Source organism: Brevibacillus choshinensis (assembly GCF_001420695.1).
Lineage (GTDB): Bacteria > Bacillota > Bacilli > Brevibacillales > Brevibacillaceae > Brevibacillus > Brevibacillus choshinensis.
This window is the reverse complement of the sequence record NZ_LJJB01000010.1, coordinates 1,478,660-1,830,130: the sequence shown is the minus strand read 5'-3', so window position 1 is coordinate 1,830,130 and position 351,471 is coordinate 1,478,660. Positions and strand designations below refer to the sequence as shown.

Below are 351,471 nucleotides of genomic sequence, written 5' to 3'. Positions count from 1 at the left end.
AATGTGTTTTAACGACACACTTCACTTTTTTGGGGGGATAAATACTGGTGAGCCATGAAGGACTCGAACCTTCGACCCTCTGATTAAAAGTCAGATGCTCTACCAACTGAGCTAATGGCTCGTGCAAATGGCTGGGGTACTAGGATTTGAACCTAGGAATGACGGAGTCAAAGTCCGTTGCCTTACCGCTTGGCTATACCCCAACAGCCAAGAATAAATGGTGGGGAGAGACGGATTCGAACCGCCGAACCCAGAGGGAGCAGATTTACAGTCTGCCGCGTTTAGCCACTTCGCTATCTCCCCAGCTTGTCCTTGTTTTCCCTTACTCATACACCGTAAATACCATGGTTTTGTAAGGTGGTGCCGGCAATAGGACTTGAACCCACAACCCCCTGATTACAAGTCAGGTGCTCTACCAATTGAGCTATACCGGCGTGATTAATATGAATGGTGGCTCGGGACGGAATCGAACCGCCGACACGAGGATTTTCAGTCCTCTGCTCTACCGACTGAGCTACCGAGCCTCAAGCATTTCGTTACTTACCATTGCTTGAGTAAGAATGGCCTTCGCCATTTTAGAAATGGCGGAGCTGACGGGACTCGAACCCGCGACCTCCGGTGTGACAGACCGGCGTGAACTCCAACTTCACCACAGCTCCATGATTGATTATTTCGTTTTAATAGTGGTGGAGGCTGACGGGATCGAACCGCCGACCCTCTGCTTGTAAGGCAGATGCTCTCCCAGCTGAGCTAAGCCTCCAGATCCCCAACTCGTTGTCGGGGTCCCCTCAAAGTACTCGGTGTTGCTTTGAATCATCCGCTTCACTTTGTGGGGAAATTAGGTGACCCGTAGGGGATTCGAACCCCTGTATGACAGCGTGAAAGGCTGCTGTGTTAAACCGCTTCACCAACGGGCCATATGTAAAAATTTCGAGGTGCTCCCGACAGGAATCGAACCTGCGACCTCTTCCTTACCATGGAAACGCTCTACCGACTGAGCTACAGGAGCGTAGATGGCTCCTCGGGACGGACTCGAACCGCCGACCGATCGGTTAACAGCCGATTGCTCTACCAACTGAGCTACCGAGGAATAATTCGATTTCCGGACTGAAGCCGATTGAGATACATGGTGGAGCTGAACGGGATCGAACCGATGACCTCCTGCTTGCAAGGCAGGCGCTCTCCCAACTGAGCTACAGCCCCATGTAAAAACTCTATTGTAAATTGTGTGTATAAATGGTGGGCCTAGGCTGACTCGAACAGCCGACCTCACGCTTATCAGGCGTGCGCTCTAACCAACTGAGCTATAGGCCCGTGTTCCTTCTGGACTTTTAATCTAGCATATATTTTTAATCATTGCAATAGAAAATCTGATTTTTTTCTCTCTGTCTAAAATTTTTTAAAAAAATGCACCGAAAACCTTCTTCGGAAGCACAAGAAAAAGGGCTCAGCGATCCGCAAATGTATAAGAATACACCGCTAGAATAGCTGAGCCCCTTACCATATGACCGGTCAAATCTTTAATTTAGATATCGAGATCACGTACAGTCGCAGCGAATTGTTCGATAAACTCCCTGCGCGGTTCTACTTCATCGCCCATCAACGTCTCAAACACGCTGTCAGACTCCATGATGTCTTCCAGATTTACTTGCAGGAGCGTACGCATTTCAGGATCCATCGTTGTTTCCCACAATTGATCGGCGTTCATCTCTCCCAAGCCTTTATAACGTTGAATATTTGGTTTAGGAGTCGTTTTTAACGTGGCGAGAATTTCATCCCGTTGTTGGTCGGTATAAGCATAATGCAGCTGCTTTCCTTGCTTGATGCTGAAAAGAGGTGGCTGCGCAATATAAATATAGCCAGCTTCAATCAACTGTCTCATGTAGCGATAGAAGAACGTCAGCAAAAGGGTACGGATGTGAGATCCGTCCACGTCGGCATCCGTCATGATAACTACTTTGTGGTAACGCGCTTTGGCAATGTCAAAGTCTTCACCTACACCAGTACCAAGCGCCGTGATGATCGCACGAATCTCGTTATTGGCCAAGATTTTGTCCAGACGAGCCTTCTCTACGTTCAATACTTTTCCGCGCAAAGGCAGGATCGCCTGGAAATGACGATCGCGACCCATTTTCGCAGAACCACCCGCAGAGTCACCCTCTACGATGAACAATTCAGACTCAGACGCGTCCTTGGACGAGCAGTCAGCCAATTTACCCGGCAATGCACTGACTTCCAGAGCACTTTTGCGTCGTGTCATCTCACGTGCTTTACGAGCTGCTTCACGGGCACGAGACGCCATCAGGGCTTTCTCAACGACTTTCTTGGCTACGCCCGGATTCTCCTCCATGAAGGAGTTGAAACGATCACCAAAAACAGATTCGGTAATACTCCGTGCTTCAGAGTTGCCGAGCTTGGTTTTGGTTTGACCCTCGAACTGAGGCTCCTGAATCTTTACGGAAATGATCGCAGTAATCCCTTCGCGCACATCATCGCCGGACAGATTTGGATCCTTTTCCTTCAGGAAGTTAAATTTGCGGCTGTAGTCGTTAATCACACGAGTCAGTGCTGTCTTAAACCCTGTCTCGTGAGTTCCGCCTTCGTGTGTATTAATGTTATTGGCGAAGGAATAAATATTGCTAAGGTAGCTGTCGTTGTACTGCAGGGCAACCTCCACCAGCAATCCTTCTTTTTCGCCTTCGCAATAGATGACATCTTCATGCAGAGCTTCCCTGTTTTTGTTCAGGTATTCCACGAATTGTACGATACCGCCCTCGTAGTGGAAAGATTCTTCCCTCTCCTGACCTGGACGAGCATCTCGGAGCGTGATCCGCAATCCTTTGTTGAGGAAAGCAAGCTCACGAATGCGTTTTTGCAAAATATCGTATTCAAACACGGTCGTTTCGGTAAAGATAGTCGGGTCAGGCTTGAAGGTGACCTTCGTTCCGGTCTCTTCTGTTTCGCCTACCACTGCCAGATCCGCATCGGGTGCTCCCGTCGAAAAACGCATGTGGTACACGTTACCGTTTTGCTTGACTTCTACGTCCATCCATTCGGACAGCGCGTTAACTACCGAACTACCTACACCATGCAAACCGCCAGAGACTTTATATCCGCCACCGCCAAATTTACCGCCAGCATGCAAGACGGTCAATACAGTCTCAACTGTTGATTTTCCGGTCTTTTCATGAATACCGGTAGGAATCCCCCGGCCATTATCGGTTACAGCGATGGAGTTGTCCGGCTGAATGACTACCAAAATATTGTCACAATAACCGGCAAGCGCTTCGTCAATAGCGTTGTCGACAATCTCCCATACCAGGTGATGCAAACCGCGGCTACTGGTAGACCCGATATACATGCCGGGACGTTTCCGAACTGCCTCTAACCCTTCCAGTACCTGAATCTGACTAGCATCGTAGTTTGTATCTTTTGTCGCTTGATCCACTACTCTGTCAACTCCTCCACTTCAGCTTGTGCAAAGGGAACCTGATCCAAGCTGTCCACGAACTGAGCGCGTCGCTTCAGCGTCAGAGAAGAAATAGGTGAACAGTATATGGCGTCCTGGGTGATCACGTAGGACTTCGTTTCTTCCTCGCTATGATCCACAATCGTTTTCCGTTTCTCATGCAAGAAAGCTTTATTGATTTTTGAGGACTTCATCGTCTGATGATCAAGAATGGAAATAACTTCCTTCGTGCTCACCACAGTATCCCCACCAATGTGTATAAACATTCCTGTTTTCCCTACCTTTCCCCCGATATGCTCCCTTCCCTCACGTAGAAACGAGAGGCTTGCTGGAGAACCTGATGCTTTAAGCCTTCCACACCCGTGGTGCTTACAAACGTCTGTACACGATCCTGAATCGTCTCGAGCAATAAGGTTTGCCGATGTTCATCCAGCTCTGACAAGACATCATCCAACAAAAGAACGGGGTACTCGCCCACTTCTTCTTTAATCAGCTCGATTTCAGCCAATTTGATGGACAGCGCGCTGGTGCGTTGCTGCCCCTGCGAACCATACGTTTGCACATCCATGCCGTTCACTTTGAGTGAAAAGTCATCACGATGTGGCCCGATCAGTGTGCTCCCGCGCATGATTTCCCGGTCGCGCACTTCTTCATAGGCAGCCAGGAGTACATCCACTGCCTGCTCTGCCGCCAGCTCTTCTGTAACTGTTGAAGAATTTTCATAATGCAAAGAGAGCGTTTCCCTGCCGTCGGTAATGCCGGTGTGGATTTCCTTCGCCCACGTCTCCAGCTTCCGAATGAACTCAAAACGCTTCCGTAACAATTTTACCGCTAAATCGGCTAATTGGGTATTCCAAATTGACAGCATTTCCAAAGAGTGGCTTTTTTTCATAGCCAAATCTTTTAAAAGCTGATTCCTCTGCTGCAATACCTTGTTGTAATTGCTCAAATAATACAGATAGGTCGGTGACACCTGGCCAATTTCCATGTCGATAAAGCGTCTGCGTTGAGCGGGCGCTCCCTTCACGATGGACAGGTCTTCCGGAGCAAACATCACCACATTCAGAGCCCCTACATAAGCACTGAGTTTCTGTTGCTCCATTCCGTTGATTTTGGCCCGCTTTCCCTTGGCTGTCAACTGCAGCTCCAAACGAACAGATCCGTAGCGACGAAGAACATCACTACGGATGGCTGCATAGTCGGCCTCCCATGCAATCAGCTCCTTATCCCGGGGCGTGCGATGGGATTTGGCCAGGGCAAGTACGTATATAGACTCCAACACGTTGGTTTTCCCTTGCGCATTGTTGCCAATAAACAGTTGGATCGGACCATCAAACGATAAGGAAAGCGACTCGTAATTGCGATAGTTGGTTAGCGAAAGGTTCTTGAGAAACAAGAATCGCGCGCTCCTCTCAGCGGCTGACCACCTGATAGCGGCCAAAGCCTTCAATCGCCACTTCATCGCCTGGATACAGCTTGCGGCCACGCCGATTATCCACTTCACCATTAATGTGAATGGGCACTTCGGCGAGAAATGCTTTGGCCATGCCTCCTGTATCGATGACTTCAGCCAGCTTTAAAAATTGCCCAAGGGCGATATATTCGGTCTTGATGGAAACCTCACGCATGGTAGGGCCCCTTTCTTTTACGTAAAAACATCCTTTTACGAAAAAACGCCTAGTAAGTACGGACTGGCAGAATCAAATGGAGCATCCAGTCGTGGTCAGTCGGACGAATGACGAACGGGCTCATTGGACCAGTGAAGCTTGCTTTGATCTCACTGCTGTCAATGGCACGAAGCGCGTCAATCATGTATTTGGCGTTGAAGGAGATCTTCAGCTCTTCTCCGTTCATCACTTTCGGCATCAAAATGTCTGTTACTTTCCCGATTTCAGGAGCATTAGACGTAATTTCTACACTTCCATCAGGGAGCGTAACCAGCTTTACCACGTTGGATTTGCCTTCGCGAGAGAGCAAGGAAGCGCGCTCGATCGACTGCAAAAACTCTTTGGTACTGACAGTAATCTCCGTTTTGCTGCCTTGAGGAATGATCCGGGTCGTGTCCGGGTACGTACCTTCCAGCAGGCGGGAGTAGAACAGAATATGCTTGGACTTCACCAGGATTTGGTTGTCCGCTACGACGATATCCGCCGGATTTTGTTCGTCATCCAATATCTTTACCAATTCGTTACAGCTTTTACCCGGTACGACTACATTGTGAAACGAAAGATCTTCTCGGCATTCGACCATTGCTGTACGGCTTGCCAAGCGATGGCTATCTGTCGCGACAAAACGCAATTGACCTTTTTCCAAAGACCACATCAATCCAGTCAAAATTGGACGCATTTCCGAAGTGGATACGCCGAAAACGGTTTGACGAATCATGGATTTCAGCAAATCACAAGGAACGCTGAAGACTTTATCCTCTTCCAAATGCGGCAATTGAGGATATTCGCTAGCGTCCATCCCATTGATGGTGAATTCAGCTTGGCCCGAACGAATTTGGGTCACCAAACGATCATCCACTTGAATGTGAATTTCGTTGCTAGGCAGTTTTCGTACGATTTCACTGAAAATACGAGCCGTCAAAACGATGCTGCCTGGCTGATGGACCGTTACTCCCCATTCGCCTGCTTCTTCCAAAGGAATCTGAACCTCGATAGAAATATCGGAATCACTAGCAGTTAGGGTCAGACCTTCGTCATCTGTTTTTATCTTAATTCCCGTCAAAATTGGAATCGTGGTTCGGCTGGAAACTGCTTTACTTACATGTGAAACAGCGTTAGATAGCTTGTCTCGTTGAACGGTGATATGCATCAACGTAGCCTCCCTCTCTCTAGCCATTATTTTTTGGAGCCACGCATAATGGCTTCGCTTTTATCATATCTTATTAGGATATATCTTTTTAACAGAAGTAGTAATAGGGCCTGTGGATTTGTGGATATGTGGACTGAATACGTAAAAGAGAGCCTATACACATGTGGGTAAGTTGTGTATAGGCTTTTTGCGTTATGCACAGATTTAATGATTTGCTTTGAGCTTTTCAATGAGCGATTGAATCGTCGTCTGCATTTGCGGATCATTCGCCAGAGCACGAGAGATTTTCTCATGCGCATGGATGACGGTGGTATGGTCACGTCCACCGAACTCATCACCAATTTTGGGCAACGAGGCATCGGTCAGCTCTCGAGACAGATACATGGCAATTTGGCGTGGAAAAGCTACCGATTTCGTCCGCTTTTTAGCCTTGAAATCTTCTAGTTTGAGACTGTATGCCTCTCCGACTGCTCGCTGAATATCGATGATGGTAATCACGCGAGGGCGAGATGACGGAATGATATCCTTGAGTGCTTCTGCAGCCAGCTGCGTATCAATATCGCGATTAATGAGGGACGAATAAGCTACGACACGGATCAGAGCGCCTTCCAGCTCGCGAATATTGCTGTCGATCTGATTGGCGATATACGCCATGACTTCATTAGGAATATCCAGGTTCTCCGCTTTCGCCTTTTTTCGCAGAATCGCAATCCGCGTCTCGAGATCCGGCGGTTGGATATCCGTAATCAGGCCCCATTCAAAGCGAGAGCGAAGCCGATCCTCCAATGTCGGGATCTCCTTGGGAGGTCGATCAGAGGAAATAATGATCTGCTTGCTTTCTTCGTGCAATGCATTAAATGTATGGAAAAATTCTTCCTGGGTCGATTCTTTGCCAGCCAGAAACTGAATGTCGTCAATCAAAAGAACATCTACGCTCCGGTATTTGTTGCGGAATTCAACCGCCTTGTTGTCCCGGATCGAGTTGATGAATTCATTTGTAAATTTTTCAGACGACAAATAGACCACTTTAGCCGATGGATTGTGCTGGATGACATAATGGCCAATGGCGTGCATCAAGTGAGTCTTTCCAAGTCCAACGCCCCCATAGATAAAGAGGGGATTGTACGCTTTGGCGGGAGCTTCTGCAACTGCTAGAGATGCGGCATGAGCAAAACGGTTTCCCGAGCCAATGACGAACGTGTCGAATGTGTACTTGGGATTCAAAATACTGGGTGGTTGATCATCCGCAGCCATGGGCGGAGCTGGAGCTTTCGCACGTGGAACAGGCTGTTCATCGGCAAAAGCGGCATCCGGATTTTGCAGGACGACGAATTTTACCTTCATATTGATTCCAGTCACTTCATATAGTGTATCGGTAATCAATTGAGAGTACCTGGTTTCGAGCCAATCCCTGGCAAAGTCGTTTGGCGCCACGACAATCAGCGCATCTTCTTCCAAAGTGGTTGCCTTGGTCGCCTTTAGCCAGGTATCAAAACTGGGTTTGCTTAGCGATTTTTCTATCTTGGCTAGGACCTTGCGCCATAGCTCGCTAATCGCTGCATCCAACCAGAATCCCTCCTTTTGGGCAATCCGAAAAATGAAAATACAAGTTAGGAAATGACGTAGAAAATTGCAATTATCCGCGTATGTTTGACCCGGTTGTCAACACGGTCATAGGTAGTCGACTGTGGATAAAAAAAGTCGAAAAAAAGGGATTCCACTCGGAGAAGAGAAAAAAAGCAGACGGTTATCCGCACCCTTGTGAGTAACAACATACACACAGGTGGGAATCTGTCCACAAACTTATCCACATGCTGTGGAAAAACCGATTGACCTATCGGAGTTATTCACGCTTCAAAACAAAAACATAATAACAGATATAAGGCTTGGCATCAATGGTTTTTTCATACTTATCCACAAACACAACCACTGGTGCTGGTCACATATTCACACGTCTATATTTTGTGTACAAGCTGTAGATAATCTTGTCGAATTTTGTTTTTGTGGATAAAACGATATCCACAGGCTAGTATAACCTTTGGGAAATAGTTTTGTGGGGATATTTGCCTTGGTAATGAAATTCCACTGTCACTTGACTTTTTAGGCATATCTTTTTATAATGCGAAAGAATGTCTGTAAAGGCGGAGGTGTATACGTAATGAAACCATCTTTCAATCCTAACAATCGCAAGCGCAAAAAGGATCACGGATTCCGTAAGCGCATGAGCACAAAGAATGGCCGTAAGATCTTGGCTGCTCGTCGTCAAAGAGGAAGAAAAGTTCTTTCCGCTTAGGCCACACTTTTAGTGGCCTTTTTTGTTTACTTTCAAAGTCGGAAAATTCTTTGTTCGTCTAAAAGAGGAAGTCCTGCAATGATGTTGAACCTTTTGGAAGGAAAATGATTACCTAGCTACCGAAAGGATGAGGCATTACGAGAGGGTAGGAGGGCCTTTTTGAAAACAGGACAAGGAATTTACCGGCTTTTTTCATTTAAAGGACGGGTCGAGCATTCTTTTTTTTAGATTTCTTGTATCCTATTTCCCCTTGAGGGAAAAAAGTGAACGAAACAAGGATATACTGGTAGATGCTGTTTGCGTTTTCTACTATAATTGTGATGTTAGGGGTTGTTCACCTTGCATCGTTCACACCGGCTCAAAAAGAATGAGCAGTTTCAAGAAGTGTTTCAACGAGGAAGTTCGGCTGCCAATAAGCAGTTTGTCCTGTATACAGCCAAGCAGGAGGGACGAGCTGCGTTTCGCGCTGGAATTTCCGTAAGTAAAAAGATTGGCAATGCCGTTATTCGTAATAGGGTCAAGCGTCTGATCCGCGAAGCAGTCGCGCGTTTGGAAAATGTGATTCCACTTGGTTTAGATCTGGTCATCATTGCACGGCCAGGTGTGGAGTCCATGTCGCTTGAAGCCATTGAGCAGTCACTTTTGCACGTCATGAAGAGGGCGAAAGTGATCAAACAGGCACCCGTACATAATGGAAAAAGAGGGTGAAGCGATGATTGCGAAAATCATGATGGGGCTTATTCGTGGGTATCAGCTGTTCATTTCCCCACTAAAACCGCCTTCATGCAGGTTCGCGCCTACATGCTCTCACTACGCGATCGAATCTATTCGAAGATTTGGGGCGTGGAAGGGAGGGTGGCTGGCTCTTCGTCGCATCCTTAAATGCCATCCGTTCCACCCGGGCGGATTTGATCCGGTCCCGGATCAACGCAAATAATCAATAACCTCATTGAAGCGGGGAAAAGGAGGATCATCCCTTGAGCAGACGTACCCTCAGCATGCTTATGCTGACTTTGCTGGTTCTCATTTTGTCGGGCTGTAACCCTCAGACAGCTGCACCAATCGGCCCTGACGCAACCGGCATTTGGGACAAGTATTTGGTTTATCCCTTGTCCTGGTTGATTAAAGAGAGTGCTTTGATACTCGGTAACAACTATGGTCTGGGTATTCTGGTAGCCACGATCATTATTCGTCTGATTGTGCTTCCTTTGATGGTCAAGCAGATCAAGAGCTCCAAGAAAATGCAGGAACTTCAACCGGAAATGCAAAAAATCCGCGAGAAGCACAAGAATGATCCGCAAAAAGCTCAGCAAGAGACCATGGCCATCTTCCAAAAGAATGGGGTCAATCCTCTGGCTGGATGCTTGCCAATGCTGGTACAAATGCCGATTCTGATCGCATTCTACCACGCTATCATCCGGACGTCGGAAATCAAGTCTCAGACTTTCTTGTGGCTGACTCTGGGCGATAAAGACCCATACTATATCTTGCCGGTTGTGGCAGCTGCTACGACCTATCTGCAGTCCAAAATGATGGGCCAGGCGACTCAAGGAAATCCGCAGATGAAAATGATGCTGGTCATGATGCCTCTGATGATCTTGGCTATCGCTGTGTCGTTGCCATCGGCGCTCTCGCTGTACTGGGTGTACGGTAACCTGTTCACTATCGTCCAAACCTATTTCCTGTACCGCGATAAAGGCAATAAGCTTACTCCTAAGGAGGGAGCCTCCAAGTGAAAAAGGTGGTAGCTACGGCAAAAACGATAGACGATGCTGTGCAGAAGGCTTTACTGGAGTTGGGTGTGCCTCGTGAAAAGGCTAGTGTCCGCGTTTTGGAGGAGCCGAGCAGAGGACTGTTTGGGCTAATTGGAACCAAGGACGCCAAAGTGGAAGTAGAGTTTCATTTTGACCCAGTTGCACAGGGACGTGATTTTCTTCAAGACGTTTTATCCAACATGAAGGTAGATGCCAAGGTGGAGCAACGTTCAAATGAAGAAGGCGTGCTGTTTGACATCCAGGGGACAAATCTGGGAATCATTATTGGCCGTAGGGGACAAACTCTTGATTCACTGCAGTATCTCGTAAACGTCGTAGCAAACCGTCATGCGGACAAGCACGTACGCATCACGTTGGACGCTGAAAACTACCGGCTGCGCCGCAAGGAAACATTGGAGCAGCTGGCGGATCGGGTCGCAAAAAAAGCTCTTTCGACCAAGCGAGATGTACGCTTGGAGCCTATGTCGGCGGCAGAGCGAAAAGTCATTCATGCCTTTTTGCAAAAACGTTCCGATGTGGTTACGTTTAGCGAGGGCGACGAACCGAATCGTTATATCGTTATCGCACCAAAGGAAGCCTCTAAGTAGGCTTCCTTTTTTTGGCGTTTCGGCGTAGTTAGGGACGCACTATTTTTTATGGATAGACCTTTGTATGTTATCCACTGTGGATAACCCTTGGCAGGGTTGGGGTTCGAGGAAAAAGATCATACTGTGGATAAGAAATGCGGCGAGCAACCTTGAAGCGCAGGGTTGCTTTTTCCTATTGGATAGGGAGGTCGCCCATGGACTGCACTTTCTTTTGGTATTTTTCGAGGCGATCTGTTAAGCTAGTATGTTAGTAGCTGACTTGTTTTGATTGGAAAGCTTGAGGTGAGCATCATGAAATTCGATACGATAGCGGCGGTCGCGACACCGATGGGTGAGGGCGGTATTGCCGTGATCCGGGTGAGTGGCCCGGAAGCGATCGAAGTTGTGGATAAGATATACAAAGGAAAGAACGAGTTGTCCACTGTGGACACTCATACGATTCATTACGGACATTTGCATGATCCACAGACAGGTGGCCTCGTTGAAGAGGTGCTGGTTTCGGTCATGAGGGAACCACGTACGTTTACGCGGGAGGATGTCGTGGAGGTCAATTGCCACGGAGGAATCGTTTCTGTCGAGCGTGTGCTGGAGCTAATATTGGAGAACGGCGCCAGATTGGCAGAGCCAGGTGAGTTTACCAAACGGGCGTTTCTCAATGGACGAGTGGATTTGTCTCAGGCAGAGGCCGTCATCGATTTGATCCGGGCGAAAACCGACCGAGCGATGAAGGTGGCATTGAATCAGGTAGAGGGGAAGCTTTCCCGGCTGATTCGGCAGCTGCGTCAAAATCTGATCGAAGCGATGGCACATATAGAGGTGACGCTGGACTATCCTGAGCACGACGTCGAGGAATTTACTCAAAATTTCTTGCGTGGGAAGTGTGAAGAGGTCAAGGTGGAAATCAAGCGGCTGTTGCAAACGGCTAAGCAAGGGAAGATCCTACGTGAAGGATTGTCGACTGCGATTATTGGGCGGCCGAATGTAGGGAAATCCTCTTTGCTGAATAGCTTGGTACAAGAGGAAAAGGCGATTGTGACGGATGTTGCAGGGACAACGCGTGATGTGATTGAAGAGTATGTCAATGTGCGCGGTGTTCCTTTGCGTCTGATTGATACAGCGGGGATTCGCGATACCGAAGATATTGTAGAAAAAATTGGCGTGGAGAAATCTAGGCAGTTGTTGCAAAAAGCTGACCTCGTGCTGCTCGTGCTCAATTATAATGAACCTCTGAGCCCGGATGATTACGCAATCTTTGAGGCAGCAATAGGTTTTTCCGTCATCGTGATCGTCAATAAGTTTGACTTGCCGCAAAAGATTGATTTGGAAGAGATCAAACGTCATTTCCCGCAGCAGCCGCTCATTATGACTTCGGCTAGGGAAGAGACCGGCATAGAGCTGTTGGAGCAAGCGATCAGCGAGATTTTCTTCAGCGGACGCGTTCAGCAGGATGATCTGACTTATGTGAGCAATGCGCGCCATATCCATCTGCTGAGACAGGCTGAGCTGGCCATGGACGAAGCTCTGGGTGGCATTGATGGGCAGATGCCAGTCGATATGATCCAGATCGATATCAAGAAAGCGTGGGAACTGTTAGGAGAAGTCATCGGGGAAAGTGTCGGTGAGGATTTGATCGACCAGATCTTCTCCCAGTTTTGTCTAGGCAAGTAAAAGTACGAATGAGGAGGAGGAAAACAAAGTGAACGCTGTACCTATGTATGAAGCTGGCTCGTTTGACGTCATCGTGATTGGGGCTGGGCATGCGGGGTGTGAAGCGGCATTGGCAGCTGCCCGGATGGGATGCAGTACTTTGCTGTTAACCATTAATTTGGATGCTGTAGCTTTTATGCCATGTAACCCATCTGTCGGTGGCCCTGCCAAAGGGCACGTCGTGCGTGAAATTGACGCACTGGGCGGAGAAATGGGTCGAAATACAGATAAAACGCATATTCAAATGCGCATGCTGAATACAGGAAAAGGACCTGCTGTACATGCGCTGCGCGCGCAAGCGGATAAATTTGCTTACCAGCATGAAATGAAACGCACGATCGAAAATACGCCGAATCTGTTGCTGCGTCAGGCGATGGTAGAAGAGCTGATCGTCAACGATGGAGTCTGTGAAGGAGTTCTGACCCAGACAGGCGCTCGTTACAAAGCAAAGTCTGTCGTACTGACGACTGGTACGTACCTGCGCGGAAAGATCATTTTGGGTGACTTGCAGTATGAAAGCGGCCCGAACAACATGCGTCCTTCTATCCGTCTCGCGCACCACTTAAAAGAGCTCGGATTTGAAATGACTCGTTTTAAAACAGGTACACCACCACGCGTTCATAAAAATAGTATCGATTTTTCCAAAATGGAGATCCAGCCGGGAGACGAGGAACCACGTGCGTTTTCCTATGAAACAACGGAGTTTATCACCGACCAGCTGCCTTGCTGGCTGACCTATACAAACGAAGAAACGCATGAGCTGATCAATGGCAATTTGCACCGTGCACCGATGTACTCGGGGATGATCGAAGGGACAGGACCACGTTACTGCCCGTCTATTGAGGATAAAGTCGTCCGTTTCAACGATAAGCCGCGTCATCAGATCTTCCTGGAGCCAGAAGGACGCCATACCGAAGAAATGTACGTGCAAGGTTTGTCCACTAGCTTGCCAGAAGACGTGCAGCTCTCTATGCTTCGCTCGATGTCGGGCATGGAAGAGGTCAAAATGATGCGACCTGGCTATGCGATTGAGTATGACGCAGTCGTGCCTACGCAGCTGTGGCCTTCTTTGGAAACCAAAGTTCTGCCAGGTCTCTTTACTGCAGGGCAAATTAACGGAACATCCGGATATGAGGAAGCGGCTGGCCAAGGATTGATGGCTGGAATTAACGCAGCTCGTCGTGTCCAAGACAAACCGCCTGTTGTTTTGGGCCGTGAAGAAGCCTACATCGGCGTGCTGATTGATGATTTGGTCACGAAAGGAACACATGAGCCTTACCGTTTGCTTACTTCTCGGGCCGAATATCGACTACTTTTGCGTCATGATAATGCGGATCTGCGTTTGACGGATATCGGGTATGACATTGGTTTGATCAGCGAAGATCGTCATGATCGTTTTCATGCGAAACGTCAATTGATTGAACAAGAGAAAGAGCGGGTCAACAATACGCGTGTACGTCCGGATATGGAGCACGTCCAAGAGGTATTGCGTGCTGCTGGTTCTCCTGAATTGACTGAGGTGATCGAGCTGGCGCAGCTGCTGCGTCGTCCGGAATTGAACTACAGTCATATCATTCAAATGATGCCTCCTGCAGAGCCATTGCCAGCAGACGTAGCCGAACAGGTAGAGATTCAGATCAAGTACGATGGCTACATCCGAAAATCGCTCCAGCAAGTAGAGCGGATGAAAAAGATGGAGGAACGCCGAATTCCGGAAAACCTGGACTACCATCAAATTTCGGGGATGTCCAAAGAAGCGCGTGAAAACATGTCCCGAATTCGTCCATTGAATATCGGTCAGGGTGCGCGTATCGCTGGGGTTACTCCTGCTGATATTTCCGTATTGATGGTATATTTGGAGCAGTATAATCGCGTAGGAGCGGCAGAGTAAGGAGAATAGCAGATGACGAAAGAGCAATTTGCTGAGGCGTTGGGTGCCAAAGGCATTGTGTTGACAGAGCGTCAGATGGAACAATTCGATCAGTTTTTTCATTTGCTGGTCGAATGGAACGAAAAAATGAATCTGACGGGAATTACCGAAGAGGGCCAGGTGTATAACAAGCATTTTTACGATTCTATTACACCTGCTTTCTTTTTCCCTTTTGACAAGGTAGAATCCGTAGTCGATATCGGAGGAGGAGCGGGCTTTCCCAGCATCCCTCTGAAAATCTGCTTTCCGCATCTGAAGATGACCATTATTGATTCGCTGAACAAACGAATGAATTTTTTACAGCACGTAGCGAGTGAATTGGGACTGGAAAATCTCAATCCTGTACATGGTCGTGCGGAAGAACGCGGTCAGGAACCGGTTCATCGGGAAAAATATCAGCTGGTCGTCGCTCGTGCGGTGGCGAGAATGAATTTGCTGTCCGAGTTTTGTCTGCCATTTGCCAAAGTCGGTGGGCACTTCATCGCTCTAAAAGGCGCTGAAATGACTCTTGAGCTGGGCGAGGCGAAAAAGGCGATCAAAACATTGGGTGGCAAGACGCGAAAAGTGGAAACCTTCCACCTGATGGAGGAAGCAGGAGAGCGCAACATCGTGATCGTGGAAAAAGTGGAAGCGACACCGAAAAGCTATCCGCGAAAAGCTGGGATACCGGCCAAGAAACCACTGATCTAGTGGGGAATAGCTGTTAGGTGTATGGGAAGGTCGTGGCACAAAAGCTGCGACCTTTTTTGTATGGTTGGTAAAGGGCATGTCTATCCTCCTCACGGCATATACATACAAGTAACTTTTTCTTAAGATTGACGCCTTGTGAGAGGATGAAACATACATGCAGACTGCGCTAGCCATCTTTTTTCCACCAGAGCTCCCTACGATCTTATTGCGATTGTTTCTGGCGTTTCTGGCAGGTGCCATCATGGGTTGGGAGAGGGAGCGTTTTATTAAAGATGTCTACCGCGGTAGAGGGGCTGGGTTTCGTACGTACAGCCTCGTTTGTTTTGGATCCTGTTTGTTTGGACTTGCCTCCATATACGGGTTCTCTTCCAGTGGTGTAAACAATGATCCAGGACGTGTCGCGGCTCAAGTTGTAACAGGGATGGGTTTTTTGGGAGCAGGGGCGATTATCAAGTTTAACGGCTCGGTAAAAGGATTAACGACTGCGGCCGGGATGTGGGTCGCTTCGGCAATTGGTCTGATGTTTAGTGCAGGGATGTATGTAACAGCTATTATTGCGGCTTTTTTTGCCTATTTGACGCTAGACTTCCATCGCTTATTTCCGAGATTGTTTCGTGCCACCAAAATTTCACATTTATCTGATGAGCGTTTAGAGGAAGAAGATTCGCAGAAAGGACGCGGTAGGCCCGTCTGCTACGATGACGACCACGACTGATGTTTCACGTGAAACGTTTTTTATTAGCAGGAATTGGGCGAATCTTGCAGAATTACAATTAGAAAAGAATCGTAAATAAAAGTACGAGCAGAACGTGTGTAGGCCAAAAGGATTTTTACTATCGCTGAGAAAGGGCTTGGAGCGTCTTTTTCTATAGGACACAAGCACCTTTTCGTTCAGCTAAGGGTGAGTAAGCTTCTCTCAACAAGTTACAAGGTCATACGAACGCTTTTTCCACGCTTGGAAAAGGAAGGAAGCAGTATAGGCCCCATTATTTTTTCAAAGCACGAATCTAGCGCTATTCATCTTTCTTTCGGAGAAGCTAGCGATATTTCGTGTCTTTTGAGTGGAAAACGAGAGGGCACGTCCCAGGTAAGCTGAAACGACCGCACCTAATGAAAAGGATAAGCAGCTCATGTTGTCACAGTTGTGTTTATGGGTGCCTGTTCTGTTATCCGCAGCAATTGGCAAGAGGTTTGGTATGTGTATGAAAACGATCAAGAATACGCCCAAGTTTTCCGAAAAATTTAATAGTGTTTGAAATAGCAAGGATGGAACGGGTAGAAGTGGGGGATTTTCTATGGCAGTGAAGGATTCATTTTCTCGCATATTCGGGTTGACCGACAAAACAGACAACGAAGAAATCAGACAAATACCGGTAGAGGAGATCGTGCCAAATCCATACCAACCTCGCACGGTGTTTGATGACGAGAAAATTGAAGAGTTGTGTCAAACCATTCGGACTCATGGATTGATTCAGCCGATCGTAGTTCGCGTTAGAGACGGTCATTATGAATTGATTGCAGGAGAACGTCGTTTGCGTGCAACGAAAAAATTGGGCATGGAGCGGATACCTGCGATTGTTAAAGAGTTTAACGATGCGCAGACCGCCTCGATCGCGTTGATTGAGAACTTGCAACGAGAAGGATTGACGGCAATTGAAGAGGCTGTGGCTTATCAAAAGCTGATTGATCTGCACAATTTGACGCAGGAGAGTCTGGCACAGCGCCTTGGCAAAGGACAGTCCACGATTGCTAACAAGCTGCGATTGCTTCATCTGCCTCAGGAAATCCAGGATGCGCTGCTGGCCCGACTGGTGACCGAGCGTCATGCTCGTGCGTTGATTCCATTGAAACAAAAGGAACTGCAGGTAAAAGTCCTGCAAGAGATTCTCGAGCGGGAATGGAACGTGAAGCAGACAGAAGTAAGAGTAAAGCAGCTTCTGGAGGCAGAAGAGAATCCAAAACAGGAAAAGGAACCGAAGCCGAGATGGAAGGCTTTTTCTCGGGATGCAAGGATTGCGATTAATACGGTTCGCCAATCCATCGATATGGTCATGCAGACAGGACTGCCTGTTGAAACAAATGAAGAAGACCATGACGAGTTTTACCAATTTACGATCCGAATTCCAAAAAATAAGGATACAAACAAGTAAATTCTAATCGAATATGTATCGGTTCAAGTTCCCGAAGAGGGAAGAGAACGGTGGCGATCGGGCCGCCGTTCTTTTTGGTCAAATTCTGTTTTCTTTCAAAGACTGCTAGGGTAAGTAGTGGAGAAAAACAGATCAAAAAGGTTCCCTTTTGAGTAAAAGGAAAGAACAGCCCTGATCGAGGTGCTTTTGCACGTTCGCCGGCTCTTTTTCGAGGTATTTCAGTGGAAGTTTGGAAGCGAAAAACCGCGTATTGCAAGTGAATCATACCAAAAAACAGGAACTCCCACATTTGTTTGAACAAAAATACAGACAAATTGACCCAATATGAAAAAAACAGCGTACGGCAAGGTGCCAAATCTGGTAACATGGTTATACCAAAAGGAATTGTCGTGTATCTAATTTTATTGAAGTTCTCTCAAGCAGAGGACAAGCCCGAGTGATGTTAGATGGCTCGGCTATGCGTTTCCGGAAAGTTTTGTAAGCGAATCACCAGATTTTTGTGGCGATCTCACACTTTCCTACACGAAAAAAATGAGGTGGAGAAGTTGGGTAAAATCATTGCGGTTGCGAACCAGAAAGGCGGCGTCGGGAAAACAACTACGTCCGTCAATCTAAGCGCTTGTCTGGCCGCATTGGGGAAAAAGGTGCTACTGGTGGACATTGACCCACAGGGGAACGCGACCAGCGGGATCGGAGTCAACAAGGCCGATGTGCGATACTGTATCTATGATGTATTGATCAACGACATAAGCCCGGTCGATGCCACTTTGCCAACGGACATTGAAGGATTGATGATTATTCCGGCCACCATTCAATTGGCAGGAGCGGAAATTGAGCTAGTCCCAACGATCTCTCGTGAAGTTCGTTTGAAAAAAGCTCTGGAAGTAGTAAAAGACAAATATGACTACGTGATCATTGATTGCCCGCCATCTTTGGGCATTTTGACAGTGAATTCTTTGACTGCGGCTGATTCGGTACTCATTCCCATTCAGTGTGAGTATTACGCTTTGGAAGGGTTAAGCCAGCTTCTGAATACGATTCGTCTCGTACAAAAGCACCTCAATTCACAGCTTGCCATTGAAGGTGTCGTCTTAACGATGCTGGATGCTCGAACCAATCTGGGTATTCAAGTCATAGAAGAAGTGAAAAAGTACTTTCAAGAAAAAGTGTACAAAACGATTATTCCCCGAAATGTCCGCTTAAGTGAAGCTCCTTCACACGGACAAGCCATCATTACGTACGATCCACGCTCCAGGGGGGCGGAAGTCTATACCGATTTGGCGAAGGAAGTGGTAGGGGTATGAGTAGAGGTTTGGGAAAAGGGCTGAATGCACTTATAACGTCCAATCTCATTGAGGAAGGGGAACAGGTCAAAGAGGTTTCCGTCAGTGAGATTCGTCCCAATCCATATCAGCCCCGTAAAGAATTCGAACAATCGGCTATTGACGAATTGGCACAATCGATCAAAGAGCATGGCATTATACAGCCGTTGATCGTTCGGAAAAGTATAAAGGGTTATGAATTGGTTGCGGGTGAGAGAAGACTTCGTGCTGCCAAGCTGTGTGGATTGAAACAGGTGCCTGTCGTAGTGAAAGCCTATACAGACCAGCAGCTGATGGAGATTGCATTGATAGAAAACCTCCAACGGGAAAACCTAAATCCGTTGGAAGAGGCGGAAGCATACGAAAAGCTGATTGCTCATCACGAGTACACGCAAGAACAGCTGGCACAGCGGGTTGGAAAAAGCAGACCACACGTCGCTAACATGATGCGACTGCTGCAATTACCGGAAAAAATTCGCAAAATGGTATCAACAGCAGTGCTTTCAATGGGACATGCCCGTGCACTATTGACGGTAAATAAGGAGCAGGTTCAGCTCCAGATGGCGAAAGACGTTGTCGAAAAAGGATTGAGTGTTCGTCAATTAGAAGAGCTAGTGAAACAATTGAATGTTTCACGTGAAACAAAAAAGAAAAAACCAGCGAAACATGAGCCTGTTTTGGTGGAAATAGAAGAACGCTTGCGGAGCAGATTTGGTACCTCAGTCAAGATCAAGAAGGGGACCAAGCGAGGGAAGATCGAAATTGATTTCTACTCGCAGGAAGATCTGCAACGAATTATTGATCTATTACAAGCGGAAAAGTGAGCGTAGGAGGTAGTCATGGCGATCATCTATTTGGATAACGCAGCTTCTACCTGGCCAAAGCCTCCGGCAGTAAAGGAAATGATGGCAGAGGTTATCGAGGATTTTGCTGCAAACCCTGGCAGAGGCGGACACACTTTGGCGATGAAAGCTAGCAAGACCGTGTTTCGTACACGAGTGCAATTATCGCGGTTGTTTGGGATTCAAAACCCGAATAACCTCTTTTTTTATCTAAATGCGACTCAGGCTCTGAATCAAGCTATTAAAGGCTTTTTAAAGCCAGGTGATCACGTTATTTCCTCATCGGTGGAACATAACTCTGTGAGACGCCCTTTGGAGTATATGCGTAAAACCAGTGATGTCGAAGTGACGTATGTAGAACCAAGAGGCGATCATCTGTTTCATCTGGAGGATTTCAAACAGGCGATCCAGCCCCATACGCGCCTTATGGTCGTCAGTCATGCGTCCAATTTGACAGGAGTGATCCTGCCGATTGCTGAATTGGGGGCATTGGCCAAGCAGCACGGGATTACTTTTTTGGTCGACGCGTCACAGTCCGCTGGGGTATTGCCGATTCATGTGGAAGAGATGCACATCGATATGCTTGCCTTTCCAGGACACAAAGGGTTGTACGGCCCTCAAGGAACCGGAGCTCTGTACGTACATAACGACATTGATCTAGAACCGTTGATTCACGGTGGAACAGGCAGTCAGTCTGAAGCGATCGATCAGCCTACTACCAGACCGGATCGTTACGAGAGTGGGACTGTGAATACAGTTGGACTTGCTGGATTGTTAGCGGGTGTGACGTATGTGATGGACAAAGGTGTAGAGCATATACGCCAGCATGAGTGGGAACTGGTCGAAAAAACGATACTTGCACTAGGAGAAATCCCTGGGGTAGAAGTATATGGACCGGGTGTAGAAACGGAGAGGGTCGGAGTTGTCTCGTTTAATATTAATGGAGTCGACGCATCCGAAGTTTCCTTTATCCTCGACCAACAATACGGAATTGCTACGAGATCGGGATACCATTGTACTCCGCTAGGTCATCAAACGGCAGGAACAGAACAACGAGGCGCTGTTCGGGCAAGCTATGGCATTTTTAATACAGAAAAAGACGCAGAAGCGCTTATTCAAGCAGTGCGGGAGATCGCATCTGCCTTCGTGTAACGTATCTGTAGGGGGAGACAAAACGTGATCTTGTTGGGAACCCTGGTAAATGCGGCTGCTATTATCGTTGGAGCCTTGTTAGGTCGACTGCTGAGCCGAATCCCCGATTCGATTCGCCAGACAGTCATGCAAGGGATCGGATTAGCAGTCATTCTGCTGGGAATCAAGATGAGTCTTGGAACGGAAAACTTTTTGCTGATGATTGTCAGCGTCGTGCTGGGAGCTATCATCGGTGAATTGATTGGCATTGAAAAAGGATTGAATCGTCTTGGTCAGTGGTTGGAAAGGAAGCTCGGGGGGAATAAACAAGGCAGCGTTGCTACGGGGTTTGTTACTGCGACATTGGTCTATTGCATCGGAGCGATGGGTGTTTTAGGAGCAATGGATAGTGGGCTTCGCGATAACCATGATATTTTGTACACGAAGGCTTTAATAGACGGGTTTTCAGCTATTATTTTTAGCTCGACGTTAGGAATTGGCGTGCTATTTTCAGCTGTTCCCGTGTTTGTGTATCAAGGGTTAATTGCTTTATTATCGACCCAGATCTACAATGTTGTAAGTCAGACTACGCTCGATGCGATGCTTGTCGAACTAACAGCAGTAGGCGGGTTGATGATCATCGCGATCGGGATTAACATTCTGGAGATCAGAAAGATCAACGTCGCAAATATGCTGCCAGCCTTGGTCATTGCTGCACTTGGCGTGCCGATTGTAGGATGGCTTTCTAAGCTGTTTTTATAAGGAAAAAGGCAATAATGAGACTTTTCTCAAATGAGAAGGGTCTTTTTTTTTGTCGAATCATAAAAAGTGGTATCAAATAACAAGGGACTACTGTATTCAGAGCCAAAATCATGATCAAGGATGGTAGAATAAGCGCATAAGATCAACAGAAAAGCAATAAAACGTCATGCAGTACGGAGCTTGGAACAGAAGCGAGAGAATGGTCGAGAATCATCAAAAAATTAAAAAGGGCCGCAGATCAACTAATAGACGTTTTGGGAGAGAAAAAAGCGATGATAGGATTTATCGTGAATCCGGTGGCGGGCAATGGAAAAGGAAAAGAAATATGGGACCATCTAGAACAAAATCTAAGGCAGCAGGGAGCCGTTTATCACGTGAGGAAGACATCGAGAGAGGGGGAGGCAGAGAACCTAGCTGTTGAACTGATCGAAAAAGAGGGAGTAAATAAAATCATTGCTGTCGGAGGGGACGGAACGGTCCATGAAGTAGTAAATGGCATGTATCAAACGGGAAAAGGTTGCTTACTTGGACACGTGGCTGCTGGGTCCGGAAACGATTTTTCGCGAGGGCATAGTTTGTCAAATGATCCTATTCAGGCAATAGAGCGAATCATGTCGGATAAAAGAGAAAAAGTGATTGATCTGTTGAAAATCAATGGTCGTCTCGCTGTGAATTCAGTCGGAGCGGGATTTGACGGGGAGGTCGCGAAAACGACCAACGAAGCGAGCTACAAAAAGTGGTTGAACCGCTTCAAGCTGGGGAAGGTAGCGTATATATGGTCGGTCATTCGGGTTTTGTGTACGTATCGGCCATGTCCGGTGACGTTGACGGTGGACGGGAAAGTCATCCCATTCGAACGCGCTTGGCTCATAACGATTGCCAATATCCCCAATTACGGTGGCGGTATGTTGATTTGCCCAGGGGCCGTGTCAGATGATGGATTCGCGGAGATTTGCGTGGTGAGTAACGTGGGACGGTTGGGGCTATTACGTGCATTCCCGCAAATATTTACAGGTGCGCACGTCAATCATCCCAAGATCCGTTTCTTTCGAGGAAGACAGATCTTGGTGGAGACACAGAGGCCATTGTTTGTGCATGCAGATGGTGAGATCGTGGCACAAACACCGATTTGCGTAGAAATTTTGCCGAAAAGCTTGCGTATTTGTGGGTAAAAAAAAGAGACTTGTTTACCCAGAGGGGGAGGAAAACAAGTCTTGTCACCTATTTGAACGAGGGTAAGCACGTGCTAGGGTAAATGATGTTAAATACTGCCCAAGCGGCTTTCCTCAGAGGCTAACGAAACAGCCTTCGATAATCCGGATGCAATGATTTCAGCCATATTCATGACAACAGCCAATCGGGTATTCTGGAGCACAAAATACTCCATGAAGCCTCCGACATTGACGATTCCTGTAATGTGAAAAGTACCGACGGCTGGAAGCTCTTTTTTGACGCCTGCTCCTGGTTTTAGCGGTCCATTGATCACATTGATATTTCCGACGTGGCTGAATTGGCCTAGACACGCATCAACAGCAATAACTGTCGCCTTTGGATGCTTGGTTTGGATGAATTCCAGCTTATCCGTGAGATTCATCGCGTGGACAGGATCATCTAAAGTCCCGTACACTTGTAGCAATCGGGATGAGTGCGTTTGCAGTTTGCTCCCTACGAGAGGTCCGAGCGCATCACCAGTAGAACGGTCTGTCCCAATGCAAACCAAGATAATTTCTTCTTCAAAAGGCTTCAAGCGAAAGCGTTGAGCAAGGTGTAGAGCCAGGTGTTCATCTGCGTTTTCACTGCGATATTCCACTTTAAAAGGTGGTAAAAAATTATCCTTGCGATTCTCAAATGTATTCATGGCTACCCCCACTCTTGCGATCGTCAATGATTAGATTTGAAGAGTATTCACAGTATAGTACCGAAAAGGCATTTTTATACCAGCTAATGGGAAGGTTACGTAGGTTTTGAAAAATCAGCGAAACTGGCAAGAGCAAGGGCGAACAGGTACAATAGGAGAAGCTTGCCTGATACTGACTGCAAAAAAAAGATTGGTCGTCAGGACGTAGGGAGGGAGAAAAGTGGGAGGAGAGACGGTACTGATCGCATTTGATTCCACACAGCAAGCTTTGCGAGCAGAGATGCTGCTGGAGTATGCGGATATAGAGATTGACACAAGACCGACCCCAAAAGAGATAACGGCAGGCTGTGCCCTCTCCATAGAGTTTCCACTGCCAGATTACTCACAGGCGAAGACGATAATGGATGAACAACAAGTGATCATTCGAGGCTATTTTCGGCAGTTTTCTGATCGCTATCAGGAAATCGACGAGAAAGGAAACAGAAGGGAGCAGGAAGAATGAGAGATGGAAAATTGTTTACGTCACTTTATAATCAAATTTACGATTATATAACGAATGCCGACATGTGGATGAACCTCGGGACGATTGTGTTGAAAATTGTAGCGATTATCGTGATTTCACGAATTGTCGTATCTGTCGTTCAGGCAGCGGTTAATCGGGTATTTCAGCATCGAAAAGGCAGCAAAATCCAGATGGATCAGCGACGCGTCGATACTATGAGGGTACTCGTTAACAACGTCGTAAGGTACACCTTGTACTTTTTAGCGATTCTCATGATTCTGCAGTTGCTGGGGATTGATTTAAAGCCTGTTCTGGTGAGTGCAGGGGTATTGGGATTGGCAGTTGGTTTTGGCGCTCAGAGTCTGGTGCGTGATATTATTACCGGATTTTTCATTATCTTTGAGGATCAGTTTGCGGTCGGGGATGTCGTGACCATTAATAATATGACAGGAACTGTACAGGAAATCGGTCTTCGAATCACGCGCGTTCGCAGCTGGACAGGGGAAGTGCATATTTTCCCTAATGGAACGATCACCCAGGTAACAAATTTCTCGTTGCAAAATACATTGTCTGTCGTGGATGTATCTGTAGCGTATGAAGAAGACTTGAACCAAGTGGAGCAAGTCTTGAAGGAAGTGCTGCAGCTCGCTCAAACCGAGCTAACAGACATTGTGGCAGAGCCTCAAATTCTCGGCGTGCACGCTCTTGGCCCATCGGAAGTGATTATGAGGGTGACAGCAGAATGTAAACCAAATACACACCACGGAGTAAACCGTAACCTGCGGGCTATGATCCGGACAGAATTCACAAAACGCGGCATTCAGATTCCGTATCCGAAAATTGTCGCGATGCAAGGCAAAGGTCAAGGCTTGGGGCAAGCGTAGAGAGAAAGGAGCAAGACAAAAATGGAACGGAAGCAATTTGAACTGGGGGATGTCGTTCAAATGAAAAAACCGCATCCGTGCGGGACGAATGCGTGGAAAGTCATCCGAATGGGGATGGATGTACGCATAAAATGCACGGGTTGTGAACACAGTGTGATGATTCCACGACTAGAGTTTGAACGAAAGCTAAAAAAGATCTTGAGTCATGCAGAAGACGAGACTCAGTCTTGAGATAGAAATTTGTTTGTATGACCGCGTTGTCTTTTTTTACAATGCCCGTAAACGGTGAGAGGGAGCAGTCGTGTGTGGATAGCTCCCTGCCGTTCTAAACGGGGGGATACGATGAAAAAAGGGACAGGCAAATGGCTACAGGTACTGGGTATGGTGATGTTTTTGTTACTGGCAGCTCAACCGGCGATGGGAGCGGATGGATCATCCTGGGGGATGAAGATGGCGCCAACTGACAAATCCGCGGACGTCTCTGTTGAATCACTGATTACGATTACGTTTGCACAGCCCATTCGTCTGATGAACAACAAAGAGCTGACGAATCAATCGTGGTTGTCTATCGTTCAGCTGACAGATAGCAAAAAGAAGAGAATACCTTTTGCAGTAAATTGGAGCAAGTCACAGCGAACGGTCACGATCGACCCTGTGGGTAACCTGGAGGCAGGGCAATCTTTTCACGTAATGATCCCTGCGAAAAAAATCAAAAACGAACGTGGACAAGTAAATCCGGAAGCGAGCATCACGTTTTCCACAAAAAAAGCAGTGGATACAATCGCACCACGAGCTACTATTTTACCTGGACATGGGGCAAAGCAGGTCAAGCTGCAGGAAAAGGTGACCATGCAGTTCGCAGAGGATGTCTTTTTGGTCGATGGCAGTATTCTTGCGAGTAAGACGTCAGGGGCGCTCGTGCGTCTGACTGATGATACGGGTGCCAATGTCGCACATACGATTACCTGGAACAAGAGCAAGAGGATGCTGACTGTCAAACCAAGAGGGAAGTGGCAGCCGTACAAGAATTATCAGATTGAACTAGTACCTGGCTTGTTGCGTGACGCCGCGGGCAATGTCAATCCTGCTCAGCGATCCAGTTTTACCACGGGAGCCAAATAAATGCATAATAAAAAGGGATGCTCTTTACTAGCAGCATCCCTTTTTCATTTGTACTATCGTGATTTGGCCCCCGGAGGATAGTACATACGTTATGACAGTTCATGGCGAGTCGACAACGATCGCCAAATATGACGGACCTTTGTGTGAAGGTAATGATGCGCATATGAGCAAGGATTACCTTCAGATAGGTTGGATCGCAGCGGGAATATTAGTTGCACTCACAAGCAATGATCACGAGAAGGATGAAGAGAACCAAGATCAGCGCGAAGTCGTCAAAGCCATTGAAGATACCCACTTGCTAACACCTCCTACCCTAGTTTCAATACTCATGCTATGTCAAAAGCGGAAAAGAGGTATGGGCGAATGTCTCGGGTGTTAGGAAAATAAGTTATACACAATCTATCCACAGAAAATGTGGACAACTTTACGTGTTGGGACAGATGTGGAGTGAGGGTAAAGGGGGAAACCACCTGTGCGTTAGGGGTTATCCACAGATTTATCCACAAAAATGAATTTTCTCTGGATAAATTGACAGTTGTTAATAAATATTTAAAAATTTTTGACTAATTAAGAAGGAATTACAGGTAAAAAAAGATAATTACAGTAACTAGTATTTGGGAAAGCTATATAGACGTAGAAAAGGGGCGATTGAGATTTGAAGAAGCGTGCGTTTGCATCCATCACGGCTTTGGCCATTACTTTGACCACCGTAGCAGTGCCCTTCATTCCGTACAGTTCTCCAGCCATTGCGGTTGCTGCGGAAAAGGCGCCTGTTTATCAGACACGTGCGGAAATTCCTGATCAGTACAAATGGAAGCTCGATCATATTTATCCGACCGTCAAGGATTGGGAAAAAGATGTCGCCAAAGTAGAAGAGATGGCCAAGGCTTTTACCAAGTATCAAGGCAAGCTTGGCAGTTCCTCTGCTTCTATATTGAAGGCGTTTGAAGACTACATGAGTATGATGCGCCTCAATGACAAGGCTTACGTGTATGCGAATATGTCACTCGATGTGAACTCCGCCAATTCCGATCTGCAAAAGCTGGCTGACCGTGCTGAGAAAATGTACACACTAGTCTCCGAAAAAACAGCATGGGTACAACCTGAAATCGTAGCGATTCCCGATAATAAAATGAAGCAATTGCTGGCTGACAAGGATCTGGCACCGTACAAGCTGTTCATCGAGGACATGCTGCGTACCAAACCGCATTCGCTCTCAAAAGAAATGGAGGAGCTGCTGGCAAAATCAGCGCCACTCAGCAACTCGCCAACGAGTATATACAGCATGCTGTCCAAAGACGTAAAATTCCCGAAAATCAAGGATGAGAGCGGGAAAGAAGTACAACTCAACCGCGCTAACTTCGTTTCTTATTTAGAAAGCAAAGATCAACGTGTGCGAAAGGATGCGTTTAAAGCGTATTACAGCTCGTTGATCGATTTTCAGGACAGCTTTGCCCAGACATTGGCGGCAAAAGTAAAAGGAGATAACTTTTACGCAGATGCTCGTCATTATAAGACTGCTTTGGAGTCGAGCCTGAATCCAAACAACATTCCTACAAAGGTGTACGATGAGCTGATTGATACGGTAAATGACAATCTGCCACTGTTGCACCGTTACATTTCCTTGAAGAAGAAAATGCTCGGAGTGAATGAGTTACACATGTACGATATTTACGTACCGATCGTGCCATCCGACGATAAGTACATTTCGTTTGAAGAAGGCAAAAAGATGGTAGTAAACGGATTGCAGGCGATGGGCGACGACTATGTGAAAGTCTTGGCCGACGGTTTGGAAGGCGGCTGGGTAGATGTGTATTCTACCGATGACAAACGTACAGGTGCTTACCAATGGGGAGCGTACGACACTCATCCATACGTGTTGTTGAACCATCAAGGAACGTTGGACGATGTTTTCACGATCGCACATGAGATGGGCCATGCCATGCAGTCGTATTACACCAATAAGACGCAGCCATACGTTTCGTCCAATTACCCAACCTTCACGGCAGAAGTGGCGTCTACGATGAACGAGACATTGCTGTTCAAGAGCATGTATGCGCAGGCGAAGACGAAAGCCGAGAAAATGTATCTGCTCAATCATTACCTGGAGAATTTCCGTTCGACACTGTTCCGTCAGACTCAGTTCGCCGAGTTTGAGAAAGCGATCCACGACAAGGAGCAGGCAGGAGAGTCGTTGAACGCCGAAGCTATCAAAAAGATTTACCTCGATATCAACAAGAAATATTACGGCAAAGATATGGTTTCAGATGATGAAATCGCGATGGAGTGGGCACGTGTTTCCCATTTCTACAACTATAAATACTATGTGTACCAATACTCGACGAGCTTTGCTGCGTCCCAGGCATTGGCGAAGCAAATCATGGATGAAGGGAAGCCGGCGGTCGACCGCATCCGCACCAACTTCCTCGAGGCAGGCAATTCCGCACCAGCTATCGAGGTGTTGAAAGCAGCAGGAGTGGATATGTCTACTTCCAAGCCAATCGAGCAAGCGATGCAAATTTTTGAAGAAACGCTGACAGAGCTGGAGAAGCTGGTCAACGAGAAGTAAAGCTTGGCGAAACGAGAAAAAGGCTCCCTTTCACTTGAGAGGGAGCCTTTGTATTGCGAGAGATGCCTACTATTCAATAGGCGATGCCAACTCGCGAACGTACATAGTCGCCACTGTCAATCAGGCTGTACGTGAATGCCGCCGTGTCCGGGACAGAGATTTCAGAGCCATTTTCCGGCAAAAAATCAGCTTCCACACGGTAGGAACCGATCAGCTCGCCATCTGGCAAATAGGTCGGGCAGACGATTGTCCAATCGAGAGAGGATTGTTCCAGCAGGGCAAATGCCTTGTGATGCTCTTCCGCGGCGCGGGTCAGCTTGCGTTTGGACTCGCTGGATTGGTAACGGAGCAATTCAGGGGACGTTCTGCTTTGCAGGATACCGGCTGTTCCAATAGTAATGATACGTTTGATGCCTGCTTGCTTCATGGCAAAGATGATGTGAGGGAAGCCCTCTGACAAAGTAGTGGAGCCGTCGGTACCGAGCGTGCAGATGACGGTATCTGCGCCACTCACCGTGCGTACGACGTCGGAAACTTCCAAAACATTGCCTGAGATGATACGAAGGTTGTCCGCTTGGTGATGGGCTAGTTTCTCCGGGGAACGGGCCAACGCGGTGACATGATGCCCATCCTGGAGTGCGCGTGTAAGAATGTGACTGCCCACGCGTCCGGAGGCACCGAGTAGGAGCAAATTCAAGAAAACACCTCATTTCTATAGACCGAAAGCTCATCTATTCCTGCCATCCAGTCTAGCATTTCTTTTTTTGTCCCACCAGTTTGGTGTAGGATACAGCAAGGAAGTTCCCACAAGGATGCAATTGTATTCTTATATCCAAATCTATATACTTAAAAGGATGTCAGGACGATGATAAGGAGTGTATATAGATGGGTGCATCTTGCGGGATTGTAGGTCTTCCCAACGTAGGGAAGTCGACCTTGTTTAACGCCATTACCCAAGCAGGTGCAGAATCGGCTAACTACCCGTTCTGTACGATTGATCCCAATGTAGGTATCGTGGAGGTTCCAGATCCACGTTTGGCTAAATTGACAGAGATCGTTGTTCCAAACAAAGTGGTCCCAACCGCTTTTGAATTTGTGGACATTGCTGGTCTGGTTAAAGGTGCGAGTAAGGGTGAGGGCCTGGGGAACCAGTTTTTGGGCCATATTCGTGAAGTTGATGCGATCGCTCACGTTGTTCGTTGTTTTGAAGATGAGAACATTACGCACGTATCTGGACGTGTCGATCCGCTGAGCGATATTGAGACGATTAACCTGGAGCTGATCTTTGCTGACCTCGACTCCGTAGACCGTCGGATTGACCGTATCGTTCGTAAAGTGAAAGCCGGAGACAAAGAAGCCAAGCAAGAGCTGGATGTGCTGGAGAAATTGAAGGCTGCTTTTGAAGAAGGAAATTCAGCACGCAGTGTAGAGCTGGATGACGAGGAGCGCAAATGGGTTCGCGATTTGCACCTGTTGACTATTAAGCCGATGCTGTACGTGTGCAACGTGGCGGAAGACGGCATTTTGGATGCTGACACCAACCCGCATGTGCAAACGGTACGGGAACACGCGGCTAGCGAGGGTGCACAAGTCGTCGTAATCAGTGCCAAGGTAGAAGCGGAAATTGCGGAGCTGGAAGGCGAAGATAAAGACATGTTCCTTGAGGAGCTGGGTCTTTCTGAATCCGGACTGGATCGCTTGATTCGCGCTGCGTACGAGCTTTTGGGACTGGTTACTTACTTTACAGCAGGCGTGCAAGAAGTTCGCGCTTGGACGATTCGTCGTGGTACCAAAGCTCCCGGAGCAGCGGGCGTCATCCATACCGATTTCGAACGCGGCTTTATCCGTGCGGAAGTCATCGCCTACAATGATCTGGTAGATGCTGGTTCCGTTGCTGCAGCACGTGAGCGCGGCAAGTACCGTCTTGAAGGGAAAGAGTACGTGGTAGCGGATGGAGATGTTATGCATTTCCGTTTCAACGTCTAGAACCGGGCCTTGCAGCGCGAGATTTGCTTTGCTATAATACGATAATGCGAGTATTTGTGGAGTGCATGTTTTATGCGTTTCGTTTTAGCACTCGCTCCTTGCCCTATAAGGGCCGCTAAAGTCCATAAGGAGGTGAAAAGGTATGCGTCAATACGAAGTTATGTATGTATTGCGTCCAGACCTTGAAGAAGAGAAAGTGAAATCCAATGTAGCCCGTTACAGCGAGATCGTAACCAACTACGGCGGCGAAATTTCCAAACTTCAAGAAATGGGCAAGCGTCGTCTTGCTTATGAAATTAACAAGTTCCGTGAAGGTTACTACGTTTTGATGAACTTCAAAGCGAATTCCGATGCTGTTGCGGAAGCAGAGCGTCTGATGAAAATTAACGACGACGTAATTCGCTTCATGTTCGTTCGTGATGAGAAGTAATCACTGTCGCGGTCAGAGGGGGAACCAAGATGAATAAAGTCATTCTCATCGGCAACCTGACAAAAGATCCTGAACTTCGTTATACGCCAAATGGCGTTGCCGTTGCTACGTTTACTGTGGCGATCAATCGTCCTCGCACCAATCAAGCAGGCGAGAGAGAAGCCGATTTCATTAATATTGTCGCTTGGCAAAAGCTGGCCGACCTGTGTGCAAGTTATTTGCGCAAGGGTAGACAAGCCGCCATCGAGGGACGCCTTCAAACGCGCTCCTACGACAATAAAGAAGGAAAACGAGTATACGTAACAGAGGTTGTTGCGGAGAACGTTCAATTTTTGGGCGGTCGAGGCAATGAGGGCGGAGAAAATGCAGGATATGATCCGGGTCCAGGCTTCGGCGGTGGCAACAAGCCATCCGGCGGCGGTCAGAGAAACGACTTTGATCCGTTTGGGGATCCCTTCGCGAGTGCTGGCAAGCCTATCAACATTTCAGATGATGACTTGCCGTTCTAAAGAATCGTATAACTTTCACATTTCCTTAAGAAGGAGGAACTATAATGGCACGCAAAGGACGTCCTAATAAGCGTCGTAAAGTATGCTTTTTTAAAGTGAACAAAATCAAACACATCGATTATAAAGATGTTGATTTGCTCAAAAAGTTCATCAGCGAGCGCGGTAAAATCTTGCCTCGTCGTGTAACTGGTACTTCCGCTAAGTACCAACGTGCACTGACGATCGCAATCAAGCGCTCTCGTCAAGTGGCACTTCTGCCTTATACGGCTGAATAATTTACCACAAGCTATAAAAAGGGGGACACAATTGCGTGGCCCTCTTTTTTCCATATCTTCTTGTATTCTCAAATGAGGTGCTGACATGCCTTCGAAAACCAAGCAATTGGCCGAAAATGCCTTAATGCTGGGTATCGCGCTGGTGCTATTGTTTCTCAGTACATACACGGTGCTAGGTGCGTTAGTCAGTATTTTGGTCCCACTGCCTTTTTTAATCTTGGGAATGAGTAGAACCGTGCCAAACATGGTTTGGATCTCACTTGCGTTTACCTTTTTAGGGTGGATTATGACGGGACCGGTCACCGCTTTTGTAGCTCTGGAGTTTGCTGTCTGGGGAGCGTTGATGGGGATCTTCTACACCAAAAGGGGGACAGCACTCTCTGGGATTACAGCAGGAGCAGTCGCAGTCTTCTTTGGTTTTGTGTTCATGCTAGCCTTTATGATTTTCGGAATGAAAACGAGCTTTGATTCAATTTTGCAGCAGGCTGCTGTTTTGAGGCCGTCGTTTATGCCAAAGGAGCAGTACGATCAGTACATCCAATTAGGCAAGATGCTTCTTCCGGTGAGTCTGGTCATGTTCAGCTTTGGTTCCAGTGCGATTGTTCACTGGCTGGCTCGATTGATCGGTAAACGATTGCGCAGACCTGTCCCGGCACTGAAGCCGATTCGGGAGTGGACCTTCCCGAGATCGTTGCTCTACTATTACTTTATTGCAATGATCGGCATGCTGGTTTTTGGGTCAAGCATTCAAGGGACGTTCTGGGAAAGCGCAATTTTCAACGTAAAAGTGATGCTCGATGCCGTATTTACTTTGCAAGGTCTAAGTTTTTGTCTGTTCGCTGCCTATTTGTATGGCTGGAAGAGATTGACTCCAGTGCTTATTGTCTGTCTATTTATTTTTCCCTTTCTAACCACTATACTGAGTCTAGTAGGTATCTTTGATTTGGGAATTCGGTTACGTGAAAAACTGGAAACAAGAGTGAAGAGGGGCTGAGGAAATGCCCAAATTCCTGTTAAAGCGTTGGTACGGGATGCATATGGTCCTGGCACTCAGCTTTAGCTTGCTGTTGTTGGGGATTTTGACCCTGCACCATTGGATGTACGGGGCGATCGGCATGATCTGCTTGATTGGCCTGGTTCTTTATGCCCTCCAGGCTGAGAAGGGGTTCCAACGCGATTTACGCCTTTATCTGGCTACTGTCACACACCGTGTGAAGAAGGCTGGCGAAGGTGTTATTCAGGAGCTGCCGATCGGAATCCTTTTATACAACGAGGAAAAGGCAATTGAGTGGGTAAACCCGTTCATGACACATATGTCCGGGGATGAGTTGCTGATCGGTAAAAACCTGCAGGAAGTTTTTCCTGGGCTGAATGGAAAGCTGGAGCAAAAACGGCTGGAATTTACCTACAATGAACGGGTGTATGAGGTGCTGGTTCGATCCGAAGAGCGTCTGTTGTACTTTACAGATATCACGGATTTCAAAGAACTGACGGCTCGTTACCATCGTGAAAAGGCTGCGCTCGCCATCATCCATCTCGACAATTTGGACGAGATCGGGCAAGTGATGGATGACCAGAGTCGGACACTGCTTTCAACGAGTGTCGCGGGTGTGATCACTGAGTGGGCTACCAAACATGGCATATATCTTCGCCGAATCACGGCTGACAAATTTTTGGCGCTGATGGAACGGGAAGCACTTGATAAATTAGAAGAAACGCGTTTTGACATTTTGGATGTGGTACGGGAGATGACAGCCGACAACAAGATTCCGATTACACTCAGTATCGGGGTTGGAGCCGCTGCCAGTACCTACATCGAATTAGGTCAAATGGCGCAGTCCAGCTTGGACATTGCACTCGGACGCGGTGGCGACCAGAGTGCGGTAAAGGTTGGGAACAAGCTCACATTCTACGGTGGCAAATCAAATGCCGTAGAGAAGCGTACTCGTGTACGTGCCCGTGTCATTGCACATGCCTTGCGTGACCTCATTCATGAGGCAGAACACGTCATCGTCATGGGACACAAGCAGCCGGATATGGACTCCATCGGAGCTTCACTCGGGGTACTTAAGGCAGTCCAGGTGCACAAAAAAGCGGCTTACATCGTCATGGACGAAGGGAACAATTCGGTAGAACGACTGATGCGGGAAATTTACGCCAACGAAGAATTGGCTGAGACATTTGTTACGCCTGAACAAGCGATCCGTTTGGTTACAGGTCGGACACTGCTCGTTGTCGTAGATACACATCGTCCTTCGCTGGTCATTGAGCCCAAGCTTCTGGGTGAAACGAGTCGGGTGGTAGTGATTGACCACCATCGTCGCTCAGAAGAATTTATTGAACCAGTCCTGTTGTATTTGGAGCCTTATGCTTCTTCTACATCCGAGCTGGTCACAGAGCTGTTGCAGTACCAAAGCGAGCGATTGAATATCGACAGCCTGATTGCGACAGCACTTCTTGCCGGGATTGTCGTCGATACCAAGAGCTTTGCGTTCCGCACAGGTTCGCGTACCTTTGAGGCGGCATCATTCTTGCGTCGCAATGGTGCTGATACAGCAGCGGTCCAACGTTTGCTGAAGGAAGATGTGAACCAGTACGTCAAACGGGCTCGAATCATCATGAACACCGAAACGTACCGAGACAATATGGCGATCGCCACGGGTGATCCGACAGAGGATTATACGCAAGTCCAGGTAGCGCAGGCAGCAGAGCAGCTCCTGACCCTGTCTGGTATCCAGGCATCGTTTGTAGCAGCACAGCGGGCAGACGGTGCGATCTTGATTAGTGGACGCTCTCTGGGCGATATTAACGTCCAATCCGTTATGGAGCTTTTGGGTGGCGGCGGACACTTGACTGGGGCAGCGACACAAATCGAGGGTATTACCATGAAAGAAGCAGTGAAACGCTTGAAAGAAGCGATTGATTCGGTCATATAGGCCAATAGAAGAAGGGGGAAACGATGATGAAAGTCATTTTTCTTCAAGATGTAAAAGGCCAAGGAAAAAAAGGCGAAGTAAAAGATCTCTCTGAAGGTTATGTACGCAACTTCCTGCTGCCGCGTGGATTGGCAAAGGAAGCTACAGATAGCAACGTCAAAACGCTGGATGCTCAAAAGAAAAGCGAAGAGAAACGCAAAGAGCAGGAAAAACAGGAAGCACAAGAGCTGGGAGAAAAACTGAGCGAGCTGACTGTGAAAGTGAAAGGAAAAGCAGGCGAAGGTGGTCGTCTGTTTGGAGCCATTTCCAGCAAGCAAGTCGCACAGGCTTTGGAAGAACAGTTCAAAGTCAAAGTGGACAAGCGCAAGCTCGAGATGGATGCGATCCGCGCACTCGGTGTCACACAAATCAAAGTAAAATTGCACAACGAAGTAACCACAACGCTCAAAGTTCACGTGGTGGAAGAATAATGACTGACATGTGGAGGGTGTGACGTGAGCGACCTGTTTTTGGATCGTGTGCCGCCGCAGAACAAGGAAGCAGAACAGTCGGTGCTGGGTGCCGTGTTCTTGTCCAAGGATGCTCTTATCACGGCCATAGAACTTCTTCGACCGGAGGATTTCTATAAGACAGCGCATCAGCGCATCTTTCAAACGATGGTGGACCTGTACGAAAAAGGAGAGCCTGTCGACTTGGTTACAGTGACGGCTGAATTGCAGGACCACAAGCTGTTGGACGAGATCGGCGGCGTTACCTACCTGACGGAGATCGCGAGCTCTGTTCCGACCGCAGCGAACATCGAATACTATGCGAAGATTGTGGAAGAAAAATCGCTGCTACGGCGATTAATTCATACAGCAACCAAGATTGCCAATGACGGTTATTCACGCGAGGATGAGGTCACTGCCATCATCGCCGATGCGGAAAAGTACATCATGGAGATCGGACAGAATCGCAACAGCGGGGGATTCACTCCTATCCGTGATGCGCTGATGGAGACCTATGAACGCATCGAGTTTTTGAGTCAGCGTAAAGGAGATATCACGGGGATTTCTACGGGATATACCGATCTGGACAAGATGACGGCTGGCTTGCAGCGAAGCGACTTGATTATCCTCGCTGCCCGTCCTTCGGTAGGGAAAACGGCGTTTGCTCTGAATCTGGCACAGAATGTAGCGGCACGAGCCGGAGAAACCGTCGCTATTTTTTCTCTCGAGATGGGTGCCACTCAGCTCGTTCAGCGTATGATCTGTGCCGAAGGGAATCTGGATGCCTCTCGGATGCGTTCAGGGGCTCTGGAGGAAGACGACTGGCAAAAGCTCACGATGGCGATCGGGACATTGGCGAAAGCGCCGATCTACATTGATGACTCGCCTGGGGTAACAGTCATGGATATCCGGGCCAAATGTCGCAGGCTTCAAGCGGAAAAAGGCTTAGGATTGATTTTGATCGATTACTTGCAACTGATTCACGGTCGAGGAAAAGGGGATAACCGTCAGCAGGAAGTTTCGGAAATCTCCCGTACCTTAAAAGGGATCGCCCGGGAATTGAATGTACCGGTAATCGCCCTGTCGCAGTTGAGCCGTGGCGTAGAGCAACGGCAGGACAAGCGCCCGATGATGTCAGATATTCGTGAATCCGGTTCGATCGAGCAGGACGCGGACATCGTAGCCTTCCTCTATCGGGATGACTACTACGATAAAGAGACCGAGAACAAAAACGTCATTGAGGTTATTATCGCCAAACAGCGTAATGGCCCTACAGGAACGGTAGAACTCGCGTTTTTGAAGGAATACAACAAGTTCGTCAGCTTGGATAATCGCTTTCGAAATCAGGCAGGATAATAGAGTCAGAAGAAGAAAAGTCGGAAATGCTTCCGGCTTTTTTCTATGGGGAAAAAAGGGCCCCAAATGTAAAAAGGAAAGGGACAACAGGGGACATTCAAGCGTATGTTAATTACCGAACATATAATCTTTCCACTATTCTAATGTTCGTATTTTCGTTGACATACAGGAAATGGTTTAGTACACTTAGATTGTTTCAGGCCCAAAAGGACATGATGATATCAGGAGGTGTTTTTCGATGTCAACAGTCGTTGTCGTCGGAACCCAGTGGGGCGATGAAGGTAAAGGTAAAATTACAGACTATCTGGCAGAAAGCGCAGAGGTAGTGGCTCGTTACCAAGGTGGTAACAACGCAGGCCATACCATTATTTTTGATGGTAACAAATATAAGCTTCATTTGATTCCATCTGGAATTTTTTATACAGATAAGACCTGCGTTATCGGAAACGGCATGGTAGTCGATCCGAGAGCGTTGATTAAAGAGCTGGAGTACATTCACAGCTTTGGTTTCACCACAAACAACTTGAAAATCAGTGATCGCGCGCACGTGATTCTGCCATACCACATCAAGCTGGATGGCGTAGAAGAAGATAGCCGCGGAGCAAACAAGATCGGTACGACCCGTAAAGGTATCGGTCCTGCTTACATGGACAAAGCAGCTCGTATCGGTATCCGTATCGCCGATCTGTTGGATGCAGAAGAATTCAAACGCAAGCTCGAACGCAACCTGGCTGAGAAAAACATGTTGCTGGAAAAAGTGTACAACACGACTGGATTTGAGCTACAAGAAGTATTGGACGAATACCTGGCTGTTGCAGAAATCATTCGCCCATATGTAACGGACACATCCGTAGTACTGAATGACGCAATCGATCGCGGTAACCGTGTCCTGTTTGAAGGCGCTCAAGGCGTACTGCTGGACATTGACCAAGGTACTTATCCTTACGTTACTTCTTCCAACCCGATTGCTGGTGGGGTTACCATCGGTTCTGGTGTAGGTCCGACCAAAATCAATCAAGTCATTGGTGTTGCGAAAGCGTACACCACTCGCGTAGGGGACGGTCCGTTCCTGACTGAGCTTTCTGATGCGATTGGCGATCAGATCCGTGAAGTTGGTGCCGAGTATGGTACGACAACTGGCCGTGCACGCCGTGTAGGCTGGTTTGACAGCGTAGTCGTGCGTCACGCTCGTCGTGTGAGCGGTATCACTGGCTTGGCGATCACCAAGCTGGACACATTGTCTGGAATTGACACCCTGCGTATTTGCACCGCGTACAAATACAATGGTGAAATTATTGAATCGTTCCCTGCGAACCTCAACCTGCTCGCAAAATGCGAACCGGTATACGAGGAGATGCCAGGCTGGACAGAAGATATTACAGGTGTTCGCAACCTGAACGACTTGCCTGAAAACGCACGTCACTATATTGAGCGCATCACGCAATTGACAGGCATCCCAATGTCGATCTTCTCTGTAGGACCAGATCGTGAGCAGACTGTAGTCGTTCGCGGCATTTACGGATAAGCAGTAGTACCATTGTCATAGTGAAAGCTGTCGATTCTTCGACAGCTTTTTTCATTGAACAAACAAATTTATTTCATGAGGACAGACACGAAACGACACCATCTGGGCATAAAGTAGAGCATAGAAAGGAAATGGAGAGGTGATCGTGATGATGGGTTTTGATCAAAAAGCTATGAAGCTGCTCGGGAAAAATGTACAGGTGAAGATGTTCAATGGCGTCGTCATCAAGGGAACCATGACTCATTTCGATAACGGCTACCTGTGCTTCATCACCACATATAAGCAACAGGATGCGGAGAAAACGACGATCCGCCGATTGGCACTAAAAGATGTAACTTCCATGCTCGAGGTGTGATAATCGAATGAGCAAAAAGCAATGAGCCACCTTTCCCTTCTGGAATAGGTGGCTATTATTTGCTAGGACTTATGTTGTGATCAAACCATCCCACCGAGCGATGTGATGATTTGGGTAGCCTCGTCACCCCGTTCTTCCGGTACGACTGCAGTCAACAGGACACTTCGGTTCAGGTTGTCATCTCCGCGGTCGGCCATCCCACTCGCGTCAGGACTCGCAGCAGCCAAAATGCTCGCATCACGCCCATTTGGAAAGTCTCCAGCGAGTGTCATGATGCCCAGGCTAGGGATTTCTCCAGAGATAGGATTCATAATCGATTCGTTCCCATCCCCAGGAAATTGTCCGACTCTGTCGATCTGTACGATGGAGAAACCAGCTTGCCGTAGAGCATCTGCGGCCTTGGATGCATCTTCTTCCGTGTGAAATCCTGACAGAATGTTTCGCTCTTTCACATAAATCACGCTCCTGATCGTCTAAAATATTCCAGTTCTATGTACATATAATGACTCTTCATCAACTTTTTTATTCGACAGCAATTTACACTTGATGTTGTCGCTAAATATGTGGTAAAGTCGACATAGTTGGTTTCTTTAGGCAATTTGGCAGATTACTGGAAACAAAATTTTGGGCTATATGTCCTAGTCGGTATATTTAAACAATTCAGGAAATACCGAAAGTAAGGCGAGCTTCTTATGTTTTCAGGAGGGACAAGTTATGCAATGGTCAGAATGGAAGGCCAAGCTGCAGGAACGGTCAGAGAGAATCGTTCAGAATTGCAGAGAATTGGCGAAACGCACGATCGAACAAACAAGCGCATACGTTCAAACTCATAAAAAACAAACGATTTCCGTCGCAGCTGGATTGGTGTTCACTGTGGCAGCGGGAGCATCCGCGCAATATTACTACTCAAGCAACATTTTGTCGGTATATCACGTGCTTGTGAATGGTCAAGAAATTGGCGTAGTGGACAACCCTTCTGTGGTTAAAAACTGGACAAGCGCCAAGTTGGAAGAGGAAAAGGCCAAGAATGGCTTATCTTTGACTCTCGCCGACTACATAACCTACAAGGAAGAGCGTACGTACAAGGCGCCTTTTGACAATGAGGCAGCGCTCAGTGCACTTTCAGACATCGCTGACATCAAAGTCGAGGCGGTCAAACTGGTCGTAGATGGAAAAGTAATCGGATATGCGGCAGATCAGAATACTGCCGAGCAAGTGCTTGCACATGTCAAAGAAAAGTATTCGGGCGTTCCACAGGCTGACAAGAAAGTGGCGGTTGCTGCTGCGTCGTTGTCTGCACCTGCCAAGAGCAGTCCGATCAAGGAAGTTACCTTCAAGGAAGAAGTACAGACAGAGAGTGACTCCGTAACTGCCGCGCAAGTATTGCCTGCGGAAAAGCTAGAGGAACTGCTGGAGAAAGGCACCTTCAAGCAGATGACACATACCGTCGTCGAAGGTGATTGTATTGGTTGTATCGCCAAAAAGTACGATATTACCTCGAATGACATTTATGCCAACAACCCTGGAGTAACAGAAAATACTGTGCTTCAGCTGGGACAACAAATCAATGTTACCGCGGTCCGTCCTTTGGTGACCGTGCAGGTCAAAGAGGAACTCTCGCAAAAAGAAACCATTGCGTTTTCCACGCAAATCAACAATAATGATAAGCTGCCAAAGGGAGAAACCAAAACTGTCCAGGAAGGCCGGGACGGTAGCAAGATGGTTCAATACGAAGTGACCAAGGAAAATGGACAAGTCGTTGATCGCACGATCGTCAAGCAGGACGTAATTGCCCAACCAGTTGCCAAAATCGTGGAGCGGGGAACCAAGGTGATCCCATCTCGTGGGACAGGCCGTCTGAGCTGGCCAGCGGGTGGTTATATCAGCAGTGGATTTGGAACACGCTGGGGCCGGATGCATAAAGGAATCGATATCGCCGGATCCGGTTCTGTTTTGGCTGCCGATAATGGGCGTGTCAAATTTGCCGGATGGGATGGCGACTACGGAAAAGCCGTCATTATCGATCATGGAAATGGCATGGAGACCCTGTATGGTCACATGAGCACCATTAGCGTCAATGTCGGCGACGTGGTTGCTCAAGGCAAGAAAATTGGAAACAAAGGATCCACTGGGGACTCTACTGGCGTTCACCTTCACTTTGAGGTTCATCAAAATGGACGAATCCAGAACCCAATGCGTTTCTTAAAATAGACAAGTAATTTTTGGCAATAGAGAAAAGGGTGTCTCCACGCGAGATTACCCTTTTTTTGTTCCCGTGAATCAACTAGAAGAAGGTAGTGATTTCCAGAGGACTTCTTTACACGCAGGACATGGTGTATTGTAGAGGAATAGAAGCTCCACGAGTGGAATCCTTAATGAGAAAAGGAGGGAGCGAGATGGCAAAACTCCTGGTTGTAGATGATGAAAAACCAATCGCAGATATTTTGAAGTTTACCTTTGAAAAGGAAGGCTATCAGGTCGTGTGTGCCTATGATGGCGAGGAAGCACTGGTCGTCGTTCAAAATGAGAGGCCTGACCTGATTTTACTGGATGTGATGCTGCCAGGGCGCGACGGGATGGAAGTGTGCCGGGCCGTTCGTCAATCACATGATGTACCGATTATCATGCTGACAGCCAAAGACTCCGAACTGGACAAAGTGCTGGGGCTGGAATTGGGCGCGGACGATTACGTCACCAAACCATTTAGCACCCGGGAGCTGGTCGCACGGGTCAAAGCACATTTGCGCAGACACCAGCCAAAGACCGAAGAAAAAGATCAACAGCATCTGGTGCGAGTCCACGAGCTGGAGATTGACCTCCATTCGTACACGGTGGAGAAAATGGGAGAACCGTTGGACCTGACTCATCGGGAGTTTGAACTCTTGGTCTATTTAGCTCGTCACCAGGGTCAAGTATTGACTCGCGAGCATTTGCTCCAATCGGTGTGGGGATTTGACTACTTTGGCGACGTGCGTACAGTAGATGTGACGATTCGCCGATTGCGGGAAAAGATCGAGGACGACCCGAGCCAACCGAAATACATCATCACGCGCCGTGGCTTGGGCTATACGCTGCGTAACCCTGGCATGGGAGGAACGCCTGGATGAGGCGGCTGTTCAAAACGATTCAATGGAAAATGGTCGTTATTTACATGCTACTCATCTTGCTGGCGATGCAATTCATTGGAGCTTACTTTGCCCGGGAAGTAGAGAGTTATTACATCAACAACTTCTCGGAGGCATTGAATGGTCAGGCGAGCTTGCTTGCGAGCCTCTTGGAGAGTGATCTTCGTCCCAAAGATGGCAAGGAACAGAACCCTGAGCAGTACCGCCAGGACATCGATAATCTGATCAACAATCTGGTCAAGATCAATGGGGCAAACGTGCAGGTCATCGATCAGACGGGTACGGTCGTCAGCACTACCGAGGACAAAAGCCGAATTGGCCAACGGACGTCGCAGCCGGAAGTCACGATAGCTCTACTGGGGACGCGAAGTGAATCGATGCGGATTGACCCGCGTACGGGCGCTCGCGTGAAAGTATTAGTGCTGCCGGTCAAGGGAGATCAGATCGTGTACGGAGCCGTCTACATGGTGGCTTCGATGGAAGCGACGTATACGACCATCCGAAAAATGAACGGGATATTGGCGACTGGAACGATGTTCGCGCTGGTGATTACAGCTGGGCTGGGAGTCGTACTCGCCCGGACGATCACCAAGCCAGTCAAGGAAATGACTCGTCAAGCGCGAGCGGTAGCCGATGGAGACTTCAACAGCAATGTGAAAGTGTATAGCGGCGATGAAATCGGACAGCTGGGGATGGCTTTTAACCATATGACCTTACGCTTGCAGGAAGCGATTCTGCAGCAGGAGGAAGAACGGGAAAAGCTCGCAGGTATTTTGAGCAACATGACAGACGGAGTGATTGCTGCCGATCGAAAGGGCAAGATCATTTTGTTTAACCGTGCTGCCGAAGAAATGCTGCAGGTAACCATGACCGATGTCTTGATTAAAGCACGAACGCTATACGATCTTTTGAGTCTGCCTCCCGAGGAAGAAATGCCGCTATATGAGCAGGTCGAGCCGCTATTCATTGAAATGATGCTTCCGAATCGGGATGAAGTCATTTTGCGCGTGACCTTTACGCCCTTGCAGCATGACAGTGGAAAGAAGGGCGGTATCATTGCCGTGTTGGCAGATGTTACGGAGCAGCAGCGTCTGGAGCATCAACGACGGGAATTTGTGGCGAACGTTTCCCATGAGCTGAGAACACCGCTGACAACCATCAAAAGCTATGTGGAAGCTTTGTTAGACGGAGCGGTAGAAGAACCGGAGCTGTCTAACCGCTTTTTGCGCGTAACGATGTCAGAAACCGAGCGTATGATCCGGTTGGTCAATGACTTACTGCAGCTGTCCCGATTTGATTCACAAGGGGTGCGCCTGCATTGCAAGGAAGCCGATCTTCATCGATTGCTGCATTACGCTGCTGATCGCTTTTCCATGTTTGGAGAGCAGCAGGATGTTCAACTCAGTCTGGAAGTACCAGACAAGCTGCCGCCTGTCTACATTGATCTGGACGCGATCAATCAGGTGTTGGACAATTTGCTGTCCAATGCGATCAAATACACGCCCCAAGGGGGGAAGGTTGTATTGCGTGCAAAAATCAATAACCATCAAAAGCGGGTTCTGATCTCGATTGAAGATACAGGGATCGGAATTCCTAGCCGAGATTTGAAGCGGATCTTTGAACGATTTTATCGGGTAGACAAAGCGCGCTCTCGCGGACAAGGTGGGACTGGCTTGGGATTGGCTATTGCCCGGGAATTAGTGCAAGCGCACGGGGCAGATATCGAGATCACCAGCGAGTGGAACGTAGGAACAACCGTGACGTTCTGGGTTCCATTTGCCCAAGGGGGTAAGACGGGATGAAGCGGTGGCTGGAACCTACCAAGACCGTATTACTCAATCTGCTGGTGCTGGCGAGCTTTTGTTTGACCGCGATGTTATGGAGCAACCAGCCGAAATTTCAGTTTATCGAGCCAGCTCAATATACGGAATCAAAGCCTGTGCAGGAAAAGCAGCTGGTGCAGCTCGTGAAACCGGAATCTGTCGTGTTTCACTATGGAGAGGATCGACATACCCAAGCGGTGGCGACAGACGGGCCCTATAGCATGATCGTGAAGGAAATGTCCAAATGGATTTTCCTCGATTTTACCCCGTATATGCTCTCGAATGATAAGTGGGGGGAAATTGCCCGGGAAAAGATGGGACTGGAGGTCCGCTTCAGAAGCACGGTACCCCTGTCCATCGTAGGACGTCTGGTCACCTTTCGGGATGAATACGATAGCCGGATCAAAGGAATCGATCGCCTGTGGCTGTACTACGAAAAAGATGAGGATCTCGTCTATGCTCTCTTCCTTTCTTCAGAAGAAGGCCAGATGATGCGCTCACGTACTTCTATTAGCTTGAAGGATTTGCGAGATTCGTATTTGGCAACCGGTAATCAAATGCCGGAGCAAATCATGAAGATCGTGAAGCCGGAGCGGACCTACTCTGCGATCGAAGGCGCCATTCCGGTATGGAGCATGTTCTATCTCCCGAAAAACCAGATGCGCATGCAGCAGTTCCGGTATGGTTATGAAACCATCAGTAATGAAAGATTGATCGAAGCGTACTTCCTTGATCCGTCATTGGTGAGACAGATCATGGAGCGGGACAAGACGGTCATTTTTACGGATGGGAGTCGTTCGATCCAGCTGAAGTCAGAGCAGCAGGCGTTTACCTTTACCGATCCGGCTTATCAACAGCGCGCTCAGGAGCAATCGGATGAAGAGAAGGTCCAGGGAGCCGTGAGCTTTATCAACAAGCATTTGGGATGGCTGGATGACTACCATTTTGAGCGAATGAAGAAAAGCTATAATGAAAAAGATTTAATTACGTTCCGACAGTATGTAGGTTCCTATCCTCTGATGAGTCAGGGGGATAAGCCAATCGATACGATCCAGATCACCTCAGAGGCTGGTCAAGTGGTGACACTGAGTCGTTCGTTGTTGAGCCTGGACAAGTATATCTCCAACAAAGAGTGGTATGTCATGTCAGGTCCAGAGCTTTATCAGCTCATTCGTGATAAAAAGCTCGGGAATACGGAGCAAATTACGAATGCATTTCTGGCCTACCATACCAACGTAGGGGAAGGGTACGTAGACCTGATGCCGATTTGGGTAGTGGAAATGGCGAACCAGGCCAACCTGTACATTTCCGCACAAGCCAATCAGGGAGGAGGAAAGGTGCATGGATTGGAGTAGAACCAAGACGATTCTGATCTGGGCCTTTCTTCTCCTCGATTTGTTCCTCGGCTACCAGGTGTATGTGACGCGAATTAGTTTTTGGAACAATCAAGATGTGGCACAGGGCGACAAATGGGACATGGAGCTGTATTTGAAGCAGCAAAATATCGCTTTGGTGACCGAGGTGCCTCAAGATACGCCGGAAATGTCTTACTTGAATGCGGAGTATGTGGGGATCAATCCGCTTTCTTTGCAAGAGATGTCTGGTCTGACAGCGACGATGGAGAAAATGTCGCTGGCGGCCAAGCTGAACCCACCTTTACCAATTCGAGGACAAATTACGCCTAACGAGCTGTTGCGCCAAATCGGTCCGCGCTTGATGTACGCAGATCAATACACGGCAGATATGTATCAGTCCAATCAAGGGCGTCTGTTGTACTGGCAGGTGTATCAAAAAATGCCTGTGTTCGTAGCTCCTCTGGAGGTATATCTGGAGAACGGCTCGATCTTGGGATACCGACAGACATTTTTCCATATGCGCAAGCAAGAGAATGGGCGACAGGTGATCTCTGGCTATACAGCCCTGCGTTCGTTGGTGGACAAGCAGATTATACAGCCGGGGGAACGGATCGAAAGTGTGAGTCTGGGCTACTACGGATCGTATGATGCAGATATTCAGGCATTGGCTCCAGTGTGGCGGGTCATTCACGAGGGCAAGCAGCATTTTATTAATGCTTTTACAGGTGCCTTGGAACGACCGATGGTGACACAGCGTTAGAGTGGGTGGAATCGGAATCGAGAGACAGACAGCGAGGGAACGTTACGGGAAGAGGGATGTTTGGTGAGATTTAGTGTATTGGCAAGCGGAAGCACGGGCAATGCCATCTATGTGGCGACTGACCGTGTCTCTGTGTTGATTGACGTAGGGATAACGGGGAAGCAGGCAGAAGCGGCGTTGCAGACCATCGGAGTCAACCCGGCTGATCTCAGCGCGATTCTCGTCACGCACGAGCATGTCGATCATATCAAAGGGGTCGGTGTCATGGCACGTCGCTATGGACTGCCGATCTACGCGAATGAAAAGACTTGGGGAGAGCTGGACGGACAGATTGGAACCATCAAAGAAGAGCAACGTCGTTTTTTTGCAGTAGGAGAAAAGCAAGAATTGGAAGATTTAGGAATCGAGTCCTTTGGAATCTCCCACGATGCGGCAGAGCCGATGGGTTTTTGCTTTTACCAAGGCTCGAAAAAGCTCAGTGTCGCAACTGATCTAGGCTATGTCAGCGACAAGATCAAAGAAACGATCCGCGGGGCAGATGCGTACGTGTTTGAATCCAATCACGACGTGGAGCTTTTGCGCATGTCTCAATACCCGTGGAGCATCAAGAAACGGATTTTGAGTGACGTGGGACACTTGTCCAACGAGACTGCAGGAGAGGCTCTGCTCGATTGTCTGGGCGGGGGAGCAGAACGCGTGTATTTGGCCCACTTGAGTAAGGAAAACAATATGATCGATTTGGCGAGACTGACCGTGAAAGGTATTTTAGAAGAGAAGGGTCTAGTCGTGGGCGACGATGTCCATTTGCGCGACACGTACCCGGATCGGCCGACGAAGCTGGAAGAGCTATAGGACTGGTTTGATCTGAATCTGACGACTGTTGGCAGCATCGGTCAGTTTGGCGTACGTGTCGATGTGGAAGGATAGCTGCGTGTCCAATTCGCTCATTTTGCTGGTGAGCTCGTCCCGGGTAAAGAGACCTTTTGCAACCATCAGTTCGATCATGGCATGTAGGACAAGCGTATTCTGGTAGTCTACTTCTTGCAGGTCGGCTAGTTTGGCGATCAGATTCACTTCTTTCACGTTCTATCAATCCTTTCGAAAGCTTTTAATCTATCATATCCGCGCCCTCGGTGAAATATTCCGAGGGCTTTACACATTCCACAACCTTTCCTTATTTCTCACGCTATTTTGCCAAAAACGATTCGTATACTAAGGATGTCAAAAGGAAGCCCAAACTTGAACTCATGAAAGTAAGTTGTCCAAATTGTTTAATCAAAGTATAGGAGTGCAAAAAAACTGCTACCCTAGTAATAAGTAAGGAAGGAGAGTGTGAATCATGGGATTTTATGATGATTTGACTCACGTGGAACGGAAGAATCGACGTGGGGCGGGTGTAGGACGTACAATCATGACGTCTGTGACTTCTGCGGTGATTGGGGGAATGGTCGTACTACTTACGCTGCCGACTCTCTCCAACGCCGGATACATTAATATGGTGAAGCCGGGCGCATCGAACGTCATGAGCAATCCAACAGCTAATCTGTTTGCGAAACCGGTCTCCGTCAGGGTAGATACAGGAACCGTAGACGCCGTGAAAAAGGTAGAAAATGCAGTAGTCGGCGTCATTAACATCGGTCGCTCCAGAACGAACTGGATGAATAGCAATACACAAGATGTCGAGCAAGGCGAAGGTTCTGGCGTCATCTTTGAGAAAAAGAATGGAAAAGCCCATATCATTACCAACTATCACGTTATCGATCAGGCACAAAAGCTGGAGATCGCCCTACCTACCGGTGAAAAAGTAGAAGCGAAAATCCTGGGTGCCGATATGTACGCCGATCTGGCTGTACTGGAGATCGATGGAGCTAAAGTGAGTACTGTGGCTGAACTGGGTGATTCTTCGACCTTGCAGGTGGGCGAACCGGCGATTGCCATCGGGAACCCGTTGGGTATGAAGTTCTCCCGCACGGTAACACAAGGTATCATCAGTTCGTTGGAACGCTCAATGCCAATGGACTTTAATGAAGATGGTCAAGATGACTGGGAATTGGATGTTCTGCAAACAGATGCCGCGATCAACCCTGGTAACAGTGGTGGAGCGTTGGTGAACATCCAAGGACAGGTCATCGGGATCAATACACTGAAAATCTCCAAAGAAGGCGTCGAAGGACTGGGCTTTGCCCTCCCGATCAACGATGTGAAAGCCATCGTCAGCGAGCTGATGGATAAAGGTAAACTGGAGCGCTCATATCTGGGTGTCCAACCGTTCGACTTGACGAATGTGCCGCGCTACAACTGGAAGGAAACGCTGAATCTGCCTGATGAAGTCCAAGCGGGTGTCGTGATACAGAACGAAATAGGCAAATTCTCGCCAGCGGGCGAAGCGGGTCTGAAACAGTACGACGTCATCGTCAAATTGGATGGCAAGGAAATCAATACAGGTGCACAGCTGCGCAAATTCCTGACCTTGAACAAAAAGCCGGGCGATTCGGTAGAAGTCACTTACTACCGCGATGGCTTCAAGAAGACAGCGAATGTGAAACTGACGAAGACGCCTGAGCAGTAAAGAAATCTGCTCGCTATTGTAGCAATCCCTACCCTTTTCGGGCAATTCCGGGATGAAGTTTGTCCCGTTTGCATATATGTAGTTCCTAGTTCCCCTCTATCTATTTTTACAATAGATCCCTTCTTGAAAGCGCCGAGAAAATCGGCGCTCTTTTTTTTGCCTGCATAAGGCATGCCGATTCTTGAGTAGCAATTTGTTTTCTCACCGATCTGGGGTAGAATATAGAGCGATATCATTAACAGGACGGAAAAGAGGAAACGAGATGGACAGAAAGCTGGAAAGTGTGAAAATCGAGGGTAAAGACGTAGCGCTCCTCTCCGAATTTCATGTGCGTTTTGCGTGCATGGAGCATTTCGACGAGGAGCTGGACGACTACGTGAATGATTTCGAGGCGGCGCCGGATACACACCAGGCTGAATTGCTAGAGGACGAGAGCTTGGACAAGCGGTGTCGAGCATGTGGTGCTCCAGCCAAGATTGCGCTTTTGAAAGAGAAAGGATTGTAGACACGTGCAGATTTCGATTATTACCGTAGGGAAGCTAAAGGAAAAGTATTTGCGCGAGGGGATCGATGAGTACAGCAAACGACTTTCTGCTTACTGCAAGCTGCAAGTCGTGGAGGTCAGCGACGAAAAAGCGCCGGAAGAGATGAGCGCAGCTGAAATGGAGCAAGTGAAGCGCAAGGAAGGTGAGCGTATTCTTGCACAGATCAAGCAGGATCAGTATGTCATCGCGCTGGCGATCGACGGGCAGATGTGGTCATCGGAAAAGCTGTCTGCGGAAATGGACAAGCTGGCGTTACACGGACGGAGCCAGGTGGCATTTGTGATCGGTGGGTCGCTGGGGCTGGCAGATGCGGTGCTGAAGCGGGCGGATGCTTTGTTGTCGTTTTCCAAGATGACGTTTCCTCATCAGTTGGTTAGGTTGGTGCTGCTGGAGCAGGTGTATCGGGCGTTTCGGATTAGTCGGGGGGAACCGTACCACAAGTAACAATTGGGGGAAATTGAGGGGAATGTTAAAGCCACTGTTGGAATAATTGATTACAATTCGTGAAAGTTTTTCTTGATAAGATGAAGGGTTTTATGCAAAGCTTCTGTTGTCGCATCGATTAAAAAGCGGGAAGAGAGGAAGAGGTGAACCACTCTGAAAGCAAATCGGATGGAAGCGTTCAGCGATGGCGTGCTGGCGATTATCATTACGATCATGGTGTTAGAATTTAAAGTGCCGGAATGTCATGACTGGTATGCTCTGAGCAAACTTGGCCCGAAAATTCTAAGCTACATCTTCAGTTTCGTTTATGTCGGCATCTATTGGAACAATCATCATCATCTGCTGCACATGGTACGAACGATGAACGGGCGGTTGATGTGGCTCAACTTGCTGCTTCTCTTCTGGTTATCCCTTGTGCCGTTCACGACAGCTTGGATGGGGGAAAGCCGTTTTGCAGCCACTCCAACAGCGCTGTACGGTATTATTCTACTACTAGCGGCATTCTCGTACCGGCTGCTTCAGCGGGCGATTATTAAGCAGCATTCCGGCGATTCCTCGTTCGTCGTGGCGATGGGAAAAGACCTGAAGGGGAAATTATCTCCCTTGCTCTACTTGATCGCGGTCTTAACCGCATATGTGAGTCCTTGGATATCCGGCTTCTTTTTCGTACTTGTTGCCATAATCTGGTTCGTTCCGGATAAGCGAATCGAGCACGTCCTGAAAGGCCACTAAGAAATGCTCTTTGATTCTCGCATGCAAGCGGAATTCAAAGAGTTTTTTTACTGACAAAGGCGCCTTGAAATGAATGGAACACCCGTTTAGTTTCCATGCGCCAGGTCTAACTCAGCGGCTTTAGCTGGAAAGCTTCCAGCGCGTGGACAGTGTAGCAGGCCACACCTAACATGAAGTTAGAGGTGAGAGCCGTGGTCGATTACCTAACAGGTGGACATTCGGTGCATGACATCAAGTACCATTTCGTATGGGTGACGAAAGTACAGACATCATGTACTCGTTGGAAATGTAGTGTCAAGAGCATGCGAGCTTATCCGGCAATACTGCTACAGCAGAGGGATCACGATCGTGTAGGGTAGCGTTGAAAAGGACCACATCCATCTTCTCGTATCGTGTCCGTCGACGATGGCCCTAGCCCGTAAGAAGGTCGAATTTCAGTCGCAACTTTGTGTTGAATGAGCTACAAAAAGCAAAAGCCCCTCCACCGTTTTGGGGAAGAGGGCTAACTCAAAAATATGTCTTGTAACGCCGAGTCAAACATAAGCCCGATACTCCCGACTTTTCGCCTGTCCCGTACGCCGATTCATTGCCATTCATCTATTCATTCCATTTAGCTTGTATAATTATCAAAATACCCCTGAATAAAGATAATAGGCGTCCCTTTATCTCCACTTCCAGAAGTTAAATCAGACAGAGAGCCGATCAGATCCGTTAATCTTCTAGGTGTCGTACCTTGTGCTTCCATGGCTCCTACCAGATTCGTATCTTTCTGGCCAATATATTGAGAGATAGCCTGCTTCAGCTCTTCCCCTCTCAAGTCCGCGAAGTTATTATCAGCAAGATATTTCAGCTTTACTTCATTCGGTGTGCCATCAAGTCCTGCTGTGTAAGCTGGCGATACTACGGGATCAGCAAGCTCCCATATTTTTCCGACCGGGTCTTTGAATGCACCATCTCCATAAATCATCACTTCAACATGCTTGCCCGTTTTTTCTTTGAGCATTTGCTGGATGTTGTCCACGATAGGCTGGCAATTACGTGGGAATAGTTTCACGCTAGTCTCCGTCGATTTATTGGACCCGAGCAGACCGTATGCTTCATTACATCCGCTGCCATCGATTGACGTCATCAAGATGTTATCCAGGCTATAAATTTTGTCTCCGCCATTCGCCTTTAAAATCTTCTTCGTTCTGAATCTCGTATGAATATCACAAGTCAGTACATTTTTGGTGTACTCTAGGATGGTCTTTGGATTATTGGAGAAAATGACTTCGCACTCCACGCCATATTCTTCGATCAACGATTTATAGTAATCGATATAATCAATGCCGGTAAAGGTATGTTTCTCATAGCCAAAATGCTCACGGAATTGTTGCTCCGTCAGAACATCTGTCCAGGGATTAATTCCTTTTTCATCGAGCATGTCGAGATCCACTAAGTGATTTCCGACTTCATCAGATGGATAGCTAAGCATGAGAATGATCTTTTTAGCCCCTTTTGCAATACCGCGAAGACAGATGGCAAAACGATTGCGACTCAAGATCGGAAAAATGACCCCAACCGTTTCATCGCCAAATTTGGATCTAACATCTTTCGCAATGTGATCAATCGTAGCATAGTTACCTTGAGCACGAGCAATGATGGATTCTGTGACCGTAACGATATCTTTATCTTGAATGCGGAAGCCTTCTACTTCGGCAGCTTTTAACACACTATCTACGACGATTTCCTCTATGCGGTCCCCTTGATTGATGATGGGGCAACGGAGGCCTCTAACTACTGTTCCAACCACTCTTTCCAATATAATCGCTCCCTCGGACTATTATGGTGAATTCATGATTTGGCGTATCTATTTGTAATATACACGCACAAATGCTATAAGTTAAATTAATATATTGAATACTTGATATAAGTGGTGGTTATGACATGAGCAAATTAGATCTCTATAAAGTATTTTGTACGGTGGCCAAAAGGAAAAACTTCTCCAAAGCGGCTCATGATCTTTATATGACGCAACCAGCCGTTAGCCAAGCGATCATGCAATTAGAAAGGGAGTTAGATACTCGTCTGTTCACAAGAACATCGAAAGGAGTATTTTTAACGAACGAAGGCAGTCTTTTATTTGCATATGCGAATTCGGCGATTAATTTCATTCGCGTCGGAGAAGAAAAGATACTGGAATTGAAGAATTTAACCACAGGGGAATTAAAAATAGGTGTTGGCGATACGATATCCCGGTATTTTTTACTTCCCTATCTAGAGGAATTTCATAATAGATACCCCAATATTACGTTCAAGATTGTAAATGGTACGACATTGGAGATTTGCGCCCTGATCAAATCCGGTGAAGTGGATATCGGCATTTGTAATTTTCCGATTGACGATCTTGGGCTAGAATTACGACCATGTATGGATGTTCAAGATGTTTTTGTATGCGGGGATAAATTTAAGAGCATCTTATCCGGACCTGTCAGCCTTGATCAGGTAACACAACTGCCATTAATCTTCCTAGAATCAAAAGCGAACTCCAGAAAGTATGTAGAGGACTACATCTTGTCTAAAGGGATACAGATTTCGCCCGATTTTGAATTAGGGTCACATCATTTATTATTGGAGTTTGCAAAAATCAATTTAGGCGTGGCTTGTGTGACGAAAGAGTTTTCCCGAGAGTATTTGGATAAAGGATTATTGCATGAGGTTCAATTACTGGAGGAAATACCTAAGAGAAGTATCGGCGTATGTTTTTTAAAAAGTGTATCGCTATCGGCAGCATCGACGAAATTTGTTGAGCTAATAGAAAATAAGCTATTTTAAAATCCGAGATCAAAGGAGAGACAAATGAAAAGCATATTGTTCAAGTATATGACTTCATTTACATCTCTTACTGATGAGGGACAACAGGCTATCGTTAAAGCCACCCTGATTGAGGAATACAAAAAGGGAACAGTGCTCCTTCGACAAGGAGATGTCCCCGCAAAATGTTATTTCGTGTTGAAGGGATGTGTAAGGCAGTACTCGATCGATGAGACGGGTAAAGAAGTCACATCCAATTTCTACACAGAAGAGCAAGCGGTCTCGATTTTCAATCGGCATCAACAAAAACACCTTAGCTTGTCTCGAAGACAGTGTATTGATTGTGGGTGACTTTGATGCCGAAAAGAGCATGTTTCACAAACACCCACAATTGGAAACCATGATACGTAAGATGGTAGAAGAAAACTTGGGCGAGGTGCAAGATGAATGGACTGGATTTATCGCATACACCGGAAGATCGCTACAAAGCGCTATTACGAAAAAGACCTCATCTAGTCAATCGTGTGCCTCAACATCAATTGGCGAGTTATCTGGGCATTACTCAAGAGTCATTAAGCAGAATCAAGAAGCGGATCAATATCAGTGGTTTTTAGGAAAGTGGTTATGCGCGTTTGGGGAGTTTACCTCCTCTCAGCAGCAGCCATATCCCAAAGCCAAGCTCTCCCACAATCATCATTGGCATACTAAATATAAGATTAAGTATTGCGATTACCCTATCATATTGTGAAAGAAACGTTTTGCTTAGGTGAATGACCATATAGCCTATTGAAGCAAGTAACAATAAAATGCCGATAACATTAGGAATGCTGTCCGATTTTAAAGCCACATACCCCACGATCAACAGATGCCCACCAAAAATGATCAAACCAAAAGACCAAATAGATTCGAATGCTTCAAGAAATAGCATCATAAGGGATTGAGTCTGTTCGATTTTAAATGAGGATAACTCGTTTGTATGTCCCGAGAGTAGCAGCACAACGATCAAGCTTAGTATGGCCATACCCAATATAGCCGAATAGAAAATCCGAGAAGCTGCTGACCCAAGCCCTGTCCACATTACTCTTTCGTGAAGCACGAACGTCGTAACCACAAAAATAGTCCCTGACTTTAAAGTTAGGGACTATTATGTATAATCGGTTATTCCTTTACAACATCCACATCGGCCACTTTCACAAAAGCTAGACGATGATTGAAATTGATTTGATAAAATTGCTCTTTCCCGATAACCACAATGTTTTCTTTCGGATCTAGTACATAAACAGGGGCGAGAAAAACACTGCTTTTCACTTTCTCAGCGGCGACGTAGACCTGTCCTTTTTCAATCGTGTATTGCAGAGGGGTAACGGTCTGCGGTTCTTCGCCTTTCGGGTAATCCTCTGGATTCGGGTAGGCTTGTCCGTAGACAGGGATCGAATCTTTGCCTTTTTTCGGTGTTACGAGAATTCCTTTGCCAGCCACGGTGTTTTTCCCGCTTGGATTGTAGAACCAAGCCTTTTGTCCACCGAACCAGATCGCATCCCAATCGTCTTCGTGGTCTGCGAGATAGAACGTACGTCCAGTTACTGCTTTGTTTGCCCAGTTTAAGGGGTCTGTCTCATCTCGATCTGGTTTTACTGCAGCGTCGATAATGAGTGGAGCATCGTTATCGGGAGCTGTCCGCAGATACAGGAAATTGGATGGCTGCGCTTTTAGATCAGTCATTTCAGGACGGTTATGCTTAAAGTCAGGCTTGATCGTGATGATTTTTTTGGATTTCTTCTTGTCTTTGATAGGGGCGTTCATGAGCTCCATGTAGTGATCCCAGTCCCAGAACGGTCCTGGATCTTCGTGCATCTTGGATTGGTTCGCAGGCTTCATACCAGGGACTTCGTCGTGTCCAATAATGTGATTGCGATCGAGTGGAATATCGTACTCACGGGCTAAATAGCGAACGAGCTTGGCGGAGCTGCGGTACATATTTTCGGTGTACCAATTGGCGCCTTCAATCGCATAGCCTTCATGCTCAATGCCGATGGAGGTACTGTTAAAATACCAGTTGCCCGCATGCCAGCCCACGTCTTTGTTCTTGAGCATTTGGGTGACATGTCCGTCTTTTGAACGAATCACGTAATGAGCGGAAACATAGCGGAGGGGATCTGTAAAAATCTTAATGGTATCGTCGTACGTTTCCTCTGTATTGTGAATGACAATGTAATTGATAGCAGGGCCTTTTCTTGGACGATTGGAAATGTCGTGATTCGAATAGTCGCTACCCTCTAATTGGACATAAGGGGCTTCAATAAAGTCACAATCCAATCCCTTTGGGCATTCGGGCTTTGGTGTCGATTGCTTTTCAGAGGTGGTTTTTGCAAAGGTTACCTTCTCTGCCGTATCCGTGTTGGGCTCCACGTCCTTTGCCACCAGCTGCAGGATTTGTCCTTCAGACGTTTCGCGTTCGACACCTTCGTTGATGGTTTGGTATACCTGATCGGCAAACTCAAGCGCGGAAGCCTTGCGATCGGTCGCACTATACTTGGCGACAGCACCATACCAATCTTCTTCGTTCTTTGGAACATGGCCCGTTGTGTCCTGAGCGTACTGGGCAAGTACAGCTGCAGCACCTCGAATATTTTGAACAGGGTCCTTTTTCAGTTCATCTGCCTTTCGATCGAGTAAAGCAGCAGCAGACTTTAAAGTGTTCGTGGAGAGATGCATGATCCCGTATCCGCCAGAAAAGCTCGGGCTTCCACTATGATTCTCCCAATTGGTGATGTTATAAGAAACGGATAGAAGAATGCCCAACGGAACATCAAATTCTTCAGAAGCTTGTTCAAAAGCTTGTTGAAGGGAAGTGGACGATTCTTCCTCTGCATGGGCAACCGAAATCGAGAATACTGGCGCTTGGCTTGGCAGTGGAGATAGATACCCTCCCACCAACAAGCTGGATATCGTAAGTGGAAGCAAAACTTTACCCCAAGATTTCAATAGAAACACTCCTTTTCTCGAGCATTTGGAAATGGAACAGGTGTATCAAAGGCACGGGATGTCAAAAGCGCATGGGATACCCAATCCCCCCTTTCAAAGAAGCGCACTTCCTGACATTAACGCGGTAGTAAGAGAGGGTGCTTGAAGAAAAAAATCCAGCACCAAAGAACAGGAAAGCAAATGCGCTCCTACTCTGGTTACTGGATTTTACTTACGGTGTATGCTCACCTAAGAGAAAAAGCATACAAGAAAATAAAGCAGCAAACATGTGTATTCAGTTGGAATAGATGTGGTCTTGTAGCTATTTCAGAATTATATACTGAATTTTTAAACATTTCAATAATATGGGTATCGAACCAAAAAATTAGAACTTTTAGCACAATACCAACGCACCAGCGGTGAACTTAAAAACAGGGATGCGTAAACCTCTTGGATCCATATTGATCGTCTAAAAGCCGCGTTAGTCGAGTAGAGATGACACGTGCCGTTACGGGATCCGGCCGAGTCGGCGCAAAAACCGATAAATACTTGTAATTTGAGATAAAATGTCTCAAAATAGAGATATTATCTTTTGATAAATGTTTTCCAAAGCAGAAATAATGAGATCGAGGTAGACAAAGGGGGACTTCCCAGTGGAAATAGGGTTGAGCACATTTGTAGAAACCACACCGGACGTTAAGACAGGCGAGGTGATCAGTCACGCACAGCGTATACGTGAAGTGGTCGAGGAAATTGTACTGGCTGATCAAGTAGGCTTGGATGTCTTTGGGGTGGGCGAGCACCATCGGAAAGATTATGCGGCCTCTTCTCCTGCCATTGTACTGGCTGCAGCAGCCTCGCAAACAAAACGGATTCGACTGACGAGTGCCGTCACGGTGCTTTCGTCCGCTGATCCCGTTCGCGTATTCCAGGACTTTGCGACACTAGACGCGATATCAAACGGACGTGCGGAGATTATGGCGGGTAGAGGTTCCTTTATTGAATCATTTCCGTTGTTTGGCTATGACTTGCAAGATTACGATGAGCTGTTCGATGAGAAGCTGGAGCTGCTCCTGAAAATACGTGCTTCTGAAAAAGTAACCTGGAGAGGCGGACATCGGCCAGCTATCAACAATCTGGGTGTATATCCTCGTCCGGTCCAGGATCCTTTGCCCGTGTGGATTGGTAGTGGTGGTAATGCGCAATCTGCTATTCGTGCGGGTCTTTTGGGACTACCACTCGTTCTGGCGATAATTGGAGGTCGTCCGGTCCAGTTTGCGCCGATTGTCGATCTGTATAAGAGAGCGGCGATTCAGGCAGGCCATGATCCATCCAAGCTAACGGTTGCTTCGCATTCTCACGGTTTTGTCGCGGAGGACACCGAGACAGCCGCTGATAAATTCTTCCCTTCCACGCAGCAAGCCATGAATGTGCTGGGACGTGTGCGTGGGTGGGGGCATTACGATCGTTCGAGCTTTGATGCGGCGCGAAGCTTTGAAGGAGCACTGTATGTAGGCGATCCGGAAACGGTAGCTCAGAAAATCATTCACTTGCGCAAAAATGTAGGAGTCACACGCTTTATGCTGCACGTACCCGTCGGCACCATGCCGCATGAAGATGTCATGAATGCGATTCGTCTGCTGGGGACAGAGGTGGCACCGCGAGTTCGGGAGGAAGTCGCAAACTGGGAAGCATCGCGGTAAGCTTGCAAAAAAAATGAAATAAAGATGCTGTGACCCGTAAGAATGATCTTATTCAAAAGAGACGTTCTTGCGGGTCATCTGTATTTTCGAAGCCAGTATGGATTACGATCCATGCCTTTTTTACTGGAAAAATTCATCATGTTTCGGCGATAGGTCGATAGGGCCTATTCCATTAAAGATGGCAGGATAACGAAAGTTTTCAATAGAATAGGATCAAACAACAGTGGTATCTAAGAGTAAGTAATATTATGTTTTGCTATATACCACGTGGCATTACTAGGTAATGGTAATTCAGCATAACGTCCAATGAAAAATACCCAAGAGGAGGAATTACGTATGCAATTTCACTTTTTTGTGGGAAATGACAATGGTAATAGCGAGCATGATATTTTCGTTGACGGAAGGCTTATCCAGCAACCTAATGTGAATTGTGCGGTAGATGGACTACCTTGGAGTGAAGAGCAATCTCCGGAAAGCATTATTAAAAACCTCCAGGATCAACTAATTGTCACGATCGATTCTCCTTCTGCACGACCAGGAATGTATTTCATTGGAAAGTTCGCATTAGACAGCGGTGAATTATTGGATACCATGCAAGTTGGGATTGACTACAAATATGATGTGGATTTGCCAATCGTGAATACATTGGGACAAATCGCGTCAGTAGCTGTTCAAAAAGTATTTGAAGAGGAAAAAGGCATTCCTGAAAATATCGAAGTACAAGTGGATATGGCAACAGTACTCCCTATTACCCAGCATACTGACGAGGCATCAGCAAAATTTGAAAGAAGGTTTATGGCTGGTCCCCATAATGTTACCGTTCACCTTGGAAAAATGCGGGTAACCGTTAAAGTGATATTTGATTTTACCAAAGTAGTGCCTGAAGCTACTCCCGTCACCTTTGCCCTTCAGAAAGACGAGGAAGGGAATTGGAGGGAAGGCGATATTTTTAACGAGTTTGCACAAAACTATTCTTTGCAAGAGAATTTCAACGGCAGTTATTTTAAAGACAAACGTATTTTGCATACGGATATTGGAGATGGATCGACGGAATATCCGATTACGGAAGGCAACAAGCTCTTGCGTCAATTTGTGCATGGAAGCAATCACGGAGCTGGTTATGCCATTGAAGAAGCCCTGGATGAATTTAATCGATTGATTCATTTGCCGGACAGTCCTAGACAATTTTTTAGTGATGTAATGAAAAATCCGAACCATAAATATCATTCCAAGGCAATAAAAACGCTGCGAAGACCGCTCGAAGGGCAAGCCAAACAGATCATTACCAACATTAGAAAGCAACTTACAAAAGCGAGAAACGAAATCGACGTGATATGTGTGTATGGTGGGGGAAGTATACTAATGCGTTCCATCCTGCATCCAATGCTGAAGGATTTATGTGAAGAGAGGGAAATCAAGCTTTTATATATCCCACCTCAATACGCTGTTACGATGAATGCCAAAGGATTGGATGCCTTTGTGCGGGGGAAGATTTACGAGGCCCTAAAGGAAAGAGCCAAACAAGCCGTTTAGTATAATTCCCCTCATTCACCATCGTGTTTATCAGTCAAGACGAGGCATGGAGGGGTGGGAGCGTAATGAAAAAGCCTAAAAAACCAGGGGATAATATCAGCATTAAAACCAAAAAGAATGAATCTCCTCTCATTGTAGATTGGATAAATTGTCAAACCAATTTAATGGATTCGATTCGCTACCTGATTGAAAATGAAGTGGCGGCTAATGGCATTAGAAATTTGCAAAACCACATTCCGGCAGAAAGAGCATTTTCTACCAATGGGGATTCTCTTATTGCAAATAATAATGGGCTAATTGCTAATTTCCGAAATGCGGAACTACCAGCAACTAAAGTGGAATCACTTACACCCAATGAAGATGATGACATTGATGATGAAGATATTGACTCTTGGATTTGAATCACTCTAAAGTAGTACAAAATAATACGATAGAACATTAAGTAATACTTTGTGATACTAAGCAATTCTTTAGAAGAAAAGTAATACCACGAAGGGGATTAACGACTTGTAGCGAGGTTACAAGCAGTTAGTCCCCTGACTATTTTGGTTCGCGGTTAAGTATGATTTGATCAGAGGCAAGTCAATGTAGTCTGGTTTCATGTTCTGTTAAACTGTTAACAGGCACACTTTGTTCGTTTTCCCGTTGGTCGAGCGGATAGATTCTAGCCATTTCAGCTTCTTCATCTACATGTTGGATATAGATTGGAATTCCGTTACAGGTAACATTGGCCATAACAGGTGAAGCGGCAATCTCTTTAGCACGTTGTTTGTTCATACGAATGCCCCCCTCGTAATTTGTAACAGAAATAATATTTCCTTTACGTTACTTTCAAATTCTACAATTACAAATGAATAAATCTGAAAAATAACCGGCTGAAGCGTTATTGGAAATGACCACTAAAATGATTGCATTCAGTTTTAACCGTATTCGTAAATACTCTTACTTTTTCATCTTTTAAGGATTGAAAGTTTAACCTATTATCAAATCCATGTTCAGTCCAGGAATAAGGGTGAAATAAAAAATGTATTTTTGAATTAGCTTTTATCGTCTTTTCATCGGGATATCCATAATTCCATGCATGCCTTGAGTCTGAAATATACTTAATTTGAAGGTTCTCAAATCCGTCCTCTTCCTCGCGAAATTCAAAAAAGCGATCTTCGTAAGTGTTAATCAAGCCTTCAAGCTTTACATTCATTTTTAATGCTTCTTTTGGTGGACGGTGAAAGGAAAATCGATTAATCGGTATTTGCAAAAAACTCTCCATTATTTTACTGTCATGCAATATATACTTGCTAATTTCCGCGAAACTACTCAACCCACCTAAATGAACATGAAGACCTATTTTATGCCCCATAGCATTGATTTCCCTAACCATTTTAATATTTTCATTCGAAAATAGATTATATGCGTTATTTCGAATTTGAAACATGTAACTTGTATTGATTTCGAGGGTTTTCTCTAATTTTGCGAAATCATACGCCCTCTCAACAGAAAATTCCACGTCATGACGAATTACTGCGAATTGTTTCGTATCCTTATTTACTTGTGAATAATCAATGATTTCGTGGTGCTTTTTTATACAATGAAGGATTTGTGAGTATTCGTTATACGAAAAAGGATTAACCACGTATTTCACTACCAGTATCTCGAGCGGAAATGGCAGCATTGTGACCGAAGCTCATCATGGCGATTCGGCTTGGTTTCATAAGGAACACCCCTTAATACGGAGATTTATAAATGGAACGACAACGCTACTTATCTTATGTCGGCTGGATTAAGAGGTGCAGACCTGTATGGGTATATTCCGCTTGCATCTATTTTTAAAAGGGTAGGGAACTCACCTATTCCGTAAACAGGCAATCTTCATAAACTATACGACTGGACGTAACAAAGACAACGGATATGCCCTTAGTCATCCATATCATGTAAAGGAGATTTCCGTGGAAAATAATGAAAATAAACATGCTGATTCATTTCATTATAAAGAAAAAATCATCGTACTTATCTATCATGATATCTCCCCTAATCCTTTCATAAAGCCTCATTACACAGTTTCTCCTGAACAGTTCAAGAACCATTTAGATGCTCTGATAGAGTATGGTTACCAAATCATAAGTGTGGAAGATTTGTTAAAGTTCAGCCTTTATAACCATAATGCTCCATTAAACAGTGTTGTCATTACGTTTGACGATGGAAATGAGAGTTTTTATACGTATGCCTATCCTCTTTTAAAGCAATATGGATTCCCTGCTACGAATTTTATTAAAGTTGGTTTTGTTGGTAGACGGAATAAATTTACTTGGGATCAGATGAGAGAAATGAAGGCAAGCAAAATGAGCTTTTTTAGTCATACCTACAATCAACATCGTCTAAGTGAAGATGGAACACCTATATTAAAATGTCCTCTTTTTCTTGAAAAACAAAAACGTTTTGAAACCCAAAACGAATACCATAGTCGTATTAAAGCAGACCTTCAATTAGCCGAAAAGCGAATTCATGAAGAGTTAGGAGAGCAACCCAAACTTCTCGCATTTCCTTTTAACGGATATAACGAAACTGTATTAGAAATCGGAAAAGAAATTGGTATCGAATTATTTTTTACTTCTAAAAAGGGTACCAACAAAAGAAATCAACCAATTATTAATCGTCTCATTGTTGGAAGTGCTAATCATTCTGCTGAAAATTTGATTGAGCAAATCAAACAATATCACACAAAATAATCGTGCATAGGGATCTCCGCTAACAACTATTTTTCGTTTATGTAGGGAATTCAACCATTCCGCATGATAGCAAATTCCATAAATTATAAAATTCCACCTAAATAATAAGGGGGAGAAAGGAATGGGATTAGAAGAGAAATCAAATGCAGCAAGTAAAAAAGAAATAGTAGCCGTAATCGGATTAGGATATGTTGGCCTCCCTCTGGCTCTTAGTTTTGTCAAGAAAGGTTTCGAAGTGATTGGAATTGATCTGGACCAACAAAAAATAAAACAACTCCAGCAGGGGTTAAGCTATTTTCCTGATATACACGATTCTGTTGTTCGATCGGCTGTTACTTCCCAACGATTAATCGTAACCGATAATTACAACGGGTTAAAGTCTGCAGAAACCATCATCCTTTGTATTCCTACTCCTTTAACTCCATATGATACTCCCGATTTAAGTTGTTTAACGCAAGCTGCCCAAGAGATGAGCCGCAGAATCATGACAGGGCAGTTGATCATATTGGAAAGCTCAACTTATCCCGGTACCACCAAGGAAGTATTGCTACCGATACTGGAGAAATCCGGTCTAAAAGTAGGAAAAGATATTTACCTCGGATATTCTCCCGAACGAATTGATCCAGGAAATAGTCAATATTCGATTGAAGAAATAAACAAGGTAGTTAGCGGCGTAACAGAGACATGTTCCCGTAAGGTTTATGATTTATATTCCCAGGTTTTTAGCCAAGTGATCACAGTATCCTCCACGGAAGCAGCAGAGCTGACAAAGCTTGTTGAAAATTCATACCGGTTTATCAATATTTCTTTTGTGAATGAATTAGCGATTATATGTGACTCGCTGAATATTAATGTGTGGGAAATTATCGATGCGGCCAGTACGAAACCTTTTGGATTTTCGGCATTTTATCCTGGGCCGGGAATTGGTGGACACTGCATACCGGTCGACCCGTTGTATTTGAATTGGAAAATAAAGAAATACGGTCTGGATAGTTATTTTATTGATATATCCAACAAGATAAATCATAAAATCCCGAAGTATATCGTAGAGCAAATTAAATATCGTCTGGCTCCGCACCGGCCAATTAAGCACTCAGATATTTTGCTATATGGGGTAGCTTACAAACAGAATGTCGGAGATGTGAGAGGATCAAGTGCGCTGGAAATTATGAAACTGCTGCAATATGAAGGGGCTAATGTTTCTTATCACGATCCTTTCGTTCCTTACGTCCAGATAGACGAATTGAAACTGAGCAGTGTGGAACTGACCGATGAACTACTGCAAAAATCCGATTGTATTGTCATCATTACAGATCATGCGAATATTCCATTGCAACGTATTTTGGAGCATGCATCGCTTGTTTTTGATACCCGCAATGCTACGAAAGGAATGGAGGGAAAAGCAAGCGTTTATCGCCTTGGGGGTGGACAATAAAGTGAGAAAAAATATAAAAGTGATGGTAACCGGGGCAGGATCCCCAGGAGCACCCGGGGTTATTAAATCATTGAGAAAGGTATCCCAAATGCACATTGAAATTATCGGGGTGGATACTTCTGCTCATGCGACGGGCTTCCCGTTGTCTGATGAATTCTACACGATTCCAAAAGCTAGTGATAATCATTTTATCAGCGATGTGTTGAATATTTGTAGAAGCGAAAAAATAGATACGATTCTTCCTATGGTAACAAAGGAGCTGCTTGAATTTTCAAAGAATAAGCAGCTTTTTTTAGATAGTGGAACAGTCGTATCCGTGTCGGACTATGACAATTTGGTGATAGCAAACGATAAAGGGAAATTACTGCATAAGTTAGCCCTGATTGGGATCCCTACTCCTGCATTCGAAATTGTACAAACGGCCGAAACATTAAAAGAAGCGATTTCTCGCCTCGGCTATCCCCAGCATCCCGTATGTTTTAAACCAACCATCTCTAATGGAAGCAGAGGATTTCGAATTTTAGATCCCAACATAAATAGGGCGACTATGATGTTCAAAGAAAAGCCCAACTCAACTTACACTAGCATGAATGATTTATTTGATATTTTGGAGCACGTCGATGAAATACCGGAAATCATCGTGATGGAGTACCTGCCGGGCAAGGAGTACAGTGTGGATGTATTAGCTAATAACGGGAAAGTAGTAACAGCTATTCCCCGACTTCGCGAAGCAACGGTTGGAGGAATAACAACAAGCGGCATTGTAGTTAAAGAAACTGACATCATTGAGTATGCGTCTAAAGTTGTTGTTGAACTTGGATTGCATGGAAATATTGGTGTTCAAATCCGTCGCGACAGTAATCATGATCCAAAAATATTAGAGATCAATCCCAGGATGCAAGGGACCATCGTCCATTGTCTGGGGGCGGGAGTAAACTTGCCTTATTTGGCCATTAAGCTCGCGTTAGGCTTGCGAATCGAACCTCATGAACTTTTGGTTAAATGGGGAACCCGAATGAACAGGTATTGGGAGGAGATATATTTTGATACTTATGGATCTCCATTCTCACTCTAATTATTCGGACGGGAAAAACAGTATCGAACAGATGGTTGGCGTTGCAGTCGAATTGGGGTATGCAGCAATAGCAATCACCGATCATGTCTGGAAGACCAGTGATTGGATTGAGGATTTTTCGAAACATATGAGAAAAGTAAAAAAAATATTTGCTAAAGATATTTATGTATTTAGCGGTTTGGAGGCAAAAGTAATCAATTTGGAAGGCGATATAGACGCTGCTCCCGATGTTGAATCGAAGGTTGATTTTCTGTTGGGTTCCATTCATCGAATCCCCTTTTCAGGAGGGTATTACAGTACTTCAAAAGGCATTTTAGATTCAGAACAGGAAATTTACAATAATTGGATCACTTCCTTTGAAAATTTGTTAAAAAACCCAAGGGTTGATATTATAGCCCATCCATTAGCTGAACTTAAGCGTTTTCATATTGAACTTAGTCAAAAACAAAAGATAGAAATTGCCGAGTTATTGGATGGGAGTGGAAAATTCGTGGAAATTAACGTCAGGCACAATGCACCAGATCAAGATATGATAGAACTTCTTCGAATACACAAGACCAAAGTAGTTGTTTCCTCAGACAGCCATTCAATGGAGGACTTAAAAAGGTATTATCCTGCATTGAAAAACATATATAGCCTACCTTTGAATTTTGTTACGCTGACTGATCTAACGAAATAAACGGGCTTTAGACTCTAGATATATACCGTTTCATTGAACCGGCTAACGAATATGCTGTAAAGAATAACCGAAAATGAGGTGATCATCATGACATTTCAAATGCCGGACTTTAGCCATGCATTTGCGCAACGCAGTCGTGACCTCTACCATATTCGTTTCTTGGATGACGGATATCCAGGAAAAGTGATAGAGAACGAAATCGTACCTCATCCGCTTTTCGGAACGTTTGTTATACGAGATTACGTAACACAGTTTGAAGAAACAGGCGCCCCCCAATTGAAGGAAGCGATCATGCGAGTTGCCGATGCAGCGATTTCAAGAATGGAGAAATTCCATGATGCAATCGTATTTTGGTATCCGCTTGAAAGTTCGTACAATTATTCAAATCAACTCTACTACTCCGGTCTCACTCAGTCTCACTACATGCAGTTGTTTTCAAAGGTATATGAATTGACAGGGGAAACGAGATATAAAATCGCCGCAGAAAAAATGTTCGCAAGCCTTAAAATTCCTGTGGATAGCGGCGGTGTGTACCATTTGAGCTCGTATGGCCCTACGGTTCAGGAGACTCCCATGAGCCCTATCAGCCATATACTTAATGGGTGGCTCTCAGCGATTACCAATATCAAAAGGTTCGCGGACACATTTAAGCATAAAGAGGCGCATCAATTTTGGGAAGAGAACATGTCGACTCTAATGAAAATGCTTCCTCTCTTCGATATACCTAAGTTGGCTAACACCCGATATCTCTTGAATGGTCCCGTAGCATTTAAGCTTGTTACGACAATCCAGAACGTAGAGATTCATAAGGTTAAGCTAAAAGTACCAGATGAAGGTATTTATGACATCACCCTACCGGAAATAAAGAAATCTTGGTCTAATTTTATTGAGCCTCGTTCTGTGAGAGTCGAAGGACCAAAGATCTTGTTCAACAATAAGAAAGCGAAAATAACTGCATTGGTAAGCAGGTATCCATATCCCAGCGAAAATAAATTGATTCTAACACTCGCGAGTCCTGAAAATACTACATTATCTGTTGAAATGCAGCATGGTGAATTTCTGCCCACGAAAAATAGACAGCAAAATTGCCAGTTTACACAAATTGCTCATGTACCTTTAGCCAAAGGTTTTAATCAGCTAGAGATTTCCATTCCTCGGGATTTATCTGAATTGGTAGGCTATCCTACTATATTTAAACAAATTGGAACTCGTTATTATAATAACTACCATTTTATTCATATCGTAAAAATGGAGGATTTTTATCAGGATACCGGAGAAAACATTTTTAAACATTATGCTGAAAAATGGAATGAATACGTGAAAATGTGGCCAACCATGGAGCTGTATAATGGAATGGAGGCAAGAACCTATGAATTCATCAGGTTACGTTAACGGAGGTTTACTATGACGGATAAAGTAAAGATTCTCATTCTAATCAGACCATTTGGGATCGTGTATCCGAAACATAGAATTAAGTTCGATATGATTGAGGCCATAGGAGAATATGCTGAGGTACAATATTGGTTTGAAGACGGCGATATTCGCGATATCTTAAAAAAAACGAAGTTCCAACCAGATTTTATTTTCCATTATGATTCTGCATGGCGTTATAAATTGGCACCGCGAATAACTGGTCTTGATCAGATAGATATACCAAAAGGATGTTTTGTTTCTGATTTGCATTATCACCCCTCAGAAGAAAATAAGGAAAAACATCATGAACAATCGAGAATCGATTATATAACTAAGAATCATATAGATCTCGTATTTTCAGTATCGAATCATCCATTTTTACAAGTGTATCCTCAATTTAAGGATAAACACAGGTGGTTGCCATGGTCGATGAATCCTAACGTAATAAAGGATTGGGGATGTAGGAAAGAAATAAAGTTTCTGCTGATGGGTCAATTATATGTAAATGATCTCCAAACCCCCCCTAAAAGGATTCCACCCAAGGGAGATTACAAATTCAGAGAGGCTGTATTGGCAAAAATGAACGGGGTTGAAGGCTTTGTGTTTCACCCCCATCCCGGACATCTAGTATCTGCTTCGGAAAATGCTTATGTAAACGAAAAATACGCGAAGGAAATCAATCGCTCCAACATATTTTTTACGTGCGGAGGACAATTTGATTTTGCAGTATTGAAGTTTTTTGAAGCCCCCGGATGCCATACATTATTGTTGGCAGAGCCCAATAAAGATATGGTGGACTTAGGCTTTGAAGATGGGGTTAATTTTGTGGCTTGCACGGAGGATAATTTATATGAAAAAGCTATGTACTACGACAAGAACATGGAGGAGAGAAAGCGTATCACGGATAATGGATATGCTTTTATTCATAAATATCATATAAACAGTGTTCGAGCACAACAATTTTTAACGTACGTAAAGAACTTTATTCATAATAGACCTAGTTCGGAAAATCCAATCTTTGGAGGGTAACCTTTTACTTAAGCAAGGATTTACATGTATCGTCGGATTGTCTCCGGTAGAATATGTCTGGAAAAACGCGAAGGTCGACCCTGCTTGATACGAGTCGACCTTTTGCTATTTTATGGCCGGTATAAAGCGAAGCAGGACCCCTTACCTGTAATATCACTCCTCACAGCCGGTGCCACCTCCGTTCCGTTCAGTCAACGGATTTGCCCCAAACGGATGATCCACAATGTATAACCATCGTCCGTCAGGCTGCCTTCTTACGATTTCTGAGGTGTGCCCTTTTACTTGCATGTCATTTCCAGAAGCATCGAAGCCGTTCAGGGTGAAATTGGCACGCAAGAGAGCGATATTTTCAAAAGGAATGCAGTAGACGTTGTTGGAATTCATGGTGCCTCGTAGATTGAGCAAATCGTTCAGCGTTTTACGGATGTTTTGTATCCCTTCATCCGGGGAACCTTGTGGAGACATCAAAATGCCGTTTGGCTCATACAAAGCGAGCAGATTGTCGATGTCGCCGGAATTATAGGCGCGGGCAAAGGCGGTATTCATATCTTCGGGATTCATTACCAGATGTTGATGGATAAGATCTGTCATAAGCTCGCCTCTTTCGTTATGATGAATACAATCCCAGCTTAAACGAATTACCGGGCGGACATAAGTACGCAGAAAAAGATGACCTAGTCATCAATACTTAACCAGATGGAGGTCAACATGCCATACCAGGATTCTGAGTTCGGTTGCCCTGTTGACGTAGGGCTGAATATGATCAGCAGCAAGTGGAAGCCGCGGATTATCTATGAATTGCTTCAGCAAACAAGACGGTTTGGTGAACTCCATCGAGCGATTCCCGGTATTTCCAGGCATGTGCTGACTGTACAATTGCGTGAATTGGAGGAAACCGGCATTGTGCAACGAACGGTGTTTCCCTCTGTTCCACTCAAGGTGGAGTATGCGTTAACCGAGTTTGGAAAAAGTCTGGAGCCTGTACTTGCGCAGATGATCGTTTTGGGAGAACATTATATTGCGTTACGCAAGGAAGAGATGAAGAATGGAGCGGACAGTATTGCTTGCAGTCAGCCAGATGCATGATGGGGGAAGAGACTAAACGAAGGGAGAACATGAAATCATGTCTAATTTGCCAAACTGCCCAAAATGTAAATCCGAATATACGTACGAAGATGGAAATCATTTGGTCTGCCCGGAATGCAGTCACGAATGGTCACCAGAAGCAGGTGCCGACAGTGGAGATGATACAAAGATCGTCAAAGATGCCAATGGAAATGTTTTGAACGATGGGGACACGGTGACGGTCATCAAAGACCTGAAGGTGAAGGGAAGTTCCTCTGTATTAAAAATAGGAACACGCGTGAAAAATATCCGTCTGGTGGATGGCGATCATGATATTGATTGCAAAATCGATGGATTTGGCGCGATGAAGCTGAAATCCGAGTTTGTGAAAAAGGTATAGTTGAAGCACAAAAAAGAAGGCCACTCCTATCGTTGGAGTGGTTTTTTTGCAGGTTGGTATTGTTATCTGAGAGCTGTTCCCGATATACTAATTGTAATATTTGGAAAGTGGGGGATAGCGATGCCAGTTTCCAACACTAGTCTACCACAAGCATAACAACCACAGACTAGGAGGATTACTTATATGAATACAGCCTTATCCATGATGCGCTTGGAAACAGAACGCCTCATCATCCGCCCTTACATTGAAAGTGATTTGATGGAGTCTTTTAAACTGATGCAAGATCCGGAGCTGTTCACCTACTTGCATTTTGGTGTCATGACGCTGGAAGACTATCAAAAGCTGTTCAAGTGGTTGATAGACAGCTACCAAACACCTTTTGATCAAGCTTTCAAATATTCATTCGCGATTCATAGCAAGGCGACTGTGCGGAGTCGGCGTACTTGATTTTATCGCACCGGACAAAGAGTTGTATTATTTAATAGGTCGAGATTATTGGGGAAATGGCTACGCGAATGAAGCAGCAGCAGCGTTGACAGCCTATACATTTGACATGATCGGACTGGACCGGCTGTACGCTAAGGCTGACCCACGTAACGTAGCATCGTTGAAAATCTTTAAAAAGCTAGGTTTTACCTTTGACCGCGAGCTCCAAGGATTGACCGGCGATGATGAAGAATGCAATGGCGAGCTGATGTATGTGCTGACGAAAGAACAATATAACAATCGATAGAAAAACGGAAAAGAGGTAGCCTGCATCAAGCCGGGCTACCTCTTTTGCATTCTTATAGCCGCATCTCTTTGGCCATCTCCACAAGCTTGTTCATCGTGTTCCAGTTTCGAACGGTCACCTGTACACCGAGCTTTTGCAGATTCGTGGATAGCTTGGCATCACGAACACTGTGGCGGAACAACAGGTACACATCGCGTCCTGAAATGTGATACTCATCATTTCCGTTATTGGCAGCTGCCAGCTTCTCTATACCAGAGGAGGGCGGCGATTCGGGCAGGAGAGCAACATAGAGGCTCTCTCCCACGCATGAAGCGGCCGCATCAGCAATGAGCTCTGCTGAGAACGGGCAATGGCTGACAATATGCTCCATTTCTTCAGCTGTTCTCATGACGACCGTGAGCGTGATCCCAAAGACGGACGCAATCTCTCGTTCGATCTGCTGACGTACTGAGGCCTCGTCTTCTTGTGACTCAAAGAGGACATTTCCGCTCTGGATGTATGTCTTCACACGACTAAGCCCGATATTCTCTAGCGCCGTACGTAACTCGGCCATCTTGATTTTATTCTTGCCGCCTACGTTTATTCCCCGCAAGAGTGCGACGTAGATGGTCTTTCCACTTTCCACAAATAATCACCAACCAAAATCTAAAGTTTTTCCTGTTTCTACGTACGTTTTTATACTGCTGATCACGTAATGCCAGTTATCCTTCGTCCGTTCATAGGAAGGGTGATTAGCTGGCCACTGATCGTTCACCAGTGTGAGCCTTGTGCAGCTACCTACCGTTTCCAGCGTGACCGTCACCCGTGTTTCCAGATCGGCATGATTTTCATTGTAAGAGGGGCCTGGATGCTCCGTATAGCTCATGCGTTGGAAAGGTTCAAACGCGAGAATATTGCCATAGACGTGAACCGTCTCTTCTCCATCATTCCCAGGACCAACATATTCATAAGGCGCACCGACTTCAAATGTCGATTTCAGGACAGACCCGAAAAAGATAGCTTTCGTCCCTTCTGGTGAAATGAGAGCATTCCACACTTCCTCCGGCTTTGCCCCAATATAAGTCACATACGTGAGTTCCATAGGTAATCCTCCTTATCCTCGATAACATCATTTTTGTAACCTTTTTCCATCATAGAGGAAAAGAAAGAGTGAGTCTTGTAAAAACGCGACAATAGACGGTGACCGTTAGGAAAAAGGGCGTTCTTCATAGGCATGTACGGTTACAAACATTCTCAATAAATAATAGGATAAATCAAATCAGGAAGTTGTAACAGAAAGAGGTAGGTGCAGCATGACTAATCCCCGGAAGAAGGCTCAAATTCGACTATCTCCTCCAGAAGCCACATATTTTAACGAAATCAAATTCTCAATAGGTAATGACCCGTTGGTTCGTGTAGAGCCTTTGAGTGAAATGCCGGGTGGTAACTTCCGAATCACCCTTCATGTTCAAGGCACGCAAAAAGCGCGGGCTCTTGCTACTCTGCTAGTACGGACAAAACAAATCGGGAATCTACGCATACATGTGAGGGTCAAAACCACCGAAGGGAACGTGGTTCAACCCATTTCGCGGGCCCTTTCTCCTCGTGAAATCGCAAACTTCTATCGAGTAGCATTCCGTACCAATCGATTGTTCAATTTTGCCGTGGTCAGGGCGTCTATCAGTTTTACCGCGGTGTACCCCGTGTTTAAGGCCCAGGTGATTCAATTCTTTAATGATGATCTGTCCGACCTGTTCAACAATTTCAATAGGGTAGCCGCATTTGTGTTCCGTGATGTACTCCGAAACACCATCAACCGTACACCGATCCTATTCTCAACAGCACGCAAGAAAATAGGTAGCACGAGCTATCGAAAGTAGAAGGTAAAACGTAGTCTCGTAGGGGACTGCGTTTTTTTCTTGCCTATTTATAACCCCCATCGATCATTTTTTGTTTAGAATGGAAATATTGATTGTTAGTTGGTTTGAAAGGGTGTCGCACATGAGGAAAACACTTGTACTGGCTGAAAAGCCTTCCGTTGGACGAGATATCGCGCGAGTATTGCAGTGTCAGAAAAAAGGAAACGGTTATTTTGAAGGAGATACATATATCGTTACGTGGGCCTTGGGACATCTCGTCACATTGGCTGATCCAGAGGTGTACGGGCAGCAATTCAGTTCGTGGAAAATCGAGGATCTCCCCATTATGCCGTCTCCGCTGAAGCTGGTAGTCATCAAGGAAAGCAACAAGCAGTTCCATACCGTGAAACAACAAATGAAGCGAAACGATGTAAAGGATATCGTGATTGCGACAGATGCTGGACGTGAAGGCGAGCTTGTCGCCCGTTGGATCATTGAAATGGCGCATGTGAGCAAGCCGATCAAGCGACTCTGGATATCTTCAGTGACGGATAAGGCTATTCGGGATGGGTTTCGCAATCTGAAGGATGGCAAAGCGTATGATAATCTGTTTGCCTCCGCTGCTGCTCGTGCAGAGGCAGACTGGCTGGTAGGGATCAATGCCACTCGTGCGTTGACCTGCAAACACAATGCGCAGCTATCCTGCGGTCGTGTACAGACTCCGACACTGGCGATTGTGGCGAAGCGAGAAGAAGAGATTCGTCAATTTACACCGAAGCCATTTTACGGATTGACCGCTGTGGCAGAGGGGCCGATCCAGCTTCAATGGCAGGATCAGCAGACCAAGGATATCCGAACGTTTTCCAAGGAAAAGGCTGATCAGCTATTGGCGGCTCTGAAAAAAGAGAGTATCGCTGAGGTAGTCGAGGTGACCAAGGCCCACAAAAAAACGTTTGCTCCCCAGCTGTATGATCTTACGGAACTGCAACGGGACGCCAACAAGATATTTGGCTATTCGGCAAAGGAAACGCTCTCGATCATGCAAGGCCTCTATGAACATCACAAGGTGGTTACGTATCCGCGGACGGACTCACGCTATCTCTCAGCCGATATCGTAGAGACGCTTCCAGATCGGGTCAAAGCCGTACAAATGAAGCCGTATGCTCCTTTTGCCGCCAAGCTGCTGCGTGCACCGATTAAAGGGAACAAAGCCTTCGTGGATGACAGTAAAGTATCCGATCACCATGCGATTATCCCGACGGAGCAATCGGTCCTTTTGGCGAATTTGAGTGACAAGGAACGCAAGATTTTTGACCTTGTGGTGAAGCGATTCCTGGCAGTCTTGTTCCCTGCTTTTGAATACGAGCAAACCACGATCCAGGCGAAACTGGCCAAGGAGCTATTCATCGCCAGAGGAAAAACGGTACTCGCCAAAGGCTGGAAAGAAGTATACGACCACGATGTGGAGGACGAGGATACCAAGGATGGCGTCGCAGAACAGCTCTTGCCATCGATCACAAAGGGCGATCGACTGCGCATCAGTAACGTTGCCCAGACCAAGGGTGAGACGAAGCCACCGGAGGCTTTTACCGAAGCAGCTCTACTGAGCGCGATGGAAAATCCCGCGAAATATATGGCGAACGAAAGCAAAGAACTGATCAAAACGATCGGGGAAACGGGCGGGCTTGGTACCGTTGCGACTCGCGCTGATGTGATCGAGAAGTTATTTAACAGCTTCCTGTTCGAGAAGCGGGGGAAACACATTTTCGTTACAGCAAAAGGAAAACAGCTGCTGGAGCTCGTCCCGGATGAAATGCAGTCGCCTACACTGACCGCTCAGTGGGAGCAAAAGCTGGGGGCAATCGCCAAAGGTAGCTTGAGCAAGCAGGCTTTTATCGGGGAAATGAAGACCTACGCGAAAGCAGTCGTTCATGAGATCAAAAACAGTGAGCAGACCTTCCGACACGATAACCTGACGAGAACCAGATGTCCGGAATGCAACAAGTTTCTGTTGGAGGTAAACGGGAAGCGGGGCAAAATGCTGGTGTGTCAGGATCGGGAATGTGGGTACCGCAAAGGCATTTCCAAGCAGACAAACGCCAGATGTCCACAATGTCATAAGCGACTGGAATTGCGCGGGGAAGGCGAAAAGCAGACATTTGTGTGCGTCTGCGGGCATCGGGAAAAGCTGACGACCTTCCAAGAACGCCGGGACAAGGAAAAGGGCAGCAAGGTTTCCAAGAAAGAAGTAGCCAATTATCTCAAGGGGCAGGATAAGGATACGGACGAGGGAATGAACTCGGCTCTGAAGGATGCGTTGGCTAAATTCAAGTTTGAGGAGTAGGGGCTAATCTATCGATGCTCATCACTACCCATTTACCACAATACAAGCAAGCCATCTTGTCATTGCCAAAGGATAGGATGCTGACGAAGGCAGACTTGCTGGTCGATGATTTTCTGATGGATAGCGACGGGAAGCTGAGGACGTACTATGCGCCACACAATGAGTATGTCAATCGATCCGCCAAGGTCATCATTTTGGGGATCACGCCCGGCTGGAATCAAATGAAGATTGCGATGCAAGAAGCAAGGCGATGTCTGGAAGCAGGCCTGCCCGACGAGGAAGTATGCCAAAACGCGAAACAAGCAGCGAGCTTTGTGGGTAGTATGAGAACCAACCTGGTCGCCTTTCTGGATGCACTTGATCTACATCAGCATCTGGGTGTAACGTCCTGCGAAGACTTGTTTTACGAGCGTCGATCGCTACTTCATACGACCTCTTTGCTTCGATATCCGGTGTTTGTTGAGCAGCAAAATTATAATGGTAGTGATCCCCATCTAGTAGCTACACCCTTTCTTACAAACGCTGTAATGGGATTCGTGCAGGAAGAACTCCCAGCATGGAAGCAGACTCTCTTGATCCCTCTCGGAAAAGGAGTGGAGAGTGTGCTCCAGCTTTTGGAGGGGGAAGGAAAGCTGGATGCGCTACAATGTCTGTGGGGATTCCCTCATCCATCAGGGGCTAATGGACATCGACACAAGCAGTTTGCGGCCCACCAAGCAAGGATGAAAGTGGCGATCCAGAATTACTTTGGGTAGGATGAATCAAAACGAAAAAGACCCGGTGCCGATGATGTTTTGCAATCAGGCATTCGGGTCTGTTTGTTGTCACGCAATCGTCAGGTAAAAGTGCTGAATCTCTTCTAATGTTTTTTGCGAAGGCTGGATGAATTCGCGATCCCAATCCTCTGGAGGAGAATCGACCGAGATCCCCTTCTCTTTGAGCAATTGATATAATTGTTGGTCCGCTTGAGTAGGGATCCACCAGGTGTAGATGGAGTTGGTTCTGCGGTTAAACAGAGTATCAAAGAAAAACTTCAAGTAGGATGCGATCGATAAGGTGCCAAAGTTGACATCGTGCTCGGGCGCAGGAATCGGATACTGCTTGGGATAACTCAGAGGGCCGTGGTTGATGGAGATTCCGACGAAGCCAACAGGTGGGATGTTATTTCCATAACCGGGGATCGTGAAGGGCAAATCTGCTGCGAAATGAACGCGGATAATCACGGAGTTGATAAATTGTTGTTCCAGCACATTTTCTTTTTCCCAAAGCCCTAGTTCACGCGCTTTTTTATCCCAATAGATGATCGAAGTATTGTGGGCCAACCAGAAGGTCGGGGCCATTTGTTCGAACGTTCTTTCGAATTCCTCGCCTTCCTTGTTGAACGGGTTGAGCAGATCATACCATTTGAAGTATCCATGGGTTTGGCGCCAGTTTTGTCCGATGTTGAGAAAATCAATCATGCGTTGAATGCGAGGCTCCGAACTGCTCTGTTTGTTGGTGAATAGCTGTGCCGCCTCGACGAGATCACTCGTGAAATTGCCATTGACGAAATCCCAGTAGTTGATGTGCCCGGCATCAAATCGTTCGGAACTGACACGGAGGCTGTCCATTTCCCAGTCAGCGAAAGAGGTGACGTCGTTGCCAAAGTAGAGCTCAAAGGGTATGAGTTCCTCGAGGAAGCTGAAGTGATAAGGACTGGCCTGCTTAAACCACGTTTTGATGTATTCGAGTCGAGCTGCGGGAGGAATGATGGCTGCCCGTCTGTAATGGGAAGCTTCTTCGATGGTGGCGGTAAACTCTTCGAATGTCGATGCTGTAGCAACAAACGGGGTAGGAAACGAAAGAAAGTCAATTCCGTTCTCGTCGTTATCGTATTGGATGACAAGATGCTGGGTGAGAGTCTCTGCCTGCGGGGATTTGAAGAGCTGGTTCCATTGGTGTTTGGTAGGATCACCGATTGCCCCGATAATAGTGATGTGGTTGGTACTTTCGCCGCAAAGATAGAGGGCTCCAGAATCTTGGACCACGATCTTGTTTGGGCCACGAACATTGAGCGTTGCTCCTGCTTCTACCGTTACACTACTTCCAGCGGGGATGATCAGGTCTCTGGGTCCGATTAGATAAGGCCCTTCTTCCGCGGTAAGCCTGATCGAGCCGATGATCGTACCGGAAAGGGGAGTGTACCTGTCAACGAAGAGCTGGTAGAGATGATCGGGATTAGGGTCAGGTCCAATAGTTAGCCGAATGAAATAGAGGCCCTCTTTCTCAGGAAAGAAGTGATGAATAATAGGTGAATCGGGTGTAAAGGAAGAATGCTCTAGCCTGGTACCGAATTTGTCATAGATTTCGATGCAGGAGTCGGGGTGTGTCAGATTGTTGATGTGAATTTCGAGTGCATCAGTGGAAGTCAGGGTGATTTCGTACCATTCTTCGTGAGGGTCTATGTTGGGTGAGGTTTTGGCGATTCGCCTTTCTGTCAGAAGAGGGGTAGCAGGTGGGAGTTTCGATGAGATAGTCATATGAATCTCCTATCAAAATCATATTTTTCTAGAAGTATGTATATTCAAAATATAGCTGAGCCGAAGAGGATTAGACAAGAGCTGATTTTGTTCGACATAGAATCAAAGTGTGCATCTGACAGCTTTTATCATTTGACGCGGCAGAACAGGTGCTCAGGCGTTTTTGACCATTTAAGATCCATGTCGATACAAGAAAAAGGGAATTGCATTCGTGCAGTTCCCTTTGCTGTTTTTACACTATGGTCGGACTGCGAGTATATGTTTCTTGGCTTCCAGCATGACTGCGTGAAACTTCTCCCGTTCTTCAAAATGGGGAAAGTGCCGTTTTCGTCTCTGATTTCAGGGGTCCACGATGGAAAAATGAACAGGAGCAGGACGAGGGCGAGGATACTGAGCAATAACACAGGGCGTTTATTTGGAGAGCGCCCATCATGACTCTGTATAAAACACTTTCGCCTGCAGCACGTCCAAGGCTTGTTCAATCATTTTCAGATCTTCTTCGGCAGCACCTTGTAGACGCTGGAGGAAACGCTCCTCGATCCGGGAAAATGCTTCGTCCATCATGTCTTGCCCTTTTTGGGTCAGGCGGATCGATTGCTTGCGCTGATCTTCGGCAACGGTCGATTTTTCACACAGGTTTTTCTCCGTCAGTTTCCTGATCTCCCGACTCGTGTTGGGCATGGACATATGCTGACAGTCACTGATTTCACTGAGGGTGACAGGCTGCTGTACGGCTACATATTCCAGAATGCTGTATTGAACGGGAGTGATATCATCGGGTTTTAGATCTTTGGTCATCTCGTGCTTCACTTGATGTACGGCACTCGTGAAGGTCACGAACTTTTGGAAAAAGGCTGTTTTGTCCATAGTGATCACCTCTTACAGTTACGATAACAAACTAGTTGTCAATAAACAATTATCATTTGACAACTATAATAAGTGCGTGCTACCATTTTGTTATCAAATGATAAGTAATGGGAGTGGTACGATGAATCTGCTCGTGATTTATACACATCCGAATCATCGGAGTCTTAGCTTTTCGTTTTTGCAAAAGGTCATCCAAGGGAGTGGGGAAAATCCTCTGATACAAGAAGTACAGGTACTGGATCTCTATGAGGAAGGATTTGATCCGGTCCTGGTTTTTAATGAGCAAAAGCGCAGAAGGGATATGCACATCGATCCACGACTGGAGAAATATCGGAATCAGATTACTTGGGCAGATAAAATCGTTTTCGTATATCCGATCTGGTGGGGACGACCGCCTGCCATGCTCTTGGGATATATTGACCAGATGTTTGCTTCTGATTTTGCTTACAGAGACAAGAAGGGGCTACTGCCGGAAGGGTTGCTTGCGGGGAAGTCGGTCGTGTGCATTTCCTCGATGAAAGGGCCCACGCATTATCCGTTGTTTTGGCTGAATAACGCTCACAAAATACTGATGAAGAGAGCCTTGTTTCAATTTGTGGGGATGAAAAAGGTGAAGTTCTTTGAATTTGGGAACATGGAGAGTCCGAAGGGGAGGCATGAAGAGAAATTGGAGAAGGTCTATCGTTATTTCAGAGGAATGGCTCAGTAAAAAGGAAAAGACCCCCTTCACCAATAGGGGATCTTTCCGACCCGTGAATCAGGAGCGATCCGATTCGTACAGGGAAGCGGTGTCAGTAGCCTCAAACAACAACGCTGCATGGCTGTCTAAATAAGCGACCATTTTGTCGTACATGGCATTGCCAAAGCTGAGGCGCTTTACTCCCCACTTGCGGAGCAGCTTGCCATCTGTAAGACCAGGCAGTGGCAGAACATTCAGAGGTGCGTTTACTTGGGCAACGATTGCTCGGATGTCCGCTTCGTCCTTTACCCCAGGGACAAAGATTCCGCTGGCTCCGCTCTCCACATAGCATTTGGCTCGATCGATCGTTTCTGCTAGCGGATCTTCTTTTTGAAAATACGTATCGATTCGGGCGTTGATATAAAAATCGTGAAAGCCGCTGTTATCGAGAGCGGTTCTGATTTTGTGGAGAAGGTCTCCATGCTGGGTGATGTCTCGCAAGCCTGCTTGGTGCTTGAGCGAATCCTCCAAATTGATGCCCGCGACTCCCACATTTGCCGTCCGCAACACATTCTCGATGATGGCAGGAGCATTTTCCCCATAGCCTGCCTCGATATCGGCAGACACCGGAATCTGCACGTGCTCGACAATCCCTTTGATAACGGCGAGATGCAGGTCAAAATCTATCTTTTCTCCGTCTGTAAAGCCGAGTGAATGTGCGATTCCCCAGCTGGTCGTACCGATTGCTTTAAAACCGCCTTTTTCGAGAGCGCGTGCAGAGGGGATGTCCCAGGCATTGCCCATAAACAGTAAGTCATCCGTATGATGAAGAGCGTGGAATTGCTGAAAGGTTGTCATGAAAAACACTCCTTGGTTATGGGGATGATTTAGCTTTTGGTTAATTCCATGCCTTGGCACCCCTCGTTTGTGCCGGTGTGCCCGAGACGCAATTCCCACAGCTGTTGCCCGCGGTGGAAAAACGGATAGGCGATAAAGGTCAGCAGCATGAGGATGGCAAAGATGAGAGGACCTTGTCCGAAGCCCAGCAGGTTGAGTAAAATCCCCCCGAACCACGCGCAAGCGCTCTGGCCAATAAAGGCGAAGCCACTCGCACCATAGTAAGCTCCTCGCAAATGGCTGGGGGCAATTTCCCCGATCAGTACATCCCCAATGACAAAGCTCAAAATCTCACCCGCCGTAAAGATAACCATCGATAGGGCCAGCAATGCCAGATTGTCAAAGAGTCCGAATCCGAACAGACCGAGTCCAAATAAAAGGCAGCCAGCCTTCAAGGCCGTCAGGGAAGAAAACCGCTTCATCAGCTTTGCCAGCGGGTATTGCAGGATCAAGACAGAGAGCGTGTTGATAATAAACAGAAACGAGTAGGCTTCGATCCGATCGTGACCAATAAACTGCGACAAAGTCGTATCGAGGTGCGAATAGGCTCCTGCCAGAAAGACGTTGCCCAAGAGAAAATAGAGAAACACCTTATCCGTAAAAACAATGCGGATCATTTGCTTCATCGGGGTCCCAGACGACTTTTCCTGGAGCTCGTGCCGAAAGGAGAGCATGAAAACGACCAGGACGATCGCGTAGATGGCAAAGATGACGGCACTGACGTAAAACGGCAAGAGCGAGGAAGTACTGCCTGCTCCCAGCTTCAGCCCCACTAATGGACCAATCGCTCCGCCGATATTGATGGCGAAATATCTGGCATGAAAGGCATCGGTGCGGCGTTCAGGAGGAGTCACATCTGCCAGCAAGGCACGGGCAGTCGGCTCAAAGATGCTCCGGCAGAGGCCATTCAAGCAGCTCATGAGGAAGAATTGCCAGATCTCATCAGCGAATGCGAACCCCAGCAGCGTGAGGCTCCATGCAGCCATCGCCGCAATCATGACCGGGTATCGCCCCAGTCGATCGGATAACGCTCCTCCGACAAAGCTGCAGAGGGTCCCGACCAAAAAGCTGGCGGCTAAAATCGCGCCAACCGTGGCAGGATCGATGCCTTTTCCTTTCCCCAGATAAATCCCTAAAAACGGAATGGTCATGAAAAAACCTGTACGTGACAGGAAGGTTCCGATAATGACACCCCAGGCGACGGGATGGAAGTCTGCCATCGCGCGGAGCTTTTGTATAAAGCCATTCATTTGGTTCTCCCCCTCTGGAATTGTCTCTTTACCATTGAGTATATCTATCTAGAAAGGGATAAAAAGGGTATGATTTGAGTGAGTTCGTTCACCTTTTCTATTAAAGGAATGAGGTTTTGTATGCTGACCGTTCTTCATTTTTTAGAGCTCCGGTCGTATTTTAGCGATCGGGAAACCCGTGTTGCTTTCCCTGTGACAGTAGAAAAGCTCACGGGCATTTGGCATTGCACCCCTCGTTATACAAAAATCATCATTCGCAAGCTTTGCGAGCTCGGCTGGATTGATTGGCAGGCTGGTCGCGGGCGTGGTCATACTTCAGTGCTGACCCTACTGGCGGATTCCGAGGAAATTCTCCTCCATGAAGTAAAGGACAAGATGGAACGGGGAGAAGTCAATGAGGCGATGGAGCTGATGAACCGATTTGGCGGCAACTCAGCGAAGAATCGCTTGATGGATTGGCTGTCAGACGGAATGGGCTTCACGACTCAGATGGTTTCAGACAAGTTAGAGGATACGTTGCGTTTTCCTGTTTACCGCAATATTGTGACGTTGGACCCAGCGTTGTCCTATTACACGTTTGATGCCCATATTGGTGGACAGCTGTTCAATACATTGGTCGAATATGATCCAGAAAGACGTACGATAAAGCCTAGCATCGCACATTCTTGGGAAACCAGTGAGGACGGGCGAGCATGGACGTTTCATTTGAAAAAGAGCATTCTGTTTCATCATGGTCGGGAGCTTACGGCCCACGATGTTGTGTTTTCCCTTGATCGCGTTCGATTGCGTCCGGAGCGCTTTGAATCGAGCTGGATGTTTCAAGACATCGCACAGGTAGAGGCACTCGATCATAAAACGGTACACATTCAATTGAAGCAAGCAAATTCATTGTTTCTGCGTTTTTTATCAACGGTTCCAGCAAGTATCCTTCCAGAGGATGTCGTTGTGCGGAGGGGGGAATCGGAGTTTTCTCGGAATCCCGTCGGCACCGGTCCGTTTCAAGTCACGCGCATGCAGGACGGGATCTGTGTACTAGAGGCATTTCCCGCTCATTTTCGCGGCAGGCCACAGCTGGATCGGGTCGAGGTACTGATCTTGCCCGATATGGAACCGGGTCGGCTAAAAGAACCGGACTGGACATCTGTTTTCACGTCCTACGGGGATCCGTCTCATGGAGAACTGGAGGCGCAGCTGAGTGAGAGCTGTGGGTGGATCGATGCAGAAATACTATTTGCCTGCTGCACGCTGCTGGTCTTTCATCAATGGAAAGTTGGACCACAGAATCACCCTGCATTTCGGCGAGCTCTTCACCACATCATCGATCGACAACAGATGATTGCGGATTTGGGAGGAGATCTCGTTTTTCCAGCCAGAGGGTTCCGTCCGCACCATGCGAATACGGGCAGGGCTGAGGAAGAGGCGTTGAGTCGTGCAGAGATTCAAGCGTTATTACAGGAAAGTGGCTATCGGGGGGAAGTGTTCAGAATCGCTTCCAATCCGTATCACGAGGAAGACGCTATCTGGATTCGGGACCGTTTGGAGTCATTCGGTATCCATATTGAGATGCACGTGAAGCCCGTTGAAGAATTGATGGATTATGAGGATTGGGAGCAATACGACGGTCGGTTGTTTGGAAACGTATTTACCGGAGACGAGATCTGCGAGCTAGAGATGTATTTGCAAAAGAATTATTTCCTGGCTGCCTTTGATCCGCAGACAGTGGAACAGGTCAAACAACGGACAGAAGCCATTTTCCGTGAAAGGGACGCCTCCAGACGACAGGAGCTGCTGGATGAGCTCGAATCTTTGATGAAGCAAACGCATTCGATCCTCTACCTCGTCTATAAAAAGAGCAATACGTCCTTTCACCAGTCGGTGCGCGGGGTCTCGATTAACACATCAGGCTGGCTGGACTTCGATAAAATCTGGTTCCATCCCCAAGCAATCAGACCTTAGTACGGAAAGGGAAAAGTAGTCTCGACAAAGGAGGCTGCTTTTTTTTGCATATACTAGGATAAGGTTCTCGTTCCTTTCCTTTTATGGTAATCTTTCTTGGAAGAATCAGGATTACTCATTCTACTACTAGGTGGTACCTCTATGCGTTCGATTTGGCAGATTTATAAAACGGATTGGCTCAACATTTTCAAGGTGCCGACAGGCGTTTTTCTCATCGTGGCGATTGCTCTGCTCCCATGCTTGTATGATTGGGTCAATATCAAATCGGTCTGGGACCCTTATGCCAATACCCAAGGCGTCAAGGTAGCGGTCACGAGTCAGGATACGGGAGCAACGGTTGCCGGACAGCACATCAATATCGGAGACGAGCTGCTGAATAGCCTACAGCAGAATCAAAAGCTAGGCTGGACCTTCGTCGATGAGGCAGAGGCCCAGAGAGGTGTGGACAAAGGCGAGTATTACGCCAGCATTCTCATTCCACCCGACTTTTCCTCGAAAATTACCGGCATTGTGGATGGAAAGCTGGATCGACCCACCGTTATTTACAGTGTGAACGAGAAGGTGAATGCGATCGCGCCTAAGATTACATCGTCGGGCGTGTCCGCGATCGCCAAGGAAATCAATGAAAATTTCACCGGAGCCGTGAGCGAAGCATTGCTCAAAAAGCTGAAGGAAATCGGCATCGAGATCGAAGCACAGCTACCGACAATCCGTAAGATTGAAAATGGCATTTTCGACCTTGAAAGGAATCTTCCCCAAATCCAGGCTGCGGGACAGAAGGTATTGGAGCTGGAAAAGAAGCTGCCAGAAATTCATGAAAAAGCGCAGATCATTCCCGCATTGGAAGAGAAAATTCCTGAGATCAACCAGGCGGCTGAGTATTTGCTGAAAATCCAACAAAACTGGCCGAAAATCAGCGATACGATCTCACAGATTCTCATCATTCAAGATAAGCTGCCACAGATTCACCAGGCGGTAGATCGCGTCCAGGAGCTGGATCAGCACTTCAATCAGGTAGAGGACACGGTCAATCTCGCTCTGAGCAAAACGAACAAAGCGATCGAGGTCGTGACGGCGGCGCAGGACGCATTGCCACGGATTGCAGACATCGCGGAAAAGGGAGCTGCCTTTGCTGATCAGCTCCATGATTTTTTGGTAGCGAATGAAGGGGCACTGGATACGATCGCTCCCTTGATAAAGCAGAATCTCGCGTTGGCTCAACAAGCCGCAGATACCGTAGCCTTGCTGGCGGAGCGGCTGCTGGATACCAATCCAGATCGTTGGCCAACAGCGGATGAGGTCAAAGCCGTTCAGGGACGATTGGCGACCGTCGAGCGCGTGCTGGAGCATACGTCCTCTTTGCTCGATCGCATCAATTCATACATCCCAGGCAAACCGCTGCAAGGACAGGTGGATCGCCTGCATTCGATCGAGGACAAGATGAAGAGACAGATTGAGCTGCTGGGGATTGCGGCTCTCGCGCTGGAAAACGGGAAGGCTCCCCTCAAGGAGACAATCGAGAGCTTGCGGCAGGGTGCGAAAGAAACGAGTGCTGCATTGGGATCGATTCTCTCGCGGTACGACAGTGAAATCGTTCCGCGTATCGCTGCTGGCATCGATGCACTGAAAACATTGGCCCGCACGTCTTCTGACCATTTGCAGACAGCTAAAGACAAGATACCGGATATCGCAGCCATTCTAGAAGATGCCAAGGCAGGTCTGGAATTTGGCCAAGCTGAGCTAAAACGCATCCAGGATCAAATGCCACAGATTCGGGCAAAGGTGCATGAGCTGGCGCAAGGTCTGCAAGCAAAGGTCGATGCTTTTGACAAAGCGATCACCGTAGCTGCGCCACTATTGAAGAATAGCCTCCCGGAGATCGGGAAAAAGCTGGACGCAGCGGCAGCCTTCATCACGAACGATTTGCCTGCGGCGGAAAAAGAGCTCGTGAAGCTGTCGGATTTCGTCCGCAATCAGCTCCCTCAGCTAGAGGAGGGGGTTCATAAAGTCGCTGGATTGGTTCGCAACGATCTACCCCAGCTGCAGCACGCTGTCCGAGAAGCCGCAGACAAGCTGAGGGAATTTGAAGCGAATAATCAATTCGCAGCTCTCGCCAAGCTATTGCGCGGAGATATCCAAAAGGAAAGTGAGTTTTTGGCCAGTCCTGTCCAGATTCAAGAGAATCGGAAATACCCGATTCCGAATTACGGCTCAGCGATGTCTCCGTTTTATGGCGTCCTGTCGTTGTGGGTGGGAGCGACGTTGCTGATTTCCTTGTTGAAAGCCGAAGCCGAAAATCCGGATGGGCGGTACAAGCCGTACCAGCTGTACTTGGGACGACTGGGCACATTCTTGACGATCGGCATGTTTCAAGCGCTGTTCATTACACTCGGTGATATTTACCTACTCGATGCCTATGTGGCTGACAAATTACCGTTTGTCCTTTTTGCGATGCTGGTCAGCGCCGTGTTTGTCACCATCACGTACACGCTGCTGTCTGTATTCGGCAATGTGGGCAAGGGACTCGCGATCATCTTTATGGTGTTCCAGTTCTCGAGCTCTGGCGGCACGTTTCCGATCAGCATGACACCGTACTTTTTCCAGGTATTGAATCCATTTATGCCCTTCACCTATGCCATTAGCCTTTTGCGAGAAGGCGTGGGTGGGATTCTGTGGGAGACGGTGATTCGGGATATTCTCTGCCTGCTTGGGTTCATCGGACTGAGCCTGTTCGTGGCACTCGTCCTGAAACGTCCACTCAGTGGCCTGATCAAGAAGTCGACCGAGAATGCCAAGAAGACGAAGATTATTGCATAATGAAGGTTCGAAGAATATGGTAAAATATAGAAAAAAACAAAGAAGACAGCCTTGGAAACAGGGCTGTTTTATATCGCGTACCTCTTGAAAAAGGAACAACCACGAATTATCGAGGATCGACTGAGAAAGCATTTTCTGCATATCCAAAAGAGCATACAAGCCAACGAAATCGATGAAACGGGGCAGGAAAAAGAAACAAGGACAGCTGATTTGTAGCTGTCCTTTCATTTATTTACGCCCGGTGGCATGGGGACGGAGGGGGTGTTGCCTTAAATCACGCCCTGCACCATCATAGCATCGGCCACTTTAATGAATCCGGCGATATTCGCACCGACGACGAGATTGCCTGGATGTCCGTACTCTTCGGCGGCCTTCATGCTGGTTTGATAAATCCTAGCCATGATTTCGTGCAGCTTGGCATCCACTTCTTCAAAGGTCCATGCGAGGCGCATGCTGTTTTGGGCCATTTCCAGTGCGGAAACGGAGACTCCACCTGCATTCGCGGCTTTTGCTGGTCCAAAGAGAATGCCATGGCTCAAGAATACTTCGATCGCATCTAGAGTGGACGGCATGTTTGCTCCTTCAGCGATTGCTTTCACGCCATTTTCGACGAGGATTTTCGCAGATGCGGCGTCGATCTCATTTTGAGTGGCGCACGGCAGAGCGATGTCACAGGGAATGGTCCAAATGCCTGTGCAGCCTTCCCGGTACTCGGCGTGCGGATGTTCTTTTACATACTCGTGGAGTCTTTTTCGTTCCACTTCTTTTAGGCGTTTCACGGTTTCTAAGTTAATGCCGCGCTTGTCGTAAATGTAGCCGTTCGAATCGCTGCATGCCACTACACTGGCTCCCATGTGGAGCGCTTTTTCCATGGCGTAGATCGAAACATTGCCTGATCCGGAAACAACGACGGTGCGGCCTTTCATGCTCTGGCCTTTATCTTTCAGCATTTCCTCGACAAAGTAAACGACTCCGTAGCCAGTCGCCTCTGTACGAGCCAAGCTTCCGCCGTAGCCCACACCTTTTCCGGTGAGGACGCCTGCTTCATATCCGCCGCGAATGCGTTTGTACTGACCGAACATGTAGCCGATTTCCCGTGCACCGACCCCGATATCTCCAGCAGGTACATCCGTATCTGGACCGATGTATTTGCAGAGCTCTGTCATAAAGCTCTGAGTGAATCGCATGACTTCGCCGTCGGATTTGCCTTTTGGATCGAAGTCCGATCCGCCTTTACCGCCGCCGATGGGTTGGCTGGTCAGTGCGTTTTTAAAGATTTGTTCAAAGCCTAGAAACTTGATGATGCTGGCATTGACGGATGGATGGAACCGGATACCGCCCTTGTATGGACCGATCGCGCTGCTGTACTGTACGCGAAATCCGCGATTTACCCGTACTTTTCCGTGATCATCGACCCAAGGTACGCGGAACGTAATGATTCTCTCTGGTTCACTGATCCGTTCGAGGATACCGTTGTTCATGTATTTCGGGTGCTTTGCGAATACGGGTACCAGAGAATCGAAAATCTCTTTTACGGCTTGATGAAATTCATGCTCCCCAGGGTTGCGTGCTTGAATCGTTTCGTACACTTCATTGACGTACGATTGTGCAATCTGCATGTCATCCAGTTCACTTTCTTGTAGAGCAGCCATCTCTCTCATCTTCTTCCTAATGATTTTTCCTTCGTTCTCTCTCTATATTCTCGGGTGCCTCACGTGTTTGGTTTGCTTTGGTGTATTGTATAATTGAAAATCAATCGAAACAATATGAATATTGGTTAAAATTGATGCCATTTTGAGATGGGTTGCTTTGCGTGAGGTGTCTTTTTGCTTGGAGGGAGAAAAAGGGGATGGAATATCTGTGTTTGTCGAAAATAAGGTGGGGCCTTTCCAGAAACATGTGAGATGGAGGAGATCTACCATGAAAAGAAAGCTTCACAGGATCATCGCGTTCTTACTCAGTGCGGCTCTGTTCCTTCCCGCAACCGCTACGAAAGGACAAGAAGTAGCGGAGGAGGTAGAGCAAACAGAAGGGATAAGCTCGGCCGCCGTAAAGCTACGAGAAGAGATGAGAAAGCTCTGGACTGATCAAACACTCTGGACTCGAAATTACGTCGTCAGTGCTACAGCAGGGCTGGAGGACCAGAGTCAGGTGCTGGCCAAGCTGTTGAAAAATCAGGAAGACATCGGAAATGCCTTTAAGCCATATTACGGAGAGGCGGTCGGCGATCAGCTGACAGAGCTGTTAAAGCAACATATTTTTATCGCGGAAAAGATCGTGGAGGCAGCGAAAAACCAGCAGCAGTTAGATTTAAAAACGCTCTATACAAACTGGTACCTAAATGCGGATGACATCGCCAATCTCCTCAGTGGCCTCAACATGAATTGGACCTTGAACGAATTGAGAGATTTGCTCCATACGCAGCTGCAGCAGGTCACCGATGTGGTGGAAGCCAGGCTGAACAAGGATGGAAATGCAGACATACTTGCATTTGATCAGGGGGAAGAGAATAGTTTAGTCGTGGCAGACACCCTATCGGAAGGGATCATCAAGCAATTTCCCAATCTATTTTCCTGACAAACAAAACGGTCTTGACCGTTTTGTTTGACCGCAAGCGGTCACATCCGCGTTTATGAAAAAGGCATGAGACATGGAACGATTCCATGTCTTTTTTTCATGAGCAGGCTTAGATAAAAGTTTTCTTAACGTATAAGAAATGGATAAGCGTATCGCTTATCATTTCTGGAGCGCATGGAAACTTTCCGCTACAACGCGGTCGTTCATCCTTGAGCAGGCTTCGATAAAAGTTTTCTTACAAAAAAGTAAGCTAACTGTTAGGTAGATCAATGGCACCCCCGCTGGAAAATCGGTACAGTTAGAAACGTTGAAAAAAGCAAGATCGGTATTTGCTCAATTGGGAGAAGGGGGAACACGACATGAAAACATCTGTCCTAGAAGTCAAAAAGGTACAAAAAATATACGGGACAAAGGGAGAAAGCCAATCCCATGCATTAAAAGGCGTTTCGTTGAACATACAGGAGGGAGAGTTCGTCGGGATCATGGGACCTTCCGGATCGGGTAAAACAACGCTTTTAAACGTCATTTCGACACTCGATCGGCCGAGCGAAGGGTTGATTGAGATCGCCGGGACGGATATTACCAAAATGAATCAGAATCAGCTGGCCGATTTCCGTTCCCAGCGGCTCGGATTTATCTTTCAGGACTTCAACCTGTTGGAGAACTTGTCGTTGTACGAAAACATCGCGTTGCCTCTATCTCTGCAAGGGGTGTCTTCCCAAGAGATCGGGAAAAAAGTGAAAAAGGTAGCTGAAACGGTAGGGATCGCGGAACTGCTGCAAAAATACCCGGTACAAGTCTCCGGCGGACAAAAGCAAAGGGCGGCAGCGGCACGAGCTCTGGTCCATGAGCCTGCTATTTTGTTAGCAGACGAGCCGACTGGTGCACTCGATTCAAAAAATGCAAAGAGCCTGCTGGAAACCATGAGCGATTTGAATGAAAACCAGAAGGTCTCGATCTTGATGGTCACGCATGACGCATTCAGCGCAAGCTATTGCAAGCGCATCTTGTTCATTCAGGACGGAAGCCTGTACAAAGAAATTCATCGCACGGAAGACCGACAATCTTTTTTCAAACAAATTCTGGATGTACTTGCCGAGCTTGGTGCATCACATGATCTGCACTAGGAGGGGATAAGAATGTTACTGAAGCTATCGTTATCGAGCATGCGAAAAATGATGAAGGACTATCTGATCCTGCTCGTGGGGCTGGTCATCTCCATCTCAATTTTCTATATGTTTCAGACGCTCGCACTCAACAGCGAGTATACCCGGGAGAATTCGCTGATCAGTTCCATACAGCTGGTTTTTAATGTGGGCGCATTTCTTCTGGCGTTTATTACGATCTTCTATATTTTTTACGCCAACTCATTCCTGCTTTCCCTCCGGCGCAAAGAGCTGGGGATGTACAGGGTATTGGGAGCAAAGAAAGGTAAGATCAGCCAGATTCTGTTCCTGGAAACACTGACAATGGGCATCCTGTCCATTATCGTTGGAAGCATCGTAGGGATCGGACTCGCCAGTGGAATCGGCAGGATGCTGATGAGCCAATTGGACATTTCGGCAGAGGGATATCAGCCCTTTTATGTGCCTGCTCTGCTCATGACGAGTGGATTCTTTTTAGTGCTGTTCTTCCTGACATCTACGGTAAACGCTATTCGTCTGGCGCGTGCGACCGAGCTGGATCTCATCCGTGCCGAACAGCAGCATGACCGGGTAAAAGCGACAGGGGTTCGAACCGTGCTGGTTGCTTTGCTGGGGCTAGTCCTTGTGACAGTAGGATACGTTTCCCTCTATCACCTGAGGGAGCTGGTAGCGTTTGGCTTTATCATTGGAGCAGTAGCAACGACTATCGGGACGTATATGGTTTTTATTTCTTTGTTGCCCATGTTTATGCAGCTACTGAAAAAGAATCAAAAGTGGAATGACCAAAAGTTGAATGCCTTTACGTTTGCTCAGCTTCGTTTTCGCGTGAACAATCTGACCAAGGTGCTGGCGACTGTTGCGATGCTGATCGCGCTAGGGGTGGGAGCGATGGCAGGCGGACTTGCCTTCCAGCAAAACGTCTCTCTGATTGCGGGTGTCGCGCATGTCTATGACATCACACTTCAGGACCCGACACCGGCTGATTTCGAGTCGATCAAGAGCATGACGGTAGAAGAGCAGCTCACGTATCGATACAAAGTGGATGGCGATGTGATCTATTACGCCAAAGACGATTTGCTCGCACATCCGCCTCTGATCTCCTCGAACAGTATGGGAGCCTACGATCCTGACATTCAACCAAAACGGGTATCGACGCAGCTGCCGGCCTCCGCATACAGCATGAACGAAAAATCGGAGCAAGCAGGCACAGCTGCGATGGAGCAGATTCCCGAAGAATGGGAGAAAACGATCCGCAACGAGTTTGTTTCGAGCTACTCGATGCTGGATGACAAAAGCATTCGCATCGTAGATGGTCCTACTTACGATGGCATTACAGGCGAGGAACACACACTGCTTTTGGTGAGAGTCGATGACTTTGGGAAGTACAAGGCCGAGCTGAAAGCCATGGATCAACGACAAATGGAACGAATCGCGCCTTTCGCGACCGACAACGACAGCGAGATGCTGTCGACCAAATACAGCATGTACGAAAGCCTGTATGCATTTACGAGCGGAACGATGTTTATGGGCTTCTTCCTGGGAATTGCCTTTCTGGCGATGATGGCAAGCTGCCTGATGTTCAAAATTCTCTCGGGAGCCAGCAGGGACCGCGAACGCTACAAGATGCTGCGAAAGATTGGTGTGCGCAAAGCATGGCTGGTAGGGTCGATCTACAAAGAGCTGTTCCTCGTGTTCATTTTCCCTGCATTGATGGGCTTGCTGCATGTCCTGGTAGGAATGGAAATGTTCTCGGTCATCTTGCTTGACCCATACGCAAACATTTGGGCGCCAACCTTGATTTTTGTTGGGATTTACGCCATTTACTATTGGATTACGGTACAGCTCTACCGGGGAATTGTCCTGCCGAAAGAAGCCTAAAGGAGAAAAGCATGGGTGAGATCAACAGATCTTGCTCGTGCTTTTTTTATTGCGAGTATATTTGCAAGAAAAATACATTTTCTGCACAAAAGAAAACGTTCGTTTTATAACTGTATATATTGAACGTTAATAGAGCTGCGATGAGATGAAACGACAAAAACACGAAAGTTAGATTATTAAACAATTGATATAGATCGGATTTTATGATAATTTAACCTTTGTGAAATTTAACGGACATTATTATTTATTAGAGAAGGAGAGAGAAAGATGGAATGGAAGGACATTATCGCGGCACTTAGCGTGGTCTTGAACGGTTTGCCGCAAGGTTTGTTGGCCTTATCTCTCGGTTTTGCATCCGTTCCGACTGCGCTTGCTTTTCTCGTAGGGGCAGCCGGAAACGCGGTCACGGGTTCAGTAGCAGTCGTTTCGTATCAAGCAGAGACGATTACGCTGGCGGGAACAATCGGAAAAAGCATGAAAGAGCGGCTATCGATGATTTTTGTCGGGGGAATCATCATGACCATCATCGGTCTGTTTGGTTTTCTGGAGAAGATCGTGGACTTTATTGGCCCGGTTATTACGAATGGCATGATGGCCGGTGTGGGGATCATGCTGGCTCGCGTATCGTGGGACATGGCACGCAACAACATGGCAGTCGGGATCAGCTCCATGGCATCCGGTCTTCTTACTTACTTCTTGACGAAAGACCTGGTTTATACGGTAACCGTCTCTGTCATCCTGTCCAGTGCGGTATCTTATTTTCTGAAGCAGGGAAGCCCTATTCAGCCAGTAGCGAATGATCGTCTCGTCTTGCAGAAATTGACGTTCTCACCTGCGATCCTGCGCGGGGCGATGGCGATGGTATGTCTCAACATCGGAGCCAATATCGCGTTTGGTCAAATTAACGGTGAAATTGCGAAAGCGGATGTAAACATCGATACGCTCTCCGTCATTAGTAGCGTTGCTGATATGGTTTCTGCTTTGTTCGGTGGTGCGCCAGTTGAGGCGATTATCTCCGCTACTTCTGGGGCACCTCACCCGGTTGCGTCTGGTGTGCTGATGATGGTGCTGATGGCTGCGATCCTGTTTGCAGGCTTGCTGCCGAAAATCGGTCGCTTCATTCCGAGCGAATCGATCTCTGGCTTCTTGTTTGTACTGGGTGCCATCGTTACGGTTCCTGGTAATGCAACAGCTGCTTTGACTGGTGGCGACGCGTCTTCTGGTCTGGTAGGCGGTATGACAATGGTTGTTACAGCGATTTCCGATCCATTCTTTGGAATGCTGGCAGGTTTGTTGATGAGAGCGTTGATTAGTCTATTTGGAATGTAGGAGGGAGCAACATGGAAAAGACGTATACACTCGAAGTAGCAGGAGTCACCCGTGAGCTGCCAATCATGCCGATCGCGGAAGATCTGAGCATTGCTAGCTTTGTCATTCTCGGTGATGCAGAGCTGGTTGCGGCAGCGGCACCTCTTCTCGTAGAGAAGCTTCCTGAAGTGGACGTGCTGATTACTGCGGAGGCAAAAGGAATTCCCCTCGTCTATGAGGTAGCCCGTCTGCTGAAATTGAAAAAGTACTATGTAGCACGAAAAAGCATCAAGCCTTACATGGAATCCCCGTTGGTGAACGAAGTGGTTTCTATCACGACACAAAAAGCACAGGTCTTGTGCCTCGATGGGGCCGATGCCAAGGAAATCGCGGGAAAACGTGTCGCGATTATCGATGATGTAATCAGTACCGGTAAATCGTTGCAGGCCATCGAAGATTTGGTCGTTCAAGCGGGTGGCAACGTCGTGGCGAGAGCAGCGATCCTCGCAGAAGGAAATGCCGCTGAGCGCACAGATATCCTGTTTCTGCAGGAGCTACCACTGTTTCCACACAAGTAAAATCGAAAACGAGGTCCGTCCCCTTGCAAGAGAGAGGACATCTGATCAGGCAGCCCAGTGAGATTGTTCACTCGGCTGTTTTTTTTCAAGCAAGGTTTGGGTCTAGGCTATTTCCTTGTCTGTATGATCTTTGTACCCGAATTCTTCCAAAAGTGATACGATCTTTTCGAAGACGGAGAAAAATAGCTTGTGAGTAATTTGTGAGGATAAGGTGGTAGCATGATGAATGCCAGATGTCGGTGGAGGGGGAAGCGACAGTGAACAGGGCGAATTACCTCAAAACCATCGGGATCCTCTTCATTTTTTTTCTGTCCGTTGTGACGTTCTTCGTCATTTACGTGAAAACAGTGCCCGTTCAGAACTCCCCGCATGCAAAGAATGGTGTGCTGGATTTATCAGAGTGGAACTTCCATGATCAAGGCCTGGCTAATCTGGATGGGGAATGGGAGTTTTATGAAGGGAAGCTGCTAGAGCCAGAAGATTTCCGTAAAGGAGTGCGCTCGGATCTTGGATATTTGTCTGTTCCGGGCACCTGGAAAGGAAAAAATGACGATGGAAGCGGAATGAGCAGGAAAGGCTACGGAACGTATCGATTACGAGTGATTGTTCCGGAATCCAACCAAATACTCGGACTAAAAACCCGTAATATCCGTATGTCTAACCAGATGTTTATCAATGGAAATGTAGAGGGAAACAGTGGTCATCCTGCAGCCACCCTGGAAACGCACTCGCCAGGAAATACACCCTACACAACGTATTTTTACACCGAATCACGGGAAATCGAGATCGTGATTCAAGTAGCCAACTACATGTATATCACAGGTGGAATCATTAATTCCATCCAATTTGGACTGCCGGAGGATATCACGACTCTGAATGGCATTCAGATTGGCAGCGATTTAGCTGCTGTCATCATTCTCGTTATTTTAGGGGTGTATCATCTCAGCTTTTTCTTCCTTCGTACGAAAGACAAAACTTATTTGTATAGTGGTCTGTATATCCTGACGCTATTGATGGGTCAATTAGTTTACGGTGAAAAGGTCCTGTTGAGGTTCATGCCGCAAATTCCATTTGATCTAGCCTATAAGATGCAGGATTTAAGCGTTTATATTAGTGCTATTATTTTGATGCTTTTTTTCTATTCGATCGAAAATCGTCTCATGTCGTTAAAGAAAATGCTATTGATGATGATTCCCTTATTCGTATACATCCTGGCGATCCTTGTCCTTCCGTATCCAGTACACAGTGAGTACGAATACATCTACCTGGTCTGTATGGAAATCATTCTTTTTTACATACTTGGTCGCATGCTTTATTTGTACAACCTGAGCAGACGAGATCCCGCGAAGAAAAAGGAAATGGTGCTGTTCATTGGTGCAAGTCTGTGCATGCTCGTTGTCCTGACGGATGGCATCTTGTATACAGAGAACATCGTTCCGACCGATTTGATGGGAAAAACGGCAGTGATCGGCTTTATTACTTGTTTAAATCTATTATTGGCGGTTCGATTTACGAGTGCGTATGAAAAAACGGAGATCTTGTCTCATCAGCTTTCCGTGTCCAACCAGCTAAAGGATGAATTTCTGACCTATACATCACATGAAATGAAAACACCCTTGCATGGCATTCAAAATATTACCGCCTATCTGCTAGAGGATGAAGAGAATCCTCTGTCGAGTGAACAACAACAAAACGTATGGCTGATCAGGGATACATCGATCAAGTTGTCGATGCTGATACACGATTTGATTGATGTCACACGTCTGAAGCATGGCGAACTGCGTCTCTCAACGACGACTGTGGATGTTAAAGTGGTGACGCAAATGGTATTTGATGTGCTGCAATTCGAGTTGGTAGGCAAATCAGTGCGTCTGGTTAATCAGATCGGGTCCAATGTCAGGGTGATGGCAGACGAAAACCGACTTCGGCAAATCATGTACAATCTGGTGCACAATGCAATCAAGCATACGGAAGCGGGCACGATTACCGTAAAGGCGCGAGTAGCAGAAAAGGAAGTATCGATTTACGTTGAGGATACGGGTACTGGCATCGCAAGTGAGCGGCATTCGTCGATTTTTTCGTATTTTGACCAGAGCGATACTCCCTTACCACAGGATGGATACACCAGCATGGGGGTAGGGTTGTACATAAGCCGAAAACTCATCGAACAAATGGATGGCCAGATACAGGTGGACAGGTCGGAGGTCGGAAAAGGGACTAGCATGAAGTTTACGCTGCCGCGACTTGAGGAGGCACACATGCAACAGGAAAAAGCGGTAGCTGGAACAATCCAGCAACGAATTGTGGAGGACAGCCTTCCGCTCGATATTTTGAATCAGCCCTCACATACCATTATGATCGTGGATGATGAAGCCACGAATATTCAGGTCCTTCTCCATATCCTAAAACGCCACCAGTATAACGTCATAACGGCGTTCTCCGCAAATGAGGCGTTGCTCAAAATGAAAGAGCATCCAAATGTAGACCTCGTTATTTTGGATGTGATGATGCCAGAAATCTCCGGTATCGAATTATGCAAGATGCTGCGAGTCCAAAATTCGATAATTGATTTGCCCATTCTGTTTGCCACGGTAAAGGATACGCCACACGACATCGCCCTTGGTTATCGGGCAGGAGCCAATGATTATGTGACGAAACCATTTGACGCTGAGACGCTCATTGCCAGAATCCAGACGTTGATCGCGATGAAGACGTCCATACAGGAAGCGATTCAGAATGAGTATGCCTTCCATCAAGCGCAGATCAAGCCACATTTCCTGTACAACGCACTGAGTAGTGTCGTCTCATTCTGTTATACGGATGGGAAGAAGGCAGCCTACCTGTTATCTATGCTCAGCCAATACTTGCGGTATATTTTGGAGATGGACCGGACGACTTTGTACGTCCCCTTGTACCGGGAGATGGAATTGATCGAAGCCTATGTGGAGATCGAGAAAGCGCGGTTCGAGGATGGCTTCGACTTTTTCTGTCACGTAGATGAAGAGTGCTTGAACCTGCATATCCCTACCCTCTGTATCCAGCCATTCATCGAAAATGCCATCCGTCACGGATTGTTTGAAAAAGTTGGACAAGGCAATGTCTCTCTGATGATACATAAAAGAGATGGGTGTATAGAAGTGATTATTGAGGATGATGGAGTCGGGATAGCAACTGACTTGCTCGAAAGAATGAACAAAGGCGAACAGAAAAATGGGAGCATCGGAATCTTGAATATACACAAACGATTGCTATCCACTCCCGGTTCCGCCATGAAGATCGAATCGGAGGTCGGACAGGGAACTAGAGTGTACCTGTCAATTCCCATTCGTACAGAGGGAATGACCGAGGGAGAGCGGGAGAGGAGGAAAATGATTGTTTAACGCATTGATTGTGGAGGACGAAAAACCGATTCTAGACTTGATGAAGTATGTGATCGGTCAAGATCCACATTACACGATTGTAGGAGCCTACACGAATCCGCTGGAGGCATTAGATCAATTCTCAGAACTTCAGGTAGATGTGGCGTTCCTGGATGTGGAAATGCCGCGAATGAATGGGCTGGATCTAGCTCAGAAGATCAATGAGCGATCCTCGCAGACAAAGATTGTTTTTACGACTGCCTACAAACAGTACGCATTGGATGCTTTTGATGTGCATGCCTTTCATTACATCCTGAAGCCCGTGACACCGATGGCAATCGAGCGAGTGACCAAACGATTGGTGGATCAGTTTGGACATACAAAGACAGGCAACCAACAACAGAAAATGGCATCCATACAATGCTTTGGAGGATTTGAGGTACGCAACACGGAAGGGAGCATTGTTCGCTGGAGAACCAAAAAAGCCGAGGAGCTATTTGCGTACCTTCTCTGTCATCCTGGACGCAACATGAGTAAGTGGCATTTGGTCGATCTGTTGTGGGGAGAGATGGATGAGGAGAGAGCTACGCATAATCTTCATACGACTGTGTACCGATTAAAGAAGATTCTCAAAGAACAGGAAGTAGGAATGGACATCAGCAAAACGAGTGAAGGGTATATGCTGGAGCCGAAGGACCAGTCCTACGATGTATGGGCATTTAACCAGTATCATTTTTCAGTGGCAATGGATTCGTTCGATGTTGAGCAGGCGGAAAAGCTGTACCACCTGTACAAAGGATCGCTCTTTGATCAAAAGGACTATCTTTGGAAAACGCCGTTGGAAGAAAAATACACCAAGCAGTATACGATGCTGGTGCAAAAACTGATTGAGCATGATCTGTTGCGAAAGGACTGGCAAAAGGCGGAACAGCGTGTGGATACGTACTTGGCATTGTATCCCTTGCAAGAGGAAATGAATCAGGTTTTGCTGGAGATTTACGCACGTAACCATCAACGCAGAAAAATCGCAAAGCATTACGAGAAGTTCGCCACTGCTTATCGTCTGGAAGTAGGGGTGGAGCCGCCAGAGGCAATGCGAAAATGGGTGGAAGACTATTTGCGAGAGAATCAATGACTAGATCGTAGCAGAGAGAAGCCCATTCTCTCTGTTTTTTTGTTACTTCTATACGTGATAGTCCTTGTGAGAAGTTTGTGAGGTGCATTTGCTAGAATCCGAATGACACTGACACCTAGAATTCGACAACCATAGTTTCGGACGAGGAGCATGATCATGAAGATTACGATTGTGGCAGTCGGAGGTGTACGGGACAACGATCTAAAAAAGAGGATTCAGCAGTACAGCAGGAGATTGTCCGTTTACTGCCGGATTCAACTCATCGAGGTAAGAGAAGAAAAAACGCGGGAAGTCCAGGGGCTGTCAGAGCAGGGACGAAATCTGGAGGGTGCGAGAATCCTTTCCCATATAGGAGACGGCGATTATGTGATTGCGCTAGCGAACGAAGGGCATATCTGGTCTCCTAGAATGCTGTCTAATGAACTCGATAGGCTCGTAATGGAGGGAAGGAGCCAAATCACGCTAGTCATGGGAGGGGAGCACGGATTATCTGCCGAAGTTTTGGAACGGGCCAATGCACAGTTGGCCATTTGCCAGACCGCATTTCCTCATCAGCTGCTGCGCTTGGTATTGATGGAGCGTGTATACCGGGCATTCCAATGTAGTCTGGGCGAGCCGATTCATAGAATGGGAAAGAACAAGAATGGGTAAAATGACGAACGAAAAAAACCGCAGTCTTGGCACAAACGGTGCGCCTGACTGCGGTTTTATCTCCGTTAGTTGATTTGCGGGAGTGGTTTGATCGACCGTTTCCGCGTATTGCGTACGAAGTTGATGAGGATTACGGCAAGAACGATCAACTGCGGAACCGTAGTCTCCCAGCTTGCATAGATGCCAAGCTGTGGCGCGTAGAGCAGGTAGTCCGAGCTGTGCGATGCCAGACTGCCGGTGACTTGCAGGGAGTGAATGCTCGCGCCAATAAATTTGAAGGCCATGTAGTAGAGCAATAAGCTCGCTACCAGGAAGAATGGGCGAATCGGAATGCGATTACTCAGCTTGATGATCGCGTAAGCAATGATCGCGAGCAAGAGGAGTGCTCCACCGATACCCATGATCAGATCGGTCATACGGATGGTAGCTGCCATTCCCATGTAGAAGATGATGGTTTCTGCTCCTTCGCGAATGACGGCGAGAAAGGCTGTAAAGCTGAGCGACCACAAGGTGCCTTTTGCCAGAGAAGTACCGATCGTCTTTTCCACAAAGCGGTTCCAGGCTTGGAGATTGGATTTCTTGTGCAGCCAGGCACCGATTGTCAGCATAAACAATACGGCGATGATCCCGGTGAAGCCTTCGATCGTTTCGCGAGAACTGCCGGTAGAAAGGTTGGAAAACACGATGCTCAGCAAAATGGCGAGCAAAGCAGAACCGATCATCCCGATCACGGCGCCAGACCAGATCCACTTGCGCTTGTCTTCATTGCCGGATCTTTTCAGGAACGTCAACAGCGATACGATGATCAAAATGGCTTCGAGACCTTCCCGAAACATAATCAGCCCGGCATCCCACGCGGTGTAGGAAGAAACGACGGCAAATGGCTGCAGCTCGCTTTTCATTTCAGCGATGTAGGAGGATGCCTTTTCCCAGTTGGGCGGGCTGGACAGGATCAAGGTAGGTACCGATACCATCTTCGTTTCAATGCTGCTGTATGTAGCTGGCGACTTCGTCATGACCACACCTTCTACAGAAGGCCAGCTAGAGATAAAGGTATCCATTTTGCTAGCTACGCTATCCGCTTGCTTGCTTTGAATGTCAGCTTCGACGGAGTCCAGCAGCTCCAAAAGGGAAGAGATGGACGGCCGATCACCAGAAGCAGATGGATCCGCCACATTCGCGACTGCTTTTCCGGAGAGGTAATCCTCGACAACAGTGATTAAGTCTTGCAGCTTTGCTTTTCCTTTTACAGGATCAATCGGATCGGTGTTCAGTGCAATCCTCGCTCCACTGATCTTGACTTCCATATCGCTGTACACCTGGACATTTTCAGCTCGGACCAGGTTTTCGGCTTTATACCAGCCTGTGACAAAGCTGTTGTATGCCTTCTTGGCAGCTGCCCCATCTCCTGCTGAGACGGCTTTCATACTGTCTTGGAGAAGAGGTAACAGGGCGGCGATCTGTTTGTGCGCTTTTTCTTTCGGTTGGCCAGAATCCTCTTTGGCCGAAACATATCGATCGGCTGCCTTTGCGAGCTTGGAGATGGCGGATTTGGCCGATGCTGGATCGGTATTTACCTGAGCGAGTGCCTGTTCTGCCTCGGTCAGAGCTACTGTTAATGATTGGGCATCTGCAGAGGTCTCAGCGTTTGTTTCCCAGAGAGCCTTCATGCTAGCGATGGCCTTTTTTGCTTCCTCCCAGTTTTGATCCCCACTGCTGATCAAAGCATCACTGGAAAACGCGATGATTTGTTTCAACTGGTCTGCCTGCAGCGGAGCCGCATGAACAGAAGGGAGGCCAGAGGAGAGCAGCAGCAAGGACATACAGATGATGAGCATGTAGCGTTTCAAGATGTTCACTCCATCCCTGATTGGAATCTAAAATAACGTTTCACCGATATATCCGCCCTCGCTTGCCCCAGGGAGACAGGCAAACAAACCACTGCCGACGTGGGTGATATATTCATTGAGCTGATCTGCGGCAGCCAGCTTTTGTTGCATCGGGATAAATTGCTTGCGCGGGTCACGATTGAAGCACACAAATAGCAGCCCGGCATCCAATTGACCCGTCTTGATATCCATTCCGCTCGAATAGGAATAGCCACGGCGCAAAATCTTCACTTTCCCTTCCATATTTGCCAGTGCGACGTGAGACGTGGTTGGGATGACCGGATTTCCTTTGCTGTCCTTGCGATTTAATTCCAGATCGTCGAACTCCCCAGACTTTCCTAGTGGCGCACCAGATTGGCGATGTCGGCCAAACGTGCTCTCCTGATCGTCGAGGGAAGAGCGATCCCATATCTCGATACGCATCCGAATTCTTCTCATGACCATGTAGGAGCCGCCAGCCATCCACGCAGGGTCATCGGTGCTCTGTGCCCAGACGATCTCGTCCGCTGCTGCGGGCTCACTTACCTTGGGATTGTTGGAGCCGTCCTTGAAGCCCATCAGATTGCGCGGCGTAGAGCCTGTAGGGTCGGCAGCACTCGTCCGTTGAAAGCCGTCCTGTACCCAGCGGAGCACGGCTTTTCCACGTGCGATCCGAGCTAGATTGCGGAGGGCGTGAAAGGCTACCTGCGGATCATTCGCACAGACCTGGACGACGATATCCCCACCCGTCCATTCCTTGCGAAGATCATCACTATTAAAATGAGGCAAATCGACCAATGGAGCAGGGCGCTTGCTTGCCAATCCAAATCGCTCATCGAAGAAAGAAGCCCCAAGGCCAAACGTAATCGTCATGCGCATAGGAGCGAGTCCAATGCTTTCGCCTGTGTCGACAGGAGGCAGATGAGGATTGTCGCTCTCGTCGTCGACATTTTTCCCTTCCGTCAGACGAGCTGCTGCTGCGGTCCAGCTCTGGAACAACTTACGAACTTCAGCCAACGCGGTCGCTGTTACATCAAAAGCACCCATGCAGATAAAATCCTGCATAGGTGTAATGATTCCTGATTGATGTTTTCCGTAAAAAGGAATGATCCCGTTTACAGAGTCCGAATCGGAGGAGGTAGCAACCTTGGTTGCAGAAGGCTTTGGCTGCACAAGCGCACCCATGCTCCCTGCACCTACCAAGAGTCCGATTCCTCCTACACCAGCTAGCTTCAGCGCGTCCCGCCGTGTCATTTTCTTGTTGGCAATGTTTTCGAGACGTTTTGTATCCATCCGGTTAGCCTCCTAAGATCGTTCCCATTTTGGAAAGAGGTTCCGCCAATGCATCCAATGCCTGACTGAGCTTTTTCACCTGGTCTTCTTTGATTTCGTTGTAGAGTACGAAGCCGTCGCCTTTTCGATAAGGAGCGAGCTCTTGATCAAGTGCTTTGAAGCGATCCTCGATTTCGGTTGCCAATGCAGCATCCTTCGCTTCTACAGTAGACTTCAGTACTTTGAAGATTTCGTTTGCGCCCTCCACGTTTGCAGCGAAATCGTACATATCGGTTCGAGAGTAACGTTCTTCTTCACCAGTCACTTTGCTGGTGGAAACCTCGTTCAACAGTTCAACTGCTCCCGTGACGAGCATTTTCACATCAATATCCACGCTTTCTACTTTCACGCGCAGCTGTTTTACGTCCTGCAGTAGTTGATCAGCCACTTTTCCTTGATCAGCTACAGACTTCGTTTCCCACAGAGCTTTTTCGAGCTTGTGATAGCCACGCCATTCATTATCAGGAACATCGCCTTCGCGGGCATCGATCCAAGGGTCAAAGTCACCCAATGACTCAGCGATTGGTTCAATTCTTTCATAGTAAGCACGAGCAGGCGCGTAAAGTTTTTTCGCCGTTTCCATATCGCCTGATTTCACAGCATTGGTGAAGCCTTCAGTCGATTTTACCAGCTGATCGGTTTGCTCGATGACCCATTTTTGGTATTGATCGATCGAAGCCTGGAGTTCTGGAGCAACAGCAGGAGTAGTAGCTGCAGGCGTAGCTTGGTTGTTTGTAGCTGGTTGTTCAGGCGTAGCGGTCTCCGGTTTTTTCTCTGTTTTTCCTGTGTCTGCGCTTCCACATGCCGACAGCATCAAGGAAGAGCCCAACACGACCGCGCTTAAAGGATAAACCCATTTCTTACTCATTCTGAAATACATCCCCTTACCATATAAATGATTGCTTATATACCCGAGAATAAAAATCATTATCAATTAAAAACAACTTACTCTTTTCCTTTGCAGTTTGCAATAGTTTTTGAAAAATATTTGATTTGGATCTTGTTGGGTGATAGAAAGGAGCAAAAAAAGCCATCGAATGACCGATGGCCTAGTAACGAATTAGGAAGTCGTGAAGGCTGAAAAACTATTTTCGCTGATGATATCCTGTAGCAAAATGCAAGAATAGATGGAGCGCCACTCGTGAAGTCATATCTCGTACGTCTTTTGTTGGGTCGACACAGACCATATCCATCGCGATGACCTTTGGAGATTTGCCGACGGCATGGGCGGCAGAGAGCAGGTCGACAGAGGAGAGACCTGCAGGTCCAATCGCCGGAACTCCGGGCACTGTCGATTGATCCATGACGTCCACATCGAAGGTGATGTAGATGGCATCACATTTGGCTTCCAAATACTGAATCGCTTCGGCGACGACGGCATCGATGCCGCGCTGTCTGACCTGATTGGCAGTAATCAGTGTCATTCCTTTGGCTTCTGCATACTGGCGGTACTCGCGGGAGTTGGCAAAGCTTCGCAATCCGATTGTGACGATATCTTCGCCACGCACCGTTTCTGACTCCATCAGGCTGCGCATAGGCGTTCCGTTGGAGGTACCACCATAAGCCGTGTCTCTGACATCCAGATGGGCGTCAAATTGAATCAATCCGATCCGTTGGGGCTTTGCCCGTTTGATTCCGGTAATGGCCCGGTATGTGATGGAATGGTCTCCCCCTACGATGACCGGTGTTGCAGATACATTGGTGGTCACTTCCTGTAAGGCTGACTCGATGTTTTCCTGACAGCAGGAAATGTCCGTCACATGCATGGCGACATCGCCTAAATCAACCGCCCGCAAAGAGGCGAGATCCAAATCTTCATCAAAATTGTAGGTAGTAAACGAGCTGAGCAGCTGCCGGAATTGCAGCGGGTGAGCATGGGCTCCGGAAAAGCTGATCGAGCTTTTCGAGAGAGGCACACCGATGATCGCGAAATCATAGCTTTCGCCCGGCTGATAGGTCTGCTCGACCCATTCGGACAAGCGAGTCACGTACGGGTCTCCTTTTCCTTGGGTAAACCGGAATGGAGGTTGGGTCAAGTATGAAAACATGTGGAGTCCTCCTCTGATTAGTGCGATAACACCTTGCTCAGGAATGCTTGGGTACGTGGTTGATCAGGTGCAGAGAAAATCTTCTCTGGCGCTCCATCCTCAATCAGCGTGCCGCCATCCATCACGACAACGCGGTCTGCTACTTCTCGTGCAAAGCCCATCTCGTGAGTGACGACCACCATGGTCATTCCTTCTGCGGCTAGCTGCTTCATAACGGCGAGTACTTCTCCTACCAATTCCGGGTCGAGCGCAGAGGTAGGCTCGTCAAACAGCATGACTTTCGGTTTCATCGCCAATGCGCGGGCGATCGCGACACGCTGCTTTTGTCCGCCTGACAATTGGTCGGGGTACATGTCCGCTTTTTCCGCAAGACCGACCTTGCGCAGAAGCTCGCGAGCCAATTGCTCGGTTTCTTCACGCTTTGTCCTTTTTACGCTCATCGGTGCCATCATGACGTTTTCCAGCACGCTCACATGGGGGAACAAATTGAAGTTTTGAAACACCATGCCCACTTCAGCGCGAATCATGTCCAATTCTTTTTGTGGCATTTCCACGAGCTTTCCGTTCTTTTGAATCAATCCAATCGGTTTGCCTTCGATTTCGATTGAGCCTTCCTGAATTTGTTCCAGGTAATTCATGCAGCGGAGCAAGGTGCTTTTGCCGGAACCACTGGGCCCGATGATGACAACCACTTCGCCTTGATCCACGTTGAGGCTCACATCTTTTAATACGTGCAGTTTTCCATACGATTTATGAATGTGTTTGACGGAAATCATCAGGCGCGCGCCCCCTCTACACTCAATTTACGCTCCAAGCGACCGATGCCGACCGAGATGGAGTAGTTGACGAGGAAGTACAGAACAGCGATACCGATGTAGATCTCAAAATAACGGAAATTATTCGATACGATCAGATTACCTGCGCGCATCAATTCAGAAACCGTGATGACGGACAGCAGGGAAGAGTTCTTGGTCAGTGCGATGAACTCGTTGCACAGTGGCGGCAGCATGCGACGCACGGCTTGTGGCAAAATGACTTTGATCATCGTCTTTGCGTGGCTCATCCCGAGAGAACGCCCAGCTTCCATTTGTCCTTTATCAATCGATTGAATCGCTCCGCGCACGATTTCCGATACGTACGCTGCACTATACATGCCCAGTCCCAGCACCCCAGCTACAGATGCACTCAAATCCACTTGCAAGCCGATCGCTAAGCCGTAGTAGAGAATCATGAGCTGCACCAACAGCGGTGTTCCGCGAAACCATGCCAGATACCAGGAGCAGAGTATAGATATCCATTTTTGTTTGGACATCCTTCCGAGACCAATGATCAGGCCCAGAACCGCACTCAGAATCAGTGCCATGAAAGTCATCGAAACCGTAACCCATAGCCCTTCCAGAAGCGCAATTAAATTGTTGTCTTCAAAAATCACCATGAAATCAAGCGCCATTGGTGCACCTCCTGATGTTGTTGTTATTCACCAAACCATTTTTTCGCGATTTCGTCTTGCTTGCCGTTTTCTTTCAATGTTTTCAGTGCTTTATCGATCGCAGCTACAAATTCTTTGTTCTCTTTGCGTACGCCGTAGCCGTAGTATTCTTGTGTCAGCTCAACATCGAGAACTTTTACTTTTTGGCTCTGTTTTGCGTATACCTTAGCGGCAGGCATTCCCGTAACGACTGCGTCTACACGATTGCTTTCCAGTTCGAGGAACATCTCTACGTTTTTCTCGACTTCCACGAGTTTTACTTCCGGATATTTCTCTTTCAGGAACTTGGCAGACTTGGTGCCGATTTGGACAGCTACTTTCTTGCCTTTCAAATCATCCGCTTTTGTAATCGTGCTATTATCGTTTTTCACCATGATGGTCAATCCACCTGGGTAATAGGGCTGAGAGAAGTCGATGGTTTGCTTCCGCTCGTCCGTGATGTACATGGCTGATACGATCATGTCGAACTTCTTGCCTTGCAGTCCTGGGATCAGACCTTTGAAGTCGGTGTCTACGAATTCTACTTTCTCAGCGCCTAGCTCTGCTGCGACCGCTTTCACGAGTTCGATGTCAAAGCCCTCGTACTCGTTTTGAGCATTCTTGTATTCAAAAGGTTGGAATGTAGCATCTGTTCCTACCAACAGTGTTTTGGTGTCTTTGATTTTTTGCAGCACTTCATCCGCTGGCGCTGCAGCTTGACTACCATTTCCCGACGCAGCTGGTTGCTCCGCAGGTTTGGCTCCACAGCCGGCGATCAAAGCTCCTGTGACTAGCAGCGCACACAGAGAGAACAGTCCTTTACGAAATCCTTTCATGTTGTAAACCCCCTATAAAACTATTTTAGTAATTTCGAAAACTAGTTATATTCAAAAATCGTGCCAAACGAGGAAATGCGCGATACGCAGGGATGAAAATGACAAAAGGAGGCGGTCCCAAGCCATTTTTGTTCGAGGTGTGTTGTGTCACAAGATTGTTTGGAACACACAAAAAAGGCGGCCAAATCTGCCGCCCTGCGAAAATTGCCGCCGGCCATTTCTGCCGCCTCGGCTATTCTTCTTCTTGTTCTTCCTGGTATTTTTTCAGTTTATCCCGCAAGGTCCGTTCCCCCATCTCCAGCATTTGTGCTGTCTTGCGGCGATTTCCCTCCTGATGGGCGAGCGTGTGTAGGATGACTCTTTTTTCAATCTGCTCCAAGGTATCACCCACGTAGACAGGGATCAGCTTTTGCTTGCTCGTGACTTGCTTGGGCTGCGTGCTTTGCAATTCCTTTGGCAGGTCTCTCTTTTCGATCAATGAGGAGCTGGTCAGAGCAATCGCACGTTCCACGATGTTTTGCAGCTCTCGGATGTTGCCGGGGAAATCATAGCTTTCCAGTACCTGCAGCGCTTCCTGCGAGATGCCGCCAATCGGCTTGCCCATTCGTTCGCTGATCTTCTGAATGAAAGAATGCACGAGCAGAGGGACATCCCCTTCTCGTTCGCGCAGAGGGGCGAGCTGGATCGGAATGACGTTGAGCCGATAGTACAAGTCTTCGCGAAAGCGGTTTGCCTTAACTTCTTTCCACAAGTCCCGATTGGTTGCAGCGATAATACGTACGTCGATGGATTTCTCTTCAAGACCGCCCAGCGGGGTTACGGTTCGCTCCTGGATGACACGCAGCAGCTTGCTTTGCAGCGACATATCCATTTCCCCGATCTCATCGAGAAAGATTGTACCGCCATCTGCCAGTACGAACTGCCCTGGCTTGTTCTGCATAGCTCCGGTAAAAGCCCCTTTTTCATAGCCGAACAGCTCTGATTCCAATAAATTATCGGGAATTGCTGCGCAGTTGACCGCCTGGAATCGCTTGTTTCTGCGTTGGCCCTGATAGTGGATCGCGCGTGCGACTATTTCTTTACCGGTCCCACTCTCGCCGTTGATCAAGACGTTGGAGTCGATGTCTTTGACCTTGTTGATCAGATCAAACGTTTGCTGCATAGCTTTGCTGTTTCCGATGAGGCCGTAGTTGTCGGAGAGCTTGTCCAACTCCTCGCTCAACCATTTGACTCGTGTCTGCAAATGGTAGAACTCTTCGGCTTTGGAGAGTAAAATGTCGAGCTCGTCCATCATCAGCGGCTTCGTCAAATAATAAAACGCTCCGTGTCGCATGGCTTCTACGGACGAAGAGATGCTTCCGTAAGCCGTCATCATAATCACCACCGTGTCCGGTGAGAGCCGTTTGATTTCCTTGAGCACTTCGGTACCATCATAAGCCCCGATTTTTAAATCAAGCAGGACGAGAGACACCTCGATTTGTTGGAAGAAAGCGAGCGCGGCTTCTGGATCCGTAAAGGTATGGACACGATACTTTTCCTCCAGGGCAAATTCGAGCGACTGACAGATGGCAGGTTCATCATCAATGACTAACAGATGGTGCATTAGAGTCCTTCCCTTCTGTTTCTTCCTGAGGCAATGGCAGGCGAATGATCATGGTCGTTCCATTACCGGGCTGACTGTGCAGATTGATCGCACCGCCGTTTTCTTTGATTAATTGATAAGTGATGGAGAGTCCGAGTCCTACCCCGTGAGCTTTGGTACTGAAAAAAGGCTCGAAAATACGGTATTTGTCTTCTGGCGTCATGCCGTGCCCGTTGTCTTCCACTTCAATGACGGCCATCTGTCCCTCCGAATATCCGCGGATGCTCAGCTTGCCCTTCTCGTCCATCGATTCAATGGCGTTGAGCACGACATTGATCCACATCTGCTTCGTCTGATTGACGTCAGCCTGGATGTACAAATCAGTTGGGAGGTCGAGGGTTACGTGAATCTTTTTCTCTTTAGCCTTTTGGCTGCACAATTGCAGAACTGCTTCCATCAGTTCTGCCGCTCGGAAACGGGTAGGATGCGGCGGTTTTGGCCGTGCATATTCCAGCAGGTCGTTCACGAGATCATTCAACCGCAAGATCTCACTCGGTACTTGCTGCGCAAAGAAATTACGGAATTTTGGATTGTCAAATTTGGTCGGCAACAGCTGCGTATACGTGAGTATGGAGGTCAGGGGGTTGCGGATTTCGTGCGCGATTCCCAGGATTAACTGCCCTAACGAACGCAGTCTGTTTTCGCTCTCCAGCTTCTTTTCCATATCCTTTTGCTTGGTCACATCATGGAAGTTGATGATGGCACCTGTAATCTCTTTGGTATTTGAAGTAATGGGAAAAATATTATAGCGGATCACTAGCTGCTGGGCTTGCCCGTCTCGTTCTCGTTCCCAAACGATCTCTTGCTCGAGAAAGGTACTGCCCTTCTGGAGGACATCCTCGACTTGGCCGCTGGGAATAAACTCTGCAAGAATCGTTCCGCTCATGGGGAGACCTACCAGATGTTGATCCGCATCGAGAAAATCGACCGCTTTACGATTCATGAGGAAAATACGGCCATGCTGGGTCAAAGTGACGTAAAAGCTGTAGGTGCTATTGAGCAGCTGCTGTTGAAATTGCAGATTTTCCTCGAGTAAGGCCATTTTTTCTTCCAGCTCCCGATTGATGGCGTGGATCTGGAACGTTCTTCTCTGCACTTCTTTTTTCAACATGCGGTTCCACCATAGAAATCCCAGCACGATCAGCAGCCCAATGCCAGATCCCCATTCCAGAAAGAGGCGGAGACGGTCCAGATTGAGTGTGCTCGGCATGATGTACTCCCCGAACCATTTGCGCTCGATTTTGTCATACGTGCCGTTTTGTTTGATTTTTGAAATGGCTTTGTTGATTTCGGTCAGCAGTTGGGCGTTTTTGGGAAGGACTGCGACACCATAATTAGTTGGGTTGATAGGGTCCCCTACGATTTTGATCTGTGATTGCTGGTTGTTCTTCTGCAAAAAATATTGCCCAGTGATACGATTGCCGACAAACGCGTCTACTTTACCATCGAGAAGCAGTTGAACAGCTTCTTCCTGGCTGTCCGTCTCGATGAAGTTGGTCTTTTGGAGCTCTCGAAAAAGATCACCCGCGATATCAGCTTTCTGGATGGAGACCTTTCGACCATTCAGGTCACCGATTTCAAAGATGTGCATATTGTCTGTGCGGACGAATATCCCTTGCGAGCTTAAAAAGTAAGGCGATGAGAAATCATACAGCTTGTCCCGCGCCGGGCTGTATTTCATTCCTTGTACCGCATCGACCTGTCCGTTACGCAACGCTTCGAGCGCTTCGTTCCAGGGCAAGGGGATAAATTCGATCCGCATCCCGGTCTCAATGGAAATGGCATTCATAATATCTACGTTAAAACCGCTGAAAACACCTGACTGGGCGAAGTATTCAAAAGGAGGAAAGTTGTTGTCACCCGCGATGCGAATGACTTTTTCCTGATGGACTTCGCTGGGGATCGTCATGCCCATGATCATGAGCAGTACCATTCCTATCAGCAGCCCGATCCCTATTTTTTTCACGCGAATCATCCTATGCACCGCCGTTCACCGTCTTGTTGTTGAAAAGAATAAAGTGTTGTTGATCGAAAAACAAGCGCAGATGAAAAAGCAATCGATTGTAAAAAGCGGAAAAAAGCCATCCGCAACCGCGGACAGCCTGGTGTTTGCCTAGTCTTTCGAGAGCTTTCAATTGTTCAGGTAACGGAGCAAAATTCCCTCCACGTGCAGCAAATGATCCTTCATGCGTGCTTGGGCTAATTCAGGCTCCTGATTCTTGATCGCTTCGAATATGGCTTGGTGTTCGGTGTAGAAATGTTGGGACACGGCTTGGTTCGAATAAATCTCCACTCTGCGTGTCTCGCGAATGACGACTTCCAATTGGGCAGAAATCGTTTCAAACAGCTTTACCATGATCGAATTGTGAGTGGCGCGGGCAAGCGTGGAGTGAAAGTGCATGTCTGTCCGTTCGCCGATCTCTTCATTCCCCATATGCTGCGACATTTCAGTCAGAATCTGCTCCAACACCAGCAAGTCCTGGTCATCACGTTTGAGCGCTGCGATGGCGACGTTCGAGACTTCCAGTGACTTTCGCACTTCCAGCAGCTCCAGAATGGTCTGTTTATTGGTGAGCAATACCTGCAGATCAGGCAGCAAGTTTTGTGTTTGAAGCGGAGGACTTTTTACTGTGCAGTTTCCGCCCTGACGAATATCGATCAATCCCATTGCTTTCAAGGCGCTCAATGCTTCGCGTGTAGTCGATCGCCCGACGCCGAACTGATCGGACAGATCTTTTGTCGAGGGCAATTTTTCTCCGGGAGCAAGCTCTCCACTAAGAATGAGTTGCTTGATTTGCTCGGTGATGTGCTCGTAGTGATTTTTCTTGGTCAGCTTGGAAAGGTCCATCTCGACACTCCTGTACATTCCTTTTTCGTTCCTAATGATTGTAGCATACGCATCTGAGATGGGGTGGGAGGCAGAGGAAAGCTTACCCGACCAGCAGAGCAAAGACGACGCCAGGCCCGTGTACGCCGATAGTCAGATCGTTCTCGATGTCAGCGGAGCGGCTGGGACCTGAGATGAAGTGAATGCCAGCGGGAAAGTGCTTCCGAGGGAGTCCGTCATAGGTAGCCAAAGCTTCGCCTAAACGCGTCTTGAGCCGATCAACGGGGATGATCGCGAGAAATACCGTAGGGAGGAGGCTCACAGAGCGTCCGGTGTTATCTGAAGACGTGACGACAATGCTCCCTGTATGCGCCACTGCTTGATCGACCATCGAGATTCCGATATCCGCACTGGCGGCGGTCGCTACCAGTTCGTCTCTGTTGCCAGGGCTCCACGTCGCCACCTTGCAGGATGGCAGATGCTCCTTCAGGCGAAGAGCGAGCAACTCCGGCTGATTTTGCTGAACCACTTGGCGGGCCTGCAACGAATGTGCCTGCTCTACGATGAATCGTTTTACGTCATCCATCGTGGAAAAGCGAAAAGAGTGTCCCCCGGCTTTCGCCCAGTTGTCACGGAACAAGTCAATGCGCTGTTCGAGGTCAAGCTCGTACGTTTTCCAAAAATCGGGCGCGCCTTTGAATGGATGGCGAGGCGTCTCGGATGACATCGGACGGCCCAAACGCTTGGAGATCATTTGAATGAATGCCTGCTGTTGATCACTCATGTGTGTGAGCCCCCTTTCCCACGCTGTGCGCGTGAGTGTTCCAACCGTGCCTTTATATTTTCGTTCATTTCCTGCATGTCACCGCGAACCTCCTGGTCGAGCGTCTGCCATTTTTCACGGAACGATTGGGCGGGTAGCCCAGGAGTATGTCGATATCGATTCCAGCCCTTCAGCGGTCCGACTTTCGCTTTGATCATATTGTCTGTGAGCAATAGCTTTTGACCGACCCGGCCGAGCTTCAGCACACGTCTCAAGCGCTTGGGGTCCGCCATGATGTACTGATAGCCTTTCATTCCCACGTTTTCATCCGCCGCTTTGTGTCCTTCCTTTACTTTGCGTTTGCGCAAATACACAAGCATGTCGTGGAGCGGAATTTTGACCGGACAAGCTTCGTAACAGGCTCCGCACAGGCTGGAGGCATTGGCGATGTCATCCCATTCGGCCACGTTTTTTTGCAAGGCGGGCTTGAGCACTGCCCCGATCGGTCCACTGTACGGTCCACCATAGGAATGGCCGCCAATCTGTCGGTATACGGGACAAGCGTTGAGGCAAGCGCCACAACGGATGCAATTGAGCAGCTCCTGAAACTCCGGATCGCCTAGTTGTAAGGATCGTCCGTTGTCGACGATGATGATGTGCATTTCTTCGGGGCCGTCACTGTCCATATTACGGCGAGGACCACTAATTCCGGACATGTAAACGGTCAATTTTTGACCCGTCGCAGAGCGTGGCAGCAAAGTAGCCATGACCTCCAGATCGTCCCACGTTGGGATAATGCGTTCCATCCCCATCAATGTGATTTGCGTTTTCGGCACGGTGCTGACCATGCGCGCATTTCCCTCATTTTCAAACAGAACAATGGAGCCGCTCTCAGCAATCGCGAAGTTGCATCCAGTCATGCCGATATCGGCTTCCAGAAATTTTTCGCGCAGCTTTTTGCGGACAAAGCCGGCGAGAATGGTGGTTTCGGGAGGAAGTGTCTCCCCTGCTTCTTTGGACAGCAGCTCCGCTATTTGCTCCCGGTTTTTATGAATGGCGGGAATGATGATATGCGAAGGCATTTCGTGTGCGAGCTGGATGATGTATTCGCCCAAGTCTGTTTCGATGGACTCGATTCCCTCTTTTTCCAACGTCTCGTTGATATGTACTTCTTCGGATACCATCGATTTGGATTTGACGACGGTCCGTGCCTGACGTTTTTGTGCGATCTGCAAGGTGATGCTGGCTGCTTCGACAGAGGATGCGGCGAAATGTACGTGAACGCCGTTCGCTTTGGCATTGTCGATGAACTGATTCAAGTAGTAATCTAAGTGGGCGATCGTATGTAGCCTGATTTGCCGTCCCCGCTCACGCCACTCCTCCCAATTTCCTTGCTCGCTTGACGCCAGCTTCTTCCCGTCCCGCAGTCGCTCGGTGGTGTATTTCACTGCGTTGCGGAGAAACTCATCGTTTAGGGCTACTTTTGCTCGTTCCGTGACAGATGTGGCTTTAGCGCTGCTCACTGACGATCACCCCTTCGTACAGTAATTCAGCCAGATGCATCACACGCACTGGCTTTCCGCGAAAGTGCAAATGACCGGAAATATTCATCAGGCAACCGAGGTCCAGCCCTACGAGTACTTCTGCTTCGGTCTCGAGGACGTGGTCTGCCTTTTCCGCCACCATCGCCCCACTGATATCGCTCATTTTCACGGCAAAGGTACCACCGAAGCCACAGCAATCCTCAGCAAACGGGAGCGGGATCAGATCCAGTCCGCGCACCTGCTCCATGAGCTGCAGAGGTTCCTGCTTGATACCGAGCAAGCGGCTGCCATGGCAGGACGGATGGTATGTCACCTTGTGTGGAAATTCCGCGCCGACGTCTGTGACACCCAGGACATTGACGAGAAACTGGGTAAATTCATATGTCTTTTCACGCAGCTGGTTGGCACTCGCGAGTAACGCTGGGTCATTTTCGAACAGCTTGGGAAAATAATGATGAATCATGCCCGTACAGGAGCCGGAGGGAGAAATGACGTAGTCACTATCAGCAAATGCGCGAATCAATGTCTGCGCGGATGTTCTCGCCTCATCCCAATACCCGCTGTTGAATGCGGGCTGACCGCAACAGGTCTGCTCTTCGGGAAAATGGACTTGTACGCCGTACCTCGCCAGTAGTCGTACCATGGCTTCCCCTACTCGCGGATACAAGGCATCGCTCAAACAGGTAATAAAAAGAGAGACTTTCACAGCTCCACCTTCTTGCTTGGCATATTGATACTTATCAGCTTATCATACATGTTAAAGAATGAATAGTCAGATAACAATGGTGAAAGACGTGAAAAAGCAGCAGACCCGAAAAACGCGCAGGTCTGCCGGCTGGGATGGTTCCTTGGGGGTAGGGTGGAGTTATTGAGCGGAATATCCACCGTCAACAGGTAGTTCGATTCCGGTAATAAACGATGAAGCATCAGATGCCAGGAAGAGGACGCCCTCTGCGACATCACGCGCTTTGCCCAGACGTGGCAATGGAGTAAGCGAATGGAACCACTTGGTCATCTCATCGTTGGCAAACATGTCGGTGGTCATCGGTGTCTCGATAAAGCCTGGGTGCACGGAATTGCAACGAATGTTTTGTTTGGCGTACTGGATGGCTGTCCCTTTTGTGAGCATGCGAACCGCGCCTTTGGACGCCGTGTACGCGCTGGCACCGCTACCACCTGTCAGGCCGGCGATGGAGGAAATATTGACGATGGAGCCGCCTTTGTTTTCCAGCATGACAGGCAAGACATGCTTCATGCCGAGGAACGTACCATTCAGATTGATATCCATCGTGCGGTTCCAGGCCTCCAACGTAAACTCGTGCAACGGCATCGATTGGCTCGGAATTCCGGCGTTGTTTACGAGTACATCGACTTTGCCAAATGTCTCCACGGCTTCCTCGACGACCTTTACCCAATTCTCTTCGGAAGTGACATTGTGGTACAGACCGATAGCTTCTCCGCCATTTTCCTTGATTTCGGCTACGACTTGGTGCACTTTTTCTTCCTGAATGTCAGTGACGACGACTTTTGCCCCTTCGCTAGCGAAGAGCAGAGCCTCTTCTCTGCCCATTCCGCTGCCGGCTCCGGTAATAATCGCGACTTTATTTTGCAGACGATTCATGTGTGATCGCTCCTTTATATAGGTTACGCCTTACTGTTGAGCAGACATCGCTCGGAAATCCGGTACAGAAGGATTTCCTACATAGTGGCCGCCTTCGACCTGAATGGTTTGACCCGTAATAAACTTGAATTCATCCGATGCCAAACGAATGCCTGATGCGCCTCCGGTTACGACAGGTCCGGTACACGTTTCAAAGGAATTCTCCTTTCAGGTGGAATAGTGCCAGTATAGAAGGTGACGTAACGTTACCTGCAAGTCTATTTTCGATGGAATCGTACTAATATGTCTGATGTTTGTTGTTTGTTTAAATAAGCCAATCCGAGATTAGTCAGCTTGATCCCGGATCTGCCTCGTGTGGTCATAATCCACTCCCGCTGTTCCAGCGTCTTCAGGCGTGTACGCATTTGCTGCTCCGTCAGGTCTTTTTGCCAATCACGTGTCTTATCCGCAATCTTTTTTCGGCCAATCGATTCTCCTTGCTGATTGTGGGCATAGATGGTCTGCAAAATGAACAGGTATTCGTCTGTATCGCTGGGCAAATCTTCTATGTCTTTCTCAGCCAAAGCGATGGAACGCGATGAAGAAGAGGAGTACGAGCTCTCCTCGCGAGAAATGCGCTGGAAGAAGCTCTCGTCGGGCATGTCGTCTACTGTGATGATCGTTCCATCGCAAACGGCTAACATATAGTCGATGGTGTTTTTTAGCTCTCTCACATTGCCATACCAGTTGTATTGAATCAGGTGATGCATGACCTCTGGCAAAATCTGAATGTAGCTCCTCCCGCCTTGCTCCAGAAAATGCTTCACCAGATGGGGAATGTCCATTTTGCGATTGCGTAGCTCGGGTAGATGAATAAACAGGATTTTCAGACGGTGATAGAGATCAGCCCGATAGGTCCCTTGCTCGATCATTCGCAGCAGATTTTTATTCGTGGCTGCTATGACACGCACATCGATCGGAATGATCTTGTTGCCTCCGACTCGCATGATTTCCTTTTCCTGAAGAACACGGAGGAGTCTGGCTTGGAGCTTTAGACTGATGTCTCCAATTTCGTCGAGGAAAAGCGTACCCCCGTTGGCTTGCTCGAACAGCCCGACCTTGCCCCCTTTTTTAGCCCCGGTAAAAGCCCCTTCTTCATAGCCAAACAGCTCGCTTTCGACCAGTTCGTCAGGCAGTGCGCTAAAATTGACCGCTAAAAACGGACCGTCGCGACGCAGGGATTCATTGTGGATAGCACTCGCGTAAAGCTCCTTGCCTGTTCCGCTCTCGCCTTCGATGAGGACGGTCAGATTGGTTTTGGCTATCTTGGAGGCGATTTGTTTGCATTTTTGGATGCTGGGGCTGACTCCTCGAATATCTTCAAAGCCGTATTTGGCAATGTATCCTTTTTTGACGAGCTCCCGCCTTATCGTTTTCTCCATCTCTATCGTTTCATGAGCATTCTTAAAGGTTGCCACGATCGCCCCTTCCGTCTCCAGGTAAAATCGATGGACGATCACATCGGTGTGAAGCACGGAGAACCACCCTAACTCCTCTGAGGAATCGTGAAGGATAAACGCCACCAGCTCAGGATTGCGAAAGACGTCTTGGAGTTTTCGACCGATGGTTTTCGTGGAGAACATGCCGAGCAAATGCTGCAGGTTTTCGTTAAATACCGTAATGACACCTTTACTGTTTACCGCCAGGATGCCGTCATTGACGCCATCGAGGACTTGTTTCAAATGTTTGTTCAGCCGGTCGGATTCTTTGCTTGTTTTGGAGAGCTTTTGGCTGAGGTCGATAATCTTGCGGATGTATTTGTCAGAAACGATGTCGCCCTTTTTTTCGAGCAGGTTCAGATGCTGCAAAATGGTCATGACCGTCGTGATGTCGATCAGACGCGGACCGATGTTTACGACATCCTGAATGAAGGGAGGAACGAGATTGATTTCCCCAGGCGTAATCGCGATAGATACCTCCGCGTAATTCTTTTTCCCAGGGTAGAACGGATGGTAATGGATGTGGTTGATCCCTAGCTGCAGCAAGGTTTCGATGGATTCATAGACGGTTTCGGGGGCGTCGTTCACATACAGGACGTTCGTGTTTTCCGCCAGAAACAGCAGCTTGTCGATGTGTTCGAAATTGACGGTCCGCTTGGCGACGACCACTTTACTGCCGTCGCCGATGTAGGGGACGGTTTCTTCTACGATGGCGGAGGAAGAGAGAATGATCAGCTGGTTGGAAAAGACTTGAGGAATCCCTTCTTCCAAAGAGTAATCATGAATGCGGACAAAATCCCCGATGACTTCCTGCAGCTGTCTGACGAGTGTCTTTCTCGTCTCGGTTGTTCCCGTTAGCAATATCAGCTCTTTGGCGTACATATCCAGGACCTCCAGTGTATAATTGGCTGTTTATGGTTGTAATTTGGAATTTTATTTCGTGTCATTTTTAACCATTATAGAGAGTGGGAAATGGGATTGTACATAAAAGATTGAAAATTTCGAATGTAAGAGCCTTATTTCCTTTTTTGGTAACCGTTGGCACGCTTATTGCTGATCTAGATGAATGACAGGTAGGGCAACTATCCATGTCAGCTCAAATCAGGAGGGGGATGTTTTTCATGAAGAAAGGAAGGGGCTTACATATTGGGTTGAGCTGTGTACTGCTGGTTGGACTTCTGGCAGCTTGTTCGGCACCAGCTGAAAAGCCAAAGGAAACGGCTACAGCTGGATCGGGAACACCCGCATCAACACCACCGAGCAGCACACCGCCAGCAGCCACGCAGACAGAGAAAAAAGCGGAGGCACAAACGATTACGTTGGCGATGGAAGCAGAGCCCATCTCACTTGATCCGCAAAATGTCACCGATGGCAACTCCATTTCTGTACAAAGCACGATGTACGAGGGACTCTTGACCTTCACCGACAAAATGGAGCCAGTGCCGTTGTTGGCCACCGAGTACAAATTCAACGACAACGCGACAGAGCTGACGTTTACTTTGCGCGAGGGAGTCACTTTCCATGACGGCTCGCCGTTTAATGCGGACGTGGTAAAAGCCAATCTCGATTTCGTGCTGGATGAGAAAAATGGCTTGGCGCGCAGAAACTTCTTCTCGTTCATCAAAGAAGTTGTCGTAAAAGACCCTACACATGTCACCATCGTGGCTACATCACCGAACTCTACCATGCTCTCCTATCTAGCTCATCCGGCAGCGTCCATGAAGTCACTGGAAGTCATCAAAAAGAAACAGGCTGACCCGAATTTTAATCTGGATCGCACTCCAGTGGGAACAGGCCCGTACAAGTTTTCGGAGTGGAAAGACAATCAGTACGTAAAGGTCGTTCCTTTCGATAACTACTGGAACAAGGATTTGAAAGCAAAGGCTGAGAGCATCGTCTACAAGCCGGTCACCGAAGCCAGTACGCGCATCAATATGCTGAAGGCGGGCGAGACCGATATCGTCACTAAGCTCCCGACACTGAATGCCAAGGAGATCGCTTCCGACAGTAAGTTTAATGTCTTCACAGGACCATCTTTGAACGTGTATTACGTGGGCATCAACATGAGGGAGAAAAAATATCAGGACAAAAAAGTCAGACAAGCGATGAACTATGCGATCAACAAGGATGATCTGATCGCAGGTGTGCTGGATGGGTACGGCAAGGTGGCAGACTCGCCGATCGCGCCGAACACCTATGGCTACGCGCAACAAAAAGTATATGAGTACAATCCGGACCTAGCCAAAAAGCTACTGTCTGAAGCAGGTGTCAAAGATGGGTTCGAGGCAACACTGTGGACACGCAACTCCAGTGAATTTATCGCGATAGCGGAAAATGTGGCGATGCAGCTCGGCAAAGTAGGCATCAAGGCAAAAGTGCAGGCGTTTGAAAGCGGAACCTTGTTTGACATGCTAGACAACAACAAGGGAACGGATCTGTGGATTGGCCGCTGGTCACCAGGTACTGGGGAAGTGGACTACGGTATTCGTCCGAACTTCCATACGAAGAGCTTTGGCCCTGCCAACAACAACTCAGGCTTCTACAGTAACTCACAGGTCGACAAGCTGCTGGATGATGCGATCTCCACAGCAAACAAAGACGAATCGTTGAAAAAGTACGCAGAGGTGCAAAAAATCATCGTGGAGGATGCACCATGGGTGTTCCTGCATGTGCCTGAAAACGTCGTTGCCAAGACGAGCAACGTGTCAAATGTGATGGTTCTTCCGAGTGACACCGTCATTGTCGACAACGCGGAGAAAAAGTAAGTCCGTAAGCGAGTATTGCACGCATGGTCCTCACGACAAGGCTGAGGACCGTGTGTGTCATGTTTTCATGGAGAGGTGAACAGCTTGTTTTCATTCATTGCCAGACGAACAGCCGGAATGGTACCGATGCTGGTAATCGTCTCCATCATTTCGTTTCTATTTGTGCATTTGACTCCCGGAGACCCTATCCGGATTTTGTACGGAAATGAACTCGATGCCGCTACGTACGAATTGCTCAAGGAAAAGGAGGGCTTTAATGATCCTCTGTATGTTCAATATTTCCGCTATGTAGGGAGTGTTGTTCTCGATGGGGATTTTGGGACCTCGTATCGTACCAAAGCAAATGTGTCTGACGAAATCTTTCGTCGCTTTTCCTATACGCTCTTGCTGACTTTTGCCAGCATGATATGGGCCGTGATCATCGGTCTATTTGTAGGGATCGTATCAGCGGTCAAACGCAATTCCTGGATGGATCGGATCGGCATGGTGTCAGCAATTACCGCCCTGTCGGTTCCTGAATTTTGGTTTGGGCTGATGCTCATGCAGATTTTTGCTGTGCAGCTCGGTTGGTTTCCTACTAGTGGTAGTGGAACGTTCCGTCATTTAATCTTGCCTTCCTTGACCTTGGGTCTCGGGGTGGCTGCGATCATTGCGCGCTTTACACGCTCAAGCATCTTAGAGGTACTTCGAGAAGATTTTGTACGCACGGCAAAGGCAAAAGGACAAAAGGAATGGACCATTGTGCTGACGCATGTTCTGCGCAGTGCCTTGATTCCAGTCGTGACCATGACAGGTCTGCAATTTGGCTTTTTACTCGGTGGGGCAGTCGTTGTCGAGCAAGTCTTTTCGTGGCCAGGCTTGGGCTCCTACCTGATCGATTCCATTTTGACGCGAGATTATCCGGTCATTCAGGCGCTGATCATGCTCTTTTCTGTTCAATTCCTGGTAGTGAATCTGATCGTCGATATTAGCTACGGGTTGTTAAATCCGCAAATACGTTACGAGTAGCGAGGAAAATCATGATGCAGACCAAAGAGATCAAATCCCCCTCTCCTTTTCGGACGTTTCTAAAGAAGTTTGGCAAGCAACGAGTCGCGGTGCTCTCCCTCGGTGTGGTGGCCGTGATCGTATTTGTTGGAATGCTCGCCCCGTGGCTCGCTCCTTTTGATCCCCATCGTCCGGTAACCGATCAGTATCAGGCGAAAGGAATCGAAGTCAGTCAGATGACGAGCACGAGCATCCCGCTGGATCTGGTGATGAGTGATGGAAGTAAAAAGTCAGGTAACGAACTCGACCAGGTGAGCTTGGAGAGCAAGGACAGGCAAATCGCGTCCGCGCGAAAAACGGAGGGCAGTGTCTTAGTCAATGCGAGTGGGGATGGCTCCACGACGATTCTCGTATCCAGAGGAGATCTGACCTCACGCTTTAAGGTAGTCGTCTCGGATCAGGATGATAAAGAGGTGTATTTGTCCCAACTGATTGCCACCATTCCGAAGCAGTCGCTACAACCGGGCGAGACAGTCAAAGCAGAGGTGGCTGGGGTTTTGACGGACGGCAGTGAAGTTAAGGGGTTCGATCAGCTTATTGCATTTGCTGAGAAAGACATGGCTGTAGAAGCTTCCAAGCCTGTGTCTACCGATGGATTTTCCAACAGCGGGTTTTCTAACTCGCCGCCATCCGCGGAATCTCGGGGGCTGTCCTTTGAAGCCGTTGAGCCAGGAGTTGTGAATGTCAGCGAGGATGGTACGATCCAAGCTGTCGGAAGTGGTATCGGCAAAATCAAAGTATCTGTGGATGGCATTTCCACGATCTTGCCCATTGCCGTGAACGTACCCATGTCAGAGCCCGTTCCTATCCGACTTCAGCCAGGAGAGCTGCAAGTTGATTTGATCAATGGATACAAGCACCAGCCGCCTTCTAGCTTGCATTGGTTTGGCACCGATCATCAGAATCGAGATATTTTGTCACGCGTACTCGTAGGAACGAGGGAGACCCTTCTGATCGGCTTTGTTTCCGTGGCGATCGGAGCGGCTATTGGTACCGTGCTGGGGCTGATTGCGGGTTATTACGGCAAGTGGATGGACGGACTTATCACGAGGTTCACGGACGTATTGTTGGCCTTTCCGGGAATTCTGCTGGCCATCGCTGTGATTGCCTTATTAGGCCCGGGTATAACCAATATCATTTTTGCGGTGGCCGTTTTCACGATCCCGATTTTTATCCGGATCGTACGGGGGAGTGCTCTGGCCTTAAAGGAAATGACCTACGTAGAAGCGGCCCGCTCGATCGGCGTCCGAGATTCAGTGATTATCATACGGCACATTTTCCCCGGTACGATGTCCGTGGTCATGGTTTATTTGACGATGCGGATCGGGACGGCCATCCTGATCGGGGCTTCGCTCAGCTTTCTAGGTCTGGGCGGGGACATCACGGCTCCCGAGTGGGGCGCCATGCTCAGTGCAGCGAAGGACAACAGCCGAAATTTGTTTCATCCCACCTTTTTTCCTGGCCTCGCGATCGTCATCACCGTTCTCAGCTTCAACCTGCTTGGCGATGGGCTACGGGATGCGCTAGACCCGAAAATGAAGGATTAGGAGGTGGAGTGCTTTGGAAGAAGCAATGCTTGCGGTAAAAGGACTCACGGTTCATTTTCGCAACGAGGAAAAAGAGTTCTCGGTCGTCCATGGAATCTCCTTTCATGTAAAGAAGGGCGAGACCTTGGGTCTGGTAGGGGAATCGGGCTGCGGAAAAAGCGTCACGTCTCTGTCTATTATGGGACTGGTGCCGACACCACCGGGGAAGATCGTCGCTGGCGAGATTCTTTACAAAGGAGTCGACCTGCTCTGCCTCAAGGAAAAGCAGATGAACGAGATACGTGGGAATGAAATCTCGATGATTTTTCAGGAACCGATGACATCCCTCACGCCCGTTTTTACGATTGGCAGGCAGTTGGATGAAGGAATCCTGCTCCATACCAAGCTGACCAAGAAAGAAGCGAAAGCGCGCTCAATCGAGATGCTCAAGCTGGTAGGAATTCCACGCGCGGAGCAGATTTACTCGAGCTATCCCCATGAATTATCGGGAGGGATGCGGCAGCGCGTCATGATTGCGATGGGTCTGGCTTGTCAGCCGCAGCTGCTGATCGCCGATGAACCGACGACGGCTCTCGATGTCACGATACAGGCGCAGATTCTCGATTTGATGCGAGAGCTAAAGGAGAAAACAGAAACGGCCATTCTGTTCATCACGCATGATTTGGGAGTCGTGGCGGAGATGTGTGACCGTGTGATCGTCATGTATGCGGGTGAGATCGTGGAGGAGGCGGACGTGGATACGCTTTTTCACGACCCAAAGCACCCGTATACGCGTGGGCTGATGGAATCGATCCCCACCCTGGGGGAGAAAAAGCGACGCCTGTTTTCCATCGCTGGACAGGTTCCTCCTGCTGGGTCCGTTAGTAAAGGCTGTCGTTTTCTCGATCGATGTGATCGTGCTGTGGAGCGATGTGACCAAGAACATCCCGAATTGCAGGAGCTCAAGCAAGGTCATTCTTGCCGCTGCTGGTTGTATGCGGAGTAACGGAGGACGATCATGACGGAATCGTTATTGGAAGTAAAGCAACTGCACGTTCATTTTCCGGTGAAAAAGGGATTCCTGCAGCGCACGCAAGGATATGTCCGTGCGGTCGATGACGTTTCTTTTACCATTGCCAAAGGAGAAACATTTGGACTGGTGGGGGAATCCGGCTGCGGCAAATCAACAACGGGGCGTGCGATCCTGAATCTGATCAAGCCGACATCGGGTCAAGTGTTATTTGACCAGGAAGATTTGGCAGGGATGTCGACTGCGCAGATGAGGATGAAACGCAAGAACATGCAGATGGTGTTTCAAGATCCGTACGCTTCTCTCAATCCGCGACTCACGGTTGAGGAAATTCTCGAAGAACCATTGAAAGCCCATCAGATAGGTGATCCGGAAGAGAGGAAGCGAAAAATTGCGGAGATGATGGAAGTCTGCGGACTGAATCGGGCTTATTTGAAGCGGTACGCGCATGAATTTTCCGGGGGACAGCGGCAGCGAATATGCATTGCGCGAGCATTAATCCTAAAGCCTGAGCTGATTGTCGCCGACGAGCCCGTATCCGCGCTGGATGTATCGATTCAATCGCAGATTCTCAATTTGCTGCAGGATTTGCAGGAAGAATTCAAGCTTACGTATTTGTTCATTTCACATGATCTGGCTGTCGTCCATCATTTGTGCAATCGATTGGGCGTCATGTATTTAGGCAGAATGGTAGAGATCGGTGCTGCTGAAAAAATATACGAAAATCCCTTGCATCCCTACACGCAGTCCCTGCTTTCTGCCATTCCAGCGGCGGATCCGCGCAAGAAAAAGGAGCGCATTCTTCTGCGTGGAGAAGTGCCTTCCCCTGTGAATCCGCCACAAGGCTGCGCGTTTGTCACTCGATGTCCGAAGGCGATGGAGATCTGCAAAAAGGAGAGGCCGCTCCTCATCGAGGCAGCAGAGGATCATCTAGTAGCGTGCCATCTGTTCACCTAAGGAGAGGAACTCAAATGGAAGAAACGTTAGTCGTAGTCAAACGCGGAAATCATATCGAGAGTGTACATACAGGAAGCATTGCAGTCGTCGATTGGCGTGGAAATCTGCTGTATGGAGTAGGCGATGTCGAGCGAATGACCTTTACCCGCTCTTCGCTCAAGCCGATACAAGCTATTCCTCTCGTTCAATCAGGAGCGGCAGATCGTTTTTTATTAAATGACAAAGAGATTGCGATCTGTTGTGGCTCCCATAACGGCGAAGAGCAGCACACACAGGTGGTCCGTTCCATGCTGTTTCGGATCGGGTTGCAGGAAGAAAATCTCCAATGTGGCGTACATCCGCCTTACAGCCAGGAGCGCTATCTGGAGCTGGTCCGAAAGCAGATAGAGCCAGGGCAAATCCATAACAATTGCTCCGGAAAGCATACAGGCATGCTGGCGCTGGCCATGCATTTGGAAAGCGACATCGACAGCTATCATCAACCCGAGCACCCTGTGCAGAGAAAAGTGTTGGATGCCCTCCTCGAGCTGGCTGAAATGAAGGAAGATCAAGTTCTGACAGGTATCGATGGATGTGGGGTTCCGAATTTTGCGATTCCATTGACGAAGCTGGCGCAGGTGTTTGCCAAACTCGCGCATCCTGGTGATATTCAACCACCCTCGCTCAAGCAATCCATCCAGCGAATTACACAGGCCATGATGCAATATCCGGAGATGGTGAGCGGGTCGCAAGAATTTTGCACAGAGGTGATGAAGATCACCAAGGGCAGAGTGATTGCCAAAGGTGGGGCTGAAGGAGTGTACAGTCTGGGACTACTCGAGAAAGGAATCGGTATTGCCATCAAGGTAGCCGATGGCAATTGGAGATCTGCGTATCCTGCTGCGGTGGAGGTATTGCGGCAGCTAGAGGAGTTGAGCCCTGCAGAAGCAGCAGCGTTGCTGGATTTTCATGTACCGGTTGTCAGGAACAGAAGAGGGGAGCGTGTCGGAAGCGTCGAGCCAGTTTTTTGTTTGAAGGAAGGGAAAGCGTTTGCGAGTTCTGTTTGTAGCTAAGAGATGGAAAGGGAGGAAGATCAATGATGAGTTTCGTGTGGAACAAAGGCTTCTCGAAAGTGGTAGCGACGTTGCTCACAGCTCTGCTAGCTGTGACTTTGGGATTGTCGGAGGCAAACGCTCAAGCAGACACCGAGTCCGAAAAGGGCAGCTTGGTGATCATCGGCGGTGCCAACAAATCCGATAACGCCGAGCTGTACAACCGCATGATTGAACTGGCTGGTGGAAAGAAGAACGCCATAATCGGTATTTTTCCAACGGCGAGCGCTTCTATGAGTTCTTCGAAAGCAATGAAAAAGGATTTTGAAGACTATGGCGTACCTGGCGATCAAGTGCGAATCATCGAGATCACTGAGAGCAACTACGAAGAAAAGGTAAACGATGAGGGAGTCGTGAGCCAGATCTCCGAATGCACCGCGTTCTTCTTTGTAGGTGGAGACCAGGCGCGAATTACCAAAGCGTTTTATAATACCGACGGATCCAACACCAAGGCTTTGAATGCCGTATGGGAGGTTTATCAAAACGGCGGTATGGTCGCAGGTACTTCTGCAGGGGCAGCGATCATGTCCAAAACCATGATCCAGAATGCTACATCACTCGAAGCGCTCCAGCTAGGGGTGACGTACGATGAGCAAAAACCAGGTCTGTGGGTAACAAAAGGGCTCGGCTTCTTCGATGGCGGTATCGTCGACCAGCATTTTAGCAAGCGTGGCCGTATCGGGCGTCTAGTCGTGGCACTGGTGCAGGAAAAGGTCGATTACGGCTTTGGTATTGATGAGAATTCAGCGATGGTAGTTACCGGACCAGAAATTCAGGTCATCGGTGAGAGCGGAATGTTCCTGATCGATGCATCGAAAGCCAGCCTCAGCAAAAAGGGCGTGTATCAAGATCTGGATGTATCGTATTTAGAAAAAGGCGACATTTACAACTACGTGACCAAGAAGTTTACCCTCGAGCCGTCCAAGACGTTGATTCCAAAAGGAAAAGAGTATTACGAAGGAAACCAATTGAACACCAATATTTTTGGGCTGGATGCCGCCAAGCTTGCCCTGCTGGATGATCTGGCAGACAATACGGCTGATAAGGCGCGTGGACTTGCCTTTACGATGGAGGAGAAAAAGGACAAAGGAACGGGAGTAAGCGTCGTGTTTAGCAAGTCAAAGGCTACCCAAGGATACTACGATGCTGACGAGTACGCCACGTCCATCCTACATGTGAACATGGAATTCACGCCAATTGAAGTGCAAGTGAAGGAAGGTAATGGAGGTAAAAAGTAAACAGGCACGCGAAGAGACTGGTGGTGTTCCCACCCGTCTCTTTTGCATTTTGCGAAGGGGAGCGATGCTTCCAATGATTAGGATAGATGCATAGGGTTGAGGTTCTGGGTTAGCTTGTGTAAACTGTTCATAATCGATATTTGTCAGATCCTTGTATCTGATAAGCAGGTAAAGAGGGCGTTGATGATGGCAAAACAAAAAATGAACATCAATGAGCTGTACGCTGCGACAGGAAAAATCCTGGTCGAAAAAGGGTATGCAGGCTTTCATTTCAAGCTTGTTTCCGATCAACTGGGCGTGAGTCGCAGCACCATCTACGAGTATTTTTCCAATAAGGACGAGCTGATCGCTTCTCTCATGGTGCATCTCATGGACACGATTATGGCGGAATATGAGGGACTGGATGCCATCTCTGTACCCATGGAAAAGCTGAGAAAGATCTTCGACTCGTTTATGAAATACGCGCATCTGCATCAAATCCTGTTGTTTGCTCCATTCGTGAATGGGGAGTCTTCCCCGAGCGTCCAAAAAGACTTGGTGACCTTGCGCCAGCAACACCATACATTGACCAGCGTGCTGACTGAAGTGATTGATTCCTGCAAAGAAGCGGGGTCCATTCGCCAGGATCTCCCGAGCAGTCTGATTGCCAGCTTGCTGTTTCAGGCGATCCAGATCCCAAAAAGCAGGACGACCCCGGAGGCAGAGTGGAACGACATGATCTTTCAGGTCCTACTGGATGGATATGGGGTAAAAGATAGACACAATGTTGCTATATCTTAAAATTGACACTGGTGTCGGGAGTGTGGAATTATAACACTGACATTTGTGTCATTATTTTTTGTTCATTACCGACACAAGTGTCAGCGTCGTGGTCCCAAAAAGGGTCGAGCTTACATAGTACACAATATTTTTGATAACAATTATCGGTGTCAATAGAATGTGGCCACTTCTCACAGCGCCGTTCGTCATTCTTTGTGATCAATGATACGATTAGGGGAAAATTCCTTATCACTTCATGGAGAAAAGAGGGAGAACATGCATCTTTTTTACAAGCAGACCTTGAATTTGCTAGATACGGAGCTGGATCGCATTAAAAAAGCGTTGGATCGGCTGCCAGAGGAGCTGGTCTGGAAAAAAGGGCGAGAAAGTACCAACAGCATCGGGAATTTGTGCCTTCATTTGGCGGGGAATGAATATCAAAATGTGGTGAGCGCCATCGGGGGCAAGCCTTTTGTTCGCGAACGCTCGGCGGAATTTTTGGCAGAGGGAACCTATTCGTCCGAGGAGCTCTATGATCATTTGTTCCGTGTCCGGGAGCAGTCGCGTAAGGAAATAGAGCGTCTGTCAGAGGAAGACTTTCACCGGGAAGTCACGATTGTGTATCCGCCAGGTGCAGGGATTGCCTCCTACCAAAAAACAATCCTGGAAATTCTTTATCATACAACTTCCCATTACTCCTACCACACCGGTCAAATTGTTTATATGACCAGACTTTTACAGGACGGAGACGAGCGTTTATTACGATGGAAACATTGATCTATACAGGTTTTTGTGTTATTTTGTCGAAATATAATTAAAATTAGATAGGAAAACTACTACTAACTGGAGGGTAACGAATCGTGAAGAAATCAGCTAGTATACTTCTAAGTGCAGCATTGGCACTGTCCCTGGCACTCGTGGGCTGTGGCAAGTCAGAAGGAGATCAGGCGGCAAGCCCGCAGGCAGGACAAGCTTCAGAAGCCGTTAAAGTGGACATTGGCATGCTAAAATTGACCAGCTCTGCACCGCTGTTTATCGGGATCGAAAAAGGCTTTTTTAAAGAAGAAAACATCGACGCGCAAGCCAAATGGTTTGAGGCTGCTCAACCAATCGCCGTGGCGACTGCTGCTGGAAGCGTAGATGTAGGGGCAACAGGGATTACTGCTAGCTTGTACAATATGGTTGCCGGCGGACAAAAGCTGGTCATCGTTGCAGATAAAGGTAGAGAGCAGAAGGGCTACTCCTCCTCCGCTTTGTTGTTCCCAAGCGATTCACCCCTTAAAAGCATTGAAGAGCTAAAGGGCAAGAAGATTGGGATCACCCAAACGGGCTCCACGTACCACTACATGGCGGGCAGACTGTTGGAAAAACACGGACTGGGTCTGAGCGATGTACAGCTGGTACCGCTGAACAGCATCAAAGGTCTGATGGAAGCACTGAAAAGTAAACAGGTCGACGCGATCTTGCTGAATGAGCCAAACATCTCTACAGTCGTACAAGAGGGCTATGGCAAAGTCATCGCGCAAGTAGGCGACGAGATGGACTACCAAACTTCGGGTATCTTCTTCTCTCCAAAGCTGGCTGATAACAAGGATGCGTCTGAACGCTTCCTGAAAGCATACGCAAAAGCGACTCGTTACTACTACGATGCTGTACTGACCAAAAAAGACGGTAAAATCGTTCCAGGCGCGAACTACGATGAAGTCGTAGGCATTATCGCGAAGTACACGGATCAAGAGCCTGATATGATCAAAAAAGGTCTGCCATATATCGATCGTGACGGAAAATTGCTGGAGGCAGACATCAAGACACAGGTAGAATGGTATGCCAAAGAAAAACTGATCGACAAAGCGATCGACACGACTGAAATCGTGAACACTCAATTGCTTGATGAAGCTGTGCAGAAATTAGGGAAGTGAACACCATGAGAATCGTTGTTGAAAACGTCGACAAAACGTTTGTAGACTCGAAAAAAAGAGAAGTAACCGCTTTGCAGAACATCAACTTTTCGATTGAAAAGGAAGAGTTTGTTGTATTGGTAGGGCCCAGTGGCTGTGGTAAGTCCACCTTGCTAAACATCGTGGGTGGACTGATGTCGCCAACAAACGGAACGGTCTACTTCGAAGGTACGAACGGCAAGAAACCGAGCCTGGGAATCGTTTTTCAGGAAATCGCCCTATTCCCGTGGCGAAGTGTGTATGAGAATGTGATCTTCGGGCTGGAGGAGAGCGGTGCCAGCAAGCAGGAACAGCAGGAAAAAGGGAAGCATTACATCGAGATGGTAGGATTAAGTGGCTTTGAGAGCGCCTATCCAAAGCAGCTGTCCGGTGGGATGAGACAGCGTGCAGGTATCGCCCGTGCGCTGGCGATTGAGCCTGATCTGCTGCTGATGGACGAGCCTTTTTCAGCGCTGGATGCGCAGACCCGCACCATCATGCAGGAAGAGCTGCTGACGATCTGGAATCGCACCAAGCTGAGCACGCTCTATGTGACGCACAACATTCAGGAAGCCGTTTATTTGGCGGATCGGGTGATTGTCTTGTCGAGACATCCGGGTCAGATCAAGAGCATCATTCAGATTGACATGCCGAAAATTGGGCGGGATCAAGAGCAGTACCGTGCCCAATTTGAACAGTATGTCGACCAGATCTGGCAGCTCATTCGCCACGATGCCCAAGAAGCATCGAGGGAGGGGTAACAAGATGTCTGAACAACGACAAATCATTACGAACCGTGTAGCCTTTTTGGAAACGAAAATCCCTAGCTACGCAGCGGTCTTGGGGATAGCTTGTCTGCTCGTACTCTGGGAGATTATCTGTCGCCTGGAAATCGTTCCACCGTTGTTTTTGCCTGCACCTACCGCGATCCTGACAGCGGCTTGGGATATGATCGCGAGCGGCGAGTTGTACAAAGATCTGGTGGCGAGTCTGTATCGGATCGGAGTCGGGTATGCGATCGGGGCAGCTCTGGGTGTTCTCGTGGGATTGATCCTCGGGTTTTCCCGTTGGACCGACGCGATTATGACGCCGATCGTCTATTCCATTTATCCGATTCCGAAGATCGCCCTGCTACCCCTGATCATCCTGTGGATGGGGATTGGCGAAATGCCAAAGGTAGCGATTATTGCCCTGGGTGTTTTCTTCCCGGTCGTGATCAACACTTTCTCCGGCGTGAAGAACGTCGATCCGATGCTGATCAAGGCAGCCGTGACGTTTGGCTCCAATCATCTGAACGTCATTCGCAAGGTGATTCTGCCAGGCTCGTTGCCGATGATTTTTGCCGGCTTGAAGCTGTCGGCGGGGACCTCTCTGCTTTTGCTGGTGTCTGCCGAGATGGTGGCGGCGCAGGAAGGGATCGGTGCGATGGTTCTGCACTACGGGAACCTGATGATTACGACCAAGCTCATGGTAGGCGTATTGATTCTCTCCCTGCTCGGGCTGACGTTCAACCGAGTCTTGCAGTGGCTCGAGCGCAAACTGATTCCGTGGAAATAACAGACTGACGATAGAGTGGTCCCGAGATGGGGCCACTTTTTCTATATGTCGATCCGAACATTTGAGCATGGACACTCCAGCACTTATCAAGTAAAAATGTTAATATCTTGCGGGTCTTAAGTGAGGTGGTATTTGGATGAATACATTGGAAAAAAGCCCGAGGTCTATGCCCTCGGACTTTGCTCTGTCTACGACCTTCTTCGTTTATAGAAAAAGGCATAGACGATACCTACCAAGAGGATAACGATGAAGCTCGATATTTCCATGATAGTATTCATAGAATACCCTTGGCTGGCTGTAGATCTGCCATTTGGTCCGCCACCACCCATAGGAGGGCGCTCGCCACGGTTTTGTCCATTGCCCATCTGAGGAGGCTGCATATTTCCTTGGTTTTGCTCATCGCCCATTTGCGGGGGCTCCCCAGGGTTGCCGCCACCGCCTGGCCCACCCATATTGCTGGAGGTATTGGCTTCGACAACCAGTTCTCCAGACAACTGAGCCTGAATGGAAGCGGCACGTTTTACTGCGAATTGTACGAGACTCTTTTCGCCTGACACACTTTCTTTAAACTGCTCCGTCGTATAGAACTTGGTTGGATCTTTTTCCACGTAGGGAGCAATCAAGGTTGAAATGTCAGCCATCATCGTTCCCATGTAATCTTCTGTGAAGTAGTTGGTGGCAATTTCTTTCAGGTAGCCGTTAAATTTCTCCCGGTATTCATCCACAGAGAGTAGAGCATTCAACAGTGGGCGATCTTCCAGGCTGGTGCCAGAGACGGGTCTGGTGATACTAAAGTTGATATTTGCCTCGCTCAGGAAATTGGCTGCCATGTCTCCCATGCCACCGCCGGGGCCACCTCCACCACCACCCATGCCTCCTACGCCGAACCCACCAAAGGACATGTTGTAATCCCAAGGCAAAATAGAGAAGATGCCGTTTTCCTCGTACAAATAGTAGTTGTGCTTCAGATTTCCTTGATAATGGTCTAGGTTGACCACAGCGGTATTCACTGCAAAGTACCGGAGCATTTCATCGACATCGACGTATTTTTCGATGTCACCGCCGTGATTGATGGCGTCGAGCATTTCGATCAGCTCGGACTGGTCTTTGGTATCCTGGTTCGTTTTCAAATTCATCCCGGTATAATCGTCGATGTCATCACTGATCCACTTTAAATCACTCCCGGTTCCTTCCGGCTTGTACAAATCTCCCCGGGCATTTTCATAATTCCTTTCCAAAAATGTCTCTTCGATTGCTTCTACACCGAGATACAGCCCCCATTCTTTGCCATTTATGGTGACGTACATGTAGGAGAACGCAGGAGTCGGAATCCCCATCTTCTGCATCAACGAATAGGACAAATACTCCCTCATTTGTGATGGATCGGAATAATTGTTGTTGAGACTGAGTTTCTTTAGGCCATGCAAATTTTGTTCGTCCACATACTTATCGAAGTCGATCTTCCAGCTGTAGCGATCGGAATCCTCCATTTGCGCTACGGAACGCAAGGTCAGGTTTCCTTTTGTCCGAAGACCTACATTTTCTACCTTCTCCCCATTCACGACCACATCGGCGGAGTACATCTTTTCTTCGAGTGGATTTTCCAGCATCTTGGTCAAATCCGCTTCATCGATCGTGATATCAACCGTTGTCACTTTACTTTGGTCGAACACATCCGTCACATACGATTGTCCCTGCTCCCGGATGGTGACCCCCAGCTTGGGGAATACACCCATGACGACGATGAAAATGACCAGCAAAAACGCGACGGATGCCACGATGTATTTATTTTTCATGACCGTTGGGCTCCTTTCGTTGCGATTCATTCCCGAGAAAAAAGCGAGCATAGGGGAAATCCATGCTCGCGTCTCGGAACCCGTTATCTACGCTGTAAAATTACCGTCGTAGCTGAGCATCATGGCTGACTGCACGCCTTCCATGCTCGTGATTTTATTGACGAACCCCGTATCGTTTTTCTTTACGCGAATCTCGTAGATCATTTCCATGTCATTGCCGGGAGTCACAGATTTGGATTTTACGGAGTGCTTGATCGACTGAGCAGAAACAATGTGTTCCAGCGAATTTTCAATGGCTGGATCGTTGTAGCGCACAATCAGCAAAAACGGATTTTCGACCGTCAGACGATTGATGAAGAACAGCAGAACCAAACCGATCAGGATCGCACCGATGATGACCAGTGGAACGAAGCCTGCACCGCACAAAATACCAGAAGCAATGGCCCAGAAGATGTAGACGATATCCATCGGGTCCTTAATCGGCGTACGGAAACGAACGATCGACAGGGCACCAACCATCCCGAGTGATAACAGAACGTTGGACGAGACACCCATAATAATGAGGGCGGTAGCCATCGTCATGACGATCAGAGAGATGCTAAAGGTATGGGAGTACATCACACCGGCAAATGTTTTCTTGTACACGACGTAAATGAATAGTCCGACGGCAAAGGCAGCCGCGAGAGAGATCAGGGAGTCGACCACGGAAAAGCTGGTCGTGTTTTCGAGAAAGCTCGACTTGAAAATATCGCTAAAGTTGATCGTATTGGTGTTCATCTTTTTTCCTCCTGTGTTGTCTTATCCAAACATTCTGCTGATTTGATACTTGGAGAAAGCACTTTTTCTGCGGTCCGTCACCTGCAGCATTTTGCGGATGATATCCGGCAGGTACTCATCGTATTTGACTTCGAGTACGACCATATTTGGCTCCAACGTATCGATCATGATCACGTCAGGATTGAGCAGGTCATTATTGCGGAAGCTGGTCTTGATCGCACTGTCAAAAGTCACGCGCACATTTCCATATTCGTAGATAAAGACCTCGCGTTCGTAATCGACGATGGTGATAGGCTTTAGCTGAAACAGCGTCATTTGGATGTACAATTCCCGGATGAGGTCGCGGGGATCGTCCTGCATCCATTCGATATCCCCATGCCGCATGCGCTCATATTCCTCTGCCGTCATTCTGCATTTCGTTTTCTGACACAGGTTGTCGACCTTTGATTTCTTCTCTAAATGAAGGAAGTCTGTCTTGTAATCGTAGAGGCGTACCCGGTATTTATCTCGTCGGTAATAGCCCTCTTTTTTTTGTGTGAGAATCTTGTCATCGAGATTGTCAAAGTAAACGCTACGAATTAAATATTTGCCGTTCTCATTCGCATGGGGATCCGGCTTCATGATGTGCTGTAGATTATGTCGAAGAAGGAAGCAATCCATCTTGGTAATCTCGTGCTTGAGCTCTACGCGGCCCTTAAAGGCTGGTGGGGCTGTTTTTTGCATGGATGTTCACTCTCCTTTTTGGCAGGCTGTCTTGCTTGATTCACAGTATAAATACACAAACTTAAAGAAAACTTAAAAATCGGAAGCAAAAAAAACGACCTGCTTTTCGTCAGACGAGAGACGATAACAGGCCGTGTAACTAGATCGGCAGTTTGATTCGGATGATGGTGCCTTTGGGCTGGTTATGAAGAGCCTTGATCGTCCCGTGATGACTGGTCACGATCCACTGAGCGATGGAGAGTCCTAGTCCAGCCCCTCCTTTTTCCCGCGAGCGTGCTTTGTCCTCCCGATAAAAGCGGTCGAAAATCTGCTGTAAACCTTCCTCACTGATCCCGATTCCTGTGTCGCTGATTTCCAATGTCACCGAGTGGTCGTCAGAAACGGTTTTGACGAGGATGCTATCGTTTTTCCCCGTATACTTGATCGCGTTGTCTAAGAGAATTACCATTAGCTGATGAATTCTGCTTTTATCTGCTTGCATGGTTGCATCTGACTGTGTCTCGACCCACAAATGCTTGGACTGCGAGTCTGCCAATTCGATGTACGGTTCGCACACTTGCTGTACAAAGGGATCCACTTCTATAGGCTGCTTGATCAGCTGCGTCTCGCTGGAGTCTGCTCGCGCCAAAGTCAGCAGGTCGGTCGTCAGCTTGGACAAGCGGCGGGTCTCAGATAGGATCAGGGCGATATGCTCGAACTTGTCCATGATTTTCTCATAAGGTGTCGTGAGCAATAGCTCTACCTTGTTCTGGATGATGGTCAGAGGCGTCCGCAGCTCGTGCGAAGCATTTTCCACAAACTCGACCTGCTTGTTCCATGAGCGAATGATCGGTTTCATCGTTTTGCGTGACAGAATAAAGCTCGCTGCCAGTGACAACAGAATGAACAGGATGGAGCAGAGGATGAGCAGGGTCTGAAAATTGTGAATGACGTTCTGCTCGCCATCTACGTTGACCAATAGCTGGATCGTCGCGATCTCGTCTTGCGGATTTGGATCGGGCAGCGTCAGCGTTCGGAAATGGTACTGACCGTCAATCATGATGGTGGAGGGTAGATCGGACTTGGTCAGCGCGAGATCAGTAAAGAGATCGTCGTAATACCCGGTGTTACCTTCCGAGTTGATGATTTCGCCGCTTTGGTTCCAGGTCAGGATCGTGATCCGTGGGTTTGGCATGAATGGCATAGGGCCAGGGCCCGGCTGTCTGTTTTCTGGTGGACCAAAGGCACGCTTTTGTTGCAGAGGTGGCAGCCCTTGTTGCTCGATGTTTCTTTTAAAAGTGAACAGATCGACGTCTGTTTTGGAGTAGAGAGTCAGCTTCATTTGACTGAAAATGATCAATCCAAAGATGGAGAAGATCAGGGTAAAGGCAATAAAGTTGTATATCACAAAGGTCATTTGCTGTCTGCTGATGATATTGTTTTCACTCATCACCGTCACCTGCTTCGGTCAGCATGTATCCGAGACCACGGAATGTCTTGATGTATTTATCGTAGCCGTACTTTTTTAAATTTTTTCGGAGATTGCTCGCATACACCTCGACCACCGATGTGGACGTATCGGAATCAAAGCCCCAGATCCGGTCAAAAATCTGTTCTTTGGTCAGAATGGTATTGCGATTGTTGAGTAGATACTCCAGCAGGTCATACTGTTTGCCGCTCAATTTGAGAACGTCATCGCCAATGCTGACCTGATAATTCTTTGTATTCATTTGCAGGTCCTTAAAGCGAATCGTCTGCTCGGTAAAATCTCCGACGCTGCGGCGGATGAGGGCCTCCAGACGCAAGAGGAGCTCTTCCCGATGAAAAGGCTTGACCAAATAATCGTCGGCTCCTTTTTTGAAGCCATGAATCTTGTCATCGATTCCGTCCTTTGCGGTAAGCATGATGACAGGAGTAGTCACGTGTTGCTTGCGGAGCTGCTCGAGTACCTCGTACCCGTTTAGGTGAGGCAGCATGATATCCAAGATAATGACATCGAAGATATTTTGTGCAGCTAAAAACAAGCCTTCCTCACCATCAAAGGCCTGGGTCGTTTCAAACATAGACTGCGTCGTTTCCCGGATCGTATCGGAAAGATGGCGGTCATCTTCTATAATTAACAGCTTCATCGAATACACCTCAACGCTAAAGATAACAAGGCTTTATGTCACTACTATGTCCAAAATCGTAATCAAAGGCAATGCGAACCAGAGCTAGGAAACAATCCACTAAAACAGTGTCGCTCCTCCTTGTATAGGTTATCGTAAAGGTTTTCTTACAGATATGTGACGTATGAGCCAGGAGGTTGGTAATAAAGTCAGCAAAAAATTATAATAGGGACAACAAGAGCGTGAAAAGAGGGCACTATGGAACGTCATGATAGGTTGGAAGCCGCTGAGCGGTTCATCCACACGTGCTACGGCGAGCTGGAGAAAACACCGCAAGAGATCGAGTCACGATTGATGGAAGTACGCAAGTCGATTGCTGAGCACGGCACCTACGAGCATACATCGGAGGAGCTGCGGCATGGGGCGAAGATGGCATGGCGCAACAGCAATCGTTGTATTGGTCGATTTTTTTGGGAAACGTTGCATGTTTTTGACGCGCGAGAGGTAGAGACAGAGGAACAGATGGCCAAGGCATTGTTTCGCCACATCGAGTACGCCTCCAACGGGGGAAAGATACGTCCTACGATTACGGTTTTTGCACCAAATGAAGAAGGAAATCCGAAGCTTCGCATCTGGAATCACCAGTTAATCCGCTACGCAGGCTATGAAACGGAATACGGTGTCTTGGGTGATCCAGCTTCGTTTGAACTGACCAAGCTGTGCGAGAGCCTGGGCTGGAAGGGGGAAGGGACTCACTTTGATATTCTTCCGCTGGTCGTGCAGGTCGGGGAACGTATACCTCAATTTTTTGAGATTCCCCGCGAGCTGGTGATCGAAGTCCCGATCGTTCATCCGGATAATGCTGATTTTGCCGATCTGCATCTGAAGTGGTACGGGGTCCCGATCGTCTCTGACATGCGTATGGAAATCGGGGGCATCGATTATTTGTCGGCTCCTTTCAATGGATGGTACATGGGAACGGAAATTGGCGCGAGGAATTTCGCTGATCAACAACGCTATAACATGCTTCCGAGAGTGGCACAGCTCATGGGACTAGACACGAGTCGGGAAGCGACGCTCTGGAAAGACAAAGCGCTGGTAGAATTGAATGTGGCCGTGCTGCATTCATTCAAGGAAAAGGGTGTTTCCATCGTTGATCACCATACCGCTAGCCAGCAATTCCAGCGCTTTGAGGAAAGGGAAAAGAAAAAGGATCGGGCAGTCACAGGTGATTGGACGTGGCTGATCCCACCGATTTCTCCAGCTGCGACGCATATTTTCCACAGCTCTTATGATAACCGGATGGAATCGCCGAACTTTCATTATCAGGAGAGGCCAAATTACCTCCACAAATAAGGAGAGCCCCCGCAACCCGGGAAAGCATGACTGCTTCCGGTATTACGGGGGCTTATTTCATTTACTCCGTTTAACGATTGTAGTAGCTGCTGAGGGCCTGAATGAGACCGAGCGGGTTTTTCCGCAAGTCTTTGGCGCTGAAGAACACGCTGCCCTGTACTTCGGGATGCAGGGTATTGTAATCGAGCTGGTTGATGATTTCCTGGGCATTTTGCCAACCAGCTTCGGCCGTCCCGAGCTTGTAAGGGGAGTGGCCAATGTAGAGCTTGACGTTGGTGCCACGGACTTCATCTGACCACCATGTGACGAGCTTGTCGTACTGGGCAGGTGCAAAGGAAAGGCTCCAGTAGATTTGCGGAGTCACATAGTCCATCCAGCCTTGTTTGACCCAGGTACGTACGTCTGCATACATGTTGTCGTACGCCGTTACGCCAGCTTTGGTATCGGAGCCAGTTGGATCGACCGCTTTGTTGCGCCATACGCCGAACGGACTGATCCCGAATTGTACGTCTGGCTTCACGCTTTTGATCGACGTATTCAGCTGCTGCACGAACTGGTTGATGTTGTCTCGGCGCCAGTCCGCTTTGTTCGCGATTTTTTTGCTGTTGTACGCTTTGTAAGCAGCGTCGTCACTAAAGGTGCCATTGGAAGGATAGAAGTAGTCATCCAGATGGACACCGTCGATATCATATCGTTGTACGACTTCCATGATCTCTTTGATAATCTGTTGGCGTGCTTGCGGAACTCCCGGATTGATGTAGAGCTTGTTGCTGGAATTGACGATCCAATCCGGATGGAGCTTCACCACATGGTTTGCCGCCAGTTGATCGGTCTTGGCATCCGTGTTCGCACGAAACGGATTAAACCATGCGTGGAACTGCATGCCACGTCTATGTGTCTCCATAATCATGAAAGCGAGTGGATCGTACCCCGGATTTTTCCCTTGTGTTCCGGTCATGACCTTGGACCACGGAACCATCGAGGATGGATACAGGGCATCTGCCGAAGGGCGTACCTGCACAAATACGGTGTTCATCCCCATGGCTTGCATTTCATTCAAAAGCTGTACATACTCCTGCTGTTGTTTGGCTTGATTACCATAAGAGCCGGTAGATGGCCAGTCGAGATTATAAACAGTCGAAATCCAGACACCGCGCAAGGAGTCGTTTGTAACGACAGGTGTGGTCGGGAATGGAATCGGGATCGGAGTCGGAATGGGATCTGGTATTGGATTCGGTGCTTCGATCACATCCTCAGGAGGTGTATCGATGGCGATTCCCCCGGTTCGCAACGTAATGGTACGTGTAGCTTGGTCCCAATTCACCTGCAGACCGAGCTGCTCGGAAACGAAACGAAGCGGAACCATGACCCTTCCTTGCTTGTTTTGCGCGGAAGCATCCAATGTCACACTGCTATCATTGACCAAGGCATACGTTTGATTGACCGTCATGGACAACACGGTATCCTCTTTCAAAATCGTCGCAGTCTGTTTGGTTTGATCCCAGTAAACTTCAGCGCCCAGACTTTCGCTGATCACCCGCAGGGGAACCATGGTGACGTTTACTTTTGGCATGATGTAAGGCGCGACGTCACTTTTGACTTGCTGCCCGTCCAAAAAGATGCGGATCTCAGGAGTAGACTGTGCCTGCACGGACCACGCCATGGCAGGCATGCACAGTACGAACATGAGCAAAAGCGTAAACCACTTGCGCAACTTCATTTTGCGAATCCTCCGACAAGTATAGATTTCCGTAAAAAGGGTAACTCTTCTTAAGCGTTAGACGTTTATTATAGCGCTTTGTTTCGATAGAGAGGCAGGACAAATGTATCAATTTCATAGATTTCAGGAGAGTGAACGATAGAAGCGGAACCATCCAAGCCAATCTCGAATAGGCAAAGACATAGAGCTTTTCATGCATGCAAAGAGAGGAATGGAAAATGGCGTACCTTCACTTGCAAAAGACACCCATTGTTTTTGTTCCAGGCTTGTTTGGCTCGATGAGCGACCAAATCGTGCCCGGAACAGGGGATTGGAATTTTGGTCTGGCGAAAACAGCGTATGAGCCAATGATTCTCTTGCTGGAGGGTATGGGCTATCGGATGGGGAAAGAACTGTTTGTCGCCTTTTTTGATTGGAGACAACCCATTGCGTATTCGGCTGAATATCTCGTGCAGACGATCGCTTGGGCAAAGCAAGTCACTGGTTCTAACGTGGTGAATCTGATTTGCCATAGCATGGGAGGGCTCGTAGCGAGGGCGTATGTGCAAAGCGATACGTACCAAAGTGATGTAGCGCAGATGATTATTCTGGCTACTCCAAATGCGGGGTCGCCGGTAAGCTACTGCTATTGGTCGGGTGGCAAGCTGCCGTCCACAGTTGTCCATACAAAGAACGTAGTGGAGCTGTACATGACGGTGTATTTGGCGTATTTGGAACGGGGTCTTCCCCGCAACAAAATCGAGGCCATTCACAGGAATTTTCCCAGCCTGCTCGATCTTGTACCGGCAAGGGTGTATGGTGATTTTTTGCTGGAAAGCAGGGATGGGGTGGAGATGTTTGTTCCATACGATTATCTGCTCATTAAAAACCGGGTTGTAGATGAATTAAACAGCCAGATGGATGTGATTTTTGCTCGGGGGATTCCAGTCACTCTGATCGCGGGTATTGGTCAAAGCACTGTTCATTACTTGAAAACTGTACCGTCCATTTCCCCTGTGAAATGGGTCGACGGGCGAGTGGTAGGGGCAATTCACAGTAAGATGGGGGATGGAAACGTGATGATGGAGAGCGTATTTGCTCTGAACGGAGAGAAGTACGTGGTGGAAGCCAATCATCTCGATATTTTAACGAAAAGCGAATCCATCTTAAAATACAAGCTTCAGTAGGAACGAAGAGGTCATTACCCTTCCTTGCTACTGAAGCTTTTTGGTTTATGGTGAGGTCTGCGGAGCCTGAATCCAGCCTTCTTTTCCGTCAAACTGGATTTGGTACCAGCCGTTCAGATCCGTTACGACCTGGATGGAGCTGTCTGGTGATACCTGTCCGATGATTTCATAGTTTTCGCCGGGACCTGCATGTACATCTATCGATGGAGGTACTTCAGTGGCAGCATCACCTGGTTCTCCATTTTCCGGATCAATCAGCTTCTCTTCATATTCCAATCCCTTGTCGTCCATCAGGAACGAAGCGATCTCATTCTCTCCCTTGCCCACAGCATTTTTTACGATGACTCGAGCTGTATCCTCCACGGACAAATCGTCTGCTTCGACGATGAATCGCGATTCGAGTGAAGACTGGGATAGATGGGGGATCAGCCCCAGATACTTGTATGCCCGCTCTTTCCCGGTGGTCTGCACGAGAATGACGGGATTATCTTTTCCGTCCTGCAGTTTTGATAATATGACGCTGAAGTCCGTGTCGATATCCAAGACTTGCTCGATATACACGGTGTTGGCGCCATCGGGCATTTTCGCTGCTAAGTAGAGGCGATGCTCCTTTTCGTCCACGCCGAGTGCATATTGCTTGGCTCCCCAGTGGCCATTTCCAGTTAGAACAGAAAGGAACGTTTTGTCCGGGTATTTCACCAGTAACAGACGCGTAGGATCATACTCGGTCCAGCGCTCCTCCACTCCAGCGATCAACGAGGAAGTATCCAGCAATCCGCCGAGCTCTTGGTACAGTTCCGTGGCTCTTGTGAATTGATGCGCCTTGGCATACTGCTCCGCCTGTTTGATTCGGCTCTCCAGATGGCGTTCGATCACAGCGAGAACGTCAGAGTCCTCAGCGAGTACATCCTTAATCTGCCGATAAGCTTTTGCCATGGCGACAAAGCCAGGTAGATCCTTTTGCTTAATGGTTTGATTGATTTCGCTTTTGGCGTACTGTTCGAGCTGTTTTTGCAGCCAACCGGCCGAGATTCCTTCTTGTCTGTACAGCTTGATGCTATTCGCCGTACGCGTGATGACATCGTCAAAGGAAAGGGAGACCGCCAGCTTACGGAGCTTTGCCGTTTCATAGCGTTGAAAGAGATTGTTCAGCTCTTCTTGCTTTTCTACCTTTCCTCCAAAAAACTCATCCGGTATCAGGACGAGCGTATGGATAAAGGACTCATTTCCCATATCTTTTGGGGACTGCATCTGCGACTTCGCTTGCTGCAGAGCTTGTAGATAGTAGTCACTCCAAGCCTTTTCTATGGCAAGATGTGCAGATATCGCTTGAAAAAAGGAGGTGGTTTGTTTATCTTGCTGTTTCAACGTTTCCTGCTTGAAGGACTGATAGTGTTGATAGGCTTCCAGCACTTGCTCTTCTTGCCTGTCTCCAATGGCAGCATGAGCTTGCCTGGAAAGTGATTCTAGCTGTAGACGGATCGAGGTTAACCCTGACATGAAGGCTGTCCACTCCACGTCCCCATAACTGATTGCGGAATATTCGCTTGCCTGTGAAAAGGTTTGCTCAGCAGAGATCAGATTATCGTCTTCGTAATACGCAAAAGCCTGGTCATACAGCTCGATTTTCTTGATACTCCAGCTGATCTTCCATGCGACTGCTACCAGTGCGACCGCCATGACTACTAGGAAAAGATTACGGACCCAGAGCGATTTTTGATAGGAAGTGATCACCATGTGGCTCTTCGCTCCTTTACAAAATGCCTGCAAAATCAGGATCGAAGGCGTAGTGAGTATCTACTCGTCTTTTCGTCGCTGCGTATAGAAGCTCCCAGCCCTCGTGGCGATGAGTGTGGGCCATTTTTGCGAGGCGCAGCAATCTTTCCCGTGGGATGTAGTCGATAAACTCGATGATCAGGTCCTGGTACTGCTCGACGTACGGCTTCATGCGAAGAGCAGCACCTGCGATTTGTCCCATCAGCTGTTCGCCGTTTTCCTGCAGGAGGATATACGATTTGTAGCGTCTTACGTAATCCAGCGCCGATTTTTTGACGAGGGATGGCTGAACCTTGATCACTTCGCGCAAATACTCGACGAAATCTTTGTCATAAGTAGAAGGTATGAGCGTTTCTAGCTCCAGCTCCATATCCTTGCGCAGGATAAAGTGATTGAGGAACATGATTTTGCGTATTTTGATAGTATCCGAATGAATGAAATGCCCGATTTCCCGCGTCTTCTCATAGGCATCCTTGAAGCGCTCGGCTTTTACATCGGCACCGACGTCCTCGAGATGATGCACGAGGGCTGTTTTGATTGCCTCTTGTTCTTGGGTAAGAAAAGGTAGAAACTGAGCATCTCTTTCATAGGAGCCGTATTTTTTTTGCATCCAAAAAAACAGGACGAACAGCAGGAGGCCGACGCCAGCGGCAATCAGCAGCTGCGAGAGTGTTTTCGCACAGAGGACAGCTAGACAGACAAAAAGGGCGAGCAGCAAAAAACGAGTCTGAACGTAGCGTCGCGTCACCAAGGCAGATAGCTTACGGACCGGTTGATATTCCCGACTACATTCCTCACAGTGCGTGTCCCACAAAACGTGATACGTATGGCAGTGTTTGCATGCCTGCAGACGTTCAAAGGTGTATGCTGTTTTGCGCGTTTTCCTGAATAATACCCCGATTTTTTTTCTCATGGCCGCTCCCTCTTTTCGTTCAGCAAGGCATGGAGATGTTGATCCATGTCCACCTCAGAGAGACTTCGCTGCTTCAACCGGAGCAGCTTGACGAAACGAACAGTGAGTAGGACAAAAGCTGCAGCGAGAAGGAAGTAGGTTACCATATTTTTCTCCCGTAATTGATAGTGTCGAAATCTGTAACAAAGATAGAAGTTGTATCGTATTACGTGATAGAGGCAATCATACATGTCTTTTTGGCTACTGCTACCCCTGAATATAGTGGTAATAGTGTCATAGTCTTACTTTCTTTGCAATAGTTCACAAATACTGTGCACAGCGGAGGTTCTAAAGAATGATACGTTTCAGCGTGTTGTGTCGATACGTCCTTTGTACAGCACTGCTGCTGGTCTCTGTAATGACGGGTACACAACCTGGTTTTGCGCAAACCAGCGGAAGCAACATGGATGCCGTGCTGGTCGTGGACGTCAGTAATTCCATGACCCAAAGTGATAAAAACAAGGTAAGCAACGAAGCGATGAAAATGTTCGTGGACATGACATCGATCCAGAAGAACAAGATCGGGGTAATATCCTACACCGATAAGATTGAGCGCGAGAAAGCGTTGATCGAAGTGAATTCGGAGCAAGACAAGAACGATATCAAGTCCTTCATCGACAGTCTGCAAAAAGGGGCCTACACGGATATTTCCGTAGGGGTCACCGAAGCGGTAAAAATTCTCGATGCGGGCCATGATCCAGCCAATGCGCCGATCATCGTGCTGTTGGCAGACGGAAACAACTACTTGAATGAAGCGGCGGGAGGCTCGCAGGCCCAGTCGGATAAGCGACTGCAGGAGGCGGTGAAAGCAGCCAAGAGCAAAGGCTATCCGATCTATACCATTGGCCTGAATGCGGACGGGCAGTTGAACCGGGCGCCGCTCCAGCAAATTGCAGCGGATACAAAAGGGAAGTTTTTCGAAACGAGCACGGCGGACAAGCTGCCTGCGATTTTGAGTGAAATCTTTGCCAATCATCTCAAGCTGAAGGTCGTACCGATCAAAAGCTTCACTTCCAACGGACAGATTCAGGAAGTACCGATTACGATCCCGAATGCGAACGTCCTGGAAGCGAACATCTCGATCATGTCGCAAAAAACCGTAGAAGTGAAACTATTCGATCCAGCCGGGAAGGAAGTGCCGATCCCGTCCGATCCCGTTCGTCTCTCCCGTTCCAACGCGTACACGATGCTCAAGATGGTCCAGCCACAGCAGGGCAACTGGTCGCTGCAGGTAAAAGGAGTGCCGAAGGAAAAGATCGACATCAACATGATTTACAACTATGACCTGCAGCTGGAGATGGAGCCGGTCAAAGCTCAGACCTTAAACGCGGGGGATGTTGTTCCGATAAAGGCAGCATTGGTGAGCAACGGTCAGAAAGTAAGCAGTCCGGATCTGTACAAGCAGATGAAAGGGACATTGATCATCAGCGACAAGACGGATAAGAAAACGAGCGAAACGCCTTTGACCAATACGGGCAGCGGTTTTGAGGGAAGCTTCAAGATTCCTGCCGACCACCAGTATGAATTGAAAATCAAAGCAGAGGATACCAGCTTTTATCGGGAGACACAGCCACTGGTCGTCGATGCCTCTTCGGCGGCTGGGGCTGGCACAACTACAGGACAACAGCCGAATACAGGAGCAAACTCCGACGAGAAACCATTTCCGTGGCTGATGGTTGCGGGTGGAGCAGTGATTCTCCTGATCGTGGCTGCGGGAGCCCTTTATGCGCTGTCCATCTGGCGCAAAGCGAACAAAGGCTTTGCGGGACAGCTGGCCATCGAGATCGTGGATGAAGATACGGGTGACAAATCCAATCCACAGTACAAAAAGCTCAATGCCTTTAAAGGAAAGGTAAAGCTGCATCAGCTGCTGCAACTGGCACCGGAGTTTCAGGAGACCGACAAAGTCATCTTCCTGCCAGGGAAAAACGATACGCTGATTATCGAGAACCGTTCGACCTGTCGGATCGAAAAGGCTGGCCGTGTACTCGATATGAGCCAGGGCAAGGAATTAAAGAAAAACGATCGCATCAAGATTTCGTTAACGAGTGTCAATAAGTCCGTTTTTGTAGACTACATCGTCTAGGAGTGGATCAAATATGAAAGCAGTAGTGAGAGAACATATTCAGCAGTTGGACGTATCGCTTGGCGGAGGAATCGTCAGCGACAAGATTCGGGTAGACACGATTGACAACCCGATGCTCGTCATCGGTTTGGGCGGTACGGGTATCGATGCACTTTTGCGTTTGAAATATCAAGTAAACCGACGTTTCAAGCTGCCGGTGGATCACCTGTCCAAGAAGCGCAAGGAAAAGCCGGACAATATCGAGTTCATCGCATTCGAGACCAATGAGCATGACCGCAACAAGAAGTACAAAGGTATTGGATTAGATCCGGTAACGGAGTTTGTTCTGCTCTCCAATCCTGAGATTGGGGGCGTGCTGCAAAACCGCAGCATTCTCGAGCCGTACATCACAGAGTGGCTTTCGCCTGAATTGACCATCACGGATGGAATCAGCGGAGCGTCGGGTGTGAGACAGGCAGGTCGCTTGCTCCTGTTTACGAAAATCACGCAGGTCGTGCAAACCATCGAGAAAAAGATCAAAATGCTGTGCGAAGGCACCAACAAAAAATTGACAGTTTTCTTGCTGAGCGGCCTTTCTGGTGGTACGGGCAGCGGCTGTTTCCTCGATATCGCCTACATCGTGCGCGGGATTTTGGAGCGCGACTTTGGCAGCGCTGGGGTGGACAAGGTCAACACGCTGGGCTATTTGTTCACACCAGACGTGAATCTGTCCAACAAGAGCCTCAGCTCCCATACACGTGACTACATCATGAAAAACGGCTATGCAGCACTGAAGGAACTGGACTATTGGATGAATGCGGACGAGCGCAATGAGCGTTTCCGTCAGCAATACGGCAGTGTGTTGAACGTGCAATCGCCAATGCCGCCGTTCAACCTGTGCCATTTGATTTCCGCCACCAATCTGGAAGGCAAAGCGCTGGAAAACGCCTACGACTACTGCATGAACGTGACGGCGGAGAATATCACGAACTTCATGGCGAGCGAAGAAAAGCGTTCGGGTGAAGAGTTTGCGATCCATGACTATATCAGCAACATTCGCACGAACATCAACCAGATGCCGAAAGCGTACGCGGCCAACTACCAGTACAACGTCATCGGTGCTTCGTCTGCGGTGCTGCCGATCGAAGAAATGACGACCTATCTGGCATACCGCCTGTTTAAAAAGATGGAGAAAATGTTCACGGTATCCCCTACGCAGGAGGATGCAGAGAAATTTGCTCGCAAGCTCGGCATCGATATCGACTCGATTTCCCGCAAGTTTGAGGAGCGAGTTCCTGAGCCGTTGCCGGGATATGAAAATAGCGAACGACTGAACTACAGCAACGTCATCAGCCAGCAGGTGGTGAGCGTCGACCACGAGCTGGAGCAAGGCTATCTGGCCAAGGCGAGAGAGCAGTACATCAAGTCCAAGAAGCAGCTGCCGGGTGAATTGATCGCGGTATTCGGCGATATGATCAAGCGGGTATTCTTGCATCCGCAGCAAGGCCCTTTCTACGCATCCCGTCTAATTCAATCAGACAAAGGCTTCTGCCTGATGAAGATGATCCTGTCTTATGTAGAAAGTCTCAAAGCGAATCTGGAGAGCTTCCCGCGTGAAATCGAGGGTGCGCGTGAGACTGCCCACGAAAAGCTGGGAGATGCTCGCAGCGCCTTCATTTCCAAGGAGAAAAAGAAAAATATCTACATCGATGCAAAGATCAACGAGTACCAGCTCTTGGCTGATCAGGAGAAGCTGGAGCAGATGATCGAGTTCTACGAAGAGCTGCACCGTCTGCTGAATGCGGAAAACAACCGAATCTATAGCGTGTTTACAGAAGTGCTGAATACGCTCAATCAGATCTTTGAAAAGAACGGCGACATCCTCATCAACGGCAGCGAGGAAAGTGATCGCACCGGCAATAAGACGTACTACTGGAACATCGTCAACGTACCGGATATCGCCAAGGTCATCGGCAACATTCTGGAGCAAAAGGATGCCGACGATCTGATTCGGGACTTCACCAGCGAACTGCTGGAACGTTCGGATCAATGGGTCAAGGAACAGGAACTGGATATCGTCAGGTCCATCTCAGACTTCTTGTCGGAGAAATTCGGCGAGCTGATCACCAAGTCCATGGAGGATTTCCTGGTGATCAAATACGGTCAGGACGAGACGCTGGACCGCATCGTGGAGCGCAAAATTGCGAGCAAGCTGGATGAAGAGGCGATCCCGGTATTCCATTTGAGCAACAATCTCGGCAACATGCACTTCCCGTCCTGGGGCTTCGTCTCGGTGCCATTGAAAGCACCAGCGATTTTAAAAGGGATCAAAAACTATCAGGATACGGCAATCAGTGGTTCCCGCTTTACGGTCAAAGAAAGCGAAGTCAAAAACCGCATTTTCTGGCTGAACACCAAAAACGGGATTCCACTGTTCGTCTACACGCCGTTGAAGGTGTACGAGGAAAGCTACGAGCGCACCATCTTGGAACGTGAGGGTATCGGTCGCCATCTCGTGCAGACAGAAAAGAACAACTGGGCGTACTTGCCTTCGCCGATCCCGGAAAAATCGTGGGGAGATACGTACCAAAACGACCGGATCAAGGCGTACAATGCGGGCGTCCGTCGTCTGTTCGATCGCGCGCTGAGCTTTGGCAGCATTCGGGAAAAAGGCAGCGACAGCAAAACCAGCAGCCGTTACGAGTGCATCGTCACCAAACCATTTAACCTGGCATCTTATATGGACGCTCAGCAGCTGCCAAAAGACAGCTCCAAGCTCAGCCCGGGAGAAATCAAGCGCGTCTTATCTGAGCTGAAAGGCTTTATGAAGGATGGTTTGGAGCGTGAGTTCGCTCGCGATATTTTTGGCAGCATCAATGAAGACATGGCCAAGGAAAACTTGATTCGTTTCCCAGAGCTGATCCACCTGATGCAGGAGGAAGTGCGCAAATACGAAGAGATCGAGCAAAAGATCGCCGAGCTGGAGCAAATGGTGGGAGCGATCCAAGGGGAAGAAGAGCTGGTGACTCGCTTTATCGAGGCTCTGTATACCGGAACGATCTGCAAAAAAGGCGCGCTCTACGTCTACGACAAGGATGAAGAAGAAGAGGCATGGGACCCGTTCGTCAATCTGATGAAGGTAAACAAGCATGTGGAGTACGCTCTCTACGAGCAATTCCGCGCCCTCGAAGCCAAAAAGATGGCCTTGCTGAATCGCAAGGCGGCGAGACGCAGTGATGCGATGACATCGGCAGAAGATACGGCGACATTGGTCAGCAGCCTCGACGAGATCGCTGCCGCTTTCCAGGGAACCAAAAATGATCTGGAATACGATCGCGACGAATTCGTAAATGGTGAAGAGTTGTACCGTTTTTACAAAAAAGTGTGGGCAAAAGTAAACGATATGCGCAAGACGCTGCAATAGAAAAATGAGAGAATCACCGATTGGCGGGAGGAAGCATGAAGGATTTGATTGGACAATTCGCAACCCAATACGTTACGGATTTGGAAGGACAACTGGATCACGGATACGGACAGCGAAGCATTCAAAATCCCGTGCTGTTCCTCTTTATCGGGGACAAAAGTATGGAAGCTCTGCAGTCCGTCTGCGAGATCAATGAGCGAAAGTGGCAAAACAGCCAGGGGGTTCTTTACGTCCACGCGTACAACGAGGAAACGTGGGAGCATCCGCAGGTGTGCAACTGCCGCTTGCCAAAGCGAGAGTCAGACAGACAGACGATGCGTGCTGTCATGTACGAGCAGTTCACAGAGGATGAATCGCTCATCATGGACATCAATCAACTCATGAAGCAGGTCAGCATTCGGGTAGCAGAGATGGGTAAGCTATTTGCCTCGTTTCAGCAAGTCAATATAGCAGTGGTGACTCGCTCTAATGATCCAGCCAATGTGTTGTTACCCGAGTTGACATTGCTATTGAAAAGCTATCTGCAGGAAATGTTCAAAAACGTGTCAGCTGATTTGTATGTGTTGCTTCAGGAAAAAAGCGGCGGCGATGGATTTGGTTTTTCCTCGGCACTCGGGGTTCAGTTTTTGGAAGAGGTCGATCAATACCAATGCAACGACTATCGCTTCCGAGCTGATTTGATGGTGACGGAGGATGGGATCAAGCTACCCGTCGCGCATACGCATGGCCCCCTGTTTTCTCTGGCCTACCTGCTCAGCGACAAAACCGAGCAGGGTCTGTTTTTGGATGGTGGTCTGGCGGAAAATGACGAGCTGATCAGCAATCTGGTCTTGCTGAACAACAAAGAGGCAGAGACGACGATCATCGAGAGCAGCGAGGGCTACAACAAGCTGCAGTTTATTCGCAGCATCACCGTGGATAGTGGGAAAGCGACCTTTTCGTCAGCAGGGCTTTCCAAGGTAAAGCGTCCGACTCATGCCATCGCACTGACGGTTCTCGCAGCCGTATTCGACCGTTATTGGGAACGGCTGCAGGAAGGCGACAGTCTCCCCAAAACAAAAGCGCGAGAAAAGCTCGGATTGACCGCCAACGATCTACAGCGAATGGTCAGCTCGGTACTGCCTGACGACGACATCCTCACGGAAATGAACGGATTAATGACGTCAGGGGTCAGCTACAGTGAACTGAGCAGCATGAATCTGCGGGAAGCAGAGCTGGCCTTATTTGACGGCAACAGCCAGCGCTTTTTCGAGAGCCATTTTGTACACCAGGCACGTAAGCAGCTGGACAGCTTGACTGGCAAGCAGACCCTTGCCCCACTTATTGTGCGGGAAATCATTGAAGATGAGCGCTACGGCCTATACGCGGCCTATCAGCTCACATCGGAGCTGGCTAGTGGAGCCAATCTGCTCGATGAGCTGCGCACGGGAATCAAGGAGACGCAGCGACAGCTGGAACAGGCAAAAGCGGAATTGGACGACATCTACCAACAGCGAGCGGACCAGCAGGAGCTGCGGGTAGGCGGATTCTTTACCCGGGACAAGGAGCGCGTCAGGACCTTTGTCCGTCATCTGTTCGCCAAAGTGTATGACAAACAGGCCGAGATTTTGGAGTGGGAGCTGACGCTGCAACTGCTGGTGGACTATGAGCAGCAGGCGAAGCAGCTCCACAAGCGGATCGGGGAGAATGTAGAGCAGCTGGAAGGGCTGCAAAAACAACTTCGTGCCATTGCCCAAAAAAGCGTCAGGGAAGCAGCGGACTATTTGGGCAAAAACATGGACGAGTATTACGAATCGGTCGTCATGGAGACGATCCGTTCTCAGGAAGCGCAACGCGGCAATGGTTTTTATCTGGATCCCCGGTACATTGGCAACGGCTCACTCCTGTTTCAGCACGGTATATCTGGGCTGCTCGAGCGACTCTGCATTTTTTGCCGAACCGAGATTTTGACTCGCTCGCCATTTGCCTTGTCGTTTGAGGCGGAGCTGTTGGCGAGGGCCAATGTCGCGGCAGCCTACGACAATCGGACCGTTTTGACGAAAGAAGATTTGTTCCAAGACCTTTCCCTTGTCCTCGAGGAGCGGGCAGCGGTGCACACCGAGGTCTTTCATTTTCTGCAAAAACATCGATACGAAGAAAAATATTGGTTTGCCGATATCAACAACGACTTCGTCCAGTACGTACTTCGCGAGACAGAAGGTACGAGGACTTACAAGCAGGGCTGTATTCACGAAGCTGGGAAAAGCGGCATTGAAAAAATGAATGTAATGGGTGGATTTGGCCTGGAAGACTTGATGTATTACCGGAACAACAAGAAGTACCATTCTTCCTACATGGAAAGCGGATATGTCTTTCACCGCCAAGGAAAGGAGGAATTGTCATGAGTCAAAGAAAGCTCAGTCTGCTCATGATTCTGTGTAGCCTGGTTGGTGGTGTGATCGGATTTGTAGTGGGGGAAGTGATCCTGTCCCAGCTGTCCACGGAGTTGCCGCAATGGCTGCTGATGGGTCTGTATTTTGGGCAGTACGCGCTGTTTGTCGGGGTGATGTGTCTCGTTGCCGAAATGATATCGCCTCGTCTAAATGGACATGGCTGGAAGCAAAGGTACGTAGGTGCTTCGTGGAAAATGCTGGTGCCAAGCACGCTGGTAATGGTCGGAGTGGCTGCCATGCTTTTGCAGCTTCTTTACGGCTTCTCCTATCAACGAGCGAGCAGTACGGACAATATCGTGATGCTGCTGGATACGTCCGACAGCATGAAGGTGTCCGATCCAAATAACCAATTGTTTCAGGCGGCGTCTGATGTAGTTAGAAAAATGGATAACGACATGCAAATTGCAGTTATTACTTTTAATGATCGTACTGAAGTATTGCAGCCGCTCGTCCAGCTGAGCGACCAAAATGTAAAAGATACCGTCATCGCGAAGCTGCAGAACCACCCAGGTCCAAGCGGAGGGACTCAAATTGAAAAGGCGCTGCAAACAGCGCTAGAGCAATTGCAGGCTGCACAGCAGCTCAATCCAAGCAGCACCGTAGTGCTCATGTCGGACGGGTACAGTAACGTTGATTTGCAAAAGGCCATGGAGCCGTACAAGCAAGCGAACATGCATATTCACACAGTAGGGATGAGTCAGGTAGATGCGGATGGCACCTATCTGCTAAAACGTATTGCTGAGGAGACGGGTGGTACGTATTTTAACGTCGATCATGCGGAAGAGCTGTCCGGTATTTTTGGGCAGATCTACGATATGAGCCGCCAGGACCGCAACCTGGTTTCCGAACGGACAGGAGCGACATCTGACAGTACGTTTTTCGCGATTATACGCGTGGTGGGCATGTTGATCATCGGTGGATTGCTCGGACTGGCATTGGGACTGATTTTTGACAATCGGCATTTGGCGAAAAGCTTTACCATTGGCGGTGCGGTCGCAGGACTTCTCGCAGGTCTGTTACTGGAGTCTGCACTCACTTCGACGGACTGGCTCGACACGACGATCCGATTGCTCGCTTGCGCTTTGATGGCTGTAGTGATGACGCTGTTCACCGTCTTTATCCCAGCTTCGACGAGCGGTGGCCAGATTTCATTCAAGAGCCGAATCGGGCTGGGAAAACGTTCATCGGAGCGGATGCTGGAGTCAGGAAATCGTACTAGCAAACGTTTTGATTCGTAGAGTAGGAGCATGATGAATGATGATCAAGTGGGAAGAGACAACAGAGCTCTCCATCAAGGATGTCGTCTGTCAGCAGCAAGGCAATGAGTGCGTGATCAACTGGTATTGGGCAGAGGAAGTCCCTTGCGTTTATGTCTATCGATCTGGCTATGATGAACCGTTTGACGTGACTCAGATCAACGAGACTCAGCTAAAGCTGTACACCCGAGAGGAATACAAGGCACATAAAGGCCTGCGGGAGAAAAACGAAGGCATCGGGAGGTACACGTACCGCATTTTTCCGTGTCGTTTGGAAACTGGCAAGCCCATCATGCTCATACCTGATGGTGAATCGCACATCGTCCATGTCCGTACGGGAAAGGCCAAGATTCTTTACTCGTTCAAGCGCGGGCGAAACTGGTTCAGTCCTTACCAGTCCTTGCAGATTCGCATTTTTTCAGAGATCCCGATCCCCAAGGACGTTCTCTGCTACGTCAAAAAGGAAGGCTCGATTCCCACCAACAAGGATGACGGTACGCAGTACGCCTTTATTCGGGATTTGCAGCCAGGCGTCAATCTGCTACCAGAAATTGAAGTCAGGAAAAAGGACGAGATCCGCCTCTTTTTTACGGACGGAAAAAAATACGGGGAATTGTACGAACTGATTCCCGAATAGGAGGGGAGCGACATGCTGACCTTTTTGAAAAGCATGTTTGAGAAGAAACAGCCAGTAAAGGAAAGACTTCCTTTTTACGATATCGTGTGCCCGTACTGCTTTGCCAAATACGCGCCCGACCAGGTTGTGTTTCGCGCTACCCATCACCGCCAGGACGATGAGGACTATGCGCTGCAGGAAGATGAGCTTTTGAACCAGTACCGAGACAAGTTTGGACTGGATGCGATCGACGAGCTGGAAGCGATCATCGATCCGGAATCCATTCCAGAAGAGAGCCACCTGTATGTAGACAATGTCCTCGCAGGGGTGACGGATCGGTACGGCGTCATTTCCAAGCGCAGGCTTTGTCCCAAATGCCACAACGAACTGCCTATCACGGCAGGAAAAGCACCGAGCAACATCATCTCCATCGTCGGGGCGTCGCAAGTCGGCAAGTCGGTCTACATGACTTCGCTGATCCACACTCTGCAAAATACGACTGCCAATCATTTCGATGCAGCGTGCATGCCGCTCAACGCACAAATCAGCCGGAAATTCCGTGAAAATTACGAGGCACCACTGTTTGAAAGAGGTCAACTCCTCGATTCCACGCAAAAGGAAAAGCGTCAGGAGCCGTTTATCTTTCAATTCATTTTCAAAGATAGCGAAAAAGCGCCGCTCATCCTCGTCTTTTTTGATGTGGCCGGTGAGGGCATGGTCGATCGCGAATACTTGGAGCTATATGCCTCGCATGTGAAGAACTCCTCCGGTATCTTGTTCCTCGTCGATCCGCTGCAAATCAGGACGATCCGGGACAGGGTCATGCTGCGAGCAGGTGATGAACCAGGGGAGTTCACTGCCAGATATGATGAGCCGCGTGAGGTCGTCATTACCTTGTTTGAGAACTTCATTGGGTATCAGCAACAGAGCAAGACGGATATCCCGACGGCTGTCGTCCTGACCAAGAGCGACATGCTGCATTTGATCAAGGAAGACGATGGTGAGTACATCAAGTCCAACAGCAATGTTTTCCGCAATTTCGTCCATGAAGAGTATTTGAATATGACGGAATTTGAGAACATCAACGGGGAGATCAGCCGCTTCATCGAGAAGGTGGATCGACCGTTCAAGGACGCGCTGGAAGTTTACTTTACCAATACTGCCTATTTCGCTGTATCTGCGCTAGGTAGCAACCCGGTCAATCAAAAAGTGAGTGGAGTCGTGACTCCGATCCGGGTGGATGAGCCGTTCATCTGGCTCATGCAACAGCTGGATTACATCGAGGGGAGGGAGCGGTAGTGAGCCGTCAGCCCATCTTGCAGCAGTATTACACCCGCGGGCGACAAGGGATATTCCGTTCAAACGAAGGCTACGATACCGTCGCCAAATCGACAGGGCTGGACAACTCGTTTATTAAAAAAACGCTCCACCCTTTTTGTGTCTACGATGCGCCCCGGCTTTTGCAGGAGCGAGGGGAGAATGATCTGTCGCTCTATCCCGAAGCGCGCGTTTCCTTTCGGGCTGAGTCAGGCGAGCTGGTTGTCGGGCGCAGTGTCTTCGTCGGAGCCGATTTTACAGGCCAACGTAATACGTTTTTTAGCCATAACTACGTCATCCCGGCAGAACGGCGGGATGATTTCATCAAAGAACCAGCAAAAATATTCGGTCTGAGAGCTTTTGCACAAGAGCACGCCAACACTGCAGGAAAAGAACTGCCGATGCTGGCCGAGCTTCCTTTTCAGACGAGTTCGGTAAAAGATCAAAGACAGTGGCTACGTCACATCGGAATCGACGAACGGATATTCAAGCAACTTCTGTATGCCGTAATGATGTCGCTCTCGTCCAAAAGGAAGGTCTATATCAGTCTGGACGGGGAGGTTGGAGCCGCTGCAGCGGATGCCCGTCAATTGCTGGAACTGTTGTATAGCTGCCTGCCTTATGAAATGCGCAGGCATTTTGGCTTTCTCACCTACTGCAATGAACCCCAGAGCAAGAAGCATATCCACGTCATGTTCGTGGAAAAGGGAAGCATTCGACCAGGGGCAGGATTCACGGAAAAAGACTATGTGTTCGATCTGGCGCACGAGCGCATTTTGCAAGTCGATTGGCAGGAGGGAGCGCATTCTTATCTGGATTTTGCTTGGGAGTATGTGAATGAACCACGTGTGCTTGCATCGTTTCACGACTTTTGCGAGGAAGTGTTGGCTGGTGCGGATACGACCTTCATGCTGAGATTGGCTACTTATTATGAGCTTTGCGCTCTGTATTTGATCGAAAAAGGGCGTCTCGCCGTCTATGAACAAAACCGCGCAGGTATTTGGCAAGTGCTTCAGCATTTTTTGAGCCAGGATGGTTTGGTGAACAAATCGCGCTTGCTCCAGCTGCGTGATGCTCTATTTCGCGAGGAAACAGAGTCACTGACAAACAAAAAGTTTCCAGCGAGTGAGATCATCAGCCAAATGCTCAAGGCGTACAGTGCGATCCCCAAAGAACGCATTTCTACAGAGCTCGTCACTTTCATGATGAATGTCTTGCTAAAAGGAAAGACAGCTCGCCAAAGCGGTTATGTAGCGGAGGTCTACCAGCATCTGTCCAACGATCAAGAGCTGTTTGGCTTTCTGATGCGTTCCGTTTTCGGCTACAAGCAGGTCGTCAAACCATTATTTGAGGACTATCTCGCGGATCGTCTGGCATCCTTCTCGAAGATCAGCCAAGTCCTACAGGAAATCGAGTTCTGGACGGAAACGGCTCCACCAGCCCTGCGAAATCTGTTCTTTATGACCGCGACACGAGAAAAAGTGATCAGTCTGTTTGCACGGGAAAGGCAAAAGCTGCAAGCTGCGCTAACCATTCACGATTTCTTTGAGAGCCAGGATGGTGTGAGCGGGTTTGCGGATGAGCTTTTGGACGAGCTGGACAAGTCCTTACTCAAGCAGATCGCGTTGGACAGCTTGTCCTGGGATGATTTTGGGAAGATCATGACACTTCTGGAGGAAAAGCCACAGACCTTCACTGGCGAGCTTGATTTGGAGAGCCGTCAAAAGCTTGCGCACATCAGTCAGATGGCGATTCTGACGGAAAATCGAGAAGTACCATTGCCCGAACAGTTCTTTCGCCAATGGGATGAAAAGGAGATGGCTATCCAGCAGAAGCTGATCGTCAATCTATTGGGACGTCCATTAGAGCCAGACAGCTTTCCACTGGTAGCGCTGGTATTTTATCGAGCAGAGCTTCAAGGGCAGGATTCTTTCGCATACAGCGACCTGTTGAGATTCGTCGGAGATAATGGTGGGGAAGAAGTCTTGTATTCCTTTATCCAGTGGAGTATGACGCAACGCATGTTTTTCACAGGCAAATACATCTCGCCCGGTTATCGACAGGCTCTCAAAGGATTATTGCTTGAAAATAGAGGCAGGAGATTGCGTGATAAGGAATGGAAAAAGCGCTGGTTTTCTGTGCGGCATGCCGACTTCCGCAAGCTGCTGGAGGAAGTGCGTAGCGAGACGTCTAGTCCGTTGATGAAGCTGTTTCGAGGCAAATCGACGGCGCTGCTGAGTGTCATCATTTTGCTTGCTGCAGGGGCAGTAGGAAGCTTTTTTCTGTTCATGCCTGATGCCGTGCCAGTTGCACCGGCTACGCCTGGCGGAGGAGAGACAGCCGAACAGCCCTATCCGACAGAACCAGTAGAGTTTGTTCCTGTCTATCAGCTCATGCTGGAACCGCAAATTCGACCGCTACATCGTACAAACGAATTCTAGTAATCCACCCGACCTTACTCAGGTATGAAAAGGTAAGTATGAAGTCATCGATATGGCCAAAGTCAGGTCGGAGTGTTCATGGATCAACGATGAGAAGAAGAGAAGCATCCTATTGCAACAGCAGTCAGGGTGCTTTTTCCTTTAACGTGTAGGAATTTATAAGCGCTATTACTTATGAATTCCGGAGCGCATGACGATACTTTAGCGTCCGCTTCTGGCATCACTTCGGTAAAACTTTCCGCTTAATCGCGGTCGCTCATCAATGAACAGGCCTCGGTAGAGGTTTTCTTAACTTGAAATGCGTTGGTCTTCCTGTGAAGGGATGTAGTACTTTTCCAAAGTCTTCGCTGCACCTGTCCATGTCGAGAGTTTCGCTAGCAGGCCAAATATTGCTTTTTGTAGGAAAAGTGGTAGGTAAGGGACATAAAAAGCGCCCATTTCAAAGAGTGTGCCCAAGAGCAAAATATTTTTCGGGAGATATTGCTTCAGGAGCGGCATGTAAAAGCTTCTTCCATCGGTATCCAATCCATATCCGCAGCGGACGAATGCTTCGAATTGACCGGCTGGCCTGATTTCTACGTTAAAGCTGACCATTTCCTTGGTGTTATTATGAAAGTAGTGTCTCTTGTCGAGCGGAGCAACGGCTTTATCTCCTTTTTGCAAGGTGATCGTTTTTCCATCAACTGTAAGATCTAAATTGCCACTAACACCTTCAAAGCTTTCCACAAGTTCTGTATGATAGTGTAAGAAGATTCCAATATTGGATGGTAGGTCTGTTCGGAATAACAGGTATTCCCCATTCGTTTCCTCGGTGGTTTTTAAGAAAGTGACACTTTCCCCGTTATGGGGATTTCCAACGGTACGACTTAAATTTGACATGGCTGTCCTCCCATTAGTTATTTCGATATATGGTGTTTTATGTCAGAATATAGTTTAAATATAGATGATTCGAAAGCCATGAACAATAGATAAGACCAAAGGCCTATCAAAATGGAGTGAAAAGAATGAGCGGCAAGTTATTGGTGCCTGGGTACAGGATTACGGAATTCGTCTCAAACCATGTAAATATGGGTGTCTACCGCGCATTCAGAATCGTAGACAATCTGCCTGTTATCATCAAGACTCAGCAAAAGGGAATCCCTCGCAACGACTCGATATGGAAGCTGAAGCACGAATATCGAATCCTGGAGTCTATTCAATCCGAGGCAGTCGAAGCGATCGTAGAACTCGTCCACAATGATCGAGAGACGTTGCTGATTACGGAAGATCACGGTGGCTTGCCACTCTCCCTTCTGATGAAAATGCGAGAGTTGTCGATTCGGGAGATTCTCACGATCGCGCTGGGTGTCGCTCACGCCATGAAGAAAGTCCATCAGAGTCGCGTCGTCCATAAAGACATCAATCCTGCAAATATATTGGTTCACCCAGATACCTTTGACGTTAAGCTCATTAACTTTGGGTTGTCTACCCGACTCTATCAAGAGTACCAAAGCGCCATGAACCCGAAAGAATGGCAAGGGAATTTGCGCTACGTGTCCCCCGAACAGACAGGAAGAATGAACCGGACAGTCGATTATCGTTCTGATTTCTATTCGTTTGGGATCAGCCTGTACGAGATGCTGACGGGGAGACCTCCGTTTCTCTCGACGGATGCCTTGGAGCTTGTCCATGCGCATATGGCACGAAAGCCCGTTCCACCGAATCAGAGTCACCCGTCCATTCCTGCTGTTTTATCCGATCTAGTGTTGAAGTGCTTGTCGAAAAACGTAGAGGATCGTTATCTGAGCAGCTCAGGACTGATTGCCGATCTGGAAAAATGTCTGGATCTGCTACAAGTGGATGGGTCTATCAACCCGTTTCCTTTGGGTATACAGGATCGAACCAACCAGCTGCATATTTCGGAAAAGCTGTATGGACGAGAGCAGGAATTGGTCCTCTTGACCGAGTCGTTCGAGCAAATCAGTAATGGCGCTACCCGGCTTGTCATGCTCAGCGGAAACGCGGGAGTGGGTAAATCAGCTCTAGTCCGAGAGGCTCAGAAAGCGTTCCTGCAAGGGAAAGGGCGCTTTATTTCGGGGAAGTTTGATCAGTACAAACAGAGCGTGCCTTACTCGGCTATTCTGTTGGCCTTTCAAGATTTGATCCGACAAATTCTCACGGGCAATGAACGAGAGCTACACATGTGGAGCGAAACGATCCTGGAGGCTTTGCAGGGGTTGGGTCAGGTCATTGTGGATGTGATTCCGCAATTGGAGATGATCATCGGCAAACAGCCTGTTGTTCCCGAGCTGCCCGCCACAGAAGCCAAAAATCGTTTTCAAATGGTCATGCAGCGGTTTGTGCGCATCTGGGCAAAGCCAGAGCATCCGCTCGTATTGTTTCTGGACGACCTGCAATGGGCCGACCCTTCTTCGCTGTTCCTAATTCAGGAAATGATCAGTGATCTCCAAGTGAGTCATTTCTTGCTTCTGTGTGCATATCGCGAGCAGGAAGGCAGTCTGATGAATCCTCTCATGAGCGCGTTGATTGAGCTGGGCAGCCAAAATCGAATCCTTCGGCAAATTTCCTTACACCCGTTGGAAGTCGATGAAATTGCTCAATTGCTGGCAGATACCATTCAGGCTGTACCGGAGTCCACCCAGCCTCTGGCGCTCATTGTGCACAGGAAAACGGCGGGGAATCCCTTCTTTACCCGACAGTTTTTAAAATCACTGTATGACAAGGGTTTGATGAAGTACGTAACGGATCCAGGCGATTGGATCTGGAGTCTGGAAGAAATCGAGAAGCTGGACACTGCGGACAATGTCGCGGATTTTCTGGTCGAACGGATGCGATTGCTACCCATGCTGACACAAAAACTGTTGGCTTATGCAGCATGCTTGGGCAATCACTTCTATTTGCATATGGTAGCCAAAGCTCGAAATCAAAAGGAATCCGAAACGATCCGCCACATATGGCCAGCAGTTGAGGAAGGCTTGCTGTATCCATTGGAGGGCGACAGCTATTTGGCTTATGCGGCGTTGGAGGAAGAAGATGCTGCTATTCATATGAAGGTTCACTTCACGTTCTTGCACGACCGGATTCAGCAAGCAGCTTATTCCCTGTTGTCTGAGGTGGAGCGAGAGATGGTTCACCTGAAGCTGGGGAGAATGATGCGTGAGCTGACTCATTCCTACGAATCGGAACTCCTCTTTGAGATTTGCAATCATATGTATCAAGGTGCGGAACTAATCGATGATCATACAGAGAGAATGCACGTGGGACACTGCCATTTGCTCGCTGGTCAGCGGGCCAAGCTGTCGACGGCTTTTGACGCCGCTCTGCGGTTTTTCCGGCAGGGGACAGAAGTGCTTCGGGAAGAAGGCTGGGAGCTGAATCGCCAACTGGCCGTGGAGCTCTACACCATGAGGGCAGAAGCCGAGTATTTGTGCAACAACTTTGACACGGCCGAATCATTGTTTGCACTTGTCAAGCAATACGCGCAAACCAATGCAGAGCAGGTGCGGATCCTCGAAATTCAGGTGCACATGTACACGAGTCTGGCAAAATTCCCGCTCGTCGTTGATATTGCCAACCAAGCCTTGCAACTGCTGGGTGTCTCGATTCCAAACAAACCAGGGAAGCTGGACATCATCAAGGAAATGTGGCAAATCAAGCGGAAACTAAAGGGACGAAAAGCAGATGAGCTGCTCTACATGCCTAATGTTCCGGATGAAAACTACAGAATGGCCATGAATATTATCAGCTACGCAGGCCCCTCTTCGTACTTTGTCGATATGAACTGGTTTGCCCTGACGATCCTGCGAGTCCTTCATCTCTCTCTCGTGCATGGCAATGATGTGGCCTCTGCGAATGGATATACCGGGTATGGAATTGTACAGGCTGCCCAGTTTGGCAAGTATCAGGAAGGATATGACTATGGCTTGCTGGCGTGCAGTGTTGCGGATAGTTTTCACGACCCGATCGCAATGACCAAAGCGTACGGTGCATTCGCGATTATGATCAACCACTGGCGCGATCATGCCAAAACCAACATTCCGTTGCTGAAAAAAGCGATCCAGCATGGCTTGGAGAGCGGTGGAAACATCTATGTCGCCTACAACGCTCACGGACTGCTGGAAGCCATGCTGTACTGCGGCTCCCCCATCGATGAGTTACGTCAACAGATCGGGCTCTATGCCGATCTCATCCGCCAGCTCAAGGTGGTCGATCATGATGACCGACTCTTGCTTTTAAAGCAAGCCCTGCACTGTTTTACGAGAACGGAAGCAGGCGATCCAACGGCATTTTGTGAAGAGAACTTTGATGAGGAAGCATACGTCAAGGGATTGCAAACAGATGGCACCAACTACAAACGATACATGTATCACTACTACAAATCGATGGTGCACTTTCTATTTGGGAACTACCGAGAAGCTGCAGAAATGACCACTGAAGCAGAGCAATGGATGGAAACAGTCAGTGGACAGATATTGGTTAGCGAGCACGTCTTTATTCAGACATTGGCTTTGACGGGACTTTATCCGCAAGCAAGCTGGGCAGACAAGCGGAAATACGCTAAGAAAATCAAATCAAATCTATCAAAGATGAAAAAGTGGGCCACGCACTGTGTGGAAAACTTCCATCATAAATATTTGCTGATGCGAGCAGAGTGGATACGAGTGTCGGGAGATCCCCAAGCGGCTACTCCCTTCTACGAACAAGCCATTCAGTCTGCTAAAAAATACGGATTTTTGCAAAAGGAAGCCATCGCATACGAGTTGGCTGCCAAGCATTATTTGAGCATGGGCATGGAAACCGTTTCTACGTTCTACCTATCAGAAGCTCATTTTGGATATATGCAGTGGGGAGCAGTAGCCAAAGCTCAGGCCATCGAAGCGCAAAACCATTTTTCCACGGAACGGATCGGCAGTCATCAGGCAATTACGGACATCACCGTCACGGGACACACCCCAGACATGGTCGATCTTATGACGGTCATCAAGGCATCCCAGATGATTGCAAGCGAAATCAAGCTGGATAAACTACTGGCAACGATGCTGCGTACCGTCATGAGCAATGCTGGAGCACAGCGCGGGTTCATCATCCTGAAAAATGAAAGTGAATGGTTCATCGAAGCGGCAGGCAGCATCGATGAGGATATCGAAATCCTGCAGTCCATTCCGTATGAACAGGGAAGTCTTCTCTCCGTAGCTACGGTAAATTACGTGATGCGTACAGAAGAGATATTGGTCCTTCACGAAGCCTACGTAGAAGCGATCTTTTTCAAGGATCCTTACATTACGAAAAACATGCCGAAGTCGATTTTGTGTGCGCCGCTGTGGCAGCAAGGGAAGATGGTAGGTGTGGTGTATTTGGAGAATAACGAGTCCACGCATGTATTCAATGAAGGACGGACAGAGCTATTACGTTTGCTGTTCTCCCAAATCGCGACCTTCATCGAAAATGCCCGGTTGTACCATCAGCTGGAGCAGTGGAATCAGTCGTTGGAAAAAATCGTAGCAGAGCGGACGGACAAGATCGAAACGCTGCTACGTGCTAATAAAAACTTGTTGAATAATGCGGGGCAGGGCTTCTTATCGTTTTGCAGGAACTTGCTTATCCATTCGGAGTACAGTCAGGAGTGCGTCCGAATGTTTGGCAGAGAGCTGGCTGGTTTGAGCATCCCAGAACTGCTGTATCCGGATAGCAAGGAAGATCAGGTCTTTATCGAGTCACTGTTGAACAAGTATTTCGAGCTGGAAAACGGAGCACAACGAGAGCTATATCTCAGTTTGTTTCCAACGGAGATCATGGTGAATCACCTGCCATTGAAGGTAGAATGCAAACCGATCGACGAGGGAAGCGGGGAATATTCAGGCGGATTGATGCTGATCCTGACAGACTTGAGTGAGCAGCGAGCATTGGAAAACAAGGTGGAGCAAGAATGGCAAAGTCTGAAGATGGTAGTTACAGTAGCCATCAGCCTTGATCTGTTTGAAACTGTCTTGCAAAGCTTTAGGTCCTTTGTCACGTCAGAATGGAAACATATCTGGGCAGAAAAAGGAGAAGGGGCAGAAAAGCTCTACCAATTAATTAGCCGTCTTCACCAATTTAAAGGCGACTTTAGTCAATTCTATTTGATTCATACACCAGCACAGCTGCATGAAATGGAGTCCATTCTGGTCCATTTGGCGAAAAACAAGGTCATTGCTCCTGACGTGGAGAGGGAGATCCAGAGCGGTATCGACTCCATTTGTTCGGCCATTCAGCAGGATTTGGAAATCGTGAAACAACAGCTGGGAACCGATTTCCTAGAGAAGAAGGAGAAGGCGGTATCCTTCTCCAAGGATCGGTGGAATGCTTTTTCTGGTCAACTGACCACGTATTTGCAGGGGGAAGGGCAGGAGCATTTGCTGCATGAATTTTCTCGTCTGCGCAATCGTCCGTTCACAGAGCTCTTGTCCCGATATGACGAATATATGGCGAAAGTGTCTGCTCGTTTGGACAAACGGATCTATCCGCTGCAGATCGATGCAGAGGATGTCTGGGTGGATCCACAACGATTTGGAAACTTCGTAAGCTGTCTGGTTCACGTGTTTAGCAATGCGCTGGATCATGGAATTGAGGATGAAGTAGAGCGTGTGGCGCAACAAAAAGAGCGGTGGGGGACCATACGTTGCCAGATTAAACAGGAAGGCTCGATGTTACACTTGACCATTTCCGATGATGGCAAGGGAGTCGATCTGGAACGCCTCAAAATGGTAGGACAGGAAAAAGGCTGGGATGATACCAAGAGTGAACAGGAATGGCTCAATGAGCTGTTTAAAGAGGATGTAAGTACGAAGATAGAAGTGGCCAGCGAGCTATCAGGCAGAGGAGTCGGCTTGTCGATTGTAAAACGGGAGGTCGAGCGTTTAGGGGGTACGGTGGATATCAGTACGCAGAAAGGGAAAGGCACTCGCTTTCACTTTCGCATTCCACTGAAAGAAGAAGAGAGCTACTTGCGGCATGTATAAGAGAGGGCCCTTCCCGAGTTTCAGATAAGGGCATTTTCGATGGCAACTAGTAGCTTCTCCTCGTTTATTGGTTTAATGATGTAGTGCGTGGCACCCGCTTTCACTGCTTCAAAAACGAGGGGCTTCAGACCGTGTGTACTCACCATAATGATTTTCGCTTCAGGAAATCGGCTAATAATCACTTTTACGGCCTCGATCCCGTTCATATCTGGCATGTTAATATCCATGGTTACCAGATCCGGCTGATAGGCGATATACTTTTGAAATGCTTCGGTTCCTCTGGTTGCTTCTGCGATAACCTGATGTCCAGCTCGTTCCAATATTACCTTCAAGTATTCTCGAACGACTACGGAGTCATCAGCAATAAGTATACGAGCCATAATACCTCCTGGAGTGTCTAGCCAAAGAGTGGAATAAACCTCTCTAACAATAACATTGGCAGGAAAAACGCCGCAAGAGGATTGTCAGAAAAAACAAGCAGACATAAATTTCGTGTAAAGATACGTCACAAACTCTACAAACGGTTTGGCGAAGGGTGTAAAATGGCGCTACATATGCCATATGAAAGGTGACATCATGGACGCCCAAACTGTAAAGGTACAGAGCGGTGAGGAGACAAAAAGGATCAGTCTGTTCTCCCTCACCTGGCCCATTTTTCTGGAGTTATTTTTGTTTACTCTCATTGGAATTACAGACACCTTCATGCTCAGCGGTGTGTCCGATGAGGCTGTATCGGCAGTCGGTGCAGCGAATCAGTTTGTTTTTATTGCGATTCTTGTTCTGGAAGTAATCGGCCACGGTGCGTCGATCGTGGTAGCGCAGTATATTGGCTCGCGAAAGCTGGATGAGGCGGCGAAGATCGGGGCCATTGCCATAACCCTAAACCTCATGATCGGGATTTTGATCAGTATTGGATTTTTACTACTTGGAAGTGCCCTGCTCTCCACGATGAATCTGCAGGGAGAAATCCTCAAACTGGCGCAGTCGTACACGGCGATTGTCGGGGGAGGATTGTTTTTACAAGCGATCATCAATACGCTCGCAAGTATGATCCGCACGTATGGCTATACCCGAGAAAGTATGCTGATCTCGCTAGGAATCAATATCGTGCATGTGGTGGGTAACTATTTGCTGATCTTTGGAAATGGGGGCTTCCCTGAGCTCGGTGTAGAAGGAGCGGCCATTTCGACTGTCTTTAGCAGAGGTCTGGGCCTGATCGTCTTTTTCTGGGCCTATTACCGACTCATCGAGTACAAAGTCGAACTCAAGGATTACGTGACGATCACCAAATCATATGTCAGTAAAATTTGCAGCGTAGGAATTCCTTCTGCCTTTGAACAAATTACGTACAACGGATGTCAGGCCATCTTCTTGTACTACGTCACCTTTTTGGGGGCCGCCGCACTTGCTTCCAGGCAATACGTGCTCAACATCTCCATGTTTATTTACCTGTTTAGCCTGGCGATCGGGATGGGGACGGCTATCATCACCGGGCGCTTGGTGGGGGCAGGCAGACAGGAGGAAGCGTACCAGCGAGTCTGGGTAAGCTTGCGCTGGGGATTTCTCTGCACCGTAATCATCAATATTGTCGTGATTGTATTCAGAGAGCCGATTATGGGACTGTTCACCAACGACCCGGACATTCTCCGGATCAGTACGCAGGTGATCCTGTTGAGCATTTTCTTGGAAACAGGACGCGTGTTCAACATTATTTTGATCAACTCGTTACGGGCAGCCGGTGATGCCAAATTCCCCGTATATATGGGGTTGATTTCGATGGTGGGAGTGAGTCTGCCACTGGGCTATGTCTTGGCGTTCCATGCCAATCTTGGTTTGGCTGGAGTCTGGCTGGCAGTCGCTGCGGACGAATGGATTCGAGCAGTCGTGATGTTTTTCCGCTGGCGTAGTCGAGCTTGGGAGCGTAAAAGTCTGGTTGATCCATCTTAAATAGCGTATGAAGGAACAAAGGCCGTTACCTTGGCGAAGGTAGCGGCTCTTTTTGCTGCAGCTCTTGTGTATGGCGATTCGGAAATTGCAGTTCGTACAGCTGCTGGTAGCGCCCTTGATGACGAATCAGCTCCTCGTGCGTCCCGGTTTCGATGATCGATCCTTTTTCCAGCACGACGATCTGATCGGCTTGTTGGATCGTGGACAATCGATGAGCAATCACGAGGCAGGTGCGCCCAGCCAAGAGCTGGGATAGGGCGTGTTGAATCAATTGCTCGGACTCGGTATCGAGCGCGGCAGTGGCTTCGTCGAGGATAATCAAACGGGGATTCTTCAGAATGGCCCGCGCTATGGACAGGCGCTGTTTTTGACCCCCGGACAGTTTGACTCCGCGCTCCCCAACAGGAGACTGGTAGCCTTCGGGGAATGCTTGGATAAATTCATGGGCGTTTGCCGCTCTAGCAGCCTCTTCTACTTCCTGATCAGTGGCATCCGGTTTTCCATAAGCGATGTTGTCGCGAATCGTTCCGTTCAACAAAACGATATCCTGTGAGACAATGCCGAGCTGTCCACGCAAAGAGGTGATTTGAACATCTTTTATATCGATGCCATCCACTAATAAAGTGCCTCGCGAAGGATCGTAGAAACGGGAGAGCAAATGAGCCACGGTCGATTTGCCAGCGCCAGATGAACCTACCAAAGCGGTCATAGTACCTGGAGCGATGGTCAAATGAAAATCTCGCAGAACAGGAACATCAGACTGGTAGGCGAAATCAACGTGTCGATACTCAACCGAACCTTGAATGATAGGTAGAGGGCGGGCATTTTCTTTCTCCGTAATGCTCGGCTTGGTGTCGAGAATCTCCTCGATCCGTTCATATGCCGCTGCGGACTGTTGGATCATGTTCATCATCCGGCTCAGCTGGCGCACAGGATTTTGGAGCAGTCGCAGATAGGCCAAAAAGGCGACGATAGCTCCGATAGACAGTTCTCCCGACATGACCTGCCAAGCGCCAAACAAGAGAACGGCAGCCATCCCTACGTAATTTAACAGATCAATAGTGGGAGCAAATATGGCCGTGAATCGATTGGCTGTGATGCTGGCCTGCATGTTACGCGAGGTGCGATTCGTGAATCGCTCGGCCTCGTAAGATTCGCTGGCGTACGCTTTCATGAGGCGAATACCGGACAGATTTTCTTGCAGGTGGTTGTTGACCTCTGCGGATGATTCCTGTACGGCTCTAAAAGAGGAACGCATCCGCCTGCCGACCTTTCGCGTGAACAGAAAGAGAAGAGGAAAGGTAGCCAGCATGAGCAGAGTTAACTGTGGATCGATATACAGCATGTAAATGGCGATGGCGAAGAAGGTGACCAATTCCGTGACCATTTGCAGCATGCCTGAGGAGACGAGCTGTTGCAGGATACTGACATCGCCAGTGATACGAGACATGAGATCCCCTGTACGCGTCTTGTCAAAGAAAGCCATGTCCTGCATCTGAATATGCCGATACAATTCATTTCGCAAGCGATTAATGGTATGTAGACCTACGTACGACAACAGGTAGCTGCTTACATAGGTAAACAAGCTGAGGAGAAGGGCAGCAGCCACAATTCCCACTGCGATCCAGGGCAGTTGATCATAACGCTTTCCGGGAATGGCATGGTCGATCGTAAAAGCGGTCAGCTGTGGAATCGCAAACTCGAGCAGAGAGATCGCGATGATGGCTACCATCGCTCCGATCATGGTTTTCCATTTTTCCCGAGAGTGGATCAGCAAGCGTTTGTACATATTCCAGATGGAACGACGAGAGGGGTTCACCTCTGCGGCATACCGTAAAGGGTTCGGGTTCGATCTCATTTTTCTTCGACCTCTTCAAAGTGCCCCGCCAGCTTTCCACGTACCTTTTTGAGGAAATAGCTCAGTCGAGCCATCTTGGTTGGATCCTGGAGCGATTCACGGTGCAAGCGGTTCAGCACTTCGACGAGCTCATTCAGATCTTGTTCCAATTCGTCTTCTCGAACGAGCATCTCACGGGTATGGTCATGAAAGGACTCCAGAGGTTTCTCCACCGGTCGTTCCTGTAAGAAGGAGCTCCCCGCCTCGGTAATGGCATACGTCTTCTTTCCGTCAATTTCTGTTGCCTGGACCAGATCACGATCTTCGAGCATTTGCAGGGTAGGGTAAATGGATCCTGGGCTTGGCGTGTACAAGCCACCCGATTTTTCCTCGAGCCCTTTCATCATTTGATAACCATGCATCGGTTCTTTTGATAAAAGCTCCAGCAATGCATATTTGACATCGCCACGCCCAAAAAACCGTTTTCCTCGTCCGCCCCCACGGCCTCCACCACCGTGTCGATAGTAGTTGTGTTCGCTGTTTTCCCAGAATGGATTCGAATCGAAATCAACAGAAAGCCCTTTTCTTCTAAGGTTTTTCGCATCAAGATGTTTACGCAATAGAGTCCCTCCCGACGAATACGATATATCGCTTAAAAAGTAAACGATATATCGTATTGTGTCAAGAATGAATCGTCGAAAGAGTAGAAGAAAAAGAAATTAGGCGACTAACAAAAAAATGCTTTAATACGCAATAAAGAAATGCTAATATAACAAATGAAGATGTAATTGAGAATGAATCTCTTTATTACTGAGAATCAATATCTGTAGGTTCAATATCAGAAAAAGCTCTGGATGGGGAAAAGTAGGGAAAACGATGAAGAAGAGATATTTAGTTGTAGCACTCATCCTGCTGTCGATAGCTTCCTTGTTTATCGGTGTGAAAGACATTTCTCCTCTGGAGCTGTTCGATCTCACGGAAGAAAAGACACAGGTGATGTGGATCAGTAGAATCCCACGATTGATCAGTATCATTATCGCGGGTGTCAGCATGAGTATCGTCGGTCTGATCATGCAGCAATTGACACGTAATAAGTTCGTATCACCCACAACAGCCGGTACAGAAGATTCTGTCCGTTTTGGGATATTAGTTTCCTTGATGCTGTTCACCGATGCGAGTCCGTGGCTGAAGCTGCTCGTGGCCTTCGTGTTTGCACTACTGGGAACGTTCATCTTTATGAAGATTCTCGACAAGATCAAGTACAAAGACTCCATTTTTATTCCGTTGGTGGGTCTGATGTTTGGTAATATCGTCGGTTCGATTACGATGTTTTTTGCCTACAAATATGAGCTCATTCGGAATATGACAGCCTGGCTGCATGGGGACTTTTCCTCCGTCATGAAAGGGAGCTACGAGCTACTCTACATCAGCATTCCTCTCGTTATCATTGCGTACTTGTTCGCGAACAAGTTCACCATCGCTGGGATGGGCGAGGAATTCGCGATTAACTTGGGGTTGAATTATAAACAAGTGGTCAATATCGGTCTCATTATCGTGGCAATGGTATCTTCTCTCGTCATTCTCACGGTAGGCACGATTCCGTTCCTAGGATTGATCATCCCAAATATCGTCACGCTGTACTTGGGGGATAACCTGAAAAAGAGCTTGTCACACACGGCTTTACTTGGGGCTGTTTTCGTTCTGTGCTGCGACATCTTAGGTCGCCTCATTATCTTCCCTTACGAAATTTCCATCGGTCTGATGGTCGGCGTCGTCGGCAGCGCGATATTCATTTTCTTACTTATGAGAAGAAAGGCGTATGACCGATGAAAGCGAAATTTGTTGGCCTGACGATTGTTGCCATTGTGTTGATAGCCATATTCATGATGATCGATGCCGGTGGAAACTGGGATTACGTTCTCCCACGGAGATTGAAAAAGATTCTGGCAATCGTATTGACTGGTAGTGTGATTGCTTTTTCCACACTGGTGTTCCAGACCATTACAAACAACCGGATCTTAACTCCAAGCATTATCGGATTGGATTCCTTGTACATGTTCATTCAGACGCTCGTTATCTTTGCTCTTGGCTCGACCACCAGTCTGACGTTCATGAACAAAAATGTGAACTTCCTCATTTCAGTAGGGTTGATGGTCCTGTTTGCAGGTCTGCTATATAAATGGTTGTTTAAAAGGGAAGGGCAAAATATATACTTCCTGTTGTTAATTGGATTGATCTTCGGGACCTTGTTCAACAGTCTCTCAACCTTCTTGCAGTTGCTAATTGATCCCAATGAGTTTTTGAGAGTGCAAGATAAAATGTTTGCGAGCTTTAATAATGTAAATACCGATTTGCTAATCATTAGCTTTGTGTTAGTGATTGTTGTGGGGATTTACTTCTGGAGGTATGTGAAGTACCTCGATGTATTGTCGCTGGGGAGAGATCAGGCGATCAATCTAGGAGTTAATTACGATTTTGTCGTAAAGCGTTTCTTGATTATCATCGCCATTCTCGTTTCGATCGCGACGGCTTTGGTCGGTCCGATCACGTTCCTCGGGCTGCTGGTCGCCAACGTGGCGCATCAATTCATGAAGACGTATCAGCACAAGCATCTGATTGTTGGCTCGGCTCTGATCAGCATTATCGCGCTGGTGGGCGGGCTGCTGATTGTAGAACGGGTATTCACGTTCTCCACAACCTTGAGTGTCATCGTCAACTTCATTGGTGGAGTTTACTTCATCTATCTTCTGTTAAAGGAGAATAAATCATGGTAGAAATCCGGAATGTCTCAAAACAGTATGGCAGCAAAAATGTCGTGGAAAATGTGTCGTTGAACATCGCCAAAGGGAAAATCACGTCATTTATCGGGCCAAACGGGGCTGGAAAAAGCACCCTACTGTCCATGATCAGCCGTCTCTTGACGAAGGATCAGGGAGAGATACTTTTGGAAGGAACCGAAATTGGTCAGTGCAAAAGCAGTGATCTGGCCAAAAAGATATCGATTCTCAAACAGTCGAACCATATTACCATTCGTCTGACGATCCGTGAGCTGGTCAGCTTTGGCCGTTTTCCGTATTCGCAGGGGAATCTCACCAAAGAAGATTGGAAGCATGTTGATGATGCCATCCGTTACATGGAGCTGGAGGACATTCAGCACAAGTATCTGGATCAGCTTAGTGGTGGACAAAGACAGCGCGCTTATATCGCGATGGTTGTCGCGCAGAATACGGAGTACATACTGCTCGATGAGCCTCTCAATAATCTGGACATGAAGCATTCCGTTCAGATCATGAAGGTATTGAGACGTCTTGTAGACGAAATGGGGAAAACCGTGGTCATTGTGATTCACGACATTAACTTTGCGTCTTGCTACTCGGACTATATCGTCGCATTGAAAGACGGCAAGGTCGTCAAGGAAGGTACGACGAACGAAATCATCAGTGCACAGACCCTGAAAGACGTGTACGACATGGATATCCAAATTGAGGATATCGATGAAAACAAAATCTGTGTGTACTATGCCTGATTTTGTTTTTTCTTTTACTTGAGAATGAGAATCTTTTTCTTTTGTTAAAATTATTATGATGGTTTCGTCCATCAGTAATTTTAGATAAAACCCAAATTTACGTAGAGGTGATAGAAGTGAACAAGAAATGGATGATGGTTTTCATGGCGGTGCTACTAGCATTAGTTATAGCTGCGTGCGGTTCAAATAGCGCGACTCCTGCTCCTGCACAGACTCCAGCAGCTTCCACAGATGCTACAAAAGCTCCTGAGGCTGCGAAGGAATCAGAAGAAGTAACCATCAAGCATAAACTGGGCGAAGCAAAACTGAAGAAAAATCCGCAAACCGTCGTAGCCTTCGACTATGGTGTTCTGGACTCATTGGATAAGCTGGGGATTGAAGTCACTGGTGTAGCACAATCCAATCTGCCTCCATACTTGGAGAAATTCAAAGATGCAAAATATAAAAACATCGGTAGCCTGAAAGAGCCGGACTTCGAGAAAATTAACGCGATGAAGCCAGACGTGATTTTCATTTCCGGCCGTCAACAAGATGCTTATGAAGAACTGAACAAAATCGCTCCAACAATCTTTATGGGCGTAGATACTTCGAAATACATGGATTCCTTTACTACTAACATGAAATCCTTGGGTACAATCTTTGGAAAAGAAGCGCAAGTCGAAGAAGAAATGGGTAAAATCAATGACTCCATCAAAGCTCTGACTGATAAAACAACCACGAATGGTAAAAATGCTCTGATCGTTATGACGAGCGAAGGGAAACTGAGCGCATTCGGGCCAGGCTCCCGTTTCGGTATCCTGCATGATGTATTCGGATTCACTCCAGTAGATTCGAACCTGGAAGTTTCTACTCACGGCCAAAGCATTTCCTCTGAATTCGTAGTAGAGAAAGACCCTGACTACCTGTTTGTAGTCGATGGTGGCATTGTTTCCAAAAACAAAGATGCAGCAGTCTCTGCAAAACAAACGATTGAAAACGACCTGATCAAAAATACAAAAGCATTTAAAAATGGCAACATCATTTATTTGGATGCTAACTACTGGTACCTCTCCGGTGGCGGACTCGTGTCCACCTCCAGCATGGCAAATGAAGTATTGGCTGACCTGAAATAAACAAGGTAGCTAGGATACGAGACCATTCTCAAGAGATCATCTTGGGGATGGTCTTTTCTTATGTGGAGGGGCGAGGGGACAAATGTTTTTTCGGGACCCAGTAAGCTACTGTGACAATCTTTTCGATGAAGATTTATGAGGGGAAATTGGCTCGATAAAATGGAAAGCTGTTCAGGAAAAAGGAGAAAAAAGCGGAGGTCTTTGGGGCACAGCCGAGGTAGAGTGGAAAAAGAGGAACACGCCCCCGCGTCCAACTTGAGCTACTCCTAGAGAAGGCTGCTTTTGGACGCCGTTCCGCTTTTGGAAAGGAGCCGTGCAGGGATGTCCCCAATACAAGTGACCCTATGAACCGCAGCTTTTTTCTTCTTTTTCCGTCCCTCCACAAGAGTTCGACAAAAAAGCCAACCCGCTCACAAATTTCTGTGATCGAATTGGCTTTGCTTTGTAAATAACAGTCTTAGCTCTGATACGTGACGTAAGCGAGAATGCCTTCCTCGTCGTCCAGTACCAGCTCGATACCCGCAGAATACGGATTGCGCTGCATCTGTGTCTCCAGGTAGAATCGGATGGCTTCAATGAGATTAACCTCGATGAAGACCTGTTTTCTACCCATGGTGTAGACCTCAGCCGAAAAGCCGTACTCCTCGTCCCACATCAGTTCAACCTCAACCTCGTTCGGTTGAATTTGTTTCTTGCTCGCCACATGCAGGCAGATGGCGTTGATCAGAATTTGTTCGTCAAACTTTATCTTTTCCATGTGTTCAATTCCTGTTTCTTCTGGCGTTGCGTCTTAAAGTAAACGAAGACTTTGCGGATCAAGACAATCACGGCGACAATCGCCAGCATGTTGATCAGGAAGCCAAAGATTGCGCCCAGTGCGCCCATGTTACCGAACAGTCCGCCGAACAACATACCTGCCAGACCACCAACCAAGAGACCTTTCATGAAGCCGCCGCTTTTACTTGGAGCAGCAGTTGCAGGTGTGTTGGTAGGCGTGGTTGTGCTTTTATTCGTCGAAGCATTTACATTCGAATCACCTTTAGTCGGTGTTTGCGTATTCGTTGGAGCCGTATTGGTATTGGAATTAAAGGATTTTTTTCCGGATTTGTAGCCTTTTGCGTCCGCGTGATCGATATATCCGCCAGAAGCGAAAACGAGTGTTACGGCAACCAAAAGCATGAGCAGTTTTTTCATGTTATTGTAGTAGCCCCTCTCTTAGATATGACCCTATGGACATAAGTGTACACTAATATTGCGTTGATTTCCACCAAACATTCCGTGAACAATATGGAAGAATAATCGTTACAGGAAATGTTAATCCAAGATTTTGCCCGGATTTAAGATGTTGTTGGGATCGAACTGTTGCTTAATCAGCTTCATCCAAGGCAGAGTGTCAGGATGCTCTTTCTGGAGATATTTCTTTTTCCCGATCCCAATGCCGTGTTCTCCTGTGCAGGTGCCTCCTTTTTTCAGGGCGTATTCGACGATCTTGGCATTGACCTCTTCCGCGAGCTGTACTTCGGCCGGATCCTGTTTGTTGAACATGAGGGTGGAGTGGAAGTTGCCATCTCCTACGTGGCCCAAGACACCGCCAGCCAAGCCGCTTTGATCAATGACCTCACGTGTGTACACGACAGCTTCCGTTAATTCCGAGAGAGGCAGGCATACATCTGTGAGCATCATTTCTTTCCCAGGGTAACCGTGTTTGAAGGCGTAGGCGAGATTGTGGCGTGCCTCCCATAGTTTTGCCCTTTTCTTGGAATCTGTTTCAACCAAAAAATCGACGCAGTCATTTTCCTGGAGCAGCTCTCGTGCAAAAGACACGTCGTGAGCCAGTCCGGACTCGTTGCCGTGGAATTCGAGGAAAAGGGTAGGCTGTTCCAAGTAGTCTGTTTCGCTGTGCAAATTGACTTGTCGGATCGAGGCGCTATCGACCAGCTCCACTCGCGCAATAGCGATCCCGGCTGCGAGCAAGGACATGGCTCCATCGACTGCAGCCTTTACGGTAGGGAAGGTCGCGCGGCCAGCGATCACCGTCTCAGGAATTCCGTACACCTTGAGTGTGATTTCCGTAAATGCGCCGAGTGTCCCTTCTGAACCAACAAACAAGCCGGTGAGATGATAGCCCGAGGACGATTTGGCAGAAAGGCCACCCGTATGAATAATGGATCCGTCAGCCATCACGACTTCGAGGTCCCGCACTTGGCTACGCATGATGCCGTAGCTCACGCTGGTAGTTCCACTCGCATTGGTAGCCGTCATCCCTCCGATGGTAGCGTCTGCACCTGGATCGACTGGGAAAAAGAGGCCGTGTTTTTTCAACGCAACATTCAGCTGGGTACGGGTGACTCCAGGCTGGACGCGCACCAGGAAATCCTCCGGTCGCACCTCGATAATCTGATTCATTTGCTGAAAATCGATGGAGATGCCTCCTTGCAAAGGAATACAGTGACCTTCCAGACTGGAGCCAACCCCAAAAGGAACGACAGGGATAGAGCGCTCGTTGGCATATTTCAAAATGGCCGAAACCTCTTCTTTGGTGATGGGGAAAACGACGACGTCGGGCAGAACGGGAGTATGATGGGACTCGTCCTTGCTGTGCTGATGGAGCATGGTTTCGTTTGTAGTAGCACGGTCGTCTGCTGTGATCTTTTTCAAATCCTCAAGTAACGTCTCGGGGATACTGCTCATGATAGAATGCCTCCATTTCATCGATTCATTTCTCTATTACGATAGTACAAGAACCCCTAACTGTATGACAGTTAGAGGTTCGAAGTGTTTACGCACTCTTTTTCAGTTTTCTCGCAGCCCAGTTGCCAAGCGATTGAATCAGTTGGACCAGAACGACGAGGATAATGACCGTGATGACCATCACTTCGATATCCCACTGCTGATAACCGTAACGCAGGGCGAGGTCACCCAAGCCTCCCGCACCTACCGCACCTGCCATCGCAGTCGCACCGATCAAGCCGATGGTAGCGATCGTCAAGCAAAGTACGATACCAGGACGCGCTTCACGAAGCATGATGCGGAAAATGATCTGCGAGCGGGAAGCACCCATCGCTTGATACGCCTCGATCACACCTCGGTCCACGTCGAGCAGGGCTGTTTCCATCAAACGAGAAATGTAAGGAGCCGTATACACGATCAATGGGACGATCGCGCCCTCGATCCCGATGGATGTGCCGACGATCAGCTCTGTAAAAGGAATGATTGCCACCATCAAGATGATAAAGGGCAAGGAGCGGACCACGTTGATGAAGGTATTCAAGATGTGGTAGATCCACTTATTCGGAAACAGGTGGTTGCCTTGTGTAATCACGAGAAGGATCCCGAGCGGAATACCAATCAAGGTAGCGATGAACAAGGAGAAACCAACCATGATGACTGTTTCTTGCAACGACTGTCCAAAGACAGGAATCATTTCTGTTAATCGATCCATTATCGGGTTCCCCCCTCTCGTGACACAATCTCTACGTTGTATACCGATTCCCGCAAGAATTCTATGCCTGTTTGTACGTCTTTTTCCTCACCGGAAATGTGCAAGAGCAAGATGCCGAGTGCCGTTCCTTTGATGGAGGTAATAGAGCCGTACAACAGGTTGGTACTGACCGGAAAACGAGCCGACAAGGTACCAAGGACGGGATCGAGAGCGGCGTCTCCACGGAAAGCGACTCGGAGAATTTTAGAAGCAGGCCCCGTTTGCTTGATTTTGGACAAAATCTCCTGCGGCACATCGTCGTCAAAAATCGTCTTGATGAAATTACGAGTCGTTTGCTGCTGGGGATTGCTGAAAATATCGAGAACAGTTCCCTGTTCGATGACCACACCGTTTTCCATGATGGCTACGTTGTCGCAGATTTTTTTGATGACCTGCATTTCGTGCGTAATCAGCACGATGGTCAAATTGAACTTCCGGTTGATGTCCAGCAGCAGCTCCAGGATGGAGTCTGTCGTCTGTGGATCGAGAGCAGAGGTGGCTTCATCGCACAAAAGAATCTCCGGATCAGTGGCGAGGGCGCGGGCAATACCGACGCGCTGTTTTTGTCCACCAGATAGTTGAGAAGGATAGGAGTTTGCTTTGTCTTCGAGGCCAACCAATCGCAATAGATCTTCTACCTTCTGCTTGATTACATCTTTGGGTACCCGGTTCATTCGCAAAATCTCGGCTACGTTGTCAAAGACGTTGTAGGAGGACAAGAGGTTAAAGTGCTGAAAGATAATCCCGATTTTTTTGCGCGCATTGCGCAAATCCTTTTCTTTCAACGAAAGCATATCCTGACCGTTGACTACGACGGAGCCGCTGGACGGCTTTTCGAGCAGGTTGATCGTGCGAAGCAGGGTACTTTTCCCTGCTCCACTAAAGCCGATCACGCCGAAAATCTGACCTTTCTCCACGTTCAGTGTTACGCCCTTCAAGGCTTGAACCTGTTTGTTTCCCACCGTATACGACTTATGGATATCGGTTAGCTGTATCATCTCTCCAGTCTCCTTGTTGTTCGATAGTTAGTGTAGCTTACCAGGATGGGAGCACAGCTCCTTCAAAGTGTTCGTCGATGAATTTTTTCACTTCTTCGGAACGGTAAATCTCAACCAGTTTTTTCAGAGCTGGATTGTCTTTGTTTGCTTCGTTTGCAGCCAAGATATTTACATAGGGAGAATCAGACGTCTCAGAGAAGATGGAATCTTTTTTCGGATTGTAGCCAGCTTCCATCGCAAAGTTGGTGTTGATCGAAGCGAGTTCTACGTTGTTCAAGGAGCGCGCCAGGAAAGCAGCTTCCAGTTCTTTGAATTCCAGTTTTTTCGGGTTTTCTACGATATCGAGTGGAGTCGCTGCATTACCAACGCCGTCCTTGAGCTTGATCAAACCAGCAGCTTGATACAGCAGCAGTGCTCGAGCGCGGTTGGTAGGATCGTTTTGGATTCCCACTACACCGCCTTCAGCGACTTCTTCCACTTTCTTGTGTTTGGTGGAATAGAGACCCATTGGGAAGGTAACTGTTTTGCCAATCTCGACAATTTTGGTTTTGTGGTCTACGTTGAATTTGTCCAGGAAGGGAATGGTTTGGAAGCTGTTCGCATCCAGATTTCCTTTATCGAGAGCTTGGTTTGGTTGTACGTAGTCATTGAATACGACAACTTCTACTTCCAGGCCTTGCGTTTTTGCTACTTCTTTTACTTTGTTCAGAATTTCTTCGTGAGGTCCGGCAGTTACGCCCACTTTCACTTTGGTTTGTTCAGCTGCAGCGCCACCAGCTGCTGGAGCAGCCTCTTGTTTCCCGCCGCAAGCAGTCAGCAAGGATGCAGCGAGCAGTAGTGTGCTAAGCAAAATTCCCGTCTTTTTCATGATGAATCTCTCCCCTTTTGTATAATGAGTGTTTATGTTTTGAAAAATGAAAACCGTAAGAACAAATAAAAAACCTCTTCCCGGAAGAAGAGGTCGTTAACTGGCGTGGTGGGTCAGTCGCTGAGTCCTCTCTTATCTTCCGGGATTTCTCCCGCTGGATTTGGCACCATACCGTGTTTTGGTAGGTTGCCGAGGCTTCATAGGGCCAGTCCCTCCGCCTCTCTTTATAAGAGATTGTGATATGAAGTTGAATAACAAGTAATTCTTATTTGGATAGTTGGATTATAGCTTGCATTTTTAAGAGTGTCAAATGTTATTCGTGGACTTTTTATTTTATGACACGTCATGCCGTGGTGGTAGGGAGAAGCAGGTTTCCGATCTTCGCTCCGCCTGGAAACCTGCTTCTCCTGCGAGCCGTTGCGGTTTCTAGTTACCTGGTATAAGAAGTTCAAAGGATCAAAAGCTCAATTTCCCAATCGTTGTACTTCGAAGGACATGGGTGAATCAAGAGAAGAACGAACGAAGTAGTCAAATATGTCCGCTTGACGTATCACGGGAACAATTGAAAAGGGGAACCAAGCTGTCGTTCTTCGTAGGCATTGTCCCACGTAGGGAATTACAAAGAAACTTCCTGTGAGACTTACAAGAAAAGGCACGTGGATGACCCATAGTTGGGCTGAGGAAAAAGGGGAAATAAGCGGAAGAGCTTTGGAACACTAACTGAGGCGCAATGGAAAAAACGAAACACGCTTGTAAGCGTCCACCTCTGATTAAGCTCCTAGAGACGGCTACTTTGGACGCGGTTTCGTTTTTTTTCCATGTAGCCGGACAGGGATGCCCCCCTGCAGGTGTTCCTATGAAGCAGGAGCGTTTTCCCCTTTTTGCTCCCCTCCACTACAGTCTGATCGAGTGGAAATGTACATCCAGTGTTTTTTCTGTGTTCTGAATATTGGTAAATTGATCAAAATACGAATGATTACTTGATTGAGACGTTTATCATATGTATAATGAGAAAAAATCAATAAGCCTGATACTTACTCTCGTAGGTGATGTCATGACAATACAGGACACAAACGAAAGCAGAAAAAAGCTGTCTGCGATCTACAACGAGATAGCTAAGGAGTTGTTCGGCTTTGGGACAACTTTACTGAGAGTAACTATCGAAAATAATACCATCACCTTCTATGCCAAGCATCGGCGCTCACCGCGTTCGGCTGCATTGGAAGGAGAGGCTCCTGCTCTAAAGCTCGAGGTTGACTTCCGAATGTCGCTTCTTTATAAGAAGAAGTTACGTGAACGTTTAGAAGAAGAGATGAATCTCGATATGGAAGCAGTATTGAGGGATTATGACGCTGCCACACAGCTGGCGATCACGAACGTCATTTTGGCTGAACCACAATCGAATACCTGACGAAGTCGTTCGGATTTTCCCTTTGGATCTATCTAAAGGGGAGACCGATGGCCACGTGAAACGGGTGTCGCTATTCTTTGTTTACGAAGAAAAGTGCTCTTGTTTAGAATGAACGTTCTATTCAAGGGTACTTTTCTTTTCTTTTTTCTACCAATTTCTTCTATATAAAGGTGTGATGACGAATAGACCAATGAGGCAGATGGAAACAATCACTTCGACAGAAAAACAATAATGGAGGAATACAAGATGAAAAAGTGGTTAACGGGGGTTCTTTCCTTTTCGATGATTTCGATGGCTTTGGCTGGTTGTGGAAGCAGCGAACAACCAAAAGAGAATGCGGCTGGTGGAGCAGCAAAGGGTGATCCGCAAAAGCTGGTCATTTCCACATGGGGCTTTTCCGAGGATTTCTTCCGTAAAGAAGTGTACGAGCCATTTGAAAAAGAACACAACGTCAAAATCGTTCTGGAGATCGGGAACAATGCAGAGCGTTTGAATAAAATTCGCCAAGGTAGCTCCGACGTCGACCTGATTTATCTCTCTGATTACTATGCACAGCAAGGAATTGAGAGTGGCGCATTTGAAAAAATCGACCGCACTCGCATCCCGAACCTGAATGAAATTTATGACATCGCCAAAGCACCGCTGGGCGAAGAGTACGGTCCTGCCTATACCATTGGACAATTCGGGATTGCCTACAATCCGAATGTGATCAAAACCGAGATCAAAAGCTGGAAAGATCTATGGAGCCCTGAAGTCGCAGGCAAGCTGACGCTGCCAAACATCACTTCTACGACAGGCCCGATGATTTTGGACGCAGCTTCCCAAATGGCAGGCAGCAAAGAATTTAATGAAGACCAAGCTTTCGCCAAAATGAAAGAAGTTAACAAAGGCGTCGTGAAATACTACGACAAGACCTCTGAATATGTAAACATGTTTAGCCAGGAAGAGATCGCAGCTGGTCCGATCATGGAAATGTACTTCAAAGACATCCAAGCTGCTGTTCCAGAAGCAAAATTCGTGACACCTGAAGAGGGCGGCTACGCAGTCATGAATACCGTGAACATCGTGAAAGGCAGCAAGAACAAAGAGCTCGCAGAAGACTTCATCAACTGGCAATTGAGCAAGGATGTTCAAGAAAAAAGCGCAAAAGCAAAAGTAGATTCGCCTGTAAATACCGGCGTGAAGCTCACGGATGAAGAAGCAAAAGGTGTAACGTACGGTGAAGAAATCATCAACAAGCTGCACAAGCTGGACATGAAATTCGTAAATGAACATTCCAAAGCATGGATCGACCGTTGGAATCGCGAAATTACTCAGTAAACAACGGATGAAAGAGAGGACGAGGGTATTGGCGAAGCGATCGATACCCTTGTTGCTCTCGAAGCCCGTAAGGAGGCCCACTTTATGAAGCAAAAGATCATTCTGGATGTAGACACAGGCATCGATGATGCACTGGGGATTATCCTCGCAGTCAAAAGCGGGGAGTTTGATCTGATCGGGATCACGACCGTTAACGGGAACGTTTCTCTCGGGAAAGCAACGGAAAATACGTGCAAGATTCTCGATTTGCTACAGGTGGGGGAGCAAATTCCTGTCGTGCCGGGAGCATCTCAGCCGCTTTTGCGGACAGAGTTTTTCGAGCATCGGGTACATGGTGAGGATGGTCTGGGAGGGGCTCTGCGCGATACGCCAGTGTTGACGCAGCCGTCGAAAGGCTTTGGACCTGATTTCATCATCGAAAACGTGCTGGCTCACTCGGGTCAAATCACTTTGGTCATGACAGGGCCATTGACGAACCTGGCACTTGCCGTTCGAAAATGTCCACAGCTGGTGCACCATGTAAAAGAAGTGATCTTCATGGGTGGTGTGGTCCGGGAGCACGGGAATGTCACTCCAACAGCGGAATACAACATGTACGTTGATCCAGAAGCAGCGAAGGTCGTTTTTCATGCTGGCTTTCCTGAGTTGACGCTCGTCGGGCTGGATGTGACGAGAAAAGCGCTGTTGACCGCAGACCATATACGCGAGCTGGGAGATACCGTGATTGCACAGTACGTGAAGCAGAGCACATCTGACTATCTCGAGCGTTATTTTGAACGCAATGGTGTACGAGCGTGCGCGATGCACGATCCTCTCGCAGTGGGAGTGGCCTTGGACCGCAATCTGGTGACGACCCAAAAGCTGTACGTGGATGTGGAAACCAAAAGCGAACTGTGTGATGGACAAACCGTGTGCGATTTCCAGAATCGATTGAGCAAAGAACCCAACATGAATGTCTGTCTGGCCGTGGATGCCCAAGCCTTTTTTGAGCGTTTTATCCGCGCCCTGAAAGCCTGACGATACTGGGAACAGGAGTTAAATGAATGAAGAAAAAAGGTCTTTATCTGTTATTGCTGCCAGGCGTATTGTTTTTGACGCTGTTCATGATCATTCCGATCGTACTGACCATTGCGTCCACCTTCTTTCATGAAGGGAGTTTTACCTTTCAAGGCTATCTCCAATTTCTGACCGACCCGTATTTCATGAAAATCTTGCTGACTACCTTGCAAGTCAGTCTAGTAACTACGATCGCGTGCATTCTGTTGGGCTTCCCGACAGCCTATTACATTTCCAAGCTAGGGGCCCGCAAAAAGGGCATTCTATTGGCTTTGGCTATCTTTCCTTTGCTGACGAGTTCAGTAGTTCGCTCGTTTAGCTGGATGATTATTCTCGGAAAAAAAGGGCTTTTGAACAGTTCCCTGATCTCAATCGGGCTCATTGAAAAGCCGTTGGAAATATTGTACACCCCTACAGCGATGATGATCGGCTTGATTCACTTGTTTTTGCCCCTCATTATCATCACGCTGGTAGGCGTCATGGAAAACATCGATCCCGATTTGATCAAGGCGGCAGAAAGTCTGGGTGCATCCAAGTTCACCGCGTTTCGCAAGGTCATTGTGCCTCTCAGCGTACCAGGACTCATCATCGGGAGTATCCTCGTATTCGTAGGCAGCTTGACAGCCTACACGACGCCAGCCTTGCTGGGAGGGAAACAAAGGGTCATTTCCACGTTTCTCTATCAAAACGCCATTACGTTAAATGACTGGTACATGGCTTCCGTTATTGCCACGATCATGATCGTCATTACGTTTGTTGTGATTTTCCTGATGAACAAACTGGCAACGAAATTAAATCCGAAGGGGTAGAAGCTATGCAGGAGAAAAATCGAGGGTTGGCCCTGTTTACGCTTCTCGTGTTTCTGTTTTTGCTGGGTCCGCTCATCATCATTTCCTTTACGTCGTTTGAACCGGGAACGGTATTGAAGTTTCCGCCAGGAGGTTTTTCCTGGCGTTGGTACGAGAACATTTTTGAAGTAGAGATGTTTCTGACGACGTTTAAAACGTCCATGTTCGTCTCTTTGCTTGGTAATCTACTGGCGCTCATTTTGGGGATTCCTGCGGCGTATGCGCTCAGCCGCTTTGAGTTTAAAGGGAAGGCTGCGTTGAACGCGGTATTCATTTCTCCGGTATTGATTCCGGGAATTGTCATGGGCTTTGCGATGCTCAAGTATGTCATCGTCGTCTATGATCTGCCGATATACGCTGGGTTGCTCGTGGGTCATACAGTCGTGATGCTGCCCTTCATTATCCGGGTAATCGCATCTAGCCTGTCAAACTTTGATTTCGCGGTGGAGGAAGCCGCGCTGAGTCTGGGCGCAGGGCGCTTGGAAACGTTTTTTAAAGTCGTGCTGCCCAACATTCGATCTGGCATTATTGCCGCGATCCTCATCGCCTTTCTGGAGTCGTTCAATAACGTAGACATTTCCGTCTTTATGACTGGACCAGGGGTAAGCACACTGCCGATCCAGATGCTGACGTACGTGGAAAACAACTTTGACCCGACGATTGCCGCTATTTCCGTGCTGCTCATGATCGTGACGGCCATTCTCATGTTCATCATCGAACGTCTCATGGGACTTTCCTACTTTACTAAACGATAACGGAGGCACAAATCATGGCATTGCTCACGCTGGAAAACGTATCGGTTGCCTACGACAATCAGTACATTTTGCAAAACTTCAATCTGAACATCGAAAAAGGACAGCTCATTTCCTTGTTGGGGCCGAGCGGGTGCGGAAAGACCACGACTCTGCGCTTAATCGCAGGCTTTTTGGAAGCAAAGGATGGGAAGTTCCTGTTTGATGGAAAAGACTACACGCGCGTCCCAGTTAACAAACGCAATTTCGGATTTGTGTTTCAGAGCTATGCGCTGTTCCCGCATCTGTCTGTATTCGACAACGTCGCTTTCGGACTGAGACTGCGAAAAGTGAATGAAACTGAAGTGAAGAAACGGGTCATGGACATTCTCGATGTCGTCAGCCTGAACGGCTTTGAAAAGCGTCACCCGAAAGAACTCTCCGGTGGTCAAAGACAGCGGGTAGCGATTGCACGTGCGCTTGTCATCCAGCCTGATTTGCTGCTGTTTGATGAGCCGCTCTCCAATCTGGACGCCAACCTGCGGATCAACATGCGGGTAGAAATCCGGCGCATTCAGCAGGAGCTGGGCATTACGACAGTTTATGTGTCTCACGATCAGGAAGAATGCTTCTCCATTTCCGATCAGGTGGCGATCATGAACAAGGGGATCATCGAGCAGTTGGACGACCCGGCGACCATTTTTAAGTATCCAAAGACAGAATTCATTGCGCGTTTTATCGGATTCACCAACTTCATCACGTTTGGGGAGCGCACCGAGCAAAACGGAGAGATCAGCTTGCGCGTAGGTGATAACGCGTTTACCGCATCCAAGCATCCAGGTACAGCCAATGCATCCGGCAAAAAATGCGCCCTGAGACCAGATGACCTGATCGTGACTACAGAGGAAGCATTGGATCAAGATATGAATCGTTTAAAAGGGAGCGTCAAAGTCAGCACATTCCTGGGCCGCAGCTACCAATATGTCGTAGAAACCGAACTGGGCGATTTCACGGTCAATCAAGAAATGGAGACCCCCTACAGGAGCGGCCAGAAGGTCAATCTGCTGTTCCCCAAAGACAAAATGGTGCTGGTGGACTAACAACAGGAGGGGTTTTTCATGAAAGTCGATTTGCTGATTCAGGATGTTCACGTCTTCAACAGCTATTTCAAAAAGTTTATGGAAGGAAACGTAGCCGTCCTGGACGGAAGGTTTCTTTATATAGGAAAACGCGGCACCGAAACGTTTGAGGCAAGTGATGTATTGGAAGGGAAAGGGCGCTACCTGATCCCAGGGCTTGTTGACATTCATCTGCACATTGAGAGCACGATGGTCACGCCTGAGACCTTTTCTTTTGGCTTAATTCAAAATGGGGTGACGACGATCGTGCCGGAGCCACATGAGATTGCCAATGTGTTTGGCATTGAAGGGATCAAGGAATTGATTCGGGCGAGCCGTGACTGCGTCGTCGATATGAAGTACGCCATCCCGAGCTCTGTGCCTGCAACCGCAATGGAAACGACAGGTGGGGCCGTCGAGATCGCGGATATCGATGAGCTGCTGCGCTCCGAGGAGATCATTTGCCTGGGTGAGATCATGAACTACGTCGATGTCATTGCTGATCCGGACTGCAAGACAAACCAGATTCTCCAGCACATTCGCAAAGAGTATCCTAAGCTCATAATTGAAGGTCATGTTCCAAAACTGCTCGACCTCGAGCTGCACCAAATCCTTTATGCCGGTGTCGATTCGGACCACACGCATCAGACGCCAGAAGGAATGGAGGCCCGTATAGCGGCAGGTATGTTCCTCGAAATTCAGGAGAAATCGATGACAGAGGAAGTTATGGATTATTTGATGAAACAGGACGTTTCCGAGCATTTCTGTTTTGTCACGGATGACGTCATGACAGATTCCCTCTACAAACGAGGACATCTCAACCATCTGGTAAAAAAAGCGATCCAAATGGGAATGGAACCGGAGCGGGCAATCTACGCCAGTACGTTTACCCCGGCGAGACGCATGAACATGCATGATCGTGGAGCGATCGCCCCAGGGAAGATTGCAGATTTCCTGTTGGTATCCGACTTGCGTGAGCTTACTATTGATCAGGTCTATAAAAATGGGAAAAAGGCGTATGATGCGCAGGAGGAATTCCGCCAAGAGATCAAGCCTCGGCAATTTCCCGCTCATTTTTATGAGAGCATCCAGCTGTCTCCTTTGACCGAAGCAGATTTTGCTGTTCAGGTGGAAGCACCAGACAACCGGTACCCTTGCCGTGTGATGCTTGTACAGAACGGTTCCACGTTTACGGAGGACCATCGCGGGATCGTCGAGGTACAGCAAGGGCAGCTGTGCTGGCAGGAGAGTCCTTATGGGCTGATCGCCGTATTCGAGCGTTATGGAAAAAATGGCAATCGCGGCTATGGCCTGATCAGTGGTGATACGATCAAGCGAGGAGCGGTAGCGACGAGCTATTCGCACGACAACCACAATCTGCTGGTCGTCGGACACAATCCTCATGACATGATGGTGGCGGCTAACGAAGTCATTCGCAATCAGGGGGGCTTTTATGTGGTGGAGGACGGAGAGGTCATCGCAAGTCTCCACTTGCCAGTAGGGGGCATCCTGACCGAAGAACCGCTGGAAAAAACGGCGAAGGAAGTCGAGCAGCTACGACGTGCGATGGAGTCCTTGGGATATGATCATTACAACCCGATCATGTCGATCAGCACGCATTCCTTGCCTGTGAGTCCGGCGTTAAAGATCACAGACATTGGACTGATTGATGTGAATGCGGGAAAAGTAGTGCCATTGCTCTTGATGTAGAAGATACGGATGTCCGAGATGACCCGGGAGGATTTCCCGGGTTTTCTTTTTCCTATCTTTTGTTACATTTTTGCTATAATATTATTTTGCGTGTTTACAAAATCATACAGGGCGAGGAAAAAAAGAAAATGAACGAAACCTTTTCGATCAAAGAAAAATGGCGGCAATTTCTTGTCGTGTTACTGCCGATTCTGATTTCACAGTTGGCACTTTTTTCGATGACGTTTTTCGATACGATCATGTCTGGTCACGCGAGCCCTATTGATTTAGCGGGTGTGGCCATCGGCGCAAGTCTCTGGGCTCCTGTTCAGGCAGGTTTGACAGGTATCCTCATGGCGGTGACTCCGTTAGTGGCTCAAATGGTGGGAGCAAATCGCAGGGAGCGTGTGCCCTTTACCGTTGTTCAGGCGTTTTATGTGGCGATTGCCATTGCGATTGGGGTCATGGTTGTGGGTGCATTAGTACTCAATCCGATCCTTCAAATGATGGATCTGGAGCCCACTGTAAGCGAGATTGCACGAGACTTTTTACATGCCATTGCAATTGGAATTATTCCTTTGTTCCTCTATACGGTCATTCGCTGCTTCATCGATGCATTAGGAGAAACACGTGTCACGATGATCATCACGCTATTTTCGCTGCCGATTAACGTCTTTTTGAATTACGCGCTCATCTTTGGGAATCTGGGATTCCCTCGTCTGGGTGGAGTGGGGGCAGGGTACGCTTCCGCCATCACGTATTGGTGCATTCTATTGATCAGCTTGTTTGTCGTAAATCGTGTACATCCGTTCGTGGAATACGGACTATTTACAAAGTTTTACCGCATCTCTCTATCTGCTTGGAAGGAACTGCTCAAGCTGGGGCTACCGATCGGCTTTTCTATCTTCTTTGAGGTGAGTATTTTCGCCGCGGTAACATTGTTTATGAGCGAATACAACACGAATACGATTGCGGCTCACCAGGCTGCACTGAACTTTGCGTCGTTCATTTACATGGTACCGCTTAGCATATCGATGGCATTGACGATTTTGGTCGGCTTCGAGGTTGGGGCTAATCGATTTAGGGATGCCCGACAATATAGCTATTTGGGTATCGGAGTTGCTCTCATTTTGGCTTTGTTGTTTGGGGTCGGGCTGCTTATCTTTACCGAGCAGGTGGCTGGCTTTTATACGACAGATGCGGAAGTGCTCCGTCTCACCCAGCAGTTCCTGATGTACTCCATCTTGTTCTTGATCTCGGATGCAGTAGCCGCCCCTATTCAAGGGGTTCTGCGCGGATACAAGGACGTGACCGTCACCTTTATCGTTGCCCTCGTCTCGTATTGGGTGATCGGTTTGCCACTCGGTTACGCACTGGCGCAGTTTACTTCACTGGCGGCTTTCGGCTACTGGATCGGACTGATCACAGGTTTGGCTGCAGGGGCAGTGTTCTTGTTCAGCCGTTTGCTGGGATTGCAAAAGCGGATGATTAGAGGGCAAGATACTCAGTAAGTGTCTGGTAGTTGCATGGCGGAAGATCCTTGTTACGAGGATTTTCCGCTTTTTGCATGGAGAAGAGATACCACGTTTACAATAGGTGTGAACATCTCGGAAAATTTTACTCCTATTTTCTAGGAGAAACGTATATACTTTCTATATTAGTTCGTGGAAGAAAAGCTAACATGACGTGAGCGGTCGGGAGGAGAACGATGATGACCTACGATTTTTTAGTCAAACTGGGTGTTGCCTTATTTTTAGGGTTACTCATTGGAATGGACAGGCAACTGAAGCATAAGCCGCTCGGCGTGAAAACGAGTATGGTCATTTCTGTGGCGAGCTGCTTGATCACGATCGTCTCGATTGAATCCGTGAATCGGTTTTCCTTGCCGGGACACACCAATATGGATCCCCTGCGTTTGGCTGCACAAATTGTCAGTGGGGTCGGTTTTCTCGGAGCCGGCGTCATTTTACGCAGGAGTAATGACGTGATTTCTGGATTGACTACGGCTTCTATGGTCTGGGCAGCATCTGGACTGGGAATTGCCGTCGGTGCCGGCTTTTATTTTGAAGCAGTCACCGCTACGATCCTCATTATTTTGGCGATTAATCTATTCCCGCTGATCCTCCGGTGGATCGGGCCGCGCTCATTGCGCCAACGGGATTTATCTATCAAGATCGTAGTCGATGGAATCGGAAATCTGGACGATGTGTTCAAACAGATCAAGCATTTGAATTTGCAGGTGAAACGGGTCAAGGTAAAGGATGTAGAGAACGGTCAGCAGAAACTGGAGATGATGATCATCGCATCTGAGGATACGTATACGACCGATATATACAGCTCTCTCAAAACAGTGGAACACGTGAACTCTGTTGAAGTCGAGAGCCGTTAACGGGGAAAAGGAAAAAAGACGCATGCATCCGAAATGAAGGGCATGGGTCTTTTTCGTTTTTGCTTGTGCATAGGGAAAAACTGGACATCATAAAGGTGGGTAATAGATCGTAAAAGGAGGATGAGAGATGGACTACCGAATCGAGAAGGACACCATTGGCGAAATCCAGGTTCCTGCAGATAAATTGTGGGGCGCTCAGACACAGCGCAGCTTTCAGAACTTTAAAATCGGCGGTCAGAAGATGCCGCTTGAGGTCATTCGCATGTTTGCCATTCTAAAGAAGAGCTCTGCTACAGTGAATCAGAAGCTCGGCAAGCTCGAACCGGAAAAGGCGGAAGCGATCATCACAGCAGCTGATGAAGTCATTGCAGGAAAGTGGGACGAGCATTTTCCTCTCGTCGTCTGGCAGACCGGTAGCGGAACCCAATCCAACATGAACGTCAACGAAGTCATTGCCCATCGTGCCAACCAACTGCTGGAGGAAAAAGGGAGCGCTGCCCGCATTCACGCCAATGATGATGTGAACAAATCACAGAGCTCCAACGACACTTTCCCGACGGCGATGCATATGGCAGGCGTGGTCGCGATCGAGGACCTCGTATTGCCAGCTGTGACCGTGCTCAAGGAAACACTCCAGAAAAAAAGTGAAGCGTTCATGGACATCATCAAGATTGGCCGAACGCATCTTCAGGATGCGACACCTCTGACGCTAGGACAAGAAATCAGCGGATGGGTACAGATGCTGGCCAAAAGCGAGAAAATGATAACGGAAAGCGTCGAGCACTTGCGTGAGCTGGCCATTGGCGGTACGGCGGTGGGAACGGGGATCAATGCGCATCCTCGCTTTGGGGAAATGGTCGCTGACGAGATCAGCAGGGTCACGAACAAGAAATTTATCACAGCAGCCAACAAGTTTCACGCGCTGACCAGCCATGATGAGCTGGTACACGTACATGGTGCCTTGAAGGCTTTGGCGGCCGACCTGATGAAGATTGCGAATGACGTCAGATGGCTGGCGAGCGGACCGCGCTGCGGGATCGGTGAAATCAACATCCCTGCTAATGAGCCTGGGAGTTCGATCATGCCGGGAAAAGTGAATCCCACGCAAAGCGAAGCGATGACGATGGTCGTCTGCCAAGTCATGGGTAACGATGCGACGATTGGCTTTGCTGCAAGCCAGGGGAATTTCGAGCTAAACGTATTCAAGCCTGTGATCATCTACAACTTCCTGCAATCCGCCGAGCTGTTGTCAGACGCCCTGCACTCTTTTAACGACAATTGCGCCGTCGGAATGGAGCCTAATCTGCCAGTCATCCAGAAAAACCTGAACAACTCCCTGATGCTCGTAACAGCCCTCAATCCGCACATCGGCTACGAAAATGCCGCTGCCGTCGCCAAGCTCGCCCACAAGGAAGGACTCACCCTCAAGGAAGCAGCCATCAAAAGCAACCTGCTGACTGAGGAACAATTCGATCAGGTCGTCCGTCCGGAGCAGATGATTCATCCGAAAGAGTGAGTGGCGGAACGAAAGAGCAGAACGCTTACAAAGAAGACCGGTAGCTCTATGCTATCGGTCTATTATTTACTTTGCTGGAGAGAATTGCCTTAAGATATGGTCACATATACTATACTTGGTAATACCGGATTATGGAGGTGGAAATGATGGATATTCGAATCGCTGAAACGAGGCATCACCAGTCTATTTCGGAGTGTGTGGATGCGGCGTATCGTATGTACATTCAGAGAATAGGAAAAAAACCTGCTCCAATGCTTGCAGACTACAACGAGCTCATTTCGAAAAACCTTGTCTTTGTAGCCACAGATAAGGAAGAAGTAAAAGGTCTTATTGTGCTAATGAAGCAAGGCAATTACTTGTTGATTGAAAATGTGGCCGTACACCCCATTTTCCAAGGACAGGGAGTGGGACGCAGGTTAATTGAATTTGCTATAGCGTTTGCCAAAGAAGCGCGTTTGCAAGAGGTTTGCCTATATACGAACGAGTTGATGACGGAAAATCTCATGTACTATCCTAGATTTGGATTCATAGAAGTGGATCGTCGATTAGAAGATGGTTACAGACGTGTATACATGTCAAAACCTTTGTAATTCTACATACCCGTTATCATCCACCCGCACCGTCACTACTGCTGAAAATCAGTATGCTGTATGCTTTATTTCTTCCCGACGTTCCCCATAAAAGAAATCATCTGATTCTGCAAGAGCCGCCCAGGAAAAAGGAGAAAAAAGCGAAAGGTCTTTGGGGCACGACCCAAGCGGAGTGGAAAAAGCGGAACATGTCTGAGCGTCCAACTTGATTTTACTCACGGAACATGCTACTTTTGGACGCCGTTTCGCTTTTGGAATGGAGCTGGACAGTGCTGCCCCCGAGCGGTGCCCCTATGAACCTGAAGCGTTTTCTCCTTTTTTCGTCCCGCCACCACAGCTCTAATCAGATGATTTATTTCCTCTCCCCACTCTTTAGCTTTTCTTTACCTTTCTCTGCTATAGTGGACTTACATTTATCGGAAAATAGGAGAAAGAGGCTATGAGAATATTAATCGTGGACGACGATAAAGAAATTGTGGATCTGCTGGCTATTTACCTCGGCAACGAAGGCTATGAAATTGAAAAAGCTTTTGACGGGATGGAAGCACTCGACAAGCTCGCGCAAAAAGAGTTTCACCTCGTTATCCTCGATGTCATGATGCCTGCACTCGACGGCTTGGAAGTTACCAAGCGTGTGCGCAAGACTTCTCAAATCCCAATTCTGATGGCGAGTGCCAAAACGAACGATATGGACAAAATCATGGGCTTGATGACGGGTGCTGACGATTACGTAGCCAAGCCGTTCAACCCGCTCGAAGTTATCGCGCGGGTAAAATCCCTTTTGCGTCGAGCCAATTACAGTAACGCCATGCAACAAAAGGACAATGTGATTGAGATAGGACCTCTCATCATCGATAAACAAAGCCATGTAGCGCAAACCAAGGAAGGTATCCCGATCAAGCTGACGGCGTTGGAGTTCTCTATTCTCTTTTTGCTAGCCAGCCATCCCAATCGTGTCTTTAGTTCAGAAGAGATCTTTGACCGATGCTGGAAAATGGATAACTACGTTTCATACAAGACGGTGATGGTTCATATCAGCAACTTGCGCGAAAAACTGGAGAAGGCAACGAACGGAGAAAAAGTGATCCAGACCGTTTGGGGGGTAGGCTATAAAATTGAAGCTTAACTTCCGGGACTTTCTGAGGATATTGCTCGACCTGTTTCTCGGTCTGCTCATCTTTTTTGCCGTGTTTCAGACGGCGTCTTTCTTCGCCAACAATTACTTGTATCGAATTCCCGAAGTTAAAGAATACGTCTGGAAGATTCGCAACACCTTTGGCATGGATTCTTTCAAGATCCCGATCGTGCTCTTGGCGACTGGTATTTTTGCAGCATGGACGTTGGTCCGTATTCGAAAATACTTGGAGCAAAAGCAGATGGAGCAGATCATCGCAGAGCTTCATCACATCGCAAAAGGGAATTTTGATCATCACATATCGATCAGACCCCGGGGCAGTCTGGGGGATGTCGTGGATAGCATCCACGCCCTCGTCAAAAGCACACTGGATGCAATGGAGGAAGAGCGCCGACTGGAGCAATCCAAGGACGAGCTCGTCACAAACGTTTCCCATGATTTACGTACGCCACTGACCTCGATCATTGGCTATCTGGGCTTGATCGAACAAGAGAAGTACCAGGATGAAAATCAAATCAGGCAGTATACTCATATCGCTTATGAAAAGGCAAAGCAGATGAACGTGCTGGTCAATGATTTGTTTGAGTATACCAAGGTCCGCAACCGCGGTGCCTATCTGAGTCGTACGCAGTTTGACCTCGTGGAGCTGGTCGAACAGGTTTCCGTTGGCTTTCGGATCGCTGCACACGAAGCCGGCTTGCAGCTGCAAGTGGAAACCCCCGATGAAAAGGTGGAGATGTGGGGCGATACGGACAAGCTCGTGAGGGTGCTGGAGAATCTGATTTCCAACGCAATCAAATACGGGCGTGACGGCACAATGATCGCCGTTCGGCTGTTTGAAGTCCCTGATGGGGTCGCTTTCTCTGTGGCGAACAACGGCAATCCCATACCGGCTGAGGCCATCCCTAATTTATTCGAACGGTTTTACCGGGTGGAAGCCTCTCGCTCCAAAGAGACGGGAGGATCGGGACTGGGGCTGGCGATCGCCAAGAGCATCATCGACCTGCATCATGGAACCATTTCTGTGACGAGTACGGCGGAATGGACGACCTTTACCGTATCATTGCCACTCCGTACGACCAGAGCTTCATAATCTCTTTACCCTTTCTTTAGAAACGGTTTTGAGTTTTTTTAATCAAAAAGCCTATCCTTGCAGTGTAGAAGAACGTTGATCGTACACTTGTAAGGGAGGCTTCTTTTTCATGAGAAGGATCAGATGGGGCAGGGTAGCTCTGCTGCTTAGCATAGTAGTAGGTACTTCAGGGATGTGGGCATGGATTCAGGCAGGCGAGAAAAAAGAAAGCTTTCTCGCACGTTGGGATCAGGCATTCTTCAACCTCGATGCGCGCGCTGCCGTTTTAGTGGATGCGCAGACCGGAGAGGTATTATACGACCAGGATGGGGATACTCCTTACCCGGTAGCCAGCATGTCGAAAATGATGACGGAGTATTTGCTATTAGAAGCCATTCGGGATCAGCGCGTTACATGGGAAGATAAAGTGCGAGTATCGGAAAATGCGGCAACAGCAGAGGGGGCCAGGATTAGCCTGGAAGCGGGGGAATCCTATCCATTACGAGATTTGTATGAGGCGATGGCAGTAGGCTCCGCGAACAATGCGGCTGTTGCCATCGGTGAACACTTGGCAGGGAGTACGGCCGACTTTGCCGCATTAATGAATCAAAAAGCGGAAGAGCTTGGTCTGAAATCTTCCCAATTTGTGAATGCAACCGGTCTCGTCTACAGCTACGGACAAAATCAGATGACGGCGAGAGATGTGGGACGATTGGCTTTTCGACTAGTGACAGACTTTCCGGAGATCATTCAGCTGACCTCTGAGCCACGGGTGCAATTGGCCTCGACCGGAGAAAGGGTGTTGAACACCAATCTGATGCTGTTGACCGACAACGAATCACTGCGTGTACCAGGCTTGGATGGTTTGAAAACGGGTTTTACAGACGAAGCGGGTTACTGCTTCACCGGAACGGCAAAGCGCGGTGAGCGTCGACTAATCTCTGTTGTCATGGGCACGGACACCGAAGTGGCGCGTTTTACCCAAACAAAGAAACTGTTGGAAAAGGGGTTTTTATAAATTGATGAAAAAAAGTACCGCTATGTTGATCGGGACTGTCACATACATTGTGTTTTTCCTGTACCTACTGCTTGTCATCAAGGTGCTGTTATTTAAATTTGGCCCGATAGAATTCAAAGCTTTGTTTTCGTATATGTCGTCTAGCTTGTCCAGCCCTGAGCTGATTCGCGAACGATTGTTGACCCGCGGGAACCTCATTCCTTTTCATGAAATCAGAAACTACCTTGCCAACCTGATAATAGGCGGAAACGCGATTAGCAACGTGAACTTCATCGGCAACATCATCGCTTTTCTGCCATTTGGTTTTCTGCTACCTTTCCTTCAACAGCAGAAGAACCGATCGTTCGTAAAAGTCACGTTCCTTTCCTTCCTCTTTAGTCTCTGCCTGGAGACGACGCAATTGTTGGCGAGTATTGGGACTTTTGATGTAGATGATCTTCTGTTGAATACGGCTGGAGGGATGCTGGGATACGTCGGATACAAGCTGTGTCGGCTGTTTTTCACCCACCGGCCTCAAAAAAGCATCGCCGTACAGGAGCGGACCGTGTGATTGGGCACGGTCCCATTTTTGTGCAATCCTACATTTCCCCTTGTTTTTTCTCAAAGTATACAAGTTGTTCACTGAAAATAATGTCGTAGACTAAGAAAATAAAGATTTAGTCTAACTTCGAGTCATTACGCTAATACGAACGGGCAGGATAACGTAGTTGCCCAGCCAATGGCAGCAATCAGGTAAAACGGCATACTGGTGGGAAGTATTAGACGAACTCCAGAAGGGCGGGAAATCAGATCTCGTCGCAACAGCAGCTACCATGAAAGATCTGGAGCATATTCTCAGAAGCAGTAATCACTCCCTGGTTACCGATCCCTCTTCGACGAATGAGAGCTCCAGCTAGGTGAATACTAAGAAGCAAAGACAATTTGCCTGGCGAGGAGGAGTAGCCCGTGCCACAGCAAAATGATGTGTGTGCTGAAAAACAGCAAGTATCTGCCTATCTGGGAAAAACCAAGAAAGCCGGGCCCTCGCTTGAGGACCCAGCATTCACATACCATTTCATTATCCGATGAATTCTTGAACCCAGTATCCATTCACAAAGCCTACACCGATTTTGGTGAAGGAAGGATTCATGATGTTCTGACGGTGACCTTCACTGTTCATCCATTGAGTCATAACTTCATCAGCGGTGCGTTGACCCATCGCGATGTTTTCCCCAGCGGTCATATAAGATACGCCGAACTGTTTCATCATGTCAAATGGAGATCCATACGTAGGGCTTGTATGGTCGAAGTAATTGTTGTTGGACATGTCAGCCGCTTTCGCTTGTGCGACCTTGTTCAGGGAAGCGTCCAGCTCCAATGGCTTCAGACCCGCTTTTGCACGCTCTTGGTTCACCAGATCAGCTACTTGCTTCATAACAGAGGAAGCATCCACTTGTTGCTTGGCTTGCTTTGCAGGTTGCTGTTGAACCGGTTGCTGAACAGGCTTCTGTTGTACAGGCTGTTGCTTAACTGGAGCTGCGTATTGCGGTTGAACCGGCTGTTGCATCACTGGTTGGTATCCATATTGCGGTGTGAATTGCTTCATTTGAGCCATATATGGGAACCATTGGGTTTGTTGTTGCATTTGGCTAGGCGCTGCTTTCAGTGGGCAATTATAGTTTGCCGCGGCAGAAGCTGTGTTAGAAAAGCCGGAAAGAGCAAATCCCAATCCCAATGTCGCGATTGCAATAGTACCTAGGCGTTTCATATTCACATCGTCTCCTTTTTTTGGCCTACGAGGTTAGTTGACGGATTCGGATTGAGGAAACAACCCTACGCACTTTGGCGATTCACCCCATGCAGATCTCTCATCTGCAAGTAAAGAAGATCCCCCGCACTTCCATTCGAGAGGAAGTTTCGGCTGTTTTGTTTGGCATGACCCAGAATAACAGAGATTCACCGCTGAAAGATAGTCGTAAAATTTGGTAGGATTAATAGGAGATGAGCCATAGAGGACTAGCTATTGTTTGAAAGAATAAGAAATACCCCTCATTTTATTGAGAGGGGGTGGGGATTGACCACGTAGCGTGAGATAAATCAAAACACCTTCAGAGTGAGCTACCCCGTAGAGGTGAAGATGCAAGCGATCGGCAGCCTCGTAAGCTATTGGGCGGGATAGTTTAAGAACAAGTACGGTGAGGTCTTACAGGGTTTGACCGCTATCCACTGTTATGATCTGACCGGTCATTGCTTCCTGTTCCAGAGCTGTGCAGATCATTGCAGCAATATCTTCTGGTGTTGACATACGCTGCAAAGGAAGATGGGGAGCGAGACGGTTCATTTGTTCTTCCCGTCCCGCCCACCATCTTGTGGCAACAGCTCCAGGTACGATACTGTTTACTCTTATTTCGGGAGCGAGAGCGCGTGCTAACGATTTTGTAAGCCCATGAACAGCAGCTTTGGAAACAGCGTAGGGAAGCGAGGATCCTAATCCTGTTTGTCCAGCTATGCTGCCAAGATTGACGATCGCACCGTTTCCGTTCTTCTTCATGAAGGGTGCGACGGCCCTGGCGCAGTTAAACATGCCTTTCACATTTACATCGAACAACTCGTCCCATACTTCCTCCGTTGCCGCCTCTAAATCATCCATCGGAATATGTTTGGTGATGCTGGCATTGTTTACGAGCAGATGGATCGTACCGAAGTGCTGGATAATCGTTTGGATCATAGTTCGCACTTCATTATCCTTGGATACATCCGCTTGTATGGCGACAGCCTGCCCCCTTTCACTGTTAATCAGTCGCACGGTTTCATCCGCATCTGATTGAGAGCGTGAGTAGTTCACGATAACAATAGCCCCCCGTTTAGCCAGCTCTAAACTAGTTGCTCTGCCAATCCCCGTCCCGCCTCCTGTAACAAGGACCACTTTGTTTTTTACTTCCATAATGAATCCACTCCTCTGTTATGTTCAGATGGTCTCATTTTAATTAGTTGGGTGAATTGTGTAAAATTGAACTAATTGAAGAGTGAATTCATTTTTTATGAATTGTTGGGAGGATTGACCGTGGACCTCAAAACGTTAAAAACATTCCAAATGATTGTGAAATACGGAAGCTTTATCCGTGCAGCACAAGAAATGAACTATGCGCAATCTACCGTCACGATGCAAATTCAAAAGCTTGAATCTGAATTGGGCGTTCAGTTAATAGAACGTGGGAAAGAAATCGGCCTCACGGAAGCCGGTAGGCTGTTTTACGACCAGAGCTTACAAATAGTAAAGAATATGGAGCAGCTTCAGACAAGTTTATCGGATTTGAAATTAGGTGGAGCAGGACATATACGCATAGGGGTAACGGAGCCAACTGCTAGTTACCGTTTGCCTGGCATCCTGAGGAAATTTGTGTCCACTTACCCGAATATCCGCATTTCTGTGGAAATCGCGAACACCCCGGTCCTTAGCGAGCGGATCCTCAAAGGAGAAATCGACTTTTCGCTTTCTACGGCACCTGATATGGGAACTGATTTATTTTTTGAGCCATTATTTCAGGAAGAGTTCGTGGTATTAATGCCCGAGAATCATCCGCTTGCGCAGAAAGAGATGATAGTACCGGAAGATTTTCGGGGGTATCGTCTGCTCATCACAGCAGCTAATTGTCCATATCGCAGGAAGTTGGAGATGATTATGCAGGAAAAAGGGAATGTCACGCTCGATACAATGGAGATCGGGAGTATGACGGCGTTGAAATTTTATGTAGAGAACGGGTTGGGGATCGCCCTTGTTCCTAAAATTATGGTGGAACCTGAAGCGAAGGGAACAACAGTCAGGAAGATCAGCGGAAGCCTCGTACAAATGACATTCGGGATTTTGTGCAAGGAGTCGGCATACCCGTTCCAACTGGCCAGTCAAAAGCTCTATGACTATCTAAAGCAGGAGTTGGTTTCGCACTCCGAGCTATTTAACATAAGCTCAATTAAGTTAAATGAGATGAGCCAATAAGTAAATAAAGAACAAAAACTTACTTGTCCACTAAGGAATCCCATTGAGAAACCTAGAATGACCACTAAACGATATTCGAATTTATACGGAGAGTCAGAGATTAACGATTATATCGTTCGTTTAATAAAATAGTTATTTTGTAGATCTGTATCTACTGATTGAGGTAAAGAAGAAACAAAGCATACACACAACAAGGATTACTGCTTGGTCATCGACAGTTGTAGATAGTGCATAAGTGCTGATAACCTTCCGGAGTCCAAATAGTATCCAAAAAGCAGAAAACAGAGTAATGAAAAACCAAAATTTTTTCATGTATCAACACCACCTGCTTTGGAATTATTTAGTATTTTATCATTGGATTTATTTCAATGAAACGGAATTTTTAATTGACACAACGGTAATTTAGATAACATAAATCGAGCTCAAATATAAAGAAATCAGCGCGGTAATCAATGAGATTAAATCATGATAGCGTGGTTTCATTTGGTTTAAGAAGTGCTTGCAAGCATATCTGATAACTACTAAGGGGACTAGAAAGAAGGCTATGTATAAGACTAACGTGTTAGACAATCAATCTAACATAAATTCAATAAACATACGGTTCCCCCCTTTGTATTCAATATCGGATAACACGGGATTTAACACAACATTACAAAAGAAAAGCATTAGAGTTTTAAACCAATTTGTAAAACGGTAATGAGGAAAAGACAAAAAGCACCCCAAAGGGTGCGCGCAGTTTTACGGTTATCCTATATCCACCACCAAAGGTCAACGGCAACGGTCTGGGAATAACCCCTATTCATACTTGAAACCGCAAAGCGAATGTATGTCTTTTCAGAGAACCACAAATTTTAACAAATACACACAGTGCAATAACAGTCTTATTTTAGAAGTGCGAAAGACTTATTTATGTTCAAATCACCATATAGTTGATCAAACAGCTTGCCGTCTTCTGATAGGGAATCAAACGGATTGGACTGTGGCGATGTACACACATACACCATGTCGTTGGATTCCGCAATAACTGTCCCTACAGGCGGCCCCTCTTCGCTGGAGAGGCGAGTCCAATCGTTTTTGGTAAAAACAGAGATCATCAGAAGTGTTTCAGCATCTTTTCCATCCTTCGCCGTATAATCGAATTGCACTACATGCTTGGCCGATGGCAGAATTTTGACTGCATCTACACCTGCATATTGGTTCACCTTGTAATGTCCGTTCCAGGAAGTGGGCGGATTAAAGCTGAAGTTTGCTTGAGGATTGATGTAAAGGTTGCTTTTTCCGCTTTCATGAGCAACAGGTTGCTCCGGTCGTTCTACTTTGACGTTGAACACTTCCCACTTGCCATTGTTCCATTTCCAGTTAGAGGTGACAAAAGCGACCGTATCCGCATTGGAATTACCAACTACCCGCTCAACTCCCTGTAGGATGTAAGAACCGTTTTTGTTCAGGTCGATCGGCTGCAGCTTAATGAAGGCTCCGTCCAGCAGGCCAACCTTTCCTTGCTGTAGTCCTGGAAGCGGAAGTTCAACCGTATTGCCATTTTTCAGCGTATAAATATTGCTGTTTGTATAGCCGCCGCTTCCGCAGTAACCATTATATCTGCCACATTGTCAAAGGTAAGATCATGAAGAAGTAGCTTGGGCGAATATCCGTCGTCATGCAACGGAAGTGAGGTCACTTGTTTTGTCACCGGATTTTCGATGACAAGTAGCAATTTCTGATTGTATATATCGCTTGACTTTTCCTTTTGGCCATAAAGCGTGATGATCTCTGCTTTTTTATCGCCAGTCACATCGGCTGTTTTTTGTTCCAGCTTGTACATGTTGGCAGGTAGTTTGAAGCTGTTTTTGGTGGCAGCTGGGTGGTTAACAGCGAGTGCGGTTCCGCTTAATACGACGGATGTCAGTAGGGTGCCTGCGATGATATTTTTGAAGCTCAAGTTAGTTCCCTCTCTCTTTGTTCAACTGGTGGTGTTGTTTGTAAAATCATTATAATCAAGCTAAGAAAAGAGGGGGTTACAGAGATGTTACATTTTCCTATTACAGTGGAGCTCCCGTTTTTATTACGTTAACGGGTTCGATCGTTGAATCGTTGCAGATAAAATAGCGGCAGTCGTCAGTCTACATTTTTATTTTCGCAGAACACAAGTATACTTATAGAATCCATTGGATAAACACTTCGGAAGAGAAGGTGAATTCTCTTTGTTTGATAAAGCGATAGAAGTCTTGCAAAAATACTTTGGCTATCCTGCATTTCGGGACGGCCAAAAGAAAATCATCGAGAGTCTCTTGACGGGTCACGACACGTTAGGCATCATGCCTACTGGTGGCGGAAAATCGATCTGTTATCAAGTTCCGGCGATGCTGTTTGATGGCGTGACGATCGTCGTTTCTCCGTTGATTTCTTTGATGAAGGACCAGGTAGATGTACTGGTAAGCATGGGTATTCCGGCCACGCAAATCAACAGCTCCCTCGATTCCAGCGAAGTGCGCGAACGGCTGAGAATGGCAGCGCGTGGAGAGTACAAGCTCCTGTATATCGCCCCCGAACGTCTGGAATCCGAATCGTTCCAGGCACTCATTCGTGATGTGCCGATCTCCTTTGTGGCGGTCGACGAAGCGCATTGCGTCTCCCAGTGGGGGCATGATTTTCGTCCAAGCTATCTGGAAATAGCACGCTTCCTTCGTACGCTCCCGGAGCGCCCTGTCGTCGCTGCACTGACGGCTACGGCCACACCGGAAGTAACGGAGGATATTCGTCGCCAGCTGTCTTTGGTCGATGAGCGTACCTTTATCACGGGCTTTGGCAGAGACAATCTGATCATGTCCGTACGTAAAGGGGAGAACCGGAGAGAGTTTATCACAGACTATTTGCGTGCCAACAGTCAGCAGGCAGGGATCATCTATGCCGCGACAAGAAAAGACGTCGATGCGCTCCATGCCGATCTGCACAAGCGCGGTTTTGCTGTCACGAAATACCACGCAGGGCTGTCAGAGGAAGAGCGGGCGCAAAACCAGGAGGCCTTTCTGTTTGACGACGTTCGGACGATGATCGCGACCAACGCCTTTGGGATGGGGATCGACAAATCCAACGTGCGCTATGTCATTCACTACAACATGCCGAAAAATCTAGAGGCGTATTATCAGGAGGCAGGGCGTGCTGGTCGTGATGGTGAGCCGAGTGAGTGTATCCTGTTGTTCCAGCCGCAGGACATCCAGACCCAGACTTTTTTCATTGAGCAAAATCAGCTGACCGATGAGCGCAAAGAGCATGAATACAAAAAGCTGTACGCCATGATCGACTACTGTCGGACGCCGCGATGCCTGCAGCAATATATCGTCCAATACTTCGGAGAGGTCGATGCAGCATCCTGCGGTCAATGCGCGAACTGCACGGATGACACTAAGCTTGCGGATATCACGCTAGAGGCACAGAAGATCTTTTCCTGTGTAAAGCGGATGAGGGAACGCTTTGGTGCGGCTCTCGTGGCGCAGGTGTTGAAAGCCTCCAAAAACAAGAAGGTCACCCAGCTCGGTTTTGACCAGCTGCCGACATACGGCTTGATGAAAGAATACAAGGAAAAAGAGATTGTGGACCTGATCCAGATCTTGATCGCTGAAGGCTATCTACAGGTAACAGAAAGCCAATACCCGATCGTCAAGCTGGGTGAGAAAGCACTCCCCGTATTAAAAGGGGAGGAGCGAGTCTTGCAGAAGATCGTGATTCGTCCCGTTAAGCAAGAGGAAGACGACGACTTGTTTGAGCGTTTGCGTCAGGTGCGCAAAGAAATCTCACAGCGCGAAGGCGTGCCGCCATACGTCATTTTCCATGACAGCACACTCAAGGAAATGAGCAGTCTTTGCCCTACCGAAAAGTCAGCGATGCTGAAAGTAAAAGGGGTAGGAGAATCCAAATTTGATAAGTACGGACATCTCTTTTTGGATTGTTTGCAGACGTACGCTGCCGCAAAACCGTGACCTCAAAAAGTCCCGGTTTTTTTTCTGGTTTTCAGAAAATAGGGAATAAATGGTTCGTCTCTAGGTCATTTGACTGATATAGTTAAAATGGTACATATAAAAAAAGAAACAGAGGGGACGACATGACCAAAAGGGGAACCAAAGTAGGAAAGACATTGCTAGGGCTGGCAATGTCCACATTGTTAATGGGCAGTGCGATGGTGGGTGCTTCTGTACCTGTACAGGCAGCAACAACTGCAGCTCCAGCGGCCGAAACCAAAATTACGCTGTTGGGTACGTCTGACATCCACGGCAGATTTATGCCTTGGGATTATGCGCTGGATGGCCCGAATCCAAACGGCAGTCTAACACAGCTTTTCACCATGATCAAAGAGATTCGCAAAGAAAATCCGCATACCGTATTGCTGGACGCGGGTGATTCCATCCAAGACAACTCCGCAGAGCTGTTCAATGATCAGCCAGAGTCTCCGATGATGGTGGCCATGAATGAAATGGGCTATGACGCTTGGGCGTTCGGAAACCACGAATTCAATTTTGGCCTCGATGTTTTGGACAAGATCAGCGGTCAGTACAAAGGGCCGGTGCTTGCGGGCAACATCTACAAGGAAAACGGCGAGCGCTTCCTGCCTGCTTACACGATTGTCGAGCGTGACGGAATCAAAATCGGTGTCATTGGTATGGATACCCCGATGATCTCTGACTTTGAAAAGGGAACCGATCACCTGGACGGACTCATCGTCAAAAATCCGGTAGAAGAAACCAAGAAAGCAGTAAAAGAGCTAGAAGGCAAAGTAGACGTCATGATCGGCCTCATGCACATGGGGATCGAAAATGAAAACGGCATTCCAGGAACAGGTGTAGCAGACATCGCCAATGCGGTACCTGAATTGACCGCTATTTTTGCCGGTCACATGCACAAGCTGGTGAAAAAAGAAGAGATCAACGGCGTGCTCATCACCGAGCCGGACAAATACGGTACACATCTTTCCCGTATCGACCTGACCTTTGAAAAGAAAGATGGCAAAGTCGTGCTGAAAAGCAAAGAAGCGACTGCCGTTCCTGTAAAAGGTGCGGACGGAATACCGGCTGTATCGGATCCTGCACTCGAAGCCAAGCTGCAGCCATTCCACGAATTCGCGCGTGCGGATGCGAATATTGTTGTAGCTGAGCTCAAAGGCATGAACATGGTGGAGAAAAATGAAATCGAGGGAATCCCAACGGTCCAAATCCAGGAGACTCCCTTGTCTGACTTCTTCCACGAAGTGATGCTCTACTACAGCAAGGCCGACGTTGTTGCGCACCAGATCGACAATGACAAAGCCAAGCTGGATGTAGGCCCAATCAAGAAAAAAGATATCGCCTACAACTACCAATACGCGGGTGGCGAAATCACGGTATACAAAGTAACAGGGAAAGACCTGAAGGACTATATGGAATGGGCAGTAGGTTACTTCAATTCGACCCGTCCGGGCGATGTGACTGTCAGCTTTGACAGCAAACGTCGCGCTTCCAAGTACAGCACCAACGATTTCTTTGGAAATGTGAAGTACGAGGTTGACCTGACCAAGCCGTATGGCAGCCGGATCACCAACCTGCGCAAAATGGATGAAACTCCGATCAAGGCTGAAGATGTTCTGAAGCTGGGTATGAACGCATATCGCATGGAAGCTCTTCAAGCAAAAGGTGGAGCTCTGGAAGGACGGAAATTTGAGCAACTCTGGTCTTCCAAGGCTGAGAGTGCTTTTGGAGAAACACAAGGTACCATCCGCAACCGCGCTATCGCGTATTTGAAAGAAGTGAAAAAGGGCGTGTACGAACCGACCATCCAACACAACTGGAAGATCACAGGTGTCGAAACGACAGCATCTGTGCGTGCGGATGTAGTGGCTCTGATCAACGCTGGCATCCTGAGCGTGCCAAAAACAGAAGACGGCAAGTACACCAACATCGCGTCTATCAACATCAAAGATGCGGTCACCAAAGAAGAAATCGCTGAGCTTTCTTCGAAGGCAAAGATAGATGCTAGTAAATTTGCTAACGTGAAGACCAAAGGCGAGTTCTATCACCTGTTGAATCAAGCCGTAAAGGTAGCTGCACCGGCAACATCAGCACCTGCTGTAGCACCGAAAAAATAATGGAAATCAAAAAACCGCGCCCAATATGGACGCGGTTTTCTTGTGCTGGTAATAAGAGTCTTAGAATCAGCCGAGAATCTTTTTACGTTGATTTGCGAGGTACAGCAGGAACAAAAGCAGCAGCTGTCCCTGACCTACGATGGCGCCTGAGATGGAGATGCCCATATAGACGATAAGGTAGTAAATCCCCGATCCAACGACCATCAGGATGTTTTCCACGAGGTTTTGAATCGCGATGGTCTTGCCGGATCCGACCAGTTTTTTCCCTTCCTCCTGGAGGATGGTGTTCATCGGGATAATAAAGGCTCCGCCCATGAAGCCGACGAGCAGCAGGAAGCAGATAGCGATCACGGTGATATGGATCCAAGGGAACAAGACGATAATGGCGAACATTCCAAAGCCATAGGTCAGGGAGCGAGTGAACTGTTGCAGTGGAATCAGCTTGGGGGCCAGGAATGCTCCGACTATAATCCCGATAGACGTCGTAGCGAGAATCAGCGAGACGGAAAAGCTCTGCGGATTAATCCCGAGCGCGACCGGTATCCAGGCAATTAGGGCGACCCGCAACACGGCTGAGCTCATCCAGAAAGACCCTGTTCCGACGAGGGAAAAACGCGTATCGGGACGCTTCATCAGCAGCTGGAAGTCTATAAGAAAGCGACGAGCTTCTGTCCCATAGCGAATATTTGCGTTTCCCTCCATGCGTGGGATAAAAAAGGTCATGGCCAGCGACAAAAGATAGAGCAGCAGGCAAATTCCTGATGAAAGGAGAGGCGCGGTCATGGACGCGACTGCGCCGCCTCCCCCTATCCCTAGCAAAATGGCGATGATCGTGTACCCTTCGATTCGGGCATTCGCACGAAAGAGTTCATCCTCGTTCTTTGTCAGCTCGGGCAGAATCCCGTATTTGGCAGGTGAGTAGACGACGGCACCTACCCCCACCGTGAAGTAACTCAGCATTAGCAACAAAATACTGGAGTGATCAATCACGAACAATAGCAGGACACCGATGGCTTTGATCAAGTTGCCGATGACGAGAACGAATGACTTGGGATGCTTGTCGGCGAAAGGCCCAACGAGTGGTGCAAGAAAAATGTACGGAAGAAAAAAGGAAATGGATACGAGTGCGAGCATGGCGGGAGAAAAACCGTTCTCCCGCAGCAGATTGGCAATCACAAACAAGATCATGTTATCGGCAAAGGCAGACAGGAACTGAGTAAAATACAGGGCTTGCAAAGGTTGTAAACGCGTTTTCACATTCAATCCCTCTCGCTTTCTGCCAGCTGTTTCAGACTGACGTAATCTGTTTTCCCACTGCCCAGCAACGGAAGAGCCTTGATCTGTTTTACAGCACCGGGGATGAGCAATGGCGAGTAATGTTTTTCCGTTAGATAAGCGCGCAGTTGGTTCAGTTGCACGGATTCATCTGTGGTGTAGAGCAGGACGCGTTCGCCTTTGCGCTGGTCGTTGATGGTGATAGCCGCAAAGCCGGAGTGTCCAAAGCAATCCATGGCGAGCTCTTCAATAAGATTGAGTGATACCATTTCGCCCCCGATTTTGGCAAAGCGTTTCAGGCGGGACTTGATAGTCAAAAAGCCTTCTCGGTCAGCTTCGACCAGGTCGCCCGTCTGGTACCATTCTTCAGCAGGCACGAAGCCTTTTCCGTGGATCATGTAACCCTTCATCACGTTGGTACCCTTGACCAGCAGCTGACCACCCTTTTCGATACCTTCTACCGGCTCCAGGCAATACGACATGCCTGGCATCAGTCGCCCGACGGTTCCCGGTTTGTTTGCCAACGGTGTGTTCAGCGACAGGATGGGAGCAGTCTCCGTAGCACCATAGCCTTCAAAGATACGTACACCAAACTTCTCCATCCACAGCTTGCGGACATCGTCCTTCAGCTTTTCGGCTCCTGCAAAAACATAACGCAAGGAGTAGAAATTGTATGGGTGAGCCATTCTTCCATACCCAGCCATGAAGGTCGAGGTACCAAACAGGATCGTAGCATTCTGGTCGTACACCAGCTCGGAAATCGCTTTGTAGTGCAAAGGGCTGGGATACAGAAAGACCGGGATCCCTTTCACGACGGGCAAGAGAGTGCCAGCCGTCAGTCCAAAGCTGTGAAACATCGGCAGGGCATTGAAGAATTTGTCGCGGGAGGTGATATCGATGACACTCGTCACCTGCTGGATATTGGCGAACAGGTTGGTATGTGTCAGCACGACGCCCTTTGGCTTGCTTTCACTGCCAGAAGTAAAGAGAATGAGCTCGTTTTCGATTGCCTGTGCCTTTTGCTTCGTCACGAAGCGGAACAGGGCAGAGAGTTTGTCAAAAATCGTAGCAGATGCTTTCAAGTCCTCCAGATAAACGATGGACATCTTGTCTTCCAGTCCGGCGATCACGTGCTCGAGCTTGCCTTTCTCAATAAATACCCGCGAAGTCAGGATCGTATCGATGTGAGCCGTCTCACAGCATTCGAGGAGTGAGCGGGCACCCAGTGAAAAGTTCAAGATCGCAGGTGTCTTTCCGATGCGAAACAAAGACAGGAGTGTGATCAAATGTCCGACTGAATTCGGGAGGAACACGCCGACGACTGGTTTGCCAAATAACTGAGCTTTTAGCTTGTCACCTAATAAGTAGCTGCCGATCAGCAGTGTGCGATAGTTGATTGCTGTCCCCATGTCTTTGGCGATTTCCGTCTTGGCGCCATTGAGGCGTGCTGCCACTAGGACTTCATCGAACAGGTTCACGTTTTGCTTCATGCGACTTTGGAACAGCTCATTTTGCAGGGTCCGCTGAATTTGATCGCTCGCAGACGCCTTTTGCTCTCGCATGGACAGCGTTTCGTCGCGCTCCATGGTAAAAGGTGTACCAACTGTGATGGTGACATCAGGAAACCACAAGAGACGCAGCTTTCCTTTCAAGTACGAGAATACGGAGCGTTCCAGACCATTGATAGCAACGGGATACACGGTGGCACCGGTCCGCAGAGCGAGATAGCCGACACCGCTGTAGACTTTCATGATGCCGCCGGTGGTAGTGATCCGACCCTCAGGGAAAATCACAAGTGTCTCGCCGTTGCGGATGACCCGTAGCATGTGGCGAATCGAGTAAGGATTGAGCGGATCGACGGTAATGTGCTTGCGGAAACGCATGATGAACGCGAATTTCTTGGCGATGTCCGTGTTGACGACAAAGGTAGCACCTTTTGGCAGGCAAAACGAAAGGAGCACAGCGTCCATGAGAGATACGTGATTCGGTATGATAATCGATGGCTGGGAAAGATCGATTTTGTGCATGCCTTGGACGCGAGGGCGAAACCAAAGCATCAGAATAGCTTTCAGGAAGGCATGAATGAGAATCATGTAGACCACACCTTTACAAAGAATAATTGCGTATCAGATAGCTTTCATTGTAAAGAGTGGGGGGTGTAAAAAAAGTACCAACTTTCATTGGTACCTGGTCATATGGCCTAGTCGAACAAACCCCCGGAAGGAGTGAAGACAGCGCCAACGCAGGTTAGAAAAGCTTTTTCTGACTTGCTTTGGCGGCTGCTTCTTTGCTCGATTTGACGCCCATTTTTTTGAGAATGCGGTTGATGTGGTTTTTGATCGTGCGTTTGGTGATGTGCAAGGACTGCTCGATCTGTGTCTGGGTCTGCCCCTGATGGATGAGGTGCAAGATTTCCTTTTCTGCGGGGGAGAGCAGCTTTTGGTTCTCGTCGTTTTTCAAACGCAAGAACTCGTTACGCAAGGCGGCAGCTGCGGTAGGGTGTATAGCAGATTGCCGCAAATGAGCTGCTCGGATCGCGTCCGGAATCTCCTTGAAGCTCGATTTGCTGATGTAATTGACTGCCCCTGCCGAAAAGGACTCCACGATCACGTCCTCAGCCGTCAGGGAAGTGAGCATGATGATTTTACAGTCTGGTTGAAGCTGGATAAGCGCAAGGGCGGTCTCGATGCCGTCCAGATTATTTTCCGTCAGGTTGATATCCATCAGCACGACGTCAATTTGGGCAGGGGAATACTTCTCAATCGCTTCTTCTTTTGTCCCAGCTTCGCCTGTGACTGTAATTTCCGGCTCCTTGTTCAAGTAATCGACCAACCCTTTACGCCAAACAGGATCATCTTCCACGAGAAAGACTTTAATCAGTTCCATGTTTACGTCCTCCCTTCTACACGTTTTTTGGGGAACAGGAGAAACACAGTCGTACCCTTTGCAGGTTCACTGGTGATTTCCAGCATGCCCTGATGCTTTTGCATGACGTTGTAGCAATATGATAATCCCAGACCAAAGTTTTGGCTGGTCTTTTTGGTAGAGAAAAAGGGATCGAAGACATGCGGCAGATTTTCCTTGGAAATGCCAGTCCCTGTATCCTCAACGGCGATGACCAGGTGCTTCTTGGACAGGAACAGCTGCAAGCGCAGCGTTCCGCCCGTTTTCATCGCCTCGAAAGCATTCATGCATAGATTGGTGAGGATCTCGCGCAGCTGCACAGGGTCGCAGTTCAACTGAAGTGACTCGTCTAGCTCGGTCAGCACGTCGACCTGTTGCTTGGTTGCGTACGGCGCGAGTGTTTGGACGACTTGTGTGATCACCTGGCTCGGCTTGATTGTTTCCTCCTGCAAGACGATATCGCGCAGCTGTCCCTGAATCCGGTTCATCATATCCAGGATATGCTGGGAGGATTGAATGAGGACGGCCGCATCCTCTCTCAAGCCTGGCTGATCGGTACCTTCTGCGTACGAGTCGATCCGGTCGGCGTAGAGCGAAATTTTCCCTACTTCGTTTTTGATCGTATGATTGATGATCTGTGCGCCAGAGGTCAGGGCGCGCAACGTACTGTCCAGCCGCCGTTTTTCCACGCGGAGCCGGACGCCGAGAAAGCCGTATTTCAGACTGATAGCAACAATCAGAACGAATTGGATGATGACCACCAGTGTGTTGTTTCGCCACGCCTCATAATCGTTTTGAATTCGCATGACATAGATAAAGATAAAGACGAAAAAGAGCGGCACGATGATCAACACATTCGTGAAAAAGCTGTTTTTCTTGACCAACGGGTCTTTCTCACGGAGATACTGCAGGATCAGTAATGTACAAGCTATCAAAAAATAAGGAATGACCCAGAACACCATTATCCAGTAGTTGAAAGTCAGCATCGGATAGATCGGTGTGATGACCAGCATGATGATCGGCGGAATTAAGGTAGCGTACTTCGTAATCCTTTTTACTTTCATAGAAATGGACTCATAGGAATACAGGGCAAACATCAAAAACGTATAGGGTAATCCAGCTTGGGTCAGAAAGGAAGCACTTCTACTCAACATCACCAATGCTCCGCTCCAGCCCGAATGAAGCGCCCATACATCTGCCCAATGGGGGAGAATCGTTTCATCAATGACTGCCGAGAAAAAACCACCTGATCCGACAAAAGCAGTGGCACTCGCCCAGCGAATGGAAGTGCGCCATGGATCTGTAAATAGCACGAGCAGACCTAGTGCCCATAAGGTAAACAAGATGAAAACCATCATCGTAGGTTGTTCTCCTGTCGTTTAGATAGGTCTATTATACCGTACGGGTAGGGTTGGAGCCTCAAAGGTTTTTCGCTGGAATCGCATATGTCGAATCATCATATTGTCTGGTAAGGGAGGTTTTCTCCCTTTCGTGTTGAAATGAAATCGAAATGAGGCGATCTTGCCATCTAAACAACGGCAGGTGATAACATGAAGCGATTGGACTTTATTTATCAGAAGATTTCGGAATTTGATCCTGATAAAAAAATCAGTGCCAGTGAGCTGGCGGATGAGCTAGGACTCAGTCGTGCCAATGTAAGCAGTGATCTGAACCGTTTGTGGAAGGAAGGCAGGATTGAAAAGGCAGAAGGCAGACCTACGCTGTTTTATGCGAAGCGAACAAATGACACGTTGTACCGTGCCGAGACGTCGCTGGACAGGCTGGCAAAGGCAAATAAAAGCTTGATTACGCCGATTGAGCAGGCAAAAGCAGCGGTCCTGTATCCGCCAAGGGGAATGCACTGCCTCATTTTAGGGGAAACAGGAGTAGGAAAATCAGGATTTGCAGGCTTGATCCACGAGTTTGCCATCGACATCGGACGATTGGAAAAAGAAGCGCCATTTGTCGTATTCAACTGTGCCGATTACGCCAACAATCCACAGCTGTTGTACAGTCAACTTTTCGGAGTGAAAAAGGGAGCGTACACGGGGGCTGATAATGACCGTAGGGGGCTCGTGGAAAAAGCGGACGGAGGCATTCTCTTTCTCGACGAGGTCCATCGTCTACCCGCAGAGGGACAGGAAATCTTTTTCACGTTCATGGACAAGGGAATTTTTCGCAGGGTAGGAGAGACAGAGGTAGAGCGAACGGCGCAGGTGCAAATCATTTCAGCGACGACGGAAAATCCGGAATCCAGCTTGCTCAAAACGTTTATCCGCCGCATCCCCATGGTTATCAAGCTGCCTTCTCTCGTTGAGCGCGGGATGGAAGAGCGTTATGGGCTCTTGATGAACCTTTTTCGCGAAGAAGCGTTTCGCCTGGGCCGAGAAATTCAAATCTCTGCGACTGCTATCCACGCCTTTTTGTCGTATCACTGCCCAAACAATATTGGTCAACTGAAAACGGATATTCAGCTGACTTGTGCCAGTGCCTATGCGGACTTTATCTCATTGAAGAAAAAGCAACTGAAGGTGGCGGTACAGGATTTGCCGCATCATGTAAAGCAAGGTCTGCTCTTGGCAAAGGAACGGAAGGCTGCGCTGGACGAATTGGTCGGGACCGATCACAAGTGCTTTGTCGTACAGCCTACACAGGACAGCATTTCGGTGGAGCGGGAGCCAGAGGATGCAGCAGACAGTGTCTATGAAAAAATCGAGCAAAAAATTCATGAGCTTCGCAATCAGGGAGTAAGTGAGGAAGAGCTGGAGTTTGATATCGAGAATTATTTTACGCGTTTTATTAAAGGTGTCCATCAGCGTATCAACAAGGAAGACATGTCTCGCATCATCGACCCGATCATCATCCATCTGGTAGAGGATATCGTACGTTACGCTGAGGCAAGATTGGGGAAGATTTTGAGCCAGAAGGTCATTTTCGGGCTCGCCCTGCACATCCAGACCTCCAAGGAACGCCTCGCCCAAGGCAAGCAAATCACCAATCCCCATATCAACAGTGTCCGGATCAAGTACAAAAAAGAGTTTGCTGTGGCGTTGGAGTGTGTCCGCATGATCGAGGAAGCCATCCTGATGGACTTGCCAATCGATGAGGCAGGCTACCTCACCATGTTCTTTGTGCTCGACGACGAGGGCTTGCAGCAAGAGAGGGAAACGATTGGCGTCTTGGTCATCACGCACGGGAGTGGAGGCGCAACAGCCATGGTCGATGTCACGAATCGGCTCCTGGTCACGGAGTACGCCAAGGCGATCGATCTACCCTTGGAAGAAGAATATATGAAAGTCTTGGATCAAGCGATCAAGCTCGCCCGTGACATGGGTCCGGCTGGTTTACTGTTGTTGGTAGATATGGGCTCGCTTTTAGGGTTTGGGGAAATCATCGAAAAGGAAGTCGGCATTCCGGTCAAAGTCATTTCCATGGTGAGCACCCCTCATGTCATCGAGGCTACTCGCAAGGCAATGCTGGGACACTCCCTGGAAGACGTATATCGGGATGTGAGCACCCTCGCGTTGTTACAGAGGGAAGAGCAGCCGAAAGAGCCAGCACGCGAGTATGCACCCGCTCTGGCCATTGTAGCGGCATGCTTGTCTGGAGAAGGCAGCGCCTTGTTTTTGAAAAAGATGCTGGAGACTCGACTGCGCTATGACAATCAGCTGCTAGAGATTGTTCCGCTGCAATTGATCGACAAGACACAGGCACGCATTCAATTGAAGCAGATCAAGGATGAGCAGAAGGTACTCTGCATCGTGAGCAACTACATCCTAGATAAAGACCTGCGCTGCTACGGGATGGACGATGTCTTGAACGGAGAGGCACTGCAAGATATTCAGCAAATGATCGACCACGAAGAAGCATTTGTCAAAATGGTAGAGACACTGAAAGAGCATTTGACGATGGTAGAAGGGCAGCGAGTGCTGGAGGATGTGCGAACAAGCCTAGCACGGATAGAAGAGCGCCTGCACAACGTTCTTGTCTTTGATACGAGGATTGGAGCCTATTTGCACATATGCTGCCTGATTGATCGACTGAAAGCGGGCCTTCCGACTGTTGCCTACTCCGGCAAGGAAAGCTTTCTTGCAGACAACAAAAAGCTGCACAGCGTCATTCGCCATGAACTGCAACCGATCGTAGATCAATACGAGATCAGCATAAGCGAAGACGATGTGTGTTTTATCATGAACTTCTTTCTGCACAATAAAACACTAGTGTGATTAGTGTTTTATTTTTTGTTTTTAGGGAGAAAAAAGCAAAACACTAAATCGCTTACATCGAAACACACGATATAGTCACCGATCAGGTGAAAGAAGAAAATCGTCCATTTACGCAGATCTGTATGTAAGCGCATACAAATAATGGTGTTTTGGCACGCGGCTTGCTATGTAGTAACAGCATATCGAAGGCGAAGGGAGGGAGTAGAATTGAATATTTTGCTGTGTTGCAATGCAGGGATGTCTACCAGTCTGTTGGTGCAAAAGATGGAGCAAGCAGCCAAGGAAAAAGGATTGGATTCCAAAATCTGGGCTGTATCTGCGGACGAAGTCAAAAGACACATCGATCAAGCCGACGTACTCCTTTTGGGACCTCAAGTGCGCTACAAGCTAAAGGAAATGAAAAAGGAGGGGGAGGCAAGAGGAATTCCTGTAGATGTCATCAGCACGACGGACTACGGTACGCTGAACGGAAAAAATGTGCTGGAGTTTGCGCTTCGTCTAAAAAAATAGAGGAGGGTGCGTATGGCGGGATTTATTTCTTTTCTTGAGAACCGCGTCATGCCAGTGGCTGGTCGTATTGCGGAACAAAAGCACTTGCAGGCGATTCGTGACGGAATTATTTTAACGATGCCTTTGTTGATTATCGGTTCTCTTTTTCTCATCATCGGCTTCATTCCGATTCCAGGCTACAGCGATTTTATGAGCGGAATATTCGGTGACAAATGGCTCACCAAGCTGCTGTATCCGGTGAATGCCACCTTTGACATCATGGCATTGATCGTCAGCTTTGGCGTCGCCTATCGGTTGGCGGAAAAGTATAAGGTCGACCCGTTGTCTGCCGGGGCGATCTCGGTAGCTTCCTTCTTGCTGGCCACCCCCTACACGACGATGTTCACGCCTGAGGGAGCGAGTACCGCAGTAGAAGTGGGCGGCGTCATTCCGGTGACGCTGATGGGTAGCAAAGGCTTGTTCGTCGCTATGATCCTCGCCCTGCTGTCCACTGAAATTTACCGCAAGATCATCCAAAAGAAAATCGTCATTACGATGCCGGACGGTGTGCCACCCGCTGTAGCCCGTTCGTTTGTGGCGTTGATTCCCGCCTCTGTCGTGCTGCTGGTCGTATGGCTGCTGCGCATCCTCATTGAAAATACATCGTTTCATAGCATCCACAACATTGTCTCCGATCTCTTGGTCGGGCCACTGAACGCACTGGGAAGTAGCATGTTCGGCGCAATCATCGCAGTGCTGATGGTGCAGCTGCTTTGGTCGCTGGGCTTGCACGGAGCGGCCATCGTCGGTGGAGTCATGGACCCCATTTGGCTCTCGCTCATGGACCAAAACCGTGCCGTCTTTCAGGCCGATCCCACTGGTGAATTGCCAAATGTCATCACCAAACAATTTTTTGATCTCTGGATTTACGCAGGTGGCTCAGGCGCAACCCTCGCATTGGTCGTTCTCATGATACTTCGTGCCCGCAGTGAGCAGATGAAAAACATCGGCAGGCTGTCGATCGGGCCAGGGCTGTTTAACATCAATGAACCTGTGACGTTCGGGATGCCGATCGTCATGAACCCGCTGCTGATCATTCCGTTCATTTTGGCACCGATTGTGCTCGTCATCGTCAGTTATCTGGCCATGGAACTGGGATGGGTAGCAAGGCCAAGCGGTGTCGCAGTCCCATGGACGACGCCGCCGATCATCAGTGGCTATTTAGCGACAGGCGGAAAAATATCTGGCAGTGTGCTCCAGTTGGTCAACTTTGTCATATCACTTTTGATCTACTACCCATTCTTTAGACTGTGGGACAAACAAAAGCTGGCTGAGGAACAAGCCGAATCGAACTCGAGCAATGCCTCCGTTCCTCTGTAAATCAGTCAGGAGAAAGGATCTGCCATGAAACTGATTGTGAATGCGGACGATTTTGGCTATTCAAAAGGTGTCAATTTGGGGATTGTAGAAGCGCATGTCGAGGGAATCGTTACTTCCGCTACGATGATGATGAACATGCCAGGGGTGGAGCATGCTTTTCGTTTGGCAGCGAGCACCCCAACATTGGGAGTGGGCGTACATCTGGTTCTCACATGCGGCTCACCGCTGGAGTCGAACGTTCCGTCGCTTACGGATGAGAACGGGTCGTTTCGACGAGGCCAAGCGCATCTTGCAGAGGCCTCTGCGGAGGAAGTGGAGCGAGAGTTTACAGCGCAGCTCGAGCGGTTTTTTCGCACGGGACGCAAGCCTACGCACATTGACAGTCATCATCACGTACATGCGCGAGAAACGATTTTGCCAATCGTATTGCGTCTGGCTGATCGCTTCGGGCTCCCTGTCCGTTATCCGTGGGCTTTTGAACAAACGGAACGCTCGCTTACCCCTCAGGTCAATACCACCGAAGGCTTTTCGCACCATTTTTACGGAGAGGATCTGACAGTCGATGGCTTGATTGGAATCATAGATGGCCTCTCCGGACATGCGACTGCCGAAATGATGACCCATCCGGCTTACATTGATGAGGAACTGCTCAGAGGCAGCTCCTATGCCATCCCCCGCACCAAAGAACTTCAGATCCTGACCGCACCAGAGGTAAAGAAGTACATCAAGCTCAAGAAGGTACAACTCGTAACCTTTAACGAAATCGGATAGGTGGAGATGGAAGTGGACCATACAGAAGTAATCTTTCAGCTGATACTGCACGGAGGTAACGCAAGGAGTCTGGCGATGGAGGCAATCGCCCTGGCGAAGAACAAAGACATGACTGGGGCACAAAACGCGTTGGAACAAGCAGGGGAAGAGCTGAGTAAAGCCCACCAAAACCAGACCGCCTTTATTCAGAAAGAAGTGTCCGGTGAAAAGACGGAAATCAGCATGTTGTTGATTCATGCTCAGGACCATTTGATGAATGCCATGACGATCAAGGATTTGGCCAGCGAGTTTGTCGAGCTGTATGGCCATATTCACGAGAGCAAGGGGGCGGAAGTATGAGTGGAATCAAAATCGTGACGATCGGTGGAGGCTCCAGCTATACACCTGAATTGGTGGAAGGCTTTATCAAGAGGTACTATGAACTGCCTGTGCGGGAATTATGGCTGGTGGACATTCCGGCAGGACAAAAGAAGCTGGAAATCGTGGGGGCCCTGGCCAAACGAATGGTGGAAAAAGCCGGAGTACCTATCGAGATTCATCTGACGCTGGATCGCAGAAAAGCGTTGGAGGGGGCTGATTTCGTCACGACGCAAATTCGCGTAGGCTTGTTGGATGCGCGGATCAAGGACGAAAAAATCCCGTTGAAGTACGGAGTCATCGGGCAAGAAACGAATGGACCGGGTGGTTTATTCAAAGGTCTGCGCACGATCCCTGTCATCATGGACATCTGCCGTGATATGGAGGAGCTATGCCCAGATGCGTGGCTAATTAACTTTACAAATCCTGCGGGAATGGTGACGGAAGCGGTTCTGCGGCATACCAACCGGAAAAAGGTCATCGGTCTGTGCAACGTACCGATCGGCATGAAGATGGGCGTGGCTTCTGTTATGGGAGTCGACGAGTCACGGGTACACATCGATTTTGCTGGGCTGAATCACATGGTCTTTGGTCTGGGTGTCTACGTGGACGGTGAAAATGTGACATCGCAGCTGATCGACAAGCTATCGGGAGAACAGTCCGGCATCACGATGAATAACATCTTGGATTTAGGCTGGGATAAAGATTTTATCAAAGCATTGGGAATCTTACCTTGCCCGTATCACCGCTATTACTACCAGACCCGTACGATGCTCGAACACGAGCTGGAAGAGGCACAAAAGACCGGAACACGAGCCGAGGTCGTGAAAAAAGTAGAGGAAGAATTGTTTGAGCTGTACAAAGATCCTGATCTGTCTATCAAGCCACCACAGCTGGAAAAAAGGGGTGGAGCTTATTACAGCGAGGCAGCCTGCAACCTGATCTACTCGATTTACAACGACAAGCGCGATATTCAGCCGGTCAATGTGCGCAACAACGGAGCGATTGCGAGCATTCCGGATGATTCCGCTGTCGAAGTAAACTGCGTGATTACTCGAGAGGGACCGATTCCTCTCGCGGTCGGAGATTTGCCTGTACCAGTGCGAGGATTGGTGCAGCAAATCAAGTCGTTTGAGAGAGTGGCAGCAGAGGCAGCAGTGACAGGAGACTATCTTCAGGCACTGTTGGCTATGACCATCAACCCGTTGGTCTCCACCGATGCGATCGCCAAAAAAATCCTGGACGAAATGCTGGAGGCTCATAAAGATTATCTGCCCCAGTTTTTCAAGCCCGTCTCATGAGTAGAGGCGTCTTCATCGAAAGGGCAGTAGCATGAGCTACAAGCTGCTCGCGCTAGACGTCGATGGAACGCTGCTGAAGTCGAACCACACCCTCTCCAAGCTGACCCAACAAGTGATCGCAGGGCTGGTCGAGCGCGGAATCCATGTGACTCTCGCTACAGGTAGAGCCTATCCTTCTGCCAAATCGCTGGCACAGCTTTTTCACATGCAGGTCCCGTTGATTACGCATGATGGAGCATTTGTAGCCGATCCACGTACGGACCGGGTGCTGTACGCTAAACGCATCCCGCATGAAGTCGCTGCTCAGATAACCGAGGTACTGGTCGCGCATCAGTTGGATATCATGCTATTGCATGAGTCGTACGCGGTAACCAATCGCAGCTGGAAGTGGAAGGACATTTTTCCTCTACTCAATGCCTGGACGATCCGCCAGCTATGGAGAGAGCAGTATCCGATGAAAATACAGGCGTCGCGTTCCCTCGCAGAATACGTGCGGGTGAACAAGGTGGCTCCGCCAAAATTTTATGTGACTGGCGAGCCTGAACGGCTCACAGCAGCCCAAAGCGCTCTGTTGAAATCACCGCTAAAGGGATTTCGAGTCACCGCGTCAGGGACGAACAACCTGGAGATCTTGCCGGAGGGTGTGTCCAAGGCTAGTGGATTGGAGATCGTCAGCGCGGAATTGAAGATCGCGACAGAACAGATTGTAGCTGTCGGCGATAATTTCAACGATGCGGAGATGATCCGCTTTGCCGGGATGGGCGTCGCGATGGGGAATGCTCCAGACGATATCAAACAGTTGGCTCAGTTTGTTACCGATACGAATGATCAGGATGGTGTCGTGAGCGTCGCTCGCAAGTTTTTTGATGCATAAGTGAGAAGGGAGGGAGTCAATGATTCGGATCAACGTGGAAGTAACGGTCAATGGCGGCCTCCATGCACGCCCCGCATCGGTTTTAGTCCATTTGCTCAACCAACATCAATCGTCCGTGAAAATGATTTATAACGGAAAAGAGGCGAACGGCAAGAGCATCCTCAGCGTCATGGCACTCGGGGTGAAAACTGGGGATGAAATTACGTTTGAGGTGGACGGATCAGATGAGCAGGAGGCTGCTTCCTGTATTCAAAAGTTATTTGAACGTGACTTTTCTGTATAACTGAAATGGAACAGCTAGGAGCCATAAAGAAAGAAAGCCAATCACCGTAGAGAGGTGATTGGCTTTTCGTTGTTACGTGAAGGACTAGCGGCGAAAGGTGACAATGACTTTGAAATAATCACCGTCAATATCGATCTGCAGCTTGCCACCTTGTAGCTCGACGATGCTTTTTGCGATCGCGAGACCGAGACCAGAGCCTTCGGTATTGCGCGATTGATCCCCACGCTTGAAGCGTTCGAAAAGTTCATCGGCAGCAAAATCAATTTCGTAAGCAGAGACGTTTTTGATTGTCAGGATGACTTCATCGAGCTGTTCGTACAAGTCAATATGGACTCTCGTATGTGGCATAGAGTACTTCAAGGCATTCCCAATCAGATTCTCGAAAACACGCCATGTTTTTTTGCCGTCGAGGGGCGCATATATTTTTTGTTGCTCGATATTCACGCGGAAGGTCAGCGGAGATTCCTCGATCTTGTCGCTAAACTCGGCGATCGCTTGATTGAGCAACGCAGAGACGTTGACTTGTTCGATGTTCAATTCTACTGATCCACTCGCCGTTTTAGCTGCTTCGAACAGGTCGTCGATCAAGACCTTCAGACGATTGGTTTTCCGTTCGAGCACATCCACGTAGCTTTTGATGTCTTCCTGGGTCAGGTCTTCTCGTTTGAGTAGATCGACGTAGTTGATAATAGACGTGAGCGGCGTCTTTAAATCATGGGACACATTCGTAATTAGCTCTGATTTGAGCCGTTCGCTTTTCATTTGGCTTTCCACCGAACGCTGCAGTCCCTGCTTGATGTTGTTGAGGGAGTGAGCGAGATCTCCAAGTTTGCCACGCGGCTTTTCCACGATCGTCGTATGGAGATCTCCCGCAGCCATCTGAGAAGCTCCGAGCAGGACTCTGTTTATCAGGCCAATGCGTCGGAAAATGTAAGGGAGCACACATAGCGCGTAGAACATGCAGTACAAAAACGTGAGGATTATGAATTCCCCAGAGCCTCTTACCAGTGCGATAAAGCCCAGAGCCACGCTCATCCCCAGTCCGACTGTCAGGATGAAGATAAGAGCTACCTTGAAAAAGACACTGCGATTGGAGTAGCTCTCTTTTAACAGGGAGCGTTGTCGGGATAACAAGCTCTTTTGCCACTGCTGGCGGAACACTTCCGAATCGTTGTACATGTTCCAGCCTTCGACTGCATACAGCAGGAAAAAGGCAGTCAAGGGGAGCATGACAATCAAGGTGAAGATCTGTTCAAAGCCGATCGGGAAAGCGAAAAAACTCATGTTAAAGGCTGTGATCAGGTAAACCATGATAGCCGGGAACAACAGTAAGATTCGGATGTCCAACGGTATACGTCGCAGAATAGCCAAGTTCTTTTGGACAACAGGGAGCTGCACTGCCTGGTGTTTGACCGTGTACCACACAAGGAAGGCGCTAATCAGAAGAGTGGCAGCCAAGAGCGCACTTTCCAGCATGAGACGTTCCCGAACGGAGTTATAGTATGTGGCATCTGCGTGTATTTGACTGTAGCCATCAGGGTTTATTGGGACGTAAATGACGCCCTTCCATTGATTGAGCTGAAACGAGCGATTCATACCTGAAAATAGGTTTGATTTCGCATGAGAATTTTGCGGGAACTGAAAGGAAAAGATAGCGACATTCTTCAGTTCTGCTGTAGTCGGCTCTTGCTCGAGATTGGTGTAGATCTTGTTTCTTTTTCCATCCTGTACGTAGTATTTAAAAGAGCTGTTACGGAAGTTCAGGCTGTTTTTTCGTTCCTCGTATTCCTGGTCCTTCATGGCGACCATCTCATCGAGGCTTTTTTGCCAGTCTGTCTGAATTCGTTTGTTTTCCTCTGCGAGCTGACTTTCCTGTTCTGTCGTGAGCCTAGCCACTTCTTCAGCCTTGCCAGCTCGCTGTGCTTCCTGAATGAGAGGGGCATATTGCTCAGCGATCTCTCGCTTTTTTTCGGTCAACGATTGGTCGCGGTTCTCATTGATCTGATCTAATGATTGCTTGTCGATCTTTTCTAGCGATCTTTTGTCTTCATAGTCGGCAAAGCCTACATGAACGGACTCGATCAGATCGACTTCCGTATTCAGCTCATTGTAAAACGAGTAACTGTCAAAGTAGTAGTCCTCTTGCAGGTTCGCGCGATTCTCGTAAATGTCTACGACCGTTAGAAAAGAAAGGCACGTGGTCAATACCAGGGCGAGGACGGCGAGCAGTGAGTAACGGCTATTTTTCGATTTTGTATCCAATTCCCCATACCACCTTTAAATATTTCGGATCCTTCGGGTTGATTTCTATTTTTTCTCGAATGCGTCGGACGTGCACGGCGACAGTGTTCTCGGCATTGAGATAGGGCTCCCTCCAGACGCGTTCGTAGATTTCCTCGATGGAAAAGACCCGGCCCTTGTTTTCCATCAACAGCTCGAGGATCTTGTACTCTGTTGCTGTCAGACGGACGTCATTGCCATCCACGGTGACCGTCTTCGTGCTTTTGTTCAAGGTCAGTCCGCGTACTTGGACCTCATCATCTGTGGCTCTGTAGTTGCCCAGGTTGGTGTAGCGGCGGAGCTGTGATTTTACGCGTGCTACCAGTTCCAACGGGTGAAAAGGCTTGGTGACGTAATCGTCGGCCCCGACATTCAGACCCAGAATCTTGTCGGTATCCTCTGATTTGGCGGACAGCATGATGATGGGGATGTTGCGTTCCTGACGGATTTTAAAGGTTGCCGTTATTCCGTCCATCCGTGGCATCATGATGTCGAGGATGATGAGATGAATATCCTTTTCCGATAGGATATCCAGAGCCTCCAGACCATCCCCCGCCTTGTAAACGGTGATCATCTCATTCTTGAGATAGATTTCAATTGCGTCCCTGATTTCCCGCTCATCATCGACGACAAGGACATTGTAATTCGTCATCATAAGTCCCACCTTGTGATTTCGTTCATAGTTCTATCTTACCGGTCAGATTTAACAAAATAGCATAGAAAACTCTTACATTTTTCTTAACGAGTAAGATTTTATAAGCTCGGTTTGCTTATAGATTCTGGAGCGCAGGTGTTGGCCATTGTACAGAGGGGCAGCCATAATCAAAACGTCCGTAAGGTTTCTTCTTCCTGGCGAATGAGGTAAGATGTGTGAAAGAATAACAGGAAACGGTGATTCATTTGCTAGAATGGACAGGGGAACGTATTATTCCCAAACTGATGAAGCCAACGAACGGCATGCTGCTAGAACATATTGCCCGCTATTACTTCGCTACCCCGTATATTCAGGGCAGGGTGCTGGACATCGCCTGCGGTACAGGCTATGGTTGCCATATGGTAGCCAAGGACAGAAAACGCGAACTGATCGAGCTGGTCGGGGTGGACATAGATGACGAGACGCTGGCTTATGCGAATCGGGAGTACCACCATCAAAAGATCACGTATCAGAGAGGCAATGCCATTGATCCCCAGCTTCCTGAACAATTGGGGCAGTTTGATACCATTTTGAGCTTTGAAACGATCGAGCACGTGGAAGATGATCTGTTGTTTATGGACAATCTGTATCGGATGCTCAAGCCTGGCGGAGTCCTGGTCCTGTCCAGTCCATTTGGCCGAGGAAGAGGACAGCAGACGAGTGAGCCGTTTCATGTCCATCAGCTGACACCAGAAGAATTCGAAGAACTGTTTGTCCGCTTTTCAAATGTAGAGATTTACTACCAGCGAGGCGTGACTTTTGAAAAGCCTCGAGACGGTGTACGTTATTTTATCGGAATGGCTGTTTGCACCAAATAATGCAAACGACCGTAGAACAAGAATGGAGATGGCTAATCTGGCTGACTTTTTGGCTTTAGGAATTCGCAAGGAACTACATGCTGCATTAAAAGAAAATGGGATTACGGAACCGACCCCGATCCAAGAAAAAACGATCCCTGTCGCACTGCTTGGAAAAGACGTAATCTCACAAGCGCAAACCGGTACGGGGAAGACGCTGGCTTTTGTCCTGCCCGTTCTGGAGCAGGCCGATCCAGAAGCTACGCATGTACAAGCCTTGATACTCACGCCGACGCGAGAGCTTGCGTTGCAGATTACAGCGGAAGTGAAGAAGCTGACAGACAAGCTCGATGAAATCCACGTTCTCGCCGTCTATGGGGGACAGGACGTAGCGCGTCAAATGAGAAAGCTGCAAGGCAAAAAACAAATCGTGATCGCAACACCTGGCCGTCTGTTGGATCATATGAGACGAGGAACGATCGATCTATCGACTGTATCGACTCTCGTCCTCGATGAAGCGGACCAGATGCTGCATATGGGTTTTCTCCCAGAAGTCGAAGAAATTATCGGACAGACGCCATGGGATCGGCAGACGATGCTTTTCTCTGCCACGATGCCTGCAAATGTGCGCTCGCTGGCCAATCGCTTTATGCGACAGCCGGAGGATATTCGCGTACAAGGCAAACGTATCACGCTCGACGACATCAAGCAAATCGTTGTGGAAACGACGGATCGAGCCAAGCAATCCACGCTGCGCAGCCTACTCAAAGAGCATCGGCCTTTCCTGGCTGTCATCTTTTGCCGCACGAAACGCAGAGCAAGTACTTTAAGTGCTGCACTCCAAGGCTTTGACTATCTGTCAGACGAATTGCATGGTGATTTGTCACAGGCCAAACGGGAAGATGTCATGAAGCGTTTCCGCGAGGCGAGAATCCAACTTCTCGTTGCGACCGATGTGGCCGCTCGTGGTCTAGATGTGGAAGGCATCACGCATGTGTTTAACTACGATATCCCGGAAGATGTGGATAGCTATATTCATCGAATTGGTCGAACAGGTCGAGCGGGAGAACAGGGGGTTGCCTTTACTTTGGTAACACCCAAGGATCGCTCCAATCTGGAGATGATTGAAAAAGGGATCGGACTGTCGCTCGAGAGGAAGAGCATGGAGACGGCAGAAACGTCACAGACACGCGAGTCGAAGCCAGAGAAGCCGAAGCGCAACGAGAATAACCGTCAACCGAGGGGCAAGGCCACCGAGCAAAAGGGTAGTGGTTTTGGGCGGAAGGCGAAGAGCGGCGAACGCCAACAGGGTGGTTTCGACCGGAAGGCGAAAAGTGGCGAACGCCAGCAGGGTGGTTTCGACAGGAAGGCGAAGAGCGGCGAACGCCAACAGGGTGGTTTCGATCGTAGGCCGAAGAGCGACGAACGTCAGAGCGACCGCTTTGATCGCAAATCGAATGGAAATGATCGTCAAAACAACCGTTCCAGTAAACCGACAGAGGCGAAAACGAAAAGCCCTGACCGCAAGTCCGGTCGTCCTGATCGCGATCGTTCATTTAGCAGCTCCAGCCGTGAAACCAGCCGCTTTGACAATAAGCGTGGGAAATCAACAGGTCCAAAAGTGAAATCTCAAAAACCAAAAGCCACGAAAACGCTCAAGAAGCCTTCTCGACAACGATAACGATAACGAAAAAAGACCGTACCAACCTTTAATCAGGCGGGTGCGGTCTTGTGTTTTATTCCGAGTCGGGAAATACGCGTGAACGTGTCAGAAATCGTAAGCCCTCTGGTCCTTCAAGGGAGAACATGCCGCCACGTCCGCTCACCACGTCGATGATGAGCTGCGTATGCTTCCAATACTCGTACTGAGCTTTTCCCATGTAAAACGGGCAGCCACCGATTTCTCCCAGCAGCACATCCTGATCGCCGATGAGGAATTCGCCCAGTGGGTAACACATGGGAGAACTGCCATCGCAGCAGCCCCCTGACTGATGAAACATCAAGTCGCCGTGTTTGTCGCGAAGCCGTTCAATTAATTGCAGGGCAGCTTCGGTAGCGAGTACTTTCTCCTGCTGACTCATTGATCAAAAGAATCCGAGAGCCTGATCGCTGTAGCTAACGAGCAGGTTTTTGGTTTGTTGATAATGACCGAGCATCATTTTGTGCGTCTCGCGGCCGATACCAGACATTTTGTAGCCACCGAATGCAGCGTGAGCGGGGTATGCGTGGTAGCAGTTGGTCCACACGCGTCCTGCCTGGATTTCGCGGCCCATACGATAAGCGGTGTTCACGTCACGGGTCCATACGCCGGAGCCCAAACCGTAGAGAGTATCGTTCGCAATCGAAAGTGCTTCTTCTGTATCCTTGAACGTCGTCACCGAGACAACCGGACCGAAGATTTCTTCCTGGAAGATGCGCATTTTGTTGTGGCCTTTAAAGACAGTTGGCTGAATGTAGTAGCCGTCTGCCAGATCGCCTTCCAACTGCGCGCGGTTACCACCAATGAGGCAATCTGCTCCTTCTTGTTTACCGATGTCCAGATAGGAGAGGATTTTTTCCACCTGCTCGAGGGAAGCTTGTGCCCCGATCATCGTGTCAGTGTCGAGAGGATTGCCTTGCTTGATGTTGGCTACGCGTTGCAGGGCGCGCTCCATGAATGGCTCGTAAATGCTCTCATGGATCAAAGCGCGGGAAGGGCATGTGCACACTTCACCCTGGTTGAGCGCAAACAGTACGAATCCTTCGATCGCTTTGTTGAAGAAGGCATCGTCCTTCGCGAATACATCCGGGAAGAAGATGTTCGGGGATTTACCGCCTAGCTCCAGCGTAACCGGAATAATATTTTGAGAGGCGTATTGCATGATCAGACGACCAGTCGTCGTTTCACCTGTAAAGGCGATTTTTGCGATGCGGTTGCTCGACGCCAACGGTTTACCGGCTTCCAGACCAAAGCCGTTTACGACGTTGACGACACCTGGTGGCAGCAAGTCACCGATCAGTTCCATCAGTACCAAGATCGAGGCAGGCGTTTGCTCTGCAGGCTTGAGCACGACGCAGTTCCCAGCCGCCAGAGCTGGAGCGAGCTTCCAAGTAGCCATCAAGAGTGGGAAGTTCCAAGGGATGATTTGTCCCACGACACCGAGTGGCTCATGGAAATGATAAGCTACTGTATCGTTGTCGATTTCGCCGAGTGTGCTTTCCTGCGCGCGAATAGCGCCAGCGAAGTAACGGAAGTGGTCGATTGCCAGAGGAATGTCAGCAGCCAGTGTTTCGCGTACAGGCTTTCCGTTTTCCCATGTCTCAGCCGTCGCCAAAAGCTCCAGATTCGCTTCCATGCGATCTGCGATTTTCAGCAAGATGTTCGAGCGTTGCGCTACAGATGTGCGTCCCCATGCTGCCTTCGCCTCGTGTGCCGCATCCAGAGCAAGCTCGATATCTTCAGCAGTGGAACGAGCTACTTCGCAAAATACTTTGCCGGTAACCGGCGTCACGTTCTCGAAGTATTCTCCATTCACTGGCGGTACCCAATTGCCACCAATGTAGTTCTCGTAGCGATGTTTGAACGTCACCTTTGAACCGGCTTGGCCGGGCTGAGCATAGATCATGCGAACGCCTCCTCATATCTCTTTTTAGTCCTTTACGTTGTTTTCTAAAAAGCAATACCCGTACCAACTGAAAAAACCGCGATGTGACAGCGTTTTCAATAAAACGACAAGCGAGATGTGCATCGGATTGGAACAAAGAGTGTTCCATATCGGAACAACTAATAGATGGCCAACTCATGCTATAATGAAAGGGAATGATTTTTGAGGGAGGGAAGAGTGTTGTCAACGATTGTCCAGCAATCTTGGAAGCGCTGCCAGGAATCGAACCTCATTGCCACACAGAAGGCAAATGACCAGATCATTTCCACCAATCGAATCAAAGAAATCATTCAGGAAAATCACCCTCTGATTCGCGAAAGCTTACCTCTTTTCAACAAGTTGTCTCCTTTCTTACTATCGACGGAGCATATCGCCCTGCTGTCCGATCGGAATGGCAACATCATTCATACCGTAGGTGACCCAGTGTTTGCCGATCACGCGCAAAAGGTGCAGCTGCAGATCGGTGCAAACTGGCAGGAGAGCAACAAAGGGACCAATGCGATTGGCACTGCCCTGGTCTCCCAGCAGCCCATACAAATTCAAGGGGAACAACATTATTTTCGGGAAAATCAATTTCTTACTTGCTCCTCGGCTCCGATTTTCTCACCTGCGGGAGATCTGCTAGGCGTAATCGATATGAGCACGAGAAAAGAATATACCCATCCGTTTGCCCTGACGATCGTCTGCATGATTGCGGAGGCCTTGCAAAACCGTTTTTTGTTTGCAGAGGCGGAGCGCGTGATAACATTGCCTACTGCTTCCAGGAGTTCCCACGGACAGCCATTGCTGCCGCTCATCGGTCTGGATCGTGACGAGCGCATCGTAGGTTTGAACAGACGGGCAAAGCAACTGCTAGGACCGGATATGGTGGGGAAATCACTCGATAGAGAGCTAGAGAGCAGTGGACGTACCTTGCAGGATAACCACCAAAAGCTCTGGCCTTCCGCTTCGGTTCCACGTAAAACGCCAGCTTTTTCGCTCAAGCCTTTTCCCCGTCTGGCGGGCTCATGCCCCCGTTTTCTCCAAGCCAAAGTGTTGGCGCAAAAAGCGGCGCAGGTGGACTTTCCGGTGATGGTTCTAGGGGAGAGCGGTACAGGAAAAGAACTGTTTGCCCAGATGATCCATCAGACAGGACCGCGAGCCAATGAACCGTTCGTCGCAGTAAACTGCAGTTCAATATCGGAAAATTTAATTGAGAGTGAATTATTTGGCTACGAGGGCGGTGCGTTTACGGGAGCCCAGCGAGAAGGCAGAATCGGGAAATTTGAAGCTGCCAAAAAAGGAACGATCTTTCTGGATGAAATTGGAGACATGTCATTGCGGGCGCAAGCGGCATTGCTCCGCGTCTTGCAGGAAAAAGTGGTTACGCCTGTCGGAAGCAATCAGTCCAAGCCGATTTATGCTCGAGTCATTGCAGCTACGCACAGACATTTGCCGGATGAAGTCAAGGCAGGGCGTTTCCGCGCTGATCTGTATTACCGCCTAAAGGGAGTCCTGATTGAGCTGCCTCCTTTGCGAAAACGAAGTGATATTTTGGAGCTAGCTATGAATCAGATCAAGCAAATTGCGCCAGATCGGCAGATTACCTTATCCAGAGAGGCGCAGGCCATGCTCACGGCATATTCTTGGCCTGGGAATGTTCGAGAGCTGCAGGGGGTACTCATTCAGGCTACCTTCTTGGCAGATGACGATGAGATTGGCTGTGAACATATTCTTCTGGAAGGGTTGGGGGAAGATGGCTTCGAATCTCCCAGCACGAGTTTCATGTCTTTGCGCGAGACAGAATGCGAGGCTATCAAAAAAGCTTTGTACATGAGTGGGGGCAATGTCAGTCAAGCGGCTAAACTGCTCCAGATCGGCCGAAATACGTTGTACCGCAAAATGGCGGATTATCGCATTTTGTCACAGATAAATCAGGAGGAACTATGATTGCCCTATACAGGCTGGACAAAGAGTTGGAGAGAAAAATAGCTGCACTGTTGGACAACAGCGGCCATCCAATTGGGTATTTTTATTCGATTAAGTCCATCATTGATCAAATGATGAATCCATTTGTGGTCGTCACTACAGAACCGTACGGGGAAGAGCTCGAATCCTTTTCATTGCCGGTAGTCTGCCTCTCCATCGACATGAATGACGTGAAAAAGACGTGGGACCGATTGCACAAAAAGGAAGCGGTACAAGAGGCAGTCGTCGTTTGTGGCTCCCAAAAGGAAAAGGTGTGGTTGGAACGGGAGTATGTGCTGGAACCGGACGTGCTAGGAGCGACATGCCATTTCCAGCTACGAGAGGATTTACAGGAGAGTTCGGAGCACGCCACGTACTTGATGCCGATCTGGGGCAAGCACCTACTGCCTGAAAAGTCGCCAATTGGCGAGTGGCATTTGATTGAGCCATCCCTGTCTACATTGCGTCGGACTGTACAGCAAGCGGATTCGCTGATGGCCTACACGAAAGATCGGCTACGGGAGAAGCATCTCATGGAAGCAGTCGTTAACTCGGCACATGATGCAGTCATCGCTGTCGACCGGCACAGCCAGATCACACTGGTGAACGAGCACGCCAAAATGCTCTTGGGCCTCACCGGCGAGGTGCTGGGCAAACCGATTACAGACTATATACCCCATTCCGATATGCTGCGGGTATTGAAGACAGGGCGTCAGGAGCTGGGCGATGTAGCTACCGTCCTCGACCGTTCTATCGTCATCAACCGAATTCCCGTCATCGTAAAGGACCAGATCGTAGGAGCCGTATCGAACTTCAAAGAAATCAGCGACATTCAGAAAATGGAGATGTCGCTGCGTAAAAAGCTGCATGAAAATGGATTGGAAGCGAGATATCGACTCGACAGTATCATCGGTTCTTCGCCTGAGCTGGTTGCAACGAAGGAGCAGGCAGCTATGTTTGCCAAAACCAATGCCACCGTATTGATCACTGGTGAGTCGGGGACGGGTAAGGAACTGTTTGCCCAAGGGATTCATTTGGAGAGCACGCGGGCAGTTGGGCCATTTTTAGCAGTCAACTGTGCGGCTTTACCTGAGAGCCTTCTGGAAAGTGAGCTGTTTGGCTACGAGGATGGAGCTTTTACTGGTGCCAAAAAGGGTGGGAAGCCCGGACTGTTTGAGCTGGCACATGGCGGGACGCTTTTTCTCGATGAAATTGGAGAAATGCCGCTGCGTATTCAGGTGCTGTTGCTCAGAGTGTTGCAAGAGCGTCGGGTAAGACGTGTAGGCGGGGAGAGGATCATTCCTGTCGATGTGCGGATCGTAGCGGCGACCAACCGTGATCTGGCAGAGGAAATTGAGCGGGATCATTTTCGCGCGGATCTGTACTATCGGATCAACATGCTCAAGCTCGATGTCCCGCCATTGCGTGAACGTCTGACAGATATTCCTCTGCTGGTGGAGGGCATGATTCTGGAGCTCAATGAGCAGCATGAACAAAAAGTCGACCAGATCGACGAGGAAATCTATCGTCTCTTTCAGGAATATCGATGGCCAGGAAATGTACGAGAGCTACGCAACGTGGTAGAACGGATGGTACTGTTGTCAACGGGAGGAAGAGTCTCCCGGGAAAACGTCGACTTTTTATTTGCCAAAAAGAAAGGGAGTGTTCCTCACACGCTGGAGGTCGCAAAAAATGGAAGATTCGAGCCGGAAGCGGTAAAGATCGTAGCTGCACTGCAGCAGTCGAAACACAACAAAACGCTCGCAGCGAAGGCGCTGGGGATGGATAGGACTACGCTGTGGCGCAAGATGAAGCAATATGATATCGAATGAGCAAAGTGTTGCAACATAACGTTGCAACACTTTGTTGCTTTTGCGAACAATCGGCAGGATGCGACATTTTTCTACGCCTGCTATGTAAGCGTTTTACTAGGAAGCGTACCTGAAAATCCGGTTGGCACCAAACGTGCAAGAGTCTAGTGTCAGTATCGTCAAAAAATTTTGATCATTCTAAGGGGGGAGACGATTGCTTCATTATTCAATCGCGGTGATTCCCGGAGACGGAATCGGTCCCGAAGTAATGGACGAAGGGTTAAAGGTATTGAAGGCAATTGAAGAAAGCCATGGTGGTGTTCGTTTTGCCAATGATGTGATGGATTGGAACTGTAACTATTACCTCAAACATGGCAGGATGATGCCTGAAAATGGATTGGATACATTAAGAGACTATGATCTAATCCTGCTCGGTGCCGTCGGAGCGCCGGGAGTGCCTGATCATGTGTCTGTCTGGGAATTGATCCTGCCGATCCGACGCGCTTTCCAGCAGTATGTAAACCTGCGCCCGGTAAAACTGCTCCGAGGATTGGAAAGCCCCTTGCGCTACAAGGAGCACGCCGATCTCGATTTCGTAGTGGTCCGGGAAAATACCGAAGGCGAGTATTCCAACATGGGTGGCCGGATGCATCAGGGCACGCCGTACGAAATGGCTGTACAGAACAACGTGTTTACGCGATATGGTACTGAACGTATTTTAAAATACGCCTATTCACTTGCGGAAAAGAAGCCGAAAAAGAGATTGACGGCAGCGACCAAGTCGAATGGAATTAACCACTCGATGCCTTTCTGGGATGAGATCGTCAAGGAAATCAGCCAGGAGCATCCAAACGTCAATACGACACTTTATCACATTGACGCTTTGGCGGCTTACTTTATTACACGCCCTGAGTCGTTTGATGTGGTTGTAGCCAGCAATTTGTTCGGGGACATTTTGACTGATCTGGGAGCTGCAATCGTCGGCGGTTTGGGACTTGCTCCATCGGCGAACATCAATCCCGAGCGTAAATATCCATCGATGTTTGAACCGATCCACGGCTCTGCCCCAGATATTGCGGGGAAAGGAATCGCCAATCCGATTGCCCAAATCTGGAGCTTGAGCATGATGATGGACCATCTCGATCTTCCTGAAATCAGTGCAGTGATCATGAATGCGATCGAGCAAGTACTCGTAGATGGCAAAGTACTGACTCCGGATCTCGGTGGAGGGGCAACGACGAAAGAACTGGGAGACGAAATCGTTCGCCAGATCTATCAAGCAACCAAATAGAAATAGAGGGAGGCAACGGGAGAATGGAAACGAAATCATATGATCTGTACATCGGTGGCGAGTGGGTAAAAACAGACAGCTACATCCCGGTCTATCACAAATACACAGGCGAATGTATCGCTCAGATCGCAAAAGCTGAACAACACCATGTATCGGATGCTGTAGAAAAAGCCTCGAAAACCTTTAAACAAGACAGCCTCACTCCCTTTCAACGCTACAAGATTCTGTTGAAAGCGTCCGAACTGATGGAGGCACGTCGCGATGAGATGGAGCTGTCCCTGATCCGTGAAGTGGGCAAAACGCGCAAGGACGCGATGAACGAGCTGGACAGAACCATCAATACCCTACGTCTGTCTGCCGAGGAAGCGAAAAAGATTCATGGAGAAATGATCCCTCTGCAAGCGACAGAAGGCTCGGAAAATCGCCTCGGCTTTACGATTCGCGTACCAAAGGGTGTCATCGGCGCAATCACGCCGTTTAACTACCCGCTATTGCTCAGCACGCACAAGATCGCTCCGGCTATTGCAGCAGGAAACACACTGGTTGTTAAGCCTGCTACCGTAACTCCGATCGCGACGTTCATGCTGTTGGAGGTGCTGGAAGAGGCGGGATTGCCAAAAGGCTACATCAACATCGTGACAGGAGCAGGCAGTCAGGTGGGTGAGTGGCTACTGGACGAAGAGCGTATCGCCATGTACACCTTTACCGGGTCGGGCGAAGTCGGCCGTCATATCAAAGAGCGCAGTGGTATGCGTCCAGTGGCGTTGGAGCTTGGCAATAACTCGCCGAACATCATCCACCTCGATGCAGATCTGGAACTGGCGGCGCGTCAGACGGCAGCACGCAGCTTCCACAACGCGGGTCAGGCTTGCATCGCGGTACAGCGCATATACGTTCATGAAGACGTCTTCCAGGAGTTTACGAACTTGTACATCGATGAAGTGAAACAGCTCAAAGTGGGAGACCCGGAAGACCCAACTACAGATGTAGGGCCTATGATCAGTGAAAAAGAAGCGAGTCGTACAGAGGAATGGGTACAAGAAGCGATCAGCCAGGGGGCAACATCATTACTGCCCGTGAAGCGAGAGGGTGCATTGTTCTACCCAGCTGTTCTGGTGGATACCAAGCCGGAGATGAAAGTCGTGTGCCGCGAAGTATTTGCACCTGTAGTAACGATCATCCCTTACAACGATCTGGACGATGCTTTTGCACAGGCGAACAACTCCGAGTACGGTCTTCAGGCCGGCATTTTCACCCGTGATCTGAACATTGCCATGAAAGCGGCGCGCGTGCTGGAATACGGCGGCGTTGTCATCAATGACGTTTCGACCTACCGCAATGATGTTATGCCTTATGGTGGAGTCAAAAACAGTGGACTTGGCAAAGAAGGCCCTCGCTATGCAGTCGAGGAAATGACAGAAGAACGGATGGTGGTGATCAATCTATGAACGGGCAACTTTTGACAGGAAAAACGGCGATTGTAACGGGAGCAGCATCCGGTATGGGAAAAGCCATCGCGACGCTGTTTGCCGAACAAGGAGCCAATGTCGTTCTGGCGGATTTGAACAAGGGAGCAGCTGAACAGGTCGCAAAGGAGTTGCCTGAAGGAAAGGCACATCCTGTGCAAACGGACGTATCCGATGATCAGAGTGTGGCTGCTCTCGTCAAAGAGACGGTCTCCACATTTGGCTCGATTGATGTACTCGTCAACTGCGCTGGGGTTCCGCAAGCATTTACACCGATTGAGGAACTGAGTCTCGAACAGTGGGACAGAACGATGGCGGTCAATACCAAATCGATCTTCTTGACGACCAGACACTCCGTTCCTCACATGAAGGCCGGCAACAAAGGAAGTATTATCAACATCGCTTCGATCGCAGGAATACGTGCTCGTCCGGGATTGAATGCATACTGCGCCTCCAAAGGTGCGGCGATCATGCTGAGTAAGGCTCTCGCGATTGAGCTGGCACCCTACAAAATTCGTGTGAACGTCATCAATCCGGGTCCGGCAGAGACACCGATGCTCGGCAAGTTCATCAACGGAGACGACGCAGAAGTGGAAGCGGGCAAGAAGGATATTTTTATCAACAGCGTTCCGCTTGGTACGTTGATCCAGCCGGAAGATATCGCTCAAGCAGCGCTTTATCTGGCATCGGATCTGTCCAAGATCGTGACAGGTGAAGTCATGAACGTAGATGGCGGAAGAGGCATCTAGTCAAACGACAAAAATTTTCATATTATTAAATGAATTCAATATAGGATAAAAAAGAGAAAATCAGGGGGAATTAGAGAGATGTTGCGCAAAAAATGGAGTTTCCTATTATCAGGGATCATGTCAGCCTCTTTATTGCTGACAGCATGTGGAGGCGGAGGTGGCGGGCAAGCAGCTCAGCCTGGACAGAATGGCGGCGGACAAGCTGCTCAGACGGAAGCGCCGAAAAGCGACGGACAATCTTTTGTTTTTAAAGCAGGTCACTCGCTGACGGAAGACCACCCGTATAACCTGGCGCTGAAAAAGATGGCAGAAGATGTAGAGAAGCGCTCAAACGGGAAAGTGAAAATCGAAGTGTATCCACTGAGCCAGCTCGGTGCTGAACGCGAACTGACGGAAGCGCTTACGTTTGGAACGGCAGATATGTCGATTACATCAACTGCACCAGTGACCAACTTCTATCCAAAATTGGGCGTGCTCGATTTGCCGTTCCTGTTCGAGAGCCGTGAGCAAGCATACAAGGTCTTGGACGGAAAAGTCGGCCAAGACATCCTCAAAGACTTGAGCAGCGCAAACCTCGTAGGATTGGCTTGGGCAGAAAACGGTTTCCGCCACATCACAAACGGAGCCAAAGATATCAAGACTCCTGCTGACGTTCAAGGAATGAAGATCCGTACGCAAGAAAACCCGATTCACCTGGCAGCTTTTGAAGCTTTGGGAGCAAAACCAACTCCGATGGCTTGGACAGAAGCACTGACTGCTCTGCAACAAGGTGTAGTAGACGCGCAGGAAAACCCGGCAATCGTTGCTCAAACCTACAAGCTGTACGATTCCAAGCAAACGCATATGTCTTTGACTGGTCACGTATATTCCGCTGCCCTGATCCTGTTCAGTAAACCAGTGTGGGACAAGCTGCCTGCTGACGTGCAACAGATGCTTTCCGAAGAAGCAGTAAAAGCAGGTCAGTACGAGCGTGAACTGATGATCAAAATGGAAAAAGAAGCGATTGCGGATATTCAATCGAAGGGAATTAAGATCACCGAGGACGTGGACAAGCAAGCATTCCGCGACGCAATGAAGCCTGTCTATGACAAATTCTCCGGTCAATTCGGCAAAGAGCTGGTTGACGAGATCATGAATACGAAATAAACGGCAGAAGGGAGAAGAGCAGGAGCTTTTCTCCCCCCTTTTCCCTGAGAAAGGAGAAATCGTGTGGGCACCCTTATTTCCAAAATAAACAGTCTAACTCGTTTCATCGTCATTGCGCTGCTCGCTGTCATGGTCGTAGCGGTTTTCCTGCAGGTGCTGTTCCGATTTTTCCTGGACCAGCCGCTTGCCTGGACGGAAGAATTAGCTCGTTACTTGCTGATCTGGATCACTTTTCTCGGTTCGGCATACGCGATGGCCATCAAAGCGCATATTGGTACCGAATATATTCAGAAGTTTTTGTCACCTCTGATGAATAAGGTCGTCCTGAGTATTGCTGCGCTTTTCAGCATTTTCTTTTTTGTCGTCATGGTTCAACAGGGGTACGCCTTGTCTGCTCGAAGCATGACACAGACCTCCCCCACTCTGCTCGTTCCCATGGGTTACGTCTACATGGTGATTCCGATCAGCGGTGTTCTGCTCATCATGAACGTTCTCCATGTAACTTGGAAAGATATCACCGGGAAGGAGTGAATCGATTGTGGGTACTGTGCTCTTTTTAACACTATTGGTTCTCCTGATCATTAATGTCCCGATTGCCGTCGCATTAGGGCTTTCAGTGGTTGTTGCTTTTATGGTAGAGGGAAACATCCCTTTGCTGGTCGTCATTCAAAAAATGTTCAACGGGACGGACTCCTTCCCATTGATGGCTGTTCCTTTCTTTTTGCTCGCTGGTAAGTTGATGGAAACGGGCGGTATTTCTGCTCGCTTGATTCGGTTTGCCAATACGCTGGTGGGGACTCTGCCAGGAGGATTGGCAATCGTGGCGGTTATGGGATGTACGTTCTTTGCCGCGATTTCTGGCTCTTCAGCAGCGACGACAGCTGCGGTAGGGGGCATACTCATCCCACACATGGTCAAAAAGGGGTATGACGTCCGTTTTTCGGCTGCGCTGCATGCAGCGGGAGGGACGATTGGCGTTATGATTCCGCCAAGCGTTCCGATGGTTTTGTATGGTGTGGCAGCAAGCACGTCCATCAACGACTTGTTCATTGCAGGGATTGGACCTGGTATCCTCGTGGCGATCTCGCTCATCGCATATTCGTTCTGGGTCAGTAAGAAAAATGGCTGGGGCGGCGGAGAAAGGCATTCCCTGTCAGACATTTGGAAGGCTTTTAAAGACGCCATTTTGGCGATTCTCATGCCTGTTATTATTTTGGGTGGTATTTACGGTGGCATTTTCACCTCTACAGAAGCAGCTGTCGTAGCGGTTGTATACGGTCTGGTGGTAGGTCTGTTCGTCTACCGGGAAATCAAATGGAAAGACTTGGGTGAAATATTTGCGGGCTCGGCCAGCATGACAGCAGTCATCATGCTCATCATCGCGACAGCCAACGCATTCGGGTTTATTATGACCAGGGAAAATATTCCTCAGGAAATTGCCCAATTCATGCTGGGGATTACCGATAGCGCGTTTATTACACTGTTGATCATCAACGTTTTGCTGCTCATTTTGGGGACGTTTATGGAAACAGCGGTTACGATCATTCTTATGACACCGATTCTTTTGCCTATTACCAACGCTCTGGGAATTGATCCTGTCTTGTTCGGGGTCATTATGGTTGTCAACTCTGCAATCGGCATGCTGACGCCACCTGTTGGACTTAACTTGCTGGTAGCTGGAAATATCGCCAAGCTGTCCAATTCGGCTATTGAAAGGGCAGCTATTCCGTTTCTGATTCTCATGATTGTAGATTTGATGCTCATCACGTATGTACCAGAAATCAGCTTGTTCCTAGTGAACTTGAGTAAGTAACGAGGAGGCGCGGTATACGTGGAATACATTCAACAGTTAAAAGAGTGGCTGGGAGACGAACGTGTAACGACGAACCCAACTATCCTCGAACACCACAGTCACGACGAATCGTATCATAAGCCGCATTTGCCGGATGTCGTGGTTTTTCCGCAAACGGCTCATGAAGTCAGCCAAATCATGAAGCTGGCAAACGAGAAGCATATTGCGGTTACACCGTTTGGCTTGGGGAGTAGTCTGGAAGGACACGCGATTCCCTACCATGGCGGGATCAGCTTGGATTTCTCACTCATGAATCAAGTGCTGGAAGTGCGTCCGCAGGATTTTCTGGTACGGGTGCAACCAGGTGTGACGCGCACGCAGCTGAACAAGGAATTGAAAAAGCACGGGCTGTTCTTCTCCGTGGATCCAGGGGCAGACGCTACGTTGGGCGGAATGGCAGCGACGAATGCGAGTGGCACTACCTCGGTTCGTTACGGTGTGATGCGTGATAATGTCCGCGATCTGGAAGTGGTGTTGGCAGATGGCCGCATCATCCACACGGGGAGCATGACAGCGAAATCTTCGTCTGGCTATCACTTGACGGGTCTCTTCGTCGGCTCGGAAGGAACGCTTGGGGCATTTACCGAATTGACCCTGCGCGTTTACGGAATCCCTGAGGCAACAATGGCGGCGCGCGCGTGCTTCCCTACCGTACAGGATGCAGTAGATACCGTGGTGGATATTCTTTCTGCGGGTATTCAGGTGGCGCGAATTGAGCTGATCGACGAGCGCTCTATCCGTCAAGTCAATGCCTACAAGGAAACGAGCTATCCGGAAAACCCTACGCTCTTTATCGAGTTTCACGGAAGTGAGCAAGGCTTGCAGCACGATATTGATTTTGCGCAGAATATTGCTAGCGAGCACGGATGCTCCGAGTTCCTGTTTGAGACGGACTCTAAAGCCCGGGCGCAGCTATGGGATGTCCGTCACAACATGGCGTATGCCTTTATCCACAAATCCCCGGGGAAAAAGATGATGGTGACGGATGTGTGTGTTCCTTTCTCAGAGCTGGCTGGTGCAGTCGTCGATGCCAGAGCGGCAATTGATCGCTCAGGTCTGGACGGAGCAATCCTGGGGCATGTCGGAGATGGCAACTATCACGTGATTCTCATGATCGACTTGAATGATCCGGCTGAAGTGGCTCGTGCTGATGAGTTGAACGCTCATTTGGTCGAATACGCACTGAGCCGCGGTGGGACCTGCACGGGGGAACACGGTGTCGGAATCGGAAAAGCAAAATACCAGCGAATTGAGCATGGAGATGCTCTCGATGTCATGCAATCCATGAAGCGCGTATTAGACCCGAATGGTATTCTGAATCCCGGGAAAATTTTCGGGGAGTAACTTTCATGACCTACTAGGCCTGTATTCTGTGTAACCTAACAGAGTGCGGGTTTTTTTACTTTCTGGATGTTTAAGTTCGCTAGCGCTATAAAGGATGAAAGTATAAGCGCAACATAGAGAGACTTCGAACGAAGTGAGAAAGCGAGACTTGTGCCCTTTGGGTACTAAGGCTCCGCCAAAAGGCTTGGCGCAGCCAAGTTTCCTAATTTTTCACCTCAAAGGAGGTTCTGGGGAAAGGAGAAGTGACTAAAATGTGGAATGTAGAAGTTGGTCATGAAACAACGAATTCACCGATTGCAGGGAGGCACGCATGAAGCCGATTGTCGAGATTGCCAAGACAGCAGGTATCGAAGAGCAGGATCTGGAACTGTACGGAAAGTTTAAGGCCAAATTATCGGATGAGCTCTGGGAAAAGGTAAAGGACCGTCCTGACGGGAAGCTGATCCTCGTGACAGCGATGAATCCCAACCCTGCCGGAGCAGGAAAAACACTTACGACGATAGGGTTGTCTCAGTCACTGAACGCTTTGGGGAAAAAGACGATCGCTGCACTTCGGGAGCCATCTCTCGGTCCGTGCATGGGGATAAAGGGAGGAGCCACTGGGAGTGGTCAGGCACAAATTCTTCCGGCTGACGAGATCAACCTTCATTTTACGGGCGATATCCACGCGATTACCTCGGCCCACAATTTGTTGGCTGCGATGATTGATAACCATATATTTCAAGGGAATCCTCGCCGTTTGAATCCAAAGAAAATCGTATGGAAACGAGCCATGGACATGAATGACCGTGCCCTACGGAATATCGTGGTCGGCTTGGGTGATGGAAATGGAATGTCGCGTGAAGATGGATTTATGATTACGACCGCTTCTGAAATCATGGCAATTTTGTGCTTGAGCGAAAATCTGTCGGATTTGCGGGAGCGCTTGAATAACATCATCATCGGTTATGATTTCGACGACGTGCCCGTACGGGCCAATGAAATCCATGCGGTCGAAGCGATGTGTGTCTTATTAAAAGAAGCGATCAAACCAAATCTGGTGCAGACCATTGAAGGGACACCTGTCCTCATTCACGGTGGGCCGTTTGCCAACATTGCGCACGGCTGCAGCAGCGTTATCGGAACGAAGACGGCGCTAAAGCTGGCAGACTATGTCGTGACAGAGGCCGGGTTCGGAGCGGATTTGGGCGCAGAGAAGTTTTTTGACATCAAATGCAGAAAAGCAGGTCTGACTCCTGCGGCTGCTGTAGTCGTCATCACAGTGAGGGCATTGAAATACAACGGCGGCGTCAAGGTAGCCGATCTGGCTGTAGAAAATCTGGAAGCACTGGAGCGTGGCTTTGCCAACGTCCGCCGCCATATCGAGAACCTGCAAAAATTTGGGGTACCTGCAGTGGTCGCGATCAATCATTTCACTACCGACACACAGGAAGAAGTAGATGCGGTCATTGCACTCTGCCAACAGTTGGGTGCAGAAGCCGCGCTTTCTTACGTCTGGGCTGAAGGCAGCAAGGGAGGGATTGAGCTGGCAGAAAAAGTAGCACGTGCCGCCGAAAAGCCATCCACCTTTCGATTCTTGTATGAAGAGGATTTGTCGATTCAGCAAAAAATGGAGACAGTTGTAAAGGAAATTTACCGTGGTTCAGGTGTAGTCTTTTCTCCATCTGCTCTCAAAACGATACAAAAGATCGAGGAAATGGGGCTCTCTCACCTTCCCGTCTGCATGGCGAAAACGCCTTACTCGTTTACTGATCGCGCTGATATACTGGGCGCGCCGACAGACTTCACGATTTCGGTGAGTGAAGTGCGTGTTTCGGCGGGAGCAGGATTCATCGTCGCTCTGACAGGTAGCCTGGTCACCATGCCGGGACTGCCGAGAAAACCTGCCGCAGAGTCGCTGTATGTAGACGGCGATGGCCACATTGTGGGATTGAGCTAAACGACGAATTGAAAATAGTTGAAGCTGACACCGGTACATGGGGTGTCAGCTATTTTGCATTTCCCATGCATCTCGGGGAGCAATCTGGGCAAATAGGCGAACGTACCTGTTGCCCAAGACATATGCATATCGGGTAGGTAAATTTGTGAAAAGCGGGGCTGAAAGTAGAATGACTCTGTATCTCGATTACAAATCCCCTTCCGTACAATACTTCGATGATGTAAATAGAAACAGGTTGTTTACAAAGGATCAGCAAAACTATATCAATGTGCTGTCGACTCAAACGCTGAACTCGTTGGATAACTCGTCCCTGCTAGACATTTTTATGAGCCAGGGAAATGTGGTGGAGCCGCACTACCATCAAAATGCTGCTGAGCTCGTATACTGCGTTTTCGGATCGGCAAATGTTTCCTTTATCAATCCTTTTACGAATGAAGTATCGACGTATCATATTACCCCTGGCCAGGTCACCAATATTCCACAAGGGTGGTGGCATTGGGAAGTCGCTACCGAAAACAACACGCACCTGATCGCTATTTTTAACGCGCCGATACCTGAGGTGATCCTTGCATCCGACATACTGCGCCTAACGCCAAGTGATATCATGGCTCACACATACTGTCTAAACGAAAGGCAGTGGAGAGATACCATTTCACCGATCCAGATGGCGACCTTTATCGGACCACCAGTCAACTGCTATCAAGGACAAATCCAAGGTCAAGCTCCTCAGCAGCCAACCCCATACGGCTATCAGCTTCCTTATCAGCAAGCACCGATCCCACAACAATACGGATATGGACAGCCACAGGGATCACCGTTTGCGCCACAGGGGATGTACCCGCAACAACCACAAGGGAATTACCAGCAGTATTAGTAAACCGAAAAAAGCTCTGCGAAAAACTGGCCAAATTGGCTGGTTTTTTTTGCGTCATTCTGAGGGTAGATAGGAAGCTGGTCTCTTTTCTTTTTTTCTCAAACAATGGTACCTTTATCCATATAGATAAGTTAGTGAAGGGAAAGAAACGGGGGATGAGAAAATGGGCCTGTTTGATGGCTTGATGGGAAATGCATCCGAAGTCAGCATAGCGGAAGCACATAAGGAGTTCGGTCACGTTTTGGCTAGGAATGAACGGATTGAAAAGGCGTACAAACTCATTCGAGATCTGTTTATCTTTACCGATAAACGGTTAATATTAATCGACAAACAGGGACTGACTGGGAAAAAAGTGGAATTTCATTCCATTCCGTACAAGAGCATTACCCATTTCAGTATTGAAACGGCGGGCAGTTTTGACCTGGATGCCGAATTGAAGATATACATCTCGGGTAGTCAGATGCCTCTGCAACGGCAATTCAACAAAAACCTGAACATCTATGAGGTACAGAGTGTTTTGGCTGACTATGTTTTGAAATGAGGAAAGATTAGGAAAGGCAGTATCCCATTTGCAATTTCATACGATCCATGGTACGATTACAGCTATGTTCTTTGTAGGGTGCTACGTACAATCGGGGATAATAGGGCATGTTCCGGATCGTAAGGAATAGTGCCCTTTTTTAGTGAGAATTTTATAGAAGAAGGCTTTAGAAAAAGGAGACTGAAAAGCATTGAGTACTTTTTTAGATTTTGGATTACACCAATCAGTTGTCAAAGCACTTAGCAATATGGGATTTGAAGAGGCGACGGCCATCCAGGTTCAAACCGTTCCAGTGGCTTTGCAAGGACGTGACTTGATCGGTCAAGCACAAACGGGTACAGGGAAGACGGCAGCGTTTGGTATTCCGCTGATCGAAAGATTGAATGAAAATAGTGGGAACATTCAAGGTGTCGTGTTGACACCTACCCGCGAGCTGGCAGTGCAGGTAGCTGAAGAGATCAATAAGATCGCCCAGTTTAAAAACATCTCTGCTCTGCCTATTTACGGCGGACAGGATATCACTCGCCAAATCAAGGCGTTGAAAAAGCGTCCACAAATCATCGTGGCGACTCCGGGTCGTTTCATGGATCACATGAGAAGAAAAACGATTCGTCTGGATTCGATCGAGATCGTTGTATTGGACGAAGCGGATGAAATGCTGAACATGGGCTTCATCGATGACATCAAAGAAATTTTGCAGGAAGTACCTGACAATCGTCAAACCCTGCTGTTCTCGGCAACCATGCCGCGTGCGATCCAGGAAATCGCGCAGCAGTTCATGACCGAACCAACCCTGATTTCCGTGAAATCAAAAGAAGTAACCGTTCCGAATATCGAACAGCAATATATGGAAGTTGCTGAAAAGCAAAAGTTTGATGTGCTCTGCCGTTTGCTCGATATCCACTCGCCTGAGTTGGCTATCATCTTCGGTAGAACCAAGCGCCGAGTAGACGAATTGTCCGAAGCATTGACCAAGCGTGGTTACGGAGCAGAAGGTATTCACGGTGACTTAAATCAAGCGAAGCGCGACAGCGTTCTGCGTAAATTTAAAGAAGGTACGATTGAAGTGTTGGTAGCAACGGATGTTGCTGCACGCGGTTTGGATATCAGTGGGGTTACTCACGTATTCAACTTTGATATTCCACAAGACTCCGAGAGCTACGTTCACCGTATCGGTAGAACGGGTCGTGCTGGGAAAACAGGTCTGGCGATCACTTTCGTCACCTCCCGTGAAATTGACCACCTGCGTCTGATCGAGCGTGCTACGAATCGTCGTATGGAGCGCCGTTCTGTACCATCCATGGCTGAGGCGATGGAAGGACAGCAACGTATGGCAATCGAGAAAATCCTGGAAGTATCAGGAAGAGATAACTTGCAAGCTTACAAAACGCTGGCTGAACAGCTCCTGGAAGATGTGGATTCTGTCACACTCGTATCTGCAGCACTGAAGCTGTTGACGAAAGAGCCGGATATGACGCCTATTCGCCTCACAGAAGAAGCGCCATTGCGTGTCAGCAAAAAGAAATTCCCGCCAAAAGGAAAAGGCACTTCTGGGACTTCCGGTGGTTATGGAGCCAAGAGACCACAACGTCCACGTACAGGTGAATCTCGCCCACGCAGTGGAGAGTTCCGCCCTCGCACTGGAGAATCCCGTCCACGCAGTAACGATTCCCGTCCTCGTGGCGAAAGACAGCGCTAAGCAAAAAAAGAAAGAGATTGTCCACGACAAGACTTCCGTTTCATTACGGGAGTCTTGTTTTTTTATCTGGACGAAAAATCGGGCGCTGAGTCTTAGACAATATATCCTTTTGATTTTATTGTGACGGGTATGTAAACGCTTTATATTTGAAGTGGGCAAATATTCTTTTTAATTATGTCATGAACAGATAGATATAAGTAAATGATGGTCCTGTGTCATGCAGTCATTGCTTATTTAGGCTATCTGCACGGGTATGCAACGATTGCCGAGACACTCCGAGACGCCGAGATCAAGATTGCGGCCAGAGGTGACTTGCAGGAGACAGGTGTCCTCTTGCTGGAAAAATATCGATTTGAGAAGGAAACACACGAAGCATATGTAGAAAAGATCTTAGGTAGATATGCCAACCCGATGATCTCTGACCACGTCACACGCGTAGCACGAGCCCTTTCTGCGGAATACTTGGGATTGGCGATAGCAGCAGCTTTGTTGTTTGATTATCCCGAGGATCCCGAGGCTGTACTGATTTTGCGTACGTACACTGGCATCCCTGAGGGAAATCCTCTGGCAGAAATCGTGCTGAGGCATGTTCGTTGCATGAACAAATCGGTACCCATTAAGAAAGGAGGAGCATCGATGTCCCAAAAAATCATGGGTGTGAAAGCTTCTACAGGCATTGCCATCGGGAAGGTATTTTTGCTCGCCAATCCCGAGCTTGAGATCAAAATGACCCCCATCGAAGAACCTCTCGCGGAAATCAAACGTTTCCAGGTTGCTCTGGAAAAGGCAAAAGCTGATTTGCAAGGAATCGCCCAGCATGTGGAAGCGGAAATGGGTCCGGACAAGGTAGACATTTTCAAAGCGCATCTCCTCGTGCTGGAAGACCCCGAGCTGGTTGATTCTGTCCAGTCCAAGATCGAGCAGGAGCGGGTCAATGCAGAAAGTGCGTTGAATGAAGTGGCGTCTGGTTTTATCCTCGTTTTTGAACAAATGGACAATGAATATATGAAAGAGCGCGCGGCAGACATCCGCGACGTTACCAAACGCGTCATGTCCTACCTGTTGGGCGTGGAGTTTGCGACACCAGCCAATCTGACGGAAGAAGTCATTATCGTGGCAGAGGACTTGACGCCTTCGGATACGGCGCAGCTAGATCGTCGTTATGTCAAAGGATTTGTAACGGACATTGGCGGACGCACGTCTCACTCGGCGATTATGGCCCGCTCGTTGGAGATTCCCGCAGTAGTCGGTACGAGAGACATTACTCGTGTAGCACGTTCATCGTCTACGATCATTCTGGACGGACATGAAGGGATTGTCATTCTCGACCCGAGTGAAGAGGAAATTGCCGCTTATCAGCGTAAAAAAGCGGACGATGACGCTCAAAAGGCGGAATTGGTGAAGCTGGTCCAGCAAAAAACGGTCACCTCGGATGATCATCATGTCGAGCTTGCTGCCAATATCGGTAGTCCGCAGGATTTGGTGGGAGTCCTCACAAACGGCGCAGAAGGTGTCGGACTATTTCGTACGGAGTTCCTCTACATGGGAAGAGATCAATTTCCGACTGAAGAGGAACAATTTCAAGCATACAAACAGGTGCTCGAACAAATGGAAGGAAAGCCAGTGGTCATCCGTACGCTCGACATCGGTGGGGACAAACATCTTTCCTACCTCGACATGCCAGAAGAGTTGAATCCATTCCTCGGCTTCCGGGCCATTCGACTGTGTCTGGACAATCAGGACCTGTTTCGGACGCAACTACGCGCTTTGCTGCTGGCAAGCGTATTCGGCAATCTGAAAATCATGTTTCCGATGATCGCTACGCTAGAAGAATTCCAGCAAGCAAAGGCGATCCTTGTGGAAGAGAAAAAAGGATTGCAGGAAAGTGGCGTGGCTGTTTCTGAGCAAATCGAAGTGGGGATTATGATTGAGATTCCCGCTGCAGCGATGATGGCCGATCAGTTGGCTGATGAAGTCGATTTCTTCAGTATTGGAACCAATGACCTGATTCAGTATACGATGGCAGCAGATCGCATGAATGAACGGGTAGCGTATCTGTATCAGCCTTATCATCCTGCCGTCCTGCGTATGATCCATCTAGTGATCAAGGCTGCTCACGCCAAAGGCAAATGGGTAGGGATGTGCGGAGAAATGGCAGGCGATCCAATCGCCATCCCGATCTTGCTGGGGATGGGTCTAGATGAGTTCAGCATGAGTGCCGCCAGCATTTTACCCGCTCGGAAGCTGCTTGGCCGCATGAGCAGAGAAGAAGCGGCAAAACATACAAATACCGTTTTAACGATGAGCTCATCCAAACAAGTGGAGGAGTTCGTCCGGCGAACATTTGAACCCATTAACAACTAGGAGGCGCACCCGGATGGAGCAGAAAAATATTGTTGTGCAACTATCACAAGGCTTGCATGCTAGACCTGCAGCTACTTTTGTGAAAATCGCGACTTCTTTCTCGAGCGAGATCAAGCTCTTGAAGAAGGAAAAGATCGTGAATGGAAAAAGCATTATGGGTATCATGGCTGCGGCGATCGCAAAGGGTGAAGAAATCACGCTGATCGTGGATGGTGCGGATGAAAAGGAAGCCATCGCCGCATTGGAAAAAATACTGCTGGAACAAGAATAGTCACTCGCCCAGAAAAGTCCCTCTACGAAGGGGCTTTTTTTCGTGAAAGTCTTTGTTAGGATTCGTCGGCGGGGGTCGGGGTCAGACGCTTCTGTCTCCGCTGTTCGTCCAGCAAGGTAGCCATATATTGTCGAATCGGCTCTGTCTGGGGAGTAGCGTAAACGGGTGAAGCCAGATTAAATACTTCCAACGGATCCTCGGTTACGTTGTATAGTTCATACTCATCTGGAGCAGGGCAATTATCGCCAAAGACATTTTCGTAGTCAAAGTAACGGGAGTATTTCCAGATCGTTTTTTGCTGGTTATAACGTACAGTGGCAATGACCGTCTCGATGCGGTTTGGAGCAACGACGGATTGATACGGCTGACCTAGTAAGCTCACTTGGTGTTGACCTTTTGTGACATCATCTTCGGTCATAAAGTAGAGCGGCTCATCTAATCGCTTTGGCGTGCCCGTTCCCAAGATCAAAGAAGAAAGGTCGCGCCCTACCGGGTCCCTTACTTCGCTGTGAGTCTGTTTGAGTTCAGCCTGTATCGCTACCGTATCAGCACCGATCAGTCCCAACAGTGTAGGGAGGAGATCGACATGACAAGTGAGCTGTTGCGTAGTTTGCGGAACAGGAAACAGCAAGGGGTTATGGATCACCAAAGGGACATGAAGTGCTTCCTCGTAGGCACAGTAAAATTTTTGATGGAGGTAGCCGTGTGCGCCGAGCATATCTCCGTGGTCAGATGTAAATAAGACGATGGTTTCTCGATAAAGAGAAGAATCGGCTAGAGTCTGGAGAATTCGCATCATTTGCTGATCCGCATTTTTCTGCAGCTGGTAGTAAAGGCGACGGTAAAGGGAGTTGTCTGCGATGGGCTGAAAAGCCTGTGGATACACGTCCCGATAACTGGCCTGACAGCGTGGCTTCGTTCTCAGGGTCTCTCTCTGAGTCGGAGGTGGCTCCACATCAGGGACGGAATCTTCAACGTGAAATCGGAAGAATGGCAGTTCCTGTGTGATGTCACCGAATAAGGTAATATCATGCGGATTCACAAAGGAAGCGACGATCAGCCAAGGCTGGTAGTCTTGGGATTGGGACAAGTGATGGTGCTCGTGGTCGAGCTGGCGAATTAACTGAACGACATCGGAGCCATAGACGACATCACGGCCGTTTATGCCGATCGCAGCGGAAGAACCAGAGTTATGTGGAGCTGCCCCAGCCGGTTCCGGGCCAATCCACTCAGAAAAACCATAGCCGTTCAGACGATCTGCCTGAAGGTACAATTGTTCGAGCTCGGGATCAGGAATACCCGTCCCCCGCTGATAACTGGGAATGGATCTATGGGTTCCGGGCACGTAGATGTCCGCATTGGAGAAATGCCATTTTCCTTTGTAGTAGGTACGATAGCCGGCAGCCTGGAAGTAATCACCCAAAGTGGGCACCGTGTTGGGATCCAGCCAAAGCATGTCACTATCTGGAGGCATCTTTGCAGCGCCACTTGTTTGCGAAACGCCGTGCAGGGACGGGTACTGTCCGGTAAACAAGGTGGCACGACTGGGGCAGCAAGCTGTGGCCGAGACGTAATGATTGGTAAATTCCATGCCGTGTTTGCGTAAAAATTGGTGCGCCTGTAGCTGCCTTTTGCTCCATGTCTTGATAGCGGCACCTTCATAGACGGGTGGGAAGCGTTCTTCATCGACCATGATCATGAGTATATTGGGGCGTTTCCTCAACAGGCGAGTGGACAAAGTGATAGCCCCTCCTTTCCGGCAGATCAGACCGCTACCATCATACGAGAGGAATGGCAAAAAAATTCGCCGAGCGTGGATTGCCCGGCGAGTGGATCTCATTAGATGAACGCGAATGTCTGATTATATGAGCAAAAACGACAGCACAGAAAGCAGCACGGACGTGATCGACATGGCAATCAATGGACGAGCAGCTTTGGTGCGTAGGGCGCGCAGGTTCACATTCAGGCCCAGACCGACCATCGCCATTGTCAGAACAAACGTGGTGACATTCGAGACTCCTGCCTGGAAGCCTTCAGACACGGGAATGAGCGATCCAAGTACGTAGCTTCCAAAGACACTCATGACAAGAAAGCCAATCAGGAACCACGGAAACTCGATTTTGGCACCGCCTTGTACTTTCCCGGTACGCTTCATCCAGTACATGAGGATAAAACAGAGTGGGACGAGCAGCAGGACACGGCCCAATTTGGCCAGTAATCCCATGGCTAGGCCATCCTGTCCGGCAGGAGCGGCAGCCAGAGCGACGTGCGCGATTTCGTGCAGACTAATTCCTGACCAGATACCGTATTCCACAGGTGTCAGAGGTAAATACGGTCGCAAAACGGTGTAGAGGATTGAGAAGACTGTCCCTACCAGCGCGATAATTCCTACGCCGATCGCTGTATCTTCTTCCTTTGCCTGAATGATGGGGGATACGGCTGCGATGGCTGCGGCTCCGCATACTCCCGTACCAACTCCTAGCATGAGGGAGAGGGATGGCTCCGCTTTCAACCATTTCGCCAACAGGACGGTCAGAAGGATGGCGAAGACAATGACTCCAGCATCGTACACGAGTAGACCTAGACCTTGGTGCAAAACGACGTCGATATTGAGCTTTAATCCGTACAAAATAATGGCTAGACGCAATAGTCGCTTTGCAGAAAATTGGATGCCGGAGCGCATCGCTTCGGGGTAACCCCAAAACTGCCGATAGACCACAGCAATCACGATGGCACAGGCTAATGGACCGACATGATCAAAGCCGGGGATTCGGGACAAGCCGTACCCGAGAAGCGCAATCAAAAAGGTAAACGCGACACCGCCGATCCACAGCGAACGTGATGAAAACCGTGAGCTGGCTTTTGCTGCTCCGGCGCTTCTGTCCACAGGCACATTTCCTTTTATATGGGTAGTCATAAGTGACTCACTCCTTTATCGGTGATTCCTTTATCAGCATAATGCAAGATGTATGATAAGAAAAATAAATCATCTGCATCATAACGATAAGTAAAGTTATATAATAAAAAGCAAAGGTGAGTGGGGTGAGGGAGATGGATCAACAATTACGTGTATTTGTAACGGTGGCTGATCGGCAGAACTTTTCACGTGCTGCCGAAGAACTGCACATGACACAACCGGCTGTCAGTCAATATATCCTGTCATTGGAGCGCATGATTGGTACCAAGCTTTTGGAGCGTAGTAACAAATACGTGCGGCTAAATAAAGCGGGCGAGATTGTGTATCACCACGCCAGAGAAATTTTGGGCCTCCACACGCGCATGCAGAGTCTCGTGGATGATTTGATGAATACACCTAGTGGACGCTTGACCATCGGAGCCAGCTATACGTACGGAGAATACGTGCTTCCTCATGTGGTCGCCCGGATGCGAGAGTACTATCCCGCCATTACCCCTACGATTACGATCCACAATTCAACGGTCATCGCGGAGCAAGTAGCCAATCGCCAACTGGATGTGGGCATCGTCGAAGGGGAGTATGTCGATGAGAAGATGTGCATTGAGCCTTTTGCTGATGATCGGATGTACTTGATTGTTTCCCCTCATCACCATTTGGCCGGGAAAGAGAAAGTAAACCTGTCCGATTTGGAAGCACAGACCTGGATTGTGCGCGAGGAAGGCTCCGGAACACGCGAAGCTGCAGAGAAAATGTTCCGTCAGCTACAGATTGCTCCTGACAGAATGATGGAGTTTGGCAGCACACAGGTGATCAAGGAATCGGTAGAGGCTGGCCTGGGCATCAGTTTGTTATCGTATTGGGCTATTCGAAAGGAGAGAAAGCTGGGTACACTCGTTACGCTCAAGCTCGCAGGTACCCCGGTTACCCGGAATTTCTCTCTGCTGACAAAAACAAACGAGTTTCATACCAAAGCATTGGATATTTTCATGGATCTCATACGTAATCATTTGCCAGAGGGAGCCTATACGTAAAAAGGGGAAGCTGCACGCTTGGAATTCGTGCAGCTTCCCCCTTCTATAGTCGGGCATGTGTGCTTTTATTTCACGGTGATGGTTCCTGTCATGAAGGTGTGGGGCTTGCAGTAGATGGAGTAAACCCCTGGTTTGTTGAAGGTGGCGGTATAGGTGGTGCCCTTGTTGATTGGGCCGCTGTCAAAGGTGCCGTCTTTGGCTGTTACGGTGTGGACGACGTCGTCGAGGTTTTTGAACGTAACCGTTGAGCCTGCTTCAATCGTCAGAGACCCCGGTTTAAAAGAAAAGGATTGAATGTCTACGGTATGGGATAGAGCAGCTTCATGACCTGGCATCGCCATTGTTTGAAAGTGAATGACCTGTTTGACGGCTGGTGAAATTGGTTTGTGATCGTTGCCCACCAGTTGAACGGTTAAAGTATGAGTTCCAGGAGTCACCTTGTCAAAGACGGCCGGCTCACCATTGATCATTTTGTACGCAAGTTTGGGATCTGCCGGATCGGTATCCAGCCATACGTGAATATGCCCCTCTCCCGTTTTGAGCTGAGATTGCTCGCGGAAATCTGCCAAATGGTGCTGGAATGCCGCAACGGACACCTTTACTTGGTCGGAGTGCAAGATGTCCCCATTGGCAGGCGAAACGATGCGGAGCGATGGCGCTTTCGCTGATTGTAAAGTGATGGTGTTCGCTGCTTTGTCATATCCGACGCTCATACCAAGATTCTCTGCGAGAAAACGGATCGGCACATAGGGAACGCTATGAACCAGAGCAGCCGGAGTGTCCATGTTGACGGAACTCCCGTTGATCGTGGCGATCTTGCTGCCTGGGGTGAACCGATACGTATTGGTATCCTTTTGAACCGTGACAGAGTTGGCAGCTTGGTCGTATAGGGTTGTAGCTCCGATCGCCTGGGCGAGTTCGTTTGCGGGTACCATCACACGATTGTTGGTGACAACCTGCTTTCCTTCCAAGCGTAACGACTTTCCATCCAATGTGACAGAGCTTTGGTGCGAGGCAGACGGGGCGGCCGATACCCAGCCGATACCCAGTGCTCCTGTGAGCAATACACTCACAAATAAAACGGAAACCGATTTCTTCATGCTTGTTCCCCCTCCATGTTTTTCATGAGATAGGCATTCGTCGTCTTTCACGAAAGGTAACGCAGGAGAGGGGAAAACGGTTCGATCCAAACACTATGTCCCCAGAACTTTTTTTCCTCGAGGCTGGGTCCCATCTGCGTCAGGCTCCAGGGTGATGCCGATTGCTTCAAATGACAGGGAAGGATCTTGTATGTCGTAGGTAAGGACGCCTGTACCTTGGTGATTTACACGGAACACGCCAGCGTTTTGACGCTTCCCATCGTGAATGAGCCAGACCTGATATGCTTCTGACCCCTGCGTAGAAGAGAGGCCCTGCAGATGCAGCACGAGCGTTTTTTTGCTGCCCTGTTCATACATCCATGCCGTTCCTTTTGCAGAGGTCGGTGCATTCAGGGGCGCTAGCAAGGTATAGGATTGCACGACCTGGGCGGGCTGGAATGAATCGTGCGCCGCCAGCTGCTGCTGGAGCTGAATGTTATTCCAGATGACTCCCGCAAGAGCAATCGCCAATCCAGCCATCACGAAACGGTACGGAGCAGGCTGCCATGTTACCAGACGCTTGCCAATCTGCTGATACCAAGGTAGGACTTGTGCGGTATCTGGTTTTTCCTTTGGTTCAAAAATCGCGTTCATCACTTCTGTCTTCAAATCGACAGGCACATCCACATTCTCCGGCTGATACGATAATTGGAAAGGTATCAATGCCCATGCCTCCCGTAATTCATTCACTTCCTGGCGACAAAATGGACATGCTGCGAGATGGTCGTCGATGAGGAGGTTCACTTTCTCAGTGCATTCCCCAATCACATAAGCGACCAGTTCATCTGATAAAGAACAGCGGTCACGGGTTTCCACGGTTACCCCTCCATCTCTGGTATCAAGTGGTTCCGCAAGATTTTCAAGGTTTGGTGCAACCGACTCTTGATGGTGCCGAGGGGCTCGTTGCGCATCTGGGCAATTTCACTGAGTGAGTACCCCTCCCAGTACAGCGATTGAATCAGCTCGATCTGGCTCTTGGAGAGATGCCGATATGCCTTTTCCATCTGTTCGCGCATCAACTTGCGGGAAATGACGTCAGCTGGATTGTTGGCGGGATGGTCCGGGATGTGCTCCCAGTGCTCGGATGAGACGGGAATGTAGCGTTGATTCCGCTTTTCTTTGCGCAGATGATCGATCGTGATATTGCGGGTAATCGTAATCAACCAGTTCACAAACTGTCCCTTTTCGGCGTTGAAGCCGGATTCTGAGGTCCATAGACGGGTAAATACCGCTTGTACGATTGCTCTGGCATGCTGCTCGTCCTGAGTGGCTTTGAACGAGAATGAGTAGACAAGCTTGATGTAGCGATCATAGAGCTCTTCTAACGCAGGGCGGTGCTTTTGCATGACGAGTTGCATCAAGTCCGCGTCACTCCAGTTTTGCATGAGACAGGCACACCTCTTTTTCTCCTGATCTCTACCTACTTTGAAAAGGTAACGATGCCAAGTCCCGATCGGTTCGATGAAAAATATAAAAAAACTCTCCTCCATTGTAAAGGAAGAGAGAGAATATCAGGGAAAAAATGGACAGAACACCTTATTCGGCGGGTGTGTGGAGTGTAATGAGGAATGAAGTGCCATGTTCGGATGTGTCCAACAATTTCACATCGCCGCCATTCGTGTTGGCGAGCATGCGGCATATTGTCAATCCCAAGCCAAGCCCATGCTTTTTCTTTCGTTTTGTGTCCCCTCTGTAATACCGTTCGAAAATAAAAGGTACCTCTTCAGGGGGGATTCCTCTGCCGTTGTCTTTAAGCTCGATGGCGAGAAGCTTTTCTGGCTGCTCAATCTTGAGTTCAATCGACGAGGCGTCTGCAGCTGCGCTGTTGTTCAAAAGGTTGAGCAGAATCTGCGTGAGATGTGCTTTGTCTCCGTTCCAAACGAGCTCTTCAGGCATGCCAGTAATGGTCACGTTTATCGCAGAAAAGGCGGGAACAGCATGCCACTGCGAGATAATCTGATTCAAATAGGAGGCTAGATGAACAGCGGACAATTCTTTGGCAATTGCCCCTGCTTCCATCGAGGTGAAATCGAGCAAGTCGTTCACCATGGTCTGGAGTCGTTTGGCTTCATCCATACTGATCTGCATGAATTCGTCGGCTTCTTTCCCGGTAACGACACCGTCTTTCACGGCCTGGATCATTCCGCGGATCGAAGTGACAGGAGTCCGAAGCTCATGGGAAACACCTGCTAGCAAGTCGGTACGCATACGCTCCAGCTGTCCGAGTCGATTCGCCATGTCGTCAAAGGAATGGACCAGCTGACTGATTTCCGATTCCTTGATCCTGGTTGCATCCGGCAGCTCGGGGCGGTAATTGCCATCCGATACTTGCTGCGCGGCTACAGCCAGTTGCCGTAGAGGGTGGGTCAGGGAGCGGGAGAGGACATAGACGATTGCCCATCCACAAAGTGTGATCACGCCAATGGAAACCATGATCATGATATAGGTCTGGACTTGGTCAGTATTGAGGCGTGTACTCACATAATAGACCCCTCCGACCGATTGCTGCTGGTAATACGGAACACCGACGCGCAGCCATGTACCGTCCTTGGTGTCGATGACTTCTCGTGTTTCCTTTTTATCATTGGCAGGGGCAGAAGGGGCTGGCAATTTATCAAGAGTGACACTGGTTACGCTGTTTATTGCCGGACTCAATAGTTGTTTATTGGATTCATCGTAGATCTGCACCACATGATCGAGTGGGACGCTAGGCATGACTTTCATGGTGAGAGTCGCAGTAGATGCATTCCCTACAGCCGGGACATCGGCGGTGATGTCAGATTTGGCTCCCGTCGTCGGACCTGTGATGGTGGACTTGATGGCACTCGCCGCGCTGGTGGACATCGTGACCGTCGTGGCTGGTGTGACGGGTGAGACTTTCATGATGGCGTTTAGCTTCGCCATAGGAACGACTTCCACAGCCTTGGAGTAGGAATCGGCGAGCAGGAACGTTCTTGCTTCTAGGATCTCGAACTGCTGCTCCATCGTGTTTGCCCGGATCCAATAGATTCCGAACAAGCCAATCCCAATCAGCATGATCAGAAGAATCATCGCATAACGCCACGTCCAGTAACGCAACAAGGGGACAGAGGTGACCGGTGTCTTGGTTGAGAATGGCCATCTAGTAAACACGCAAGCTGTACCCCATTCCTCTAATCGTACTGATTTCTCCCTCTACACCCGACCAATGCTGCAACGCTTTGCGAACACGCTTTACTGCTGTATCCACGGATCTGTCCCCTCCTTCAAAATCCATCCCCCATACCTGGTCGAGCAATTGATCGCGGCTAAAGCATTGATTGGGATGTCGGGCGAAAAAGGCGAGCAGCTGCCAATCACGCGGCATCAGAGAGAGCGGTTCCTTTCCCAGTGAGGCGAGCTGAGCGCTAAAATCGATCGTCAAGCTACCGAGCCGGATCGTGTCCGCCTCTGCTATATAGGTGGATCGGCGCATGACAGCTTGTACACGCGCGACGACTTCCTCAGGGTCAAACGGCTTGGCGATGTAGTCATCTGCACCAAGAGTCAGACCTTGTAATTTATCAGGGACCGAGCCCCGAGCCGTCAATATGATGACTGGACAGCTCCCGTATTGTCTGATGCGTTCGAGTATTTCCATACCGTCTTGATCGGGCAGCATCAAATCGAGCAAAACCAGATCCGGCTTCCACGTAAGAAACGTTTCCACAGACCATTGATCTCCCTCGTTCCAATGAACGTCGTATCCAGCCCGCTCCAGATAGACTTGAACCAACCGGGCAATCGGCATTTCGTCTTCAATGACAAGGACTCGTTTCACTGCTGTGATACCTCATTTCTATCAAGTCGCTACTCTTTGTGTTTCCACCTATGATAGCAAGAAGCGAGGGAACAATTCTTGGCATCATCTGTAAAAGGGACAAGCAGCGCATAGTTTTGGACCAAGAGCGTCTATGATAAACCAGATGTGTGTCTGAAAGATGGCGATGGGAGACGGTGTTGACAACGAAGGGCAATAGGAGTACATTTAAAATGTTAAAAGTATTAACTATTAAAACTATAAATTAAAAGAGGTGACACTGTCATCGCGATGAAAGAAAAGGATGAGCTATCGAGGCAGCTGTCGATCATGATGCGCAAATTCGTCATTTCCTACGGGAAGATCATAGACGCCGATTTATCCGGATCGCAGGTATATATTCTGGAGATTTTGGCGGAGGAGGGGGCGGTGAAGAGCTCGTTTCTAGCGGAGCGGCTGTCGATCACCTTGCCAGCCGTAACCAATCTCGCCAATAAGCTGGTGAGCAAAGGGTACATTGAGCGCCAAATCCCTGAAAATGACAGACGAGTAACGCTGCTGGCCATAACACCAATGGGAAAAGAGATCCATGACATAATCAACGAACGGTACGCAACATTGATGGACGCTCTCTGGGATGGGTTCTCAGAAAAGGAGATCAGCAACTTGCTCGTCACGTATAAAAGAATGGTAAAAAATCTCGAGGAACATCAACAACAAAAGGAGTGATTGGATCATGACTCAAAAAGGACAAGTAGCATTGGTAACAGGTGCAGGCAGTGGTATGGGTCGTGCGACCAGTCTGAAGCTGGCTGAGCAAGGGATGAAATTGGTGCTGGTTGACTTCAATCAGAAAACCGGCGAGGAAACACTCGGTCTGATCAAGGAAAAAGGCGGCGAAGGCATTTTCGTGCAAGCCAATGTGAGCGACTCTGCTGATGTACAAAATTACGTGAATCAAGCAGTCGAGGCATTTGGACGTATCGATGTATTTTTCAACAACGCGGGTATTATTCAAAAACCTAGTCTGTTGGAAGATGTAGAGGAGGCCGAATTTGATCGGGTCATGTCCGTGAATCTGAAAGGGGTATTTCTCGGTTTGAAATACGTCATTCCGGTCATGGTGAAACAAGGGGCGGGTTCCATCATTAACACGGCTTCTACGGCAGGACTGAAAAGTGAGCACAGCATGTCCGCCTACTCTGCCAGCAAGCACGCAGTTGTCGGCCTGACCAAATCGGCTGCGATCGAATATGCAAAAACGGGCGTGCGAGTGAATGCCGTGTGTCCTGGTGGCGTAACGACCAGCCTGGTGGCAGGCTTGCAAAAAGACATCGAGGAAACCGGACATGTTCCTGAAATCAACTTCCCGCGGATTGGACGCATGGCAGATGCGGATGAAGTGGCGAATGTAGTAGCGTTCCTGGCATCACCAGGATCTAGCTATATGACTGGTTCCATTGTGACGATCGATGGAGGTCTGACGCTGTAAAGAAAACGACGTACGAAAGCAGAAAAAGCCTCTGGCCGAAAGGTGGTCAGAGGCTTTTGTGTGTGCTTATTTTTGAACAGGAGTAGCAGGTACCAGCGTTGCAGCTGGAGCGAGCTTGCCTTCTTTTTGAAGCTGTGCGATGAGTTCTTCCACTGTGATGCCTTTTTCTTTTGCCATTTTTTCTAGATCCATAACTGCTGGAATAGCTGCAACAGAGTTAGTGATTTTGCCTTCTTTTTCGAGCTGAGCAACGAGTTCTTCTACCGTGATGCCTTTCTCTTTCGCCATATCCTCCAGATTGATGACATTCATCATCGGGCTTGTTTTCCCATCTTCATCAGCGGCGAAGGATGCAGTGCTGGTAGTTGTTGCTGTAGCGATCTGGCCGTCTTTCGAGTCGCTGTCATTTACTGCAAAGGCTTGGAAAGTATATGCCCCTTCTTTTGGATTGCTTCCGTCGAGTGATTGGCTGTTGAAGGTTTCCATGGCTTCAGAAACTTTGAGCTTGCCTTCCTTTTTCAGCTGTGCGATGAGCTCTTCTACGGTAATTCCTTTTTCTTTCGCCATTTGTTCCAGGGAAATCGCTGGCTTGGTAACAAGCTGTGCTTTGATCGTATTTTGTGGGGCTGTTTTAGTTGGTTCATCTGCTGCAAAAGCGGAACCTGCCATTGCTGATACTGCCAGAGCCATTACTGTCATTGCCATTCTCTTTTTCATTACTTATTCCTCCTAAGGATGTATGTTTGGTAGTTGTGCCGTCCGGGCTTTTTGGGCTTGCCCGTCTCGGCTACACAACAAAGGTAACCCGTCGTTGTGTCTGTTAAATGACCGAAAAAAGGAAAAGATGTGGAAGGGCGAAAACGCTTGCATTTTTTTTGGCCTTGTCATAAAGTAAAGACACGGATAAGATCAAGGAAGAACCATCTTTTCCAACAAGTGAACAAACAAAAGGCAAAGGTGCCATGAACATGAGGTGTATTTCCTCTGTTTTGGCACCTTTTTAGCGTTTTGAAAAATGGATATTGGTCTGAGGGGAGTGATACGCATGGAAAAACCACTTCGAGCGACACCGTTAGCAGTCCGCATGATTCCAAATGTCGATTCGCAATTTGCGGAAAAGCTGAATCTGCCTCCCCATATCCGCAGTCTGGGGCTGTTGACCTCGACGATTGATGATGTGGGCTACACGGCAATCGACGAAGCGACGAAAAAGGCGGCAGTGGAAGTAGTGTATGCCAAGTCGTTTTACGCAGGATCCGGCCACGCGTCCGGTCCGTTGTCGGGTGAATTCATCGGGATCATCGGGGGAGCGACGCCGTCGGAGGTTCAAAGCGGCCTGGATGCTGCCGTGGCATTTATGGAAAGCGGAGCCTGCTTTTATTCCTTGAATCAAGAAGGGACTCATGCTTACTACGCCCATGTCGTGTCGCGAACCGGCAGCTATCTATCCCAGGTAGCCGGTATTCCAGAGGGAGAGCCGCTCGCTTATCTGATCGCTCCTCCACTGGAGGCGGTATTCGGGATCGATGCTGCGCTAAAGGCAGCGGATGTTCAAATGATGCAGTTTTTTGGACCGCCGACAGAGACCAACTTCGGGGGTGCGCTGTTAACGGGCAGCCAATCCGCTTGCAGGGCAGCAGCTGATGCCTTCGCCGATGCGGTGAGAAGCATTGCTGTACAGCCTGTCAAATTAACCTAGGGAATGTCCCTCTTGAAGGGGAGGAAATGGAAATGCGCGCTCATGCATACTCACTCGGCATGATTGAAACGTTGGGGCTACCTGCTCTGATCGCCGCCGCTGATGCCGCCGCCAAGGCAGCGGATGTGAAGGTCGTTACCTATGAAGGGGCAGATGCGGGGATCGTGACGGTCTACGTCATCGGGGATGTGTCGTCAGTGCAAGCTGCTGTAGACGCTGGTGCCGATGCTGCAAGACGTGTCGGAAGATTGCTTCATTCACACGTCATCCCACGTCCTGACGAGAATGTGCCGAAAATGATTAAAAATCTGATCAGTCCGGCAGAGAAGAAAGAAGAAACGCCGACTTTGCCACACACCGTGTCCGGTTTGGCTGATCAATCGATCAACGACTTGCGAAAGCTGGCTCGTTCCTACGCGGACTTCCCGCTTTCTCCACAGGAAATCGGCACGGCGAAGAAAGAAGAGCTCGTACGCCTCCTGGAAGAGAAGCAAAAAGGCGGAGGTGAGCAAGAACGATGACGCTAGATGCTGATCTGTACTCCATACAGGAAGTACGTACTTCTTTGACACAAGCCAAAGAAGCTCAAAAAAAACTGGCCACCTACAGTCAGGAGCAGATCGATGCTATCATCGCGGCGATGTCCAAAGCAGGGGTGGAAGCTGCTGAACGGCTTGCTGCTATGGCTGTTGAGGAAACAGGCTTTGGTAACATTCCGGATAAACGGATGAAAAATCTGTTTGCTGCGGAAAGCGTGTACGCTTCGATCAAAGACGTGAAGACAGTCGGAATCATCCGAAAAGATGAGGAAAACAAAGTGTGGGAAGTGGCACAGCCGGTCGGTGTCGTAGCGGGAATCGTACCTTCTACCAACCCGACTTCGACGGTCATTTTCAAGTCGATGATCGCCATCAAAGCACGCAACGCCATCGTCTTTTCCCCGCATCCCTCCGCTGCTGCATGTACGCTTGCGGCTGCTACGCTCATGGCTCAGGCGGCTGTGCAGGCGGGAGCGCCAGAAGGATTGATCCATTGCGTCAGCAAACCGACCTTGCCAGCTACCAATGAGCTCATGAAGCACAAGCTGACCAACGTCATTCTGGCTACAGGTGGATCGCCGATGGTCAAGGCGGCATACAGCTCAGGTAAACCGGCGTATGGTGTAGGTCCTGGTAATGTGCCGGTCTATATTCATCACAGTGCGGATACGGCTGCTGCTGCCAAGCGCATCGTACAGAGCAAGACGTTTGACTATGGAACGATATGCGCTTCCGAGCAAGCACTGGTCATCGAGGAATCGATCAAGCATCAGATGATTGCGGCACTGAAGCGCGAAGGCGCCTATTTCCTGGACGACCATGAAAAGGAAAAAGTCGCTGCCATCATCATGGTCAATGGCTCGCTCAATGCCAAGATCGTTGGCCGTTCGCCTCAGACGATCGCGCAGATGGCGGGAATCTCCATTCCAGCCGAGACACGCGTGCTGATCGCCGAAGAGACGGGCGTAGGAAAAGCGTATCCGCTGTCAGTGGAAAAGCTAGCTCCTGTCCTCGCGATGTACACCGTGCACGATCAGCAGGAAGGATTTGCACGTTGCCGGGAACTGCTGGAGCTAGGCGGTCTGGGGCACACAGCTGGCATCCACGCGCAGGACGACAACGTCATCGCGGCGTATGGACAGGCGATGCCTGCATCCCGCATTCCGGTTAATACGGGAACGACGTTTGGCGGGATCGGCGCGACTACAGGGGTTCAGCCTTCCTTTACTCTGGGCTGCGGTTCTTTTGGCAACAACATCACGTCCGACAATATCGGACCCAAGCATTTGTTCAACATCAAGCGGGTCGCATTTGGCATTCGGGAAATGCCGGAATCACAGCCGGTACAGTCCCAGCCACAAACGACCGCAGCAGAAGAAGCGGTCATGCAAGCCGTCTCTTCGATGAATATCGGTCTGAGCCGCGATGAGATCAAAAACATCATCAAGTCTGTTTTAACGGAAATGACGTCTTAAACCACTAAAAATTTGTCTATACATGTAAGGAGGAAAAGGAAATGGCAGGAGAAATGTCCGCATTGGGAATGGTTGAAACAAAAGGGTTGGTAGGTGCAGTGGAAGCGGCTGACGCGATGGTGAAAGCGGCAAACGTGAAGCTGATCGGAAAAGTACACGTGGGTGGCGGTCTGGTGACCGTTATGGTTCGCGGTGACGTAGGTGCAGTCAAAGCTTCCACGGACGCAGGTGCCGCTGCTGCCGAAAAAGTGGGCGAACTCGTTTCCGTACACGTAATCCCACGTCCACACGGTGACATTGAATTGATCTTGCCAAAGCTCGAAGGGTAATCCCGTATGGCAGTCATCACGGAAACATCCTTGAGAGCCATGCATAAACAAGGCATACCCAACCCCTTTCTCTTGGAGAAAGGGGACAAAATGACCCCCGCAGCGGCAGATTACTTGAAGGGAAGAGGGATTCAAGTGAAAGCGTTTGACGAACATCAGCAGCCTTCCACCGATCAAGTTGCCGAGGCCATATCAGAGATTCCTATCGGCGTATCCAATCGTCATGTGCATTTATCACCAGAGGATGTGGAGCGGCTCTTTGGAGAAGGGCATCAATTGACCCCGATGCGCGAGCTGTCTCAGCCAGGCCAGTTTGCTTGCCAGGAAACGGTGACGCTGGTCGGTCCAAAAGGAAGCATCCATGGCGTGCGTATTCTCGGCCCAGCCCGTGGTGCGACACAGGTGGAAATTTCCCGGACGGATGGCTTTTCACTCGGTGTGCACGCGCCTGTACGTATGTCAGGTGATATCGAGGGTACGCCAGGTATGGTGCTGGTAACGGCAAAAGGTACGGTTGTGTTGACCAAAGGCGTCATCGTTGCCAAAAGGCACGTCCATATGTCGGTGGAAGAAGCGGAGCTCTATCAAGTGAAGGATGGAGACACACTCATTTTGGAGACACAGACGGATCGTCCCATTTTGTATCCGGATGTGGTTGTCCGCGTGAACCCGCGCTTTGCTCTGGACTTCCATGTGGATTTGGACGAAGGCAATGCCGCCAATTTGAAAACGGGCGACCGGGTAAAGGTAATCGGCAAAAACGGCCAGCTTTACTCAGGCTACCGGAGGTGAGAGCTTGATGGACATCCGAGAGATGGTCGCATCCATTACAAAAGAAATCCTGCAATCGATGAATCAGGAGAAGAAGAAGCAAGCTCCCCGTGTTCTGTACGTCTTTTGTGACAGTCAAGCACATGAAGCCTTTACCGATCATTTTATCCACTTGAAAAACAACGGGGTTTGCCACGATATTCTGTTTCTGGATGGAGAGACGTCCTCGTGGTTGGGCATGCACAAGATCGAATGTGGGGGAGCGGGAAAAATCATAACAGCGGATGAATACGCTCCCGCTCCGCTGGAAGTGTCAAAAGATTACGTCGGTATCGTCATTCCCGAGCTGGATCTCGATAACGCCGCTCGTATTGCTACCGGACTCAAAGGAACGATCAAGGCCGAAATCGTCTTTTCTGCATTGGTCACCGGAAAATTCGTCATCGCAGGCTCCGATGTGCCGGGAATCAAGCGTGCAGATCGTCGCACCTTGCAGACGCTGACATTGACGCCTGCTTATGAAAAGCTATTCCAGCGCCATGTGCAAGAGCTGGGTGAGCTGGGCATCGAATTCGCACCGCAAAAACGATTGGCAGAACGCGTAGTCTCCAAGCTGAAAGCCCAGCTACAAAAGGATGAAGTCAAAACCGACCAGTCAGCACTGACAGCCTTGGATGAAGCGGAAGCGGTCTTTTCCGGCAAGCTGCTGACAGCGGACTGGATTCGTTCTCAGCCGCAGCTGCGCAATACGACTTTACTCGTCAAAAAGGGAGCGATCGTCTCTCCATTGGCTCATGACAGCATGAGAGAGCGCGGTATTACGGTCAGCTATTTGGGAAAAGGGTGATCAGCGCATGTTCTTGGGAAAAGTGATCGGAAGCGTGTGGGCGACCCAGAAGGAAGCAGGCATGGAAAATTTGAAGCTGATGGTCGTCCAGCCTATTGACTGGCGCGGCGAGGAAGGCGGACAGACCGTCATCGCTGCAGACCGGATCGGTGCGGGCATCGGCGAGCAGGTCATCGTTTCGCGTGGTACGCCTGCGCGAATCCTGTTTTCTGGCAACAGTGTTCCCATCGATGCCGTGATCGTAGGGATCGTCGATTCGTTCGAGGTGCCGGGAGCAGCAGGAGGAGAGGGATAGACATGGAACAGGAACGTTCACGAGTCATACAGGAATTCGTACCGGGCAAACAGGTCACCCTGGCTCACGTGATCGCCAACCCGGACGAGATGCTCTATACCAAACTGGGGATAAAGGAAGCGGGAGCCATCGGCATTCTGACCTTGACACCTACAGAGACAGCAATCATTGCGGCTGATATTGCCACCAAGGCTGCGAGTGTCGAGCTGGGCTTCCTCGACCGATTTACGGGTTCGTTGATCGTGGTCGGGGACGTCTCGGCTGTCGAAATGGCAGTGGAGGCAGTCAATAATGTGTTGAGTCAAAAACTACGATTTACGCCGGCTTTGGTGACCAAGTCATGAGCAAACGAGTCATGATTATAGGCGCTATCGAAGCAGGCAAGTCTTCTCTGGTGCGAGCGCTGTTCAATGACGAACAGCCTGCCAGAAAGACACAGGCGTTGGAGTATCGCGATTGGGTGATTGATACACCGGGTGAGTACAGCGAAAACCCGATGTTTTACCGTACGCTGATGGCCACTTCCCTCGAAGCGGGCATCGTCGTCATGGTGCAGGACGCCACTCGCGAGCGGAATTACTTTCCTCCCGGCTTCTCGCAAGGATTTCCGCAAGAATGCATAGGGGTAATCACCAAGATCGATCATCCAGATGCAGATCTGCAGAGAGCCGAGGCTTATTTGCGGCAATCACTGGGTGACGCTGACATTTTCCGTACTTCTTCTCATACGGGGGATGGAGTGCCCGAGTTACGTGCTTTTTTACAAAAAATCATCCAGAAATAAGCCTCTTTTCCGCAAGAGCCTGTCTGTGAGAAAATTAGGGAAAGACCAACGTCATGCAGGTGAAAAGAGGTTCGTATGCTAACCATACGGGAATTGTGCTCACAGGCTACTACTTTGAGTGAGGAAGACATTCGGATCGTAGAAGATCTGGCTTCCAAGCTGCAGATCTTTGCTGATTTGTCCCAAGCGGACATGTTTATCGATTGCCCGACAGCAGACAAAAGCTGTGCGCTGGTCATCGCTCAAGCATCACCGAGTACGGCTCGATCAATGTACAGAGGATCGGTCGTAGGACAATTGGCAACAGCGGTGAATGAGCCAGCTGTCATGTACTGTCTGACGACGGGGAAGCCTGTTATCGGATCCCGTGGTGTCTCCCAAGAGCAGGTCGTCATGCGGCAAAGTGTCGTGCCCATCACGAATGCTGCGGGGGAAACGATCGGTACATTGATAACGGAACAGGATATTTCCAAGCAGGTCGAACAGGAGAAAAATGTGGAGATGCTCAAAGAAACGACAGAGCATCTGAGTGAGACCTTGATTCAGTTTGCAGTGCCAGACATGCCCATCTCTTCGCTCATGCACGAGGGGATGATTTTATTTGATCAGGGTGGCATCATTACCTATGCCAACGGTCGAGCTCACAACCTGCTTTCTTTAATCGGTCTAGAAGAGCCCGAAAAAGGGATCAGCATCGAACGTATTTTTTCCTGGCGTGTTTCCCCGGAAAACTTTGTACGACACGGGGGGTACATTCAGGAGGAGTTGTCGAGAGGAAAGCATTTTATTATGATGAAAGCGGTTTCTGCCGCTCGCAAGCCCGATATCATCGGGGGAATTATTCTATTGCGGGATATTTCCGATATACGGGAAAAAGAAAAGCAGCTAATGATTAAGTCAGCTGTTATTAAAGAGATCCATCATCGCGTTAAAAACAATTTGCAGACTATCGCGAGTCTCTTGCGCCTGCAGATGAGGCGTTCGCAATCAAACGAAATCGAGAAGGTATACCGGGAGAGCATCAACCGGATCAACAGCATTGCCATCATTCACGAGTATTTGGCACAGGATGGCCTGGAGCAGATTGACTTCAAAGAAATTTTGACCAAAATATCGAAAATTATCGTCTCTTCCATGAGGCGTTCCGAGCAAGCTATACAGGTCGTAGTGGCAGGAGAGTCCGTCTATCTGCCGTCGAACAAAGCAACATCGTTTGCCCTGATCGTGACCGAGCTGATTCAAAACTGCATGATTCATGCTTTTCGCGATCAGCATGAAGGAACCATTGCCGTGGCGCTCGTGACCAAGGATGACTTTATCAGTCTATCGGTTACGGACGACGGAGTAGGCATTGAAGATATGGAGCAGGTGCTGCAAAAGGGGCACCTGGGACTGAAAATTGTGGATACCCTGGTCAAAGAAGACCTGGAGGGCACGATGCACTTCCGCAATACCGGAAACGGTACGGAGGTGACCATTCTCTATCCGATTCAAAAGGAGGATGACGATGACACAGCCGAAGATTATGGTAGTGGATGACGAGCCGATCATTCGCATGGATTTGCGCGAGATGCTCGAAAATGAAGGGTATTTGGTAGTCGCCGAAGCGAAAAACGGGGAGGAAGCCGTCGAGCAGGCGCACCGTCACAAGCCAGATCTGATTATCATGGATGTGAAGATGCCTGTCTTGAATGGGATCAAGGCAAGCGGCATCATCCGCTCCTTTTCCGATAGCTCGATTCTGCTCTTGACCGCTTACAGTCAAAAGGAGCTGGTCCAGGATGCACGCAAGGCAGGCGTGACAGCCTATCTCGTGAAGCCGGTGTCGGAGGACGATCTCATTCCTGCAGTGGAGATCGCCCTGAGTCAAAAAGAGAAAGTGGTCGCGCTCAAGAAGGATATCCACACGTTGAAACAGAAAATAGAAGATCGAAAAGCAGTAGAAAAGGCAAAAGGGAAGCTGATGAGCAGTCTTTCTCTGGAGGAGGAAGCTGCCTACAAATGGCTGCAGCAAGTAAGCATGCAACGGCGCATGCCACTCGCGAAACTGGCGGAAGAAATCTTGTCCGGAGAGCAAGCCATCGAATCCAATGCCTAATGATCACATCGCTTGATCGAAGGCGATGACAAGTAGATAGAGTAAGAGAGCAAAGGCGCTTGAATGAGTCCGGAAGCAAGGTTCCGGCAGTTCAGGCGTTTTTTATTTACAGAGTGGAAGGACCGTCTGGCACGTCAATGGCTCGAGGAGGTTCGTATGGATGAACAATGGATCCAAAGCGTCGGAATCGACGTAGGAACCAGCACCACCAAAATGATTGTCAGTCGCTTGCGATTGGGGCGAATGTCCAGTACCTTTTCGCTGCCTCGCTATCAGATCGTGGAGCGACAGCTGCTCTATGCCAGTGCTGTTCATTCCACACCGTTGCTAGGCCTTGATGAAATTGATGCAGAGGGCATCGGTGCGATCCTGAGAGCCGAGTACGAGAAAGCTCAAATCAGTCTCTCGGATATCAAGTCGGGTGCGGTCATCATCACGGGCGAGACGGCCAGCAAAAAGAACGCTCAGCATATCGTGCACCTGTTGGCAGAACGATCGGGAGATTTTGTCGTTGCGACAGCGGGAGCGGATTTGGAAGGCGTACTGGCGGGCAAAGGAGCAGGAGCGGAAAAGCGCTCCCAAGCAATCCAAGGGACGATTGTAAATGTAGACATCGGGGGAGGAACGGCCAACGCTGCCTATTTTTACAGAGGAAAGGCAATCGCGACCGTAACCTTTCACGTTGGAGGTAGACTGATTCGTCTCGACTCACGGGGGCTTGTCCAGTATGTGTCCCCAAACATTCATGCATGGCTGGCTGCCAAGAATCTGCGTGTTCAGCCCGGTCAGGAAATGACGGTGGAGCAGGTTCGGGAAATTGCTGGGGAAATGGGCCGCAGTATGCTGGATTATCTAACCGGTCGTGAAAGGAACCTATCCGGATTGCTGGTACTCGGACACCACTTGCGAGAAATGCTTCCGGTCGATGAGTTATCGGTTTCCGGCGGAGTGGGACAGCTGATGGCAGAACAGCCTGTCAAAACGATGGCTGACGTGAGTCGATACGGTGATTTCGGACCGATGCTGGGGCACGTCTTGCGGCAGGAAAGAGAAAAGGGGACGTACCCGGTCAAATGGGTAGATCCTGAACAGACAGTACGTGCTACCGTGATCGGAGCAGGAATGCAGAGCACGGAAATCAGTGGCTCTACGGTACACATCAAGGCAGAGCTGCTGCCGATCCGAAACATCCCCATTCTCAAGCTGGAGCTCTCTACTGAGCATTTGACCGATCCGGAAAAGCTGAAGCGTGAAGTGACCAATGTGTATGACCTGGGTGTCCGCCTGTTTGAGCAAACCTCAGGTATCCCGTTTGCACTGTCGCTTTCTGGTATTGGCTACTGCTCGTACCAGCTGCTGCAGATGATCGCGCAGGAGCTGTCGGATCAATACCGGCGTACGTTTTCCGATAGTCGGATCATGGTCGTGATCTGTGAATCAGATATGGCCAAAGCTTTGGGTCAAGCATTAGCGATGAGGTGCAGCGGGAAACCAGAAATTATATGCATCGACCAGGTGCGAGTAGAATACGGCGATTACATCGACTTGGGCGAGCCGATTTCCGGAACGATCATCCCTGTCGTCGTAAAAACGCTTGCCTTTGATGAAAGGCTTTAAAAAGGGGTGAATGGGATGAACATGAAAACGACTGTACTCGGACAGACCTACCAATTTCGAGATCTGAAAGAAATCTTCGCGAAGGCAAACGAGGACAAATCAGGTGACCAGCTGGCTGGAATCGCCGCTGAGGATTCTCGCGAACGTGTGGCAGCCAAGCAGGTGCTAGCGGATCTTACACTCGCCGATATTCGCAACAACCCGTTGCTTCCTGCTGAGGAGGACGAGGTATCCCGCGTGATCGAAGCGGGGATCAACGAGAAGGTCTACAACGAAATCAAGAACTGGAGCGTCGCTGAGCTGCGCGAATATTTATTGAGCCACCAAGCGGGTGACAGCGAAATCAAGAGAATCAGTAGAGGATTATCCAGCGAAATGATCGCGGCGACTGCCAAGCTGATGAGCAATCTCGATCTGATCACAGCAGCGGCCAAAATTCGCAACATCACGCACTGCAACACGGCCATCGGCCAACAAGGCGTCCTGGCAGCACGGGTGCAACCCAATCATCCTTCTGACAATGTGCAGGGCATCAAGGCAGCCCTCTATGAAGGCCTGGGCTATGGAATCGGTGATGCGGTCATCGGGATCAACCCGGTTATCGATACGTCTGATAGCGTCAAGGACATCCTGATGATGACTAAAGATGTGATGAACAAGTGGGACATTCCGACCCAGAACTGTGTGCTGGCTCACGTCTCTACGCAAATGCGAGCCATCCGTCAGGGAGCGCCTGCTGATCTGATTTTCCAGAGCCTCGCGGGAAGTGAGAAAGGCAACAATGCGTTTGGGATCGACGTTGCCCTTTTGGATGAGGCCGATGAGCTGATGCGAAAAGAAGGCACTTCTACTGGGCCAAACTTCTGGTATTTTGAGACAGGTCAAGGCTCGGAGCTTTCCTCGGAAGCGCATTTTGGCATTGACCAGCTGACGATGGAAGCGCGTTGCTACGGACTTGCACGCAAGTACCAGCCCTTTATCGTAAATACCGTCGTTGGTTTTATCGGACCGGAGTATTTGTACGACAGCCGACAAGTCATACGAGCAGGACTGGAAGACCACTACATGGGCAAGCTGCACGGTCTGCCGATGGGTTGTGACGTATGCTACACGAACCATATGAAGGTCGACCAGAACGACATGGACAATTTGGGCATTCTCCTTTCTGCAGCGGGAGTGAACTTCGTCATCGGAGTGGCCATGGCAGATGACGTCATGCTCAATTACCAATCGACGAGCTTTCACGACATCGCGGCTTTCCGGGAAGTGCTCGGTCTGCGTCCAGCACCAGCGTTTGAGAAATGGCTGGAGAAGATGGGGATTATGGAGAACGGCAAGCTGACTGCAATCGCTGGCGATCCGACGATTTTCATGTAATCCGGGAGGTGATAAATGGATGGAACAGCAATTGGATTATTTGGTAGACAAGGTAGTGGCAGAGCTGCAAAAAAAGCTGAGTGAAATGGCACCGTCAGCTCCAGTCCAGACATCAGGGAAGGCCGTGGAAACGAAAAGCGTTACCGAGAAGGAATCCGCACAGGAGCTGACCGCAGGAGCAGTCGGACAGCAAGGGCAGTCGTCTGTACCGCCAGAGCCGGAACGAACGGCGCACGTGCCGAATCCGAAGTGGAAGGAAGGTCTTCAGGAGCTTTTGGACAGTACTCCTGCCCGGATCGGTGTATGGCGTACCGGGGTCCGTCCTCTGACCAAGACCATGCTTCAGCTCAGACGCGACCATGCGGCTGCTGTCGATGCCGTGTATGGAGAAGTGCAGCAGTCCTTGTTGGATGAGTTTTCTCTATTTACAGTGGAGACGCAGTACGATAATACCGAGAATTACCTGAAGCGTCCGGACATGGGGCGAATCCTGAATGACGAAGGCGTGCGTCTGATTCAAGAGCGCTGCCAAAAGAAACCGCAAGTGCAGATCATCGTTTCCGATGGTCTGAGTGCCAGTGCAGTCGACGCCAATCTGCGGGATGTGCTTCCATCCGTGACCGACTCCTTGAAAAGCTACGGATTGACTTGTGGCACCCCATTTTTTGTCAAAGGCGGTCGAGTGGCAAGTATGGATCACATCGGTGAACTCTTGCAGCCCGAGGTGTTAGTGATGCTGATCGGAGAACGCCCAGGCCTGGTGACAGCTCACTCGATGAGCGCCTACATGTGCTACCGCCCGCGTAAAGGCATGGTTGAGTCCGAACGTACCGTTATTTCCAATATCCATCGCCAAGGAACGTCGCCGATTGAGGCAGGCGCGCATATCGGAACCATTCTGAGCAAAATGCTGGAGCAAAAAGCGAGCGGTGTGAAGCTGATTCTTTAAATACAATCAAGAGGAGGATTCATCATGACATTTCGCAGAAAAAAAGTAGCCGTAATCGGCAGCGGTTTTACGGGAGCGACTACGGCATTCATCATGGCGCAAAAGGAACTGGCAGACATCGTGCTGGTCGATATCCCGCAGCTGGAGAACCCGACCAAGGGAAAAGCGCTCGACATGATGGAAGCTTCGCCTGTATTGGGCTTTGATTCTACGATTGTTGGCACCTCCGACTACAAAGACATCGAAGGCTCTGATATCGTCATCATCACAGCAGGCATCGCACGCAAGCCGGGCATGTCCCGCGACGATCTGGTTGCTACGAATGCGTCGATCATGCGCTCCGTTGCAGAGCAGGTCAAAACGTATGCACCAAACTCTATCGTACTGGTGCTGTCCAACCCGGTCGATGCGATGACCTACACGTTCTTCAAAACGTCTGGCTTCCCGAAAAACCGCGTCATCGGTCAGTCAGGTGTACTCGATACCGCTCGCTTCCGTACTTTTGTCGCGATGGAGCTGAACGTATCGGTAGAAGATGTGACGGGCTTTGTTTTGGGGGGACACGGGGATGACATGGTGCCTCTTCTGCGTTACTCCTATGCAGGTGGCATTCCGCTGGACAAATTGATTCCGCAAGATCGTCTGGATGCGATCGTCGAGAGAACGCGCAAAGGTGGCGGAGAGATCGTCAGCCTGCTCGGAAACGGATCTGCGTATTATGCACCGGCAGCCTCATTGGTACAAATGGCTGAGGCAATCCTCAAAGACAAAAAGCGTATCCTGCCGTCTATCGCTTATCTGCAAGGAGAATACGGCTACAACGATCTCTACCTTGGCGTACCGACATTGCTCGGAGCAGGCGGGATCGAAAAAGTAATCGAGCTGGACCTGACAGCAGCAGAAAAGGCTGCCCTGGATAAATCCGCTGATTCGGTGAGAGCGGTCATGAAAGTGGCTGTACAATAATAGAAAAGAGATCTCAGAGGGCTGCCAACGTGGTAGTCCTTTTGTTTTGAAGTGGTATAGTGGAAGGGTACTCTGGACATGATTTGGCAGGAGTCCAGAGAGGCACGGCGAAGAAAGATAAGTGTGACATAAACGTTTCGGAATCAAGTCGAAAGGATGAGACATATGAAACTAATCGAAATCAGCAAGGGGATCCTGACGAATTGCATGGCTTTGAAAGCGGGCGAGTCTTTTCTAGTAGTCGCCGATGACGTCAAACGTGAGCTGGGAGAAGCCCTCTGGGAGGCTGGCAGACAGCTTGGAGCGGAGTCTGTTTACCTCGTCATGCAGGAGCGGGAAAAGAGCGGACAGGAGCCGCCTGCGTTCGTGGCAGAAGCAATGAAACACGCGGATGTAGTCGTCTGTGTCACGGCGCATTCGCTGACCCATACAAAAGCACGTAAAGAAGCTGCCGCCAACGGAACCCGCTTGGCGACCATGCCAGGAATTACGGAAGACATGTTCCTGAAAGGCGCGATTGCAGCCGACTATTCCCAAGTGAAAATTTTGACAGAGAAAGTAACGGACCTACTCACGGCAGCAAGCACGGTGCGGATCGAAAAAGATGGCAAGAGCCTGCAGTTCTCCATTGCTAACCGCCCTGGCGTGCCTAGCACAGGGATGTACGTCAATCCGGGAGAGTCGGGTAACCTCCCGTCCGGAGAAGCCTACATCGCGCCAGTGGAAGGTTCTGCAGAAGGACAGATTCTGGTCGATGGCTCCATTTCCGGGATCGGGAAAGTGGACAGCCCGCTTTTGCTGACCGTAGAAAAGGGACGAATCACCAAAACAGAGGGCACGACAGGCGAGCGGTTGCTTCAAATTTTGGGTGAACAGGACGGCCGCATGCTGGGCGAATTCGGGATCGGTACCAACGACAAGGCGCGCATTACCGGAGTCGTTTTGGAGGACGAAAAGGTATACGGAACGATTCACGTCGCGTTTGGCAGCAACAATACCTTTGGGGGAACGATTGTGGCTGGTGTGCACATCGATTTGGTCGTGAAGGAGCCAGACGTCTATCTGGACGATCGTCTGATTATGAAAAAGGGGCAGCTGCTGGACCTTGCCTAAAAGGTGAAAAAGAGGAAAGCAAGCACGCATCTTATTGCCAGACCCGGTTCGAAGTGAGCCGGGTTTTTTGCGGGGAAGCATCATTCTTTGCAGCAAAGATGAAACTTGGAGAACTATGGTGTAAAATGGGAGAAATCCTATATATGGATGTGGGCTAATGTTGTTGTTTGAGCAAATCGTCGTGGTCATCTCAATCGGAAATGTCATGTTGGCCGCTGTCCTCATCTTTATGGAACGGCGAAACATTGCAGCTACCTGGGCATGGTTGATGGTCTTGTTATTTTTGCCTGGTGTGGGCTTTATCGTTTATTTGGTCTTTGGTCAAAAATTGAGTAAAAAGAAGCTTTATCGGCTGAAAGAGGGGGAGTTTTCCCACTTCCGTACAGCTGTTGATAAACAGAAGCAGCTATTGGAGAGCGGAAATCTGGAAATGAATGACCCCGCCATGGAACGGCATCGCGACATGATATTCATGAACGTGGTCAGCGATGGCGCCTATTACACACAAGATAACAGCGTGCGAATTTTTATCGAGGGGAACAGCCTGTTTGATGACATGTTCCAGAAGATTGATGAGGCTCGCGAGCATATCCATCTCCTGTATTACATCATTCGCAACGATGAGCTGGGGAGCGAATTGATGAATTTGCTCGTCAAAAAAGCTTCGCAAGGCGTGAAAGTCAGGCTGCTGTACGATGCAGTAGGATCGGCAGGAATCCCTTCGAGGTTTTTCAAACCCCTTCTGGCGGCAGGAGGAGAAGTTGCTTCCTTTTTCCCTGCATCTTTTTCATTTGTGAACTTTCGCGTCAATTTCCGAAATCACAGGAAGTTGACTATCATTGATGGGAAGATTGGCTATATCGGTGGCTTCAACATTGGAGACGAATACCTAGGGAAAAAGAAGCTGGGGTATTGGCGAGACACCCATTTGCGGATGGAGGGAAGAGCGGTCTACATGCTGCAGGCACGCTTTTTCCTCGATTGGAACTTGTCGTCACCAAAGCGTTTAGCGGAATCGCTCACGTTGTTCCCGGAGCTGCAGGGGCTGGACAAAGGAATTGGCGTACAGATCGTATCCAGCGGCCCAAATTCGGAGAAACAGCAGATTAAGAACGCTTACTTGAAGATGATTTACAAGGCGAGAAAGAAAATCTACTTGCAGACTCCATACTTTATTCCCGATGACAGCATGTTGACTGCCCTCAAAATGGCTGTGATGTCGGGAGTAGATGTGCGCGTGATGGTTCCGGGAAAGCCGGATCACCTGATGGTCTTTTGGGCGACGCATTCCTATCTGGGGGAACTGCTGAAAAGTGGCGTCCGCTGTTATTTGTACGAAAAAGGATTCATGCATGCCAAAACAATCGTGGTCGACACCCAAATTTCCTCTGTCGGAACCGCGAATATCGATATTCGCAGCTTCAAACTAAACTTCGAAACCAACGCCTATCTATATGATACGAGGATGGCGGAGAAGCTAGAGGAGCTATTTATCATGGATCTCGCTGATTGCCGGGAAATGACGATGGAAGAATATTTGAATCGACCGATGCGCTCACGGATTCAAGAATCACTCACGAGACTGCTGTCACCCATCTTATAATCAAAAATGGACCCGCTACCCTGTCGAGATGACGAGGTTAGCGGGTCTTTTGCATTCGGAAGACGCAACTTAAGCGGTACCCAGCTTAACACCCAGCTCGGCCAAGTACTGGCGATAGGCGATGCTGGCGCGGTCGCATTTCAATGACAGCTCGACTTGCAGGTCGAGAGGGAGATCTTCTGGCTTTTGATTTTCCACGATCGGCTTGTCCTGCGCGAAAATCATGTCCTGGAACTTGTTGATCTCCTCATCGGTCAGATTCGTTTCATAGTTGAATGTCAAGATCCCATAGGCGACCGATTGGTTCTCGTCAAGCGGCATGACTGTCAGAAGAATAGACATTTCGTTGCTTGTTTCCCGGTCGCGTTTCGTGAATTTCACTGTCAGCGGACGCAGTACTTCATAAGTGTAATAGACATGCTTCGCTTGCCCTGTACCATCTGGATCTGGTTGGAACACGGCGATTTCATCTGTTCGAATTCCGCCGTTCTCATTGCGGTGTACGTGGTAGTCACCGATCTCCATATGTGTCGCTACACCCAGATAGCCTTCGTGTACGACAGCGAGATGGCCGACATCGAGGAAGTTTTCCACGACACGAGGCGGCTTCGCTGCTACCGTTTGCGGACCCCAGATGACATTGCGGTGGCCAGAAGCAGCAAATTCAGGCAAGGAGAAAAAGTCAGGAGCATTGTTGTTCAGATTGACCCATACAAAGCCATAGCGCTCCGCACAACCAAAAGGAATGGCGCGGGCTTTACCCGGAATGGCCTGATTTTCGGGAAGCTGTGGAATTTTCACACAAGCCCCGGACGATTCGTACTCCCATCCGTGGTACGGACAGACGAGCTTTCCGTCGCGTACACAGCCGAGGGATAAAGCCGCTCCTCTATGAATACAGAGGTCTTTGAAAGCATGAACACCTTGCTCATTACGAAAAATAACTACCCGTTCTCCCATAATGGTGACCTGAAGAGGACGGTCTTGCACATCCAACGAACGGCAGGCAACAATCCACTCATTACGCAGTACGGTATCTTGCACGATCATCTATGAGACACTCCTTCGTGGATAACTTGATAGAGATAGGACTTGGGACACATACTCCATCATTGTAGCGGGTTCAACCTGTTTTTTCAATAAAAACCGAACGATATTATAACGAATATGAATATATGTTTATTTTAGTTGCTAAAAGTAAGAATGATCATTTATAATCTGCGTTATAATGTTCGTGATTTGTTAATGAAATCATTTGGGGAGGCCATTCTAAAGTGGAACAACATCGCGAGAGCGCGGGGCTCGTCGTGGGCGTCGATGAAAAGATTAGTATCAGCAAAGCCTTTTTGCTTGGCATGCAACACGTGCTGGCCATGGACTTGTATATCGCTCCTATCATTATTGCTGGCTTGCTGACTATGGACGCATCGAGTACGTCCTTCTTCATTCAAATGTGCTTTTTGGCGACTGGGATCGGTACTTTGATCCAGACTGGCTTTGGACTGCGTTTGCCAGTTGTGCAGGGTCCATCCTACGTACCCATTGGTGCCTTGGCTGCCATTGGTAGCAAGCTTGGATTGAATGCCATGATCGGGAGCTTGATACCAGGTGCTTTGTTGATGGCCTTGATGGGATATCCTTTGAAATGGTTTGCCAAAGCGGTGCGTAAGTTTATCCCGCCTCTGGTCGGAGGAACGGTGATTATTATCGTAGGAATCGCCCTGATGCCGATCGGGATGGGCAACATTTACCACGCTCCAGGAGATATTTGGACCAATGTCTTTATCGCGGCTGTATCGGCGGGTGTTCTGGTCACCTGTATGCTGCTCGGAAAGAGAGCGAAAGTCGCCGGTACATTTTTCCGACTGGTGTCCGTATTGATTGCAATTGCTGTCGGTACGTTTACCGCAGCCTTTTTCGGAACCGTAGACTTTAGTCCGGTGGGACAAGCAAGCTGGCTGTCGCTGCCGAAGTTTTTCCCGTATGGCGCACCTGTGTTTGATCTCAGTGCGGTATTGACCATGCTGTTCGTCTATTTGATCATCATGATTGAAACGACAGGAACCTGGTTTGTTGTCTCTACGGTTACCGATAGCGAACTGACCGAAAAACGGTTGAATCGTGCAGCTGTCGGAGAAGGTCTGGGATGCTTTATCGGCGCGTTGTTTGGTGGTACGCCTACGACCGGATATTCCTCCAATGCCGGTTTGATCGCTGTCACGGGTGTAGGTAGCCGCATGGCGATCATGGCGGGTGGGGTCATTCTGGTGGCTCTCGGCTTGGTGCCAAAGCTGTCGACCGCGATCACCTGCATTCCGGAACCAGTCATCAACGGAATTTTCGGGATTGTTTGTGTAGCGATTGTCGCGAATGGTATCAAAGTCATTCAGCATATTTCTATCGACGATCGCAACATGATGGTCATCGGATTGCCGATTCTGTGCACGATTGCGGTGACGGTACTGCCAAAAGAAGCGTTGAATGGTGTACCTGATTTCGTGAATTACATTTTATCCTCGGGTATTACGGTAGGGGCGCTGGCGACTGTCATCCTCAACCTGATCATTCCTGAAGGGAAAGAGAAAAAGCAGGCAGCTGCCAATCAGCAAGTCGCCTGAGGAAAACGAAAGCCCGCTCCGGATCATGCATCTGGAGCGGGCTTTTTTTGATTAGGATACGAGTTCAAACGATTCGGTGATCTCGATACTATCCTGAACCGATTGAACCATCGGACAATTTTTACGAGAGGCTTCAATCGCTTTTTTCACTTTTTCTTCCTGTAGATTTTCTCCACTGATGATGAAGTGCAGGTGAATCTTTTCGATCCGATTCGCCTTTTCCTCATTTCGCACGACCTCAGCCGTTACCTTCATGTCACTGCACGGCATTCTCATTTTATCCAGAACTTTGCGCAGAACTCCGCTGCTGCAAACCGCGATAGACGATACCATGAGCTGGAAGGGGCGAAAGCCGTATTGCTCGTCGCCAGATACATGCAGGTCTCCGTAAGACAAATGGGTCACAAATCCGTTTTCCTTGGCTTCAAATTGCATAGGGATAGGCCTCCTCGTAGACGGTTTTCTCCATTATAACCCAAGCGCTATTTCAACAGAGAGTGAATGCAACGCGGCAACATGTCCATCAAGGTATCAAATGCATAATCCACATCGAGTCGTTCGGTCCACTGATGGGCGTCGCGTCCGACTGGTCCGAGGTTCATGACAGGCACATCAAAAGCTTCCAGTTCTTGCAGCGGGATCGAGTAGCCTCGGTCCCACATCGGCATGTTCGCGACCAGCGGCTGCATGGAAGCGGCCGGGTATTGCAAGCCGACATAGCTCAAATCGGAAATGCCACCGAAGTAGTTCTGATTTACGAGAGTCACTTTGTGCTGCTCCCGCGCGTAGGCTTCCATTTCTGCCGCCACGCGCTGAATGACAGGGTGATTGCGCGAGCTGACAGCCGGATAGAACGGAGGAGCAAAGAACAGGATGATCATCGGAGACAATTCCTTACACAGAATCGCCAGCTGATCGACCAGCTCGATCGTCATGTCACGGTCATCTTTTTCGCCGCGACTCGCTACGACATCGGCCTGAAGCTGGATCAATCGATCTTCTCCGTAGGTTTTGGTGGCATAAGCGTGTAGATGCTCATAGCTCAAGACGTTAATAGACAGCTCCCGAGGCGCAAATGGCGCATTCGCGGCAAATTGAGTGGCATGTCTTACGTACGTCTGCTTGATCTGTTCGGCTACCTTCTTGGCGGATTGCAAAAGCGGCTCTACGACATCTTCCATCCGTTTTTCCAGCAGGAACAGATTGAACAGGGTAACTGCACGGTGCGGAATTTGCACCGAGTACTCTTTTTTCAGGTCCTTTTGGATCAGGTTAGTGGGAGGAGGCGATGCTTCTCCCTCGACGACCTCGCAGAAGGAGGTGTTCAGCTCCAACTCGCAAGTAAGCTGGGAGGCCATGTAGTTTCCATTCAGTCCAGCAAAAGGCTCTCCGACGTGCGTTTCCTTCCCATAGCAGAGGAAGCCAGGAAGTACTTTTCCGATGGATCCGGTGTACAGGTACTTGTTTTGGTCGCCGGGAAAACGGGTGAACATCGGCTCTGAGTTCAGGACAGTTTTGTAGCTCAGATCAAATTCTTCTGCGAGTGCGAGCAGGGCAGGAACAGCGGCGCGCATGCCGACAGAGTTGACTTCCTCGTCTGGAACGGTCAAAAGCAGGATATTCCCCTCAAACTCTCCTTCACAAGCACGCTCGATCATCGACATGTGGAGGGTAAGTCCACATTTCATGTCCATCGTCCCGCGGCCAAACAACCAGTTGCCAGTGTTGAGGTCGTGCTGCACCTCTGCGGGCATCTCGGCTGCATTCGCCTGAAACAGGGGAGTGAGCGTCTGTGGATCAAAAGCATGCGTGCGCCAAGCGCCGTAGTCCTCGACATCGACGACATCGAAGTGGCTGACGAGAATGATGGTGTCGCGGGCGCCTTCTTTTTTGACCAGTGCTGTTACGAAATGACGTCCATCCTCTGTCGGATTGGCACGCACGTGGTCAGGGTGAGCTTGATAGTAGGGCAGGGAGCGCAGCTGCTCCACGACATAACCCGGTAATTGTTTTTCAGCTAGGGAGCCCGTCACGCTCGGAATGCTGACAATATTGCACAGAAGATCGACCAACTGTTCCTTTGTTTGCCATTTGCCCATGAAAAATGCCTCCGTTTTCCGTAATGTGAAATAGTTTTCCGTATCGTGGATAAAAAAATTAAGGAAGTCCGCCGATTTTTTGGGAGATTTCCTTAGCACCCTGCTTGGCTTTTTCAATCAGGATAGCCAAACGATCCTCGGTAATCCGGTAACTCGGAACACCAATGCTCAAAGCGCCGACTACTTTGTGGTTGTAGCCGATGATAGGTGAAGCGATCGAGGCGGTTCCTTCTGTCTTTTCGCCGTAGCTGACCGCATATCCATTTTGTTTGATAGCAGGCAAGCGTTCTAGGAGCTCGCGCTGAGCTTCCTGCTCCGGGAGAAGCTGCGCCACGATGTTTTTGGCTTCTGTCGGATCCATATTGGCGAGCATGGTCTTGTTTGCAGCACCGATATGCAACGGAATACGCTCACCCAGATTGTCTATAATCCGCACGGTCATGGGACCCTCTACTCGTTCGAGGATGATGGCACTCGTGCCGTGTGGAATGCTCAAGTAAACGGTTTCTTTTACCTCGGCGGCTAACAGCTCCATCACCGAACGGGCAACAGCACGCGTATCGATTTTATCAAGGAGTCGCAGTCCGATCTCCATCCAAGTGTAGCCGAGCTTATATTGTTTGGTTTCCGGGATTTGCATGATCAGTCCGTATTGCATCAAGGTGCTGATCAAGCGATGAACCGTACTGAGAGGGAGAGCCGTCTGATCCGCAATCTCTGAGATGGACCAATGCGGTTTGTTTTCGTCAGAGACGAGGACATGAATAATGCTCATCGCCCGGTCAATCGATTGTACCAACGTGTTTCCCCCTATGTTTTGCCGCAAGACCACCAGGTAGGAAGGTGCCTTGCCGGGCTATTTCTTGTTCCAATCTATCAGAATTTTTTGGACGAATCAATATGATCAACGCGAATAAAAATACGTTGACAAAAAATTTCAAACTATTTTACATTAAGAGTGTTATTTCGCATTATGGAAATAGTTCCACAATGCGGAAAGATAATAGACGGTAAATGAGGTGACCGCATTGGTGAAGTACGGCTGCCAATCTATGTACGGTACGATTGAAAGCATCATGATGAAACACCCCAAAGACGCGTTTATCAGTCAAGACCATTTGAACCGTCATTGGCGTGAGTACAATTACGTTACATGCCCTGACTATGACGAAGCGGTCCGGGAATACGAGCAGTTTGAAGCGATTTTGAAACAGCACGTGCCGGACGTCCGTTATTTGCCCGCTGATGAGCGAACGGGAATAGACTCCATCTATGCACATGACTCCGTGAAGATTACCGAAAAGGGAGCGATTTTGCTCCATCCAGGGAAAAAGCTGCGCCAAGGGGAACCGGAGGCTGTCCGAGACTATTTCACGAGCATCGGGATTCCTATTCTCGGTGAAATTCAGGGAGAAGGTCTCGTGGAAGGCGGCGACGTCGTCTGGATGGACGAGCGTACGGTTGCTGTAGCGAGAGGGTATCGGACCAATGACGAGGGGATTCGTCAGTTAAGAGAGCTGACTGCGGATGTCGTCGATGAATTCATCGTCGTACCTCTCCCGCACGGCAATGGTCCGGATGAATGCTTGCATTTGATGTCCGTCATCAGCTATGTCGACAAGGATTTGGCTGTGGTGTATTCCAAGCTCATGCCGATCTTTTTCCGGGAATTGCTGATCCAGCGTGGCGTCAAGCTGATCGAGGTACCAGATGACGAATACGACAATCTAGGTTGCAACGTCCTGGCTATTGGACCGCGAAAAGTCGTCGTCCCTGCTGGCAATCCAGTAACCATACGTCTGCTGGAGCAAGAAGGTGTAGAAGTGCTCGAATACAAGGGAACGGAGATTTCCTACAAAGGCACAGGGGGACCTACCTGCCTGACATCGCCATTGGCAAGAAGATAAGTATTTGGGAGAGAAACCATACACGATTCGGAAAAGAGAAGGGAGCAACAACGACATGAAATTTACTCGTGCGATTGTAAAAAAACCAGGAAAGAGCTATGTGACTGGATTGACGACTTCTGATCTTGGCACACCTGATTTTGAGCTTGCATTGAAACAGCATGATGCTTATATCGAGGCACTGCAAAAAGCTGGATTGACGGTAACGGTCCTTGAAGCCGACGAACAGTTTCCAGACTCCACCTTTGTTGAAGACTCCGCTGTATTGACAGAAAAGTGCGCCATCATTACCAACCCGGGAGCAGCCAGCCGAAATGGGGAAATCGAGGATATGAAACGGGTCATACCTCAGTTCTATGACACGGTCGAATACATTCAGTCACCAGGTTACCTAGACGGCGGTGATGTCATGCAAGTGGACGATCATTTTTACATCGGTCTCTCCACGCGTACGAACCTGGAGGGAGCGGAGCAGCTCAAGGACATCCTGGGCAAATACGGCTATGGAGCAACGATTGTTCCGCTGAAAGAATTTTTCCATTTGAAAACTGGAATCGCTTACTTGGGCAACAACACCTTGGTGCTGGCAGGCGAGTTCATTGGTTCGGATGATTATAAAGACTACGAGCAGATTATCGTGAGCAAGGTAGATGAATACTCCGCAAACTGCATTCGCATCAACGACTACGTCATCATTCCCAAAGGCTTCGATACGACCAAACAAAAACTCACGGATGCGGGCTACAGCGTGATTGAATGTGACATGTCCGAGTTCCGCAAACAAGATGGAGGATTGAGCTGCCTGTCCCTGCGCTTCTAAGGCAGGCAGTTCCTTTACCGTGTAGCTGGAATGTCAAAAGTGCGGAAGTGTGAGTGTTGTGAAAAGGGAGGGACCGTATGAACCTTGGGAATGAGAAGGACAAACATTTGCAGCGTTCGATGAAAAGCCGCCACTTGTTTATGCTGTCGCTTGGCGGCGTCATCGGGACAGGTCTGTTTTTGAATGCAGGCTATACCATCAATCAAGCCGGACCAGGTGGAGCGATCTTGGCCTATATCATTGGCGGCGTGCTCTTGTATCTGGTCATGACATGCCTTGGTGAGCTTTCCGTCAAGATGCCGGTGACGGGGGCGTTTCAAACGTATGCGACAAAGTACATCGGCCCAGCAAGCGGTTTTACTCTCGGGTGGATGTATTGGCTGGGATCTGCAACGACGGCGGGAGTGGAATTTACCGCTGCGGGTATGGTGATGCAAAGGTGGTTCCCTGATACGCCAGTCTGGATCTGGTGTGCCGTTTTTATCGTGTTGTTGTTCAGCTTTAACGCTCTGACGACAAAAGGATTTGCTGAGACCGAGTACTGGTTTGCAGGCATCAAGGTGTTAGCTGTTATCTTTTTCATTATCGTCGGTGTGGGAGCCATTTTCGGTATTGTCAGCTTGGATGGCAAGCCAGCTCCGTTCTTCTCCAATTTCTCCGCAGACGGAGGGCTGTTCCCGTTTGGCATCAGTATCGTCTTTGTCACCATGATGAATGTCGTATTCTCCTATCAAGGCTCGGAATTAATCGGGATTGCTGCAGGCGAGACTGAAAACCCTCAGAAAAACATTCCGCGAGCCATTCGCAATGTCATTTTCCGCATTCTCATTTTTTACGTGGCATCTGTCACGATTTTGTCCGCGCTTTTCCCGTCCAGTGAATTAGGCTTGCTGGAAAGCCCGTTTGTCACGGTATTCGATGCTGTAGGGATTCCGTACGCAGCCGATATCATGAATTTCGTTATCCTGACAGCGCTCTTGTCTGTGGGGAACTCGTGTCTGTACGCCGCGACTCGTTTGCTGTGGGCGTTGTCGCATAGTGGGATGGCACATCCCGTTTTCGGAAAACTCACGAAACGGAGCGTGCCGCTAAACAGCTTGCTCATGACCTTGGCTTTTTCCCTCTTGTCCCTTTTGACGAGTGTACTGGCAGCCGATACGGTTTACGTATTGTTGATGTCGGTCTCCGGTATCGCGATTACGTTTTGTTGGATGGGAATCGCCTTATCCCAGTTCAATTTCCGTCGCCAGTATTTGCGTGAGGGTGGTAGAGTTGAAGACCTGCAATTCGCGGCTCCCTTTTATCCGGTCATGCCGATCCTTTGCCTGGCGCTCTGCACGTTCCTCATGGTCTATCCGATCTTTGATGCGACGCAGCGATTTGGCTTGTTTTACGGAATCGGAGCTCTCGTCGTCTTTTATCTGTATTACTACCTGCGCTATGGACGTCACAAGGACAAGCGTCCCCATGTGCCTACCCAAGGTTAATCACATGTATGGCGTGAAAAATGCCCCTACCCAACGTATCGGGCGGGGGCATTTTTCTATTCGGGAGTAGCTTATCTGCGAGGTGAAATGCCGAATAATTCAGATAAAAAAGGATTAACGAATAGTCCATCCGGATCGAGCTGAGAGCGGAGTGCGAGAAAATCTGCGAGGTGAGGGAGGACAAGGTGCAGCTGGTCGGATTTCATCGTATGCATTTTCCCCCAGTGCGGTCTGCCACCATGACGCTGAAAAATGGACTCCATTCGTTCAAAATACGGTTGATGTTGCATGCCTTTGTACATGTGGACGGCAATAAAGGCGCTATCTCTCCCATGAGCGGGACTGAGCCAGATATCGTCTTGTTTCACATAACGGCATTCGATGGGGAAATGAACAGCGAATTGATCTTGTTCGATCGCCTGGAGTAATTCCTCGACGACGTCTTTCATCTTTTCAGCAGGTACACTGTACTCCATTTCATAGAAACGCACCAGGCGAGGGGTAGCAAACAGGCGGTGACTATACCCGCTCTCATCGACAGTCGGGACCGCTTGGGCGGAGAGTCTGCTAACGGGCTTGCATAAGGAAGGGATCAGTCGGCAGCTTTCAGACAAGAGCCAGAAGACGGCGTTTTCCATTACCATCTTTTTCACGTAGCTCCACGTCTGGTTCACATTAGTCAGCTCTGTTGTCTCGTCCATAAATTTGACCTGAGCTGTATTCGAGTAGGGGAAGGCATAAAACTCAAAATGTCGATGATCTTCCCGGAACGCATCGAGAGACGCGAGACATTCATTCAGCGGCATGCGGACACTGCGATAGCGAAGGCGATAAGTGGGAACGACCCGGAGACGAATCCGGACGAGGATGCCGAGTAAGCCGAGCGATACTTGCAACGCACGAAACAGGTCAGGCTGTTGGCCCTCGGAGCATTCCAGCACTTCACCTGCGGCAGTCACTACCGTCATACCGACCACTTGCGTAGAGATGCTGCCAAAGCGAATACCTGTACCATGTGTACCTGTACTTACGGCACCTGCAATGGATTGGGCATTGATATCGCCCAGATTTTCCTGGGAGTAGCCATGCTCGTACAATAGCTGGCCGAGATCTTTCAGGTTCGTACCTGCCCATACCTCGACCGTATGCTGGTCAGAATCGACGGCATACACTCCTTGAAGTCGTTCAAGTGATAGCAGGCAATCGTCCGTCTGCACCAGGCGAGAAAAGGAATGCCCGGAACCGACGACGCGGATGTGTTTTCCGGTCCGCCTGCAGTCATTCACTATCGAAACGACATCTTCTACGGATTCTGGTAGCGCGACTTGCTGTGGCCGACTCTGTACATTTCCTGCCCAGTTTTTCCAGAGCTTTGTCTGCTGACTCAAAGTGAGCATAACCCGTCCCCCCTGTAGGTGTTCACTTCTCGAACCACTTTTCCACCCGAGACACAGTACAGTCGTGAAAATCGCTCACACAGCTCTCCGGCTTTGGCGTGGCGGAAAAAGATCGGATCGCCTAACGACAGTTTTTCAGTTCCGCGATAGCGGATCGGCGTCTGTACTTCTCCAGCGCCTTCATTGGGCAACAGCTTGATCTTTTCCGGTAAATAAGGAATGGGTAGCCTGTCTTTTCCCGGAGATCCCGAAGCGATGTAGCCGCCACCTGCGCACGTGTAGATGTTTGCGGTGGGCTGTCTGACAATTTCCAGAGCAAAGCCAGCTGCTGGGTGAAACCGGAAGTCCTGATAATAATCGAAAAGGGCAGGGGAGTAAAAGCCTGAGCCAGCCGTAACTTCGGTGACAGCCTCTTCTCTCCCAGTCAGGTGAAGACTGCCTGTACCGCCTCCATTCACGAAACGAGGGGCAATGCCCAAATCTTTGATCGCCCCGACAAGCATGGCACGGCGCTCGGCAACTTCTTTCACAGAATGCTGCTTGAGCAGGCGAACTACCGTGTTCTTGAGGAATTGATGGGGATAACGGTCACCCACCCCTGCAATCTGTGCCTCGTATCCCATGATGCCATCGAGATAGAGATGGTCGGATGCGCCTACACGGCGAACGACGTCCAAAGCTCCTTCCAGTGAACGAATCGAGGAACGCCACACCCCGAAATGAAATCCCCACACATCAGAGGACATATCAGCATCGATACAGACAGGGAGACAAACCCCAGCCTGTTTGGCGATCTGTTCCACATGATCAACATGCGAGGGGGAATCGATCATCAGCGTAATCATACGACCGTTCTTCACTTCGGAAGCGATCGCCATTAGCCAGCTCTTTTCCCAGATCGGGTAGCCCACGAGCAGTTGGTCCAAGTCTTGGGCGCACAAATGGAGAACCTCCGGACCGGAGTAGCACATAATCCCGGTAAAGCACTCGTCTAGCTGCAAAAGATGCTTGAGGATGTCGACGCTTCGAATCGATTTGCTGGCAATTCGGATCTGTTTCCCATTGCTTTGGAGTCGAATTTGCTGCGCGTTTTCCTCGAGCAGATCGAGATCGACAAAGGCAAAAGGCATCGGAACTCCGGCAAAGGCAGACTGATAATAGCGATAATCCCGCATGTACAGGCCTCACCCTTTTTGTATGCTTGTAATGACTATATGAATGGAAATTTTCTACCTATTCCCTCTTTTTCTGTAGTTTCCTGCCGAACGCTGCAAGCAGGATTTTTAGAAACAACGAACGTTCGGATTTAATGTTCGGGTTTTGGTTATATGACTACATGTTTTCATGGGTTATCCGTTCCAAATAGTTGCAAACACGAATAAATAGGCTAAATCATATTGACATGATTCACATTAGTCGCTATTATACATATTGTTGATTGTCACAAAACTTGTTTGATGAATCTTACAATTCGTATATCCTCAGAAATATGGTTTGAGGGTCTCTACAGGGAACCGTAAATTCCCGGCTACGAATGGGGTTGTCTCTGACATACTCTATTCGTCGGCCGGGAATTTTTGTGCTTTCATAAAGTGATACGGTAAAGGAAGAAAGTATAAGTGCAACATAGCGAGACTTCGAACAAAAGTGAGAAAGCGAGACTTGTGCCCTTTGGGTACTATGACTCCGCTAAAAAGCCTGGCGAAGTCAAGTTTTCAAACATGCTCACGAGGGGGAAACGAACATGAAGAAGTACGATGTGATCGTGGTAGGAGCAGGTCCAGCAGGGATTTTTACATGTTATGAGCTGACGCGAACAAGACCAGACGCCAAGGTGCTTTTGATTGACAAAGGGCACGACATCTACGGCAGACGCTGTCCGATTTTGGAAGAGAAAATCAAGCTCTGTCCACCGCCAGCAGGGAAAAAAGATTTTGCAGGTTGTCTGCCAGCCTGTTCGATCACGAGCGGTTTCGGCGGTGCTGGTGCTTACAGTGACGGGAAATTTAACATTACGACGGAATTTGGCGGTTGGATGACGGATTATCTCAGTCCTTCCACTGTACTCAATCTGATCAAATACGTGGATTCGATCAATCTCGAGCACGGGGCGACAGAAGTGATCACAGATCCTACAACAGAGACAATTAAAGGTATCGAACAGCGTGGCTATGCAGCGGGTCTCAAGCTGCTGCGTGCTCAGGTGCGCCACCTGGGAACAGAGCAAAACCTGCAAATTCTGCAATCGATCTTTGAGCATCTCAAGGGCCGAATCGATATGATGTTCAAGACAGAAGTGGAAGACATCATCACGGTCAAGGGTGAAGCCGGGCACGAAGTCAAAGGGGTCACGCTGAAAAACGGGGAAGAGTACGAGAGCGATTTTGTTGTGATCGGACCGGGGCGGGATGGCTCGGCTTGGCTGACGAGTATCTTGAAAAAACGCCGTTTGAAGATGTACAACAATCAGGTGGATGTAGGGGTGCGCGTCGAGACCTCCGACGTGGTCATGCGTGAGATTAACGAGCATCTGTATGAAGGGAAGTTCATTTTCAACACATCCGTAGGTACTCGAGTCCGCACATTCTGTAGCAATCCATCCGGGCATGTCGTTGTGGAAAACCACAGCGGGGTCATGGCGGCAAATGGTCACTCGTACAAAGACCCGGCTCTAGGTTCGACCAATACCAACTTTGCGCTTTTGGTCTCCCATACCTTTACAGAACCGTTTGACAAACCAAACGAATATGCTCGGGAAATTTGCAAGCGGGCGAATGATCTGTCCAACGGTGGGGTGATCGTGCAAAAGTTCGGCGATATTATGCGCGGCCGCCGTTCTACCGACTCGCGTATTCGGGAAGGATTCCTGGAGCCGACGCTGAAGGAAGCTGTACCGGGTGACCTCGGACTGGTGTTGCCGTATAACACCATGAAAAGCCTGGTCGAAATGGTTGAGGCACTGGACAAAGTGACACCAGGTATCGCGTCTGAGCACACCCTGTTTTACGGTGTCGAAGCCAAGTTCTACTCCGCTCGTCCGAAATTGACGGAGGAATTCGAGACGGAAATCAAAGGTCTGTTCTGTGGCGGCGATGGAGCGGGCATCACTCGCGGACTCGCACAAGCAGGAGCAGCGGGTGTCTGGATGGCCCGCAATATGGTCAAACGATTTCAATAGATAGCAGCAAATAGAAAAAGGCTTCCACTCCTGACAATGAATCATTCAGGAAGGGGAGCCTTGTTTTTTCGTGAGAGGGTATTCGTGCTTTTAAGCCTGTACGTTGTTTAGATTGTCATTCATTTTCTTCAGTACGCGGTTAAAGGTAGCCAAATCTTCTTCAGAAATGTCTCGCAAAGCGGCATTTTCCAAATGGACAGCGGCTTCCAGCCATTCCGGGAATTTCTCAACGGCTTGGGGGGAAAGCGAGACGTAACGCTCCCGTTTATCTTCCCCTTCTGCACGGATGACCCAGCCCATTTCTTCTAAACGGGTCAACGTCCGGGTGATCGTTGGCGCTTCCACGTTCAGATAGTTGCTGATTTGAACTTGCGTCAACGTACTGCGGTAGTGAAGGCACATGAGGATTCCCCATTGAGAGCTGTATAGGCCCTTTGGAGAGAGAACCCCGTTCAGTTTTTTACTGAAGACTCTGGCAGTTTGACTGACTTTATGTCCGTAATATTGCATGATATCCTTCCTCCATGAAAACGAGTCCGATATTCCATACACTTGCTTGCTTAAGTAAATATGTACAAATTACATACTAACAGGTTCATTCATATAAGTAAACACTTATTTGTATATACAGAATAAGCATATACCCTGCCACGACAAATAAGCTGATGCCTGGTTATGAGCGCATCAGCAATCGTTGCCGTGATTCGCTTTTGTTTTTAATCAGCTGCCAGGATGCTGAGTGGCCCTGCTTCATTAATGATGGGCTCCAGATCGTACACGGAAATCGGAAACATGGGGAACCCGACGTAGTACGGAGTGATTTCATAGAGCTGAAAGTAGATGACCAATGTTTTGTCCGCGAGATAAAAGTCTTGGTCAGGCTTGATCGTCGTGAAATTGCCCAGCGTCGGGATTTGTCTTTGCTTGATCTGTGCTTTGACCCTGTCAGACAAGACCTTGATGTAATCACTTCCTGGTTTGAAAAGGTCTCTCAAGGAAAAGATTTTCCCCGTGTCGACATCTGCCGAGACAGACCCGAGGAAGGTCATCCCATGAGCCATCTGCGGCGTGTAGGCGTAGTTATTGAGAGTGGCGCTAAAAATGCCGCGTTGATTGTTTTTGATCTCATAGCTGCCTTGCATTTGGGTATTTCCTTGGACCTGGACTCTTTGTTGCTCGTGAATCAGTCCTTGGACGGTTTGCAGCAGGGAGCGATTGATTTGCAGCTCAGCCTGCTGATTGGAAAGCCCGGACAGCTGTGGATAGTAGATGGTGGTGGAAGGATTCTTGATCGTACGCGTCATGACGGTGACGGGCAAACGGTTTAATTCCACTTTTTTTAGTCCTTTCCTTTATGAATAGGGATCTGTCGTATCAGCCTATTCGGAAATGGGCGAAGATGTTTCTAGCGTTCGCATTTTTTTCACATGTACAGGAACATTTCTCCATCTATAATGGTAAAAGAATCCGATATATCAATAGAAAGGTAAGGAGGGGGACATTCATGCTTCAGTTGGTGCGCAACACCTTGACCAACAAGGAAGGCTTCATGATCTTTGTTTTATGGAATCATTTATGGATGGCCGGACTGATTGCTTTCCAGGAAAATGTGAATTTCTGGTTAGTCAGTTCGTTAGGATTGCTGGTGACCCTGATCGTATCACCGTATTATTTCATTCGCAGGAACAGCACCGTAATCCGATATCTTGTCGCGATTGGACTCATGTTTTATGCCATTTCATTCGATCATTTTAGCTCCGACCAGGAAGTAGCTTTTCTCGCATTTATCGTAATGGGTTTTTTGGCAGCGTATTTGGACTGGAAGCTGGTCGTGTTTGCAGGTATTTCGCAGATCATTGCCACACTGGTAGGCTTCTACACGGGAACCTATCAGATCTTTACCGGCGAGTACACCGAAATCAATCTCGCTGTTCGGATCGTAGCCATTTTGATGATGATGGCGGCGGTGACGTACCTTTGCCTGGCAGGACAAGCATCTCTCGGCAAAGCCAACTGGGCGAGACGAGAGGCAGAGGAAAAAGAACAGCGCTTGAAGGAAATGCTAGAGCACATCCAGATGATGACTGAACAGCTGGATCGCACGACCGAGCATGTGCATGAACATGCAGAAGGGACGAAGCGCAATACCGACGATATGATGATCGCCTTCAAGGAAGTCGCGACAGGCATGGAGTCTCAGGCGAATTCTACGGTGAAGATCGAGGAGGAAGTGCAGTCCATCGATCAGGAAATTGTCGCCGTTACCACGCAAACCAGTGCGATGAAGAGTGAATCCGACCAGAGCAATTTGCGTTTGGTAGAGAGCATCGGGATGATGAGTGAACTCTCCAACCAGATGGAGCAAATCGTACAAGCCGTTACTATTGCGGCCTCGACGATTCACCAGCTCAATCGTCAAGCCAATCGAGTCGAGGAAATAGTGGGAGCCATCAATCAGATTGCTACACAGACCAATCTGTTGGCGTTGAATGCCGCTATCGAGTCGGCTCGGGCAGGAGAGCATGGACGAGGGTTTGCCGTAGTAGCTGATGAAGTACGCAAGCTGGCCGAGCAAAGTGCCACTGCAACTCAGGAGATCACGGAAATATTGAAATCTCTTCATCAGGAAAGCGAAAATGCCGTCCAGCATATCAGCAATGGAGAATCGTCGGTAGCCAAAGGCCAAGAGCTGGCTATGAAAACAGTGGCATCGATTGAAGCTGTACGCGCGGGAATGGTCACCTTCCTAGCAGCAGCGGAGCATGTACGCTCGAGTATGGATCGAGTCAAAATGCGCTCAGGTGAAGTGGCAGTCGAGATGTCGACGATTACAGCAGTAACGGAGGAATCCGTAGCGAATCTGGAAGAACTGTTTGCTACTGCGGAGAATCAACACCAAAAAGTGCGGGAAATCACAGAAGAGCTGGGCGAGCTCAACACGTTGTCGCATCGCCTGCAGCAGACATTTCAAGATAAATAAGATAATATGAATAGAAATAACATTTGCTTTTTTGATCGGTTCTGCTAGAATGTATTTGACTATAATCCTATAGAATTACTACCTTATCTAGAGCGGCGGAGGGACTGGCCCGATGAAGCCCGGCAACCACTGTACCTTGTACAGACTGGTGCCAATTCCTACAAGACAGGTGAAATGTCTTGGAAGATGAGGAAGAGGACCGTTCCGGACGCAAACTCTTCCTCAGGGAAGAGTTTTTTTGATGAAAAGGAGATGTTGTGACAATAATGACGAACGTTAATCGTATATTTTAATCTAATGTACGTAAATTATATTGATTTTTTGGATGAAAAGCCGTACATTACATAAGTGAATAATAAAAAGCGAATATAAATGCACAGGATAGAGAGGGGAACACCATGAAGAAACTATTGTTGGCATTGACCACATTTGCCGTATTGGCAGCAGGATGCTCCGCTGGAGGAAGCGCACCAGCTGATAAACCAGAAGGACAAGCAGCAGGACAAGAGGGAGCGGCGAAAAAACGCATTGCCTTGATCCTGCCAGAGAAAATCGGGGTCAACCCATTCTTCCAGCAAATGGATGAGGGTGCCAAGAAAGCCGGTCAAGAGTTTGGTGCAGAAGTAAAAAGCATCGAGTCTACCGATCATGGAGCGATTGAAGAGAATCTTCGCGTAGCGGTGGCAGAAAATTACGATCTGATCATCACTTCTTCTTTTGAAGCAGAGGATGCGTTGAAAAAAGTAGCAGCAGAAAATCCGGATCGCAACTTCGCGATCATTGATACCGTAGTAGATTTGCCAAACGTCCGCAGTGTTACCTTCCGTGAGCAGGAAGCAGCGTACTTGATGGGTGCAGCTGCTGGATTGGCTACCAAAACAAACAAAGTCGGCATGGTTGTAGCGATGGATATTCCCCTCCTGAAAAAATGGACAGGCGGATTCCAAGAGGGCATGAAAGCAACCAATCCAAACGCCGAGTTCCTCGTGAACTACGTGGGCAGCTTCACTGACCCGGCAAAAGCGAAAGAACTGGCATTGCTCCAAGCTTCCAAAGGCGCTGACTTCATTAACGGTGCGGCAGCTGTAGGCGATCTGGGCGTTTTTGAGGCAGCGAAGGAAAAAGGCTTCTACACTTCCGGCCAAGACGTTGACCGTACAACTATCGATCCAGAGCATATTGTTCTTTCCCAGCTGAAAGGCACTGATGCAGCAGCGTACGAAACTGTGAAGTCTTTTGTCGAAGGCTCTCTGAAGCCAGGCGTAGTGACCTATGGATTGAAAGAAAAAGGTGTGGGCGTAACCTATGTGACCCACGAAAGCAAAACGCCGCTGAACGCTTTCATCGGCCAAGAAGTAGTAGACAAGGTGAAGGCTATCAATGACGAGATCGTAGCAGGTACACGTAAAGTTCCTGACTCGTTCTAATAGCTGGCAGCACTCGTGCATTTAGGTGACCGACTACAGCTGTGTAGTCGGTCGCTTGTGTATTCGGCGAAAAAATGAGGAGAAGGAGGAGTGGGAATGACGCATCGCTTGGAAATGAAGCAGATGACCAAGAAATACGGCGAATTTACCGCCAATGATAACGTGTCGTTCACCCTGGAGGCAGGCGAGGTTCACGCGATTGTCGGGGAAAATGGAGCAGGGAAAACGACGCTGATGCGGATGCTGTACGGGATGGAACAACCGACATCGGGCGAGATCGTGCTGAATGGCAAGCGGGTTGCTTTCCGTGGTCCAAATGACGCGATTCAGAGTGGGATCGGCATGGTGCATCAGCACTTCATGCTTTTTGGAGAGTTTAGCGTGGCAGAAAACATCGTCATAGGATACGAGCCCAAGCAGGCTGGTTTTTTCCAACGCGCAGAAGCAGTGGAAAAAGTGCGTGCTTTGAGCGAGCAGTACCGGATTCCCATCGATCCACAGGCAAAAGTGTCTGTCTGCTCGGTCGGAGAACAGCAACGGGTAGAGATTCTCAAAGTATTGTACCAGGGAGCGGAAATCATCGTGCTGGATGAACCGACCGCTGTATTGACTCCACTGGAGGTCAAGGATTTGCTGCAAACGATCCGCCATTTGGCTGCAAGCGGAAAAAGCGTCATCCTGATTACCCACAAGCTGCAGGAAGTAATGGAAGTGTCGGATCGAATCACTGTCTTGCGTGGTGGACGTGTGACTGGGAACGTTTCCCGGAATGAGACGAATGTGGACGATCTGGCGAGGTTGATGGTGGGCAGAGAGCTGGAGCAGTTGAGTCAGCGTGTCCCACTGGATGGGAAGCGACTGCTGCACGTGGATCAGGTAACCATGCGAGAGAAGCAGACATTGCTGGATAACGTCAGCTTTGCCGTTCACCATGGGGAGATCGTGGGGATCGCAGGTGTATCTGGCAACGGACAGTCGGAATTGCTGCAGGCAATAAATGGCTTGCGACCTGTTCAGGAAGGGAAGATCCATTTAGGTAGTGCTGATGTGACCAACAAGTCAGTGGAAACCATCCGAAAGGCTGGAGTGGCGCACATTCCTGAAGACCGCTATCTGTGGGGAACGGCCAAGCAAGAGAGCGTCGAGGAAAACGCTCTGATGGGCTATCAACGCAAGCCGGAATTCTATCGACGCGGCGTAATTTTGCGCGACGCGTTTCGTCAGGTGGTACGAGGCTGGGTGGACCGTTTTGCGATCAAAACAGGCTCCCGACAGCTGCAGGAGCTGGCAGGAAACCTATCGGGCGGAAACTTGCAAAAGCTGATCGTGGCGAGAGAGCTGGGGCAGGAAACGCCTTTGCTGATTGCCGCTGAGCCGACTCGTGGCGTAGATATTGGAGCGATGGAGTACATCCATCAGGCACTTATTGAAAAACGGAACAGTGGCGATGGCATTTTGCTCGTCTCGTCTGAGTTGTCCGAAATTCTCGCTTTGTCAGACCGCATTTTGGTCATGTATAAAGGGAGAATCGCTGGTGAACTGGCAAGATCAGAAGCAACAGAAGAAAAAATCAGCGTGTTGATGGCAGGAGGAAACGTTCATGGCAGCAGTCAGAGAGCTGTGTAAGTCGTTGGTTCAGCCGATCCTGGCAGTCATGATCGGGCTGTTGACCGGAGCGGTAGTAATTGCAGCAGTAGGTGAATCGGTCGTGGGCACCTATCAGGAAATGTGGAAGGGGGCATTCGGCAGCTTTTACTTCTTCACTTCCACAATGGCACGCGCGACGCCGATTATGCTGATTGCACTCGGACTGGCTTTGGCCTTTCGCGCAGGGGTATTTAACATGGGGGCCGAGGGACAGATGGTGCTTGGAGCCATCAGTGCGACATTGGTCGCGATCTACTTGCCAGCGCCGGGTATCGTGAAAATGCTGGTAGGTATCATCGTGGGGATTACCGTGGGCGGACTCTGGTCGCTACTGGCAGGGTACATGGAGGCAAAATTCCGCATTCCCCTACTCATCTCCACATTGCTTTTCAACTATATTGCTGTGCTGTTTGCCAGCTATTTGGTGAGCGATCCGTTTCAGGACCGGACGGGATCTGCTGCTCTCGCGCAGACCGTAATGCTGGACAAGAGTGCGTGGCTACCCAAGCTGTTTGCAGGGATGAGCGTTCACGCGGGATTTTTCTTCGCGATTGCAGCCGCTCTACTATTGTTTTGGGTGATTCGCTTTACGCCCTTCGGCTATGAGGTCAAGATGCTCGGTCAAAACCCGTTGTTTGCCCGGTATGGAGGGATTAACCAGATCAAGGTCATGCTGACCGGTATGTTTGCCAGCGGAGGCTTGGCTGGACTGGCAGGAACGGTAGAAGTGCTCGGTTCCCACTATCGATTTGTGGATGGGGCGTTGACAGTGCCCAACTTTGCCTGGACGGGCATGATGGCTACACTACTCGCCAATTCCAATCCGATCGGCATTATTTTTACTTCGATTCTTCTGGCTGCGTTCCAGACAGGGGCAATGGGTGTCGAGCGAAATACGGAGGTTCCGCTGGAGGTGGCTAGCGTCATTCAGGCGGTACTCATCCTATTTATTTCTGCCAAGTTCAGCTATGACTGGTGGAAAAAACGGAAGGTAAAAGGGGGAGAATCGCATGGAGCTGCTTGATTTGTCCCTCATTAGTTCGACCATCCGGATGGTTACGCCGATCTTGTTGGCGGCATTGGGAGGAGCATTGTGCACACGTGTAGGTATTTTTAATGTAGGGCTGGAAGGGCTGGTGTTGGTTGGAGCCTTTTCTGCCATCGTCGGCAATCATTTTACGGGTAGCTTGTTTCTTGCGATTCTGTTTGCCGCGTTGATTTGTGTGCTGTTTTCTTTGCTGTTTGCCTATATGACGATCGGATTGAAAGCCAATGAAATCGTCGTAGGTGTGGCGATTAACTTTTTGGCACTCGGACTGACGACGTTCGCGCTGCGTGCCATCTTCGGTGTAAAAGGTGCGTTTTACGACAAGGAGATGGCTGGACTGCCCAAGCTGGACATTCCAGTGATCAAAGACATCCCGGTGCTGGGAGATATTTTTTCCGGACATTCCCCGTTGGTCTATCTCGCGTTTATCGCTGCCATTCTTCTCTACCTGTTCTTTTACCGGACCGTTACCGGGTTCCGTGTGCTCGCAGTAGGGATGAATCCTGTCGCAGCACGCAGTCTCGGGCTCAAAGTGACGGGGCTGCAGGTGCTGGCGATCACGATGTGCGGCGTCTTGTGTGGCTTGGCAGGGGCTCAGCTGTCATTGGGACAGGTCACGATGTTTACGGAAGGAATGACAGCAGGACGTGGGTTTATCGCCTTGGTAGCGATGATGATGGGGCAATCTCACCCGCTCGGAATTCTGGCGTCCAGCTTCCTGTTTGGTTTGATGGATGCGATCAGTATCCGCTTGCAGGGTTTTTCCTTGCCGACTCAATTTACTTCTATGCTGCCGTACCTGCTGACGATCGTGGCCATGTTCTTTGTAAAAGAGAAAAATCGGGCGGGAGGCAATCAACAGAGCTCCCGTTAATCCCGATATGATCACAACTAGATGATTAGAAAACTTGGCTTTGCCAAGCCTTTGGCGCAGGCGAAGCCTTAGTTGCGCTTATACTATCATCCTTAAAATTTTTATACTATCAGATAGTATAACAAAGGAGTAGTGCGATATGGACAAGGCAGAACGTATCAAACGAATGAAGGTGCCTACAATCGATCCAGCATTGGCCCTGCGCCTGCCTCCGGGGCAAGTACTGACAGAACGGTTTCCTATTCTCCATGAAGGAGAAGTGCCTGTTTACGATATGGCCGAGTGGACGTTGCGGGTATTCGGGGAAGTCGACCGGGAAGTGACTCTGACGTATGAGCAGTTCATGGACCTACCACAGACGACTGTCACCTGCGACATTCATTGCGTGACGCGTTGGTCTCGTTTTGACAACGCGTTTACGGGAGTAAGGTTCCGTGATTTCATGAAAGCAATCGGGGTAACTCCACAGAGCTCTTATGTCATGCTCCATGGCGATCAAGGCTATACGACTAATCTGGCACTTAGTGATTTGGATCGCGATGATGTGATTTTGGCGCATTCCATCGATGGAGAGCCGTTGACAGACAAGCATGGCTGGCCGTTGCGTCTGGTTGTTCCCCATCTGTATTTCTGGAAGAGTGTGAAATGGCTGCGTGGTTTTGAATTCATCGATGAAAATAAGCCAGGCTTCTGGGAGCAAAACGGCTTTCATCTAAACGGTGACCCTTTCCAGGAAGAGCGGTTCTCCGGTGAAGCGTTGCCGATCCCTGAAGACGAGTGGGAGAAAAAGGAGTTTGATTAATATGCTAACCAATCTAAAAATTGATCCTGAGCAACTGCCAAAGCGCGTCATCGTATGCGGAGATCCAAAGCGTGCGGCGTTGATCGCATCCAAGCTGGGCAATCACCGTCAGCTCGCGGAAAATCGGGAATATCATAGCTACGCTGGAGAGTGGAAGGGTGTCGAGGTAGCCATCGTCAGCCATGGCGTAGGCTCGCCAGGAGCGGCCGTCTGCTTTGAGGAATTGGCCAAGGGCGGGGTCGAGGTCATCATTCGTGTGGGAACAGCTGGTTCTTACCAACAGGCGATCCAACCGGGCAGTCTCGTCATCAGCTCGGCAGCAGTACGTCAAGACGGCTTGACCAGCCAACTCGTTCCACCAGGATTCCCTGCGGTTGCCGACCGCCGAGTAGCAGAGGCATTGGTCGAGGCGGCACAATCCAGCGATTCCGGCTTGCACATCGCCGAAGGAATCACGTTGACGCTTGACGTTTTTTACAACGGCGTACTCGAATTCCCGCACAAGCTGTACCAAAAAGCAGGAGTGCTGGCAGTCGAGATGGAAAACTCCGCCTTATTCGTAATCGCAGCGCTGCGCGGTATGAAGGCAGGCTCCATCCTAGCGATTGACGGTTTTGCGGATGCGGACTTGCTAGAGGATTACAATCCACATACGGAAACATTGGCAAAAGCCATTGAAGCGGAAGCGTTGATTGCTTTGGATGCTGTTGTGGTTATTTAATATAGAAGGAAAAATGCCCAGGACCATATTTTGCGTCCTGGGCATTTTTATTCTTCGTTGAATCGGTCGAGCATGGATATCGCATCGATCAGGTGATTGTTGAAAATTTGCCGAGCTATAGATAATAGCTCAATAATCATTGGATCTCGTAGCGAGTAGGTGACCTTATTTCCGTCCTTTGTTCCGTATACGATGTTCTTGCTACGCAAAATGGCCAGTTGCTGGGAAACAGCGGAGCCTTCGCTGCCAATCAAGCTCTGGAGCTCGTTTACGTTCTTGTCTCCTTCAGATAACAGCTCCAGGATGCGAATGCGCAACGGATGACCCAAAGCTTTAAAAAAATCAGCTTTAAATTGTTGCAGTTCTAAATTCAATGAAAAAATCCTCCATTTTTGAGTAGTGGCAGGTTCACTCTTGCTGCTGGGCTACATAATGCTGCGACTGATCCCCTTGTGGAACGGAAAGAGAGGCGCATTCCCGAAACGCAAGATGTTTGCAGCCCAAGCATTTGGTGAGATCTACATCAGAGAGAGCATAGTCTATAGCCTCACCGGTATTGGTAAAGTGATGTGCTTCTCCTATCATTTGATAGAGTCCGGTACGTTGTAGGAGTTCTTTGGGCTGAGCTTGTAATTCAGAGAGAATAACGGTTCCTCCCTGTTTTTGAAAGTGTCTGACCACACTGGCCAAGTTGGCTTCACCCGTAGTATCCATGAACGGGACGTTTCCCATGCGCAGCAGCAAAATGCTTGGCTTGTAAGACATCTTGCCCAGGATGGACATCTCTAGCATGCTCGCATCTCCGAAGAAAATCGGCCCCTCTATGGTGAAAATGCTGATCTGGGGGCAATCATGCCCTTCGTAAACCATGTGGGCCATGACCTTTTGATGTTTTTGAGATGGATCAGGCAATGCTTTCGCTACTTGTAAGGTTCCGCTCATTCGTTTGACAAACAGGAGAACCGATAGAACGAGACCAATCTCAACGGCCAATGTCAAATCAGTCAGTATCGTCAGTAAAAATGTGATAAGAAGAACGACAGAATCGCTGGTTCTAGTTTTGAGAATGTGAGCAAATTCCTTGCGCTCGCTCATGTTCCAAGCTACAAGCATCAAAATGGGTGCCATACTTGCTAACGGGATGTGAGAGGCATAGGGTGCAAATAAAAGTAGGACAAGCAATACGACAATACCATGAATGACGCCAGACATAGGTGAAACGGCTCCGCTTCTTATATTGGTCGCCGTACGAGCGATGGCACCAGTAGCAGGAATGCCGCCGAATAAGGGGGTGATCATATTGGCGATGCCTTGGCCGATTAACTCCCGGTTGCTGTTATGTCGATGACTCGTCATACCATCAGCTACCACCGCAGATAGCAGAGATTCAATAGATCCCAGTAGAGCGATGACGATCGCGGGACTCAAAAGGGACTGAATTCGTTCCAGCGTTAATTCGGGAACACGAAAAGAAGGTAACGTGCTTGGAATGGCTCCAAATGTTGAGCCAATGGTTGCTACTTTCTCTTCAAATAATAGCACAGCTACCAAACTGGATAGAACCAAGCCGATGAGAGACCCAGGAACTTTTGGAAGGATACGTGGAGTCAGTAAAATGAGAGAGAGACAAATGCAAGCGGTTAGGATGCTGTATACGTTGATAGTAGGGAAGTGGATGATGATTTCCTTCATGTTGGAGAGAAAATCTTCGTGTTTCTGAATGTCACGAAGCCCAAGGAAATTGACAATCTGCCCGCTAAAAATGATGACAGCGATCCCAGCCGTAAATCCGATCGTCACAGGACGAGGAATGTACTTGATCAGAGTGCCCAGACGGAATATCCCCATGAGGACGAGCATGGCTCCTGCCATGAGACCGGCAATAAGCAGGTTTTCATAGCCGTACTGCATGACGATCGCAAAGAGAATGGGGATAAACGCTCCTGTAGGTCCGCCAATCTGGTAGCGAGATCCTCCACACAGAGAAATCAATACACCCGCTACGATGGTTGTGTAGATGCCGTACTCCGGTTTGACTCCTGAGGCGATTGCGAACGCCATCCCAAGCGGCAGAGCGATAATCCCCACAATCAGTCCTGACACGCAATCCCTTCTAAACGACTTCATACGATAGCCTTCAAATCTTCCCGTCCACTGCATAATAGAACCCTTCTTCTTTTGAATATTTGATTATTTGAATATAGATTATGATAAGTCTGGCGTTTAGTCGCTGTCAATTCACATTTCCTTTTCCCTTTTTTAACATATCCTTCACGTTACCTTAACGCGGCTACAGTAACATTCTAAATAACAAGTGAACAGATTCCCTCGGTTGGAGCCATGGAGAAACCCCCGACAGCCTTTCCAAGCACTTTCTTCGAGAGTTCTTTGGCATTGTTGTGTCGCAGGGTTTTTTGCTATGCGCAAAGGAGGTCATGGAAATGAATCAAGCGGAATTCCTCGCGAGGCTGGGCCAGTACAAGCTCATCGCTTCCGTCAAAGAGGCGAAGTATTTGGAAAAGGCAGCGGAGGCAAACCTGAGTGCGGTCGTCCTTTCGATCGGAAACATCGGCGTGATTAAAGGGTACGTGGATTTCTTCAAAAACCGTGAAATTCCGGTGTTCATTCATTTGGAGCGGGTCGGCGGAATCAGCTATGACCGGGAAGGTATTGCTTTTCTTTCCCACTACGTCAAGCCTGACGGGATTGTGACGACGCGAAACACATTGATCAAACTGGCAAAAAAACAAGGTCTGCTGACGATACAACGACATTTTTTGGTGGACAGCGACGCACTGAAATCGGGGTTGCAGTCCATCCAGGAAACACAGCCGGATGCGGTGGAGCTGATGCCGGGCTTGTTGCCTGAATTCCTCGAAGAGTACAGAAGCGTGCTGGATACCCCGATTATTGCGGGTGGTCTGATCCGCAAGCGGGAGCAGATGGAGCAAGTACTGCAGCATGGAGCGACAGCGGTCTCTGTAGGTAGTCCCACATTGTGGAAGGAGTGTTTTGTACATGATTCAAGCTCTGTTGTTTGATCTAGATGGTACCCTCTTGGATAGTCGAGACGCGGTTGTCGATGCGGTTGCCTTTACTGCGGAACAATACGCACCCGGTCATTTTAGCCGAGAGGAGCTGCTCGCACGCTTTGGTGAATCGTTTGATGACTTTCTCGCGGCAGTCGCAGCTTCGGCTGGTGTGCCTGACAAAAAGGAAGTACTTGATCGATACTTTGCCTACGTACGAGAAAATCACGAGCAGCACGTGAAGCTCTTTCCTTTTGTTCGCGAAGGGTTGGAGAAACTGCAGGCAGCCGGATTTGAACTGGCGATCGTCACCAACAAGCAACGAGAATTTGCGATGGCTGGACTGGAGCTGGCAGGAATTGATCATCTGTTTGCTGCGATTGTCACCGTAGATGATGTGTCGCGGGGCAAGCCATCAGCTGAGCCTGTCCAAAAGGCGCTGGATGAGCTGGGAAGAAGCCCGGAGCAAGCGATGATGATTGGAGACAGTCGTTATGATGTGCTGGCAGCTGTAGGGGCCGGAGTATCGTCCGTCGTGCTGGAATGGTATGGAAAAGAAGAGTGGCAATATGCGATTCCTGATTTTCGCTTTGCTGATTTCCAAGCATTTGTCGCTGAAATGCTGACTGTAAAAATCCAGGGAGGGAGCTGATACAGATGGCACGAGTGGTGTTGAACCAGATCACCAAAACGTTTCAGAATCAGCAAGTGGTAAAAGGAATTGACCTCATGATTCCCGATGGATCGTTCACGGTTCTGGTAGGGCCATCGGGGTGCGGGAAATCTACGACACTACGGATGATCGCGGGACTGGAGAGTGCGACGAGTGGAGAGATCTTGATCGGGGATCAAACAGTCAATCAGCTGCCGCCGGGAAAACGAGACGTAGCGATGGTGTTTCAGAACTACGCCCTGTATCCAACGATGAACGTATACGACAACATCGCGTACGGACTGCGCAACCGAGGGACATCGAAAAAAGAATGCAAGGTGCTTGTAGAGGAAATCTCGGAGATCGTCGGATTGACGCCGTACCTCAAGCGCAAGCCATCCCAGCTCTCGGGTGGTCAGCGGCAACGTGTGGCATTGGCGCGTGCGATGGTGAAAAAACCAAAAGTATTTTTGATGGACGAACCGCTTTCTAATCTCGATGCCAAGCTGCGTAATCAAATGCGAGTAGAGCTAACTAGCTTACATAAACAGTTGGGCAGCACGTTCATTTATGTGACGCACGATCAGGTGGAAGCGATGACGATGGGCGATCAGATTGTCGTCATGAGTGACGGAGACATTATGCAGGTAGCAGCCCCGATGGACTTGTATCAGGAGCCGGAAAATCTCTTTGTGGCCCAGTTTATCGGTTCTCCACCGATGAACATCGTACCAGCAGAAGGAAAGAATGAGCAGCTATGGGGATTCCGACCGGAAAAAGCAACTTTGTTGTCTGCTTCCGTCTCACCAGCAGCGGCCCAAGATATGTGGGTAGCACGTGGTCAGGTCGTCTCCCGGGAAATACTTGGTTCGGAAACGCTGTTCCATGTAGAAACGGAAAAAGGAAAAATCATCGTCAAGGCAGATACTGAACTGGCGGGGCAGGTTGGTCCTTCTGTCACAGTCACTGTGGAATGGCCACACATGTATGTCTTTGACCGTATCAGCGGAAAACGAGTAGGCCGTCTGAATGGACGGGAGCATGTGTCGACCCTAACGGGAGGGGTGATCTGATGCGAAAGGCGGCAACTGCTCAAGCGTTGCCGGGTGCCAGCCAGGTGAAAACAGAAGTAGGTGCGACGCCGTCAACATGGCTAGATCTCGCGTCGCGACTTCGCCCGTATCTATACTTGGCGCCCGCGATGGTATGTTTCCTTCTGTTCTTCTTTTACCCGATCGGCTCCATTATCTATTTGAGCTTTCAAGACTGGTCGTTGATCAATCTGGAAGAAATGGAATGGGTAGGGCTGCAAAACTACAGCGATCTGATGGTGGACAAAGATTTCCAAGAGGTGCTGGCAAATACCGCCGTTTTTACTGTCGCGACGGTAGGCTTGGGCTTGACGATCTCGTTTTTGCTTGCTTTGTGGCTGAATCGCAAGGCCAAGGTATATGGAATTATTCAAGCGACCGTGTTTAGTCCTCACATCATCTCGCTAGTCTCCGTCTCGATGCTGTGGATGTGGCTGATGGATCCTCAGTTCGGGCTATTAAATGCAGCACTGGAAGCAGTGGGACTGCCTGCGTATACCTGGCTGACAGATCCGAAGAGCTCGCTTCTTTCCCTCATCATCGTCAGCATCTGGAAAGGTGTCGGTTACAATACACTGATTTTTATCGCAGGGCTGCAAAGCATTCCAGGGGATATTTACGAAGCAGCTGCGCTCGATCGGTCGCCATGGTGGCGAACACTCACGCGCATTACAGTACCAATGCTTTCGCCGACGATTTTCTTCTTGCTTATTATCAATACGATCTCATCGTTTCAAGCATTTGATACGATCGCCATCATGACACAGGGCGGACCGATCAACAGTACGAACATGCTCGTCTATTACATTTATCAGCAGGGAATGGATTTTTATAATGGCGGTCTTGCTTCTGCTGCTTCCGTGATTCTGTTGATTCTCGTAGGTATTTTGACAGCCGTGCATTTCTTGGTAATGTCCAAGCGTGTTCACTATCGGTGATAAGCATGAACGAGAAAGGAGGAAGAGCATGAATCGAGTGGGTGCGACTTCACTCAAGACAGTGGAATGGATTGGACTTTTGATTGTCGGTTTCCTGTTTGTATTTCCCTTTTTGTGGATGGCGTCCACCGCCTTCAAGACGATGTCTGAGGTCCGGCAATTTCCGCCGACACTTTTTCCCGAGACATGGGATTTGAGCAACTTTGCGCATGCATGGCAATCAGGCCCGTTCCTCACTTATACGTGGAACAGCATCTTGGTGGCGGTCGGTATTTTGGTCCTGCAATTCTTAACCGCGGTACCTGCGGCATACGCTTTTGCCCGATACAAGTTTCCCGGCCGCAATCTCTTGTTTGGTCTCGTGCTGATTGTCTTGATGATTCCTGGACAGGTGATTTTTTTACCGATTTACGTGCAATTGAGTGGCTGGGGACTGGTCAACACGCTGTGGTCGCTCATCCTGCCTTACGCTGCCAGTGCATTTGGAATCTTTCTGTTGCGGCAAGCATTCATGCAAGTGCCAGATGAAGTGATTGAGGCAGCGCGTCTGGATGATGCATCCGAGTGGAAAATCATGTGGACGATCATGGTACCGATGGCAAAGCCGGTTCTGGTCACCTTTGGACTATTCAGCTTCATCTATCACTGGAACGATTATTTCTGGCCGCTGATCATGACCAACAGCGACGAAGTGCGTACGTTGCCCATTGGGATTTCCAGTCTTCACATGTCAGACGGAGGGACCTTGTGGAACGTCATGATGGCGGGCAATATGATTCTCATTCTGCCGATTCTCGTGGTTTTCTTCGTGGCCCAGCGCCATATCATCAAAGCGTTTGTCTACCAATCCAAATAAAACATGATTTTGTGGGAGGACACTACATTATGCTTTCAATGAAAAAGACAGGAACCATTCTTTGTGCTTTGGCTATTGGTTTATCAGGAGTTTTGGCTGGTTGTGGATCGACACCGAAAGAACAATCGGCAGGAACAAGCAGCTCTTCTGCGCCTGCTGCGACAACGACTAATAGCGGACCTGTCACTATTGACTTCTGGTATGCACTAGGTGGCGTTCGTGGGAAAAAGATTGAAGAAATGGTCAAACAGTTCAATGAAACGCATAAGGATATTATCGTAAAACCGTCTTACCAAGGAGCGTATCAAGAGAATCACTCCAAAGTGCTGGCATCTGTTGCAGCTGGAAACAACCCGGATGTCACCATGGTGGAAATCGCCTCCATCGCTGCATTCGCTGATGCAAAGGTATTGGAAGATTTGACGCCATACTCCCAAGGCGATGAAAAGAAGTACATTCCGGGCCTTATGAAAAACTCCTACTGGAAAGACAAATTGTACGCTGTGCCGTTTAACCGTTCCACTCCACTGCTGTACATCAACCGTGACATGCTAAAAGAAGCAGGGCTTGATCCAAACGGTCCGAAATCGTGGGATGAACTGGTCAGCTTCTCTCAAAAGCTGAGCAAAAAAGAAGGCGACAAGATTACCCGGTACGGCTTCTCTACGCCTGTTGATATCTGGTTCTACGAAGCACTCGTTTTCCAAGGCGGAGGTAGCATCCTGAGTGAGGATGGCAAGGAGCTGACCATCAACAACGAAGCGGGCAAGGCACCACTTGAGCTCTGGTCCAAAATGGTGAAAGAAGGACTCATGAAAAACCCTCCAGGTGAAAACTACAACGCATGGGATGTAACGGAACAAGACTTCCTGAATCAAAAAGTAGGCATGATTTTCACCACGACAGGTTCCTTGACGGAATTGAATAAAAATGCCAAGTTTGACATGGGTGCTGCATTCCTGCCGGCCAACAAGAACTTCGGTACACCAACAGGCGGTGCGAATCTCGTCATGCTTTCGAAGTCGACTGATGCAGAGAAAAAAGCATCTTGGGAATTTATGAAGTGGATGACCGACACTGAGCAAACTGTTCCTTGGTCCATCGCTTCCGGTTACATGCCTGTGACTACAGCAGCAGTTGATTCACCTGAAATGAAGGCTTTCTATGAAAAACAACCGAACTTTAAAGTCGCAGTAGATCAACTGCAATACGGTTATCCGCGCCCAATGGCTCCTGGCTACAAAGAATTGCAGGATATCATCCAAAAAGAATTGCAACGTTCGATGCTCGGCCAAGCAAGCGTAGATGAAGCACTGCAAGCAGCGACAGACAAAGGAAGCAAACTGTTGAAAAAATAAGAGGAATACAATGGGCAAAGGGGGAGGCAACATGAACATTTGCATGGCACATCGCGGCTGGTCGGGTAAGGCACCGGAAAACACGATGACGGCGATTCGACTTGCACTCGCAGAGCCTGCGATTCAGGCGATGGAAATTGATGTGCAGCTGTCTCGCGATGGAGTTCCTGTGCTCATCCACGATTTTACGCTGGGACGCACCACGAATGGGAAAGGACTCGTCAAGGATCATACGCTGCAAGAACTGCGTGTACTGGACGCAGGCAGCTGGTTGGACGAGAAGTTTGCAGGGGAGCGTATCCCGACGCTGGATGAGGTATTGCGAGCAGTCAAAGGCCGTTGCACGCTGAATATCGAGCTGAAAGCGACGAGTGATATGTATCCGGGTATCGCGGAAAAGGTATTGGAGCTTTTGGAACAGCACGATATGAAACAAGAAGCCTACATCACGTCCTTTGACCACGAGTTGATTCGCCATGTTCGACAGCTAGATGCCACTGTTCTAACAGGCTTGATCGTCTGCGGACGTCCAGTGCTGATGATGGAACAGTTGGAGGCGTCAGGATCGAATATCCTTTCCATGGGGTATCCGTACTTGACTCGTGAGTTGACTGTCGAAGCGATCGAGCGAGGGTACAAGGTGGTCGCGTGGACCTTGGATGATCCCGAGCACATTCGTACGGTCATGTCCTGGCACCCCGACGTGCAAATTTGTACGAATCACCCAGATCGTATGCTCGAGTTTGTGTAGAGGTTTGAACGAAAAAAGCCGCCTGGGCGAATGCTTCGGGCGGTTTTTCGTGTTGGTGTTGACAGTTATCGCTTACTCATTTGATTGTAGCTGATGCAGGAGATGCTTCAGATTACGCTCGTACAAGCTGTCCAGGGTCCAAGTCTGGTATGCATCTGGGATGGGGGTACAGGAGGCAGCTTCGAGCGGATCTTGTTGTTCACTTAGCAGGCGAGCTTGGGCAAGAAGCTCCGTCAAATAAGTCTGCAAGCTTTGCAAAGCCTGTTTATCTGCTACGGGGCCATGACCGGGAACTACCGTATGAAACGCTTCTTGGCCCAGTCGATCCAATATGTGTATCCATTCGCTGACGTTACCGCTCTGTACGCTAGGATGACTATGTACAAAAAGCAGATCGGCCGCGAACAGGACCTCTTCTCCCGGCAAATACAGGACGGCGTCACAAGGACTGTGTCCATTACCCATGGCGCTCAGTACAGCGGTCCTCTTGCTGCCATGCAAAGTGAGAGAGCCATCGTACGAGATCGTAGCTGGTGACGGGACGAGTGTGAGAAGAGCGGCATCCATGGCGAGGAGGTCTCCGAGCTGGATGGACAGCTCTTGCCGCCTACGCTCATCTGTCTCCTGTTCGAGTGATGCTTTGACCGATTCCGGATATTCGGGATGGGCTAGGGCAAAGGAAAGGAACTGCTGAGTGCGCTCCAGCATCAGAGTGCGCGTCTGATCCGTAGAAATCATCACCGCATTCGGGAACGATTGGTTGCCGCCTACATGATCCAAGTGGAAGTGAGAGTTGATGACGAGGGAGACAGGACGATCGAAAAGCTGGACGGCGGTATTGTGCAAGGCCTGCCCTGCTTGCGGGGTGTACATGGTGGTGTCAAAAACGAGGGTTCGATCTCCGAGATCGATGATGCCTGCATTCGCCATGGCGCCAGTCCCCGGTTTTGCGATGGCTGCGTAAATACCGTCTGCAATGAAATCAACCGTGAAAAATGGGCTCTCAAGTGAAGAAACAACGGTCATGCGTATCAACCTCCGATAGAAAAGTAGGGAAGTCAGCATCGGGCCAAATCTGAGTGTTCCTCTTTCTATCATAGAGGAGGGAAAAGGCATTTTGGTAAAAAATGTATGGAATTCTTGTGTCCAGCTAAATGTCAGGTAATTTGCTTGGTTTTTTACAGACAATCGTAACCTCCTTTCGGCGAACTGCTTATGATAAGAAAAAGGCGGCTTCGCCAAGGAGTGAAACAGGACCATGATGCATCCCGATACGGAATTACGCTTCATCAACGATCAAATCGGGTACGGTGTGTTTGCGACCAAATGCATTCCCAAAGGGACGATTGTGTGGGTCATGGATGACCTGGATCAGGTATTGGATCCTGCTTTCGTGGAAACACTGGATCCATTACGAAAACAGGACGTGCAAAAGTATTCGTTTAAAAACCAGTTCGGCAAGTACATCCTTTGTTGGGATAAATCCCGGTATGTGAATCATAGCTTCCATGCGACTTGTGTAGCGACGATGTACGATATGGAGCTGGCAGCAAGAGATATTCAACCGGGTGAAGAACTGACAGATGATTACGGAACTTTAAACTTGGATGAACCCTTGGATTGTTTCCCGGAGGAAGGCACGAATCGCTCTCGGGTGATGCCAGACGATCTCCTGCGCTACTATCGACAATGGGATGAAATTGCGGCGGGAGCATTCGAGCATTTCAATCACGTCGAACAGCCGTTGAAGCATCTGATTCGCCCCGAGCATCAGAAAAAGTTGCACGCCATTCTGGAGCACCACATCCCTCTCGACTCTGTGATTCAGCTCTATTACCGGCCACCGTCGAGAAAATAGGTAGGGTGAGAGACATCAGCGGGCCGGACCACTACGGCCCGATTTTGTTGAACTCTGGAGGGAGAATCAGTATTATGGAATGTAAAGGTGAAGTGAAAGGTTGATTTCATTGGAAAACAAGGTAGCGTCATCTAACTTTATCCGCAATATTGTGATCGATGACTTGCAAGAAGGCAAAGTAAAAGAAGTTATTACCCGATTTCCCCCGGAACCGAACGGGTATCTTCATATTGGACATGCAAAAGCGATCTGCCTGAACTTTGAATTGGCACACGAGTTTTCTGGGAAAGCCCACTTGCGTTTTGATGATACCAATCCGCTTAAGGAAGACATGGAGTACGTAAACGCGATTAAAGAAGACGTGAAATGGCTTGGCTTTGATTGGGACGGGCTGTTCTTCGCTTCCGATTACTTTGAGGAGATGTACAACCGCGCTGTACTCCTCATTCAAAAAGGGAAAGCGTACGTAGACGATCTTTCTGCTGAAGACATGCGTAAGTACCGCGGTACATTGACGGAGCCAGGTGTGGACAGTCCATTCCGCAACCGTTCTGTGGAGGAAAACCTCGATCTGTTTGCACGGATGCGCAAAGGTGAGTTCAAGGACGGAGAGAAAGTGCTTCGTGCCAAAATCGACATGACCTCTCCGAACTTCAACATGCGTGATCCGGTTCTCTATCGTATTTCCCATGCATCCCATCACAACACGGGAGATCAATGGTGCATCTATCCGATGTACGACTTTGCTCATCCGCTGGAGGATGCGATCGAAGGTGTAACGCACTCACTCTGTTCATTGGAGTTTGAAGACCATCGTCCTCTGTACGATTGGGTCGTCGCCGAGTGCGAGATGAACCATGTTCCGCGTCAGTACGAATTCGCTCGTCTAAATTTGACTAATACCGTCATGAGTAAGCGAAAGCTGAAGCAGCTCGTAGACGAAAATATTGTGGATGGCTGGGACGATCCTCGCATGCCGACCATTGCAGGGTTCCGTCGTCGCGGCTTTACTCCTGAAGCAATCCGTACCTTCGCTCGTGAAGTAGGGGTAGCTCGCAGCAACAGCACGGTCGATGAAAAAATGCTGGAGCACTTTATCCGGGAAGACCTGAAATTAAAGGCGCCTCGCACGATGGCTGTCTTGAATCCGTTGAAGGTGGTCATCACGAACTATCCGGAAGGCCAAGTGGAAATGCTGGATGCGGAAAACAACCCGGAAAATGAAGAGATGGGCAACAGACAAATCCCGTTTTCCCGGGAGATCTACATCGAGCAAGACGACTTCATGGAAAATCCGCCAAGCAAGTACTTCCGACTCTTCCCTGGGAACGAAGTGCGTCTGAAACACGCTTACTTCATTAAATGCAATGACGTGATCAAAGACGCCGATGGCAACGTCATTGAGCTGCACTGCACGTATGATCCGGAAACCAAGAGCGGTAGCGGTTTTACTGGACGGAAAGTAAAAGGAACGATTCACTGGGTAGAAGCGACCCAATCCGTTCCTGCTGAATTCCGCCTGTACGAGCCTTTGATTCTCGATGAAGAGGATAACGAAGGGACGTTCTTGGACAACATCAATCCAAATTCGCTCGAAGTGCAAAACGGCTTTGTAGAACCAAACATGAAGGACACGCAGCCTCAAGATAAATATCAATTCTTCCGTCATGGTTATTTCAACGTCGATCCAAAGCATACGAACGATGAAAAGCTTGTCTTCAACCGTATCGTATCGTTGAAGAGCTCGTTTGAACTGCCAAAAGGATAACGGAAGAAACGAATACCAAAACGCTGTTGGCATAGGAAACTGTGTCTGACAGCGTTTTTTCTTTTTACTTCCGGAAAGTCCAAGCGCATCGGAGGCGCATTCTGAGCTGAAGTATGGAGAAGCAAAGTTTTCTATTCTAGATATTTTCTGGATAGTAGGTATAATTATTCATATTGTGAATAAAGGGGGACAGGTAGTGAACGGAAAAACAGAGCTTCACCGCAGCTTGAAATTATGGCATATCGTAGTGATCGGCCTCGGCTATATGGCGCCGATGGCTGTTTTTGATACGTTTGGCATTGTGGCCCAAGAGACTGGGGGGCATGTTCCTGCAGCTTATGCGGTCACTCTTCTGGCTATCCTATTTACCGCAGCGAGCTACGGGAAGATGGTGAGGGTCTTTCCTTCGGCAGGGACGGCCTACACTTATACGCAGGAGACGATTCATCCGTATGCAGGCTTTCTGGTCGGATGGGCCTCCTTGTTGGACTATTTATTTTTACCGATGATTAATGCGCTGTTGACGGGTGTGTATCTGTCCTCCGTGTTTCCTGATGTTCCTACACATTGGTGGATTGTGGGCTTTATTCTTTTAATAACCTTACTCAATGTATTCCGGGTAACCGTGACGGCATCGGTGAATTCCTTCCTCGTACTGTTTCAAATATCCGTGGTGGTGGTTTTTGCGGGATTGGCGATTCGGGGGTTGATGCATGGTGGCGGGTTCGAGCAGGTATTTACCTCGCGTCCGTTTTTCTCGCCTGACATGTCTTTTGCAGCATTGCTCTCAGGAGCGTCGATTCTTTGTTTTTCTTTCCTCGGTTTTGATGCCGTGACTACGCTGACAGAAGAAACGGTCGACGCGAAAAAGACGATTCCCCGTGGCATCCTGCTCGTCGCTCTGGGAGGAGGAGCGTTGTTTATCACAGCTTCTTACTTCTCGCAGTCGCTCTTTCCAGATGCTTCGGTCTTTTCTGACCCGGAAGCGGCGTCGGCAGAAATAGCTCTATCCATCGGGGGCACGATCTTCCAACTCGTGTTTCTGGCAGCCGCTTTATCGTCCACATTGGCTTCGGGCCTCGTTTCTGTTACCAGTGTGACGCGTCTCCTGTATGCGATGGGACGGGACGGATACTTGCCGAGGAAATGGTTCGGATATATTCACCCTCGCCTGAAAACACCGTTATACAACGTCTTATTAGTGGGCCTCCTGATGATGGCGGCGCTGTTTTTGGACCTGCTGACAGCTACGTCCTTTATCAACTTCGGGGCTTTGATCGCTTTTAGCTTTGTTAATATCAGTGTCATTGCCCATTATGCGTGGCGCCAAAAACGATTGCGGGTTGCAGACTGGTGGAGGTACCTCCTATCTCCTTTGATTGGTGCCGCGTTTGTCGGTTTTCTGTGGGTCAACCTGGATATCAAGTCTATGATTCTTGGTCTAATGTGGACCTTCGTGGGCCTGGTTTACCTGCTATATTTGGTGAAAGTAAAGCAGACAAGACTGGACCGCATGAAATTCGAGGAATAGTCGAGGAGAAGGACTAATGAACGTTCCGATATTTTCATCTATCCAAACAAGTGAGAAAGACGGAGTTGCCATGGAGTATGGGCTAGCTGGTCATTCTGATGCCCCCGTCCTGCTACTGTTACATGCGATCCGCAATACGAAAATGCTGTTTGCTGGTATCATTCCGACATTGGCCCAGCATTACCGGGTGGTAGCCGTCGATCTACGGGGGCATGGTCAGTCTACCGAGACGACTGTGTTTTCCTTTGAAGACATCGTGAACGATCTGATCGGATTGCTGGATGCTGAAGCTCTGGATCAGGTGACCGTAGTAGCTGCGTCGTTTTCCGCTGTGCCTGCACAAATGCTGGCTGTCCGGGAGCCAAAGCGCATCGCCCGGCTCATCCTGCTGGACGGAGGCTTTTACCAGTTAACGGAGATGCCTGGATTCGATTTGCCCAGTGTCGTACAGCGATTGAGTGCAACGAGGTTTCCGACAGTGGAGGAGGCAGAGCGACAATTTGCTGACAGATACGGAGATGGAAATCTGCCTAAAGGGTGGATGGCGACCGAGCTGGAACAAAAGAACGGTGGCTACTTTGGATACCGCTTGTCGAGAGAAGCATTTACTGCCTATTTCCGTGCCTATGCGACTTTCGATAAGCAGGGGTTGTTCCAGTCAGTATCCTGCCCGGTTCTTTTATTGCTCGCAGACCCAAGTCACTTACCTGACGATGAACAGCGTGCCTTTTACCGAGAAGCGGTCGATTCTTATAAACGAATCGTAACACAAGCTGAGATTCATTCGATTCCGGGGGCCCTTCATTTGTTGATGGTGACACATCCAAAGGAAACAGTGAGAAAAATCATGGCTTTTACAAGAAACTAAGGGACAAGCGCGATGCTTGTCCCTTTTTGTATGGAAACGACTATCATTTCGCTTCGCGCATGAGTTTTTGAATCGCTGGCGCATTCGCACCTTGCCCGGTTTCGCGCATGTGGTTTTTCACCTGCTCGAATGCATCGATTCCTGGTTTAGAAGTGACAGTCAGTACACGGGTATTCTTACCATACAGCTTTTGAATGTGAGCACGAGCTTGTGTCAAAGTCGTGTTGAGATCACTTCGCCCCCGTGTACCAGCTGTTCCTGGTGTTGTATGCTCATTCCCACGGGCTGAACTACCCGTGAAATTGCTGAGGAGATGGGATTGCATCGGATCCATTTGGTTGACCGATTGGCTTCTTGTCGTAGCGGGGCAGATGACAACAGCATCTTTGAGAACCAGTGCCTGAATGCCATGAACGCCAGCTGCATTCAATTGAGCTTCGAGCTTAGTGGAAGGACCGTCACTATGGAGGTGGGAGCTACCGATGCTGCTGTAGACATTCGTGCCCATTCCGTTAGAAGTCGTCCCGTGTGCGTTCGTGGTCACTTTTTTTTCTCTGTCTACGCTAGGAATGACGATATCCCCCGGTGCATGTTGCATGGATTGTGTCCGAGCGGGGTGCCGCTGTGGCGCAGCCTGATAATTACAAGCGGTTAGAAGGAGAACGATACCCAATCCCCCGGTACCCATCCATTTTCCGAAGCGTTTCATGTCGATCCCTCCTACATACTTTTTGCATACTTTTATCCTGCTCTGACACTTCCTTGAGTATTTGAGGAGGTTGTTGGAAAAAATATAGCAAGAATTGGTTTATCTTGTCGAAAAGATGCACAAACAGGTGAATAGAGACATCAGGAGGTGGTAGTGTTGGCACAAACGAACAATGGTAATGATCAACCGGTATCACGGAGGAACTTTCTGAAAAATTCCGGACTCGTGATAGGAGGTCTGGTTGTTGGTGGAGTAGCAGGCAGCTTGATCAAAAAAACTCCAGCACCAGCCCCGACGCAACCAGGAGCGACACCTGCTCCAGCAGCCGATTTCAACCAGGCATTAATGTACTTCACTCCCGAACAGTTCAAGGTTGTCGATGCTGCCTGCGAGCGAATTTTCCCTGAGGACGAAATCGGACCAGGAGCAAAGGCACTCGGAGCAGCTTATTTCATCGACCACCAATTGGCAGGGGACTGGGGATTCAACTCCCGCGATTACATGCAAGGTCCTTTTTATCCAGGTGAGGTGACCCAAGGCTATCAAGGCAGGCTGAAGCGCCGGGAAATTTTTGATATTGGAATTCAGGAAATGAACAATTACAGCACAAGCACACAGAAAAAAAGATTTTATGAATTGCCCCCTGAACAGCAGGATGCTGTGTTAAAGGCATTTGAGTCGGACGAAGTGAAATTGACCACCATTTCTGCCAGTGCCTTTTTCAAAATGCTGCGTGCTAGCACGCTTGAAGGTGTCTACTCCGATCCGCTGTACGGAGGAAACAAAAACATGGATGGCTGGAAGATGCGAAATTACCCAGGTAATCAGATGGCTTATACCCAAGTCATCGAACAGGACAAGTTCGTGAAGATGGCCCCTTTAAGCTTGCGGGATCATCAACATTAAGGGGGACTAAAAGACATGGCCAAAAAATTACCGAAAGTCGACGTGGTCATCGTAGGGGTTGGCTGGGGCGGAGGAGTCATTGCCTCTGAGTTGACCAAGCAAGGCTTGACTGTTGTCGGATTAGAGCGAGGCAAGGAAAGAAAAACGGAAGATTACTTTATGGTGCACGATGAGCTGCGTTATGCCTTGCGCTATGAAATGATGCAGGATTTGTCTAAAGAAACGATTACCTTCCGCAGTAAGAACAGCGTGCGTGCGCTCCCTATGCGATCTTATGGATCCTTTTTGCTCGGGACGGGCTTGGGCGGCTCCGGTGTTCACTGGAATGGACAAACCTTTCGATTCTTACCGTATGACTTTGAAATCCGCAGCAAGACCATCGAGCGGTATGGAGAAAAGAAAATACCGGACGGCATGACGATTCAGGATTGGGGCATCACGTACGATCAATTAGAGCCGTACTTCGACAAATTTGAGCGGATGGCAGGAATTTCTGGTGAGGAGAATCCATTGGGAGGCAAGCGTTCACAGCCGTATCCAACACCGCCGATGAAGATGACGCCTAGTATGAAGATGTTCCAAGAGGCTTCCAAAAAGAAGAACCTACATCCTTACATGATGCCATCGGCTAATCTTTCGGAAGCATACACCAATCCGGACGGTGTCTCCCGGGCAGCTTGTCAGTATTGTGGTTACTGTGAGCGGTTTGGATGTGAATACGGTGCTAAAGCGGATCCGGTCGTTACCGTCATCCCTGTTGCGAAAAAGACCGGGAAATTTGAGATCCGTACACACTCGCAGGTTCGACGCGTTTTACATAATGGGAAAAAGGCGACAGGTGTCATGTATACCGATATCACGACAGGTGAAGAAATCGAACAGCCAGCAGATATCGTTGTGTTGACCAGCTATGTTTTCAACAATGTAAGACTGCTGCTCATGTCCAAGCTAGGGCGTCCGTACGATCCGACAACGGGCAAAGGTGTCATTGGAAAGAATTATGCTTATCAGGTCATCCGAGGAGGAGCAGTTGGCTTTTTCGATGACAAGGAATTCAATCTGTATGCTGGGGCAGGCTCTCTAGCTATGTGCTTGGACGATTACAACGGAGACAACTTTGATCACAAAGATCTAAATTTCATCCATGGCGCGAATATCAGCCTTTCGCAGTTGGGTCTGCGTCCGATCGCCAACAACAAAGTTCCCGAGGGTACGCCTAGCTGGGGGAAAGATTTTAAGGCAGCATCGATCAAGTATGCGAACCGGTTTTTGTCGGTAGGGGCACAAGGGGCATCCATGCCGTTTAAGCACCACTTCCTGGATTTGGACCCGACTTACAAGGACGTATATGGAGATCCTCTTATGCGCATTACCTATGATTTTGAGGAGCAGGATCGACAGCTGGCCGCTTATTGTGCGGACAAGTGTGGGGAAATCGTCAAGGAAATGGGTGCCAGCAGCAAAATTGAAATCAATAAGAAGCTGGGACCTTACGATATTACCCCATACCAATCCACACATAATACGGGTGGCGTGATTATGGGCGCTTCGCCGGAAACATCAGCCGTTAACAACTACCTGCAAATGTGGGATGCGGAGAATGTGTTTGTCGTGGGAGCGTCTGCCTTCGCGCATAACAGTGGTTATAATCCTACTGGAACGATGGGCGCACTCTCTTACCGCGCTGCGGAAGGGATTTTGAAGTACAGAAAAAGTGGTGGAGGCTCTCTTGTATAAGGAGTGGTTTCCATTTTTGCAAAACAAGAATGCAATAATGAGAAAAGTCGTTGGTTGAACTGACGGCTTTTTTCTTGTGAAGAATAAATTAGATTTGCAGCTTTGCGAAAAATGAGAAGCAGGGCTGTAAAGAAATGGCGTTTCCATGCGATTTTTTGTCTTTGGCACGTTCCTTGCTATACCAGAAGCATACTAGATAGAAAAAAAGGAGAGACAAAAAGATGACAACCACCAAATGGGCAATGGATACTGCCATCATTCATACAGCACAAGAGCCATGTCAGAAAACAGGAGCAGTCGTTTCGGCTGTCGTTCCCGCAGTCGCTTACGCTTTTCCTGATGCAGATGCAGCGGCTGCTTGCGTAGCTGGCGAACGGGAAGGAACCTATTACGGACGCTACGGCAACCCGACGATCGCGACATTAGAGACCAAAATTGCTTCATTGGAGAATGGAGAGGCTGCATTGGGAGTAAGCAGTGGAATGGCTGCCATCTCAGGAGCATTGCTCGCCTATCTCAAACTAGGAGACCATGTCGTATGTACGCGTGATGTCTACGGAGGAAGTCACAAGTTTCTCACTTCACTGGCTCCTCGCTACGGCATTTCTGCTGATTTTGTGGATTGTACGGATTTGGATGCGGTGGAACGAGCATTTTTGCCCCAAACCAAGGTGCTGTACATCGAGACACCATCGAATCCTTGTCTGACTGTGCTGGATATCCCAGCTTTGTCGCGCTTGGCGCATGCACGAGGAATCACTGTGATCGTAGACAACACCTTTATGACGCCGTATTTGCAGCGTCCACTCGAGCTGGGGGCAGATGTAGTCGTCCACAGCGCTACCAAATACTTGAATGGACACGGAGACGTAATTGCCGGGTTTATCGTAGGGAAGCAGGAAGCCATCCAGTTTATGCGCAAGCACATCATGGGTGATCTCGGCCAAAATCTGAACGCATGGGACGCCTTTCTGATCCTGCGTGGACTCAAGACTCTGGGCTTGCGCGTCCGGCAGCACTGCCATAATGCAGAAGCAGTTGCGCTGTTCTTGGATGAGCATCCTGCCATCGAAAAGGTGTATTATCCAGGGCTCCCTTCACATCCGCAGCATGAGCTCGCCAAACGGCAAATGGAGGGCATGGGGGGAATCGTTTCGTTCGAGGTCAAAGGCGGATACGAGGCAGCCAAATCTTTCATTAACGCGCTGCGCCTCGCTATGATATCGTTTAGTCTAGGAGATCCGGAAACACTGGTGCAGCATCCTGCCTCGATGACCCACTTTTCCATTCCTGCTGAGGAACGGGTCAAATTTAACATCACAGATGGTCTGATTCGACTCTCTACTGGCTTGGAAGACGCAAAGGATATCATCGGGGACTTGGAGCAGGCATTGTCCCAACTACTGGTAGCATCAGTGAATAAGGACTGAGGAACGTAATGCAGGAGGACCAACATGACCGAATTTTCCCGCATAGAGGAATTCATTCAATCATACGCAGACAATATTTCGAAGGTGTTGGGGCTGGATGTCACCATACTGGATGAGCAAGGCATCCGTGTGAGTGGAACGGGCTACTATCAAGAACTTATTGGATTACCTGCACCGGAGGGTTCGTTCTTTCGGATGATTTTGCAGACCGGGCAACCGGGTATGATTTTCGACATGAAAAAAAACGACTCGCAGTGCATGAACTGCAAGTTTTTATTGCAATGCCGGGAGCTGGGGACCATCGGGTTTCCCGTGCACAAGCGGGAAAAGACGGTGGGGGTCATCGGAATCATCGGGTTTTCCACCGAGCAAAAGGAAAAGATGCTGCACCATTCAGAAAAGTGGATGCCCTTTTTGCAGCATATCAGTTCACTGATCGAGCACAAGCTGCTGGAGTTGGATGCTGAGCTGGAAAAGAGCTGTCACATTCAGGAAGAAAAGCCCGACGCATCTGTCAATCCGGTTTATTTTGCGCAGCTGATCGGGGCAGAGACTGGACTGCGGGATGTGATCGCCAAAGCTAGGAAAGTGACAAACAGCATTTCAACGGTGCTGGTTCGCGGGGAAAGCGGGACGGGCAAGGAGCTGCTAGCGAGAGCGATTCATAGCGAGAGTACCAGGAGCCGCTATCCATTCGTGGCGATCAACTGTGCAGCAATCCCGGAGAATCTGCTGGAAAGCGAGCTGTTCGGGTATGAAGGGGGAGCCTTCACCGGATCAAGACGAGAGGGCAAGCCGGGAAAATTCGAGCTGGCACATAAAGGTACGATTTTCCTCGATGAAGTCGGCGACATTCCGTTGGCTCTCCAACCCAAGCTTCTGCGAGTCTTGCAGGAAAAGACGGTCGATCGCGTAGGTGGGGTCAAAACGATTGGCATAGATGTACGTGTCATTGCGGCGACCCATCGGGATTTGGAACAGATGGTACGGGAAGGGACCTTCCGCGAAGACCTGTATTACCGACTCAATGTCATTCCGCTGCGACTACGTCCGTTGCGAGACCGGCGAGAGGATATCCCTTTGTACCTTCATCACTTTTTGTACCGATTTTCGACTTTGCTGCAAAAAAGTCGGTGCCAGCTTGATGCTGATCTAGCGCAACGACTTATCGAATACGATTGGCCGGGAAATATACGCCAGCTGGAAAATGCGGTGGAGTACATGGTGAACATGGCAGAAGGCGACGAGATCGGGATCGAGGATGTACCGGAATACTTGCTTTCTCCTGGAGAGGGAGAACGTACAGAGAATCAGGTGCACAGTCTGGAACAATTGCTGGCGGACTACGAGCGCTCTGTGTTACATCGTTATTTTACAGATCGTGCGTACGCTCAGGATAAGGCCGTCATCGCAAATGAGCTGCAGATCAGTTTGTCCACGCTGTATCGCAAGCTAGAGAAGTATGGAATGGAATAGGCAAAAAGTAGCTGTTGGGGGGGAAGCCTGTTTCCATTCTTCGCTCCAGGCTACGTCCTGCAAGGGAGTGTTGACTGCCCGCTCTGCGCTGAGTGGGACTCCACAGTCGCTCCGCCTGGAAACATGCTTCTCCTGCGAGCTTTTGTAGTTTCTAGCAACCTGTATTTGCAAAAGATTCAAGGTACGTACCAAAACTTTGTGAAAGCTCCCAGGAGAAGGCAGGGGGAGATTCAAGGTTGGCCGAGGAAAAAGGAGAAAAAGCGAAGATCTTTGGGGCACCAGCCGAAGCGGAATGGAAAAAGGGAAACACGGTCTTACGCGTCCACCTCTGAGATTCACCATGAATCGGCTACTTTGGACGCGGTTTCGCTTTTTCCTTGGAGCTGTACAGGGATGACCCCTCAGCACGGGACCCAAGAAGCTGGAGCGTTTTCTCCTTTTTCCTCTCTTCCACTACAGTCTGACCTAGTACAAAAAAAGGACGCGGGAGCACTTCGACTTCCCGCGTTTTTCTTATTTTGTTACATTCGCGTCATCAGGCTGGCTAACAGAGCAGCTCGCACCGAAAGCTGGTCAATCAGGATGTGCTCGTACTCAGCGTGGGGGCCATCACCCATTGCACCAAGACCATCGAGCGTAGGAATTCCCAAGGCGGCTGTAAAATTTCCATCACTTCCGCCACCGACATGAGCTTCGGAGAGGGCCATCCCCAACTCATCCCCGCAAGCTGTAGCGAGGTGGAATAGCTTTTCCGTCTGATCGGTACGTTCCATGGGTGGACGGTTCACATCGCCGGTAACGTGAAGGGTAGTTCCTTCGAGATGAGGAGCTGCGTTGGTGATGAGAGAGCTTATTCTTTCGGCTTCGGACAGACGGTTGATACGCACGTCAATCTCGAGATGGGCATTTTCTGCCACGACATTGGAGCGGTTTCCGCCACTGGCAATGCCGACATTAATCGTTGTGCCTTTGCTGTAATCGGTCAAGCTTTGCAGATACAGGATCTGGTGAGCCATTTCTTCAACAGCGCTGATGCCTTCCTCGTGGTGATTGCCCGCGTGGGAGGCTTTTCCTTTGATGGTCATGCTAAAGTGCCCGACCCCTTTGCGCGAGGTCTTTAATGCCCCCGTATTTGCAACGGCCGGCTCAACAACGAGGACGACAGAGCTTTTCAGGGCTTCCTGTTCAATGTAGGTTCGAGAGCTTGCGCTGCCTGTCTCTTCGTCACTCGTGCAGAGGAAGACGACTTTTTTCTGCAGAGCAATCCCTAGCTCTTTGCATGCTTTTACCGCCCAAATCGCCTGGATGATGCCGCTTTTCATGTCCAAGATGCCTGGTCCATACGCTTTGTTACCTTCTACTCGATAGGAGAGTCTGCCAATGTCCCATACGGTGTCCATATGGCCAAGAATGAGAATTTGCTCGTCTCCCTCCCCATATGTAAAACGCAGATGGTTTCCTGTGATTTCCATAGGGATCACTTCGGCGGTGATGCCCAAATGTTCCGCAAAAAGTGATTGAAACACCTCTCCACAGTGGTCAACAGCTTGCTTGTCTTGCGTAGGAGATTCGGCTTTGACGACTCGTTCCACATCGGCTAAGATACTCGCTTGATTTTCCTTCAAAAAATGGAGCAATTCGGACATGCTGACATTCCTCCTGTTAGGTATGTTGGGCGGTGGGCTCAGGTATAGATACTTCGTGAGCATTCAATGCACATAAAGCCAGCGTTTTTACCGCGATTTTCATCGTTTCTTCCTCGATATCGAATTTTTCGTTATGATGGCCAGCAGCAAGCGTAGTACCAAATAAGAGGTAAGAGGCCAGACCGCCATGTTGCTTCACTCGCTCCATCAAGTAGGTGGCATCCTCTGAGCCGCCTGCGGAGGTAGTATCCACAATGGATTCCACGTCCTTCACCCTGCCTGCCTGCGCTCGGATGTAGGGGAGCAGCTCCGGACTAGGGTCGCTGCTGCCTGCTTTGCCGACGATATCGATTTTTGACTCCACACCATACATCTGAACAGAGCCATGGATGATGTCGATAGCGCGGGCCAGTATGTACTCATTCACTTCACTGGTGTCGCCCCGTGTTTCCAGCTTGAACGAGGCGTGATTGGGAATAATGTTTCGACCGCTTCCGGCTTCCAGCACACCGACGTTGATCCGAGAGTTGCCTTCGCTATGACGGGGGATGGAGTGGAGATTCATGACGGCAGATGCGGCAGCAAGTAGTGCGTTTCGTCCTTCTTCCGGACTGCCGCCTGCGTGTGCAGCGATACCTGTATAGACCACGTCCATTTTGGTGGTCGCCAGGTAGCCGTACGTTCCGCATACTACCTCTCGCAGAGGGACGCCGGTACCGACATGGCAGGCGAATAAAAGGTCGACATCATCGGCAACCCCCGCCTCTACCATCGCTTTTGCACCGCGAACGCCTTCCTCAGCGGGCTGAAAGATCAGCTTTACGCGTCCGTAGAGTCCATCCTTGCATTGGCTCAGGACATAGGCTAATCCCAACCCGATGGAAGTATGGGCATCGTGACCACATGCATGCATCATCTTGTCATTGATGGAGACAAACTCCCCTGCAACGGGCAGATGATCAGATTCATGTGATTCCTGCAGATCGAGAGCATCCATGTCTACACGAAATGCGACGGTGGGGCCAGATCTGCCAGAGTCCAGAATGCCGACCACGCCAGTAAATCCACCTGACAAATACGGGAGCCATTCTGCGACCGCCCCTTGAGAAAGAGCTCTTTGTTCTTGCTCTTTGAGAAAGGCTTGGGGAGGTACTCCCATCCGTGCATCCGCGGCGATTACCTCTCTTCCTGCTTTCACCTCGTACCCCCATGAAGCGAGCTTGCTGGCCACGATACTAGCGGTGCGGAATTCCACCCACCCTGACTCGGCGTACTTGTGAAAATCACGGCGCCATTCCTGTAGGGAGGGATACAGTTCTTCCACAAGGTCATCCACATGTTCATCCATCGCTATTTTCCTCCTGTGCTTGTGAAATGAGAATGAATTACGTAATTTTCGCCAATATTTTAAAAACCGTTTCTTCACAAACGAAATAAAACCTGCAAAACGACTAAAAATATTACTTTAAAATTTAGAATATTTGAAGTTGACACTCTATTTTTCGTATTTTATAGTTTATCTATTAAGTGAAGGATAAACGAATATTTCTGTTAAGGGAGTTGACTTCTGTGCAGGACGTGTATGCATTCATCGAAGAGAATAGGGAGACTTATATTCGCTGGCTTCAGGAGATTTGCCAACAACCGAGTGTCGCAGCACAAAACCGCGGCATGAAAGAGACAGCCAATATGGTCGAGCAGTTTATCAGTCAGATCGGTGGGGAGTCAAAACAACTAGAAACGTCCGGCTTTCCAGTAGTTTACGGGGAGTTTTCCGGGGAGAGCGAGAAGATCCTGTCCTTTTACAATCATTATGATGTGCAACCGGAAGATCCACTCGATCTGTGGGAGTCACCTCCCTTTGGAGCAGAAATCCGCGATGGCCGCATGTACGCCCGTGGTGTGGCGGACAACAAAGGAAATCTCATGGCCCGACTTGCCGCCGTTCATGCTTATACACAAGTAAGAGGAAAGCTGCCTACTCGCGTCAAGTTCATCGTAGAAGGGGAAGAAGAGATCGGCAGTGTTCACTTGGAAGAGTTTGTGGAAAAGTACCGTGATGTCATCCAGGCTGACGGCTGTATCTGGGAGTTTGGCTATAAAAATGCGGACGGTCGCCCGCAGGTTAGCCTTGGGGTAAAAGGAATGTGTTATGTGGAGCTGGTATGTAAGGGCGCCAACACAGACCTGCATTCTGCCAATGCGGCGATTATCGAGAATCCTGCCTGGAGATTGCTTTGGGCACTAAATACATTGAAAACACCGGATGAGAAGATTCAAATCAAAGGATTTTACGACAAGGTAGCGACATTAAATGAAGACGATGCTGCCATGATCGACCAGATGATCTACAACGAGGAAAGCACATTGGAACAGCTGGGGTTGAAGTCGTTCTTGCTTGACTTGACAGGGATTCCCCTCAAAGAAAAACTGATCTTTCAACCGACGTGTACCGTGTGCGGCCTGGTTTCAGGTTATACCGGCACCGGATCCAAGACGGTTTTGCCTGCAGAAGCAAGAGTCAAACTGGACTTCCGTCTGGTACCAGACCAAGACCCACATGAAATCTTCACTTTGCTGCGAAAACATTTGGACGAGCACGGGTTTTCGGATATCGAAATGGAGGGCTATACGCTGGAGCATCCAGCCCGCACACCTTTCAACAATCCATTGACTCGCGCGGTGGTAAATACGGTGAAAGACATCTATGGCATGGAGCCGACGATTATGCCGATGTCTCCCGGGACAGGCCCGATGTACATACTCTGCCAGGATTTGGGTATCCCTGCTGTGTCGGTGGGCGTGGGCAATTTCGCATCGAATAACCATGCTCCAAACGAGAATGTCATCATCGAAGACTATATTCAAGGAATCAAGCACATGGCCGCCATATTCGAAGAGTTCGCCAAGGAGGCATAAAAATATGGACCATATCCCTGTTTTGTACCGTAGCTCCGAAATTCTTGCCAAAGCAAGCTCGCTCAAAGAGGAAGTAACCGCGTGGCGACGTGACTTTCACCAACACCCGGAGCTCGGCTTTGAGGAACTGCGCACGTCGGAGCTCGTGGCCAAACATTTGGAACGTTTGGGTCTTGAAGTGAGGCGCGGTGTGGGGCGTACGGGAGTCGTTGGCCTATTGCGAGGTCGACAGCCCGGACCAACAATCGGACTTCGCGCGGATATGGACGCATTACCTATTCAGGATCAAAAGGAAGCCGCCTATCGCTCTACTGTGCCGGGCAAGATGCACGCCTGTGGACATGATGCGCATACCAGTATCTTGATGGGGGCAGCTCAGTTTCTTTCCCAGCAGGTACGTCCTGAAAAAGGCAACATCGCGTTTGTTTTCCAGCCAGCGGAAGAGGGGCTTGGCGGAGCAAACGAGATGATCAAGGATGGGCTTTTGTCAGCGTATAACATCGAGGCGATGGCGGGACTTCACGTTTTTCCCGGAATGCCGACTGGACAGATTTCTGCTGTCCGCGGTGTAAGCTGTGCCGCAGCTGACCGAATTCGTATCAACATTATCGGGCGAGGTGGTCATGCTGCTCATCCTCACCAAGCGATCGATTCCGTTGCGGTTACGGCAGAAGTCCTTTCAGCTCTGCAGCATATCGCTAGCCGCCAAGTGAATCCACTCGATCCGATCGTCATCACCATCGGCAAAATCCAGGGGGGCAGCGCGAGCAATGTCATTGCGCCTGAGGTCGAGCTGCTGGGAACCGTCCGGACACTGAATCCAGCCCTGCGAGAACAAATGCCCGGTAAGATTGAAGCGGTTGTCCAGGGAGTGACGATGGCGCTAGGAGCTACATACGAGTTCGACTACCATTTCGGCTATCCATCCATCGTCAATGACGATCAAATGGTAGACCGGTTGCTGGCGACGTCCGATGAAGTTCTAGGTGAGGGAAAATACCAGCTGGTGACACCGTCTATGGGTGGTGAGGATTTTTCGTACTACACCGAGCACGTTCCGGGAGTATTTTTCCGTCTGGGTGTTGGCAATCCGGAGAAACAAACGCAGTATCCTCTGCATCACCCGATGTTCGATATTGATGAGGATGCCCTTCCAGTCGGCATCGCCATGCTTTCCGCGCTAGCCTTGAACTACCTAGGCAAATGAAAGAATGAAGGATTCAAGAGCGGAAAGAAAAGAGAAACATAAAAAGCTTAGGGGGCGAACAACATGAAAAAGCGTTTAGCTGGAATTGGTCTTGCCGCCATTCTTGCATTGTCTACAGCAATGGTTGGTTGCAGCAGCCAATCGTCGACAACGACGGCACCAAAGCAGGAGCAAACTGCCCAAGGCACGACTACTCCTGCAGCGAGTGATACGGGTGAGAAAGTCCTTACGTTTGCTAGCGGAAGTGACGTCGTCAGCTTCGATATTCACGATCACAACAATACATCGACAGAAGCAGTCCATGTCAACATGTTCAACTATCTGGTGAAGAAGGATAAAAATCAAAAGGTTCAGCCTGATCTGGCCACCTCGTGGGAGATCGTCAACGATAAGACCTGGCGCTTCAAGCTGCGCGAAGGCGTAACCTTTCACAATGGAGACCCATTTACCGCAGAAGACGTGAAGTTTACGCTGGAGCGGATCGCCAAAGATCAAAAGCTTTTGGAGTACGGGAATTATAAGCAAATTAAAGAAGTGAAGGTCATTGACCCGCACACAATCGAGATCATTACGAACGAATCAGAGCCAGTGTTGCTAAACAGGCTCTCCCGCCTCGGTTCCAGCATGCTTCCTTCCAAGTACATCAAGGAAAAGGGCTGGGATGAATTCCTCAAGAATCCAGTCGGTACGGGGCCGTATAAATTCCAAGAATGGAAGCGTGACGATCGTCTGATCCTGGTGAAAAACGATCAGTATTTCGGCGACAAGCCTAAGTGGGACAAGCTCGTTTTCAGATCCATTCCTGAGGATGCGACTCGTGTGGCTGAACTGTTGACAGGTGGAGTAGACATCGCCGTAAACATTCCGCCGAGCGACATGGAGCGGGTCGAGAGCAACGAAGGAACGCACGCGATGACGGGCCCGACTCAGCGCGTCATGCAGCTGTCTTTGCGTACGACACCGGGAACGGTCACAGAAAATCCGAAAGTGCGTGAAGCGATCGACCTTGCCATTGACGAAAAAGCGATCGTGGACAGCATTTTGGCGGGTGGCGGTACTCCTACACGTACTCGCGTGACGGCAGGAAACTTTGGGGCCGATCCAGAGCTGTACGGCAAATCGCTCTACGATCCCGAACGTGCCAAACAACTCCTGGCAGAAGCCGGATACGCCAATGGTGTGGACATTACCTTCAGTGCTACTAGCGGTCGTTATTTAAAAGACAAGGAAACTGCCGAGCTGATTCAAGCGATGCTGGCAGAAGTCGGAATTCGCGCCAAGCTGGATCTGTTGGAATGGAGCAAGTTCAACGAGACGTACAAAGCGAAAAAATTTGGTGAAGTATTCATGATTTCCTACGCAAACTCCATGTTTGATGCTTCCCTGGCGTTTGACCGTCTGACGACCGAGCGTGCCAAAGGGGAGTCGGATTACAGCAATCCGGAGGTAGACACGCTGCTGAAGGAAGCGGAAAAGAACATGAACCGTGAAGAGCGTGCGAAACAGTATGTGAAGGTTCAAAATATCATCGCAGAAGAGCGTCCACAAATTTACATGTACCAAATGAATGCGAACTTCGGTGTAAGCGACAAAATCAATTTCGAACCTCGACTGGACGAAATGCTGTTCGCAGATGAGGTCACCAAGAAATAGGGGAAGAAAACTAGGAAAGTACCCAGGAGGAGGTCTCTTCAAGCTGAGACCTCCTCCTGTCTAAAAAGACTCATTCGGAGGTGACACCATGAGGCAGTACTTGCTGAAATCTTTGCTCCAGATCATCCCTGTCCTTTTTTTGATCTCAGTGATTGTGTTCGTGCTCGTTTACTGTACAGGAGATCCTGTCTCCCTGATGCTGTCTGATACGGCAACAGACGAGGACCGGAGAATTTTGATTGCTGCGCTCGGACTGGATCAGCCTTTGTACGTCCAATACTTCACCTTCATCGGACACTTGCTCCAAGGTGACTTTGGGAATTCGTTTCGCTACGATATGCCTGCCTTGCCAATCGTGATGGAGAGGCTACCCGCGACATTTGAATTAGCGTTTGCCGCTATGCTCGTGGCAACCGTCATTTCCATCCCTCTAGGTATTCTCTCTGCAACTAAGCGTAATTCTTTCCTCGATGTCCTCTTTTCAGGAAGCTCCGTCTTAGGAAAAGCGATGCCACATTTTTGGCTGGGGATTATGCTCATTTTGTTGTTTGCGGTGGAGCTAAAGGTCTTACCGGTATCAGGGCGCGGCACCGTGGCGCACCTGGTCTTGCCTGCATTTACGTTGGGGACGGGGATCGCAGCTGAGATGACTCGCCTGATCCGCTCTAGCATGCTGGAGATTTTGAACCAGGATTACATCCGCACGGCTCGCAGCAAAGGCCTGCTTGAAACCATTGTGGTGTACAAGCATGCGTTGCGAAACTCGATGATTCCGGTCGTGACGATCATGGCGTTGCAGACTTCGACATTGATCGGGGGAACGTTGATTACCGAGACGATCTTCTCCTGGCCGGGAATGGGGCAGTTGATTATTCAGGCCGTCAATACGCGCGATATGGCCATTGTACAGGCAGCTGTTTTTGTCGTGGCATTCCTCGTCATCATCAGTAATCTGCTCGCGGATATTCTGTATCGTGTCCTGGACCCGCGTATCAAGTACAACTAATCGGAGGTGAGCCATGTGTCTGCATCCTTGGAAACACAAACGCCGCAACTACAGAGCATAGGCAAGCCGGTACAGCAAACCGGTCAGTTTGGACGATTTGCCCGCATGCTGTTCAAAAGCAAAACCGGTACGATCGGGTTGATTATCGTCGTTGCTGTCGTGTTTATGTCTCTCTTCGCGGGAGTAATTGCCCCGCATGACCCGGCCAAAACGCAGGCGGCCAAACGTCTGAAGCCGCCCATGTGGATGGAGGGTGGTTCCTCTGTCAACCCACTGGGAACGGACAACCTAGGTAGGGATGTCTTGAGTCGGATCATATACGGCTCACAAGTATCGCTCATGGTCGGTATCTGTGCGGTGATTTTGGCCGGAGCGATTGGGGTCATTCTCGGCTTAGTATCCGGTTATTACGGGGGATGGATCGACAGCATTATCATGCGTACGGTCGACGCTTTTCTGGCGATCCCCAATATTTTGTTCATGCTGGTTATTCTGGCAGTCTTAGGTCCGAGTCTTATGACGTTGATCCTCGTTTTAGGTTTTACCAACTGGGTGAAATATGCGCGGATCATTCGCAGTGAGGTATTGGGGGTAAAGGAACGGGACTACGTCAAAGCGGCACGGACCGTTGGGGCGAGTCACCGGAGAATCATCCTGACACACATCCTGCCCAACGTCATTTCTTCTTTTATCGTGGTTTCCACATTGAGTGTAGCAACAACCATCATCGCAGAAGCATCCCTGAGCTTTCTTGGTCTTGGAATCCAGCCGCCAGCCGTATCGTGGGGAGGCATGCTCAGCGACGGAAGACAGTACCTGGCTACGAGCTGGTGGGTCGCTACGTTTCCTGGGATTGCGATCACGATTACCGTACTCGGAATCATGTTCCTCGGGGATTGGCTGCGCGATGTGCTGGACCCGCGGATGAAGGCAAGAAAGTAAGGGGGGTGGTCAGATGGAAACGAAATTACTGGAAGTTAGGAACCTGCAAACACATTTCAAAACGGAAGACGGAGTGGTTCCTTCCGTAAATGGAATCTCCTTTTCCGTTGCCAAAGGAGAGACGCTGGCCATCGTAGGTGAGTCGGGCTGCGGCAAAAGCGTTACCTCCCTCTCCATCATGGGTTTGGTGGCTCCGCCCGGACAAGTGGTTGGCGGGGAAATCCTGCTGGAGGGACAAAATCTGCTCGCGTTAAACAAAAAAGAGCTTCGCAAACTGCGCGGCAACAAATTATCGATGATCTTCCAAGAGCCGATGACCTCGCTGAACCCGGTTTTCACGGTCGGCAACCAGCTGAGTGAAGTGTTTCGTCAGCATCAAAGCATGGACAAGCAGCAGGCACGTGCAAAAAGCATCGAGATGCTAGATACAGTGGGGATCCCGCGAGCAGATAAAGTGATCGATTATTTTCCGCATCAGCTCTCAGGGGGGATGCGCCAACGCGTAATGATCGCAATGGCCTTGGGATGTAATCCAGCTCTGCTGATTGCGGACGAGCCGACGACGGCACTCGATGTAACCATTCAGGCGCAAATCCTAGAGCTGTTGAAGAAATTGAATGAGGAGTACGATACGGGAGTCATCCTGATTACTCACGATCTCGGGGTCGTTGCGGAGATGGCGGATCGAGTCATCGTCATGTATGCCGGTGAGGTGGTGGAGCAGGCTAACGTCTTTGAACTTTTCGCTCGCCCGAAGCATCCTTATACAAAAGGTCTGCTTGGCTCGTTGCCCAAGCTCGATGAACAGCGAGAAGAGCTGGGGTCCATACCCGGTGCTGTTCCGAATCCACTGGATATGCCAGCTGGCTGTGCGTTCCACCCCCGTTGTCCGATTGCAACAGAGCAGTGTCAATCCAAGAAGCCGTCGCTTGTCGAGGTGGACCAAGACCATCTGGCACGCTGCTTATATGCGTAAGGAGGGAATGCACCATGAATCAGGCGCAGGAAGCGTTGCTCGAGGTAAAAGGGCTGAAAAAACACTTTCCGTACAAGCAAGGCATGTTTTCCAAAAAGATGGGCCACGTACGGGCGGTAGATGGCGTAGACTTTACGGTATTTCGAGGGGAAACACTGGGGATTGTAGGCGAGTCGGGGTGTGGTAAATCGACGACGGGCCAAATGATTCTCCAGCTGCTGGAGCCGACTGAAGGGGAGATCTGGTTCGAGGGCAAGCACTTGACGGGGCTCGGTAAAGAGGAAGAAAAAGCGATTCGCAGGAACATGCAGATGATCTTCCAGGACCCCTATTCCTCGCTAAATCCTCGCATGCGCGTAGAAGATATCATAGCGGAGCCACTTCGCGTGCACGGCTTGGGACGGGGAGGGGAAATCAGGAATAAAGTGGTGGAATTGTTGGAGCTGGTCGGTCTGGGTGCCCATCATCTGAGCCGCCATCCCCACGAATTCAGCGGTGGCCAACGGCAGCGCATCGGGATCGCCCGGGCACTCGCGCTACACCCCAGCTTGATCGTATGCGATGAAGCTGTCTCTGCACTGGATGTTTCTATTCAATCGCAGATCTTGAATTTGCTGAAAAAGCTGCAAAAGGAGCTGCAGCTTACGTACATTTTTATTTCGCATGGGCTTCCTGCCGTCAAGCACATCAGTGACCGGATCGCTGTTATGTATCTGGGCAAAATCGTGGAGCTCGCTGAACGCGACGAGCTTTTTGCCAGACCGATGCACCCTTACACGGAGGCCTTGCTATCGGCTGTGCCGATCCCAGACCCGACACAGCGAAAAGAACGGATAGTCTTGCAAGGAGATTTACCGAACCCGGCGAATCCACCGACAGGATGTCATTTCCACACCCGCTGTCGGTATGTCCAGGACTTGTGTCGCGAGGCGGCTCCACCGTTGCAGCAGCAAGTGGATGGTCATTATGTCGCTTGTCATTTTCCGTTGAATGAATAGCAGCGTGGCACATTAAAAAGAACAGCTGCCCCCCTAAGGCTGCTGTTCTTTCCTTTATTAACGTATGAGATTATAGCAACGATTTAACTTCCCCTGTATTTGGATTCACCACAAACCAGCCATAGGTGCTTGTATAGCTATCTCCAGACTGGAAGTTATTCACGACGGTTTGATAAACTTGAATAACATAATGGCCTTTTTCGTCGTCGTGATCGTATTCAACTACGTGTGTAGGAGTCAGGCTGCCGGCGAATTTCTTTTTGACCAGCTCCACCGCTTCCATCTTGGAATACATTTTGGCTACCGGAAGCTTGCCGATGAAAATAGATTTTGACTTTGCGTCATAAATCACGGGTTTGTTCAAGTTTTCCGCAACAAAGCGGATGGGAACGTATACAGAATTTTTGTACATAATCCCCTGTACGTCGCTCGAAGGCGATTTCGGTACTCCTTCAAAGTAGTAAGTGAACGGTGTTTTCGTTCCTTCGGTTACATCTGGAAAAGCTGGTGCTGCGATCGCGATCCCGGAGAACAACACCGAACCTACCACGATGCCCCCAATAAACGATTTGATGTCCCATTTCATGTAGTAAACCTCTTCCCTTTTATGTATCTAAATCTTCCCAGAAAATATTATGACAAAATTCGAGCAGATCAGCTATCAAGCGAGGGTACTAGGAAAGAAAGACTAGAAAAAATCGAAAAAATGGGACTGGACGAGCGAGGTCCTATTCTCTCTCGTTGCCGCAGCCTTTATGATAAGGTAGAAGCAAAACTATCGGACAAGGTGAGAATACATGACGATCTTGCAAAATGATTGGGCTCCCGTATTGGCAGACGAGTTCGAGAAGCCCTACTACTTGAAATTGCGGCAAATGTTAAAGGAAGAGTATCAGACGCAGACTATCTATCCAGATATGTTTAACATTTTTACAGCGCTCCATCTGACCGGGTATGAGAATGCCAAGGTTGTTATTTTGGGACAAGACCCGTATCACGGACCAGGACAAGCACATGGCTTGAGCTTTTCCGTGAAGCCAGGGATCAAGCCACCGCCTTCCTTGCAAAACATTTACAAAGAACTGCAAAGCGATTTGAACTGCACGATCCCGCAGCACGGGTATTTGACTCACTGGGCGAAGCAAGGAGTAATGATGCTCAACACGGTACTGACGGTACGCAGCGGTACTCCCAACTCGCATAAAGGATTAGGCTGGGAAACGTTCACCGACCAGATTATTACCCACCTGAACGACCGGGAAACGCCGCTGGTGTTCATTCTCTGGGGCAAGCATGCTCAGGAAAAAGCTTCGTTCATTGATACGAGCAAGCATTTCATCATTCAATCGCCGCACCCTAGCCCGTTTTCCGCCAATCGCGGCTTTTTTGGCAGTCGTCCTTTCTCGCGGACAAACGCGTTTTTGCGTTCCAAAGGCATCGAGGAAATCGATTGGCAGCTGCCGCTCGTTCCAGAGGAAGAGGCTGACTAGATGCAAAAAAGGATCGTCCGTCGTGGATAAACGGGCGATCCTTTTTTATAAGGATGGAGCAGAGTAGAATGACCTAATCCTTGCTCTTGATGACGAGTAACTGACCAGAGTGCAGCGAGATCGTTCCTGTGTCGGCCTTCAGTACATTGCTGATTCCGAGAGTATCGCCGATGCGCAGCGTGGCATTTTTCAGTGGATATTGAAATCCATGGAGGGTGATGCCAGTCACTTCCGGGCTTAAAGGAAGCAAGGAGAGAGTAGAAAAATGGTCCCGCTCTACCGTAAGCGCACTGTCGATCAGGCGAATCTCATTGTTTTCATCAACGATTTTGCAAGGAATATCAGCTCGCAGTGCTTTTTGCAGTAAATGAACATTCGCCAAGGAATGATCGAAGCGAGAGCCTAATGCCCCTACCAACACGATTTCTGCCGGTTGTTGTTCCAATGCCCAGGTGAGAGCCATTTCCGTATCCGTCAGATCCTTCATGATCGGGTCACAAGAGGAAACGGACTGGCTATGCTGCTCGATTTCTGCTTTCTCATCAGGACTGACGGAGTCAAAGTCACCGATGGCGAGACGAGGCGAAAAACCATGCTGGACGAGGAACAAGGACCCTCGATCAACACCGACTAACCAATCTTCTTGCTTGATATGATGAATGGCCCATTGTCCCAGACTTCCACCAGCGAACAATAAGATTCGATTCGATTTCATGAGATAGCCACCTTTATTTCTGTATCGTAGATCGAAACGTGCTCTGACAAGCAAGGCGGTAACCTTGGGTTAGCTTGCTACCCAGTTTTTGTTGTTCCTGACCCGTAGGAGACGAGAGACAGGAGCCCCCCTCCATCAGTTGCACCGTGCACTTTCCGCAATGTCCTTGCTGGCATTTGTAGGCCACAGGGTATCCTTGTGCCAATGCCGCTGACAGGAGAGTTTCGCGGGGGACAGCATGTACGTGAAACACTTGATCGCGCTGTTTTACTCGCACGCTGGCTTGTCCGCCTTGCAGACGAGCTGCGGATCGACTGTCCGTACGATTGGCTGGCGATGCTGGTTTTGTATGTATAGGAGTTGTTTGCAGAGTAGTAGGGATGGAGCGACCGGTAATCAACGAGCCTACCGTGAGCTGTTTGCGCATGGGAACCTCCAAGGAACAAACTTTTTTCCATCTTACCATGCCAGCAGGTTGAGGGACAGGTACGGGTATTGTCGAGCGAAAGTGATTGAATTTTTAGTTTTTGTCGATTAAAATTATTTTATTAAATAGATTGGAAGGTGATTCCATGATTACCATCAAGCGGATGAGTGACTGTACATTTGCGGAAGTGACAAAAGCTTGGAATAGGGGCTTTGAAGGTTACTTTTTCCCGATTACCATGACAGAGGAAATGTTGGTTCAACGCCTCGGAGCGGAAGGCTATGTGCTCAGTCTGTCGGTAGTTGCCTTTGATGATCAGGAGCCCGTCGGCTTGGTAGCGAGTGGACTGCGAATCATCAATGGTCGAAAAATCGCATGGAATGGCGGCACAGGAGTCGCCACTGCTTATCGTCGTCAAGGGCTGGGACGGCAGCTGATGGCAGCAACGCTTGAGCTGTACCAAGAAGCAGGGGTAGACGATGCTACGCTGGAAGCCGTCAGCCAAAATGACAAAGCGATTGCCCTCTATGAACAATTGGGCTACGAAGTATTGGACCGATTGTTGTTCTGGCAAAGGACCAACGCTCTTCCTGCGAACCTTTTTGGTGTCAAAGAGAATACAGCGTATCGCGTAAGGCATGTTCTCGCCGGGGAGGCTTCTATGTTACCTTTTTATCAATCAGACGCGCCTTGGCAAAACCAGTGGCAGAGCATGCGGGACGGCGAAGCATTGCTGGTCGAGGACGAACAAGGTCACGCTGTCGGTTACGCGATGTACAAACGGACGGTAAATGAAGAGGGAAAGGTCTCTTCTATCGTACTCCGTCATTGTGCAGCGCAGCCAGCGCATAGCGATGCCGATACGATCATGCGTGTGGCATTGACCGAGCTTTATGCGCCACATGAACTGGAATGCCGCCGTTCGACCTTTAACTTGCCAGCAGCTCAGGAACAGCTTCTACGGATTTTGGAGGAAGCAGGCTTCGGTCCGTCGGGAACGGAGCAGGTGTATATGGTGAAAAAAATGAAAACGCCCGAGCACACAACTGTCTAATTTCATTTGTTACGTCTGACAGTGGGTGCAGAAAAAGACTTTGCGGGAGGAGAGCCTGTCCCCTACGATTGCGTGACTGCAGCGTAGGCACGGCTCTCCTCCTCTGTCGTATACCCGGCAGCGGGCGTTGAAGCCGCCCGTGAGTCCGTCCCCTTGGTAGAGTGGAGTTTCCATATATCCACCGTATTGCATGGCTTCATTTAAAACAGTCTGCATGGATAGGTAGAGTCGAGTCACCTCTTCAGGAGTCAGATCGGGGATGCGTCGTGTCGGTAGGATTCCTGCGTGGAAACAGATTTCATCGGAGTAGCAATTTCCGATGCCGGCGAGCCAATGCTGATCGACAAGGGCAGTCTTGAGTATCCCACGCTTGGTGGATAACAGCTGAGCCAAATGAGCAGCGGTAAACGCAGGGGCGAGCGGTTCCGGCCCTAGATCTGCGAGTCTTTCATCGATTTGCTCAGTTGTCAAAAGATGAAGGTACCCTAGGCGTAGTCCATGAAAATAAAGGATGCGGTTGCCAAGCGAAAGCGTCACTTGGGATGAGCGGGGCAGCTTGTCCTCTGCCGTACCGAGATAGAGAAAACCGCCCAGCATCAAGTGAAGCAGCAGGACATAGCTGTTTTCCAAATGAAACAACAGGTGTTTTCCGCGTCTGTCGATGAGAGTGAGCCTTTTGCCACGAACGATTTGGGCAAATTGATCCCCAGGCAGATTAACCGTCTTTTCCCGTTCGACATGGGTATCGGTAATCGCAAGCCCACCGATCTGCTGCTGCAGAAGTCTCCGATAAGTCTCCATCTCAGGTAATTCGGGCATGGCTGCCTCCTATTGATGCGTACTTTCTATTTCATAGGTTTTCCAGTGGACCCTTCGATCATGCTTCTTCCCGCCACGCTCAGACAAAAGGGCGTTTTTTTGATTTTAGGACAAGATTACCAACGCTATACTCAAATCGGGTAATATAGTATAAGGGTGTAGCCCGAAGCCATATGTACGGACAGGAGAAAAGTAGGATGCAAAAAGTAGAATTAATCGCTACGGCGACATTTGGATTGGAATCCGTGGTAGCGGAAGAGGTAAAAGCACTCGGCTACACGGATGTACAGGTGGAAAATGGCAAGGTGACATTTACCGCGGATATTTCTGCGATTGCGCGAACAAATTTATGGTTACGAACTGCCGACCGGGTGCGTCTAAAGATTGGGGAGTTCCAAGCGACTACGTTTGACGAGCTATTTGAGAAGACCAAGGCTTTGCCATGGGCGGACTGGATCACAGAGGACGCTACGTTTCCGGTAGAAGGCAAGTCCGTGAAGTCTACGTTGTTCAGTGTGCCTGACTGTCAGGCAATCGTGAAAAAGGCTGTCGTGGAAAGTCTGAAAAAGACGTACAAGCGGGATTGGTTCGATGAGCAGGGACCGTTGTACAAGATCGAGGTAGCGTTACTGAAGGATGTGGCGACACTGACCATCGATACATCCGGGCCGGGATTACATAAACGGGGCTACCGCGAGCTGATCGGTACCGCGCCACTCAAGGAGACGATGGCTGCGGCAATGATCATGCTGTCCCGTTGGAAGCCGGATCGCGTTTTCATGGACCCGTTTTGCGGCTCTGGTACCATTCCGATCGAAGCAGCATTGATCGGGCAGAATATCGCACCAGGTATGAACCGGGAGTTTGTATCGGAGAGCTGGACTACCATCCCGAAGTCCGCTTGGAGAGAGGCTCGCGCGGAGACTCACGATCTGGCGCGCTATGATCAAAAGCTGGAGATCATCGGTACGGATATGGATGAAGAGATTTTGAAGATCGCCCGCGTTAATGCGGCTGAGGCGGGAGTCGATGATCTGATCCATTTCCAACGCATGGATATGCGCGATATCCGGACCAAGAAAAAGTACGGGTATCTGATTTGCAACCCGCCGTATGGAGAACGCTTGGGCGAGTGGAAGCAGGTAAGCAAGATGTATGGGGAAATGGGTAAGACCTTTGCTGCCCTAGATACATGGTCTTTTTACGTCATCACGTCAGACGAATTGTTTGAAGAACATTTTGGACGAAAGGCGAGCAAAAAGCGGAAGCTCTACAACGGAAATATGAAGGTCGATTACTACCAGTTCTTTGGACCAAAACCGCCTCGCCCGTCGATGGTTCCCCCTGCCGAATAAGAAAGAGAAGGGGTAATTGGAGGAGAATACAATGAGTAAGAAACGAATGGGAAACCGCATCGTGGCCGCTTGCCTGGCGTTTTCTACGCTTTTGGCCACAGCGGCTCCGATGGCTGGCGCTGCATCGGATGCGAGTAATACGAGCAATGCGACAGCGGATTCTGGACAGACTGAGGTGCAGAATCAAGCCACTACAACGTTCACAGATCTAGGGAACAGCTATGCGAAGGAAGCCATCGATCACTTGGCGTCTCTTCAGATAATCAATGGTCAGGGAGATGGCCTTTTTTATCCACAAAAAACGATTTCCCGTCAGGATATTGCCGTTTTGTTGACTAAGGTGGTCGGATTACAGCCTAAGACAGCAAAAGAGGCGAGCTTCGAGGATGTGCCGGTGGAGAGCCCTTATGCGCCGTATGTCTATGGACTATCGGAGCTTGGTGTCATGAACGGTAGAAACGACAGCACAGTGGGAGCAGCTGATCCCCTGACAAGACAAGAGCTAGCGGTGTTGCTCTCGCGTCTGATGCAAGCAAGTCATGTGGCAAAAGCAGCAAGTACGAATACAGCTACGTACAGTGACGAAGAGGAAATGGCGGGCTATGCTCGTGAAGCGATCGTAGAAGTCACCAATCAGCGTTGGATGCAGGGGGCGAATGGGAAGTTTAATCCGCTCGGAACCGTGACGCGTGCGGAAGCGGCTGTGATTGCTGAGCGCGTATTGAATGCCCGATACCAGCAGGCAGAACAAGCCCAATTCAAGTTGAGCACCAAGAGTGTGAGCTTGATGGCGGGCACCAGCCAGCGAGTAAAAGTGGCGAGTGCTACGGGGGAAAAGCTTCCGTTTACGCCAATCTTCGCTTTTGACCGACAAGAGCTGGGAACGATCCTGCCCGATGGGACATTCGTTGCTGGCCCGACACCGGGAAAAGGGAATGTGACTGTTACGGTGGGCTATCATACCGAGACGATCCCGGTCGAAATTACAAATGCTCCAAAGAATGACTCCGGAGACCAGGCGGTAAATGCTAGCGAACAGACAACGAATTCGAAGGAACAGACTGCTGATTCTACGAATGCAGCTTCTGATGCTGCCAGCCAGGAAGCTTCTACGGTAGATAACCAGAAGCCCGCAGATGAGGAGGAAGCTGTCGAATCGGCTGAGCAGGACGATTTGGTCAATGTGGCTCCGGGTAGCTTTACCTCGGTAAAAACGTTCGGACCACCCGATTCTTATTTCCAAACCGTAGAGAAGCAGTATCCGGGCCCGGTAGGCGGGTTGGTGACGCCATCCGAGGAGTGGACTGGCTTTAACCGTCAGTTCGGTCGGAAAGTGACGGTAGCTTTGTCACAAGATAAACCGCTGGAGCGAATCGCGTTGACCTTCAAACAGCAAAAGACGTCAGGGATTACACTTCCTGAGTCGATGGACGTAGAAGTATCGCGGGACGGCAAATCCTGGTCTTATGCGGGGAAAGCTGTTCATGACGTCCCTGCATCTGAGGAAAAGCAGGTATTGCGTACGCTGAGTGTGACGCTCCCTGACGTAGAAGCACGCTACGTTCGTGTCTCCTTCCCGGTAAAAGTTTTTGCTTTCGCTCGTCAATTGGAAGTCTGGGCGAACGAAAACAGCCGATGGGAAGGAGCGGTGTTGCTGCCGCCACCTAGTCCGGCGCAGATGATGGAAGATAAAAAAGCAGGAAACCGCGTGGAAAATATGCTGCTTGCGTATTCCGGTGCATACGGGGACCGAGGAAACTGGACCAAGGAAGACTTCCTGCCAATGGTCGGCTATCGCACGGCAGACGGTTACATGCGTGACCAAATGTTTGATACAGTCCTCTTCCTGCCGTATCAGGACATGGCTGCAACTAAGCAAGGCTGGCAAGGGTATCTAAATGATCTGTTTGGGACAGATAGACAGCTGGATGCTTTGAACAGTGCTATGCGGGAGTACAATCGTCTGAGAGGGACTTTGTACACGACACCTACACAGGAGAATGTCGTTTTGGCATTGCCATACCCGAATATGAATCAGACCAACTTCGGTAAGCTGGCGGATAACAAGCCATCGCTCTCGTTTAATCCGGCAGGCATTGGTGAGGAACAGGCATACGAGAACCGCAAGCAGGCGTTGGAATGGTACTTCCAGGAGCTGCAAAAGCGTTGGAACAAGGCGGGGTATTCGTACCTGAAGCTGGAAGGCATCTACTGGTTCCATGAACTGATCGAAGACAGTGCTCCAAAGGAACGTGATTTGATCCGCAGCATGGCAGGAATGGTTCATGACGAGGCGTTGCGTTTCTACTGGATTCCGTATTACGGTGCTCCAGGGGTAGGGGAATGGAAATCGTTGTATTTCGACTATGCCTTCCTGCAGCCGAACTATTACAGCGACAAGCCGGTGCAGCTCGACCGTATCGAGGGCGTGCTAGACACCGTGAAGAAGTATGGGATGGGTGTAGAAATAGAAGGGGATGAGCGGATGTATCGTGATCCCAAGTTCTATCAGACTTATTACAACCAGCTCGTGGCCGCCCACAAGCTCGGAATGGATAAAAACAATGTCCATGCGTACTATTACGGCTCCAAGACATTGATCCAGTCGGCAACCAGCACCGATCAGGTCGTACGTAGCATATACGATGATACGTACAAATGGATGCGAGGTAAGTTTGACCGGGAAGAGTATTACGAGGCAAACGAAATGCCGTAACAGCTAGTACAGAAAAAAGAGTCTGTTTCCCTTTTTGTGAGGGAGCAGACTTTTTTTGTCGAGAAAGTGGCTGTAATGGAGAAAAGCCTTTGTCCATTCTGCGCTCCGGGCTACGTCCTACAATGGAGAGGAGACTGTCCGCTCCACCATGGATCCCGAGGGAATCGCCAAACGGCGCGCAGCTACGCAGTTATTCATGGATAGCGATTCTGTTTCCTCGGGATACATGATTCCGCTAAGAGGGACTCCGCAATCGTTCCGACTGGAAACATACTTTTCTAGCGGGCAGAGCTTTCTCATCTAACGTTGAAACACTTGTGGAATCCTTTCAGGTTGCCAAAACGCATGGTAACCTTTTTTCATTCAAATGAAAACGAAAACCCTGCTAACAACATTACGTTCTTAGCTCTTTGAGGAAAGCTATATGGTTTTCCCTTTTTCATTGTTTGTGATCCAAGCTTGCAAATCTCGAACGAAATAAAAAGCTCGCCAGGAAAAAGGAGAAAAAAGCGAAGGTATTAGGGACGCAGCCGAGGCGGAGTGGAAAAAGTGGAACACGCTTTTAGCGTCCACCTTGAAAGGCATCTTTTGAGACGACTACTTTGGACGCGGTTCCGCTTTTGAAATGGAGCCGTGCAGGGATGACCCCCGTGCAAGTGTCCCTACTAACCTGGAGCGTTTTCTCCTTTTTCCGCCCCGCCTCTAAAGTCCGAACTGAAGGCGCATCCTTATCCTCGTACAGAACCACAAGCCTGGTCGTGCAAGGCAACCAAGTCACGCAAGATCAGCTCTCGCATGGCATGGAGCTGTGGGCACGGATGGTAGTAGTTTTTCCCGGTGGCGCACGGTTTCCCGAATGTAGGGACGCCCGCAGCGGCAATTTCTCGCAGCCACATTTCCTTTAATGAGTGGAGGGGGCGAGAAGCTTTTGCCATGCATCCCCAGCCGAGCAACATCCACGGGTGCTTGACCAGCTCATGAGATCGCGTGATGTGCTCATCTAGTGCCGTATCACCTGCATGAAGGAGGGCTTCGAACAGGCTGACTGCTTCTTTTGCTTGCGGGTTTTGCAGGGAAAAAAGGTTGTAGATGTGCAGTCTGCCCTCGAGTGTGCCTTGCTCTGCTTTTGGTTGATAGATCGCTTCGGTCAGTTTTACCAGCTGGTGCATGGTTGGATCGAGCGTAGTTTGTCCCATGATCGAGTGATGAGGCGCAGGCCTTTCCCGGAATAGGGTGGACGAGCCTGGATTCAGCAAGAGGCAGCTTCCCAGTGATGCAGATGACGTACCCCATTGAATATAGGCAGATGTTCGGTACACATGCTCTCCCTTTGTTTTAAATGTGGCGAATGCGCTCGGCTGATTCATGGAAATAACCCCCTCCTGACGTGACTCTCCTACCTAGTACTCACTATATGCTAGATTTTGAAAGCTAGTACGACTGGTACAGTTGGAGGGCAGAGAAAAGGCCGACCCCCGTCACAGATGGGTCGACCTCATTTGTATTACGATTGGGAAGATGAGTGCTGTTCCTCTGGGATCATGCGGAACAAGCGGATATACAGATACGCGCTGAACAGGGAGACCGCCAGAATGATCCCGAAGACGCCTACAGGCGACAGCCATTGAGAGATCCCGATGGTCAGGGGAGCAATAAACCGTCCGATGGAAAACTGCAGAGACGAAGCCCCCATATATTGTCCGCGAGCATCTTCTGGTGCGTATTTACTAATAAAGCTCTGAGCCACTGGAGTACGAATCAACTCTCCGAGCGTCAGGATGGTCATACAGCCAAACAGCAGCCAGATGTTCGCGGTAAAGGCCATCAGGAACATACCAAAGCCGTACAGGACCGACGAGATCACCATGCTGTTTCGGTCGCTCCAATGCTGGAACCATCGGGTGACGGGAAGGGTAAACAAGACGACAAGCAAGCCGTTCAGTCCCATCAGCCAGCCGAATGCACTGGTCCCGCCGACAGTAAATGTCCAGTCTCCCCACCAGAGCAGCGGTTGATTGGTTACATGCTCTTTGACGTATAGAGCCATGTACATATCCAGTTGCATAAAGGCGATGGCTACGAGGATGCCGGCGCCAATGTAGAGAGCAAACACTTTGTCACGGAAAATGACCGCGTATCCCTTGAATTGCTGGGTGAGGGAGAAGCGTTCCTTGGCTTTCTCCTTGCGTACTTCTACGGGCAGGGTTTCCTTTACCAGAAAGAAGATGGCACAGGCGAAGAGTAGCTCGATGACCGTACAGACGAGCAACAGTTCAAAGCGGTAATGCACAAAGAAGAACGAGCCAAGTACAGGTCCTGCGACTACCCCTATGTTCATTGCCGTGTAAAAGGTAGCAAAAACAAGTCGACGATCTTCCTCCGTCGTCAAGTCTGCCACCATCGCGGAGCTGGCAGGCCAGTAGAGCGAGCCTGCAATGCCAATTCCGATGAATGCAAAATAATCGACTAGGGGAGACCCGGAAAAAGCAAACACCGCAAACATGAGCGAAGACGTACAGAGTGATAGCAGCATGGTCGGCTTACGACCTACTTTGTCAGCCAAATAGCCTCCGAACAGGTTGGACAGCATACCCAAAAGCGGTGGAACCATCAGCAAAACGCCCGCGACGTCCTTTCCGAACGAGTCGCTGAAGTATAGTGCCATAAACGGAAAGTACATCCAAAAAAAGGTGTGAGTAATCAGTTCGCCGAACAAACGCACTTTTAAATTCAAATCCCATGAACGCCAATGCATGACAAGATCCTCCATTCCTACCTGGTTCTATCTCTTTTGCAGGAGCCTTGACCATCACTTTTTGCACAATAAAAAAGCGCAAACGGGAGAGCTTCCGCTTGCGCTTTTACGATCGATAGAAGGAGTCGGGCAATGTAGCCAGTCTGGAGAGGAGCAAAAAATGGCCCCATACCTGATTTGGTATGTTCCTCAAATAAACTGGTGCCCAAACATCCAATCGGGAAAAAGACGGAAGCGGTTCTGGCATCCTGCAGCTTCTTGCTATAGGTGGTCTTTAAGAGGCAGTGCCCCTTATCAGAGGCCCACCTAAGCGCAGATAACTACAGAAACGACCATGAACCAACACTCCCGTCCTTCAAATTATTTGTACAGATCAACTCTTGTTGATTAGGATACTTCAAAAGCAGGAACCGACGCAAGGAAAATTTTACGATTTATCGGAATTTACTTGAATAGTCCCTGGGTGGTTTGCAACGACCTCACCAATGATCTTTGCCCACTCGATTCCTTGGGCGTGCAGCTCTTCCAAAAGACGGGTTCCTTCTGCCGCGGGCACGCTGATCAAGAGCCCTCCAGAGGTCACGGCATCACACAAGATCAGACGATCGAGCTCATCCATGTCCTCAGGGAATTGCACGCGATCCGCTACCCAGCGGAAGTTTGATTTGCTTCCGCCGGGAATGATTCCTTGCTCTGCAAGGTCGCGAGTCCCAGGCAAAACAGGAACGTCATTTGCGTAGATTCGAATGCCAGCTTGGCTGCCTTCTGCCATTTCCAGTGTGTGTCCGAGTAAACCAAATCCGGTGACGTCCGTGCACGCATGCACCGGGAAGCTTTCCATGCATTCGGCTGCGTATTTGTTTAACGTCGCCATGACGGTCATCACCAGCTCGGTTTGCTCGACAGAAAGGGCGTCACGCTTGATCGCGGTCGTCTGGATGCCGACGCCGATCGGCTTGGTCAGGATCAGCACATCTCCTGGTTTTGCTCCGGCATTGGTCAAAACGCGAGAGGGGTGTACTGTACCCGTAACGGCTAACCCGAATTTCGGTTCGGGATCATCGATGGAATGCCCGCCGACGAGTACGGCGCCTGCTTCCGCTACCTTGTCCGCAGCGCCACGCAGAATATCGGTCAAAATAGACGGGTCCAGCTTGGAAATGGGGAAACCCACGATGTTCAGTACCGTGATCGGTTTGCCGCCCATGGCAAAGACATCGCTGATGGCATTGGCTGCCGCAATTTGCCCGAACCAATACGGATCGTCGACGATTGGGGTGAAGAAATCGAGTGTTTGTACAATGGCCAGGTCATCATTCAGCTGAAACACACCGGCGTCATCCGATGTTTCTACGCCCACCAAAAGACGTGGGTCACGTACTGCTGGGGCAGGCAAGTTTTTCAGAACTGCTGACAAGGCGTCCGGACTGATTTTGCACCCACACCCACCTTTTGTGGTGAGGGAAGTGAGTTTTACTCTATCTGCCATGTTATGGCCTCCTGACTAACGAGGTATAATAATAGAATATCTGAAAATTCAAGTAGATAAATCTAGCATAACAGAAGTTAGGGTGACATACATTGCATGAAATAACCGTTCAGGAATTGTTGGTCAAAGGATATTCGAATTTGGTAGACGTTCGTTCGCCGGGAGAGTTCGCCAGAGAATCGATTCCCGGGGCGGTAAACATCCCGTTATTTAGCAATGAGGAACGAGCGCTGGTAGGAACGACTTACAAGCAGGAAGGACAGGTCGCTGCTCAGTGGCTGGGTATGCAGATTGTTTCACCCAAAATGGAAGCGATCATGCAAGCTATCAAACAACGGGGAGAGGAATGGGGAGAGCCGCCTACGATCTTTTGCTGGCGAGGTGGAATGCGGAGCAGGGCTATGGCGACGTTCGCCACATTTTCGGGTCTGCGCGTTCGACGCTTGCAAGGCGGGTATCGAGCGTACCGTCAGCACGTACTGGAGACGATTGAACCATATGAACTGCAAGTCCCTGTCTTCTTGCTACACGGTATGACGGGCGTGGGGAAAACAGAACTACTCAAAAGATTAGAGGAGAACGGACACCCTGTTCTCGATCTGGAGCGAATGGCAGGACATCGTGGCTCGGTTTTCGGGCATATTGGGAAAGGCAAGCCGGCCAATCAGAAGATGTTTGATGCCCGTTTGTTTGAAACGCTGCAAAGGAATCGGGATGCTTCCCTCTTTGTGATGGAGGCGGAGAGCAAGCGGATTGGGAATGCTATTTTGCCGCCTTTCTTGGTCGATGCCAAGAAGCAGGCCATCCATATTCAAGTCACGGCACCACTAGAGATGCGCGTCCAACGAATTTACGAAGAGTATGTGGTCCCGTTTTCATGGCGTCCCGACTTTGCAGAAAAAGTGGAGCTTTCGTACACCTCGATCGCCAGGAGAATTCCTACGGAGCAAGGAGCTCTTTTGCGCGACGCTCTCACCAACAGGGATTACCGCACAGCTATCGCTTTGCTTTTAGTCCATTATTACGACCCTCGGTATCAAAACAAACAGAGTGAATACGTGGAGAGTCTAGAGCATCATGTGGACGCTGTCGATTTGGAAAAAGCGGTACAACAAATCGATGCCATAATTGAAAAAAGTCTGCCCATTCGGTAAAATATATTTTATTAAATACGAACGTAGGGGGAGAACGTATGTTGGATTCGCGATTGGTCAAACTGGCTGAAAATTTGTTGAGCCACTCGGTTCGCCTGGAAGAAAAGGAAAGTTTGCTGATTGAAGTTCGGGGAGAAGGTCATGCGCTTGCCAAAGAATTGGTGAAACAAGCGTACGCAAAAGGAGCTTATCCGTTTGTTCGAATCATCGACCCGACCATTCAGCGTGAACTGATGATGGGCGCCAGCGAAGAGCGTGCTGCCCATCTGGCGAAGTGGGAAGAGCCAATGTTCAAGGATCTGGATACGTACATTGTCATCAATGGACCGGCAAACGATAGCGAGATGTCAGATGTACCAGTTGAACGTCGCCGCGCGCATCAAAAGGTGATGCAGGACCTAAATGATTATCTGACCTCAAACGTGCGCTGGACACTCCTCAATTACCCGACTGCTGCCATGGCACAGAGCGCAAATATGTCGACGGAAGCGTTTGAAGATTTTTATTTCAACGTCTGCTCTGTTGATTACAAAAAGATGCACGAAGCATTCCTGCCGTTAAAGGATTTGATGGATCGCACGGACAAAGTACGCCTTGTTGGGAAAGGTACAGACCTGACTTTCTCCATCAAAGACATCCCGAACGTCATCTGCTCTGGATTGCGCAACATTCCGGATGGAGAGATCTTCACAGCACCTGTGCGTGATTCCGTGAACGGGAAGATTACGTACAATACAGCAACTAGCTATATGGGTACCAAGTTTGAAAATGTCAGCCTGACCTTCGAGCACGGCAAAATTGTCGAAGCGATTGCCAACAACACGGAAAAGCTAAACCAAATCTTTGATACTGACGAAGGAGCGCGCTACATCGGGGAATTTGCGATCGGCGTTCACCCGTACATTTTGCATCCCATGAACGATATTTTGTTCGATGAAAAAATTGCGGGTAGTTTCCACTTCACACCGGGCCGTGCCTATGACAACGCGGATAACGGTAACCGCAGCCAAATCCACTGGGACATGGTGAACATCCAGCGTCCAGAGTACGGCGGTGGAGAAATCTGGTTTGATGACGTGTTGATTCGTAAAGACGGTCTCTTCGTTTTGCCAGAGCTGCAAGGACTGAATACGGAAAATCTAAAGGGGTAAATTAGCTCGTATATGTGATTGAGCCAAAGCCATCATGCCAAGCATGGTGGCTTTTTTGACTGAATCAGAAAGTATAAAACTTCTTAGCCAATCTTCCTGATTCAGCAAAAATAACCTTCCGCTAAAACGCGGCCGCTCCTCCAAGAACAGGCTTCGATAGAGGTTTTCTTATCAAAAGGACTTTCTAAAAGTTATGGTGGTACCAACATAGCGGAGGTTAGGAGAAGCAGGTTTCCGATCTGCGCTCCAGCCTACACCCCGCAAAGGAGTATAAACTGTCCGCTCCACAACGATTCACGGGGAAGCGGTAAAGTAGTAGCCGCTCCGTAGGGAATCCAGAGGTACCGCTTCTGGATCCCTTGAATTCGTTGCTCCGCTAAGTAGTTTTCCGGAGTCGCTCCGCCTGGAAACCTGCTTCTCCAGCGAGCTGTTATGGTTTCTAGCTACTTGGTATGAAGAGATTCAAGGGAGCAAAAGCTTAATTCCCCAATCGTTGCGCTTCGAAGGACATGGGTGAATCAAGCGAAGAACGAAGTCATCAAATATGTCTGTTCGACGTGTCTCGGGAGCAATTGAATAAGGAAAACCAAGCTTTCGGTTTTCCTAGGCATTGTCCCACGAAGGTTTTCCTCTCCTCCACTACAGTCCGACCGAGTGGAAAAAGGGAGTGGGTGTATTTCCAGCGTTTTACTTATTTTCAGGAATCACATTTTAATTATTTTCTAAACAAAAATGTTTACAAATTACCACTACCTACCATATACTTATTATACAATAAAGTTTATTAAGTGGATGCGGGGGAATGAACAATGATTCAACTAGGATGGAAACAACGCTTGCACACCTTTTTTGCGGGACGTCTGCTCGGTTGCGAATTTCTTGCTGACGAAGGGTATGTGACCCAATTGCTGGAGATGGGTCAGAGGGCTGCGATAGCTGACTGTGATCAAGCGTTAGAAGACGTCAGGATCTACCGGTAAGTGGGTCGATAGGGAAGGGAAAACAGCAAAGTAGCATGTCCCCCATTCTTTTTTGCTACAATAGGGAAAAAGCATGAAACAGAGGGATCTACGTGAGCCGCAAGGACTGGATGGAATATATCGTCACAGAAGAGGACGAGGGAATGAATGTGGAGCAGATCGTTCGGCAAAAGCTGAACGTATCGGGGCGTATGATGCAGCGGCTGACGAGAAGCAAAGGCATTCAGCTCAACCGCAAGCAGCCTTTTTTACAGCGTCAGGTAAAACCAGGCGATCAGGTCGCAATCCGGGTCGTAGAACGACCGCTGGAAAGACAGCCGCAGCATGATACGTCTCGAGAGAAATTGCCGACAGGGGCTCCGTCACCAAGCGATCGTGCCACACAACAGGCTTCTACCCTGCCAATCGAACTGCTGTACGAGGATGATCACTTGCTGATTGTGGGCAAACCGGCAGGCATGATGGTACACCCGATCAAAGAGGAGCAGGATGGTACGCTCGTCCATGCCTTGGCAGATCTGTTTGCACAGCGTGGCGAACATGTGAGCATCCACCCCGTGCATCGTTTGGACAAAGACACATCGGGAGCGATTTTGATCGCAAAAAGCAGCTACGGCCACCAGCTCGCTGATCGTCTGCTCCGAGAAGGTGGCATTCATCGCGAATATGTGGCAGTCGTTAGTGGCGTATTACCAGATGATCGAGGAACGATTGAGGCGCCTATTGGTCGAGATATGAAGCATCCGACCAAGCGGAAAGTGACAGAGGGTGGCGATGCGGCCATCACGCATTACGAAGTGATCGAGCGTTCCTCGTATATGACGATGGTACGTGTTTGGCTGGAAACCGGGCGTACTCACCAGATTCGGGTTCATTTCGAGCACATCGGTCACCCCCTCGCAGGTGATACCATGTACGGAGGAGTGAGAGGGTTGTTGCGCAGGCAGGCACTCCATGCATCGTCATTGACCTTCCACCATCCACTTCGCGACGAAAAGCTCCATTGTGAAGCTCCACTACCTACGGATCTGAAGCGATTGATCCAAGCTGAATTTGAATAGAACGGGAAAAGACTGGTTTTTGTGCAGTCTTTTTCTTTTGTGTTGATTGACGTAACAGTGTTATGTTACATTGATCGTGGAGGTGCTTTACATGGACCACGACTTCATTTCGAAAAAGGAGCTGTTGGAGCTAACCGGCATTTCGTACGGGCAGCTGTACCGGTGGAAAAGAAAAAGCCTGATTCCCGAGGATTGGTTTATCCGCCGCGCTACATTTACGGGACAGGAGACCTTTTTTCCAAAAGAGCAAATCTTGGCCAGGATCGATAAGATCATTCATATGAAGGATGACCTGTCATTGGATGAACTGGCGGACATGTTTTCACCCAATCTGGCAGGATCGATGATAAAGCTAGAGGACCTCACCAAACAAAACATTGTTTCGAAGTCGGCGCTAGATCTTTTCGTCCAACACTTCGGTACTGCAGAGGCATACCCATTTCAACACATCTTGTACGCCTACATGGTGGAGCGTTTACTCGTGACGGGAGAGATGAGCCTGGATGAAGGAAAAGGCTTGATGCAAGTACTGGAGAGCCATTACCCACATTTTCAGGGGAAACCATGCGAGCTGATATTCGTCCGCAAGATGGGTATTTCTGCTTTTGCTCTGGCGTCGAGCGCTTCGGAATTGTATTTCGATCATAGTGTCAAAGTGGTCAGCAGGCTGAGTGTGGCCAGCTGTCTGGAGGAATTGAAAGCAAAACTCACATAAAGCTGGGAGGTATACGATGATGAATCAGGACAATCGACCGGATCTGGTCATACATGGTTCGGTACATGCTTCAGGAGGCGTCTATCGGGAAGTAAACGTGCAGGGCTTCGGCAAGATCAAGGGAGATGTGGAGTGTCTTGATCTGCATTGCGCGGGTCACGTCAGCATCGACGGCGATGTGCAAGCTACCAGAGTCAAGGTGGAAGGAAACGCTACGGTGCGTGGAGCGATGAAGGTAGAGACTATGGAGGTCTACGGCCAGATCGATGTCAACGGCGACGTGGATTTTACCGAACTGCGTGTAGATGGTAGTGCGAAGGTACATGGAAATATATCGGGCGAGGAAATTCAGCTTCGTGGCTTTTTAAAGTCGACGGGCGACTGCGAGGCAGAAGTGTTCAAGGCAAAGGGAGCTTTCACCATTGGGGGTCTTTTAAATGCCGGACGAGTGGAAATTGATTTACATGGCGGCTGTGAGGCGAGAGAAATCGGCGGCGAGCACATCGAGGTTCGCAAGGCGGGTAACAGCACCTTAAACAAACTCATCAAACACATTTTCAACAATACGCTGTCCGTCGGTACAGTAGAGGGTGACGAGATTTATTTGGAATACACGAGGGCCAAGGTCGTGCGGGGTAATAACATTGAGATCGGACCTGGATGTGAAATAGATCTGGTTGAATACACCGGAGAGTTTCGCAAAGATAACAGCTCCCAGATAAAAGAACACAGAATGCAGTGAGGTGCGAGCCGCAGGGAGTTTTCGAATCGCGAGTGCAAGAAGAGCCTGAAAATGATCAGGCTTTTTTGCTTCAAACCTCTACAACATCATCCTATTACTAACAAACTGTAAAATTTTTCATGAAAGCGCATGCAAGTGTTTACACGCATTTGGGTGCAGGATATAATGACTTTGGTAAAAAATTCAAATGTTAGTAAGCACTTGCATGGAACAAGGAGGAGCAGCATGGACCATTCAGATATAGAACCGTCACACGGAGGGAGAGGTGAGGAGCAAGAGACACGCGAGCGCATTTTGGCAGCTGCCAGTCAGCTCATGGCCAAAAAAGGGTACAAGGGCGCGACGACCCGCAAGATCTCCCAACTCGCGGGAGTAAATGAGGTCACGATCTTTCGCCATTTTAAAAACAAGGAAGCCATTCTTGAGGAGCTATTAAAGGGAATCTTGGATATCCGCCAGCAACTGGAGAATCATCTGCATGGTGAGTTTTCCGAGCTGAAAGAAATCCTGCTGCGTTATGCGCGGGGGTATTACACTATGCTCGTGGAACGCAAGGAAGTACTCTTGATCTGTATGATCGAGGCAGACAATCACCCGGAAGTGATCAAGCTGTTCAGTAGCGTTCCGATGACGGCGGTCGAGGTGCTGTGTAACAAACTCCAGGAGTTCCAGGACCAAGGGCATTTGCCAAAGGGAGATGCATGTGCTGCAGCACTCATGTTTGTTTCGACATTTTTTTATGCGTTTATGGCAAAGCACCGCGTCAACCTCAATCCAGAGTTCCAGGAAGAACAGCTGTTTGAGGATGCTACTAACATCTTGATGCACGGAATTACGGGGATCACGAATTCACATCGCTAGATACATAAGAGCGGAGGACGTCATGAAAAAGAGATGGCTTGTTTCTGCAATGATGATTAGCTTATTGGCAACGTCAGCTTGCAGCCAGACCGAACAGCAGGTAGCAGCGCCAGTAAAGGAAGTAAAGCAAGTGGTAATGGAAACGGTGAAAAAGGAGCAAGCCATTTTTGTGTCGGAACTTTCTGGCACCCTGCAGCCACTGGAAGAGGCAGTCGTTTCTTTTGAAGTCGGTGGACGCGTCGTCGATCTTGACCGAAATGAAGGGGACAGTGTCAAGGCTGGCGATGTCCTCGCTCGCGTCAATGCACAGGATTACTCCTTGCAGGTAGCCTCTTCGAATGCGACTGTCCAACAGACTGCTGCCAATTTGAGTAAGGTCAACAACGGGGCTCGGGAGCAGGAAGTCACGCAAGCTCGCCTGATGGTCGAAAAAGCAACGACGGCTTATCAGAAGGTACAGGATGATTTCAAGCGGATCGAAAAGCTGTTCCAGGAAAAGGCGATTTCCAAAAGCGAGTACGAAAACGCACAGAACGGTTTGACACTGGCGGAGAAAGACCTGCAGAATGCGCAACAGGCATACTCGTTGGTCACACAAGGAGCACGCGCAGAGGATAAAGACTTGTCCAGAGCGAGCTACAACCAGGCAGTGATCGCCAAGGAAGTAGCGTCCACGACATTGGCAAAAGCACAGCTGCGTGCCCCAATCAGCGGGACGATCATGGCGAAGCTGTCTTCGACGGGAACGTTGGTCAGTCCAGGAACTCCTGTGTATCAGGTAGGGAACCTCGACACCTTGAAAGTCGTGCTGCCTGTACCTGACCGCGATATTTCCTCCTGGAAAGAAGGAGAGACGTTATCCCTCGAACTGTACGGACAAAAACGGGATGCCAAGGTCGCCAAAATCTTCCCTGCTACAAACCAAAGCACAGGCACCATCGGGGTCGAAGTGCAGCTGGCGAATCCAAAGCATGACTGGTTTGCTGGTCAAGTGGTGAAAGCGACTAAGACCATGAAGGGACAGGAAGGCATCTATGTTCCCGTAGAAGCGGTCTTGAGCAGAGGCCAGAACGATGCACATGTTTTTGTGAATGCAGGTGGAAAAGCAGTGAAAACAGAAGTGACCATCGGCCAATTGACCAATGATCGACTGGAGATTCGAAGCGGTCTGAAAACGGGAGATGAGCTGATCGTAAAAGGTGTGGATCGACTATTTGACGGTGATCCGATCGAAGCTGCGGGAGGTACAAAACCGTGATCGAGTACATCGTACGCAAGCGCAAAATTACGCTTTTGTTTTTCGTAATGATCGTGCTTGTCGGCTTTCTCAGCTTCTTTCAGCTGCCAAAGCAGGAGTCGCCAGACATTATCATAAACATGGCGACAGTCACGACGATCTACCCGGGGGCTTCACCTGAAAAAGTAGAACAGACGGTCACGAAAAAGCTGGAAGAAAAAATCAACGAGCTGCAAGGACTCAACTATATTTCCTCTACGTCTACGCTGGGAGTCTCCTCGATTATACTGGAGACCAAGAGCGGCGTAGATCCAAAGCAAAAATGGGATGAACTGCGGAAAAAGGTAAAGGATGCGGAGGCGGATCTCCCTGCCGATGCGAAGCAGCCCATCATCAATGACGACTTGAACCGTACCTTTGTCCAGACATTTGCCGTGACAGCAGATACGACTGACCAATTGTACAGCTTGCGTACCATGTTGAAGTCGTGGAAAGAGCAGCTGCGCACGATCCCCAACGTCGCTGATGTGACGGTAGAGGGGCTGCCTGAGCAGGAAGTGCATATCGAGGTCGATACGCAAAAGCTGAGCCAGTACGGACTCACCTGGGGTCAGGTGTTGATGGCGGTCAAAAAGGAAAATGAAAAAATTCCGTTGGGTGACCTGACGACCGACAAGCGCACGTATCAGCTGAAGCTTGCGGAAACGGCCGATGTGGAAGAGTTGAATCAGGTCATTATCAGCCGTTCTCAGCAAGGGTATCCGATCTATCTGAAGGATATCGGAACAGTGAAGCTGACGACAGAAAGCATCAAGGCGATGTCCTATTATAACGGAAAGCCGTCTCTATCTGTCAGTGTAAACGCGGAAACCGGAAGCGATGTTCCTTCCCTGCAAAAACGTGTAGACGCCATGATGGTGACACTCGGCAAGACTCTCCCCGTTTGGGCTGAGAAGCACTCTATTTATAGCCAGAATGAACGGGTAGATGAGCTGTTCTCGGATCTTACCCGGGAAATGCTGATCGCGATTGTAGCGGTATTGCTGGTATGTACGCTCGGTTTGAACTTAATTACTTCCTTTGTCGTAGCGTTGGCCATACCGATTTCACTGGCAGTAGGGCTGTTGTTCCTGCCGTCACTGGGTATCTCCCTGAATATGATCTCTATTGTTTCGCTGATTATCGTATTGGGGATTCTGGTAGACGATGCGGTCGTAGTCAATGACAATATCGAGCGCCGCTTGTCCGTCTTGGGTGAAAAGCCGTTGAAGGCGGCCGTCAAAGGTGCGAATGAAGTATCTATATCGATTGTGACTGCTACTCTCGCGACGATTGCCTCCTTTGCGCCGCTGATGTTTTTGAGCGGGAATGCCGGACAGTTTATTCGTCCTGTGCCTGTTATTATTTCGTTAACGATGCTGGCATCGATGATCATGTCCCTCACGATTATTCCGATCTTCCGCCAATGGTATGAGCAACGGCGAAAAGCCGGCGTAGAAGGCTATCGAAAGCCGGCAGGTCTGTTAGGAAAGCAATTGAACCAATTGACAAAATGGTATGCCAGCAAGCTGATGCCCAGGATTTTGCGTCGTCCGCTGCTAGCCGGAATGATCGGGGTCTTGATTGGTACGGCAGCGTACGGGCTGGTGCCACTGACACCTGTACAGCTATTTCCCAATGACGATCGTCCGCAGTTCCTTGTCAATATTCGCGTGCCAGTAGGCAGCAGTATTTACGAAACCGATCGCGTGGTTCGCGGTGTCTCGGAGTGGATTTTGAAGCAGCCTGCAATTGAATCTGTTGCGTCCTACGCAGGTGGCAGTGCTCCCAAAATGTTCGGGGGAGATACTGGAGCAGGCAGCGGGATTACGGTAGGTCAGCTGGTCGTCCGCTTTGATGAGAAGAAGGCGAAAATTGACGACATGATGGAGCCGTGGACGGAAGAGTTTAAAAAGATGTACCCGGAAGCGACGATCCTCCCTACACAGCTTGAAGCGGGGCCACCAGTCGGCAAGCCAGTCGTAATCCGCTTGTATGGAGAAGATATCGAAACGCTGCGCTCCCTTTCTGCGCAAGTGAAAGATCTGGTAGCCAATGTTTCTGGTACGTACGATGTGCAGGACAACTTCGGTGTGGAACGGTACACGCTTGAATTCGTCATCAATAAGCAGCTGATGGAGCAAAAGCTGGTCAACTATACCGATTTGTCCCAGACACTGCGCCTCGTCAGCGAGGGCATTACGGTCAGTGAGTTTGATTCAGGTACGGACTTGATCGACATCAAGCTGTTCCTGCAAAAAGGGCAGGAAGAGCCTGCACTGCTGTTCCAGCGACTCAGTATCGCCAACGCAAGAGGCGAGCTTATCCCGCTATCCCAGCTGGCGGAGGTCAAGCCGACATTTAGCACGCAGGCCATTCCGCACCGCGATTTGTCGCGCAGTGTGACTATCTCCAGTGACTTGAAGGGGCGGACAGCTACAGAAGTAATGACAGAGCTCAAGCCCAAGCTAAATGGCATCTCGTTGCCAGAAGGATACCGCTTTGAAATTGGTGGGGAGACCTCGGAGCAGACCGATATCTTCATCGATATGGGCAAACTGTCTATTCTCGTCGTGTTCCTAATCCTGATTTTAATTGCCATGCAGTTCTACTCGCTCACTATTCCGGTGCTGGTCATGAGCACGGTCTATCTCGCGGTGGCGGGAAGCCTGATCGGACTGTTTGTCACGCAGACACCGTTAGGCTTCATGACCATGATGGGCGTCATTTCTCTCTCCGGAATCGTCGTGAGAAACGGGATTGTTTTTATCGAGTTTATTGAAGAGGCTCGACACGCAGGGATTGAGCTGAAGCAAGCAGTCATTCAGGCGGGAGAGGCGCGTTTGCGGCCGATTCTGTTGACCTCGATGACTGCAGTGGCAGGGTTGATGCCGCTTGCCATCTCGGGTGATGTACTGTTCAAACCGCTTGCTGTCACGATTATATCGGGGTTGCTGTTCTCTACCTTGTTGACCCTCATTGTCGTTCCTTCTTTTTACACCGTATTGACCCAGCGGAAAATGAAAAAGCTGGCGAGAAAGGCAGCAAAGCGTCCCGATCTGTATGGTCCGGAGGCGGAACTGAATTAACGCGTGTTTCAAAGAAGCTAACAAAGGAGAAGTACTCAATGGAGTGCTTCTTTCTTCTTTTTCCCCTTTTTGTCCGAAGTTTCCCCTGAGGAACAAGACGTCCGCGTTTTCCCGCGGGAAAAGGCTGTGATATGATAGGGGCAACTGCGAGAGATAAAAAATAGAGAGAATGAATGTGATAAGAGGAAGGGAGTGTCCAGGATGCAACAGCCCCAGCTTCTCCATGAAGAAAAGGTATTCAAAGACCCGGTGCACCGCTACGTCCACGTACGTGACCAGTTCATCTGGGATTTGATCAATTCTGCAGAATTTCAGCGGCTGCGCCGAATCAAGCAACTGGGCACCAGTTATTTTACCTTTCACGGTGGCGAACACAGTCGGTTTAACCATTCGCTCGGCGTGTATGAGCTGATGCGCAGGATATTGGAGAAATTCGAGGAGCGGATCAAACTTACATATGAGGAAAAGCTTCTCTGCTTGTGTGCCGGTCTGCTGCACGATGTGGGCCACGGCCCCTTTTCTCATTCCTTTGAAAAGGTATTTCGCTATCATCACGAGGATTGGACGCGGGCAATCCTTTTAGGAGACACGCAGATCAATCGAATTCTTCGCCGCTTTGACGATGATTTTCCTAAGAAGTTGGCGGAGGTCATTAATAAAACGTACGATAACAAGCTCATCGTCAGCCTAATTTCCAGCCAGTTGGATGCCGATCGGATGGATTATTTACTTCGCGATGCCTACTATACGGGAGTCAATTACGGTAATTTTGAGATCGAGCGAATTTTGCGGGTGATGCGCCCACAGGAGGACGGCATCGTCTTTAAATTCAGCGGGATGCATGCGGTCGAGGACTATATCATGTCTCGTTATCAGATGTACTGGCAAGTGTATTTTCATCCGGTGACGCGCAGCGCGGAGGTCGTTCTGCGAAAAATCTTCCAGAGGGCCAAGCTGTTGTTTTCTGAAGGCTATCCGTTCACACAGGAGCCTGTCATGCTGTTGCCATTTCTGCAGGATAAGGTAGAGCTAAAGGATTATTTGGCTCTCGATGAATCAATCATTCTTTTCTACATGCAGCAGTGGCGGGGCGAAGCCGATCCGATTTTGAAAGATTTGTGCGGTCGTTTTTTGGACAGGAATCTCTACAAATACGTCGAATATAACCCTAGAGATTTCCGCTTGCTGGCAGAGCTGAAGGAAGAGTTCCAAAAGGCGGGCATTGATCCAATGTATTATTTGGAGGTAGACACCACCTCTGATCTTCCGTATGATTTTTACCGTGCCGGAGAAGAGGAGGAGGAGCGAATTCCGATCATGCTCCTAATGCCGACAGGAGAGCTTGTCGAGCTGTCGCAGAAGTCTGAGATCGTAAAGGCCATCAGCGGCAAGCGCCGGTTTGATTATAAATTGTACTTTCCTTTAGATAAAGTCATGGCATTGCCGGGTAATATATCCCGGAAGATTCGAGAACGTCTGGGAGTGATGGAAGATGCTTAATCGTCACGCCAAAATCATACGCTTGATAGAAATCGTAGGCGAAGTGAGTGGGCGAAAAAAGCTGCAAAAAATGGTGTACATAGGAAAACATCTGCAAATGGATTTCGATGAGCGCTATGAGTTTCACATGTATGGTCCTTACTCGGAGGAGTTGACACTGCGGGTGGACGAGCTGTGCAACATGGGTCTCTTGGACGAGCAAATGGAGAGCAAGGGTGCTATCCATATGTATCGCTACACGTTGAACGAGACGGGGCGGGATTTTTTGCGTTTTCATGAGGTTGACTTCGGGAGTGGCGAGCAAGTGATTCGCCGTATGAACGAAGAGAACTCCCGTTTTTTGGAGCTGGTATCCACGATTTTGTATTTCTGTGACCTGCCGTACGAAGAGATGAAGGCCAAGATTTTTACCTTCAAAAGCAAACAGCGCTACACCGAGGAAGAAATCCAGAAGGGTCAGGCGTTTGTGGAAGAGTTGCGGGAAATGATGAAAGCAGACAACGACAGTCCGTTGATGTAATCGAGGTATGTAAAGGTAACGCATATTAGGATCCGCAAGACGTACAGTCCGAGCTTGTAAAAGTTTGGGAGGCGTCTTTTTCTTTTGCTAAAGGTAGAGCTCTATTGGGGGAGGGCTTGAAGGGGGAGCGGGAGTAGAAGCTGCTTTTCATAGGCACAGGAACATGCGGTAAAGGAAACGTCATTTTTTAATAGAGTCGAATCAACAGACCTCTGAGCGGGTCTGTTTTTTTTGTCTCATTGTGAGGATTCATAATGAAACAGAGCTCCTTGACAATTGCATAGGTAGTGCGAGGACACTTGGAAAGGGAGGCTGTTGATAACAATGGGGATTCGATCAAAGTGGCTGTGGATGACAGTGGTGGGTAGTCTATTGGTAACCGTCTTGTTGGCGTGGAGTTGGAGTACTGCTCGTGCACACGAGGCAAAGATTGTGTATGTGTACAGTGACTCCTGTGGATATTGCAAGACATTCGCCCCGACCTTGGAGACTGTTTGAAGGAATATCCACAGAGTACGGTGGAACGTCTGGATATCGGTGAACAGCGTGATCTGGATAGCGCACTGCGACTGGGAGCGGAGGCGACACCCACAGTGTTTATCGTGCAGGATGGAAAAGTCATCGACAAGCTGGAAGGAGACGCGCCTGAAGCGGTATTGAGAAATTTTTTTCAAAAAAATCTTAATTATCCTCTTTCTGGAAATGGAAGTAATAGGTAAAATATCGGTAGTAGAAAAGGGGGATAGCCGATGAAGACGCTGTGGAAGGGTTTGGGGACAAGCCTCATGATGGTAGGGATAACGGTCGGACAGTCGATATGGGGAGGGGGCTGGACCGTGTATCCGGCTGCGGCCGCACAGCCTCTGCAGACTATGACGGATTTTGCAGCTCACCCTGCCAGGGAGTCCATTCTCCTTGGCTTGCAAAAGGGCTTCATCTGGAAATATCCCGACGGACGCTTTTACCCGGACAAGCAGATCGTCCAATCTCAATTTGTGGCGAGTCTCGTTGCCATACGCGGGATCAAAGAGACAGCTCCTGTGCATGAGCTTCCTGCAGGACATTGGGCAAAAGGAACGTATGAGAGAGCGAAAAAAGCAGGAATCCTGACTGATATCAAGATTGATCCTAATAAGCTGTTGACCAAGGAAGAAGCGGCACAGCTCGTCTTTAACGCGTGGAAACCGTATCGAGGAGTGAAAATGAACGGCTACACGAATACAGGTGCACTGATCACCTGGGGATGGATGGACCCCGCCCCAGCAGGGCAGCCAAAGTTCCGGGAAGATTTGCCGGTGACGCGCGGGGATGCGGCGAAGATGCTGGCTTATCTTTGGAAGGATAAGGGGCAGTTGGAGTTGGGGGCAAAGTGGGCAGAGGAGTTTGAGAAGAGTCTTAAAATATCCAATGGACAAATTAGTGGGATAGTACCGAAAGGAGATAAAAATTTTACGATCCGAGTGAGCTTTGTCACTTTAGATAATGGGAGACTTGGTTATTTAAATGGGGAGTCGTTTAAAGTGGATATAAAGAAAGTGAATACTATTATGGTTCTTTCCATTCGAAACAATACTGATTCATCTGACGCGGGGATAATTCACTATCAGACTTCAAACTTAAAAAGAGAACTAAAGAATAAGCAATTTTCTTTGACAAACTAATAAGGGGTGCAATTAATTGAAGCACAGGAAGTATCTGCTTTTTGTGTTTTGCTTTAGTTTACTTTTTCTAGTTTTAATAGTTTCATCGAAGACCTTAGCTATTATGCCAGTCAATCGAGGGATTGATTTCGGGCTAATCGATCAAAATAAAAAAATTGGTCCTCCTAATGGGTTTGATGAGCTGCTTATTCAAGGTATTACAGCAAATTTAGGAGCAACGGATTCAATAATTGAGATTAATGGTAGCCGAGATGCACGTCATGCAATAGGTTTCGCAGATCTTCATGAAAA

General features: G+C 48.9%; 311 protein-coding genes, 12 tRNA genes, 4 pseudogenes and 4 riboswitches (1 of these 331 running past the window's edge). Of the genes and pseudogenes, 215 read left to right on the top strand and 112 right to left on the bottom strand.

Going from position 1 to position 351,471, the window contains the following annotated elements:
• Positions 1-45: 45 nt before the first annotated feature.
• The 18 genes from AN963_RS18700 to dnaA form a co-directional block, all read right to left on the bottom strand.
• Positions 46-121, bottom strand: a tRNA-Lys gene (locus tag AN963_RS18700).
• A gap of 7 nt (positions 122-128) precedes the next feature.
• Positions 129-203 (bottom strand) — tRNA-Gln (locus AN963_RS18695).
• Between the two features lie 15 nt (positions 204-218).
• Positions 219-303, bottom strand: a tRNA-Tyr gene (locus tag AN963_RS18690).
• A gap of 55 nt (positions 304-358) precedes the next feature.
• Positions 359-434: transfer RNA gene (locus AN963_RS18685), tRNA-Thr, on the bottom strand.
• 14 nt (positions 435-448) lie between these two features.
• Positions 449-524 (bottom strand) — tRNA-Phe (locus AN963_RS18680).
• A 58-nt stretch (positions 525-582) separates the two neighbouring features.
• Positions 583-659 (bottom strand) — tRNA-Asp (locus AN963_RS18675).
• A gap of 25 nt (positions 660-684) precedes the next feature.
• Positions 685-760 (bottom strand) — tRNA-Val (locus AN963_RS18670).
• A gap of 83 nt (positions 761-843) precedes the next feature.
• Positions 844-917, bottom strand: a tRNA-Glu gene (locus AN963_RS18665).
• A gap of 19 nt (positions 918-936) precedes the next feature.
• Positions 937-1,009: transfer RNA gene (locus AN963_RS18660), tRNA-Thr, on the bottom strand.
• A gap of 5 nt (positions 1,010-1,014) precedes the next feature.
• Positions 1,015-1,090, bottom strand: a tRNA-Asn gene (locus AN963_RS18655).
• Between the two features lie 37 nt (positions 1,091-1,127).
• Positions 1,128-1,203 (bottom strand) — tRNA-Ala (locus tag AN963_RS18650).
• A gap of 34 nt (positions 1,204-1,237) precedes the next feature.
• Positions 1,238-1,314: transfer RNA gene (locus tag AN963_RS18645), tRNA-Ile, on the bottom strand.
• A gap of 211 nt (positions 1,315-1,525) precedes the next feature.
• The gene (gene gyrB / locus AN963_RS18640; RefSeq protein ID WP_055746014.1) at positions 1,526-3,448 is read right to left on the bottom strand and encodes a DNA topoisomerase (ATP-hydrolyzing) subunit B; all 1,923 of its coding nucleotides are present in this window, start codon (positions 3,446-3,448) and stop codon (positions 1,526-1,528) included.
• A complete protein-coding gene (remB, locus tag AN963_RS18635) occupies positions 3,448-3,735 on the bottom strand; it encodes an extracellular matrix regulator RemB (protein ID WP_055746013.1) in 288 nt (95 codons plus the stop codon). Before remB ends, gyrB begins: the two co-directional genes overlap by 1 nt.
• An 11-nt stretch (positions 3,736-3,746) precedes the next feature.
• The gene (gene recF, locus AN963_RS18630; protein WP_055746012.1) at positions 3,747-4,865 is read right to left on the bottom strand and encodes a DNA replication/repair protein RecF; all 1,119 of its coding nucleotides are present in this window, start codon (positions 4,863-4,865) and stop codon (positions 3,747-3,749) included.
• A gap of 16 nt (positions 4,866-4,881) precedes the next feature.
• Positions 4,882-5,097, bottom strand: a complete 216-nt coding sequence (yaaA, locus tag AN963_RS18625; RefSeq protein WP_055746011.1) for a S4 domain-containing protein YaaA — start codon at positions 5,095-5,097, stop codon at positions 4,882-4,884.
• A gap of 49 nt (positions 5,098-5,146) precedes the next feature.
• Positions 5,147-6,286 carry a DNA polymerase III subunit beta gene (gene dnaN / locus AN963_RS18620; protein ID WP_055746010.1) on the bottom strand — a complete coding sequence of 380 codons (1,140 nt, stop codon included), beginning with the start codon at positions 6,284-6,286 and terminating at the stop codon, positions 5,147-5,149.
• A gap of 204 nt (positions 6,287-6,490) precedes the next feature.
• Complete coding sequence (gene dnaA, locus AN963_RS18615; protein WP_055746009.1) at positions 6,491-7,852, bottom strand: chromosomal replication initiator protein DnaA; 1,362 nt, start codon at positions 7,850-7,852, stop codon at positions 6,491-6,493.
• Between the two features lie 592 nt (positions 7,853-8,444).
• Between dnaA and rpmH the strand changes: the two genes are divergently transcribed.
• From rpmH to AN963_RS18540, 15 genes are all read left to right on the top strand, one after another.
• Positions 8,445-8,579, top strand: coding sequence for a 50S ribosomal protein L34 (gene rpmH / locus AN963_RS18610; RefSeq protein ID WP_007720125.1), 135 nt, complete (start codon positions 8,445-8,447; stop codon positions 8,577-8,579).
• A gap of 339 nt (positions 8,580-8,918) precedes the next feature.
• Positions 8,919-9,287, top strand: a complete 369-nt coding sequence (gene rnpA, locus AN963_RS18605; protein WP_055746008.1) for a ribonuclease P protein component — start codon at positions 8,919-8,921, stop codon at positions 9,285-9,287.
• 4 nt (positions 9,288-9,291) lie between these two features.
• Complete coding sequence (gene yidD / locus AN963_RS18600; protein WP_055746367.1) at positions 9,292-9,516, top strand: membrane protein insertion efficiency factor YidD; 225 nt, start codon at positions 9,292-9,294, stop codon at positions 9,514-9,516.
• Between the two features lie 40 nt (positions 9,517-9,556).
• On the top strand, positions 9,557-10,315 hold the full coding sequence (gene yidC, locus AN963_RS18595; RefSeq protein ID WP_055746007.1) for a membrane protein insertase YidC: 759 nt from the start codon (positions 9,557-9,559) through the stop codon (positions 10,313-10,315).
• On the top strand, positions 10,312-10,941 hold the full coding sequence (jag, locus tag AN963_RS18590) for an RNA-binding cell elongation regulator Jag/EloR (protein WP_055746006.1): 630 nt from the start codon (positions 10,312-10,314) through the stop codon (positions 10,939-10,941). Before yidC ends, jag begins: the two co-directional genes overlap by 4 nt.
• 291 nt (positions 10,942-11,232) lie before the next feature.
• Positions 11,233-12,609 carry a tRNA uridine-5-carboxymethylaminomethyl(34) synthesis GTPase MnmE gene (gene mnmE, locus AN963_RS18585; protein ID WP_055746005.1) on the top strand — a complete coding sequence of 459 codons (1,377 nt, stop codon included), beginning with the start codon at positions 11,233-11,235 and terminating at the stop codon, positions 12,607-12,609.
• Positions 12,610-12,637: 28 nt separating this feature from the next.
• Entirely contained in the window at positions 12,638-14,539 is a 1,902-nt protein-coding gene (mnmG, locus tag AN963_RS18580) for a tRNA uridine-5-carboxymethylaminomethyl(34) synthesis enzyme MnmG (RefSeq protein ID WP_055746004.1), read from the top strand.
• A gap of 12 nt (positions 14,540-14,551) precedes the next feature.
• Positions 14,552-15,268, top strand: a complete 717-nt coding sequence (gene rsmG / locus AN963_RS18575; protein ID WP_055746003.1) for a 16S rRNA (guanine(527)-N(7))-methyltransferase RsmG — start codon at positions 14,552-14,554, stop codon at positions 15,266-15,268.
• Positions 15,269-15,422: 154 nt separating this feature from the next.
• Positions 15,423-15,983, top strand: coding sequence for an MgtC/SapB family protein (locus AN963_RS18570; RefSeq protein ID WP_055746002.1), 561 nt, complete (start codon positions 15,423-15,425; stop codon positions 15,981-15,983).
• Between the two features lie 580 nt (positions 15,984-16,563).
• The gene (gene noc / locus AN963_RS18565; RefSeq protein WP_055746001.1) at positions 16,564-17,418 is read left to right on the top strand and encodes a nucleoid occlusion protein; all 855 of its coding nucleotides are present in this window, start codon (positions 16,564-16,566) and stop codon (positions 17,416-17,418) included.
• Positions 17,419-17,963: 545 nt separating this feature from the next.
• Positions 17,964-18,722, top strand: a complete 759-nt coding sequence (locus tag AN963_RS18560) for a ParA family protein (protein ID WP_049740466.1) — start codon at positions 17,964-17,966, stop codon at positions 18,720-18,722.
• The gene (locus AN963_RS18555; RefSeq protein ID WP_055746000.1) at positions 18,719-19,564 is read left to right on the top strand and encodes a ParB/RepB/Spo0J family partition protein; all 846 of its coding nucleotides are present in this window, start codon (positions 18,719-18,721) and stop codon (positions 19,562-19,564) included. Before AN963_RS18560 ends, AN963_RS18555 begins: the two co-directional genes overlap by 4 nt.
• A gap of 15 nt (positions 19,565-19,579) precedes the next feature.
• Positions 19,580-20,734 carry an aminotransferase class V-fold PLP-dependent enzyme gene (locus tag AN963_RS18550; protein WP_055745999.1) on the top strand — a complete coding sequence of 385 codons (1,155 nt, stop codon included), beginning with the start codon at positions 19,580-19,582 and terminating at the stop codon, positions 20,732-20,734.
• A 24-nt stretch (positions 20,735-20,758) separates the two neighbouring features.
• The gene (locus tag AN963_RS18545; RefSeq protein WP_055745998.1) at positions 20,759-21,475 is read left to right on the top strand and encodes a DUF554 domain-containing protein; all 717 of its coding nucleotides are present in this window, start codon (positions 20,759-20,761) and stop codon (positions 21,473-21,475) included.
• A 272-nt stretch (positions 21,476-21,747) separates the two neighbouring features.
• Positions 21,748-22,647 carry a diacylglycerol/lipid kinase family protein gene (locus AN963_RS18540; protein ID WP_055745997.1) on the top strand — a complete coding sequence of 300 codons (900 nt, stop codon included), beginning with the start codon at positions 21,748-21,750 and terminating at the stop codon, positions 22,645-22,647.
• An 89-nt stretch (positions 22,648-22,736) separates the two neighbouring features.
• On the opposite strand, the gene yyaC is transcribed toward AN963_RS18540, so the two are convergent.
• Positions 22,737-23,333, bottom strand: coding sequence for a spore protease YyaC (gene yyaC / locus AN963_RS18535; protein ID WP_055745996.1), 597 nt, complete (start codon positions 23,331-23,333; stop codon positions 22,737-22,739).
• Positions 23,334-23,553: 220 nt separating this feature from the next.
• Here yyaC and AN963_RS18530 point away from each other — a divergent pair, with 220 nt between their 5' ends.
• From AN963_RS18530 to AN963_RS18515, 4 genes are all read left to right on the top strand, one after another.
• On the top strand, positions 23,554-23,835 hold the full coding sequence (locus tag AN963_RS18530; protein WP_055745995.1) for a DUF3343 domain-containing protein: 282 nt from the start codon (positions 23,554-23,556) through the stop codon (positions 23,833-23,835).
• Positions 23,832-24,719, top strand: a complete 888-nt coding sequence (locus AN963_RS18525) for a mechanosensitive ion channel family protein (protein WP_055745994.1) — start codon at positions 23,832-23,834, stop codon at positions 24,717-24,719. The genes AN963_RS18530 and AN963_RS18525 overlap by 4 nt, the downstream gene beginning before the upstream one ends.
• A 21-nt stretch (positions 24,720-24,740) precedes the next feature.
• Positions 24,741-24,950 carry a DUF951 domain-containing protein gene (locus AN963_RS18520; RefSeq protein WP_055745993.1) on the top strand — a complete coding sequence of 70 codons (210 nt, stop codon included), beginning with the start codon at positions 24,741-24,743 and terminating at the stop codon, positions 24,948-24,950.
• A 111-nt stretch (positions 24,951-25,061) separates the two neighbouring features.
• The gene (locus AN963_RS18515) at positions 25,062-25,841 is read left to right on the top strand and encodes an Ig-like domain-containing protein (RefSeq protein ID WP_055745992.1); all 780 of its coding nucleotides are present in this window, start codon (positions 25,062-25,064) and stop codon (positions 25,839-25,841) included.
• A 208-nt stretch (positions 25,842-26,049) separates the two neighbouring features.
• Here AN963_RS18515 and AN963_RS30405 read toward each other — a convergent pair whose 3' ends face one another.
• Complete coding sequence (locus AN963_RS30405) at positions 26,050-26,136, bottom strand: YjcZ family sporulation protein (RefSeq protein WP_083496976.1); 87 nt, start codon at positions 26,134-26,136, stop codon at positions 26,050-26,052.
• Between the two features lie 360 nt (positions 26,137-26,496).
• Here AN963_RS30405 and pepF point away from each other — a divergent pair, with 360 nt between their 5' ends.
• Entirely contained in the window at positions 26,497-28,410 is a 1,914-nt protein-coding gene (pepF, locus tag AN963_RS18505; protein WP_055745991.1) for an oligoendopeptidase F, read from the top strand.
• Between the two features lie 73 nt (positions 28,411-28,483).
• Here the strand turns inward: pepF and AN963_RS18500 are convergent, their stop codons facing one another.
• Complete coding sequence (locus tag AN963_RS18500; protein ID WP_055745990.1) at positions 28,484-29,107, bottom strand: NAD(P)-dependent oxidoreductase; 624 nt, start codon at positions 29,105-29,107, stop codon at positions 28,484-28,486.
• A 188-nt stretch (positions 29,108-29,295) separates the two neighbouring features.
• Here AN963_RS18500 and ychF point away from each other — a divergent pair, with 188 nt between their 5' ends.
• The 10 genes from ychF to AN963_RS18450 all read left to right on the top strand — a co-directional run bounded on the left by ychF (position 29,296) and on the right by AN963_RS18450 (position 38,270).
• On the top strand, positions 29,296-30,396 hold the full coding sequence (gene ychF, locus AN963_RS18495) for a redox-regulated ATPase YchF (RefSeq protein ID WP_055745989.1): 1,101 nt from the start codon (positions 29,296-29,298) through the stop codon (positions 30,394-30,396).
• A 142-nt stretch (positions 30,397-30,538) separates the two neighbouring features.
• Positions 30,539-30,826 carry a 30S ribosomal protein S6 gene (gene rpsF / locus AN963_RS18490; protein WP_055745988.1) on the top strand — a complete coding sequence of 96 codons (288 nt, stop codon included), beginning with the start codon at positions 30,539-30,541 and terminating at the stop codon, positions 30,824-30,826.
• Between the two features lie 29 nt (positions 30,827-30,855).
• A complete protein-coding gene (locus AN963_RS18485) occupies positions 30,856-31,335 on the top strand; it encodes a single-stranded DNA-binding protein (RefSeq protein WP_055745987.1) in 480 nt (159 codons plus the stop codon).
• 44 nt (positions 31,336-31,379) lie between these two features.
• Positions 31,380-31,610, top strand: coding sequence for a 30S ribosomal protein S18 (rpsR, locus tag AN963_RS18480; protein WP_016739387.1), 231 nt, complete (start codon positions 31,380-31,382; stop codon positions 31,608-31,610).
• An 85-nt stretch (positions 31,611-31,695) separates the two neighbouring features.
• Complete coding sequence (locus AN963_RS18475) at positions 31,696-32,604, top strand: DUF2232 domain-containing protein (RefSeq protein ID WP_055745986.1); 909 nt, start codon at positions 31,696-31,698, stop codon at positions 32,602-32,604.
• 4 nt (positions 32,605-32,608) lie between these two features.
• Positions 32,609-34,546 (top strand): DHH family phosphoesterase, encoded by a 1,938-nt coding sequence (locus AN963_RS18470; RefSeq protein WP_055745985.1) that lies wholly within the window; start codon positions 32,609-32,611, stop codon positions 34,544-34,546.
• A gap of 26 nt (positions 34,547-34,572) precedes the next feature.
• Positions 34,573-35,016, top strand: a complete 444-nt coding sequence (gene rplI / locus AN963_RS18465; RefSeq protein WP_055745984.1) for a 50S ribosomal protein L9 — start codon at positions 34,573-34,575, stop codon at positions 35,014-35,016.
• Positions 35,017-35,040: 24 nt separating this feature from the next.
• Positions 35,041-36,390 carry a replicative DNA helicase gene (dnaB, locus tag AN963_RS18460; protein ID WP_055745983.1) on the top strand — a complete coding sequence of 450 codons (1,350 nt, stop codon included), beginning with the start codon at positions 35,041-35,043 and terminating at the stop codon, positions 36,388-36,390.
• Between the two features lie 238 nt (positions 36,391-36,628).
• Positions 36,629-37,915, top strand: a complete 1,287-nt coding sequence (locus tag AN963_RS18455; protein WP_055745982.1) for an adenylosuccinate synthase — start codon at positions 36,629-36,631, stop codon at positions 37,913-37,915.
• 151 nt (positions 37,916-38,066) lie between these two features.
• Entirely contained in the window at positions 38,067-38,270 is a 204-nt protein-coding gene (locus AN963_RS18450; RefSeq protein ID WP_055746366.1) for a hypothetical protein, read from the top strand.
• 80 nt (positions 38,271-38,350) lie between these two features.
• Here the strand turns inward: AN963_RS18450 and AN963_RS18445 are convergent, their stop codons facing one another.
• Positions 38,351-38,722 (bottom strand): hypothetical protein, encoded by a 372-nt coding sequence (locus AN963_RS18445; protein WP_055745981.1) that lies wholly within the window; start codon positions 38,720-38,722, stop codon positions 38,351-38,353.
• Between the two features lie 262 nt (positions 38,723-38,984).
• Here AN963_RS18445 and AN963_RS18440 point away from each other — a divergent pair, with 262 nt between their 5' ends.
• The 6 genes from AN963_RS18440 (at position 38,985) to AN963_RS18415 (ending at position 46,185) form a co-directional block, all read left to right on the top strand.
• Entirely contained in the window at positions 38,985-40,481 is a 1,497-nt protein-coding gene (locus tag AN963_RS18440; protein ID WP_055745980.1) for a LysM peptidoglycan-binding domain-containing M23 family metallopeptidase, read from the top strand.
• Between the two features lie 185 nt (positions 40,482-40,666).
• Positions 40,667-41,377: a response regulator YycF gene (yycF, locus tag AN963_RS18435; protein WP_055745979.1), complete on the top strand. Its 711-nt coding sequence runs from the start codon at positions 40,667-40,669 to the stop codon at positions 41,375-41,377.
• Positions 41,374-43,197, top strand: a complete 1,824-nt coding sequence (walK, locus tag AN963_RS18430; protein ID WP_055745978.1) for a cell wall metabolism sensor histidine kinase WalK — start codon at positions 41,374-41,376, stop codon at positions 43,195-43,197. The genes yycF and walK overlap by 4 nt, the downstream gene beginning before the upstream one ends.
• The gene (locus tag AN963_RS18425) at positions 43,194-44,573 is read left to right on the top strand and encodes a YycH family regulatory protein (protein ID WP_055745977.1); all 1,380 of its coding nucleotides are present in this window, start codon (positions 43,194-43,196) and stop codon (positions 44,571-44,573) included. Before walK ends, AN963_RS18425 begins: the two co-directional genes overlap by 4 nt.
• Positions 44,560-45,333 carry a two-component system regulatory protein YycI gene (locus AN963_RS18420; RefSeq protein WP_055745976.1) on the top strand — a complete coding sequence of 258 codons (774 nt, stop codon included), beginning with the start codon at positions 44,560-44,562 and terminating at the stop codon, positions 45,331-45,333. Before AN963_RS18425 ends, AN963_RS18420 begins: the two co-directional genes overlap by 14 nt.
• 63 nt (positions 45,334-45,396) lie before the next feature.
• Positions 45,397-46,185, top strand: coding sequence for an MBL fold metallo-hydrolase (locus AN963_RS18415; RefSeq protein WP_055745975.1), 789 nt, complete (start codon positions 45,397-45,399; stop codon positions 46,183-46,185).
• On the opposite strand, the gene AN963_RS18410 is transcribed toward AN963_RS18415, so the two are convergent.
• Positions 46,180-46,416, bottom strand: a complete 237-nt coding sequence (locus AN963_RS18410; RefSeq protein WP_055745974.1) for a hypothetical protein — start codon at positions 46,414-46,416, stop codon at positions 46,180-46,182. The genes AN963_RS18415 and AN963_RS18410 overlap by 6 nt on opposite strands.
• 256 nt (positions 46,417-46,672) lie before the next feature.
• On the opposite strand from AN963_RS18410, the gene AN963_RS18405 reads away from it, so the two are divergent.
• The 4 genes from AN963_RS18405 (at position 46,673) to AN963_RS18390 (ending at position 49,623) form a co-directional block, all read left to right on the top strand.
• Complete coding sequence (locus tag AN963_RS18405; RefSeq protein ID WP_055745973.1) at positions 46,673-47,902, top strand: S1C family serine protease; 1,230 nt, start codon at positions 46,673-46,675, stop codon at positions 47,900-47,902.
• Between the two features lie 262 nt (positions 47,903-48,164).
• Positions 48,165-48,407: a CxxH/CxxC protein gene (locus AN963_RS18400; RefSeq protein WP_055745972.1), complete on the top strand. Its 243-nt coding sequence runs from the start codon at positions 48,165-48,167 to the stop codon at positions 48,405-48,407.
• A 4-nt stretch (positions 48,408-48,411) separates the two neighbouring features.
• Positions 48,412-48,891 (top strand): 23S rRNA (pseudouridine(1915)-N(3))-methyltransferase RlmH, encoded by a 480-nt coding sequence (rlmH, locus tag AN963_RS18395; protein ID WP_055745971.1) that lies wholly within the window; start codon positions 48,412-48,414, stop codon positions 48,889-48,891.
• Between the two features lie 153 nt (positions 48,892-49,044).
• On the top strand, positions 49,045-49,623 hold the full coding sequence (locus AN963_RS18390) for a TMEM175 family protein (RefSeq protein ID WP_055745970.1): 579 nt from the start codon (positions 49,045-49,047) through the stop codon (positions 49,621-49,623).
• Positions 49,624-50,233: 610 nt separating this feature from the next.
• Here the strand turns inward: AN963_RS18390 and AN963_RS18385 are convergent.
• Positions 50,234-51,424: a coenzyme F420-0:L-glutamate ligase gene (locus tag AN963_RS18385; protein WP_055745969.1), complete on the bottom strand. Its 1,191-nt coding sequence runs from the start codon at positions 51,422-51,424 to the stop codon at positions 50,234-50,236.
• A 125-nt stretch (positions 51,425-51,549) separates the two neighbouring features.
• On the opposite strand from AN963_RS18385, the gene AN963_RS18380 reads away from it, so the two are divergent.
• Complete coding sequence (locus AN963_RS18380; protein ID WP_055745968.1) at positions 51,550-52,437, top strand: LysR family transcriptional regulator; 888 nt, start codon at positions 51,550-51,552, stop codon at positions 52,435-52,437.
• Positions 52,438-52,461: 24 nt separating this feature from the next.
• Positions 52,462-53,030: pseudogene (locus tag AN963_RS18375) on the top strand (Crp/Fnr family transcriptional regulator).
• An 8-nt stretch (positions 53,031-53,038) separates the two neighbouring features.
• Here the strand turns inward: AN963_RS18375 and AN963_RS18370 are convergent.
• Together AN963_RS18370 and AN963_RS18365 are read right to left on the bottom strand one after the other, a co-directional pair.
• The gene (locus AN963_RS18370; protein WP_236708016.1) at positions 53,039-53,527 is read right to left on the bottom strand and encodes a DUF4386 domain-containing protein; all 489 of its coding nucleotides are present in this window, start codon (positions 53,525-53,527) and stop codon (positions 53,039-53,041) included.
• Between the two features lie 47 nt (positions 53,528-53,574).
• Positions 53,575-55,410, bottom strand: a complete 1,836-nt coding sequence (locus AN963_RS18365; protein WP_055745967.1) for an N-acetylmuramoyl-L-alanine amidase — start codon at positions 55,408-55,410, stop codon at positions 53,575-53,577.
• Between the two features lie 623 nt (positions 55,411-56,033).
• Here AN963_RS18365 and AN963_RS18360 point away from each other — a divergent pair.
• The 3 genes from AN963_RS18360 to AN963_RS18350 all read left to right on the top strand — a co-directional run bounded on the left by AN963_RS18360 (position 56,034) and on the right by AN963_RS18350 (position 59,017).
• Complete coding sequence (locus tag AN963_RS18360) at positions 56,034-57,083, top strand: LLM class flavin-dependent oxidoreductase (RefSeq protein WP_055745966.1); 1,050 nt, start codon at positions 56,034-56,036, stop codon at positions 57,081-57,083.
• 336 nt (positions 57,084-57,419) lie between these two features.
• Positions 57,420-58,616 (top strand): ParM/StbA family protein, encoded by a 1,197-nt coding sequence (locus AN963_RS18355; RefSeq protein ID WP_055745965.1) that lies wholly within the window; start codon positions 57,420-57,422, stop codon positions 58,614-58,616.
• 65 nt (positions 58,617-58,681) lie between these two features.
• Complete coding sequence (locus tag AN963_RS18350) at positions 58,682-59,017, top strand: hypothetical protein (RefSeq protein ID WP_055745964.1); 336 nt, start codon at positions 58,682-58,684, stop codon at positions 59,015-59,017.
• A gap of 181 nt (positions 59,018-59,198) precedes the next feature.
• Here AN963_RS18350 and AN963_RS18345 read toward each other — a convergent pair whose 3' ends face one another.
• Together AN963_RS18345 and AN963_RS18340 are read right to left on the bottom strand one after the other, a co-directional pair.
• Positions 59,199-59,393: a small acid-soluble spore protein H gene (locus AN963_RS18345; RefSeq protein ID WP_055745963.1), complete on the bottom strand. Its 195-nt coding sequence runs from the start codon at positions 59,391-59,393 to the stop codon at positions 59,199-59,201.
• Positions 59,394-59,499: 106 nt separating this feature from the next.
• The gene (locus tag AN963_RS18340; protein WP_152985688.1) at positions 59,500-60,255 is read right to left on the bottom strand and encodes a hypothetical protein; all 756 of its coding nucleotides are present in this window, start codon (positions 60,253-60,255) and stop codon (positions 59,500-59,502) included.
• A gap of 304 nt (positions 60,256-60,559) precedes the next feature.
• On the opposite strand from AN963_RS18340, the gene AN963_RS18335 reads away from it, so the two are divergent.
• The 6 genes from AN963_RS18335 to AN963_RS18310 all read left to right on the top strand — a co-directional run bounded on the left by AN963_RS18335 (position 60,560) and on the right by AN963_RS18310 (position 66,970).
• Entirely contained in the window at positions 60,560-61,339 is a 780-nt protein-coding gene (locus AN963_RS18335; protein WP_055745961.1) for a polysaccharide deacetylase family protein, read from the top strand.
• A 121-nt stretch (positions 61,340-61,460) separates the two neighbouring features.
• Positions 61,461-62,774, top strand: coding sequence for a nucleotide sugar dehydrogenase (locus AN963_RS18330; protein ID WP_055745960.1), 1,314 nt, complete (start codon positions 61,461-61,463; stop codon positions 62,772-62,774).
• A gap of 1 nt (position 62,775) precedes the next feature.
• Positions 62,776-63,849, top strand: a complete 1,074-nt coding sequence (locus tag AN963_RS18325) for an ATP-grasp domain-containing protein (RefSeq protein WP_055745959.1) — start codon at positions 62,776-62,778, stop codon at positions 63,847-63,849.
• Positions 63,827-64,528: a PHP domain-containing protein gene (locus tag AN963_RS18320; protein WP_055745958.1), complete on the top strand. Its 702-nt coding sequence runs from the start codon at positions 63,827-63,829 to the stop codon at positions 64,526-64,528. Before AN963_RS18325 ends, AN963_RS18320 begins: the two co-directional genes overlap by 23 nt.
• 87 nt (positions 64,529-64,615) lie before the next feature.
• Entirely contained in the window at positions 64,616-65,920 is a 1,305-nt protein-coding gene (locus AN963_RS18315) for a D-glucuronyl C5-epimerase family protein (RefSeq protein WP_055745957.1), read from the top strand.
• Between the two features lie 12 nt (positions 65,921-65,932).
• Entirely contained in the window at positions 65,933-66,970 is a 1,038-nt protein-coding gene (locus AN963_RS18310) for a glycosyltransferase (protein ID WP_055745956.1), read from the top strand.
• A 153-nt stretch (positions 66,971-67,123) separates the two neighbouring features.
• On the opposite strand, the gene AN963_RS18305 is transcribed toward AN963_RS18310, so the two are convergent.
• On the bottom strand, positions 67,124-67,561 hold the full coding sequence (locus AN963_RS18305) for a YybH family protein (protein ID WP_055745955.1): 438 nt from the start codon (positions 67,559-67,561) through the stop codon (positions 67,124-67,126).
• 117 nt (positions 67,562-67,678) lie between these two features.
• Between AN963_RS18305 and AN963_RS18300 the strand changes: the two genes are divergently transcribed.
• The 4 genes from AN963_RS18300 to AN963_RS32010 all read left to right on the top strand — a co-directional run bounded on the left by AN963_RS18300 (position 67,679) and on the right by AN963_RS32010 (position 69,168).
• Complete coding sequence (locus AN963_RS18300; protein WP_055745954.1) at positions 67,679-68,056, top strand: winged helix-turn-helix transcriptional regulator; 378 nt, start codon at positions 67,679-67,681, stop codon at positions 68,054-68,056.
• Positions 68,057-68,093: 37 nt separating this feature from the next.
• Positions 68,094-68,435 carry a zinc ribbon domain-containing protein YjdM gene (locus tag AN963_RS18295; protein ID WP_055745953.1) on the top strand — a complete coding sequence of 114 codons (342 nt, stop codon included), beginning with the start codon at positions 68,094-68,096 and terminating at the stop codon, positions 68,433-68,435.
• Positions 68,436-68,618: 183 nt separating this feature from the next.
• Complete coding sequence (locus AN963_RS32015) at positions 68,619-68,882, top strand: GNAT family N-acetyltransferase (RefSeq protein WP_236708015.1); 264 nt, start codon at positions 68,619-68,621, stop codon at positions 68,880-68,882.
• A gap of 22 nt (positions 68,883-68,904) precedes the next feature.
• A complete protein-coding gene (locus AN963_RS32010) occupies positions 68,905-69,168 on the top strand; it encodes a GNAT family N-acetyltransferase (RefSeq protein WP_236708014.1) in 264 nt (87 codons plus the stop codon).
• A 52-nt stretch (positions 69,169-69,220) separates the two neighbouring features.
• Here AN963_RS32010 and AN963_RS18285 read toward each other — a convergent pair whose 3' ends face one another.
• Both AN963_RS18285 and AN963_RS18280 read right to left on the bottom strand, forming a co-directional pair.
• Positions 69,221-69,793: a DUF1697 domain-containing protein gene (locus AN963_RS18285; RefSeq protein WP_083496973.1), complete on the bottom strand. Its 573-nt coding sequence runs from the start codon at positions 69,791-69,793 to the stop codon at positions 69,221-69,223.
• Between the two features lie 6 nt (positions 69,794-69,799).
• Positions 69,800-70,249: an SRPBCC family protein gene (locus tag AN963_RS18280; RefSeq protein ID WP_055745952.1), complete on the bottom strand. Its 450-nt coding sequence runs from the start codon at positions 70,247-70,249 to the stop codon at positions 69,800-69,802.
• Between the two features lie 211 nt (positions 70,250-70,460).
• Between AN963_RS18280 and AN963_RS18275 the strand changes: the two genes are divergently transcribed.
• The 3 genes from AN963_RS18275 (at position 70,461) to AN963_RS18265 (ending at position 74,105) form a co-directional block, all read left to right on the top strand.
• Positions 70,461-71,027, top strand: a complete 567-nt coding sequence (locus tag AN963_RS18275) for a hypothetical protein (protein WP_055745951.1) — start codon at positions 70,461-70,463, stop codon at positions 71,025-71,027.
• 121 nt (positions 71,028-71,148) lie between these two features.
• Complete coding sequence (locus AN963_RS18270; protein ID WP_055745950.1) at positions 71,149-73,350, top strand: DNA topoisomerase III; 2,202 nt, start codon at positions 71,149-71,151, stop codon at positions 73,348-73,350.
• A 14-nt stretch (positions 73,351-73,364) separates the two neighbouring features.
• Entirely contained in the window at positions 73,365-74,105 is a 741-nt protein-coding gene (locus AN963_RS18265) for a hypothetical protein (protein ID WP_055745949.1), read from the top strand.
• Between the two features lie 69 nt (positions 74,106-74,174).
• Here AN963_RS18265 and AN963_RS18260 read toward each other — a convergent pair whose 3' ends face one another.
• Both AN963_RS18260 and AN963_RS18250 read right to left on the bottom strand, forming a co-directional pair.
• A complete protein-coding gene (locus tag AN963_RS18260) occupies positions 74,175-75,869 on the bottom strand; it encodes a hypothetical protein (protein WP_055745948.1) in 1,695 nt (564 codons plus the stop codon).
• 429 nt (positions 75,870-76,298) lie between these two features.
• Complete coding sequence (locus tag AN963_RS18250) at positions 76,299-76,736, bottom strand: MarR family winged helix-turn-helix transcriptional regulator (RefSeq protein WP_055745946.1); 438 nt, start codon at positions 76,734-76,736, stop codon at positions 76,299-76,301.
• A 121-nt stretch (positions 76,737-76,857) separates the two neighbouring features.
• On the opposite strand from AN963_RS18250, the gene AN963_RS18245 reads away from it, so the two are divergent.
• Positions 76,858-77,445, top strand: a complete 588-nt coding sequence (locus AN963_RS18245; protein ID WP_055745945.1) for an NAD(P)H-dependent oxidoreductase — start codon at positions 76,858-76,860, stop codon at positions 77,443-77,445.
• A gap of 48 nt (positions 77,446-77,493) precedes the next feature.
• On the opposite strand, the gene AN963_RS18240 is transcribed toward AN963_RS18245, so the two are convergent.
• Together AN963_RS18240 and AN963_RS18235 are read right to left on the bottom strand one after the other, a co-directional pair.
• Positions 77,494-78,273, bottom strand: coding sequence for an isocitrate lyase/PEP mutase family protein (locus tag AN963_RS18240; RefSeq protein ID WP_055745944.1), 780 nt, complete (start codon positions 78,271-78,273; stop codon positions 77,494-77,496).
• Positions 78,274-78,302: 29 nt separating this feature from the next.
• Positions 78,303-79,562: an MDR family MFS transporter gene (locus tag AN963_RS18235; RefSeq protein WP_055745943.1), complete on the bottom strand. Its 1,260-nt coding sequence runs from the start codon at positions 79,560-79,562 to the stop codon at positions 78,303-78,305.
• Between the two features lie 120 nt (positions 79,563-79,682).
• Between AN963_RS18235 and AN963_RS18230 the strand changes: the two genes are divergently transcribed.
• From AN963_RS18230 to AN963_RS31220, 3 genes are all read left to right on the top strand, one after another.
• On the top strand, positions 79,683-81,518 hold the full coding sequence (locus AN963_RS18230) for an SgrR family transcriptional regulator (protein WP_055745942.1): 1,836 nt from the start codon (positions 79,683-79,685) through the stop codon (positions 81,516-81,518).
• A 141-nt stretch (positions 81,519-81,659) separates the two neighbouring features.
• Positions 81,660-84,335, top strand: a complete 2,676-nt coding sequence (locus tag AN963_RS18225; protein WP_055745941.1) for a YhgE/Pip domain-containing protein — start codon at positions 81,660-81,662, stop codon at positions 84,333-84,335.
• A 51-nt stretch (positions 84,336-84,386) separates the two neighbouring features.
• Positions 84,387-84,551 (top strand): hypothetical protein, encoded by a 165-nt coding sequence (locus AN963_RS31220; RefSeq protein WP_161827293.1) that lies wholly within the window; start codon positions 84,387-84,389, stop codon positions 84,549-84,551.
• Between the two features lie 53 nt (positions 84,552-84,604).
• Here AN963_RS31220 and gdhA read toward each other — a convergent pair whose 3' ends face one another.
• On the bottom strand, positions 84,605-85,987 hold the full coding sequence (gene gdhA / locus AN963_RS18220; RefSeq protein WP_055745940.1) for an NADP-specific glutamate dehydrogenase: 1,383 nt from the start codon (positions 85,985-85,987) through the stop codon (positions 84,605-84,607).
• Positions 85,988-86,255: 268 nt separating this feature from the next.
• Here gdhA and AN963_RS18215 point away from each other — a divergent pair, with 268 nt between their 5' ends.
• From AN963_RS18215 to AN963_RS18180, 8 genes are all read left to right on the top strand, one after another.
• On the top strand, positions 86,256-86,912 hold the full coding sequence (locus AN963_RS18215) for a glycosyltransferase (protein ID WP_236708013.1): 657 nt from the start codon (positions 86,256-86,258) through the stop codon (positions 86,910-86,912).
• Between the two features lie 359 nt (positions 86,913-87,271).
• The gene (locus tag AN963_RS18210) at positions 87,272-88,039 is read left to right on the top strand and encodes an ABC transporter ATP-binding protein (RefSeq protein WP_055745939.1); all 768 of its coding nucleotides are present in this window, start codon (positions 87,272-87,274) and stop codon (positions 88,037-88,039) included.
• A gap of 12 nt (positions 88,040-88,051) precedes the next feature.
• Complete coding sequence (locus tag AN963_RS18205; RefSeq protein WP_055745938.1) at positions 88,052-89,935, top strand: ABC transporter permease; 1,884 nt, start codon at positions 88,052-88,054, stop codon at positions 89,933-89,935.
• Between the two features lie 267 nt (positions 89,936-90,202).
• Positions 90,203-91,264 carry a solute carrier family 23 protein gene (locus tag AN963_RS18200; RefSeq protein ID WP_055745937.1) on the top strand — a complete coding sequence of 354 codons (1,062 nt, stop codon included), beginning with the start codon at positions 90,203-90,205 and terminating at the stop codon, positions 91,262-91,264.
• 11 nt (positions 91,265-91,275) lie between these two features.
• Entirely contained in the window at positions 91,276-91,821 is a 546-nt protein-coding gene (locus AN963_RS18195) for a phosphoribosyltransferase family protein (RefSeq protein WP_055745936.1), read from the top strand.
• Positions 91,822-92,078: 257 nt separating this feature from the next.
• Positions 92,079-95,201, top strand: a complete 3,123-nt coding sequence (locus tag AN963_RS18190; protein WP_330218845.1) for a hybrid sensor histidine kinase/response regulator — start codon at positions 92,079-92,081, stop codon at positions 95,199-95,201.
• Positions 95,194-96,315, top strand: a complete 1,122-nt coding sequence (locus AN963_RS18185; protein WP_055745934.1) for a response regulator — start codon at positions 95,194-95,196, stop codon at positions 96,313-96,315. Before AN963_RS18190 ends, AN963_RS18185 begins: the two co-directional genes overlap by 8 nt.
• 156 nt (positions 96,316-96,471) lie before the next feature.
• The gene (locus AN963_RS18180) at positions 96,472-96,966 is read left to right on the top strand and encodes a 23S rRNA (pseudouridine(1915)-N(3))-methyltransferase RlmH (protein ID WP_055745933.1); all 495 of its coding nucleotides are present in this window, start codon (positions 96,472-96,474) and stop codon (positions 96,964-96,966) included.
• 65 nt (positions 96,967-97,031) lie between these two features.
• Here the strand turns inward: AN963_RS18180 and AN963_RS18175 are convergent, their stop codons facing one another.
• From AN963_RS18175 to AN963_RS18105, 16 genes and pseudogenes are all read right to left on the bottom strand, one after another.
• The gene (locus AN963_RS18175) at positions 97,032-98,825 is read right to left on the bottom strand and encodes an FTR1 family iron permease (RefSeq protein WP_407922550.1); all 1,794 of its coding nucleotides are present in this window, start codon (positions 98,823-98,825) and stop codon (positions 97,032-97,034) included.
• 18 nt (positions 98,826-98,843) lie between these two features.
• A complete protein-coding gene (gene efeB / locus AN963_RS18170) occupies positions 98,844-100,127 on the bottom strand; it encodes an iron uptake transporter deferrochelatase/peroxidase subunit (protein ID WP_055745932.1) in 1,284 nt (427 codons plus the stop codon).
• Positions 100,128-100,131: 4 nt separating this feature from the next.
• Complete coding sequence (efeO, locus tag AN963_RS18165; protein WP_055745931.1) at positions 100,132-101,034, bottom strand: iron uptake system protein EfeO; 903 nt, start codon at positions 101,032-101,034, stop codon at positions 100,132-100,134.
• Between the two features lie 217 nt (positions 101,035-101,251).
• Positions 101,252-102,214, bottom strand: a complete 963-nt coding sequence (locus AN963_RS18160; protein ID WP_055745930.1) for an agmatinase family protein — start codon at positions 102,212-102,214, stop codon at positions 101,252-101,254.
• 17 nt (positions 102,215-102,231) lie between these two features.
• Positions 102,232-102,990 (bottom strand): amino acid ABC transporter ATP-binding protein, encoded by a 759-nt coding sequence (locus AN963_RS18155; protein ID WP_055745929.1) that lies wholly within the window; start codon positions 102,988-102,990, stop codon positions 102,232-102,234.
• Positions 102,990-103,664, bottom strand: a complete 675-nt coding sequence (locus AN963_RS18150) for an amino acid ABC transporter permease (protein WP_055745928.1) — start codon at positions 103,662-103,664, stop codon at positions 102,990-102,992. The genes AN963_RS18155 and AN963_RS18150 overlap by 1 nt, the downstream gene beginning before the upstream one ends.
• A gap of 23 nt (positions 103,665-103,687) precedes the next feature.
• Complete coding sequence (locus AN963_RS18145) at positions 103,688-104,518, bottom strand: transporter substrate-binding domain-containing protein (protein WP_055745927.1); 831 nt, start codon at positions 104,516-104,518, stop codon at positions 103,688-103,690.
• A 232-nt stretch (positions 104,519-104,750) separates the two neighbouring features.
• On the bottom strand, positions 104,751-106,121 hold the full coding sequence (locus AN963_RS18140; RefSeq protein WP_055745926.1) for a sigma-54-dependent transcriptional regulator: 1,371 nt from the start codon (positions 106,119-106,121) through the stop codon (positions 104,751-104,753).
• Positions 106,099-108,135, bottom strand: coding sequence for a transporter substrate-binding domain-containing protein (locus AN963_RS18135; protein ID WP_055745925.1), 2,037 nt, complete (start codon positions 108,133-108,135; stop codon positions 106,099-106,101). Before AN963_RS18135 ends, AN963_RS18140 begins: the two co-directional genes overlap by 23 nt.
• 156 nt (positions 108,136-108,291) lie before the next feature.
• Complete coding sequence (locus AN963_RS18130) at positions 108,292-109,008, bottom strand: FadR/GntR family transcriptional regulator (protein WP_055745924.1); 717 nt, start codon at positions 109,006-109,008, stop codon at positions 108,292-108,294.
• 82 nt (positions 109,009-109,090) lie between these two features.
• Complete coding sequence (locus AN963_RS18125; RefSeq protein WP_055745923.1) at positions 109,091-109,771, bottom strand: LutC/YkgG family protein; 681 nt, start codon at positions 109,769-109,771, stop codon at positions 109,091-109,093.
• The gene (locus AN963_RS18120; protein WP_055745922.1) at positions 109,768-111,273 is read right to left on the bottom strand and encodes a LutB/LldF family L-lactate oxidation iron-sulfur protein; all 1,506 of its coding nucleotides are present in this window, start codon (positions 111,271-111,273) and stop codon (positions 109,768-109,770) included. Before AN963_RS18120 ends, AN963_RS18125 begins: the two co-directional genes overlap by 4 nt.
• Positions 111,260-112,000, bottom strand: coding sequence for a (Fe-S)-binding protein (locus AN963_RS18115; protein ID WP_055745921.1), 741 nt, complete (start codon positions 111,998-112,000; stop codon positions 111,260-111,262). Before AN963_RS18115 ends, AN963_RS18120 begins: the two co-directional genes overlap by 14 nt.
• A gap of 159 nt (positions 112,001-112,159) precedes the next feature.
• Entirely contained in the window at positions 112,160-112,915 is a 756-nt protein-coding gene (locus AN963_RS18110; RefSeq protein WP_055745920.1) for an SDR family NAD(P)-dependent oxidoreductase, read from the bottom strand.
• Positions 112,916-112,945: 30 nt separating this feature from the next.
• Positions 112,946-113,062, bottom strand: a pseudogene (locus AN963_RS32005) (oxidoreductase); the annotation flags it as partial.
• A gap of 110 nt (positions 113,063-113,172) precedes the next feature.
• On the bottom strand, positions 113,173-115,275 hold the full coding sequence (locus AN963_RS18105; protein ID WP_055745919.1) for a sigma-54 interaction domain-containing protein: 2,103 nt from the start codon (positions 115,273-115,275) through the stop codon (positions 113,173-113,175).
• Between the two features lie 239 nt (positions 115,276-115,514).
• On the opposite strand from AN963_RS18105, the gene AN963_RS18100 reads away from it, so the two are divergent.
• From AN963_RS18100 to AN963_RS18045, 12 genes are all read left to right on the top strand, one after another.
• Positions 115,515-117,158: a glutathione ABC transporter substrate-binding protein gene (locus tag AN963_RS18100; protein ID WP_055745918.1), complete on the top strand. Its 1,644-nt coding sequence runs from the start codon at positions 115,515-115,517 to the stop codon at positions 117,156-117,158.
• Positions 117,159-117,242: 84 nt separating this feature from the next.
• Positions 117,243-118,166 (top strand): nickel ABC transporter permease, encoded by a 924-nt coding sequence (nikB, locus tag AN963_RS18095; RefSeq protein WP_055745917.1) that lies wholly within the window; start codon positions 117,243-117,245, stop codon positions 118,164-118,166.
• Positions 118,167-118,177: 11 nt separating this feature from the next.
• Positions 118,178-119,752, top strand: coding sequence for an ABC transporter permease (locus AN963_RS18090; protein ID WP_236708012.1), 1,575 nt, complete (start codon positions 118,178-118,180; stop codon positions 119,750-119,752).
• 13 nt (positions 119,753-119,765) lie between these two features.
• The gene (locus AN963_RS18085; RefSeq protein WP_407922549.1) at positions 119,766-120,737 is read left to right on the top strand and encodes an ABC transporter ATP-binding protein; all 972 of its coding nucleotides are present in this window, start codon (positions 119,766-119,768) and stop codon (positions 120,735-120,737) included.
• 12 nt (positions 120,738-120,749) lie between these two features.
• Positions 120,750-121,718 carry an ABC transporter ATP-binding protein gene (locus AN963_RS18080; protein WP_055745915.1) on the top strand — a complete coding sequence of 323 codons (969 nt, stop codon included), beginning with the start codon at positions 120,750-120,752 and terminating at the stop codon, positions 121,716-121,718.
• Between the two features lie 14 nt (positions 121,719-121,732).
• The gene (locus AN963_RS18075) at positions 121,733-122,770 is read left to right on the top strand and encodes an asparaginase (protein ID WP_055745914.1); all 1,038 of its coding nucleotides are present in this window, start codon (positions 121,733-121,735) and stop codon (positions 122,768-122,770) included.
• A 23-nt stretch (positions 122,771-122,793) separates the two neighbouring features.
• Positions 122,794-124,047, top strand: a complete 1,254-nt coding sequence (locus AN963_RS18070) for a cyanophycinase (RefSeq protein WP_055745913.1) — start codon at positions 122,794-122,796, stop codon at positions 124,045-124,047.
• A gap of 183 nt (positions 124,048-124,230) precedes the next feature.
• The gene (locus AN963_RS18065; RefSeq protein WP_236708011.1) at positions 124,231-124,827 is read left to right on the top strand and encodes a TetR/AcrR family transcriptional regulator; all 597 of its coding nucleotides are present in this window, start codon (positions 124,231-124,233) and stop codon (positions 124,825-124,827) included.
• 255 nt (positions 124,828-125,082) lie between these two features.
• Positions 125,083-125,583, top strand: a complete 501-nt coding sequence (locus AN963_RS18060) for a DinB family protein (RefSeq protein WP_055745912.1) — start codon at positions 125,083-125,085, stop codon at positions 125,581-125,583.
• Positions 125,584-125,666: 83 nt separating this feature from the next.
• Positions 125,667-126,725: an ABC transporter substrate-binding protein gene (locus AN963_RS18055; protein WP_055745911.1), complete on the top strand. Its 1,059-nt coding sequence runs from the start codon at positions 125,667-125,669 to the stop codon at positions 126,723-126,725.
• 5 nt (positions 126,726-126,730) lie between these two features.
• The gene (locus AN963_RS18050; protein ID WP_055745910.1) at positions 126,731-127,504 is read left to right on the top strand and encodes an ABC transporter ATP-binding protein; all 774 of its coding nucleotides are present in this window, start codon (positions 126,731-126,733) and stop codon (positions 127,502-127,504) included.
• 4 nt (positions 127,505-127,508) lie between these two features.
• A complete protein-coding gene (locus AN963_RS18045; RefSeq protein WP_055745909.1) occupies positions 127,509-128,300 on the top strand; it encodes an ABC transporter permease in 792 nt (263 codons plus the stop codon).
• 188 nt (positions 128,301-128,488) lie between these two features.
• On the opposite strand, the gene AN963_RS18040 is transcribed toward AN963_RS18045, so the two are convergent.
• The 5 genes from AN963_RS18040 to AN963_RS18020 form a co-directional block, all read right to left on the bottom strand.
• Positions 128,489-130,096: a CotH kinase family protein gene (locus AN963_RS18040; protein ID WP_083496971.1), complete on the bottom strand. Its 1,608-nt coding sequence runs from the start codon at positions 130,094-130,096 to the stop codon at positions 128,489-128,491.
• An 87-nt stretch (positions 130,097-130,183) separates the two neighbouring features.
• Positions 130,184-130,873 carry a DUF4956 domain-containing protein gene (locus AN963_RS18035; RefSeq protein ID WP_055745908.1) on the bottom strand — a complete coding sequence of 230 codons (690 nt, stop codon included), beginning with the start codon at positions 130,871-130,873 and terminating at the stop codon, positions 130,184-130,186.
• Positions 130,874-130,894: 21 nt separating this feature from the next.
• Positions 130,895-131,596: a polyphosphate polymerase domain-containing protein gene (locus AN963_RS18030; protein ID WP_055745907.1), complete on the bottom strand. Its 702-nt coding sequence runs from the start codon at positions 131,594-131,596 to the stop codon at positions 130,895-130,897.
• Between the two features lie 139 nt (positions 131,597-131,735).
• Complete coding sequence (locus AN963_RS18025) at positions 131,736-133,025, bottom strand: sensor histidine kinase (RefSeq protein WP_055745906.1); 1,290 nt, start codon at positions 133,023-133,025, stop codon at positions 131,736-131,738.
• On the bottom strand, positions 133,018-133,704 hold the full coding sequence (locus tag AN963_RS18020) for a response regulator transcription factor (RefSeq protein WP_055745905.1): 687 nt from the start codon (positions 133,702-133,704) through the stop codon (positions 133,018-133,020). Before AN963_RS18020 ends, AN963_RS18025 begins: the two co-directional genes overlap by 8 nt.
• A gap of 237 nt (positions 133,705-133,941) precedes the next feature.
• Here AN963_RS18020 and AN963_RS18015 point away from each other — a divergent pair, with 237 nt between their 5' ends.
• Entirely contained in the window at positions 133,942-135,039 is a 1,098-nt protein-coding gene (locus AN963_RS18015; protein WP_055745904.1) for a nitric oxide synthase oxygenase, read from the top strand.
• A 70-nt stretch (positions 135,040-135,109) separates the two neighbouring features.
• Here AN963_RS18015 and AN963_RS18010 read toward each other — a convergent pair whose 3' ends face one another.
• On the bottom strand, positions 135,110-136,759 hold the full coding sequence (locus AN963_RS18010) for a family 10 glycosylhydrolase (RefSeq protein ID WP_055745903.1): 1,650 nt from the start codon (positions 136,757-136,759) through the stop codon (positions 135,110-135,112).
• 218 nt (positions 136,760-136,977) lie between these two features.
• Between AN963_RS18010 and AN963_RS18005 the strand changes: the two genes are divergently transcribed.
• Positions 136,978-137,925, top strand: a complete 948-nt coding sequence (locus AN963_RS18005; protein WP_055745902.1) for a lipase/acyltransferase domain-containing protein — start codon at positions 136,978-136,980, stop codon at positions 137,923-137,925.
• Positions 137,926-137,970: 45 nt separating this feature from the next.
• Here AN963_RS18005 and AN963_RS18000 read toward each other — a convergent pair whose 3' ends face one another.
• The 3 genes from AN963_RS18000 to AN963_RS31540 are packed head-to-tail and all read right to left on the bottom strand — an operon-like array spanning position 137,971 to position 140,760.
• Complete coding sequence (locus AN963_RS18000; RefSeq protein ID WP_055745901.1) at positions 137,971-139,662, bottom strand: SH3 domain-containing protein; 1,692 nt, start codon at positions 139,660-139,662, stop codon at positions 137,971-137,973.
• 16 nt (positions 139,663-139,678) lie between these two features.
• Positions 139,679-140,614, bottom strand: coding sequence for a hypothetical protein (locus tag AN963_RS17995; protein ID WP_055745900.1), 936 nt, complete (start codon positions 140,612-140,614; stop codon positions 139,679-139,681).
• Entirely contained in the window at positions 140,611-140,760 is a 150-nt protein-coding gene (locus AN963_RS31540) for a hypothetical protein (RefSeq protein ID WP_169791928.1), read from the bottom strand. Before AN963_RS31540 ends, AN963_RS17995 begins: the two co-directional genes overlap by 4 nt.
• 188 nt (positions 140,761-140,948) lie before the next feature.
• On the opposite strand from AN963_RS31540, the gene AN963_RS17990 reads away from it, so the two are divergent.
• The 7 genes from AN963_RS17990 to AN963_RS17960 are packed head-to-tail and all read left to right on the top strand — an operon-like array spanning position 140,949 to position 154,204.
• On the top strand, positions 140,949-142,739 hold the full coding sequence (locus AN963_RS17990) for a vWA domain-containing protein (protein ID WP_055745899.1): 1,791 nt from the start codon (positions 140,949-140,951) through the stop codon (positions 142,737-142,739).
• A 13-nt stretch (positions 142,740-142,752) separates the two neighbouring features.
• A complete protein-coding gene (locus AN963_RS17985) occupies positions 142,753-146,142 on the top strand; it encodes a tubulin-like doman-containing protein (protein ID WP_055745898.1) in 3,390 nt (1,129 codons plus the stop codon).
• A 35-nt stretch (positions 146,143-146,177) separates the two neighbouring features.
• The gene (locus tag AN963_RS17980; protein WP_055745897.1) at positions 146,178-148,526 is read left to right on the top strand and encodes a hypothetical protein; all 2,349 of its coding nucleotides are present in this window, start codon (positions 146,178-146,180) and stop codon (positions 148,524-148,526) included.
• The gene (locus AN963_RS17975) at positions 148,523-149,812 is read left to right on the top strand and encodes a vWA domain-containing protein (protein ID WP_055745896.1); all 1,290 of its coding nucleotides are present in this window, start codon (positions 148,523-148,525) and stop codon (positions 149,810-149,812) included. Before AN963_RS17980 ends, AN963_RS17975 begins: the two co-directional genes overlap by 4 nt.
• 19 nt (positions 149,813-149,831) lie before the next feature.
• Complete coding sequence (locus AN963_RS17970) at positions 149,832-150,467, top strand: hypothetical protein (protein WP_055746359.1); 636 nt, start codon at positions 149,832-149,834, stop codon at positions 150,465-150,467.
• Between the two features lie 12 nt (positions 150,468-150,479).
• The gene (locus AN963_RS17965) at positions 150,480-151,745 is read left to right on the top strand and encodes a TRAFAC clade GTPase domain-containing protein (RefSeq protein ID WP_055745895.1); all 1,266 of its coding nucleotides are present in this window, start codon (positions 150,480-150,482) and stop codon (positions 151,743-151,745) included.
• The gene (locus tag AN963_RS17960; RefSeq protein ID WP_055745894.1) at positions 151,745-154,204 is read left to right on the top strand and encodes a GAP1-N2 domain-containing protein; all 2,460 of its coding nucleotides are present in this window, start codon (positions 151,745-151,747) and stop codon (positions 154,202-154,204) included. Before AN963_RS17965 ends, AN963_RS17960 begins: the two co-directional genes overlap by 1 nt.
• A 288-nt stretch (positions 154,205-154,492) precedes the next feature.
• Here AN963_RS17960 and AN963_RS17955 read toward each other — a convergent pair whose 3' ends face one another.
• Positions 154,493-155,083: a cupin domain-containing protein gene (locus tag AN963_RS17955; RefSeq protein WP_055745893.1), complete on the bottom strand. Its 591-nt coding sequence runs from the start codon at positions 155,081-155,083 to the stop codon at positions 154,493-154,495.
• Positions 155,084-155,208: 125 nt separating this feature from the next.
• On the opposite strand from AN963_RS17955, the gene AN963_RS17950 reads away from it, so the two are divergent.
• A complete protein-coding gene (locus AN963_RS17950; RefSeq protein ID WP_055745892.1) occupies positions 155,209-161,202 on the top strand; it encodes an AAA family ATPase in 5,994 nt (1,997 codons plus the stop codon).
• 20 nt (positions 161,203-161,222) lie between these two features.
• Here AN963_RS17950 and AN963_RS17945 read toward each other — a convergent pair whose 3' ends face one another.
• Entirely contained in the window at positions 161,223-161,582 is a 360-nt protein-coding gene (locus tag AN963_RS17945) for a response regulator (RefSeq protein ID WP_055745891.1), read from the bottom strand.
• A gap of 196 nt (positions 161,583-161,778) precedes the next feature.
• Between AN963_RS17945 and AN963_RS17940 the strand changes: the two genes are divergently transcribed.
• Positions 161,779-163,149, top strand: a complete 1,371-nt coding sequence (locus AN963_RS17940) for an MATE family efflux transporter (RefSeq protein ID WP_055745890.1) — start codon at positions 161,779-161,781, stop codon at positions 163,147-163,149.
• A 25-nt stretch (positions 163,150-163,174) separates the two neighbouring features.
• On the opposite strand, the gene AN963_RS17935 is transcribed toward AN963_RS17940, so the two are convergent.
• Both AN963_RS17935 and AN963_RS17930 read right to left on the bottom strand, forming a co-directional pair.
• The gene (locus AN963_RS17935; RefSeq protein ID WP_055745889.1) at positions 163,175-165,007 is read right to left on the bottom strand and encodes an ABC transporter ATP-binding protein; all 1,833 of its coding nucleotides are present in this window, start codon (positions 165,005-165,007) and stop codon (positions 163,175-163,177) included.
• Positions 165,004-165,606, bottom strand: a complete 603-nt coding sequence (locus tag AN963_RS17930; protein WP_055745888.1) for a PadR family transcriptional regulator — start codon at positions 165,604-165,606, stop codon at positions 165,004-165,006. Before AN963_RS17930 ends, AN963_RS17935 begins: the two co-directional genes overlap by 4 nt.
• A gap of 256 nt (positions 165,607-165,862) precedes the next feature.
• On the opposite strand from AN963_RS17930, the gene AN963_RS17925 reads away from it, so the two are divergent.
• The 4 genes from AN963_RS17925 (at position 165,863) to AN963_RS17910 (ending at position 169,624) form a co-directional block, all read left to right on the top strand.
• Positions 165,863-166,816 carry an ABC transporter permease gene (locus AN963_RS17925; RefSeq protein WP_055745887.1) on the top strand — a complete coding sequence of 318 codons (954 nt, stop codon included), beginning with the start codon at positions 165,863-165,865 and terminating at the stop codon, positions 166,814-166,816.
• A complete protein-coding gene (locus AN963_RS17920) occupies positions 166,813-167,760 on the top strand; it encodes an iron chelate uptake ABC transporter family permease subunit (RefSeq protein ID WP_055745886.1) in 948 nt (315 codons plus the stop codon). The genes AN963_RS17925 and AN963_RS17920 overlap by 4 nt, the downstream gene beginning before the upstream one ends.
• Positions 167,754-168,512 carry an iron ABC transporter ATP-binding protein gene (locus tag AN963_RS17915; protein ID WP_055745885.1) on the top strand — a complete coding sequence of 253 codons (759 nt, stop codon included), beginning with the start codon at positions 167,754-167,756 and terminating at the stop codon, positions 168,510-168,512. The genes AN963_RS17920 and AN963_RS17915 overlap by 7 nt, the downstream gene beginning before the upstream one ends.
• A 116-nt stretch (positions 168,513-168,628) precedes the next feature.
• A complete protein-coding gene (locus AN963_RS17910; RefSeq protein ID WP_055745884.1) occupies positions 168,629-169,624 on the top strand; it encodes a siderophore ABC transporter substrate-binding protein in 996 nt (331 codons plus the stop codon).
• A 457-nt stretch (positions 169,625-170,081) separates the two neighbouring features.
• Here AN963_RS17910 and AN963_RS17905 read toward each other — a convergent pair whose 3' ends face one another.
• The 6 genes from AN963_RS17905 to AN963_RS17880 all read right to left on the bottom strand — a co-directional run bounded on the left by AN963_RS17905 (position 170,082) and on the right by AN963_RS17880 (position 174,971).
• On the bottom strand, positions 170,082-170,381 hold the full coding sequence (locus AN963_RS17905) for a YxcD family protein (RefSeq protein WP_055745883.1): 300 nt from the start codon (positions 170,379-170,381) through the stop codon (positions 170,082-170,084).
• The gene (locus AN963_RS17900; RefSeq protein ID WP_055745882.1) at positions 170,369-170,818 is read right to left on the bottom strand and encodes a hypothetical protein; all 450 of its coding nucleotides are present in this window, start codon (positions 170,816-170,818) and stop codon (positions 170,369-170,371) included. The genes AN963_RS17905 and AN963_RS17900 overlap by 13 nt, the downstream gene beginning before the upstream one ends.
• Positions 170,819-170,938: 120 nt before the next feature.
• Entirely contained in the window at positions 170,939-172,315 is a 1,377-nt protein-coding gene (locus AN963_RS17895) for an FAD-binding oxidoreductase (RefSeq protein ID WP_055745881.1), read from the bottom strand.
• Positions 172,316-172,403: 88 nt separating this feature from the next.
• Positions 172,404-173,066: a methionine ABC transporter permease gene (locus tag AN963_RS17890; protein ID WP_055745880.1), complete on the bottom strand. Its 663-nt coding sequence runs from the start codon at positions 173,064-173,066 to the stop codon at positions 172,404-172,406.
• Entirely contained in the window at positions 173,066-174,103 is a 1,038-nt protein-coding gene (locus AN963_RS17885) for a methionine ABC transporter ATP-binding protein (protein WP_055745879.1), read from the bottom strand. The genes AN963_RS17890 and AN963_RS17885 overlap by 1 nt, the downstream gene beginning before the upstream one ends.
• Positions 174,104-174,140: 37 nt before the next feature.
• Positions 174,141-174,971 (bottom strand): MetQ/NlpA family ABC transporter substrate-binding protein, encoded by an 831-nt coding sequence (locus tag AN963_RS17880; RefSeq protein WP_055745878.1) that lies wholly within the window; start codon positions 174,969-174,971, stop codon positions 174,141-174,143.
• 129 nt (positions 174,972-175,100) lie between these two features.
• Positions 175,101-175,204, bottom strand: a riboswitch (SAM riboswitch).
• A gap of 821 nt (positions 175,205-176,025) precedes the next feature.
• Between AN963_RS17880 and AN963_RS17875 the strand changes: the two genes are divergently transcribed.
• The 16 genes from AN963_RS17875 (at position 176,026) to AN963_RS30920 (ending at position 191,760) form a co-directional block, all read left to right on the top strand.
• On the top strand, positions 176,026-176,382 hold the full coding sequence (locus AN963_RS17875; RefSeq protein ID WP_055746358.1) for a hypothetical protein: 357 nt from the start codon (positions 176,026-176,028) through the stop codon (positions 176,380-176,382).
• Positions 176,383-176,628: 246 nt separating this feature from the next.
• A complete protein-coding gene (locus AN963_RS17870) occupies positions 176,629-177,702 on the top strand; it encodes an ABC transporter substrate-binding protein (protein ID WP_055745877.1) in 1,074 nt (357 codons plus the stop codon).
• A gap of 84 nt (positions 177,703-177,786) precedes the next feature.
• Entirely contained in the window at positions 177,787-178,719 is a 933-nt protein-coding gene (locus tag AN963_RS17865) for a nucleoside hydrolase (protein ID WP_055745876.1), read from the top strand.
• 26 nt (positions 178,720-178,745) lie between these two features.
• Entirely contained in the window at positions 178,746-179,567 is an 822-nt protein-coding gene (locus tag AN963_RS17860; protein WP_055745875.1) for an ABC transporter permease, read from the top strand.
• A gap of 5 nt (positions 179,568-179,572) precedes the next feature.
• On the top strand, positions 179,573-180,361 hold the full coding sequence (locus AN963_RS17855) for an ABC transporter permease (protein ID WP_055745874.1): 789 nt from the start codon (positions 179,573-179,575) through the stop codon (positions 180,359-180,361).
• A gap of 14 nt (positions 180,362-180,375) precedes the next feature.
• Positions 180,376-181,437: an ABC transporter ATP-binding protein gene (locus AN963_RS17850; protein WP_055745873.1), complete on the top strand. Its 1,062-nt coding sequence runs from the start codon at positions 180,376-180,378 to the stop codon at positions 181,435-181,437.
• An 18-nt stretch (positions 181,438-181,455) separates the two neighbouring features.
• A complete protein-coding gene (locus AN963_RS17845; protein ID WP_055745872.1) occupies positions 181,456-183,165 on the top strand; it encodes an adenine deaminase C-terminal domain-containing protein in 1,710 nt (569 codons plus the stop codon).
• Between the two features lie 128 nt (positions 183,166-183,293).
• The gene (locus tag AN963_RS17840) at positions 183,294-184,655 is read left to right on the top strand and encodes an MATE family efflux transporter (RefSeq protein ID WP_055746357.1); all 1,362 of its coding nucleotides are present in this window, start codon (positions 183,294-183,296) and stop codon (positions 184,653-184,655) included.
• Between the two features lie 200 nt (positions 184,656-184,855).
• A complete protein-coding gene (locus AN963_RS17835) occupies positions 184,856-185,533 on the top strand; it encodes an MgtC/SapB family protein (RefSeq protein ID WP_055746356.1) in 678 nt (225 codons plus the stop codon).
• A gap of 127 nt (positions 185,534-185,660) precedes the next feature.
• Positions 185,661-187,049: a class II fumarate hydratase gene (fumC, locus tag AN963_RS17830; protein WP_055745871.1), complete on the top strand. Its 1,389-nt coding sequence runs from the start codon at positions 185,661-185,663 to the stop codon at positions 187,047-187,049.
• A 146-nt stretch (positions 187,050-187,195) separates the two neighbouring features.
• Positions 187,196-187,639 (top strand): GNAT family N-acetyltransferase, encoded by a 444-nt coding sequence (locus tag AN963_RS17825; protein ID WP_055745870.1) that lies wholly within the window; start codon positions 187,196-187,198, stop codon positions 187,637-187,639.
• Between the two features lie 439 nt (positions 187,640-188,078).
• Positions 188,079-188,765, top strand: coding sequence for a response regulator transcription factor (locus AN963_RS17820; RefSeq protein WP_055745869.1), 687 nt, complete (start codon positions 188,079-188,081; stop codon positions 188,763-188,765).
• The gene (locus tag AN963_RS17815; protein ID WP_055745868.1) at positions 188,755-189,867 is read left to right on the top strand and encodes a sensor histidine kinase; all 1,113 of its coding nucleotides are present in this window, start codon (positions 188,755-188,757) and stop codon (positions 189,865-189,867) included. Before AN963_RS17820 ends, AN963_RS17815 begins: the two co-directional genes overlap by 11 nt.
• 109 nt (positions 189,868-189,976) lie before the next feature.
• Positions 189,977-190,864, top strand: coding sequence for a D-alanyl-D-alanine carboxypeptidase family protein (locus tag AN963_RS17810; protein ID WP_055745867.1), 888 nt, complete (start codon positions 189,977-189,979; stop codon positions 190,862-190,864).
• 4 nt (positions 190,865-190,868) lie between these two features.
• Complete coding sequence (locus AN963_RS17805) at positions 190,869-191,414, top strand: VanZ family protein (RefSeq protein WP_083497004.1); 546 nt, start codon at positions 190,869-190,871, stop codon at positions 191,412-191,414.
• A gap of 157 nt (positions 191,415-191,571) precedes the next feature.
• Positions 191,572-191,760, top strand: a complete 189-nt coding sequence (locus AN963_RS30920) for a hypothetical protein (RefSeq protein ID WP_152985686.1) — start codon at positions 191,572-191,574, stop codon at positions 191,758-191,760.
• A 161-nt stretch (positions 191,761-191,921) separates the two neighbouring features.
• On the opposite strand, the gene AN963_RS17800 is transcribed toward AN963_RS30920, so the two are convergent.
• Together AN963_RS17800 and AN963_RS17795 are read right to left on the bottom strand one after the other, a co-directional pair.
• Positions 191,922-192,611, bottom strand: coding sequence for a CAP domain-containing protein (locus tag AN963_RS17800; protein ID WP_055745866.1), 690 nt, complete (start codon positions 192,609-192,611; stop codon positions 191,922-191,924).
• 7 nt (positions 192,612-192,618) lie between these two features.
• Positions 192,619-192,776: riboswitch (cyclic di-AMP (ydaO/yuaA leader) on the bottom strand.
• A 270-nt stretch (positions 192,777-193,046) separates the two neighbouring features.
• On the bottom strand, positions 193,047-193,787 hold the full coding sequence (locus AN963_RS17795; protein WP_055745865.1) for an SDR family NAD(P)-dependent oxidoreductase: 741 nt from the start codon (positions 193,785-193,787) through the stop codon (positions 193,047-193,049).
• Positions 193,788-193,907: 120 nt separating this feature from the next.
• Between AN963_RS17795 and AN963_RS17790 the strand changes: the two genes are divergently transcribed.
• A complete protein-coding gene (locus AN963_RS17790; protein ID WP_055745864.1) occupies positions 193,908-194,840 on the top strand; it encodes a LysR family transcriptional regulator in 933 nt (310 codons plus the stop codon).
• An 881-nt stretch (positions 194,841-195,721) separates the two neighbouring features.
• On the opposite strand, the gene AN963_RS17785 is transcribed toward AN963_RS17790, so the two are convergent.
• Positions 195,722-196,171 carry a hypothetical protein gene (locus AN963_RS17785; RefSeq protein WP_236708009.1) on the bottom strand — a complete coding sequence of 150 codons (450 nt, stop codon included), beginning with the start codon at positions 196,169-196,171 and terminating at the stop codon, positions 195,722-195,724.
• A gap of 212 nt (positions 196,172-196,383) precedes the next feature.
• Entirely contained in the window at positions 196,384-196,779 is a 396-nt protein-coding gene (locus AN963_RS17780) for a hypothetical protein (protein ID WP_055745863.1), read from the bottom strand.
• Positions 196,780-197,041: 262 nt separating this feature from the next.
• Here AN963_RS17780 and recQ point away from each other — a divergent pair, with 262 nt between their 5' ends.
• A complete protein-coding gene (gene recQ, locus AN963_RS17775; protein WP_055745862.1) occupies positions 197,042-198,817 on the top strand; it encodes a DNA helicase RecQ in 1,776 nt (591 codons plus the stop codon).
• A 197-nt stretch (positions 198,818-199,014) separates the two neighbouring features.
• Complete coding sequence (locus tag AN963_RS17770; RefSeq protein WP_236708039.1) at positions 199,015-200,952, top strand: bifunctional metallophosphatase/5'-nucleotidase; 1,938 nt, start codon at positions 199,015-199,017, stop codon at positions 200,950-200,952.
• 66 nt (positions 200,953-201,018) lie between these two features.
• On the opposite strand, the gene lplT is transcribed toward AN963_RS17770, so the two are convergent.
• From lplT to AN963_RS17750, 4 genes are all read right to left on the bottom strand, one after another.
• Positions 201,019-202,209: a lysophospholipid transporter LplT gene (lplT, locus tag AN963_RS17765; RefSeq protein ID WP_055745861.1), complete on the bottom strand. Its 1,191-nt coding sequence runs from the start codon at positions 202,207-202,209 to the stop codon at positions 201,019-201,021.
• A gap of 2 nt (positions 202,210-202,211) precedes the next feature.
• On the bottom strand, positions 202,212-204,320 hold the full coding sequence (locus AN963_RS17760) for an AMP-binding protein (RefSeq protein ID WP_055745860.1): 2,109 nt from the start codon (positions 204,318-204,320) through the stop codon (positions 202,212-202,214).
• A gap of 154 nt (positions 204,321-204,474) precedes the next feature.
• Entirely contained in the window at positions 204,475-205,113 is a 639-nt protein-coding gene (locus tag AN963_RS17755; RefSeq protein WP_055745859.1) for a response regulator, read from the bottom strand.
• 2 nt (positions 205,114-205,115) lie between these two features.
• On the bottom strand, positions 205,116-206,489 hold the full coding sequence (locus tag AN963_RS17750) for a sensor histidine kinase (RefSeq protein WP_055745858.1): 1,374 nt from the start codon (positions 206,487-206,489) through the stop codon (positions 205,116-205,118).
• 192 nt (positions 206,490-206,681) lie between these two features.
• On the opposite strand from AN963_RS17750, the gene AN963_RS17745 reads away from it, so the two are divergent.
• From AN963_RS17745 to AN963_RS17710, 8 genes are all read left to right on the top strand, one after another.
• Entirely contained in the window at positions 206,682-209,357 is a 2,676-nt protein-coding gene (locus AN963_RS17745; protein ID WP_055745857.1) for a sigma-54-dependent transcriptional regulator, read from the top strand.
• A 207-nt stretch (positions 209,358-209,564) separates the two neighbouring features.
• Positions 209,565-209,867 carry a PTS sugar transporter subunit IIB gene (locus tag AN963_RS17740; protein ID WP_055745856.1) on the top strand — a complete coding sequence of 101 codons (303 nt, stop codon included), beginning with the start codon at positions 209,565-209,567 and terminating at the stop codon, positions 209,865-209,867.
• 12 nt (positions 209,868-209,879) lie between these two features.
• Positions 209,880-211,226, top strand: coding sequence for a PTS cellobiose transporter subunit IIC (gene celB / locus AN963_RS17735; RefSeq protein ID WP_055745855.1), 1,347 nt, complete (start codon positions 209,880-209,882; stop codon positions 211,224-211,226).
• A 24-nt stretch (positions 211,227-211,250) separates the two neighbouring features.
• On the top strand, positions 211,251-211,997 hold the full coding sequence (gene chbG / locus AN963_RS17730; RefSeq protein ID WP_055745854.1) for a chitin disaccharide deacetylase: 747 nt from the start codon (positions 211,251-211,253) through the stop codon (positions 211,995-211,997).
• Between the two features lie 6 nt (positions 211,998-212,003).
• Positions 212,004-212,336, top strand: coding sequence for a PTS lactose/cellobiose transporter subunit IIA (locus tag AN963_RS17725; RefSeq protein ID WP_055746354.1), 333 nt, complete (start codon positions 212,004-212,006; stop codon positions 212,334-212,336).
• Complete coding sequence (locus tag AN963_RS17720; RefSeq protein WP_055745853.1) at positions 212,333-213,655, top strand: 6-phospho-beta-glucosidase; 1,323 nt, start codon at positions 212,333-212,335, stop codon at positions 213,653-213,655. The genes AN963_RS17725 and AN963_RS17720 overlap by 4 nt, the downstream gene beginning before the upstream one ends.
• Before the next feature lie 31 nt (positions 213,656-213,686).
• Positions 213,687-214,529, top strand: coding sequence for a Cof-type HAD-IIB family hydrolase (locus tag AN963_RS17715; RefSeq protein WP_055745852.1), 843 nt, complete (start codon positions 213,687-213,689; stop codon positions 214,527-214,529).
• A gap of 19 nt (positions 214,530-214,548) precedes the next feature.
• Positions 214,549-214,812, top strand: a complete 264-nt coding sequence (locus tag AN963_RS17710; protein ID WP_055745851.1) for an HPr family phosphocarrier protein — start codon at positions 214,549-214,551, stop codon at positions 214,810-214,812.
• 84 nt (positions 214,813-214,896) lie between these two features.
• On the opposite strand, the gene AN963_RS17705 is transcribed toward AN963_RS17710, so the two are convergent.
• Both AN963_RS17705 and AN963_RS17700 read right to left on the bottom strand, forming a co-directional pair.
• A complete protein-coding gene (locus AN963_RS17705) occupies positions 214,897-217,074 on the bottom strand; it encodes a sensor histidine kinase (protein WP_055745850.1) in 2,178 nt (725 codons plus the stop codon).
• Positions 217,052-217,744, bottom strand: a complete 693-nt coding sequence (locus AN963_RS17700; protein ID WP_055745849.1) for a response regulator transcription factor — start codon at positions 217,742-217,744, stop codon at positions 217,052-217,054. The genes AN963_RS17705 and AN963_RS17700 overlap by 23 nt, the downstream gene beginning before the upstream one ends.
• 287 nt (positions 217,745-218,031) lie before the next feature.
• Between AN963_RS17700 and AN963_RS17695 the strand changes: the two genes are divergently transcribed.
• On the top strand, positions 218,032-218,604 hold the full coding sequence (locus tag AN963_RS17695; RefSeq protein WP_083497003.1) for a class I SAM-dependent methyltransferase: 573 nt from the start codon (positions 218,032-218,034) through the stop codon (positions 218,602-218,604).
• 22 nt (positions 218,605-218,626) lie between these two features.
• Positions 218,627-220,264 carry a DEAD/DEAH box helicase gene (locus tag AN963_RS17690; RefSeq protein WP_083496967.1) on the top strand — a complete coding sequence of 546 codons (1,638 nt, stop codon included), beginning with the start codon at positions 218,627-218,629 and terminating at the stop codon, positions 220,262-220,264.
• Positions 220,265-220,319: 55 nt separating this feature from the next.
• Here AN963_RS17690 and AN963_RS17685 read toward each other — a convergent pair whose 3' ends face one another.
• Together AN963_RS17685 and adh are read right to left on the bottom strand one after the other, a co-directional pair.
• Complete coding sequence (locus AN963_RS17685; RefSeq protein ID WP_055745848.1) at positions 220,320-220,664, bottom strand: DUF779 domain-containing protein; 345 nt, start codon at positions 220,662-220,664, stop codon at positions 220,320-220,322.
• A gap of 3 nt (positions 220,665-220,667) precedes the next feature.
• Positions 220,668-222,188, bottom strand: a complete 1,521-nt coding sequence (gene adh / locus AN963_RS17680) for an aldehyde dehydrogenase (RefSeq protein WP_055745847.1) — start codon at positions 222,186-222,188, stop codon at positions 220,668-220,670.
• A gap of 219 nt (positions 222,189-222,407) precedes the next feature.
• Here adh and AN963_RS17675 point away from each other — a divergent pair, with 219 nt between their 5' ends.
• The 16 genes and pseudogenes from AN963_RS17675 to AN963_RS17605 all read left to right on the top strand — a co-directional run bounded on the left by AN963_RS17675 (position 222,408) and on the right by AN963_RS17605 (position 241,521).
• Complete coding sequence (locus tag AN963_RS17675) at positions 222,408-224,156, top strand: sigma-54-dependent Fis family transcriptional regulator (RefSeq protein ID WP_055745846.1); 1,749 nt, start codon at positions 222,408-222,410, stop codon at positions 224,154-224,156.
• A complete protein-coding gene (locus AN963_RS17670) occupies positions 224,153-226,006 on the top strand; it encodes a sigma-54 interaction domain-containing protein (RefSeq protein WP_055745845.1) in 1,854 nt (617 codons plus the stop codon). Before AN963_RS17675 ends, AN963_RS17670 begins: the two co-directional genes overlap by 4 nt.
• A 193-nt stretch (positions 226,007-226,199) precedes the next feature.
• Entirely contained in the window at positions 226,200-227,276 is a 1,077-nt protein-coding gene (locus tag AN963_RS17665; RefSeq protein WP_055745844.1) for a tartrate dehydrogenase, read from the top strand.
• 23 nt (positions 227,277-227,299) lie between these two features.
• Positions 227,300-228,724: an aldehyde dehydrogenase family protein gene (locus AN963_RS17660; protein ID WP_055745843.1), complete on the top strand. Its 1,425-nt coding sequence runs from the start codon at positions 227,300-227,302 to the stop codon at positions 228,722-228,724.
• Positions 228,721-229,491 (top strand): SDR family oxidoreductase, encoded by a 771-nt coding sequence (locus AN963_RS17655; RefSeq protein ID WP_055745842.1) that lies wholly within the window; start codon positions 228,721-228,723, stop codon positions 229,489-229,491. The genes AN963_RS17660 and AN963_RS17655 overlap by 4 nt, the downstream gene beginning before the upstream one ends.
• A gap of 78 nt (positions 229,492-229,569) precedes the next feature.
• Positions 229,570-230,637: a TRAP transporter substrate-binding protein gene (locus AN963_RS17650; protein ID WP_055745841.1), complete on the top strand. Its 1,068-nt coding sequence runs from the start codon at positions 229,570-229,572 to the stop codon at positions 230,635-230,637.
• Between the two features lie 63 nt (positions 230,638-230,700).
• Complete coding sequence (locus AN963_RS17645; protein ID WP_055745840.1) at positions 230,701-231,168, top strand: TRAP transporter small permease; 468 nt, start codon at positions 230,701-230,703, stop codon at positions 231,166-231,168.
• Between the two features lie 7 nt (positions 231,169-231,175).
• Positions 231,176-232,450 carry a TRAP transporter large permease gene (locus AN963_RS17640; protein ID WP_055745839.1) on the top strand — a complete coding sequence of 425 codons (1,275 nt, stop codon included), beginning with the start codon at positions 231,176-231,178 and terminating at the stop codon, positions 232,448-232,450.
• A gap of 18 nt (positions 232,451-232,468) precedes the next feature.
• Positions 232,469-233,833 carry an FAD-binding oxidoreductase gene (locus AN963_RS17635; protein ID WP_055745838.1) on the top strand — a complete coding sequence of 455 codons (1,365 nt, stop codon included), beginning with the start codon at positions 232,469-232,471 and terminating at the stop codon, positions 233,831-233,833.
• Positions 233,834-234,131: 298 nt separating this feature from the next.
• Positions 234,132-235,772 (top strand): annotated as a pseudogene (locus AN963_RS17630) (formate--tetrahydrofolate ligase); the annotation flags it as partial.
• Positions 235,773-235,941: 169 nt separating this feature from the next.
• Positions 235,942-236,646 (top strand): cupin domain-containing protein, encoded by a 705-nt coding sequence (locus AN963_RS17625; protein WP_083497002.1) that lies wholly within the window; start codon positions 235,942-235,944, stop codon positions 236,644-236,646.
• Between the two features lie 163 nt (positions 236,647-236,809).
• The gene (locus tag AN963_RS17620; RefSeq protein ID WP_055745836.1) at positions 236,810-237,187 is read left to right on the top strand and encodes a PH domain-containing protein; all 378 of its coding nucleotides are present in this window, start codon (positions 236,810-236,812) and stop codon (positions 237,185-237,187) included.
• A 190-nt stretch (positions 237,188-237,377) separates the two neighbouring features.
• On the top strand, positions 237,378-238,886 hold the full coding sequence (locus AN963_RS17615; protein ID WP_055745835.1) for a DEAD/DEAH box helicase: 1,509 nt from the start codon (positions 237,378-237,380) through the stop codon (positions 238,884-238,886).
• Between the two features lie 201 nt (positions 238,887-239,087).
• Positions 239,088-239,321, top strand: a pseudogene (locus AN963_RS32000) (mannitol dehydrogenase family protein); the annotation flags it as partial.
• A gap of 201 nt (positions 239,322-239,522) precedes the next feature.
• Positions 239,523-241,250: a phosphoenolpyruvate--protein phosphotransferase gene (gene ptsP, locus AN963_RS17610; protein ID WP_055746352.1), complete on the top strand. Its 1,728-nt coding sequence runs from the start codon at positions 239,523-239,525 to the stop codon at positions 241,248-241,250.
• A 13-nt stretch (positions 241,251-241,263) separates the two neighbouring features.
• Positions 241,264-241,521: an HPr family phosphocarrier protein gene (locus tag AN963_RS17605; RefSeq protein WP_055745834.1), complete on the top strand. Its 258-nt coding sequence runs from the start codon at positions 241,264-241,266 to the stop codon at positions 241,519-241,521.
• Between the two features lie 55 nt (positions 241,522-241,576).
• On the opposite strand, the gene AN963_RS17600 is transcribed toward AN963_RS17605, so the two are convergent.
• Complete coding sequence (locus tag AN963_RS17600; protein WP_055745833.1) at positions 241,577-243,259, bottom strand: sulfatase-like hydrolase/transferase; 1,683 nt, start codon at positions 243,257-243,259, stop codon at positions 241,577-241,579.
• Positions 243,260-243,382: 123 nt separating this feature from the next.
• Positions 243,383-244,438, bottom strand: coding sequence for a YeiH family protein (locus tag AN963_RS17595; protein WP_055745832.1), 1,056 nt, complete (start codon positions 244,436-244,438; stop codon positions 243,383-243,385).
• Between the two features lie 134 nt (positions 244,439-244,572).
• Between AN963_RS17595 and AN963_RS17590 the strand changes: the two genes are divergently transcribed.
• Positions 244,573-245,469 carry a LysR family transcriptional regulator gene (locus AN963_RS17590; RefSeq protein ID WP_055745831.1) on the top strand — a complete coding sequence of 299 codons (897 nt, stop codon included), beginning with the start codon at positions 244,573-244,575 and terminating at the stop codon, positions 245,467-245,469.
• 65 nt (positions 245,470-245,534) lie between these two features.
• Here the strand turns inward: AN963_RS17590 and AN963_RS17585 are convergent, their stop codons facing one another.
• From AN963_RS17585 to AN963_RS17565, 5 genes are all read right to left on the bottom strand, one after another.
• Positions 245,535-246,569, bottom strand: coding sequence for a stalk domain-containing protein (locus tag AN963_RS17585; RefSeq protein ID WP_055745830.1), 1,035 nt, complete (start codon positions 246,567-246,569; stop codon positions 245,535-245,537).
• A 93-nt stretch (positions 246,570-246,662) separates the two neighbouring features.
• Positions 246,663-247,424 (bottom strand): anti-sigma factor, encoded by a 762-nt coding sequence (locus AN963_RS17580; RefSeq protein WP_055745829.1) that lies wholly within the window; start codon positions 247,422-247,424, stop codon positions 246,663-246,665.
• 2 nt (positions 247,425-247,426) lie between these two features.
• Positions 247,427-247,993, bottom strand: a complete 567-nt coding sequence (locus AN963_RS17575) for an RNA polymerase sigma factor (protein WP_055745828.1) — start codon at positions 247,991-247,993, stop codon at positions 247,427-247,429.
• Between the two features lie 151 nt (positions 247,994-248,144).
• A complete protein-coding gene (locus AN963_RS17570; protein WP_055745827.1) occupies positions 248,145-249,740 on the bottom strand; it encodes a HAMP domain-containing sensor histidine kinase in 1,596 nt (531 codons plus the stop codon).
• Positions 249,730-250,407 (bottom strand): response regulator transcription factor, encoded by a 678-nt coding sequence (locus AN963_RS17565; protein ID WP_055745826.1) that lies wholly within the window; start codon positions 250,405-250,407, stop codon positions 249,730-249,732. Before AN963_RS17565 ends, AN963_RS17570 begins: the two co-directional genes overlap by 11 nt.
• Positions 250,408-250,677: 270 nt before the next feature.
• Here AN963_RS17565 and AN963_RS17560 point away from each other — a divergent pair, with 270 nt between their 5' ends.
• Complete coding sequence (locus AN963_RS17560) at positions 250,678-251,115, top strand: MarR family winged helix-turn-helix transcriptional regulator (RefSeq protein WP_055745825.1); 438 nt, start codon at positions 250,678-250,680, stop codon at positions 251,113-251,115.
• 7 nt (positions 251,116-251,122) lie between these two features.
• Positions 251,123-251,878: an SDR family NAD(P)-dependent oxidoreductase gene (locus AN963_RS17555; RefSeq protein ID WP_055745824.1), complete on the top strand. Its 756-nt coding sequence runs from the start codon at positions 251,123-251,125 to the stop codon at positions 251,876-251,878.
• Between the two features lie 66 nt (positions 251,879-251,944).
• Here the strand turns inward: AN963_RS17555 and AN963_RS17550 are convergent, their stop codons facing one another.
• The gene (locus tag AN963_RS17550; protein WP_055745823.1) at positions 251,945-252,595 is read right to left on the bottom strand and encodes a hypothetical protein; all 651 of its coding nucleotides are present in this window, start codon (positions 252,593-252,595) and stop codon (positions 251,945-251,947) included.
• Between the two features lie 328 nt (positions 252,596-252,923).
• Between AN963_RS17550 and eutL the strand changes: the two genes are divergently transcribed.
• The 17 genes from eutL to cls all read left to right on the top strand — a co-directional run bounded on the left by eutL (position 252,924) and on the right by cls (position 268,340).
• Entirely contained in the window at positions 252,924-253,577 is a 654-nt protein-coding gene (eutL, locus tag AN963_RS17545) for an ethanolamine utilization microcompartment protein EutL (protein ID WP_055745822.1), read from the top strand.
• Positions 253,578-253,609: 32 nt separating this feature from the next.
• Positions 253,610-254,098 (top strand): BMC domain-containing protein, encoded by a 489-nt coding sequence (locus AN963_RS32380; protein ID WP_055745821.1) that lies wholly within the window; start codon positions 253,610-253,612, stop codon positions 254,096-254,098.
• Positions 254,095-255,591, top strand: a complete 1,497-nt coding sequence (locus AN963_RS17535) for an acetaldehyde dehydrogenase (acetylating) (protein ID WP_055745820.1) — start codon at positions 254,095-254,097, stop codon at positions 255,589-255,591. Before AN963_RS32380 ends, AN963_RS17535 begins: the two co-directional genes overlap by 4 nt.
• A 41-nt stretch (positions 255,592-255,632) precedes the next feature.
• The gene (eutM, locus tag AN963_RS17530; RefSeq protein WP_005827515.1) at positions 255,633-255,920 is read left to right on the top strand and encodes an ethanolamine utilization microcompartment protein EutM; all 288 of its coding nucleotides are present in this window, start codon (positions 255,633-255,635) and stop codon (positions 255,918-255,920) included.
• A gap of 6 nt (positions 255,921-255,926) precedes the next feature.
• Positions 255,927-256,712, top strand: a complete 786-nt coding sequence (pduL, locus tag AN963_RS17525) for a phosphate propanoyltransferase (RefSeq protein ID WP_055745819.1) — start codon at positions 255,927-255,929, stop codon at positions 256,710-256,712.
• A 7-nt stretch (positions 256,713-256,719) separates the two neighbouring features.
• Entirely contained in the window at positions 256,720-257,538 is an 819-nt protein-coding gene (locus AN963_RS17520; RefSeq protein WP_055745818.1) for a hypothetical protein, read from the top strand.
• Positions 257,539-257,545: 7 nt separating this feature from the next.
• Positions 257,546-257,833: a EutN/CcmL family microcompartment protein gene (locus AN963_RS17515; protein WP_055745817.1), complete on the top strand. Its 288-nt coding sequence runs from the start codon at positions 257,546-257,548 to the stop codon at positions 257,831-257,833.
• Positions 257,834-257,835: 2 nt separating this feature from the next.
• On the top strand, positions 257,836-258,177 hold the full coding sequence (eutS, locus tag AN963_RS17510) for an ethanolamine utilization microcompartment protein EutS (protein ID WP_055745816.1): 342 nt from the start codon (positions 257,836-257,838) through the stop codon (positions 258,175-258,177).
• Positions 258,174-258,617, top strand: a complete 444-nt coding sequence (locus AN963_RS17505) for a EutP/PduV family microcompartment system protein (protein WP_055745815.1) — start codon at positions 258,174-258,176, stop codon at positions 258,615-258,617. The genes eutS and AN963_RS17505 overlap by 4 nt, the downstream gene beginning before the upstream one ends.
• Before the next feature lie 75 nt (positions 258,618-258,692).
• A complete protein-coding gene (locus AN963_RS17500; RefSeq protein WP_055745814.1) occupies positions 258,693-260,156 on the top strand; it encodes a sensor histidine kinase in 1,464 nt (487 codons plus the stop codon).
• Positions 260,119-260,715 (top strand): ANTAR domain-containing response regulator, encoded by a 597-nt coding sequence (locus AN963_RS17495; RefSeq protein ID WP_429795396.1) that lies wholly within the window; start codon positions 260,119-260,121, stop codon positions 260,713-260,715. Before AN963_RS17500 ends, AN963_RS17495 begins: the two co-directional genes overlap by 38 nt.
• Positions 260,716-260,871: 156 nt before the next feature.
• Positions 260,872-262,332, top strand: coding sequence for an ethanolamine ammonia-lyase reactivating factor EutA (locus AN963_RS17490; protein WP_055745812.1), 1,461 nt, complete (start codon positions 260,872-260,874; stop codon positions 262,330-262,332).
• A gap of 15 nt (positions 262,333-262,347) precedes the next feature.
• Positions 262,348-263,709, top strand: coding sequence for an ethanolamine ammonia-lyase subunit EutB (locus AN963_RS17485; RefSeq protein ID WP_055745811.1), 1,362 nt, complete (start codon positions 262,348-262,350; stop codon positions 263,707-263,709).
• Positions 263,710-263,728: 19 nt separating this feature from the next.
• The gene (eutC, locus tag AN963_RS17480) at positions 263,729-264,658 is read left to right on the top strand and encodes an ethanolamine ammonia-lyase subunit EutC (RefSeq protein WP_055745810.1); all 930 of its coding nucleotides are present in this window, start codon (positions 263,729-263,731) and stop codon (positions 264,656-264,658) included.
• Positions 264,659-264,682: 24 nt separating this feature from the next.
• Positions 264,683-265,624, top strand: coding sequence for a malate dehydrogenase (gene mdh, locus AN963_RS17475; protein ID WP_055745809.1), 942 nt, complete (start codon positions 264,683-264,685; stop codon positions 265,622-265,624).
• A gap of 165 nt (positions 265,625-265,789) precedes the next feature.
• Complete coding sequence (locus tag AN963_RS17470) at positions 265,790-266,737, top strand: aminopeptidase (protein WP_055745808.1); 948 nt, start codon at positions 265,790-265,792, stop codon at positions 266,735-266,737.
• A gap of 157 nt (positions 266,738-266,894) precedes the next feature.
• The gene (cls, locus tag AN963_RS17465) at positions 266,895-268,340 is read left to right on the top strand and encodes a cardiolipin synthase (RefSeq protein WP_055745807.1); all 1,446 of its coding nucleotides are present in this window, start codon (positions 266,895-266,897) and stop codon (positions 268,338-268,340) included.
• Between the two features lie 69 nt (positions 268,341-268,409).
• Here cls and AN963_RS17460 read toward each other — a convergent pair whose 3' ends face one another.
• Positions 268,410-269,390 carry an aromatic ring-hydroxylating oxygenase subunit alpha gene (locus AN963_RS17460; protein WP_055745806.1) on the bottom strand — a complete coding sequence of 327 codons (981 nt, stop codon included), beginning with the start codon at positions 269,388-269,390 and terminating at the stop codon, positions 268,410-268,412.
• Between the two features lie 224 nt (positions 269,391-269,614).
• On the opposite strand from AN963_RS17460, the gene AN963_RS17455 reads away from it, so the two are divergent.
• On the top strand, positions 269,615-270,958 hold the full coding sequence (locus AN963_RS17455) for a uracil-xanthine permease family protein (protein WP_055745805.1): 1,344 nt from the start codon (positions 269,615-269,617) through the stop codon (positions 270,956-270,958).
• A gap of 51 nt (positions 270,959-271,009) precedes the next feature.
• On the opposite strand, the gene AN963_RS17450 is transcribed toward AN963_RS17455, so the two are convergent.
• The 3 genes from AN963_RS17450 to AN963_RS17440 are packed head-to-tail and all read right to left on the bottom strand — an operon-like array spanning position 271,010 to position 273,856.
• Positions 271,010-271,393 carry an OsmC family protein gene (locus tag AN963_RS17450; protein WP_055745804.1) on the bottom strand — a complete coding sequence of 128 codons (384 nt, stop codon included), beginning with the start codon at positions 271,391-271,393 and terminating at the stop codon, positions 271,010-271,012.
• A 47-nt stretch (positions 271,394-271,440) separates the two neighbouring features.
• Positions 271,441-273,057 carry a M20/M25/M40 family metallo-hydrolase gene (locus AN963_RS17445; RefSeq protein WP_055745803.1) on the bottom strand — a complete coding sequence of 539 codons (1,617 nt, stop codon included), beginning with the start codon at positions 273,055-273,057 and terminating at the stop codon, positions 271,441-271,443.
• A 58-nt stretch (positions 273,058-273,115) separates the two neighbouring features.
• Positions 273,116-273,856: an IclR family transcriptional regulator gene (locus AN963_RS17440; RefSeq protein WP_055745802.1), complete on the bottom strand. Its 741-nt coding sequence runs from the start codon at positions 273,854-273,856 to the stop codon at positions 273,116-273,118.
• 253 nt (positions 273,857-274,109) lie between these two features.
• Here AN963_RS17440 and AN963_RS17435 point away from each other — a divergent pair, with 253 nt between their 5' ends.
• The 3 genes from AN963_RS17435 (at position 274,110) to AN963_RS17425 (ending at position 277,271) form a co-directional block, all read left to right on the top strand.
• A complete protein-coding gene (locus tag AN963_RS17435; protein ID WP_055746351.1) occupies positions 274,110-274,964 on the top strand; it encodes a dimethylarginine dimethylaminohydrolase family protein in 855 nt (284 codons plus the stop codon).
• Positions 274,965-275,019: 55 nt separating this feature from the next.
• Positions 275,020-275,784, top strand: a complete 765-nt coding sequence (locus tag AN963_RS17430) for a dimethylarginine dimethylaminohydrolase family protein (protein ID WP_055746350.1) — start codon at positions 275,020-275,022, stop codon at positions 275,782-275,784.
• A gap of 77 nt (positions 275,785-275,861) precedes the next feature.
• Positions 275,862-277,271, top strand: coding sequence for an amino acid permease (locus AN963_RS17425; RefSeq protein ID WP_055745801.1), 1,410 nt, complete (start codon positions 275,862-275,864; stop codon positions 277,269-277,271).
• Between the two features lie 71 nt (positions 277,272-277,342).
• Here AN963_RS17425 and AN963_RS17420 read toward each other — a convergent pair whose 3' ends face one another.
• Positions 277,343-278,668: a D-arabinono-1,4-lactone oxidase gene (locus tag AN963_RS17420; RefSeq protein ID WP_055745800.1), complete on the bottom strand. Its 1,326-nt coding sequence runs from the start codon at positions 278,666-278,668 to the stop codon at positions 277,343-277,345.
• Positions 278,656-279,843 (bottom strand): amino acid deaminase/aldolase, encoded by a 1,188-nt coding sequence (locus AN963_RS17415; protein ID WP_055745799.1) that lies wholly within the window; start codon positions 279,841-279,843, stop codon positions 278,656-278,658. The genes AN963_RS17420 and AN963_RS17415 overlap by 13 nt, the downstream gene beginning before the upstream one ends.
• Before the next feature lie 276 nt (positions 279,844-280,119).
• A riboswitch (purine riboswitch) is annotated at positions 280,120-280,219 on the top strand.
• A gap of 193 nt (positions 280,220-280,412) precedes the next feature.
• Between AN963_RS17415 and AN963_RS17410 the strand changes: the two genes are divergently transcribed.
• Complete coding sequence (locus tag AN963_RS17410) at positions 280,413-281,846, top strand: NAD(P)/FAD-dependent oxidoreductase (protein ID WP_055745798.1); 1,434 nt, start codon at positions 280,413-280,415, stop codon at positions 281,844-281,846.
• Between the two features lie 90 nt (positions 281,847-281,936).
• Here the strand turns inward: AN963_RS17410 and AN963_RS17405 are convergent, their stop codons facing one another.
• Together AN963_RS17405 and AN963_RS17400 are read right to left on the bottom strand one after the other, a co-directional pair.
• A complete protein-coding gene (locus AN963_RS17405) occupies positions 281,937-282,356 on the bottom strand; it encodes a MarR family winged helix-turn-helix transcriptional regulator (protein WP_055745797.1) in 420 nt (139 codons plus the stop codon).
• Positions 282,357-282,562: 206 nt separating this feature from the next.
• Complete coding sequence (locus AN963_RS17400) at positions 282,563-283,180, bottom strand: DUF3298 and DUF4163 domain-containing protein (protein ID WP_055745796.1); 618 nt, start codon at positions 283,178-283,180, stop codon at positions 282,563-282,565.
• A gap of 170 nt (positions 283,181-283,350) precedes the next feature.
• Here AN963_RS17400 and AN963_RS17395 point away from each other — a divergent pair, with 170 nt between their 5' ends.
• From AN963_RS17395 to AN963_RS17365, 7 genes are all read left to right on the top strand, one after another.
• On the top strand, positions 283,351-284,826 hold the full coding sequence (locus AN963_RS17395; RefSeq protein WP_055745795.1) for a methyl-accepting chemotaxis protein: 1,476 nt from the start codon (positions 283,351-283,353) through the stop codon (positions 284,824-284,826).
• Between the two features lie 80 nt (positions 284,827-284,906).
• Positions 284,907-285,019, top strand: a riboswitch (SAM riboswitch).
• 205 nt (positions 285,020-285,224) lie between these two features.
• Positions 285,225-286,253, top strand: a complete 1,029-nt coding sequence (locus AN963_RS17390; protein WP_055745794.1) for a BMP family protein — start codon at positions 285,225-285,227, stop codon at positions 286,251-286,253.
• Positions 286,254-286,349: 96 nt separating this feature from the next.
• A complete protein-coding gene (locus AN963_RS17385) occupies positions 286,350-287,879 on the top strand; it encodes an ABC transporter ATP-binding protein (RefSeq protein WP_055745793.1) in 1,530 nt (509 codons plus the stop codon).
• On the top strand, positions 287,854-288,924 hold the full coding sequence (locus AN963_RS17380; RefSeq protein WP_055745792.1) for an ABC transporter permease: 1,071 nt from the start codon (positions 287,854-287,856) through the stop codon (positions 288,922-288,924). The genes AN963_RS17385 and AN963_RS17380 overlap by 26 nt, the downstream gene beginning before the upstream one ends.
• Positions 288,911-289,822, top strand: a complete 912-nt coding sequence (locus tag AN963_RS17375) for an ABC transporter permease (RefSeq protein ID WP_055745791.1) — start codon at positions 288,911-288,913, stop codon at positions 289,820-289,822. The genes AN963_RS17380 and AN963_RS17375 overlap by 14 nt, the downstream gene beginning before the upstream one ends.
• Before the next feature lie 139 nt (positions 289,823-289,961).
• Positions 289,962-290,624 (top strand): sulfite oxidase-like oxidoreductase, encoded by a 663-nt coding sequence (locus tag AN963_RS17370; protein ID WP_055745790.1) that lies wholly within the window; start codon positions 289,962-289,964, stop codon positions 290,622-290,624.
• A gap of 1 nt (position 290,625) precedes the next feature.
• Positions 290,626-291,345 (top strand): nucleoside phosphorylase, encoded by a 720-nt coding sequence (locus tag AN963_RS17365; protein ID WP_055745789.1) that lies wholly within the window; start codon positions 290,626-290,628, stop codon positions 291,343-291,345.
• A gap of 47 nt (positions 291,346-291,392) precedes the next feature.
• On the opposite strand, the gene AN963_RS17360 is transcribed toward AN963_RS17365, so the two are convergent.
• Together AN963_RS17360 and AN963_RS17355 are read right to left on the bottom strand one after the other, a co-directional pair.
• Positions 291,393-291,719: an ArsR/SmtB family transcription factor gene (locus AN963_RS17360; protein WP_055745788.1), complete on the bottom strand. Its 327-nt coding sequence runs from the start codon at positions 291,717-291,719 to the stop codon at positions 291,393-291,395.
• 34 nt (positions 291,720-291,753) lie between these two features.
• Complete coding sequence (locus AN963_RS17355; protein WP_055745787.1) at positions 291,754-293,505, bottom strand: SulP family inorganic anion transporter; 1,752 nt, start codon at positions 293,503-293,505, stop codon at positions 291,754-291,756.
• A gap of 281 nt (positions 293,506-293,786) precedes the next feature.
• Between AN963_RS17355 and AN963_RS17350 the strand changes: the two genes are divergently transcribed.
• Genes AN963_RS17350 through AN963_RS17320 form a run of 7 tightly spaced genes read left to right on the top strand, consistent with a single transcriptional unit; the run spans position 293,787 to position 300,020 of the window.
• Positions 293,787-294,386: a glycerol-3-phosphate responsive antiterminator gene (locus AN963_RS17350; RefSeq protein WP_055745786.1), complete on the top strand. Its 600-nt coding sequence runs from the start codon at positions 293,787-293,789 to the stop codon at positions 294,384-294,386.
• On the top strand, positions 294,364-295,026 hold the full coding sequence (locus tag AN963_RS17345; protein ID WP_055745785.1) for an HAD family hydrolase: 663 nt from the start codon (positions 294,364-294,366) through the stop codon (positions 295,024-295,026). The genes AN963_RS17350 and AN963_RS17345 overlap by 23 nt, the downstream gene beginning before the upstream one ends.
• Before the next feature lie 5 nt (positions 295,027-295,031).
• Positions 295,032-296,099, top strand: coding sequence for an ABC transporter ATP-binding protein (locus AN963_RS17340; RefSeq protein WP_055745784.1), 1,068 nt, complete (start codon positions 295,032-295,034; stop codon positions 296,097-296,099).
• On the top strand, positions 296,099-297,055 hold the full coding sequence (locus AN963_RS17335; RefSeq protein WP_055745783.1) for a carbohydrate ABC transporter permease: 957 nt from the start codon (positions 296,099-296,101) through the stop codon (positions 297,053-297,055). The genes AN963_RS17340 and AN963_RS17335 overlap by 1 nt, the downstream gene beginning before the upstream one ends.
• Before the next feature lie 28 nt (positions 297,056-297,083).
• The gene (locus AN963_RS17330) at positions 297,084-297,911 is read left to right on the top strand and encodes a carbohydrate ABC transporter permease (RefSeq protein WP_055745782.1); all 828 of its coding nucleotides are present in this window, start codon (positions 297,084-297,086) and stop codon (positions 297,909-297,911) included.
• Between the two features lie 29 nt (positions 297,912-297,940).
• Entirely contained in the window at positions 297,941-299,269 is a 1,329-nt protein-coding gene (locus tag AN963_RS17325) for an ABC transporter substrate-binding protein (protein WP_055745781.1), read from the top strand.
• A gap of 31 nt (positions 299,270-299,300) precedes the next feature.
• Positions 299,301-300,020 (top strand): glycerophosphodiester phosphodiesterase, encoded by a 720-nt coding sequence (locus tag AN963_RS17320; protein WP_055746349.1) that lies wholly within the window; start codon positions 299,301-299,303, stop codon positions 300,018-300,020.
• 72 nt (positions 300,021-300,092) lie between these two features.
• Here the strand turns inward: AN963_RS17320 and AN963_RS17315 are convergent, their stop codons facing one another.
• Positions 300,093-301,046, bottom strand: a complete 954-nt coding sequence (locus tag AN963_RS17315; protein ID WP_161827292.1) for an MBL fold metallo-hydrolase — start codon at positions 301,044-301,046, stop codon at positions 300,093-300,095.
• Positions 301,047-301,278: 232 nt separating this feature from the next.
• Between AN963_RS17315 and AN963_RS17310 the strand changes: the two genes are divergently transcribed.
• From AN963_RS17310 to AN963_RS17295, 4 genes are all read left to right on the top strand, one after another.
• Positions 301,279-301,878 (top strand): SET domain-containing protein, encoded by a 600-nt coding sequence (locus tag AN963_RS17310; RefSeq protein WP_055745779.1) that lies wholly within the window; start codon positions 301,279-301,281, stop codon positions 301,876-301,878.
• Between the two features lie 100 nt (positions 301,879-301,978).
• A complete protein-coding gene (locus AN963_RS17305; protein WP_055745778.1) occupies positions 301,979-303,646 on the top strand; it encodes a glutamine--tRNA ligase/YqeY domain fusion protein in 1,668 nt (555 codons plus the stop codon).
• 196 nt (positions 303,647-303,842) lie between these two features.
• Positions 303,843-305,177, top strand: coding sequence for an APC family permease (locus AN963_RS17300; RefSeq protein WP_055745777.1), 1,335 nt, complete (start codon positions 303,843-303,845; stop codon positions 305,175-305,177).
• 16 nt (positions 305,178-305,193) lie between these two features.
• Positions 305,194-306,045, top strand: coding sequence for an alpha/beta fold hydrolase (locus AN963_RS17295; RefSeq protein ID WP_055745776.1), 852 nt, complete (start codon positions 305,194-305,196; stop codon positions 306,043-306,045).
• A gap of 43 nt (positions 306,046-306,088) precedes the next feature.
• On the opposite strand, the gene AN963_RS17290 is transcribed toward AN963_RS17295, so the two are convergent.
• Positions 306,089-306,754: a hypothetical protein gene (locus AN963_RS17290; protein WP_055745775.1), complete on the bottom strand. Its 666-nt coding sequence runs from the start codon at positions 306,752-306,754 to the stop codon at positions 306,089-306,091.
• A 147-nt stretch (positions 306,755-306,901) separates the two neighbouring features.
• Between AN963_RS17290 and AN963_RS17285 the strand changes: the two genes are divergently transcribed.
• The 4 genes from AN963_RS17285 to AN963_RS17270 all read left to right on the top strand — a co-directional run bounded on the left by AN963_RS17285 (position 306,902) and on the right by AN963_RS17270 (position 312,303).
• Complete coding sequence (locus tag AN963_RS17285; protein WP_407922548.1) at positions 306,902-307,660, top strand: gluconate 2-dehydrogenase subunit 3 family protein; 759 nt, start codon at positions 306,902-306,904, stop codon at positions 307,658-307,660.
• A gap of 15 nt (positions 307,661-307,675) precedes the next feature.
• Positions 307,676-309,397 carry a GMC family oxidoreductase gene (locus AN963_RS17280; RefSeq protein ID WP_055745773.1) on the top strand — a complete coding sequence of 574 codons (1,722 nt, stop codon included), beginning with the start codon at positions 307,676-307,678 and terminating at the stop codon, positions 309,395-309,397.
• Positions 309,398-309,618: 221 nt separating this feature from the next.
• The gene (locus AN963_RS17275) at positions 309,619-310,827 is read left to right on the top strand and encodes a trans-sulfuration enzyme family protein (protein WP_055745772.1); all 1,209 of its coding nucleotides are present in this window, start codon (positions 309,619-309,621) and stop codon (positions 310,825-310,827) included.
• A gap of 24 nt (positions 310,828-310,851) precedes the next feature.
• On the top strand, positions 310,852-312,303 hold the full coding sequence (locus AN963_RS17270) for a sigma-54 interaction domain-containing protein (RefSeq protein WP_055745771.1): 1,452 nt from the start codon (positions 310,852-310,854) through the stop codon (positions 312,301-312,303).
• A gap of 521 nt (positions 312,304-312,824) precedes the next feature.
• On the opposite strand, the gene AN963_RS17265 is transcribed toward AN963_RS17270, so the two are convergent.
• Positions 312,825-313,949, bottom strand: a complete 1,125-nt coding sequence (locus tag AN963_RS17265; RefSeq protein WP_055745770.1) for a M20 family metallopeptidase — start codon at positions 313,947-313,949, stop codon at positions 312,825-312,827.
• A gap of 16 nt (positions 313,950-313,965) precedes the next feature.
• Positions 313,966-315,297, bottom strand: a complete 1,332-nt coding sequence (locus AN963_RS17260) for an amidohydrolase (protein WP_055745769.1) — start codon at positions 315,295-315,297, stop codon at positions 313,966-313,968.
• Positions 315,298-315,518: 221 nt separating this feature from the next.
• On the opposite strand from AN963_RS17260, the gene AN963_RS17255 reads away from it, so the two are divergent.
• The 7 genes from AN963_RS17255 to AN963_RS17225 all read left to right on the top strand — a co-directional run bounded on the left by AN963_RS17255 (position 315,519) and on the right by AN963_RS17225 (position 323,650).
• Positions 315,519-316,868 carry a M20 family metallopeptidase gene (locus AN963_RS17255; protein ID WP_055745768.1) on the top strand — a complete coding sequence of 450 codons (1,350 nt, stop codon included), beginning with the start codon at positions 315,519-315,521 and terminating at the stop codon, positions 316,866-316,868.
• 4 nt (positions 316,869-316,872) lie between these two features.
• Positions 316,873-318,075, top strand: coding sequence for a M20 metallopeptidase family protein (locus tag AN963_RS17250; RefSeq protein ID WP_055745767.1), 1,203 nt, complete (start codon positions 316,873-316,875; stop codon positions 318,073-318,075).
• A gap of 63 nt (positions 318,076-318,138) precedes the next feature.
• The gene (locus AN963_RS17245; protein ID WP_055745766.1) at positions 318,139-319,728 is read left to right on the top strand and encodes an ABC transporter substrate-binding protein; all 1,590 of its coding nucleotides are present in this window, start codon (positions 318,139-318,141) and stop codon (positions 319,726-319,728) included.
• A gap of 88 nt (positions 319,729-319,816) precedes the next feature.
• Positions 319,817-320,734 carry an ABC transporter permease gene (locus tag AN963_RS17240; protein WP_055745765.1) on the top strand — a complete coding sequence of 306 codons (918 nt, stop codon included), beginning with the start codon at positions 319,817-319,819 and terminating at the stop codon, positions 320,732-320,734.
• A 15-nt stretch (positions 320,735-320,749) separates the two neighbouring features.
• Complete coding sequence (locus tag AN963_RS17235; protein WP_055745764.1) at positions 320,750-321,676, top strand: ABC transporter permease; 927 nt, start codon at positions 320,750-320,752, stop codon at positions 321,674-321,676.
• Positions 321,677-321,689: 13 nt separating this feature from the next.
• Positions 321,690-322,652, top strand: a complete 963-nt coding sequence (locus AN963_RS17230) for an ABC transporter ATP-binding protein (protein WP_055745763.1) — start codon at positions 321,690-321,692, stop codon at positions 322,650-322,652.
• Positions 322,653-322,666: 14 nt separating this feature from the next.
• Positions 322,667-323,650, top strand: coding sequence for an ABC transporter ATP-binding protein (locus tag AN963_RS17225; protein WP_055745762.1), 984 nt, complete (start codon positions 322,667-322,669; stop codon positions 323,648-323,650).
• Positions 323,651-323,720: 70 nt separating this feature from the next.
• Here AN963_RS17225 and AN963_RS17220 read toward each other — a convergent pair whose 3' ends face one another.
• The gene (locus AN963_RS17220) at positions 323,721-324,236 is read right to left on the bottom strand and encodes a stalk domain-containing protein (protein WP_055745761.1); all 516 of its coding nucleotides are present in this window, start codon (positions 324,234-324,236) and stop codon (positions 323,721-323,723) included.
• A gap of 211 nt (positions 324,237-324,447) precedes the next feature.
• Between AN963_RS17220 and AN963_RS17215 the strand changes: the two genes are divergently transcribed.
• Complete coding sequence (locus AN963_RS17215; RefSeq protein WP_055745760.1) at positions 324,448-325,140, top strand: uracil-DNA glycosylase; 693 nt, start codon at positions 324,448-324,450, stop codon at positions 325,138-325,140.
• A 73-nt stretch (positions 325,141-325,213) separates the two neighbouring features.
• Here the strand turns inward: AN963_RS17215 and AN963_RS17210 are convergent, their stop codons facing one another.
• Positions 325,214-325,855 carry a thiamine diphosphokinase gene (locus AN963_RS17210; protein ID WP_055745759.1) on the bottom strand — a complete coding sequence of 214 codons (642 nt, stop codon included), beginning with the start codon at positions 325,853-325,855 and terminating at the stop codon, positions 325,214-325,216.
• Between the two features lie 13 nt (positions 325,856-325,868).
• Positions 325,869-326,282 (bottom strand): 2Fe-2S iron-sulfur cluster-binding protein, encoded by a 414-nt coding sequence (locus AN963_RS17205; RefSeq protein ID WP_055745758.1) that lies wholly within the window; start codon positions 326,280-326,282, stop codon positions 325,869-325,871.
• 145 nt (positions 326,283-326,427) lie between these two features.
• On the opposite strand from AN963_RS17205, the gene AN963_RS17200 reads away from it, so the two are divergent.
• The gene (locus AN963_RS17200) at positions 326,428-327,336 is read left to right on the top strand and encodes a GNAT family N-acetyltransferase (protein ID WP_055745757.1); all 909 of its coding nucleotides are present in this window, start codon (positions 326,428-326,430) and stop codon (positions 327,334-327,336) included.
• Between the two features lie 9 nt (positions 327,337-327,345).
• Here AN963_RS17200 and AN963_RS17195 read toward each other — a convergent pair whose 3' ends face one another.
• Positions 327,346-328,155, bottom strand: coding sequence for an Fpg/Nei family DNA glycosylase (locus AN963_RS17195; protein WP_055745756.1), 810 nt, complete (start codon positions 328,153-328,155; stop codon positions 327,346-327,348).
• Positions 328,156-328,352: 197 nt separating this feature from the next.
• Between AN963_RS17195 and AN963_RS17190 the strand changes: the two genes are divergently transcribed.
• Positions 328,353-329,510, top strand: a complete 1,158-nt coding sequence (locus tag AN963_RS17190) for a THUMP domain-containing class I SAM-dependent RNA methyltransferase (RefSeq protein ID WP_055745755.1) — start codon at positions 328,353-328,355, stop codon at positions 329,508-329,510.
• 31 nt (positions 329,511-329,541) lie between these two features.
• On the top strand, positions 329,542-332,226 hold the full coding sequence (locus AN963_RS17185) for a DUF4855 domain-containing protein (protein WP_055745754.1): 2,685 nt from the start codon (positions 329,542-329,544) through the stop codon (positions 332,224-332,226).
• A gap of 728 nt (positions 332,227-332,954) precedes the next feature.
• Here AN963_RS17185 and AN963_RS17180 read toward each other — a convergent pair.
• The 3 genes from AN963_RS17180 to selD all read right to left on the bottom strand — a co-directional run bounded on the left by AN963_RS17180 (position 332,955) and on the right by selD (position 336,470).
• Positions 332,955-333,593: a hypothetical protein gene (locus tag AN963_RS17180; protein ID WP_055745753.1), complete on the bottom strand. Its 639-nt coding sequence runs from the start codon at positions 333,591-333,593 to the stop codon at positions 332,955-332,957.
• Positions 333,594-333,730: 137 nt separating this feature from the next.
• Positions 333,731-334,981, bottom strand: a complete 1,251-nt coding sequence (locus AN963_RS17175; RefSeq protein WP_055745752.1) for an MDR family MFS transporter — start codon at positions 334,979-334,981, stop codon at positions 333,731-333,733.
• Between the two features lie 427 nt (positions 334,982-335,408).
• The gene (gene selD, locus AN963_RS17170) at positions 335,409-336,470 is read right to left on the bottom strand and encodes a selenide, water dikinase SelD (RefSeq protein ID WP_055745751.1); all 1,062 of its coding nucleotides are present in this window, start codon (positions 336,468-336,470) and stop codon (positions 335,409-335,411) included.
• A 92-nt stretch (positions 336,471-336,562) separates the two neighbouring features.
• Between selD and mnmH the strand changes: the two genes are divergently transcribed.
• The 15 genes from mnmH to AN963_RS17105 all read left to right on the top strand — a co-directional run.
• Positions 336,563-337,624, top strand: a complete 1,062-nt coding sequence (mnmH, locus tag AN963_RS17165) for a tRNA 2-selenouridine(34) synthase MnmH (RefSeq protein ID WP_055745750.1) — start codon at positions 336,563-336,565, stop codon at positions 337,622-337,624.
• Between the two features lie 38 nt (positions 337,625-337,662).
• Entirely contained in the window at positions 337,663-338,775 is a 1,113-nt protein-coding gene (locus tag AN963_RS17160) for an aminopeptidase (protein WP_055745749.1), read from the top strand.
• Between the two features lie 809 nt (positions 338,776-339,584).
• Complete coding sequence (locus AN963_RS31215; protein WP_161827291.1) at positions 339,585-339,755, top strand: hypothetical protein; 171 nt, start codon at positions 339,585-339,587, stop codon at positions 339,753-339,755.
• 92 nt (positions 339,756-339,847) lie between these two features.
• Positions 339,848-340,816 carry an RluA family pseudouridine synthase gene (locus tag AN963_RS17155; protein WP_055745748.1) on the top strand — a complete coding sequence of 323 codons (969 nt, stop codon included), beginning with the start codon at positions 339,848-339,850 and terminating at the stop codon, positions 340,814-340,816.
• Between the two features lie 91 nt (positions 340,817-340,907).
• Entirely contained in the window at positions 340,908-341,531 is a 624-nt protein-coding gene (locus AN963_RS17150; protein ID WP_055745747.1) for a YhbD family protein, read from the top strand.
• 16 nt (positions 341,532-341,547) lie between these two features.
• Positions 341,548-342,273: a polymer-forming cytoskeletal protein gene (locus AN963_RS17145; RefSeq protein WP_055745746.1), complete on the top strand. Its 726-nt coding sequence runs from the start codon at positions 341,548-341,550 to the stop codon at positions 342,271-342,273.
• A 225-nt stretch (positions 342,274-342,498) separates the two neighbouring features.
• The gene (locus AN963_RS17140) at positions 342,499-343,134 is read left to right on the top strand and encodes a TetR/AcrR family transcriptional regulator (RefSeq protein ID WP_055745745.1); all 636 of its coding nucleotides are present in this window, start codon (positions 342,499-342,501) and stop codon (positions 343,132-343,134) included.
• 22 nt (positions 343,135-343,156) lie between these two features.
• Positions 343,157-344,392: an efflux RND transporter periplasmic adaptor subunit gene (locus tag AN963_RS17135; RefSeq protein ID WP_055745744.1), complete on the top strand. Its 1,236-nt coding sequence runs from the start codon at positions 343,157-343,159 to the stop codon at positions 344,390-344,392.
• Positions 344,389-347,499 (top strand): efflux RND transporter permease subunit, encoded by a 3,111-nt coding sequence (locus tag AN963_RS17130; RefSeq protein WP_055745743.1) that lies wholly within the window; start codon positions 344,389-344,391, stop codon positions 347,497-347,499. Before AN963_RS17135 ends, AN963_RS17130 begins: the two co-directional genes overlap by 4 nt.
• Positions 347,500-347,700: 201 nt before the next feature.
• The gene (locus AN963_RS17125) at positions 347,701-348,999 is read left to right on the top strand and encodes an HD domain-containing protein (protein ID WP_055745742.1); all 1,299 of its coding nucleotides are present in this window, start codon (positions 347,701-347,703) and stop codon (positions 348,997-348,999) included.
• Positions 348,992-349,519, top strand: a complete 528-nt coding sequence (locus AN963_RS17120; protein WP_055745741.1) for a YwgA family protein — start codon at positions 348,992-348,994, stop codon at positions 349,517-349,519. Before AN963_RS17125 ends, AN963_RS17120 begins: the two co-directional genes overlap by 8 nt.
• A 324-nt stretch (positions 349,520-349,843) precedes the next feature.
• Positions 349,844-350,017, top strand: a complete 174-nt coding sequence (locus AN963_RS31990) for a YbbN family protein (RefSeq protein WP_236708008.1) — start codon at positions 349,844-349,846, stop codon at positions 350,015-350,017.
• Entirely contained in the window at positions 350,014-350,238 is a 225-nt protein-coding gene (locus tag AN963_RS31985) for a thioredoxin family protein (protein ID WP_236708007.1), read from the top strand. Before AN963_RS31990 ends, AN963_RS31985 begins: the two co-directional genes overlap by 4 nt.
• Before the next feature lie 30 nt (positions 350,239-350,268).
• Positions 350,269-351,180, top strand: a complete 912-nt coding sequence (locus AN963_RS17110) for an S-layer homology domain-containing protein (protein ID WP_055745740.1) — start codon at positions 350,269-350,271, stop codon at positions 351,178-351,180.
• 103 nt (positions 351,181-351,283) lie between these two features.
• Positions 351,284-351,471 carry the start of an ABC transporter permease gene (locus AN963_RS17105; protein ID WP_236708006.1) on the top strand. 3,706 nt of this gene lie beyond the right edge of the window, so 188 of the gene's 3,894 nt are visible here — the first part of the coding sequence; its start codon is at positions 351,284-351,286; its stop codon lies off the right edge, out of view.

What these genes read in the sequence shown, in the direction of transcription:
- dnaN (WP_055746010.1), bottom strand. Translation starts at nt 6,286, where the DNA reads ATGCATATCACCGTTCAACGAGACAAGCTATCTAACGCTGTTTCACAT.
- AN963_RS18420 (WP_055745976.1), top strand. Translation starts at nt 44,560, where the DNA reads ATGGATTGGAGTAGAACCAAGACGATTCTGATCTGGGCCTTTCTTCTC.
- AN963_RS17715 (WP_055745852.1), top strand. Translation starts at nt 213,687, where the DNA reads ATGAGCTACAAGCTGCTCGCGCTAGACGTCGATGGAACGCTGCTGAAG.
- AN963_RS17805 (WP_083497004.1), top strand. Translation starts at nt 190,869, where the DNA reads ATGAAAAAAAGTACCGCTATGTTGATCGGGACTGTCACATACATTGTG.
- AN963_RS17415 (WP_055745799.1), bottom strand. Translation starts at nt 279,843, where the DNA reads ATGCGGGATTATCGCTATTATCAGTCTGCCTTTGCCGGAGTTCCGATG.
- AN963_RS17325 (WP_055745781.1), top strand. Translation starts at nt 297,941, where the DNA reads ATGCTTTCAATGAAAAAGACAGGAACCATTCTTTGTGCTTTGGCTATT.
- AN963_RS18570 (WP_055746002.1), top strand. Translation starts at nt 15,423, where the DNA reads ATGCAGACTGCGCTAGCCATCTTTTTTCCACCAGAGCTCCCTACGATC.
- AN963_RS18315 (WP_055745957.1), top strand. Translation starts at nt 64,616, where the DNA reads ATGACATTTCAAATGCCGGACTTTAGCCATGCATTTGCGCAACGCAGT.
- AN963_RS18355 (WP_055745965.1), top strand. Translation starts at nt 57,420, where the DNA reads ATGCAATTTCACTTTTTTGTGGGAAATGACAATGGTAATAGCGAGCAT.
- AN963_RS17670 (WP_055745845.1), top strand. Translation starts at nt 224,153, where the DNA reads ATGATTGCCCTATACAGGCTGGACAAAGAGTTGGAGAGAAAAATAGCT.
- AN963_RS17905 (WP_055745883.1), bottom strand. Translation starts at nt 170,381, where the DNA reads ATGGAAAAGATAAAGTTTGACGAACAAATTCTGATCAACGCCATCTGC.
- AN963_RS17225 (WP_055745762.1), top strand. Translation starts at nt 322,667, where the DNA reads ATGAATCAGGCGCAGGAAGCGTTGCTCGAGGTAAAAGGGCTGAAAAAA.
- AN963_RS17710 (WP_055745851.1), top strand. Translation starts at nt 214,549, where the DNA reads ATGATTCGGATCAACGTGGAAGTAACGGTCAATGGCGGCCTCCATGCA.
- mdh (WP_055745809.1), top strand. Translation starts at nt 264,683, where the DNA reads ATGACATTTCGCAGAAAAAAAGTAGCCGTAATCGGCAGCGGTTTTACG.
- yycF (WP_055745979.1), top strand. Translation starts at nt 40,667, where the DNA reads ATGGCAAAACTCCTGGTTGTAGATGATGAAAAACCAATCGCAGATATT.
- AN963_RS18555 (WP_055746000.1), top strand. Translation starts at nt 18,719, where the DNA reads ATGAGTAGAGGTTTGGGAAAAGGGCTGAATGCACTTATAACGTCCAAT.
- AN963_RS18210 (WP_055745939.1), top strand. Translation starts at nt 87,272, where the DNA reads ATGAAAACATCTGTCCTAGAAGTCAAAAAGGTACAAAAAATATACGGG.
- AN963_RS17210 (WP_055745759.1), bottom strand. Translation starts at nt 325,855, where the DNA reads ATGAAATCGAATCGAATCTTATTGTTCGCTGGTGGAAGTCTGGGACAA.
- AN963_RS18265 (WP_055745949.1), top strand. Translation starts at nt 73,365, where the DNA reads ATGCTCATCACTACCCATTTACCACAATACAAGCAAGCCATCTTGTCA.
- pduL (WP_055745819.1), top strand. Translation starts at nt 255,927, where the DNA reads ATGGCAGTCATCACGGAAACATCCTTGAGAGCCATGCATAAACAAGGC.
- eutM (WP_005827515.1), top strand. Translation starts at nt 255,633, where the DNA reads ATGGCAGGAGAAATGTCCGCATTGGGAATGGTTGAAACAAAAGGGTTG.
- AN963_RS18205 (WP_055745938.1), top strand. Translation starts at nt 88,052, where the DNA reads ATGTTACTGAAGCTATCGTTATCGAGCATGCGAAAAATGATGAAGGAC.
- AN963_RS17365 (WP_055745789.1), top strand. Translation starts at nt 290,626, where the DNA reads ATGCTAACCAATCTAAAAATTGATCCTGAGCAACTGCCAAAGCGCGTC.
- remB (WP_055746013.1), bottom strand. Translation starts at nt 3,735, where the DNA reads ATGTTTATACACATTGGTGGGGATACTGTGGTGAGCACGAAGGAAGTT.
- AN963_RS17915 (WP_055745885.1), top strand. Translation starts at nt 167,754, where the DNA reads ATGGTAGAAATCCGGAATGTCTCAAAACAGTATGGCAGCAAAAATGTC.
- AN963_RS17745 (WP_055745857.1), top strand. Translation starts at nt 206,682, where the DNA reads ATGAAGCGATTGGACTTTATTTATCAGAAGATTTCGGAATTTGATCCT.
- yidD (WP_055746367.1), top strand. Translation starts at nt 9,292, where the DNA reads ATGATTGCGAAAATCATGATGGGGCTTATTCGTGGGTATCAGCTGTTC.
- AN963_RS17160 (WP_055745749.1), top strand. Translation starts at nt 337,663, where the DNA reads ATGTTGGATTCGCGATTGGTCAAACTGGCTGAAAATTTGTTGAGCCAC.
- AN963_RS18525 (WP_055745994.1), top strand. Translation starts at nt 23,832, where the DNA reads ATGAGAGATGGAAAATTGTTTACGTCACTTTATAATCAAATTTACGAT.
- AN963_RS18260 (WP_055745948.1), bottom strand. Translation starts at nt 75,869, where the DNA reads ATGACTATCTCATCGAAACTCCCACCTGCTACCCCTCTTCTGACAGAA.
- cls (WP_055745807.1), top strand. Translation starts at nt 266,895, where the DNA reads ATGTTGTTGTTTGAGCAAATCGTCGTGGTCATCTCAATCGGAAATGTC.
- AN963_RS17800 (WP_055745866.1), bottom strand. Translation starts at nt 192,611, where the DNA reads ATGAAACGCCTAGGTACTATTGCAATCGCGACATTGGGATTGGGATTT.
- AN963_RS17725 (WP_055746354.1), top strand. Translation starts at nt 212,004, where the DNA reads ATGGAAGTGGACCATACAGAAGTAATCTTTCAGCTGATACTGCACGGA.
- AN963_RS17345 (WP_055745785.1), top strand. Translation starts at nt 294,364, where the DNA reads ATGATTCAAGCTCTGTTGTTTGATCTAGATGGTACCCTCTTGGATAGT.
- AN963_RS18080 (WP_055745915.1), top strand. Translation starts at nt 120,750, where the DNA reads ATGACGGAATCGTTATTGGAAGTAAAGCAACTGCACGTTCATTTTCCG.
- AN963_RS17555 (WP_055745824.1), top strand. Translation starts at nt 251,123, where the DNA reads ATGACTCAAAAAGGACAAGTAGCATTGGTAACAGGTGCAGGCAGTGGT.
- AN963_RS17750 (WP_055745858.1), bottom strand. Translation starts at nt 206,489, where the DNA reads ATGATGGTTTTCATCTTGTTTACCTTATGGGCACTAGGTCTGCTCGTG.
- eutC (WP_055745810.1), top strand. Translation starts at nt 263,729, where the DNA reads ATGGAACAGCAATTGGATTATTTGGTAGACAAGGTAGTGGCAGAGCTG.
- AN963_RS17925 (WP_055745887.1), top strand. Translation starts at nt 165,863, where the DNA reads ATGAAGAAGAGATATTTAGTTGTAGCACTCATCCTGCTGTCGATAGCT.
- AN963_RS17595 (WP_055745832.1), bottom strand. Translation starts at nt 244,438, where the DNA reads ATGACTACCCATATAAAAGGAAATGTGCCTGTGGACAGAAGCGCCGGA.
- AN963_RS17150 (WP_055745747.1), top strand. Translation starts at nt 340,908, where the DNA reads ATGGACCACGACTTCATTTCGAAAAAGGAGCTGTTGGAGCTAACCGGC.
- AN963_RS17420 (WP_055745800.1), bottom strand. Translation starts at nt 278,668, where the DNA reads ATGCTCACTTTGAGTCAGCAGACAAAGCTCTGGAAAAACTGGGCAGGA.
- AN963_RS17560 (WP_055745825.1), top strand. Translation starts at nt 250,678, where the DNA reads ATGAAAGAAAAGGATGAGCTATCGAGGCAGCTGTCGATCATGATGCGC.
- AN963_RS17180 (WP_055745753.1), bottom strand. Translation starts at nt 333,593, where the DNA reads ATGAATCAGCCGAGCGCATTCGCCACATTTAAAACAAAGGGAGAGCAT.
- AN963_RS17625 (WP_083497002.1), top strand. Translation starts at nt 235,942, where the DNA reads ATGACTCTGTATCTCGATTACAAATCCCCTTCCGTACAATACTTCGAT.
- efeO (WP_055745931.1), bottom strand. Translation starts at nt 101,034, where the DNA reads ATGAGTAAGAAATGGGTTTATCCTTTAAGCGCGGTCGTGTTGGGCTCT.
- AN963_RS17720 (WP_055745853.1), top strand. Translation starts at nt 212,333, where the DNA reads ATGAGTGGAATCAAAATCGTGACGATCGGTGGAGGCTCCAGCTATACA.
- AN963_RS17975 (WP_055745896.1), top strand. Translation starts at nt 148,523, where the DNA reads ATGAGTCAAAGAAAGCTCAGTCTGCTCATGATTCTGTGTAGCCTGGTT.
- AN963_RS17110 (WP_055745740.1), top strand. Translation starts at nt 350,269, where the DNA reads ATGAAGACGCTGTGGAAGGGTTTGGGGACAAGCCTCATGATGGTAGGG.
- AN963_RS17265 (WP_055745770.1), bottom strand. Translation starts at nt 313,949, where the DNA reads ATGTCCGAATTGCTCCATTTTTTGAAGGAAAATCAAGCGAGTATCTTA.
- selD (WP_055745751.1), bottom strand. Translation starts at nt 336,470, where the DNA reads ATGGCAGATAGAGTAAAACTCACTTCCCTCACCACAAAAGGTGGGTGT.
- AN963_RS17890 (WP_055745880.1), bottom strand. Translation starts at nt 173,066, where the DNA reads ATGGATCGATTAACAGAAATGATTCCTGTCTTTGGACAGTCGTTGCAA.
- AN963_RS17145 (WP_055745746.1), top strand. Translation starts at nt 341,548, where the DNA reads ATGATGAATCAGGACAATCGACCGGATCTGGTCATACATGGTTCGGTA.
- AN963_RS17695 (WP_083497003.1), top strand. Translation starts at nt 218,032, where the DNA reads ATGAAGCCAACGAACGGCATGCTGCTAGAACATATTGCCCGCTATTAC.
- AN963_RS31990 (WP_236708008.1), top strand. Translation starts at nt 349,844, where the DNA reads ATGGGGATTCGATCAAAGTGGCTGTGGATGACAGTGGTGGGTAGTCTA.
- AN963_RS17810 (WP_055745867.1), top strand. Translation starts at nt 189,977, where the DNA reads ATGAGAAGGATCAGATGGGGCAGGGTAGCTCTGCTGCTTAGCATAGTA.
- AN963_RS17355 (WP_055745787.1), bottom strand. Translation starts at nt 293,505, where the DNA reads ATGCAGTGGACGGGAAGATTTGAAGGCTATCGTATGAAGTCGTTTAGA.
- AN963_RS18235 (WP_055745943.1), bottom strand. Translation starts at nt 79,562, where the DNA reads ATGAATGGCTTTATACAAAAGCTCCGCGCGATGGCAGACTTCCATCCC.
- AN963_RS17875 (WP_055746358.1), top strand. Translation starts at nt 176,026, where the DNA reads ATGACAATACAGGACACAAACGAAAGCAGAAAAAAGCTGTCTGCGATC.
- AN963_RS17140 (WP_055745745.1), top strand. Translation starts at nt 342,499, where the DNA reads ATGGACCATTCAGATATAGAACCGTCACACGGAGGGAGAGGTGAGGAG.
- AN963_RS17505 (WP_055745815.1), top strand. Translation starts at nt 258,174, where the DNA reads ATGAGCAAACGAGTCATGATTATAGGCGCTATCGAAGCAGGCAAGTCT.
- AN963_RS18275 (WP_055745951.1), top strand. Translation starts at nt 70,461, where the DNA reads ATGACTAATCCCCGGAAGAAGGCTCAAATTCGACTATCTCCTCCAGAA.
- AN963_RS17860 (WP_055745875.1), top strand. Translation starts at nt 178,746, where the DNA reads ATGAAGAAAAAAGGTCTTTATCTGTTATTGCTGCCAGGCGTATTGTTT.
- AN963_RS17880 (WP_055745878.1), bottom strand. Translation starts at nt 174,971, where the DNA reads ATGAAAAAGACGGGAATTTTGCTTAGCACACTACTGCTCGCTGCATCC.
- AN963_RS17295 (WP_055745776.1), top strand. Translation starts at nt 305,194, where the DNA reads ATGAACGTTCCGATATTTTCATCTATCCAAACAAGTGAGAAAGACGGA.
- yyaC (WP_055745996.1), bottom strand. Translation starts at nt 23,333, where the DNA reads ATGAATACATTTGAGAATCGCAAGGATAATTTTTTACCACCTTTTAAA.
- AN963_RS17385 (WP_055745793.1), top strand. Translation starts at nt 286,350, where the DNA reads ATGACGCATCGCTTGGAAATGAAGCAGATGACCAAGAAATACGGCGAA.
- AN963_RS17370 (WP_055745790.1), top strand. Translation starts at nt 289,962, where the DNA reads ATGGACAAGGCAGAACGTATCAAACGAATGAAGGTGCCTACAATCGAT.
- eutS (WP_055745816.1), top strand. Translation starts at nt 257,836, where the DNA reads ATGGAACAGGAACGTTCACGAGTCATACAGGAATTCGTACCGGGCAAA.
- rpsF (WP_055745988.1), top strand. Translation starts at nt 30,539, where the DNA reads ATGCGTCAATACGAAGTTATGTATGTATTGCGTCCAGACCTTGAAGAA.
- AN963_RS17865 (WP_055745876.1), top strand. Translation starts at nt 177,787, where the DNA reads ATGAAGCAAAAGATCATTCTGGATGTAGACACAGGCATCGATGATGCA.
- AN963_RS17450 (WP_055745804.1), bottom strand. Translation starts at nt 271,393, where the DNA reads ATGCAATTTGAAGCCAAGGAAAACGGATTTGTGACCCATTTGTCTTAC.
- AN963_RS17200 (WP_055745757.1), top strand. Translation starts at nt 326,428, where the DNA reads ATGATTACCATCAAGCGGATGAGTGACTGTACATTTGCGGAAGTGACA.
- AN963_RS17965 (WP_055745895.1), top strand. Translation starts at nt 150,480, where the DNA reads ATGCTGACCTTTTTGAAAAGCATGTTTGAGAAGAAACAGCCAGTAAAG.
- AN963_RS17230 (WP_055745763.1), top strand. Translation starts at nt 321,690, where the DNA reads ATGGAAACGAAATTACTGGAAGTTAGGAACCTGCAAACACATTTCAAA.
- AN963_RS18045 (WP_055745909.1), top strand. Translation starts at nt 127,509, where the DNA reads ATGTCTGAACAACGACAAATCATTACGAACCGTGTAGCCTTTTTGGAA.
- AN963_RS18140 (WP_055745926.1), bottom strand. Translation starts at nt 106,121, where the DNA reads ATGCACCATCTGTTAGTCATTGATGATGAACCTGCCATCTGTCAGTCG.
- AN963_RS17120 (WP_055745741.1), top strand. Translation starts at nt 348,992, where the DNA reads ATGCTTAATCGTCACGCCAAAATCATACGCTTGATAGAAATCGTAGGC.
- AN963_RS17350 (WP_055745786.1), top strand. Translation starts at nt 293,787, where the DNA reads ATGAATCAAGCGGAATTCCTCGCGAGGCTGGGCCAGTACAAGCTCATC.
- AN963_RS18215 (WP_236708013.1), top strand. Translation starts at nt 86,256, where the DNA reads ATGAAAAGAAAGCTTCACAGGATCATCGCGTTCTTACTCAGTGCGGCT.
- AN963_RS17825 (WP_055745870.1), top strand. Translation starts at nt 187,196, where the DNA reads ATGGATATTCGAATCGCTGAAACGAGGCATCACCAGTCTATTTCGGAG.
- AN963_RS17445 (WP_055745803.1), bottom strand. Translation starts at nt 273,057, where the DNA reads ATGGGCAAATGGCAAACAAAGGAACAGTTGGTCGATCTTCTGTGCAAT.
- chbG (WP_055745854.1), top strand. Translation starts at nt 211,251, where the DNA reads ATGAAACTGATTGTGAATGCGGACGATTTTGGCTATTCAAAAGGTGTC.
- AN963_RS17795 (WP_055745865.1), bottom strand. Translation starts at nt 193,787, where the DNA reads ATGGAAGTAAAAAACAAAGTGGTCCTTGTTACAGGAGGCGGGACGGGG.
- AN963_RS17335 (WP_055745783.1), top strand. Translation starts at nt 296,099, where the DNA reads ATGCGAAAGGCGGCAACTGCTCAAGCGTTGCCGGGTGCCAGCCAGGTG.
- AN963_RS18110 (WP_055745920.1), bottom strand. Translation starts at nt 112,915, where the DNA reads ATGAATCGTCTGCAAAATAAAGTCGCGATTATTACCGGAGCCGGCAGC.
- yaaA (WP_055746011.1), bottom strand. Translation starts at nt 5,097, where the DNA reads ATGCGTGAGGTTTCCATCAAGACCGAATATATCGCCCTTGGGCAATTT.
- AN963_RS18070 (WP_055745913.1), top strand. Translation starts at nt 122,794, where the DNA reads ATGATGAGTTTCGTGTGGAACAAAGGCTTCTCGAAAGTGGTAGCGACG.
- AN963_RS18245 (WP_055745945.1), top strand. Translation starts at nt 76,858, where the DNA reads ATGAATCTGCTCGTGATTTATACACATCCGAATCATCGGAGTCTTAGC.
- AN963_RS18350 (WP_055745964.1), top strand. Translation starts at nt 58,682, where the DNA reads ATGAAAAAGCCTAAAAAACCAGGGGATAATATCAGCATTAAAACCAAA.
- AN963_RS18550 (WP_055745999.1), top strand. Translation starts at nt 19,580, where the DNA reads ATGGCGATCATCTATTTGGATAACGCAGCTTCTACCTGGCCAAAGCCT.
- AN963_RS17940 (WP_055745890.1), top strand. Translation starts at nt 161,779, where the DNA reads ATGGACGCCCAAACTGTAAAGGTACAGAGCGGTGAGGAGACAAAAAGG.
- AN963_RS17340 (WP_055745784.1), top strand. Translation starts at nt 295,032, where the DNA reads ATGGCACGAGTGGTGTTGAACCAGATCACCAAAACGTTTCAGAATCAG.
- AN963_RS17935 (WP_055745889.1), bottom strand. Translation starts at nt 165,007, where the DNA reads ATGAGATCGAACCCGAACCCTTTACGGTATGCCGCAGAGGTGAACCCC.
- AN963_RS18440 (WP_055745980.1), top strand. Translation starts at nt 38,985, where the DNA reads ATGCAATGGTCAGAATGGAAGGCCAAGCTGCAGGAACGGTCAGAGAGA.
- rpsR (WP_016739387.1), top strand. Translation starts at nt 31,380, where the DNA reads ATGGCACGCAAAGGACGTCCTAATAAGCGTCGTAAAGTATGCTTTTTT.
- AN963_RS18240 (WP_055745944.1), bottom strand. Translation starts at nt 78,273, where the DNA reads ATGACAACCTTTCAGCAATTCCACGCTCTTCATCATACGGATGACTTA.
- AN963_RS18200 (WP_055745937.1), top strand. Translation starts at nt 90,203, where the DNA reads ATGGAATGGAAGGACATTATCGCGGCACTTAGCGTGGTCTTGAACGGT.
- AN963_RS17425 (WP_055745801.1), top strand. Translation starts at nt 275,862, where the DNA reads ATGAACCTTGGGAATGAGAAGGACAAACATTTGCAGCGTTCGATGAAA.
- AN963_RS31215 (WP_161827291.1), top strand. Translation starts at nt 339,585, where the DNA reads ATGATTCAACTAGGATGGAAACAACGCTTGCACACCTTTTTTGCGGGA.
- AN963_RS17835 (WP_055746356.1), top strand. Translation starts at nt 184,856, where the DNA reads ATGACCTACGATTTTTTAGTCAAACTGGGTGTTGCCTTATTTTTAGGG.
- celB (WP_055745855.1), top strand. Translation starts at nt 209,880, where the DNA reads ATGGCGGGATTTATTTCTTTTCTTGAGAACCGCGTCATGCCAGTGGCT.
- rsmG (WP_055746003.1), top strand. Translation starts at nt 14,552, where the DNA reads ATGACGAAAGAGCAATTTGCTGAGGCGTTGGGTGCCAAAGGCATTGTG.
- AN963_RS18270 (WP_055745950.1), top strand. Translation starts at nt 71,149, where the DNA reads ATGAGGAAAACACTTGTACTGGCTGAAAAGCCTTCCGTTGGACGAGAT.
- AN963_RS18100 (WP_055745918.1), top strand. Translation starts at nt 115,515, where the DNA reads ATGAAGAAAGGAAGGGGCTTACATATTGGGTTGAGCTGTGTACTGCTG.
- ychF (WP_055745989.1), top strand. Translation starts at nt 29,296, where the DNA reads ATGGGTGCATCTTGCGGGATTGTAGGTCTTCCCAACGTAGGGAAGTCG.
- AN963_RS17920 (WP_055745886.1), top strand. Translation starts at nt 166,813, where the DNA reads ATGAAAGCGAAATTTGTTGGCCTGACGATTGTTGCCATTGTGTTGATA.
- AN963_RS17845 (WP_055745872.1), top strand. Translation starts at nt 181,456, where the DNA reads ATGAAAGTCGATTTGCTGATTCAGGATGTTCACGTCTTCAACAGCTAT.
- AN963_RS17605 (WP_055745834.1), top strand. Translation starts at nt 241,264, where the DNA reads ATGGAGCAGAAAAATATTGTTGTGCAACTATCACAAGGCTTGCATGCT.
- AN963_RS18345 (WP_055745963.1), bottom strand. Translation starts at nt 59,393, where the DNA reads ATGAACAAACAACGTGCTAAAGAGATTGCCGCTTCACCTGTTATGGCC.
- AN963_RS17895 (WP_055745881.1), bottom strand. Translation starts at nt 172,315, where the DNA reads ATGAGCAGTATCCCCGAGACGTTACTTGAGGATTTGAAAAAGATCACA.
- AN963_RS18035 (WP_055745908.1), bottom strand. Translation starts at nt 130,873, where the DNA reads ATGAACACCAATACGATCAACTTTAGCGATATTTTCAAGTCGAGCTTT.
- AN963_RS17550 (WP_055745823.1), bottom strand. Translation starts at nt 252,595, where the DNA reads ATGAAAAAGAGAATGGCAATGACAGTAATGGCTCTGGCAGTATCAGCA.
- gdhA (WP_055745940.1), bottom strand. Translation starts at nt 85,987, where the DNA reads ATGGCTGCTCTACAAGAAAGTGAACTGGATGACATGCAGATTGCACAA.
- AN963_RS17650 (WP_055745841.1), top strand. Translation starts at nt 229,570, where the DNA reads ATGTTGCGCAAAAAATGGAGTTTCCTATTATCAGGGATCATGTCAGCC.
- AN963_RS17280 (WP_055745773.1), top strand. Translation starts at nt 307,676, where the DNA reads ATGGCCAAAAAATTACCGAAAGTCGACGTGGTCATCGTAGGGGTTGGC.
- ptsP (WP_055746352.1), top strand. Translation starts at nt 239,523, where the DNA reads ATGTCCCAAAAAATCATGGGTGTGAAAGCTTCTACAGGCATTGCCATC.
- AN963_RS18225 (WP_055745941.1), top strand. Translation starts at nt 81,660, where the DNA reads ATGCGTTCGATTTGGCAGATTTATAAAACGGATTGGCTCAACATTTTC.
- AN963_RS17575 (WP_055745828.1), bottom strand. Translation starts at nt 247,993, where the DNA reads ATGCAAAACTGGAGTGACGCGGACTTGATGCAACTCGTCATGCAAAAG.
- AN963_RS17460 (WP_055745806.1), bottom strand. Translation starts at nt 269,390, where the DNA reads ATGATCGTGCAAGATACCGTACTGCGTAATGAGTGGATTGTTGCCTGC.
- AN963_RS18485 (WP_055745987.1), top strand. Translation starts at nt 30,856, where the DNA reads ATGAATAAAGTCATTCTCATCGGCAACCTGACAAAAGATCCTGAACTT.
- AN963_RS18540 (WP_055745997.1), top strand. Translation starts at nt 21,748, where the DNA reads ATGATAGGATTTATCGTGAATCCGGTGGCGGGCAATGGAAAAGGAAAA.
- AN963_RS18470 (WP_055745985.1), top strand. Translation starts at nt 32,609, where the DNA reads ATGCCCAAATTCCTGTTAAAGCGTTGGTACGGGATGCATATGGTCCTG.
- AN963_RS18155 (WP_055745929.1), bottom strand. Translation starts at nt 102,990, where the DNA reads ATGATTTCCGTCAAACACATTCATAAATCGTATGGAAAACTGCACGTA.
- AN963_RS17995 (WP_055745900.1), bottom strand. Translation starts at nt 140,614, where the DNA reads ATGAGAAAAAAAATCGGGGTATTATTCAGGAAAACGCGCAAAACAGCA.
- AN963_RS18310 (WP_055745956.1), top strand. Translation starts at nt 65,933, where the DNA reads ATGACGGATAAAGTAAAGATTCTCATTCTAATCAGACCATTTGGGATC.
- AN963_RS17270 (WP_055745771.1), top strand. Translation starts at nt 310,852, where the DNA reads ATGACCGAATTTTCCCGCATAGAGGAATTCATTCAATCATACGCAGAC.
- AN963_RS17315 (WP_161827292.1), bottom strand. Translation starts at nt 301,046, where the DNA reads ATGACCGTTGTTTCTTCACTTGAGAGCCCATTTTTCACGGTTGATTTC.
- AN963_RS17500 (WP_055745814.1), top strand. Translation starts at nt 258,693, where the DNA reads ATGCTAACCATACGGGAATTGTGCTCACAGGCTACTACTTTGAGTGAG.
- AN963_RS17320 (WP_055746349.1), top strand. Translation starts at nt 299,301, where the DNA reads ATGAACATTTGCATGGCACATCGCGGCTGGTCGGGTAAGGCACCGGAA.
- AN963_RS17250 (WP_055745767.1), top strand. Translation starts at nt 316,873, where the DNA reads ATGGACCATATCCCTGTTTTGTACCGTAGCTCCGAAATTCTTGCCAAA.
- AN963_RS18400 (WP_055745972.1), top strand. Translation starts at nt 48,165, where the DNA reads ATGGACAGAAAGCTGGAAAGTGTGAAAATCGAGGGTAAAGACGTAGCG.
- AN963_RS18305 (WP_055745955.1), bottom strand. Translation starts at nt 67,561, where the DNA reads ATGACAGATCTTATCCATCAACATCTGGTAATGAATCCCGAAGATATG.
- AN963_RS17175 (WP_055745752.1), bottom strand. Translation starts at nt 334,981, where the DNA reads ATGCATTGGCGTTCATGGGATTTGAATTTAAAAGTGCGTTTGTTCGGC.
- walK (WP_055745978.1), top strand. Translation starts at nt 41,374, where the DNA reads ATGAGGCGGCTGTTCAAAACGATTCAATGGAAAATGGTCGTTATTTAC.
- AN963_RS17990 (WP_055745899.1), top strand. Translation starts at nt 140,949, where the DNA reads ATGATACGTTTCAGCGTGTTGTGTCGATACGTCCTTTGTACAGCACTG.
- AN963_RS18450 (WP_055746366.1), top strand. Translation starts at nt 38,067, where the DNA reads ATGGGTTTTGATCAAAAAGCTATGAAGCTGCTCGGGAAAAATGTACAG.
- AN963_RS18160 (WP_055745930.1), bottom strand. Translation starts at nt 102,214, where the DNA reads ATGTTTTCATACTTGACCCAACCTCCATTCCGGTTTACCCAAGGAAAA.
- AN963_RS17770 (WP_236708039.1), top strand. Translation starts at nt 199,015, where the DNA reads ATGGTGGGTGCTTCTGTACCTGTACAGGCAGCAACAACTGCAGCTCCA.
- AN963_RS17655 (WP_055745842.1), top strand. Translation starts at nt 228,721, where the DNA reads ATGAACGGGCAACTTTTGACAGGAAAAACGGCGATTGTAACGGGAGCA.
- AN963_RS17660 (WP_055745843.1), top strand. Translation starts at nt 227,300, where the DNA reads ATGGAAACGAAATCATATGATCTGTACATCGGTGGCGAGTGGGTAAAA.
- AN963_RS18330 (WP_055745960.1), top strand. Translation starts at nt 61,461, where the DNA reads ATGGGATTAGAAGAGAAATCAAATGCAGCAAGTAAAAAAGAAATAGTA.
- AN963_RS17470 (WP_055745808.1), top strand. Translation starts at nt 265,790, where the DNA reads ATGAAACTAATCGAAATCAGCAAGGGGATCCTGACGAATTGCATGGCT.
- AN963_RS18250 (WP_055745946.1), bottom strand. Translation starts at nt 76,736, where the DNA reads ATGGACAAAACAGCCTTTTTCCAAAAGTTCGTGACCTTCACGAGTGCC.
- AN963_RS17585 (WP_055745830.1), bottom strand. Translation starts at nt 246,569, where the DNA reads ATGAAGAAATCGGTTTCCGTTTTATTTGTGAGTGTATTGCTCACAGGA.
- AN963_RS17520 (WP_055745818.1), top strand. Translation starts at nt 256,720, where the DNA reads ATGGACATCCGAGAGATGGTCGCATCCATTACAAAAGAAATCCTGCAA.
- AN963_RS18040 (WP_083496971.1), bottom strand. Translation starts at nt 130,096, where the DNA reads ATGAAAAATAAATACATCGTGGCATCCGTCGCGTTTTTGCTGGTCATT.
- AN963_RS17485 (WP_055745811.1), top strand. Translation starts at nt 262,348, where the DNA reads ATGAACATGAAAACGACTGTACTCGGACAGACCTACCAATTTCGAGAT.
- AN963_RS17275 (WP_055745772.1), top strand. Translation starts at nt 309,619, where the DNA reads ATGACAACCACCAAATGGGCAATGGATACTGCCATCATTCATACAGCA.
- AN963_RS18000 (WP_055745901.1), bottom strand. Translation starts at nt 139,662, where the DNA reads ATGGTGATCACTTCCTATCAAAAATCGCTCTGGGTCCGTAATCTTTTC.
- AN963_RS17205 (WP_055745758.1), bottom strand. Translation starts at nt 326,282, where the DNA reads ATGCGCAAACAGCTCACGGTAGGCTCGTTGATTACCGGTCGCTCCATC.
- AN963_RS17900 (WP_055745882.1), bottom strand. Translation starts at nt 170,818, where the DNA reads ATGAAAAAACTGCTCATGCTTTTGGTTGCCGTAACACTCGTTTTCGCT.
- AN963_RS18475 (WP_055745986.1), top strand. Translation starts at nt 31,696, where the DNA reads ATGCCTTCGAAAACCAAGCAATTGGCCGAAAATGCCTTAATGCTGGGT.
- AN963_RS18135 (WP_055745925.1), bottom strand. Translation starts at nt 108,135, where the DNA reads ATGATTCGCGTGAAAAAAATAGGGATCGGGCTGCTGATAGGAATGGTA.
- rpmH (WP_007720125.1), top strand. Translation starts at nt 8,445, where the DNA reads ATGAAACCATCTTTCAATCCTAACAATCGCAAGCGCAAAAAGGATCAC.
- AN963_RS18005 (WP_055745902.1), top strand. Translation starts at nt 136,978, where the DNA reads ATGGCGTACCTTCACTTGCAAAAGACACCCATTGTTTTTGTTCCAGGC.
- AN963_RS18180 (WP_055745933.1), top strand. Translation starts at nt 96,472, where the DNA reads ATGAAGATTACGATTGTGGCAGTCGGAGGTGTACGGGACAACGATCTA.
- AN963_RS17885 (WP_055745879.1), bottom strand. Translation starts at nt 174,103, where the DNA reads ATGATACAGCTAACCGATATCCATAAGTCGTATACGGTGGGAAACAAA.
- fumC (WP_055745871.1), top strand. Translation starts at nt 185,661, where the DNA reads ATGGACTACCGAATCGAGAAGGACACCATTGGCGAAATCCAGGTTCCT.
- AN963_RS17515 (WP_055745817.1), top strand. Translation starts at nt 257,546, where the DNA reads ATGTTCTTGGGAAAAGTGATCGGAAGCGTGTGGGCGACCCAGAAGGAA.
- AN963_RS18060 (WP_055745912.1), top strand. Translation starts at nt 125,083, where the DNA reads ATGCATCTTTTTTACAAGCAGACCTTGAATTTGCTAGATACGGAGCTG.
- AN963_RS17490 (WP_055745812.1), top strand. Translation starts at nt 260,872, where the DNA reads ATGGATGAACAATGGATCCAAAGCGTCGGAATCGACGTAGGAACCAGC.
- AN963_RS17405 (WP_055745797.1), bottom strand. Translation starts at nt 282,356, where the DNA reads ATGCAATATTACGGACATAAAGTCAGTCAAACTGCCAGAGTCTTCAGT.
- AN963_RS17755 (WP_055745859.1), bottom strand. Translation starts at nt 205,113, where the DNA reads ATGGAACTGATTAAAGTCTTTCTCGTGGAAGATGATCCTGTTTGGCGT.
- AN963_RS18145 (WP_055745927.1), bottom strand. Translation starts at nt 104,518, where the DNA reads ATGAAAGGATTTCGTAAAGGACTGTTCTCTCTGTGTGCGCTGCTAGTC.
- AN963_RS17590 (WP_055745831.1), top strand. Translation starts at nt 244,573, where the DNA reads ATGGATCAACAATTACGTGTATTTGTAACGGTGGCTGATCGGCAGAAC.
- AN963_RS18050 (WP_055745910.1), top strand. Translation starts at nt 126,731, where the DNA reads ATGAGAATCGTTGTTGAAAACGTCGACAAAACGTTTGTAGACTCGAAA.
- AN963_RS17215 (WP_055745760.1), top strand. Translation starts at nt 324,448, where the DNA reads ATGACGATCTTGCAAAATGATTGGGCTCCCGTATTGGCAGACGAGTTC.
- AN963_RS17135 (WP_055745744.1), top strand. Translation starts at nt 343,157, where the DNA reads ATGAAAAAGAGATGGCTTGTTTCTGCAATGATGATTAGCTTATTGGCA.
- AN963_RS17855 (WP_055745874.1), top strand. Translation starts at nt 179,573, where the DNA reads ATGCAGGAGAAAAATCGAGGGTTGGCCCTGTTTACGCTTCTCGTGTTT.
- AN963_RS18515 (WP_055745992.1), top strand. Translation starts at nt 25,062, where the DNA reads ATGAAAAAAGGGACAGGCAAATGGCTACAGGTACTGGGTATGGTGATG.
- AN963_RS18300 (WP_055745954.1), top strand. Translation starts at nt 67,679, where the DNA reads ATGCCATACCAGGATTCTGAGTTCGGTTGCCCTGTTGACGTAGGGCTG.
- AN963_RS18015 (WP_055745904.1), top strand. Translation starts at nt 133,942, where the DNA reads ATGGAACGTCATGATAGGTTGGAAGCCGCTGAGCGGTTCATCCACACG.
- AN963_RS17410 (WP_055745798.1), top strand. Translation starts at nt 280,413, where the DNA reads ATGAAGAAGTACGATGTGATCGTGGTAGGAGCAGGTCCAGCAGGGATT.
- AN963_RS17700 (WP_055745849.1), bottom strand. Translation starts at nt 217,744, where the DNA reads ATGACGAATTACAATGTCCTTGTCGTCGATGATGAGCGGGAAATCAGG.
- AN963_RS17495 (WP_429795396.1), top strand. Translation starts at nt 260,119, where the DNA reads ATGACGATGACACAGCCGAAGATTATGGTAGTGGATGACGAGCCGATC.
- eutL (WP_055745822.1), top strand. Translation starts at nt 252,924, where the DNA reads ATGGAAAAACCACTTCGAGCGACACCGTTAGCAGTCCGCATGATTCCA.
- AN963_RS17840 (WP_055746357.1), top strand. Translation starts at nt 183,294, where the DNA reads ATGAACGAAACCTTTTCGATCAAAGAAAAATGGCGGCAATTTCTTGTC.
- AN963_RS17240 (WP_055745765.1), top strand. Translation starts at nt 319,817, where the DNA reads ATGAGGCAGTACTTGCTGAAATCTTTGCTCCAGATCATCCCTGTCCTT.
- AN963_RS17535 (WP_055745820.1), top strand. Translation starts at nt 254,095, where the DNA reads ATGACGCTAGATGCTGATCTGTACTCCATACAGGAAGTACGTACTTCT.
- AN963_RS18320 (WP_055745958.1), top strand. Translation starts at nt 63,827, where the DNA reads ATGGATCTCCATTCTCACTCTAATTATTCGGACGGGAAAAACAGTATC.
- AN963_RS18425 (WP_055745977.1), top strand. Translation starts at nt 43,194, where the DNA reads ATGAAGCGGTGGCTGGAACCTACCAAGACCGTATTACTCAATCTGCTG.
- AN963_RS17760 (WP_055745860.1), bottom strand. Translation starts at nt 204,320, where the DNA reads ATGATTCTCATTCATGCCTTCCTGAAAGCTATTCTGATGCTTTGGTTT.
- adh (WP_055745847.1), bottom strand. Translation starts at nt 222,188, where the DNA reads ATGATCTATGCTCAGCCCGGCCAAGCCGGTTCAAAGGTGACGTTCAAA.
- AN963_RS17980 (WP_055745897.1), top strand. Translation starts at nt 146,178, where the DNA reads ATGAAGGATTTGATTGGACAATTCGCAACCCAATACGTTACGGATTTG.
- AN963_RS17290 (WP_055745775.1), bottom strand. Translation starts at nt 306,754, where the DNA reads ATGAAACGCTTCGGAAAATGGATGGGTACCGGGGGATTGGGTATCGTT.
- AN963_RS18125 (WP_055745923.1), bottom strand. Translation starts at nt 109,771, where the DNA reads ATGAGTGATCAACAGCAGGCATTCATTCAAATGATCTCCAAGCGTTTG.
- AN963_RS17260 (WP_055745769.1), bottom strand. Translation starts at nt 315,297, where the DNA reads ATGGATGAACATGTGGATGACCTTGTGGAAGAACTGTATCCCTCCCTA.
- AN963_RS18105 (WP_055745919.1), bottom strand. Translation starts at nt 115,275, where the DNA reads ATGTACGCCAAAGAGCTGATATTGCTAACGGGAACAACCGAGACGAGA.
- AN963_RS18020 (WP_055745905.1), bottom strand. Translation starts at nt 133,704, where the DNA reads ATGAAGCTGTTAATTATAGAAGATGACCGCCATCTTTCCGATACGATC.
- AN963_RS17690 (WP_083496967.1), top strand. Translation starts at nt 218,627, where the DNA reads ATGGAGATGGCTAATCTGGCTGACTTTTTGGCTTTAGGAATTCGCAAG.
- AN963_RS18280 (WP_055745952.1), bottom strand. Translation starts at nt 70,249, where the DNA reads ATGGAACTCACGTATGTGACTTATATTGGGGCAAAGCCGGAGGAAGTG.
- AN963_RS18195 (WP_055745936.1), top strand. Translation starts at nt 91,276, where the DNA reads ATGGAAAAGACGTATACACTCGAAGTAGCAGGAGTCACCCGTGAGCTG.
- AN963_RS18010 (WP_055745903.1), bottom strand. Translation starts at nt 136,759, where the DNA reads ATGAAGTTGCGCAAGTGGTTTACGCTTTTGCTCATGTTCGTACTGTGC.
- AN963_RS17220 (WP_055745761.1), bottom strand. Translation starts at nt 324,236, where the DNA reads ATGAAATGGGACATCAAATCGTTTATTGGGGGCATCGTGGTAGGTTCG.
- AN963_RS17685 (WP_055745848.1), bottom strand. Translation starts at nt 220,664, where the DNA reads ATGAGTCAGCAGGAGAAAGTACTCGCTACCGAAGCTGCCCTGCAATTA.
- AN963_RS18030 (WP_055745907.1), bottom strand. Translation starts at nt 131,596, where the DNA reads ATGCAAAAAACAGCCCCACCAGCCTTTAAGGGCCGCGTAGAGCTCAAG.
- AN963_RS18520 (WP_055745993.1), top strand. Translation starts at nt 24,741, where the DNA reads ATGGAACGGAAGCAATTTGAACTGGGGGATGTCGTTCAAATGAAAAAA.
- AN963_RS18150 (WP_055745928.1), bottom strand. Translation starts at nt 103,664, where the DNA reads ATGGCGCTTGATTTCATGGTGATTTTTGAAGACAACAATTTAATTGCG.
- AN963_RS17195 (WP_055745756.1), bottom strand. Translation starts at nt 328,155, where the DNA reads ATGCCCGAATTACCTGAGATGGAGACTTATCGGAGACTTCTGCAGCAG.
- AN963_RS18065 (WP_236708011.1), top strand. Translation starts at nt 124,231, where the DNA reads ATGATGGCAAAACAAAAAATGAACATCAATGAGCTGTACGCTGCGACA.
- AN963_RS18230 (WP_055745942.1), top strand. Translation starts at nt 79,683, where the DNA reads ATGCTGACCGTTCTTCATTTTTTAGAGCTCCGGTCGTATTTTAGCGAT.
- AN963_RS17985 (WP_055745898.1), top strand. Translation starts at nt 142,753, where the DNA reads ATGAAAGCAGTAGTGAGAGAACATATTCAGCAGTTGGACGTATCGCTT.
- AN963_RS18090 (WP_236708012.1), top strand. Translation starts at nt 118,178, where the DNA reads ATGATGCAGACCAAAGAGATCAAATCCCCCTCTCCTTTTCGGACGTTT.
- efeB (WP_055745932.1), bottom strand. Translation starts at nt 100,127, where the DNA reads ATGGATACAAAACGTCTCGAAAACATTGCCAACAAGAAAATGACACGG.
- AN963_RS17380 (WP_055745792.1), top strand. Translation starts at nt 287,854, where the DNA reads ATGGCAGCAGTCAGAGAGCTGTGTAAGTCGTTGGTTCAGCCGATCCTG.
- AN963_RS17330 (WP_055745782.1), top strand. Translation starts at nt 297,084, where the DNA reads ATGAATCGAGTGGGTGCGACTTCACTCAAGACAGTGGAATGGATTGGA.
- AN963_RS31540 (WP_169791928.1), bottom strand. Translation starts at nt 140,760, where the DNA reads ATGGTAACCTACTTCCTTCTCGCTGCAGCTTTTGTCCTACTCACTGTT.
- AN963_RS17870 (WP_055745877.1), top strand. Translation starts at nt 176,629, where the DNA reads ATGAAAAAGTGGTTAACGGGGGTTCTTTCCTTTTCGATGATTTCGATG.
- AN963_RS17245 (WP_055745766.1), top strand. Translation starts at nt 318,139, where the DNA reads ATGAAAAAGCGTTTAGCTGGAATTGGTCTTGCCGCCATTCTTGCATTG.
- AN963_RS17185 (WP_055745754.1), top strand. Translation starts at nt 329,542, where the DNA reads ATGAGTAAGAAACGAATGGGAAACCGCATCGTGGCCGCTTGCCTGGCG.
- AN963_RS18455 (WP_055745982.1), top strand. Translation starts at nt 36,629, where the DNA reads ATGTCAACAGTCGTTGTCGTCGGAACCCAGTGGGGCGATGAAGGTAAA.
- AN963_RS18405 (WP_055745973.1), top strand. Translation starts at nt 46,673, where the DNA reads ATGGGATTTTATGATGATTTGACTCACGTGGAACGGAAGAATCGACGT.
- AN963_RS18295 (WP_055745953.1), top strand. Translation starts at nt 68,094, where the DNA reads ATGTCTAATTTGCCAAACTGCCCAAAATGTAAATCCGAATATACGTAC.
- AN963_RS17375 (WP_055745791.1), top strand. Translation starts at nt 288,911, where the DNA reads ATGGAGCTGCTTGATTTGTCCCTCATTAGTTCGACCATCCGGATGGTT.
- AN963_RS17820 (WP_055745869.1), top strand. Translation starts at nt 188,079, where the DNA reads ATGAGAATATTAATCGTGGACGACGATAAAGAAATTGTGGATCTGCTG.
- mnmE (WP_055746005.1), top strand. Translation starts at nt 11,233, where the DNA reads ATGAAATTCGATACGATAGCGGCGGTCGCGACACCGATGGGTGAGGGC.
- AN963_RS18130 (WP_055745924.1), bottom strand. Translation starts at nt 109,008, where the DNA reads ATGGACCTTTCCAAGCTGACCAAGAAAAATCACTACGAGCACATCACC.
- AN963_RS17620 (WP_055745836.1), top strand. Translation starts at nt 236,810, where the DNA reads ATGGGCCTGTTTGATGGCTTGATGGGAAATGCATCCGAAGTCAGCATA.
- AN963_RS32380 (WP_055745821.1), top strand. Translation starts at nt 253,610, where the DNA reads ATGCGCGCTCATGCATACTCACTCGGCATGATTGAAACGTTGGGGCTA.
- AN963_RS18075 (WP_055745914.1), top strand. Translation starts at nt 121,733, where the DNA reads ATGGAAGAAACGTTAGTCGTAGTCAAACGCGGAAATCATATCGAGAGT.
- AN963_RS17430 (WP_055746350.1), top strand. Translation starts at nt 275,020, where the DNA reads ATGAAATTTACTCGTGCGATTGTAAAAAAACCAGGAAAGAGCTATGTG.
- AN963_RS17970 (WP_055746359.1), top strand. Translation starts at nt 149,832, where the DNA reads ATGATCAAGTGGGAAGAGACAACAGAGCTCTCCATCAAGGATGTCGTC.
- AN963_RS17310 (WP_055745779.1), top strand. Translation starts at nt 301,279, where the DNA reads ATGATGCATCCCGATACGGAATTACGCTTCATCAACGATCAAATCGGG.
- AN963_RS18025 (WP_055745906.1), bottom strand. Translation starts at nt 133,025, where the DNA reads ATGAGTGAAAACAATATCATCAGCAGACAGCAAATGACCTTTGTGATA.
- AN963_RS17955 (WP_055745893.1), bottom strand. Translation starts at nt 155,083, where the DNA reads ATGTCAAATTTAAGTCGTACCGTTGGAAATCCCCATAACGGGGAAAGT.
- AN963_RS17850 (WP_055745873.1), top strand. Translation starts at nt 180,376, where the DNA reads ATGGCATTGCTCACGCTGGAAAACGTATCGGTTGCCTACGACAATCAG.
- AN963_RS17950 (WP_055745892.1), top strand. Translation starts at nt 155,209, where the DNA reads ATGAGCGGCAAGTTATTGGTGCCTGGGTACAGGATTACGGAATTCGTC.
- AN963_RS17125 (WP_055745742.1), top strand. Translation starts at nt 347,701, where the DNA reads ATGCAACAGCCCCAGCTTCTCCATGAAGAAAAGGTATTCAAAGACCCG.
- noc (WP_055746001.1), top strand. Translation starts at nt 16,564, where the DNA reads ATGGCAGTGAAGGATTCATTTTCTCGCATATTCGGGTTGACCGACAAA.
- AN963_RS17435 (WP_055746351.1), top strand. Translation starts at nt 274,110, where the DNA reads ATGTACGGTACGATTGAAAGCATCATGATGAAACACCCCAAAGACGCG.
- AN963_RS32015 (WP_236708015.1), top strand. Translation starts at nt 68,619, where the DNA reads ATGAATACAGCCTTATCCATGATGCGCTTGGAAACAGAACGCCTCATC.
- AN963_RS17395 (WP_055745795.1), top strand. Translation starts at nt 283,351, where the DNA reads ATGCTTCAGTTGGTGCGCAACACCTTGACCAACAAGGAAGGCTTCATG.
- AN963_RS18380 (WP_055745968.1), top strand. Translation starts at nt 51,550, where the DNA reads ATGAGCAAATTAGATCTCTATAAAGTATTTTGTACGGTGGCCAAAAGG.
- AN963_RS17390 (WP_055745794.1), top strand. Translation starts at nt 285,225, where the DNA reads ATGAAGAAACTATTGTTGGCATTGACCACATTTGCCGTATTGGCAGCA.
- AN963_RS17190 (WP_055745755.1), top strand. Translation starts at nt 328,353, where the DNA reads ATGCAAAAAGTAGAATTAATCGCTACGGCGACATTTGGATTGGAATCC.
- rplI (WP_055745984.1), top strand. Translation starts at nt 34,573, where the DNA reads ATGAAAGTCATTTTTCTTCAAGATGTAAAAGGCCAAGGAAAAAAAGGC.
- AN963_RS17945 (WP_055745891.1), bottom strand. Translation starts at nt 161,582, where the DNA reads ATGGCTCGTATACTTATTGCTGATGACTCCGTAGTCGTTCGAGAATAC.